Source organism: Curtobacterium sp. MCLR17_058 (genome assembly GCF_003234705.2).
Classification (GTDB): domain Bacteria; phylum Actinomycetota; class Actinomycetes; order Actinomycetales; family Microbacteriaceae; genus Curtobacterium; species Curtobacterium flaccumfaciens.
Window position 1 is genome coordinate 2559964 of record NZ_CP126262.1, and the last position, 453454, is coordinate 3013417.

The 453454-nt window shown below is 71.4% G+C and carries 417 protein-coding genes, 9 tRNA genes, 1 other RNA gene, 1 pseudogene and 1 riboswitch (1 of these 429 cut by a window edge); of the genes and pseudogenes, 181 read left to right on the forward strand and 247 right to left on the reverse strand.

The genetic code is table 11. The annotated features are described in order from the left end of the window. Positions 1-136: 136 nt before the first annotated feature. Together DEJ11_RS12050 and DEJ11_RS12055 are read right to left on the reverse strand one after the other, a co-directional pair. Positions 137-1201, reverse strand: coding sequence for a BMP family lipoprotein (locus DEJ11_RS12050; protein WP_027466452.1), 1065 nt, complete (start codon positions 1199-1201; stop codon positions 137-139). Positions 1202-1399: 198 nt separating this feature from the next. Beyond that, a complete protein-coding gene (locus DEJ11_RS12055) occupies positions 1400-2515 on the reverse strand; it encodes a mannose-1-phosphate guanylyltransferase (RefSeq protein WP_027466449.1) in 1116 nt (371 codons plus the stop codon). 154 nt (positions 2516-2669) lie between these two features. Here DEJ11_RS12055 and DEJ11_RS12060 point away from each other — a divergent pair, with 154 nt between their 5' ends. From DEJ11_RS12060 to DEJ11_RS12085, 6 genes are all read left to right on the forward strand, one after another. Continuing rightward, entirely contained in the window at positions 2670-3905 is a 1236-nt protein-coding gene (locus tag DEJ11_RS12060) for a glycosyltransferase family 4 protein (RefSeq protein ID WP_231495703.1), read from the forward strand. 78 nt (positions 3906-3983) lie between these two features. Beyond that, positions 3984-4433 (forward strand): succinate dehydrogenase, cytochrome b556 subunit, encoded by a 450-nt coding sequence (gene sdhC, locus DEJ11_RS12065; protein ID WP_017888739.1) that lies wholly within the window; start codon positions 3984-3986, stop codon positions 4431-4433. 11 nt (positions 4434-4444) lie between these two features. Further along, positions 4445-4891 (forward strand): succinate dehydrogenase, hydrophobic membrane anchor protein, encoded by a 447-nt coding sequence (sdhD, locus tag DEJ11_RS12070; RefSeq protein WP_027466446.1) that lies wholly within the window; start codon positions 4445-4447, stop codon positions 4889-4891. Between the two features lie 49 nt (positions 4892-4940). Then, positions 4941-6734, forward strand: coding sequence for a succinate dehydrogenase flavoprotein subunit (sdhA, locus tag DEJ11_RS12075; RefSeq protein ID WP_027466445.1), 1794 nt, complete (start codon positions 4941-4943; stop codon positions 6732-6734). A gap of 1 nt (position 6735) precedes the next feature. Then, on the forward strand, positions 6736-7509 hold the full coding sequence (locus DEJ11_RS12080; RefSeq protein ID WP_017888736.1) for a succinate dehydrogenase iron-sulfur subunit: 774 nt from the start codon (positions 6736-6738) through the stop codon (positions 7507-7509). Positions 7510-7560: 51 nt separating this feature from the next. Further along, complete coding sequence (locus DEJ11_RS12085; protein ID WP_111103253.1) at positions 7561-8202, forward strand: TNT domain-containing protein; 642 nt, start codon at positions 7561-7563, stop codon at positions 8200-8202. A gap of 69 nt (positions 8203-8271) precedes the next feature. On the opposite strand, the gene DEJ11_RS12090 is transcribed toward DEJ11_RS12085, so the two are convergent. From DEJ11_RS12090 to ptsP, 9 genes are all read right to left on the reverse strand, one after another. Continuing rightward, positions 8272-9081, reverse strand: coding sequence for a DUF805 domain-containing protein (locus DEJ11_RS12090; protein WP_111103252.1), 810 nt, complete (start codon positions 9079-9081; stop codon positions 8272-8274). Then, positions 9078-9602, reverse strand: coding sequence for a DUF805 domain-containing protein (locus DEJ11_RS12095; protein WP_111103251.1), 525 nt, complete (start codon positions 9600-9602; stop codon positions 9078-9080). Before DEJ11_RS12095 ends, DEJ11_RS12090 begins: the two co-directional genes overlap by 4 nt. After that, positions 9599-10168 (reverse strand): DUF805 domain-containing protein, encoded by a 570-nt coding sequence (locus tag DEJ11_RS12100; protein WP_111103250.1) that lies wholly within the window; start codon positions 10166-10168, stop codon positions 9599-9601. Before DEJ11_RS12100 ends, DEJ11_RS12095 begins: the two co-directional genes overlap by 4 nt. A gap of 82 nt (positions 10169-10250) precedes the next feature. Then, positions 10251-10787: a DUF805 domain-containing protein gene (locus DEJ11_RS12105; RefSeq protein WP_111088148.1), complete on the reverse strand. Its 537-nt coding sequence runs from the start codon at positions 10785-10787 to the stop codon at positions 10251-10253. A gap of 102 nt (positions 10788-10889) precedes the next feature. Next, positions 10890-11822 carry an NADP-dependent oxidoreductase gene (locus DEJ11_RS12110; protein ID WP_111103249.1) on the reverse strand — a complete coding sequence of 311 codons (933 nt, stop codon included), beginning with the start codon at positions 11820-11822 and terminating at the stop codon, positions 10890-10892. Positions 11823-11935: 113 nt separating this feature from the next. Continuing rightward, positions 11936-13093: a mannitol-1-phosphate 5-dehydrogenase gene (locus DEJ11_RS12115; protein ID WP_111031944.1), complete on the reverse strand. Its 1158-nt coding sequence runs from the start codon at positions 13091-13093 to the stop codon at positions 11936-11938. Beyond that, complete coding sequence (locus DEJ11_RS12120; protein WP_071244331.1) at positions 13090-13527, reverse strand: PTS mannitol transporter subunit IIA; 438 nt, start codon at positions 13525-13527, stop codon at positions 13090-13092. Before DEJ11_RS12120 ends, DEJ11_RS12115 begins: the two co-directional genes overlap by 4 nt. 88 nt (positions 13528-13615) lie before the next feature. Further along, positions 13616-15172, reverse strand: a complete 1557-nt coding sequence (locus DEJ11_RS12125; protein WP_071406396.1) for a PTS mannitol transporter subunit IIBC — start codon at positions 15170-15172, stop codon at positions 13616-13618. 68 nt (positions 15173-15240) lie between these two features. Next, entirely contained in the window at positions 15241-16899 is a 1659-nt protein-coding gene (gene ptsP / locus DEJ11_RS12130; protein WP_111046832.1) for a phosphoenolpyruvate--protein phosphotransferase, read from the reverse strand. Between the two features lie 251 nt (positions 16900-17150). On the opposite strand from ptsP, the gene DEJ11_RS12135 reads away from it, so the two are divergent. Together DEJ11_RS12135 and DEJ11_RS12140 are read left to right on the forward strand one after the other, a co-directional pair. Beyond that, a complete protein-coding gene (locus tag DEJ11_RS12135; protein WP_027466423.1) occupies positions 17151-17921 on the forward strand; it encodes a DeoR/GlpR family DNA-binding transcription regulator in 771 nt (256 codons plus the stop codon). A 69-nt stretch (positions 17922-17990) separates the two neighbouring features. Then, a complete protein-coding gene (locus DEJ11_RS12140; protein ID WP_022905912.1) occupies positions 17991-18263 on the forward strand; it encodes an HPr family phosphocarrier protein in 273 nt (90 codons plus the stop codon). Positions 18264-18355: 92 nt separating this feature from the next. On the opposite strand, the gene DEJ11_RS12145 is transcribed toward DEJ11_RS12140, so the two are convergent. Beyond that, positions 18356-18688 (reverse strand): hypothetical protein, encoded by a 333-nt coding sequence (locus tag DEJ11_RS12145; protein WP_111054456.1) that lies wholly within the window; start codon positions 18686-18688, stop codon positions 18356-18358. A 52-nt stretch (positions 18689-18740) separates the two neighbouring features. Between DEJ11_RS12145 and DEJ11_RS12150 the strand changes: the two genes are divergently transcribed. The 8 genes and pseudogenes from DEJ11_RS12150 (at position 18741) to DEJ11_RS12185 (ending at position 27031) form a co-directional block, all read left to right on the forward strand. Next, the gene (locus DEJ11_RS12150; protein WP_111103247.1) at positions 18741-19583 is read left to right on the forward strand and encodes an exodeoxyribonuclease III; all 843 of its coding nucleotides are present in this window, start codon (positions 18741-18743) and stop codon (positions 19581-19583) included. 41 nt (positions 19584-19624) lie between these two features. Beyond that, positions 19625-20635, forward strand: coding sequence for a tryptophan--tRNA ligase (gene trpS / locus DEJ11_RS12155; protein WP_110863350.1), 1011 nt, complete (start codon positions 19625-19627; stop codon positions 20633-20635). A 2-nt stretch (positions 20636-20637) separates the two neighbouring features. Next, positions 20638-21192: a GNAT family N-acetyltransferase gene (locus tag DEJ11_RS12160; RefSeq protein ID WP_181440806.1), complete on the forward strand. Its 555-nt coding sequence runs from the start codon at positions 20638-20640 to the stop codon at positions 21190-21192. Between the two features lie 91 nt (positions 21193-21283). Continuing rightward, the gene (ribD, locus tag DEJ11_RS12165; protein ID WP_246551973.1) at positions 21284-22372 is read left to right on the forward strand and encodes a bifunctional diaminohydroxyphosphoribosylaminopyrimidine deaminase/5-amino-6-(5-phosphoribosylamino)uracil reductase RibD; all 1089 of its coding nucleotides are present in this window, start codon (positions 21284-21286) and stop codon (positions 22370-22372) included. A gap of 29 nt (positions 22373-22401) precedes the next feature. Next, positions 22402-23031, forward strand: a pseudogene (gene ribA, locus DEJ11_RS12170) (GTP cyclohydrolase II); the annotation flags it as partial. Positions 23032-23250: 219 nt separating this feature from the next. After that, on the forward strand, positions 23251-24630 hold the full coding sequence (locus tag DEJ11_RS12175) for an MFS transporter (protein ID WP_110863353.1): 1380 nt from the start codon (positions 23251-23253) through the stop codon (positions 24628-24630). A 324-nt stretch (positions 24631-24954) separates the two neighbouring features. After that, the gene (locus DEJ11_RS12180; protein WP_027466417.1) at positions 24955-25170 is read left to right on the forward strand and encodes a hypothetical protein; all 216 of its coding nucleotides are present in this window, start codon (positions 24955-24957) and stop codon (positions 25168-25170) included. A gap of 7 nt (positions 25171-25177) precedes the next feature. Then, a complete protein-coding gene (locus DEJ11_RS12185; RefSeq protein ID WP_111103245.1) occupies positions 25178-27031 on the forward strand; it encodes an ABC transporter ATP-binding protein in 1854 nt (617 codons plus the stop codon). Between the two features lie 64 nt (positions 27032-27095). On the opposite strand, the gene DEJ11_RS12190 is transcribed toward DEJ11_RS12185, so the two are convergent. The 16 genes from DEJ11_RS12190 to DEJ11_RS12265 all read right to left on the reverse strand — a co-directional run bounded on the left by DEJ11_RS12190 (position 27096) and on the right by DEJ11_RS12265 (position 41763). Beyond that, positions 27096-28619: an NAD-dependent succinate-semialdehyde dehydrogenase gene (locus DEJ11_RS12190; RefSeq protein ID WP_502866901.1), complete on the reverse strand. Its 1524-nt coding sequence runs from the start codon at positions 28617-28619 to the stop codon at positions 27096-27098. After that, entirely contained in the window at positions 28616-29236 is a 621-nt protein-coding gene (locus DEJ11_RS12195) for an isochorismatase family protein (protein WP_071404992.1), read from the reverse strand. The genes DEJ11_RS12190 and DEJ11_RS12195 overlap by 4 nt, the downstream gene beginning before the upstream one ends. A gap of 23 nt (positions 29237-29259) precedes the next feature. Then, the gene (dacB, locus tag DEJ11_RS12200) at positions 29260-30771 is read right to left on the reverse strand and encodes a D-alanyl-D-alanine carboxypeptidase/D-alanyl-D-alanine endopeptidase (protein WP_111103244.1); all 1512 of its coding nucleotides are present in this window, start codon (positions 30769-30771) and stop codon (positions 29260-29262) included. A 73-nt stretch (positions 30772-30844) separates the two neighbouring features. Next, a complete protein-coding gene (locus DEJ11_RS12205) occupies positions 30845-31840 on the reverse strand; it encodes a Gfo/Idh/MocA family protein (RefSeq protein WP_111103243.1) in 996 nt (331 codons plus the stop codon). Positions 31841-31892: 52 nt separating this feature from the next. After that, positions 31893-32333, reverse strand: coding sequence for a BLUF domain-containing protein (locus DEJ11_RS12210; RefSeq protein ID WP_071404995.1), 441 nt, complete (start codon positions 32331-32333; stop codon positions 31893-31895). Positions 32334-32522: 189 nt separating this feature from the next. After that, complete coding sequence (locus tag DEJ11_RS12215; RefSeq protein ID WP_071404996.1) at positions 32523-33320, reverse strand: glycoside hydrolase family 16 protein; 798 nt, start codon at positions 33318-33320, stop codon at positions 32523-32525. 181 nt (positions 33321-33501) lie between these two features. After that, positions 33502-33574, reverse strand: a tRNA-Thr gene (locus DEJ11_RS12220). 44 nt (positions 33575-33618) lie between these two features. Next, positions 33619-34254: a TetR/AcrR family transcriptional regulator gene (locus DEJ11_RS12225; protein ID WP_111022287.1), complete on the reverse strand. Its 636-nt coding sequence runs from the start codon at positions 34252-34254 to the stop codon at positions 33619-33621. A 24-nt stretch (positions 34255-34278) separates the two neighbouring features. After that, entirely contained in the window at positions 34279-35421 is a 1143-nt protein-coding gene (locus DEJ11_RS12230; protein WP_111095109.1) for a DNA polymerase III subunit delta', read from the reverse strand. A 25-nt stretch (positions 35422-35446) separates the two neighbouring features. Continuing rightward, positions 35447-36082, reverse strand: a complete 636-nt coding sequence (gene tmk / locus DEJ11_RS12235) for a dTMP kinase (RefSeq protein ID WP_111022285.1) — start codon at positions 36080-36082, stop codon at positions 35447-35449. Next, the gene (gene topA / locus DEJ11_RS12240; protein ID WP_111103242.1) at positions 36079-38904 is read right to left on the reverse strand and encodes a type I DNA topoisomerase; all 2826 of its coding nucleotides are present in this window, start codon (positions 38902-38904) and stop codon (positions 36079-36081) included. Before topA ends, tmk begins: the two co-directional genes overlap by 4 nt. Beyond that, the gene (locus DEJ11_RS12245; protein WP_110863361.1) at positions 38880-39359 is read right to left on the reverse strand and encodes a hypothetical protein; all 480 of its coding nucleotides are present in this window, start codon (positions 39357-39359) and stop codon (positions 38880-38882) included. The genes topA and DEJ11_RS12245 overlap by 25 nt, the downstream gene beginning before the upstream one ends. Position 39360: 1 nt before the next feature. Beyond that, on the reverse strand, positions 39361-39666 hold the full coding sequence (locus DEJ11_RS12250) for a TadE family type IV pilus minor pilin (RefSeq protein ID WP_258375340.1): 306 nt from the start codon (positions 39664-39666) through the stop codon (positions 39361-39363). 10 nt (positions 39667-39676) lie between these two features. Beyond that, complete coding sequence (locus tag DEJ11_RS12255) at positions 39677-39919, reverse strand: DUF4244 domain-containing protein (protein ID WP_175330804.1); 243 nt, start codon at positions 39917-39919, stop codon at positions 39677-39679. Positions 39920-40003: 84 nt separating this feature from the next. Continuing rightward, positions 40004-40837: a type II secretion system F family protein gene (locus DEJ11_RS12260; protein ID WP_111103239.1), complete on the reverse strand. Its 834-nt coding sequence runs from the start codon at positions 40835-40837 to the stop codon at positions 40004-40006. After that, on the reverse strand, positions 40834-41763 hold the full coding sequence (locus DEJ11_RS12265; protein WP_111103238.1) for a TadA family conjugal transfer-associated ATPase: 930 nt from the start codon (positions 41761-41763) through the stop codon (positions 40834-40836). The genes DEJ11_RS12260 and DEJ11_RS12265 overlap by 4 nt, the downstream gene beginning before the upstream one ends. Before the next feature lie 796 nt (positions 41764-42559). Between DEJ11_RS12265 and acs the strand changes: the two genes are divergently transcribed. Further along, positions 42560-44512 carry an acetate--CoA ligase gene (gene acs / locus DEJ11_RS12270; RefSeq protein ID WP_111103237.1) on the forward strand — a complete coding sequence of 651 codons (1953 nt, stop codon included), beginning with the start codon at positions 42560-42562 and terminating at the stop codon, positions 44510-44512. Positions 44513-44591: 79 nt separating this feature from the next. Here the strand turns inward: acs and DEJ11_RS12275 are convergent, their stop codons facing one another. Together DEJ11_RS12275 and sp36 are read right to left on the reverse strand one after the other, a co-directional pair. Then, positions 44592-45053 carry a RidA family protein gene (locus tag DEJ11_RS12275; protein WP_071405006.1) on the reverse strand — a complete coding sequence of 154 codons (462 nt, stop codon included), beginning with the start codon at positions 45051-45053 and terminating at the stop codon, positions 44592-44594. Further along, a complete protein-coding gene (gene sp36 / locus DEJ11_RS12280) occupies positions 45050-45208 on the reverse strand; it encodes a Sp36 family protein (RefSeq protein WP_017888699.1) in 159 nt (52 codons plus the stop codon). Before sp36 ends, DEJ11_RS12275 begins: the two co-directional genes overlap by 4 nt. A 50-nt stretch (positions 45209-45258) precedes the next feature. On the opposite strand from sp36, the gene DEJ11_RS12285 reads away from it, so the two are divergent. The 5 genes from DEJ11_RS12285 to DEJ11_RS12305 all read left to right on the forward strand — a co-directional run bounded on the left by DEJ11_RS12285 (position 45259) and on the right by DEJ11_RS12305 (position 51911). Then, positions 45259-47820: a transglycosylase domain-containing protein gene (locus tag DEJ11_RS12285; protein ID WP_111046817.1), complete on the forward strand. Its 2562-nt coding sequence runs from the start codon at positions 45259-45261 to the stop codon at positions 47818-47820. Next, on the forward strand, positions 47817-48770 hold the full coding sequence (locus tag DEJ11_RS12290; protein WP_111046816.1) for a metallophosphoesterase: 954 nt from the start codon (positions 47817-47819) through the stop codon (positions 48768-48770). The genes DEJ11_RS12285 and DEJ11_RS12290 overlap by 4 nt, the downstream gene beginning before the upstream one ends. 1261 nt (positions 48771-50031) lie before the next feature. Next, positions 50032-50105 (forward strand) — tRNA-Pro (locus DEJ11_RS12295). A 157-nt stretch (positions 50106-50262) separates the two neighbouring features. Further along, on the forward strand, positions 50263-51297 hold the full coding sequence (locus tag DEJ11_RS12300) for a sensor histidine kinase (protein WP_111046815.1): 1035 nt from the start codon (positions 50263-50265) through the stop codon (positions 51295-51297). Beyond that, positions 51294-51911: a response regulator transcription factor gene (locus DEJ11_RS12305; RefSeq protein WP_111046814.1), complete on the forward strand. Its 618-nt coding sequence runs from the start codon at positions 51294-51296 to the stop codon at positions 51909-51911. Before DEJ11_RS12300 ends, DEJ11_RS12305 begins: the two co-directional genes overlap by 4 nt. Positions 51912-52009: 98 nt before the next feature. Here the strand turns inward: DEJ11_RS12305 and DEJ11_RS12310 are convergent, their stop codons facing one another. From DEJ11_RS12310 to ffs, 13 genes are all read right to left on the reverse strand, one after another. Then, positions 52010-53071 carry an LLM class flavin-dependent oxidoreductase gene (locus DEJ11_RS12310; protein WP_111046813.1) on the reverse strand — a complete coding sequence of 354 codons (1062 nt, stop codon included), beginning with the start codon at positions 53069-53071 and terminating at the stop codon, positions 52010-52012. Between the two features lie 129 nt (positions 53072-53200). Further along, positions 53201-53827 (reverse strand): thymidine kinase, encoded by a 627-nt coding sequence (locus tag DEJ11_RS12315; RefSeq protein WP_111038068.1) that lies wholly within the window; start codon positions 53825-53827, stop codon positions 53201-53203. Next, the gene (locus DEJ11_RS12320; RefSeq protein WP_035808846.1) at positions 53827-54528 is read right to left on the reverse strand and encodes a response regulator transcription factor; all 702 of its coding nucleotides are present in this window, start codon (positions 54526-54528) and stop codon (positions 53827-53829) included. Before DEJ11_RS12320 ends, DEJ11_RS12315 begins: the two co-directional genes overlap by 1 nt. After that, a complete protein-coding gene (locus DEJ11_RS12325; protein ID WP_181440805.1) occupies positions 54515-55795 on the reverse strand; it encodes a hypothetical protein in 1281 nt (426 codons plus the stop codon). The genes DEJ11_RS12320 and DEJ11_RS12325 overlap by 14 nt, the downstream gene beginning before the upstream one ends. Continuing rightward, positions 55792-57012 carry a sensor histidine kinase gene (locus DEJ11_RS12330; protein ID WP_181440804.1) on the reverse strand — a complete coding sequence of 407 codons (1221 nt, stop codon included), beginning with the start codon at positions 57010-57012 and terminating at the stop codon, positions 55792-55794. Before DEJ11_RS12330 ends, DEJ11_RS12325 begins: the two co-directional genes overlap by 4 nt. A gap of 170 nt (positions 57013-57182) precedes the next feature. Beyond that, positions 57183-58337 (reverse strand): Rv2578c family radical SAM protein, encoded by a 1155-nt coding sequence (locus DEJ11_RS12335; RefSeq protein WP_111103236.1) that lies wholly within the window; start codon positions 58335-58337, stop codon positions 57183-57185. Between the two features lie 58 nt (positions 58338-58395). After that, positions 58396-59883: a malate:quinone oxidoreductase gene (locus DEJ11_RS12340; protein WP_111029411.1), complete on the reverse strand. Its 1488-nt coding sequence runs from the start codon at positions 59881-59883 to the stop codon at positions 58396-58398. 98 nt (positions 59884-59981) lie between these two features. Continuing rightward, on the reverse strand, positions 59982-61034 hold the full coding sequence (locus DEJ11_RS12345) for an aspartate-semialdehyde dehydrogenase (RefSeq protein WP_111103235.1): 1053 nt from the start codon (positions 61032-61034) through the stop codon (positions 59982-59984). Between the two features lie 43 nt (positions 61035-61077). After that, positions 61078-62343, reverse strand: a complete 1266-nt coding sequence (locus tag DEJ11_RS12350) for an aspartate kinase (protein WP_017888681.1) — start codon at positions 62341-62343, stop codon at positions 61078-61080. A gap of 116 nt (positions 62344-62459) precedes the next feature. Continuing rightward, positions 62460-63059 (reverse strand): recombination mediator RecR, encoded by a 600-nt coding sequence (recR, locus tag DEJ11_RS12355; RefSeq protein ID WP_017888680.1) that lies wholly within the window; start codon positions 63057-63059, stop codon positions 62460-62462. Beyond that, on the reverse strand, positions 63059-65869 hold the full coding sequence (locus tag DEJ11_RS12360) for a DNA polymerase III subunit gamma and tau (protein WP_111103234.1): 2811 nt from the start codon (positions 65867-65869) through the stop codon (positions 63059-63061). The genes recR and DEJ11_RS12360 overlap by 1 nt, the downstream gene beginning before the upstream one ends. A gap of 164 nt (positions 65870-66033) precedes the next feature. Further along, complete coding sequence (locus DEJ11_RS12365) at positions 66034-73647, reverse strand: choice-of-anchor G family protein (protein WP_111103233.1); 7614 nt, start codon at positions 73645-73647, stop codon at positions 66034-66036. A 233-nt stretch (positions 73648-73880) separates the two neighbouring features. Next, positions 73881-73977: signal recognition particle sRNA small type (gene ffs / locus DEJ11_RS12370), an RNA gene on the reverse strand. A 37-nt stretch (positions 73978-74014) separates the two neighbouring features. On the opposite strand from ffs, the gene DEJ11_RS12375 reads away from it, so the two are divergent. Next, a complete protein-coding gene (locus DEJ11_RS12375) occupies positions 74015-74689 on the forward strand; it encodes an SDR family oxidoreductase (RefSeq protein ID WP_111103231.1) in 675 nt (224 codons plus the stop codon). A gap of 555 nt (positions 74690-75244) precedes the next feature. On the opposite strand, the gene DEJ11_RS12380 is transcribed toward DEJ11_RS12375, so the two are convergent. Together DEJ11_RS12380 and pta are read right to left on the reverse strand one after the other, a co-directional pair. Further along, entirely contained in the window at positions 75245-76441 is a 1197-nt protein-coding gene (locus tag DEJ11_RS12380; protein ID WP_111103230.1) for an acetate/propionate family kinase, read from the reverse strand. A 49-nt stretch (positions 76442-76490) separates the two neighbouring features. After that, positions 76491-78599, reverse strand: coding sequence for a phosphate acetyltransferase (gene pta / locus DEJ11_RS12385; protein WP_111103229.1), 2109 nt, complete (start codon positions 78597-78599; stop codon positions 76491-76493). A gap of 121 nt (positions 78600-78720) precedes the next feature. Between pta and DEJ11_RS12390 the strand changes: the two genes are divergently transcribed. After that, positions 78721-78805, forward strand: a tRNA-Ser gene (locus DEJ11_RS12390). Between the two features lie 300 nt (positions 78806-79105). Further along, entirely contained in the window at positions 79106-79747 is a 642-nt protein-coding gene (locus tag DEJ11_RS12395) for a YdbT family protein (RefSeq protein WP_111031974.1), read from the forward strand. 16 nt (positions 79748-79763) lie between these two features. Here the strand turns inward: DEJ11_RS12395 and DEJ11_RS12400 are convergent, their stop codons facing one another. Next, on the reverse strand, positions 79764-81767 hold the full coding sequence (locus DEJ11_RS12400; protein WP_111103228.1) for a helicase HerA-like domain-containing protein: 2004 nt from the start codon (positions 81765-81767) through the stop codon (positions 79764-79766). 41 nt (positions 81768-81808) lie between these two features. Further along, positions 81809-83065: a multidrug effflux MFS transporter gene (locus DEJ11_RS12405; RefSeq protein WP_051596893.1), complete on the reverse strand. Its 1257-nt coding sequence runs from the start codon at positions 83063-83065 to the stop codon at positions 81809-81811. Between the two features lie 226 nt (positions 83066-83291). Between DEJ11_RS12405 and DEJ11_RS12410 the strand changes: the two genes are divergently transcribed. Then, on the forward strand, positions 83292-83873 hold the full coding sequence (locus tag DEJ11_RS12410; RefSeq protein ID WP_128781007.1) for a TetR/AcrR family transcriptional regulator: 582 nt from the start codon (positions 83292-83294) through the stop codon (positions 83871-83873). A gap of 11 nt (positions 83874-83884) precedes the next feature. Here DEJ11_RS12410 and DEJ11_RS12415 read toward each other — a convergent pair whose 3' ends face one another. From DEJ11_RS12415 to DEJ11_RS12435, 5 genes are all read right to left on the reverse strand, one after another. Beyond that, entirely contained in the window at positions 83885-84487 is a 603-nt protein-coding gene (locus tag DEJ11_RS12415) for a substrate-binding domain-containing protein (protein WP_110863381.1), read from the reverse strand. A gap of 1 nt (position 84488) precedes the next feature. After that, positions 84489-85931 carry an MFS transporter gene (locus DEJ11_RS12420; protein ID WP_111103226.1) on the reverse strand — a complete coding sequence of 481 codons (1443 nt, stop codon included), beginning with the start codon at positions 85929-85931 and terminating at the stop codon, positions 84489-84491. A 170-nt stretch (positions 85932-86101) separates the two neighbouring features. Continuing rightward, positions 86102-87247, reverse strand: a complete 1146-nt coding sequence (locus tag DEJ11_RS12425; protein ID WP_056070707.1) for a cystathionine gamma-synthase — start codon at positions 87245-87247, stop codon at positions 86102-86104. Between the two features lie 13 nt (positions 87248-87260). Then, a complete protein-coding gene (locus DEJ11_RS12430) occupies positions 87261-88625 on the reverse strand; it encodes a cystathionine beta-synthase (protein WP_110863383.1) in 1365 nt (454 codons plus the stop codon). Between the two features lie 174 nt (positions 88626-88799). Next, positions 88800-90674 (reverse strand): ABC transporter ATP-binding protein, encoded by a 1875-nt coding sequence (locus DEJ11_RS12435; RefSeq protein ID WP_111103224.1) that lies wholly within the window; start codon positions 90672-90674, stop codon positions 88800-88802. Between the two features lie 126 nt (positions 90675-90800). Between DEJ11_RS12435 and DEJ11_RS12440 the strand changes: the two genes are divergently transcribed. After that, positions 90801-92225: an amino acid permease gene (locus tag DEJ11_RS12440; RefSeq protein WP_111103223.1), complete on the forward strand. Its 1425-nt coding sequence runs from the start codon at positions 90801-90803 to the stop codon at positions 92223-92225. Positions 92226-92551: 326 nt separating this feature from the next. Then, positions 92552-93361, forward strand: a complete 810-nt coding sequence (locus DEJ11_RS12445) for a hypothetical protein (RefSeq protein ID WP_111046796.1) — start codon at positions 92552-92554, stop codon at positions 93359-93361. Positions 93362-93538: 177 nt separating this feature from the next. Here the strand turns inward: DEJ11_RS12445 and rplL are convergent, their stop codons facing one another. From rplL to DEJ11_RS12465, 4 genes are all read right to left on the reverse strand, one after another. Further along, a complete protein-coding gene (rplL, locus tag DEJ11_RS12450) occupies positions 93539-93922 on the reverse strand; it encodes a 50S ribosomal protein L7/L12 (RefSeq protein ID WP_027466380.1) in 384 nt (127 codons plus the stop codon). Positions 93923-93973: 51 nt separating this feature from the next. Then, entirely contained in the window at positions 93974-94489 is a 516-nt protein-coding gene (gene rplJ / locus DEJ11_RS12455; protein WP_017888663.1) for a 50S ribosomal protein L10, read from the reverse strand. 279 nt (positions 94490-94768) lie between these two features. After that, on the reverse strand, positions 94769-96301 hold the full coding sequence (locus tag DEJ11_RS12460; protein ID WP_111103222.1) for a sensor histidine kinase: 1533 nt from the start codon (positions 96299-96301) through the stop codon (positions 94769-94771). Further along, positions 96298-97038, reverse strand: a complete 741-nt coding sequence (locus DEJ11_RS12465; RefSeq protein WP_017888661.1) for a response regulator transcription factor — start codon at positions 97036-97038, stop codon at positions 96298-96300. The genes DEJ11_RS12460 and DEJ11_RS12465 overlap by 4 nt, the downstream gene beginning before the upstream one ends. A gap of 103 nt (positions 97039-97141) precedes the next feature. Between DEJ11_RS12465 and DEJ11_RS12470 the strand changes: the two genes are divergently transcribed. From DEJ11_RS12470 to DEJ11_RS12490, 5 genes are all read left to right on the forward strand, one after another. After that, positions 97142-98176: an acyl-CoA dehydrogenase family protein gene (locus DEJ11_RS12470; protein ID WP_111103221.1), complete on the forward strand. Its 1035-nt coding sequence runs from the start codon at positions 97142-97144 to the stop codon at positions 98174-98176. Continuing rightward, the gene (locus DEJ11_RS12475) at positions 98173-99528 is read left to right on the forward strand and encodes a bifunctional PIG-L family deacetylase/class I SAM-dependent methyltransferase (protein WP_258371338.1); all 1356 of its coding nucleotides are present in this window, start codon (positions 98173-98175) and stop codon (positions 99526-99528) included. The genes DEJ11_RS12470 and DEJ11_RS12475 overlap by 4 nt, the downstream gene beginning before the upstream one ends. After that, positions 99525-100235 carry a glycosyltransferase family 2 protein gene (locus tag DEJ11_RS12480; protein WP_111046792.1) on the forward strand — a complete coding sequence of 237 codons (711 nt, stop codon included), beginning with the start codon at positions 99525-99527 and terminating at the stop codon, positions 100233-100235. The genes DEJ11_RS12475 and DEJ11_RS12480 overlap by 4 nt, the downstream gene beginning before the upstream one ends. A gap of 129 nt (positions 100236-100364) precedes the next feature. After that, on the forward strand, positions 100365-101912 hold the full coding sequence (locus tag DEJ11_RS12485) for an ABC transporter permease (RefSeq protein ID WP_111103220.1): 1548 nt from the start codon (positions 100365-100367) through the stop codon (positions 101910-101912). 101 nt (positions 101913-102013) lie between these two features. Beyond that, entirely contained in the window at positions 102014-102691 is a 678-nt protein-coding gene (locus DEJ11_RS12490) for an ABC transporter ATP-binding protein (protein ID WP_027466375.1), read from the forward strand. Positions 102692-102829: 138 nt separating this feature from the next. Here DEJ11_RS12490 and DEJ11_RS12495 read toward each other — a convergent pair whose 3' ends face one another. The 6 genes from DEJ11_RS12495 to DEJ11_RS12520 form a co-directional block, all read right to left on the reverse strand. After that, the gene (locus DEJ11_RS12495) at positions 102830-103777 is read right to left on the reverse strand and encodes a TolB family protein (RefSeq protein WP_111103219.1); all 948 of its coding nucleotides are present in this window, start codon (positions 103775-103777) and stop codon (positions 102830-102832) included. A gap of 141 nt (positions 103778-103918) precedes the next feature. Continuing rightward, the gene (locus DEJ11_RS12500; protein WP_071406325.1) at positions 103919-104758 is read right to left on the reverse strand and encodes a carbohydrate ABC transporter permease; all 840 of its coding nucleotides are present in this window, start codon (positions 104756-104758) and stop codon (positions 103919-103921) included. Next, positions 104751-105746 carry a carbohydrate ABC transporter permease gene (locus DEJ11_RS12505; RefSeq protein ID WP_017888646.1) on the reverse strand — a complete coding sequence of 332 codons (996 nt, stop codon included), beginning with the start codon at positions 105744-105746 and terminating at the stop codon, positions 104751-104753. Before DEJ11_RS12505 ends, DEJ11_RS12500 begins: the two co-directional genes overlap by 8 nt. A gap of 216 nt (positions 105747-105962) precedes the next feature. Next, positions 105963-107264 (reverse strand): ABC transporter substrate-binding protein, encoded by a 1302-nt coding sequence (locus DEJ11_RS12510; protein WP_071406324.1) that lies wholly within the window; start codon positions 107262-107264, stop codon positions 105963-105965. Positions 107265-107349: 85 nt separating this feature from the next. Then, positions 107350-108501 carry a Gfo/Idh/MocA family protein gene (locus DEJ11_RS12515; protein ID WP_071406323.1) on the reverse strand — a complete coding sequence of 384 codons (1152 nt, stop codon included), beginning with the start codon at positions 108499-108501 and terminating at the stop codon, positions 107350-107352. After that, a complete protein-coding gene (locus tag DEJ11_RS12520) occupies positions 108498-109244 on the reverse strand; it encodes a sugar phosphate isomerase/epimerase family protein (RefSeq protein WP_111103218.1) in 747 nt (248 codons plus the stop codon). Before DEJ11_RS12520 ends, DEJ11_RS12515 begins: the two co-directional genes overlap by 4 nt. A gap of 144 nt (positions 109245-109388) precedes the next feature. Here DEJ11_RS12520 and DEJ11_RS12525 point away from each other — a divergent pair, with 144 nt between their 5' ends. Then, positions 109389-110600 (forward strand): ROK family transcriptional regulator, encoded by a 1212-nt coding sequence (locus DEJ11_RS12525; RefSeq protein ID WP_110863395.1) that lies wholly within the window; start codon positions 109389-109391, stop codon positions 110598-110600. Between the two features lie 67 nt (positions 110601-110667). Then, positions 110668-111351: a YqaJ viral recombinase family protein gene (locus DEJ11_RS12530; RefSeq protein WP_111103216.1), complete on the forward strand. Its 684-nt coding sequence runs from the start codon at positions 110668-110670 to the stop codon at positions 111349-111351. Here the strand turns inward: DEJ11_RS12530 and DEJ11_RS12535 are convergent. From DEJ11_RS12535 to DEJ11_RS12560, 6 genes are all read right to left on the reverse strand, one after another. Further along, on the reverse strand, positions 111348-111956 hold the full coding sequence (locus tag DEJ11_RS12535) for a Pr6Pr family membrane protein (RefSeq protein WP_071406320.1): 609 nt from the start codon (positions 111954-111956) through the stop codon (positions 111348-111350). The two genes, DEJ11_RS12530 and DEJ11_RS12535, sit on opposite strands and share 4 nt — an antisense overlap. An 85-nt stretch (positions 111957-112041) precedes the next feature. Further along, a complete protein-coding gene (gene rplA / locus DEJ11_RS12540) occupies positions 112042-112731 on the reverse strand; it encodes a 50S ribosomal protein L1 (protein ID WP_017888639.1) in 690 nt (229 codons plus the stop codon). Positions 112732-112821: 90 nt separating this feature from the next. After that, positions 112822-113253, reverse strand: coding sequence for a 50S ribosomal protein L11 (gene rplK, locus DEJ11_RS12545; RefSeq protein ID WP_017888638.1), 432 nt, complete (start codon positions 113251-113253; stop codon positions 112822-112824). A 158-nt stretch (positions 113254-113411) separates the two neighbouring features. Then, entirely contained in the window at positions 113412-114461 is a 1050-nt protein-coding gene (gene nusG / locus DEJ11_RS12550; RefSeq protein WP_111103215.1) for a transcription termination/antitermination protein NusG, read from the reverse strand. A gap of 134 nt (positions 114462-114595) precedes the next feature. Continuing rightward, positions 114596-114859: a preprotein translocase subunit SecE gene (secE, locus tag DEJ11_RS12555; RefSeq protein ID WP_371830607.1), complete on the reverse strand. Its 264-nt coding sequence runs from the start codon at positions 114857-114859 to the stop codon at positions 114596-114598. A 35-nt stretch (positions 114860-114894) separates the two neighbouring features. Continuing rightward, positions 114895-114967 (reverse strand) — tRNA-Trp (locus DEJ11_RS12560). 151 nt (positions 114968-115118) lie between these two features. Between DEJ11_RS12560 and DEJ11_RS12565 the strand changes: the two genes are divergently transcribed. Continuing rightward, entirely contained in the window at positions 115119-116345 is a 1227-nt protein-coding gene (locus DEJ11_RS12565) for a pyridoxal phosphate-dependent aminotransferase (protein WP_111103214.1), read from the forward strand. 117 nt (positions 116346-116462) lie between these two features. Here the strand turns inward: DEJ11_RS12565 and DEJ11_RS12570 are convergent, their stop codons facing one another. From DEJ11_RS12570 to DEJ11_RS12580, 3 genes are read right to left on the reverse strand one after another with little or no spacing between them, the layout of a single operon-like run. Next, complete coding sequence (locus DEJ11_RS12570) at positions 116463-117491, reverse strand: UDP-N-acetylmuramate dehydrogenase (RefSeq protein ID WP_111092736.1); 1029 nt, start codon at positions 117489-117491, stop codon at positions 116463-116465. 2 nt (positions 117492-117493) lie between these two features. Further along, positions 117494-117919 carry a MaoC/PaaZ C-terminal domain-containing protein gene (locus tag DEJ11_RS12575; protein ID WP_111103213.1) on the reverse strand — a complete coding sequence of 142 codons (426 nt, stop codon included), beginning with the start codon at positions 117917-117919 and terminating at the stop codon, positions 117494-117496. After that, complete coding sequence (locus DEJ11_RS12580; protein WP_111103279.1) at positions 117916-118365, reverse strand: FAS1-like dehydratase domain-containing protein; 450 nt, start codon at positions 118363-118365, stop codon at positions 117916-117918. Before DEJ11_RS12580 ends, DEJ11_RS12575 begins: the two co-directional genes overlap by 4 nt. Positions 118366-118496: 131 nt before the next feature. Between DEJ11_RS12580 and DEJ11_RS12585 the strand changes: the two genes are divergently transcribed. Continuing rightward, a complete protein-coding gene (locus tag DEJ11_RS12585; protein ID WP_071406316.1) occupies positions 118497-118895 on the forward strand; it encodes a hypothetical protein in 399 nt (132 codons plus the stop codon). A gap of 112 nt (positions 118896-119007) precedes the next feature. Next, positions 119008-120903 (forward strand): ABC transporter ATP-binding protein, encoded by a 1896-nt coding sequence (locus tag DEJ11_RS12590; RefSeq protein WP_111038101.1) that lies wholly within the window; start codon positions 119008-119010, stop codon positions 120901-120903. Positions 120904-120996: 93 nt separating this feature from the next. Here DEJ11_RS12590 and DEJ11_RS12595 read toward each other — a convergent pair. The 5 genes from DEJ11_RS12595 to DEJ11_RS12615 form a co-directional block, all read right to left on the reverse strand. Continuing rightward, positions 120997-121070 (reverse strand) — tRNA-Met (locus DEJ11_RS12595). 32 nt (positions 121071-121102) lie between these two features. Then, positions 121103-121174 (reverse strand) — tRNA-Thr (locus DEJ11_RS12600). A 93-nt stretch (positions 121175-121267) separates the two neighbouring features. After that, a complete protein-coding gene (locus DEJ11_RS12605) occupies positions 121268-122425 on the reverse strand; it encodes a M23 family metallopeptidase (protein WP_111103212.1) in 1158 nt (385 codons plus the stop codon). A gap of 148 nt (positions 122426-122573) precedes the next feature. After that, positions 122574-123404, reverse strand: coding sequence for an inositol monophosphatase family protein (locus tag DEJ11_RS12610; RefSeq protein WP_111038103.1), 831 nt, complete (start codon positions 123402-123404; stop codon positions 122574-122576). Between the two features lie 58 nt (positions 123405-123462). Beyond that, positions 123463-123547 (reverse strand) — tRNA-Tyr (locus DEJ11_RS12615). Between the two features lie 163 nt (positions 123548-123710). On the opposite strand from DEJ11_RS12615, the gene DEJ11_RS12620 reads away from it, so the two are divergent. Next, on the forward strand, positions 123711-124199 hold the full coding sequence (locus DEJ11_RS12620) for a YajQ family cyclic di-GMP-binding protein (RefSeq protein ID WP_017888627.1): 489 nt from the start codon (positions 123711-123713) through the stop codon (positions 124197-124199). Between the two features lie 39 nt (positions 124200-124238). Continuing rightward, a complete protein-coding gene (gene cls, locus DEJ11_RS12625) occupies positions 124239-125699 on the forward strand; it encodes a cardiolipin synthase (RefSeq protein WP_111029385.1) in 1461 nt (486 codons plus the stop codon). Between the two features lie 418 nt (positions 125700-126117). Here cls and DEJ11_RS12630 read toward each other — a convergent pair whose 3' ends face one another. From DEJ11_RS12630 to DEJ11_RS12645, 4 genes are all read right to left on the reverse strand, one after another. Then, positions 126118-127233 (reverse strand): heparan-alpha-glucosaminide N-acetyltransferase domain-containing protein, encoded by a 1116-nt coding sequence (locus DEJ11_RS12630; protein WP_284176630.1) that lies wholly within the window; start codon positions 127231-127233, stop codon positions 126118-126120. 7 nt (positions 127234-127240) lie between these two features. Next, on the reverse strand, positions 127241-128614 hold the full coding sequence (locus DEJ11_RS12635; protein WP_110863405.1) for an FAD-dependent oxidoreductase: 1374 nt from the start codon (positions 128612-128614) through the stop codon (positions 127241-127243). 83 nt (positions 128615-128697) lie between these two features. Further along, positions 128698-129774, reverse strand: coding sequence for a polyprenyl synthetase family protein (locus tag DEJ11_RS12640; protein ID WP_027466355.1), 1077 nt, complete (start codon positions 129772-129774; stop codon positions 128698-128700). A 31-nt stretch (positions 129775-129805) separates the two neighbouring features. Beyond that, positions 129806-130597 carry a demethylmenaquinone methyltransferase gene (locus DEJ11_RS12645; protein WP_017888622.1) on the reverse strand — a complete coding sequence of 264 codons (792 nt, stop codon included), beginning with the start codon at positions 130595-130597 and terminating at the stop codon, positions 129806-129808. Between the two features lie 86 nt (positions 130598-130683). On the opposite strand from DEJ11_RS12645, the gene DEJ11_RS12650 reads away from it, so the two are divergent. Further along, a complete protein-coding gene (locus DEJ11_RS12650; RefSeq protein ID WP_111103629.1) occupies positions 130684-131943 on the forward strand; it encodes an isochorismate synthase in 1260 nt (419 codons plus the stop codon). Positions 131944-132028: 85 nt separating this feature from the next. On the opposite strand, the gene menD is transcribed toward DEJ11_RS12650, so the two are convergent. Together menD and DEJ11_RS12660 are read right to left on the reverse strand one after the other, a co-directional pair. Next, the gene (gene menD / locus DEJ11_RS12655; protein ID WP_111103679.1) at positions 132029-133777 is read right to left on the reverse strand and encodes a 2-succinyl-5-enolpyruvyl-6-hydroxy-3-cyclohexene-1-carboxylic-acid synthase; all 1749 of its coding nucleotides are present in this window, start codon (positions 133775-133777) and stop codon (positions 132029-132031) included. After that, the gene (locus DEJ11_RS12660) at positions 133770-134129 is read right to left on the reverse strand and encodes a PLDc N-terminal domain-containing protein (protein WP_071406307.1); all 360 of its coding nucleotides are present in this window, start codon (positions 134127-134129) and stop codon (positions 133770-133772) included. The genes menD and DEJ11_RS12660 overlap by 8 nt, the downstream gene beginning before the upstream one ends. Positions 134130-134193: 64 nt before the next feature. Between DEJ11_RS12660 and DEJ11_RS12665 the strand changes: the two genes are divergently transcribed. After that, complete coding sequence (locus tag DEJ11_RS12665; RefSeq protein ID WP_111032003.1) at positions 134194-134529, forward strand: DUF4229 domain-containing protein; 336 nt, start codon at positions 134194-134196, stop codon at positions 134527-134529. Positions 134530-134574: 45 nt separating this feature from the next. Here DEJ11_RS12665 and DEJ11_RS12670 read toward each other — a convergent pair whose 3' ends face one another. The 4 genes from DEJ11_RS12670 to DEJ11_RS12685 are packed head-to-tail and all read right to left on the reverse strand — an operon-like array spanning position 134575 to position 138262. After that, positions 134575-135576 (reverse strand): 1,4-dihydroxy-2-naphthoate polyprenyltransferase, encoded by a 1002-nt coding sequence (locus tag DEJ11_RS12670; protein WP_111032004.1) that lies wholly within the window; start codon positions 135574-135576, stop codon positions 134575-134577. A 40-nt stretch (positions 135577-135616) separates the two neighbouring features. Further along, complete coding sequence (locus tag DEJ11_RS12675) at positions 135617-136756, reverse strand: AMP-binding protein (protein WP_111103630.1); 1140 nt, start codon at positions 136754-136756, stop codon at positions 135617-135619. After that, positions 136756-137685 (reverse strand): 1,4-dihydroxy-2-naphthoyl-CoA synthase, encoded by a 930-nt coding sequence (locus DEJ11_RS12680; protein WP_111029377.1) that lies wholly within the window; start codon positions 137683-137685, stop codon positions 136756-136758. The genes DEJ11_RS12675 and DEJ11_RS12680 overlap by 1 nt, the downstream gene beginning before the upstream one ends. 31 nt (positions 137686-137716) lie before the next feature. Beyond that, positions 137717-138262, reverse strand: a complete 546-nt coding sequence (locus tag DEJ11_RS12685; RefSeq protein ID WP_146245060.1) for a hypothetical protein — start codon at positions 138260-138262, stop codon at positions 137717-137719. 118 nt (positions 138263-138380) lie between these two features. On the opposite strand from DEJ11_RS12685, the gene DEJ11_RS12690 reads away from it, so the two are divergent. Beyond that, the gene (locus tag DEJ11_RS12690) at positions 138381-139373 is read left to right on the forward strand and encodes an o-succinylbenzoate synthase (RefSeq protein ID WP_111103631.1); all 993 of its coding nucleotides are present in this window, start codon (positions 138381-138383) and stop codon (positions 139371-139373) included. A 273-nt stretch (positions 139374-139646) separates the two neighbouring features. On the opposite strand, the gene ccsB is transcribed toward DEJ11_RS12690, so the two are convergent. The 6 genes from ccsB to DEJ11_RS12720 form a co-directional block, all read right to left on the reverse strand. After that, positions 139647-140666: a c-type cytochrome biogenesis protein CcsB gene (ccsB, locus tag DEJ11_RS12695; RefSeq protein WP_111103681.1), complete on the reverse strand. Its 1020-nt coding sequence runs from the start codon at positions 140664-140666 to the stop codon at positions 139647-139649. Between the two features lie 5 nt (positions 140667-140671). Beyond that, entirely contained in the window at positions 140672-142396 is a 1725-nt protein-coding gene (gene resB / locus DEJ11_RS12700; protein WP_228513215.1) for a cytochrome c biogenesis protein ResB, read from the reverse strand. After that, complete coding sequence (locus tag DEJ11_RS12705) at positions 142380-143078, reverse strand: cytochrome c biogenesis CcdA family protein (protein ID WP_071247888.1); 699 nt, start codon at positions 143076-143078, stop codon at positions 142380-142382. Before DEJ11_RS12705 ends, resB begins: the two co-directional genes overlap by 17 nt. A gap of 45 nt (positions 143079-143123) precedes the next feature. Beyond that, positions 143124-143762 (reverse strand): TlpA family protein disulfide reductase, encoded by a 639-nt coding sequence (locus DEJ11_RS12710; protein WP_111103632.1) that lies wholly within the window; start codon positions 143760-143762, stop codon positions 143124-143126. After that, complete coding sequence (locus tag DEJ11_RS12715; protein WP_071406299.1) at positions 143759-144415, reverse strand: histidine phosphatase family protein; 657 nt, start codon at positions 144413-144415, stop codon at positions 143759-143761. The genes DEJ11_RS12710 and DEJ11_RS12715 overlap by 4 nt, the downstream gene beginning before the upstream one ends. A 67-nt stretch (positions 144416-144482) precedes the next feature. Continuing rightward, entirely contained in the window at positions 144483-145976 is a 1494-nt protein-coding gene (locus DEJ11_RS12720; RefSeq protein ID WP_111029374.1) for a SulP family inorganic anion transporter, read from the reverse strand. A gap of 69 nt (positions 145977-146045) precedes the next feature. Here DEJ11_RS12720 and DEJ11_RS12725 point away from each other — a divergent pair, with 69 nt between their 5' ends. Next, on the forward strand, positions 146046-146420 hold the full coding sequence (locus tag DEJ11_RS12725; protein ID WP_071406340.1) for a MerR family transcriptional regulator: 375 nt from the start codon (positions 146046-146048) through the stop codon (positions 146418-146420). Here the strand turns inward: DEJ11_RS12725 and DEJ11_RS12730 are convergent. Next, entirely contained in the window at positions 146397-146642 is a 246-nt protein-coding gene (locus tag DEJ11_RS12730) for a hypothetical protein (RefSeq protein WP_111103633.1), read from the reverse strand. The two genes, DEJ11_RS12725 and DEJ11_RS12730, sit on opposite strands and share 24 nt — an antisense overlap. Next, entirely contained in the window at positions 146642-146980 is a 339-nt protein-coding gene (locus DEJ11_RS12735) for a hypothetical protein (protein ID WP_111046777.1), read from the reverse strand. Before DEJ11_RS12735 ends, DEJ11_RS12730 begins: the two co-directional genes overlap by 1 nt. A 171-nt stretch (positions 146981-147151) precedes the next feature. On the opposite strand from DEJ11_RS12735, the gene aspS reads away from it, so the two are divergent. Further along, positions 147152-148492, forward strand: a complete 1341-nt coding sequence (gene aspS / locus DEJ11_RS12740) for an aspartate--tRNA(Asn) ligase (protein ID WP_111038116.1) — start codon at positions 147152-147154, stop codon at positions 148490-148492. Positions 148493-148616: 124 nt separating this feature from the next. On the opposite strand, the gene DEJ11_RS12745 is transcribed toward aspS, so the two are convergent. From DEJ11_RS12745 to DEJ11_RS12765, 5 genes are all read right to left on the reverse strand, one after another. Next, positions 148617-148910, reverse strand: coding sequence for a Dabb family protein (locus DEJ11_RS12745; RefSeq protein ID WP_111038117.1), 294 nt, complete (start codon positions 148908-148910; stop codon positions 148617-148619). Continuing rightward, positions 148907-149161: a glutaredoxin family protein gene (locus DEJ11_RS12750; RefSeq protein WP_071247435.1), complete on the reverse strand. Its 255-nt coding sequence runs from the start codon at positions 149159-149161 to the stop codon at positions 148907-148909. The genes DEJ11_RS12745 and DEJ11_RS12750 overlap by 4 nt, the downstream gene beginning before the upstream one ends. An 87-nt stretch (positions 149162-149248) precedes the next feature. Continuing rightward, on the reverse strand, positions 149249-149347 hold the full coding sequence (locus tag DEJ11_RS12755; RefSeq protein ID WP_003792170.1) for a 30S ribosomal protein bS22: 99 nt from the start codon (positions 149345-149347) through the stop codon (positions 149249-149251). A gap of 109 nt (positions 149348-149456) precedes the next feature. Further along, on the reverse strand, positions 149457-149651 hold the full coding sequence (locus DEJ11_RS12760; RefSeq protein WP_017888579.1) for a helix-turn-helix domain-containing protein: 195 nt from the start codon (positions 149649-149651) through the stop codon (positions 149457-149459). 157 nt (positions 149652-149808) lie between these two features. Beyond that, positions 149809-150324, reverse strand: coding sequence for an ArsR/SmtB family transcription factor (locus tag DEJ11_RS12765; RefSeq protein WP_051596885.1), 516 nt, complete (start codon positions 150322-150324; stop codon positions 149809-149811). A gap of 74 nt (positions 150325-150398) precedes the next feature. Between DEJ11_RS12765 and DEJ11_RS12770 the strand changes: the two genes are divergently transcribed. Further along, the gene (locus DEJ11_RS12770; protein ID WP_071406293.1) at positions 150399-151832 is read left to right on the forward strand and encodes a TrkH family potassium uptake protein; all 1434 of its coding nucleotides are present in this window, start codon (positions 150399-150401) and stop codon (positions 151830-151832) included. Next, positions 151825-152520, forward strand: coding sequence for a potassium channel family protein (locus DEJ11_RS12775; RefSeq protein WP_217499818.1), 696 nt, complete (start codon positions 151825-151827; stop codon positions 152518-152520). Before DEJ11_RS12770 ends, DEJ11_RS12775 begins: the two co-directional genes overlap by 8 nt. Positions 152521-152607: 87 nt before the next feature. Here the strand turns inward: DEJ11_RS12775 and proC are convergent, their stop codons facing one another. After that, positions 152608-153438 (reverse strand): pyrroline-5-carboxylate reductase, encoded by an 831-nt coding sequence (gene proC / locus DEJ11_RS12780; protein ID WP_111103634.1) that lies wholly within the window; start codon positions 153436-153438, stop codon positions 152608-152610. Positions 153439-153502: 64 nt separating this feature from the next. Here proC and DEJ11_RS12785 point away from each other — a divergent pair, with 64 nt between their 5' ends. Next, positions 153503-154459, forward strand: a complete 957-nt coding sequence (locus DEJ11_RS12785; protein WP_111038120.1) for a cation diffusion facilitator family transporter — start codon at positions 153503-153505, stop codon at positions 154457-154459. Here the strand turns inward: DEJ11_RS12785 and DEJ11_RS12790 are convergent. Continuing rightward, positions 154440-154874, reverse strand: a complete 435-nt coding sequence (locus tag DEJ11_RS12790) for a nucleoside deaminase (protein ID WP_111103682.1) — start codon at positions 154872-154874, stop codon at positions 154440-154442. The genes DEJ11_RS12785 and DEJ11_RS12790 overlap by 20 nt on opposite strands. Before the next feature lie 76 nt (positions 154875-154950). Between DEJ11_RS12790 and upp the strand changes: the two genes are divergently transcribed. The 5 genes from upp to DEJ11_RS12815 all read left to right on the forward strand — a co-directional run bounded on the left by upp (position 154951) and on the right by DEJ11_RS12815 (position 160631). Next, positions 154951-155586: a uracil phosphoribosyltransferase gene (gene upp, locus DEJ11_RS12795; protein WP_071406290.1), complete on the forward strand. Its 636-nt coding sequence runs from the start codon at positions 154951-154953 to the stop codon at positions 155584-155586. Positions 155587-156277: 691 nt separating this feature from the next. Continuing rightward, complete coding sequence (locus tag DEJ11_RS12800) at positions 156278-157045, forward strand: winged helix-turn-helix domain-containing protein (protein WP_111103635.1); 768 nt, start codon at positions 156278-156280, stop codon at positions 157043-157045. 258 nt (positions 157046-157303) lie between these two features. After that, entirely contained in the window at positions 157304-157816 is a 513-nt protein-coding gene (locus DEJ11_RS12805) for a MarR family winged helix-turn-helix transcriptional regulator (RefSeq protein WP_171907864.1), read from the forward strand. Then, entirely contained in the window at positions 157813-159162 is a 1350-nt protein-coding gene (locus tag DEJ11_RS12810; protein WP_111038123.1) for a cryptochrome/photolyase family protein, read from the forward strand. Before DEJ11_RS12805 ends, DEJ11_RS12810 begins: the two co-directional genes overlap by 4 nt. Further along, positions 159159-160631, forward strand: coding sequence for a serine hydrolase domain-containing protein (locus tag DEJ11_RS12815; protein WP_181440834.1), 1473 nt, complete (start codon positions 159159-159161; stop codon positions 160629-160631). The genes DEJ11_RS12810 and DEJ11_RS12815 overlap by 4 nt, the downstream gene beginning before the upstream one ends. A gap of 30 nt (positions 160632-160661) precedes the next feature. On the opposite strand, the gene DEJ11_RS12820 is transcribed toward DEJ11_RS12815, so the two are convergent. Continuing rightward, positions 160662-161633: a carbohydrate kinase family protein gene (locus DEJ11_RS12820; protein ID WP_084741377.1), complete on the reverse strand. Its 972-nt coding sequence runs from the start codon at positions 161631-161633 to the stop codon at positions 160662-160664. Positions 161634-161791: 158 nt separating this feature from the next. On the opposite strand from DEJ11_RS12820, the gene DEJ11_RS12825 reads away from it, so the two are divergent. Beyond that, positions 161792-162373 carry a TetR/AcrR family transcriptional regulator gene (locus DEJ11_RS12825; RefSeq protein ID WP_111103638.1) on the forward strand — a complete coding sequence of 194 codons (582 nt, stop codon included), beginning with the start codon at positions 161792-161794 and terminating at the stop codon, positions 162371-162373. 166 nt (positions 162374-162539) lie between these two features. Here DEJ11_RS12825 and DEJ11_RS12830 read toward each other — a convergent pair whose 3' ends face one another. The 5 genes from DEJ11_RS12830 to DEJ11_RS12850 form a co-directional block, all read right to left on the reverse strand. After that, on the reverse strand, positions 162540-163154 hold the full coding sequence (locus tag DEJ11_RS12830; RefSeq protein ID WP_027466323.1) for a superoxide dismutase: 615 nt from the start codon (positions 163152-163154) through the stop codon (positions 162540-162542). Positions 163155-163198: 44 nt separating this feature from the next. Next, entirely contained in the window at positions 163199-163708 is a 510-nt protein-coding gene (locus tag DEJ11_RS12835) for a flavin reductase family protein (protein WP_027466322.1), read from the reverse strand. A 237-nt stretch (positions 163709-163945) separates the two neighbouring features. Further along, complete coding sequence (locus DEJ11_RS12840) at positions 163946-165469, reverse strand: MFS transporter (protein WP_111103639.1); 1524 nt, start codon at positions 165467-165469, stop codon at positions 163946-163948. Positions 165470-165682: 213 nt separating this feature from the next. Then, complete coding sequence (locus DEJ11_RS12845; protein ID WP_111029363.1) at positions 165683-166690, reverse strand: LacI family DNA-binding transcriptional regulator; 1008 nt, start codon at positions 166688-166690, stop codon at positions 165683-165685. Next, entirely contained in the window at positions 166669-168705 is a 2037-nt protein-coding gene (locus DEJ11_RS12850) for an aldo/keto reductase (protein ID WP_111103640.1), read from the reverse strand. Before DEJ11_RS12850 ends, DEJ11_RS12845 begins: the two co-directional genes overlap by 22 nt. Before the next feature lie 155 nt (positions 168706-168860). Between DEJ11_RS12850 and DEJ11_RS12855 the strand changes: the two genes are divergently transcribed. Both DEJ11_RS12855 and DEJ11_RS12860 read left to right on the forward strand, forming a co-directional pair. Continuing rightward, positions 168861-169409 (forward strand): TetR/AcrR family transcriptional regulator, encoded by a 549-nt coding sequence (locus tag DEJ11_RS12855; protein ID WP_027466318.1) that lies wholly within the window; start codon positions 168861-168863, stop codon positions 169407-169409. A 66-nt stretch (positions 169410-169475) separates the two neighbouring features. Beyond that, on the forward strand, positions 169476-169646 hold the full coding sequence (locus DEJ11_RS12860; protein WP_017888559.1) for a hypothetical protein: 171 nt from the start codon (positions 169476-169478) through the stop codon (positions 169644-169646). An 87-nt stretch (positions 169647-169733) separates the two neighbouring features. Here the strand turns inward: DEJ11_RS12860 and ribH are convergent, their stop codons facing one another. The 5 genes from ribH to DEJ11_RS12885 all read right to left on the reverse strand — a co-directional run bounded on the left by ribH (position 169734) and on the right by DEJ11_RS12885 (position 175373). Next, positions 169734-170213: a 6,7-dimethyl-8-ribityllumazine synthase gene (ribH, locus tag DEJ11_RS12865; RefSeq protein WP_071406282.1), complete on the reverse strand. Its 480-nt coding sequence runs from the start codon at positions 170211-170213 to the stop codon at positions 169734-169736. After that, a complete protein-coding gene (gene ribB / locus DEJ11_RS12870) occupies positions 170210-170899 on the reverse strand; it encodes a 3,4-dihydroxy-2-butanone-4-phosphate synthase (RefSeq protein ID WP_084741376.1) in 690 nt (229 codons plus the stop codon). The genes ribH and ribB overlap by 4 nt, the downstream gene beginning before the upstream one ends. Continuing rightward, complete coding sequence (locus DEJ11_RS12875; RefSeq protein WP_111103641.1) at positions 170899-171552, reverse strand: riboflavin synthase; 654 nt, start codon at positions 171550-171552, stop codon at positions 170899-170901. Before DEJ11_RS12875 ends, ribB begins: the two co-directional genes overlap by 1 nt. 94 nt (positions 171553-171646) lie before the next feature. Next, positions 171647-171781, reverse strand: a riboswitch (FMN riboswitch). Positions 171782-172115: 334 nt separating this feature from the next. After that, complete coding sequence (locus DEJ11_RS12880) at positions 172116-173957, reverse strand: beta strand repeat-containing protein (RefSeq protein ID WP_111103642.1); 1842 nt, start codon at positions 173955-173957, stop codon at positions 172116-172118. Between the two features lie 87 nt (positions 173958-174044). Then, complete coding sequence (locus tag DEJ11_RS12885) at positions 174045-175373, reverse strand: hypothetical protein (RefSeq protein ID WP_181440835.1); 1329 nt, start codon at positions 175371-175373, stop codon at positions 174045-174047. 111 nt (positions 175374-175484) lie between these two features. Here DEJ11_RS12885 and DEJ11_RS12890 point away from each other — a divergent pair, with 111 nt between their 5' ends. Further along, positions 175485-175916 carry a GNAT family N-acetyltransferase gene (locus DEJ11_RS12890; protein ID WP_027466313.1) on the forward strand — a complete coding sequence of 144 codons (432 nt, stop codon included), beginning with the start codon at positions 175485-175487 and terminating at the stop codon, positions 175914-175916. Between the two features lie 15 nt (positions 175917-175931). Here the strand turns inward: DEJ11_RS12890 and DEJ11_RS12895 are convergent, their stop codons facing one another. Both DEJ11_RS12895 and DEJ11_RS12900 read right to left on the reverse strand, forming a co-directional pair. After that, positions 175932-176459, reverse strand: a complete 528-nt coding sequence (locus DEJ11_RS12895) for an Lrp/AsnC family transcriptional regulator (protein ID WP_027466312.1) — start codon at positions 176457-176459, stop codon at positions 175932-175934. Between the two features lie 9 nt (positions 176460-176468). Beyond that, a complete protein-coding gene (locus DEJ11_RS12900; RefSeq protein ID WP_071405114.1) occupies positions 176469-177035 on the reverse strand; it encodes a TetR/AcrR family transcriptional regulator in 567 nt (188 codons plus the stop codon). 119 nt (positions 177036-177154) lie between these two features. Between DEJ11_RS12900 and DEJ11_RS12905 the strand changes: the two genes are divergently transcribed. After that, positions 177155-178630, forward strand: coding sequence for an MFS transporter (locus DEJ11_RS12905; RefSeq protein ID WP_111054379.1), 1476 nt, complete (start codon positions 177155-177157; stop codon positions 178628-178630). Between the two features lie 174 nt (positions 178631-178804). Beyond that, a complete protein-coding gene (locus DEJ11_RS12910; protein ID WP_111029358.1) occupies positions 178805-179254 on the forward strand; it encodes a phage holin family protein in 450 nt (149 codons plus the stop codon). 49 nt (positions 179255-179303) lie between these two features. Here DEJ11_RS12910 and DEJ11_RS12915 read toward each other — a convergent pair whose 3' ends face one another. Next, positions 179304-179810: a hypothetical protein gene (locus DEJ11_RS12915; RefSeq protein ID WP_017888550.1), complete on the reverse strand. Its 507-nt coding sequence runs from the start codon at positions 179808-179810 to the stop codon at positions 179304-179306. Between the two features lie 40 nt (positions 179811-179850). After that, positions 179851-180240 carry a DUF5997 family protein gene (locus DEJ11_RS12920; RefSeq protein WP_017888549.1) on the reverse strand — a complete coding sequence of 130 codons (390 nt, stop codon included), beginning with the start codon at positions 180238-180240 and terminating at the stop codon, positions 179851-179853. 33 nt (positions 180241-180273) lie between these two features. On the opposite strand from DEJ11_RS12920, the gene DEJ11_RS12925 reads away from it, so the two are divergent. Further along, positions 180274-181098 carry a LysR family transcriptional regulator substrate-binding protein gene (locus DEJ11_RS12925; RefSeq protein WP_220038326.1) on the forward strand — a complete coding sequence of 275 codons (825 nt, stop codon included), beginning with the start codon at positions 180274-180276 and terminating at the stop codon, positions 181096-181098. Then, positions 181095-181565, forward strand: a complete 471-nt coding sequence (locus DEJ11_RS12930; protein WP_111038132.1) for a GNAT family N-acetyltransferase — start codon at positions 181095-181097, stop codon at positions 181563-181565. Before DEJ11_RS12925 ends, DEJ11_RS12930 begins: the two co-directional genes overlap by 4 nt. A gap of 173 nt (positions 181566-181738) precedes the next feature. Here DEJ11_RS12930 and DEJ11_RS12935 read toward each other — a convergent pair whose 3' ends face one another. The 5 genes from DEJ11_RS12935 to DEJ11_RS12955 all read right to left on the reverse strand — a co-directional run bounded on the left by DEJ11_RS12935 (position 181739) and on the right by DEJ11_RS12955 (position 186001). Continuing rightward, a complete protein-coding gene (locus DEJ11_RS12935; RefSeq protein ID WP_111103645.1) occupies positions 181739-182419 on the reverse strand; it encodes a DJ-1/PfpI family protein in 681 nt (226 codons plus the stop codon). A gap of 88 nt (positions 182420-182507) precedes the next feature. After that, entirely contained in the window at positions 182508-183128 is a 621-nt protein-coding gene (locus DEJ11_RS12940) for a DNA-3-methyladenine glycosylase I (protein WP_111103646.1), read from the reverse strand. 37 nt (positions 183129-183165) lie between these two features. Continuing rightward, positions 183166-183582 (reverse strand): VOC family protein, encoded by a 417-nt coding sequence (locus tag DEJ11_RS12945; protein ID WP_111103647.1) that lies wholly within the window; start codon positions 183580-183582, stop codon positions 183166-183168. A 390-nt stretch (positions 183583-183972) separates the two neighbouring features. Beyond that, positions 183973-184308 carry a hypothetical protein gene (locus DEJ11_RS12950; RefSeq protein ID WP_071247515.1) on the reverse strand — a complete coding sequence of 112 codons (336 nt, stop codon included), beginning with the start codon at positions 184306-184308 and terminating at the stop codon, positions 183973-183975. A 22-nt stretch (positions 184309-184330) separates the two neighbouring features. After that, positions 184331-186001 (reverse strand): sodium:solute symporter family protein, encoded by a 1671-nt coding sequence (locus tag DEJ11_RS12955; protein ID WP_071405106.1) that lies wholly within the window; start codon positions 185999-186001, stop codon positions 184331-184333. Between the two features lie 142 nt (positions 186002-186143). Here DEJ11_RS12955 and aroQ (DEJ11_RS12960) point away from each other — a divergent pair, with 142 nt between their 5' ends. Continuing rightward, the gene (gene aroQ, locus DEJ11_RS12960) at positions 186144-186587 is read left to right on the forward strand and encodes a type II 3-dehydroquinate dehydratase (RefSeq protein WP_017888541.1); all 444 of its coding nucleotides are present in this window, start codon (positions 186144-186146) and stop codon (positions 186585-186587) included. A gap of 257 nt (positions 186588-186844) precedes the next feature. On the opposite strand, the gene DEJ11_RS12965 is transcribed toward aroQ (DEJ11_RS12960), so the two are convergent. Then, a complete protein-coding gene (locus DEJ11_RS12965; RefSeq protein ID WP_111103683.1) occupies positions 186845-187441 on the reverse strand; it encodes an NAD(P)H-dependent oxidoreductase in 597 nt (198 codons plus the stop codon). A gap of 88 nt (positions 187442-187529) precedes the next feature. On the opposite strand from DEJ11_RS12965, the gene DEJ11_RS12970 reads away from it, so the two are divergent. Then, the gene (locus DEJ11_RS12970) at positions 187530-187997 is read left to right on the forward strand and encodes an MSMEG_6728 family protein (protein WP_111029349.1); all 468 of its coding nucleotides are present in this window, start codon (positions 187530-187532) and stop codon (positions 187995-187997) included. A 22-nt stretch (positions 187998-188019) separates the two neighbouring features. Here the strand turns inward: DEJ11_RS12970 and DEJ11_RS12975 are convergent, their stop codons facing one another. From DEJ11_RS12975 to DEJ11_RS13005, 7 genes are all read right to left on the reverse strand, one after another. Further along, positions 188020-188310 carry a hypothetical protein gene (locus DEJ11_RS12975; protein ID WP_110863438.1) on the reverse strand — a complete coding sequence of 97 codons (291 nt, stop codon included), beginning with the start codon at positions 188308-188310 and terminating at the stop codon, positions 188020-188022. A gap of 218 nt (positions 188311-188528) precedes the next feature. After that, positions 188529-188795, reverse strand: coding sequence for a hypothetical protein (locus tag DEJ11_RS12980; protein ID WP_111233264.1), 267 nt, complete (start codon positions 188793-188795; stop codon positions 188529-188531). Between the two features lie 79 nt (positions 188796-188874). Continuing rightward, positions 188875-190014, reverse strand: a complete 1140-nt coding sequence (locus DEJ11_RS12985) for a cysteine desulfurase family protein (protein ID WP_111046762.1) — start codon at positions 190012-190014, stop codon at positions 188875-188877. 2 nt (positions 190015-190016) lie between these two features. After that, positions 190017-190919 (reverse strand): carboxylating nicotinate-nucleotide diphosphorylase, encoded by a 903-nt coding sequence (gene nadC, locus DEJ11_RS12990; protein WP_111103648.1) that lies wholly within the window; start codon positions 190917-190919, stop codon positions 190017-190019. Continuing rightward, positions 190916-192583, reverse strand: a complete 1668-nt coding sequence (nadB, locus tag DEJ11_RS12995) for an L-aspartate oxidase (RefSeq protein WP_111103649.1) — start codon at positions 192581-192583, stop codon at positions 190916-190918. The genes nadC and nadB overlap by 4 nt, the downstream gene beginning before the upstream one ends. Positions 192584-192615: 32 nt before the next feature. Then, the gene (gene nadA / locus DEJ11_RS13000) at positions 192616-193887 is read right to left on the reverse strand and encodes a quinolinate synthase NadA (RefSeq protein ID WP_111103651.1); all 1272 of its coding nucleotides are present in this window, start codon (positions 193885-193887) and stop codon (positions 192616-192618) included. A gap of 8 nt (positions 193888-193895) precedes the next feature. Then, entirely contained in the window at positions 193896-194603 is a 708-nt protein-coding gene (locus DEJ11_RS13005; protein WP_035808830.1) for an NUDIX hydrolase, read from the reverse strand. Between the two features lie 144 nt (positions 194604-194747). On the opposite strand from DEJ11_RS13005, the gene DEJ11_RS13010 reads away from it, so the two are divergent. The 3 genes from DEJ11_RS13010 to DEJ11_RS13020 all read left to right on the forward strand — a co-directional run bounded on the left by DEJ11_RS13010 (position 194748) and on the right by DEJ11_RS13020 (position 198032). Beyond that, the gene (locus tag DEJ11_RS13010; protein WP_071247546.1) at positions 194748-195029 is read left to right on the forward strand and encodes an acylphosphatase; all 282 of its coding nucleotides are present in this window, start codon (positions 194748-194750) and stop codon (positions 195027-195029) included. 167 nt (positions 195030-195196) lie between these two features. Next, positions 195197-196678 carry an MDR family MFS transporter gene (locus DEJ11_RS13015; RefSeq protein WP_110863444.1) on the forward strand — a complete coding sequence of 494 codons (1482 nt, stop codon included), beginning with the start codon at positions 195197-195199 and terminating at the stop codon, positions 196676-196678. Between the two features lie 106 nt (positions 196679-196784). Continuing rightward, positions 196785-198032: a D-arabinono-1,4-lactone oxidase gene (locus tag DEJ11_RS13020; RefSeq protein ID WP_111054391.1), complete on the forward strand. Its 1248-nt coding sequence runs from the start codon at positions 196785-196787 to the stop codon at positions 198030-198032. 24 nt (positions 198033-198056) lie between these two features. Here DEJ11_RS13020 and DEJ11_RS13025 read toward each other — a convergent pair whose 3' ends face one another. Next, positions 198057-198566 carry a 2'-5' RNA ligase family protein gene (locus DEJ11_RS13025; protein ID WP_084740920.1) on the reverse strand — a complete coding sequence of 170 codons (510 nt, stop codon included), beginning with the start codon at positions 198564-198566 and terminating at the stop codon, positions 198057-198059. Positions 198567-198743: 177 nt separating this feature from the next. On the opposite strand from DEJ11_RS13025, the gene DEJ11_RS13030 reads away from it, so the two are divergent. Genes DEJ11_RS13030 through DEJ11_RS13040 form a run of 3 tightly spaced genes read left to right on the forward strand, consistent with a single transcriptional unit; the run spans position 198744 to position 201411 of the window. Beyond that, positions 198744-199694, forward strand: a complete 951-nt coding sequence (locus DEJ11_RS13030) for a MetQ/NlpA family ABC transporter substrate-binding protein (RefSeq protein ID WP_111103652.1) — start codon at positions 198744-198746, stop codon at positions 199692-199694. Continuing rightward, positions 199694-200740: a methionine ABC transporter ATP-binding protein gene (locus tag DEJ11_RS13035; RefSeq protein ID WP_111103653.1), complete on the forward strand. Its 1047-nt coding sequence runs from the start codon at positions 199694-199696 to the stop codon at positions 200738-200740. The genes DEJ11_RS13030 and DEJ11_RS13035 overlap by 1 nt, the downstream gene beginning before the upstream one ends. Further along, the gene (locus DEJ11_RS13040) at positions 200737-201411 is read left to right on the forward strand and encodes a methionine ABC transporter permease (protein WP_017888525.1); all 675 of its coding nucleotides are present in this window, start codon (positions 200737-200739) and stop codon (positions 201409-201411) included. The genes DEJ11_RS13035 and DEJ11_RS13040 overlap by 4 nt, the downstream gene beginning before the upstream one ends. Before the next feature lie 694 nt (positions 201412-202105). Here DEJ11_RS13040 and DEJ11_RS13045 read toward each other — a convergent pair. Then, positions 202106-202882 carry an endonuclease/exonuclease/phosphatase family protein gene (locus DEJ11_RS13045; protein ID WP_071405095.1) on the reverse strand — a complete coding sequence of 259 codons (777 nt, stop codon included), beginning with the start codon at positions 202880-202882 and terminating at the stop codon, positions 202106-202108. Positions 202883-203015: 133 nt separating this feature from the next. Then, positions 203016-204425, reverse strand: coding sequence for an MFS transporter (locus DEJ11_RS13050; protein WP_111103654.1), 1410 nt, complete (start codon positions 204423-204425; stop codon positions 203016-203018). Between the two features lie 263 nt (positions 204426-204688). Here DEJ11_RS13050 and DEJ11_RS13055 point away from each other — a divergent pair, with 263 nt between their 5' ends. Next, the gene (locus DEJ11_RS13055) at positions 204689-205936 is read left to right on the forward strand and encodes a putative hexosyltransferase (RefSeq protein ID WP_111038148.1); all 1248 of its coding nucleotides are present in this window, start codon (positions 204689-204691) and stop codon (positions 205934-205936) included. A gap of 141 nt (positions 205937-206077) precedes the next feature. Here the strand turns inward: DEJ11_RS13055 and DEJ11_RS13060 are convergent, their stop codons facing one another. The 3 genes from DEJ11_RS13060 to DEJ11_RS13070 form a co-directional block, all read right to left on the reverse strand. Beyond that, entirely contained in the window at positions 206078-206569 is a 492-nt protein-coding gene (locus DEJ11_RS13060; RefSeq protein WP_071405093.1) for a pyridoxamine 5'-phosphate oxidase family protein, read from the reverse strand. 367 nt (positions 206570-206936) lie between these two features. Further along, a complete protein-coding gene (locus DEJ11_RS13065) occupies positions 206937-207599 on the reverse strand; it encodes a hypothetical protein (RefSeq protein ID WP_111103656.1) in 663 nt (220 codons plus the stop codon). Positions 207600-207806: 207 nt separating this feature from the next. Next, a complete protein-coding gene (locus DEJ11_RS13070) occupies positions 207807-208916 on the reverse strand; it encodes an LLM class flavin-dependent oxidoreductase (RefSeq protein WP_111233255.1) in 1110 nt (369 codons plus the stop codon). A 112-nt stretch (positions 208917-209028) separates the two neighbouring features. On the opposite strand from DEJ11_RS13070, the gene DEJ11_RS13075 reads away from it, so the two are divergent. Beyond that, positions 209029-209967: an SDR family oxidoreductase gene (locus DEJ11_RS13075; protein ID WP_027466280.1), complete on the forward strand. Its 939-nt coding sequence runs from the start codon at positions 209029-209031 to the stop codon at positions 209965-209967. Positions 209968-210301: 334 nt separating this feature from the next. On the opposite strand, the gene DEJ11_RS13080 is transcribed toward DEJ11_RS13075, so the two are convergent. Next, positions 210302-211093, reverse strand: coding sequence for an NRDE family protein (locus DEJ11_RS13080; protein ID WP_181440836.1), 792 nt, complete (start codon positions 211091-211093; stop codon positions 210302-210304). A 64-nt stretch (positions 211094-211157) separates the two neighbouring features. Between DEJ11_RS13080 and DEJ11_RS13085 the strand changes: the two genes are divergently transcribed. The 7 genes from DEJ11_RS13085 (at position 211158) to DEJ11_RS13115 (ending at position 216816) form a co-directional block, all read left to right on the forward strand. Beyond that, positions 211158-212426, forward strand: coding sequence for a bifunctional phosphopantothenoylcysteine decarboxylase/phosphopantothenate synthase (locus DEJ11_RS13085; RefSeq protein ID WP_111103684.1), 1269 nt, complete (start codon positions 211158-211160; stop codon positions 212424-212426). Between the two features lie 111 nt (positions 212427-212537). Further along, positions 212538-212936, forward strand: a complete 399-nt coding sequence (locus DEJ11_RS13090; RefSeq protein WP_181440837.1) for a DoxX family protein — start codon at positions 212538-212540, stop codon at positions 212934-212936. Further along, positions 212933-213724 (forward strand): YqjF family protein, encoded by a 792-nt coding sequence (locus tag DEJ11_RS13095; RefSeq protein WP_181440838.1) that lies wholly within the window; start codon positions 212933-212935, stop codon positions 213722-213724. Before DEJ11_RS13090 ends, DEJ11_RS13095 begins: the two co-directional genes overlap by 4 nt. Continuing rightward, a complete protein-coding gene (locus DEJ11_RS13100; RefSeq protein ID WP_111103660.1) occupies positions 213721-214188 on the forward strand; it encodes a DUF1810 domain-containing protein in 468 nt (155 codons plus the stop codon). Before DEJ11_RS13095 ends, DEJ11_RS13100 begins: the two co-directional genes overlap by 4 nt. Before the next feature lie 177 nt (positions 214189-214365). Continuing rightward, a complete protein-coding gene (locus DEJ11_RS13105; protein WP_071405086.1) occupies positions 214366-215016 on the forward strand; it encodes a GntR family transcriptional regulator in 651 nt (216 codons plus the stop codon). Between the two features lie 176 nt (positions 215017-215192). Then, positions 215193-215648 (forward strand): MarR family winged helix-turn-helix transcriptional regulator, encoded by a 456-nt coding sequence (locus tag DEJ11_RS13110; protein WP_027466277.1) that lies wholly within the window; start codon positions 215193-215195, stop codon positions 215646-215648. A 295-nt stretch (positions 215649-215943) separates the two neighbouring features. Then, positions 215944-216816, forward strand: a complete 873-nt coding sequence (locus tag DEJ11_RS13115; RefSeq protein WP_111029332.1) for an aggregation-promoting factor C-terminal-like domain-containing protein — start codon at positions 215944-215946, stop codon at positions 216814-216816. 164 nt (positions 216817-216980) lie between these two features. Here DEJ11_RS13115 and DEJ11_RS13120 read toward each other — a convergent pair whose 3' ends face one another. Together DEJ11_RS13120 and DEJ11_RS13125 are read right to left on the reverse strand one after the other, a co-directional pair. Further along, positions 216981-217787: a family 1 encapsulin nanocompartment shell protein gene (locus tag DEJ11_RS13120; protein ID WP_111103661.1), complete on the reverse strand. Its 807-nt coding sequence runs from the start codon at positions 217785-217787 to the stop codon at positions 216981-216983. After that, positions 217784-218839: a Dyp-type peroxidase gene (locus tag DEJ11_RS13125; protein WP_111103662.1), complete on the reverse strand. Its 1056-nt coding sequence runs from the start codon at positions 218837-218839 to the stop codon at positions 217784-217786. Before DEJ11_RS13125 ends, DEJ11_RS13120 begins: the two co-directional genes overlap by 4 nt. Before the next feature lie 261 nt (positions 218840-219100). Here DEJ11_RS13125 and DEJ11_RS13130 point away from each other — a divergent pair, with 261 nt between their 5' ends. Together DEJ11_RS13130 and DEJ11_RS13135 are read left to right on the forward strand one after the other, a co-directional pair. Next, entirely contained in the window at positions 219101-221062 is a 1962-nt protein-coding gene (locus DEJ11_RS13130) for a LuxR C-terminal-related transcriptional regulator (protein WP_111103663.1), read from the forward strand. 179 nt (positions 221063-221241) lie between these two features. Next, positions 221242-224109, forward strand: coding sequence for an ATP-binding protein (locus DEJ11_RS13135; protein ID WP_111103664.1), 2868 nt, complete (start codon positions 221242-221244; stop codon positions 224107-224109). 33 nt (positions 224110-224142) lie between these two features. Here DEJ11_RS13135 and DEJ11_RS13140 read toward each other — a convergent pair whose 3' ends face one another. Beyond that, entirely contained in the window at positions 224143-224808 is a 666-nt protein-coding gene (locus tag DEJ11_RS13140) for an acetolactate decarboxylase (protein WP_181440839.1), read from the reverse strand. Positions 224809-224948: 140 nt separating this feature from the next. Here DEJ11_RS13140 and DEJ11_RS13145 point away from each other — a divergent pair, with 140 nt between their 5' ends. After that, complete coding sequence (locus DEJ11_RS13145; protein WP_111103667.1) at positions 224949-225308, forward strand: UBP-type zinc finger domain-containing protein; 360 nt, start codon at positions 224949-224951, stop codon at positions 225306-225308. A 36-nt stretch (positions 225309-225344) separates the two neighbouring features. On the opposite strand, the gene DEJ11_RS13150 is transcribed toward DEJ11_RS13145, so the two are convergent. From DEJ11_RS13150 to DEJ11_RS13175, 6 genes are all read right to left on the reverse strand, one after another. Beyond that, on the reverse strand, positions 225345-226034 hold the full coding sequence (locus DEJ11_RS13150; RefSeq protein WP_111103668.1) for a hypothetical protein: 690 nt from the start codon (positions 226032-226034) through the stop codon (positions 225345-225347). Positions 226035-226049: 15 nt separating this feature from the next. Further along, positions 226050-227309, reverse strand: coding sequence for an NAD(P)/FAD-dependent oxidoreductase (locus DEJ11_RS13155; RefSeq protein WP_111103669.1), 1260 nt, complete (start codon positions 227307-227309; stop codon positions 226050-226052). Positions 227310-227528: 219 nt separating this feature from the next. Then, the gene (locus tag DEJ11_RS13160) at positions 227529-227837 is read right to left on the reverse strand and encodes a hypothetical protein (protein ID WP_111103670.1); all 309 of its coding nucleotides are present in this window, start codon (positions 227835-227837) and stop codon (positions 227529-227531) included. After that, complete coding sequence (locus DEJ11_RS13165; protein WP_146245650.1) at positions 227834-228514, reverse strand: Asp23/Gls24 family envelope stress response protein; 681 nt, start codon at positions 228512-228514, stop codon at positions 227834-227836. The genes DEJ11_RS13160 and DEJ11_RS13165 overlap by 4 nt, the downstream gene beginning before the upstream one ends. Then, on the reverse strand, positions 228511-229065 hold the full coding sequence (locus DEJ11_RS13170) for an RNA polymerase sigma factor (RefSeq protein WP_027466268.1): 555 nt from the start codon (positions 229063-229065) through the stop codon (positions 228511-228513). Before DEJ11_RS13170 ends, DEJ11_RS13165 begins: the two co-directional genes overlap by 4 nt. 206 nt (positions 229066-229271) lie before the next feature. Then, a complete protein-coding gene (locus tag DEJ11_RS13175) occupies positions 229272-230108 on the reverse strand; it encodes an alpha/beta fold hydrolase (RefSeq protein WP_111046741.1) in 837 nt (278 codons plus the stop codon). A gap of 185 nt (positions 230109-230293) precedes the next feature. Between DEJ11_RS13175 and DEJ11_RS13180 the strand changes: the two genes are divergently transcribed. Next, positions 230294-230923, forward strand: coding sequence for an MOSC domain-containing protein (locus tag DEJ11_RS13180; protein ID WP_111103671.1), 630 nt, complete (start codon positions 230294-230296; stop codon positions 230921-230923). Between the two features lie 33 nt (positions 230924-230956). Here the strand turns inward: DEJ11_RS13180 and DEJ11_RS13185 are convergent, their stop codons facing one another. Continuing rightward, positions 230957-231340 (reverse strand): MmcQ/YjbR family DNA-binding protein, encoded by a 384-nt coding sequence (locus DEJ11_RS13185; RefSeq protein WP_111092679.1) that lies wholly within the window; start codon positions 231338-231340, stop codon positions 230957-230959. A gap of 141 nt (positions 231341-231481) precedes the next feature. Between DEJ11_RS13185 and DEJ11_RS13190 the strand changes: the two genes are divergently transcribed. Continuing rightward, positions 231482-231781, forward strand: coding sequence for an excalibur calcium-binding domain-containing protein (locus tag DEJ11_RS13190; RefSeq protein ID WP_209049853.1), 300 nt, complete (start codon positions 231482-231484; stop codon positions 231779-231781). Between the two features lie 161 nt (positions 231782-231942). Here the strand turns inward: DEJ11_RS13190 and epsC are convergent, their stop codons facing one another. From epsC to DEJ11_RS13205, 3 genes are all read right to left on the reverse strand, one after another. Next, positions 231943-232503, reverse strand: a complete 561-nt coding sequence (epsC, locus tag DEJ11_RS13195) for a serine O-acetyltransferase EpsC (RefSeq protein WP_110863472.1) — start codon at positions 232501-232503, stop codon at positions 231943-231945. 20 nt (positions 232504-232523) lie between these two features. Continuing rightward, positions 232524-233462, reverse strand: a complete 939-nt coding sequence (gene cysK / locus DEJ11_RS13200) for a cysteine synthase A (protein WP_111022171.1) — start codon at positions 233460-233462, stop codon at positions 232524-232526. A 265-nt stretch (positions 233463-233727) separates the two neighbouring features. Next, positions 233728-234765: a dipeptidase gene (locus tag DEJ11_RS13205; protein WP_111103672.1), complete on the reverse strand. Its 1038-nt coding sequence runs from the start codon at positions 234763-234765 to the stop codon at positions 233728-233730. Between the two features lie 144 nt (positions 234766-234909). Between DEJ11_RS13205 and DEJ11_RS13210 the strand changes: the two genes are divergently transcribed. Next, entirely contained in the window at positions 234910-235419 is a 510-nt protein-coding gene (locus tag DEJ11_RS13210; RefSeq protein ID WP_111103674.1) for an SRPBCC family protein, read from the forward strand. On the opposite strand, the gene DEJ11_RS13215 is transcribed toward DEJ11_RS13210, so the two are convergent. The 6 genes from DEJ11_RS13215 to DEJ11_RS13240 all read right to left on the reverse strand — a co-directional run bounded on the left by DEJ11_RS13215 (position 235386) and on the right by DEJ11_RS13240 (position 242641). After that, on the reverse strand, positions 235386-236219 hold the full coding sequence (locus DEJ11_RS13215; RefSeq protein ID WP_111032069.1) for a MurR/RpiR family transcriptional regulator: 834 nt from the start codon (positions 236217-236219) through the stop codon (positions 235386-235388). The genes DEJ11_RS13210 and DEJ11_RS13215 overlap by 34 nt on opposite strands. Beyond that, complete coding sequence (locus DEJ11_RS13220; protein ID WP_111103675.1) at positions 236216-237475, reverse strand: allantoate amidohydrolase; 1260 nt, start codon at positions 237473-237475, stop codon at positions 236216-236218. Before DEJ11_RS13220 ends, DEJ11_RS13215 begins: the two co-directional genes overlap by 4 nt. Further along, positions 237472-238725 (reverse strand): pyridoxal-phosphate-dependent aminotransferase family protein, encoded by a 1254-nt coding sequence (locus tag DEJ11_RS13225; protein ID WP_111103676.1) that lies wholly within the window; start codon positions 238723-238725, stop codon positions 237472-237474. The genes DEJ11_RS13220 and DEJ11_RS13225 overlap by 4 nt, the downstream gene beginning before the upstream one ends. A gap of 43 nt (positions 238726-238768) precedes the next feature. Continuing rightward, positions 238769-240145 (reverse strand): allantoinase AllB, encoded by a 1377-nt coding sequence (gene allB / locus DEJ11_RS13230; protein WP_220038327.1) that lies wholly within the window; start codon positions 240143-240145, stop codon positions 238769-238771. Then, on the reverse strand, positions 240142-240906 hold the full coding sequence (locus tag DEJ11_RS13235; RefSeq protein WP_111103677.1) for an aspartate/glutamate racemase family protein: 765 nt from the start codon (positions 240904-240906) through the stop codon (positions 240142-240144). Before DEJ11_RS13235 ends, allB begins: the two co-directional genes overlap by 4 nt. Before the next feature lie 169 nt (positions 240907-241075). Beyond that, positions 241076-242641 carry an NCS1 family nucleobase:cation symporter-1 gene (locus DEJ11_RS13240; RefSeq protein WP_111103678.1) on the reverse strand — a complete coding sequence of 522 codons (1566 nt, stop codon included), beginning with the start codon at positions 242639-242641 and terminating at the stop codon, positions 241076-241078. A 273-nt stretch (positions 242642-242914) separates the two neighbouring features. Here DEJ11_RS13240 and DEJ11_RS13245 point away from each other — a divergent pair, with 273 nt between their 5' ends. Next, positions 242915-243478 carry a VOC family protein gene (locus DEJ11_RS13245; protein WP_071405071.1) on the forward strand — a complete coding sequence of 188 codons (564 nt, stop codon included), beginning with the start codon at positions 242915-242917 and terminating at the stop codon, positions 243476-243478. Positions 243479-243529: 51 nt separating this feature from the next. On the opposite strand, the gene DEJ11_RS13250 is transcribed toward DEJ11_RS13245, so the two are convergent. Next, positions 243530-244261: a FadR/GntR family transcriptional regulator gene (locus DEJ11_RS13250; RefSeq protein WP_111022162.1), complete on the reverse strand. Its 732-nt coding sequence runs from the start codon at positions 244259-244261 to the stop codon at positions 243530-243532. Positions 244262-244347: 86 nt separating this feature from the next. Between DEJ11_RS13250 and DEJ11_RS13255 the strand changes: the two genes are divergently transcribed. From DEJ11_RS13255 to DEJ11_RS13270, 4 genes are all read left to right on the forward strand, one after another. Beyond that, a complete protein-coding gene (locus DEJ11_RS13255; protein WP_258371336.1) occupies positions 244348-245253 on the forward strand; it encodes a proline iminopeptidase-family hydrolase in 906 nt (301 codons plus the stop codon). A 110-nt stretch (positions 245254-245363) separates the two neighbouring features. Then, positions 245364-246770 (forward strand): APC family permease, encoded by a 1407-nt coding sequence (locus tag DEJ11_RS13260; RefSeq protein WP_071405068.1) that lies wholly within the window; start codon positions 245364-245366, stop codon positions 246768-246770. Further along, positions 246767-247696, forward strand: coding sequence for an acetamidase/formamidase family protein (locus DEJ11_RS13265; protein WP_111104971.1), 930 nt, complete (start codon positions 246767-246769; stop codon positions 247694-247696). Before DEJ11_RS13260 ends, DEJ11_RS13265 begins: the two co-directional genes overlap by 4 nt. Before the next feature lie 76 nt (positions 247697-247772). After that, on the forward strand, positions 247773-248540 hold the full coding sequence (locus DEJ11_RS13270; RefSeq protein ID WP_258375532.1) for an SGNH/GDSL hydrolase family protein: 768 nt from the start codon (positions 247773-247775) through the stop codon (positions 248538-248540). 25 nt (positions 248541-248565) lie between these two features. On the opposite strand, the gene DEJ11_RS13275 is transcribed toward DEJ11_RS13270, so the two are convergent. From DEJ11_RS13275 to DEJ11_RS13285, 3 genes are all read right to left on the reverse strand, one after another. Beyond that, positions 248566-249057: a GNAT family N-acetyltransferase gene (locus DEJ11_RS13275; RefSeq protein ID WP_111104969.1), complete on the reverse strand. Its 492-nt coding sequence runs from the start codon at positions 249055-249057 to the stop codon at positions 248566-248568. Positions 249058-249061: 4 nt separating this feature from the next. Continuing rightward, positions 249062-250465, reverse strand: a complete 1404-nt coding sequence (locus tag DEJ11_RS13280) for an LLM class flavin-dependent oxidoreductase (RefSeq protein WP_071405065.1) — start codon at positions 250463-250465, stop codon at positions 249062-249064. 137 nt (positions 250466-250602) lie between these two features. Next, complete coding sequence (locus DEJ11_RS13285; protein ID WP_111104967.1) at positions 250603-250971, reverse strand: VOC family protein; 369 nt, start codon at positions 250969-250971, stop codon at positions 250603-250605. A 62-nt stretch (positions 250972-251033) separates the two neighbouring features. On the opposite strand from DEJ11_RS13285, the gene DEJ11_RS13290 reads away from it, so the two are divergent. Continuing rightward, positions 251034-251486: a MarR family winged helix-turn-helix transcriptional regulator gene (locus DEJ11_RS13290; RefSeq protein WP_111047250.1), complete on the forward strand. Its 453-nt coding sequence runs from the start codon at positions 251034-251036 to the stop codon at positions 251484-251486. Here DEJ11_RS13290 and DEJ11_RS13295 read toward each other — a convergent pair. Continuing rightward, positions 251474-252043: a uridine kinase family protein gene (locus DEJ11_RS13295; RefSeq protein WP_111104965.1), complete on the reverse strand. Its 570-nt coding sequence runs from the start codon at positions 252041-252043 to the stop codon at positions 251474-251476. The genes DEJ11_RS13290 and DEJ11_RS13295 overlap by 13 nt on opposite strands. Positions 252044-252096: 53 nt before the next feature. Between DEJ11_RS13295 and DEJ11_RS13300 the strand changes: the two genes are divergently transcribed. Beyond that, entirely contained in the window at positions 252097-252552 is a 456-nt protein-coding gene (locus DEJ11_RS13300) for a GNAT family N-acetyltransferase (protein ID WP_111104963.1), read from the forward strand. Here the strand turns inward: DEJ11_RS13300 and DEJ11_RS13305 are convergent. Beyond that, on the reverse strand, positions 252506-253081 hold the full coding sequence (locus tag DEJ11_RS13305; protein ID WP_111104961.1) for a TetR family transcriptional regulator: 576 nt from the start codon (positions 253079-253081) through the stop codon (positions 252506-252508). The genes DEJ11_RS13300 and DEJ11_RS13305 overlap by 47 nt on opposite strands. A gap of 95 nt (positions 253082-253176) precedes the next feature. On the opposite strand from DEJ11_RS13305, the gene DEJ11_RS13310 reads away from it, so the two are divergent. Then, positions 253177-254229, forward strand: coding sequence for a zinc-binding alcohol dehydrogenase family protein (locus tag DEJ11_RS13310; RefSeq protein WP_111104959.1), 1053 nt, complete (start codon positions 253177-253179; stop codon positions 254227-254229). A gap of 18 nt (positions 254230-254247) precedes the next feature. Continuing rightward, positions 254248-255060, forward strand: a complete 813-nt coding sequence (locus tag DEJ11_RS13315; protein ID WP_146247622.1) for a hypothetical protein — start codon at positions 254248-254250, stop codon at positions 255058-255060. On the opposite strand, the gene DEJ11_RS13320 is transcribed toward DEJ11_RS13315, so the two are convergent. The 7 genes from DEJ11_RS13320 to DEJ11_RS13350 all read right to left on the reverse strand — a co-directional run bounded on the left by DEJ11_RS13320 (position 255053) and on the right by DEJ11_RS13350 (position 262445). Next, positions 255053-255523: a GNAT family N-acetyltransferase gene (locus DEJ11_RS13320; protein WP_111104955.1), complete on the reverse strand. Its 471-nt coding sequence runs from the start codon at positions 255521-255523 to the stop codon at positions 255053-255055. The genes DEJ11_RS13315 and DEJ11_RS13320 overlap by 8 nt on opposite strands. 135 nt (positions 255524-255658) lie before the next feature. Further along, entirely contained in the window at positions 255659-256108 is a 450-nt protein-coding gene (sufU, locus tag DEJ11_RS13325) for a Fe-S cluster assembly sulfur transfer protein SufU (protein WP_111022150.1), read from the reverse strand. Then, positions 256105-257397 (reverse strand): aminotransferase class V-fold PLP-dependent enzyme, encoded by a 1293-nt coding sequence (locus DEJ11_RS13330; protein ID WP_111104952.1) that lies wholly within the window; start codon positions 257395-257397, stop codon positions 256105-256107. Before DEJ11_RS13330 ends, sufU begins: the two co-directional genes overlap by 4 nt. Before the next feature lie 135 nt (positions 257398-257532). Further along, positions 257533-257745 (reverse strand): Rv0909 family putative TA system antitoxin, encoded by a 213-nt coding sequence (locus DEJ11_RS13335; protein WP_071247674.1) that lies wholly within the window; start codon positions 257743-257745, stop codon positions 257533-257535. A gap of 95 nt (positions 257746-257840) precedes the next feature. Next, on the reverse strand, positions 257841-259124 hold the full coding sequence (locus tag DEJ11_RS13340) for a chloride channel protein (RefSeq protein WP_071405054.1): 1284 nt from the start codon (positions 259122-259124) through the stop codon (positions 257841-257843). A 100-nt stretch (positions 259125-259224) separates the two neighbouring features. Then, the gene (locus DEJ11_RS13345; protein ID WP_111104950.1) at positions 259225-261336 is read right to left on the reverse strand and encodes an alpha-galactosidase; all 2112 of its coding nucleotides are present in this window, start codon (positions 261334-261336) and stop codon (positions 259225-259227) included. Positions 261337-261461: 125 nt separating this feature from the next. Further along, the gene (locus tag DEJ11_RS13350; RefSeq protein ID WP_071247679.1) at positions 261462-262445 is read right to left on the reverse strand and encodes a magnesium and cobalt transport protein CorA; all 984 of its coding nucleotides are present in this window, start codon (positions 262443-262445) and stop codon (positions 261462-261464) included. Between the two features lie 153 nt (positions 262446-262598). Between DEJ11_RS13350 and DEJ11_RS13355 the strand changes: the two genes are divergently transcribed. Then, positions 262599-263408 (forward strand): TspO-related membrane protein, encoded by an 810-nt coding sequence (locus DEJ11_RS13355; RefSeq protein WP_111047241.1) that lies wholly within the window; start codon positions 262599-262601, stop codon positions 263406-263408. Between the two features lie 83 nt (positions 263409-263491). Here the strand turns inward: DEJ11_RS13355 and ald are convergent, their stop codons facing one another. The 3 genes from ald to DEJ11_RS13370 all read right to left on the reverse strand — a co-directional run bounded on the left by ald (position 263492) and on the right by DEJ11_RS13370 (position 266706). Beyond that, entirely contained in the window at positions 263492-264592 is a 1101-nt protein-coding gene (gene ald, locus DEJ11_RS13360; protein ID WP_111104948.1) for an alanine dehydrogenase, read from the reverse strand. Positions 264593-264733: 141 nt separating this feature from the next. After that, a complete protein-coding gene (locus tag DEJ11_RS13365; RefSeq protein ID WP_111104946.1) occupies positions 264734-265693 on the reverse strand; it encodes a helix-turn-helix transcriptional regulator in 960 nt (319 codons plus the stop codon). A gap of 50 nt (positions 265694-265743) precedes the next feature. Then, entirely contained in the window at positions 265744-266706 is a 963-nt protein-coding gene (locus DEJ11_RS13370; protein WP_258375531.1) for a sugar-binding transcriptional regulator, read from the reverse strand. 192 nt (positions 266707-266898) lie between these two features. Between DEJ11_RS13370 and DEJ11_RS13375 the strand changes: the two genes are divergently transcribed. Continuing rightward, positions 266899-268626 (forward strand): glycerol-3-phosphate dehydrogenase/oxidase, encoded by a 1728-nt coding sequence (locus DEJ11_RS13375; RefSeq protein WP_111104942.1) that lies wholly within the window; start codon positions 266899-266901, stop codon positions 268624-268626. Between the two features lie 73 nt (positions 268627-268699). On the opposite strand, the gene DEJ11_RS13380 is transcribed toward DEJ11_RS13375, so the two are convergent. Next, positions 268700-269356 carry a histidine phosphatase family protein gene (locus tag DEJ11_RS13380; protein ID WP_042538188.1) on the reverse strand — a complete coding sequence of 219 codons (657 nt, stop codon included), beginning with the start codon at positions 269354-269356 and terminating at the stop codon, positions 268700-268702. A 28-nt stretch (positions 269357-269384) separates the two neighbouring features. Further along, positions 269385-269507, reverse strand: a complete 123-nt coding sequence (gene ykgO, locus DEJ11_RS13385) for a type B 50S ribosomal protein L36 (RefSeq protein ID WP_017888460.1) — start codon at positions 269505-269507, stop codon at positions 269385-269387. A 45-nt stretch (positions 269508-269552) separates the two neighbouring features. Between ykgO and DEJ11_RS13390 the strand changes: the two genes are divergently transcribed. After that, on the forward strand, positions 269553-270581 hold the full coding sequence (locus DEJ11_RS13390; RefSeq protein ID WP_111104939.1) for a GTP-binding protein: 1029 nt from the start codon (positions 269553-269555) through the stop codon (positions 270579-270581). 230 nt (positions 270582-270811) lie between these two features. On the opposite strand, the gene DEJ11_RS13395 is transcribed toward DEJ11_RS13390, so the two are convergent. After that, positions 270812-272344: an MFS transporter gene (locus tag DEJ11_RS13395; RefSeq protein ID WP_111029975.1), complete on the reverse strand. Its 1533-nt coding sequence runs from the start codon at positions 272342-272344 to the stop codon at positions 270812-270814. Between the two features lie 191 nt (positions 272345-272535). Between DEJ11_RS13395 and DEJ11_RS13400 the strand changes: the two genes are divergently transcribed. Continuing rightward, positions 272536-273060, forward strand: coding sequence for a DinB family protein (locus DEJ11_RS13400; RefSeq protein ID WP_111104936.1), 525 nt, complete (start codon positions 272536-272538; stop codon positions 273058-273060). A 266-nt stretch (positions 273061-273326) separates the two neighbouring features. Here DEJ11_RS13400 and DEJ11_RS13405 read toward each other — a convergent pair whose 3' ends face one another. Together DEJ11_RS13405 and DEJ11_RS13410 are read right to left on the reverse strand one after the other, a co-directional pair. Further along, positions 273327-274298, reverse strand: coding sequence for a sugar-binding transcriptional regulator (locus tag DEJ11_RS13405; RefSeq protein WP_027466226.1), 972 nt, complete (start codon positions 274296-274298; stop codon positions 273327-273329). A gap of 53 nt (positions 274299-274351) precedes the next feature. After that, complete coding sequence (locus DEJ11_RS13410; RefSeq protein WP_111032096.1) at positions 274352-275209, reverse strand: GolD/DthD family dehydrogenase; 858 nt, start codon at positions 275207-275209, stop codon at positions 274352-274354. Positions 275210-275316: 107 nt separating this feature from the next. On the opposite strand from DEJ11_RS13410, the gene DEJ11_RS13415 reads away from it, so the two are divergent. From DEJ11_RS13415 to DEJ11_RS13430, 4 genes are all read left to right on the forward strand, one after another. After that, positions 275317-276477 (forward strand): zinc-binding dehydrogenase, encoded by a 1161-nt coding sequence (locus DEJ11_RS13415; RefSeq protein WP_111104933.1) that lies wholly within the window; start codon positions 275317-275319, stop codon positions 276475-276477. 29 nt (positions 276478-276506) lie between these two features. Further along, the gene (locus DEJ11_RS13420) at positions 276507-277823 is read left to right on the forward strand and encodes an MFS transporter (protein ID WP_209082617.1); all 1317 of its coding nucleotides are present in this window, start codon (positions 276507-276509) and stop codon (positions 277821-277823) included. Positions 277824-277895: 72 nt separating this feature from the next. After that, positions 277896-279635: a dihydroxyacetone kinase family protein gene (locus DEJ11_RS13425; protein WP_111029971.1), complete on the forward strand. Its 1740-nt coding sequence runs from the start codon at positions 277896-277898 to the stop codon at positions 279633-279635. Next, complete coding sequence (locus DEJ11_RS13430; RefSeq protein WP_111029970.1) at positions 279632-280114, forward strand: ribose-5-phosphate isomerase; 483 nt, start codon at positions 279632-279634, stop codon at positions 280112-280114. The genes DEJ11_RS13425 and DEJ11_RS13430 overlap by 4 nt, the downstream gene beginning before the upstream one ends. A gap of 93 nt (positions 280115-280207) precedes the next feature. Here the strand turns inward: DEJ11_RS13430 and DEJ11_RS13435 are convergent, their stop codons facing one another. Next, positions 280208-281689 (reverse strand): FGGY-family carbohydrate kinase, encoded by a 1482-nt coding sequence (locus tag DEJ11_RS13435; protein WP_111104931.1) that lies wholly within the window; start codon positions 281687-281689, stop codon positions 280208-280210. Positions 281690-281814: 125 nt separating this feature from the next. Between DEJ11_RS13435 and DEJ11_RS13440 the strand changes: the two genes are divergently transcribed. The 3 genes from DEJ11_RS13440 to DEJ11_RS13450 are packed head-to-tail and all read left to right on the forward strand — an operon-like array spanning position 281815 to position 284712. After that, complete coding sequence (locus tag DEJ11_RS13440; RefSeq protein WP_146250100.1) at positions 281815-282891, forward strand: LolA family protein; 1077 nt, start codon at positions 281815-281817, stop codon at positions 282889-282891. Positions 282892-282908: 17 nt separating this feature from the next. Further along, the gene (locus DEJ11_RS13445; protein WP_258375530.1) at positions 282909-283865 is read left to right on the forward strand and encodes an ABC transporter ATP-binding protein; all 957 of its coding nucleotides are present in this window, start codon (positions 282909-282911) and stop codon (positions 283863-283865) included. Then, complete coding sequence (locus tag DEJ11_RS13450; protein WP_111104922.1) at positions 283852-284712, forward strand: ABC transporter permease; 861 nt, start codon at positions 283852-283854, stop codon at positions 284710-284712. Before DEJ11_RS13445 ends, DEJ11_RS13450 begins: the two co-directional genes overlap by 14 nt. Positions 284713-284773: 61 nt before the next feature. Here DEJ11_RS13450 and DEJ11_RS13455 read toward each other — a convergent pair whose 3' ends face one another. The 4 genes from DEJ11_RS13455 to DEJ11_RS13470 form a co-directional block, all read right to left on the reverse strand. Then, complete coding sequence (locus tag DEJ11_RS13455) at positions 284774-285835, reverse strand: NADP-dependent oxidoreductase (protein ID WP_051596869.1); 1062 nt, start codon at positions 285833-285835, stop codon at positions 284774-284776. 177 nt (positions 285836-286012) lie between these two features. Then, positions 286013-286945 carry a metallophosphoesterase gene (locus DEJ11_RS13460; RefSeq protein WP_111104920.1) on the reverse strand — a complete coding sequence of 311 codons (933 nt, stop codon included), beginning with the start codon at positions 286943-286945 and terminating at the stop codon, positions 286013-286015. 25 nt (positions 286946-286970) lie between these two features. After that, on the reverse strand, positions 286971-287312 hold the full coding sequence (locus DEJ11_RS13465; RefSeq protein ID WP_071247715.1) for an L-rhamnose mutarotase: 342 nt from the start codon (positions 287310-287312) through the stop codon (positions 286971-286973). After that, positions 287309-288664, reverse strand: a complete 1356-nt coding sequence (locus DEJ11_RS13470; RefSeq protein WP_214540720.1) for an MFS transporter — start codon at positions 288662-288664, stop codon at positions 287309-287311. The genes DEJ11_RS13465 and DEJ11_RS13470 overlap by 4 nt, the downstream gene beginning before the upstream one ends. A gap of 254 nt (positions 288665-288918) precedes the next feature. On the opposite strand from DEJ11_RS13470, the gene DEJ11_RS13475 reads away from it, so the two are divergent. From DEJ11_RS13475 to DEJ11_RS13525, 11 genes are all read left to right on the forward strand, one after another. Next, entirely contained in the window at positions 288919-289929 is a 1011-nt protein-coding gene (locus tag DEJ11_RS13475; RefSeq protein WP_111029965.1) for a LacI family DNA-binding transcriptional regulator, read from the forward strand. 43 nt (positions 289930-289972) lie between these two features. Then, on the forward strand, positions 289973-291076 hold the full coding sequence (locus DEJ11_RS13480; protein WP_111104917.1) for a LacI family DNA-binding transcriptional regulator: 1104 nt from the start codon (positions 289973-289975) through the stop codon (positions 291074-291076). 535 nt (positions 291077-291611) lie between these two features. After that, complete coding sequence (locus tag DEJ11_RS13485) at positions 291612-292931, forward strand: ABC transporter substrate-binding protein (protein ID WP_111104915.1); 1320 nt, start codon at positions 291612-291614, stop codon at positions 292929-292931. A 5-nt stretch (positions 292932-292936) separates the two neighbouring features. Next, positions 292937-293869 (forward strand): carbohydrate ABC transporter permease, encoded by a 933-nt coding sequence (locus tag DEJ11_RS13490; protein ID WP_241660435.1) that lies wholly within the window; start codon positions 292937-292939, stop codon positions 293867-293869. Continuing rightward, positions 293866-294744 (forward strand): carbohydrate ABC transporter permease, encoded by an 879-nt coding sequence (locus DEJ11_RS13495; RefSeq protein WP_111093296.1) that lies wholly within the window; start codon positions 293866-293868, stop codon positions 294742-294744. The genes DEJ11_RS13490 and DEJ11_RS13495 overlap by 4 nt, the downstream gene beginning before the upstream one ends. Before the next feature lie 119 nt (positions 294745-294863). Further along, complete coding sequence (locus DEJ11_RS13500; protein WP_111104912.1) at positions 294864-297182, forward strand: family 78 glycoside hydrolase catalytic domain; 2319 nt, start codon at positions 294864-294866, stop codon at positions 297180-297182. A 179-nt stretch (positions 297183-297361) separates the two neighbouring features. Next, on the forward strand, positions 297362-298534 hold the full coding sequence (gene rhaI, locus DEJ11_RS13505) for an L-rhamnose isomerase (protein WP_111104909.1): 1173 nt from the start codon (positions 297362-297364) through the stop codon (positions 298532-298534). A gap of 40 nt (positions 298535-298574) precedes the next feature. Further along, the gene (locus DEJ11_RS13510; RefSeq protein WP_111104906.1) at positions 298575-300623 is read left to right on the forward strand and encodes a bifunctional aldolase/short-chain dehydrogenase; all 2049 of its coding nucleotides are present in this window, start codon (positions 298575-298577) and stop codon (positions 300621-300623) included. Positions 300624-300682: 59 nt separating this feature from the next. After that, positions 300683-302170 carry a rhamnulokinase gene (locus DEJ11_RS13515; RefSeq protein ID WP_111104903.1) on the forward strand — a complete coding sequence of 496 codons (1488 nt, stop codon included), beginning with the start codon at positions 300683-300685 and terminating at the stop codon, positions 302168-302170. Beyond that, positions 302167-303492 (forward strand): alpha-hydroxy acid oxidase, encoded by a 1326-nt coding sequence (locus DEJ11_RS13520; RefSeq protein ID WP_181440888.1) that lies wholly within the window; start codon positions 302167-302169, stop codon positions 303490-303492. The genes DEJ11_RS13515 and DEJ11_RS13520 overlap by 4 nt, the downstream gene beginning before the upstream one ends. A 319-nt stretch (positions 303493-303811) precedes the next feature. Continuing rightward, positions 303812-304744 carry a glycoside hydrolase family 16 protein gene (locus DEJ11_RS13525; RefSeq protein WP_284176631.1) on the forward strand — a complete coding sequence of 311 codons (933 nt, stop codon included), beginning with the start codon at positions 303812-303814 and terminating at the stop codon, positions 304742-304744. A gap of 101 nt (positions 304745-304845) precedes the next feature. On the opposite strand, the gene DEJ11_RS13530 is transcribed toward DEJ11_RS13525, so the two are convergent. The 3 genes from DEJ11_RS13530 to DEJ11_RS13540 form a co-directional block, all read right to left on the reverse strand. Continuing rightward, entirely contained in the window at positions 304846-305652 is an 807-nt protein-coding gene (locus tag DEJ11_RS13530; protein ID WP_111105238.1) for an isocitrate lyase/PEP mutase family protein, read from the reverse strand. A gap of 64 nt (positions 305653-305716) precedes the next feature. Next, positions 305717-306526, reverse strand: coding sequence for a hypothetical protein (locus DEJ11_RS13535; protein WP_111105239.1), 810 nt, complete (start codon positions 306524-306526; stop codon positions 305717-305719). An 11-nt stretch (positions 306527-306537) separates the two neighbouring features. Then, on the reverse strand, positions 306538-306900 hold the full coding sequence (locus DEJ11_RS13540; protein WP_111022117.1) for a hypothetical protein: 363 nt from the start codon (positions 306898-306900) through the stop codon (positions 306538-306540). A 195-nt stretch (positions 306901-307095) separates the two neighbouring features. Here DEJ11_RS13540 and DEJ11_RS13545 point away from each other — a divergent pair, with 195 nt between their 5' ends. After that, positions 307096-308637, forward strand: coding sequence for an MFS transporter (locus DEJ11_RS13545; RefSeq protein WP_349775171.1), 1542 nt, complete (start codon positions 307096-307098; stop codon positions 308635-308637). Beyond that, on the forward strand, positions 308630-309610 hold the full coding sequence (locus DEJ11_RS13550; protein ID WP_111105240.1) for an alpha/beta hydrolase: 981 nt from the start codon (positions 308630-308632) through the stop codon (positions 309608-309610). Before DEJ11_RS13545 ends, DEJ11_RS13550 begins: the two co-directional genes overlap by 8 nt. A 65-nt stretch (positions 309611-309675) precedes the next feature. On the opposite strand, the gene DEJ11_RS13555 is transcribed toward DEJ11_RS13550, so the two are convergent. The 5 genes from DEJ11_RS13555 to DEJ11_RS13575 all read right to left on the reverse strand — a co-directional run bounded on the left by DEJ11_RS13555 (position 309676) and on the right by DEJ11_RS13575 (position 313962). Further along, positions 309676-310305: a hypothetical protein gene (locus DEJ11_RS13555; RefSeq protein ID WP_146250118.1), complete on the reverse strand. Its 630-nt coding sequence runs from the start codon at positions 310303-310305 to the stop codon at positions 309676-309678. A 279-nt stretch (positions 310306-310584) separates the two neighbouring features. After that, positions 310585-311394 (reverse strand): hypothetical protein, encoded by an 810-nt coding sequence (locus tag DEJ11_RS13560; RefSeq protein ID WP_111105242.1) that lies wholly within the window; start codon positions 311392-311394, stop codon positions 310585-310587. 76 nt (positions 311395-311470) lie between these two features. Further along, on the reverse strand, positions 311471-311896 hold the full coding sequence (locus DEJ11_RS13565) for a hypothetical protein (RefSeq protein WP_111029953.1): 426 nt from the start codon (positions 311894-311896) through the stop codon (positions 311471-311473). Positions 311897-312076: 180 nt separating this feature from the next. After that, on the reverse strand, positions 312077-313171 hold the full coding sequence (locus tag DEJ11_RS13570) for an SGNH/GDSL hydrolase family protein (RefSeq protein WP_111105243.1): 1095 nt from the start codon (positions 313169-313171) through the stop codon (positions 312077-312079). A gap of 158 nt (positions 313172-313329) precedes the next feature. Further along, positions 313330-313962: a TetR/AcrR family transcriptional regulator gene (locus tag DEJ11_RS13575; RefSeq protein ID WP_111105244.1), complete on the reverse strand. Its 633-nt coding sequence runs from the start codon at positions 313960-313962 to the stop codon at positions 313330-313332. A gap of 104 nt (positions 313963-314066) precedes the next feature. Between DEJ11_RS13575 and DEJ11_RS13580 the strand changes: the two genes are divergently transcribed. From DEJ11_RS13580 to DEJ11_RS13595, 4 genes are all read left to right on the forward strand, one after another. Beyond that, on the forward strand, positions 314067-315194 hold the full coding sequence (locus tag DEJ11_RS13580) for an FAD-dependent monooxygenase (protein ID WP_111105245.1): 1128 nt from the start codon (positions 314067-314069) through the stop codon (positions 315192-315194). A 71-nt stretch (positions 315195-315265) separates the two neighbouring features. Then, positions 315266-315838, forward strand: coding sequence for an ArsR/SmtB family transcription factor (locus DEJ11_RS13585; RefSeq protein ID WP_111105246.1), 573 nt, complete (start codon positions 315266-315268; stop codon positions 315836-315838). After that, positions 315823-317073, forward strand: coding sequence for an MFS transporter (locus DEJ11_RS13590; protein WP_111029948.1), 1251 nt, complete (start codon positions 315823-315825; stop codon positions 317071-317073). Before DEJ11_RS13585 ends, DEJ11_RS13590 begins: the two co-directional genes overlap by 16 nt. Positions 317074-317152: 79 nt before the next feature. Continuing rightward, on the forward strand, positions 317153-317512 hold the full coding sequence (locus DEJ11_RS13595) for a hypothetical protein (protein WP_111105247.1): 360 nt from the start codon (positions 317153-317155) through the stop codon (positions 317510-317512). Positions 317513-317703: 191 nt separating this feature from the next. On the opposite strand, the gene DEJ11_RS13600 is transcribed toward DEJ11_RS13595, so the two are convergent. The 3 genes from DEJ11_RS13600 to DEJ11_RS13610 are packed head-to-tail and all read right to left on the reverse strand — an operon-like array spanning position 317704 to position 322111. Then, a complete protein-coding gene (locus DEJ11_RS13600) occupies positions 317704-318237 on the reverse strand; it encodes a hypothetical protein (protein ID WP_111105248.1) in 534 nt (177 codons plus the stop codon). A 38-nt stretch (positions 318238-318275) separates the two neighbouring features. Continuing rightward, positions 318276-320735 (reverse strand): bifunctional lysylphosphatidylglycerol flippase/synthetase MprF, encoded by a 2460-nt coding sequence (locus tag DEJ11_RS13605; protein ID WP_111105249.1) that lies wholly within the window; start codon positions 320733-320735, stop codon positions 318276-318278. 44 nt (positions 320736-320779) lie between these two features. Further along, positions 320780-322111, reverse strand: a complete 1332-nt coding sequence (locus DEJ11_RS13610; protein WP_111105250.1) for an alpha/beta hydrolase — start codon at positions 322109-322111, stop codon at positions 320780-320782. Positions 322112-322294: 183 nt separating this feature from the next. On the opposite strand from DEJ11_RS13610, the gene DEJ11_RS13615 reads away from it, so the two are divergent. After that, a complete protein-coding gene (locus tag DEJ11_RS13615; RefSeq protein WP_258370608.1) occupies positions 322295-322987 on the forward strand; it encodes an NUDIX hydrolase in 693 nt (230 codons plus the stop codon). Here the strand turns inward: DEJ11_RS13615 and DEJ11_RS13620 are convergent. Further along, positions 322899-324128 (reverse strand): ROK family protein, encoded by a 1230-nt coding sequence (locus DEJ11_RS13620; protein WP_111105251.1) that lies wholly within the window; start codon positions 324126-324128, stop codon positions 322899-322901. The genes DEJ11_RS13615 and DEJ11_RS13620 overlap by 89 nt on opposite strands. Positions 324129-324260: 132 nt before the next feature. On the opposite strand from DEJ11_RS13620, the gene DEJ11_RS13625 reads away from it, so the two are divergent. From DEJ11_RS13625 to DEJ11_RS13650, 6 genes are all read left to right on the forward strand, one after another. Next, complete coding sequence (locus DEJ11_RS13625; RefSeq protein ID WP_111055491.1) at positions 324261-325559, forward strand: ABC transporter substrate-binding protein; 1299 nt, start codon at positions 324261-324263, stop codon at positions 325557-325559. A 12-nt stretch (positions 325560-325571) separates the two neighbouring features. Continuing rightward, complete coding sequence (locus tag DEJ11_RS13630; protein ID WP_111087341.1) at positions 325572-326528, forward strand: carbohydrate ABC transporter permease; 957 nt, start codon at positions 325572-325574, stop codon at positions 326526-326528. Next, positions 326528-327442 carry a carbohydrate ABC transporter permease gene (locus tag DEJ11_RS13635; protein ID WP_071405176.1) on the forward strand — a complete coding sequence of 305 codons (915 nt, stop codon included), beginning with the start codon at positions 326528-326530 and terminating at the stop codon, positions 327440-327442. Before DEJ11_RS13630 ends, DEJ11_RS13635 begins: the two co-directional genes overlap by 1 nt. Before the next feature lie 101 nt (positions 327443-327543). Further along, positions 327544-329202, forward strand: a complete 1659-nt coding sequence (locus tag DEJ11_RS13640; RefSeq protein ID WP_111047205.1) for a glycoside hydrolase family 13 protein — start codon at positions 327544-327546, stop codon at positions 329200-329202. 231 nt (positions 329203-329433) lie between these two features. Then, entirely contained in the window at positions 329434-330369 is a 936-nt protein-coding gene (locus tag DEJ11_RS13645) for an ABC transporter ATP-binding protein (protein WP_111105252.1), read from the forward strand. Next, complete coding sequence (locus DEJ11_RS13650) at positions 330366-331586, forward strand: ABC transporter permease (RefSeq protein ID WP_111105253.1); 1221 nt, start codon at positions 330366-330368, stop codon at positions 331584-331586. Before DEJ11_RS13645 ends, DEJ11_RS13650 begins: the two co-directional genes overlap by 4 nt. Before the next feature lie 10 nt (positions 331587-331596). On the opposite strand, the gene DEJ11_RS13655 is transcribed toward DEJ11_RS13650, so the two are convergent. From DEJ11_RS13655 to pnuC, 4 genes are all read right to left on the reverse strand, one after another. After that, on the reverse strand, positions 331597-331905 hold the full coding sequence (locus DEJ11_RS13655) for a winged helix-turn-helix domain-containing protein (RefSeq protein WP_111022077.1): 309 nt from the start codon (positions 331903-331905) through the stop codon (positions 331597-331599). Further along, on the reverse strand, positions 331902-332336 hold the full coding sequence (locus tag DEJ11_RS13660; protein ID WP_111029938.1) for a chemotaxis protein CheY: 435 nt from the start codon (positions 332334-332336) through the stop codon (positions 331902-331904). Before DEJ11_RS13660 ends, DEJ11_RS13655 begins: the two co-directional genes overlap by 4 nt. A gap of 84 nt (positions 332337-332420) precedes the next feature. Further along, positions 332421-333053: a hypothetical protein gene (locus tag DEJ11_RS13665; protein ID WP_071404264.1), complete on the reverse strand. Its 633-nt coding sequence runs from the start codon at positions 333051-333053 to the stop codon at positions 332421-332423. A 90-nt stretch (positions 333054-333143) separates the two neighbouring features. Further along, positions 333144-333809, reverse strand: a complete 666-nt coding sequence (gene pnuC / locus DEJ11_RS13670) for a nicotinamide riboside transporter PnuC (RefSeq protein WP_111105254.1) — start codon at positions 333807-333809, stop codon at positions 333144-333146. Positions 333810-334202: 393 nt separating this feature from the next. Between pnuC and DEJ11_RS13675 the strand changes: the two genes are divergently transcribed. The 7 genes from DEJ11_RS13675 to DEJ11_RS13705 all read left to right on the forward strand — a co-directional run bounded on the left by DEJ11_RS13675 (position 334203) and on the right by DEJ11_RS13705 (position 340490). Beyond that, a complete protein-coding gene (locus tag DEJ11_RS13675) occupies positions 334203-334757 on the forward strand; it encodes an alternate-type signal peptide domain-containing protein (protein ID WP_071404262.1) in 555 nt (184 codons plus the stop codon). A gap of 45 nt (positions 334758-334802) precedes the next feature. Next, a complete protein-coding gene (locus tag DEJ11_RS13680) occupies positions 334803-335381 on the forward strand; it encodes a TasA family protein (RefSeq protein WP_111047202.1) in 579 nt (192 codons plus the stop codon). Next, the gene (locus DEJ11_RS13685) at positions 335378-336274 is read left to right on the forward strand and encodes a hypothetical protein (RefSeq protein WP_111038224.1); all 897 of its coding nucleotides are present in this window, start codon (positions 335378-335380) and stop codon (positions 336272-336274) included. Before DEJ11_RS13680 ends, DEJ11_RS13685 begins: the two co-directional genes overlap by 4 nt. Further along, positions 336271-337071: a signal peptidase I gene (locus DEJ11_RS13690; RefSeq protein ID WP_258375579.1), complete on the forward strand. Its 801-nt coding sequence runs from the start codon at positions 336271-336273 to the stop codon at positions 337069-337071. The genes DEJ11_RS13685 and DEJ11_RS13690 overlap by 4 nt, the downstream gene beginning before the upstream one ends. A 43-nt stretch (positions 337072-337114) precedes the next feature. After that, the gene (locus tag DEJ11_RS13695) at positions 337115-337468 is read left to right on the forward strand and encodes a hypothetical protein (protein WP_111105256.1); all 354 of its coding nucleotides are present in this window, start codon (positions 337115-337117) and stop codon (positions 337466-337468) included. Positions 337469-338003: 535 nt separating this feature from the next. After that, positions 338004-339323 carry a GNAT family N-acetyltransferase gene (locus tag DEJ11_RS13700; protein ID WP_111104268.1) on the forward strand — a complete coding sequence of 440 codons (1320 nt, stop codon included), beginning with the start codon at positions 338004-338006 and terminating at the stop codon, positions 339321-339323. A gap of 177 nt (positions 339324-339500) precedes the next feature. Next, positions 339501-340490: a squalene cyclase gene (locus DEJ11_RS13705; RefSeq protein WP_111029931.1), complete on the forward strand. Its 990-nt coding sequence runs from the start codon at positions 339501-339503 to the stop codon at positions 340488-340490. 154 nt (positions 340491-340644) lie between these two features. On the opposite strand, the gene DEJ11_RS13710 is transcribed toward DEJ11_RS13705, so the two are convergent. The 10 genes from DEJ11_RS13710 to DEJ11_RS13755 all read right to left on the reverse strand — a co-directional run bounded on the left by DEJ11_RS13710 (position 340645) and on the right by DEJ11_RS13755 (position 354299). Next, positions 340645-341649, reverse strand: coding sequence for an ABC transporter permease (locus DEJ11_RS13710; protein WP_027466175.1), 1005 nt, complete (start codon positions 341647-341649; stop codon positions 340645-340647). Beyond that, positions 341646-342581: an ABC transporter permease gene (locus DEJ11_RS13715; RefSeq protein ID WP_017888404.1), complete on the reverse strand. Its 936-nt coding sequence runs from the start codon at positions 342579-342581 to the stop codon at positions 341646-341648. Before DEJ11_RS13715 ends, DEJ11_RS13710 begins: the two co-directional genes overlap by 4 nt. Then, entirely contained in the window at positions 342578-344338 is a 1761-nt protein-coding gene (locus DEJ11_RS13720; protein WP_111104270.1) for a dipeptide ABC transporter ATP-binding protein, read from the reverse strand. Before DEJ11_RS13720 ends, DEJ11_RS13715 begins: the two co-directional genes overlap by 4 nt. Continuing rightward, positions 344335-346002 (reverse strand): ABC transporter substrate-binding protein, encoded by a 1668-nt coding sequence (locus DEJ11_RS13725; RefSeq protein ID WP_111104271.1) that lies wholly within the window; start codon positions 346000-346002, stop codon positions 344335-344337. Before DEJ11_RS13725 ends, DEJ11_RS13720 begins: the two co-directional genes overlap by 4 nt. A gap of 205 nt (positions 346003-346207) precedes the next feature. Next, positions 346208-347143, reverse strand: a complete 936-nt coding sequence (locus DEJ11_RS13730) for a cation-transporting ATPase (RefSeq protein ID WP_111104273.1) — start codon at positions 347141-347143, stop codon at positions 346208-346210. A gap of 94 nt (positions 347144-347237) precedes the next feature. Beyond that, entirely contained in the window at positions 347238-348512 is a 1275-nt protein-coding gene (locus DEJ11_RS13735; RefSeq protein ID WP_111104274.1) for an FAD-binding protein, read from the reverse strand. 17 nt (positions 348513-348529) lie between these two features. Then, complete coding sequence (araA, locus tag DEJ11_RS13740) at positions 348530-350071, reverse strand: L-arabinose isomerase (protein ID WP_111104276.1); 1542 nt, start codon at positions 350069-350071, stop codon at positions 348530-348532. Further along, complete coding sequence (locus DEJ11_RS13745; RefSeq protein ID WP_111104277.1) at positions 350068-350778, reverse strand: L-ribulose-5-phosphate 4-epimerase; 711 nt, start codon at positions 350776-350778, stop codon at positions 350068-350070. Before DEJ11_RS13745 ends, araA begins: the two co-directional genes overlap by 4 nt. Next, the gene (locus DEJ11_RS13750; RefSeq protein ID WP_111104279.1) at positions 350775-352478 is read right to left on the reverse strand and encodes a xylulokinase; all 1704 of its coding nucleotides are present in this window, start codon (positions 352476-352478) and stop codon (positions 350775-350777) included. The genes DEJ11_RS13745 and DEJ11_RS13750 overlap by 4 nt, the downstream gene beginning before the upstream one ends. An 822-nt stretch (positions 352479-353300) precedes the next feature. Further along, on the reverse strand, positions 353301-354299 hold the full coding sequence (locus DEJ11_RS13755) for a LacI family DNA-binding transcriptional regulator (RefSeq protein ID WP_111104281.1): 999 nt from the start codon (positions 354297-354299) through the stop codon (positions 353301-353303). Positions 354300-354463: 164 nt separating this feature from the next. Here DEJ11_RS13755 and DEJ11_RS13760 point away from each other — a divergent pair, with 164 nt between their 5' ends. The 4 genes from DEJ11_RS13760 (at position 354464) to DEJ11_RS13775 (ending at position 359848) form a co-directional block, all read left to right on the forward strand. Beyond that, complete coding sequence (locus tag DEJ11_RS13760) at positions 354464-356539, forward strand: glycoside hydrolase family 127 protein (RefSeq protein WP_111104282.1); 2076 nt, start codon at positions 354464-354466, stop codon at positions 356537-356539. Next, a complete protein-coding gene (locus DEJ11_RS13765) occupies positions 356536-357852 on the forward strand; it encodes an ABC transporter substrate-binding protein (protein WP_258373745.1) in 1317 nt (438 codons plus the stop codon). Before DEJ11_RS13760 ends, DEJ11_RS13765 begins: the two co-directional genes overlap by 4 nt. Before the next feature lie 69 nt (positions 357853-357921). Beyond that, the gene (locus DEJ11_RS13770; RefSeq protein WP_071247863.1) at positions 357922-358890 is read left to right on the forward strand and encodes a carbohydrate ABC transporter permease; all 969 of its coding nucleotides are present in this window, start codon (positions 357922-357924) and stop codon (positions 358888-358890) included. Between the two features lie 4 nt (positions 358891-358894). Further along, entirely contained in the window at positions 358895-359848 is a 954-nt protein-coding gene (locus DEJ11_RS13775; RefSeq protein ID WP_111104285.1) for a carbohydrate ABC transporter permease, read from the forward strand. Between the two features lie 251 nt (positions 359849-360099). On the opposite strand, the gene DEJ11_RS13780 is transcribed toward DEJ11_RS13775, so the two are convergent. Next, the gene (locus DEJ11_RS13780; protein ID WP_071404246.1) at positions 360100-361149 is read right to left on the reverse strand and encodes a LacI family DNA-binding transcriptional regulator; all 1050 of its coding nucleotides are present in this window, start codon (positions 361147-361149) and stop codon (positions 360100-360102) included. Between the two features lie 179 nt (positions 361150-361328). On the opposite strand from DEJ11_RS13780, the gene chvE reads away from it, so the two are divergent. From chvE to mmsB, 3 genes are all read left to right on the forward strand, one after another. Continuing rightward, positions 361329-362456 carry a multiple monosaccharide ABC transporter substrate-binding protein gene (gene chvE / locus DEJ11_RS13785; protein ID WP_111029920.1) on the forward strand — a complete coding sequence of 376 codons (1128 nt, stop codon included), beginning with the start codon at positions 361329-361331 and terminating at the stop codon, positions 362454-362456. A 102-nt stretch (positions 362457-362558) separates the two neighbouring features. Continuing rightward, positions 362559-364112 carry a multiple monosaccharide ABC transporter ATP-binding protein gene (mmsA, locus tag DEJ11_RS13790; protein ID WP_027466161.1) on the forward strand — a complete coding sequence of 518 codons (1554 nt, stop codon included), beginning with the start codon at positions 362559-362561 and terminating at the stop codon, positions 364110-364112. Next, entirely contained in the window at positions 364099-365280 is a 1182-nt protein-coding gene (gene mmsB / locus DEJ11_RS13795) for a multiple monosaccharide ABC transporter permease (RefSeq protein WP_027466160.1), read from the forward strand. The genes mmsA and mmsB overlap by 14 nt, the downstream gene beginning before the upstream one ends. A gap of 83 nt (positions 365281-365363) precedes the next feature. On the opposite strand, the gene DEJ11_RS13800 is transcribed toward mmsB, so the two are convergent. After that, positions 365364-366704, reverse strand: a complete 1341-nt coding sequence (locus tag DEJ11_RS13800; protein ID WP_258375486.1) for an alpha-amylase family glycosyl hydrolase — start codon at positions 366702-366704, stop codon at positions 365364-365366. A gap of 81 nt (positions 366705-366785) precedes the next feature. Between DEJ11_RS13800 and DEJ11_RS13805 the strand changes: the two genes are divergently transcribed. Beyond that, the gene (locus tag DEJ11_RS13805; protein WP_111023514.1) at positions 366786-367184 is read left to right on the forward strand and encodes a DUF3253 domain-containing protein; all 399 of its coding nucleotides are present in this window, start codon (positions 366786-366788) and stop codon (positions 367182-367184) included. Positions 367185-367206: 22 nt separating this feature from the next. On the opposite strand, the gene DEJ11_RS13810 is transcribed toward DEJ11_RS13805, so the two are convergent. After that, the gene (locus DEJ11_RS13810) at positions 367207-367605 is read right to left on the reverse strand and encodes a hypothetical protein (RefSeq protein WP_111104287.1); all 399 of its coding nucleotides are present in this window, start codon (positions 367603-367605) and stop codon (positions 367207-367209) included. Further along, complete coding sequence (locus tag DEJ11_RS13815; protein WP_111104289.1) at positions 367605-368198, reverse strand: nucleotidyltransferase domain-containing protein; 594 nt, start codon at positions 368196-368198, stop codon at positions 367605-367607. The genes DEJ11_RS13810 and DEJ11_RS13815 overlap by 1 nt, the downstream gene beginning before the upstream one ends. A gap of 122 nt (positions 368199-368320) precedes the next feature. On the opposite strand from DEJ11_RS13815, the gene DEJ11_RS13820 reads away from it, so the two are divergent. Beyond that, entirely contained in the window at positions 368321-369421 is a 1101-nt protein-coding gene (locus DEJ11_RS13820; protein ID WP_111104290.1) for an SDR family oxidoreductase, read from the forward strand. A 15-nt stretch (positions 369422-369436) separates the two neighbouring features. Here the strand turns inward: DEJ11_RS13820 and DEJ11_RS13825 are convergent, their stop codons facing one another. Further along, positions 369437-370510, reverse strand: a complete 1074-nt coding sequence (locus DEJ11_RS13825) for a spore photoproduct lyase family protein (RefSeq protein ID WP_111092966.1) — start codon at positions 370508-370510, stop codon at positions 369437-369439. 44 nt (positions 370511-370554) lie between these two features. Between DEJ11_RS13825 and DEJ11_RS13830 the strand changes: the two genes are divergently transcribed. Beyond that, entirely contained in the window at positions 370555-370860 is a 306-nt protein-coding gene (locus DEJ11_RS13830; protein ID WP_111104292.1) for a biopolymer transporter Tol, read from the forward strand. Positions 370861-371053: 193 nt separating this feature from the next. Here the strand turns inward: DEJ11_RS13830 and DEJ11_RS13835 are convergent, their stop codons facing one another. The 4 genes from DEJ11_RS13835 to DEJ11_RS13850 all read right to left on the reverse strand — a co-directional run bounded on the left by DEJ11_RS13835 (position 371054) and on the right by DEJ11_RS13850 (position 376366). Continuing rightward, positions 371054-372883, reverse strand: a complete 1830-nt coding sequence (locus DEJ11_RS13835) for a glycoside hydrolase family 35 protein (RefSeq protein WP_111104294.1) — start codon at positions 372881-372883, stop codon at positions 371054-371056. A 138-nt stretch (positions 372884-373021) separates the two neighbouring features. Continuing rightward, complete coding sequence (locus tag DEJ11_RS13840) at positions 373022-374356, reverse strand: ABC transporter substrate-binding protein (protein ID WP_181242986.1); 1335 nt, start codon at positions 374354-374356, stop codon at positions 373022-373024. Positions 374357-374453: 97 nt separating this feature from the next. Continuing rightward, positions 374454-375425 carry a carbohydrate ABC transporter permease gene (locus DEJ11_RS13845; protein ID WP_027466151.1) on the reverse strand — a complete coding sequence of 324 codons (972 nt, stop codon included), beginning with the start codon at positions 375423-375425 and terminating at the stop codon, positions 374454-374456. After that, complete coding sequence (locus tag DEJ11_RS13850) at positions 375422-376366, reverse strand: carbohydrate ABC transporter permease (RefSeq protein ID WP_027466150.1); 945 nt, start codon at positions 376364-376366, stop codon at positions 375422-375424. The genes DEJ11_RS13845 and DEJ11_RS13850 overlap by 4 nt, the downstream gene beginning before the upstream one ends. Before the next feature lie 196 nt (positions 376367-376562). On the opposite strand from DEJ11_RS13850, the gene DEJ11_RS13855 reads away from it, so the two are divergent. Beyond that, a complete protein-coding gene (locus DEJ11_RS13855; protein ID WP_181440873.1) occupies positions 376563-377588 on the forward strand; it encodes a LacI family DNA-binding transcriptional regulator in 1026 nt (341 codons plus the stop codon). A gap of 486 nt (positions 377589-378074) precedes the next feature. Here DEJ11_RS13855 and arfA read toward each other — a convergent pair whose 3' ends face one another. Further along, entirely contained in the window at positions 378075-379580 is a 1506-nt protein-coding gene (arfA, locus tag DEJ11_RS13860) for an arabinosylfuranosidase ArfA (protein ID WP_111104296.1), read from the reverse strand. A 295-nt stretch (positions 379581-379875) separates the two neighbouring features. Here arfA and DEJ11_RS13865 point away from each other — a divergent pair, with 295 nt between their 5' ends. The 3 genes from DEJ11_RS13865 (at position 379876) to DEJ11_RS13875 (ending at position 383200) form a co-directional block, all read left to right on the forward strand. Continuing rightward, positions 379876-381231: an extracellular solute-binding protein gene (locus tag DEJ11_RS13865; protein WP_111104297.1), complete on the forward strand. Its 1356-nt coding sequence runs from the start codon at positions 379876-379878 to the stop codon at positions 381229-381231. Positions 381232-381315: 84 nt separating this feature from the next. Continuing rightward, the gene (locus DEJ11_RS13870) at positions 381316-382287 is read left to right on the forward strand and encodes a carbohydrate ABC transporter permease (RefSeq protein WP_027466146.1); all 972 of its coding nucleotides are present in this window, start codon (positions 381316-381318) and stop codon (positions 382285-382287) included. Between the two features lies 1 nt (position 382288). Then, positions 382289-383200: a carbohydrate ABC transporter permease gene (locus DEJ11_RS13875; protein ID WP_027466145.1), complete on the forward strand. Its 912-nt coding sequence runs from the start codon at positions 382289-382291 to the stop codon at positions 383198-383200. A 799-nt stretch (positions 383201-383999) separates the two neighbouring features. Here DEJ11_RS13875 and DEJ11_RS13880 read toward each other — a convergent pair. Further along, complete coding sequence (locus DEJ11_RS13880) at positions 384000-384830, reverse strand: siderophore-interacting protein (RefSeq protein ID WP_111104298.1); 831 nt, start codon at positions 384828-384830, stop codon at positions 384000-384002. A gap of 28 nt (positions 384831-384858) precedes the next feature. Between DEJ11_RS13880 and DEJ11_RS13885 the strand changes: the two genes are divergently transcribed. From DEJ11_RS13885 to DEJ11_RS13900, 4 genes are read left to right on the forward strand one after another with little or no spacing between them, the layout of a single operon-like run. Continuing rightward, the gene (locus DEJ11_RS13885) at positions 384859-385962 is read left to right on the forward strand and encodes a FecCD family ABC transporter permease (RefSeq protein WP_246566063.1); all 1104 of its coding nucleotides are present in this window, start codon (positions 384859-384861) and stop codon (positions 385960-385962) included. Between the two features lie 11 nt (positions 385963-385973). Further along, complete coding sequence (locus tag DEJ11_RS13890) at positions 385974-387125, forward strand: FecCD family ABC transporter permease (protein ID WP_111104330.1); 1152 nt, start codon at positions 385974-385976, stop codon at positions 387123-387125. Then, the gene (locus DEJ11_RS13895) at positions 387122-388045 is read left to right on the forward strand and encodes an ABC transporter ATP-binding protein (protein WP_111104299.1); all 924 of its coding nucleotides are present in this window, start codon (positions 387122-387124) and stop codon (positions 388043-388045) included. The genes DEJ11_RS13890 and DEJ11_RS13895 overlap by 4 nt, the downstream gene beginning before the upstream one ends. Before the next feature lie 11 nt (positions 388046-388056). Further along, positions 388057-389076, forward strand: coding sequence for an ABC transporter substrate-binding protein (locus DEJ11_RS13900; RefSeq protein ID WP_111032867.1), 1020 nt, complete (start codon positions 388057-388059; stop codon positions 389074-389076). A gap of 81 nt (positions 389077-389157) precedes the next feature. On the opposite strand, the gene DEJ11_RS13905 is transcribed toward DEJ11_RS13900, so the two are convergent. After that, entirely contained in the window at positions 389158-391212 is a 2055-nt protein-coding gene (locus DEJ11_RS13905) for a transglycosylase domain-containing protein (protein ID WP_258375488.1), read from the reverse strand. 158 nt (positions 391213-391370) lie between these two features. Here DEJ11_RS13905 and DEJ11_RS13910 point away from each other — a divergent pair, with 158 nt between their 5' ends. The 4 genes from DEJ11_RS13910 (at position 391371) to DEJ11_RS13925 (ending at position 393581) form a co-directional block, all read left to right on the forward strand. Next, positions 391371-391607 (forward strand): hypothetical protein, encoded by a 237-nt coding sequence (locus DEJ11_RS13910; RefSeq protein WP_111104300.1) that lies wholly within the window; start codon positions 391371-391373, stop codon positions 391605-391607. Positions 391608-391683: 76 nt separating this feature from the next. Beyond that, on the forward strand, positions 391684-392253 hold the full coding sequence (locus DEJ11_RS13915; RefSeq protein ID WP_220038335.1) for a GNAT family N-acetyltransferase: 570 nt from the start codon (positions 391684-391686) through the stop codon (positions 392251-392253). A 55-nt stretch (positions 392254-392308) separates the two neighbouring features. Then, positions 392309-392500 (forward strand): hypothetical protein, encoded by a 192-nt coding sequence (locus tag DEJ11_RS13920; protein WP_111023553.1) that lies wholly within the window; start codon positions 392309-392311, stop codon positions 392498-392500. 91 nt (positions 392501-392591) lie between these two features. Next, positions 392592-393581 carry an alpha/beta hydrolase gene (locus tag DEJ11_RS13925; RefSeq protein WP_111104302.1) on the forward strand — a complete coding sequence of 330 codons (990 nt, stop codon included), beginning with the start codon at positions 392592-392594 and terminating at the stop codon, positions 393579-393581. A 32-nt stretch (positions 393582-393613) separates the two neighbouring features. Here DEJ11_RS13925 and bla read toward each other — a convergent pair whose 3' ends face one another. Next, the gene (gene bla / locus DEJ11_RS13930) at positions 393614-394417 is read right to left on the reverse strand and encodes a class A beta-lactamase (protein ID WP_258375490.1); all 804 of its coding nucleotides are present in this window, start codon (positions 394415-394417) and stop codon (positions 393614-393616) included. A 183-nt stretch (positions 394418-394600) separates the two neighbouring features. Here bla and DEJ11_RS13935 point away from each other — a divergent pair, with 183 nt between their 5' ends. Further along, the gene (locus DEJ11_RS13935; protein WP_111104305.1) at positions 394601-395158 is read left to right on the forward strand and encodes a GNAT family N-acetyltransferase; all 558 of its coding nucleotides are present in this window, start codon (positions 394601-394603) and stop codon (positions 395156-395158) included. Between the two features lie 160 nt (positions 395159-395318). On the opposite strand, the gene DEJ11_RS13940 is transcribed toward DEJ11_RS13935, so the two are convergent. Then, a complete protein-coding gene (locus DEJ11_RS13940; protein WP_111104307.1) occupies positions 395319-396800 on the reverse strand; it encodes a mannitol dehydrogenase family protein in 1482 nt (493 codons plus the stop codon). Between the two features lie 184 nt (positions 396801-396984). Between DEJ11_RS13940 and DEJ11_RS13945 the strand changes: the two genes are divergently transcribed. The 5 genes from DEJ11_RS13945 to DEJ11_RS13965 all read left to right on the forward strand — a co-directional run bounded on the left by DEJ11_RS13945 (position 396985) and on the right by DEJ11_RS13965 (position 402362). Next, the gene (locus DEJ11_RS13945) at positions 396985-397623 is read left to right on the forward strand and encodes a TetR/AcrR family transcriptional regulator (RefSeq protein WP_027466131.1); all 639 of its coding nucleotides are present in this window, start codon (positions 396985-396987) and stop codon (positions 397621-397623) included. 86 nt (positions 397624-397709) lie between these two features. Then, positions 397710-400361: an MMPL family transporter gene (locus tag DEJ11_RS13950; RefSeq protein ID WP_111104309.1), complete on the forward strand. Its 2652-nt coding sequence runs from the start codon at positions 397710-397712 to the stop codon at positions 400359-400361. Positions 400362-400495: 134 nt separating this feature from the next. Then, positions 400496-400939, forward strand: a complete 444-nt coding sequence (locus tag DEJ11_RS13955) for a MarR family winged helix-turn-helix transcriptional regulator (protein ID WP_017888357.1) — start codon at positions 400496-400498, stop codon at positions 400937-400939. A gap of 51 nt (positions 400940-400990) precedes the next feature. Next, positions 400991-401203: a hypothetical protein gene (locus DEJ11_RS13960; protein ID WP_027466129.1), complete on the forward strand. Its 213-nt coding sequence runs from the start codon at positions 400991-400993 to the stop codon at positions 401201-401203. Between the two features lie 37 nt (positions 401204-401240). Beyond that, positions 401241-402362, forward strand: a complete 1122-nt coding sequence (locus DEJ11_RS13965) for an alkene reductase (protein WP_110865182.1) — start codon at positions 401241-401243, stop codon at positions 402360-402362. Between the two features lie 93 nt (positions 402363-402455). Here DEJ11_RS13965 and DEJ11_RS13970 read toward each other — a convergent pair whose 3' ends face one another. Continuing rightward, entirely contained in the window at positions 402456-403538 is a 1083-nt protein-coding gene (locus tag DEJ11_RS13970) for a hypothetical protein (protein WP_111104311.1), read from the reverse strand. 81 nt (positions 403539-403619) lie between these two features. Between DEJ11_RS13970 and DEJ11_RS13975 the strand changes: the two genes are divergently transcribed. From DEJ11_RS13975 to DEJ11_RS13995, 5 genes are all read left to right on the forward strand, one after another. Beyond that, positions 403620-405734: an acyltransferase family protein gene (locus DEJ11_RS13975; RefSeq protein ID WP_111104313.1), complete on the forward strand. Its 2115-nt coding sequence runs from the start codon at positions 403620-403622 to the stop codon at positions 405732-405734. 172 nt (positions 405735-405906) lie between these two features. Next, positions 405907-407577: a glycoside hydrolase domain-containing protein gene (locus tag DEJ11_RS13980; protein WP_111104315.1), complete on the forward strand. Its 1671-nt coding sequence runs from the start codon at positions 405907-405909 to the stop codon at positions 407575-407577. A gap of 29 nt (positions 407578-407606) precedes the next feature. Next, on the forward strand, positions 407607-407828 hold the full coding sequence (locus tag DEJ11_RS13985; protein WP_071406470.1) for a hypothetical protein: 222 nt from the start codon (positions 407607-407609) through the stop codon (positions 407826-407828). Continuing rightward, positions 407825-408505, forward strand: coding sequence for a gamma subclass chorismate mutase AroQ (aroQ, locus tag DEJ11_RS13990; RefSeq protein WP_258375493.1), 681 nt, complete (start codon positions 407825-407827; stop codon positions 408503-408505). Before DEJ11_RS13985 ends, aroQ (DEJ11_RS13990) begins: the two co-directional genes overlap by 4 nt. 92 nt (positions 408506-408597) lie before the next feature. Beyond that, positions 408598-409227: a TetR/AcrR family transcriptional regulator gene (locus tag DEJ11_RS13995; RefSeq protein WP_071406472.1), complete on the forward strand. Its 630-nt coding sequence runs from the start codon at positions 408598-408600 to the stop codon at positions 409225-409227. A gap of 10 nt (positions 409228-409237) precedes the next feature. Here the strand turns inward: DEJ11_RS13995 and DEJ11_RS14000 are convergent, their stop codons facing one another. The 4 genes from DEJ11_RS14000 to DEJ11_RS14015 all read right to left on the reverse strand — a co-directional run bounded on the left by DEJ11_RS14000 (position 409238) and on the right by DEJ11_RS14015 (position 412744). After that, on the reverse strand, positions 409238-410179 hold the full coding sequence (locus DEJ11_RS14000) for a helix-turn-helix transcriptional regulator (RefSeq protein ID WP_146250080.1): 942 nt from the start codon (positions 410177-410179) through the stop codon (positions 409238-409240). Between the two features lie 145 nt (positions 410180-410324). Further along, positions 410325-410397 (reverse strand) — tRNA-Arg (locus DEJ11_RS14005). Between the two features lie 110 nt (positions 410398-410507). After that, positions 410508-411293 carry a dienelactone hydrolase family protein gene (locus tag DEJ11_RS14010; protein WP_111023588.1) on the reverse strand — a complete coding sequence of 262 codons (786 nt, stop codon included), beginning with the start codon at positions 411291-411293 and terminating at the stop codon, positions 410508-410510. A 29-nt stretch (positions 411294-411322) separates the two neighbouring features. Beyond that, positions 411323-412744, reverse strand: coding sequence for a glucose-6-phosphate dehydrogenase (locus tag DEJ11_RS14015; protein WP_111101352.1), 1422 nt, complete (start codon positions 412742-412744; stop codon positions 411323-411325). 76 nt (positions 412745-412820) lie between these two features. Here DEJ11_RS14015 and DEJ11_RS14020 point away from each other — a divergent pair, with 76 nt between their 5' ends. The 4 genes from DEJ11_RS14020 (at position 412821) to DEJ11_RS14035 (ending at position 419355) form a co-directional block, all read left to right on the forward strand. Next, positions 412821-413978, forward strand: coding sequence for a Gfo/Idh/MocA family protein (locus tag DEJ11_RS14020; protein ID WP_035808774.1), 1158 nt, complete (start codon positions 412821-412823; stop codon positions 413976-413978). Continuing rightward, the gene (locus tag DEJ11_RS14025; protein ID WP_111038264.1) at positions 413975-414901 is read left to right on the forward strand and encodes a sugar phosphate isomerase/epimerase family protein; all 927 of its coding nucleotides are present in this window, start codon (positions 413975-413977) and stop codon (positions 414899-414901) included. Before DEJ11_RS14020 ends, DEJ11_RS14025 begins: the two co-directional genes overlap by 4 nt. A 152-nt stretch (positions 414902-415053) precedes the next feature. Further along, entirely contained in the window at positions 415054-416868 is a 1815-nt protein-coding gene (locus DEJ11_RS14030) for a thiamine pyrophosphate-requiring protein (protein WP_111104319.1), read from the forward strand. A 102-nt stretch (positions 416869-416970) separates the two neighbouring features. After that, positions 416971-419355: a bifunctional metallophosphatase/5'-nucleotidase gene (locus DEJ11_RS14035; protein ID WP_111104321.1), complete on the forward strand. Its 2385-nt coding sequence runs from the start codon at positions 416971-416973 to the stop codon at positions 419353-419355. Positions 419356-419689: 334 nt separating this feature from the next. Here the strand turns inward: DEJ11_RS14035 and efeB are convergent, their stop codons facing one another. Genes efeB through efeU form a run of 3 tightly spaced genes read right to left on the reverse strand, consistent with a single transcriptional unit; the run spans position 419690 to position 423805 of the window. Continuing rightward, the gene (efeB, locus tag DEJ11_RS14040) at positions 419690-420994 is read right to left on the reverse strand and encodes an iron uptake transporter deferrochelatase/peroxidase subunit (RefSeq protein ID WP_111104323.1); all 1305 of its coding nucleotides are present in this window, start codon (positions 420992-420994) and stop codon (positions 419690-419692) included. Next, positions 420991-422214: an iron uptake system protein EfeO gene (gene efeO / locus DEJ11_RS14045; RefSeq protein ID WP_111104325.1), complete on the reverse strand. Its 1224-nt coding sequence runs from the start codon at positions 422212-422214 to the stop codon at positions 420991-420993. Before efeO ends, efeB begins: the two co-directional genes overlap by 4 nt. Continuing rightward, the gene (gene efeU / locus DEJ11_RS14050) at positions 422201-423805 is read right to left on the reverse strand and encodes an iron uptake transporter permease EfeU (RefSeq protein ID WP_284176632.1); all 1605 of its coding nucleotides are present in this window, start codon (positions 423803-423805) and stop codon (positions 422201-422203) included. Before efeU ends, efeO begins: the two co-directional genes overlap by 14 nt. A gap of 69 nt (positions 423806-423874) precedes the next feature. Between efeU and DEJ11_RS14055 the strand changes: the two genes are divergently transcribed. Together DEJ11_RS14055 and DEJ11_RS14060 are read left to right on the forward strand one after the other, a co-directional pair. Next, positions 423875-424636 (forward strand): trimeric intracellular cation channel family protein, encoded by a 762-nt coding sequence (locus tag DEJ11_RS14055; RefSeq protein ID WP_071406483.1) that lies wholly within the window; start codon positions 423875-423877, stop codon positions 424634-424636. Between the two features lie 247 nt (positions 424637-424883). Next, entirely contained in the window at positions 424884-425486 is a 603-nt protein-coding gene (locus DEJ11_RS14060) for a TetR/AcrR family transcriptional regulator (protein WP_111029886.1), read from the forward strand. A gap of 221 nt (positions 425487-425707) precedes the next feature. On the opposite strand, the gene DEJ11_RS14065 is transcribed toward DEJ11_RS14060, so the two are convergent. From DEJ11_RS14065 to DEJ11_RS14085, 5 genes are all read right to left on the reverse strand, one after another. After that, entirely contained in the window at positions 425708-428059 is a 2352-nt protein-coding gene (locus tag DEJ11_RS14065) for a transglutaminase TgpA family protein (protein ID WP_146250106.1), read from the reverse strand. A 5-nt stretch (positions 428060-428064) separates the two neighbouring features. Further along, complete coding sequence (locus tag DEJ11_RS14070) at positions 428065-429396, reverse strand: DUF58 domain-containing protein (protein WP_071406486.1); 1332 nt, start codon at positions 429394-429396, stop codon at positions 428065-428067. Then, positions 429396-430400, reverse strand: coding sequence for an AAA family ATPase (locus DEJ11_RS14075; protein ID WP_111105082.1), 1005 nt, complete (start codon positions 430398-430400; stop codon positions 429396-429398). Before DEJ11_RS14075 ends, DEJ11_RS14070 begins: the two co-directional genes overlap by 1 nt. Positions 430401-430602: 202 nt before the next feature. Next, positions 430603-431607, reverse strand: a complete 1005-nt coding sequence (locus DEJ11_RS14080; protein WP_111105083.1) for a sugar phosphate isomerase/epimerase family protein — start codon at positions 431605-431607, stop codon at positions 430603-430605. Next, positions 431604-432845: a Gfo/Idh/MocA family protein gene (locus tag DEJ11_RS14085; RefSeq protein WP_111105084.1), complete on the reverse strand. Its 1242-nt coding sequence runs from the start codon at positions 432843-432845 to the stop codon at positions 431604-431606. The genes DEJ11_RS14080 and DEJ11_RS14085 overlap by 4 nt, the downstream gene beginning before the upstream one ends. Positions 432846-432961: 116 nt before the next feature. Between DEJ11_RS14085 and DEJ11_RS14090 the strand changes: the two genes are divergently transcribed. After that, positions 432962-433966, forward strand: a complete 1005-nt coding sequence (locus DEJ11_RS14090) for a LacI family DNA-binding transcriptional regulator (protein ID WP_111105085.1) — start codon at positions 432962-432964, stop codon at positions 433964-433966. 78 nt (positions 433967-434044) lie between these two features. On the opposite strand, the gene DEJ11_RS14095 is transcribed toward DEJ11_RS14090, so the two are convergent. Beyond that, entirely contained in the window at positions 434045-434494 is a 450-nt protein-coding gene (locus DEJ11_RS14095) for a MarR family winged helix-turn-helix transcriptional regulator (protein WP_111105086.1), read from the reverse strand. 127 nt (positions 434495-434621) lie between these two features. Between DEJ11_RS14095 and DEJ11_RS14100 the strand changes: the two genes are divergently transcribed. After that, positions 434622-435812 (forward strand): MFS transporter, encoded by a 1191-nt coding sequence (locus tag DEJ11_RS14100; RefSeq protein ID WP_111105087.1) that lies wholly within the window; start codon positions 434622-434624, stop codon positions 435810-435812. 66 nt (positions 435813-435878) lie between these two features. On the opposite strand, the gene DEJ11_RS14105 is transcribed toward DEJ11_RS14100, so the two are convergent. The 4 genes from DEJ11_RS14105 to DEJ11_RS14120 form a co-directional block, all read right to left on the reverse strand. Continuing rightward, positions 435879-435968: transfer RNA gene (locus DEJ11_RS14105), tRNA-Ser, on the reverse strand. Positions 435969-436482: 514 nt separating this feature from the next. Continuing rightward, on the reverse strand, positions 436483-437772 hold the full coding sequence (locus DEJ11_RS14110) for an LCP family protein (RefSeq protein ID WP_258375545.1): 1290 nt from the start codon (positions 437770-437772) through the stop codon (positions 436483-436485). Between the two features lie 202 nt (positions 437773-437974). Next, positions 437975-438655 (reverse strand): GntR family transcriptional regulator, encoded by a 681-nt coding sequence (locus DEJ11_RS14115; RefSeq protein ID WP_111105088.1) that lies wholly within the window; start codon positions 438653-438655, stop codon positions 437975-437977. 169 nt (positions 438656-438824) lie between these two features. Then, positions 438825-440279, reverse strand: coding sequence for an MFS transporter (locus tag DEJ11_RS14120; RefSeq protein WP_372444921.1), 1455 nt, complete (start codon positions 440277-440279; stop codon positions 438825-438827). A 224-nt stretch (positions 440280-440503) separates the two neighbouring features. Between DEJ11_RS14120 and DEJ11_RS14125 the strand changes: the two genes are divergently transcribed. Then, positions 440504-441889: a MoxR family ATPase gene (locus DEJ11_RS14125; RefSeq protein ID WP_027466108.1), complete on the forward strand. Its 1386-nt coding sequence runs from the start codon at positions 440504-440506 to the stop codon at positions 441887-441889. Continuing rightward, the gene (locus DEJ11_RS14130; protein WP_111105089.1) at positions 441882-443900 is read left to right on the forward strand and encodes a vWA domain-containing protein; all 2019 of its coding nucleotides are present in this window, start codon (positions 441882-441884) and stop codon (positions 443898-443900) included. Before DEJ11_RS14125 ends, DEJ11_RS14130 begins: the two co-directional genes overlap by 8 nt. A gap of 70 nt (positions 443901-443970) precedes the next feature. Here DEJ11_RS14130 and DEJ11_RS14135 read toward each other — a convergent pair whose 3' ends face one another. From DEJ11_RS14135 to DEJ11_RS14145, 3 genes are read right to left on the reverse strand one after another with little or no spacing between them, the layout of a single operon-like run. After that, entirely contained in the window at positions 443971-444729 is a 759-nt protein-coding gene (locus DEJ11_RS14135) for an SCO1664 family protein (RefSeq protein ID WP_111105090.1), read from the reverse strand. After that, the gene (locus DEJ11_RS14140) at positions 444726-445253 is read right to left on the reverse strand and encodes a DUF3090 domain-containing protein (protein ID WP_071406497.1); all 528 of its coding nucleotides are present in this window, start codon (positions 445251-445253) and stop codon (positions 444726-444728) included. The genes DEJ11_RS14135 and DEJ11_RS14140 overlap by 4 nt, the downstream gene beginning before the upstream one ends. A gap of 33 nt (positions 445254-445286) precedes the next feature. Next, positions 445287-446066, reverse strand: a complete 780-nt coding sequence (locus tag DEJ11_RS14145) for an MSMEG_4193 family putative phosphomutase (protein ID WP_111105091.1) — start codon at positions 446064-446066, stop codon at positions 445287-445289. A 68-nt stretch (positions 446067-446134) separates the two neighbouring features. On the opposite strand from DEJ11_RS14145, the gene DEJ11_RS14150 reads away from it, so the two are divergent. The 3 genes from DEJ11_RS14150 (at position 446135) to DEJ11_RS14160 (ending at position 449022) form a co-directional block, all read left to right on the forward strand. After that, positions 446135-447352 carry an MFS transporter gene (locus tag DEJ11_RS14150; protein ID WP_111105092.1) on the forward strand — a complete coding sequence of 406 codons (1218 nt, stop codon included), beginning with the start codon at positions 446135-446137 and terminating at the stop codon, positions 447350-447352. A 10-nt stretch (positions 447353-447362) separates the two neighbouring features. Next, entirely contained in the window at positions 447363-448517 is a 1155-nt protein-coding gene (locus tag DEJ11_RS14155) for an AI-2E family transporter (RefSeq protein ID WP_111047677.1), read from the forward strand. A 76-nt stretch (positions 448518-448593) separates the two neighbouring features. After that, positions 448594-449022 carry a BLUF domain-containing protein gene (locus DEJ11_RS14160; RefSeq protein ID WP_017888306.1) on the forward strand — a complete coding sequence of 143 codons (429 nt, stop codon included), beginning with the start codon at positions 448594-448596 and terminating at the stop codon, positions 449020-449022. Between the two features lie 37 nt (positions 449023-449059). On the opposite strand, the gene DEJ11_RS14165 is transcribed toward DEJ11_RS14160, so the two are convergent. The 5 genes from DEJ11_RS14165 to DEJ11_RS14185 form a co-directional block, all read right to left on the reverse strand. Beyond that, positions 449060-449668, reverse strand: a complete 609-nt coding sequence (locus DEJ11_RS14165) for a ScbR family autoregulator-binding transcription factor (protein WP_146250700.1) — start codon at positions 449666-449668, stop codon at positions 449060-449062. Positions 449669-449776: 108 nt separating this feature from the next. Beyond that, positions 449777-450247 (reverse strand): BLUF domain-containing protein, encoded by a 471-nt coding sequence (locus DEJ11_RS14170; RefSeq protein WP_051596847.1) that lies wholly within the window; start codon positions 450245-450247, stop codon positions 449777-449779. 96 nt (positions 450248-450343) lie between these two features. Then, on the reverse strand, positions 450344-451717 hold the full coding sequence (locus tag DEJ11_RS14175; protein ID WP_220035474.1) for an ABC transporter substrate-binding protein: 1374 nt from the start codon (positions 451715-451717) through the stop codon (positions 450344-450346). A 26-nt stretch (positions 451718-451743) separates the two neighbouring features. Beyond that, the gene (locus DEJ11_RS14180; protein WP_027466099.1) at positions 451744-452685 is read right to left on the reverse strand and encodes a carbohydrate ABC transporter permease; all 942 of its coding nucleotides are present in this window, start codon (positions 452683-452685) and stop codon (positions 451744-451746) included. Between the two features lie 11 nt (positions 452686-452696). After that, positions 452697-453454, reverse strand: partial view of a carbohydrate ABC transporter permease gene (locus DEJ11_RS14185; RefSeq protein WP_258375547.1) — the 3' portion only. 217 nt of this gene lie beyond the right edge of the window; only the last 758 of its 975 coding nucleotides appear in the window; its start codon lies beyond the right edge, outside the window — the gene reads right to left on this strand; its stop codon occupies positions 452697-452699.

Consider the following 453454-nt stretch of genomic DNA (forward strand, 5'->3'; position numbering starts at 1 on the left):
GCCACGCGGGCGCACGGTGTCGCGTGCACCCCGCGGATGCACGATGTGGTGTGCGCCACCGGCGCACGATGTGGTGTGCACCCCTGGGCGCACGAGAACGCGGGCGAGGGATGCTCCCCCGCCCGCGTTCATCGGGTCAGGACTGGGTCTTGACCTTGATCGAGCCGTCGATGATGCCGGCCTTCACGTCGTCGAGCTCGCCCTGCAGGCCCTTGTCGACCTTGGACTCGAAGTCGTGGAACGGCGCGATGCCGACGCCGTCGTTCTCGAGGGTGCCCACGTACGGGTCCTTCGAGAACTTGTCGTCAGCCGCCTGCTCGACGACGTCCTTCACGGCCGGGCGCATGCCCTTCTCGACCGAGGTGAAGGCGATGTCCTTGTAGCGGGGGTCGGCCTCGTAGAGGTCGCTGTCCGCACCGATCAGGACGGAGCCGTTGTCGGCGTCCTTGATGGCCTCGGCAGCGGACTGGTAGATCGGGCCGCCGACGGGCAGGATCACGTCGGCGTCCTGGTCGAGGAGCGTCTGCGCGACCGACTTGGCCTGCGTGCCGGCCTCGAAGCCACCGGTGAAGGAGCCCTTGCCGGTGTCGACGTTCCAGCCGACGACCTTGACGTCCTTGTCCTTCTGCTCGTTGTAGTACTTCACGCCGTCCGCGAAGCCGTCCATGAAGATGGTGACGGTCGGGATCTGCATGCCGCCGAAGGTGCCGACGACGCCGGTCTTCGAGTAGGACGCCGCGGCGTAGCCGGCGAGGAACGCCGCCTGCGAGGTGTCGAACGTGATCGGCTTGACGTTCTTCGCGTCGATCGAGTTGTCGTCGATGATCGCGAAGTCGGTGTCGGGGTTCGCAGCGGCCTGCTTCTTCGTGGCGTCGGCCAGGTTGAAGCCGACGGTCACGACGAGGTTGCAGTTCTGGCCGATGAGCTGCTCGATGTTCGAGTCGTAGACGGTGGCGTCCTTCGACTCGGCCTCCTTGTAGGTGGCACCGAGGTCCTTGGCGGCGTCCTTCATGCCCTCGTAGCCGAGCTGGTTGAACGACTTGTCGTCGAACCCACCGGCGTCGGAGACCATGCAGGGGCGGAAGTCGGTCTTCTTCGCCGAGTCGGTGGTGGACGGCGCCGAGGCGCAGCCGGCCAGGACGGCGACGGTGCCGGCGAGCGCGAGGCCGCTGAGGACGACCTGTCGGGTACGAGATGTCACGGGTTGGTTCCTCCGGGGAGCGTGCCCGGACCACGTGCGTTCCGGGCGATCGTGGCGACAGTACACGACCGTCGGGCCGGTACAGGACCCGTTGCGGGGGTCCTGCGGATCGGTTACGGGATCGCGACCCCGCCGAAACGCGCCCGTAACGCGGGGCCACTCACTCACCCCCAGTTCGAGGGGTTTGTCGATGGAGCGCTACAGGACGTCGCCGCGGCCGCTGATCTTCAGGGCATCCACGACGCCCTTCACCCGCTGTGCGTTCGCGCTCGTGGTGACGAGCAGCGCGTCCGGGGTGTCCACGACGACGATGTCCTCGACGCCGATGAGCGAGATGAGCCGCTGGCTGTGCGAGATCACGATGCCGCTCGACGAGTCCGCCAGGATGCGGGCGCCGTCCCCGAGCACGGCGAGGTTGTTCGGCCGGCCGCCGGACTGCAGCTTGGCGAGGGAGGCGAAGTCGCCCACGTCGTCCCAGTCGAAGTCACCGGGGACGACCGCCATGCGTCCGGCAGCGGCGGCGGGCTCGGCGACCGTGTAGTCGATCGCGATCTTCTCGAGCATCGGCCAGACGGCGTCGACGACGGCGCCGCGGGCCGAGGTGTCCCACGCGTCGGCGAGTTCGTTGATGCCCGCCAGCAGCTCGGGCTTCGTCCGGCCGATCTCGGCGAGCAGCACGTCGGCGCGCGCGATGAACATGCCGGCGTTCCAGAGGTAGTTGCCCTGCTCGACGTACGAGCGGGCGGTGTCGAGGTCCGGCTTCTCGACGAACGACTTCACCGCGTGTGCGGTCGGGGCACCCTCGATGTCGAGCCCGGCGGTGTCGGCGTTGATGTAGCCGAAGCCGATCGCGGGTTCCGTCGGGGTGATGCCGATGGTGGTGACGTAGCCGGCGCGGGCGACGGCGACGGCTTCGCGCACCGAACGACGGAAGCCGCGGGCGTCACCGATGACGTGGTCGGCGGCGAACGAGCCGATGACGACGTCGGGCTCGCGGCGCACCAGGATCGCCGCGGCCAGGCCGATGGCCGCCGTGGAGTCCTTCGGTTCGCTCTCGAGCACCACGTTGTGGTCCTCGACGCCGGGCAGCTGCGACTCCACCGCGACCCGGTGCGCACGGCCGGTGACGACCATGATCCGCTGGTCGCCGGCGAGCGGCGCCAGGCGGTCCCAGGTCTGCCGCAGCAGCGAGGTGCCGGATCCCGTCAGGTCGTGCAGGAACTTGGGTGCGTCCGCGCGCGACAACGGCCACAGGCGCGATCCGATGCCCCCTGCGGGGATGATCGCGTAGAAGTCTTCGAGAGCGTCAGCCACGCGCTCACCGTACCGGTCCCACCGGGCGGATCCTGGGTGGTCTCCGCACGATTCCCGCATGCGGGCTCCCGCAGCGTTGTTCACCCGGCGCGCGCGTCCCGTTCACGTCGTCGGCCCCGCCGGGTCACGTCACGCCCGGAGCATGGGCAACACCATGAGCGCACGCAGCGTGGAGCGCGGCACGTCCCCCCGGACCGTCGCCGTCGTGACCGAGAGCTTCCTGCCCACCCTCAACGGCGTGACCACCAGTGTCCTGGCGGTCCTCGACCACCTGGAACGACGGGGTCACCGCGCGGTCGTGATCGCCCCGGACACCCCCGGCCTGGCGCAGTTCCGGTCGCGCAGCGCCGTCGAGCGCTACCGCTCCTTCGACGTCCACCGCATCCCCGCCGTCGCCTACCGCCAGTTCCCGGTGGCACTCCCCCACCCGGTGCTCGACACGATCCTCGCCGCCTCCGGCGCCGACGTGCTCCACGCCGCCAGTCCGTTCCTGCTGGGTGGGCGCGCGATCACGGCAGCCGGGAGGCTCGGCATCCCCTCCGTCGCCGTCTTCCAGACCGACGTGGCCGGGTTCGCCCGCCGCAACGGCCTGACCGCGACCGTCCCGTTGGTCCGGAAGATCCTCGGACGCATCCACGCCGGCGCCTCGCTGACGCTCGCCCCGTCGAGCGCGACGGCCGCGATGCTCGCCGAGGAGGGCGTGCCCCGCGTCGCCCGCTGGGGTCGCGGCGTCGACACCGAGCTGTTCCACCCCGCACGCCGGTCGACCGGGCACGTGCGGGCACTCCGACGCCGCCTGGCCCCGAACGGCGAGACCATCGTCGGGTACGTCGGACGCCTGGCCCCGGAGAAGGAGGTCGAGCGGCTCGCCGAACTCGGCGGCGTCCCCGGCATCCGGGTCGTCGTGGCCGGAGGGGGTCCGTCGCGGGCGATGCTCGAACGGCGGCTCCGGCACCTCGACGTCACCTTCACCGGCCCCCTGCGCGGCGACGCACTCGCCGACGCGTACGCGGCGCTCGACCTGTTCGTGCACACCGGTCCGGCCGAGACCTTCGGGCAGACCCTGCAGGAGGCCCACGCCTCCGGCCTGCCCGTGATCGCACCGGCGTCCGGCGGCCCGCTCGACCTGGTCGCCCCGGGGCTCGACGGCGAGCTCTACGACGCCGATGCCCCGCAGGCCCTGCGGCACGCGGTCCTGCGGCTGCACCACGACCGCGCGCTGGCGGAGCGGATGGGTTCCGCCGGTCGGCTCCGGGTCGAGGGCACGACCTGGGAGGCCGTCGGCGACCAGCTCCTCGACCACCACGACACGGCCCGCACCATCGGCGCGCCGCCCGTCGGACGGGGCCTCCGGGCAGGTCGGGACGAGAAGGTCAGCGCCCGCGCATAGGATGGGTCGTGTTCCACACGAACACGAACGGCAAGGGCTCGCCGATCGGGCGAGCCCGTCCTATGGAAGGACGAGCTCATGGCTGAGCACACCGGCGGGGGTACGGCGACCGCGGTGCCCGACGTCTCGATCGAAGCCCCGCGGGCTTCTCGGACGCCACAGGGCACGCTCTACCGCGGATCGATCGGGATGTGGTCGTGGGTCCTCCACCGCATCACCGGCGTCGCGATCTACTTCTTCCTGCTCGTGCACATCCTCGACACGGCGCTCGTGCGGCTCTCCCCAGAGGCGTACAACGCGGTCATCGGCACGTACAAGACCCCGATCATGAACCTCGGCGAGATCGCGCTCGTCATGGCCATCGTGTTCCACGCCTTCAACGGCCTGCGGATCATCCTGATCGACTTCTGGTCGAAGGGCCCGAAGTACCAGCGGGCCATGTTCTGGATCGTCATGGTCCTGTGGGCGGTGGCGATCGCGGGCTTCCTGCCCCGCCAGCTCATGAACCTCGTCGCGGACTTCAACTGAGGGGCTCGAAGATGACCACGCAGATCGTCGAACCTCCCCGCTCGGCCGCGGCCGCCCGCAGCACCACCAACTGGGAGAAGTGGGGCTGGATCTACATGCGCGCCTCGGGCGTGCTGCTCGTCGTGCTGATCTTCGGCCACCTCTTCGTCAACATGGTGGCCGGCGAGGGCGTCAAGCAGATCGACTTCGCCTTCGTCGCCGGCAAGTGGGCCAACCCCTTCTGGCAGGTCTGGGACTCGCTCATGCTGGTCCTCGCGCTCATCCACGGCTCGAACGGCATGCGCACGATCGTCAACGACTACGTGTCGAAGCCGGGCATCCGCAAGACGCTCCTCGTCGCGATCCTGGCCGCCTGCGTCGTGCTGATCGTCCTCGGGCTCCTCGTCTGCTGGACCTTCGACCCGTGCCCCGCCGGCGCCGCTGCCGCCGACCTGCCGTCCTTCTGCCCGGCGCAGTAGCACCACCACCGTTGCTGCCCGCGTTCCCACCGTCTACGGAAAGACCCCTGTGACCGAGACCACCGTCCACCACCACCAGTTCGACATCGTCATCATCGGCGCCGGAGGCGCGGGTATGCGAGCCGCGATCGAAGCCGGCCCGAAGGCGAAGACGGCCGTCATCTCGAAGCTCTACCCCACCCGGTCGCACACCGGTGCGGCGCAGGGCGGGATGGCCGCGGCCCTCGCGAACGTCGAAGAGGACTCGTGGGAGTGGCACACCTTCGACACGATCAAGGGCGGCGACTACCTGGTCGACCAGGACGCCGCCGAGATCCTGGCGAAAGAGGCGATCGACGCCGTCATCGACCTCGAGAACATGGGCCTGCCGTTCAACCGCACGCCCGAGGGCAAGATCGACCAGCGTCGTTTCGGTGGGCACACCCGCGACCACGGCAAGTCCCCGGTCCGCCGGGCCTGCTACGCAGCAGACCGCACCGGGCACATGATCCTGCAGACGCTGTTCCAGAACTGCGTGAAGCTCGGCGTCGAGTTCTACAACGAGTTCTACGCGCTCGACCTCATCATGGTCGACGTCGTCGGTGACGATGGTGTCACCCGCCAGCAGCCGGCCGGCGTCGTCGCGTTCGAGCTCGCGACCGGTGAGCTGCACGTCTTCCACGCCAAGGCGATGATCTTCGCGACCGGCGGCTTCGGCAAGATGTACAAGACCACCTCGAACGCGCACACCCTGACCGGCGACGGCGTCGGCATCGTGTGGCGCAAGGGCCTGCCGCTCGAGGACATGGAGTTCTTCCAGTTCCACCCGACCGGGCTCGCCGGGCTCGGCATCCTGCTGACCGAGGGTGCCCGCGGCGAGGGCGCGATCCTCCGGAACGCCTCGGGTGAGCGCTTCATGGAGCGGTACGCCCCCACCATCAAGGACCTCGCACCGCGTGACATCGTCGCGCGCTGCATGGTGCAGGAAGTGGCCGAGGGCCGGGGTGCCGGACCGAACAAGGACTACGTGCTGCTCGACTGCACGCACCTGGGGGCCGAGGTCCTCGAGACGAAGCTGCCGGACATCACCGAGTTCGCCCGCACGTACCTCGGCGTCGACCCGGTCGTCGAGCCGGTGCCCGTCATGCCGACCGCGCACTACGCGATGGGCGGGATCCCGACGAACGTCAAGGCCGAGGTCCTGTACGACAACACCACCGTCGTCCCCGGCCTGTACGCCGCCGGCGAGTGCGCCTGCGTCTCCGTGCACGGCTCCAACCGACTCGGCACCAACTCGCTGCTCGACATCAACGTCTTCGGCAAGCGCTCGGGCAACAACGCCGCCGAGTGGGTCCAGACCGCCGAGTTCCTCCCCCTGCCGGAAGACCCGGCGGCCGGCGTCCGCGGCATGCTCGACCAGCTCCGTGCCTCGACCGGCACCGAGCGCGTCTCCGCCCTCCGCAAGGAACTGCAGGAGGAGATGGACAAGAACGCCCAGGTGTTCCGCACGGACGAGTCGCTCGCCCGCGTCACCGAGACGCTGCACACGCTCCGCAACCGCTTCATGCAGGTCTCCGTGCAGGACAAGGGCAAGCGGTTCAACACCGACCTGCTCGAGGCCGTCGAGCTCGGGTTCCTGCTCGACCTGGCCGAGGTCGTCGTCTACTCCGCGCGCAACCGCAAGGAGAGCCGCGGCGGCCACATGCGCGACGACTACCCGAAGCGCGATGACGAGAACTACATGCAGCACACCATGGCGTACCTGACGGGCGACCCGCACTCGTCACTCGCCGACGACCACATCACGCTCGACTGGAAGCCCGTCGTCATCACGCGGTACCAGCCGATGGAGAGGAAGTACTGAGATGACCGACACCCTGGTCTCCGAAGCACCCCGCACCGACACCGTGCAGGACGCCCCTCCCGGATCCTTCTCCGTCACGGTCATCGTCCGTCGCTTCGACCCCGACGTCGACGACGAGCCGCGCTGGCAGGACTTCGACGTCATGATGCTGCCGACCGACCGCATCCTCGACGCCCTGCACAAGATCAAGTGGGAGCAGGACGGGTCCCTGACCTTCCGCCGCTCGTGCGCACACGGCGTCTGCGGGTCCGACGCGATGCGCATCAACGGTCGGAACCGCCTGGCGTGCAAGACCCTGATCAAGGACCTCGACGTCTCGAAGCCGATCTACGTCGAGGCGATCAAGGGCCTGCCGCTCGAGAAGGACCTCGTCGTCGACATGGAGCCCTTCTTCCAGAGCTACCGCGAGGTGCAGCCGTTCCTGCAGTCCTCGTCGGCCCCGACGCCCGGCAAGGAGCGCGTGCAGTCCGTCGCCGACCGCGCCCGCTTCGACGACACCACGAAGTGCATCCTCTGCGCCGCGTGCACGTCGTCCTGCCCGGTGTTCTGGACCGACGGGCAGTACTTCGGCCCCGCGGCGATCGTCAACGCACACCGGTTCATCTTCGACTCCCGCGACGACGCCGCGAACGTCCGTCTCGACATCCTCAACGACAAGGAAGGCGTCTGGCGCTGCCGCACGACCTTCAACTGCACCGACGCGTGCCCCCGCGGCATCCAGGTGACGAAGGCGATCTCCGAGGTCAAGCAGGCGATCATGCGCGGCCGGGCGTAGTCCCGGCTCCGTCCAAGGCCCAGCACCACGTCGACCGATAGGCTCCCGACCATGACGTTCGCGGACACCCGCCCCATCCTCGACCAGCTCGGCTACACGACCCGGTACGTGCAGCTCCCCGGCGAGACCCTGCACGAACCGCCGGTCGAGGGGGCGCTCCGCATCGTCCAGATCGACGCCTCCGGCTACGCGCTCGAGGTCGTCGACTACGGAACGGCTCGTCGTCTCGCGCAGGCCACGGGTGAGGACGACGCGGTCGAGATGCTGCGCCGCTTCCTGAACCGTCCGTTCCCGGAACCGCGTGACATCCCCCGCCACGAGCTCGAGGGGCTCCGCGACCGTGCGGCGTCGACCTACCCGCAGCTCGCGCAGCAGGTCGCGCAGACCGGCGAGCAGGGGCTGACCATCCAGATCCCGGCCGGTGTCCCCGTCGACCGCATCGGTGGCCCGGACGGCTACCTGCTGCACCCGCTCGACACCCCGCTGCCCAGCCGGTCGCTGCCCCCGCACGTGACCTCCTCGCCGGAGACCCACCGCTACGTCGTCGACCGGCCGTTCCTGGTGAACGTCCGCTTCGTCCAACCGTGGTTCGAGCAGCCGGGTGGCGCCCTGCGCTTCCAGATCGCCGACCCGTCGGCCACCGTGCGTGACTTGGTGGTCGACGGCGCACTCGTCCGCCTCCGGGTCGTCTGAGCCCTCCCCGACACGAGAACAGCCCGCCCCGCGCTCGAAGCGCGGGGCGGGCTGTTCTCGTTCGTGGAACTACCGCAGGTCGGGGCGGTCGTACCGCGCACCGGCCGGGTTCGACGGCAGGCAGCCGAACACGATGGCCGCGGGGCTCGCGATGAGCGACACGAGCCAGAGCGGGCCCGGCAGGTTCGCGTCGTGGAGGCGGCGCCACGCGAGTGCCAGGTTCGGCACGAGGGTGGCGAGCCACCACAGCCCGAAGAGCCCGAGCAGCACGAAGGCGAACGGCGAAGGCGCCCCCGACACGTCGCGCGAGTACCCGTAGTCGTCCACGACGGTGGTGGTCGGGCTGGTGGCGATCAGCAGGGCGATGAAGCCCCCGTAGAGCACGATCGTGACGATGGCGTTGGCCAGGAACCAGTACCAGTACTCACTGCGACCGGCACGGCCATCGAAGCGGGCGTACTTCTTGAAGAACCGGAGGAACGCGTCGAGGAACCCGATGCCGTACCAGGGAGCCCACAGCGGCGGAACGCCGTCCGGGCCGACCGGTATCGGCTCCGCCAGCTGCGGGTACCCACCGACGTACGGCTGGGCGTACTGCTGGTACGGCTGCTGTCCGTAGCCGGGCTGCTGCCCGTAACCAGACTGCTGCCCGTACCCAGGCTGCTGCCCGTACCCAGGCTGCTGCCCGTACCCAGGCTGCTGCCCATACCCAGGCTGCTCGCCGTAGCCGGGCTGCTGCCCGTAACCCGACTGCTGCCCGTACCCGGGCTGCCCGACGGAGCCCGGCTGCCCGTGAGCAGGCTGGTCACCGGAGCCCGGCTGCCCCTGAGGCTGACCGCCACCCGGCTGACCCCACTGCGGCGTCCCGTCGTTGCTCATCGACCGACCCCGGGCAGGTCGTACCGCGCGCCCTGCGAGTTCGACGGCAGCAACCCGAAGACGATGCCGACGACGCCGACGAACAGCGCGATGATCCAGAGCGCCCCGGACAGGTTCGCGTCGTGCAGGCGCCGCCAGCCGAGGGCGAGCGACGGCACCAGGGTCGCGAGACCCCAGAGCGCCAGCAGGACGAGCACGACCCAGAAGACCGGCGGGACCGGGTCGACGACGGTGATCTCGTTGCCGTAGTAGTCGACGGTCCGGCTGTTGAGCGTGGCGAGGCGGATGACCGTCCCGATGGCCACGAGTGCCCCGGTGACGACCGTGTTCGCCAGGAACCACCACCAGAACTCACTCCGGCTCGCACGGCCGCTGAACGTGGCGTACTTCGCGAAGAAGCGCGCAACTGCCTTCGGGAACGAGATCCCGTACCACGGTGCCCATCGCGGCGGCGTCCCCGCGGCGTCGGTCTGCTGACCGGGCTGCTGCGGGGGCGCCCACTGCTGCGTGCTCTCGGTCATCGGGCGCCCTGCGGACGGTCGAAGCGCGCGCCCTGCGGGTTCGAGGGCAGCAGGCCGAAGACGATGCCGACGATGCCGACGAAGATCGCGATGATCCACAGCGCGCCCGTCAGGTTCGCGTCGTGCAGTCGGCGCCAGCCGAGGGCGAGCGTCGGGATGATGATCGCGAGTCCCCAGAGCAGGAACAGGATGCCCGAGATGACGAAGAGCGCGGACGGCTCGGTGACGGTGGACTGGACGCTGGCCGACGTCGAGGACGACATCGACACGGTCGAGCGCTCGGAGGTCGCGAAACCGATGGCGTACAGGATGCCGAGGACGATGCCGACGATCGCGTTGGCGAGGTACCACCACCAGAACTCGCTCCGGCTGGCACGACCGCTGAACGTGGCGTACTTCTTGAAGAAGCGGCCGACGGCCTTGCCGAACGAGATCCCGTACCACGGTGCCCAGAGCGGCGGTTCGCCGTTCGGTCCGGTCGGCGGCTGCTGCTGGCCGTACTGCGGTGCGCCGCCGAACTGGGCGTTCGGCTGGTTGTTCGGATCCTGCAGGTACTGGTCGCTCACGTGGTCCCCCTCGAGTGTTCGCTGATGTTCGCGTCCGAGTCAACCAGAACTCCTGAGCGGCGGTCAGAACCGGTACCGCGCGTCACCCCTGCAGCGGACGGTCGTACTGCTGCCCCTGCGGGTTCGACGACATCAGGCCGATGATCAACGAGAACAGGATGCCGATCGGCGGGATGATGAACAACAGGGCGAGCAGGCCACTGAGGTTGACGTCGTGCAGCCGTCGCACGGTCAACGCGATGAAGCCGAGCGCGCAGGCCAGGCTCCAGAGGCTGCCGAGGCCGTCCGAGCCGTCGTCGACGAACGGCAGCACGTCGAACCCGCTGCCGATGATGCCCGCGGCCGCCGAACCGATCAGGTACCAGAGCGCCCAGAACCAGTACTCCGACTGACTGGCCCGACCGTCGAAGCGCACGTACTTCTTCCAGAACCGCAGGAATGCCTGGGGGAAGGGGATGCCGTACCAGGGCGCCCAGAGCGGCGGCTCGGATCTGCCACCACTCGGCCGACCCGGACCGGGCTGCCCGTACTGCCCCGGAGGCTGCTGCCCCCACGGTTGCTGTCCGTACGGGCCCTGCTGCTGGCCGTACGGGTCACGGGGCGGGTACTGGTCGCTCATCGGTCGGTTCCTTCCGGCGCGGCTGTCGGTCCACACAGAGTGTGGCACTCCCCCGAGCCGGCGAGCGTCATCCGCGGGAACGACTCCTGTCCGACGATGCTGTCAGGGCAGGAGCGCGAGCTTGCCCCCGGGGTGCCCGGACTCCAGCAGCTCCGCCGCCGCCTTCGCCTCCGCCAGCGGGAAGGTCCGCGCCACCGGTACCTCGAGCTGTCCGGCACCAGCCAGATCGATGAGCCGCTGCCGCACCGAGTCACGGAAGGCCTTGCTCGCCGGCTGCGCGCCGCCCACCGCGGCGATGCCGTCCGATGCGGCCCGCGCCTGCGCGGCGATCGTCACGATCCGTGACCGGTCCGCGACCAACGCGAGCGAGACGTCGACGGCCTCGTCGGTACCGACGCAGTCCAGTGCCACGTCGATGCCGGAGGGTGCGAGATCACGGACACGCGCCTCCAGGCCGTCGCCGTACGCGACCCACTCGCCACCGAAGCGTCGCACGACGTCCGCACCACGCTCCGACGCGGTGCCGATGACGCGCGTGCCGAGCAGCCGCAGCTGCTGGAGCAGGCTGACGCCGACCGCGCCCGAGGCCCCGTGCACCAGGACGGTGTCGCGCCCCTCGGCGCGGGTGACACGGAGCATGTCGGCGGCGGTCGAGCCGGCGAGGAGCAGGTTGGCGGCCTCCGGGAAGCCGAGCGAAGCGGGCTTCGCGAAGACGTCGACCGCAGGCACCGTGACCGACTCGGCCCAGCCGCCGATGACGCGGAACGCGAGGACCTCGTCGCCGACCGCTCCCCCGCCGGACGCGATCTCGGTGTCGGGGCCGACGGCGGACAGGACGCCGGCGACCTCGTACCCGACGGCGATCGGCAGGTCAGCGGGGTCGCCCTGGCGGGTGTGTTTGGTGTCGGCCGGGTTCATGCCGGCGGCGCGGACGGTGATGGTGACCTCGCCGGTGCCGGGTGCCGGCACCTCGGTGTCGACGTACTCCAGGACTTCGCTGCCGCCGAACCGTGGGGCCACCCAGTGCTTCGTCATGCTGGCGACGGTACGCGTCGCGACCCCGGAACGGACGGGAGGCCCGTCACCAGCTGGTGACGGGCCTCCCGTCCGTCCGTGCGGACGTCGTCAAGCCGCCCTTGCGGACATCGTCAGGCGCGCGCGGACCGGATCCGCTCGGTGAACGCGGCGTGGAGCGGGTGCTCCGCGGCGAGACCGGTGATCTGCGTGGCCACGTCCGCGTCGGACGCGTCCGATGCCAACAGCGCCTGCAGTTCGACGCTCTGCTCGTCGTCCGCGACGTCGAAGCGGAGCGCCGCGGCCATCGCGTCGAGGAGCGCGGTCGGCTCGGTGCCGTCCTCGGCCAGTGCGGCGGCGGGCGAGACGAACCGCTCGTCGCGCGACAGCTTGCGGAGCGGCTGGCGGCCGACGCGGGTCACCGTGTCGGGCAGGTGCGGGTTCTCGAACCGGCCGATGATCGCCTGCACGTACGCGCGGTGCACCTCGGGGTCGAGCTCGTGCCGGCGGATGAGCAGGTCGCTCGTCTCGGCGAGCACGGACTCGAGCTCGGAGCGCACGGCGGGGATCGCGATGGCGTCGGAGATCTTGTCGGCCCCGGCGACGAAGCCGTGGTACGCGACGGTGGCGTGCCCGGTGTTCACCGTGAAGAGCTTGCGCTCGATCGACGCGGCGAGGCCGTCGACGTAGTGCGCGCCGGGGATCTCCGGCTCGTTCCCGCCGAACGGCGTGCGGTCGATGGCCCACTCGAAGTAGGTCTCGACGGTCACGTCGAGTCCGCCGCCCTCGGGCTGCGCGGGCACGATGCGGTCGACGGCGGTGTTCGCGAAGACGGCCTTGGCCAGGGCGGCGTCGCGGCCGTCCTCGGGCAGGGCGGCGACGATGAACTCGCGCAGGCGGTCCGTGGCGTTGAGGGCGTTCTCGCACGCCATGACGGCGATCGGTGCGGCGTCCGCGTCGCGGGCGACGAGCGCGCGGGCGATGACCGGGGCGATGAACTTCAGGACGTTCGGGCCGACGGCACACGTGACGATCGCGGCCTTCGCGATCTCGGCGACCACGCCGTCCTCGTCCTGTGCGCTGTTCAGCGCGCGGAAGTTCGTGACCTCGTGGTCCTGGGCGCCTGCCCCGACCTCGTGCACGGTGTACGAGTCGGCTGCGGCCAGGGCGTCGATGAGCGGTGCGGCGACGTCGGCGAAGACGACCTCGTACCCGGCCTCGTGGAGCAGGAGCCCGACGAAGCCACGGCCGATGTTGCCGGCGCCGAAGTGGACGGCGGTGCTGGTGCTCACTCGTTGACCTCGCCGAGGATCGACAGGATCGCGGCGGTGTCGGCGGCGTCGGTGAGCTTCTGGACCTCGTCCTCGTCGGAGAACACGATCGCGATCTTCGACAGGATGTCGAGGTGCTCGTTGTTCACGCCGGCGATGCCGACGACGAAGCGCACGGGGTTGCCGTCCCAGTCGATCGGGCTGGCGTAGCGGATGAACGACAGGGCGGACGACTTGATGGCGTCCTTCGCGTCGTTGGTGCCGTGCGGGATGGCGAGGAAGTTGCCCATGTAGGTGGACACGCTCTTCTCACGCTCGAGCATGGCCGGGTAGTAGTCGGCCGTGACCGCGCCCGCAGCCTCGAGGATCTCGGCCGCCTCCTTCATCGCTTCCGACTTGGTCGGCGCGGTGTCCTCGGTGTGGATGCGGATCTGGCTCTCCTGCAGGACGGGCATCGGGGGTTCTCCTTGTGTTGAGGACGAGATGGAGGGGACGGGTCAGCCCCGTCCCCTCCGATACTGCACTTCGTTACTGGTTGTGGCGTTACTGGTTCTTCAGCTGCTCGACGACCTGGTCGTACTGCGGAGCGTTCATGAAGTTGCCGACCGACACGTGCTGCGCGTTCGGGTTCTTCTGCTTCGCGCGGTCCGTCAGTTCTTCCTGCGTGATGATCAGGTCCTCGTCACCGGACAGGTTCGCGATCGCCTTGTTGGAGACCGTGACCCCTTCGATGCCCGCCTTCTTGATCTTGTTGCGCAGGACGCTGGCGCCCATCGCACTCGAGCCCATGCCGGCGTCGCAGGCGAAGACCAGGTTCTGGACCTTCGTCGCCGTCGCCGTGCTGGCCGAGCCGACGCCGCCGAGGGAGGCCTCGGCCTCTTCCTCGTTGGCCGGGGAGTTGTTGCCGAGCAGGCCGGCGGTCGCCGAGTTGACGTCGCGGCCCTTGTTGGCCTGGAGCTTCGCCATGGCGGCGCTCATGTCACCGCCACCGTTCGCCAGGTCGCGCTTGCGGCTGGCGAGGAGGAAGAAGGACGAGACCGCGAACGACACCGCGGCGGACAGGATGACCGACAGGATCACGCCGAGGAAGCTGTTGCGCTCCGTGGCACCGAGCACCGCGAAGATCGAGCCGGGCGACGCCGGGGCGACGAGGCCGGACTGGAACGCGACGTTCGTGGCGACACCCGTGGCACCACCGAGGATGACGGCGATGAACAGGATCGGCTTCTGCAGCACGTACGGGAAGTAGATCTCGTGGATGCCACCGAAGAACTGGATGATGATCGCGCCGGGAGCGGTCGAGCGGGCGATGCCGACACCGAAGAAGGTGAAGGCGAGCAGCAGACCGAGGCCGGGGCCGGGGTTCGCCTCGAGCAGGAACAGGATCGACTTGCCCGACTCGGCGACCTGCGCCGCACCGAGCTGGTCGAGCACACCGTGGTTGATGGCGTTGTTCAGGAAGAACACCTTCGCCGGCTCGATGATGACGCTGGCGAGCGGCAGGAGCGAGTGCTGCACGAGGAAGTCCACCGCGGAGCCGAGGCCCTCGGCGATGAGCTTGAACAGCGGCGCGAGCCAGAAGAACCCGATCATCGCGAGGACGAAGCCCAGGATCCCGGCTGCGTAGTTGTTGACGAGCATCTCGAAGCCGGGCTTGATCTTGCCGTCCCAGATCCGGTCGATCTGCTTGATCAGGTAGGCACCGAGCGGGCCACAGATCATCGCGCCGAGGATCATCGTGGTGCCGGAGGCACCGATGATCACACCCATGGTCATGATCGACCCGACGACGGCACCGCGGGTGTCGTAGATCATCCGGCCGCCCTGGATGGCGATCGCGAGCGGGATCAGGTAGGTCAGGATCGGGCCGACGAGGCCGGGGTTGGCGACGCCGGCCGTCTCACCGAACCCACCGAGGACGCCGACGGGCGTCCACCCGGTCTCGATGAAGAAGGCCGTGATGATGCCCCACGCGATGAAGATCGCGATGTTGGGCATGACCATGCCGGAGAGGAACGTGCCGAACTTCTGAACGGCGACGCGTGCGCCGCCCCGCGACTTCGCGGGTGCGTCGGGCGCTGCAACGGACGACGTTGTCATGTGCGGTGACTTTCTGTGTGGTGGAGCTGCTGCGTGGTGCTGGGAGGGGTGGTGCTGGGGGTGGTGGGTCAGGCGGCGTGCACCGCGGAGGCGGCAGCGGACTTCGCGGCCGCCGCCGTGCTCGCGGCGAGTGCCGCCGTCGCCATCTCGCGGGCCTGTTCGAGCGTGTAGCGACCGAGTTCGGCGCGCACGTCGGCCAGGGCCGCGGGGGTCATGGAGAGTGTCGTGGCGCCGAGACCGACCAGGACGACGGCGAGCAGCGGGTCGGCTGCTGCCTCACCGCAGATCCCGACGGCCTTGCCGGCGGTGGCGCCCGCGGAACCGAGCTGCGCGACGAGGCGCAGGACGGCGGGGTGCCACGGGTCCTGGTACGACGCGACGGTGCCGAGCATGCGGTCGGCGGCCATCGTGTACTGGGTCAGGTCGTTCGTGCCGATCGACACGAAGTCGGCGTTCTGGAACACCTGCTCGGCCATCAGCGCGAGCGACGGCACCTCGGCCATGACACCCGCGGTGCGGATGCCGAGTTCACGGGCCAGGGTGACGAAGTACTCGGTCTCCTCGGCGTCGGCGACCATCGGGGCCATGACCCACAGGTCGGCCTCGGTCGCGGCGTCGGCCTGGGCGAGCGCGGTGAGCTGGTCGCGCAGGACCTCGGGGTGGTTCCGCAGGGCACGCAGGCCGCGGCGTCCGAGGGCCGGGTTCTCCTCGTCCTTGTCGGTGAGGAACGGCAGTGGCTTGTCGGCGCCGGCGTCGAGCGCGCGCACGACGACCTTCTTGCCGGGGAACGCCGCGAGGAGCTGGCGGTACGACTCGGTCTGTTCGTCGACCGTGGGGGCCTTCGGCGAGTCGAGGAAGAGGAACTCGGTGCGGAAGAGCCCCACGCCCTCCGCACCGAGAGCAACGGCGCCGGCGGCGTCGGCGGGGCTGCCGAGGTTCGCGAGCAGGGGCACGACGTGGCCGTCGGCGAGGGCACCGGCGGTGAGCGGTGCCGCTGCGGCGGCGAGACGGTCGGCGATGCGGCGCTCGACGTCCGCGACCAGTGCGGCGTCGGGGTCGGTGACGACCGTGCCGGCGATGGCGTCCACGACGACGGACTGACCGTCGGTCAGGTCGTCGGCACCGGTCACGCCGACGATGGCGGTGATGCCCTTGGCGCGGGCGAGGATCGCGGTGTGCGAGGTCGGGCCGCCGTCACGGGTGACGAGTGCCAGGACCTTCTCGAGGTCGAGCAGCGCGGTGTCCGCCGGGGCGAGGTCGCGGGCGACGAGGACGAAGGGGGTGTCCGACTCGGGGACGCCGGGGGCGTGCACGCCGCGGAGCTTGGCGATGATGCGCTGGGCGACGTCGTCGAGGTCGGCCGCGCGCTCCCCCATGTAGCCGCCCATGCCGACGAGCAGGTCGCGGAACTGGGCGAACGCCTCGTACACGGCGCGCTCGGCGTTGGTGCCACCGTCGATGCGGGTGTGCACGTCGTCGAGGAGCGTCGGGTCCTGCGCCATGAGCGCCTGGGCCTCGAGCACGGCCTGGGCGTCGCCACCGGCGAGCTGTCCGCGCTTGTTGAGGTCGTCCGCCACGGCGGCCAGTGCGTCGTGCACGGCCTGCTTCGCGTCGTCCGCCGAGCCCACCAGGGCGTCCTTCGACGGTTCGCCGAGCGGGTCAGCCATCCGGAGCACGGGGCCGTGGGCAACGCCACGGCCGACGCCGGTGCCGAGCAGTTCGGACATTCGAGACTCCTTCATCTCACACGCGCTTGCGGTGGGGTGGATCGTTCGGTGCACACGACACGGGAACAGACCACGCCCGTGCGGCTGATCAGCACACTACCCCGCTTCGCGTTGACAAACAAACACATCCGGGGATAAAAATACAGAAACAGATGCCCGTTTGCGTCTGGCGGATCGAACGCAGGGGACGACATCCCGGATGTCGTGCCCGAGCATGTCCGTTCCGTTCCGACCCGAGACGACGAGGTCCGATGTACGCACCAGAACGCCACCAGCGCATCGTCGAGCAGGCGCGCGCGCAGGGCCGGGTGGACGTCAAGGACCTGGCCGAGCTGCTCGCCGTCACGCCCGAGACCATCCGCCGCGACCTGACGAGCCTCGAGCGCCGCGGCCTCGTCCGGCGCGCGCACGGCGGCGCGATCCCCGTCGAGCGGATCACCCTGCACCCCGGCGTCGGGGACCGCGGCGGCATCAACCAGACCGAGAAGATGGTCATCGCCGAGGCCGCCCTGGCGGAACTGCCCGAGAACGGCTCGATCATGATCGACGCCGGCACCTCGACCATCTGCCTGGCCGAGCTGCTGCCGACCGACCGCGGGCTGACGGTCGTCACGCACTCGCTCCCCGTCGCCACCGCCGTCGCGAACCGCCCGGGCATCGACCTGCACCTGCTCGGCGGCAACATCCGCAGCGACTCCCTGGCCGGTGTCGGCACGTGGACGCACCAGCTCATCGGCATGGTCAGCGTCGACGTCGCCTTCATCAGCATCAACGGCATCACGCCGGAGCGCGGCCTGACGACCCACAACATGGCCGAGGCCGCCGTGAAGAGCGCGATGATCAAGTCCGCCCGACGGAGCATCCTGCTCGCCGACCACACCAAGTTCGGCCGCGAGGAGTTCGGTCGCGTCGCCCCGCTCGCCGCGATCGACACGATCATCACCGACCCCGCCGTCAACCTCGACCTGGTCCGCGAGGTCGAGGCCGCCGGCACCGAGGTCTTCTGGCCCGGCCGACCCTGACCGCGCCCCGTCCCCGCCCACCCAGTGCTCGCTAGCATGAGCCAACCACCCATCGACAGGAGTACATCGATGTCCGAAGCCACCCGCACCGTGACCGTCGCCAGCGCATCCGGCCTGCACGCTCGCCCCGCATCCCTCTTCGTCCAGACCGTGACGGCGTCGGGGCACCAGGTCACGATCGCCAAGGGCGACAAGTCCGGGAACGCCGGCAGCATCCTCGCCCTGCTCGGGCTCGGTATCGAGAACGGCGACGAGGTCACCCTCACCGTCTCGGGCGACGACGCCGAGACCACCGCGGACAGCCTGGTCGAGTTCCTGAAGACGGACCACGACGCGGCCTGATCGCGCAGGTCGCGTCCTGCACGCGACCACCAGACGGACGGGAGGCACGGTGCCAGCTGGCACCGTGCCTCCCGTCCGTCGTCCGGTCGCCGCTACGGCGCGATGGGCGGGATCGCGCGCAGCTCGCCCCAGGCGAAGGAGCTCTCGGCGATGAAGTCCTGCAGGTCGTCGGCGAGGTCCTGGAGGAGTCCGGGCAGGTCGTCGACGTCCTCGACGAGGCTCCTCGTCCCCTGGGTCTCGCCCCCGATCTCCCAGACGACGCTCATCGAGCCGTCGATGAGTTCGTCCTCCTCGTGGTCGAGTTCCCAGTCCCCGTGCGGGCTCACCCAGAAGCGGGCGGAGCGGAACTCGTCCGGACGGAGCATCTGCGCTGCCACGGGTCGGAACGCAGCGAGCAGCTCGCCGACGGTCATCACGACGGTCATGGGCAGATCGTACGACCGAGGGCTGTCGGCACCCGCCGATAAGGTGTTCTGCATGACACGCCTGCGCCTCGCATCCGTCAACGTGAACGGCGTCCGCGCCGCCTTCCGCAAGGGCATGGGCGACTGGCTCGCCACCCGCGACGTCGACGTGCTGGCCCTGCAGGAGGTGCGCGCGTCGAGCGACGACCTGGCGGCGCTGCTCGGCGACGAGTGGGACATCGTGCACGACCCGGCGACCGCGAAGGGCCGGGCCGGCGTCGCGATCGCATCCCGACACTCCGCCCAGATCCACCGCGTCGCGCTCGGCGCGGACGACTTCGACTCGGCCGGCCGCTGGCTCGAGGCCGACTACGAGATCGGCGGGACGACCGTCACAGTCGTCTCCACCTACGTGCACTCGGGCGAGGTCGACACCCCGAAGCAGGACGAGAAGTGGAAGTTCCTCGACGCGATGACCGAGCGGCTGCCGGCACTCCGGGCGCACAACCCGCTCGCGGTCGTCGTCGGTGACCTGAACGTCGGGCACGACGAGCGCGACATCAAGAACTGGAAGGGCAACGTCAAGCGAGCCGGCTTCCTGCCGCGCGAGCGTGCCTACTTCTCGCGGTTCTTCGGCGCCGACGGCGAACCGGTCGAGGGTGCCGACGGCTCCACGGGCCCCGGGCTCGGTTGGGTCGACGTGGGTCGCGCCCAGGCCGGCGACGTCGACGGCCCGTACACGTGGTGGTCCTGGCGCGGTCAGGCCTTCGACAACGACACCGGCTGGCGCATCGACTACCAGATGGCGACGCCCGACCTGGCCGCCAAGGTCACGAAGTACACGGTCGACCGCGCCGCGGCGTACGACCAGCGATGGTCCGACCACGCCCCCGTGGTCGTCGACTACGAACTCTGACCCCTCTTCTCTCGCTTCACCTGACGCACCGGAGCACCACCATGACCAAGACCCGCATCTTCTCGGGCATCCAGCCGTCCGCCGGATCGCTGCACCTCGGCAACTACGTCGGGGCGCTCATGCAGTGGAGGACTCTGCTCGACGACTACGACGCCATCTACTGCGTCGTCGACATGCACGCGATCACCTCGCCGCAGGACCCGGCCGAGCTCCGCGCGAACACCCGGGCCACCGCTGCGCAGTACATCGCGTCGGGCATCGACCCGTCCAAGGCGACGCTGTTCGTGCAGTCGCACGTGCCCGCCCACGCCGAGCTCGCCTGGGTGCTGAACACCCTGACTGGCTTCGGCGAGGCGAGCCGGATGACCCAGTTCAAGGACAAGTCGGCACGCCAGGGCGCCGAGGCTGCGTCGGTCGGGCTCTTCACCTACCCGATCCTGATGGCCGCGGACATCCTGCTCTACGACACCAAGGTCGTGCCGGTCGGGGACGACCAGCGCCAGCACGTCGAACTCACGCGCGACCTGGCCGGACGCTTCAACTCGCGGTTCGGCGACACCTTCGTCACGCCCGAGGCACGGATCCTGACCGAGACCGCGCGCATCTACGACCTGCAGGACCCGACCAGCAAGATGAGCAAGTCCGCAGCGTCGGACAACGGCCTCATCCGCCTGCTCGACGACCCGAAGCGCACCGCGAAGAAGATCAAGTCGGCCGTCACCGACGCCGAGCGTGAGATCCGGGCCGACCGCCAGACGAAGCCCGGTGTGACGAACCTGCTGACGATCCTGTCGGCGTTCACCGGCACCTCGATCACTGCGCTCGAGGAGTCGTTCGCCGGCAAGGGCTACGGCGACCTGAAGGGCGAGGTCGCCGACGCCGTCGTGGCCGAGCTCGAACCGGTCCGCGCCCGCACCCTCGAACTGCTCGACGACCCGGCGGAGCTCGACCGGCTGCTCGCCGTCGGCGCCGACCGCGCCGAGTCGATCGCGCAGGAGACCCTGGCCCGCGTCTACGACCGCATCGGCTTCGTCCCGCGGTCGCGCGGCTGACCGTGCAGCCCGTCACGCTCGAGTCGGCGCGGGTCCGGCTCGACCTGCCCACCCGCGCCGACACCGCGGCGATCACCGAGGCCTGCCAGGACCCGGAGATCGTCCGGTGGACGACGGTGCCGACGCCGTACCGCGAGCAGGACGCACGGACCTTCGTCGACGCCCTGGTCGGACCGGGGTGGGCCTCGGACCGCGAGTACACGTGGGCGATCCGACCGGCCGGGTCGACGTGGCTCGCGGGCATCATCAGCTACCGCACCGCCGGTCGTGACCTCGGGTTCTGGCTCGCACCCTCCGCGCGCGGTGCCGGACTCATGCACGACGCCGTCCGGCTCGTCGTCGACTGGGCGTTCGAGCAGGGCGCGCCGGACGTCTACTGGGAGTGCTACGAGGGCAACGCAGCGTCGGCAGCGGTCGCCCGTGCGGCCGGGTTCTCGTTCACGGGCCTCGGCGCAGCCCGGGTCCCGGACCGGGACGGCGGCCCGACCACGGCGTGGACCGCACTGCGACGCGCCGATGGCACTCCCGCCTCCGAACTCCCCTGGCCCGTCGCCTGAACGCGCTCACATCCGTGGTGACGTGTCACCCAACCGCCGCCGGTAGGCTCGGCCCGTGAGCGACACGGCACGACCCACCGAGGTCCGGGCGATGCGCCGCGGGCTCGAACTCGCGGCCCTCGGGCCCGTCGTCGGCGACCACGCCCGCGTCGGCGCCGTGATCCTCTCCCCCACCGGCGAGGTCCTCGCCGAGGGGTGGCACAAGGGCGCCGGCACCCCGCACGCCGAGGTCGACGCGATGGCCAAGGTCGACCCGGCACTGCTGCGCGGCGCGACGGCGGTCGTCACCCTCGAACCCTGCAACCACGTCGGCCGCACCGGGCCGTGCGCCGTGGCCCTGCTCGACGCCGGGATCGCCCGGGTCGTGTACGCGATCGACGACCCCGGAGCCGACGTGCACGGCGGCGCCGACCGTCTCCGTGCCGCCGGGGTCCAGGTCGTCTCCGGCGTCCTGGCCGACCAGGCCGAGGCGTTCCTCGAACGCTGGCTGCTCTCGGTCCGGCTCGGCCGACCGTGGGTCACCGTCAAGTGGGCGTCCAGCCTGGACGGGCGCGCCGCCGCTGCCGACGGCACGAGCAAGTGGATCACCGGCGCCGCCGCACGGCAGCACGTGCACGAACAGCGCGCCGCCCACGACGCGATCCTCGTCGGCACCGGCACCGTCCTGGCCGACGACCCGAGCCTGACCGCACGCGGGGACGCCGGCGAACTGCTCGCCGACCAGCCGCTCGCCGTGGTGCTCGGCGACCGCCCGGTGCCTGCCGACGCCGCCGTCCGTCGGCACCCGCGCGGGTTCGTCACCCTGCCCGGACACGACCTGGCCACCTCGCTCGGTGCACTGCGCGGGCACGGGGTGCACTCGGTGTTCGTCGAGGGTGGCCCCACGGTCGCCTCGGCGCTCATCGCCGCCGGACTCGTCGACGAGTACCTGGTGTACATCGCCCCGGTGCTGCTCGGCGGCCCCCGGGTCGCCCTCGACGACCTGGGGGTGGGAAGCATCTCCGACCGTCGGCGGTTGGACGTACTATCGACCACCAGCCTCGGCCCCGACCTGCTGGTCCGAGCCCGACCGCAGCATCCGCAGCACCAGAACCAGCACCAGCACGACCGCCAGCAGCAGCACGACGCGACACCCGGGCTCGGGAACGACGGGCCCACGAACGACCGGAGCACCCCATGACCGATGCGCTGACCTCCCCCACGCCGGGGAGCCCGGTCAAGTTCGAGGTGTCGACGAACGTGCCGACCACGCACGGCACCTTCCAGATGCGCGCCTACCGCGACCTCGTGACGAGCGCGGAGCACGTCGCGATCATCGGCACCCTGCCCGACGGCTCGATGCCCACCGACGGCGCACTCGTCCGGGTGCACTCCGAGTGCCTGACCGGCGAGGCCTTCGGGTCACTGAAGTGCGAGTGCGGCCCCCAGCTCGACGCCGCGCTCGACACGATCGCGGCCGAGGGCGGCGTGGTCATCTACCTGCGCGGGCAAGAGGGCCGCGGCATCGGCCTCATCAACAAGCTCAAGGCCTACCGCCTGCAGGAGGACGGTCTCGACACCCTCGACGCCAACCTCGCGCTCGGCCTGCCCGCCGACTCCCGTGCCTACGGCGGCGCCGCGGGCATCCTCGCCGACCTCGGCATCACCCGGGTCCGGCTGCTGTCGAACAACCCCGAGAAGCGCCGCCAGCTCGAGGAGCACGGCATCACCGTCGACTCCCTCGTGCCGCTCGTCGTCGGCATCTCGGCGCAGAACGCCGGATACCTCGACACCAAGCGCGACCGGATGGGCCACCAGCTGCCCGAGCACCTCGAAGCGGGCGCCGGCGCGGGCGCCTGAGCGCGCGCAGGCGGCAGACGCTGCGGCCAGCTGACTCTGGGCTGATTCGCAGGCAGACGACATCTGTCGTATGATCGGGCTTCCGTCACAAGCGGTCCCCCTCAGCCGAACGCACCCGATCGGTGCCCGCGCCACCCCGCGCGAACCGATCGGTGTCCGCCGTTTCGGATCCTCGTGCTCCCCGTCGGGAGTACGCAGCACGGAAGACCCCGCACTGTCATGACCGCCGCCCCGGCACCCGCAACCCCCACCTCCGCTCCGGCACCCGCCGGCAACCCGCGCTCCCGCGTCGTCATCGCGAGCCTCGTCGGCACGTCGATCGAGTTCTACGACTTCTACGTCTACGCGACCGCCGCGGTGCTCGTCTTCCCGACGCTGTTCTTCCCGAACGAGGACCCGACGGCCTCGCAGCTGTCGTCCTTCGTCACCTTCGCCCTGGCGTTCTTCGCCCGGCCGGTCGGGTCGATCATCTTCGGGCACTTCGGTGACCGGATCGGCCGCAAGACCACCCTCGTCGCGTCGCTGCTCGTGATGGGTACCGCCACGTTCCTGATCGGCTGCCTGCCGACGTTCGACACCATCGGGGTCTGGGCCCCGGTCCTGCTCGCCGTGATGCGCTTCGCCCAGGGCGTCGGGCTCGGCGGCGAGTGGTCCGGCGCGGCCCTGCTCGCGACCGAGAACGCGCCGAAGGGCAAGCGCGGCGTGTTCGGCTCGATGCCGCAGCTCGGTGCCCCGATCGGCTTCCTGCTCGCGAACGGCCTGTTCATCGCGATCAACGCGGCGATGCCAGCCGGTGCCGACGGCACCCCGAACGCCGACTTCCAGGCGTGGGGCTGGCGCATCCCGTTCCTGCTCTCCGCCGTGCTCGTCATCATCGGTCTGTACGTGCGCTTCAAGCTCGTCGAGTCGCCGGTGTTCCGCGGTGTGCAGGAGTCCGGCACGGTCGCGAAGGTCCCGCTCGGCCGGGTGTTCCGCACCTCGTGGCGGGCCGTCATCGTCGGCACGTTCGGCATGGTCGCCACGTACGTGCTCTTCTACTTCATGACGACGTTCACCCTGTCGTACGGCACGACCGGCTCCGAGGCCAGCGCACTCGTCCCGAAGGTCGGCCTCGGGTACACCCGTGGCGAGTTCCTGACTTTGCTCATGATCGGCGTCGTGTTCTTCGGCATCTTCACGCCGATCGCGGGGCTGCTCGCCGACAAGTTCGGCCGCCGCAAGACCCTCATCCCGACCACGATCGGCATCGCGCTGTTCGGCCTGACGTTCCAGTTCTGGTTCGCGGCGTCGAGCGGCCCGATCACCGTGGTGACGTTCCTCATCGTCGGGCTCTCGCTGATGGGGCTGACCTTCGGTCCGATGGGTGCGCTGCTGCCCGAGCTGTTCCCGACGAACGTCCGGTACACCGGCTCAGCCATCGCGTACAACGTCGCGTCGATCCTCGGTGCGTCACTCGCCCCGACCATCGCGCTGGCGCTCTGGAAGCCGGACGGCGACATCTTCCTGGTCGGCCTGTACCTGACGATCGCGGCGGTCGTGACGCTGGTCGCGCTGCTCTTCGTGCGCGAGACGAAGTCGAAGGACATCGCCGACGCCTGATCGGCGACCACCCGCGGGACGGGCGCACCCCGCTCAGCAGCGACGCGAAGCGTTGCGCGGGGTGCGCCGACCGAGCCTGCGAGGGAGGGGTGCCAGCTGGCACCGGGCCTCCCGTTCGTCGTGCGCGCGCCTTGCTCCCCGCGCAACACGCCGTCGTGTCAGCGGGACGCCGCATGCCCGCCGAGACGCCGCCGGATTCGGCGGCGTCTCGCGCGCGTGGCGGCGTCGAACGAAGACGCCGGCGTCTGCGCACCCGATGCAGCGCGGCGAGTCGCCGTCAACGCAGGTTGACGGATGTCGGTGCGTCAATGTAGGTTGACAGGCATGGACCGACCGACCATCACGAGCCTCGCGGCCGGAGCATCAGGGGACGACCCGTTCTCCGCCCTCGCCAACGTGCGGGAACTGCGCCGTGAGCTCGACCGGACCGAAGAGCTCGCCGCGCGACGTGCCCGCACCGCCGGTGCCTCGTGGCAGGAGATCGCGACGCTGCTCGGTGTCAGCCGACAGGCAGTGCACAAGAAGTACGGCAGAAACTAGGAACACGATGAGCTTCCCCTTCGCACGCCCGAAGACCTCCGACGGCCCCCGCGCCACGTTCGGTCGCCTGCTGTCCTACCTGTTCGAGAACAAGCCCGCGATGGTCGTGATCATCGTGCTGAGCGTCCTCGGGGCGGGGGCCTCGCTCGCGCAGCCGCTCCTGGTCAACCAGGTCATCACCGCGGTGCAGCAGGGCAACACCCTCAGCACGCTCGTGTGGCTGCTGGTCGGGCTCGTCATCGTCGCGGGGGTGCTGAACGGCGTCCAGCACTTCCTGCTGCAGCGCGCGGGCGAGGGCGTCGTGCTCTCCACCCGCCGCAAGCTCATCGCCCGCATCCTCAACCTGCCGATCTCGGAGTTCGACACCCGCCGGACCGGTGACCTGGTGTCCCGCGTCGGCAGCGACACCACGCTCCTGCGGGCCGTCCTGACCCAGGGACTGATCGAGTCGATCGGCGGCGCGCTCACGTTCATCGGCGCCATCGTCGCGATGGCGATCATCGACCCGCTGCTGCTCGGCATCGTGATCGTGATCGTCCTGATCGCCATCGTCGTCGTCGGCGGGCTGAGCCGTCGCATCCGGGTCGCCTCGAAGCGTGCGCAGGAGAAGGTCGGCGACCTCACCGCCGCCGTCGAACGCGGGATCGGCGCGGTCCGCACGATCCGTGCGGCCGGCGCCACCGCACGCGAGGTGCGCGAGGTCGACGGCCACGCGACCGAGGCCTACAAGCGCGGCCTCGACATCGCCAAGATGTCCGCCTTCGTCGTCCCCGTCGCGAGCATCGTCATGCAGGTCGCGTTCATCGCCGTCCTGGGCGTCGGCGGGGCACAGGTCGCAGCCGGCACCATCACCATCGCGACGCTCATCACGTTCATCCTGCTGCTCTTCATGATGATCATGCCGCTCGGCCAGGCGATGGGCGCGGCCGTCGCCGTCGCCCAGGCGCTCGGCGCCCTCGGCCGGATCGAGGAGATCCTGCACCTGCCGACGGAGTCCCAGGACGACGAGTCGGTCCGGCCCGCCGCAGCGGTCGCCACCGACGACGCCATCGCGTTCGAGCACGTCTCGTTCCGGTACCGCGCCCAGGCGGATGCCTCGGGTGCCGACGGCGCGGTCGCGTCCGACCCCGCAGATCGTCCAGGAGGCCCGGATCACGTCGACGACGAGCGCCCGGCCGACGACGTGGTGCTCCACGACGTGTCGTTCCGGGTGCCCCGCGGCTCACGCGTCGCACTCGTGGGTCCGTCCGGTGCCGGCAAGTCGACGACCCTGGCGCTGATCGAGCGGTTCTACGACCCCACCGACGGCGTCATCCGCCTGGGTGGCATCGACGTCCGCGGCATGGACCGCGACGAGCTCCGCGCCCAGATCGGCTACGTCGAGCAGGATGCCCCCGTGCTCGCGGGCACGATCCGCGCCAACCTGCTGCTCGGGTCGCCGAACGCCACCGAGGACGACTGCGTCCGGGTGCTCGAGGCGGTCAACCTCGGCGAGGTCCTGCACCGCGATCCCCGCGGTCTCGACGCGCAGGTCGGTGAGGACGGCGTGATGCTCTCCGGTGGGGAACGGCAGCGCCTGGCCATCGCCCGCGCGCTGCTCGCCGCTCCCCCGATCCTGCTGCTCGACGAGTCGACGTCGTCACTCGACGGGGTCAACGAGCAGAAGATGCGGCTCGCGATCGACGCCGTCGCCGAGGACCGCACCCTGCTCGTGATCGCCCACCGGCTGTCGACGGTGGTCGACTCCGATGTGATCGTCGTGCTCGAGCACGGCCGCGTCGTCGGCAGCGGCACGCACTCCGAGCTCGTGGAGTCGACACCGCTCTACCGCGACCTGGCGAAGCACCAGCTGCTCGTGTGAGTTCGGGTACGGCCGCGAGTACCGCGGCCGTACCGTCGATCCGGGCTCGGGGTAAGGCTCTGGCTCAGGCGGCGAAGGGGTCCGGCGTCAGCACGTAGACGGTCTCGAGGTACTCCTCGATGCCCTCGTGCGACCCCTCGCGGCCGAGGCCCGAGGACTTCACCCCGCCGAACGGGAACGCCGCGTTCGAGACGACGCCCGTGTTCAGCCCGAGCATGCCCGTCTCCAGGCGCTCGGCGAGCCGCTGACCACGCCGGAAGTCGGTCGTGAAGGCGTAGGCGATGAGCCCGTACTCGGTGTCGTTGGCGAGCCGGATCCCCTCGTCCTCGGTGCTGAAGCGCGTGACCGAGGCGACTGGTCCGAAGATCTCCGTCGTCATGATCTCCGAGCCGGGTTGCACGTCGTCGATCACCGTCGCCTCGTAGAAGGTGCCCGGGCGGTCGATCCGGTGGCCGCCCGTGACGAGCCGGGCACCGCGGCCGAGTGCGTCGTCGACGAGCGACGCGGCCTTGTCCACGGCCCGGTCGTCGATGAGCGGTCCGAGCGTCGTGCCGTCCTCGGTGCCCCGGCCGACGCGCAGGGCGTCCACCTTCGCGGTGAGGGCCGCGACGAACGCATCGGCGATGCCGTCCTGCACGAAGAACCGGTTCGCGGCGGTGCAGGCCTCGCCCGTGTTGCGGAACTTCGCGAGCATCGCCGCGTCCACCGCCTTGTCGAGATCGGCGTCGTCGAACACGAGCAGCGGCGCGTTGCCGCCGAGCTCCATGCTCGTCTTGAGCACATTGTCCGCCGCCTGCTTGAGGAGCGCAGAACCGACCGGGGTCGAACCGGTGAACGTCAGCTTCCGCAGGCGCGGGTCGGCGATGATCGGCTCGGACAGTCCCTTGGCGTCACTCGACGGGATCACGTTGAGCACGCCGTCCGGCAGCCCGGCACGGCGGAACAGCTCGACCAGGAACAGGGTCGTCAGCGGGGTGAGATCGGCCGGCTTCGCGACCACCGTGCAGCCGGCGGCCAGGGCCGGGCCGATCTTCCGCGTCGCCATCGCGAGCGGGAAGTTCCACGGGGTGATCGCGTACACGGGGCCGACCGGACGCTTCAGCACGATCGCGCGGCCGGTGCCCTCGGGGTTCGTGCGGTAGTCGCCGGTGATGCGGACGGCTTCCTCCGAGAACCACCGCAGGAACTCGCCGCCGTAGACGACCTCACCGCGGGCCTCGGCCAGGGGCTTGCCCATCTCGAGCGACATCAGGGCCGCGAGGTCGTCGGCGTGCTCGTGCACCAGGTCGAAGGCCCGGCGCAGGATGTCCGAGCGCGTGCGTGGGGCCGTCGCTGCCCACGACTCCTGCGCCGCGGCGGCTGCGTCGAGGGCGGCGATGCCGTCCTCGGGGGTGGCGTCGGCGACCTCGGCCAAGACGGCACCGGTCGACGGGTCGTGCACGGCGAAGGTGGACCCGCTCGACGAGGCGCGCCAGGTGCCGCCGATGAAGAGTCCGGTGGGGACGCCCTCGACGCGGACGTGCTCGTCGGCGACGGTGGTGGTGGTGGTTTCGTTCGTGGTGGTTTCGTTCGTGGTGGTGTCGGTCACAGTCGTGCTCCTCCTGGGTTCGCGAGGCCCTCGTCCATGTCGCTGCGGTCGACGTGTCCGCCGGCCGCCCGGATCTCGTCGAGCGCCCGGGCGCTGCGCTCGACGTCGACCCCGGCCACCAGGTCCTCGTACACGGCGACGTCGAGGCCCGCGGCACGGGCGTCGAGCGCCGAGGCACGGACGCAGTGGTCGGTCGCGATGCCCACGACGTCGATCGTGTGCACGCGGCGCTCGGCGAGCACCTCGGCCAGCGGGACGCCCGCCTCGGTCCGGGCCTGGAACGCCGAGTAGTCCGGCGTGCCCTGCCCCTTGCGGACGTCGACGTCGATCAGTGCGGTGTCGAGATCGGGGTGGTAGTCGGCACCGGGTGTCCCGGCGACGCAGTGCACCGGCCACGTGTCGACGAAGTCGGGTCCGTCGGGTCCGGCGAAGTGTCCGCCGTTGTCGTCGTCGCCGTGGTGCCAGTCGCGGGACGCCACGATCAGGTCGTACTCGTCCCCGTGCCGACCGAGGAACGCGGTGATGCGCTTCGCGAGCGCCGCTCCCCCGGTGACCGCGAGCGCACCGCCCTCGGTGAAGTCGTTCTGGACGTCCACGACGAGCAGTGCTCTTGCCATGGGTCCATCCAACACCCGTCGGCTCAGGAGCCGGTGAGCTTGCTCCCGCACGAGTAGGTCGCGGCGGTCACCGCGTCGAGTGCCGGCAGTGCCGCTGCACGCGGCGATCCGATGGCGTAGAAGGCGAAGGTCAGCCGCGACCCGTCGGCAGCGTCGATGTAGCCGCCGAGGGTGTTGGCGCTGTCGATCCAGCCGGTCTTCGCGTGCACCTTGCCGCGCGCGACGGCGTTCGCGCCGGTGAACCGGCTGGCCAGGGTGCCGGACTGGCCGGACACCGGCAGGGCGTTCGCGAGCGTGCCGAGGCCCTTCGCGCCGGAGGCGACCTGCACCATGAGGTGTGCGACGAACTCCGGCGACACAGCGTTCGAGGCGCTCTCGCCCGAGCCGTCCTTGATCACGATGCCGGCCGGGTCGAGGCCGTAGGAGCGCAGTGCCGACTGGTACACGGACGACAGCGACGCCGCCGAACCGTTCGAGCCTGACTCCTTCGAGGACACCCGGGCGAGCATCTCGGCCAGGGTGTTGTCCGAGTTCGGGATCATCTGCCCGATGAGCGTCGACACCGGCTGCGACGACACCGTGGCGATCGTCTCGGTGCCGGTGGTCGCCCGCTTGACGATCTGCGCGGACCCGGCGCCAGCGACACCAGCGTTCGCCAGTGCCGTCCGGAAGGCGATGCCGGCGCGTCCGACCGGGTCCTCCGACCGGGGCGAGGTCGCCGCTGCGGGGTTCGCCCGGTCACCGTCGACCATGAGCGCCGTGACCTTCGGCTGGTACCCGATGGTGCGTTCGGACACCGGCCACGTGGGGTCCCAGGCGTCGGCGTCGCTCCAGTACGAGTCGTCGGTGACGATCGTGGTGACCGGGGTGTCGCCGACCTTCGCCTTCACCTGCTGCGCGAGCTGGGCGAGGGTCGGGGCGCCCGGGTACACCGTGCCGCCACCGGCGGACAGCGTCGCGTCGCCGTGGCCGACCAGGGCGACGGTGTTCGCGGACTCCCGTGCGACGGTCGTCGGGATGCGGTGGTCGCCCCCGAGCACCGAGAGCGCGGTCGCCGAGGTCAGGGTCTTCATGACGCTGCCGGTCTGGGCGGCCCGCTCGCCGTGCTTCGAGAACAGGACCTTGCCCGTCTTCGCGTCCATCACGTACCCCTCGAAGTCGCCGAGGCCGCTCGCCGACGCAGCCGTCGCGATCGAGCAGGTCCGGAGCGCGGACGGACCGGCGAGGTCATCCGGCACCGCGCGGGCATCGGCGGTCGGGGTGGGGGACGGCTTCGTGGTCGGGCGCTTCGTGGTCGTCGTCCGGTCCGGAGCCGAGGACGCGGTCCGGGTCGGGCTCGGCGCCGCAGCGGTCCGGGAGTCCGGGGTCGTGGCCGCCGCGACGGCGACGGCCCCACCGGAACCGACCACGAGCAGCGCCGCGAGACCACCGGCGATCCAGGGGACCGGGCGTCGCGCGGCGGAGGCGCGCACCGCGGTGACGGCGGCGCGGAACCGCTCCGGGACGGAACGCGGGGTGGGCTGCTGCTCGGACATCGCGACCGATCCTACGGAACTGCGGCAGGAGCCTCCAGGCCGGATCCGGGATCCGTGGCGGACGGGAGCCGGATCAGGGAGCCGTGACGGGACCGTCGGCCGGGTACCGGACCCCGACCTGGCGTCGTGCCTCGTCCAGCACCGCCATGATCGCGACGGTCTCGTCCGGGTCCATCGGGCCGCCGTCGTGGCGGCCCGACGTGATCATCGTCTCGAAGGCGCGGGCCTCGTGCGCGTAGCCGGCGAGCTCCTCGCGGCCGTCGAACTCCTCGGCCACGGCACCGTCGCGGTCACGGATCCGCCAGGTGGTCGGCGTGTACCAGGTGGAGTCGAGGTCGATGCGGCCGGTCTCGCCGATGATCGACGCCGTGTTCGGGCTCCGCAGGTCCATCCCGAAGTGGATCATCGACTGCGCACCGCCCTCGTGCGTCATGACCAGACCCATCTGCTCGTCGACGCCCTGCTCGCTCAGCGTCCCGGCTGCGACCAGCGCGGTCGGCACCCCGAGCACGTCCACCGCGAAGGACACCGGGTAGATCCCGAGGTCGAGCATCGCGCCCCCGCCGAGTGCCGGGTCGCGCAACCGGTGGCCGGGGTCCGTCGGGAGGGCCTGGTGGTGGGTCGCCTCGACCACCACCGGACGGCCGATCCGTCCCTCGGCGACGACCTCGCGGATCATCGCCATCTGGGGCAGGAACCGGGTCCACATCGCCTCCATCACCGCGACGCCCGCCTGCCGAGCCGCGTCGACGACCGTCCGGGCCTCGTCAGCGGTCATCGTGAAGGCCTTCTCGACCAGGACGTGCTTGCCCGCCCGGATCGCGAGCAGGGCGTCCTCGGCATGCCGGACGTGCGGGGTCGCGACGTAGACCGCGTCGACGTCGTCGTCCGCCACCAGGTCCTCGTAGGAACCGTGGGCCCGCTCGATGCCGAACTCGGCGGCGAAGGCCTCGGCGTGTTCCCGGGTGCGGCTGCCCACGGCCGTGAACACGATGCCGGCCGCGGTGCAGTCACCCACGAAGGACCGTGCGATGCCGCCTGTGCCGATGACTCCCCAGCGAACCGTCATGGGTCCTGTCTACCAGCGCGGGGTGGGCTGCGGCGGGCCCCGCCTCGGGTCGTCAGCGGCGGTGCTTGCCGAGCGCGGCGTCCGGGGCGGCCATCGGGTGGTTCCGGAACCAGCGCAGGAGCTCACGGGCACGGCTCGTGTCGGCGCTCGCATCGCCCTCGGCGAGGAACGAGTCGAAGCCGTCGGGCAGGTCGGCTTCGGCCTCCCGGTGGAACGCCATCTTCCACTCGCCGAAACGCCGGGTGTGGATGCGCTCCTCGACGAGCAGGCCGACGTCGGTGTGCCGCGGGTCGTCGATGATGCGCTGGTACGTCTCGAGCACGGCTGCCTCGGGGCCCTCGAGCAGCTGCATGAACCGGCCGTCCTTGTAGACGAGCAGACCGGACAGGCCGGACGCGGTGTTGCGGACCCGTGCGTGCTCGAGCAGTGCGTCGAGCCGCTCCTGGTCGAACACCTCGTTCGCTGCGCTCATGTAGACCAGGGACAGCAGCATGACGACCTCTCGGTGACGACGGAACGGGTTCGTGTCCCATCGTTGTCCGAGTGGCCCGGCAAGGGAATCCCCAGAACGGGGATCGTTCCCGCCCGCGCACCCGCGTCGAGGTTCGGGTCATCGACGCGAGCACACGGGTGTCGGGTCGTACGACCGGACTGATTCGGAGCCCCCGTCCGGGGGGTTTGGTCACTCCGTGTCGTAGGTGCGGACCCAGTCGATCTGCACGTGCCCCGGGTCGCCCCAATTGCCGATCTGGAACATGTAGCGGTGCGGCGTGGTGGGCACGTTGCGCGGCACCGTGAACACGAGCTTGCCGTCGAGGTAGTACCGGATGATCTTCCCCGGCACCCACTCGGTCGTGTAGGTGTGCCAGTCGTTCCAGGACACCCGGGTGTTGTAGTGCTCGGTCCGCTTCTCGAGCCCCTGGAGCATCGAGTGGTGGAAGACGCGCGGTGAGCCGTTGAACTGCCCCTCCGGGTAGTTCAGCTCGCCGTCCGCCCAGGCGTTCGACGTCGGCCAGAGCATGACCGCGATCCCGTTGCCGTCGCCACCGGTCGCCCGCGCACGGATGCTGAAGGTGCCGCCGACGTGTGACCAGGCGCCGGTGGGCGTGCCGAACGTTCCGGCAGCGCCGTGCTCCCCGTCCATCGCGACGTCCAGGTAGCCGTCGTGGGCGCTGATGAGCTTGTCCGAGTAGTACTTACCGCCCGTACCGTCGGGGTACGGCTGCCACGAGTTCCGGTACGTCTCGGCGAACGGGCCGCCCGCTGCTGCGGGGGTGTCGAAGTCCTCGGAGAAGGTCGGCTCGCGGTCCGCGAGGTACGCGGGGCCGGTCGCGGACGCCGTCGGGGTCGCGGACGGACCGGTGCTCGGCGACGAGGTCGAGGCGGACGTGGCACGGGACTCGGGCACGGCTGCCGCGGTGACCGCGAGGGCTCCGGCGGTGGCAGCGACCACGACGATGACCAGGACACGCTTCAGCACGGCGGCACCGCCGGTGGAGCGCTGGGCTGGTGGTCGGTCATCGTGTCCCCCGTTTCGCGGACAAGGGTAGCCCGCGAACGCGCCCGACGTCTGTCCCTCGGGCGAGGGACACGGGTTTCGTCCGGAATACGAAAACCCCGGTCAGAGCCACTTCGAGTGGGTCTGACCGGGGTGTTCACGGAGCCGCCTGTCGGAATCGAACCGACGACCTATTCATTACGAGTGAATCGCTCTACCGACTGAGCTAAGGCGGCGCACACTCCATGTCCGGAGTGGCACGAGCAATGACTATACAGGTTCAGACGAGTGAACGCGAAACCAGCACGCCGAGCTCGGAGAATGACCGTTCGAGCTCGTCGACCAGGTGTGTTCCGGCCTCGGAACCCGACCACTCCCACCACGCGTGGCGCAGGGCGGCGAGGGCGACGATGGCCGCGAGACCCGCGCGACGGCGGAGTGCCTCGGCGTCGGCGGCGAGCTCCGGGTCGGCGTGTTCGAGACGGCGCGTGACGGCCGCCTGCAGCTCCGCCTGGAACTCCTTCATCGACGCCATGCGACGGCTGAACAGCTCCGGGTTCGCGCGGAGGACCTGCTGCCGCTCCTCGATGAGCCCGCGCTCCTCGATCAGTTCGCGCGTGGAGTGCACGAGCAGCGTGCCGATGTCCGCGAGCAGGTCACCGCTCGGACCACCGTCGACGAACGCCTGCAACGCCGCGTCGTCGGGCAGCTGCGGGTCGTCCCCGAGGATCGCCTGCTCCTTGCTCGGGAAGTAGTTGAAGAACGTCCGGGGCGAGACGTCGGCCCGCCGGGAGATCTCGTCCACCGTCACCGCGCCGAGGCCGTCCTCGATGGCGATCCGGAGCGCAGCCTGCTGGATGGCGCGCCGGGTGGCGCGGCGCTTCCGTTCGCGCAGGCCGGGTTCAGCGTCGGGCATGCCGTGATTGTCGCACGCCGTGCCTCAGCGGCGGGCGCGGGCGATGGTGACGAGCAGTGCTTCGAGCGCCAGGAGTGCCGCCACGTTCGCCGCGATGCGCTGGCGCGCCAGGGCCACGGCGTCGAGGACCTCGAGCGCGGCAGCGGGCGGTGTCGTCGGCAGCGCGTGTTCGAGCTGGTCCTGCATGGCCAGGTTGACCGGTTCCGCGGGGGCTCCGAGCCCCAGCAGGAGCAGGTCGCGGTACAGGGACGAGACGTCGACCAGGATCCGGTCGAGGCCGTCACGCAGGCTGCGGGTGGCCCGGCGTTTCTGGTCGTCCTCGAGGGAACGGAGCTGCGACCGGAGCGCCGGCGGGATCGTCCCGCCGGGTTCGACCCCGAGCGAGCGCAGGGCTGCGTCGCGCTCTTCGGAGTCGCGCTGCTCGGTGATGGACTTCGCGTCTTCGTCGGCGACGGCGAGGAGTTCGGCGGCCGCCATGACGGCATCGCCAACGCTCCGCACACCGAGCACGGTCGTCAGGGTCCGGCGGCGACGGTCTCGTGCCGGCTCGCTCGTGGCGAGGCGCTGTGCCATGCCGATGTGGCTCTGCGCCTGACGAGCAGCATCCATCGCGAGGGCACGGTCGACACCGGTCCGGGCGACGAGCAGGTCGGCGACGGACTCGATGCCGGGCACGCGCAGGCGGACCGAGCGGACGCGCGACCGGATCGTCGGCAGCAGGTCGGCCTCACTCGGGGCACAGAGGATCCACACCGTGCGCTCCGGGGGTTCCTCGAGCGCCTTGAGCAGCAGGTTCGAGGTGCGCTCGGTCATGCGGTCGGCGTCTTCGATGATGACGACGCGGTAGCGGCCGACCGACGGCGAGTAGTACGACGAGGTGACGAGCTGCCGGATCTCGTCGATCGTGATGATCACGCGTTGGGTCGTGAGCACCGAGACGTCGGGATGGGTCTTCGCGGTGATCTGCCGCAGGGTGTGGTCGTCGTCGGGGCCGTTGCCCACGAGCGCCGCGGCGAAGGCGGTCGCCACGTTCGAACGCCCCGACCCGGGCGGGCCGGTGATGAGCCACGAGTGCGTCATGCCACCGGTGCCGTCGGTGGACTCGGCCGCGTTGCGCAGCGACGCGACCGCTTCTTCCTGCCCGGTCAGGCCGTCCCACACGCTCACGGGACCATCCTGTCAGTGACCACCGTCATGCCGGGTCGATCCCGACGAGCGGGGCGACCGCTCGACGGACCGCGTCCTGCACGGTGTCGGTCGGGGCCGAGGCGTCGACCACCAGGAAGCGTGCCGGCTCGGCCTCGGCCATCGCGAGGAAGGCCTGACGGACGGACTCGTGGAACGCCGCAGCCTCGGACTCGAGGCGGTCGAACGTGTCGCCCCGCGCCGCGGCCACCCGGGCGCGTCCGACGGTGACGTCGAGGTCGAGCAGGATCGTGAGGTCCGGTGCCAGGCCGTCCGCTGCCCACTCCGAGACGGACCGGACCTGCTCGGCGCCGAGCCCGCGCGCCACGCCTTGGTAGGCGACGGACGAATCGATGTAGCGGTCCTGCAGGACGACCTCGCCGCGTGCGATCGCCGGACGGACGACCGTCTCGACGTGCTGGGCTCGGTCGGCCGCGTACAGCAGCGCCTCGGCCCGGGGCGCGACGTGGCCCCGCTCGTGCAGGACCATCTGCCGGATCTGGACGCCGAGGTCGGTGCCGCCGGGCTCGCGGGTGCGGACAACGGTCCGACCGTGCGCACCGAGCCACGCCGAGAGCAGCTCCGCCTGGGTCGTCTTGCCCGCGCCGTCGCCGCCCTCGAGCGTGATGAAGCGACCGGTCACTTCTTCTTGGCCGCCGTCCGACGGGCCGGGGTCTTCTTCTTGACCGGCCCCTTGGCACGCTTGTCGGCGATGAGCTGGACCGCGCGGGCGTGGTCGACGGCCTCGACGTCCTCGCCCTTCGGGATGGTCGCGTTCGTCTCACCGTCGGTGACGTACGGGCCGAACCGGCCGTCCTTCATCTTGATCGGCTTGCCGGACACCGGGTCGGCGTCGAACTCCTTGAGCGCGGCGCTCGCGGTGCGGTTGCCGCCGTACTTCGGCTGCGCGAACAGCTCGAGTGCGCCGGGCAGGTCGATGTCGAAGATCGCGTCCTCGCCGGGCAGGGTTCGGGTGTCGGTCCCCTTCTTCAGGTACGGCCCGTACCGGCCGTTCTGCGCCGTGATGTCGTTGCCCGTCTCCGGGTCCTGGCCCACGACGCGGGGAAGGTCGAGGAGCTTCAGCGCGGTCTCGAGGTCGACGGTCTGCGGGTCCATCGACTTGAAGAGCGAAGCGGTGCGTTCCTTCGGCGCCGCGGCCTTCTTCGTCGTCTTCTTCGCAGGCGCCTTCTTGGCGGGGGCCTTCTTCGCCGTCGCCGACGCCGTCTCGCTCGTCGCGGTCGCAGTAGCCGCGTCGGCCGCGGGGGCCTCTGCCGCTGCGGGCGCTTCGACGACCTCGCCGGTCTTCGGGTCCACGGTGGGTTCGGGCTCCGGGGTGCGCTCCGTGACGTAGGGGCCGAAGCGGCCGTCCTTCGCCAGGACCTCCTTGCCGGTCTCCGGGTTGATCCCGACGACACGGTCGCCGATCACCGGTGCGTCGACGAGTTCCTTCGCCTTCTCGACGGTCAGTTCGTCGGGAGCGAGGTCCTCGGGCACGTTCACCCGCCGCGGCTTCTCGGGGTCGTCGCTCGGCACCTCGATGTAGGGGCCGTACCGACCGATCCGGAGCGTGAGGCCCGGAGCGAGCTCGACCGAGTTGATCTCGCGGGCGTCGATCTCACCGAGGTTGTCGATGACCGTCCGCAGGCCCCGCTGGTCGTCCTCGCCGCCACCGAAGTAGAAGCCCTTGAGCCAGTCCACCCGGTCGGCGTCGCCGCGGGCGATGCGGTCGAGGTCTTCTTCCATCTCGGCGGTGAAGTCGTACTCCACGAGCTCGCCGAAGTACTCCTCGAGCAGGCGCACGACGCTGAACGCGATCCAGTTCGGCACCAGCTGCGTGCCGCGGAGCGAGACGTAGCCGCGGTCGATGATCGTCGGGCTGATCGTGGGGTAGGTCGACGGACGCCCGATCCCCAGCTCTTCCAGCGTCTTGATGAGGCTCGCCTCGGTGAAGCGCGGCGGCGGGGTGGTGTCGTGCCCCTTCGCCTCGACGTCGGTGACCGCGAGGTGTTCGCCCTGGGCCACGTTCGGCAGGGCGACGTCCTGGCCCGCACGCTCGGACGACTCGTGGCGGTCCTCGTCACGGCCTTCTTCGTAGGCACTGAGGAAGCCGCGGAACGTGATGACGGTGCCGGATGCGGTGAACTCGGCATCCGTGCCGTTCGCGGTCGAGGCGATGCCCTCGACCGACTCGGTGGAGGAGATGCCGAGCACGATCGACGCGGTCGAACCCTTCGCGTCCGCCATCTGTGACGCGATGGTGCGCTTCCAGATGAGGTCGTAGAGGCGCCACTCGACACCGGTCAGGGTGCCCTGCAGGTCCTGCGGGGTGCGGAAGGAGTCGCCGGCGGGACGGATCGCCTCGTGCGCCTCTTGCGCGTTCTTGCTCTTGCTCGCGTACAGGCGGGGCTTGTCGGGCACGGTGGCCGAGCCGTACAGGTCCGCTGCCTGCTTGCGGGCCGCGTCGATGGCCTGCTTCGAGAGCGAGACCGAGTCGGTACGGATGTAGGTGATGTAGCCGTTCTCGTACAGGGTCTGCGCAGCGCGAGCCGTCTGTCGCGGGGACAGACGGAGCTTGCGCGCGGCTTCCTGCTGGAGCGTCGACGTGGTGAACGGCGCGGCCGGGCGTCGCGTGTACGGCTTCGAGTCGACGCTGCGGACGGTGGCGTCACCGGCGCGCTCGAGGACCGTCGTCAGCGACGCGGCAGCGGCCTCGTCGAGCCGGACGACGTCACCGCTGAGCGTGCCGCGGTCGTCGAAGTCACGGCCGGAGGCGACGCGGGTGCCGTGGATCCGGGCGAGTCGCGCCGAGAAGGAGGACTCGCCGGCCTTCTCGAACCGGGCGGAGAGGTCCCAGTAGTTGGCGGACACGAAGGCCAGGCGCTCGCGCTCGCGGTCGACGACGAGACGGGTGGCGGCGGACTGCACGCGGCCGGCGGACAGGCCGGGGGCGACCTTGCGCCACAGGACCGGGGAGACCTCGTACCCGTACAGCCGGTCGAGGATGCGGCGGGTCTCCTGCGCGTCGACGAGGGCGGTGTCGAGCTCACGGGTGGCTTCCTGCGCGCGCTGGATCGCCTCCTTCGTGATCTCGTGGAAGACCATCCGCTTGACGGGGACCTTCGGCTTCAGGACCTGCAGCAGGTGCCACGCGATCGCTTCACCCTCGCGGTCTTCATCTGTTGCGAGGTAGAGCTCATCGGCGTCCTTGAGGGCGCGCTTCAGCTCGGAGACGGTCTTCTTCTTGGCGTCGGACACGACGTAGTACGGCTCGAAGCCGTTGTCGACGTCCACCGAGAACTTGCCGAGGGAGCCCTTCTTGAGCTCGGGCGGCAGGTTCTTCGGCTCGACGAGGTCGCGGATGTGTCCGACCGAGGCCTGGACTTCGTATCCGTCACCGAGGTATTGCGCGATCGTCTTCGCCTTCGCAGGGCTCTCGACGATCACGAGCTTCTTCGTGCCTGGCACGTGTCTCCTTGATCGATGGTGCTGATCGGCCCTGGCCACGAGCGTGTCCGGGTCGACCGGGACATCGGTGACCGCGGGCCGACAGGCACACCATACACATAGTGTTCGGGCGGGTCGCCTGCCGGACCGGCCACCGCGAGTGCGCCGACGACGAACGGTCCGGTGCCCACGACCACGCGGACGCGGGCCGTGGTGGCGACGAGTTCGCAGGCGTCGAGGGCGGCCCCGTTCGCCGTGGCGATCCGGGTCGCGACCGCACACGGCTCCCCCGGTACCAGCCCGGTGGCGGCCGCCGCGGTGCCCACGGCGGCGGCGTCGGCGGCGCCCTGGGCGCGGAGGGCCTGCGTGCGGTGGCCGGCGGCGGCGAGCGCCGTCGACCCGACGAGGACCCCCACGCCGAGGACCGCCACGAGCAGCACGGTCGCCGAGCCGCGTTGGCCGTCAGGGATCGTCACGTCAGCCCCCTCGGGCCGCGGCACACCCCGTCGCGGTCAGCGGGAGCGCCGCGAAGGGACCGGTCCCCCCGCGCGTGGCGTCGACGCAGACCAGGTCACCGTCCGACCGGACGACGACCGAGACCCCCGGAGCGATCCGGTCGGCCGCGGACCGGCCCTGGTACTCGTCGTCACGCCCGATCGCCCGGGCGGCGGTGGCTGCGGCGAGTTGCAGACGGCCCTGCGCGTCGACGACGAGGACGGCCGCGACGAGGGCGGTCAACACGATCGCCACCACGGGGAGCGCCACCGCGAACTCGACGGTCACGGAGCCGCGCTCACAGCGAGAGCGCGCCACGGACGAGGTCGGTGAGGATGGTCTGGACCTCGCCGGAGCGCATGACCGCGACGAGCACACCCGCGAAGGCAACGGCGGCGAGGATGACGACCGCGTACTCGGCGGTGGCCGATCCCCGGTCGTCCCGCAGCCGGGACGACCACCGGGCGACGAGGCGACGCGGGCGACGGTGGTGGCGGATGGCCCGACGGGTGCGGCGGTCGGGGGATGACGTGGTGCTCATGGAGTCCGTCCTTTCTGTTCGGTGGGACCAGCGTGTCCTGGCTGGGGTGTCGACGAAGCGGCCTCGGCGCCATCTGTGGACAGGTCACGCGGCCCCGCCCACCGTGGAGGAGAGGACCCCGACCACGACGGGCACCACCCCCACGAGCACGAACGCCGGCAGGATGCAGACCCCGAGTGGCAGCACCAGTCGGACGGCCAGTCGTTCCGCCGCCACGAGCCCGTCGGCAGCGGCCTCGTCACGCACGTCCTCGGCGGCGCGGCGGAGCAACCCCGCGGCGGGCACCCCCGCACGCCGGGCGAGGTCGAGGACCTCCCGCAGCCGGTGCACGTCCCCGGCGGGCGGAGCGGCTCCCGCGGACGCCTCGGCGACTGCCTGCCCGGCGGTGGTCCACGACCCGCCTCCGGCGACCGCCACGGCCCAGGCGTCGAGGAGTACCCCGGGGACTCGGCCGTCGGGGGTCGCGGAACGGACCAGCCGGGCGGTCCACCGTCGCCCTGCCAGGACGAGGGCGGCCGCGGTGCAAGAGCACGCCCAACCGGCCGGTGAACCGACCAGGACCTCGACGGCACCGGCACCCCAGGCCGCACCGAGCCCCAACCCGAAGAGCGGCAGCGCGAGCACGACCCGGGCGCTCGTCCGCGGGCCCGCCAGGGCGACCCGGATCGCCCGGTCCGATGCCGCGGCTCGTCGGAGCGCGCCGGCGAGCCCGCGGAGGGTCTCCGCGACGGGAGCTCCCGACCGGTCCGCCACGCGGAGGACGACGAGGATGTCCTGCTGGGCGGGTCCTCCGACCCCGGGCAGCCCGCCGACGAGCCGCCAGGCCCGCGGCGGCGGGACGCCTGCCGCGACCAGCGTCGCCACCCGGTCGAGCACCCCGGCCACCCGCGCCGGGCCGTCGGGTGTGGGTCGTCTCACCGCAGCCCGTCCGCCGGGCGCACCTCGAGCCTCCCGTCCGGGCCGACGCGCAAGTTGCCCACGCCACCGAGCCGCCGCTGGCCTGCGCGTCGCTCCACGTGCAGGACCAGGTCGAACGCGCTGACGGCCTGCCGGGCGAGCGCCTCGGCACCGAGGCCGGCGAGTGCCCCGAGTGCTTCGAGGCGCGCGGCCACGTCGGCGATGCCGTTGGCGTGCACGGTGCCGGCTCCCCCGTCGTGCCCGGTGTTCAGGGCGGAGAGGAGTTCACGGACCTCGGCGCCGCGGCACTCCCCCACGACGATCCGGTCGGGGCGCATCCGCAGCGCCTCGCGCACGAGCCGGTCGAGTCCGAGTGCGCCGACCCCCTCGGCGTTCGCCTGCCGCGCCTCGAGCGCGACGACGTGCGGATGGGCGATCCGGAGCTCCGCGACGTCCTCCACCGTCACGATCCGCTCGTCGACGGGGACGTTCCCGAGCATCGCCGCGAGCAGGGTGGTCTTGCCGCTGCCGGTCGCGCCGGTGACCAGGACGTTCCGGCGCGCAGCGACGGCGTCCTCGACGACCGACCGCGGGACGAACGCGAAGGTCCCGCCGCGTTCGAGGGTGGCGAGGGAGGGTCGATGGACCTGTGGCAGTCGGATCGACACGGCGGTGCCCCCGACGGACACCGGGGCGAGGACGACGTGGACCCGGACGCCGTCCCCGTGCCGGACGTCCGCGCACGGGGTGGTCTCGTCGACGTGGCGCCCGCCGAGCGCGACGAGTCGGGTCGCGAGTTCGCGGGCACGCGCCTCAGTCAGTCGCGGCTGGACGGCTTCGAGGCCGGTGCCGCGGTCGACCCACGTGCCCACGCCACCGACCACCAGGACGTCCGTCACGGTGGCATCGGCCACCAGGGCGGCGAGTTCCTCGAACTCGACGACCACGGACGCCCGGCGACGAGCCGGCGGCGCTGCTCCGGGCAGGAACGGCGCCGACGGAACATGCGCCCGCGCCGGTGCCGGCACCGAGAACGCAGGCGATGTCGACGCGGAAGGCGCCGACGCGCGGGGAAGAAGTCGAGCACGGTGCAGGGGCATGCCGCCGACGGTAGGGAGCCCGTCAGCCCTCAGCCGAGACGGTCCCCACTTCTGTGGACAACGTCGGAGTGCCCCACCAACGGACCGGTTTGTCCCCCGAAACGGAAAGCCGTACCCCGGTCGATGATGCGACACCGACGCGCTCGGGGCTACCCATCACCCCCGCTTCCCCCGGCCGGACTGTGCGTAGCACCTGCTACGCAAGAACATGCAGAATGCATGCACGAGCATGGACCGGTCTGTCCACGCGACCGGCGTCCCTGCGCGGATCGGGGCACACGACGGAGCCCGACGAGCCACCATCGCTCGAGTCGGACCCCGGGAAACAGAAGAGGCGGCACCGGTTGGGGGGAACAGGTGCCGCCTTGACATCGAGGGATTGGGGGGAATCCGATTCGATGCCGCCGGAAACGAGTCCAGCGGGAACTACTGTACCCCACGATCGGCCCTCCAGGGCAACCCCGGACACGACCTCCGGGCGTGCCGCGCCCCGACCCGACCGAGGGGTAGTCTCCGGATGCACGCAGGCACCGGCGACGGATGCCACGCACGCACCCGCCGCGGATGCATGCATCCACGGCGGACGCACGCATGCATCCACGACGGATGCCACCAGAGGCCGCAACGACGCGAAAGGACATCGATGTCCACTCCGACCCAGACCGACCCCCGAGGCGACGACGGAGCGACCTTCGCACCGCCGCCCGAGTTCGTGGCCGACGCGGTCGCCGGCGAGGACCTCCACCACGCGGCAGCGGCCGACCGCGAGGCGTTCTGGGCCGAGCAGTCCCGCTCCCTGCTCGACTGGCGCACCCCGTTCACGCAGACCCTGGACTGGTCGGGCGCCCCGTTCGCGAAGTGGTTCGCCGACGGCACGCTCAACGTCGCCGAGAACTGCCTCGACCGACACGTCCGCGCCGGCAACGGCGACCGGGTGGCGATCCACTTCGAGGGCGCTCCCGGCGACACGCGTCGGATCACCTACGCCGAGCTGACCGCCGAGGTCCAGCGCGCCGCGAACATGCTCACCGACCTCGGCGTCGGCCAGGGCGACCGGGTGGTCGTGTACCTGCCGCTCATCCCCGAGGCCGTCGTGACGATGCTCGCCGTCGCCCGCATCGGCGCCGTGCACTCGGTCGTCTTCGGCGGGTTCAGCGCGGAGAGCCTCCGTGCCCGCATCGAGGACGCCGGCGCGAAGCTCGTCGTCACCGCGGACGGCGGGTGGCGGCGCGGTGCCGTCTCACCGCTCAAGCCCGCAGTCGACGAGGCGCTGACCGCCGAGGGCACGGACACGGTCGAGCACGTCCTGGTCGTCAAGCGCGGCGGCAACGACATCGCCTGGAACGACCGCGACGTCTGGTGGCACGACGAGCTGGCGAAGGCGGCGCCGACCCACGAGGCCCAGGCGTTCCCCGCCGAGACCCCGCTGTTCATCCTGTACACCTCGGGCACGACCGGGAAGCCGAAGGGCATCGTGCACACCTCCGGCGGCTACCTGACCCAGGCGGCGTACACGCACAAGAACGTCTTCGACATGCACCCGGAGAAGGACGTCTACTGGTGCACCGCCGACATCGGCTGGATCACCGGCCACTCCTACGTCGTCTACGGCCCGCTCGCCAACGGCGTCACGCAGGTGCTCTACGAGGGCACCCCCGACGAGCCGAAGCCCGGCCGCTGGTGGGACCTCGTCGACGCGTACGGCGTCACCGTCCTCTACACGGCACCCACGGCGGTCCGCGCAGCGATGAAGGCCGGCCGCGAGATCCCGGAGGCCCGCAGCCTCGAGACCCTCCGCCTGCTCGGCAGCGTCGGCGAACCGATCAACCCCGAGGCGTGGCAGTGGTACCGCCAGGTCATCGGCCACGACCGCACGCCGATCGTCGACACGTGGTGGCAGACCGAGACCGGCGCCATCATGATCTCCGCGCTGCCCGGCGTCACGAAGCTCAAGCCCGGCGCCGCGCAGACGCCCCTGCCGGGCATCGTCGCCGAGATCGTCGACGACGACGGCAACCGTGCCGACCCCGGCGAGAGCGGCTACCTCACGATCACCGAGCCGTGGCCGTCGATGGCCCGCGGGATCTGGAACGACCCGGACCGGTTCGTGGAGACGTACTGGTCGCGGTTCCCCGGCCGCTACTTCGCCGGCGACGGCGCGCGGCTCGACGGGCAGGGCGACATCTGGGTGCAGGGGCGCGTCGACGACGTCATGAACGTCTCGGGACACCGCCTGTCGACGGCCGAGATCGAGTCCGCCCTGGTCGGCCACGAGGGCGTCGCCGAGGCCGCCGTGGTCGGGGCCGCCGACGAGACCACCGGGCAGGCCGTCGTCGCCTTCGTCATCCTGACGGCCGAGGCCGCCGCAGACGTCGACCGCGAGACCGCCTCCGCGGAGCTCCGCAACTGGGTCGGCAAGCGGATCGGCGCGATCGCGAAGCCGCGCCAGGTCGTCATCGTGCCGGAGCTGCCGAAGACACGCTCCGGCAAGATCATGCGGCGGCTGCTCCGCGACGCGGCCGAGGGCCGCCGCATCGGCGACACGACGACGCTCGCCGACCCGACGATCATGGCGACCATCGCGGAACTCATGTAGTCCCGCCAGACGGAAGCAGGGCCTCCAGTCAGATACAGATTGGAGGCCCTGCTCACGTTGGTTCCTTCGGTCGCTGCCGTCAGGCGGTGAGCTCCACCACCAGCTCGACCTCGACCGGCGCGTCCAGCGGGAGCACGGCGACGCCCACCGCGCTCCGCGCGTGGACGCCGGCGTCGCCGAAGACCTCGCCGACCAGGGTCGACGCGCCGTTCGCGACACCGGGCTGGCCGGTGAACGACGGGTCCGACGCGACGAAGACCGTGACCTTGACGACACGGGCCACGCGGTCGAGCGAACCGGCGACCGACTGCACGGCGGCCAGGGCGTTCAGCGCGGCCACGCGAGCCTGCGCGGCAGCGGTTTCCGCGTCGACGTCGGTACCGACCTTGCCGGTCACGGGCAGGGCGCCGTCGACGAAGGGCAGCTGGCCCGCCGTGTAGACGTACTGGCCCGTCACGACGGCGGGCACGTAGGCGGCGACGGGCGCGGCGACCGCGGGGATCGTCAGGCCGAGTTCGGCGAGCCGGTCGGAGACGCTCATGCGTCGGCCTTGGGGCGCTTCAGGTAGGCGACGAGACCGCCCTCGGGCCCGGTGACGATCTGGACCAGCTCCCAGCCCTCGTCCCCGTAGTTGTTGAGGATCGCGGTGGTGTTGTGGATCATCAGCGGCGTGGTGAAGTACTCCCAGCGAGTCATGCGGTTCCTTGCCAGCCTTTCAGTCGGGGGTGTCGTTTAGGCTGCATCCTATGTCTGCCCAGAAGACGTCTGCATCGCGGACCAAGCCCGTCTCAGCAGTCGGCGCCTTCATCGGATTCGTCGGGTTCAGTGCCCTCGCCGGCCTGCTCGTCACGATCGGCGTCACGCCGGCCATCGCCGTCGCCGGTGTCACGACGACGTCCACGATCGGTGTGTTCGAGTCCCTGCCGGAGTACATCGAGATCGGTGACCTGCCGCAGCGCAACGAGCTGTACGCATACTCGGGCGGCAAGTCCGTGCACTTCGCCACCCTGTACGACCAGAACCGCCAGGAGCTGAAGTTCGACCAGATCAGCGACCAGCTGAAGAACGCCGCGATCGACGGTGAGGACAAGCGCTTCTACGACCACGGTGGCGTCGACATGACGTCCCTCATCCGCGCCGGTGTGGGCAGCATCGCGGGCGGCCTCGGCGACTCGGGCGGTGGGTCGACGCTGACCATGCAGCTCGTCCGCAACATCAAGATGAACGAAGCCCTGAACCTCCCCACCAAGAAGGAGCAGGAGAAGGCCTACAACGAGGCCGTCGAGCAGACCATCCCCCGCAAGCTGGAGGAGATGAAGCTCGCGATCGGGCTGGCGAAGAAGTACTCCAAGAAGGAGATCCTCACCGCCTACCTGAACATCGCCTACTTCGGCGACCAGACCTACGGCGTGCAGGCCGCGGCGCAGCACTACTACAACAAGAGCGCGACCGACCTGACCCCGGCCGAGGCCGCGTCGCTCATCGCGATCGTGCAGTACCCCGAGGCGCGCAACCTGTCGAGCCCGAAGAAGTACGACGCCAACGTCGCCCGGCGCAACGTCGTGCTCCGTTCGATGTACGACCAGAAGAACCTCACCGAGGCCGAGTACCGAACGGCTCGCCAGTCGAAGCCGGCGGACTACGTGCACCTGACGCAGCCCTCGCAGGGCTGCCGCGCCTCGGTCGGCGACGGCTCGCAGTTCTTCTGCGACTACGCCAAGAAGGTCGTACTCGAGATGTCGCAGCTCGGCTCGTCGCAGAAGGCTCGTGACACCGCGTGGCGCAACGGTGGGTACAAGATCCAGACGACGCTGAACATCGACCTGAACGCCGAGCAGAAGCGTCTGCTGAACACCTACGACAACAAGGCCGAGACGAACCTGGCCCTGGGTTCGACGCTCAACTCGATCGAGGCTGGCTCCGGCCGAATCATCACGATGGCACAGAACAAGGACTTCGACGAGTCCTTGAAGTCGGCGCCGACATCGACCTCGCTGAACTACAGCGTCGACGAGAAGTACGGCAGCTCGAAGGGCTTCCAGACCGGCTCGACCTACAAGTTGTTCACGCTGCTGGACTGGGTGAAGGCCGGACACGGGTTGAACGAGACCGTCAGCGGTGCTGAACGAGTGGTCACGCCGTGGACGATCTGCGGTCAGACCGACTACACGAAGTTCGACGTCTCGAACGACGCTCCCGGTGAAGGCGGCAACTGGAGTGTGCTGGGCGCCACCGCCGGCTCGATCAACGGTGCGTTCGCCTCGATGGCGCAGAAGCTCGACCTCTGCGACATCCGCGACATCGCGCAGTCGCTCGGTGTCCACCGTGCGGACGGCGCAGAGCTGCAGTACCAGAACCCTTCCGCGATCCTGGGCACGAACGAGATCGCCCCGATGACGATGGCTGCGGCGTACGCGGCCGTTGCGAACAACGGCATCTACTGCAAGCCGATCGCGATCGACGAGATCACGTCGCCGTCCGGCAAGAAGCTCGGCGGCCAGACCAAGGACTGCCAGCAGGCCGTCGATCCGGCCTTCGCCCAGGCAGCGATCTACGCGATGAAGGGCACAATCAGGAGCGGAACGGCAGTGGGCGCGCAGACGCCTGACGGCACCCAGCTGTTCGGCAAGACGGGTACCACCGACGAGGCTGACCAGATCTGGCTCGTTGGTGCGAGTTCGCGCGTGGCCACCGCCTACTGGCAGGGCAACACCGACGGTCGCAAGATCAACCTCCGTCACTTCAGCAACGGTGTCGGCGGAACGTACGCCGGAGACCGCGCCAAGGTCTGGCGCGAGGCGATGACCCCGATCAACGCGATCTACCCCGCTGGCCCGTTCACGGACCCGCAGCAGAACGCGATCCGCGGCAACGCCAAGGCACTGCCGAACCTGCAGGGCAAGACGGCGGACGAGGCCCGCGCGGCGATCTCGGGCGCCGGGTTCACCTACGTCGACGGCGGTGCGCGTCCCGGCCCGGGGAACCCCGGTTCCGTTACCTCGACGTCCCCGGCGGCGGGTGCGCTCCTTTCCTCGGGTTCGAGCGTCACCGTCTACACGTCCGACGGCACCCAGGCGACCGTTCCGGAGATCGGCGGCGACTCCCTCGGGGACGCCCGCTCGGCCCTGAACGATGCCGGGTTCACGAGCGTCAACCTCGCCGACAGCTACGCCAAGGGCGGCGGTGGCAAGACCTGCAAGGTCGCCGCGGTCGAGCCGGCGATCAACGCCACGGCGAACAAGAACGACAACGTGACGATCCAGCTCTACGGCGACAAGAACGGCAAGGCGCCCAAGGACTGCAAGTGACCCGCGGTCGCACCGCACTCGGCGTCCTCGCTGCCGGCGCGGCCGTCGGAGCTGCTTCGGCAGCGTGGGGCTCGCTCGTCGAGCGGCGTCGCTTCGGGATCCGGTGGGAGACCGTCCCGGTGCTCCCGCCGGGATCCCGTGACGTCACTGTCCTGCACCTCTCCGACATCCACATGGCCCCGTGGCAGGCCGACAAGCAGCAGTGGCTGCGCGACCTGAGCCTGGTCGAACCGGACTTCATCGTGAACACCGGGGACAACCTCGGCCACGCGACCGCGAACGCTGCTGTTGAGTACGCGCTCGAGCCGTTCCGCGGGGTACCCGGTGTGTTCGCCTACGGGTCGAACGACTTCTTCGGGCCCTCCCCGCGCAACCCGCTCAAGTACTTCTCGGGGCCGAGCCGGATGCACAAGGCTGCGGAGCCCGTCGGTCTCGACATCGATCGGCAGACGGCGTTCTTCGAGTCGCTCGGCTGGCTCGACCTCAACGACCAGGCGCACGCGATCGAACTCCGCGGCTCCCGGTTCGAGCTGTTCGGCACGTCGGACGCGCACCGCGACTGGGACCGCCTCGACCTGCTCCCCACCAACGTCGACGAGATGCGCAGCGACGTGCCGTGGTCCGAGGACGAGGACGGCCCCGCTCCGGTCGCGATCGGTGTCACGCACGCGCCGTACCGTCGCGTGCTCGATGCCTTCGTGACCCAGGGTGCCGACATCATCTTCGCCGGGCACACCCACGGCGGTCAGGTGGCGGTCCCCGGGGTCGGCGCGCTCGTCACGAACAGCGACCTCCCCCGCCGGTACGCGAGCGGATTGCACAAGTGGGAGCACCGCAACCACTGGTCGTGGCTCGAGGTCTCGGCCGGTCTCGGCACCTCGATCTACGCGCCCGTCCGGTTCGCCTGCCGGCCCGAGGCCGTCGTGGTCACCCTGACCGCACGCCTGTAATTTGGCATAACTTTGTTCGGGCAATGTGCACTTACACATTGCTCGATTGCCCGAGCGTGCAGCCCCCCTACGTCGGCGTTATGGCACCCACGCCACCCTCAGACGCGAATACCGCAAATGACTCGGAGTCGACAAACACTGTACCGCAGGGCGTTCACGACTTGAGGTCGACTCGAACAAGCCCGGAGACATGCTGATACCTGACCAAGGGGTTGTGTCTCGAGTTCCCTCAGTTGCGCCTTTGGTTCATAGCTTGCGTCGCCACTAGCGCCCGACACCGGACCGTCGACAAGCCTTCGAGATACAGCAGCAACGCCGTGAGGAGTTCGTTCGATATTCTCAACAGGGCTTCGAGCGCCGCAATTCGCACTAAGTCCTCTGGCGATCGAGCGCGTTGCCGCTGACAACGTCGGGTCACAACAGTTCGACACACGAACTCGCAAAAGAAGACCACGTCGAATTCGCAAAGAGTCTACCGCAGAGGAAGCTGCGTAGCACTGGCCTCCGGTCCCCGATCTCACCATGTCATGGGGGCAATGAGTCCACAGTCCGCACTTTGGGGGACCTTCTCGAGAGCAAAGACTAGTTGACCGAATGCTCCGTGCTGGCCTATCGTCGATCGGGGGGCGAATGAGCTCACCGTAGCTCAACGGAAGAGACCGAACTATGAAAACGCACGAGAACAAGACCCGGAACCTGATGAGCAGGTCGTTCGGGATACTCGCGGTAGCAGTCACACTTGGAGCCCTCGCGCCAATTCTCCCTCTTGTCGGGAGCAATGGGTCCGCTCACGCCGCCGCTTGCACCGACGGTGGGCGCACTTATCACGGAGTCACAATGCTGAACAAGTATGTGGAGCTCCGCGGGTCTAGCAATTGCAACGGCACGGCTTGGCTCCGATGGAATCCGACAGCGACGAAGGTCGACGGCGGGGGAACAATCAAGTTTCAGTACCAAAACGCGTGCGGCAAGAAGTATAACGGCGAATCAAGGGTTATCAGTAGCGTAGGTGGCACCGCGTCGCACATCACTGCGTACAAATCGGGTGTCGTCAGCGCTCGGATGGTGTACTCCCGGGACTCTGGGTCACCCGCTTCCTTCACGGGCCCCTGGTACAAGGTCGGAGGCAAGTCCACAACCTGCTGACGCACCCACTCCAGCCCTTTGCTTGGCCGACTCGCCCGGGCATCATCTCAAAATCGCCACCTCTCGGCCCTATCAGCTATGCTGGTCGGGTTGCCTCGTAGAGGTAGCCGCACCGCGGGGTGTGGCGCAGCTTGGTAGCGCGCCTCGTTCGGGACGAGGAGGTCGCAGGTTCAAATCCTGTCACCCCGACACTGTGTTGAGACAGTACGAAGAAGGCCCTGGTTCTCCGGAACCGGGGCCTTCTGCTTCCCCCGGGTGCATCTCGGCTGCCCGATGGGTCGCACGACCCAGTCAGCCGTCAGCCGCCCCATCGCGAGCAGCCCCTCCCGCTACGCTCGCAAGCGCCATGCAGAACGACCATCCCCTCGCCGCCGTGCTCGCCGCGATCGCCGCCGAGTTCCCCGACATCGCGGACGACCCGGCGCTGGCGCAGAGCCTCACCGAGAACGTCTCATCGATGATCGCCGAGGCCCACGAGCGCTACGCCGCGGGAACCGACGGCAGCGTCGTGAGCCACGCGTTCCTCGACCCCGAGCACCTGGCGACCGGCAGTCTGCACGCCGAGCACGCCCAGCACCCGGCTGGCGCCATGCTCGCGGCGGAGATGCTGTTCGACGCCTACCTGCCGGTCTTCGTCGACGAGGTCGGCGCGGCGTCCACCGCCGAGGTCCTGCGCGCCACCAGGGCCCTGCACGCCGGCGTCTGGAGCCGGTTCCCGGCCGGGGCGGTCGCGTACACGGAGGCACTGCGCCAACGCCTCACCACGGCGCACCTGGACTCCCGCACGCAGATCGCGCGGGACCTGCACGACCGCGTCGCCCACGGCATCCTCGCCGGGCTGCAGCGCCTCGACCTCGTCCTGCTGACGGACCCGCCGGCGGACGAACGAGCCGATCAGCTCGACGACGCAGCGCGGTTGCTCCGGAGCGCACTCGGCGACGTCCAGGACCTCGCAGTGAGCCTGCACGCCCGGGTCGGGGATGCCCTGCTCGACGACGCGCTCCGACGGCACGTGCGCGATCTGTTCCCCGACGACGACCTCCTGTCCATCGAGTCGACGGGTGTGGCCGGTCCCCTGCCGAACTGGCAGGCCGAGGAAGCGCTGACGATCCTGCTCGAGGCGCTCACGAACCGCAGCAAGCACGCGCGTGGATCGACGGCTTCGGTGCGCTTCCTCTGGTCACCCGCAGCGCTGGTGGTGACGGTCGCCGATGACGGCCCGGGGTTCGACGTGGAGAGCGACGCCGACGGCCGCCTCGGCCAGCAGACCATGCGCGAGCGTGCGGCGGTGATCGGGGCCCGGCTCGACGTCGACAGCGTCCGCGGCAGCCGAGACCACGGCACCACCGTCCGCCTGACCATCCCGAGGGGGACCCTGTGACCGTCACCCACGTCGCCATCGTCGACGACCACCGGCTCTTCCGCGAAGGACTCGCCACGATCCTGGCCGCGGTCCCCACGATCCGCGTCGTGGCGCACGGCGAACGACCGTCAGAGGTGCTCGACTCCCCGGAGGCCGCCGCGATCGACGTCCTGCTGCTCGACGTCGAACTGGACGGCCCGCCGGCACGGACGACGATCGCCACGGTCCGCCGGACCCGCCCGGACATCCGGGTGGTGGTGCTCACGATGCACCGGGACGCCGTCCTCCGCCGGACCCTGCTCGATGCCGGCGCGGTCGACTTCGTCACGAAGGACACCCCGAGCCGTGAACTCGTCGACCGGATCGCCCGCGCAGCCCACGCCGATGCGGCACCGGTCACGTTCCCGGTCGACCTGGTGACCGAGGCCCGAGCCGGCTCACCGTTGAGCGACCGCGAGCTCGAGGTCCTGCGACTCCTCGCCGCCGCGCGCACCAACGCCGAGATCGCCGCCGACCTGCAGCTCGCGATCGGCACCGTCAAGCGGCACGTCTACAACGTCTTCCGCAAGCTGGACGTCGGTTCCCGCGTCGGGGCGGTCGCCGCAGCCACGCGCCTGGGCCTGCTCAGCTGAGGCACCACGCAACTTCGTGAGCAGCAATGGTCGGGTGCCCACCGGACACCCGACCATTCCTGCTCACGAAGCGAACGAACTCGACGAAGCGACCCGGACTAGCCGACGGACGACGCCCCGGCGCCAGCTGACGCACCCGCGGGCACGAGCTTGCCGGCGGCGTGCAGCCCGGCCACGACGTCGAGCGCCTGGTGCCGGTACCGCGCCTGCGCGGCACCGGGCGAGACGATCACGCCGTTCGCCCCGGTCGACGCCACGAGTGCGTTGATCTTCTCCGCGACCTGCTCGGCGTTGCCGTAGGCCTGACGCTCGGTGCGGGCGGCGATGAACCGACGCTCGAGGTCGTTGAACTCGTACGCACGCGCCTCGTCCATCGACACCGGCTCGGGCTTCCGGCCCGAGCGCATCCGGATGAAGGAGATCATGCCCGGGGCGCTCTGCTCGTCGATGACGGCGGGGTCCTCGTCGGTGACGACCTGCACACCGATCAGCGCGTTCGGCGTCTGGCGGAAGCGTGACGGACGGAACGAGTCGCGGTACAGGGCGAGTGCCGCCTCGGTGTTGTCGGACGCGAAGTGGTGGGCGAAGGCGAACGAGATACCGAGTGCACCGGCGACCTGGGCGCTGTAGCCCGAGGACCCGAGCAGCCAGAACTCCGGCACGTCGCCGTAGCCCGGCACGGCGCGGATGCCGGCCAGCGGGTTCTCCGCGCCCATGCCGGTGAAGAACCCGATCAGGTCGGCCAGGCGGTCCGGGAAGTCGTCGACGTCGAGTCGGTCCGTGCGGCGGAGGGCCATCGCCGTCGCGCCGTCGGTGCCGGGAGCGCGCCCGAGCCCGAGGTCGACCCGGTCGCCGTACAGCGCACGGAGGGTGCCGAACTGCTCGGCGACGACGAGGGGCGCGTGGTTGGGCAGCATGACGCCACCGGATCCGATGCGGATGGTCGAGGTGGCCGCGCCCACGGCGCTCAGCAGCACCGCCGGGGCCGAGGACGTGATGCCCGGCATCCCGTGGTGTTCGGCGACCCAAAACCGCTCGTACCCGAGCTGCTCGGCGTGCACGGCCATGTCGATGGACCCCTGCAGGGCCTCGGTGTTGGACTGGCCGTACTCGCGGGTGGCCAGGTCGAGGACGGACAGGTGCAGGGTGTCGTCGGTCATGTGGTCTCCAACGCGCGTCGACGCACGTGCATTCCTGTGCACGCGACGGACTGGAGGCCCGTGGCGGCGCCGCGACGGGCCTCCAGTCTGTCTGCTGGGTGCGTACCGGACGCACGCCGGCACGAGCGGTCAGGCGCCGTCGAGGCGGCCGCCGGACTCCGTCAGGTAGCAGTTGGCGCAGAGGGACTCGTAGGCGACGTCGACGCCGTCGATCGCGACCTGGGAGCCGTCGAAGACGAACCGGCCGTCGACCGTGCGGGCGTTGAAGACCGCCTTGCGGCCGCAGCGGCAGATGGTCTTCAGCTCTTCGAGGGAGTGCGCGACCTCGAGCAGGCGGGCGCTGCCGGGGAACGCCTCGGTGCGGAAGTCCGTGCGGATGCCGTAGGTGATGACCGGGATCTCGTCGAGCACCGCGATGCGCAGCAGGTCGTCGACCTGTCGCGGGGTGAGGAACTGCGCCTCGTCGACGAGCACGCAGCTGACGGGCCGCACCATGCCGTCCAGGCGCTCCGACTCGGGGTCGACGGCACCGGCGGCGGAGACGGCCTGGCGCACGTCGGCGTCCGGCGAGAACACGATGTCGACGGTCCGGGTGACGCCGAGGCGGGAGACGATCTCACGGTCGCCCTTGGTGTCCACCGCGGGCTTGGCGAGCAGCACCCGGTGCCCGCGCTCCTCGTAGTTGTAGGCCGCCTGCAGCAAGCCCGTGCTCTTGCCGCTGTTCATCGCGCCGTAGCGGAAGTAGAGCTTCGCCACTACGCGAGGAACCCGTCCTCGGCGGCCCGACGGATGAGGTCGGACTTCTTCGAGGCGGGGCGGCCCACCTTGCTGTACTTCTCGCGCACGCGACGCAGGTAGGTCTTCGCGGTCTCGTACTGCACGTTCATCTGCGCGGCGACCTCGTTCGTCGAGTAGCCGGACACGTAGAGCCGCAGCGCCTCTTCCTCACCGGCGCTGAGCTTCGGCCGCTGGTGCGCGGCGGCACCGGTCGGCAGCGGACGCCACTCACGGGGCTGCGGGGTCTCACGGGCGACGCCCATGATCTCGCGGGCGACGTCCATGACCTCGCGCATCGGGAGCGACTTCGACAGGAACGCCGCGGCGCCGGCTGCCAGGGCGCGGTCGCGGGACTCACGGCTGTCGACGCTCGAGAGCACGATGACCTTCGCCCCGGCGGCACGGCAGGTGCGGACGCGGGCCTCGATCGAGACCGGTTCCTTGAGCTGGAAGTCGAGGAACACCAGGTCGGTCGGGAAGCTGTCGCTGTGGACCATCTCGAGCCAGGTGTGCGCGGTCAGGGCCAGGTCGAAGTCGAACGCGTTCACCGCGATCCAGCTCGACAGGCTGTCCAGCAGCACCTCGTGGTCGTCGAGGATGGCCAGCCGCACACGTCGTGCTCCCGGGTTCGGGAGGGACGGCGACCCCTCCGAGAGCCTGTTCGGGTCAGTGCTGGTCATAGGAGAACCTTAGTGCGAGGGCGGAAGGGCGGACCGCGACGTCGAGGTCGGGGAACGTCACGCGGAGGACGGCGAAGTAGGGGTCGAAGGTGCGGTGGATGCCGATGTCGGAGTCCGCCACGGCGAGCTCCATCTCGACGGACACACGAGCGGGTGCGGGTGCCTGCGCGGGTCGGGCCGCCAGGGCTGCCCGGGCCGCGGGGGCTGCGCGAGCCGCGGGGGCCGCGTGGTCCGCCGGGCGGGCCTGGGGTGCCGGGTCCGCCAGAGTGTCGGCTCGTCGCACGGTCGCGCGGAAGCCGGCCGGGTCGACGGTCGAGGCTCGGAGGGCCGCGCGGACGAACGTGCGGACGACCGCCCGCTGGTCGGTGTCGAGCGTCGCGATGAGGCCGTCGGGGTCGTCGACCACCGGCGCCTGGCCGCCGTCGACCCGGACGGCGTGCTCGAACCAGGTGCGGTCGGCGTCGGCGACCATGGACGCGCGGATACCGTCGGCGATCGCGCGGGCACGGGCACGGTCGGCGTCGGTGATGACGTCGCGTGTGCGGAGCTCGGCGAAGAACGGGGCGACGTCGCGGGACAGGATCGTCGAGCGGTCCTGCTGCACGCTCGCCGCGATGCCGTCCCGCTCGGCGCGTGCGACGGAGTACGACCCGGCACGGATCTGCACCCGTTCGGCGAGCCCCGCGAAGGTCCAGGCGAACACCGCGGACGCGGCGGTCAGCACCAGCGTCGGTGCCGCGGCCAGGAACGCCGCGACGGCGACCGGCACCTCGTGCGGGAACTCCGCAGCGCCGGCACCCCAGGTCACGGCGTTCACCGCGGCCAGCACGAGCCCGCCGATCGTCAGGTCGGTCCACGGACGGTACGGCGCGACCATGACGATGCCGGTCGCCGTGATCAGGGACATGAAGTCGTTCAGGGCGCTGCGGTCCGGCCCCCACTGCGCCGCGACGCTCGTGACCGACGCCAAGCCGAGCAACCCGACGTGCGCGACGAACGCCGACCGTGGGAACGGCGCACGGAACGGGCTCGAGGCAGCGAGCACCACCACCGCCGAGGCCGCGACGAGCAGCACGGTGAGGGCGCTGAGCGTGGGGCTGCCCACGACGTCGCGGTCGAAGATCGACACGAGCAGGGCCCAGACGACGCTGCCGGCCCCGAGCACGACGGCCAGGGGTCGCGACCCCATCGCGCCGAGCGGGTCGTACTGCTGCGCGGTGCGACGGGGCCCCGGACCGGACCCGAGCCGCTGCCGGATCGCGTTCATCGCTCGGTCCCCCGGCCGTCGCTGACCGCCGGCACGGTGACCGCGCCGGTGACGGGTCCGTACGGCACGGTCATCATCACGCTCGTGCCGGAACCGGGCGACGACCAGATCTGGACGTCACCGCCGACCCGGCCGATCCGCTCTCGCACCGAACCGCGGAGGCCCATCCGGTCGGCTCCGGTGGCGTCCTCGTCGAACCCACGACCGTCGTCGACGACCATGACGGTGCAGGACGCGCTGTCGTCGAACACGCTGACCTCTGCGGCGTCGGTCCCCGCGTGCTTCCGCACGTTGGCCAGGCACTGGCCGACGGCCCGGACGACCGCCGACAGCGCACGCTGGTCCAGGCGCTCGAGCGCGGAGGTGTCACCCGAGACGGTCACGTCGAGTCCGAGCGTCCGGTGCTCGTCGACCATGGTGCCGAACGCCTCGGCCGCGGCCCCGGGACGCGGGCGGGCGGCCGGCGCGAGCCACCCCTTGCCGGTGAGCACCGCGACGTCGGCGTCGACCGTCTCGGCGAGGTGCGGGTCCATCGGGCCGTCCGGCGCGAGGGCGATCGCGCCGAGGTGGTTGAGCACGGTGTCGTGCAGGATCGCGGACGCCTCGGCCTCGACCCCCGCGCGGTACGCGGACACGTGTTCTTCACGGGCAGAACGCAGGAGCTCGGGCTGCACCCGTTCGCTCCGCCCCGTGCTGCGGGTCGTGAAGAGCACGAGCGCGACCACGAAGCCCAGCGTGACCCAGGCGAGGATGAGCGGACGGGGCGACTGGTCGGCCTGCACGATGGCGATCCAGGTGGCGAGTCGTCCGGTCAGGAAGCCGACGAAGGACCACAGCACGACGCGGCTCGGCACGGCGCCTGCTCCCCCGACCAGGATGAGCGGGATCACGACGAGGGACATCAGGTACGAGGTCACCCAACCGGTCGGCACCTGCTGCTGGACCCCGACGGCGAACCACCAGGCGCAGACACCGCCGACGGCCAGGAAGGCGATCGCCGAGACGCGGTTGCCGAACTGCACGTGCACGCCGATCATGGCGAGCATCGGGACGACAGCCAGCGCCGTGCCGACGACCCGCACCCCGGGCTCGGACAGGCCGTAGAGCACGAGCGTGATGGCCGCGGCCAACAGCGAGCCGATGGCGCCGGCGTGGAACGCGCGCACGGTCGACCACGCGTTCACTCGCGGTGCGAGGTGCGTGGGGATGCCGAGCACGAGGTGGATCCTTCCGGGTGGCAAGGGCGCCGTCCACGATCCAACCACCGGAGCAGCGGCCGTGTACCCCGAATCCGGGGCCGTGCGGCGACCCGCACGATGATAGCGGCCCGGACCGGGGTCTTGCTGTCCCCCGAACGTGGACCGGACACGACCCGGACGGACGCTCCTCAGAACAGCGTCTGCGCCGCAGCCGGCCGGAGCAGCCGCTGGTCGAACCCGGGGTCGGCGCGCTTCAGCGGTGACACCGTCGGCACCGACTGCTCCTGCGGCAGCGCCTGCGGCCCGCCCGTGCCCGGCCCCTGCGGCACGCCCGGCTGCAGCGTCCGCGGTTCCGAGAAGCCCATCGACCCCGTCGCCGGGTCCACTCGCCCCAGTCCGACCCCGTGCGCCGCCAGGATCGGGCGGATGCGCTCCGACAGCCACCGTCGGTAGTCCTTCGGCGCGTACGTGTTGTCGAGGTACATCGCGCGGTACCGCTGCACCAGGTCGGGTCGCTCGCGGCCGAGCCACTCGAACCACCACGGCTTGACGCCCGGCCGCAGGTGCAGCGCCGAGTACATGATGCTCGTCGCGCCGGCCGCGGTCGCCCGACCGATGGCGTCGTCGAGGTGCGCCCGGGTGTCGGTGATGTACGGCAGCACCGGCATCAGGAACACCGCGCAGTCGAGCCCCGCGTCGCGGATGGCCCGCACGGTCGCCAGTCGTGCCGACGTCGTCGGGGTGCCGGACTCGACCGACTGCTGCAGCGAGTCGTCGTACACGGCGATCGACATCGCGAGGTCGACCGGCACCACCTTCGCCGCCTCGGCCAGCAGCGGCAGGTCTCGGCGCAGCAGCGTGCCCTTCGTCAGGATGCTGAAGGGGGTGCGCGACTCCGCCAGCGCCTCGATCACCCCGGGCATCAACCGGTACCGCCCCTCGGCCCGCTGGTACGGGTCGGTGTTCGTGCCGAGCGCCACCGGGTGGCGGTCCCACGAGGGCTTGCCGAGCTCACGACGCAGCACGTCGGCGACGTTCGTCTTCACCACGATCTGCTGGTCGAAGTCGGCGCCGCCGTCGAACTCCAAGTAGGTGTGGGTCGGGCGGGCGAAGCAGTACACGCAGGCGTGGCTGCACCCGCGGTACGGGTTGATCGTCCAGCCGTACGTGCCCGACCCGTCCGCGCTCGGCACCCGGTTCAGGGCGCTCTTCGCCAGGACCTCGTGGAAGGTCACCCCGGCGAACTCGGGCGTCGTCACGCTCCGGACGAACCCGCGGTTCGATTCCATCCCGGGCAGCGCGTCGCTCTGCTCGGCGTCGATCGCCTGTCCACTCCACCGCATGTCGTCATTCGAACACACGTTCGAACAGACCGCAAACCGGCGCGGACCACGACAGGCCTCAGTGGTGCAGGCCGAGCACCTTCGCGGTGCGCTCGAGCGTGGCGTCGGCCAGAGCCGGGTCGTCCCCGAGGTCCTGCCCGTAGGTCGGCACCATCGCGCGGACGTCGTCCTGCCAGCCGTCCCACCGGTCCGGGAAGCACCGGCGCAGCATCGTGAGCATGATCGGCACGGCGGTCGAGGCACCCGGCGACGCCCCGAGCAGGCCGGCGATCGAGCCGTCGGCGGCGGTGATGACCTCGGTGCCGAACTGCAGCACACCGCCCTTGTCCTTGTCGGGCTTGATCACCTGGACACGCTGCCCCGCGGTGATGCGGTGCCAGTTCTCGGGCTCGGCGCTCGGCATGAAGTCGCGGAGCGCCTCGAACTTGGTGTGCTTCGACGCGAGGAGCTGGCCGACCAGGTAGCGGACCAGGTCGAAGTTCGAGAACGCGACGCTCAGCATCGGTCGGAGGTTGTGCGGTCGGATCGAACGGAACAGGTCGAGGACCGAGCCCTGCTTCAGGAACTTCGGGCTGAACCCGGCGTACGGCCCGAACATCAGCGACGACCCACCGTCGACGATGCGGGTGTCGAGGTGCGGCACCGACATCGGCGGGGCACCGACACTGGCCTTGCCGTAGACCTTGGCGGAGTGCTTCTGCACCACCTCGGGGTCGTCGGTGCGCAGGAACTCGCCCGACACCGGGAAACCGCCGTAGCCGCGGATCTCCGGGATGCCGGACTTCTGCAGCAGGTGCAGGGCTCCGCCGCCGGCGCCGACGAAGACGAACTTCGCGGCGATGCGCTGCGTCGACCGGCCGATCTCGTTGCGCACGTTGAGCACCCAGCCCTCGGACACCTTCGAGCGGGTCAGGTTGGTGACCTGGTGCGATGGTTCGAACTCGACACCGTCGATCTCGAGCTGGTCGAAGAGCTGGCGGGTGAGCGACCCGAAGTCGACGTCCGAGCCGGCTGCCGAGTAGGTCGCCGCGATCGGCTGGTCCTTCTTGCGGCCGGGGATGAGCGCCGGTGCCCACTTCCGGATCTGCGCCGGGTCGTCCGAGAACTCGATGCCCGCGAAGAGCGGGTGGTCACGCATGGCCTCGTACCGGGCGCGCATGTACGCGACGTTGGCCTCGCCCCACACGAAGGAGATGTGCGGCGTGGGGTTGATGAAGTTCGTGGGTTCGGGCAGTACGCCGGTCTCGACCAGGTGCGCCCAGAACTGCCGCGAGACCTGGAACTGCTCGTTGACCGTGACGGCCTTCGCGATGTCGACGCGGCCGTCCGGCAGTTCCGGCGTGTAGTTCAGCTCGCACAGTGCCGAGTGCCCGGTACCGGCGTTGTTCCACGGGTTCGAGGACTCCTGCGCAACCGTGCCGAGCCGCTCGTACACGCGGATCTTCCAGCTGGGCTCGAGCTTGTGGATGATGGCCCCGAGCGTGGCACTCATGATGCCTCCGCCGATCAGGACGACGTCGATGGGGTCCACCTGCTGCTCTGCCACCCGTCGATCCTACCGGCGGCACCCGACAGACGGACAGGAGGCCCGTGGCGGTGTCGCCACGGGCCTCCTGTCCGTCTGCTGGTCGCGCCCGGGGCGCGCTACGCGTCGACGGAGCGGCGCGCGACGATCGTCTCGGCGATCTGCACCGCGTTGAGCGCGGCACCCTTCCGCAGGTTGTCGTTGCTGACGAACAGCACGAGGCCGCGGCCCTCGGGCGCGGACTGGTCCGCGCGGATGCGGCCGACGAACGCCGGGTCCTGGCCCGCGGCCTGCAGCGGGGTCGGGACGTCGGAGAGCTCCACTCCGGGTGCGCTCGACAGGATCTCGGTCGCACGCTCGGGCGAGAGCGGACGCTCGAACTCGGCGTGCACGGAGATGGAGTGCCCGGTGAACACGGGGACGCGCACGCAGGTGCCGGCGACGAGCAGGTCGGGCAGCTCGAGGATCTTCCGGCTCTCGTTCCGGAGCTTCTTCTCCTCGTCGGTCTCGCCCAGGCCGTCCTCGACGATGCTGCCGGCGAGCGGCACGACGTCGAAGGCGATCGGGCGGACGTACTTGACGGGCTCGGGGAACGTCACGGCGGACCCGTCGTGCGTCAGCGCAGCGGTGTCCTGCTCGAGCGCGGCCTTCGCCTGGCCCAGGAGTTCCTCGACCCCGGCGAGCCCGGAACCCGAGACCGCCTGGTAGGTCGTGGCGACGAGTCGGCGGAGCCCGGACTCGGTGTCGAGCACCTTGAGCACCGGCATGATCGCCATGGTCGTGCAGTTCGGGTTCGCGATGATCCCCTTCGGCGCCCGGTCGATGGCGTGCGGGTTCACCTCGCTCACGACGAGCGGGACGTCGGGGTCCATGCGCCAGGCGCTCGAGTTGTCGACGACGAGTGCCCCGGCGGCGGCGAACTTCGGCGCGAGGGCCCGCGAGGCGGTGGCCCCGGCGGAGAACAGCGCGATGTCGATGCCGGACGGGTCGGCGAGCTCGGAGTCCTCGACCACGATCTGCTCGCCCCGGAACGGCAGCGTCGTGCCTGCGGAACGGGCGCTCGCGAAGAAGCGGACCCGGTCGGCCGGGAACGCGCGCTCTTCGAGCAGGCGACGCATCACGGCGCCGACCTGGCCGGTGGCGCCGACGACGGCGACGGTGAGGGTGCTCATGCGGTGCTCCTGGTGGTTCAGCGGATCGACGGGTCGGCGGGCGTCAGCGGCCGGTGCCGGCGTAGACGACGGCCTCGGCGTCGGCGTCGAGGCCGAACGCGCTGTGCACGACGCGCATCGCCTCGTTCAGGGTGTCGGCGCGGGTGACGACCGAGATGCGGATCTCGGACGTGGAGATCATCTCGATGTTGATCGACGCGTCGTGCAGGGCGCGGAAGAGCTGCGCCGAGACGCCGGCGTTCGTGCGCATGCCGGCGCCGACCAGGGCGAGCTTGCCGATCTGGTCGTCGTACTGGATGCTCTCGTAGCCGATGTCGGCCTTCGCGACCTCGAGCGCCGTCAGCACGGTCTGGCCCTGGTCCTTCGGCAGGGTGAACGAGATGTCCGTCCGCCCGGTCGACGCCGCCGACACGTTCTGGACGATCATGTCGATGTTCGCCCCGGCGCGTGCCACGTTGGTGAAGATCTCGGCGGCCTTGCCCGGCTGGTCCGGGACCCCCACGACGGTGATCTTGCCCTCGGAGAGGTCTCCGGCGATCCCGGTGATGATCGGTTCTTCCACGGTTTCCCCCTCGGCAGGGTTGTAGACGATGGTGCCCTCGTTGTTGTTGAACGAGGACCGGACGTGCAGGGTGACGCCGTGCCGCCGGGCGTACTCGACGGCGCGGATGTACAGGACCTTGGCACCCGAGGCTGCGAGCTCGAGCATCTCCTCGCTGGTGACGCGGTCGACCTTGCGGGCCTTCGGCACGACGCGGGGGTCGGCGGTGAAGATGCCGTCGACGTCGGTGTAGATCTCGCAGACGTCGGCGTCGAGTGCTGCGGCGAGGGCGACGGCCGTGGTGTCCGAGCCGCCTCGGCCGAGTGTGGTGATCTCACCCGTGGTGCGGTTGAAGCCCTGGAACCCGGCGACGATCGCGACGTGGCCTGAGTCGAGCGCCTCGCGCACGCGCTTCGGAGTGACGTCGACGATGCGGGCCTTGCCGTGCTGGGCGTCGGTGAGCATGCCGGCCTGGCTGCCGGTGTAGGAGGACGCTTCGACCCCGAGGCTCTTGATCGCCATCGCGAGCAGCGCCATCGAGATGCGCTCCCCCGCGGTCAGGAGCATGTCGAGCTCACGGCCGGCGGGGATCGGCGTGACGGAGTGCGCCAGGTCGACGAGTTCGTCGGTGGTGTCGCCCATCGCCGACACCGCCACGACCACGTCGTTGCCGGCCTTCTTCGTCTCGACGATCCGCTTCGCCACGCGCTTGATGCTCTCGGCGTCCGCGACGGATGAACCACCGAACTTCTGCACGATCAAGGCCACTGGCTGGTACTCCCGGAGACGGCGACACCGCGAGGTCACGCGGTCTCACAATGGTAGTCGGTGTTTCGGGGATGTTGCGTGCGAGCGGGCCCCGACGCAAGGATCCTGCGTGGCGGTCAGCCGCCGACGACGCGGCGCCCTTCGAAGGCACGACCGAGCGTGACCTCGTCGGCGTACTCCAGGTCGCCGCCGACCGGCAGCCCCGACGCGAGCCGCGTGGTGCGGATGCCCATCGGGACGAGCAGCCGGCTGAGGTAGGTCGCCGTCGCCTCGCCCTCGAGGTTGGGGTCGGTCGCGATGATGACCTCGGCCACGGTGCCGTCGGCCAGGCGCGTCATGAGCTGCTGGATGCGCAGGTCGTCCGGACCGATGCCGTCGATCGGGCTGATCGCCCCGCCGAGCACGTGGTACAGCCCGCGGAACTCGCGGGTGCGCTCGATCGCCGCGACGTCCTTCGCCTCTTCCACGACGCAGATCGTGGCCGGCGAGCGGCGCGGGTCGCGGCAGATGCTGCACTGGACGTTCTCGGTGACGTTGCCGCAGATCTCGCAGAAGCGGACCCGCTCCTTGACGTCGGCGAGCAGCTCGGACAGTCGGCTCGGGTCGAACGACTCGGTCTGCAGGATGTGGAAGGCGATGCGCTGCGCCGACTTCGGGCCGATGCCGGGCAGGCGGCCGAACTCGTCGATGAGGTCCTGGACGATCCCGTCGTACATCAGGCACCGTCCTGGTGGAGAGCGGTCTCCTCGATGAACTGGGCGTTGAGGATCTCACGCACAACGGCCTCGCCGTACCGGCCGGCGACCGGGGCCCGGCGTGCGGGCGGTGCGGTGCGCGCGGGTGCGGCGGTCGGCTGGGCCGCACGCTGCGGTGCGGGCTGCTGCGCCGGGGCTGCCGGCGCGGCTGCCGGCCCGGCGGCTGCGGGCGCTGCGCCGCGTCCGATCCCCGGGTCGGGGAACGGGGCACCGTCGTCGTACGGTTCGTCGTCGAGTGGGTAGTCGTCGACCGGGACGCCCGGCACGACGGGACCGCCGGGAGGCACGGCTCCCGCTCCGGACGCCGGCTGCGGCCCCGGAGTGGTCGGCTGGTCGGGCTGCCCGGCCGTGGCAGCGCCCGGTCGCGCGGGTGCGGCCGACGGTGCCGACTCGGCCGGCTGGGGCGTGCTCGTCTCGGCGGGGGCGACCGGCGCGGACGCCGGCACGGTGCCGAAGGGTGCTGCCCAGCTGGGCTCGACGGACTCCGGGACGGCGTCGGCGGTGGGGTCGCTGGCGGGGATGGTCACGACCGCCCAGTCCGTCACCGGCGCACCGGAGGGAGCGGGGGCCGGTTCGGCCGGTGCCTGGTCGCGCTGCGGGGCGGACGCGGTCGGCGCTGCCTTCGGCTCGGGAGCTGCCTTCGGCGCCGCCGCGGACTTCGGCGCCGGGGCTGCCGACGCGGCCTTCGGCTCCGTGGCGGGGGCGGCCGTCGCCGTGGAGGCGGCAGCGGACGCCGGCGCCGGGGCTTCCGGTGCGGTGGGCTCCGGAGCCGGGGCTTCCGGTGCGGTGGGCTCCGGAGCCGGAGCCGGGGTCGCGGGGGCGGCGGGCGCCTGGGCAGCGGGCGCCGGACGCTGGGCCGGTGCGGCCTGCTGTGCCGGAGCCGACTGCTGCTGCTGGGGACGCTGCTGCTGTCCGGGCCCGCGGGCGACGAACTTCACCCGGAGCCCGAGGACGTCCACGATGGCGGCACGGAGCAGTTCGCTGACGCTCGCCGAGGGGTCGGACATCTCCTTGAACGAGGCGACGTCCTGCTGGCTCGGGAACGTCAGCGTCAGCACGTCGTCGCGGAGCGCGGTGACCTGCGCCGTGACGACCACCGACCACGCCGAACGCTTGGCGTGCTGCACGTGCTCGACGATCTGCGGCCAGGAGTCGCGCATCTGCTGGAAGCCGACGGCACCGACGGTCCGGACGGCGGGCTCGTCCCCGATCGTCGTGCCCTGACCGGTGGACGACGGGCTGACCGGCTCGGCCGCGGGCTTCGAGGGATCCGGCTTCGAGGGATCCGGCTTCGAGGGCTCGGACTTCGCGGGCTCGGCCGAGGTCTGTCCGGGCGCTCCAGGAGTGCTCGGAGCGACCGCTGCCCACGACGCTGCGGCGTCGCGAGCCACGGCTCCGGAGTCGGCCTGCGGCGCGGCGGGCTGCTCGACGGGACGCTCGGGCGTCGCACGAGCCGCTGCCGGAGCGGGCGTCGGGGCGAGGGAGGGAGCAGGCGCTGCGGGAGCCGCAGCTGCCGGCTGCTCACGACGCGGTGCAGCGGCGACGGCGGGAGCGGACTGCTCGCCGGCGCCGGCCTGGTGTCCACCGGCGTCGTGTCCACCGACGTCGCCCACCCCGACACGACGTTCCAGTCGCTCCACCCGGGCGAGGGCTCCGCGCTGGGTGTCGTCGGCCTCGGGCACGAGCATCCGGGCCGTCATGAGCTCGAGGTGCAACCGGGGCGAGGTCGCGCCGGTCATCTCGGTGAGGGCCCGGTTCGCGATGTCGGCGGAACGGGAGAGCCCGGTCGCGCCGAAGACCCCGGCCTGGCGGCTCATGGTGTCGAGTTCTTCCGGCGAGACCCCGCGCAGGACGGCGGCAGCGCTCTCGTTCGTCGCCGCGACGACGATCAGGTCGCGCAGGCGCTCAAGCAGGTCCTCGACGAAGCGGCGGGGGTCCTGTCCGGTCTGCACGACGCGGTCGATCGCGGCGAACGCGGACGCCGGGTCGGCGACGGCCAGGGCGTCGACGACGTCGTCGAGCAGGGCGGCGTCGGTGTAGCCGAGCAGGGCCACGGCACGCTCGTAGGCGATCGCACCGTCTTCGCTGCCGGCCATCAGCTGGTCGAGCAGCGACAGGGTGTCACGGACGGATCCACCGCCGGCACGCACCACCAGGGGCAGGACGCCGGGGGCCACCGACACGGACTCCTGCGTGCAGAGCTGCTCGATGTACTCGAGCATCACCGCGGGCGGGACGAGCCGGAACGGGTAGTGGTGGGTGCGCGACCGGATGGTGCCGATGACCTTCTCGGGCTCGGTCGTCGCGAAGATGAACTTGACGTGCTCCGGCGGTTCCTCGACCAGCTTGAGCAGCGCGTTGAAGCCCTGCGGCGTCACCATGTGCGCTTCGTCGAGGATGAAGATCTTGTAGCGGTCGCGAGCCGGCGCGAACACGGCACGGTCGCGCAGGTCACGCGCGTCGTCGACACCGTTGTGGCTCGCGGCGTCGATCTCGATGACGTCGAGCGAACCGCTGCCGTCGCGGGCGAGTTCCACGCAGCTCGGGCAGACGCCGCACGGGGTGTCGGTCGGGCCCTCGGCGCAGTTCAGGCAGCGCGCCAGGATGCGGGCCGATGTCGTCTTGCCGCAGCCACGGGGCCCGCTGAACAGGTAGGCGTGGTTGACGCGGTTCGTGCGGAGCGCCGTGCGGAGCGGGTCGGTGACCTGCGACTGCCCGATCAGCTCGGCGAAGTTCTCGGGCCGGTAACGGCGATACAGGGCGGTGACCACGCGACAAGGGTAGCCGTCACGACCGACAACCCGCGTGCCCGTCCACAGGTCGTCCTGCCGGGCCGGACCACCCGTCGGCGGTGGGCCGAGCGCCCGGACGGCACCGCGCCTCCCGTCCGTCTGGTCGACGGGCGGGAGGCGCGGTGTGTGACGCTGGTGCGGACTCAGCCGCGGGTGCGGCGACGGAGCCTGCCGGCGAGGCGGGAGAGCCCCAGCAGCAGGAACCCGAGGGCCACCAGGCCCGCCGCGGTGCCGGCGATCGGGACGACGTCCGCGCCGGTCCAGGCGAGGTCACCGGTGCCGTTGCCGGAGCCACCGATCCCGGCGCCGGAGCCGTTCCCGGGGGCACCGCCGATGCCGATGCCGGTCCCGGTGCCGGAGCCGCCACCGGTCCCGGGCGTCCCGGGCAGACCGGGTGCACCCGGCGTTCCGGGGGCCCCGGGCGTCCCAGGCGTTCCGGGCGTCCCCGGGGTGCCGGGCGTGCCCGGCTCCTCCGGGTCGACGGCGTCGTCCATCACCATGACGCGGAGCATCTGCGCCTGCGAGGTGAACCCGCCGACCGACTGGGTGACGCGCAGCATGTGCCCGCCGACCGGCAGCGCCACCATGACCCACCACTCGCCGTCCTCGTCGGCCGTCGTGGCGACCGCATCACGGCCCATCGGCTGCACGGTGACGGTCGCGCCGGGCTCGGCGGTGCCCGTGACCATCAGGTCGTGGTCACCGTCCTCGTCGGCCATGTACTGCGAACCCGGTGTCGGCGAGGTGACCGCGAGCGGCTCCAGGGTGTCGACCACGATCGGCACCTGGGGCGCCGCGGAGGTCGTGCCGTTCACCGACTGCGTGGCGCTGATCGTCCACTCCCCCTCGGGGACGCGCTCGAACACGACGCTCCACGCCCCCTCGTCGTCGGCGGTGGTGGTGCGGACCTGCCCGGTGGACAGGGTCACCGTCACCGCGGCGCCGGGGGTGGCCTGACCGGTCACCGTGAACGAGCCGGTGTCACCGAAGCCGTCCGCCTGGATGAGCTGCCCGGCGTCGGGGCTCGTGATGACGATGCCCGTCTCCTGCGCAGCCACGACCGTGACGTCGGCGGTCACCGGGTCGGAGGTCCGACCGCCGACCGTCTGCGTCACCGACACCGTGTGGTCCCCGAGGGGGACGCCACCGATCGTGACCGTCCACGAACCGTCGTCGCCGGCGGTCGTCGTGGCGGTCCGGCCGTCGACGTCGACCTTGACGGTCGCACCGGGCTCGGCGGTGCCGCTCACCGGGACCGACGTCGTCGACCCCGTGGTCGGGAACGCCTGACCGTCGGTCGGGCTCGAGATGACGACCGGCGTCGCGGCCGTCACGGTGAAGCCGACCTGCGGAGCGTCGGTGGTGGCACCGTCGACCGTCTGGCTGGCGGCGACCGTGTGGGATCCCTCGGCGACGTCCCGCACCGTCACGGACCACGTACCGTCGTCGTCCGCGGTCGTGGCGACCGCGGTGCCGTCGTCGATGCGGACCGAGACAGCGGCGTTCGGTGCGGAGGTACCGGTCACCCGCACGTCGGTCGAACCGCCGAGCACCCGGTAGTCGGTGCCGTCGGCCGGGCTGGTCACGACGATCGCGTCCGCGGCGGCGACCACGACGGTCACGTCGCGCTCGATCGCATCGGACGTCGTGCCGTTCACGACCTGGGTGACGACGAGCGTGTGGTCCCCCGCCGGCACGTCGGCCAGCGTGGTCTCCCACCGTCCGTCGGTGCCGACACGGACCACGACCGGGTCGGCGTCGTCGAGGACGACGCGGACCGACGCGCCGGGCTGGCCCTCGCCGCCGACCGGGACGGTCGCGGTGGGGTCGGTGCTCGGCACGGTGAACGTGGTGTCGTCGGCCGGTGCGGTGACCGTCAGCGCGGCACCGGGTGCCACGGTGAAGGTGCTGCGCACCGCCGCGGACGTCGAGCCGTCGACCGTCTGGGTCGCCCGGATCGTGTGCTCGCCGACGGTGGTGTCCGGCAGGTCGACGCTCCAGGTACCGGCGTCGGTCGCGGTCACGGTCCGGGCGTCGCCGCCGTCGATCGTGACACGGACCTCGGCACCGGGCTCGGCAGCCCCCGCGGCGGTGAGGGTCGCGACGGAGTCACGCTGGGCGACCCGGATCGTGGTGCCGTCCGCCGGGGTGGCGATCGTGATCGGGTCGGCGACGAGGACGCGGACGTCCACCGTCACCGGCGCGGACTCGGTGCCGTCGATGCGCTGCGTGACGCTCACGGTCGTCGTGCCGGCCGGCACACCGGGGACCGAGACGCTCCACGCGCCGTCGTCGTCCGCGGTGGTCGACTCGGTGCGACCGTCGCCCAGGTCGACCACGATGGTCGCGCCCGGCTCGGCGGTGCCGGCGACGTCGACCGTCGTCGTGCCGTCCCCGTCGGCGACCGTGTACTCCTGGTCGGCCGTCGGCTCGGTGATGACGACGGGCGCGCCCGCCTCGATCTCGAAGGTCGTCTCGACCGGCGTGGTCGAGGTCGAGCCGTCCACGGTCTGCGTCACCTCGACGGTGTGCTCGCCGACACCGAGGTCCGGCACGTCGACGCTCCACGAGCCGTCGTCACCGGCGGTGACCTCGACGGGGTCGCGGTCGTCGACGGTGACCGTCACCGTGGCGCCGGGCTGGGCGTCACCGGCGACCGTCACGGTCGTCGTCGCGTCGCCGTCGGCCACCGTGATCGGGTCGTCGCCGGGCTCACGGATGGTGAGGTCCGCGGCGGCGACCACGGACACCGGTCGTTCGACCGCCGCGCTCGTGGTGCCGTTCAGGGCCTGCGTGACCGAGGCCGTGAACGAACCGGTCGGCACGTCCTCGACCGTGGTCGCCCAGCGGCCGTCCTCGTCCACGGTCGCCGTGGCGGTCCCGCCGTCGCCGAGGTCGACCGTGACGGTCGCGCCCGGCTCACCGGTGCCCGCGAAGTCGACCCCGGTGGTGGCGTCGTCGTCCGCCACCGTGACGGTGGTGGCACCGCGCGGGGTGGACACGACGAGCGGGGCTCCGGCACGGACCGACACCGCCGCAGTCACCGGCGTCGAGGTCTGCCCGCCGACGACCTGCGTCGCGGTGACGCGGTGGTCACCGACCGGGACGTCCTGGAAGGTGGTCTCCCACCGGCCGTCCTCGTCCGCGGTCACCGTCTCGGTCTCGCCGGTCGAGATCCGGACCGTCACCTCGGCGTCGGGCTGCGCCCGACCGGTCACCTCGACGTCGGCGGTGCCGGACGTGTCGGCGACCGTCAGGACGTCGCCGTCCTCCGGGGTCACGATGGCGAGCGCGGTCCCGGCCCGCACCGTGACGGTCTGGTCCGGACTGGAGGCGGTGGTCCCGCCGACCGTCTGGCTGGCGGTGAGCGTCGGTGTGCCGACACCGACCCCACCGAACGTGACCGTCCAGTCGCCGTCCACGTCCGCGGTGGTGGTCGCCTCGTCGTCGCCGAGTCGCACCGTCACCGGCGCGCCCGGCTCCGCCGAACCCGTGACGACGACGTCGCGCGTCGCATCGGCGTCCGGCACGAGGAGGACCACGTCGGTCCCCGGCGCGGTGATCGTGACGGCGTCGGCGGCCTCGATCGTCACCGTGCGCTCGACCGGGTCGGAGGTGCGCGGGTCGGAGACGGTGCCGGGCAGGGTCTGGGTGACCGCGACCTGGTGCTCGTCGACGCCGAGGTCGGGGAACGTGACCGACCACGTGCCGTCGGCACCGACCGTCGTCTCCTGGTCCTCGGAGCCGGCGAGGGTCGCCGTGACGGCGGCACCGGGCTGGCCGGTGCCGGTGACCGTGACGTCGCGCACGACGTCCGGTCCGGCGACCGTGATCGGGTCCGTGGCCGGACCGGTGATCGTCAGCGCGTTGGCCGTGACGACCTCGAAGGCGATCGGCACGGCGCTCGTCACGACGTCCTCGACCTCCTGGCTGGCGGACGCCGTGTACACGCCGGTCGGGGCGAGACCGGTGGCGTCGACCGCCCAGCGTCCGTCGTCGTCCGCCGTGGTGGTGAACCGGGTGCCGGGGCCGACCGAGACGGTCACCGCGGCGCCGGGCTCGGCCGTGCCGGTGATCCGTACGGTCGCGGTGGCGTCGGCGTCGACCACGACGAAGCGTGCGCCGCTCGCCGGGGTGTCGATGACGATGGCGTTGCCGGGGACCACGGTGAAGTCACGCGTGACCACCGGGCCGTCGGTGCCGTTCACGGTCTGCACGGCCTCGACGGTGTGCTCACCGATGCCGAGCTGCGTGGTCGGGAGCTCCCAGTTGCCGGCCGTGTCCGTGACGACCTCGACGGGGTCGCCCTCGTCGATCGTGACGGCGACGGTCGCGCCGGGCTCCGCGGTGCCGCGGACGACCACGTTGGCCTGCCCACCGGTGCCGGCGGGCACCTGCTGGGCGTCACCCGGTGCCACGATGACGAGCTCGTCGCCGGCCTCGACCGCGAAGTCACGGTCGACCGGTGCCGAGGTCGCACCGTCGACGGTCTGCGTGACCGTCGCGGTGTGGTCGCCGGTGCCGACGTCGGTGAGGACCACCGACCAGGCCCCCTGCGGGTTCGCGGTGGTGGACACCGCGTCGCCGTCGTCCAGGACGACCTCGATGCGGGCGCCGGGCTGCGCGGTGCCCCGCACGGTGACGTCGACGACGGAGTCGTCGGTCGCGACCGTGACGGTGGCGTCCTGCGCCGGAGCGGTGACGGCGAGCGGGGCGCCCGCCTGCACCGTGACGACCTGGCGGACGGCCGGCGAGGTGGTCCCGCCGACGGTCTGCGTCGCCGAGATCGTGTACCGACCGACCGGGACGTCGGTGACGGTCAGCGTCCAGGTGCCGTCGTCGTCGGCCGTCGTGGTGGCGGTCAGTCCGTCGCCGAGCGAGACCCGCACCTCGGCGCCGGCCTCGGCCGTGCCGGCCAGGTCGAGGTCGGTGGTGGTGTCGGCGTCGAGGACCGTGACCACGTCGCCGTCCGCGGGCGCGGTGATCGCGAGCGGGTCGCCCGCCTCGACGGTGAAGGTGGTCTCCACCGGGCCGGACGTGGTGCCGTCGACGCTCTGACGCGCCGTGACGGTGCGCTCCCCGACCGGGACGTCGGCGAAGGTCGTCGTCCAGGCACCGTCCTCGTCGGCGGTGACCGCGGCGGCGAAGGAACCACCGATGCCGACGGTGACCCGGGCGTTCGGAGCGGCCGAGCCGGACACCGTCACCGGGGTGGTCGAGCTGTCGTCGGCGACGGTGATGGTGCTGCCGTCGGCCGGCTCGTCGATGGTGAGCGCGGGGGCCGCCGTCACGGTGAAGTCCCGGGTGACCGCGGCGCTCGTGGTGACGCCGACGGTCTGGGTGACCTCGGCCGAGTACTCCCCGGCCGGGACGTCCGTGACGCTCGTCGACCAGGTGCCGTCGGCGTTCGCGCGGGTAGTGGCGGTGAGGCCGTCACCGAGGTCGACGTCGACGCGGGCACCGGCCTGTGCGCTGCCGGAGAACGGGACGGACCGGGTGTCGCCGGCGAGCGGGAAGTCCTGGTCCGCCGTGGGGGTGTCGACGGTCAGGCCGGCTGCGGCCACGACCCGGAAGGACCGGGTCACGGGTGCCGAGGTCGTGTCGCCGACGGTCTGCGTGACGCTCGCCGTCTGCTCGCCGACCGGGACCTCGGGAACGGTGATGCTCCAGGCGCCGGCGTCGTCCGCCGTGCCCGTCGCGGTCACGCCGCCGCCGAGGTCGACGTTGATGCGCGCATTCGCCGTCGCGGTGCCCGTCAGGGTGACCGGGGCGGTCTCCCCCGTGGTGGTGAAGGTCTGACCGGCCGTGGGGGTGGTGATCGTCAGGGCGCGCTGGGCGACGACGGAGAACTCTCGCGTCGCGGTGCCTGCTGCGGTGCCGCCGACCGTCTGGGTCGCGGTCGCGGTGTACGCACCGGTGGGGACGTCGGCGATGGTCGTCGTCCAGGTCCCGTCGGCAGCGACGGTCGCGGTGCCGGTCAGGTCCCCGCCGAGGCTGACGGCCACGGCGGCACCGGGCTCGCCGGCCCCGCTCACGACGACGCTGCGGGTCGAGGTCGCCGACGGCACGGTGAACTGCTGTCCGGCCGTGGGCGCCGTGATGGTCGGAGCCGCGAACGCCGTGGCGCGCACGGTCGAGGTGGCGAGGTCCACGGTGGCGACGTTCGCCCCGGGGAGCACGGAGAGCCGCAGGGCGTGCACGCTCCGCGATCCGGTGTCGTACCCGCGGGGGTCGCGGAAGCCGGTGGTGTCCTGCGCGTTCACGGTGAGGTCGACGACCTGACGGAGCAGCAGCACGACGGGGCTCAGCAGGGTGGAGACGGCCGAGGTCGTGGCCGTGAGCGTCGTGCCGAGGTCCGTCAGGGCCGTGCCCGTCACCAGGGGACGCACGATGGTCTGCAGTGCCGGGATGACGACGGTGTTGACCGCCGGGGCGAGCAGGGTGCCGAGCACGTTCAGCCCCAGGGGGCCACCGGTCGCCGTCACCGTGGCGGTGGCCGGAGACGTGCCGGCGAGGGCGCCGAGCGTGGTGTCCGCGCGGAGGGCCAGTGCGGTGAGCGGGATGCCCGCGAGGTTGACGTTCGCGGTGACGTTCACCCGCACTGCGGTCGAGTTGATCGTGTTGACGACCGCCGTCTGCAGTGTGGTCGGCAGCTGGGTGCCGAGGATCGTCGTGATGCTCCGGTTGATCGAGCTCACCGCCGCCTCGGTCAGCACCGACGTGTTCGCCGGCTGGCCGTTCAGCGTGGTCAGCTGGTCGAGGTCGACCGTGATCGCGCCCGTCGCCGGTGTGATCGTCACGGCGCCGTCGGTCAGGGGTTCCTGCAGGACCCGGGTCAGGGTGTCGTCGAGGTTCAGGTCCACGGCCGCGGTGACGTTCGTGCCGTTGACGTTCACCAGGCCGAGGCTCGTGCCACGGAGCAGCCGCTGGATGTCGGCAGTCAGGGCGGTCGTGGTGCCGGAGAGGGCCCCGTCCGCGCCGACCGCGGAGTTGACCGTGCCCGAGAAGGTGCGCAGGTCGTTCCGGAGCGCGGTGCTGAGTCCGGCGACCGCCGGGCTCGTCAGGTCCAGCTCCGCACCGGCGATGCGGTAGTCGGTCGTCGTCTCGACCGCGGTGCCGCGCGTCGCCTGGATCCGGGAGGCCAGGGCACCGATCTCCAGCTGCGCGTCCGACAGCACCGTGGTGTCGGCGCCGACGCGCGAGAACAGCGGGTTGAGGTCGACCGTCGCGGCGCCGGTGCCCGACCCCGTGCCGACCCCGATGCCGCCGTCGTTCGTCAGGAGCCCCGACGACGCCGTCGCGCCCGTGGCCGAGGTCGTGGCGTACTGGCCGTCGACGCCGAGGGTCAGGATGCCGTTCGGGCCGAGCAAGTTGATGTCGTTGCCGAGGTCCACCCCGATGGCGTTGAGCGCCGTGAGGTTGAGCGGCTGGTTCGTGGTGCCGCCGCCCGAGGTCGCACCCCGCGCGGAGTACGCGCCGCCGAGCTGGGCGACCGCGTCGGCGTCGACGATGCCGGAGCCGCTGAGCAGCAGCCCCTCGGCCTCGGCGACGTCGTTCTGGGCGGCCGCAGCGGGTTGGATCGCCACGGTGGCGGCGATGAGCGCCGTCACCGTGGCGACGACGCCGCCGCGCAGGAGGAACCGCCGACCGTCCGTCGCTCGTCCTCGAGCTCGGCCGTCGGCGCGGGTGATCCGTCGTGTCCGTTCGTCCGCTGCGGAGGGTACGGGGGTACCGGGCAGCGACGCGTGCCTGCGCATGCGTGTCTCTTTTCCTGGCGGGCGCGCCCGCCACCTGATCCTCGGAATCCACCGCTGGTGAGGCGGCGGAGGCTCCTCCGCTGGTGAGGCGGTGGAGTGTCGGAACCCTGGTTGGGGATTCCTGAGGCAGATCTTTACACATGATCAGGAAGCTGTCCGCAAGCATCGACGAAAAAGGACGCGAGACCTCCCGAACGGGGGGCGGACACCGGGGAGCCGACTCGACCCGGAACGAAGAAGACTCCTCACGCACCCGCCAGAGCCTGGTTACCCTTGCTGCGTTTCCGCCCTGGGGGAGTTGGCCTGGATGGCGTCACGTGAGGAGCCGCCGAGAAGTCTACCGGACGCGACGGGCAGACTCGAACACATGAAGATCGCCATCGCCGGAGGACACGGCCAGATCGCCCTGCTCCTCGCCCGCCAGATCACCGACGCCGGCCACGACGCCGTCGCGATCGTCCGCAACCCCGCGCACGTGGCCGACGTCGAGCAACAGGGGGCGCGTGCGATCGTCGCCGACCTGGAGCAGCTCGGCGACGACGACCTCGCGCTCCGCCTGCGCGGTATCGATGCCGTGGTCTTCGCCGCCGGTGCCGGGCCGAACAGCGGCGCCGAACGGAAGCTCACCGTCGATCGTGACGGTGCGATCCTGCTCGCCGACGCCGCCGAGCGTGCCGGCATCGAGCGGTACGTGATGATCTCCGCGATGGCGGCCGACACCTACGACCCCGAGCTCGCCGTCGTGCCCGCACAGGACGACGCCGCGGTGTTCCAGGTCTACCTGCGGGCGAAGGCCGAGGCGGACGCGAACCTGCGGGCCCGACGCCTCCGCTGGACGATCGTGCGTCCCGGCGGTCTGCTCGACACGCCGCCGCAGGGCACGGTCCACGTCGGCCGGACCGTCCCGCGCGGCTCGATCCCCCGCGCGGACGTCGCGACCGTCGTCCTGCACGCCCTGCTCGACGACGCCGCGGTCGGCGTGCAGTTCGAGGTCACCAGCGGCGACACCCCGATCCCGGCGGCGCTGAACGCGCTCACCTGACCGGTCGGTCCGCGCGGCGCGCACCGTGCGCGCTTCGTCACCCCGTGCGAGCTCCTCGCCGAAGGTGCCGGGCCGTGCACTGTGCGCACCTGCGCACCCCGTGCGCACTTCCACGCCCCGTGCCGCGCTGCAAGCGCGCACCCAGCAGGCAACCCCGCACCAACCGACGAACACCGCACCGTGCCGCCGCGACGCGACCCACCGGCGGACGGGAGGCACAGCGCCAGCCCGCCCCGCGCCTCCCGTCCGCACCGTGCGCACCTGCGCACCCCGTGCGGACTTCCACGCCCCGTGCCGCGCCACAAGCGCGCACCCACCGACGATCCCCGCACTGTGCACCGGACGCGACCTACGGACGGACGGGAGGCACGGAACCAGCCCGCCCCGCGCCTCCCGTCCGCACCGTGCGCACCTACTCACCCCGTGCGGACTTCCGCGCCCCGTGCCGCGCTGTAAGCGCGCACCCACCAGGCAACCCCGCACCAGCCCACGAACACCGCACCGTGCCGCCGCAACGCCCCGACGCCGCGCCGCGCGGCGGCACGGCTCCACGCGTCAGAGCGCGACCGCAGCCGACTGCCGGGCGATCTCGAGCTCCTCGTTCGTCGGGATCACGAGCACCGCGACCCGTGAGCCGTCGGTGGAGATGCGGCGGGCGTCCCGCGATGCCAGCTCGTTGCGGTCCGGATCGATCTCGAGCCCCAGGTGCTCGAGCCCCGCGAGCACACGCCGCCGCAGCAGCGCGTTGTTCTCGCCGACCCCCGCGGTGAACACGACCGCGTCGAGCCCACCGAGCTGCGCCGTGTAGGCGCCCACGTAGCGACGGATGCGGTGGCGGTACACGGCGAGCGCCGCCTCCGCCTGCTCGTCGCCCTTGGTGGCGGCGTCCTGCACGTCCCGCATGTCACCGTTGCCGGTCAGGCCGAGCAGGCCGGACCGCTTGTTGAGCATGGTGTCGAGCTCGTCGAAGGTCATCCCGGCCTCGCGGTGCAGGTGGATGAGCACCGCGGGGTCGAGGTCACCGGAGCGGGTGCCCATGACGAGCCCCTCGAGCGGAGTGAGGCCCATCGAGGTCTCGATGGACTTGCCGCCGTCGATCGCCGCGACCGAGGCGCCGTTGCCCAGGTGCAGCACGATCGTCTTGAGCTCGGCGAGTGGCCGGTCGAGGAACTCCGCGGCCTGCTCGGAGACGTACTTGTGGCTGGTGCCGTGCATGCCGTATCGGCGGATCCCGTACTCGGCGGCCAGGTCGGCGGGGATTGCGTACGTGTACGCGTGCGGCGGCATCGTCTGGTGGAACGCAGTGTCGAACACGGCGACGTGTGGGACGTCCGAGAAGACCTGCTTCGCGGCGCGGATCCCCTCGAGGTTCGCGGGGTTGTGCAGCGGTGCGAGGCTGTTGAGGTCCTCGATCTGCTGCTCGACCTGGTCCGTGACGACCGTCGCGCGGTCGAAGGTGGTGCCGCCGTGCACGACGCGGTGGCCGACGACGGCGGGCGGGTGCTCGTCGAACGACGGCCCGACCTTCGCGAACGCGTCGATCATCGCCTGGAACCCGGCCGCGTGGTCGGGCACCGACGCGGCGTCGTTCGACGACGACTCCCCCGTCAGCGCGTTGGTGTGCTTCCAGGCCCCGGCGGACTCGCCGATGCGCTCGACGAGTCCGGAGGCGAGCGTGCGCTCGTCCTCGAGCTCGATGAGCTGGTACTTGAACGAACTCGAGCCGGAGTTGACGACGAGGGCTGCGGTCACGGGGTGGTCACTTTCTGTCGGGCCTGGAGGCGCGGTGCGGGTCGGGCGGTCAGGCCGCGTCGGTCGCGGTGCCGGCCTGGATCGCGGTGATCGCGACGGTGTTCACGATGTCGCCGACCAGGGCGCCGCGCGACAGGTCGTTGATCGGCTTGCGCAGGCCCTGCAAGACGGGGCCGATCGCCACGGCGCCGGCCGAGCGCTGCACGGCCTTGTACGTGTTGTTGCCGGTGTTGAGGTCCGGGAAGATGAACACCGTCGCGCGGCCGGCGACCGGGGAGTCCGGCATCTTCGTCGACGCGACCGTGGGGTCGGCTGCGGCGTCGTACTGGATCGGGCCCTCGACGAGCAGGTCGGGCCGGCGTTCCCGCACGAACGCGGTGCCGGCGCGCACCTTGTCGACGTCGGCGCCGGAGCCGCTGTCGCCGGTGGAGTAGCTGAGCATCGCGACGCGGGGGTCGATGCCGAACTGGGTCGCGGTCTCGGCGGACGAGATCGCGATGTCGGCGAGCTGCTCGCTCGTCGGGTCCGGGATCACCGCGCAGTCGCCGTAGACGAGCACGCGGTCGGCGAGCGCCATCAGGAACACGCTCGACACGATCGAGGTGTCCGGACGGGTCTTGATGATCTCGAACGACGGCCGGATGGTGTGGGCCGTGGTGTGCTTCGCGCCGGAGACCATGCCGTCGGCGAGCCCGAGCTGCACCATCATCGTGCCGAAGTACGAGACGTCGGTGACGGTGTCACGGGCGAGCTCGATCGACATCCCCTTGTGGGCACGGAGCCGGGTGTACTCCTCGGCGAAGCGCTCACGCAGCTCGGGGTCGAACGGCGAGACGAGCTGCGCGGCCTCGAGGTCGAGGCCGAGCTCGGTCGCCCGCGTGCGGATCGCGGCGGGGTCGCCGAGGATCGTGAGCTCGCAGACCTGACGCTGCAGCAGGGTGGAGGCGGCACGGAGGATGCGGTCGTCCTCGCCCTCGGGCAGGACGATGCGCTTGCCGTAGCTGCGCGCCCGGTCGAGCAGGCCGTGCTCGAACATGAGCGGGGTGACGACCCCGGACGGGGCGAGCTGCAGGCGGTCGCGCAGGGCCTCGGCGTCGACGTGCTGCTCGAACAGGGCGAGCGCGAGGTCGGCCTTCCGGGGCGAGTCGGCGGCCAGGCGGCCGCGGGTCTGGGTGATCCGGAGGGCGGTGTCGTACGTGCCGAGGTCGTTCTGCGCGATCGGCAGCGAGCTCGACAGGCCCTCGAGCAGCCGGGACACCTGCGGGGCGATCTCGAACCCGCCGTTCAGGATGACGCCGGCCAGGCTCGGGAACGTCTCGGACTGGTTGGCGAGCAGCGTGGCGATGAGGACGTCGCTCCGGTCACCGGGGACGACGACGATGCCGCCCTCGATCAGCCGGGGCAGCACGTTCTCCATGCTCATGCCCGCGACGACGGTACCGAGGGCCTCGCGGTCGAGCAGGGCGTCGTCACCGCGGACCAGGGTGGCGCCGGTGGCCTGCAGCAGGGCACGGACGGTCGGGGCGACGAGCACGCGGTCCTCGGGGATCGCCCACACCGGCACGTCCGGGTGGTCGTCGTGCACGGCCTGCTCGACGCTCGTCACGATGGCGGCGAGGGCGTCCGGGTCGGCACGGTTCACCACGACGCCGAACAGCTGCGCGTGTGCCGCCCGCAACTCGCTCGTCGTGACGTCCGCCACCTGCGCCATGCCCTCGGGGGTGCGGGCCGCTCGTTCGGCGGCGTCGCGGCCACCGAGCACGAGGAGCACCGGAGCGCCGAGGTTCGCCGCGACCTTCGCGTTGAAGGACAGCTCGGTGGGGCTGCCCACGTCGGTGTAGTCGGACCCGAGCACCACGACGGCGTCGCACTGCCGCTCGACCTGGGCGAACCGGGTGACGATGGTGCCGAGCGCCCCCTCGGGGTCGGCGTGCACGTCGTCGTAGGTGACCCCGACCGCGTCGTCGTACGAGATGCCGACGGCCGTGTGCTGCAGCAGCAGCTCGAGCACGTAGTCGGGTTCGACGACCGATCTGGCGACGGGCCGGAACACGCCGACGCGGCCGACGGACCGGGCGAGGGTCTCGAGGACACCGAGGGCGACGGTGCTCTTGCCCGTGTGCCCTTCTGCTGACGTGATGTAGATGCGGGTCGACACGAGGCCCAGGGTAGTCGCCGGACATGTCACGACATCTGGGAGCACCGGCGCCGACGACACGCGGTCGTGAGCACCGCGCAGAACCTGTACCATTGGGTGTCGCCGTCGCGAGACGGTGTCAGGAGAATTCGCCTAGTGGCCTATGGCGCACGCTTGGAAAGCGTGTTGGGTGCAAGCCCTCGGGGGTTCGAATCCCCCATTCTCCGCAGCGAGCAAGGCCGAACCACCACGAAGGACCCGCACCGATCGGTGCGGGTCCTTCGTCGTTCCACGACCGCCCGGTCCCCCACCCTGCGGACGAGCGCGTGCCCTGTTCCCCCTCGGTTGGCCGGGAAACGCTGACCGGGGGTGGAACGGGCTGTCCCCGGTACCCGTCGGTCGCCTATGCTGGCCGAGCGAACGGCTCCGGGACGAGCCGACCGCGGTGCATCGAGCGGCAGGGGCGTCGCTCGGAGGGCGTGCTGATCAGCGTGCCCGGAACACCCGAGGGGACGAGGAGACGCGCCATGGGGGACACCACCGTGCCCGCAGTGCCCGTGCGGCCCGCCGTCTTCGACACGGTCCTCCGCCCGCGCCGGTCCCTCGTCCGCTCCACCGCGCTGAGCATCGCCTTCTCGGCCGTACCGCTCGCCGTCGCACTGGTCTGGGTCTCGTTCCCGTTCCGCACGTGGGCCGTGTTCGCCGGGATCGTCGTCGCGATGGCCGCGGCCGTCGGCATCGTGTTCGTCCGACTGCACACCGCGTTCATCGGGATCGACGACGACGGCCTGACGATCCGCGGGGTCCTCACGGCGCACCGGCGGATCCCCCGCGAGCGCGTGCACAGCCTGGTGCTCGCCACGACCTTCGGCTCGTCGGTGGACCGGACCGTCCGGGAACTCGTCGCCTTCGACCGGACCGGCACCCACCTCTTCCGGCTCCGCGCCGATGTGTGGGGCGACGACGGGCTCGACCGGGTCGTCGACGCGCTCGGCGTGCAGGTCGTCGAGGATGCTCGACCGGTCTCCGCCCGCACCTTCGCGAAGCGCTACCCGACGAGCCGCGCCTGGTACGAGCAGCGGTCGGCGTTCCTGCTCGTCGGCGGCCTCGTCGTACTGGTCGTCGGCGGGCTGCTCGCCGTCGAGTTCGCCGGCCTCGACGCCCGCTGACCCACCGGCGGACCCGTCAGCGCCGACGCCGCAGCGTCGAGAAGATCCCGCGCACCACTTCCTTCGCGATGGTCCCGCCCAGCCCGGAGCCGAGCAGGTCGGACAGCGGGTCCCCCGCGGTTCGCCGCGTCCCGGACCGCTGCGTCCCGCCCGACCGACCGGAGCCGCCGGACCGACCGGACCGACCGGACCGCCGGGCGTCCGACGCTCGCTCGGCCCGCTCGAACTCCCGCTGCTGCCGCTCGTACTCCTGCTGGGCATCCGCCGACGCGTCCGCCGCGGCAGCAGCCGCCGCGTCGGCGGCCGCGGCCGCGTCGGCCGCAGCGGCCGCCGCCTCCATCCGGCGCGCGAGCACCTCGCGCGCCGAGTCCGGGTCGACGCGGGTGCCGTAGGTCGACAGGAGCGGTGAGGCCTGCACCCGTGCGGCCATCTCGTCGGCCGGCATCGGGTCCATCGACCCCTGGGGTGCGCGCAGCCGGGTCCACGCGACGGGGGTCGGCGCGCCCCGCTCGTTCATCACCGTGACGATCGCCTCGCCGGTCGCGAGCGACGTGAGCACCTCGCCCAGGTCGTAGTCGCTCGTCGGGTAGGTCGACACCGTCGCCCGGAGCGCCTTCGCGTCGTCCGGGGTGTGAGCGCGCAGCTGGTGCTGGATGCGCGACCCGAGCTGCGCCAGCACGTCGTTCGGCACGTCCTTCGGGGTCTGCGTCACGAAGAAGACCCCGACGCCCTTCGACCGGATGAGCCGCACGGTCCGCACGATCTGCTCGGTGAAGTCCTTCGACGCCCCGGTGAACAGCAGGTGCGCCTCGTCCAGGAAGAACACCAGCTTCGGCTCGTCCTGGTCGCCGACCTCCGGCAGCTCGTTGAACAGGTCCGCCAGCAGCCACATCAGGAACGTCGAGAAGACCTCCGGCCGGTCCTGCACACCGGGCACCTCGAGCAGGCTGACGATCCCGCGCCCGTCCGCCGCCGTCCGCAGGAACACCTGCGTGTCGATCTCGGGCTCGCCGAAGAACTGGTCGGCACCCTGGTCGGCGAAGGTGACGAGCTCCCGCAGGATCACCCCGGCGGTCTGCTTCGACAGGCCCCCGAGCTCGGCGAGTTCGCCCTTGCCCTGCTCGCTCACCAGGAACGTCAGCACGCTCCGCAGGTCGTCGAGGTCCACCAGAGCCAGGCCCTGCTGCGTGGCGTAGTGGAACACCAGCCCGAGCGAGGACTCCTGCGTGTCGTTCAGGCCGAGCACCTTCGACAGCAGCAGCGGCCCGAACCCGGAGACGGTGGCACGGATCGGCACGCCGGTGCCTTGCCCGCCCAGTGAGAACAGCTCGGCCTGGCTCGCGACACCCTGCCACTGCTGGCCGATGCCCGCGGTGCGGTCGAGCAGCTTGTCGTTCGCCTGCCCCGCGACGGCCAGACCCGACAGGTCGCCCTTGATGTCGGCGGCGAACACCGGCACCCCGTTCGCCGCGATCTGCTCGGCGAGCACCTGCAGCGTGCGGGTCTTGCCGGTGCCGGTCGCCCCGGCCACCAGTCCGTGCCGGTTCAGCATCGCGAGCGGGATCCGGACCTGCACCTCGGGCACCGCTGCGCCGTTGACGAGGGCACCGAGTTCGATCGCACCGCCGTCGACGGCGTAGCCGTCACGGATCGCCGCGACCGCGTCCGGTCCGAGCGGGCCGGCTTCTGCACGGACGGGAGGCACGGTGCCGGTCGCCGCCGTCGCCACCGGATCCGGGACGGTCGCGTCGACCGCCGCGGCAGGGGTGGTCGGAGCCGGTGCGGCTGCAGGGGCGGGCTCCGCGTCGGGCGTGAGCCGCGCCTCCAGGCCGGTGGGTGGCGGGGACCCGACGACCGCGGGTTCCGCGTCGGCGGTGAGGACCGCCTGCTCCTCCGCCGCCAGTGCGGCGGCGAGCTCCTCGGCTCGCCGCGCCGCTTCGTCGGCGAGCCGACGTGCCTCGTCGGCGGCCTGCCTCGCTGCCTCGGCAGCCGCCCGTGCCCGCTCCGTCGCGTCGCTCATGGGCACAGCCTAGGGACCGGAGCCCGCGGCGGCCCGGGTCGTCAGTGCGTCAGCGCGGGGACCGTCCGCGGACGGACCACGAACCAGAGCATCAGGATCGCAACGGCGGCGGTCGACGCCATCACCATCGCCATCGGGGTGGCCGTCGTGATGCCGAGCCAGCCGACCACCGGCGAGATGAGCCCGGCGACGCCGAAGTTCAGGGCGCCGAGCACCGAGGCGGCGGTCCCCGCCTCTTTCCCGTGGGCGGCGAGACCGATGACCTGCACGAGCGGGAACGAGAACCCGCACGCGGCGATGAAGAACCACAGCGGGACGAGCACGCCGACCAGACCGGCCCCGAGCTGGTCGAGGACGATGATCGCGAGCGACGCCAGCAGCAGGGTCGCGGTCGAGCACGCCAGGATCCACTGCGGACCGACCCGCTGGGCGAGCCGCGACGAGATCTGCACGCCGAGGACGACCCCGACCGAGTTGACGGCGAAGAGCAGCCCGTACTGCTGCGCGTCGAGCCCGTAGACCTGCTGGAACAGGAACGGTGACGCGCTGAGGTACGAGAACAGTCCGCTGAACACCATGGCGCCGATGAGCGCGACGCCGACGAAGATCCGGTCGGAGAACAGCGCCTTGTAACGCTGGCCGATGGTGGAGTGTCCGGCCTCGTGCCGACGGGCCGGGGGCAGGGTCTCGACGATGAGCAGGATCGACGCGATGACCACCGCCAGGCCGTAGCAGGCGAGGAAGACGAAGATGCCGCGCCAGCTGGTGAACTGCAGCATCTGCGAACCGATGAGCGGCGCGAGGATCGGTGCGAGGCCGTTCACCATCGCCAGGCGGGACAACATGCGCACCAGCGGCTTGCCGCCGAACAGGTCACGCACCGTCGCCATCGCGACGACACCGCCGGCTGCGGCGCCCATGCCCTGCAGCACGCGGAACACCGCGAGCAGCTCGATGTCCGGCGCGGTCGCGGCACCGATCGACGCGGCGATGTGCACCGTCGTCGCGATGATCAGCGGCAGTCGGCGGCCCACCTTGTCACTCCACGGGCCGACCAGGAGCTGCCCGATGGCGAAGCCGAGCGTCGTCGCGGTGAGCGTCAGCTGGACCGCGCCGTCGGTGACGCTGAACTGGTCCTTGATCGCCGGGAACGCCGGCAGGTACAGGTCGATCGTGAACGGACCGAGCGCCGTGAGGGCGCCCAGGACGAAGACGTAGACGAGTCGCTGCCCGCGGGAGAGCGAGTCTCCCGGGTGCAGGACGACCCGGAGCGAACCGGTGGTGGCGGGCGCGGTCACGAGACAGGAGTCCTTCGACGATGAGGGGGCGGGGGTGATCGCGGGTCGATCGAATCGATTCGTCCGCGGAACCATCCTACGGTCGCCGGTGCCTGCTCGGCGCCGCCGGTGCCGGCCGCCCGCGTGAAGCGGCTCGTGCTGCCCCTCGGCCCGGCGCGGACCATGCGGTAGCGTCGGGTTGCTCGGGGGCCTTCCGGGTGAAGCGGATCAGAAGGGGGTGGGCGTCATGGTGGATGCCCGGATCCTGCACACCACTGCAGCACTGCGCGAGGCGATCCTGCGACTCGCAGCGGACCGACCGGTCTCGGAGATCACCGTCGCCGACGTCACGCGTGCCGCCGGCATCAACCGGGCCACGTTCTACTCGCACGCCGTCTCCCCCGGGTCGCTGCTCGCCGACGTCCTGACGCCGGAACTCGACCGCATCCGGCAGGACGACGCCGACGAGCGCCGAGCCGCCGCCGACCGGGGCGCCGGAGCCGACGAGCTCGTGGCCATCACCCGGCGCGGCATCAACGCCGTCGTCGAGCACGTGACGACGCACCGCGACATCTACGGCAAGGCGCTGCCGGACCCGAACGACGCCTCGCTGCACCGGCTGCTCGTCGAGCACTTCACGGTGTCGAGCGCCCTGCACATCCGCGAGCTCGACCCCGCACACCGGCCCGACCTGCTCGACGACGTCGCCGCGGGGTTCGTGGCGCAGGGCTTCGTCGGGGCGATCGAGGCCTGGCTCGCCGGGCCCCGTCGGTCGCGGAAGGCGCTGGTCGAGACGATCACGCTGTCGTTCCCGGCGTGGTGGAGCTGAGCGGACCGTTCCTACTCGGCGTCCGTCGTGTCGCCGTCCGTCGGGTCGGTCTCCGGCTTCTCGCCGCGCTGCAGGGACTGCACGACGTCGACCGCCGTCGCCGCCGTGTCGGCGTCGTCGCCCCCCGACGGCACGCGGTAGTCGGCAGACACCCCGTCGCCGCCGGTGCCGGTCGCGGGCAGCGGATCACCGAGGGACACCACGACGACCCCGGCGTCGTGGGCGGTCTGGATCACGCCGGTCAGCGCGGACGGTCGGGCGGCGTGCACGAGCAGGGCCTTGGCGCCCTTCCGCACGAGCTGGGCGACCGCGGTGCGCTGGGACGCCGCTGCACCCGATGCCGGAGCGACCCGGACGTCCGGCCGGAACCCGGCGTCCGTCAGGTCGGTGCGGAGCCGGTCGGCGAGGGCCGCGTCGTCGTGGACCAGGACGACACCGATCACGGCCTGCTGGTCGAAACCGCCGTCGGAGCTCGTCAGGTCGGTGCTCTGCACGGGTGTGGGGGCAGCCGACGTCGTGCCCTGGCACCCGGCCAGGGTCAGGGCCGCCGCCAGGGCGACGGTCACGGCGACGATGCGCAGCACGGTGGTCTCCTCTTCGGTCCGGTCTGCCACGCTACCCGGCGGCCGGGCCGTGCGACGACGGAGTCCGCGACGGGACTGTTCCGCCCGGGCTTGCCGGGGCTGTCGTCACCGGCGCAGGCACGGGGCCGAGCCGTCGGACGGCCGCGATCGCCAGCGCGGCGAACCCGATCATCGCCGCGAACACCAGGGGGAACGACACCGTCCCGTCGGCGCCACCGGTCGCGGTGAAGAGCAGGCCGGTCACCGCCAGGCCGATCACGCTGCCCGCGGCATCGGCGATCGTCAGGGCCGAGCTCGCGAACCCGTCGTCGCCCTCGCCGGAGAACCGCAGCGTCAGCATCGAGGCGCGCGGGTAGATCGCGCCCATGCCCGCACCGCCGACGAACCAGCCGGCGACCAGCACCCACCACGACAGGTCGAACGTCGCGACCGCGAGCGCGGTCACCAGGCTGACGAGCACCAGCGTGAGACCCACCCCGAAGGTGCGCCGGGCGGTGAGCCGCCGCTCCCCCAGACGGCCGTGCGCCCAGCTCGACGCGGCCCAGCTGAGTGCCGCCACCGTCAGGGCGAGCCCGGCGGCCGACGGCGACAACCCGTGTTCGGCCTGCAGCAGGAACGGCACGTACGCCTCGCTCCCGAAGAACGACGCGGCGACGAGCCCGCGCAGCAGCACGACCGACGGCAGCCCGGCCGCGGCGCGGAACGTCCCGGTCGGCAGCAGCGGCCGCAGGGCGAACCAGGTGCCGACCAGCCCGACGAGGACCGCCGCGACCATGCCCCACGGGGTCAGGTCCGGCGCCACGTTGAGCAGCAGGATCGACACGGCCGCCGCCACCGACCACCCGATCCGGACCCGCTGCCACGGCGGGCGGAGCGACGCGGCCGGGGCGTGCAACCGGCCGAGGGTCGGCACGAGCAGGACGAACGCGGCGAGCGCGATCACCAGGGCCCCGGCGAACACCCAGTGCCAGTTCCAGGTGTCGGTGACGATGCCGGCCAGCGCGGGACCGATCAGCGCGGGGACGACCCAGGCTGCGGCGAACCCGGCGAACACCGGTCCGTGCAGCTCGGCGGGGAAGATCCGGGCGACCAGCACGTACAGCACCACGTCGATCGCCCCGGCGCCGAACCCCTCGATGAGCCGCCCGGCCAGGAACACCTCCATGGTCGGCGCGAGCATCACCACGGCGGTCCCCACGGCGAAGAACACCGCCGACACCCATGCCACGATCCGTCCGCCCGCACGGTCGGCCCAGTTGCCGGCGAGGACCATGCCGGGCACCCCGGCGGCGAGTGGCGCGGCGAAGGCGAGCGCGTACAGGGTCTCGCCGTCGAGGTCGCGGCTGATCACCGGCATGATCGTCGTCATCGCCAGGTTCTGGAACGCCGCGACGCCGACGATCGCGACCATGCCGATCGTCGCGAGGGCGTACGGCCCGCTCAGCAGGCTGGTCCGCGACGCCGTTGTGCTCACCCGATCATCGTAGGGGCGGGCGTCGACGACACGGTGGCGCGTCCCGCGTCCCGCGTCCCGCGTCCCGCGTCCCGCGTCCCGCGTCCCGCGTCCCGCGACCCCCGTCCCGCGCCCCGAGTCCCGAGTCCCGCGTCAGCAGGGCCCGCGTCAGCAGGGCAGCAGGGCCCGCTTCAGCGCGCCAGCGCCTGCTCCAGGTCCGCCACCAGATCGCCGGCGTCCTCGATGCCCACCGACAGCCGCACGACGTTCTCCGGCACGGCCAGCTCGGTGCCCTTCACGGACGCGTGGGTCATCTCGCTCGGGTACCCGATGAGCGACTCCACGCCACCGAGCGACTCGGCCAGGGCGAACAGCTCCGTCGACTCCGCGAAGCGCTTCGCTGCCTCGGCGCCCCCGGACAGCGCGACCGAGAGCATCCCGCCGAAGCCGCGCATCTGGCGTGCGGCGACGTCGTGCCCCGGGTGGTCGGGCAGGCCCGGGTAGTAGACGCGCTCGACACCGGGCGCGACGACGAGCGCCTCGGCGACGGCCTGCGCGTTCCGCGAGTGCCGCTCCATGCGCACCGCGAGCGTCTTGATGCCGCGGGTGGTCAGGTAGGCGTCGAACGGCGACGAGATCGCGCCCGCGCCGAACTGCAGGAACTGCACCTTCGCCGCGAGCTCCTCGTCCGCCAGCACGACGGCTCCGCCGACGACGTCGGAGTGTCCGCCGAGGTACTTCGTGGTCGAGTACACGACGACGTCGGCGCCGAGCGACAGCGGCTGCTGCAGGTACGGCGACGCGAACGTGTTGTCGACGACCACCAGTGCGCCCGACTCGTGCCCGAGGGTCGCGAGCGCGGCGATGTCGGCGATCTTCATGAGCGGGTTCGTCGGCGTCTCGACCCACAGCACGGTGGTGGCCGGTGCGCCCTGCAGGGCTGCACGGACCTGGTCGAGGTCGCTCATGTCGACGACGACGAGCTCGACGCCCCACGGCACGTGCAGCCGGCTCACCAGGCGGTGGGTGCCGCCGTACACGTCGTTGCCCATCACGACGCGGCCACCGGGGACCAGCGCGGCACGGAGCAGGGCGTCCTCGGCGGCGAGCCCGGACGCGAACGACGACGCCGCGACGCCGCCGTCGAGGTCGGCCAGGAGCACCTGCAGCGAGTCACGCGTCGGGTTGCCGGCGCGCGAGTACTCGTAGCCGTTGCGCATGCCGCCGACGCCGTCCTGCACGTACGTCGACGTCAGGTGGATCGGCGGGATGACGGCGCCGGTGGTCTCGTCGGGCTCCTGGCCGGCGTGGACGGCCCGGGTGCTGAACTCGGTCATGCTCGGTGGTTCCTTACTCGGAGAGGTAGGTGAGGAGGTCGTGCCGGGTCAGCACGGTGACGGGCTTGCCGTCCGCGACGACGAGGAGCGCGTCGGCCGACTCGAGCGCACGACGCGCCGCGGAGACCGACTCGCCGACCCCGATGAGCGGCAGCGGGTCGCCGACGAAGCCGGTGAGCGCGTCCGACATCTTCGCGGTGCCGGTGAAGACCTGCTCGAGCAGCGCCTTCTCCTCGACGGCGCCGACGACCTCGCCGATGACGACGGGCGGCTCCGCGCTGAGCACGGGCATCTGCGAGACGCCGTACTTGGTCATGATGTCGACGACGTCGCGCACGGTGTCCGCCGGGTGCGCGTGCACGAGGTCGGGCAGGCGGCCGTCCTTGCCGGCGATGAGCGAGCCGACGGTGCGCTCGTCGTCGGTCTCGGCGAAGCCGTAGGAGCGCATCCACCGGTCGTTGAAGATCTTGCCGAGGTACCCGCGGCCGCCGTCCGGCAGCAGCACGACGACGACGTCGTCCTCGGTCAGGTCACGGGCCGCGCGGAGCGCCGCGACGACGGCCATGCCGCTCGATCCGCCGACGAGCAGTCCTTCTTCGCGCGCCAGGCGCCGGGTCATCGCGAAGGAGTCGGCGTCCGACACCGCGATGATCTCGTCCGGCACGCCGGCGTCGTACGCGCTCGGCCAGAAGTCCTCGCCGACGCCCTCGACCAGGTACGGGCGACCGGTGCCGCCGGAGTACACGGAGCCCTCGGGGTCGGCCCCGACGATGCGGACGCCGCCGTCGGACGCCTCCTTCAGGTACCGTCCGGTGCCCGAGATCGTGCCACCGGTCCCGACGCCCGCGACGAAGTGGGTGATCTGCCCCTCGGTGTCGCGCCAGATCTCCGGACCGGTGGTCTCGTAGTGGCTGCGGGGACCGTTCGGGTTCGCGTACTGGTTCGGCTTGTAGGCGCCGGGGATCTCCTGCACGAGCCGGTCCGACACCGAGTAGTAGGACTCGGGGTGCTCCGGCGCGACCGCGGTCGGGGTCACGACGATCTCGGCGCCGTACGCCGTCAGCACGTTGCGCTTGTCCTCGCCGACCTTGTCGGGCAGCACGAAGACGCACCGGTAGCCGCGCTGCTGTGCGACCAGGGCCAGACCGACGCCGGTGTTGCCGGAGGTCGGTTCGACGATGGTGCCGCCGGGGCGCAGGTCACCGGAGGCCTCGGCCGCGTCGATGATCCGGGTGGCGATGCGGTCCTTGGACGACCCACCGGGGTTCAGGTACTCGACCTTCACCAGGATGGTCGCCCGCACCCCCTCGGTCACCCGGTTGAGCTTGACGAGCGGGGTGTCGCCGACGAGGTCGACGACGGAGTTCGCGTAACGCACGGCGTCGAGTCTAGGACGCGGTCCCCGCGTCCCGCTGGGATGTGTCGTGCGCGGACAACGCACCGTGATCCCGCGGCGGGCGACGTGCCCTGGTCGCGCTGCGCGCCGGACGGGAGGCCCGTGCGGACGCCACCACGGGCCTCCTGTCCGGCGCTCGGTCGCGACCACGACCGGTCAGGGCCGGACGACGTCCGCCGACGTGTTCTGCTGCCGGTGCAGCTGGGCGTACGTGCCGTCGAGGGCGAGGAGTTCGTCGTGCGTGCCCTGCTCGACGATCTGCCCGTGGTCCAGGACGAAGATGACGTCGGCGTCGCGGATCGTCGACAACCGGTGCGCGATCGAGATGGTGGTCCGACCGGCCGCCGCAGTGTCGAGCGCCGTCTGCACGACGTGTTCCGAGATGGAGTCGAGTGCACTGGTGGCCTCGTCGAGGACGAGCACCGGCGGGTCCTTCAGCATGACCCGCGCGATGGCGATGCGCTGCTTCTCGCCACCGGACAGGCGGTAGCCGCGCTCCCCCACGACGGTGTCGTAACCGTCCGGGAACGACGCGATCGTGTCGTGGATGTTCGCCGCACGGGCCGCACGCTCGAGCTCGTCGTCGGTGGCGTCGGGCTTGGCGTACCGCAGGTTCTCGCCGATCGTGGCGTGGAACAGGTACGTCTCCTGGCTGACGATGCCGACGTGCCGCATCAGGTCCTCGTGCACCAGGTCGCGGACGTCCTGCCCGGCGAACCGCACCGATCCCTCGGTCGCCTCGTACAGCCGGGGCACCAGGTAGGACACCGTCGTCTTGCCCGCGCCGGAGGGACCGACGAAGGCCGCGAACTGCCCGGGGCGGAGCTCGAACGACACCCCGCGCAGGGTCGGCTTGTCGGCTTCGCCGTCGGGGTAGGTGAAGACGACGTCCTCGAAGGCGACGTGGCCGACCTTCGACTCGTCCACGGGCCGGGCGGTCGGCGAGTCCGTGATGGCCGGCTTGAGGTCGAAGTACTCGAAGATGCGGGCGAAGAGCGCACCGGAGGTCTGCAGGTCGAGGACCACGCGCAGCAGCCCGACCGTCGGGAACAGCAGCCGGGACTGCACCGTCGTGAACGCGACGATCGTGCCGGCCGTGATCGGGACGTCGCCGATGATCAGGTACGCGGCGACGACGTAGATGATCGCCGGGATGATCGACAGGAAGATCTGCACGATCGCGAAGAACCGCTGCCCGGACATCTGCTGGCGGACCTGCAGGGTGATCTGGTTGCGGTTCTCGTCCCCGTAGCGGCGGGTCTCGCTGGCCTGCTGGTTGAAGCTCTTCGCCAGCAGGATGCCCGAGACGCTCAACGCCTCTTGCGTGATGGCCGTCATGTCGGACAGCGACTCCTGCGTCTGCGCGGCGATGCGGGCCCGGACCTGGCCGACGCGGCGCTGCGCGATCACGAGGAGCGGCAGCAGGACCACGGCGACCAGCGTCATCTGCCAGCTCAGCAGGAGCATCGCGACCACGGCGGCGATCACGGTCACGGTGTTGCCGAGCACCGACGAGATCGTGTTGTTCAGCACACTCGCCACGCCACCGACGTCGTTCTGCAGGCGCGACTGGATGACGCCGGTCTTGGTGCGGGTGAAGAACGCGAGCTCCATCCGCTGCAGGTGCGCGAACAGGCGCATCCGCATCGCACCCATGACCTTGTTGCCGACCGTCGCGGTCAGGTAGGTCTGCCAGACGCCGACCCCGGCGCTCGCGATCCAGAGCAGGACCATCGCGGACACGAGCTCGACCAGCACCGGGACGTCGGGGCGACCCGACGGCGGGAACAACCCACGGTCGAACGCCTGCTGGGTGAGCAGTGGCGGCACGACCGAGATGGCCGCACCGATCAGCACGAGGACGACCGTGAGCATGATCGCCCGGCGGTGCGGCTCGAACAGCGCGGCGATGCGCCGGACCAGGTGCGGGATCCTCGGCGCCTCGGCGTTGGCGGCCTTCTGCGCGCGGAAGTCGCCGCTCGAGATGCGCCCGCCCCCGCGCGGACCGCCGCCTCGCCCGCCGTGTCCCATGCTCATGGAGCCACCGTAGCCCCGCGCTCGGACATCGACCGCCCTGTCCACAGCACCGCAGTATTTGACCCCGTTCAGGGGGCGTGCGAGCATGTGCCGTCCCCGTCCCCGCACCACCGAGGTCCCATGTCGTCCGCGCCGTCACGTCCCACGTCCCTGGGGGCCCAGCTCGCCCGCCGCAAGCCGATCGAGCAGCTGCAGGCCGAAGCCTCCCGCGGTGTGAACGGGGAACCGCTCCGTCGGTCGCTCGGGGTCTGGCAGCTCACGATGATCAGCGTCGGGGCCACGCTCGGCACCGGCATCCTGGTCGTCCTCGGCACCGCGGTCCCGCTCGCCGGTCCCGCCGTCTGGATCTCGTTCGTCGTCGCGGGGATCGCCGCGCTGCTGTCCGCGCTGTCGTACGCCGAGATGGCGGGCGCCGTCCCGACCTCGGGGTCCAGCTACTCCTACACCTACGCCACGATGGGCGAGGGCATCGCCTGGATCTGCGGCTGGTGCCTCGTGCTCGAGTACGCCGTCTCGGTGGCCGCGGTCGCCGTGGGTGCCAGCGAGTACGTCGACGAGACCCTCCGCGTGTTCGGACTGCACCTGCCCACCGCACTCTCCGCTCCCCCGGTCGACGGCGGCGTGGTCAACCTGCCCGCGGCGGTCCTGGTCCTGCTCGCCACCGCCGTGCTGCTGCCCGGTGCCCGCGAGAGCGCCTGGGTGAACACGGTCATGGTGATCGTGAAGATCGCTCTGCTGGTCTTCTTCGTCGTCGTGGCGTTCACGGCGTTCCGGGCGCAGAACTTCGAACCGCTCGCCCCGATGGGTGCCGCCGGGGTCACCGCCGCCGCGTCACGGCTCTTCTTCTCGTACATCGGCTTCGACGCCGCCTCGACCGCGGGTGAAGAGGCGAAGAACCCCCGCCGCGACCTGCCCCGGGCGATCATCGGCTCCATCGCGCTCATCACCGCGCTGTACATCCTCGTCGCGATCGCCGCCGTCGGGGCCCGCTCGTGGACCGCGTTCTCGTCGTCCGAGGCGTCGCTCGTCCGCATCGTCGTCGACGTCACGGGGCAGCCGCTCGTCGCCCTGGTGTTCTCGATCGGCGCCGTCGTCGCCATCGCCAGCGTCGTGCTCACCGTCCTGTACGGGCAGACCCGCATCCTGCTCACGATGTCCCGCGACGGCCTGGTACCGAAGGTCTTCGGCCGGGTCTCCCGTCGCACCGGCACCCCGATCGCGAACACGCTCATCATCGGGATCGCCGTGACGATCGTCGCCGCGCTCGTGCCCCTCGGCGAACTCGCCGACGCCACGAGCATCGGCACCCTCGTCGCCTTCGCCCTGGTGAACGTGTCCGTCATCGTGCTCCGCCGCTCGCAGCCCGACCTGGAGCGGTCGTACCGGGTGCCGCTGTTCCCCGTCGTGCCGATCCTCGGCACCCTGAGCTGCGTGCTGCTCGCGGTGTTCCTCGGCGCCACCACCTGGATCGCCTTCGGCATCTGGATGGTCGCTGGCGCCCTGCTCTACCTCGCCTACGGCCGCCGCCACAGCACCCTGCGCTGACGCGCGCGCCGCGCCGCCCCGCCCCCGCAGCCCGCCCGCCCGCGCCGAGTCTCGGCCAGGCGGACTCTCCACGGCTCACCAAGGCGCGAAAACGTCTGCCCAGACGAGACTCGGCACCGTCCTCGAGACAGTCGTGACCTCCCTCTCTCCACAGATCCCGCCGGAGGGCACACAGCGCACATCAGAGTCCGCACACTCGCATCATGCAACTGCACCAGACACGGCCCGATCTCCTCCGCGCCGAGCGGTCGGATCCATCGCAAGCACGACAACTCCGACGGCTCTATGCCGCTGGGCGAGTCGTTCGGCTCCGTGCGGGTATCTACATGGACAAGCGGGTGTGGGATGCACTCGACAAGGCGGACAAGCACCTCGCCATGGCTCGGGCTGTCGCTCCCGACCTGGGTCCGACCAGCGCGTTCTCCCACGTCACGGCTGCGCTCATCCATGGCTGGCCGTTGATCGGACCGGCTCCGGAGCGGATTCACGTCGTCGACTGGGAGCTGGTCGGCGTCGAACACCGGGTCGGACTCATTCGACACGGTATCGACCCCGCTGGCCTGCGCCTCGGCCGCAGCCGATTCGACGGCGTCCCGGTGGTCGATGCGCTTGGAACGGCGATGGCCGTCGCGCGAACGTGTGACCCGGCAGTAGCCGCCGTGGCCATCGACCATGCGGTACGCATGAAGGCGATCGACAGGAAGGTGTTCGAGGAACATCTGCCGCCGCCCGCATCGCGTGGTGGCCGGAGGGCTCGGCTCGTCGCCACTGCGCTCGATCCGGCACACGAGTCACCCGGTGAGTCGTACTCTTCGATCCGACTCGTGCAACTGGGAGTGACCACCATCCACCCGCAGCATGAGTTCGTCACGAACGGGTTTCGCGACCGCGTCGACTTCTGGTTGCCCGACGCCGGAGTCGTCGTCGAGTTCGATGGCAAGCAGAAGTACGTCGACCGCGAGATGCTCGCAGGTCGCGATCCCGGCGACGTCCTCTGGCAGGAGAAGCGCCGGGAGGACCGCATCCGTACCCGACGAGAAGTCCGGTCCGTCATCCGGGTGACCTGGTGGCACCTCGAGAGCCTCGACCGGTTCCGTGCGCTGCTCCGCTCGCACGAGGTGTTGATCGCTCCATGAGCAGCTCCTGCGACGGGTCCAGTCTCGGCCCACCGGACAACTTCCCGCTCCAACGGCCGGCAAAGTGTCCGCACAGCCGAGTCTCGGCGACAGTCAAGCCGCCGCCGCCAGCGCCCCGCACACGACGAAGGCCGCCACCCCGAGGGGCAGCGGCCTTCGTGACCGGAACGGTCGAGACTACGCGAGCTCGATCGTGGCGCCAGCGGCCTCGAGGGTCGCCTTCGCCTTGTCGGCGGTCTCCTTGTTCGCACCCTCGAGGATCTTGGCGTCGGCGGTCTCGACGAGCGCCTTGGCCTCACCGAGGCCGAGCGACGTCAGGCCACGGACCTCCTTGATGACCTGGATCTTCTTGTCACCAGCGGACTTGAGGATGACGTCGAACTCGGTCTTCTCCTCAGCGGCCTCGGCCGGAGCAGCTGCGCCGGCGGGGGCGGCAGCGGCGACCGGGGCGGCCGCGGTGACCTCGAAGACCTCTTCGAACTTCTTCACGAAGTCCGAGAGCTCGATGAGCGTGAGCTCCTTGAAGGCCTCGATGAGCTCGTCCTGCGAAAGCTTCGCCATGATTTTCTCCTACTACTAGCTAGTACGTGTGGTTGATGAACGCGAGCCTGATCAGGCCGCGGACTCCTGCTTCTCGCGAAGGGCGTCCACGGTGCGGACGGCCTGCGAGAGGGGTGCCTGGAACAGGTACGCAGCACCGAACAGCGAGGCCTTGAGTGCGCCGGCGAGCTTGCCGAGCAGCACTTCACGGGACTCGAGGTCGGCGAGCTTGTCCACCTCGGTCGCGGTGAGCGGGTTACCGTCGAAGTAACCACCCTTCACCACGAGCTCGGGGTTCGCCTTGGCGAATGCACGCAGCGACTTCGCGACGGCGACGGTGTCACCGTGGACGAAGGCGAGAGCGGACGGACCGGCGAGTTCGTCGTCGAACGACGAGATGCCGGCGTTGTTCGCCGCGATCTTGGTCAGCGTGTTCTTCACCACGGCGTACGTGGCGTGCTCACGGATCGAGTTGCGGAGCTCCTTGAGCTGCGCGACCGTGAGACCGCGGTACTCGGTGAGCAGAACGGCGTTCGAGCTACGGAAGGACTCCGTGAGCTCGGCGACCGCAGCTTCCTTGTTCGCCATGGTTCTCCTTGGGGGTCTTGCCGGCAGCCCCAGGTCCACGAACGAAAAAAGCTCCGGCGCAGAGGCTCGGAGCTGCTCTCACCAGATGGTGGGAGTGGTTCGGAACACCTGCGCGGGATGCCTCACGAGTGAGGACCTTCGGTCACGATGTTCACAAACACGTTGCGAGCAGCACGACATCCGGCGGTCTTTGGCTTCGAGAACAGTAGCAGATGCCGTGGACGAGACCAAACAGCGGTCGGGAGGCGCGGGGCGGTCCCGCCCCGCGCCTCCCGTCCGTCAGTGGGTACGGTCCACCGCAGCGGGTGTCGCCGACCAGTCCGCGGACCCGGCAGGGTCAGCCGACGACGACGCGACAGCCACGGCCCCGGCCCCGGCCCCGGCCCCGGCGGCAGCCGCAGCCGGGTCGCGGGGCACGTGCACCGTGAACACGGTGTCCCCCGGTTCGCTCGTGACCTCGACCCGGCCGCCGTGCGCCTGCACGACCGCGTCCACGATGGCGAGCCCCAGCCCGGTCGACCCGACCGTGCGGGACCGCGAACTGTCCGCCCGGGCGAAGCGCTCGAACAGCTTCGGCAGGAACTCGGGGTCGATCCCCTGGCCGGTGTCGCGCACGGTCAGGTCGACGCCGCCGTCGACCGGGGCGAGGCCCACCGTGATGCGGGTGCCCTCGGGCGTGTGGGTCCGGGCATTGGTGACGAGGTTGACGATGACCTGGTGCAGGCGTGCGGCGTCGCCCGTGATGGTGACCGGCTCCGGCGGGACGTCGACCTCGATGGGGTGTTCGGGCGAGGCGGCGTGGGCGTCGTTCACGGCGTCGAGCACCAGTCCGGTCAGGTCGACCTCGGCGAACTGGATCTCGCGGCCTTCGTCGAGCCGGGCGAGGAGCAGCAGGTCCTCCACCATCGAGGTCATCCGGATGGACTCGGACTCGATGCGGCTCATCGCGTAGACGACGTCCTTCGGCAGGTCGCCGCCCATGCGCCGGGTGAGCTCGGCGTAGCCGCGCACCGAGGCGAGCGGGGTCCGGAGCTCGTGCGAGGCGTCGGCGACGAACTGCCGCACCTTCTGTTCCGAGCGTTCCCGGGCCCGCATCGCACTGCCGATGTGCCCGAGCATGCGGTTGAACGCGCTGCCGACCCGGCCGACCTCGGTGCGGGGGTCGGTGTCGGGCACGCGGACGCCGTCGAGGGCGTCACTGCGGTCGAGGGGCATGCGCGCGACGGTGGACGCGGTCTCGGCGACGCGCTCGAGCGGCCGGAGCGACTGCCGGACCACGAACGCGGCGACGACCGAACCGGCGACCAGTGCGGCTGCCAGGACGGAGAGGACCCCGGCGAACAGCTTCCAGACGCTGTCATAGACGGGGGCCATCGGGAGCCCCACGACCAGGACGGCCGGGCCGACGTTGACGGCGGCGAGGCGGTACCGCCCGACGTCCGAGCCGAGGTCGATCGTCTCCGGGTCGGCGTCCACGCGGACGGACCCCAGTGCCTCGGCGCTGGCCTGCGGGATCCCGCTCGGACGGCCGTAGTCGTCGAGCACGTTCGCGATGACGACCTGCCCGTCGACGAAGTACGCCGTCAGGGTGCCGGCGGCCTGCCCGGACGGCCGGGACAGGTCGATGCTCGGCTGCCCCGACTGGTTCTGCTGCAGGTACCGCTGTGCCCGGTGGGTGGCGCTCGTGATCTGCTTGTCGATCGCGCTGGTCTGGATCGAGAAGAGCGCGATGAGGCTCGCCCCGCCGATCACCGCGCTGACGGCGACGACGAGGGCGACGATGCTCAGGACGAGCCGGCGCCGCAGGGTCACGAGGTCGGCTTGATGACGTACCCGACGCCGCGCACCGTGTGGATCATCGGGGTCTCACCGGCGTCGATCTTCTTGCGCAGGTAGGAGATGTAGATCTCGACGACCGACGACTTGCCGCCGAAGTCGTACGACCACACCCGGTCCAGGATCTGCGCCTTCGAGAGCACGCGACGGGGGTTCCGCATCAGGAAGCGGAGCAGCTCGAACTCGGTGGCGGTCAGTTCGATCGGGCGGCCGGCGCGGTGCACCTCGTACGACTCCTCGTCGAGCACCAGGTCGCCGACGACGATGCGGGAGTCCCCGGCCTCGGAGATCGAGATCTGCGAGCGGCGGATGAGCCCACGCAGCCGCGCCACGACCTCCTCGAGGGAGAACGGCTTGGTGACGTAGTCGTCGCCGCCCGCGGTGAGCCCGGTCACGCGGTCCTCGACGGAGTCCTTCGCGGTGAGGAACAGCACCGGGGTGTCGTCGTTGTTCTGCCGCAGCCGGCTCAGCACCTGCAGCCCGTCGAGGTCCGGCATCATCACGTCGAGCACCATCGCGTCGGGCTTGAACTCCCGCGCGGTCGTCAGGGCGTCCTGCCCGCCGTTCGCGCTCTTGACGTCCCAGCCCTCGTAGCGGAGCGCCATGGACAACAGGTCGGTGAGGCTGGCTTCGTCGTCGACGACCAGGATGCGCAACGGGGTTCCGTCGGCACGCGTGAGGCGCGGGGCTGCTGCGGGCTGGGAGATGGTCACGTCTTCGAGTATCGAGAAGTTCCTATGAGTCGTCTGTGGCGCGGCCCAGTGCGTTCTGTGGATCGAGGACACGTCCACGTCTGCCGCTCCGTACGTTGGGAGCATGTTGCGATCTGCAGCCTGGCCCCCGTCGGCCCGGCACCTGGACACCGCGCGGATCGAACGGACGACCGGGAGGCCCGGCTCGCCACCGACGGACCGCCTCGCGATCGCGCGGGCGGTCGCCGCCACCACCCCACCCCTGTCCGCCGGCACGGCCGGCGGGTTCTTCGGCACGGTCGCCGCGGTCGCCGCGGCGGACGTCGCCACCGCCCGCACCGTCGAACCGCACCTGGACGCGCTCGGGATCCTCGCGCAGGCCGGGGTCGATGCCCCGGACGGCTCGACCTGGGGCGTCTTCGCGGCCGAGGGGCCGGGCCTCCGGCTCGACGCCGCACCACAGCAGGACGGCACGGTCCTGCTGCACGGCACGAAGCCGTGGTGCTCGCTCGCCTCGACGCTCTCGCACGCCCTGGTCACCGCGCACCTGGGTGACGAGCGGGTCCTCGTCGCCGTGGACCTGCGACAGCACGGCGTCACCGTGCACGACGAGGCCTGGGCCGCACGAGGCATGCCGGACGTGCCGAGCGGTCCGGTCGACTTCGACGGCGTCCGGGCACGACCCGTCGGGGCGCCCGGCTGGTACCTGCGACGCCCGGGCTTCGCCTGGGGCGGCATCGGCGTCGCGGCCTGCTGGTGGGGCGGTGCAGTCGGGCTCGCCCGGGTGCTCCGTGACACCGCGTCGGCGCACCCGGAGTCCGAGCTGCTGCAGGCCGCCCTCGGCGCCACCGTGGCCGACCTCGCCGACGCGGAGGACGCCCTCGCCGACGCCGCCGCCCGGATCGACGACTCCGACCCGGCCTCCGACGGCACCGACTGGCGGTTGCTCGCCCAGACCGTCCGGTCGCGGGTGCGCCGTTCGGTCGACGCCGTGCGCGAGCGGGTGGTCTCGACGATCGGCCCGGCACCGCTGACCGCCGACCCCGCAGTCGCCGCGCGGGTCGCCGACCTCGAGCTCTACGTCCTGCAGGACCACGGCGCGCGGGACCTCGCCCGCATCGGCCGGATGGTGCTCGAGCGGGGCGGTGTCGCGTGGTGAGCTTCGACCACCGCGAGCCGGGCACCGACCCGGCGGCGTGGACGGGATTCCTCGACGGCCTGGACGCACCGGCGATCGACCTGGCCGGTACCGGGTCGGTGGTGGTCGTCGCGCCCCACCCCGACGACGAGACGCTCGGCGCCGGTGGGCTGATCGCGGCCGCTGCAGCGGTCGGCGTCCCCGTGCACGTGCTGCTCCTCACCCGCGGCGAGCGCTCCCACCCGGACTCCCCCACGACGACCCCGGAGGCACTCGCCACCGCCCGTGACGCGGAGTTCGTGGCGGCCCTGCGCACCCTGCACCCCGACGTGACGTCGACCTCGGTGGGGATCCCGGACGGCGCGACCCGTGAACACCGAGACCGTGTCGTCGAGAGCCTGGACACGGTGCTCGCCGACGCCGCCCGCCCCGTGCTGCTCGTCGCGCCGTGGCGCGGGGACGGGCACCGTGACCACCGCATCGTGGGCGAGGTCACCGAGGCCGCGGCGGCGAGCGCCCCCGACGTCGACCTGCTCGCGTACCCGATCTGGGCCTGGCACTGGGACGACCCGGACCACTCCGTCGCCCCGTGGGACGACGTCCGGGCCCTCGCGCTGCCCGACGACCTCGTCGCCCGGAAGCGTTCCGCTGTCGACGCCTATCCGTCGCAGACCCGGCCCCTGTCGGACGCACCGGGAGACGAGGCGATCGTCGACGACCGGCACGCCGCCCACCACCTGCGGACGACGGAGTGGTTCTTCGCACCGGAGTCCGCCGCGTCGCGGTCGCGCGAGTCGTTCGACGCCCACTACGACCGGAAGCCCGAGGGGTGGGACTTCGACGGATCCTGGTACGAGCAGCGCAAGCGTGCCGTGACGCTGGCGGCGCTCCCCCGCCCGCGGTTCCGGTCGGCGCTCGAGCTCGGCTGCGCGACCGGGGTCCTGACCGCTGCCCTCGCCGACCGCGCGGACGACGTCCTCGGCACCGACATCTCGGCGGCGCCGCTGGAGCGTGCCGCCCGGCGCGCCCCGACCGCTCGGTTCGTGCAGGCTGCCCTGCCGGCGGAGTGGCCGGACGGGCGGTGGGACCTGGTGGTGATGTCCGAGGTCGGGTACTACCTGTCACCAGCCGACCTCGACGCGACGATCGACCGGGTGCTCGGGTCGCTCGACGACGACGGTGTGCTCGTGGCTTGCCACTGGCGGCACCCCGACGACGAGGCCGTGTCGAGCGGTGACGCGGTGGACGCGCGACTGACCGAACGGTGGCCGCGTCCCGCTCTGCTCCGGCACGTGGAGGAGGACTTCGTCCTGAGTGTCCTGCCCGGCCCGGCGGTCACCTCGGTGGCCCGGGCCGAGGGGATCATCCGGTGACGCGACCGGAACAGCGTGCACGCATCGACGTCGTCGTCCCCGCGCACGACGAGGCTGACCGGATCGCCGCGTGCCTCGACGCGCTCCTGGTGGCCGTCGACCGGCTCGCCGCGGAGCGACCCGGATTCGACGCCGCCGTCACGGTGGTGCTCGACGGTTGCACGGACGGCACCGCTTCGGTGGTCGATCGGTACCCGGTCGACGTCCTGACCACGGACCGTGTCGGGGTCGGTCGGGCACGCACGATCGGGGCGACGCACGCGCTCCGTGCGCACGACGGCGACCCGGCTGCCCGGTGGCTCGCCCACACCGACGCCGATTCGCGCGTGCACGAACGGTGGCTCCTCCAGCAGTCCGACGCCTTCACCGCTGGTGCGCACGTACTCGTCGGTGCCGTCGTCCCCGACCCGGACGACCTGGCGCCCGCGGTGCTCGACCGCTGGACGCGGGCGCACCCGCCCGGTGCCGCCCTCGGGCACGTGCACGGCGCGAACCTCGGCGTGCTCGCCGCGGCGTACGTCAGCCTCGGCGGGTTCGACCCGGTGCCCGAGCACGAGGACGCGCGGCTGGTGGCCCGGGCGCGGGCGCTCGGCTTCCGGGTGGACGCCACCGTCGACCTGCCGGTGGTGACGAGCGGGCGCTTCGCCGGCCGGACCCCCGGCGGCTACGCGGAGCACCTGCGCCAGCGGTACGGCGACGTCGGCTGATGCGCCCTTAGTCGCCTCATAGGTCCGCGATGGGCCGGTCATCGACAGCGTGCCTAGGTTCTCCTCCGTCGGCCCCGCCGCGTGCTCTGCGCGGCCGGTGACCCCAGCCGGCCACCACCGAGGAGAACCATGTTCCTGACCTACCTCAGGCGCGAACTCACGAACCGCAAGAAGCAGACGGTCATCATCGCGATCGGGATGGCCCTGGCCATCGCCCTCGTGGTGATCGTGTCGTCGATCTCGGGTGGCGTGCAGGCAGCGCAGTCGAGCGTCCTGCAGTCCGTGTACGGCGTCGGCACCGACATCACCGTCACCAAGACCGCGACGGCGTCGACGAACGGCGGGCGTCCGAGCTTCGACTTCGGCAGCCAGGGCGACAGCGACGACGACAGCGGTTCGACCGACCTGTCGCAGTCGCGGCTCGCCGTCGCGCGCGGCACGAGCACCCTGAACGCCGCGAACCTGTCCACGATCACGAGCACCGACGGCGTCAAGGCCGCGACCGGTGTGCTGACCCTCGAGAACAGCACGTTCTCCGGCCAGGTCCAGCAGCAGTCGACCGACGGCAACAGCACGGACAGCAGCAGCGACTCCAGCAGCGACAGCACCACCCAGCAGGGCCCGCCGAGCGGGGACACCGGCGGTGGCGGCGGGTTCGGCGGTGGGTCGTTCAGCGTCGACTCGTTCACGGTGACCGGCATCCCGGTGTCCGGCGCGACGGTCGGTCCGCTCACGAGCACAGAGCTCACGAAGGGGCGCACCTTCGCCGCGAAGGACGCGGGCAAGGACGTCGTCGTGCTCGATGCGTCGTACGCGAAGAGCGAGTCCAAGGCGGTCGGCGACACCGTCGACATCGGCGGCACCGACTTCACCGTCATCGGCATCGTCAGCTCCACCGGCTCGGCCTCGACCACGGGCTCGAACACCTACATCCCGCTCGACACCGCGCAGGCGCTGGCCGACCTCGACGGCAAGGTCACCTCGATCTACGTCTCCGCCGAGTCCTCGTCCGACGTCAGCACGATCAAGTCCGCACTGCAGGCGAAGCTGACGAGCGCCACCGTCTCCACCGAGGCCGACCTGGCCTCGAGCGTGTCCGGGTCGCTCAGCACCGCGTCGAGCCTGGTCTCGAACCTCGGCAAGTGGCTGTCGATCGTCGTGCTCGCCGCGGCGTTCCTCATCGCGATCCTCTTCACGATCTCCGGCGTGACCCGCCGCACCCGCGAGTTCGGGACCCTCAAGGCGATCGGCTGGTCGAACGGCCGCATCACCCGACAGGTGGCCGGCGAGTCCCTGGTGCAGGGCCTGATCGGCGGCGTGCTCGGCGCCGCGGCCGGCCTGATCGGCATCCTCGTCGTGAACGTCATCAGTCCGACGATCTCGGCGAGTGCCTCGAGCACGACCGGCGGGGGTGCCGGTGGCGGTGGCGGCATGCCCGGCGGCGCAGCGACCGCGGCCGCGGGCAGCGGCACGACGGGCGGTGCGCCGGCAGGAGGCTTCGGCGGCGGCGCGAGCACCGCGTCGACGACCGACGTGGTCCTGCACGCCCCGGTGACCGTCGAGATCATCCTGCTGGCGATCGGCCTCGCGATCCTCGGCGGCCTCATCGCCGGCGCGCTCGGCGGCTGGCGTGCGAGCCGGCTCCGTCCGGCCGAGGCGCTCCGGAGCGTGGCCTGATGCCCGGCCGCACCGACACGACCGAACCGACGACAGGAGCAACCGTGACCAGCACCGACACCGCGACCGGCGAGGCGGAGGCGAGCCGTGCCTCCAGTCCGATGTACCGGCTGACGAACGTCAGCAAGACCTACAAGCAGAAGAACCGGACCGTCACCGCCCTGACGAACGTCCACCTGACGATCCCGCAGGGGCAGCTCGTGGCCGTCCAGGGGCCGACCGGCGGCGGGAAGTCGACCCTGCTGCAGATGCTCGGAGCGCTCGACCGGCCGAGTGCCGGGTCGATCCACCTCGGTGGCGACCGCGACGTGGCGAAGCTCGGCGACGGCGCGCTGACCGACCTGCGGGCGACCGAGATCGGCTTCGTGTTCCAGAGCTTCAACCTGATCCCGACGCTGACGGCGCTCGAGAACGTCGAGACGGCGTTCGCGGGGTCGCTCGCGAACCGGTCGCGGAGCGAGGTCCGCGAGCGTGCGGTCGCCGCGCTCCGCGAGGTCGGTCTGGGTGAGCGGATGGAGCACCTGCCGGCCGAGCTGTCCGGCGGACAGCAGCAGCGCGTGGCGATCGCCCGGGCGCTGGTGAAGAACCCGAGCGTGCTGCTCGCCGACGAGCCGACGGGTGCGCTCGACGAGTCGACCCGCGACGAGATCATGGCGCTCATCGAGAAGCAGTGGCGGGAGCGCGGACTGACCGTCGTCATCGTCACGCACGACTCGTGGGTCGCGAAGCGTGCCGAGCGGCGCCTGCACATCAAGCAGGGGCAGGTGCGCGAGGTCTAGCGGGGCGGGCGGGCGCAGGCGCGCGGGCAGGCGCGGGGCGTCCGATCGCGTTTCGCGCTGAGCGACAGTCCACGCCTCTGGCGGCGCGTGGGCTGTCGCTCAGCGCGTGAAGACGCCGCCGACCCGCCGCCGCTGCCGCTACCCCGCCACCGGGTAGTCGCAGTACGCGAACCACGTCGAGTCCGGGGCCCACGGCGGCACGTTGACCGTCCCCTGGCCGCCGTCGAGGGCCACCAGGGTCTCGGGCTGGACCGCGATCCGGGCACCGCGGACGAGCGACCCCGGCAGCAGGCGCAGCTCGACGCGGTGGTCGGCCGGGTGACCCTGCACGCCGGGCTCGTACGACAGGTAGAGCAGGTGTGCGGCGTCCGGGGACAGGTGCGGGAACCAGTTCACCCGGTCATCGTTCGTCAGGCGGACGGGGCTGTCGTGCCCGGGCCAGCGCACGGCCAGCTGCGCGGTGCCGGGGGTGAACCGCTCCGTGTTCCAGAGCAGGATCCCGCCGGCCGGACTGATGGTGCAGCCGTCGTCGGGGTGCTCGTCCCGCGTGACGAACGTCGGCTCGCCGGTCTCCGGGTCGACCATCGCGACGTCGGTGGTCCAGACGCCGTCCTCGGACAGCTCCCCCACGATCGCCGCGAGGGCGCTCCCGTCGGGGGGGACGCCGTGCAGGTAGAACTTCCGCTTGGTGGGCAGGGCCGCTGCGACGTCGGTGATCCGGGTCGCGGGGCCGCCCTCGGGCAGCGGGACGCGGTACAGCTCGCCGTCGCGGGCGCTCACCACGATCGAGCTGCCGGACGGGTCGAGCACGTGGTCGTTGTTGATCTCGTCGACGCCGTCCATCGGCACCGGCACGAGCGCGGTCTCGTCCAGCACGGTGCCGCTGTCGGCCAACGGCAGTCGCAGCAGCCACAGGTCGCCGTCGCCGTTGAGCACCAGGGTCTCGACGTCCAGGACGTTCGGCGCCTCGACGAGCACCGTGGCCGACTCGAACACGAGCCGCGAGGTGCGGGACTCGACGTCGTACACGTGCACGCGGCTGGTCTGTCCGGGCAGCAGCTGCCGCCCGCGGGTCTCGTCGCTCATGGTTCCATCCTGTCGGTCGTCGGGTGGTCGGGGTCGGTAGGTCGTCGGGTGGGGAACGGCAAAACACCGGTGTCCACGCTGCACACCCCGTGATGCGGGGGCGTCGAGCGCGAACACCGGTGTCTTGCGGAAAGGCTCCGCCTACTTCACGGCACCCGCGGTCAGGCCGGCGACGAACTGGCGCTGGACCACGAGGAACGCGGCCACGACCGGGATCGACACGACGAGCGACGCCGCCATGACCTGGTTCCAGTACACGTTCGTCTGCGTCGAGTACTGCTGCAGACCGACCGCCAGGGTCGAGCCGAGGCCGTTCGTCATGACCGAGGCGAAGAGGACCTCACCCCAGGCCGTCATGAACGAGTAGATCCCCACCGCCACCAGACCCGGACGGGCCGACGGCAGGATGACCCGGAACAGCGCACCCATCGGGCCCGAACCGTCGACCATCGCGGCCTCGTCGAGTTCGCGCGGGATGGTCTCGAAGTACCCGGCCAGCATCCAGATCGAGAACGGGAGCGTGAACGTCAGGTACGTGATGATCAGGCCGAGCCACGACCCGACGAGCTGGATGCCGAGGGAGTTGCCGAGGTTCGTGAAGATCAGGAACAGCGGCAGCAGGAACAGCACGCCGGGGAACATCTGCGTGGAGAGCACCGCGGTGGTGAAGGTGCTCTTGCCCTTGAAGTTCCAGCGCGAGACACCGTAGGCGGCGAACGTCGCGATGATCAGCGAGAACACCGTCGCCACCGTGCAGACCACGAGCGAGTTGATGAAGTACCGGCCGAGCGGCACCGTCGACCACATGTCGATGAACGGCTGGAAGGTGATCCGCGACGGGATCCACGTGAAGTTGTCCTGCACGTCGCCGAGGGGCTTGATGGCTGTGGTGATCATCACGTAGAGCGGCACGACCGTGAACAGCGTCAGGACGACCAGGGTGATGATCTTGAAGGACTTGGCGCCAGTTGTCTCACGCACGGACGGACCTCCGGTTGGTCACGGCGAGGTAGATGCCGGTGACGACGAGCAGGAAGAGCAGGAGCAGGACGCTCATCGCGGCACCGGAACCGAAGTTCCAGGTGATGAACGACGCGTTGTAGATGTGGAAGCTCAGCAGGTCCGCGGCGGGTGGCTGCGCGGTCGAGCCGAACAGCACGAACGGCGTGTTGAAGTCGTTGAACGTCCACAGGAACATCACGAGCACGAGCGTCACGTTGACGGGGCGGACCATCGGCAGCGTGATCGAGCGCCACTGTCGGAACGGCTTGGCACCGTCGACCGAGGCGGCCTCGTACACGTCGTTCGGGACGGACTGCAGGCCGGCCATGAGCATCAGGAACGCGAACGGCCAGGTCTTCCAGATCGCCACGACGACGACGGCCACGAACGCGTTGTTGCCGATGAGCCAGAACGGGGCGTTGCCGCCGAACAGCCCGAGTTGGTCGACGAGCAGGTGGTTCAGGGCCCCTGAGTCACGCTGGAACATGAACTTCCAGGTGATGACGCCGGCGTACATCGGCAGCGCGTAGGGCACGAGGAACAGGGTGCGGAAGAGCCCGCGTCCGGCGAACGGCTTCTGCAGCGCGACGGCTGCGGCCATGCCGAAGGTCCAGGAGAGCCCGACCACGAGGACCGTGAAGGCGCACGTGATGAGGAACGAGTTGAGGACCCCGCGGCCGATCGCCTGGTCGAAGTCGACGACGACCTGGTAGTTCCGGAACCCGGCGAAGGGCGCGGCACCCCAGTTCGCGATGAAGTACTTGGTGAGCTGGATGAACGAGATCCAGATGCCAGTGAGCATCGGGACGATGTGGATGAGCAGCTCGAACAGGATGGCCGGCGCGACGAGCGCGTAGGGCAGCCAGTGGGTCTTGCGCTTGCGACCTGGCGGACGGCCCGACATCGTCGGGGCCTTCGTGTGCGTCAGGTCGATGCGCTCCGAGTCGGGCAGGACCGTCGTGGACATCTGGTGGGGCCTTTCGGCAGGAGGGGCGTGCAGGTGCGGTCCGCGCGGCCGTGGCAGCGGCCGGGAGGCGCGGGGTGCGTGGGGCGTGCGCCGCACGGCCGACGCGTGGTCGGCTCCGGGGCGTGTGCCTCACGGCCGACGGGTGGTCGGCCCTGGAACGTCAGGGGCGGAGGCCCGGGCGCGTCCGTCGGACGCGACCCGGGCCTCCAGGGTGGATCAACCGGCGGCCTGGGACACCTGGTCCTGGGCGGTCTGCAGTGCCGACTTGATGTCGGCCTCGGAGACCTTGGAACCGGTCGCGATCTTGGCGAACATGTCGTTCATCGCCTTGCCGACCGTGGACTCGAACTGGTCCTCGGCGGGCACCAGCGGGAGCGGCTTCGCCTTGTTGTTGTAGATGTCGAGGAACGTCTTCGTCTGCTCGTCCGTGACGGAGTCAGCAGCCTCGGCGAGCACCGGCAGAGCCGAGTACGGCTTGTCCAGCGTCGTCTGCGTGTCCATGCTCGTCATGTACTTGACGAACTTGAGCGCGCCGTCCTTGTTCTTCGTGTTCTTGAAGACCGACAGGTTGATGCCGGCCGGGAACGAGGCGATCTGCTCGCCACCGCTCGGGGCGGGCAGCGCCACGACGCCGTACTCCGACGACTTCATGCCGAGGGACTCGATGGTCGCGTTCGCGTTGTTCTGGTTGAGGATGAACGCGGCCTTCTTCTTCGCGAAGTCCGTGGTCGACTGCGTCGCGTTGTCGTACTGCGCGTTCGACAGGTTGGCGACCTTCGAGTCCTGCATCAGATCGAGGTAGCGCTTGATGCCGTCGACGTTGGCCTTCGAGGTGAAGGTCGGCTTGCCGTCCTTGTCGAACCACTCGCCACCGTTCTGCGCCGAGTTGATGAACGCGAAGTGCGAGTTCTCGGTGTACGAACCACCCGCGAGGCTGAAGCCGTAGGTGTCACCCTTGGTCAGCTTCTCGGCGTCGGAGACCATCTCCTCCCACGTGGTGGGCGGGGTGATGCCGGCGTCCGACAGCATCTTCTTGTTGTAGTACAGGCCGTAGGCGAGGCCGTAGAGCGGGACGCTCGTGACCGTCTTGTCGGGCGCGCCACCGGTGGACAGGGCGACCTTGCCGAACTTGTCCTCACCGCCGATCGCCTTCATCTCGGCGTCACCGAACTCCTGGAAGGCGCCGGTGGCCTGGAGCGAGGTCGCCCAGGTGTTGCCGATGTTGACGACGTCCGGGCCCTGGCCCGAGGTGACGGCGGTCTGGATCTTGTTCTGCAGGTCGTTCCAGCCGATGACCTGGAGGTCGACCTTGATCCCGGTCTCCTTGGTGAACTTCTTGAGGACGGGGGTCAGCACCTCCTTGTCGTTCTGCAGGGACGTGCCCTGGTTGGACGCCCAGTAGGTGAGCGTCTTGGAGTCGCCGGAGTCGCCGGACGATCCGGAGGAGCAGGCTGCGAGGCCGGACACGGTGAGTGCGGCGGCCGCGGTGATGGCCAGTGCGCGGATGGCAGTGCGCATGACTCTCTACTTTCTCGTCGTTGAGATGGTGCAGGGGATGGTGCTGGTCGGGTGCTGCTGTGGGTTGCGGGCAGCGCCCTGGCGGTCAGGCCAGGGTGCGTTCCGCGGGGTCCCAGCCCTCGGGGAGGGTCGGGGAGGGCGACACGGTGCTCTCGACGAGCACCGCCTCGCCACGTTCTGCCGCCTCGGCGATGGAGACCATCACGTCGAGGACGTGGAAGGCGAGCGCACCGGGGACGCGGTTCTCGTCGCCGGCCCGCAGCGAGCGGGCCAGGTCGACCACGCCGGTGCCGCGCGAGTAGGTGGAGCCGACCGCGGGGATCGTCTCGGGCTCCTCGGAACCGAGGGCGTACAGCTCGGTGTCGCCGTCGAAGTTGTTCGGGTCCGGGAACACGACGGTGCCGGTCTCCCCCGCGATCTCGACGAAGCCGGTGCGGCCGCGGTCGGACTCGAACGAGAAGACGCTCTGCGCACTCCCGCCGTTCTCGAACTCGATCAGCGCGGAGTGGTTCGTCGGGACGTCCACCGGGAACTCGGTGCCGGCCTTCGGTCCGGAACCGATGGTGCGGGTGGCGCGGGACTTCGACGCGGTGGCCGTGACCTTCTTCACCGGTCCGAACGTCTGGACGAGGGTGGTGATGTAGTACGGGCCGATGTCGAACAGCGGACCGGCACCGTACGCGAAGAGGAACTCGGGGCTCGGGTGCCACGACTCGGGCCCGGGGCTCTGGAAGAGCGTCAGGCCGTTCAGGGGCGTGCCGATGCGGCCGTCGCGGATGGTGCGGAGCGCGGTCTGCAGGCCGGCGCCGAGGAACGTGTCCGGAGCGACGCTGACGGTCTTGCCCGCGGCGGCCGCGGCGTCGCGGAGCTCGGCGGCGCTGGCACGGTCGAGGGCGTAGGGCTTCTCGCCCCAGACGTGCTTGCCGGCGGCGAGGGCCTGCAGCGCGACCTCGACGTGGGCGGCCGGGATCGTCAGGTTCACGACGATCTCGATGTCGTCGTCGGCCAGGAGCTCCTCGACGGTACCCGATCCGGGGACGCCCCACTTCTCGGCCTGGGCGGCGGCGCGCGGCAGGTCGATGTCGGCGATGAAGCGGACGGTCACGTCGGGGAAGACGGTGAGGTTCGACAGGTACTGGTCCGAGATGACCCCGGCGCCGATGACACCGACGCCGACCGGGCCGGTGCGGGTGGTGCTGTCGGTCGCCGTCGCAGCGGCGGTCGTGGTGTCGGTCATGCGCGGGCCCCCTCGAGGAACGTGTAGGAGTCGGCGACGGCCTGGAAGACGTCACCCTCGTGGTCGTCGAGCTCGACGACGTGCAGTGCGTCGGGCGCGGCGGCGATGATGTCGCGGATCGGCATGATGCCGTTGCCGACGGCGACCTGCTGCTTGTCGTCGTGCGAGCCGTCGCCGTCCTTGACGTGCAGGAACTGGACCTTGTCGCCGTACTTGCCGATGACCGCGACCGGGTCGTCCCCGCCGACCTGCACCCAGTAGGTGTCGAGCTCGAGCACGACGTCGTCGGACAGGGCGTCGGCGAAGACCTCGTAGGCGCTGACGCCCTCGATGCGGTTCGAGAACTCGAACGCGTGGTTGTGGTAGGCGAGCACCAAGCCGTGGTCGGCGGCACGTGGGGCGAGGGCGCTGAGTTCGCGGGCGATCGCCTCGACGTCCTCGCGAGTGGTCCAGCGGGACTCGTCGATGTGCGGGTCGATGAGGGTCCCGAAGCCGAGGGTGGTGGAGGCGTGGAAGATGCGCTCGAGGTCCTGCTCGCCGGCGTCCAGCAGACGGGCGTGGCCGCTCGGGGCGGCGAGGCCGGCGTCACGGAGGGCGGCGGCGAGTTCGTCGGCGTTGTCGACGAAGCCGAAGGCCTCGACGTTCGTGTAGCCGATGTCGGCGATGCGCTGCAGGGTGCCGGGCAGATCGGCACTGAGGGCATCGCGGACCGTGTAGAGCTGGACCGAGAGCGGTTGGGTCACCAGGGGTTCTCCTCGTCGAGATGGTGCGGTCGTCACTGACCGATCGTCACACTACGAGCACTTTTGTCGGCGGTCAAGCAGAAGTCCGAGGAATGTCGACGGACTTCATTGCGTGGCGCGAACGATGTGTGCTTCACTCCCCACATGGTCGACTTGAACCGGACGGCAGCGTCGCCTCCGGTCGGGACGAGCGAGCTCTTCCAGATCCTCCGCGACGGCGTGCCGCGCACCAGGGCCGAGCTCGCCGCACTGACAGGACTCGCACGCTCCACCATCGGCGTGCGCCTCGACTCCCTGATCGACATCGGGCTGGTCGGCGCCGTGGACACCGCCGTCTCCACCGGCGGCCGTCCGCCAGCACAGGTGGCGCTGAAGCCCCGCGCCCGGCTCGTGATCGCCGCCGACCTCGGCGCCTCGCACGGTCGCGTCGCCGTCACCGACCTGGTCGCGGCACCACTCGCCACCCGCGAGGCCCGGATCGACATCGCCGCCGGTCCGGTGCCGACGCTGTCCTGGCTCGTCGAGACGATCGACGACCTGCTCGCCGAGGTCGGTCGCAGCCGACAGGACGTCATCGCGATCGGGATCGGCGTCCCCGGGCCGGTCGAGTTCTCCACGGGCCGCCCGGCCAACCCGCCGATCATGCCCGGTTGGGACGGCTTCGACGTGCCCTCGTGGCTCCGCCAGCACATCGCCGCCCACGTCCTGCTCGACAACGACGTCAACATCGCGGCCCTCGGCGAGCGGGAGCACGGCTGGCCGGACGTCGACCACCTGCTGTTCGTGAAGGTCGCCACCGGCATCGGGTCCGGCATCGTCTCCGAGGGCCGGCTGCAGCGCGGCGCCCAGGGCACCGCGGGGGACATCGGCCACGTGCGGGTCTCCCGCGCCGGCGACGTCCCATGCCACTGCGGCAACACCGGCTGCCTGGAGGCCGTGGCCTCCGGTCCGGCGATCGCCCGCGCCCTCCGTGCGAAGGGGCACGACGTGCACACGGGTGCGGACGTGATCGATCTGGTGAACCGGTCCGACCTCGACGCGATCTACGCCGTGCGACAGGCCGGTCGGGACATCGGCGAGGTCCTGGCGACCTGCATCTCGCTCATCAACCCGTCCGTCATCGCACTCGGCGGATCGATCACGCAGGCCGGTGAGCACCTGCTCGCCGGCGTCCGCGAGGTCGTCTACTCCCGCTCGATGCCCCTGGCGAGTGAGCACCTCGTCATCGTGCAGTCCCGCGCCGGGTCCCTCGCCGCGCTGCAGGGCGCCGCGGCCCTCGCCATCGGCTACGCCCTCTCCCCCGCCGGGGTCGACGAGCTGGTCGCCTTCGCCGAGGGCCGCGAACTCGTCTCCTGACGCACACCCGCGGTCGCGTGAGCGCGTCGGTTTCGGTCTTGCCGGTGGTCGGGGGGACAATCGTCGGGTGACGATCGTGCAGCCCACCCTGTGGGGCGACCTGGACCCCGGCCTGGAGGCGCATCCCGGCCCCGGTACGCCGGTCCCGGCTGCGCGTGATGCGTTCACCGCCCTGCGTGGCCACACCGAGCGCATCGTCGCGCACTCCTCGGACCGCGTCGCCTGGCTCCGTGCCCGCGCCATGGGCATCACCGCCACCGACGTCGCCCGGCTCGCCTCACTGCGCGCCGTCGAGGCCGTCGTCACCGAGAAGCGCTACGGCTCCCGGTTCTCCGGCAACGCGTTCACCGAGCACGGCAAGGACCGCGAACCGGTCATCGCCGCCTGGGTGGCCGCCACCCACGGCATCCAGCCCTCGGCGCACCTGTTCCACGCCGCTGCGAACCGCGCGCACCTCGCCACCCCGGACGGCGTCGGGGTCGACGAGTCGTCCCGCGTGGTGCTCGCCGAGATCAAGACCACCGGCAAGGCGTGGCGGAGCATCCCCCGGCACTACCTGCGGCAGATCTGGTGGCAGCAGTACGTGCTCGGCGCCGACCGCACCCTGTTCGTCTGGGAACGCCACGACGGGTTCGTGCCGGTCGCCGACGAACCCGAGTGCCGCTGGGTCGACCGCGACGACGACCAGATCCGCGGGCTCGTGCAGCTCGCCGACCTGGTGCTCGACAAGCTCCGCGGCTTCCGCTCCTAGACCTTCACCAGCCGCAGCCTGCTCATCCCGACGACGAGGATGCCGAGCAGCGTGATCGAGACCGCGATCCCGACCACGTAGATCGCGACGACGCCGTAGCCCTGCGCCGGATCGAGGAACGGGTACGGCACCCACCCGTCGGTCGCGCCGCGGACGAGCACCACGGTGGTCCAGACCGCCGGGTAGAGCAGGAACCACCACACGTGGCGGAGCAGCAGCCGTGCGCGGTCCGAGAACAGCAGCCAGTCGAGCACCGCGTACACGGGGATGATCTTGTGCACGATGTCGTTCGACCACGGCACCGAGGCCGACACGTTCGCGCCCGTGAGCAGCGTGTTGTAGACGATGCCCGTCGTCGCGATGTACACCGTCGCGGCGCCACGGAGCACCGAGACGGCGAGGTCCGCCCGCTTGCGACGGGCCGCGGCGACGAGCGTCACCGCGAGGGCCACGGCGATGATCAGGTTCGACTGGATGGTGAAGTAGCCGAAGAAGTTCCAGAACGAGTAGGTCGGGGTCTGCGAGCTCTCGAGCCACTGCGCCACGACCGCGACGACGATGGCGATGACGGCGATCAGTCGGAGCGAGTTCACGAGGGTGCGCACGGCTCCACGCTATCGGGACACGCGCCCCACATGCGGAAAGGACCCGCACCGTTGCCGGTGCGGGTCCTTCCACGAGTCAGTGGACTCAGATGCTGTTGACGTCCAGCGGGATGCCTGGGCCGAAGGTCGTCGAGACGGCGCCCTTCATGACGTAACGGCCCTTCGAGGACGACGGCTTGAGGCGGTTGATCTCCTCGAGCGCGGTCGAGATGTTCTCGTCGAGCTGCTCCGGCGTGAACGAGGCCTTGCCGACGACGAAGTGCACGTTGGCGTGCTTGTCGACGCGGAACTCGATCTTGCCGCCCTTGATGTCGTTGACGGCCTGCGCCACGTTCGGGGTCACGGTGCCGGTCTTCGGGTTCGGCATGAGGCCACGCGGGCCGAGCACCTTACCGAGACGACCGACCTTGCCCATGAGCTCCGGGGTCGAGACGGCGGAGTCGAACGAGGTGTACCCCTCGGCGACCTTCGCGATGAGCTCGTCGCCACCGACCTCGTCGGCACCGGCGGCGATGGCAGCCTCAGCAGCCGCACCCGTCGCGAAGACGATGACGCGGGCGGTCTTGCCCGTGCCGTGCGGCAGGATGACCGTGCCGCGGACCATCTGGTCGGCCTTGCGGGGGTCCACGCCGAGCTTCAGCGCAACCTCGACCGTGGAGTCGGTCTTCGAGGAACCGGTCTCCTTGGCCAGGGCGACGGCCTCGGTCGGGGTGTAGAACTTGTCGGCCTCGATCTTCGCGGCCGCGGCCTGGTAGGCCTTGGACTTCTTCGCCATGGTGGTCTCCTTGCGAGATACGTGGTTGGCGAGCCGGCGAGGCTCTCCCACGGAAAGGTGTCTGGTGGTGGGCCGGAGCCCGATCGGTGCTTAGGCCTCGACCGTGATGCCCATCGAGCGTGCGGTGCCGGCGATGATCTTCGCGGCCTGCTCGATGTCGTTGGCGTTCAGGTCGGCCTGCTTGGTCTCGGCGATCTGACGGACCTGGTCCATCGAGATCTTCGCGACCTTGACCGTGTGCGGGGTCGAGGACCCCTTCTGCACACCAGCAGCCTTCTTGATGAGCTCAGCGGCCGGCGGGGTCTTCAGGACGAACGTGAACGAACGGTCCTCGTAGACGGTGATCTCGACCGGCACGACGTTGCCACGCTGCGACTCGGTCGCCGCGTTGTACGCCTTGCAGAACTCCATGATGTTGACGCCGTGCTGACCGAGCGCCGGACCGATCGGGGGGGCCGGGTTGGCGGCTCCCGCGTTGATCTGCAGCTTGATCAGGCCCGTGACCTTCTTCTTCGGTGCCATGACTTGTCTTCCTCCTGGAATCGAACACACGGGGATCCGTGCACTCTCCCGCTGGTCCGGCCGTTCCGGACAGCGGTGAAGGCCCGCTCGCACGAGGCGCGCGGGCCCAAACCCGTTCAGTGTAGTCGATCTCGGTGATCGCTACAGCTGGGTGGTCGCTAGAGCTTGGTGACCTGGTCGAAGCTGAGCTCGACCGGGGTCTCGCGCTCGAACAGCGAGACGAGGACGGTGAGCTTGCCGCTCTCCGGCTTGATCTCCGAGATCGAACCCGGCAGGCCCGCGAACGAGCCTTCCTTGATGGTGATCGTCTCGCCGATCTCGAAGTCGACCTCGGCTGCGGGCTGCGCCTGCAGGCCGCTGCCCTTCGCGCCACCCTTGGTCGGGGCGGCCTCGGCGACCTGCACGAGGGACTTGAGCATGCCGAACGCCTCGTCGAAACGGAGCGGCGTCGGGTTGTGCGCGTTGCCGACGAAGCCGGTGACGCCCGGGGTGTGCCGGACGACGGACCACGAGTCCTCGTTGAGGTCCATGCGGACGAGTACGTACGAGGGGATCCGGACGCGGGTGACCAGCTTGCGCTGCCCGTTCTTGATCTCGACGACGTCCTCCATCGGGACCTCGACCTGGTAGATGTAGTCCTCCATCGACATCGAGACCATGCGGTTCTCGATGTTCGACTTCACGCGGCGCTCGAAGCCCGCGTAGGAGTGGATGACGTACCACTTGCCCGGCTTCATCCGCAGCTCGGCCTTGAAGGCCTCGTACGGGTCGACCTCGGCGGGCTCGTCGTCCTCTTCCTCGGCGTCGAGTGCCTCGTCCGCTGCGAGCGTCTCGTTCGCCTCTGCGGCGGTCTCGGACTCGAGCTCGACTTCTTCCTCGTCCTCGACGGCCTCGACGGCGGCCTCGGCCTCGTCGGTGGAGTCGATCTCGAGGGCGTCGTCCACGACGGCGTCGGCCTCGGGGTCGCGGGCTTCCTGCAGGGCCGTCAGTGCTTCGTCGAGGCCGGCGTCGACGGTGCCGTCGTCGGGCTCGGAGCTGAGGCCGAGGGACTCGTCGTCGTCGCCCTCGATCGAGATCGCACGCTCTTCAGCGGACTCGACGGAGCGTCCTTCGCCGGTCTCGACGTCGCCTTCCTGGTTCTCCTCGACCTCGGAGGACTGCTCGGCAGCCGTCGCGAGGTCGATGTCATCGCGGGAGTTGTCAGACACAGTCGATTCTTTCCGTTCGGTGGTTCGGGTCGGGGTGGCGTTCGTTCATGGTCACGAGCGACGCCGTCACGATCGACGCCGTCTCGGGCGACCGTACTCCTCGGAACGACCGCACACGGCAGTCGACGTCGGGGTCAGGCCGTGGGCCCGTTGCCGAAGACGTACCCGACGCCGAGACCGAACACGAAGTCGAGGATCGACACCAGGATCATCATGACGACGACGAACACGAGCACGACGCCCGTGTAGCTGAAGAGTTCCTTGCGGGTCGGCGTCACGACCTTGCGCAGTTCGCCGATCACCTGGCGGATGAAGAGCACGATGGCAGCGATGGGCCCGCGGCGCTCGGCCCGGTCCTGCTTCGCCTTGGCGACGACGTCGTCCGCCGTCGTCTCCATGTCTTTGCTCGCCAACTTCTACCCTTCCAGAGTTGCAGGGCGGACAGGACTCGAACCTGCAACCTGCGGTTTTGGAGACCGCTGCTCTACCAATTGAGCCACCGCCCTTCGGACACGGTTCGTCACCGATCCGCGTTCCGGTGGACGAGTCTACGGGAGTCCGTCACACGGTGTCCACTTGGCCCCTTCCACGGCGTGCCGCGCCGGTAGGCTGGGCCCCGTGAGCACCGCAGCCCCAGGCCCCGAGTCCACCGCCCACGTGTCCGTCGACACCCTCGCCACCGCACCGGCCGATCGTCCGCGCATCGCGTCCCGCATCGCGGCCATCGCCGAATCCGCGACGCTCAAGGTCGACGCGAAGGCCAAGGCGCTCAAGGCCGCCGGCCGTCCGGTGATCTCGTTCGCCGCCGGCGAGCCCGACTTCGCGACCCCGCAGCACGTGGTCGACGCGGCCGTCGCTGCCGCGCAGGACCCGAAGAACCACCGCTACACGCCCGCGACCGGCCTGCCCGAACTCAAGCAGGCCATCGCCGACAAGACCGCCCGGGTGTCCGGCGTCAGCGTCGAGCCGTCGCAGGTCATCGTCACGAACGGTGGCAAGCAGGCGGTCTACCAGGCGTTCCAGACCATCGTCGACGCCGGCGACGAGGTCCTGCTGCCCGCGCCGTACTGGACCACCTACCCCGAGGCCATCCGGCTCGCCGGCGGCGAGCCCGTCGAGGTCTTCGCCGGCAGCGACCAGGACTACCTGGTGACGGTCGAGCAGCTCGAGGCCGCCCGCACCCCGGCGACCAAGGCGCTGCTGTTCTGCTCGCCGTCGAACCCCACGGGCGCCGTGTACTCCGCAGAGCAGACCCGGGCCATCGGCGAGTGGGCGCTCGAGCACGGCATCTGGGTGATCAGCGACGAGATCTACCAGGACCTGGTCTACGACGGGGTCCGGTTCGCCGGCATCCTGGCGGAGGTCCCCGCCCTCGCCGACACCACGATCCTGGTGAACGGCGTCGCGAAGACCTACGCGATGACCGGCTGGCGCGTCGGGTGGTTCATCGGCCCGACCGACGCCGTCAAGGCCGCGTCGAACCTGCAGTCGCACCTGTCGTCGAACGTCTCGAACGTGTCGCAGCGCGCCGCGATCGCTGCCCTCACCGGTCCGCAGGAGCCCGTCGCCGCCATGCGCGAGGCCTTCGACCGCCGGCGGAAGGCCATCGTGGACGGCCTCAACGCGATCCCGGGCTTCCGCACGCCGACCCCGCAGGGCGCCTTCTACGTCTACCCGGACGTCACCGCACTGCTCGGTCGCGAGTGGGCCGGCACCACCCCGACGACCACGCTCGAGCTGGCAGACCTGATCCTCGAGCACGCCGAGGTCGCGGTCGTGCCGGGTGAGGCCTTCGGCCCCTCCGGCTACCTGCGCCTGTCGTACGCGCTGGGCGACGACGACATCGCCGAGGGCGTCGCCAGACTGGCGAAGTTCTTCGCGTAGACGCTGCGCCCACCACACCCCGCGGAACGCAGAACGGGCCACCTCGTCGAGGTGGCCCGTTCTGCGTGCCGGGAGGCCCGTGGTGCGTCGTGCTCGTCCGTCCCGTCGCGCGGACGATCAGCCGAGCAGGTCCCCCACCACGACGGGTTCCGGGACGAGCGAGACACCGAAGCGGTTCAGGACGGTCACCTGCACGAACCGTGCGAGCTCGGCCACCTGCGCGGCCGTCGCCCCGCCGCGGTTCGTGAGCGCGAGGGTGTGCTTGGACGAGATCGCCGCGCGGGAGCCCGGCACCGCGTACCCGCGGTGCACGCCGGCGTGCTCGATGAGCCACGCGGCACTGAGCTTGACGTCGTCGCCCGCGGGCCACCGGGGCGCATCCGCCGGCAGGGTCTCGGCGAACGCCGGCGAGACGATCGGGTTCGTGAAGAACGACCCGGCGCTCCAGGTGTCGTGGTCGTCCCCGTCGAGCACCATGCCCTTCGAGCCGCGCAGCCGCAGGACCTCGTCGCGGACGGTCGTGGGTGGCACGAGCGCACCGAGCTCGACCCCGAGCGAACCGGCGAGCTGCGCGTACCGCACGGGCACGCCGTGCTCGCCCGCGAGTCCGAGTCGGAACTCGACCGTCAGCACGACACCGCGCCGACCGTGCTTGAGGGTCGACGTGCGGTAGCCGAGCGCCAGCTCGGCTGCCGGGACCCACGCGCGCTCCCCCGTGGCCGCATCGAGGAACTCGACGCGGGTGAGCACGTCGGCGAGTTCGACCCCGTAGGCGCCGATGTTCTGCACCGGGGACGCACCGACGGTGCCCGGGATGCCGCTGAGGGCCTCCAGGCCGGTCCAGCCGTTCGCGACGGTCGTGGCGACGAACGGGTCCCACGGTTCCCCCGCGGCGACGCGGACGGTGACGCCGTCGGCGTCGCGGTCGGCGTCGACGCCCGTCGTCCGGACCAGCACGACGGTGCCGTCGAAGCCCTGGTCGGCGACCAGCAGGTTGCTGCCGCCGCCGAGGACGAGCCACTCGTGGTCGTCGAAGGCGTCGAGCGCGTGGGCGACGAGCTCGTCGGTCGTCTCGGCCGTGAGCAGCCGGGTGGCGGCTCCGCCGACGCGGAGCGTCGTCAGGTCGGCCAGCACCGGCTCGGACACGGTCAGCGGAACACCACCGTGACCTGCGCCTTGCCGAGCACGGTCTGCCCGGCGGCGGTCACGATGAGGTCGATGCGCTTCGGCCGGCCGTCCTCGTCGACGGTGCCGACCTTCGCGACGATGCCGACGGTGGCACCCTGCTCCGGGTCGACGACGACGGGGCGCGTGAAGCGGACGCCGTAGCCCGCGACCCAGCCGCTGTCGCCGAGCCACTCGGCGACAGGCTGCACGGCGATGCCCATCGTGAGCATGCCGTGGGCGAGGACACCCGGCAGGCCGACCGAGGCGGCGACGTCGTCGCGGTAGTGGATCGGGTTGAAGTCGCCCGAGGCGCCGGCGTACCGGACGAGCGAGTCGCGCGTGATGTGCACGTCGCGCTCGGCGACGACGGTGCCGACCTCGAGCGCGGTGGCGGGTGCGGCGGTCATGCGTCGTCTCCTCGGACCACGAGGGTGGAGGTCGCCGTGACGACGCGCTCCCCCTCGGCGTCGTTCATGGTGCTCTGGGCGGTGACCATCGCGTTGCCGCCGAGGGTCTTCACGCTGGTGACCGTCAGGGTGGCGGTGAGCTCGTCACCGGCGACGATCGGCCGGTCGTACGTGAAGGACTGCTCGCCGTGGACGACGCGGGAGAAGTCGATGCCGGCGTCGGGCTCGTTCAGGAGCTGCGCGAGCGTGGCCTCCTGCACGACGACGGCGAACGTCGGGGGTGCGACCACGTCGGCGTACCCGGCGGCACGTGCGGCGTCCGGATCGTGGTGGACGGGGTTGGTCGCGAAGACCGCACGCGAGAACTCGCGCACCTTCTCGCGGCCGACCAGGTAGGGCTGGGCCGGCGGGAACGTCCTGCCGACGAGCTCGGGGTTCACTGACACCACGGCAGTCTACCGAGGCCCGTCCGGGGGCCTGTGATCCATGAGAACGCATCAGCTAGACTGTCTGAGACCGATTCGGGGGAATCGGGGCGTGCCGTGCGGCACGGGTTCGTTCGGGACGGGGAGGGCCGATGGACACCACGACGGAGTTCGCCGTGCACACGGGAGACCGGTGCACAGCCATGGAGGTCGCGGCCGCTGCGCTGCGCCGCACGGGCCACCACGTCGAGTCGACGGGTGGCACGATGACCGCGACGGCGGGCAGCCGGACGCTCACGATCCTGCTCGGTGCGCTCGTGCAGCCAGCCCGGGAGTACCGCCGGTACGAGCTGTCGACCGTCGTGGACGGTGCCACCACCACGATCACCCTGCGCCGGGCCGGGCACGGCACGGCCGTGTCGGGCGGCAGCATCGGGGCGAACCGGCGACGGGCCGCCTGGCAGCAGGTCACCGCCGCGGTCGAGGACGCGTTCCGTGCGGCCGGGGTGCTCGCGACGCGGACGGACACCGGCTCCCACCGCACGCAGTAGACGGGTCCGACGGCCTCCGGCGGGTGGCCGCGCGGCGCACCGCCACGGGCGCGGTCACCGGGGACCCGGCCAGCCATCTAGGTTGGGCCCGGGGCCCCGGAAAGGAACCGCCATGAGCATGGAGAGCGCAGCCTGGAGCTCGCTGTACAAGATCTCGTCCGCGCAGGGCGGCAAGCACGGGTTCTCCCGCGCGTCCGTCCGGCGGATCCTGACGTTCGCGGTGCCGTACCGGGCGAAGCTGCTGGTCTTCATCGGCCTGTCCGTCGTCGGCGCCTTCCTCGCGGTCGCGACGCCGGTCCTCGCCGGGCAGGTGGTCGACGTCATCGTCGCCCGCGGTGAGGTCGCGACGATCGTCCGGTTGGCCGTGGTCATCGCGCTGGTGGCCGTGGCCGACGCCGCCGTGTCGCTGACGACGCGGTGGTACTCGGCGCGCATCGGCGAGGGCGTGATCCTGGACCTCCGCACCGCCGTCTTCGACCACGTGCAGAAGATGCCGATCGCGTTCTTCACCCGCACCCGGACCGGTGCGCTCGTGAGCCGCCTCAACAACGACGTGATCGGCGCCCAGCAGGCCTTCAGCGGCACGCTGTCCGGCGTGGTCACGAACCTGGTGGCGCTGGTCCTCACCCTGATCGTCATGCTCAGCACCTCGTGGCTCGTGACGGTGCTCGCCGTCGTCATGCTCCCGGTGTTCCTGGTCCCCGCGCGCCGGATGGGGAGCCGTCTCGCCGCCCTGCGTCGCGAGGCCGCCGACCACAACTCCGCGATGAGCACGCAGATGACCGAGCGCTTCTCGGCACCCGGTGCCACCCTCGTCAAGCTGTTCGGCCGGCCCGACGAAGAGGCCGAGGAGTTCCGCGTCCGCGCTGCCCGGGTGCGCGACATCGGGGTCCGGACCGCGATGCTGCAGTTCGTCTTCTTCACCGCGCTCATGCTCGTCTCCGCGCTCGCCCTCGCGCTGGTCTACGGGCTCGGCGGCTTCCTCGCGCTCGCCGGCCGGCTGGACACCGGCGAGGTCGTCACCCTGGCGCTCCTGCTCACCCGGCTGTACGCACCGCTGACGAGCCTGGCGAACGCCCGGGTCGAGATCATGAGCGCCGTGGTCAGCTTCGAGCGCGTCTTCGAGGTGCTCGACCTCGAACCACTCATCCAGGAGCAGCCCGACGCGGTCACCATCCCCGACGGCCCGGTCTCCGTCGAGTTCGACGACGTCCGGTTCGCGTACCCGTCCGCTGACAAGGTGTCCCTCGCCTCGCTCGAGGAGGTCGCGACGCTCGACACCCGCGGCGGCGAGGAGGTGCTGCACGGCCTGTCGTTCCGGATCGAACCGGGGCAGACCGTCGCCCTGGTCGGCTCGTCCGGGGCCGGCAAGTCCACGGTCGCGCAGCTGCTCTCGCGCCTGTACGACGTCGACAGCGGCGCCGTGCGTCTGGCCGGGACGGACGTCCGCGACGTCACGTTCGCCTCGATGCGGCACACCCTCGGCATGGTGACGCAGGACGGCCACCTGTTCCACGAGACCATCCGCTCCAACCTGCGGTTCGCCCGGCCCGAGGCGTCCGACGACGAGGTGTGGGACGCGGTCCGCCGTGCGCGACTCGAGCCGCTGATCCGGTCCCTCCCCGACCAGCTGGACACCATGGTGGGTGAACGCGGCTACCGGCTCTCCGGGGGCGAGCGCCAGCGGATGACGATCGCCCGGCTCCTGCTCGCCCAGCCGCGCGTCGTCATCCTCGACGAGGCGACGGCGGCGCTCGACTCGACGTCCGAGGCAGCGGTGCAGGCAGCACTCGGCGAGGCGCTCGAGGGACGGACGGCGATGGTGATCGCGCACCGGCTCTCCACGATCCGCAGCGCGGACGTGATCCTGGTCGTCGAGGACGGCTCGATCGTGGAGCGGGGCACGCACGACGAACTGCTGGCCGCGGGTGGCCGGTACGAGGAGCTGCACCGCACCCAGTTCGCCGCGCAGGAGAACGTCGCGGCCGACGTGCCGGCGGCGGACTGAACGCGCGGTGGGTGGGCCCCAGCAATCGAAGTGGGGCCGGCAACAGAGAAGGCCCCCTGACCCAGGGGATCCTGGACGAGAGGGCCTTGCGTGTAGCGAGGGCGGGACTTGAACCCGCGACCCCACGATTATGAGTCGTGTGCTCTAACCAACTGAGCTACCCCGCCAGAGATCCGGAGCGGCACGCGCACCGGGTCGGAGCCCCGAGTCAGGATTGAACTGACGACCCCCTCCTTACCATGGAGGTGCTCTACCACTGAGCTATCGGGGCGATGTGCCGCGAACGGCACCACACGAGGATAGCAGACCTCCGACGCTGCTCCGGAACCGGGCGAGACGCCCGGGCGTGCCGCGTCGTGGGCCGCTAGTTCGCGTTGTTCTTGAGCCACGCCAGCGGGTCCACCGGGACCCCGTCGACGTGCACCTCGAGGTGCAGGTGCGGGCCCGTGGAGTTGCCCGTGCTGCCGACGAGGCCGAGGATGTCGCCGACCTCGACGTGCTGGCCGGTGACCACCTTGAAGGAGTTGTCCTCCATGTGGCCGTAGACGCTGACGAACTGCTTGCCGTCGACGTCGTGCTCGACCCAGACGTCGTTGCCGAAGCCGCCGTCGTTCGCCTGCACCTTGATGACGGTCCCGGCCGCGATGACGCCGATCGGGGTGCCCTCGCCCGGGGCGAAGTCGACGCCCATGTGGTTCGTCGAGCAGAACGAGCACCCGGCGACCTGGCGTCCGCCGAAGCCCGAGGTGATCGGGACACCGGTCAGGAACGGCCACTGGATCGTGCCGGTCGGGTCGTTCGTGAAGCTGGAGGAGTCGACGTTCGCGTACTGCGTGGCGTCCGAGACCGTGAACTGGTCACGGGCGGTCGACCCGTCAGCAGCGGCACCGACCTGCATCGACTGGGTGGCACCCGAGCTGGCACGGGCCGCGGTCGAGCCGGACTCGGGCACCCAGAGCGCCTGGGCCGGCAGCGAGGTCGACACGACCAGGCCGGCCGCGAAGAGCAGGGCGCCGACCGCGGTCACACGGGAGGCCGACCGGCGGAACGACGCACCACGCTTCGGGGCCGGTGCGCTGACGGGGGTGCTGGAACGGATGTGACGGGTCGCGCGGTCGACCGGGGCCGTCGGCGCCGGACGGCTGCTGCGACGACGCGACGCGGGGACCTGCCCAGCGACCCGACGCGGCTGCGACACCGAGGCAGCGCGAGCGGCCGGCTGCGCGTGCACGACGGGCGAGGTGGGGGCCGGCGGCGTCACGATGCGGGAGGCCGGGCGCACGGGCGACGCCGGTGCGAGGTCGATCGGCGACACGGGGGCCGCGGGGGTTCCCGGCGTGACCGCACCGATCACGTCGTCGAAGCTCGGACCCGTCGAGTCGTGCGCCTCCTGCACCACGACCGCGCCCTTCGCCGCGGCCCGCTCTGCCTCGATCCGAGCGCGTCGGGTCTGGTGGACGACCGGGGTGGCGGCGTCGACGGAACCGTCGGTGGGAGCGGACGACAGAGGAGTACGGGGCATGCGTGCGGTGGCGATCCTGATCAGAGAAGGGCTCACTCGTTGGTAACGAGCAGGTAACGGGACCTGAGCACGCTAGCAGGAGACGTCGCAGGTCGCCAGTCGTGGTCATGTCCTCCCGGCACCCCCGGACCTGGGGATCGGCGCGTCCTCAGGCCCGCACGGCTCCGAGTGCACCGGCCTCGAGTCCACGCACCAGGGCCTCGAGTTCGTCGGCGACGGCGGGGCTCGCGAAGAGGAAGGAGCGGGTCCCCCCGGCCTCCCAGATGCGGATCGCCGCGCCGGCCTCCTGCGCGACGAGGGCCCCGCCCGCCATGTCCCACGGGTTGATCCCGCGCTCGTAGTACGCGTCCACCACGCCCGCCCCGACGGCGCAGCAGTCGAGCGACGCCGCTCCCCCGCGGCGGATGTCCCGCACCTCGCCGATGAGTCCGGCCAGCACCGCGACCTGCTCCCGGCGACGGTCGGCCGTGTACCCGAACCCGGTGGCGACGAGCGTCTCGGCGAGCGAACCGGGCGTGGCGACGGACAACGGTTCCCCGTCACGGGTCGCACCCTGCCCGACCGCCGCCCGGAAGACGGTGCCCGTCGCCGGCGCCACGACGACGCCCGCGATCGGCTCCCAGGTCATCGGGTCGGGTGCTCCGCGCACGACGCCGATGCTCACGCCGTAGTCGGCGCTGCCGTACAGGTAGTTGACCGTGCCGTCGATCGGGTCCACCACCCACGTGATGCCCGAGGCGCCGGAGGCCGACCCGGACTCCTCGCCGTGGAAGGCGTCGTCCGGTCGGGCCTCGGCGATGCGGGCGCGGATGAGTGCCTCGACCTCACGGTCGGCGGCCGTGACCACGTCGACGATGCTCGACTTCCGGTCCGCGACCTCGACCCCCTCGGCGCGGCGCCGTGCGGCCAGCGCCGCTGCGTCACGGGCGATCGACTCGGCGAGGTCGGCGAACTGGGACGGGGTGAGGTCGGATGCCATGCACCCATCCTCCCGGAAACACCATCGGCCCCGTCCGCAGTGGACGGGGCCGATCAGATGGTGGCAAGTGAGGGATTCGAACCCCCGAAGGCTACGCCGGCTGATTTACAGTCAGATCCCTTTGGCCGCTTGGGTAACTTGCCATGCGCACCCAGCCGGTGTGATCACCAACCGAAGGCGCGCACAAAAGCATAGCGGATGGCTGACGGTGGTCGTGACCATCGGCCCTGGACGCGACCACGCACCCACCAGGGCCCGCGCACGGGGGCCGAACCGGGCCTCCCGTCCGCCGTTAGGCTGTTCCGCATGGCAGACAGTTCCTTCGACGTGGTCAGCAAGGTCGACAAGATGGAGGCGGAGAACGCCCTCAACCAGGCGGCCAAGGAGATCGAGCAGCGGTACGACTTCAAGGGCGCCGACGCCTCGGTCGCGTTCAGCGGCGAGGACGTCCTCATCAAGGCGAACTCGGAAGAGCGCGCCAAGGCCGTGCTCGACGTCCTGCAGAGCAAGGCGATCAAGCGGAACATCAGCCTGAAGAGCCTCGACGCCGGCGACCCGTACCCCTCGGGCAAGGAGTACCGCATCGAGGTGAAGTTCAAGAACGGCATCGAGCAGGACGTGGCGAAGAAGATCGGCGCCTTCCTGCGCGCCAACGCCCCGAAGACGGTGAAGAGCCAGATCCAGGGCGACGAGCTCCGCGTCTCGTCGAAGAGCCGTGACGACCTGCAGAACACGATCCAGCTCCTCAAGGGTGAAGAGTTCGACGTCCCGTTGCAGTTCATCAACTTCCGCTGACCAGCGGCCCCTGCGAACGACACCCGACACCGGCACCCCGTGGAGCACTGGCTCAGCGTCGTCATCACCGTCCTGCTCGTCCTGCTGGACCTGGCGATCCGCGTCTTCTCGATCATCTACGTCCCGATCAACCGGAAGCCGCAGACCGCGACGGCGTGGCTGCTCGCGATCTTCCTCATCCCCTACATCGGCTTCATCGTCTTCCTGGTCATCGGGTCGACGAAGCTCCCCCGCGCCCGTCGCGAGAAGCAGACCGAGATCAACGCGTACATCCTCGAGCAGACCGAGGGCATCGAGCGGGTCCGCCGTGACCACCCGTGGCCCGCGTGGCTCGAGAGCGTCACGCGGCTGAACCGCGAACTCGGTGCGATGCCGTTGGTCGGTGGCAACTCCGCGGAGCTCTACCCCGACTCCGAGGAGTCGATCGCGGAGATGACCCGGGCGATCGACCAGTCCCGCCGGTTCGTGCACGTCGAGTTCTACATCGCGACGCTCGACGACACCACACGCCCGTTCTTCGAGGCGCTCGCGCGGGCGCAGGCACGTGGCGTCACCGTACGGTTCCTGCTCGACCACTGGGCGAGCCGCGGCTACCCGGGTTACAAGGACACCCTGGCGTTCATGGACCAGGCGGGCATCGAGTGGCACCTGATGCTGCCCCTCCTGCCGCTGCAGGGGAAGTTCCAGCGCCCCGACCTCCGGAACCACCGGAAGATCATGGTGATCGACGGCTCGGTCGCGTTCACCGGCTCGCAGAACCTGATCGACGCGTCGTACGACATCAAGTCCCACATCGAGAAGGGCATGGTCTACAAGGACCTGTTCGCCCGGTTCGAGGGACCGGTGGTCGCGGGGCTCAACGCCCTGTTCGTCACCGACTGGTACAGCGAGACCGACGAGCTGCTGCTGCGTGAGAGCGACCCCGTCCAGCGGGCCGACCGCGGCGATGCGCTCGACTGCCAGGTGGTGCCGTCGGGCCCGGGCTTCGACGGCGAGAACAACCTGCGCCTGTTCAACGCGCTGCTCTACTCGGCGCAGCAGAAGGTCTCGATCACGTCGCCGTACTTCGTGCCGGACGACTCGATGCTCTACGCCATCACCACGACCGCCCAGCGCGGGGTCGACGTCGAGCTGTTCGTCGGCGAGATGGGCGACCACGCCATGACCTGGCACGCGCAGCGCTCCTACTACGAGGAACTCCTGCGGGCCGGCGTGCGGATCTGGCTGTACCGGGAGCCGACGATCCTGCACGCCAAGCACTTCACGATCGACGACGAGGTGTCGGTGATCGGGTCGAGCAACATGGACATGCGCTCGTTCAGCCTGAACCTCGAGGTCTCCGTGATGGTGCGCGGTCACCGCTTCGTCGATGCCCTGCGCGAGGTGCAGGACTCCTACAAGGAGCACAGCTTCGAGCTCACGCTCGACGCGTGGGTCGACCGTCCGCGCCGGTCCAAGGTGCTCGACAACGTCGCGCGGCTCACGGCGGCGCTGCAGTAGCGGACGCTGTCGCACCGTCGCAGCGTGCACCGTCGCACCGTGCGTCGTCCTCCACACGGTGCGACCTTGGCCGCACCGTGCGTCGCGACAGCGGGGCACCCGGCGAGCAAGCCCGCGGTGAACGGACAACCCTGCACCGTGCGGGGCGTTCCGAGCCGGTTCAGGATGCCGTGCGCCACGCGTCGCACAACCAACCACGCACGGTGCGGACGGGAGGCGCGGGTCGCCTCCGCCGCGCACGGTGCGTCGTCCTCCACCCGGTGCGACCTTGGCCGCACCGTGCGTCGCGACAGCGGGGCACCAGGCGAGCAAGCTCCCGGCGAACGGACAACCCTGCACCGTGCGGCGAGCGTTCCGCGGCTCACGGCAGCGCTGCAGTAGCCAGCCTGGAGGCCCGGTGCGGGCCCGCCAGGTGCGCTCAGCGCATCGGGACGAGGGACGCCAGGGCCCCGACCACCCGCTCGAGCGGGCCACGGCCGAGGAACCGCCGCCACAGCATCGCGAAGACCACCGAGCCGAGGGCGAACCAGCCCCAGGCCTCGGCCGACTCGGGGTAGCTCGGCAGCATCGCGATGACCACGAGGTGCCCCGAGTACACCGTCAGCGGCATCGACCCCACGGCCGCCAGGGGGAACGCGATCCGCTCGGCGACGCGCCCGCGGCCGTCGAACACGAGCAGGCAGAGGGCGATCACCGCGACCGCCACCCCGGCGGTGCCGACCACGTCGACGACCGACGACGAGTGGTCGCGCGGGGACAGGAACAGCTGCGCGAGGGCCTGGCCGGGGGTCGACGCGTCGCCCGCGGACGGGACCCCGGGGAACGCCAGGGCCGCGTCGTCGGGCAGCGGGGCGAGGACGGACCCGGCGACGTACGCGGTGGCGGCGACCAGTGCGCCGGACGCCAGGACCAGGATCTGCCGGCCACGGTCCTCCAGGCCGACCCGGGCGACCGCGAGCCCCACCAGGACGTACGCCAGGAAGGTGACCACGGGGTAGACCAGGCCGAGCTGGACGCCGATCATGCCGGCGTCCGCGTAGGCCGGCGCGATCGTCAGCGCGGCGAGCGGCGACAGCACCGCGCAGAGCGCGGCGATGCCGAGCAGCGCCGCCGGGCGGACGCGGAGCACCGGGACCACGAGCAGGAACAGCACCCCGTAGGTCGGCAGGATCACGTACACGGGGGTGTCGAGCGCCATCAGGGCGAGCCCGATGACGACGACCACCACGGCGCGGATCGCGAGCCGTGCACGGATGCGGCCGATGGTGGGCGGGCCGGGTGGGTCCGTGCGGCCGCTCGTCAGACCGATCGAGACGCCGGCGAGGACCGCGAACAGCGTGGACGGGCGCCCGTGGGCGACGGCGGTCCAGGTGGCCGGGTCGGTCCAGTCGAGCTGCTCCGCGATGCCGCCGATGTGTGCGGCCATCATGCCGAGCAGCGCGACCGCACGGGCCACGTCGACACCCTGCAGCCGCATCCCCGACGCGGACGCGCCCCGCACCGCTGTGAACGGGACGGGGCGCGTGTCGGTCATGGTGTCGTCAGCTCGTCGGGGTGTCGACGCGTCCGAGCGAGACCTCGATCATCTCGTCGCGCGGCACCACCTTGATGCGCTCGCGCCCGTCGACCGCACCGAGCGCCTGCTCGTGGGTGTCGAGGTGGTGCCAGCCCTCGAGGTCGGTGTACTCGACACCGCGCTCGCGGAGCAGGGCCGGGATCGCCTCGTCGGAGGGGTCCTCCGGGGTCCACCAGCTCGCCTGGTCGTTGACGATGTGCTGCACGGTCTCCATCGCGTCGGACTTCGTGTGCCCGATGAGCCCGACCGGACCGCGCTTGATCCAGCCGGTGGCGTACACCCCGGGGATCTGCTGGTTGTCGTCGTCGAGGACCTGGCCCTCGTGGTTCGGGATGACACCGTGCCGCTCGTCGAACGGCACACCGGGCAGCGGGGAACCGAAGTACCCGACCGCGCGGTAGGCGGCCTGGATCGGGATCTCGCGGATCTCGCCGGTGCCCTCGACGCCGCCCTCGCCGTTCGGACGGGTGCGCTCGTAGCGGATGGCGGTCAGCTTGCCCTGCTCGTCGCCGACGAACTCGATCGGCTTCGCGTAGAAGTGCAGGTGGAGCCGGCGGCTGGCCTGGCCGACCTCGCGCGTGCGCCACTGCTCGAGGACACGGTTGATCACCATGACCTGCTTGTTCGTCGCGATCGCGGTCTTCGAGGCCTCGTCGTGGTCGAAGTCCTCGTCGTAGACCACCATGTCGACGTCACGGACCTCACCGAGCTCGCGCAGCTCGAGCGGCGTGAACTTCACCTGCGCCGGACCACGGCGGCCGAAGACGTGCACGTCCGTCACGGGCGAGGCCTTGAGGCCCTCGTACACGTTCGCGGGGATCTCGGTCGGCAGCAGGTCGTCGGCGTGCTTCGCCAGGATGCGCGAGACGTCGAGGGCGACGTTGCCGACGCCGATGACCGCGACGCTCTCGGCGTTCAGCGGCCAGGTGCGCGGGACGTCCGGGTGGCCGTCGAACCAGCTCACGAACTCGGCGGCGCCGTACGAGCCGTCGAGGTCGACACCGGGGATGTCGAGGTCGGCGTCCTTGATCGCGCCGGTCGAGAACACGACCGCGTTGTAGTGCTTCTTGAGGTCCTCGAGGGTGATGTCCTCGCCGTAGCGCACGTTGCCGAACAGCCGGACGACACCGCGGTCGAGGACGTCGCGCAGGGCGTTGATGATGCCCTTGATGCGCGGGTGGTCGGGGGCGACGCCGTACCGGACCAGACCGTAGGGCGCGGGGAGCTGCTCGAACAGGTCGATCGACACGTCGTAGCCGTGGGCCTCGCGCAGCAGGATGTCCGCGGCGTAGATGCCGGCCGGGCCGGCGCCGACGATGGCGAGTCGGAGGGTGGGCACTGATCGTCTCCAGTTCGTTCGGGTGGGGGTTCCCGGGGGGCCTCCCGACCGGGCCGCAGTGCGTGCGCCGTCGGGAGGGGTGTTCAACGGCTTCGGTCGACGACGGAGTCCGCGAAGCGGGTGAGTGCCCGTTTCACGGTGCCGTCGGGGAGCGGGGCGAGGGCGGCGACGGCTTCGCGGGCCCAGGCGACGGCGACGGCTCGGGTCGCCGCGGTGGCCTCGTGCTCGCGGAGTGCGGCGACGGCCGACTGGTACGGCGCGGAGTCGACCACGTCGTCCGGCGCGCCGTTGACGTCGCGCTCGATGCGCTCGACCAGGTGCTGCGCGGACGGGTCGGTCGCGGCCATCCGGCGCAGCTGCAGGACCGGCAGGGTGTCGACGCCGGCACGCAGGTCGTTGCCGGCGATCTTGCCGGTCTTGTCCGTCGCGGGGGCGAGGTCGATGACGTCGTCGACGAGCTGGAAGGCCACGCCGACCTTCTCGCCGAAGGTACCGACGGCGTCGAGGTAGGCACGGTCGGCACCGGAGAACATCACGCCGGCACGTGCCGCGGTGGCGATGAGCGAACCGGTCTTGTCGCTGAGCACCTGGATGTAGTGCTCGAGCGGGTCGTCGTCCGGCTGCGGCCCGGTGGTCTCGTGCAGCTGCCCCATGCAGAGGCGCTGGAAGGTCTCGGCCTGCATCCGGATGCCCTCCGTGCCGAGGTCGGCGGTGATCAGGCTGGCGCGGGCGAAGAGCAGGTCGCCGGTGAGGATCGCCACGTTGTTGCCGTAGGTGATCTGTGCGGCGGGGACCCCGCGTCGCACGGGCGCCTCGTCCATGACGTCGTCGTGGTACAGCGACGCCAGGTGCGTGGTCTCGATGCTCACCGCGGCCTTGACCACGGCGTCGGTCACGCCGTCACCGAGCTGGGCGATGAGGAGCGTCAGGGTCGGACGGATGCGCTTGCCACCGGCGGACAGCAGGTACCGGCTGGTGGTGTCGGCCAGGGTGTCGGTGGAGCGCATGGCGTCCTCGAGCCCCTGCTCGACGAGTTCGAGCCCGTCGTCGACCGCGGAGATGAAGCGTCGGTCGGCGGGCGTGGCGAACAACCGCTCGCCGATGCCCAGCGATGCGCGCAGGCTCGGCGCGCGACGTGCGACCGGGACGCTCGGATTCAAGTGCTGCTCCGTCTTCGGGGGTGGTGACCGGTCAGTCGGCGGCCGGGTCGACGCGCGGCTGCTCGCCGGTGTTCTGGTGGTCACGGCGGGCCTTCGCACGCCGTGCCGCGGACTCGCGCACCGTGTCGGCGACGGGCTTGCGGCCACGGTGCAGTGCGACGATACCGGCCGTCAGGTTGCGGTAGGCGACCACCGAGAAGCCGACACCGCGGAGCCACTGGGTGAGCACCTGCTGGTCAGGCCACGCGTCGATCGACTCGGCGAGGTAGCGGTAGGCGGCCGGGTTGCTGCTCGAGAGCCGCGCGATGCCCGGGAGCACGCGCTTCAGGTAGGTGCCGTAGCCGAAGCGCAGCAGGGCGCGGGGCGGCGTCGAGAACTCACAGATGACGACGCGGCCACCGGGCTTCAGGACGCGCAGCATCTCGGCGAGCGCCTGCTTCGGGTCGTTCACGTTGCGCAGCCCGAACGAGATCGTGACGGCGTCGAACGTGTCGTCGTCGAAGGGCAGCTGCTCGGCATCGCCCTCGACGAAGGTGATCTCGGGGTGGCGTTCGCGGCCGACGGCGATCATGCCGGCGGACAGGTCGAGCGCGGTGACCTCGGCGCCCTTCTTGGCGAAGGCCGCTGCGCTGGTCCCGGTGCCCGCGGCGATGTCGAGGACCTTCTCGCCGGGCTGCGGGTCGACCGCACGGACCGTCGCGACACGCCACAGCGGGGCATTGCCCGCCGACAGGATGTCGTTCGTGAGGTCGTACTTGGCCGCGACGTCGTCGAACATCGCCGCCACCTCGTCCGGGCGCTTGTTCAGGTCCGCTCTGCTCACACGATCAATCCTAGAGGTCCCGACCGAGCGTTCACCGGACTCGCAGCCACCCGGGCGGTGCGGGATCGGCGCGTAGCATCGGAGCCGTGACCCGAACCACCACGGCGGCGCCCCCGCTGACGGTCTCGACCCGGATCCTCGACGACCCGGGCGCCGTCCTCCGCCACACGCTCCGCGACCGTCCCCTCGCCTTCGTCCGGAACGGCGACGGCATCGTCGGCATCGGTGAGGCGCTCCGGTTCACCTTCACCGGCCCGGACCGGATGCGTGACGCCGCGGCTCTCTGGCGCAGCATCGTCGAGACCGCCGTCGTCGACGACCCGGTGCAGCTGCGCGGTTCGGGGCTCGTCGCGTTCGGGTCGTTCGCCTTCGCCGACGACTCCGCCGACGAGAGCGTGCTCATCGTGCCCCGGGTGGTCCTCGGCCGGCGTCGCGGCAAGGCCTGGCTGACCGCGATCGACACGACGCTCGGCGCGGAGCCCCTGGCCTTCACCCGGACCTCGGTCCCGGTCCCCCACGTCGGGACGCACGTCTCCGTGGCCCTGCGGCCCGGGCACATCGACGAGGACACCTACGCCGCCAACGTGACCGAGGCGGTCCGCCGCATCGTGGCCGGGGATGCCCGCAAGGTGGTGCTCGCCCGCGACCTCGTCGGCACGCTGCCGCCGGGAGCCGATCGACGGGCGGTCCTGCTCGACCTCGCGGCCGCCTACCCGCAGTGCGTGACCTTCGCGGTGGACGGGCTGGTCGGCGCCACCCCCGAGACCCTCGCCCGCACCGACGGCACGCGGTTGACCGCACGGGTGCTCGCCGGCAGCGCCGCCCGGGGCACCGACGAGGTGTCCGACCGGGCCGCCGCCGAGGCCCTCGCCAGCAGTGCCAAGGACGTCGAGGAGCACACCTTCGCGATCGACAGCCTGCTCGCGGCCCTCGCCCCGCTCGCGACGGACCTGCGCGCCGACGCCGAACCGTTCCGGCTGCAGCTGCCGAACCTGTGGCACCTGGCGACCGACGTGCAGGCCACGCTGCCGCCCGACACCACGTCGCTGGACGTCGCCGACGCCCTGCACCCGACGGCCGCGGTCGCCGGGACCCCGACGGACGTGGCCGTGCAGTTGGTCGCCGAGCTCGAGGGCGTCGACCGGGGCCGCTACGCCGGGCCGGTCGGCTGGATGAGCGCGACGGGTGACGGCGAGTGGATGCTCGCGCTCCGCAGCGCCCGGATCGACGACGACGGCACCGTGCGGGCCTGGGCGGGGGCCGGGATCGTGGCCGGTTCGGAGCCGGCGCGCGAGGTCGCCGAGACGGCGCTGAAGTTCCGGCCGATCACCGACGCGCTGGCCTGAGGCATGCGCGCGACCCACGCGGTCGCGCGATCCACGCGGTCGAGCGACCCTCGCGGCCGCGCGGTCCCCGACAGCCGCTGGCCGGTCAGTCGGCCAGCGGGACCTCGATCACGACCCGCTCGGCTGGGTCGGTGAGCACCCGCTCCAGGTCACCCCACGTCGCCGCCCGGCGGTACTCCCACCCGAGGCCCGTGACGACCCGTTCGACGTCGACGTGCTGCGGGGTCGACATCATCCGCCGCATGTCGGCTTCGGGCGTGGTCTTCGCCACCTCGAGCCCGCGGAAGATCGCGCCGCCGTGGTCGTTGCCGACGACGACCTGCACCCGGTGGGTGCGTTCCTCGGTGCCGGTGACGAACGCTCCGAGGTCGTGCAGCAGGGTCAGGTCGCCGAGGAGCACGCGTGTGGTGCCCACTGAGGCCGAGGACTGCTCGAGCGCCGCGGCGATGCCGAGTGCGGTCGAGACGGTGCCGTCGATACCCGCGAGCCCGCGGTTCGCGTGCACCCGGATCTTCTTGCCGAGCACCCGGGCGTCGGCTTCACGGATGAGCTGCGACGCCCCGAGGACCAGCCGGTCGTGCGGCCAGGTCACCCCCCAGACGGCCTCGGCGAGCATGGCCCGGTCGACGGGTCGGCGACGGAGCGCGACCTCGTCACGCAGGAACTTGTTCCGCTCGGCACGGTCGGCGGAGCGCTTGGCGTCGAGGTTCGGGCCGGCATCGCCGTCCCCCAGGATCCGTCGGCTGGCGCCGACCCAGCGGCCGACCCACGCACGGTGCTCCGGCCGGGTGCGGCCCGTCACGCGGACGTCGGAGAAGAAGGTGGTCACGGCGTCCGGTCGGGAGGCGCGGGCCGGGTCGAAGGGGTCGGCCGCCGGTCCGCGGACGACGATCGTCTCGACCCCGTCGCGCTGCAGGAGCGCGGGGACCTCTCTGCTGAGGGTCGGGTGGCCGAGCACGACGGCGCGGCGGACGGCGCCACCGTGGTCGGCGTCGCGCAGGAGTTCGCGGTAGGCCACGACCAGGTTGCGGCCGAAGCGCGCGCCGCTCGAGACCTCGGCGAGGAGCGGCGCCCCGAGTTCCCAGGCGATCCGCTCGGCGTCCTCGCCGGCATCGTGCCCGGCGATGACGACGGTGCCCGGTTCGTCGTCCGGGGTGAGTTCGGCGACCGGCAGACCCGTGTGCGCCCGGCGGGTCGCGAACGCCAGGTCGACCTCATCCTCGGGCACGGGGCCGACGTGCTCCGGGGCGAGTCCGGCCGACAGCGGCTCGCGGAACGCGACGTTGAGCTGCGCGGGACCGGGCTGTCCGGTGTGCCCGGCTGCGGCGGCGACGGCCTGTCGGGCGAGGGTGCGCAGGGTGTCGCGGACCGAGGCGTCGACGCCGTGCGCCGACGGGGCCTCGACGTCGCGGACGAAGGCGACGGCCTGGCCGAAGATCCCCGGCTGGACGGTGGTCTGGTTGCTGCCGATGCCGCGCAGTTCGTCGGGGCGGTCGGCACTCAGCACGATCATCGGCACACCCGAGTGGTGCGCCTCGAGCACGGCGGGGTGCAGGTTCGCCACCGCGGTACCCGACGTCGTCACCACCGCTGCGGGTCGGTGCGTCTCGACCGCGAGCCCGAGTGCGAAGAACCCGGCGGTCCGTTCGTCCAACCGCACGTGCACGGTCAACCCGCCGGCGCGCTCGAGGGCGACCGCCGCGAGGGCGAGTGCCTGGGAACGCGAACCGGGGCTCACCACGACGTCGGTGACGCCGGCACGCACGAGTTCCTGCAGGAGGGCGAGCGCGGTGTCCGTAGCCGGGCTGCCCGAACCAGCGGGGCCGTCAGCGATCGGTGCGGCCGTCGTCGTCGCGCTCGTGGAACTGGTCTTCGAGGTCTCGGAGGGTCGCGTCGTCCTGGTCCTTGTCCGTGAGGGTGGTGCCCGGCTCCGGCGTAGTGCCGAGGAAGTCCGGGTCGTCTTCGGGTCCACGGTACCGGGCCGAAGCACCGGGGTCGGCCGCCGGGGTGCGACCCAGCAGGAACCAGAGGACGCCGCCCAGGACGGGCAGGATGATGACGAGCAGGAGCCACACGCCACGACGCAGGGAACGGACGCGCTGACGCGGCATCGTGCCGCAGTCGATGGCCGCGTACACCGTGAAGGCGACGGCGGCCACGGCGACGATCAACCACAAGCGGACCATGCGGTGAAGTCTAGGTCGCGACCCTGTGATGCCCCTGCCGGTCGGCGCTCCGTAGACTCACCGTGTGAAAGCGTGGCTCCTGTACACCCTGGCTCGGCTCGGCATCTTCGTGGTGGCGCTCGTGCTCCTCCTGCTCCTGACGCCGATGCCGTGGTACTGGGCGACGATCGTGGCCGCCCTGGTGGGCCTGCTCATCTCGTACATCGCCCTGTCCGGACTGCGCACGCAGGTGGCCCTGAGCCTGGCGAACCGCCGCGGCACCCCGGAGCGGGACGCCGACTCGGACTTCGAGGACGACTTCGTCGATGCCGCCGACTCCGACGCCGCGGCCACCCCGACCGTCCGTCCGGTGTCCGACGCGGACCGGCACGAGGCGCGCCGGGACACCGACGCCGACTGACTCCGAGCGCGAGGGCGGGGCCGTCCGGTCGAGCAGCCGGGACGGCTACGGCTGGATGGCCAGGGTGATCCCGAGCACCACGCCGAAGGCGAGCGAGGCGAACGACGACAGCTGCAGGGCCGTGATGAGCTCGCGGGGCTTCCGTGACGACACCCCGATCGCCAGTGCCGGCAGCGCCAGCAGCAGCGAGAAGTACGTGAAGCCCGTGCGGAAGTACAGCAGCACGAACCAGAGCAGCACGACGTACGGCAGCATCAGGAACAGGCCGTACAGGACGCGGGCCACCGGACGACCGACGACCACGGCGAGCGTGCGCTTGCCCGCCAGCTGGTCCTCGTCGATGTCGCGGATGTTGTTCACCATCAGGACCGCGCAGGCGAAGAAGCCGGCGGCCACCGCGGCTGCCCAGCCGCTGACCGTGACCTCGCGGATCTGCACGAACTGGGTGCCGAGCACGGCGACCAGCCCGAAGAAGACGAAGACGAAGACCTCGCCGAGGGCGTTGTACCCGTACGGCTTCTTGCCACCGGTGTAGAACCAGGCGGCGACGATGGCGGCTGCCCCCACGAGCAGCAACCACCACAGCTGGGTGAGCAGCACGATGACCAGGCCGGCGACCGCGGCCAGGCCGAAGAACGTCAGGGCAACGGTGAGCACGGTCCGGGGCTTGGCCAGACCGGCTCCGGTGAGTCGTGCCGGGCCGACGCGGTACTCGTCGGTGCCGCGGACCCCGTCGGAGTAGTCGTTGCTGTAGTTCACACCGATCTGCAGGAACAGTGCCACGGCCAGGGCGAGCAGCGCGACGGCGAGGTGGCCGTCCTTCGCCAGGTAGTCGCCGAAGTCGCCGGGCTCCCCGCTGTCGACGAACGCGACGGCGGTGCCGAGCACGACCGGGACGACACCGAGGGTCAGGGTGCGCAGGCGTGCGCCACCGATCCAGTCGCGTGCGGTCGCCTTCCGCTTGGTGCGGGCGGGGGCAGCGGCCTTCGCCGGGTTGCCGGACCGGCCCTGCTTCTGCGTCGAGTTCTTCGTTCGTGCCACGAGCACCGATCATATTGCCGATGCGCCGCCCGGCCGCTCGCGGTCCCTACGGGCGGCCCGGCTCCACGAGCGCCTGCACGGCCCGACGGTCGGGTTTGCCCGACGACAGCATCGGGATCCGGTCTAGCACGACGACGTCCGCCGGCCGGGCGGCACGGCCCAGGGTGGCCCCGACGTGCGCACGTACGGCCTCGACGTCGAGCGGCTGCTCGGTGACGACGACCGGGACCTCGCCCCACTCCCCCGCTGCGCGCCGGACGACGACGGCGCTCTCCTGCCCGGGCAGCCCGCGGACGAGCCGCTCGACCGCACCGAGCTGGACCTTCTCGCCGCCGGAGATCACCACGTCGTCGAGGCGTCCGAGCACGCGGACCACGCCGTCGGACAGGGTCGCGGTGTCCCCGGTCCGGTACCAGCGCAGCCCGTCCCGTTCGACGAAGGCCGACGCCGTGCGGGCATCGTCGTCGAGGTACCCCTCGGCGAGCATCGGCCCCGCCAGCTGCAGCTCGCCGTCGACCAGCGCCGTGCGCACCGTGCCGAACGGGACGCCGTCGTACACGCATCCGCCGCTCGTCTCGCTCGCACCGTACGTCGTCACGACCCGGACCCCGGCCTCGAGCGCACGCTGCCGGAGCGGCGCCGGGGTGGCCTGCCCGCCGACCAGGACCGCGTCGAACCGGGCGAGCGCACGGGTGGCGTCCGGGTCGTCGAGGACCCGGGCGAGCTGCACCGGCACCAGCGAGGTGTAGCGACGCGACGCGGCCGGACCGGTGACGAGCCGTTCGGCCGCCTCGGTGAACGCGGCGGCCGCGAAGTGCCCGGGCGGCACGACGACCGGTTCGGTGCCCGCGGTGATCGAGCGGGTCAGGACGTTGATGCCGGCGATGTAGTGCGTCGGCAGCGCGAGCACCCAGCGCCCGGGCCCACCGAGTGCCGCGTCCGCCGCGGCGGCACCGGCGAGGAGCGCCTCGGACGAGAGCGCCACGCGCTTGCCGGTGCCGGTGGACCCGCTCGTCTCGACCACCAGGGCGACCGCCTGCCGGACCTCGGCCGGAGGTGGCGTCGGCAGTGCCGGTGCCCCCTCGGCGACGGGGAGCAGTGCGGGGCCGCCGGCGAGTGCTGCCTCCAGGCCGCGCAGCACGGCCGTCGGGTCCGACGTACCGGTCGCGACCAGCGGACGGGGCATCAGTAGTGCCAGGGGAACGCGGTCCACTCGGGAGCGCGCTTCTCGAGGAACGAGTCGCGACCCTCGACCGCCTCGTCGGTGCCGTAGGCCAACCGCGTCGCCTCGCCCGCGAACACCTGCTGGCCGACCATGCCGTCGTCCACAGCGTTGAACGCGTACTTGAGCATCCGGATCGCCGTCGGCGACTTGCCGAGCACGATCTCGCCCCAGCGGATCGCCTCACGCTCCAGGTCCTCGTGCGGCACCACGGCGTTCACCGCACCCATCTCGTACGCGCGCTGGGCGGAGTACTCCTGGGCGAGGAAGAAGACCTCGCGGGCGAACTTCTGCCCGATCTGCTTGGCGTAGTAGGCGCTGCCGTAGCCGCCGTCGAACGAGCCGACGTCGGCATCGGTCTGCTTGAACTTCCCGTGCTCGGCGCTCGCGATGGTGAGGTCGCAGATCGCGTGCAGCGAGTGCCCACCGCCAGCGGCCCAGCCGGGGACGACCGCGATGACGACCTTGGGCATCATCCGGATCAGCCGCTGGACCTCGAGGATGTGCAGCCGCCCCATCGATGCCTGGGCGGCCGCGGGGTCGACGCCCTCGGGCGGGGCGCCCTCGTCACCGACGTACTGGTAGCCGCTCCGCCCCCGGATGCGCTGGTCGCCGCCGGAGCAGAACGCCCACCCGCCGTCCTTCGGGCTCGGGCCGTTGCCGGTGAGCAGCACGACGCCGACACGGGGGTCCTGCCGGGCGTCGTCGAGGGCGCGGTAGAGCTCGTCGACCGTGCGCGGGCGGAAGGCGTTGCGGACCTCGGGACGATCGAAGGCGACCCGGACGATGCCCTTGGAGACGTGCTTGTGGTACGTGATGTCGGTGAACTGCTCCGCGATCGGAGCGGTGGTCCAGACGTCGGGGTCGAACAGGTCGGAGACGGGAGCAGCCATGCTCCCAACGTACCGCCGGGCGTCTGGCGGGTCAGGCGCCCATGTCGGTCAGGATCTCCGGCGCGACGAACACCATGATCACGATGAGGATCACGGGGTTCGCGAAGAACGCCAGGACGACCCCGACAGCGCCGTACCAGCGTCCGAACGAGCCGACGGCGGCGACGAACCCGAGCACGGCGGCGACGAGCGTCAGGAACACGACGACGAAGCAGATCCCGAAGGCGAAGTTCGTGTCACCGCCCATGAACACGGCGAAGGCACTGGCGTCCACAGCGGCGGACACCACGGCCAGGCCGAGGGCGATCTTGCCGACGACGGGGTTGCGGCGCTTCGTGCCACCCGTCTGCCGGACGTCGACGGTGTTGCGCTGCATGAGGCGGGCGAAGTCGTCGGAGTCGCGCCCGGGAGCCGCCGCGGATCGAGCGCCCGCTGCCGGGCGGGTCGCCGCCGAGGGTCGCGCTGCAGCTGCCGGACGAGCCGAGGCCGCCGGGCGTGCTGCTCCGGCGCTCGACGGGTCGGACGGGCGCTGCGATGCACGCTGCTGTGCTGCGCGCTGCCGCGGATCCACCGCCACCGAGCCTCCCTCGTTCCGGGTCGTTCCCCTGCCGACCGAGGCCGACCGATGCATGCTAGTGCCCTGCCCTGGCGGTCCCCTCCGAGGAACCGGCGGGCCCCCTGGGTGCGGTGGGAGGATGGCGGACGTGCTCCCCGACCTCGCCGACCTCCTCGCCGACGCCCACGTGGTGGCCCTGCCCATGCGGGTGCGGTTCCGCGGCATCACCACGCGCGAGGCGGTCGTGCTGCGCGGTCCCGCCGGCTGGACCGAGTTCTCGCCGTTCGTCGAGTACGACGACGCTGAGGCCGCCGCCTGGCTGCGCGCCACCGTCGACTTCGGGTGGACCGACCACGAACCCGCCGCCGACTCCGTGCCGGTCAACGCCACCGTCCCGGCGATCGCCGCCGCCGACGTCGCCGACCTGCTCGCGCGGTACCCCGGCTGCACGACGGCCAAGGTCAAGGTCGCCGAACCCGGCACGACCGTCGACGACGACGTCGCCCGGGTCGCCGCCGTCCGCCGGGTGATGGGGCCCGAGGCCACGGTCCGGATCGACGCCAACGGGCTGTGGAGCGTGGGGCAGGCCGCCGCGGCACTCGAGCGGCTCGCACCGTTCGACCTGCAGTACGCCGAGCAGCCCTGCGCGACGGTGCCCGAGCTCGCGGAGCTCCGGTCGCGGATCGCCGGCCTCGGCGTCCGGGTCGCCGCGGACGAGAGCGTCCGGAAGGCGAGCGACCCCCTCGCCGTCGCCCGGGCCGGCGCCGCCGACGTCCTGGTCGTGAAGGCCCAGCCGCTCGGGGGGATCACCGCGGCCCGTGCCGTCATCGCCGACGCCGGGCTGCCGTGCGTCGTCTCCAGTGCGCTCGACACCTCGGTCGGGCTCGGGATGGGAGCGTTCCTGGCCGCCGCGGCGATGACGCCCGGGTACGCCGCCGGGCTCGGGACGGCCGCGATGTTCGCCGGGGACGTCACGACCGATCCGCTGCTGCCGGTCGGCGGTCGGGTGCCGGTGCGCCGCGTCGACGTCGCGCCGGAGCTGGTGGACCGGTACGCCGCGTCGCCGGAGCGCACGGCGTGGTGGCGCGAGCGGGTGACGCGCGTGCACGACCTGCTCGCAGCCGCCGGGTAGCGCGCCCGCCGCGTCCTCACGAGACGCCGCCGTCTCCGGAAGACGCCGGCGTCTCCTTTCGGCGCCGGCGTCTCCTTTCGGCGCCGCCGAGTCATCGAGACGCCGCCGTAATCAGCGGCGTCTCACCGACGACGCGGCGTCCCACCGACACGACGGCGTCTTCCTGGCCGTGCACGCACCCCGGACGACGGACGGGAGGCACGGTGCCAGCTGGCACCGTGCCTCCCGTCCGGTCGTGGTCGCGACCAGGGCCGCGTCAGCGACCCGCGCGGCTCACAGACCCGAGTAGCTGTGCAGGCCCTTGAAGAAGACGTTCACGACCGAGAAGTTGAACATCACCGCAGCGAAGCCGATGAGGGCCAGCCAGGACGACCGCGCACCGCGCCAGCCACGGGTCGCACGAGCGTGGATGTAGCCCGCGTAGACGACCCAGATGATGAAGGTCCAGACCTCTTTCGTGTCCCAGCCCCAGTAGCGACCCCAGGCGCGCTCGGCCCAGATCGCACCGGCGATGAGCGTGAACGTCCAGAGGACGAAGCCGACGAGCAGGACGCGGTAGGTCAGGACCTCGAGCCGGTCGGCGTCGGGCAGCGTCGCCATGAAGCGGAGCTTGCCGGAGGCCGTGCGGCCCTGGCGGTACGTCTGCACGAGCTGCGCCACCGCGAGCCCCGCGCCGAGCGCGAAGAACCCGGTGCCGGCGATCGCCACGAAGACGTGGATGACCAGCCAGTACGACTGCAGGGCCGGCTGCAGCGGGACGACGGGGACCCAGTAGTTCACGGTCGCGATGCCGAGCAGGATGATCGTCAGGCCGGTGATGAAGACACCGAGGAACTTCAGGTTCTGCCAGAACTGCACGAGCAGGAAGATCAGCGTGATCAGCGCCGTGCCGGTCAGCGAGAACTCGAACATGTTGCCCCACGGCACACGGTCGGCCGCGATGCCGCGGAGGACGACCGAGGCGACGTGCAGGACGAGCGCGAGGATCGTCATCGCCATGCCGACGCGCTCGAACTTCGTGCCGCGGCCGGCCGAACCGCTCGACGGCGGTGCGGCGACCTGCTCGAGCACGACGGTGCCGCCGCGGACGGTCGCGACCGTCTTCGCGCCGGGTGCTGCCGCAGCGCTGGCCGCGTCGGCCGAGCTGTCGTCGGCGCCCGCGTTCTTCGCGGCGGCCGTGACGTCGCCGGAGCGTTTGGCCATGTCGAGGGCGAACGAGATGAACGCGACCACGTACACCGCCATCGCGGAGTACGTGAGCACGACCGAGTAGGTCGCGAGGTTCGTGGTCATGTCGTTCACTGGGGCATCCTAACTCCGAGGTCCGACGTGTGGCGCTGTGCGATGTCCGCGACGGCCCGTTCGAGGTTCGGGTCCTCGCCGCGTGCGAGTCCGGCGTACTCGAGGTCGTACTCGCCGCCCGCCGTGTCCTTGCGCGGGACGACCTTCACCCAGACGCGGCGGCGCGGGACGAACAGCGAGGTGAGCAGGCCGAGGGTGGAGAGCAGGGCGAACCCGCCCACCCAGAGCTGCGAGGGGTCGTGGTGCACGTCGAGGGAGACGTACCGCTTGACGCCGTCGAACGTGATCGACCCGGCGCCCTCCGGGAGCTTCTTCGTCTGGCCGGGCTTCAGCGCGATGCTCGCGGTGTCCGACTGCCGACCGGCGATCTGGTCGAGCCCCTTGGTGCTGAGCGTGTACACGCTCTGCGGGACTCCGCTGTCGAGCCCGAGGTCGCCCGTGTAGACCTGCAGCGTCAGCAGCGGGTTCTGGGTGTCCGGGTAGGCACTCGAGTAGGCGCCGCTCGCGAGCTTCGATGCCGTGGGGTAGAAGAACCCGACCATGCCGAGCTGGTCCGGCTTCGCGTCCGGCACCTTGATGACGCCGGTGGAGGTGTAGTTCGCATCCTCCGGCAGGAACGGCACGACGTCCTTGAAGGCCACGTTGCCGTCGCCGTCGCGCACCGTGACCTGCATCGCGTAGCCATTGCCGAGCAGGTAGACGTTCGTACCGCCGACGTGCAGCGGATCGTTCACACCGAGGCGGCTGGTCTTCGGCTCGCCGCCCTTCTCGGTGCTCGTGACGGTGGCCGAGTAGTCGAGCGCCTGCCCGAGGGCGTCCAGGTTGCGCTCCTCGTACTTCGTCACGAACTTGTCGAGCCGGAGGTTGTACCCCTTGAGGTCGGTCTGCTGGAACCAGCGACCGGGGTTGAACGAGTCGTACGAGCCGAGCACGTTCGAGAACGTCTGCCCCTCGACCAGCAGGCGCTGACCGGTGAAGCCGAAGCCACCGCCGACACCGACTGCCAGGAGCACCCCGACGAGGGCGGCGTGGAACACCAGGTTGCCGGTCTCGCGCAGGTAGCCGCGCTCCGCGCTCACCGAGTCGCCGAACCGCTCGACGCGGTACCCGGACCGCTTCAGGATCGCCATCGCGCGCGTCACCGCGTGCTCGGCGGACGGGAGGCCCGTGGTCGCGTCGATCCCGGTCGTCCCGTCGATCATCGCGTCCGGCTGCACCGCCACCGTGCGGAAGCCCGCCAGTCGCGTCAGGCGCGCGGGGGTCTTCGGCGGACGGGTCCGCAGTGCCTGCCAGTGGTGCTTCGTGCGGGGCACGATGCAGCCGATGAGCGAGATGAAGAGCAGCAGGTAGATCGCGGAGAACCACACCGAGGTGTAGGTGTCGAAGACCTGCAGCTTGTCGAGGACCGGGTAGAGCTGCGGGTGGTCCGCCTTGTACTGCACGACGCCGTTCGGGTCGGCGGTGCGCTGTGGGACGAGCGAGCCCGGGATCGCCGCGAGGGCGAGCAGCATGAGCAGGAACAGCGCCGTGCGCATGCTCGTCAGCTGCCGCCAGAAGAACCGGAGGTACCCGACGAAGCCGAGCTTCGGCTGGTTGATGCCGCCGTCGGTCGGGCCGGAGCCGTCGACGTGGTCGGACGGTCGCTGCGGGTCGGAGGCGCTGTCGGCTCCGTCGCCTGCGCCCGTCGGGATGTGCTCGTTCAGGTCAGACCGCGGGGACAAAGCTCTGGATCACCGCCCCGACGCTCGACATGACGGCCGACCAGATACCGGTGACCATGAGCAGACCGATGACGATCAGGATCGCTCCTCCGATGATGTTGACGGTGCGCATGTGACGCTTCACCGCCGCGATGGCCCCCGTGGCCCAGCCGGCGCCGAGGGCGACGAGGACGAACGGGATGCCGAGCCCGAGGCAGTACGCCACCCCGAGCCACATGCCCTGCCAGGCGCTGCCCGACTGGACGCTGAGCAGATTGATGGCCGCCAGGGTCGGGCCGAGGCACGGGGTCCAGCCGAGGCCGAACACGATGCCGAGCAGGGGGGCGCCGAGGAGCCCGGTGGCCGGGGTCCAGCTGGGCTTGATGGTGCGCTGCAGGAAGGTGAACCGACCGACGAACACCAGGCCCATCGCGATCACGACGACCCCGAGGATCTGCGTGATGAGGTCGCGCCACCGCACGAGCCAGAAGCCGAGCGCGCCGAACACCGTCGTGTACGCCACGAACACCGCGGTGAACCCGGCGATGAACAGCAGCACGCCGAGCACCACACGACCCCGACGCTGCCCGCCCTCGGCGACACCGCCGACGTACCCGAGGTACCCCGGCACCAGCGGCAGCACGCACGGGGACAGGAACGACACGAGCCCGGCGAGCGCCGCCACGGGCAGCGCCACGGCCATCTGGCCGCTCAGGATCGCGTCGGCGAAGGGGTTGGAGGTCACGGGTCAGGAGGCCTTGCCGGCGTCGAGCTCGTCGCTGACCAGGGTCTGCAGGATGCTCGTGCCGTCGATCGCGCCGAGGACCCGGGCGGCCACGCGGCCCTTCGTGTCGAGGACGATCGTGGCCGGCACCGCGTTCGGTGCGATCTGCCCGGACATCGCGAGCTGCATCGTGCCCGTGCGCTGGTCGAGGACCGTCGGGTACTGCACGTCGAAGGTGCGCTCGAAGGCGGCCGCGGTCGCTGCTTCGTCGCGGACGTTGACACCGATGAACGCGACGTCGTCGGCGTCGGCGTACTCGTCGTGCACCTTGTTGAGGTACTTCGCCTCGGCACGGCACGGGGGGCAGCTGGCGTACCAGAAGTTCAGGACGACGACCTTGCCGCGGAGGTCCTTCGACGAGACCGTGTCACCGTTCGAGTCCTCGGCCCGGAAGGTGACCGGGTCGGTGCGGTCCTTCGCGGAGACCTCGGTCACGGCACCGTCACCGGAGATGTAGTTCTGGGTCGTGCCGTTGCCGTACTGCTTCGCGATGCCGCCGCTGTCCGACGAGCAGCCGGACAGGACGAGCACGGCTGCGACGGCCGTCGCTGCGAGGACCGCGAACCGCTTGCTGATGACGCGCGCACGCTTCGTGCTGTTCACACTGCTCCTTCGTCGACGGCGGTCGCGCGCAGTTCCTGCGCGGGGTCCGCGTACCCGACCTCGGTGAACCGACCGGTCGACGTGGCGGGCACACGTTCGACGGTGGTGATGCTCGACAGGTCACAGCGGCGCTTGCGCGGGTCGTGCCACAGGGGCTCCCCCGCGAGCTTCCGGTGGACCATCCAGATCGGCAGCTGGTGGCTGACCAGGACGACGTCGCCCTCGTCCACGCTCTCCCACGCCGTGGTCATCGCCGCGAGCATGCGGTTGGCGATCGACTCGTACGCCTCGCCCCAGCTGGGACGCAGCGGGTTCGCGATCCACGGCCACTCCGCCGGGCGGCCGAGCGAGCGCTTCGTGAACCCGGGGGGCTGCCCCTCGTAGCGGTTCGTCGGTTCGATCAGGCGCTCGTCGAGCGTCACGTCGAGCCCGTAGGCGGCCGACCAGGGCGCAGCGGACTCCTGCGTGCGCTGCAGCGGGGACGCCACGATCCGACGCACGTCAATGCCGGCGTCCTTCCAGGCGGTCGCGGAGGCCTGCGCCATCCGCGTGCCGAGGTCGCTCAGCCCGAAGCCCGGGAGCCGGCCGTAGAGGACGCGGCCCGGGTTGTGCACCTCTCCGTGCCGGACGAGGTGGAGACGGGTCGCGGGCATGGGTTCCAGTGTAGGTCGCCCGCGGTTCCCACCGCCCCCTCAGGTGATTCACCGGATGCGGAAGCACTCAGCCGCCGAGCTCACCGGAGAGCCGCCCGTGCAGCGCGATCGACCCCGTGTCGAGGTTCACCACCTCGACGGTCGACCCGTGCTTCGCGAACCGCTGTTCGACCCCGTCGAGCGCCGCGACCGTGGACGCGTCGAACACGTGGGCGTCGGCCAGGTCGATGATCACGTGCTCCGGGTCCTCGGCGTAGGAGAACCGTGTGACGAGGTCGTTCGACGAGGCGAAGAACAGCGCCCCGCGGACCCGGTACCGCACGGTGCGGTCGTCGACCGGCTCGCGCACCACGGTCACCACGTGCGCCACCCGTCGGGCGAAGACCAGGGCCGCCACGACCACGCCGACGAGCACCCCGGTGGCGAGGTTCTCGGTCACGACGACCACCACGACGGTGACGAGCATGACCGCGGTCTCGCCGAGCGGCATCCGTCGGAGGGTGCGCGGTCGGATGCTGTGCCAGTCGAAGGTCGCGACGCAGACCATGAGCATGACCGCCGTCAGTGCCGCCATCGGGATCTGGGCCACGAGGTCGTGGAGCACGATCGTCAGGACCAGCACCGAGACACCGGCCGCGAAGGTCGAGACGCGGGTCCGGGCACCCGCGGTCTTCACGTTGATCACCGTCTGGCCGATCATCGCGCAGCCGCCGGTCCCACCGAAGAAGGCGGACGCGATGTTCGCGACGCCCTGACCCCACGACTCGCGCCACTTGCTCGAGCCCGTCTCGGTGATGGAGTCGACGAGCTGCGCGGTGAGCAGGGTCTCGATCAGCCCGACGATCGCGACACCGAACGCGTACGGGGCGATGATCTGCAGCGTCTCGAACGTGAACGGCGTCGTGATGCCGCCGAAGCCCGGGAGCGCCGTCGGCAGTTCGCCCTCGTCGCCGACCGTCGGCACGGCGACGCTGAACACCATCGTGATGCCGGTGACGACGACGACCGCGATGAGCGGTGCGGGGATCGCCTTCGTCAGGAACGGGAAGCCGACGATGATCGCGATGCCGAGCGCCGTCAACGGCCAGACGATGAACGGCACGTCGTCGCCGAGCAGGTTCGGCAGCTGGGCGGTGAAGATGAGGATGGCCAGGGCGTTCACGAACGCGACGTTGACGCTGCGCGGGATGAAGCGCATCAGCCGTGCCACCCCGAGGAACCCGAGCACGAGCTGGAACACGCCGCCCAGGACGATCGCGGGCACCAGGTACTCGATCCCGTGTTCCCGGACGAGCGGGGCGATGACGAGCGCCACCGAGCCGGCTGCGGCGGAGATCATCGCGGGGCGACCGCCGACGATCGAGATCACGATCGCGATGACGACGCTCGAGAACAGGCCGACCGCGGGATCGACCCCGGCGACGACGGAGAACGAGATCGCTTCGGGGATGAGGGCCAGCGCGGTGACGATGCCGGCCAGGACCTCTCGGGTGAGCATGCGGGGCGAGCGGAGGGCGGCGAGGACGCTCGGGGCCGTCGGCGCGTGTGTGATCACGGACATCGATCGGAACTCTACCCTCACGTGAGGGTAGAGTCGTACGCCGTGAGCACCAGCGACGCCCCCGACACGATGCACATCGGCGAGCTCGCCGACCGCGCCGGCATGTCCCTGCGCACCATCCGGCACTACGACGAGGTCGGGCTGCTCGTGCCGAGCGGCCGCACCACCGGCGGCTTCCGGGTCTACACGGCGCAGGACCTCGAACGGTTGCTCGTGATCCGCCGGATGAAGCCGCTCGGGTTCACGCTCGACGAGATGGCCGAGCTGCTCCGCGTGGTCGACGCCCTCGCGACGAAGGACCCCGATGACGAACCAGCGCTGGCAGCCCGCCTCGACGCGTACCTCGAGGACGCCCGTGCCCGCCACGCCAAGCTCGTCGAGCGGGCCGGCATGGCCGAGGAGTTCATCGGCACGCTCGGATCACTCCGCGCGTCGCTCCCCTGACGACGCGGTGTCCTCGGCGAGCACCCTGGCGCGCATGCGCTGCCGCTCGAGTTCGAGCTTGAGCTCCCCCTCTTCCACGTGGAGCTGCCAGTCGATCGCCCCACGTTGCGCCCAGTCCCACATGCTCTCGCCGGGCGCAGGACCGATGTACGGCCGCTCCGAGGGGACCGTGTCTTCCTTCCGCACCAGCTCTCGCCAGGCACGGCGCAGACGAGTCGTCATCACTGTCTCCTCTTCTCGATGAACAGTTCCGCCAACACCCTTGCAGCGGGTTCTTCTCCGGCAGGCACTTTCTGCATGTCGTACATCGCCTGTGCCAGGTTCCGGCCGATCTCGCGACGCCCGACCTCCGCCGCGGTGATCAGGTCGAACACCACGGTCAACCGCGCCCAGTAGCGGTCCCGTTGCTCCCGCGCGACGTCCCGCCGCCACCGGATGACCGCCCACAGCCCACCGACGACCGCCACGAGCAGCGTGAACGCCGCCGTGCAGAGCGCAGCCACCACCACCGCGACCGCCGCAGGCGGCCAGGCCGCGAGCTCCCCCGTCTCCGTCCCCACCCGGTCCCCCTCTCGTCCCGCGACCCGGCCACGTCGAGAACGCTACGGATCCCACGCAGGCCGCCACGGGCCTCCCGGCTATCGGTGGAGAACGCCGGACGCAGGCGGCCCTGTGGAGGGAAGAACCCTGCTGCCCACGCCCCCGGACGCAGGCGGTTAGACTCGACCACCGTGATCGAACGCACCCGCATCGCCGACCTGGCAGCCCTCCCCGACGGTCCCGTCTCCGTGGCCGGATGGGTCGAGACCGTCCGAGACCAGAAGAAGGTGCAGTTCGTCGTGCTGCGCGACGAGACCGGCGCCGTCCAGCTCGTGAACCCGGCGACGCGTGAGGCCGAGGACGGCGACGACGCCGCACAGTCCGCCTTCGCGACCACCAACGAGATCTCCGGCCTGGCGCACGGCACCTTCGTGCACGTCACCGGCACGCTGAAGCACGACGAGCGCGTGAAGCTCGGCGGGCTCGAGGTCAAGATCGGTGCGCTGCAGGTGGTGAGCGCCGCGATCCCGGAGACCCCGATCGCCGACGACTCGTCGCTCGACAAGCGCCTCGACTGGCGCTTCCTCGACCTGCGCAACCGCAAGCAGAACCTGATCTTCCGGATCCAGACGACGCTGGAGCACGCGTTCCGCACGTACTGGGTCGACCGCGACTACATCGAGATCCACACCCCGAAGCTCATGGCGTCGGCATCCGAGTCGCGCGCCGAGCTGTTCCAGCTGGAGTACTTCGAGACGACCGCCTACCTGGCCCAGTCGCCGCAGAACTTCAAGCAGATGGCGCAGCCGGCCGGCTTCGGTGCCGTGTTCGAGATCGCGGACGCCTTCCGCGCCGACCCGTCCTTCACGAGCCGCCACGCCACCGAGTTCACCAGCGTCGACGCCGAGTTCTCGTGGATCGAGTCCCACGAGGACGTCATGGCGATGCACGAAGAGGTCCTGGTCGCCGGCATCACCGCCGTCAAGGAGAAGTACGGCAAGGACATCGCGGAGGTCTTCGGCTTCGAGCTGCAGGTCCCTGCGACGCCGTTCCCGCGCGTGACCCTGGCCGACGCGCGCAAGATCGTCGCCGACAGCGGCTACGACGTCGTCCGCGCCGACGGTGACCTGGACCCCGAGGGCGAGCGCCGCGTCGCCGCCTGGGCGAAGGAGCACCACGGCTCCGAGTTCGTGTTCGTCACGGAGTACGACGCCTCGATCCGGCCGTACTACCACATGCGGAAGCCGGGCGACCCGTCGGTCACCAACAGCTACGACCTCATCTTCAACGGTGCCGAGATCTCCACGGGTGCCCAGCGTGAGCACCGCGTCGACGTGCTCGAGGCGCAGGCCGTCGAGAAGGGCCTCGACCCGGAGGAGCTCGGCTGGTACCTCGACTTCTTCCGCTACGGCGTCCCGCCGCACGGCGGCTTCGGCATGGGCCTCGCACGCGTGCTGATGCTCATGCTCGGTGAGCCGTCGATCCGCGAGGTCACCTACCTGTTCCGTGGCCCGACGCGCCTGACCCCGTAGTCACCAGCGAGTGAGCAGAAAAGGTCGCCTCCGGAAATCGGAGGCGACCTTTTCTGCTCACTGGACGCACGCAGCGCACGCAGCGCACGCAGCGCACGCAGCGCCGGGGGACGGGAGGCTCGGCTCAGCTCTGCCAGTCGATGGCGGCCCGCGCCGTGACCAGTTCGCGGATCTCCGCTGCCGCGGCCTGGTGCTCCGGGTGCACCTGGTACGCGTCGAGTCCGGCGAGGTCGTCGAAGCTGGCGACCACGGCGACGTCGTGGTTCTTGTCCGGGTAGGCGACGTTCTCGACGACCTCGAGCGACCGGATCGACTCGACGGTTCCGACCAGACCGGTCAGGAGTTCGCGGATGCGGGCGATCGACGCGGTGCGGTCGAGGTCGGTCCGCAGGGACCAGGAGACGACGTGGGAGATCATGCGCGGGCCTCGGCCTTCTCGAGCGCACGTGCGAGCCGGTCGGCGTCGACGTGCCAGTTGCTGTGGACGCGCCCGTCGATCAGCACGACGGGGATGTCCTCCGCGTACTCCTGGCGGAGGGCGTCGTCGTCGAGGATCGAGCGTTCCTGCAGGGTGACCCCCGGGTGGTCGGCGACGACGCGTTCGACCACGGGTCGGGCGTCGTCGCAGAGGTGGCATCCGGGCTTCGTCAGGAACGTCACTGCGGGCATGGTCCCAGCGTAGTCCGGGAACGCGAAAGCCCCGGCGAACCGGGGCTTCTCGTGCAGGTCCTCCGACCTGCGCAGACCTGTGAGGGTCTACTTCTTGTTGCGTCGCTGGTGACGCGTCTTGCGAAGGAGCTTGCGGTGCTTCTTCTTCGCCATGCGCTTACGACGCTTCTTGATGACAGAACCCATGTGGACCTCGCTCGGACTGATGCTGATGTACGGACACCGGGCCGAAGAGACCGCGGAAAATCAACCTGCCCGAGTCTACCGGCTGCCCGCTGGGATGTCGAACGCGCGCTCAGCCGACGTCCGCCACGCCACCGCGCAGCACGTCGGCGACGGCTGACTCGGGGACGCGGAAGGAACGGCCGAAGCGGATGGCGGGGAGCTCACCGGCGTGCACCATCCGGTACACGGTCATCTTCGAGACGCGCATCATCTCGGCGACCTCAGCGACGGTGAGGAAGCGCACGTCGTCGAAACTGCCGGTCATGGTCCGCCTTCGGGGCTCGCACGCGCGCTGCGCACGGGAGTGGTGTGACCTGTGTGGTCAGTGGCAACTGTAGAGGCGTGTGCGACCCGGTGTCCAGGATCAGTCCGCGCCGCGTGCACCGGCGCCGCCCCGTCCTCGGAAGCCCGAGCGGCAGGGCTCAGTCCTCGTCGCCCCGGCGGGTGAAGCGCTTGCGGCTGCGGTCGACGACGCGCTCCCAGCCCTGCTGCGCGCCGGAGATCGCCGCGGTCGCCCGGTACGACGCCTCGGCCATCACACGACCGAGCTCGGTGCCCACCTCCACCGTCGCCTTGCCGGCCGTGCCGTTCCGGCGGATCGACACCGGCTGGCCGTCCGGCGTCCACGCGGTGGTGGCCGGGGTGCCGTCGGCGTCGACCGCGCCCGTGAACGGCAGGACCCAGTCCTCGAGGTGCACGAGCGGCTCCGGGTCGAGTCGGTAGTAGCGGTGCTGCCCCTCTTCGCGACTGGTGACGAGCCCGATGTCGCGCAGGACGCGCAGGTGCTTCGACACCGTGGGCTGGCTGACCCCGAGGCGTTCGACCAGCTGGCCGACGCTGAGCTCCCCGCCGGTGACGTCCGATCCGTAGGCGGACAACAGCGTGCCGAGCAGCTCGCGCCGGGTCGGGTCCGCCACGACGGAGAAGATGTCGGCCATGGGGCAAGGCTAGCCGGGGCACCACGGATGTACCATGACGAACCGTCCCGGCCCATGTCCTCGGAGGCATACGCATGCTCGACCGAACCGAGCCGATCCCGCACCACGTGAGTGTCGGCCGACGGCGAGCGAGCCGGATCGCGACGGTGCTGCGCTCGTCGCCGTCCCGACTGGCGATCGTCGTGTTCATCGCGCTGATCTTCCTGTTCACGGTGCTCTTCATGACGCCCTGGGCCACCGCGGACCGCAGCAGCACCCACTTCGCGGACGCCCTGTTCACCGCGGCGTCGGTGGTCTGCGTCACCGGGCTGTCCACGGTCGACATGGCGACGCACTGGTCGGTGTTCGGCAAGGTCCTGGTGGTCATCGGCACCCAGATCGGAGCCGTCGGTGTCCTGACCTTCGCGTCGATCCTCGGCCTGTTCGTCACCCGCAAGCTCGGCCTGCGCGCCAAGCTCATGGCGGCCGGCGACTCGAACCCGCTCCGCACCCACCACGGCGCCGTGCCCGAGGGGCAGGCCGTCCGGCTCGGCGAGGTCGGCACCCTGCTCGCGACCGTGGCGGTGAGCACGCTGTCGATCGAGATCGTCCTCGGCCTGCTGCTCCTGCCGTCGGTGCTCATCGCCGGCATCCCGTTCTGGACCGCGGTCGGCGACTCCTTCTACTACGCGGCGATGGCCTTCACGAACACCGGGTTCTCACCGAACGCCGACGGCCTCGACCCGTTCGCCCACGACTACTGGTTCCTGACGCTGCTGATGATCGGTGTCGTGGCGGGGTCCATCGGGTTCCCGGTGATCCGTGCCCTGACGAAGCAGCTGCGCACCCCGCGGCGCTGGCCGATCCACGTCAAGCTCACCCTGGCGACGAGCGCGATCCTGCTCCTCGGCGGCGCGGTCGTCTACACCGCCCTCGAGGCGTCGAACCCGACGACCTTCGGCGAAGAAGGAGCCGGGCGCACCGCGTTCCAGGCACTCTTCCTGTCGACGATGACCCGCTCGGGAGGCTTCTCGCTCGTCGACTTCGACCAGCTCAACGGCTCGAGCCTGCTCGTCACGGACATGCTCATGTTCATCGGTGGCGGATCCGCCTCGACGGCCGGCGGCATCAAGGTGACGACCCTCGCGGTGCTGTTCCTGGCCGCGGTCGCCGAGGCCCGCGGTCGCCAGAGCATGGAGGCCTTCGGTCGCCGGATCCCGAGCGACGTCCTGCGGGTCGCGGTGGCCATCGTGCTCTGGGGAGCGACGATCGTGGCCGTCGCGACCGTGGTGCTCCTGCAGATCACCGACGACTCGCTCGACCGGGTGCTGTTCGAGGTGATCTCGGCGTTCTCGACCAGTGGACTGTCCTCCGGCGTGTCCGCGGACCTGCCGGAACCGGGCAAGTACGTGCTCGCCGCCACCATGTTCCTCGGCCGGGTCGGTACAGTGACCATCGCCGCTGCCCTGGCCGCCAGCCAGAGCCGGCAACTGTTCCGCCGTCCCGAGGAGAGGCCGATCGTTGGCTGACCGCACCCGTTCGTCGCACCAGCACGGTGCCATCAGTCACGACGCCCCCGTCCTGGTCATCGGGCTCGGTCGCTTCGGGGCCGCCACCGCCGGCCAGCTCGAGCGCCAGGACCGCGAGGTGCTCGTCGTCGACACCGACGCCGGGCTGGTGCAGAAGTGGTCCGACCGGGTCACCCACGCGGTGCAGGCGGACGCGACCGACATCGACGCGCTCCGGCAGATCGGCGCGCAGGACTTCGCCATCGCCGTCGTCGGCACGGGTAGTGACCTGGAGTCGAGCGTGCTCATCACGGCGAACCTGGTCGACCTCGGCGTCCCCCAGATCTGGGCGAAGGCGATCAGCCGTTCGCACGGCACGATCCTGTCCCGCATCGGCGCGAACCACGTCGTCTACCCCGAGCGCGAGGCCGGCGAGCGCACGGCACACCTGGTCTCCGGCCGGATGCTCGACTTCATCGAGTTCGACGACGACTTCGCCGTGGTCAAGATGTTCCCGCCGCGCGCGGTCCGCGGCAAGGACCTCGCCACCACCGTGATCCGCACCCGCTTCGGCCTGACCGTGCTCGGCATCAAGCCGCCCGGCAGCCCGTTCGTGCCGGCGACGCCGGACAGCGTCATCGGTGAGGACGACGTCATCATCGTCTCGGGTTCCGAGACCGACCTGGAGCGCTTCGCCGCGTACGAGTAACGACCACCGGACGGACGGGAGGCCCGTGGCGGCGTCGCCCCGGGCCTCCCGTCCGCACTGTGGCTGCGTCCACGACGCGGTGTGCGTCTACGACGCGGCGATCTCCTCGGCACGCGCGATCGCGGCACGCGACGCGCGCAGCAGCGTGTCCGCCAGGTCCGCGTCCTGCAGCACCGCGACGGCCCGCTCCGTCGTGCCCTTCGGGCTCGTCACCGCGCGGCGCAGGTCGGCGGGCTCACGGCCCGACCGCTCGAGCAGCTCGACCGCGCCGCGGACGGTGCCCTGCACCATCGTCGCCGCCTGCTCGTGGGTGAACCCGAGCTCTTCGGCGGCACGCTGCCACTGCTCGATCAGCAGGAAGACGTAGGCGGGACCGGAACCGGACACGGCGGACAGCGCGTCGAGCTGCGACTCCGGCATCTCGATGACCTCGCCCGAGGCGGTGAACACCGACGACGCCAGTGCGACGGCCTCGGCGTCGGCCGAGGTGCCCGCGCTGATGCCGGTGACGCCGTGGCCGACGCCGATCGGGGTGTTCGGCAGGGCACGGACGACGCGGACGCCGGCGGGCACCCGTGTCTCCATGCTCGCGGTGGTGGTGCCGACGGCGACGCTGACCAGGACGGCGCCGGGCTCCAGGTCGTCGGCGACCTCGTCGAGCAGGTCCGCGATCATGTACGGCTTCACGCCGACGACGACGAGGGCCGCACCACGGACGGCCGACCGGTTGGCGTCGGTGTCGGTGTCACTCGCGGTCGCGACGAGGCCGCGCTCCCGGTGGGCAGCAGCGGACGCCTCGGACTTCGTGGTGAGGGTCACGGTGGCCGGGTCGAGTCCCGCGGCGAGCAGGCCGTCGAGGACCGCGCCGGACATGGAGCCGACGCCGAGCAGGGCGGTGCGGGGCAGGTCGATCGTCATGCTCCCGACCCTACCGACGCCACCCGCCTAGGATCGTGTCGCAGACCACGAGAAGGGGACAGCTGTGAGCGCTTCCGGAGGCACGAAGGCGATCTTCGCCGCACTCGGTGCCAACATCGGCATCGCGATCGTGAAGTTCATCGCGGCGGCGATCAGTGGATCGGCGTCGATGCTGGCCGAGGGCGTGCACTCCCTGGCCGACTCCGCGAACCAGCTCCTCCTGCTGCTCGGTGGTCGGAAGGCCCGGCGAGCGGCGGACCAGGAGCACCCGTTCGGCTACGGGCGTGAACGCTACGTCTACGCGTTCGTCGTCTCCATCATCCTGTTCTCGGTCGGCGGCGTCTTCTCGCTCTACGAGGGCATCGAGAAGCTCGCCCACCCGCACCCGCTCGAGAACTGGTGGCTCCCCCTCGTGGTGCTCGTCATCGCCATCGGGCTCGAGGGCTTCTCGCTCCGCACCGCGCTGCACGAGGCCCGACCGCAGAAGGGTTCGCAGAGCTGGGTGCAGTTCGTCCGCCGTGCGAAGGCCCCCGAGCTGCCCGTCGTGATGCTCGAGGACACCGCGGCCCTGCTCGGCCTGGTCTTCGCCCTGTTCGGCGTCGGCCTGACGGCGATCACCGGCAACGGGGTGTTCGACGCGATCGGCACGATGCTCATCGCGGCGCTGCTCATCGCGGTCGCCGTGGTGCTCGGCATCGAGACGAAGAGCCTGCTCGTCGGCGAGGGCGCGACCGCCGCCGACGTCGAGCGCATCAAGCAGGCGGTGCTCGACGGCCCCGAGGTCGACGCGATCATCCACCTGAAGACCCTGTACCTCGGACCGGACGAGTTGATGGTCGGCGTGAAGGTCGCCGTCGACGGGGACCGCCGGCTCGGTGACGTCGCCGCCGGCATCGACACCGTCGAGCAGCGGGTCCGGAACGCCGTGCCGATCGCCCGGGTGATCTACGTCGAACCCGACGTCCTGCGCACCGGGCCGCAGCCGCCGACCGAGGCGATCGTCATCCTCGCCGCGGACTGAAGAAGTCGTCGAGCAGCTCGGCACACGCCTGCTCGAGCACGCCGCCGATGACCTCCGAGCGGTGCGGCAGCCGGCGGTCCCTGGCGATGTCGTAGACGCTGCCGCTGGCGCCCGCCTTCGGGTCCCACGCGCCGAACACGACCCGGGGCACCCGTGCGGCCATGACGGCGCCGGCGCACATCGGGCAGGGCTCGAGCGTCACCACGAGCGTGTGCTCCTCGAGGTGCCAGTCCCCCGTCACCGCCGCCGCAGCACGCAGCGCCAGGACCTCGGCGTGGGCCGTCGGGTCCTGCCGCGCCTCGCGCTCGTTCCGGCCGGTGGCGACCACGACGCCGTCGCGGTCGAGCACCACCGCGCCGACCGGGACGTCGTCGGTCTCCTGGCACCGTCGAGCCTCGTCGAGCGCGCGCTCCATCGCCGGGACGAACGGGCGGGCTGCGGGCTCCTCCACGGGACCTCCTGACGGTCGACGGCACGCTAGGCTCGACCCTATGCGAGTCCACGTCGCCGACCACCCGCTCATCACCCACAAGCTCTCGGTGCTCCGCGACCGTACGACGCCCTCCCCCACGTTCCGCGCCCTGACCGAGGAGCTCGTCACGCTCCTCGCGTACGAGGCCACGCGGGGCGTCCGGGTCACGGCGACGCCGATCGACACGCCGGTGGCGCACACCATGGGCGTCGCGATCGCCAAGCCGCGGCCGCTCGTCGTCCCGATCCTCCGCGCCGGGCTCGGCATGCTCGAGGGCATGGTCAAGCTCGTCCCGACGGCCGAGGTCGGCTTCCTCGGCATGGCCCGCAACGAGGAGACGCTCGAGCCGCAGACCTACGCCGAGCGCCTGCCAGACGACCTGTCCGGGCGGCAGTGCTTCGTGCTCGACCCGATGCTCGCCACCGGTGGCACCCTCGCCGCCGCGATCGACTTCCTGTTCGCCCGCGGTGCGCAGGAGATCACGTGCGTGTGCATCCTCGGTGCCCCCGAGGGGCTCGCCATGGTCGAGCAGGCCGTCGGCGACCGCAACGTCTCGATCGTCCTCGGTGCGCTCGACGAGAAGCTCGACGAGAACGGGTACATCGTCCCGGGCCTCGGCGACGCCGGCGACCGGCTCTACGGCCTGGCCGAGTAGCGCAGACCCGCCACTTCTCGGACAGGAGGCGCGGTGCCAGCTGGCACCGCGCCTCCTGTCGTCCGTGCGGTCGCGCCCACCGCACCCGCCCGTTCCGGGCGTACCAGGTCGATTCGGGCGTACCCGCCCGTTCCGGGCGTACCGGGCGTACCAGGTCGTTCCGGGCGTACCCGGTCGGTTCTTTCCACCCGGTACGCCCGATTCCACCTTCCATAGCGTGCGCAATGGGAAAGAACGGGCGTGGCGCTCGACGTCCGTGCGGTCGCGCCCACCGCACCGTCCGCGCGGACGGTTGACACCGCGTTGGTATACCGCAGATACTCGTCACATGACTGCAACCGTGTCCACCCGCGTCCTCTCCGAGGCGTGCTCCTCCGCAGGGGCAGTGGGGACCGTCGGCGTGATGATGCCGACCATGCCGGTCATGCGTTGTCGAATGTGTGCCTGATCGGCACCCGTTCCAGCCGGATCCCCCGCGACACCACCCCCGTCGCGAGCGCGTGATCCCCGGGTGACGGACACCGTCGGCGACGCGCACCACGTCACGAGGTCTGTCTCCCGTTCCCCCGGGTCGGCCCCGGTCCGCAGCAGGACCGCAGGGCACATCGGCGTACCGCCGCACCCGGGATGACGCATTCGACACCGGCCGCCGCGCCACCCGCGCACCGGCCACACCGCCCGGAGAACCACCATGTCGCTCACCATCGCCCAGCCCCGCACCGCGCTCCGCTCCGCACCGGCCCCGACCGACCTCGGCACCGTCACCCCGATCCGTCCGCGCCCGGCTTCCCCGGTGGCGACCGGACCGACCACCGTGCCGACGAGCCCCGTGGTCGCACCGCAGCGGAACCGCGCACTCCCCGAGGGCACCGAGGCCCGCGGCTTCGCCCTGTACGTCGGCATCGACGAAGCGAAGGCCGCCGCCGCCGGCACGACCCTGGCCGCGGTGGTCGAGCAGCTCAAGGCCCTCACCGCGCAGCTCGTCCCGTCGTCCGAGACGTATGCAGCCGTCGCCGTCGCCGCCGAGCACTCCGGTGGCCGGGACGTCGACGTCGTCCGGCTCGCCCTGCAGGACCGCTCCGCGGTGGCCGCCCGCAAGCAGGCCGAGAAGCCCGAGCCCGAGGAGACCGGCGTCGTCATCGACATCTCGCGGAAGCGCGTGACCCTCGACGGCGAAGCGGCACCCCTGACCTACAAGGAGTTCGAACTCCTGCAGTTCCTGGTCCTCCGCGAGGGCCAGACCGTCGACCGTTCCGCGATCATCGAGGGCCTCTGGTCGGATGGCGAGGACGAGACCCCGAACGAGCGCACCATCGACGTGCACGTGCGTCGGCTCCGCTCCAAGCTCGGCGCGTTCGAGGAGATCGTCCGCACCGTGCGCGGCGTCGGATACCGCTTCGACCGGCACGCGGACGTCGCCGTGCGGTACGCGTCGACCCCGTCGCCCGACCTCTTCTGAGCCTGATCGGCTGCTCTTGGTGAACTCGCAGCGAACCGGCCCCGGAGAGGCTGGCGCGCCGTTACCGCTTCGTTATACAGTCGGTGGTGCAGACGGTGTTTGCTGTGGCACCGCCTGTGGAATGTGATTGCAGGAAACTCTTGGTGCAAGGGAGAGGGCCGGTCGCCGACAGGCGGCCGGCCCTCGTGCATGTCGCCCGGCTCCTGTCGGACCCCGTCGGTAGTGTGGTCAGACCGTACGACCGGAGGGAACGCGAACGTGAGCGAGACACGCCGCAGTGAGAAGGCGACCGCCGTCGCCGCCTGGGAAGCGCTCTTCCGCGCCCAGGTCGCCGTGATGCGGAGTCTCAACGCGGACTTCCCCGGCGACGAGATCTCGTTCAACGAGTACGACGTCTGCTTCAACCTGTCGACCCAGCCCGGCCGCCGCTGCCGGATGCGCGACCTCACCGGGCACCTGCTCCTCACCCAGCCGAGCGTCAGCCGCCTGGTCGACCGGCTGCTCGCCCGCGGCATCGTCGAGAAGCAGCCGGACCCCACCGACGCCCGCGGCGTGATCGTGGCGCTGACCCCGCACGGCTTCGACGTCTACCGCCAGGTCGCCGTGCAGCACGCGGCGAGCATCGCGCAGCAGGTCGGCGCCGGACTGTCCGACCCCGAACTCCGCACCCTCACCGAACTCTGCACGAAGCTCCGGCTGGCGGTCGGCACGGCACCGAGCCGGCGGTCGACGGCCCGCCCGGTGGCCGCTGCGGATGCGGCAACGGTGTGACCGGCGCGATCGTCTGGCTCCGTGACGACCTGCGGCTGTCGGACAACCCGGCGCTCCGTGCGGCGATCGACCACGGTGGCGACGTCACGGTGGTGGTCGTCCTCGACGAGCAGTCCCCCGGGCTCCGTCCGATCGGTGCCGCGAGCCGCTGGTGGCTGCACCAGTCCCTGACCGCCCTCGATGCCGACCTGCGCGAGCGGGGTTCCCGGCTGGTCCTCCGGCGCGGTGCCGCGGCGACGGCGATCGACCAGCTCGTCGCCGACACCGGTGCGGACGCCGTGTACTGGAACCGTCGGTACGGCGCCGTCGAGCGGGACATCGACGCCGGCATCAAGACGGCCCTGCACGACCGTGGCGTCGAGGCGCACAGCTTCGCCGCGAACCTGCTCTGGGAACCGTGGACCGTGCTCACCGGGCAGGGCGAGCCGTACAAGGTCTTCACCCCGTTCTGGAACGCCGTCCAGGCGCTGCCCGAACCGCGCCACCCCCTGCCCGACCCCGACGACCTGCCCGCTCCGGCCGACGTCACGGGTGATGCGCTGGCCGACTGGGCACTGCTGCCGACGAAGCCCGACTGGGCCGGCGGCCTCCGTGACGCCTGGACCCCGGGCGAGCACGGCGCGCAGCAGCAGCTCGAGCACTTCGTCGAACACGCGCTCGAGGACTACGACCAGCGCGACGAACCCGCGATGGAGGCCACGAGCAGCCTCTCGCCGTTCCTGCGGTGGGGCGAGATCAGCCCGTACCAGGTGTGGCACCGCCTGCACGAGCGGCTCGAGCCGGCGCAGCGCCAGAACGCCGCCGCGTTCCTCCGGCAGCTGGCGTGGCGCGAGTTCAACTGGAACGAGTACTTCCACTGCGACGACATCGCCACCGTCAACGTCCGACGGAACTTCGACGCGTTCCCGTGGCGTGATCCGGAAGCGGCCGAGCTCGACCGCTGGCGGCAGGGCCTGACCGGCTTCGACCTGGTCGACGCGGGCATGCGCGAGCTCTGGCACAGCGGCGCCATGCACAACCGGGTGCGGCTGGCCGCCGGCAGCTTCCTCGTGAAGAACCTGCTCGTCGACTGGCGCGTCGGGGAGCAGTGGTTCTGGGACACCCTGGTCGACGCCGACCCCGCCAACAACGCGGCGAACTGGCAGTGGGTCGCGGGCTCCGGCTTCGACGCCGCCCCGTACTTCCGGGTCTTCAACCCCGATCGGCAACTCGAGCGCTTCGACCCGCACCGCGAGTACGTCCACCGCTGGGTCCCCGCCGACGAGCTGCGGCCCGAGCCGATGGTCGACCTGAAGGCGTCGCGGCAGCGGGCGCTCGACGCCTACGAACGGATGCGGCGCTCGTGACCGGGTCGCACCCCGCGATCGCTGCGGTCGTCGACCAGGTCGACGAGCTGTTCCGTGCTCGCGTCGAACAGGGCATCGCGCCGAGCAGCGTGTGGGGCGTGTTCGACCGCTCCGGCCTCGTCGCGTCCGGCGGGCACGGCGACCGCGGGGACGGCCGGCGACCGGACGCCGACACCGTGTACCGCATCGCCTCCTGCACCAAGAGCGTCACCGCCGCGACCCTGCTGACCCTCGTCGCCCGGGGTGCGCTCGACCTCGACGCGCCGATCACCGACTTCGTGCCGGCCTTCTGCGCCGTCACCCTGCCGACCCCGGACTCCCCCGTCCCCACGGTGCGGATGCTGCTGACGATGTCGGCCGGGTTCCCCACCGACGATCCCTGGGCCGACCGGCAGGAGTCGATCTCGGACGCCGAGCTCGACGAGGTCCTGCGCGGCGGTCTGCTGTTCGACTCGCTGCCGGGCACCCGCTTCGCCTACTCGAACCTCGGCTACGCGCTGCTCGGCCGGGTCGTCGCCGCCGTGACGGGGCAGCCCTTCACCGCTGCCGCCAGTGAGATCGTGCTCCGCCCCCTCGGCCTCACCGACACGGTGTTCAGCGCCGCCGAGTCGACCGGCTTCGTGGTCACCGGTGTCCGCGGACACGAGGGCGACTGGGAACCCCTGCCGATGACCGGCCCCGGTGCCTTCTCGTCGATCGGCGGGCTCTTCTCGACCGTGCGTGACCTGGCGCGCTGGGCGACACACCTCGGTTCGGCGTTCTCCGCCGCGCCGGAACCCGGCCCGGTCTCCCCCGCTGACCGCCGGCTCATGCAGCAGGCGATGCGGGTCGTCCCGTCGTCCGTCGTCCCGGGTTCGGCCCGCGCGACGGCGTACGGTTTCGGGCTGTTCGTCGAGCAGGACGACCGCTTCGGCGAGCTCGTCTCGCATTCCGGCGGCTACCCGGGCTTCTCCGCGCACATGCGGTGGTCCGTGCGCGACGGCCTCGGGGTCGTCGCGTTCGAGAACGCCACGCAGGCCAAGGTCTCCGCGGCCGCGCAGCAGGCGCACGACCTCGTGCTCGACGCGGCGCTGACGGCCCACACATCCGACGCGCCGGAAGCCGACGCCGACGTGACCGGACCGAGCACCGGGGTGGTGACGACCACCCGCGCGACGCGAGCCGCCCAGGCCGCCGTGACGCGCCTCCTGGCCGACTGGCGGGACGACCTGGCGGACGCGATCTGCACGCCCAACGTGGCGATGGACGTGCCGTACGACCGACGGCGGCGGGCGGTGGCGCAGGCCGTCGCGGACGTCGGCGCCGACCTCGGTGCCGCACCGGTGTCCGAGTACTCGGCGGCACCGTCGCACCTGCGCTGGTGGCTCCCCGGCACCTGCGGGCGACTGCGCGTCGAGATCCGGCTCGCGCCCGCCGCCGCGGGGCGCATCCAGACCCTGAACGTCGTCGCTGAGCCGTCGGAGCGCTGACCCGACGGCACCACGCGGGTACCCGTCAGCTCAGACCGGCGGTCGACCGCCCACGAAGCCGAGTGCCCGCGCGGCGACCCGGGTACCCTCGCGGGCTGCAGCACCGACGCGGACCGGATCCGTCGCCCACGCACGGACGAACCCCGCGACGAAGGCGTCCCCGGCGCCGATGGTGTCGACGACGGTCGCCGGTGTCGCGGGGACCCGGTGGACGCTGCGGCCCCGGCGCCCGATGAGCGCGCCGTCGGCCCCGGCCGTGACGACGACCAGTGGGACGTGCTCGGTGAGCCGACGAACCGCGGCGTCGAGGTCGTCACCCCCGGCGAGGGCGAGCGCCTCGTGCTGGTCGGGGAAGAGCACGTCGACGCCCCGCAGGGCATCGAGGAACCGGTCGGCACCGATCGTCTCGATCACCGCCACCGACGATGGGTCCACCGCCACGCGCGCCGGGCCCGTCCGGGCGCACGCCACGAGGTCGGCGAGCCGGTCGGCACCACCGCCGAGCATGGCCGCGCCGGTCAGGTGCACGATGTCGGCGCGGGCGACCACCGACGGCGGGACGTCGGCGGCGCTGATCTTCCCGCTCGCGGCGGGGTCCGACATCGCGGTGCGACCGTGGTCGTTGCGGACCGAGACGACGACCCCGGTGGACGTCATCGCGTCGTACCGCAGGTGGGCGCGGACCCCGGCGTCCTCGAGCGCGCGCTCGTGGCGGTACACGTCGTCGACTCCGACCCGGGCGACGACGTCGACCTCGGCCCCGAGCCAGCCGAGCCACGTGGCCGTGTTGCCACCGGCACCGGTCGGCCGGTGGCGGATCTCCGCAGCGGGGTCGTGCACTCCGATCCGGTGCGCGGTGGTGTGCACGAGGACGCCGTCCAGGACGTCGCCGACGACCAGGAAGCGTTTTCCGGCGCCGCGACGACGGCCCGCGACCACCCGTCCGGCGCGGGTCCCCTCGGGCCGTGACGGCGGCAGAGCGCCCTCGTACGGCATGGACATCCGCAACAGTCTACCCGGAGCCGAGTTTTTCTCCGTTTCTATCGGTGAAAACGGAGGTTTCCAGGAGAGATCGCACACAACGACCAATGGTGTCACTGATATACCGGCTGCTAGTATGTGGGCGGTCGCGCGACCACCGCCCCGACGACGGAGATGCCATGCCCAGGAAGCCCGACCCCACCCGCAAACCCGCGATCCTCGAGAAGGTCGTCGACCACTTCGTCGAGACCAAGATCGAGGACGTCACGGTCCGGGGCCTCGGCCGCGTACTCGGCACGAGCGCCTACCCGGTCGTTTACCACTTCGGCTCCCGCGACGCCCTGATCGACTCCGTCGTCGAGCACCTCGCGACCTCGCACCGAACACCCGCGCTCGACCCCGCCGCCGACACGGACGCCCTCGCCGATCACCTGGTCGCGACCTTCGGCGGGCTCGACGACCCGCACCGTGCGCTGGCCGCACGGCTCACCTTCGAACTCGGGTCGGTCGAGTCCCTCGACGGGCGTGACCGGCAGCGCCGCGCGCACCGCTGCCAGGTCGCCGCCATCCGCGCCTGGTGCCGAGCACACGGCGCCGACCCCGTCCTCGCCGAACGTGCGGCCCAGCACACGGTCATGGCCGCTCGCGGAGCCCAGTGGGGCGCGCTCGTCGACGGCGCGCACACCGATGCCGACGCCGCACTGCGTCGCATCGCCCACGACCTGGCAGCCAGCACGGCCGCCGCAGACCGCGCGCGCTGAGCGCACGCGCGAACGCGATCGCGGACCGCTCGCGTACCCGGCGACGGGACACGGGGACGGCGCACGGCCCGGAACGTGACCCGGACCACGAACGGGAGGCACGGTGCCAGCTGGCACCGTGCCTCCCGTTCGTCAGGTGGTCACCGTGGTGACCCGCCGACGCGGATCAGAGCGTGACGAACCGCTGCGACTTCGCGTTCTCGAAACGAGCGGCGACGTTCTCCCAGTCGACGATGTTCCAGACGGCCTTGACGTAGTCCGCCTTGACGTTCAGGTAGTCGAGGTAGAAGGCGTGCTCCCACATGTCGAGCATGAAGATCGGGACGAGGCCGAACGGGATGTTGCCCTGCTGGTCGAAGAGCTGGAACGTGGTGAGCTTCTGGCCCACGGTGTCCCAGGCCAGCACGGACCAGCCGGAGCCCTGGATGCCGTTCGCGACGGCGGCGAACTGCGCCTGGAACTTCTCGAACGAACCGAAGAACTCGTCGATCGCCGCGGCGAGCTCGCCCTCGGGGACCTTCGTGTCCGGGCCGAGGTTGGTCCAGAAGATCGAGTGGTTCACGTGGCCACCGAGGTGGAACGCGAGGTCCTTCTCGAGCTTGTTGATCGCGCCGAAGTTGCCGGACTCACGGGCCTCACCGAGCTGCTGCAGCGCGGTGTTGGCACCGGTCACGTAGGCCTGGTGGTGCTTGTCGTGGTGCAGCTGCATGATCTTGCCGCTGATGTGCGGCTCGAGCGCGGCGTAGTCGTACGGCAGTTCCGGCAGGGTGTACTCAGCCATGTGAGGTCCTTTCGATCAGTGGGTTGTGGACGCGGCTCCGCGGCTCACGAGAGCCGGGAACGATCGGTGAGGGAGTGGAATTCCCGGTTGTGGTAGACCAGCGGCTCGCCGCGGTCGGCGCCGACGATGATGTCGAGCACCTCGGCCACGACGACGGTCGAGCTGCCGATGGGCGTCGTCGACAGCGGTCGGCAGCGGAGCGCACTCGCCGCACTCGGCAGGTAGCGATCGCCGGACGGCAACGTGCCCCAGATCGGGTCGTCGGCCGCCGGGCTGCCGGTCGAGGCGAAGCGCTTCGCGAGTGCGACCCCGAGGGAGTCGACCAGGTGCACGACGAACAGCGGCGCACCGAGCACGACCCCGGCCGAGCCGGAGTTCGTCGAGAGCGAGAAGACGAGGACGGGCGGGTCGACGGCGACGCTCGCGACGCTCGAGGCGGTGAGGCCGGTCGGTCCGTCGGGGCCTTCGGCCGTGATGACGGCGACGCCGGCAGGGTGCCCGCGGAAGGCGGACTTGTACGCGTCGGCGATGGTTGCCGGTGCTTCGTCGGGCATGGTGATCGTGGTCGTTCCTTCGGGAGGGGCTGCCGTCACTCGGCGGCTGCCACCCAACGTATGACCTGAACCCTGGTTGAGGTCAACGATTCACAGGTTCGGGCGTGGCCGGGCGCGCCGTGGCGGGCACTTCGTGAGCAGGAATGGTCGGGTCACGCACGGCGACCCGACCATTCCTGCTCACGAAGCGCAGCGACGCTCGCGGCGCAGCGCGGCGCGCGGCGCCCGCGCGGCCGCTCAGCGGCGCTTGAGCATGACGAGCGCACCCGCGGCCGCCACGACCATGAGCACCGCGGCGACACCCGCCGTGATCGTCACGCCGGAGTCGAAGGCCGCCCGCGCCGACTCGAGCAGCACCTGCCCGGCGCTGCCGCCGAGCTGGCCCGCAGCGGCGACCGCACCGCCGAGGGTCTCCTGCGCCGCGACGTGCGCCGCCGAGGACAACCCGTCGGGCACCACGACGTGCGCCCGGTAGGTCGTCGCCAGGATCGTGCCGAGCACCGCGGTGCCGAGCACAGCGCCGATCTCGTACGCCGTCTCGGACATCGCCGACGCCGCGCCCGCCTTGTCCGCCGGTGCCGTCGAGATGATGAGGTCGTTCGTCACCGTCTCGGACGCCCCGATCCCGATGCCGAGCAGCACGAACGCGAACGCCAGGGCGGCGATGGAGGCGTGGTGTCCGAGGAGCGCGACCAGGGCGTACGCCGCCGCCGAGAACAGCAGCGCGACCGACACGACCCAGCGCGGGGCGACGCGCGCCACGATCGGCACGACCGCGAGCCCGGCGACGATGGTCAGGACCGACCCCGGGATGAGCACGATGCCGGACGCGAACGGGTCGAGCCCGGCCACGAGCTGCAGGTGCTGGGCGATGAAGAACAGGAACCCGGTGAGCGAGAACATCGCCGCCAGGTTCATCAGCACACTGCCGGTGAAGGCCGTGCTGCGGAACAGGCGCAGGTCGAGCATCGGCGTGCGGGACCGCAGCTGCCGACGGACGAACGCGATGCCGCAGACGACTCCGACCGCGAGCATGGCGATCGCGAGGCCGCGCTCCTCGGGGTGCACGACCGACTTGATCGCCCAGGCGATCGGTGCGAGCGCGCCGAGGGACAGGAACATGCTCGGCAGGTCGACCGGCCCGGGCATCGGGTCGCGGGACTCCGGCACGCAGAACGGCACGCCGACGAGCATGAGCACGAGGATCGGCACCGCGACCAGGAACACGCTGCCCCAGTGGAAGTGCGCGAGCAGCGCGCCGCCGACGAGCGGGCCGAGCGCGTTGCCGGCCGCGAACATCGTCGACCAGACGGCGAGCGCCATCCGCCGCTCCCCCGCGTCCACGAACACGTTGCGGATGATCGACAGCGTCGCGGGCATGAGCATCGCGCCGAACACGCCCATCGCGATCCGGGCCGCGACGAGCATCCACGCGTCGGTCGCGAACGCCGCGGCCACCGAGAACAGGGCGAAGCCGGTCGCACCGATCACCAGGATCCGCCGACGGCCGATGCGGTCACCGATGCTGCCCATCACGACGAGTAGACCGGCGAGCACCAGCGGGTACGCGTCCACGATCCAGAGCTGCGTGGTCGCGTCCGGGTTCAGCGCGCGGCTGATCGACGGCAGCGCGAAGCTCAGGATGGTGTTGTCGACCGAGATGAGCAGGACCGGCAGCATGAGCACGGCGAGCGCGAGGAACCGTCGGGCGCGGCTGCCGGTGACGCGGGTGGCGACGGGGCTGGTGAGCAGTGCGGACACGGCGGACTCCTGGGACTTCGAGCCGGACCAGGTCGACGGCGGGTGGTACGTGGGGCAGACGAGACGGGACGCGGGATGGACACGCGCCCCGTCAGGACTCCGTTAGTGTACCGTCCGGACGGTTTTGGTTGCAAATGCAACTGACGACGGCCGGGAGGCCCGTGCCGGTCCCGCCACGGGCCTTGCGTCGGTCCACTGGTCGCGTCGTCGGGCCTACGCCGATTCGCGGAGCAGCAACCGGTGTCGCACCGTGCGCTCGACGGCCGCGCCCGAGCGCGGCAGCTCGCCCGCGAGCATGCCGAGCGCCAGGTCGAGGGCCTGGCCGGCGACCTCGTCGAGGTCGACGGCCAGCGTGGTGAGCGTCGGCGCGACGAGCGTCCCGAGCGGCAGGCCGTCGACGCCGACCACGCGGACGTCAGCGGGGACGTCGACGCCGGCACGACGACAGGCCGACAGCACGCCGAGCGCCAGCACGTCGTTGAACGCCAGGACCGCATCGACCCGGCGGTGCTCGGCGAGGATCCGTTCGGTCCGTTCGGCACCGGCCTCTGCGGTGGGCGCGGACGCGACGACGAGGTCGGGCAGGTACCCGCGACGCCGGAGTGCCGCGACCATGTGCTCCCCGCGCTGACTCGGCGCGCCGTCGGCGGCGGCGTCGAGCACGACGGGGTGCTTCACCCCGACGTCGACGAGGTGGTCGGCGAGGTCCTCGATCGCGGCGGTCGGGTCGATCCGGACCGCGGCGCGGGTCACCGGCCCCGAGGGGTCGAGCTCGACGACCGGGACCGAGCCGAGCCGTTCGATCCACTCCGGCGCACGGGACCCGAGGTAGCCGATCACGACGTCGGTCTGGGCACCGAGGGACTCCACCATCCGGTCCGAGTCGCTCGCGAGCCCGACGTCGGCGAGCATGACGTTCCACCCGCGGGCGGCGGCCAGGCCGAGCACCGCGGAGGCGAGTGCCGGTGCGTAGGGGTTCCGCAGGTCGTTGACGACGAGCCCGAGCTGGTGGTCGCCACCCGTGACGAGCCCGCGGCCGAACCGTGACGGACGGTAGTCGAGCGCAGCCGCGGCCTGGAGCACGCGGTCCTTGGTCGCCGCGCTGATGCCGGACATGCCGTTCATCGCGCGGGTGACGGTCTGCCGGGACACCCCGGCGGCCGCGGCGACGTCGATGATCGTCGCGCGGCCGCCCGGGGTCAGGCGCGGAGGTCCAGCCATGCCACCTGTTCCGGGGAGAGGTCGACGGAGAGGCCGGTCATGGACGACCGGGCCTCCGCGATCGTACGGGGTCCGAAGAGCGGGAACGTCGGGAACGGCTGGTTGAGCACGTACGCCAGGGCGATCGCCGTCGCGGGGACGCCGAACTGCGTGCCGAGTTCCCGCGCACGCCGGAGCCGCTCGAAGTTGTCGTCCGAGTAGTAGCAGCGGACGAGTTCGGCGTCGCTGGTGTCCTCACGCGTCGCGCGGCCGGTGAAGAAGCCGCGGGCCTGCGACGACCACGGCAGCAGCGGGACCTGGCGTTCCTCGAGCCAGGCCTTCGATGCCGCATCGGTCGCGTGTTCGCAGCCGTCCCACGGCACGTCGTACGCCTCGGCGAGACCGAAGTGGTTGCTGAGCACCTCGAACCCGTGCTTGCCGTTGGCCCGTGCGTAGGCATTCGCCTCGTCGAACCGTGCCGGGGTCCAGTTCGAGCCGCCGTAGACGCGGATGCGGCCGGCCCGGCGGTGCTCGTCGAGCACGTCGACGAACTCCCCCACCGGGATGTCGGGGTTGTCGCGGTGCATCATGTAGATGTCCGCGTAGTCGGTTCCCTGGCGCTCGAGGCTCTCGAGCAGCTGCCGGGTGATCGACTCCGGGTCACAGTGCGGGGTGTGGGCGCCCTTCGTGATGACGACCACGTCCTCGCGGATCCCCCGGTTCTGGATCCACTTGCCGAGCCGTCCTTCGAGCACACCGCCGCCGTAGATGTAGCCGGTGTCGAAGACGTTGCCGCCCTGCTCGACGAACAGGTCGAAGATCGCGCTGGCGTGTGCCAGGTCGGGCTGGTTGTCGACGCCCATCACCAGGCGGGACATCCGCTTGCCGACGCCCGGCACCTCGCCGTAGCGCATCGGGTTGCCGTCCTGCACGGTGAGCGGCCGGCCGGACACCGTCGGGATGTCGGCGGTCTCCGCCTCGAACGGGTAGCGCAGGCCGATCGCCGCGCGCCACCTGTCGAGCGTGCGGGCGGTGGCGAGGGTCTCGTCGATGGTCATCTGCGCCGCCTCGACCGCACCGGCACGCAGGGCGTCGGTGGTGGCGTCGGCTTCTCGGGCGTAGGGGTGCTCACCCGCGAACGACAGCGAGCGAGGGGGTTCGTCGACGGTGTGGATCTCGATGGTGGGGTCGTCGCCCAGGGTCCACGGGTCGGTGAGCACGATGCGACCGCGCGAGCCGGACACCGACACGGCGTTGTCGTCCTGCACGAAGACGCCGGTCCGGACCGTCGCCGTGATCCCGCCCTTGTAGGTGAGCTGCGCGACCGTCCACTCGTCGACCCCGGTCGGCCCGAGCGTGCCCGTGGCGGTGAGGTCCACCGGCTCGGCGACGGCGACCCCGGTTGCGGCCTGCACGATCGCCGCGGCCATCGTCACCGGGTACCCGCCGACGTCGAGGATCCCGCCGCCGGCGGTGTCGACGTCGAACAGGCGACCGGTGCGCTCGCCCGTCCGGAACGCGAACGAGGCGTCGACGTGGGTCACGTCGCCGATCACGCCGTCGCGGATCAGGTCGAGCAGTGCCGCGGTCTGCGGGTGGAAGCGGTAGATGAACGCCTCGACGAGCGGCAGGCCGGCCTGGCGCGCAGCATCGGTGAGTGCCATCGCGGTGCCGTGGTTCACGGCGAGGGGCTTCTCGCACAGGACGGCCTTGCCAGCCTCGAGTGCGGCGAGGACGAGTCGGGCGTGCCCGGTGTGCACGGTCGAGACGTAGACGGCGTCCACCCGCGGGTCGGCGAGGACGTCGTCGTAGGTACCGGCGGTCACGTCCGCGAACCCGAACCCGGCGGCCTCGTCGGCGAAGACCTGCGCCCGCTCGGCGGACGAACTGCCGGCCGCGACCAGGACACCCCCGCTGGCGGGCAGCTGCGAGAGGAAGCGTCGGGCGATGCCGCCGGGGCCGAGGACGGCCCACCCGGGGCGGTCGGTGGCGGTCGGGGTCGGGGTGGTGGCGGTGTTCGCCGTCTGCGCTGACATGCGGATCCTTGTCGTCTCGTGAACCTTCACGGTCGTCTCGACGCTAGCGGGCGCCGGAGCGATCGGCAATGGCCCCGAGGGAATTCGTGAGCGTTCACGGCCGCGACGGCGGAGCTGGCGTCCGCGCCCCCCGGAACTGCTCCTAGACTCTCGGCATGGCCAGTGCCCGCGACCGTGTCCTCGACAGCTTCGTCGCCATCGTGTGCGAGGAGGGCGAGCGTCCCGCCACGCTCGACGCCGTCGCCGCGCGCGCCGGTGTCTCGAAGGGCGGCCTGCTCTACCACTTCGGCTCCAAGGCCGCGCTGGTCGAGGGGCTCTGCGAGCGACTGTCGGACCTGTCCGCGATCGACGTCGAGCGCATGCAGGAGGCCGAGGACGGCGCCGCGCGCTACTTCGTCCGCAACTGCCTGTTCGTCGGCAGCGAGCTGGACCTCGCCCTGCTCGCCGCGAGCCGCCTGCAGCAGGCCGGCTACGAAGAGGCCGGACGCACCCTCGACGACACCGAGAACGCCTGGCTCGCGACCCTCGTCGACGCCCTCGGCGACGAGCCGACCGCGCAGGCCGTCAAGCTCCTCGGCGACGGGCTGTACCACCAGGCCTCACTCGGTGCCGCGAGCGAGGTGCGACCGAAGCGGGGCAGCGTCGACATGGAGACCCTGCTCACCGTCGTCGACCGTCTGATCGCGACGCGACCCGGAGCGTGAACCGGCACACCCCCGGCTGGGGATAGACTGGGGAACGATCCACTCGTCGACACCCGGAGGTATCCCGTGGGCCGCGTCATCGCCGCTGTTTTCTCGATCCTGCTGCTGCTGGTGTCGATGTACCTGTTCGGGTTCGCCTTCCAGGTCGAGTCGGGCCAGGCCTTCGTCTTCATGGCGGGCGTGCTCCTGATGAGCCTCTCCTTCTTCCTGCCGATCCACGTGTTCGGCAAGCGCTAGCCAGCAAGCACCGCCGCTGATCAGCAAACACAGAACGGCCCCGCACCTCACCGGTGCGGGGCCGTTCTGTGTGGCGTGTCCGGTGCCTCAGACCGGGAGGCGCAGGGACCGCAGCGTCACCGCGGTGCTGATCGCCGCGTGTGCGGCCTCGGCGCCCTTGTCCTCCTTGGAGTCGGGCAGCCCGGCTCGGTCGAGCCCCTGCTGCTCGTCGTCCAGCGTGAGCACGCCGAACCCGACGGGCTTGCCGGTGTCGATCGCGACCTGCGTCAGGCCGCTCGTCGCAGCACCCGAGACGTACTCGAAGTGCGGGGTGCCGCCGCGGATGATGACGCCGAGCGCGACCGCCGCGTCGAAACCGGCCTCGAGCGCGGTCTTCGCGACCACGGGCAGCTCGAAGCTGCCGGGGACGGGGATGACCTCGGCCGTCGCCCCGAGCCGCTCGACCTCGCGCTGTGCGCCGGCCAGCAGGCCCGCGGCGATGGTGTCGTGCCACTGTCCGGCGATGACGGCCACCCGGATCCCGGTGCCGTCGACCTGGTCGCGGTCCGCCGCGCCTGCTCCGCTCATCGTGTCGTTCCTTCCGTGGGCGCTGCGGTCGCTGCCGCCGCCCGGTCTGCCGCGTCCAGCCACTCGGCGAGCGCGGCGATGGTGATGACGGGCACGCCCTCGCGTGCCCCGAGTGCGACGAGCGCCGGCAGCCGCATCATGCTGCCGTCCTCGTCGACGATCTCGCAGATCGCCGCAGCGGGCCGGAGCCCGGCTGCGGTGACGAGCTCGATCGCTGCTTCGGTGTGCCCGGCGCGCTCCCGGACCCCGCCCGGTCGTGCGCGCAGGGGCACCACGTGTCCAGGTCGGTGCAGGTCGTCGCGCACCGAGGTCGGGTCGGCGAGGACCCGCAGCGTACGGGCGCGGTCATGAGCGCTGATGCCGGTGGTCACACCGACGGCGGCGTCGACGGTGACCGTGTAGGCCGTGCCGCGGACGTCCTCGTTGTGCGCCACCATCGGCGGCAGGTCGAGGGCGTCGGCGATCTCGGTGCTGAGCGGCGCGCAGATGAACCCGGACGAGTGCGCGACGGTCCACGCGATCCACTCCGGCGAGGCGAGCTCGGCGGACAGGATGACGTCCCCCTCGTTCTCGCGGTCCTCGTCGTCGACGACGATCACCGGACGACCGGCGGCGATCGACGCGATCGCGGCCTCGATGCTCGACAACCCGAGTGCCTGCGGGACGGCACCGGCCTCGGCGACCATCACCGGGCCTCCGATCCGACGGTCTCGAGCGAATGCGCCGCGGCGTCGAGCCGCAGCATGCGGCGGACGTGCCGTGCCAGGACGTCGGTCTCGACGTTCACCCGGTCACCCGGCACGCGGAGCCCGAGCGTCGTCGCCTCGAGCGTCTCGGGGATCAGGCTCACCTCGAACCAGGCCGCGTCGGGCGCGGTGTCCTCGGGTGAGACCGCGCTGACCGTGAGCGAGACGCCGTCGAGCGCGATCGAGCCCTTGTCGACCACGAGCGGGCTGAGTGCGGGCGCGAGCGAGAACCGCACGCGTCGCCAGCCGTCACCGTCGGCCGTCTCGAGCACCGTGGCGGTGCCGTCGATGTGGCCCTGCACGATGTGCCCGCCCAGGCGGTCACCCACCGAGGCGGCGCGCTCGAGGTTCAGGCGGTCCCCCACCCGGAGTGCACCGTGGGCGCTCATGTCGAGGGTCTGCTTCATGACGAAGGCGGTGAAGGTCTCGGGGGTCTGCTCGACGACGGTCAGGCAGACACCACTCGTCGCGATCGAGTCGCCGTGCCGGGCGTCCTGCACGACGACGGGGCCGTGGACGGTGAGCGCGACGGAGTCGCCCTGCTGCTCGACGGCGGTGACGGTGCCGAGTTCCTCGATGATGCCGGTGAACACTGGTGTCCTCTCAACGGGACTCCGGGGGCGTTCGACGATCGTCGGCATCGACGGACGGGTCGCACCCCACGGGTCGTGGGGTCGTCCTGTCCGCCCAGCGCGCCTCCCATCCGGACTTTCACCGTCGGTCCCGGAATCCCACCGGGTCAACCTCTGTCGGGTTCGCACCCGTCATCAGTTCGTGGACTGTCACCACCGGCTCGGAATTACACCGACCCCGGAGCGCTTGCGTAGTCGGAACGATACCCCAGGCCGCTGACGGCCGCGCCACGGTGGCAGCGCCGTCGTAACCGGGCGTCTCCCCCGGGCGCGGTGAGCACGTGGCGCCCGCGGTGTCCGGCGCCCGCGTCCGGCGTCCGGCGTCCGCGTCCGGCGTCCGCACTGCGACGATGCACGAGTCGATCGACGAGCGGTCCGTCGGAACATGCACACGCATCCGATGCGCCCACATGTTCCGACAGGACATCCGTCGATCCTCCGGTGTTCTGTCGTGGAACGCGCACGCCCCTCCGGGCACGGTGACGAGGGGCGCCACGGTGTGACGCCCCTCGATCACCCGCCGGTCAGTGCCGGCGACGGAGCACGAGCGTGCCCGCTCCGGCGAGGAGCAGCAGGAGCGCGAACCCGGCGGGCAGGACCGGCGAGCCGGCTCCCGTGTAGGCGAGCTCCGGCTGGCCGTCACCGGCCGCGGCTGCTGCCGCGACGGTCCCGGCGCTGGTGCGGACCCCGCTGGTGGCAGCGGTCGTGGTGGCCACCACACCCGCCGTGGAGGCCCGGGTCGGCTCGACGACGTCGACCGTGCCCACCGGGATGGTCGCCGTGCCGGGCGTGGTACCGGTGTCGGTGCCCGTCCCGTCGGTGGGGACGGTGCCCGAGTCCGTACCGGGGTCGGTACCGGGGTCCGTGCCCGGGTCGGTACCGGGGTCCGTGCCCGGGTCCGTACCGGGGTCCGTGCCCGGGTCCGTGCCCGGGTTGGTCCCGGGGTTCGTGCCGGTGCCGGGGGTGGAGCTGGTGCCGTCACCGACGATGCCGATCCCGTTGCCGCCGATCGTGATCGGCAGGCTGATCACCGGGGTGACCTGGGTGCCGGAGAGCAGGCCGTCGTCGCCGGAGGTCGAACCGCCGGTCGTCGGGGTCGTGGTGCCGGTGGCCGGAGCCGTGGCGCCGCCGGTGCTCGTCCCGTCACCGAGGACACCGATGCCGTTGCCACCGATCGTCACGGGGACGTCGATGACCGGGGACACCTGCGTGCCCGAAGCCGTGCCGTCCGAACCAGAGGTCGAACCACCGGCCGCCGGGGTCGCGGTACCGGTGGCCGGAGCCGTCGTGCCGCCGGTGCTCGTGCCGTCACCGAGGACGCCGATGCCGTTGCCACCGATCGTCACCGGGACGTCGACGACCGGGGACACCTGCGTGCCCGAGGCCGTGCCGTCCGAACCCGAGGTCGCACCACCGGCCGCCGGAGCAGTTCCGGTACCCGTACCCGCAGCGGGCGCCGTGCCCGTCGCGGTGCCCGTCCCGAGCAGCCCGATGCCGTTGTCCGCCACCGTGACCGGGATCGAGACGACCGGGGACACCTGCGTGCCTGAGGCCGTGCCGTCCGAACCCGAGGTCGAACCACCGGCCGCCGGGGTCGTCGTGCCGGTGGCCGGAGCCGTCGTGCCGCCGGTGCTCGTGCCGTCCCCGAGGACACCGATGCCGTTGCCACCGATCGTCACCGGGACGTCGACCAGACCGGTCACCTGGGTGCCGGAGAGCAGTCCGTCGGTGCCCGAGGTGGTGGGCGCCGACGGGGCTTCGGCAACCGGCGCCGGTGTCGCCGCCGCCGGGGCGGTCGACGTCGAGGTGCCGTCACCGAGGACGCCGATCCCGTTGCCGGAGACCGTCACGGGGACGGTCACGGCCGGGGCGACCTGGGTGCCGGAAGCCGTGCCGTCCTCGCCCGAGGTGCTCGGAGCGGGAGCGGCAGGAGCGGCAGGTGCCGGTGCCGGTGCTGCAGGCGCCGGAGCTGCCGCGGGTGCGGGTGCGGCGGCCGAGACCGCGTCACCGGCGACCGCCACGGCGTTGCCGCCGACCGTCACCGGTGCCGCGACGTCCGGCACCACCTGGGTGCCCGAGAGCGTGCCGTCCTGGCCCGCGGTGCTAGGGGCAGGAGCGGTCGTGGCCGGAGCAGTCGCCGGAGCGGCGGGCGTGGACCCCGTCGCCGTCGACACCGCGTCGCCGAGCACGGCGATCGCGTTGCCGCCGAGGGACACCGGGGCGTCGACGGCGGGGGCCACCTGGGTGCCCGAGACGGTGCCGTCGGCACCGGATGTCGTGGCCGCGTTCGCCGCAGCCGTGCCGCCGAGCGTGAGCCCGCCGACGAAGAGGGCGAACCAGAGCCCTCTGGAGACGTACTTGTTCATGGTCGTACTCCCTGATCGAGATCGTCACCGACCGCGGACGCAGCCGGGATGTGTGCGTGCCTGCCGTGGAGGACAGGCGCACCGATCTCAGTCAGGGGCGACGTCGTGCTCGCCGACGACCGATGCGGGGACCGCGTCGTCGGAGAGCGTGCCGCGAGACCCCGCGGCGAGGGAGACGATGTCGTCGGTCGAGCCGACGATGCCGACGGCTGCTGCGCCGCCGGAGGTCGAGGAGGCACTGCCACCGAGCACGCCGGCGTCGGCTCCGTCGAACGGGAACCCGTGGCCCTCGCCGTCCGCGGGGACGAGCAGCGCGTGTCCGCCGAGGGTCGCGCCCTGCACATCGACGGCCGAGACGACCGGGCCGACCGTTGCCGTCGTGGCGGCTACGTCGACGGGCTCCGACGGGCGGAGTCCGGCTGCGCGGTCGCCCACGGCATCGGCGGCGACGACGCGTACGGATGCGGGTGCGGTGAGCACCGTGGCGCCCTGCGGAGCGACGGTTCCGGGCCGGACGGGTGCGTTCGCGACCGGCACCGACGGGACGGGCCCGGCGGACGGGTTCGAACCGCCGCCCACCGGGAGCGCGGGGACGTCGACGACGGGGGCCGTGCCTCCTGGCAGGGTGCCGCCGACGGGCGGGACGACGCCCTCGACCACGTCGGGGACGGTGCCCACGGTCGTGCCGACCGAGCCGAGCGTGTCGTCGACCAGGCCCGTGACCGGGCCGGTGACGGTGCCGAGCGTGTCGTCGCCGAGGACCGTGCCGACCACCGGGACGCCGCCGACCACGTCGTCGACAGTGTCGACGACGGCGGTCACGGGGCGCGCGTCCGTGACGCGTTCCACGGTGCCGGTGACGGGGCGCAGGACGTTCGCGACGGTGTCGGTGACCGGCCGGGAGGCACTGGTCACCTGGTCGACGACCTGTCGCACCGGGCGCGTGGCCGGGTGGGCCGCCGGGGCGGTCGTGGTGGGCTCGGCAGCCGGTGTGGTCGCGACCGGAGCGGGGCTCGACGGCGCGGGGGTTGCGGGAGCCGGAGCCGGAGCGGGGGCTACGGGTGCGGGAGCGGGCGCTGCGGGCACCGGAGCAGGTGCGGGCGCGGGGGCCGGAGCGGGCGCAGCAGGTGCCGGTGCAGGTGCGGGTGCGGGTGCAACGGCTTTGCGGATGGGATCCGTCACGCCGCCGACGACCTTGCCGACCTCGCCGGTCACGCCCTGCACGGTGCCGCCGACGCCGTCGACGACGCTGCCGACGAGTCCGCGCTGCTCGGTCGGTGCGGCGGAGGCCGTCGCGGCGGAGGCCGGTCGCGCGCCGAGGAGCAGGGACAGCAGCACGAGGGCGGCGAGGGTCCCGACGCCCAGCAGGACGATGCGGAGTGCGGCGCGCCAGGGTGCGCGCAACGGGTGGTCCATGCGCTCACCTCCTGATCTCGGCTGCGCACGTAGAGTGGTTGACCGGCAATGTACGCCGATCCGGTCCGGAACACACCCTGTTTCGGAAGAAATTCTCAGGAAGGGCCGTCCGTGGTCTCGATCTTCAACGCTCCGACCCGCAACCTGGACATCGTCACGCTGCACGAGATCCTGCGGCTCCGCCAGGACGTCTTCGTCGTCGAGCAGGAGGCCGCGTACGGCGACATCGACGGCCGTGACCTCGAGCCGGGCACCGTGCAGTTCTGGGCCGGCAACGGTTCGGTGGACGCGACGCTCCGCCTGCTCCGCGAGCCCGACGGCACCGAGCGCATCGGCCGGGTCGCCACCGCGAAGCACGCCCGCGGCCAGGGGCTCGGCGCGCAGCTCATGGAGGCCGCGATCGCCGAGTCCCGCTCGCCGAGCATCGCCCTCGGCGCCCAGTCGCACCTGGAGCAGTGGTACGGCCGGTTCGGATTCGTGCGCTCGGGCGACGAGTACCTGGAGGACCGCATCCCGCACATCCCGATGACCCGGAAGCGCTGACCCGGGTTCCGCGCGTCAGGCCCGCCAGCGCCGCAGTTCGTCGAAGGAGCGGCCCTGGGTGGCACGGTCGGCGACGAGGCGTTCGAACACGATGTTCGTCTGCGTCGTCGCCACCGAGGGGTCGCCGCTGAGTTCGTCGGCGACGAAGTCGCGGAGCTGCTCGGTCGACTCGCACGCGATGTGCACGAGGAAGTCCTTGTCCCCCGCCAGGAACGACACGTCCTGCACGACGGGCACCCGCAGCAGGCGCTTGGCGAAGTCCCGCAGTTCGTGGCGGGCCGCGGCGTGCACCCGGACGGACACCATCGCCTCGATCGAGAACCCGAGCCGGGCGACGTCCACCTCGGCCCGGTAGCCGCGGATGACCCCGGCGTCCTCGAGCGCGCGGACCCGTGCCAGGCAGGTCGACGGCGCGATGCCGACGGCGGCCGCGAGCCGGTTGTTCGGGATCCGGGCGTCGGCCGACAGGGTCCAGAGGATGCGCTCGTCGACCTCGTCGAGGCGCGGAGCGGGGTCGGGGCGACGTGCGGGACGGTCGGACACGGCTCGACGCTACCGCGACGGCGCGAGCAGGGCGCGGAGGGCGTCCTCGAGCGCGGCCGACACCACGGCGTCGTCGGCGGAAGCCAGTGGTTCCACCGCGGTGGACTGCCGGAGCATCGACATCCCGAGCACCACCGCCAGCGCGATCTCGGCACGGACGAGCAGTTCCTCGGACCCGGCGCCGCCGACCGTGCCCGCGAGCCGTTCGGCGTACCGGCGCAGCGTCTCTCGGCGGATGGCATCGGCGCCGTCGTCGCCGGAGGACCGGAGCAGGAGCATCAGCTGCAGGGAGTCGTCGTCGGTCGGGGCCCGCACGATGTGCGTGATGATGCCGGTCAGCGCCCGTTCGAGGCCCTGCTGGCTCGTCTCCTCGGCTCCCAGGTCGCGGACGACACGGTCGAGGCAGGCGCGGAAGAGCCCCTCCTTCGAACCGAAGTACCGGTTGATCAGGGCGACGTTCACCCCGGCGTCCCCGGCGATGTCGCGGACGGTCGTCGCGCGGTACCCGTCGAAGGCGAACCGCCGCCGGGCGGCCTGCACGAGCAGGAGTCGGGTGGCCGCGGCGTCCTTGCTCATGGAGCGCAGCCTACCGGTCCTCACAGGGATGTAAGCAAGCGTTGACATGCCTTCTCGAACGCGTACGCTCGTCATGTCAGCAATTGTTTACATTGACGACCACGACGACACGGAGCACGATGACCGACACCATGCAGAGCCCACGCACCGGCTCGCACCCCACCACCGACGGACGCCGGCCGAACAGCACGGCGATCATCGTCTACCTGTCCCTCGGCGGCCTGTCCTTCGCGGTCCTGCAGTCGCTGGTCGCCCCGGCACTGTCGACCATCGGGCAGGACCTCGGCGCCTCCACCAGTGCGACGAGCTGGGTGCTCACCGCGTACCTGCTCTCCGCCTCGGTGCTCACGCCGATCCTCGGTCGCCTCGGCGACATGATCGGCAAGCGCAAGGTCCTCATCGTCGTGCTGTCGATCCTGCTCGTCGGCGCCGTGCTCGCCGCCCTCGCACCGAACCTCGGCGTCCTGATCGTCGGGCGCGCGCTGCAGGGTGCGGCCGGAGCCGTGATGCCGCTGTCGATCGGCATCGTCCGTGACGAGCTGCCGAAGGAGAAGGTCAGCGTCACGATCGGTCTGCTGTCGGCGATCTTCGGCATCGGTGCCGGTGTCGGCATCGTCGCGGCCGGGCCCATCGTCGAGCACCTGTCCTGGCACTGGCTGTTCTGGCTCCCCGCCGTGCTCGTCGTCATCGCACTGCTCGGCGCGGTCTTCGGGATGCCGGAGTCCCCGGTCCGGAAGCCCGGCCGCCTGGACATGGCCGGCACGTTCGTCCTCGCGGTGTCACTCGTCGCCATCCTGCTCGCCGTCAGCGAGGGTGAGACCTGGGGCTGGGGTGACGGCAAGACCATCGGTCTGCTGGTCCTCGGCGCCGTCGCACTGGTCGTGTTCGTCCTGGTCGAGCTCCGGGTCGCCGAGCCGCTCATCGACGTCCGGCTCTTCGCGGTCCGTGGCGTCTGGACCGCCCACGTCGTCGCACTCGTCTTCGGGTTCGCGATGTTCGGCACCTTCGTCCTCGTGCCGACGCTGCTGCAGCTCCCGACGGCGCTCGGCTACGGCTTCGGCAAGGACGTCACGCAGGCCGGTCTCTTCCTGCTGCCGACCGTCGTGATGATGGTCGTCGCCGGGCCGATCGCGGGCATCCTGGTGCGCAAGGTCGGCCCGAAGCCGCCGATGCTCATCGGCGGGTTCGCCATCGTCGCCGCGTTCGTGCTGCCGGCGATCGCACACGCCGAGCTGTGGCAGGTGGTGGCCTCCGGCGTCCTGACCGGCATCGGCATCGGCATGGCCCTGGCCGCCTGCTCGAACGCGATCATCGAGAGCGTCCCCGCGAACCAGACCGGTGAGGCCATCAGCGCCAACACGGTCGTCCGGACCATCGGCTCGAGCGTCGGCACCGCAGTCATCGCCGCGCTGATCACCTCGCACAGCACGCCGCAGGGGCTGCCGACCGACGACGCCTTCACCATCGGCTTTTGGGCGTGCACCGGTGTGGCGGTCGTGGCCGTGCTCGCCGCCGTCGCCGCGCCGTCGATGCGTGCCCGCCGCGCAGCGGCCGCCGCCCGTGGGATCGACGACCTCGAGGAGGTCGCCGAGTAGGGCCGTGGGCCCGACCACCCGGGAGGCCCGTCCAGCGTCGACGACGCGGGGCGGGCCTCCCGTCCGTTGCGCAACCTGGGAACGCACCGGGCGCACGCGAGCCAGCGTGACGATCATCGGACCGGTCGCGTCCTGTCAGGGGACGCGGACCGCCGCGCCCGGACAGGAGACCCCATGAGCAGCACCGACCACGACGACACGACCGCTCCCGGACGGCCGTCGTTCCGCGACACCGTGACCGCCGGACTCGTGCAGAAGGCCCTCGAGCCGGTGCTGCGCGCCGTGCGCGAGGAGGTCGCCTCGGCGCGGCGCGAGATCGGCGAGCGTGCGAGCGGTGCGAAGACCGGGCTGGTGCTCACCGGGGTGGCCGTCGGGTTCGCCCTGACGACCCTGGTCGCGCTGGCCGGCTTCGCGGTGGCGCTGCTCACCCTGGCGCTGCCGCTGTGGGCGGCGACCGGGATCACCTTCGTCGTGTTCGCGATCGTGACCGCGATCCTGTTCGTCGTCGGCCTGCGCGGGATCCGGCGGGGCGTGCCGCCGGTGCCGAAGGACACGATCCAGGCGGCGAAGCAGCGGGTGACGCACGCGGCGGACGCCCCGACGGACAGCGCCGCACGCGACTGACGGACCCGACGGACCGGCTGCGGGGCCGCGACCGCCAGCGCTCGCTCCGCTACATCGCCAGGGTCATGCCGACCACCGCGACGGTCATCGCGAAGACCTCGCCGCTGCGGACGGCCCGCCGGTCCTCGCGGCCCCACTCGTACCGGAGCAGCCAGCCGCTGAACGCGCAGTAGCCGATCACGCCGGCCCCGAGCACCGCGGACAGTGCGATGCCGTGCCCCGCGTGGTCGCCGGCGACACCCGAGGCGTGGCCCATCAGCAGCATCCCCGCCATCACGACGGCGGAGAGCGCGCGGTGGACGTCCATCGGCTCCGCGCGGCGACCGTCGGCGCGGCGGCGACGCATCACGGGCAACGGCGCGAGCAGGAGCAGGAGGGTCGCGGCGAACAGGGTCCACACCGCCCCGGCGTCGACGACGGGCATGAGCATCGCGACGAGCATCACGCCCGCCGGCACGATCACGCCCGGGCGCGGTCGGTAGCGGTCACCGACGATGCAGCACACGGACGCGAACTGCGGCACGACGAGCATGGCGTCGGCGACGGTCTCGTGCACGTGGGGCGTCCTCGGTGCGGCGGAGTGGTGCGGGGTGGGGTCAGTCCTCGGCGCGGGCAGCGGCCTTGGCGGCGCGCTCCTGCTTCACGCGGGCGTTCTCGGCGTGGACGGCGGCCTGCGTCGCACGCTCGCGGACGAGCCACTCGGGCTTCTGCTCGAGCAGCGTCTTGATGTCCGCCGTGGTCAGTGCGTCGTCGATCCCCGCACGGCTCAGGCCGGAGATGGAGATGCCGAGCTTCTGCGCCACGACGGGTCGCGGGTGCGGGCCGTCGCGTCGGAGGTCCTCGAGCCAGGTCGGGGGTTCGGTGCGGAGCTCGTCGAAGGCGGTCCGCGTGAGGGGAGCGCTCTGGAAGGACTCCGGAGCCGCCGTCAGCAAGATGCCGAGCTTCTTCGCAGCCGTCTCGGGCTTCATGGTCTGTTCCTGCGCCATGAGGACAAGGGTACGGCCCCTATGCTCGTCTGCATGACCGCGGCTCTCACCATCGCCTTCGTGCCGGGGGTCTCCCCCGCAAAGTGGGCCCGTGTCTGGCGGGAACGCTTCCCCTCCATCGAGCTCCGGCTGCGGCCGATCGGCGCCGACGACGTCGACGACACGCTGGCCGGTGAGGCCGACATGGTCTTCGCACGCATGCCCGTGTCCGAGCAGCACAACGCCATCCCGCTCTGGACCGAGACGGCCGTCGTCGCGATGCCCAAGGACTCCCCCCTCGCCGAACTCGCCGAGGTCGACCTCGCCGACGCCGAGGTCCACGTGATCGACGCCGGCCCGGTGCCCGCCGACATCGACGGATCGCTCGACCTGGTCGAGGCGAACGTCGGCGTCGTCGTGCTCCCCCAGTCACTGTTCCGCGCCGCCAGCCGCAAGGACCTGGTGGGTCGTCCGCTCATGGACGCCGAGGGCACGCGCATCGCGCTGGTCTGGCGGGACGAGGACGCCACCGAGACCACCGAGGAGTTCATCGGCGTGGTGCGCGGGCGGACCGCCAACAGTTCGCGCCAGCCAGGAGGCCCGGATCGCGACGCCGACGACGACTCGCGTCCAGCTCGTGGCAGCGCCAAGGCCGGGTCGGGTGCCAAGGGTTCGTCCGGCGGGTCGGGTGGGTCCGGCGAGTCGGGTGCGTCGGGTTCCAAGGGCGGCGCCGCGGGCGCCGGCGGCAAGGCCAAGGCCAAGTCGCCCGGCAGCGGCAAGTCCGGCGCCGGCAAGAAGTCGAACACCGGCAAGGGGCCGACACCCGGACGCGGCAAGATGCGCGGGAAGCCGAGCCGGGGTTCCAAGGGCAACCGATGACGGACACGCGGCTGGCACTGATGCCGGCCACGCGCCTCCCGGCCTGGCTCCAGCGCACGATGGCCGAGTACGTCGAGTCGCGGATGCAGGCGGGCGAGACCCGCGAGCAGGCCGAGGCGAACGAGCAGCAGTCACGGGACCGCTGGTTCCCGGGCGGGTCCCCCGCCGACGGGCACCTCGTGTGGGACGTCACCGACCAAGACGACACCGTCATCGGGTACCTGTGGATCGGACCGCTCACGCCGGGCAGCACCGACTGGTGGGTGTTCAACGTCGAGATCGACGAGGCACACCGGCGCCGCGGGCACGCACGGCGGGCGCTCGAGCTCGGGCACCGCGCCGCTGCGGAGCACGGTGCGACGAGCATCGGGCTGAACGTGTTCGGCTACAACACGGGGGCCCAGGAGCTCTACGCGGCGCTCGGGTACCAGGTGACGTCGGCGCAGATGCGGAAGCCGCTGGTCTAGCGCGCGGCGGCCGCGCGGCGGCGGCGGCGGCTGCTGCTGCGGCTGCCCGGTCACAACACCCCGCGTGCATGGCCCCGAGCGGTCACGAAGTGTCGACTGGCCGCGCGCGGAACGACGTGTCGTGACCACTCGGCGGAGGCCAGCGGGGATTCGTGACCGTGTGCAGGTCCGCGTCAGCGCAGGACGGCTGCGGCGGCGCGGGTCACCCTCGCGCCGCGCGATTCCTCGGCTGCTGCGCGGGCCCGGGTGACGACGACGGCGTCGGCGCGCTCGGCCGACCCGTGGTCGAACGGCGGTTGCGGGTCGTACTCGATCTGCAACTGGATCGCCTCGGCCGCGGACTGTCCGGCGAGCTCGGCGGCGAGCCACAGCGCCATGTCGATGCCCGCGCTCACCCCGGCGGCGCTGACGACGGCGCCGTCCCGGGCGATCCGGGCGTCCACCGGCTGCGCTCCGAAGGCCTCGAGCATCGGCTTCGAGGCCCAGTGGGTCGTCGCGCGTCTGCCGGCGAGCAGCCCGGCGGCGCCGAGCACGAAGGCACCGGTGCACACCGAGGTGATCCACGTCGCGTGCTCGGCCTGGCGCCGCACGAAGGCCACGACGTCCGGGTCGAGCATCGCGTCGAAGGCACCGTCACCACCGGGCACCACGAGCACATCCGCGGGGCCTGCATCCCTGATCGTCACGGTGGGGACGAGCGCCAAGCCGCAGTCGCTCGGCACCGGGTCGAGCGTCGCCGCCACGTACTCGACGCGTGCGCCGGGCACGCGGCTGAGGACCTGCGCCGGACCGGTCAGGTCGAGCTGGGTCAGGTGCGGGAACAGCAGGAACGCGATCCGGATGTCGTCGGCCATGTCGTGACCATAGTCCCGGCGAGGACGTGCGTCATGGGCGGGCTGGCTCGTGCTTGCTTGTGCTCCTGGGCTGGACTGGGCTCGCCTGTCAGCCCCAGACGCCGGAGGTCCCACGCCGGTGGCTGCCGATCAGGTGGGTGTCGACGATGCCGAGCGCTTCCATCAGGGCGTACATCGTCGTCGGTCCGACGAAGGCGAAGCCGCGCTTCCGCAGCGCCTTCGACAGGGCGAGGGATTCATCCGACTTCGTCGGGACCTCGGCGAACGACCGTGGCTCGGGGGTGGTCGTCGGCCGGAACGACCACACGAAGTCGGCGAGGCCGCCGTCCTGCCGCAGGGCGATGGTGGCGTTCGCGTTGGTGATCGTCGCCAGGATCTTCGCGCGGTTCCGGACGATCCCGGCATCGGCCATGAGCCGTGCGACGTCGTCCTCGCCGAAGGCTGCGACAGTGTCGGCGTCGAAGTCCGCGAAGGCGGCCCGGAACGCCGGTCGTTTGGCGAGGATCGTGCGCCACGACAGACCGGACTGGAACGCCTCGAGCGAGAGCCGCTCGAACACCCCGCGTTCGTCGCGGACGGGCATGCCCCACTCGGTGTCGTAGTACTCGCGGAGGAGCTCGTCCGACGACGCCCAGACCGGCCGGGCGAGGCCGTCGTCGCCGGTGACGAGGTCGGGCACGGGCGGGGCGTCGACGGGCTCGGTGCTCATGCGACCATCCTGGCGGGCGCCGCCGACAGCCGATCACTCACTCGGCGGGCGGGCCGTCCTGCGTCGCCTGCTCGTCCATCCACACGTACTCCCAGCGGTGTCCGTCCGGGTCGGTGAAGCTCCGCTGGTACATGAAGCCGAGGTCCATCTCCGGGCGGTCTTCGGTGCCGCCGGCGGCGACCGCGGCGTCGACGATGCGGTGGACGTCCTCCTTCGACGGGGCGCTGAGTGAGTTGATGACCTCGATCGTGTCGGCGTCGGCGATCGTCTTGTCCGTGAACTCGGCGAACTTCGCCGTCGTCAGGATCATGACGGAGATCGTGTCGGACACCACCACGCACGCCGCGGTGTCGTCGCTGAAGGCCGGGTTGATCGAGTACCCGAGTGCCTCGTAGAACGCCTTCGAGCGCTCGAGGTCCGTGGCGGGCAGGTTGATGAAGACCATCGTGTCCATGGCGGTTCCTTTCGTCACGCTCAACCTGGACCCACCTGGAGCAGCGCGCAACCGTTTCGCGGGGGAACCAACCAGTACACAATATGCTGGTCGGACGCGGGCGTACGTGGACGAGTCAGAACCCGGTGGTGGACGGGACGAGCCGACGAGCCCGATCCTGGTTTCCTGACGCACGCCCCCGAAAGCGCAAATCCTCGGGCCCGCGCTGGCTGCAGGACATCCGAGGATCACTTTCGACCGAGCAGCACCCGATCGACATATCAATGCTACCCGCAACGCTCGGCCCCGGTCAAGGCACCGGCCGCCGCGGCCGGAAACGACGAAGCCGCTGTCGTCCGACAGCGATTTCGTCGTTCCGCGTCAGGCCGGGGACGCCCGACCAAAGCAGCCTCAGGCCAGCTCGCGCCCCTCGCCCGCGGCACGCTGGTGCGACTCGGCCTCGGCCTGGCCGATGATGTCCTCGGCGGGCACCGGGTTCAGGCGGTCCCAGAGGAAGAACAGGCCGCCGCCGATGAGCAGCGAGATCCCGACCCACAGGTTGATGTGGATCCCGCCGGTCTTCTCGGGGTCGGTGTTCCAGTGCACGATCCCGACGATGGTCGTGATCACGCCGTACAGGACGAACAGGCCGCCGAGGATGCGGCGCAGGTCGAGTCGGCGGGTGGAGCGGACGAGGGCTGCCTTCTGCTCCTCGGTCATCGCGCCGGGGGTGGTGGTGTCACTCATGAGAAGTGGTCTCCTTCGCGGATCAGAGGAACGGGAGGTACAGGACGACGCACAGGACGAGCGCGACGGTGCCGAGCAGTGCGGGCGAGCGGTACCAGGCGGTGTCCGTCGCGACCGAGTCGCCGTGCAGGTCGATCTTGCCCACGCCGTAGACGAGTCCACCGAGCTCCTTCTCGTCCTTCGGCTTGGTGAGCATCGAGACGACGAAGCCGACGACCAGCACGGTGACGAACGAGATGATCGCGCCGTACAGGGTCTCCGCGGTCGCGGTGGCGAACAGGTCCGGGTTGACCAGGTAGGCGATCCAGGTGATCGTCGGGGTCACGATGCCGAGGACGTACCCCCAGAGCGCACCCTGCGTCGTCATGCGCTTCCACAGCAGGCCGAGGATGAACACGGCGAACAGCGGTGCGTTGAAGAACGAGAACAGCGTCTGCATGTACGTCATGATGTTCGACGCCTGGGCCGCGATGAACGCGGTTGCGATGCCGACCACGACGCCGACGACGGTGACCCAGCGGCCGGTCTTCAGGTAGTGCAGGTCGGGCATGTTCGGGCGGATGTAGCGCTGCCAGATGTCGTAGGTGAAGACGGTGTTGAACGACGAGACGTTCGCCGCCATGCCGGCCATGAAGGACGCCAGCAGGCCGGTCACCGCGATGCCGAGCACACCGGTCGGCAGGTACATCTGGATGAGCTTCGGGATCGCGTCGTTGTAGGTCAGCGTGCCGTCGGCGAACTGGTTGCCCACGACGGCCGCGGCGATGAGGCCCGGGATCACGACGATGGCCGGGATGAAGAGCTTCGGGATCGCGGCGATGAGCGGGGTGCGGCGGGCCGCGGACATGTTCTTCGCCGAGAACGCGCGCTGCACCTCGGTGAAGTTCGTGGTCCAGTAGCCGAAGCCGAGCACGAAGCCCAGGCCGAGCACGATGGCGAGCCAGTTGGCGCCGATCGGGTTGGTGACGTCACCGAAGCCGGTGCCGGCCCAGGCCTGCAGGTGCTGCACGCCCTGGGTCTCGGTGATGGCCTTCGACAGGCCGTCCCAGCCGCCGACGCGGTGCAGACCGACGATCGTCAGCGGGATGAGCCCGGCGATGATCACGAAGAACTGCATGACCTCGTTGTAGATCGCGCTCGAGAGCCCGCCGAGGGTGATGTAGACGAGCACGAAGCCTGCGGAGACGATGATCGCCAGCCACTCCGGCCAGCCGAGCATGGCCTCGATGACGATGGCCATCGCGTAGAGGTTGATGCCCGCGATGAGCACGTTCGACACCGCGAACGCGATCGCGTTCACCAGGTGCGGCGCTTTGCCGAAGCGGCGCAGCATGAACTCCGGCACGGAGCGGACCTTCGAGCCGTAGTAGAACGGCATCATCACGAGCCCGAGGAACACCATCGCGGGCACGGCGCCGACGAGGTAGTAGTGCAGGGTGGCCATGCCGATCTGGGCACCGTTGGCCGCCATGCCGAGGATCTCGGTGGCACCGAGGTTCGCGGACACGAACGCCAGGCCCGTGATCCACGCCGGCATCGAGCGGCCGGACAGGAAGAAGTCCATGCTCGTCCGGACCTGCTTGCGGGCGGTGAACCCGATCCCGATGACGACCGCGAAGTACACGATGATCATCAGGTAGTCGACCCAGCCCAAGTCGAGCCGGATCCCTTCGTTCGCTGCAGCGAGAACCATTCACATCTCCACGTCAGTGTGTTGCAGTCGACAACTCTGCCGACCCGGACGGAGACGTTACACGGATTTGTGACCGTTCACATAGCCAGCGCATGCATCGTCCGAGCCGCGCAGCGCTCCCCCGGTTCGCTACGCTCGGCCCATGACCGACGCGTCGCGCATCCTCGTCCTCAACGGCCCGAACCTCGACATCCTCGGGCGCCGCGACCCGGAGCAGTACGGCACCGTGACGCTCGCCGAGATCGAGGCGATCGTGCACACCGAGGCGGCCGTGCACGGGCTCGAGGCCGACTTCCGCCAGACGAACCGCGAGGGCGAGCTGGTCGAGTGGCTGCACGAGGCCCTCGACGACTTCGCCGCGGTCGTCATCAACCCCGCCGCCTACGCGCACACCTCGGTCGCGCTGCACGACGCGGTGGAGGCCCTGTGGGTCCCCGTCGTCGAGGTGCACCTGTCGAACACGTGGAAGCGCGAGCCGTTCCGCCACGTCGACCACGTCGCCACCGCCGCGACGGCGGTCATCGCCGGCGCGGGCGCCGACGGCTACCGCCTGGCGGTCGCGCACGTCGCGTCCCTGCTCGCCTGACCCGACGACGGACTGGGCCCACGCCGCCGGTACCGGGCGGACGCGCCAGCGGCCGACCGGCCGTGCCGGTGGGGAGAGGCCCGTGGCGGCGTCGCCACGGGCCTCCCGTCCGCCATCTGGTCACGCTGGGTCGCGCCCGTTCCTTCCCATGGCACGCGCGATGCCAGGTGGTTCCGGGCATACCTGGTGAGAACTTTCGACCAGGGACGCCCGGAACCACCAGGGACGCCCGGAAGAGCCGGGCGCGCGCACGAGGATCAGAACTCGGCGGGGCGCCGCACGTCGGTCAGGCCGGCGGTGGCGAAGCCGCCGCGGATGAGCGGCACGGCCCGGCGCACGGCCTGGTCGATGCGGAGCTCGAGGTCGACGCTCGCGATGTCGTAGCCACCCTCGCGCTTGGTGAAGTCCCGCTCGTTGCCGAACACCCCGAGCGGCAGGGTCGTGGACTGGAAGAACCCGAACAGCGGGCGCATCTGGTGCTCGACGAGCAGGGCGTGCCGGTCGCTGCCACCGGTGGCGGTCAGGAGCACCGGGGTGTCGACGAGGTCGTACTGCCCGACCCAGTCGAAGAACAGCTTGAAGGCACCGGAGTAGGCCGCCCGGAAGGCCGGGCTGCCGACGACGAGCACGTCCGCGGCCTCCACCGTCTCGAGGGCCCGGCGGGTGCGGTCGGACATCGTCTCGCGACCCGACGCCGCTCCGAGGTCGGCGAGCAGCGGGCCGATCTCGATCGTCTCGGTCCGGGCACCGTCGATCTCCTCGGTCAACCGGGCCACCGTCGCCGCGACCAGGGTCGAGGTCCGCGAGGGGTCCGATGGGCTGCCACTGACGCCGACGACCAGTTCTCCGCTCATGCGGTCGATGCTCACACGCTGCCGGGGCGGGCGGCACGTTCGTGACGACATGTGTCGGGTGCCAGTCGGTCGGGGTAGCGTCCGCGCCATGCAGACCTTCCTGCCGTACGCCGACTTCCGGGCATCCGCCGAGGTCCTCGACGACCGGCGGCTCGGCAAGCAGCGGGTCGAGACCCTGCAGGTGATGCGCGCACTGACGCTCCCCGACTACGGCTGGCAGCACCACCCGGTGACGGCGATGTGGCGTGGCTACCGTCCGGCGCTGATGGCGTACCAGGAGGCCACGTGCCGCGTCTGGGCCGAGCGCGGGTACGCCGACACGTGTCTCGAGAAGACCCTGCTCGACCTGGGCCGCGTGCCGGAGGACCTGGCGGCGTACGAGCGCGGCGACGTGCCGGTCCCGCCGTGGAACGACGACGAGGCCCTGCACGTCTCGCACCGCTCGAAGCTCGTGCAGAAGGCGCCGGAGCACTACCGGGAGCTGTTCCCGGACGTGCCGGACGACCTGGACTACGTCTGGCCGGGGACACCCGAACCGGCGACGCACACCGCCTGACCGTCAGGCGACCGCCCGGCTGTCAGGCGACGGGGATCCAGCGACCGCCCTCGCGCCGCGTGACGACGTCGGAGCGGATCTCGACCACGTCCCGCAGGCCGTCGACTGCGGCGTCGCGGACGGCCGCGGCGGCACGGTCGTCCTCGGCCTCGAAGCGCACGACGGCACAGGGGACACCACGGAGCAGCCGGACGTCCTCGGCCTCGACCACGGCGTGTTCGCGCACGAGGGCGGCCGCGGCGGGCAGGACGGCGTCCGGGGCGGTGCCGGGTGCGAGGGCACCGATCGCCAGGGTCGCACGGTACGAGGGCATGCGACGACGCTACCGGGGAACCGGATCCCGCCGTGGGCTGCAGGGGAACCGACGCCGCTCAGGGGTGCGGACGTCGACCCACGGCGGGATCGCGGTGTACGGCGGGACACGACGACAGGGGGAACGTCGCGCCCCGCGCCGGACGTCGATCAGGGGGTCGACATCCGGTCTGGGTCCACCGCGCGGCTCGGTTCAGGGGAACCGCACGGTGGTGGACCTCAAGGGTGTTCGGTGTCCTCTCGGTACCGGTCCGTCTCGGTCGGTGCGGGCATCGACCGGTGGGCGGCGGCTGGCCGGACCATCGGGAGCAGGGCACTCCCGGCGGTCGCGAGCGCTCCGACCACGGCGATGATCCCGAGCGGGGCCGTGCCGAGGTCGTGCTGCGCTGCCAGGGCGAGCGCGACGAGGGTGGCCGGCGCCGGCAGGAGCTGCACCGCTCGGAAGCGGTCGTCCCGTCGTGTCCGGGTCATCATCGCGTTTGCCATGACGACACTCTGACGCAGATCGGTTGTCCGCAGAAGGGGGGACACGTACCCAGAGATGGAGTAGAACGTCTAGTACACCTCAGCCGAGGGCACGGACGGTTGCCACAGCCTCGGCCACGGCCCCGACGACGACCGGGACGTCGTCGGCCGTCAGGACCGCGTCGAACGTCAGGCGGAGCGCGGTGCGCGCCACGTCCTCGGGGATCCCGAGCGCCGTGAGCACGTGGGAGGCCTCGGTGCTGCCCGCGGCACAGGCACTGCCCGACGACGACACCACGTCGCGCTGCTCGAGCTCGAGCAGGACGGTCTCGCCGTTGACGCCCGGGAAGCAGAACGACGCGTGCCCGGGCAGCCGGTGCTCCCGCGACCCGGTGACGAACGCTCCGGGGACCGCGGCGAGCACGCCGTCGAGCACCGCTTCGCGGACGGTGGTCGCCGTGCCCTCCCCCGACCGCACCGTCTCCGCCGCCAGCCCGAGGGCGGTCGCCACCGCCACGGCACCGGCCACGTCCTCGGTACCGGACCGCCGCCCCCGTTCCTGTCCCCCGCCGTGCAGCAGCGGCTCGAGCGGGACGCCGGCGCGCACGGCGAGCACGCCGGTGCCCTTCGGGGCGCCGAGCTTGTGCCCGGACAACGACAGCGCGTCGACGCCCAGGACCCCGAGACCGATCGGCAGCCAGGGCGCGGACTGCACGGCGTCGGTGTGGAACCGCGCCCCGACCTGATGCGCCACCGCCGCGAGCGCGGGGACGTCCTGCACGGTGCCGATCTCGTTGTCGGCGTGCGCGATCGAGACGAGCGTGGTGTCCGGGCGGAGGGCCGCGCGCAGCACCGCCGGGTCCACGCGGCCGTCCGGCCCGACGGGCAGCACGGTGACGTCGAAGTCGTGGAAGCGGGCGAGGTACGCGCAGCTCTCCAGCACCGCCTCGTGCTCGATGGCGCTCGTGACGACGTGCCGACCGCGGGGCGCGGCGAGGGCGATCCCCTTGATCGCGGTGTTCGCCCCCTCGGTGCCGCCGGTGGTGAAGACGACCTCGGCGGGCCGGCACCCGAGCACCCCGGCGACGGTGGCCCGTGCGGCGGTGAGTCCCCGCGCGGCCTCGTCCCCGACCCCGTGCGTCGACGAGGGGTTGCCGAACACCCCCGTCAGGTACGGCCACATCGCCTCGAGCACCTCGCGGCGGACCGGGGTGGTGGCGGCGCGGTCCAGGTAGAACACGGTCAGTCCCGCACGGGCACCGCGACGTGCTCGGGCACCGCGACGTCGATGTCGAGCCCGAGGTCGAGCGCCCGCGCCGAATGGGTCAGCGCCCCGACCGAGATGACGTCGACGCCGGTCGCCGCGATCGCCGCGACGGTGTCGAGCGACACGCCTCCCGAGGCCTCGACGAGGGCGCGTCCGGCGACGATGCCGACCCCGGCCACGAGTTCGTCCGGGGTGAAGTTGTCGAGCATGATCGTGTCGACCCCGGCCGCGACGACGGGTTCGATCTGGTCGATCCGGTCCACCTCGACCTCGACGTGCACGGTGTGCCCGAGCCGCTGGCGGGCCTGGGCGATCGCGTCGCCGATTCCGATCCCGCCGGCCAGGAGCACCGCCAGGTGGTTGTCCTTGGCGAGCACGGCGTCGGAGAGCGAGGTGCGGTGGTTGTGTCCGCCACCGCACCGGACGGCGTACCGCTCGAGTGCACGGAGGCCGGGCGTCGTCTTCCGGGTGTCGACGATCCGCGCCGAGGTGCCCGCGGCGGCAGCGACGTGCGCCGCGGTGGTCGTCGCGATGCCCGACATCCGCTGCACCAGGTTGAGGGCGACCCGTTCGGCCCGGAGCACGGCCCGCGCCGACCCGGTCACGGTCGCGAGGACGTCACCCGCGACGAAGTGCGTCCCGTCGGCGACGTGCACGACGGCGTGGATCGACGGGTCGACGGCGTGCATCACGGCGACGAACACCGCCCCGCCGCTCAGCACGCCGGGCTCGCGCGCGCCGAGGGTCGCGGTCGCGGTCGCCTCGGCGGGGATGAGGGTCTCGCTGGTGACGTCGCCCCAGGGTGCGTCCTCCTCGAGCGCGGTCTCGATCACGCGACGGAGCGCGTGCGGCGGGATGGTGCCGGGGTCGGTGGTCATGCGGGTACCTCCTGCGGGACGGCTGCGGAGCCGTCGGCGCGTTCGTCCGTGTGCTCGTCGGGGTGTGCGTCGGTGGGGTCGGCGACCCAGGCGTACGAGGCCGGGGCGGTGGGGTCGGTGTCGGGGTGGTCGGTGCGGGCGTGCGCCCCGCGGGACTCGGTGCGGGCCTCGGCGGCGAGCGCGACGAGTCGCGCCAGGTCGAGCAGCGCACGGTCCTCGTGCTCGCGCACGCCGCCGCCGGTCGGCGCGGTCAGCGCGTCGAGGTCGCGGCGCGCGCTGGCCAGCCCGACGGCGTCACGGAGCAGCCCGACGCGGTCCGTCATGACGGACTGGACCGCCTGCCGGACGGCACCCACGTCGGCGAGGTGGGTCGCGCCTCCAGGCAGGGTCGGACGGGAGGCCCGGATCGCGTCGGCCGCTCGGCGCACGCTGGTGACGTGGAGACCCGCGTCCCCGCGCAGGCGGAGCAGGCCGGGTCGCGGTGCGGCGACCGCGTCCGCTGCGCGGACCGCGAAGACGAGCCCCTCGAGCAGGGAGTTCGAGGCGAGCCGGTTGGCGCCGTGGACCCCGGTGCAGGCGGCTTCACCGACGGCGAGGAGTCCGGGCAGGCTGGTGCGGCCCTCGGCGTCGGTGGCGATGCCGCCCATCGAGTAGTGCGCGGCCGGTGCGACCGGGACGCCTTCGCGGGTCCAGTCGAACCCGGCGGCGCGGGTGGCCCGGGTGAGTCCGGGGAACCGCGTGACCAGGAACCCGGCGTCGAGGCCGGTGGCGTCGAGGAACACGGGTGCGCCGCCCTGGTCGCGCACCGCGGCGGCGATCCCCCGGGCGACGACGTCACGCGGGGCGAGCTCGGCGTCCGGGTGCACGTCGGTCATGAAGCGGTGCCCGGCGGCGTCGCGGAGGACGGCGCCCTCACCGCGGACGGCTTCGGACACCAGTCCGCCACCGGGGACGGCCAGCCGTGTCGGGTGGAACTGGACGAACTCCAGGTCGGCGAGGACGGCGCCGGCGCGCCAGGCGGCGGCGACCCCGTCGCCCGTCGCGACCAGGGGGTTCGTCGTCTCGCGGTACAGGTGTCCGGCTCCCCCGGACGCGATGACGACGGCGTCGGCGTCGAGCCGGCGGGGTTCGCCGAGCAGGTCGAGGACGTCGACGCCGACGACCACGCCGCCGCGGACGACCAGGTCGGTCAGGCTCGTGCGCTCGAGGATCGTGACGTGCCGTCGGTGCAGTGCCGCGATGAGGGTGCGTTCGATGGCGGCTCCGGTCGCGTCGCCGTCGGCGTGCACGACGCGCCACCGGCCGTGCGCGGCTTCACGGCCGCGGGCGAGGTCGTCGCCGTACCGGTCGAGGGTCGCCGGGTCCGACGACCGGTCGAAGGGCACCCCGAGGGCGAGCAGGTCGCGGACGCGGGCCGGCCCGTCGGTGCACAGGACCTCGACGGCCCGGGCGTCGGCGCTGCCCGCCGCGGCGACGTGGGTGTCGGCCTGGTGCAGCGCCGCGGAGTCGTCGGCACCGAGCGCCACCGCCATCCCGCCCTGGGCGTACGCGGTGGCGCTGTCGGCGAGCGCCCCCTTCGTCACCAGGGTGACGTCGTGCAGGGCACTGGCGCGGATCGCTGCGGTCAGGCCGGCGATGCCGGAGCCGACGATGACGACGTGCACGGTGGTCTCCCTCGTTCGGTCGGGTCCGCGTCTCAGCCGCGCGGCTTGGCGGCGAGCATGCGCTCGAGCGCCACCTTGGCGTCGGCCTGCACGTCGGCGGGGACGACGATCTCGTTGAGGACCTCGCCGCGGACGAGTGCCTCGAGCACCCAGGCGAGGTAGCCCGGGTGGATCCGGTACATCGTCGAGCAGGGGCAGACGACCGGGTCGAGGCAGAAGATCGTGTGCTGCGGGTACTCGGCGGCGAGCCGGTTCACCATGTTGATCTCGGTGCCGATCGCGAACGTCGTCGGCTCGGTGGCCGCGGCGACGGTCTTCCGGATCAGGTCGGTGCTGCCGGCGTGGTCAGCGGCGTCGACGACGGCCATCGGGCACTCCGGGTGCACGATGACCTGCACGCCCGGGTGCTCGCGGCGGGCCTGGTCGATCTGCTCGACGGTGAAGCGGCGGTGCACCGAGCAGAAGCCGTGCCAGAGGATGACCTTCGCCTCGAGCAGGTCCGCGCCCGTGTTGCCCCCACCCGGCAGGCGCGGGTTCCACATCGGCATCAGGTCCGTGCTGATGCCCATCGCCTTCGCGGTGTTGCGGCCGAGGTGCTGGTCGGGGAAGAACAGGACGCGCTGCCCACGCTCGAAGGCCCACTCGAGCACCGTCGCGGCGTTCGACGAGGTGCACACGATGCCGCCGTTGCGACCGCAGAACGCCTTGAGGTCGGCGGCGGAGTTCATGTAGGTGACCGGGATCACGGGGACGCGGCCGTCGGCGTCGGGCTCGGTGCCGTACACCGCGGTCAGTTCCGCCCACGCCGCCTCGACGCTGTCGATGTCGGCCATGTCGGCCATCGAGCAGCCGGCGGCCAGGTTCGGCAGGATCACGCGCTGGTCGTCGCGCGCCAGGATGTCGGCGGTCTCGGCCATGAAGTGCACGCCGCAGAACACGATCGCCTCGGCGTCGGGCTTCGTCAGGGCGGCGTTGGCCAGCTGGAACGAGTCGCCGAGGAAGTCCGCGTGCCGGACGACCTCGTCGCGCTGGTAGAAGTGCCCGAGGACGACGACCCGGTCGCCGAGGGTGGCCTTCGCCCGCTCGATGCGCTCGTGGAGCTCGTCGGTCGGGGTCGTCTTGTACTCGTCGGGCAGGACGCCCTGGCGCGGGGCGCTCGTCGGGATGACGTCGGACATCGACGACCCCGGGCCGTACCCGGGGCGGGAGTCGAAGTCCCACGTCGGCATCGCGAGGTCGGGCGTGCAGGTGCTGCCGCCGGCCTTGCCGTTGGAGATGAGTTCGATCGTCGTGGCGATGGACACGGGGCTTCCTATCGGTTCCGCTGCTGGTGCTGATCGGCCCCGGTCTGCAGCGGGCCGTTGTCCGCGTAGGCCAGGTCGGGGTTCGAGCGGTACAGGCGGGCCGGACGGTGCCGGCCCCCGCTCGTGGTCTCGTCGGTCGGCAGGACCGCGTCGGTCTTCTCGACCTGCCGACGGAAGTTCGCGGGGTCGAGTGCACGGCCGAGCACCGCCTCGTACACGCCGCGGAGTTCGGCGAGGGTGAAGCGGTCGCCGAGGAACGCCTGCGCGATCCGCGAGTACGACATCTTGTTGCGCAGCCGCCACAGGGCGTACTCGACGATGCGGTCGTGGTCGAAGGCGAGCGGCGGGTGCTCGTCGGCCAGGAACCACCGGACGTTCCAGTCGTCGGGCACGACGTTCGCCTCGTCCGGGTGCACGAGTGCCCAGTACACGATCGACACCACGCGGCTCGGGGAGCGTCCGACGTCACCGAACGCGTAGAGCTGCTCGAGGTACCGCGGCTGGACGTTCGTCGTCTCGCGCAGTCGGGCGGCCGCGGAGTCCTCGAGGCCCTCGTCGTCGCCGACCCAGCCGCCGGGGAGCGCCCAGGAACCCTCGAACGGTTCGGCGACGCGACGGACGAGCGGCATCCACAGCGCCGGGGCCCCGGTGTCGGGGTGCGGGCGCAGTGCGACGATCACGGTGGAGACCGCGACGCGGATGCCTGCTTCGTCCATGGTGGAGATAGTGTCAATCTGACTCGAAGCGTTCGGGTTGGGATGACACTATCACTGCCGACGCGGCGCGCTCGTCACGAGCCGGAAACAGATCGTCACGGGGCCGAAAACTCCCGGAGGGCCGTCGCGGTTAGCGTGGAGGACATGACGACGGTGACGAGGGTGCATGCCGTGGTGTCGGGGACGGTCCAGGGGGTCGGCTTCCGGTACTGGACCGCTCGGAAGGCGGACGGGCTCGACCTCGTCGGCTACGCGAGGAACCTCTGGGACGGCACGGTGGAGGTCGAGGCGGAGGGGCCCTCGGTCGCCGTCGACTCGTTGGTCGAGTGCCTGCGCACCGGGCCACCGTCGGCGACCGTGACCGACGTCAGCCTGCGGTCGGTGGTACCGCACGGCGACGCCGACGGGTTCGCGATCCTGCACTGAGCCGACGTGCGTGGGAGCTGCGCCGGCGACCGGCGCGCTCGGCACCGATCGTTCACCTGCGGATGTCGGAGCGAAGCGGAATAATCGCATCCACTCAGGGAGTTGGCCTGTCTGCGCGTCCTGCGCCACACCCGTTCCACCCGTCGTGACCCACCAGGAGCACCCGCATGACCCAGGCCGTCGATTCCGCCCCCCGCACGGGAAGCGTCTCGCAGCCGTCCGCTGCCGAGACCCGACTCGTGATCGGGCTGCTGCTCGTCTCCGCGTTCGTCGTCATCCTCAACGAGACAATCATGGGCGTGGCCCTGCCCCGGCTCATGGACGACCTGGACATCAGCGCCGCGACCGGCCAGTGGCTGACCACCGGCTTCCTGCTCACCATGGCGGTCGTCATCCCGATCACCGGGTTCCTGCTGCAGCGCTTCAACACCCGACCGGTGTTCGTCTGGGCGATGGGCCTGTTCTCGGTCGGCACGCTGATCGCCCTGCTCGCGCCGGGCTTCACCGTCCTGCTCGTCGGCCGCATCGTGCAGGCCAGCGGCACCGCGATCATGATGCCGCTGCTCATGACGACGGTCCTGACCCTCGTCGACCCCGCGCACCGTGGCCGCATCATGGGCAACATCTCGATCGTCATCTCGGTCGCTCCGGCCATCGGCCCGACGATCTCCGGCCTGATCCTCAACGCGTTCTCGTGGCGTTGGCTGTTCGGCTTCGTGCTGCCCATCGCGATCGCGGCGCTCATCCTCGGCATGGTCAAGGTGCAGAACGTCTCGACGCCGCGCAAGGCACCGATCGACGTCGTCTCGGTCATCCTCTCCGCCTTCGCGTTCGGCGGCATCGTCTACGGCCTGTCCAGCATCGGTGAAGCCGGCACGACCGGTCCGCTCGTCCCGGTGACCGCCCTGGTCGTCGGTGCCGTCGCCCTCGCGGTGTTCATCGTCCGGCAGACGCGCCTGCAGCGCACCGACAGCGCCCTGCTCGACCTGCGCACCTTCCGCACCCGCGGCTTCACGGTGCCGATCGTCGCGATGGGGCTGAGCTTCATGGCGATGTTCGGCACGCTCATCCTGCTGCCGATCTACCTGGAGCGCGTCCTCGGCCTCGAGGTCCTGCAGGTCGGCCTGCTGCTGCTCCCCGGTGGGCTGCTGATGGGCCTGCTCTCCCCCATCGTCGGGCGCATCTACGACCGCCGTGGCCCGCGCGTGCTGCTCATCCCCGGATCGATCATCGTCAGCGCCGTGCTCTGGGCGCTCTCCACCGTGGGTGTCGACACCAGCGTGTGGTTCGTCCTCGGTGCGCACGTGGTGCTGAGCATCGGCCTGGCCCTGACCTTCACGCCGCTGTTCACCGCGGCGCTCGGTGGGTTGCCCCCGAAGCTGTACTCGCACGGCAGCGCGGTGCTCGGCACGGCGCAGCAGCTCGCCGGTGCGGCGGGCACCGCCCTGTTCGTCACGCTGCTGACGATCGGTGCGGCCACCGCCGTCGAGGGCTCCGGTGCCCGTGGGGTCCAGGTGGCCACCGCGTCGGGCGTCGGCACCGCCTTCATGGTCGGCGCGATCATCTCGCTGTTCGGCATCCTGGCGTCGGTGTTCGTCCGCCGGCCCGAGGTGCCCGAAGGCGCGCCGACGCCCCCGCCCGTGCACTGACCGACGAGCCTCTCGCACTGACCGACGAGCCGGGCCGACGCCGAACCCGTGACGGGACCGGCGCCGGCCCGCGCCCGTCTCCGGACCGCGTGGCAGGGTGGGCGCCATGCGGTCGACGACGAGCGAGCTCAACTGGTCCGGCACGGTCACGTACACGGCCGAACGGGTCGTCCGCCCGTCGTCGATCGACGAGGCCGCCCAGATCGTGGCCGACGCCGATCGGGTCCACGGCCTCGGCACCCGGCACTCGTTCAACGACGTCGCCGACACCGCAGGCATCCTGCTCGACCTGACCGGCGTCCCCACCGACCTGGTCGTCGACGCCGAGCACCGCACCGTGACCCTCGGAGCCGGCACCCGGTACGGCGACGTCGCGGCCGACATCGACCGTGCCGGGTTCGCCCTGCACAACACGGGGTCCCTGCCGCACATCTCCGTCGGGGGTGCGGTCGCGACCGGCACCCACGGTTCCGGTACGGCACTGGGCTCGCTCGCCACCGCGGTGCGCGCGTTCGAGGTGCTCGGTCCGGACGGCTCCGCCCGGACGATCGACCGGACGGACCCCGCGTTCGACGGTGCCGTGCTGCACCTCGGACTGCTCGGCATCGTGACCCGGGTGACCCTCGACGTCGAACCGTCCTACCGGATGCGTCAGGACGTCTACGGCGCGATCCCCTGGGACACCTTCACGGCGAACGTCGCTGACGTGCACGCCGCCGCGTACTCGGTGTGCGCCTACACCGTGTTCGGCGATGCGATCACCGAGGTCCTGGTGAAATCGCGCGTCCCCGAGGGCGCCGAGGACGTGCCGGTCCCGGAGACCCTGGCCGGCGCACGGCGCCTGCCCGGCACCCCCGGCGACGACCACCGGACCGCGCGCGACGGCTCGGTCGGCCCGTGGTGGGACCGCCTGCCGCACTTCCCGATCGGGTCCGTCCCGAGCCACGGGTCCGAGGTGCAGAGCGAGCACTTCGTCCCGCTCCGGCACGCGGCGGCCGCCCTCGACGCGCTCCGGGGGCTCGCCGACCGGATCCAACCGCACCTGCACGTCTGCGAACTCCGGACGATGGCCGCGGACGACCTCTGGCTCAGCCCGACCCAGGGCGAGGACGTCCTCTGCATCGCGTTCACCTGGAAGAAGCACCCGGCAGAGGTCGCCGCGCTCCTGCCCGACCTGGAGTCCCGGCTCGCGGCCTTCGACGGCCGACCACACTGGGGCAAGATGAGCTCGCTCGACCACGCGGCGATCGCCGGGCTGTACCCGCGGCTGGCGGACTTCCGCGACCTCGTCGCCCGGGCCGACCCGGAGCGGACGTTCGCATCCGCGTTCGGCGAGCGGGTGCTCGGGACCTGAGCCGGGCCTCCAGGCCGTGCCCCGCTAGTCGGTCGTGAACGCGAGCGGCGTGATCGTCCGCGTCTCGCCGTCCCAGTGCCGCACGCCGCCGACGTCGAGCGTCTCCGGCAGCGGCACGGCGCGCAGCGCAGCGACGGCGCGCGGCAGGTCCTCGTCGCGCACCCGACGAGCCAGCGTGACGTGCGGCGACCAGTGCCCGGGCACCGACGTCTCGACGCCGCCGGGCGCGACCGCGTGCACCTCGCCGTGGAAGGTCGTGAGCGCCGCGTCGAGGACCACCGCGCGCACGAGCACCGACCGACCGGCACCCGCGGGGAAGAGCAGCAGCCCGCCGAGCCGGATCGAGGTCGGCACCGACGTGCGGAACCCGGCCGGCACGGGCAGCGTGTCCCCGGCGGCCAGGGTGACGTGCGGGGCATTCGACGGCGACGGGTGCCGACCGAGGCTCGGCAAGTCGGCGTCGATCAGGGCCTGCCAGGCGGACCGCACGGCGGCGTCCGACTCCGGGCCGAGGACGAGTTCGATGCTGCGCACGATCCGAGTCAACCAAGTCGTGTCGGGACGCGTGCTCCGACGCAGGCGGCACGGATCGAGTGCTGCGTAACACGACGGAACGGAACTCGCACCGGGGGTGGACCGCACGTCACACTCGTCTCCACGCCGCGGACCACCGCGGCTCCCCCACACGCACGGCCCACGAGGAGCACCAGCATGTCCGCAGCCCCCGCACTGCCCGAGAAGCCGAAGGGCAAGCGCCCGATCGGCTGGATCGTCGCGGCCGCGATCGTCGTCGTGGCGATCGTCGTCGCCGTCGTCGTCGGAGCCCTCCGCTCCGGGAGCAACGACGCCGGTGCCGCCGGTGACGCCGCCCCGAAGACCGTCACGATCGGTGTCTCGGACAAGTCGCTCGGCTACTGGAACACGTACACGAAGCTCGCGAAGGACAAGCTCAACGTCACCGTGAAGCTGACGAACTTCTCGGACTACTCGCTGCCGAACCCCGCCCTCAAGGACGGCCAGCTGGACATCAACCAGTTCCAGCACATCCAGTACCTGGCGGACTACAACGTCACGTCGAACGACGACCTGCAGCCGATCGGTTCGACCGCCGTCTACCCGCTGCCGCTCTACGCGACGAAGTACGACAAGCCGTCCGAGCTGCCCGCGAACGCGAAGGTCGCGATCCCGAACGACTCGATCAACCAGGCCCGTGCGCTCCTGATCCTGCAGGCGGCCGACCTGATCACCCTGAAGGACGGCGGCTCGGCGTTCTCCACCGCCGACGACATCGAGACGAAGAAGGTCGACGTCCAGCCCCTCGACGCCTCGCAGACCGCGAACGCGCTGCAGCAGGGCTCCGTCGCCGCCGCCGTCGTGAACAACAACTTCGCCACCGCCGCCGGTCTGCCGATCTCGGACGCGATCTACCAGGACGACCCCTCGAGCGCGAGCGCCGCCCCGTACGTGAACGTCTTCGCCGTCCGCGACGAGGACAAGGGCAACAAGACCTACCTCGACCTGGCGGAGCTGTTCCAGGACGACGCCGTGCAGAAGGCCTTCGCGAAGGACTTGCCCGAGGCCGTCGCCCGCGACGAGAGCGCCTCGAAGCTGCAGGACGAGCTCGCCGAGGTCGAGCAGGACGCGAAGGCGGCCAAGCAGTAGTGCCGGTCCTCGTCGAACTCCGCGGCGTCTCGAAGCACTACCGCCGCGCCGACACCGGCGAGACCGTGGTGGCCGTCGAGGACGTCTCCCTGGACGTGCACCATGGAGAGGTCCTCGGCGTCATCGGGTACTCCGGTGCCGGCAAGTCCACCCTGGTCCGCCTGGTCAACGCGCTGGAACTGCCGAGCTCCGGCACGGTGACCGTCGCGGGCCGCGAACTGACGGCGATCCCCGAGCGGGACCGCCGTCTGGCGCGTCGCAACATCGGGATGATCTTCCAGCAGTTCAACCTGTTCCGGTCCCGCACGATCGCCGGCAACGTCGCGTACCCGCTCAAGGTCGCCGGTGTGCCGAAGGCCGAGCGGAACCGTCGCGTCGCCGAGCTGCTCGACTTCGTGGGCCTGCTCGAGCGCGCCCACGCCTACCCGGAGCAGCTGTCCGGCGGGCAGAAGCAGCGCGTCGGCATCGCCCGCGCCCTCGCCGCGTCGCCCGACCTGCTGCTCGCCGACGAGGCGACCAGCGCCCTCGACCCGGAGACCACCTCCGAGGTGCTCGCGCTGCTCCGCCGCGTCAACCGGGAGCTCGGCGTCACCATCATCGTGATCACGCACGAGATGGACGCGGTCCGGCAGATCGCGGACCGGGTCGCCGTGATGGAGCAGGGTCGGGTCGTCGAGGTCGGCGACGTCTACGACGTGTTCTCGACCCCGAAGACCGGTGCCGCGCAGCGCTTCGTCCGCACCGCGCTGCACGACCGGCCCTCCCCCGAGACGCTCCGGCGCCTGCGGGACCGGCACCCGGGTCGGCTCGTCACGGTGCAGATCACCGACGAGGCCGGGCTGCAGAACCGGATCGACGCCGCGTTCCGCGCCGCCGGGATCACCGCCGAGCTCGTCTACGGCGGGGTCGGCGAGATCCGGGAGCGTCGGATCGGGTCGCTCACCTACGAGCTGAGCGCGCCCGGCGCCGAGCCCGACGCCATCGATCGCGCGATCGCCGCACTCCGCGCTGACGGCGTCACGACCGACGAGGAGGCCGCCGCGTGAACAACAACTCGTTCCAGAGCGTGATCGACACGTTCGACGTCTTCCTCGCCGCCATCCGCGACACCATCGTGATGTCGCTGATCTCGCTGGTCATCGCCGGGGTCATCGGCCTCGCGCTCGGCCTGCTGCTCTACGCGACCCGGCCGGGCAACGTCCTCGGCAACCGCACCGCGTACACGGTGCTCAACGTGTTCGTGAACCTGATCCGCCCGATCCCGTTCGTGATCTTCCTCGCCGCGATCGCGCCGCTGTCGCGGGTCGTCGTGCAGACCACGATCGGTGTCCCCGCGGTGACCTTCGCGATCTCGTTGGCCGCGGCCTTCGCGGTGTCCCGGATCGTCGAGCAGAACCTGCTGTCGGTCGACCCGGGCGTCGTCGAGGCGGCTCGGGCATCGGGTGCGCACCCGGTCTCGATCCTGCTGACCGTGCTCATCCCCGAGGGTCTCGGCCCCCTGATCCTCGGCTACACGTTCATCTACATCGGCATCGTCGACATGACGGCGCAGGGTGCGCTGATCGGTGGTGGCGGGCTCGGCGAGTACGCGATCACCTACGGCTCGCAGCGCTACGACTGGTGGGTGGTCTACGTCTCGGTGGCGGCGATCGTCGTCATCGTGCAGCTCGGCCAGTTCATCGGCAACCGCTTGGCGCGGGCGACGCTGCGTCGCTGACGCTTGCTCGCGGGCTCGCGGGCTCGCGGGCTCGCGGGCGACCGCCTGGAGGCCCGGTGCCGGTCCACGAGACCGGCACCGGGCCTCCGGTGTGTCGCCGCCCCGACGGGCGCGCCCAGCGTCGTGCGCCGAGCGGTCACGACTCCCCGCTCATCTCCGCCAAGGTCGCACGAACCGTCGTTTACCGGGCCCGCAACCGACAGTTCCCGACCAACCCGCACCACGCGCGCGGCATGTCGAGCGACCTCGACACGGGCTGCCGAGCGGTCACGACTCCCCGCTCACCTCCGCCGAGGTCGCACGAACCGTCGCCCGGCGCCCCCGCAACCGACAGTTTGCGACCAGTCGGCGCCACACCCGCGGCATGTCGTGCAACCTCGGCACGTGCTGCCGAGCGGTCACGACTCCCCGCTCACCTCCGCCGAAGTCGCACGAACCGTCGCCCGACGCCCCCGCAACCAACAGTTTGCGACCACTCGGCGGCACGCACGCGGCACGTCGTGCGACCTCGGCACGCACCGCCGACGCGCCCGAAGGCCCCCTGCCGAGCGGTCACGACTCCCCGCTCACCTCCGCCGAGGTCGCACGAACCGTCGCCCGACGCCCCCGTAACCGACAGTTCCCGACCACTCGGCGATGCGCACGCGGCATGTCGTGCGACCTCGGCGGTCGGCACGAGCGGCGCCGACGCGTGTCAGGCGGCGGGAGCCTCGACGGTGGTGACGGCGCCGGTTTCGCCGGGGTGCTCGTAGTGGGCACGCACCAGGATCGGGCGGTGGTCGGAGATGCCGGCCGGCAGGGTCTCGACGCCGGCGATGTGCAGGCCGACACTCGTCGCGAAGTCGAAGTGGCCGGTGAACTTGCGGTAGCGCAGGTACGTCGGCTGGTCGGACAGCGACAGCGCGAACCCGCCCTGCTCGATCTTGCGGCGCAGGTTCGTCTGGAACCACGGGTAGTTGAAGTCGCCGACCATGACCGCGGGGACGTCCTTCGCCAGCTCGCGCAGGAACTGGTGCGCGGCCTCGATCTGCTTGCGGCGCAGGGAGTTCGTCGCGGTCAGCGGTGAGGCGTGGAACGAGGCGACGACGACCTCGGCGTCGGCCTCGGTGTCACGCAGGTGCATCGCGATGAGCCGTTCGTGCGCTGGTGCGAGGACCCGGTCGTGCAGCGACTTCTGCAGCGAGTGGATGCTGAAGTCCTGCACCTCGAAGCGGTCGTCGCGCTTGTAGATCGCGAGCCCGAGCCGGTTGGTGCGGGTCGACGCGGCGAGCGAGAGGCCGCCGATCGACGGTGCGAGGTCGTTGCTGTCGCACTCCTGCACGCACAGGACGTCGGCGTCGGACGCCTCGGCCAGTGCGGCGAGCTCGCTGTTCGCGGTGTGCTCGCGGAGGTTGTAACTGACGACACGGAGCTGCGTGGGCTGCACGGTCTGCTCTGATGCGATCGTGCTCTGCTGCTCTGGCGCGGCCATGCTGCCTTCCTGTCCGGGTGTTCCGGTCACCCTGCCGCGGTCACCGTACTCGGGTACCGCGGACGGTTGCTGAGACTGTAACGCCTGCCGGGTTTCGTCCGTGTGACCGTGACGGAAACGGACAGCGGCGGGATCAGGCGCGGACACGGCGGACCGGGCGGACGGTGTCGCCCGCTGTGCGACTCATCAGGATGCCCTCCACGCAGGCGACCACGAGCAGGGCGGCGATGACCCAGAACGCGGCCGCGTACGGCCCGTCGCCGCCCAGCCCGGAGGCCGCGCGGATGACCACGGCGGCGACCGCGACACCGAAGCCCGCGGCGGTCTGCTGCAGCGTCGACGACAGCGTGTTCGCGGGGGTCATGTCGGCCTGCTCGACGTCGGCGAAGGCGATGGTGTTGTACGCCGTGAAGCCCACGGAGCGGGCGGCACCGCTGACGACGAGCAGGACGGCGAGCAGCCAGAACGGGGTGTCCTCGGTCATGAACGCCATCGCGACCACGGTCAGCGCGGCGACGGCCGACGACACGATGATCACCGGGCGGTAGCCGAACCAACGGAGGAACGGGGTCGTCATCGGCTTGATGCCGAGGTTGCCGACGAACACCCACAGGACGGCGGACCCGGCGAGCACGGCGCTCCAACCCCAGGCGTCCTGGAACAGCAGCGGGAGCACGAACGGCACCGCGGACACCGCCAGGCGGAACAGGCCGCCGCCGGCGTGCGACACCCGGAAGGTCTCGAGCCGGAACGCGTCGAGCCCCATGATCGGGTGCGGAGCCCGGCGGAAGTGCCGGATCGCGAGCCAGCAGCACACCGCGCCGAGGACCCCGGAGACGACGACCGCGGTGACCGGCACGACGTCGAGCGCGAGCAAGGACGCCATGACCACGAGCGAGCCGAGCCCGACGCAGGCGAGCAGCGACCCGAACCAGTCGAACGGCACCCGCTGCGCCGCACGCTCCTGCGGCACGAGCACCAGGGCGGCGACGAAGGCGACGACGCCGAGCGGGATGTTGATGAGGAAGATCCAGTGCCACGTCAGCGTCTCGACGAGGACCCCGCCGATGAACGGCGCGATGATCGGTGCGGCGAGGGCCGGCCAGGTCAGGATGGCGATGGCGGTGACGAGTTGTTCGCGCCCGGCGCTCCGGAGGACGACGAGCCGGCCGACGGGCACCATGAGCGCCCCACCGAGGCCCTGCAGGATGCGCCACAGCGTCAGCTCGACCAGCCCGGTGGACAGCGCGCACAGGGCCGACGCGATCGTGAACAGCGCGATGGCCCCGGCGAAGACCGTCCGGGAACCGATCCGGTCGGTGAGCCAGCCGGACACCGGGATGAACACCGCGAGGGTCACGAGGTACGCGGTGATCGTGACGCCCACCGCGGCGGAGTCGACCCCGAGGTCACGCCCCATGGCCGGGGCGGCGGTCGCCAGGATCGTGCCGTCCAGGAGCTCCATGAAGAAGGTCCCGGCCACCAGCACGGCGACCGCCGTGCTGCGCGTCCGTCGTCTGGGTGTCGTCGCCGTCGTCGTCATCGCCCACCGAGACTATGCCCGCGGACGTCCGCGCCGTCACGGACGGGCCGCCCACCGGACGGGACACCGGACGGGACACCGGGCGCGGCCCCGGGCGCGGCACCGACCACCCGCCGGACGCCGAACCCGCCACCCACCGGACGCGACGCAGCGCACACGACGCGGGACGGGCCTCCAGGCGCAGTTCCGGGCGATCCTCATGCTCGGGCCGACTACCCTGGCCGGGTGCCGACCCGACCACCCGAACGCCGAGGAACTCGCGCGTGAGCCGCACCGACAGCGCCGGCGTGGTCGCCGCGGGCACGGCCAGCGGTCGACGACGTGTCCTGGACACCGTTGCCTCACTGCCGGCGTGGGCGGCGGTCCTGCTCGTCTGGACGGGCGGCCGGGTCCTGTCGACCCTGTGGCTCGCGCTCGCGTACCCGCTCATCGGTCGCGCGCTCCCGGGCAACGCGATCTGGGGCAACGAGCACGGCTTCGGTGCCTTCCTGGTGGCCTGGGACGGGCAGTACTACGAGCAGATCTCGCTGCACGGGTACCCGGACGCGCTGCCGCTGGACGCCGCCGGCAACGTCGCGCAGAACGCCTGGGCCTTCCTACCGGCGTTCCCCTTCACGATCCGGGCGCTGACCGCCTCGACCGGGGTGCCGTTCGAACTCGGTGCCCCGCTCGTCGCGATCGTCGCCGGGCTGCTCGCCACCTACCTGCTGCACCGCCTGGTGCGGGACCGCGCCGGGCACGCCGCCGCGATGTGGGCGGTCTTCTTCTTCAGCTGCGGTCCGCTGTCGTTCCTGCTGCAGGTCGGGTACGCGGAGAGCATGTTCCTCGCGCTGTCGTTCGGGGCGCTGCTCGCGCTGGAGCGTCGGCGCTACGGGCTCCTGACGGCACTCGGCGTCGCCGCGGCCTTCACCCGCCCCGGTGCCCTGGCGATCCCGCTCGTGCTCGGCGTCGTCGCACTCGTGCGGTGGGTCCGTGCACGGCGCGAGACCGGCCGGGTGTTCGAGGGCTTCCCACTCCGCGAGCAGGTCCGGGTCGTCGCCGCGGGGCTGACCATGGTCCTCGCGGGGCTCGCCTGGCCGGTGATCGCCTCGCACGCGACCGGAACGCCGAACGCCTACCTGGAGACCGAGATGTCCTGGTGGGTGAACTTCATCGGCCGGGTGGACTTCGTCCCGCTGACGCCGTGGTTCCTCATCGCGGGTCGCTGGCTCGGCGTGGGCGGGATCCTGATCGTGGTGTTCCTGCTCGTCACGTACCCGATCTGGCTGCTCCGCCGGTCGACGCTGCGGCTCGGGCCCACGACGGTGCTGTACTCAGCCGCGTACGCGCTGTACATCTTCGCGGTGTCGCTGCCGATGGCCTCGACCCCGCGGCTGCTCATGCCGCTCGCGCCGCTGTTCGGGTCGCCCGAGCTGGTCGCGAAGCCCTGGATGCGGTGGACCTTCGTGACGGCCGCGTTGGCCGGGCAGCCGGTGCTGGTCGCGGTGCTGTGGCTGCTCGGCCCTCCGTGAGCGGCTGACGCGGAGCCCTCGCAGGCGACGTGAGCGGCTGACGCGCAGCCCTCGCAGGTGACGGCCCGGTGCACGCGCCCCGACATGACGCGACGCCGCCGTCCGGACAGGACGACGGCGTCGCGCGTCAGGCGCCTCGCCTCAGAGCTCGACCGTGCCGTGGTCGCCGGTGTCCGGCTGGCTCTGCTTACCGAGCGCCGCCTTGAACATCTGCACCAGACTCCCGACCGGCCCGGTGTCCTGGGTCCAGTACTCGACCGAGACCCCCTCGACCGTGAGCAGCCGGATCGACGGGTCCTGACGGCCCTCGGGGAACCAGGCCTCGGCGAACGGGGACCACAGCTCGTCGACGACCGAGTCGTCCTGGGTCACGGTCGCGGTCCCGGCGATGGACAGGTACCCGCCCTGCGACTCGATCGAGACGTTGACGTGCGGGTTCCGCGCGATGTCCTCGACCTTCTCGCTGCCGTCCTGCACCAGGAACCGCAGGGTCCCGTGGAACGTCTTGTCCTGCACCGCGAGTGGCCTGGCGTGCAGGTTCCCGTCCTCGCTCACCGTGGTGAGCAGTGCCGTGTGGGCGCCGTGGACGATGTCCGAGATCGCGGCGCGCTGGTCCGTCTGTGTGTCGGTCATGGTGCTCCTTTGCGTCATGCGCCCCGCTCCGCCGACGTGCGACCGTCGGTGCACGGGGCCGTACCGTTCCGACCAGTGTGCCCCTCCGGCGCTGGACGCGTCAGCCCGGCGCGTCGACGTGGTCGGGTCACGGTCGGCCTGGAGGCCCGGTGCACGCCCGCCACGCCGCCCCCGCCCGGCGCGCGCCGGCCTCCGAGCCGTGCATGCGTGTGCAGGAAGCGACACCACACGCGTCGATCGACAGGTGGAACGTCGTTGCATGCACACGCACCGGATGCGTGTGCATCGAGCGACCGGACACGAGTCGATCGACGCGCGGATCGTCGGAACATGCGCACGGACGGAACCGACGCCGGGCCAGCCGAGGTCAGGCGGGTTCGCGGATCGTGGTCTCGACGTCGACGACCTGCGGGATCTTCGGCATCGAGGCGAAGCCGAATGCCACGGGCGGGTCGAGCGGCGCCAGGTCCCCGAGCGGCTCCCCCGCCCAGGTCCCCCGCACCCCGGTGACGTCGTGCGCCCCGGTGACGCCGTAGTACTCGCGCCGGCCGTTGCCCGCCGAGCCCGCGGTACCGGACCCGGGCGCGAGCAGCCGTGCCACGGGGTCGATCGCGGCGAGCCAGCGCGGGTCGCGGGCGATCGGCTTCGGGACGATGCGCAGGATCCGGCCGAGCGGCGAGATCCCGCCGACGTCGATCGAGGCCTGCAGTGCCCCGGCGGACAGCTCGAGCCCACTGGCGGTGCGGCGGGCGCGGACGTCGACGACCGAGACCGTGTCGAAGCGGTAGGTGCCGGAGACGTACGCGGCGACGATCTCGTCGGGTGCGAGCAGCACGCTGGTGCCGTCGGGGAGCTCGAGGAACACGTCCGTGAACGGCCCGAACGGCGACCGGTCCCACATCCCGACGACGATCCGGACGCCCGAGGTGGTGCCGACGCCCATGATCCGGCCGCGGAACCGGCGTTCGACGGCGGAGCCTGCGGCGTGACCGGCAGCGGGACCGGAGGCGTGGTCGGGGCGTGACGACATGCCCTGGACCGTACCCGCGGCCCCCGTGAGCCGATCTCGGCGGCCGCCCCGGGCCTCCCGGCCGTCACCCGCGCGCCCGTGTCAGACGGAACCGGGACGCAAAACACCGGTGTCCACGCTCCGAACACCCGCGAAGGGGGGTGTGGAGCGCGAACACCGGTGTTTTGCGGACCGGACCGAACCGGACCCGGACGGGGCCCGCGACCGTCAGGCGACGGGGACGGGCTGCGCCAGCAGCTCGCGCACGCGGGGTGCGACCTCGGTGCCGTAGAGCTCGATCGAGCGCATCATGTCGGCGTGCGGCAGGCGACCCGTGGCGTACCGCATGTCGAAGCGCGAGGCACCGAGGATCCGCATGTTGCGCGCGACCTTCCGGGCGACGGTCTCCGGGGAGCCGACGTAGAGCGAACCGCCGGCCGACAGGCTCGCGCGGTACCCGGCGACGTCGAGGGGCGGCCAGCCGCGCTCCCGGCCGAGCTGGTCGGTGACGGCCTTGTGGTACGGCCAGTAGCGCTCGGCGGCCTCTTCGTCGGTCGCTGCCACGAAGCCCGGCGAGTGCATCGCGATGGGCTGCTGCGGCAGGTCGAGCTGCGCGAGGGCCTGGCGGTACAGGCGCGAGAACGGGGCGAACTGGGCCGGCTGCCCGCCGATGATGGCGAGGAACAGCGGCAGGCCGTACGACGCGGCACGGATGACCGACTGCGGGGAGCCGCCGACGCCGATCCAGGTCGGGATGGCACCGTGCTCGAGCTTCGGGAAGACGTCCTGGTCGACCAGGCCCGCGCGCTTCGTGCCGGACCAGGTCACGGCGTCGCCGCCGCGCAGGGCTGCCCAGAGCTGGAGCTTCTCCTCGAACAGGACCTCGTAGTCGCTCAGCTCGTAGCCGAACAGCGGGAACGACTCGGTGAAGGAGCCACGGCCCAGGATGACCTCGGCGCGGCCGTTCGACAGGGCGTCGACGGTGGCGAAGCGCTCGTACACGCGGACGGGGTCGTCGGAGGACAGCACCGTGACCGCGGAGCCCATCCGGATGCGCTCGGTGCTGGCGGCGATCGCGGCGAGGACGACCTCGGGGGCGCTCACGACGAAGTCGGCCCGGTGGTGCTCCCCGACGCCGATGAAGTCGACGCCGACCTGGTCGGCGAGGACGGCCTGGTCGACCACGTCGCGGATGCTCTGCGCGTCGGACTGCAGGCTGCCGTCGGCGCGCTCGGTGACGTCACCGAAGGTGTCGAGGCCGAGCTGCAGCGGTCCGATCCGGTCGGGTGCGGGCGGCGGAACGTCCGAGGGACGGTCGGTGCCGAATGCGTTGCTCATGGTGTCCTCCTGGTCGCACTTTCATGCGTTTGCATAAACATAGCACGGCGGCGGCGCGCGCGCACCGGGCCCGGACCGGGGTCGGCCAGCCCGGACGAGTACGGTCACCCGCATGCCGAACCTCCCCGACCAGACCGGACGCCGCATCGTCGTCACCGGGTCCAACAGCGGCACCGGACAGGAGGCCGCCCTGCGCCTCGCCGGAGCCGGCGCCAGTGTCGTGCTCGCCGTCCGCAGCACCGAGAAGGGCGAGACCGCCGCCGCCGGCATCCGCGCCGCCCACCCCGCAGCCGACGTGGAGGTCCGCGAACTCGACCTCGCCGACCTGGCGAGCGTCCGCCGCTTCGCCAGCGGCATCGTCGACGAGGAACGTCCGATCGACGTCCTGGTCAACAACGCCGGTGTGATGGCCCCGCCGGAGCGCTTCGAGACCGTCGACGGCTTCGAGCTGCAGTTCGGCACGAACTTCCTCGGCCCGTTCGCCCTGACGAACCTGCTGCTCCCGTCGCTGCTGCGCGCGCGCACGCCCCTCGCCGACGGCCCCCTGGCCGAGGCACCCCGGGTCGTCACGATGTCGAGCCTCGCCGCGATCCCCGGACGGATCCGCTTCGCCGACCTGCAGTGGGAGCGCGGCTACAACGGCTGGCGCGCCTACGCGCAGTCGAAGCTCGCCGACCTGCTGCTCGCGCTGCACCTGCACCGCCTGACCGTCGAGGCCGACGTGCCACTGGTCAGCACCGCCGCCCACCCCGGCTACACCCGGACGAACCTGCAGGCCGCGGGACGCTCGCTCGGTCGGTCGAAGCCGGTGCGGTCGAGCAACCGGGCCCTGCCGTTCACCCAGGCCGTCGAGCAGGGCACCGAGCCGCTGCTGTACGCGGCGGTCGGGCCGAACGCCGTGGGCGGCGCGTACTACGGTCCCTCGGGTCCGTTCGGCATGACCGGTCCGACCACCACCGTGTCGATCCCCGGGTCCGCGCGGAGTGCCGACCTCGCCCGCTCGCTCTGGGCCGTCGCCGAGGACCTCACCGGGACGCGCCCGCCGCTCTAGCCGAGACACCGGCGTCTCGCCAGGACGCCTCCAGCTCCACGAGACGCCGCCGAATCCGGAGGCGTCTCGTGCACGTGGCGGCGTCGAACGGGCACGCCGGCGTCTCGCGCGCTCGAGAACGCGGGGACAGGCGGACGGGAGGCCCGTGGTCACTCCACCACGGGCCTCCCGTCCGGTGGTGGGGAGCGCACGCTGCACGCCGGCGTCATCTCGAGGCGCCCTGGAACACACGAGACGCCGCCGTGTTCGGCGGCGTCTCGGCGAGACACCGGCGTCTCGCGACGGACGCGGGCACGGCCGGGAGGCCCGGGGCGGGTCCGGTGCGTCGCCGGCGTCAGGCGCGGTGCAGCTCCACCGACCCGTCCAGCCGACCGGGTTCGGTCAGGCGGGCGTGCTGCAGGACGGTGCGGCCCGGCGCGATCGCCGCGGCGACGATCGACAGGGTCGTCATGTGCCCCTCGGCCTCGTGCACGTCGCGGAGGATCGCGTCGGGGTGGTCGCTCGGCAGCGCTGCGGACTCCGCGAGCACGCCGAACCAGCCGCCCCAGCCGTCCCCGGCGTCACCACCGGAGTCCACGGTGCGGAGTTCGTCGAACGGTCCGAGCACCGGCGGACCGGACGGGGCGTCGACGGCACGGAAGGCCTCGAGCCACCGACCGATGCGCGGCGCCGCAGGGTCGTCGGCCGCACCGTGCGTGACCATGTGGACGCCGGGGCCGAGGTCGGTGGTGCGGACCTGTTCGCCGTCCCAGGTCAGCACCGAGGCACCCTCGGCCGTGGCGCGCACCAGGTTGAAGGCCCGGGTGGTCGGCAGCGTGCCGTCGTGTCCGGGCAGCAGGTCGTCGGCGACGGCGTCCACCGGCACCACGCCGCGGGTCGTCCACGTGCCGTCGACGCTGGTCACTGGTTCGGCGCGGTTGAGCACCACGGCCAGGCCGGCACGGTCGGACGCGGCGAGCCACGCACCACCGGCGGAGCGGTCACGGACACCACGGAGGTCCGGGTCCCGGTCCGGCCACCAGGCAGCGGGCGGGTCCCACGGGCGCTCGGGCGACTCGTCCCGCAGGGCGAGCACGGTGACGGGCCATGCAGCCCCGGGGTCGACGCGGACGACGACGGTGCACATGCCGTCGATCCTCGCACGTGGCCCCGGTAGCGTGAGCCAGGTGAACGCAGCAGCAGAGCGCACCCTGACCGTCATCGTGGGGATCACCGGGGGCATCGCCGCCTACAAGGCCGTCGGGGTCGTCCGCGACCTGGTCAAGCGCGGCCACGACGTGCACGTCGTCCCGACCGAGGGCGCCCTGCGCTTCGTCGGACTGCCGACGCTCGAGGCCCTCAGCCGCAACCCCGTCACCACGAGCGTGTGGGACGACGTCGCCGAGGTGCGCCACGTCGCGCTCGGTCGCCGGGCCGACCTGGTCGTCATCGCCCCGGCCACCGCCGACTCGCTCGCCCGGATGGCGCACGGCCTGGCGAGCGACCTGCTCGGCACGACGCTGCTCGCGACCGAGGCGCCCGTCGTCGTCGCTCCGGCGATGCACCCGCAGATGTGGGAGCACCCCGCGACCCGTGCGAACGTCGCCACGCTGCGTGACCGCGGCGTCCACCTGGTCGGCCCGGTCGTCGGCGCGCTCACCGGCGACGATGCGGGCATCGGTCGGATGGCGGAGCCCGCGGACATCGTCGCCGCAGCGCTCGCCGTGCTCGACCAGCACCCTGCACCGGCCGGCCGCCGCAGTGCGGACACCGGCACCGCGGCCAGCACCGGGGCCCTCGGTGAGCAGGGCGACCTGGCCGGCGTCCGTGTCGTCGTCAGCGCGGGCGGCACCCGCGAACCCTTCGACCCGGTGCGGTTCGTCGGCAACCGCTCGAGCGGCCGCCAGGGCATCGCGATCGCCGCCGACGCCGTCCGTCGTGGCGCGTCCGTGACCCTCGTCGCCGCGAACGTCGAGGGCTCGCTGACCGCCGGACTGGACGCGACCGTGGTGCCCGTCGGGTCCGCGCTCGAACTCGCCGAGGCCGTGCACACCGCCGCCGCCGAAGCGGATGTCGTCGTGATGACCGCCGCCGTCGCCGACTACCGTCCGGCCGAGGTGCTCACCGAGAAGCTCAAGAAGGACGCGCAGGGCGAGCGCATGACGCTCGAGCTGGTGCGGAACCCGGACGTGCTCGCCGACCTCGTGGCGGCGCGGCGGACCGGGCAGATCATCGTCGGGTTCGCCGCCGAGACCGAGCCCGACCGCGATGCACGGATCGAGCTCGGGCGCGCCAAGATCAGCCGGAAGCCGGCGGACCTGCTCGTCGTGAACCACGTCGGCTGGTCGGCCGGCTTCGAGCGCGAGGAGAACGCGATCGAGGTCCTGGTGCCCGGTGGCGAGGTGGTCCGCGAGACCTCCGGCACGAAGGCCGAGGTGGCGACGGCGGTCCTCGACCTCGTCGCGACCGCCCTGACGTGAATGCACACTGACGTAAATGCACACTGACGTGAATGCGCACTGACGTGAATGCGCACTGACGTGAGCAGCGTCTCCGGCCGCTTCCGAGGACGAGCGGGCACGATGGGGCGCATGCGACGACGTGAGCGGATCAAACGTGCCAACCGCACGGCCACCATCCTGGCGGTGGCCCTCGGCGCGGCGGGCACCATGCACTTCCTGCGCCCGACCCACTTCGACCGGATCGTGCCGGAGGCCCTGCCCCCGCGGTTGACCACGCTGGCCTCCGGGGTAGCCGAGCTGGGCATCGCCGCCGGGCTCGCGTTCCCCGCCACCCGCCGTGCCTCGGGGTGGGCCGCCGCGGCGCTGTTCGCGGCGGTGTTCCCGGCCAACGTCAAGATGGCGAACGACCTGCTCGACCACCCCCGCTCGAGCCGAGCGATGCGGCTGATCGGGGTCCTGCGGCTCCCCCTGCAGCTGCCGCTGGTCCTCTGGAGCATGCACGTCGGTCGGCACGCACCGAACCCGTGACCCAGCCGTCGTGGACCCGCGCGGCGGTGCCCTTGCTGCACCGCCCGGTCACCCAGCACGCCTGGGAGGACATCGTGTTCGCGCACTGGCGGCACGACCCGGCGTCGTTGCAGCGGCTCGTCCCCCGCGGGACCCGTCCGGACGTGGTCGACGGCAGCGCCTGGGTGGGGCTGTCGGCGTACGTGTTCCGGGAGACCCGGGTGCCGCCGTTCCCCTCTGCCGGGCGACTCGGCACCATGACCGAGGTCACGATCGAGGTCCTCACGGTGGACGACCAGGGGCGGCGCGGGGTGACCTACCGCACGGTCGACACCGCGAACGTGCCCGCCATCGTGGCCGCGCACGCACTGCTCGGCGTGCCGTACACGTTCGCCCACGCACGTTCCCGTCGCCGCGGTGACGCGGTGGCGCACCGGTCCGTCCGGCACCCGACCCGCGCGCTGCACCCGGTGCGGTGGGCGCGGTCGCTCCGGCAGGAACGCCCGACCGGTGCGGTGCGGCCGAAGCACGCGGCCTCGGTGCGGGTGACCGCCGGCGAGGTCGTCGACACCCCGCTGGCCGCCGAGCTCACCACCCGCGCCGGCATCCACGCGCGGTACCTGGCGCAGACCCTGTTCTGGCAGCGACAGCACCCGGTGCTCACCACCCGTTCGGCCACGCTCGACCGACTCGAGGGCGACCTGCCCGACACCGTCGGCATGCCGGGGTTGTTCGACCGGGCGCCGGACTCCCTGCTCGTGGTCGACGGCACGACCGTCCGGTACGGCTGGGGCGGGGTCGTCCGGTGACGGACGCGCAGCCGCACGCACAGGCCGACGACCCGTTCGACCTCGACCGCTTCGTCCGGGCCCAGCAGGGCGTGTACGACCTCGCGCTCGACGAACTCCGCCGGGGCCGGAAGTCGTCGCACTGGATGTGGTTCGTGTTCCCGCAGCTGGCCGGTCTGGGGCGGAGCGCCACGGCCGTGCGCTACGCGATCACCGGCGTGGACGAAGCCCGCGCCTACCTGACGCACCCGGTGCTCGGGCCCCGCCTGCTCACGGCGACCGACGTCGCACACCACGCCCCCGCCCGCTCCGCCGACGCCCTGCTCGGGGGCATCGACGCGGTGAAGCTCCGGTCGTCGATGACCCTCTTCGCCCGGGTTGCGACCGACCCACAGCCGTTCGTCGCCGTGCTGGACCGCTGGTACGACGGCGCCGAGGACCCGGCCACGCTCCGCTTGCTCGGAGAGCGCCCGGAACACGAGTGACGCGCGCGACGCACGCGACGCACGACGCGCGTGACCGGCATCTGAACGTCCACACTGACACGCGCTGAGCCGACCGCAACGCCGTTGTCATATCAGGTACGGTGATGCGAGCACGTGCGATGTCGACCGTGCCCGTTCGCCCGGCGCCCCGACGCCGCCGCCCCCGAAGGAGAACGCATGCCGGTCCCCCGCAGCGCCCCGACCGAGCACCAGCTGCTCCGTGACACCGTCCGCCACAAGATCCACGACGCGATCATGGACGGGACGCTCCTGCCCGGGGAACGGCTGAACGACGACGAGCTCATCTCGTGGCTCGGCGTCTCCCGGACACCCATCCGCGAGGCCCTGAGCCAGCTGTCCCGCGCCGGCCTGATCGAGATGGCCCCGAACCGGTACACCCGCGTCACCACGCCGGATCCCGCCGAGGTCATCGAAGCGATGCAGACCCTCGGCGTGCTGTTCGGCGGCGTGGTCCGGCTCGCGGTCCCGCGCCTCGGTTCGGCGAGCCGGAAGAAGATCCTGGCCCAGCTCGACAAGACGATCACCGAGCTCGAGGCCCACGAGGTCGCCGCCGTCAACCACGACGCCCTCGACGTCTTCGCCCTGTACGTCGCCGAGTGCGGCAACGAGAACCTGCAGCGCGTCTGCCGCGACACGATGGACGGCCTGGCGTTCCGGTTGCGCCTGCCGAACCTCGACGAACTGGTCGACTGGGACCGGATGACCGAGGACTTCCGGCGTCTCCGGGCGGCGACCGAGTCCGGCGACAACGTCGCGGCCGAGCTCGCGACCGAGGCGATCCACCAGCTGCCGGGCGAGAAGCACTGAGTCCACCTGTACCGGCGTACAGGAACCGCCCGTCTCGCCCACGCGAGGCGGGCGGTCGACGTTCCCCGGGCCTCCCGGTCGGTGGCCCGGCCACGCGCGTGACGCTCCCAGTCCCGGGGCCGCGCGGACCGATAGCATCGCTGGCGACCACCTGAACCAGGCACCCGGAGCAGCACATGAACCCCCGCCCGACGGACCGTACCGAGGTCGCCGCACGCCTGGCCGCCGCGGTCGGTCGGATCAACCGACGGGCCCGCACCGACTCGGCCTCGCTCGGGTACGGCATCGTGTCGGCGCTCGCGTCGATCCAGCGGCACGGACCCCTGCGCCCCGGCGACCTGTCGCGGATCGAGGTGGTCACGAAGCCCACGATGACCCGCATCCTGACCGAGCTCGAGCAGCGCGGCTTCATCCAGCGCGAGGCCGACCCACGCGACGGCCGGGCGTTCATGGTGACGGCCACGCCGGAGGGCATCGAAGCGGTCGAGCAGGCCCGCGCGAACCGCACCGGGATCGTCGCCGAACTCATCGCCGAGCTCGACGAGTCGGACGTCCAGGCGATCGCCGGTGCCCTGGCCGCGCTCGAGCGTGTCGCCCAGGGCGAGCACGCCCAGGAACCTCACACCTTCTAGGCCCCGCACGACCGTTACCGAACCGTTACCAAGCGGTGGACGGACCGTTCTGCCAGCGTTCCTGGACGCGCTGCCCAGTCTGACCGGTCATGGTGTCGGCTCCGCCTGACCGCGGCCACCCCACGGCTGCTCCCGGCGGACGGACGGGCCCCACACCACCGTCCGGTCCTCACCGGCTCGAGGACTCCTCGTCGTCGACGGTGTCACCGACACCGCCAGCCTCTGGCGTGCCCGCACGACCTCGTTCGTGCGAGCAGGAGTCCCTCCCCCACCGAGCCGCCGACCTGCGGAACCGATGCGACACACCCCTGAGCTCCCCACCACGACGGCCTCGACCCGACGTGAAGCCCTGAACACCCCCACCCGCCGGATGCGTCGGGCCCTGCGGCACCGCGCGACGCTGATCGCCGGCGGCGCAGCGGTCCTGGCCGTCGCCGGTGGCGCCCTGACCGTCGGCACGCAGCCCGCCATCGGCGAGGCCCTCGGCATGCCGACCGGTACCCCGAGCGCCTCGGCGACCGCGGAGCCCGCTCTGCGCGGCACCGCGCTCGACCGCGCCCAGGCCGCCGCCACGATCACCACGGCGAAGACCGTCATGCAGACCGCGAACCACAAGGTCGACACCTCGGCGCTCGAACAGCGCGTCGACGCGCTGAGCGACTACCCGGACCTGTCCGGCGCTGCGCTGACGAACCGCATCTCGACGACGGTCGCGTCGACCACGCACGTCGCCCAGGCCAGCGCCACGCAGGACAAGCGGGACGTCGACGCGAAGGCCGCGGCCGCAGCGAAGGCCGCAGCCGAGCGCAAGGCCGCCGCCGAGGCAGCGGAGGCCGCCCGGAAGCTCGCCGCCGGCAACACCGTCGCCGGCGCCAAGGCCACGGCGAGCTCGCTCGCGTCGTCGGAGTACGGCTGGGGTGCCGACCAGTTCCAGTGCCTGGACAACCTGTGGACCAAGGAGTCCGGCTGGAACTACCAGGCCGTCAACGCGAACGGCGGCGCGACCGGCATCCCGCAGGCGCTCCCCGGCTCGAAGATGGCCACGATCGCCGCGGACTGGCGCACCAACGCCACCACCCAGATCACCTGGGGCCTGCAGTACATCAGCTCGGCCTACGGCACCCCGTGCGCGGCGTGGGGGCACTCGCAGGCGAACAACTTCTACTGATCGGCGCGGGTCGCGACGGCGACCGGCAGACGGACGGGAGGCCCGTGGCGGATCCGCCACGGGCCTCCCGTCCGTTGCGTGGTCGCGGTCAGCCCACCCGCGCGACGCGTACGTCGGAGCGGGCGGGCATCGGACCACGTCGGGCCGACCGTCGTGCCTGCTCCTCAGAGCGACCGGCGGAGGACGACGGATGCCTCGGGGGTGTTCACCTGGAACGCGAAGGTCTCCTCGACGTACATCGTGACGACGACGGCGTCGTGGCCCAGGTAGCCGAGGGCCAGGTCCTCGCCGACGGTGAACACGAAGTCCCCGCCGCGCTGACTGATCAGCAGCGACTCGTCGATGCCGGGCGCCCGCTCGACCCGACCGCCGGTGATGCCCTCGAGCTGCTCACGCAGGGGCGTGCCGGCGTCGTCGGTCTCGACGATGTCCGCCCAGTCACGGGGGCTGCAGGCCAGGGCGTACGGCCCGGCGACCCCGACGTCGCGGAGTGCGGCGACCGCAGTGGTGACCGCGGCCCGGAACGACCCCGGTGAGCCGTCGTGCGACTGCGCGGGCTGGGTCGACGCCTGCCCGGCCCCGGTGATGCCGCCCTCCGGCCACCCCCGGAGCGTCGCCCGGTTCTCGTGGGCCGCGAGCCGCAGCACGGCCGCGTCGAGGTCGCCCAGGTCGACGTCGGTGGCGCCGCGGGAGGAGTCCACGAGCTCTTCGAGCGCGACGGTGAAGGTCGCACGGACCTCGCAGAGCGGCAGGACCCGGCGTCGCCGTGCGGTGATGCCGTCGGCGACCCCGCCGGTCACCGCGTCGGTGCGGCCGAGGTCGACCGAGGACCACTGCCAGCCGCGCGGTCCGTCGAAGTCGACGATGCGCCGTGCGGCGAGCGCCGGGACCAGCCGGTCACGGGCCTCGGCGTCGAGCACCGCCCAGGTGTCGTCGCCGAACGGCGCGAGTTCGCGGAGGAGGTGGTTCATGGCGTGTGCCCTTCCGTGCTGCGGAGTGAACCGATGCCGAGACCGGGACCGGTGGCGTCGGGAGCCGTCACCACGGACGGCGACGGCGGTGCCGCGAGCGCGGCGAGGTCCACCAGACGATCGCGTGCGGGTGCGAAGAACGTCGCTCCGGTGATCGCACGCGAGAAGTCGAGCAGCCGGTCGTACGTCCCGGGAGGATCGCCGACGAACATCCGTTCCAGCATCCGTTCGAGCACCCAGAGCTCACCGCTGTAGCCGATGAAGTAGGTGCCGTACTCCCCGCTGCCGGGTCGTCCGAAGGGCATGTTGTCGCGGAGGACGTCGTGCTCGACCCCGTCGTCGTCGACGATGGTCGCGAGCGACTTGTGCGACGGCCGAACCTCGGTGGCGCTGTCCCGCTCCACGTTGTCCGACTTCGACCGGCCGATGATGCGTTCCTGCGCGTCCGTCCCGAGGGCGTTCCACGCCGCCAGGTCGTGCAGGTACTTCTGGACGACGACGTAGCTGCCACCGGCCCAGTCCGGGTCGTCCGCGCCGACGAGTGCGGAGGCTGCCAGGTCCTGCGCGACCGGGTTCGCCGTGCCGTCCACGAAGCCGAGCAGGTCGCGGGTGTCGAAGTACCGGAAGCCGCTGACCTCGTCGACCACGGTGACGTGGTCCCCGAGCGCGGCGAGCAGCAGGCGTTCGAACTCGAAGCAGACGTCGGTGCGTTCACCCCGGATGTGGAAGAGCAGGTCTCCCCCGGTGGACGGCGCCGAGTGGACCGGCCCGGTCAGGGCGGGGAACGGGTGCAGCGCGTCCGGGCGGGCGTGCGGCGAGAACCGGTCCCACGCCACCGCCCCGATCCCGACGACGCAGGACAGGTGTGCGTCGAGGTCGCGGAAGCCGACCGTCTTCAGCAGGCCGTCGAGGTCGCTGAGCACGTCGCGGACGGCATCGAGGTCGTCGTCGTCCGGCCCGACGTCGAGGGTCAGGAACACCGCCGAACGGGACAGCGGTGCGTCGACGCTCTGCGCGTCGATGGGGACGCGGCTGCCCGGTGCGCCGGTCATCAGCGTGCGCCGTGGACGGAGGCCATGGTGTCCGCCTTTCCTCCGCAGCCGTCCTGACGGTGCGGTTCGGTGCCGTGGGGTGTCTCCCGTCGAGCATCGCCACCCGGTGCCCCGTCACGCCTGAGTCGGATGACCCGCTCCGCAAGGGGGGATGCCCGCGCGACCACGGGGTGATGTGGTGACCGCGTCGTCGTCGCTAGCGTCCGGAGCAGCCGCCACGGGCCTCCCGGGCGGCGGACGACCGACGATCCAGGAGCGACGATGACGATCAGCATCTCGGACGCACGACCGGCGCACGACGACGGCACGGGGCGGGCGCTGTGCTCGCCGTCCGGCGGCACCGATCCCTTCGTGGTCGTCACCGGACCGGACGCGTCCGCCCGGGCGCGGGCGCTCGCGGACGTCGCCGACGCCGCCCGGGCGGACGGCCACACGGTCGTCCGGTGGCGTGCGGTGGGCGGTGACCCCGTCATCGAGGCCGCGTCGCTGGCCCCGTGGCTCGCCCTCGTCCGGGCGCACGACGCCGGGGCACCGGGGCCCACCCGCAGCGTCGTGCTCGTCGAGGACTTCGACGCGCTCGACGAGGACGCCAGGACCGTGCTGCACGACCTGCTCGCCGCACTGGCGCGGGACCTCGGGACGGTCGTGGTGGTCGCCGTGCGCGAGGGCCGGGCCTTGGCGGGATCGGGCACCCGGCTGCCGTCGGCCGACGTCTCCGTCACCGTCACGGCCGCCTTCACCGGGGACTTCGGTCTCGTCGACACCGAGGCCGAACGGGCCGTCCGCCGGGGCACCCGACCCGATCCGTCGCTGGTGGCGGCGGTCGAGTTCGTCCGGGCGGTCCGGTCCGGTGACGTGCACGCCGGCAGGCGGACCGTCCTGACCGCGCTCCGGGAGTCCGACCGGGCGGGCACCGACGACGTCCTGGTCGCGACGCTGCACGTGCTCTGCTACCTCGGCGGACACGACTCCTGGTGGGGCGAGGCGCTGGCGCTGACCGCGGACCGTGACCTCGACCCGGTGCTGCGGCTCGTCGAGGACTGTGTGGACGGATCCGGCCGGACCGAGCACGAGCGTGCCGCGCTGTACCGCGAGGTGCAGGCATCCGCTGCCGACACGGAGCCCTGGAAGGCCGTGGCACTGCACATCGCGTGGACGCTGCTCGACTCGACGGATCCGCGCCGGGACCACGTGGAGGCCGCGCTCCGACGAGCGGGCGACGCCGGGCTCCTCGGCTACTTCAGCTCGTGCCGTGCCGCCGTGACGCACTACCAGGCGGGGCGGCTCGACGCGGCGCGGGCGGCGTTCGACCACGTGCACCGAGCGGCCGAGCGCTGGCAGGCCGGGACGCTCGTCGCGCTGACCGAGGCGCTGCAGGCACTGGTGCTCTCCGTGCAGGGCGAGCCGGAGCAGGCGGCACGGAAGGCCGACCGCGCAGCACGGTGGGCGGCGCAGCACGGTACGCCGCTGGTCGCCCGGGCTGCGGAGCACGCCCGCGCCGCGCTCGACGTCGCGACGGGACGGTTCGAGGAGGCCTACAGCCGCTCGGCGACGCGATCGGGCAGGGCGGGGCGGTGGCTCGAGAGCAGCTACGGACCGATCGAGCTGCTCGACGCGGTGGAGTCGGCTGCGCGGCTCCGCCTGGCCGACCACGGTGCCGCGCTGGTGGCCCGGGCGGAACGGGCGTTCACCGACCAGCCGACCCCGCGCCGCTCCCTGGTGCTGCTCGCCTGCCGAGCGGTCGTCGACGAGACGCACGGTGCCCGCGCCCTCTTCGAGGACGCGCTGGCCAGCGTCGACGGCGACGTCTCGCCGTTCGAGGTGGCCCGCGTCCGCCTGGCCTACGGCGAGTGGTTGCGTCGTGGGATGCACGCCCTGGAGGCCCGGGGCCAGTTCCGGATGGCGGCGCGCGCCTTCGAGGTGCTCGGTGCCGGTGACTGGCAGGCCCGCGCGGAACGCGAGCTGCGCGCAGCCGGTGCCGCCCGTCCGGTGCTGACGGCGCTGGAGGCGGTCGACCTGAGCGAACAGGAACGCCGTGTGGCGTCCCTCGCCGCGGCCGGGCTGACCAACAAGCAGATCGCCGGGCAGCTGTACCTCTCGCCGCGCACCGTGAGCGGGCACCTGTACCGGCTGTTCCCGAAGCTCGGCGTGACGACGCGCGCCGGACTCCGGGATGCACTCCTGCGACTGGGAGGCGATGCGACGGGCGACGTCCGGACGTGACCCTGTCAGGGACACCCTCGCCGGCCGCTCGCCCCGCGGGCCCCGGATGCCCCGGCCACCACCCGCGACACCCCGGGCGGACGACCCGGGAGCGTCACCGGAACCCGTCGCCGGGGTAGCGGCAGGGCCCGTCGCGAGCCCGCGGTCCGTTCGTAGACTCCAGCCACCGACGAGGACTGGTGGCCGCCGTGTTGACGGACGAGGAGTTGCTCCCCCGCGGAGACGAGGTCTCCGTGCCGGTGTCCGCCGTGCCCAGCAACCGGCTGCCGATCCGCGGCCGGAGCATCGAGCAGGCCCTCGTCGCCGATGCCGTGGCCGGTCTGGCACGGGGTGCTGGTGACGTGCTCGTCGTCCGCGGAGCAGCGGGGGTCGGCAAGTCGCGTCTCCTCGAGGACGTCGTCGACCAGGCGACCGCGGCCGGCCTCCGCGTGGCCGTCGGTCGCACGGACCGCGACGCACGTCTGATCCCGCTCGCACCGATCATGGACGCGCTCGGCGCCGGGACCCGGCCGATCTCCGACCGTGTCCGGCTCAGCGCGGTGACGCTGGACCCGGAGGCGCGGTACTGGCTCCTCCAGCAGCTCCAGGACGACCTGGAGCGGGCCGCGGCGTCGGACGGCGTCGTGGTCGTCGTCGACGACCTGCAGTGGTGCGACACGACGACCCTGGCGGTGCTCCGATCGCTGTCGCGCCGGCTCGCCGACGTCCCCGTGCTCTGGGTCGTCGCGGTCCGGACCGAGCACCAGGACCCGCCGGTGACGGCGACCGTCGACGAGCTCGCCGCGACGGGACGGCTCGTCGACCTCGACCCGCTGGACGAACAGGCCACGGCCGCGATGATCGCCGACCTGGTCGGCGCGACGCCGGACGGCTCGGTCCTGCGTGCGGCGCGCCGGACGGAGCACATCCCGATCCTCGTCGCCGAACTCGTCCGCGGGCTCGTCGACGAGGGCCTGCTGGCGATCGTGGACGGTGTCGCCACGATGCCGGGCGCCGCGCTGCCGGCGAGGTTCGGTGCGTCGATCCGCGAGGGCCTCCGACGCCTGTCGAAGCCCACGCAGCAGCTCGTGCAGGTCGGAGCGACCCTGGGACGCTCGTTCTCGGTGCGGTCGTTGTCGGCGATGCTCGACCAGCCGGTGCAGCGGCTGCTCCCCGGGGTGCAGGAAGCGATCGAGGCGGGGGTGCTCGTCGACGACGGCACGGACCTGTCGTTCCGCCACGACGTCCTCCGCGAGGCGGCGGAGTCGATGATCCCCGCGGCCGTCCGCGACGACCTGCTCCGGCAAGCGGTGGACGAACTCCTGCGGCAGGGTGTCCCACCGGTCTCGATCGCCGCGCGCATCGCCACCGTGGCGCAGCGCGGGGACGTCCGGGCCGCCGAGGTCCTGCGCACGGTGGCGATCGACCTCGCGAGCACGGATCCCACCGAGGCGGGCGCGCTCGCCCTCCGCGCCGCCGACGTCGCGCACGGCACCCCGGCGTTGCCCGGCATCGTCGTCGACGTCCTGCCGCTGCTCTGGCACAGCGGTCGGACGGCCGAGGCCCGCGCGCTGCTCGACGACCTGCAGGGCCGCCTCGCCCCGGAAGACGACGCACGCCTGCACCTCACCCTGGCACGGCTGCAGACCGAGGGCTCGACGCCGGAAGCGCTGCGAACGGTCGAGTCCGCTCTGGCCCTGCCCGGCGTGAGCGCCGGCGTGCGGTCGCGTCTGCTCGCCGTCCGCGCGCTGAACCTCGCCCAGGCCGGACGGCACGCGGACCTCGCGACCGCGCTGCGGGAGGCCCGGGCGACGGGCGACGGTGACGCGGACCCGGTCGCCGTCGCCACCTTCGAGGCCAGCGCGTCCGTGCTCGCCTTCAACGAGGGCCGGTTCGCGGACGCGACGCAGGCGATCACGTCGGCGATGAGCCGGATCGCTGCCACCGGGGGCTCGTCGAGCACCTGGTTGCCCGAGGGGCTCTGGGTGGCGTTCCTCGCGGGTGCACTCGGCGACACCGAACGTGCCGGACGCATCGCCGAGGCGAACGCCATCGAGACCCGTCGCAACCACCTGGCCCGTCCGACCGCCGCCTGGATGATGCTGCGCACGCGGGTGCTCTTCGACCAGGGCCGCCTGGAGGACGCCAAGACGTCGGCCGAGTCGGTCCTCGACCTGGCCGAGGACCTGGAACTCGGTCAGTTCGCGGCGCTCACGGCCGGGACGGTCCTCTTCCGCACGGCGCTGCTGCAGGGCGACCGCACGGCGGCCGACCGGACGCGGCACTTCGCCGAGGCCCTGCACGCCGATCCGGCCTTCGCACGATCCGGCTCGTGGCTGCTGGCACTCGAAGCGGACGCACACGGCGATGTCCGGGCCGCCGTCGACCGCAGCGAGGTGGCGTGGCGGAGCCTGGAGGAACCGATCGCGTCGATGTCGAGCCCGGCCGACTTCGCCGACGACGTCCACCTCGCGCGCATCGCGATCCGTGGGGGCCGACGGGACCGGCTCGAGCGGATCGAACGAGTGGCACGGCTCCGGGCCACGGCGAACCCGGACAACGACCTGTGCGGCGGGACCTGGCTGCACGTGCACGGACTCGTCCACGACTCCGTGGAGCACCTCGGCGCGGCGGTGGAGCGGCTGCGCCGGGTCGACCGCCGGCTCGTGCTCGCCGCGGCGCTCGAGGACCTCGGGAGCGCCCTGCGGCGGCGCTCCGTGCCCGCGGCCGTCGAGGTGTGGCGGGAGGCGACCACGCTGTTCGACGACTCCGGCGCCCTGCGCGAGGCCGAACGGTCGCGGCGGCACCTGCGGGGCGTCGGCGTGACCGTCCGGGCGGCCACCGCCGACCCCGCTGCGTCGGGCGCCTCGGGACTCCCGGGGCTCACCGCTCGCGAGGCCCAGGTCGTCGAACGGGTCGCCGCCGGCCTGACGACGCAGCAGATCGCGTCCGACCTGTTCATCTCGACCCACACGGTGACGAGCCACGTCCGCCACGTCTACACGAAGTGGGGCGTGGCGTCCCGCCGGGAGCTCGCGGCGCGGTTCCGGCAGCACCGCTCCGGCTGAACTCCGGCTGACTTCCGGTCGGGCCGCACCGGGTCACTCCGGGTCACATCGGGTCACATCGCGGTCGTCGTCGAACCCGGCACCGAGCGCACGAACCGCCAGGTGCGGCGCGGTGGAGAAGCCGAGCTCGATCCGCCCGGAGAACCCCGCGAACCCGGCGAGCGCTCCGGCGCGGGTGCGGGTGGCGTCGAGGAACCCGAGGTGCAGGTCGGCACGGACCCCGCCCGGGCCCGGCGTCCGGAAGCCGACGAGACGCCCCGTCACCGCGCGGTGCACCGTCGTCCCGGTCGTGCCGTCCTCGGTCCGGACCTCGTCGAAGACGCCGTCGACCGAGACCGCCACCGCGAAGTCGCGCGGCGGCAGGACGGCGGCGATCCGGGCCTCCAGGTCGGCAACGGAGGCGACCGACGCGACCGTCACCACCAGGTCGGGCGAGAACGTCGAGACGACCGCGAACGCGACCGGGTCGGCCGTGTCCGCGACCGCTGCGGCGCCGTCCGGCAGCATCCGGAAGCACCGGCGGTCGAACACGACCAGGCCATCGGCGGTGCCGGTGCCGGTGCCGGTGCCGGCGAGCGCACCGAGCCCCACGGTGCCGTGTCGACCGAGGTCCGCGACGGCGACCGGGACGTGGACGGCCGGTCGTCGGTGCCGAGGATCGTCGACGACCTGCTGCGCCCACGTGGCGAGGGTCGTCAAGGACGTGGTCCTGTCATCCGTCGTCTCCCGCACCACGCACTCCTCGTCCGGCCTCGGTTCGACCGTAGGAAGTCCGCCCGCGCGGTACCAGCGCCGTTTGACTCAAGCGCTCCGGCGGGTGCTCGACGCACGGTTGGACCATGAGTGCACGCGCGAACATGGTCTCCCCGTCCGTCCCCCCGTCCGGCACGGGGTGCGTGGAGTGCGACGCGACGGGCTCGTGGTGGGTGCACCTGCGTCGGTGCGCCGCCTGCGGGCACGTCGGGTGCTGCGACGACTCCCTGAACCGGCACGCCACCGCGCACTTCGCGGTCACCGGGCACGAGGTCATGCAGTCGTTCGAGCCGGGCGAGGGGTGGTTCTGGGACTTCGTCACGCAGGACTTCGTGGACGGACCCCGCCTCGCCGACCCGCAGGCGCACCCGACGGCCCAGTCGGTCCCGGGTCCGGCCGACCGGCTCCCCCGCGACTGGTCGGAGCAGCTGGCCGATCGACGCTGACACCGGTCGCGGCCGGCCGCGACCGGCCGCGACCGGTCAGGGCAGCCTGCGGTCGGTGTCGAGCGCCTCCGACCGGGCGATCACCTCGTGCATCGTGGTGTGCGACCGGACCTGGTACGACAGGTGTGCCACGGCCAGCACCACCGCCGATCCGACGCCCCACGCGATCGAACCCGGGTCGTCGACGCCGAGCTGGTCGACCAGGATGGCGACCCCGGCGCCGGCGACGATCGAGTTCACCACCGCGATCGCGGACGACATCGTGAACAGCAGCCGGTACCACGACGGGGCCCGGCCGATGTCGAGCAGCTCGTTCGCCGCGTGCCGGCCGCGGGGCATCGGGAAGTACGTGTCGGCCTCGGGCAGCAGCCGACCGTAGTAGCGACGGATCCGTTGCATCGCGGCGAGCGCGGCGACGTCCTCGAGCGAGGTCTCGACGAGGCGTTCGTAGGTGAACGCGCCGAGCAGGACGATCACCGGGATGATCGCGCCGAGGAACCCGAGCGCGAAGGGCGTGTGCGCGAGGAACCCGAAGGCGACGAGCGAGCTGGAGAGCGTGGTGAGGTACAGCGAGGAGCGGCTGCTCGACTCGCTGACCGTGATGCTCCGCGCGCTCTCGAGGACGAAGTGCTCGGTCATCAGGGCGTTGAAGAAGGCGGTCGGCCGGTCCAGGGACGTGATCGACTCGGCGGCGGTCGGCAGTGTCGTGTCGGGTTCGTCGGACATCACGGGACTCCTCGGTCAGTCGCTCGTCGCCAGGTGGCGGTGGACGAAGGTCACGGCCATGGCGCCCTCGCCGACCGCTGCGGCGACGCGCTTGACGGACCCGGCGCGGACGTCCCCGGCAGCGAAGGACCCCGGCACGTTCGTCTCGAGCCAGAAGGGACGCCGCTCGAGCGGCCAGTGCTCGAGCGAGCCGTCGACGGTGTCGAGATCCGGGCCGGTGACCAGGTACCCGAGCCGGTCACGGACCATGGGCGTCTGTTCGGCCCAGCTCGTGTCCGGTCGTCCGCCGATGCAGATGAACAACCGCGTGGCCGGCAGCGACACCGTGGCACCGTCGCCGTCGGTCACCTCGATCGACTCGAGTCGGGTGTCCCCGTGCAGCGCCGAGACCCGGCAGCCCGTCCGGACCGTCACGTTCGGTGCGGCCGCGATCCTGGCGCTCAGGTACTCCGACATCGTGGCCGACAGCGACGCGCCCCGCACGAGCATCGTGACGTGCGCCGCGGAACGGGACAGGTTCATCGCCGCTTGGCCCGCCGAGTTCGCCCCGCCGACCACGAAGACCTGTTCGCCGGCGCAGCCGTCGGCCTCGCTCGTCCCGGCACCGTAGTAGACACCGCAGCCGAGCAGCTCCTGCTCGCGCTGCAGCCCGAGCCGACGCCACTCGACACCGGTCGCGCAGATGTTCGCGCGGGCGACGACGTGGCCGCCGTCGGCGAGGTCGGCGTGGATGCGGCCGTCGTGGAAGACCCCGCGCACGCCCTCGCGCATCACCAGGAGTTCGGCGCCGAACCGGACCGCCTGTTCACGGGCACGCTCGGCGAGGTCCGCCCCGGCGATGCCCTCGGGGAACCCCAGGTAGTTCTCGATGAGGCTGCTCGATCCGGCCTGCCCGCCCACGGCGTCCCGCTCGAGCAGGACGACGTCGAGCCCTTCGGAGGCGGCGTACACGGCCGCGGACAGCCCGGCGGGACCGGCGCCGTAGATCGACAGGTCGTACTCCTGGCGGCGCGGAGCGTGGATCCACCCGAGCCGGTCGGCGACCTCGCGCAGGGTGGGTGCGACCAGTTCCGTGCCGTCGGGGAACACCACGAGCGGGAGCCGCGACGGATCGATCCGGACGGCGCCCCCGACCCCGCCGACGTCGACCGGGAACCAGTCGAACTGCACCACGGAGCGCGACAGGAAGTCCCGCAGGGCGTAGGAGTCCGCATCGAACGGTCGTCCGTACACGCGGACGCGGCGTGACGGGACCACGGCGGCGTCGGTCTCCATGGTTCCTCCGGTCCGTGCGACGACGATCGGTGCGGAACTGCTGCCGCTCCCTCACGAGCACGCTACGGACTGCCGGCGCGCTGCACGTGGTCCTGCGAGGGTCTCCTTCGGCACCGGAGGCGTCGTCGGGTCGCGCCGGGCGGGATCAGCTGCGCCCACGGCGGACGGGAGGCCCGGGGCGGCGTCGCCACGGGCCTCCCGTCCGGTCTGTGGTCGCGGTCAGCCCACCCGCGCGACGCGCACGTCGACGCGGCTGAGCGCCAGGCCGTCGGCCGCGGCGGTCGCCAGGGCGACGTCGTGGACGGCGCGGGCGACCTCGGGGGCCGGGCGGAAGCCGTCGGTGCCGATGACGACGCGCAGGGCGTCGTCGTCGACGACGATCCGGAGCGGTCCGGTGCTCGTGGCGATGCTGCGGACCGCCTGCACGGCGCTCGCGACCGTCGGGCGGGAGCGGTACAGGTCGGTGACCCCGGGGACCTCGAGGACGGCGGCCTCGATCGCGGCGAGGGTCTCGTCGGTGGTGCTCATCGGGCCTCCTCCGGGTCGGTGCCGGGCTCGTCGGTGCCTGTTTCGTCGGTGCCGGGCTCGGGGTCCGGCAGCAGGTCACGGACGACGACGTCGATCGCCTCGACGAGCAGGTCGGTCTGCTCGGCCAGGGCACCGGCCACGGCGGCGCGGACGAGCTCGGCGGTCGCCGGGATCGACGGACCGGACGCGATCGCGATCTCGACGACCACCCGGATCGGGGACGCGAGTTCGGTGACGTCACCGTCGAGGTGGCAGCGGGCCACCAGCACCCCGGGGACCTCGTCGCCGGTGCGGCGGATGAGGGACCGGATGGCGCCCTCGGTCATCACCGGGCGCTCGGTCTCGGACAGGGGGCGGAGCGGGACGTCGCGACCGGAGCGGGACTCGATCGAGATGTTCGCCAGGACACCGCTGATCCAGGACTCGTCGGCCGGGGCCTCGTCGCGGGCGGCCGCCTCGAGCGAGCGGAGCGACGCGTGGCGGACGCGGATGATCGCGGCCAGGGCGTTCTGGCAGGCGGGCGAGTCGTCGATGCTCGGGTCCGCCGGCTGCATGCCGGCGTCGAGGTAGTCGGCGAGTTCGTCGATCGAGTGGCCGTCGAGGTCACCGGGTTCGAGGGCGTCGAGTGCTTCGGGGCTGTCGGGCAGGTCCGGCCGGATGCCGTCGTGGTCGGTCATCGCCATCCCTCCATGAGTCGGATCATGTTCTTCCTCGCTCGGGACAGCAGTCCCCGGACCGTCGAGGGTGGCAGGTCGAGTTCGGCGGCGATCTCGTCATACCGGTACTCGAGCACCTCCTTCATGATCCAGCACCGTCGTTGGGCTTCGGGCAGTTCGGCCAGCGCACGTTCGACCGCGTCCTCGCGCGAGCGCGCCTCGGCGACCCGGTCGGGTGCGTCGTCGGCCGGCGCGGCGACCTCGAGCTCGGTGACGTCGTCGTGGACGCGCCGCGCGCGGATCCGGTCGAGGCACTTCCGGCTCAGGATGCGCATCAACCACGACTTCACGCGCGCGAGGTCCTCGAGGGAGTCGAGGCGGTCCCACGCGGTGATGAAGGTCTCCTGCACGACGTCGTCGAGTTCGTCGGTGGAACCGAGGGTCCGACGGGCGTAGGCGCGGAGCAGCGGGGTGTGGCGACGGATCAGGACCTCGAAGGCCCGGACGTCGCCGTCGGACGACCGGCCGGCGAGGACCGCGTCGTCGAGCTCGGCGAGGGACTGGTGGTGCACGCGTTCCTTCTACTGGTGGTGGATGGTGAACGGCTGGGTGCGTCCGTCCACCGTCGTCGGACGGGTACTGGTGGGACGCATCACGCACCGCGTTCGTCACACACCGATGGGGCGCACACCGGACGGTTCCGGTGCGCGCCCCTGACGTCGTGTGTGTCGGCTCGCCCTCCTGCTGGTCGGCTCGTCCTCCTGCCGGTCGGCTCGTCCTACTGCTGGATGAAGGCGAGCAGGTCGGGATTGATGACGTCCGCGTGGGTCGTCAGCATCCCGTGCGGGTAGCCCTCGTAGATCTTGAGCGTGGCGTTGCTGAGCAGCTCGGCCTGCTTGAGCGAGGCCGCCTTGTACGGCACGACCTGGTCGTCGTCGCCCTGCGTGACGAGGACCGGGACGGAGATCGCCTTGAGGTCCTCGGTCTGGTCCGTCTCCGAGAACGCCTTGATGCCCTCGTAGTGGGCCAGGGCGCTGCCCGTCATCCCCTGGCGCCACCAGTTCGCGACCACCGGGGCGGAGACCTCCACGCCGGGACGGTTGAACCCATAGAACGGGCCCTCGGCGACGGCCTGGAAGAACTCGGCGCGGTTCGCGGCGAGGGCGCTCCGGAACCCGTCGAGCACCGAGATCGGCGTGCCCTCCGGGTTGGTGTCGCTCTGCAGCATGATCGGGGGCACCGACGAGACCAGGACGGCCTTGGCGACGCGGCCCTGGGGCTCGCCGTACTGCGCGACGTACCGTGCGACCTGGCCACCACCGGTGGAGTGCCCGATGTGGACCGCGTTCTGCAGGTCGAGGTGCTGCACGACCGCATCCGTGTCGCTCGCGTAGTGGTCCATGTCGTGACCGGTGCCGATCTGCGACGAACGCCCGTGCCCGCGGCGGTCGTGCGCGATCACCCGGTACCCCTTGCCCAGGAAGAACAGCATCTGCGCGTCCCAGTCGTCCGACGACAGGGGCCATCCGTGGTGGAAGACGATCGGCTGCGCGTCGCGCGGCCCCCAGTCCTTGTAGAAGATCTCTGCACCATCGCTCGTGGTGACGAACGCCATCGTGAACCTCCGTGAGTTTCTGCTCCACATGTGACGCGGACTGGCCGCTGCCTCCCGTTCGGCGGGAGACCGAAGCCCCTTCACCGTAGGACCGGCGCTCCGTCGACCGCTTGGGTCATTCATCCCGATCCGGCCGGGCCGGGCACGGCTTGGTGCGCGGGCGTGTGTGCACCAGAGTTGATCCCATGTCGCTCGTCACCGCCGTCTGCCGCGTCGACCGTCTGCTGCCCGACTCCGGCATCATCGGCGTCACCGCCATCGACAAGCGTCCGGTCACCGGCAGCGTCCGGGTCCGGCCGCTCGGCCTGCGCGCCGACGTGCAGGCGAACCGCAAGTACCACGGCGGTGTGGACCAGGCCGTGTACGCCTACGCCGACGAGGACGCCGCGTACTTCGCCGACCTGCTCGAGCGCGAGGTCCCGCCCGGCCTGTTCGGCGAGAACCTCCGCACCAGCGGCATCGACGTCACCGGGGCCGTGACCGGGGAACGCTGGCGGATCGGTGACACCCTCGTGCTCGAGGTGACCGTCCCCCGCACTCCCTGCGGCACCTTCGCCCGGCGCATGGGGATCGACGGGTGGGTGAAGCGGTTCGCCGACGAGGGGCGGCCCGGGGCGTACTTCCGCGTGGTCAAGTCCGGTTCGGTCGCCGCGGGTGACCCCGTCGAGGTGATCCACCGGCCGGAACACGGGGTGACCATCGGCGAGATCTCCGGCGATCTGGCACCCGATCGAGCACGGGCCGTACTCGAGTCGGGCGAACGGCTGGCACCGAAGGTCGTCCACGACCTGTCGAAGGTCGCCGCCCGGGCCTGAGCCGGTCGAGCCAGTCGGGCCCGTCGAGCCCGATCAGCTCGGCAGCACGCCGCGCGAGGGGTCGATCGGACGCTTCGCCACGGGCAGCCCGGCCACGACCAGGTCGTAGGCGTTCGCCACGAGGTCCTCGACCAGGGTCTCGTCGATGCCGTCGCCCGGCGTCAGCGTGATCCAGTGCCGCTTGTTCATGTGCCACCCGGGCGTGATCTCGTCGTGGTCCCGCACGAGCGCTGCCCCGTGCGGCGGCGCGCACTTGAGGTTCACGATCGGGGTCCCACGCACCTCGCTCACCATCACGAACATCTTGCCGACGACCTTGTAGACCACCGAGCCCTCGCCGAACGGCTGGGTCTCGACGGCCGCCGGCAACGCCAGCGCCGTGCGGCTCGCGATGTCGTGCAGCTGCTCGCCGTCCATGTGACCAGGATGCCGCAGGCCGCCGACAGCGCACCCCGTTCGGGGGCAGGTCATGAGTGTCGATCACGTCGTAGGATCACCACGCCGCGCACCCGACGCGGCGGTCGCTCGCGCGATCACCACCAGTTCCAGGGGGAACCCGTGCGCATCATCCGTACCCTCGGCATCGCCGCCGCCACCGCCGTCCTCGCGACCACCGTCGTCGTCGGCGGGACCTCGACCGCGCAGGCCGCGCCGAAGTCCTACGCCAACTGCACCGCGGTGCACAAGGTGTACTCCGGCGGCATCGCCAAGAAGTCCGTCACGAAGAACAAGGTCGTCTCCGGCGGCAAGACCACCTACCGTGCGCTCAAGGGCACGGTGAAGAAGGACGACGCCCTGTACAAGGCGAACACCAAGCTCGACCGCGACAAGGACGGCATCGCCTGCGAGAAGAGCTGACGCTCCCACTCGCTCGGTGACGCCGGCAAGACACCGGTGTTCGCGTCCTGCACACCCGCACGCCGGGGTGCGATGCGCGAACACCGGTGTTTTGCGTGCCCGGCGCGGCCCGGCACGCCCCGGCGTGCGCCCGCGGCGCGGCCCGGGGCGGCGCGAGGCGCTCAGAGCGTCGGGACGCCCTCGTGCCCAGAACGGGGACGCGGAGTCCCGGCGACACCCGTGACGACCGACCCCGCTGGCACGTCCTTCGTGACCACGGTGTTGGCACCGACGACGGAGTCCGGACCGATCGTGATCGCCCCGATCAGCGACGACCCCGCGCCGAGCACCACGCGGTCCCCCACCACCGGGTGCCGTCGGGCTCCCGGCCCGTGGTCTCCGCCGCGTCCGCCGAGTGTGACGCCGTGGAACACGAGCACGTCGTCACCGATGACCGAGGTCTCCCCGATGACGACGCCCATGCCGTGGTCGATGAAGAACCGACGGCCGATGCGCGCGCCGGGGTGGATCTCGATGCCGGTGACCGACCGTGCGACCTGCCCGAGCAGGCGGGCCGCGAACCGGGACCCGGGCAGCCCCTGCGCGTTCCAGAGACGGTGGGTCACCCGGTACGTCCAGATGGCGTGCAACCCGGAGTAGACGATCGCGTTCTCCAGGTCGCCGCGGGCAGCGGGGTCACCGCGACGTGCTGCGGACAGGTCCTCCCGGATGGTCCGCAGCACGCCTCGTCGAAGAGGACGACTCACGCAGTGAGCCCCTCGAAGAGCACCGTCGACAGGTAGCGCTCTCCGGTGTCGCACACGATGGCGACGATCCGCTTGCCGGCGTTCTCGGGGCGTGCGGCGATCTCGAGGGCCGCGTGGATGATCGCGCCGGACGAGATGCCCGACAGGATGCCCTCCTGCGTCGCCAGGGCACGGGCGACCCGGAGCGCGTCGTCGAGCTCGACGTCGAACACCTCGTCGATGACGCTCTGGTCGAGGACCTCGGGCACGAAGTTCGCGCCGATGCCCTGGATCTTGTGCGGACCGGCCTTGCCCTCGGTGAGCAGGGGCGAGTCCTTCGGCTCGACGGCGACGATCTGCACGCCGGGTACGCGCTCCTTGAGCACCTGCCCGACACCGGTGATCGTGCCGCCGGTGCCGACACCCGCGACGAACACGTCGACGTGTTCCTCGGTGTCGCGGAGGATCTCCTCCGCCGTGGTCTTCCGGTGGATCTCGGCGTTCGCAGCCGTCTCGAACTGGTGGGCGAGGATGGCGCCGGGGGTCTCCGCGACGATCGACTCGGCCTTGGCGACCGCGCCCTTCATGCCCTCGGGCCCGGGGGTCAGGACGATCTCGGCCCCGTACGCACGGATGACCGCACGGCGCTCGACGCTCATCGTCTCGGGCATCGTGATGACGACCCGGTACCCACGAGCAGCACCGACCAGCGCGAGGGCGATGCCGGTGTTGCCGGACGAGCCCTCGACGATGGTGCCACCGGGCTGCAGCGCGCCGGAGGCCTCGGCGGCGTCGATGATCGCGACGCCCAGACGGTCCTTGACGCTGGCGCCCGGGTTGTAGAACTCGAGCTTCGCGAGCACCTCGGCGCCGCCCGCCTTCGGCAGCCGGTTCAGCTTGACGAGGGGGGTGTTGCCGAACGCCTGGGAGATGTTCTCGTAGATGGTGCCGCTCATCCGGTCCGTCCTTCGCAGCTCAGGTCGCGCATCGCTCTTCCTGGAGGCGCGGTGTGCGCCCGATCCTAGCGACCGGACCCCAGGCGGTCCTGTCCGTGACGGCGCGTGCGCGCCGGACGCGAGTCGCGCCTCCAGGCCCTTCCTGCCCCGGCCTGCGAAAGCGACAGATGCCCGCGGAAGGTTCGCAGGGTTCTGTCGCTTTCGCGGGAGTGAGCACGACCAGCGCCGAGGAGAGTCGCTTTCGCGAGGCGTTCGCCCCACCGCGTCAGCGCACGAACGCCGTCCGGGCGAACCGCTCGTCGGTCGCCTCGAGCACCCGCAGCACGTTGCCACCGGCCAGCGCCCGCAGGTCCGACTCGCCCCACCCGCGTCGGACGAGCTCCGCCGCGAGCGCCGGGTACCGCGACACGTCCCGCAGGTCCGGCGGCAGCACCGGGGTGCCGTCGTAGTCGCCGCCGAGGCCCAGGTGCGCCACACCGGCGACGTCGCGGGCGTGCTCGACGTGGTCGGCGACGTCCGACACCGTGACCAGGGGCGGTTCGCCGGCCATGCCCGACTCCTCCCAGTCCGCCCACGCCCGCGACACGAACTTCGGCACGAAGGTGATCATCACGACGCCGCCGTTGTCGGCCAACCGGGCGAGCACGTCGTCGGGCACGTTCCGCGGGTGGTCGTCGATCGCGACGGTCGACGAGTGGCTGAACACGACGGGCCGGGTCGCCACGTCGAGGGTGTCCCGCATGGTTTCCGGGGCGGTGTGGGACAGGTCGACGAGCATGCCGATCCGCTCCATCTCGGCGACGATCTGCCGCCCGCGGTCGGTCAGGCCGCCGTGCGCCCGCTCCCCGGTCGCGGAGTCGGCCCAGGGGGTGTCGTCGTTGTGGGTGAGCGTCATGTAGCGGACGCCCAGCCGGGCCAGGGTGCGGAGGACCGCGAGGTCGTCACCGATCGAGTGCCCGCCCTCGGCGCCCAGCAGCGACGCAATCCGGCCGGAGTCGACGGCGGCACGGACCTCGGCGGCGGTGCGGGTGAGCGCGAGGTCGTCGGGGTAGCGCTCGATGATCCGGTGTGCGAGGTCGACCTGCTGCAGCGTCGTCGTGACGGGGTCCGGGTCGTCCGCGGGCACGAACACCGACCAGAACTGCCCGACGACGCCGCCGGCGCGGAGCTTCGGGATGTCGGTGTGCAGCGAGTCGGTCTCGGTGTCGATGCCCTCGACGCCGGAGTCGTGGCTGTCACGGCGCTCCCAGGGCAGGTCGTTGTGGCCGTCGATGACCGGGAACGGGAGCGCGTCGAACGTCATCCCCCGACGCTACCGCCCGCGCCGTCGTGGCTAGGCTCGAACCGTGCAGCCCGTCACCCTCCGCACCGAGCGACTGGTGCTCTCGGTCCCCGAGCTCGGCGACGCCGACGACGACCGGTCCGCCCCGATGGTCTGGCCGACGTCGTGACCGTCTCGTTCCGGGTCGTGACGGACCTGCCGGTTCCGCCGGAGCGCGCCTTCGCGCTGTCGCTCGACATCGGCGCGCACGAGCGATCGATGGCCGCGACCGACGAACGCGCCGTCGCCGGCACGACGGCCGGCACGATCGGCCTGGGCGAGTCCGTCACCTGGCGTGCGCGGCACTTCGGGATCGTGTGGCGGATGACGAGCCGGATCACCGCCCTGGAGGCACCCCACTGGTTCGTCGACGAACAGGTGCGTGGGCCGTTCGCCCGGTTCCACCACGAGCACCGCTTCGAGCCGTCGGCCGGCGGCACGCGCATGGTCGACACCATCACGTTCCGGGCACCGCTCGGCCCGCTGGGCCGCCTGGCCGAGCTGCTCGCGCTGGCCCGGTACATGCCGCGGCTCATCGCCGACCGCAATGCCTCGCTCGCCGCCGAACTGCGTGCCGAGGAGCGCGCCGGATCGGACGGCGATCAGGGCGCGGCGAGCTCCCCGAGCGCGTCGTAGGCGGTGGCGACGGCGTCGACCCGCACCCGGCCACCCGGGCCCGAGGCGTCGTAGACGTCGTTCGTGATCGCGGCGACGACGGCGAACAGCGCGGCCATCGAGTCGAACGCCGACGGTGAGTCGACCGGGCAGAGGATCGCGGTGGCGGCGGGAGCGGCGATGACCGCGGCCGTCGGGTCGCCGAGGACGATGACGTCCGCCCCGGAGTCGACGCAGTGCCGGACGATCCGTTCGACCCCGGCGGTGTGCCGACGCACGGTCACCAGGATCACGAGGTCGTGCCGGTCGAGGTCGGCGACCTCTTCGCCGAGTCGCTGCCCGGGCGACGGCCCGACCCGGACGTCGGACCGCACCTGCGCCAGCTGGGACCGCAGTTGCAGCGCGATCGGGTACGCGCCGCGTTCCCCGAGGACGAGCACGCGGCGGGCCCGGACGATCCGACGGGCCAGTCGCGGGCGGTCCGCGCGGCCGAGGGATGCGAAGGCCGCGTCGAGGTTCCGCGCCTCGACCGCGCGCTGGTCGACGTGGGCGGCGTCCTCGGCGACCCACGGCAGGCCGGAACCCCGTGCGGACATCAGGTTCTGCCGGACCTCGGCGGCGTCCTGGAACCCGAGCGACCGCACGAGTCGCGAGACCGTGGCCTTCGAGGTGCCGGACTCGGCCGCGAGTTCGGCGGAGGTGCCGACGAGCAGGAGTTCCGGGTCGTGGCGGACCATGGCGGCGACCCGTCGTTCGGCGGGCGAGAGCTGTTCCCAGACGGAGTCGATCCGGGCGCGGACGTCGGGGCCGGCGGTGCTCATGCGCGGGCCACCCGGTCGACGGCGACGGCCAGGGCGTCGAGGCCGAGGGCGATGTCCGGCGTCGACACGAACTCGTCCGGGTGGTGGCTGATGCCGTCGGGGTTGCGGAGGAACAGCATCGCCACGTCGGTCACGAGCCCGAGCGACATCGCGTCGTGGCCGGCTCGTGAGAACAGCTCCATGGGCGCGGTCTCGCCCGTCGACACGATCCCGGCGCGGACGGCATCCATCAGCCGGGGCGAGCAGAACACCGCGGGCGCACGGTGCACCTCGGTCGGGGTGACGCTCACCCCGCGCCGTTCACCGATGAGCGTGAAGGCCTTGGTGAGTTCGTCCCAGACCTCGTCGCGCTCGTCGTCGAACTCGCCGCGCAGGTCGACGGAGAACCGTGCGAGCCCGGGGACGACGTTGACGGCTCCGGGTTCGACGGTCATCGTGCCGACGGTGCCGACCTGGTGCGATGCCCGGCAGATCCGTTCCACCGCGAGCGCGGCCTCGGCAGCGGCGAGCAGCGCGTCGTGCCGGCGCTCGTAGGGGGTGCCACCGGCGTGCCGGGCCTCTCCCACGGCCTCGACCGAGAACCGGCGGGCACTCGCGATGCTCGTGACGACCCCGAGGGCCTGCCCGGCCTGTTCGAGGTGCGGCCCCTGCTCGATGTGCGCCTCGAGGTAGCCGACCACCGACGCCGGGTCGACCGCGGCGTCGCCGACGCGCTCCGGGTCGAGGCCGAAGTCGGTGAAGGCCTGTCGGAGCGTGACGCCGTCACCGTCGGTCAGGTCCCACCAGGCGTCGTCCCAGACCCCGGCCACCGCGGACGACCCGAGCAGGGCCTTGCCGAAGCGCGTGCCCTCTTCGTCGGAGAACGCAATGACCTCGAGCGCGACGGGCAGCGGACCGTCGGCGGTGAGCCGGGCGACCGTGCGGATCGCCATGAGCACCCCGACGACGCCGTCGTACCGGCCGGCGTCCACCACGGTGTCCAGGTGCGAGCCGAGCAGCAGCACGGGGGCGTCGGGCGTCGCGCCCGCGGCCCGGCCGTGCAGGTTGCCGGCGGCGTCCTGCCAGGTTGACAGTCCGGCGTCCTGCATCCAGCCCGCGACGAGGGCGTTCGCCCTGGCGTGCTCGGGTGACAGGTAGACGCGGGTGATGCGGCCCGGTTCGGCGGTGAGGGCGGCGAGCTCGTCGCACCAGCGGGCGACGAGTTCGGCGTCCGCGGTGCCCACGGCGGTGGCGTTCAGGACGGGCACGGCGCTCACGCGAGCACCTCCGCCCCGGCGGGAGCGACCGCGGCGGTGTCGTCACGGAAGACGTCGAGGGCGGCATCGACACCGCCGCCGTGCGGGACCGCGTGCCCGGCCCGGCGCAGGGTGTGCTCGAGCGCGGCCAGGGTCGTGACCACGGTGTCCTTCCGGGCGTTGTAGCCCATGGTGCCGATGCGCCAGACCCGTCCGTGCAGCGGCCCGAACGAGGTGCCGATCTCGATTCCGTGGTCGTCGAGCATCGCGCCGCGGACCTGGTCGCCGCCGACGTCGGACGGGATCTCGACGGCGACGACGTTGTGCATCTTGTGGGCGACGTCACCGAAGACCCGGAGTCCGAGGGCCTGCACCCCGGCGAGCATCGCGCGCCCGGCTGTCTCGTGGCGGGCGACGACGGCGTCGCGGCCTTCCTCGAGCAGGATGCGGGCGCACTCGTGCGCGGCGTAGAGCATCGAAGCGGCCTCGGTGTGGTGGTTCAGGCGGCGGGGACCCCAGTAGTCGAGGATCATCGCGAGGTCGAGGTAGTTCGAGCGGATCGGTTCGTCGGCGACGTCGTCACCGGGTTCGCGGATGCCGGCCTCGACGCTCCGCCGCTCGTCGAGCACGGCCACGGCCTTCGGCGACAGCGTGACGGGCGCACTGCCGGACGGGCCGCCGAGGCACTTCTGCAGCCCGGCGCTCACGGCGTCGATCCCCCAGGCGTCGACCTCGAGCGGGTTGCCGCCGACCGTCGCGGTGGCGTCGGTGTAGAGCAGGACGCCGTACCGCTCGCAGATCGCACCGAGTTCGTCGAGCGGCTGGTTCATCGTGGTCGAGGTGTCGCCCTGCACGACCGCCAGCACCTTCGGCCGGACGCGGGCGATCGCCGACTCGATGGCGGACGGCGTGAAGACCTGACCCCAGTCGGTCTCGATGGTGTGGACCTCGGCCCCGGCACGGCCGGCGATCTCGGCGAGCAGGTGCCCGAACCGACCGAACACCGGCACGAGCACGCGGTCACCCGGGGCGAGCAGTGACACCAGCACCGCTTCGATCCCCGCGCGCGAGGTGCCGTCCACGAGCAGCGTCGCATCGTTGCGGGTGCCGAACACGCGGCGGTAGAGCGCCTGCGTCTCGTTCATCGTCGAGGTCATCCAGGGGTCGTACTGGCCGACGAGCGGCGTCGACAGGGCACGGAGCACGCGCGGGTCGGCGTCGATCGGGCCGGGCCCCATGAGGAGACGGGCGGGTGGGTTCACTGGGAGCATGGTGGTTCCTTCCGTTCCTGATCCGACGATACCGGAACGATCGTTACAGGGGTGTTTCCGCCGCGAGCACGGGTCGTCCGGCCAGCTGCCCCTCGACGCCGACCACGCCCCCGTCCGCCGTGGCGATGCGACGGCCGCGGAGCCAGGTCTCGGTGACGCTGCCACGCACGCGGAGCCCGTCGAACGCGGACACCGGGTTGCGGTGCTCGAGCCCGGCGACGTCGACGACCGACTCGGCGGACGGGTCGAACACAACGAAGTGCGCCAGGGCACCGGGAGCGATCACCCCGCGGTCGCGCAGCCCGACCAGGGCGGCCGGACCGGTCGTGAACAGCGGGAGCAGCGCCTCGAGCGGGATCCCGCGACGCTCGGCCTCGGTCCACACCGCCCGGAACCCGACCTGCAGGCCGGCGACCCCGCCCCAGGCGAGGCCCCAGTCATCGGTCTTCAGGTCGGCGGTGGAGGGCGAGTGGTCCGACACGACGAGGTCGATCGTGCCGTCGAGCACGCCGGCCCACAGCGCGTCACGGTTGGCGTCGTCGCGGATCGGCGGGCAGCACTTGTAGGCGGTCGCGCCGTCCGGGATCGTGCCCGCCTCGAACGACAGGTAGTGCGGGCACGTCTCGACCGTGATCCGGACGCCGTCCTCCTTCGCCGCGCGGAGCATCGGCAGCGCGCCCGCGTCGGACAGGTGCAGCACGTGTACCCGCGCACCGGTCGCCCGCGCGCCGTCGATGACCTGCGCGATCGCGGACCGTTCGGCGGCGACGGGCCGGGTGGCCAGGAAGTCGGCGTACCGGCCGCCGAGCGCCTGGTGCGGCACGAGGTGTTCCGGGTCCTCGGCGTGCACGATCAGCAGCGCGTCGATCCGGGCGACCTCGGCGATCGCGACGCGGAGCTGCTCGGGGTCGAGGTGCGGGAACTCGTCGACACCGCTCGGCGCCGTGAAGCACTTGAACCCGAAGACGCCAGCGTCGTGCAGGGCGTCGAGCGAGCCGAGACCCGCGGGGACCGCGCCGCCCCAGAACCCGACGTCGACCGCGACCCGACCCTCGGCACTCGCACGCTTGACGGCGAGCGCCTCGACCGTGGTGGTCGCGGGGATGGAGTTGAGCGGCATGTCCACGATCGTGGTGACCCCGCCCATCGCGGCGGCCCGGGTCGCGGACGCGAAGCCCTCCCACTCGGTGCGGCCGGGTTCGTTGACGTGCACGTGGGTGTCGACGAGCCCGGGGAGCAGCACCTGCCCGTCCGGCACGGTGTGGTCCTGCACGGCGTCGACGACCGCGTCGACGGGCAGGACGCCGGTGACCCGGCCGTCGTGGACGACGACCGCAGCTGGACGGAACGTGCCGTCGACCCAAGCTCGCTGCGCGCGGACGACCAGGTCTGCCGTGCCGCCCGCCGGGAGGCCCGTCACGCGCCCGCTCCGGCCGTCACGACCGTCGCCGGGTGGTGTTCGAAGCCCGCCAGCAGCCCCGACATCGCCTTCACCGGCGGCAGGGCGTACTCGCCGCGCTTGCCGGTGGACAACCCGAGCCGGACGAGCGACTCCGCCAGGACCGTGGCGGCCGCGACGCCGTCGACGACCGGTGCCCCGATGGCCAGCGAGACCTCGGCGCAGAAGTCGGCCATGCCCGCGCACCCGAGCACGACGACATCGGCTCCGCCGTCGATGACCGCTCGGCACTCCTCGATCACGAGCGCCCGTGCACTGGACTCGGGATCGTCGAGTTCGAGCACCGGGACCTCGCACGCCCGGATCTCCGTGACGAGCGGGGCGAAGCCGTAGCGCTGGGCGAGCTCGTGGGCGCGGCCGGTGGTCCGCGCCAGGGTGGTGACGACGCCGAACCGCCGGCCGAGCAGCGCGGCGGCGTGGAACCCGGCCTCGGCGATCCCGATCACCGGCACCGTCGCGAGCTCCCGCGCGGCGTCGAGCCCCGGGTCCCCGAAGCAGGCGACGACGAAGGCGTCCACCCCGTCCTGCTCACCGCGGGCGATCTGCTCGAGTAGCCCGGGCACGGCCAGGGCTTCTTCGTAGTGGCTCTCGATCGAGGCCGGCCCCATCGAGGGTTCGACCGCTTCGACCAGCGTGCCGGGGGCCGCGGCGGCCTGGGCCGCGACGCCGATCGCCCGTGTCATCGACGCGGTGGTGTTGGGGTTGACGACGCGGATGCGCATCGGGGTCCTTCCGGTGGAGCGAGTGGAGCGGTGGAACCGGTGGTGCTGGGTGGTGCTGGGTGGTGACCATCGTGGCGGGGGCGGGGCGGGCCTCCCGGCCGTGGTGCGGATCTGTGGACGACCGAGCGCCGCGACCCGCCCTGTGGAGGACGGGCCGCGACGCCGGCGGTCAGGCGCGACCGACGGCCGCGCCGTCGTCGACCGAGGGGTCGTCCGCGTCGAGCACGGGCATGCTCGGCCGGACACGCTCGAGCGCCCAGAAGACGACGAGGCCCAGTCCGCACCCGATGAACCAGCTGTAGCTCGCCAGCCACGGCAGCACGCCGAGTGCCGGGGGCAGGACCGCGCTCGCCACCGAGATCGCGCCGGTGACCACGAGGGTCCAGATGGCGTTCGGGTTGAACCCGCCGCGGTACCAGTACCGGGCGGTACGGCTCGTGGAGTACATGTCGTCGATCGCGATGCGCTGCTTGCCGACGATGTAGTAGCCCGCGATGAGGATGCCGAACAGCGGGCCGATCAGCGCACCGAGCACCCCGAGCGTGTACAGGATCGCCTGGTCGTTGCCGTACCAGTTCCACGGGGTGAGGAGCACGGAGCCGACCGCGGCGATCATGCCACCGGCCCGCCACGAGATCTTCCGGGGTGCCACGTTCGAGAAGTCGAACGCGGGGCTGATGAAGTTCGCCACGATGTTGATGCCGACGGTCGCCGTGACGAAGGTCAGGCCACCGAGCAGGATCGCGAAGGGTGCTCCGATGGCCTGCACGGTCTCGATCGGGTCGGTGATGAGCTTGCCGAACACCGGCACCGTCGCACTGGCGCAGAGGACCGTCAGGACCGAGAAGAACAGGAAGTTGATCGGCAGACCCCAGAAGTTGCCGCGCTTGACCGCACGGAACGACCGGCCGTAGCGCGAGAAGTCACCGAAGTTCAGCATCGGGCCGGAGAAGTAGCTGACCACCAGGGCGACCGCGGACAGCATCACCGGGATCGACGCCCCGAACGACAGCGGCTCGCCGGCCGACAGGGTGAACGAGATGTTGCCGATGCCCGCCTGGCTGACCAGGTAGACCGCGAGCACGATCATCACCACGTAGACCGCCGGTCCGGCCCAGTCGATGAACCGCTTGATGGCCTCCATGCCCATCCAGAACAGCGCGCCCTGCGCCACCCAGAGGATCGCGTACGAGATCCACCCCAGGGCCGACAGCCCGAGGAACGAGTGGTCGAGCAGCCCCGCGGACGCCGGGATGAACTTGAGGAAGATGATGTTCAGCGACTGGGCGGCGAGGAAGGTCTGCACGCCGTACCAGGCCATCGCGATGAGGCCGCGGATGATGGCGGGGACGTTCGCGCCGAGCACCCCGAACACCGCGCGGTTGATCACCGGGTACGGCACACCGGTGCGCTGCGACGGCTTGGCGATCAGGTTGGCGAAGACCTGCACGATGAGGATGCCGACCACCAGGGCGATGAGCACCTGCCAGCTCGCGATGCCGAGGGCGAAGAGCGACCCGGCGGTGACGTAGCCGCCGACGGAGTGCACGTCGGACATCCAGAACGCGAAGAAGTTGTAGCTCGTCCAGCGCTGCTCGCGCAGCGGGGCGAGGTCCTCGTTCGTGAGCGCCGGGTCGTACCCGGGCTTGACGACACCGGCACCCGCTGGTGCGGGAGCGGCGGTCGTGGTGGGGGCGTGGGGCGCGGCGACTGGTGTCGCGATGTCGGTAGCCATGGCGTCCTCCGAGGGAGTGGGAAGCGGGGCGGTGCGTGCTTGAGCACGAAGCTACGGAGCGACTTCGCCCCCGCCGTTTCCCTCGTGTAACGGTCGCGTGTCCCGCACCCCGTCCTGGAACGACCGTTCCGGGACGGTGGTCGAGACCGGCGCCGACCGCGCCCGGTGCCGCGCGCGGAGCCGCGGTGCGGCTTGCCGCATCGATGGGCACCGACCCCGCACGGACCTCGCCCCGACCCGAGCCGCGGGGACCGCCGGTGGTACGAATCGACCATGAGCAGGGGAATCAGGATCGACCACGTGGGCGTCACGGTGCCGGACATCGACGCAGCCACGCAGTTCTTCGAGGCGGCGTTCGACGCCGTCGTCCTGTACGACATGCGGCGTCGTGACGAGACGCCGAACAGCAGTTCCGAGGCGCACGGCTACCTCGGCATCCCGAGCACCATGGCGCAGGGAGCCATGCGGATGCTCGCGCTGCCGGAGGGGCCGGGGCTCGAGCTGTTCGAGTACCTGGGGCCCGAGCAGCGGAACGCCGCACACCCGTCCGACCTGGGGTGGCAGCACCTGGCGATGTACGCCGATGACCTGGACGAGACGCTCGCCCGGGTCGAGTCAGCCGGCGGTACCCGGAACTCCGACCCGCGCGACCTGCGTGGTGACGAGGCGGGGGCCGGTAACCGGTTCGTCTACACGCGCACGCCGTGGGGGTCGACACTCGAGCTCGTCAGCTACCCGACGCCGCAGCCGTACCTGGTGTACGCGCCGCGGCCGAAGTGGGCGCCGTGGCCGATGCCCGACGACGTCTACCCGGTGCCGGCACCCGCCGTGCACTGACGACCGACCGCCGCACCGACCGACCAACACACCGACCGACAGACCGTCCTCTCAGTGGCGGGGCACCTGCCCCGTCCGCCGTACGGCCCGTTCGAGCAGTTCGACGTCGATCCCGACGTGCTGCCGGGCGATCACGCCCGCCTCGGGTGCCCGCCCCGAACACACCGCGTCCACCAGCAGTTCGTGCTCGTGGAGCGCGCGGGTCTCCATCTCCGCCATGCCCTCGGCCGTGCCCCACAGGTGCGCCGGGGCGGCGATGGAGATCTGCGCCTCCAACCCGGCGAGCGCCGTCCGCAGGGCGTCGTTCCGCGCGGCGTCGATGATCGTCCGGTGCAGCACGGCGTCGGCCTGCTGCTTCTCGAGCCCCGAGGTGGCGTCGCGGAACACCTCGAGCCGTGCACGGATCAGGGCGGCGTCGTCCGGGGTGACCCGTTCCGCGGCGGCCGTCGCGAGCGCCCCGTGCAGGAGCGCGATGGCGTCGGCGGTGTCCTGGATCGCCTCCCACCGGGCGAGCAGCACCCGCCCGACGGCGTCCGAAGAGTTGTCCGGCCACTCGGTGCGGACGAACGTGCCGCCGCCCCGGCCTCGACGGGTCTCGAGCAGCCCCCGTTCGACGAGCCGCGCGATCGCACCGCGCACGGTGACCCGGGCGACGCCGAGCAGGCCGGCCAGTTCGCGTTCCGGCGGCAGGTTCGCGCCGGGCAGGTACTCACCCACGGCGACGGCGGTCACGAGGCGGTCCTCGACCTCGTCGACGCGCGTCTCGGTCGCACGATCGGACACACGGACCCCCTTCGCGGTGTTACGACCACGTTAAGGCAGCAGAAAAGGTATTGCGTGGGACCTTTTTCCGCTCCATGCTGACCCCCATGTCCAGCATCACCGAATCCACGATGCCGTTCCGCGACGGCGAGACCTGGTACCGAGTCACCACGCCCGACACCCCGGTCGCGGGCGCGCTGCCCCTCGTCGTCCTGCACGGCGGGCCCGGCATGGCCCACGACTACCTCCGGAACCTCGCGGCCCTGGCCGACGAGACCGGCCGGACCGTCGTCCACCACGACCAGTTCGGCTGCGGCCGGAGCAGCCACCGCCCGGACGCGCCGGTCGACACCTGGCAGCCGCAGCTGTTCGTCGACGAGTACGCCGCCCTGGTCGAGCACCTCGGGCTCGGCGACCACCACGTGCTCGGGCAGTCGTGGGGCGGCATGCTCGGCGCCGAGATCGCGGTGCAGCAGCCCGCGGGGCTCCGGTCGCTGGCGATCTGCAACTCCCCCGCGTCGATGCAGCTCTGGGTCGACGGCGCCGCCGAGCTCCGCGCGCAGCTGCCCGCCGACGTGCAGGACGCCCTGACCCGGCACGAGACGGCCGGCACCGTCGACGACCCCGAGTACCTGGCGGCGACGCAGGTCTTCTACGAGCGGCACGTCTGCCGCGTGGTCCCGATGCCGCAGGACTTCGTCGACTCCGAGGAGCAGATGGAGCGCGAGCCGACGGTCTACCACACGATGAACGGCCCGAACGAGTTCCACGTCATCGGCACGATGCGCGACTGGACCATCGTCGACCGGCTCGACCGCGTCGCCGTGCCGACGCTCGTCGTCGCCGGCGAGCACGACGAGGCCACGCCCGCCACGTGGGCGCCGTTCGTCGAGCGGATCGCCGACGTCCAGCAGCATGTCTTCCCCGGCGCGAGCCACTGCTCGCACCTGGAACAGCCGGCGGAGTTCCGCCGGGTCGTCGCGGCCTTCCTGGCCGCGCACGACGACGCCTGACCCGGCCACCTTCGGTCTGGAGGCGCGGGACGGGCCCGCCCCGCGCCTCCAGGCAAGCAGTCCCCACCCCCACCGCCGCACCCGTCCCTCCACCCGAAACGGAACCCGACATGTCGCAGCAGCACAGCGAGCTCTCCGCACAGCAGCAGCTCGAGGCCTACGGCTACAAGCAGGAGCTCAAGCGCTCCGTCTCCACCACCGACCTGCTCATCTACGGCCTGGTCTTCATGGTCCCGATCGCCCCCTGGGCGATCTTCGGGACCGTCTACAACGCCTCCAGCGGCATGGTGCCGCTGGTGTACCTCGTCGGCCTCGTCGCGATGATCTTCACCGCCCTGGCCTACGCGCAGATGGCGAAGTCGATCCCCCTCGCCGGCAGCGTGTTCTCGTACGTCGGCCGCGGCATCCACCCCACCGCCGGGTTCTTCGCCGGCTGGGCGATCCTGCTCGACTACCTGCTCGTCCCGACGCTGCTCTACGTGTTCGCCGCGGAGAGCATGGTCGGCATCTTCCCGGGCACGCCCCGCTGGCTGTGGGCACTCGTGTTCGTCGCGATCAACACCGTCATCAACCTGGCCGGGGTGTCCTCGCTCAAGCTCGCGAACCGCATCTTCCTGCTCATCGAGCTCGTCTTCGTCGCGATCTTCGTCGTCATCGCGATCGTCGCGCTGACCGGTGGCACGATCCCCGACGCGTCCTTCGGCACCGAGCAGATCTGGGACCCGGCCAAGGTGTCGGCGCCGCTCATCGCCTCGGCCCTGTCGATCGCGGTGCTGAGCTTCCTGGGCTTCGACGGCATCTCGACGCTGTCCGAGGAGTCCACCGGCCGTCGTGGCGGAGCCGGCACGGCGATGATCCTGGCGCTCGTCATCGTGGCGTTCCTGTTCATCCTGCAGACCTGGCTCGCATCCGCCCTGGCCGCGGGGCGGGACTCGTTCTCGGACAGCGAGGCCGGCAACGCCTTCTTCACCATCGTCGAGCAGGCCTCGTCGAGCGGGTGGGCCACCGCGTTCTTCGCCGTCAACGTGCTCGCCGTCGGCATCGCGAACGCCATGGCCGCGCAGGCCGCGACGAGCCGCCTGCTCTTCTCGATGAGCCGCGACCGTCAGCTGCCCGCGTTCCTGCACAAGCTCAACGGGCGCCAGGTGCCGCAGAACGCGATCATCGTCGTCTCGGTGCTCTCCGCGATCCTGGTGCTCTTCTTCGTCGGGCAGATCGACACGATCTCGTCGCTCGTGAACTTCGGCGCGCTCTTCGGCTTCATGCTCCTGCACGTGTCCGTCTTCGTGCACCACGTCGTCAAGGGGAAGTCGCGCAACTGGCTGCTGCACCTGGTCGTGCCGCTGGTCGGGTTCCTGATCATCGGGTACGTCCTGCTCAACGCCGCGGTCGAGGCGAAGGTCGGCGGGATCATCTGGCTGATCGTCGGCGCGGCCGTGTTCCTGTACTACCGACGCACCGGCCGCTCCACCGAGGTGGGCTCCGAAGCAGAACCGACGACGGAGGACGCACGATGACCCCGGACCACTTCCTGCCGAACACCCTCGGCCGCCCCGGGTTCTCGGCCGACCGGGAGCCCGTGCTGCGGGTCCGCCCCGGCACCGGCGAGACCATCGGCTTCGAGACCACCGACGCCGTCTACGCCGAACTCGACCAGCACCACGACATGGCGCAGCTGCAGGCAACGATCAACCCGGTGACCGGCCCGGTGTTCGTCGAGGGGGCGGAACCCGGCGACACCCTCGTGGTGACCATCCACGCCATCGAGCTGACCACGCACGGCTGGTCGGTGTCCCTGCCCGGCTCCGGGGCCCTGCAGCACGTGATGGGCGACCGGGTCTTCGCCCGCCGCTGCCCGATCTCGGACGACATGGTGCAGGTGTCCGACCGGCACCGGTTCCCCGTCCGGCCGATGATCGGGTGCATCGGGACGGCCCCGGCCGAGGGCGAGAACTCGACGATCATGCCGGCCTACCCGGAGGGCGGCAACATGGACGTCACCGAGGCCCGCCCCGGCTCGACCGTCTCACTGCCTGTCCGGGTCCCCGGTGCGCTGCTGTCGATCGGCGACATCCACGCGCTCATGGCCGAGGGCGAGTCGTCGTTCGTCGCCATCGAGGCCCAGGGCACCGCGATCGTCTCCGTCGACCTGGTCAAGGGCGGCCCGGTGCTCCGCGCACCCCGCATCGAGACCGCCGACGACTGGCTGTTCGTCGGCCTCGGCGACCCCGTGCAGGAGAGCGTCCGGCGCGGGTACGAGGACGCCTTCGCGTTCCTCGTCGACGAGCACGGCTGGACCCCCGAGGACGCCTACGCGGTACTCAGCGCGGTCGGTGACTCGAAGCTCGGCGGGCCGACCGGCTCCACCGCCCCGGACCCGTTGCACCCCTTCGCCGCCGTCGGTGCGGTCACCCTGCACCGGGTGCCGAAGGCGGTGCTGTGAGGGTTCGCTGATGCGGGTTCCCGGTACGAGGGTCGTGCCGGGAACCTGCACAGGCATGTGCACGATGATGGGGCGCATGCACGACACCATCCGCTACGTCGCGATCGGCGACAGCTTCTCGGAGGGCATCGGCGACGCCGGACCCGCTCCGTTCCCCGGCTGGACCGGACGACTCGCGAGCGCGATGGCGGGCGCCTCGGACGCCCACGTCTCGTACGCGAACCTCGCGGTGCGCGGCCGACTGCTCGCCGGGGTCCTCGACGGCCAGCTCGGGGCCGCCCTCGCGCTCGACCCGGCGCCGACCCTCATCACCTTCTGCGCCGGCGGCAACGACCTGCTGCGCCCGCGCTTCGAGGTGGACGCGCTGATCGGGCAGGTCGAGGCCGCCGCCGACCGCGTCGAGGCCACCGGGGCGCGCCTGGCGCTCCTCAGCCCGGCCGACCCGAGCGCCCGCCTGCCCCTCGGTTCCCTGATCAACCGCCGCGGTGATGCCTGGGCCGAGGCGCTCGGCACCCTCGCCCGACGCCGTCGCCTGCCGTTCGTCGACGTCTCCCGCGACCCGCACCTGCGCCGCGCGGAGTTCTGGTCGGACGACCGGCTGCACATGAACGCCACCGGGCACCAGCGCGTCGCGGACCTGGCGCTGCACGCGGTCCTGGACGGCCCCGCGCCGGTCGAACCCGCGGACCCCGGTGCCGCCCGGACCCGTCTGGGCGAGGAACTCCGCTACTACCGCGAGTACGTCCTGCCGTGGGTCCAGCGCCGGATCACCCGCACGTCGTCCGGCGACGGACGCTCGGCGACCTACCCGACGTGGACGCCGGTGCGCGGTCAGGACGCATAGCCAGCGCCAGCCAGCCGCGGCCCGCTCAGCCCGCGACGTACACGCGGGTGGTGACCCCGCTCAGCGCGTGCGCGAACTCGTCGCCCGTCGCCACGAAGCCGCCCGCCTCGTACAGCCGCACCGCCCGGTCGTTGTCGCCGAGCACGTGCAGCACCACGCGGGGGTGTCCGGCGGCCCGGGCGTCGTGCACCGCCTCGGACAGCAGCGACCGTCCGACCCCGCGGGCCTGCACCCCGGGACGCACCGCGAGCAACGACAGGTAGGCGGCGTCCGCCGGGTCCGTCGACCGACCGGTGCCCGGTGCCGTGACGAGCACGAAGCCGTCGACCGCGCCGTCCGGGCCGGGAGCCACCAGCCAGGCGACGTGCTCCGCCGCGAACTTCTGCCGCGCGCGCTCCCGCACTGCCGGGTCCTCGGAGGCACCGTCACGGGCAGCCACGGCCGCGGCCCAGAGGTCGATGCAGGTGTCGGTCTCGTCCGGGGTCGCAGGACGCACGACCACGGACGACTCGATCACCCGATCAGCCTACGACCGCCCGGCTCCCGATCCTGAACGACGCCCCACGGTGCTCGTCGGGCAGCCGGTCTCCGCGGCCGTGCAGCTTCTGGCGGAGCGACCCCGGCTCGTACTCCTCCGGGTAGGCCCCACGGGCACGGAGCTCCGGGATCACGAACTCGATGACGTCCTCCCACGTGCCCGGGGTCACCGCGTACGCCAGGTTGAAGCCGTCGACGTCGGTGAGCTCCTGGATCTCCTGCAGCCGGTCGGCGATCGTCGCTCCCCCACCGACCGCCACCGGGCCGAGCCCGCCGATCGCCGTCTGCCGCGCCAGGTCACGGATCGTCCACTTCGACCCGTCCTCCCCCGTCGCTGCCGCGATGTTCGCCGCCGCCGACTGGATCGCGTTCGACTCGACGTCACCGAGGGGCTGGTCCGGGTCCCACTGCGACAGGTCGACGCCCATCCAGCCGGAGTTGAGCACCAGCGCGCCGAGCTCCGACGCGTACGACAGGTAGTCCTCGTACTTCGCCTGGGCCAGCTCGTCGGTGGCGTCCGTGATCACGGTGAGCAGCGTGTAGACGCGGGCGGCGTACCGGTCGCGACCAGCTGCCTCCAGGGCGTCCCGGACCTTCGCGACGGTCGACGCGAGCTGCTCGACGGTCGGTGCGCCCACGAAGACCGCTTCCGCGTTCTCCGCGGCAAAGCGGATGCCGCGCGGTGACGCGCCCGCCTGGTAGATGACGGGCGTGCGCTGCACGGACGGTTCGGACAGGTGGATGCCCGGCACGTCGAAGTGCGTGCCGTGGTGCTCGATCGGGTGCACCTTCGCCGGGTCCGTGAAGACCCCGGCTTCGCGGTCGGCGACGACGGCGTCGTCCTCCCACGAGCCCTCCCAGAGCTTGTAGAGGACCTCGAGGTACTCGTCCGCCACGTCGTACCGGTCGTCGTGCGACAGCTGGTCGGTCTGGCCCATGTTCCGCGCGGCACTCGGCAGGTACCCGGTGACGACGTTCCAGCCGACCCGGCCCTTGGTCAGGTGGTCGAGCGTCGACATGCGTCGGGCGAACGGGTACGGGTGCTCGTACGCGGTGCCGGCCGTGATGCCGAAGCCCAGGTGCTCGGTCACCGATGCCATCGCCGACACGAGCAGGATCGGGTCGTTCACGGGCACCTGCGACCCGGTGCGGAGCGCGGCCTCGTTCGACCCGCCGTACACGTCGTAGGTGCCCAGGACGTCGGCGATGAAGATGCCGTCGAACGCCCCGCGCTCGAGCGTCTTCGCCAGGTCCGTCCAGTAGGTCAGGTCGCGGTAGTCCCGCGACCGGTCGCGGGGGTGCCGCCACAGTCCGGAGGACTGGTGCGCGACGCAGTTCATGTCGAACGCGTTGAAGCGGATCTGCCGGTGCTCGCTGCTGGTGGTCACGGGTCGAGACGCTACGTCGGACACCTGCGACCGTCACGGATCGTGACGAAGCGTGACGGTCGACTCCGGCACCGGCCTGGAGGCCCGCCCCGCGTCCGTCACGTCACCCGCGGCGGGCGCGTGGCTGGTTCCAGGGCTCAGGCGCGGTCGTGGAGCGTGACGTGGTAGCCGTCGGGGTCGGCGAACGTGAACGTCCGACCGAAGGGACCGTCGATCGGCGCCGAGACGATGCGGTGGCCGTCGGCGACCAGCGCATCGTGGATCGCCTGCACGTCCGTTGCGTGCAGCCAGACCGCGGCGCCGACGCCGGGCTGCGCCACCGCGTCGAGGTCCGTGCCGGGCACCAGGTCGCGCAGGGCGAAGGCGATCGGCGTGGTCTCGAACACGACGGCGTGCGGCGGGCCGGTCTGCGAGCGGACGAGGCCGAGGTAGCGCTCGTAGAACGCCTGCGAGGCATCGAGGTCGCGGGTCTGCAGGGAGATGAAGTCGGGGCCGGTGACGGGCATGGAGTGCTCCTTGGGTACGTGTCAGTCTTCTGACACAGGACAAGCTATGTCAGACTACTGACATGCGTCAAGACGACACCGGCATCCACCTCGAGACGTCGATCGGCTACCTGCTGAAGGAGACCGCGAGCGCCCTCCGGGCGTCGATGGAGGCCGTGCTGCGCCCGCTCGGCATGACGGTGACGCACTACTCCTGCCTCGAACTGCTCGCGCAGCGCCCCGGCCTGTCGAACTCCGAGCTCGCGCGAGGAACCTTCGTCACCCGGCAGTCGATGAACGTGCTGCTGCAGACCCTGGAGCGGGACGGCTTCGTCACCCGTGCCACCGAACCGTCGGTCGGCAAGGCGCTCCCCACGCAGCTGACCGACAGCGGGCGACGGAGCCTGGCGCAGGCGAGTGCGGCGATCCGCGGGGTTGAGCAGCGGATGCTCGCCGATCTGAGCGCGGACCAGCAGACCGAGGCCCGTCAGATCCTGCGGAGCATGGTGACGTCGCTGCGGCGTCAGGGCGCGTAGCGCGCCGAAGCGGCGTCCTTCGGTGCGTACCGATCCTCGAAGTCACGCTCGTTGGGGACCCACACGTCCCGCCAGAGCGCATCGTGCCTGCGCCCGAGCGCGCGGTCACGAGCCGTGCCCCGACGCACCGCCGTGTCGAGGTCGACGTCACACCAGATGCTGACGTCGAGGTGCGGGAGCGCGTCGGGGTGGAAGAGTCCGATCAGGTCGACGACCAGGACGTCCGTCCGCGGCAGCGGCTCGGCCGGGCCGAGGGCTCGGACCGACCAGTCGAACCGCCGGAACGTGCTCGCCCGACCGGCTCGGTGCGGTTCGAGCACCGACGACACCAGACGGGGACGATCGACGCCGTCCCAGTCGGCGGACCGCTGATGGGACCGAACGGGGTCGAGGAAGTCGTCGCCGCGGATGCGGACCGCGCCGGGGAGCCTCTCGACGAGCGTGCGCGTCAGCGTCGACTTGCCGGATCCGCAGTAGCCGGAGACACCGACGACGATCGGTGCACGGGCAGAGGCGCGGCGGGACGCGACAAGGTCGATGACGCCGTCGCGGTCCATCGGGCAAGCGTACGAGGTCGATGACGGTGCACCGGGGTTCGTAGGCTGAGCGGATGGACGTCACACTGCGGGACAGCACCACCGAGGACCTCGAGTGGCTCGTCGAGCTCCGGGCCGTGGTGCTGCGCGACGACCTGACACGCCTCGGGGTGTTCGACGAGACGCGCGTCCGACAGCGCCTCCGCGACGCGTTCCAGCCGCAGCTGACCCGCATCGTCGTGGTCGACGGTCGCGACGTCGGGTCGATCACCGTGCGGGTCGAGGACGACGTCCGCTGGGTCGAGCACTTCTACCTCGCGCCCGACGTCCAGGGGCGTGGAGTCGGTTCGACCGTGCTGCGCGCCGTCCTCGACGAGCCCCACGACGGCCCGACGCGGCTCAACGTGCTGGTGGGCAGCCCGGCTCGCCGACTCTACGAACGACACGGCTTCGTGCTCGACACCGAGGACGGCGTCGACGTGTTCATGACGCTGCGGGTCGCCGATCGAGCACCCCACGGAGTGCACTGAGCTGCTCGTCGACCACGTCGGCCATCCGGCGCTCGGACGGTCCGGTGAGCCAGGCCTCGAGGGCCAGGTGGAACAGCATCACGGTCGTCTCGGCGATGACCGCTGCCTCGGACGGATCGAGCCCGCGGTGGGCGAAGGCCTCGCGCACCGCGTCCGTCAGGTCGGCGCGCTTCCGGGCGTCGCGCTCCCGGAGCGACGACTCGGACAGCACCAGCCGCCGCACCGAGCCGACCTCGCCGTGCCGCCCCTCGAACCGCTCGTCGGCGACGGTGCGGAGGCCGTGCACGACGATGTCGAGCGGGTCGATCCCGGCCGGTGCACCCTGGATGGCGGCCCGGGCGAGGTCGGGGATCTCATCACCGGCGAAGATCACCTCGCGCTTGTCGGCGAAGTACCGGAAGAAGGTGCGGGTCGTCAGGCCGGCCCGTGCGGTGATCTGCGGCACGGTCGTCGCCTGGTAGCCCTGCTCAGCGAAGAGCTCGAACGCCGCTCGCTCGAGTCGCCCTCGGGCATCCGGAGACCAACGCATGTGTCCACAGTAGTGGTGATGACACGTCGTGTCATGGTTGACTGGGCGATGACACGTCGTGTCATGACTCACTTCGAGCAAGAGATCGGGACACCATGTCGCCATCGGGCAACGCAGCACTCTGGACCACGTCGACCGGGCGGTTCACCGTCGGGCCCGCACCGGTCCCCCAGCCCGGCCCCGACGAACTCGTCGTCCGCGCCGAGGCGGTTGCCGTCAACCCGGTCGACGCCGTCGGCGGGCTCTTCCGGCACCTGGTGTTCCCGAAGCTGCGGTTCCCCGCGGTCCTCGGGTCGGACGTCGCCGGCACGGTCGTCGCGATCGGCCCGGACGTCGAGCGCTTCCGCGTGGGCGACCGGGTCGTCGGGCACGCCGCGGGGCAGGAACAGCACCGGAACAGTGCTGCCGAAGGCGCCTTCCAGCACCTGGTCCTGCTGCTCGACCGTGTGACGACCCCGGTTCCGGATGCCCTGCCCGCCGAGCAGGCGGCGGTGCTGCCGCTCGCCGTCTCGACCGCCGCGGCAGGGCTCTTCGAGCCGGACCAGCTCGCGCTGTCGCTCCCCACGGCCGATGCGGTCGATCGCGACGGGGTCGTCCTGGTGTGGGGTGCGTCCACGAGCGTCGGCGCCAACGCCGTCCAACTCGCCCGGGCCGCCGGGTACGCCGTGATCGGCACCGCATCGCCGAAGAACCACGGGTTCGTGCAGGACCTCGGGGCCGAGGCCGTGTTCGACTACCGCGACGACGGTACCGCACGCCGCATCCTCGAGGCACTCGCCGACCGGGAGCTCGCCGGCACCCTCGCCTTCGGCCAGGGTTCGCTGACCCGCACGCTCCCGATCGTCCGAGCCGCCACCGGCTCAGGTCGACTCGCGTCGGCGTACCCGACACCGGTGACGACGATCCGGGCGCGGCTCGAGCGCCGACACGGGGTCCACGTCACCGCGATCTGGGGCGGCCGCCCGACGGAGTCTGAGGTCGGCCCCGCGATCTACCGCGATTTCCTGCCCGAGGCGCTCCGCACCGGGCGGTACCGTGCCACCCCGACCGCGTCCGTCGTCGGATCGGGACTCGCCGCGATCCCGGACGCCCTCGCCGAACTCCGCGCCGGTGTCTCCGCCCGGAAGCTCGTCGTCACGCTTCCCTGAGCCGGTAGCGTCAGCGACGTGACCGATGCCGACGTGCCCGACGACGAGACCTTCAGCTTCACGATGTCGGGCGGTGGCACGCCACGGGGACACCTGCAGGACCCGAGCGCCGTCACGCTGCACCTGGACCCACGGCTCCTCGGCGACACCGCCAGGGGCAAGGAGATGTTCGCCCGAGCCATCGAGCAGCAGCACACCGCACTCTCCGACTACGCCACCGCCATCGCGGCCGCCGACGGTGACGTGACCGCTCCGGCGGTGCAGGACGCCGCGACCGCACTGCACCAGGCGCTCCAGTTCCTGCCGATCGCCCACACCGTGTACACGGGCGTCGGCTTCCCCACCGCCCGCGTCGGGGACGACCCCCGCCCGACCTCGCTGCGACCGGAACGCGGCGAGCGCGGCCTCGGCGTCCACCCGGACATGCTCACGGCGATCCACGGGGACACCTCGCAGCGCTGGGAGCTCGCCTGCGAAGAGGACCTCCCCCTCGCCGTCGAGATCACCCTGGCGACCGATCCGGACGAGAACGTGCGGTCCGCCTTCCTCATGATGACGAGGTCACGAGCCGTCGTCCTGCTCATGGAACAGCGAGAGACCGACCCGGGCGTCCTCGACCAGCTCGCCCAGCAGAGCTACGCGAGCCCCGAACGGAAGTTCCCGCTGCGGTTCATGCACCTCGCACCGCGTGAGCTCGACGGGCTCTACGAGCTCCTGGGTCTCGACGACCAGGCCATCGCGCGCGCGGAGGCCCGCTGGGAACAGGCGCAGGATCGGAACGAGCGCATCAGTGTCGGTGACGCGCTGCGCGAGATCGGCGTCATCAGCTGATCCGCTTGGCGTACCAGCGGTCCGAGTACGGATCGTCGTTGAACGGCGCCACCCGGACGAAGCCGAGCCGCTCGTAGAGCGCACAGGCCTCGGCGAGCTCAGCACGGGTGTCCAGCCGCAGCGACGTGATCCCGCGTCCCCTGCAGACGTCCTCGACGTGGCGCAGGAGCGCCGAACCGACGCCTCGGCCGCGGTGCTCCGGCAGCGTGAACACCTTCGTCAGCTCGCCGACGGCACCGATGAAGCGCACGCCGGCGCAGGCGACAGCGGCTTCCCCGTCACTCGCGATGACGAACACCCCGGAGTCCCCCTGCAGGTCGTCGTACGGCTCCTCGTCGAGCGCCCGGTCGACCTCGGCCGTCGTCGCCGCCCGCCCGTACCACCGCGACGCGACCTCCGTCAGGTAGGCCCGCACGATCGCGTCGGCCCGGCCTGCGCCCGGTCGCTCCGTCTCGATGATCATCGCGCCCCTTGAACAGGCATACTGTTCAAGCCTTCCGGGGCCCGGTCGGCGACCAGCGGCGGACGGGAGGCGCGGGGCGGGCCCGCAACGGGCCTCCCGGTCGGTCGGTGGTCGCGATCGCGAGCCGCAGCCGGCTCAGCGGGCCGCGGTCGCCTCGCGCGCGGCTGCTTCCGCCGCGACCCAGGCGAGCATGCCGCACTTGACGCGCATGACGAACTTGGAGACGCCGTGGAAGGCGACGAGGTCCTCGAGGACGTCCTCGTCGGGCTCACCGACACCGCGCGAGCGCATCATGGTGCGGAACTCCTCGGTCAGTGCGAGGAACTCGGGCACGGTGCGGCCGACGGCCATGTCGGTGAGGACCGATGCCGAGGCCATCGAGATCGAGCAGCCGTCGCCCTGCCAAGCGAGCCCGGCGATGCGGTCGGTGCCGGGTTCGAGCCGCAGGCTGACCGTGATCTCGTCGCCGCACGTGGGGTTCCGCTCGAAGTGCGAGGCATCCGCGTCGGGCATCGCACCGTCGCCGTGCCGCGCCTTCGCGTGGTCGAGGATGACCTGCTGGTACAGGCTGTCGAGGGCGTTCACGCGGTCGCTCCGAAGTAGCCGCGGACCTCGGCGACGGCTGCGAGGAACCGGTCGACGTCGTGCTCGGTCGTGTAGACGTAGGTGCTCGCGCGGCTGGTGGCGACCAGACCGAGGCGGCGGTGCAGCGGCTGGGCGCAGTGGTGGCCGGAGCGCACGGCGATGCCCTGCGCGTCGAGGTACTGCGAGACGTCGTGGGCGTGCACGCCGTCGACGTCGAACGCGACCAGGCCGGAGCGCGGGACGCCGGCGGGCGGGCCGACCAGGCGGATGCCGGGCACGGCGGCGAGACCGTCGAGCATCCGGCGGGCGAGGTGCTCCTCGTGGGCGCGGACGCGTTCCATGCCGATGCCCTGCAGGTAGCGGACGGCCTCGGCGAGGGCGACCGCCTGGGAGACGGGCTGCGTGCCGGCCTCGAACCGCTCGGGCGCCGGCATGAACTCGGAGCCCTCCATCGTCACGGTGGTGATCATCGAGCCACCGGTGCGGAACGGCGGCAGGGCGTCGAGCAGCTCGGCACGGCCCCAGAGCACGCCGATGCCGTTCGGGCCGAGCATCTTGTGCCCGGAGAACGCGGCGAAGTCGACCCCGAGCTGCTGCACGTCGAGGGGCCGGTGCGGTGCGGACTGGCAGGCGTCGAGCACCACGAGGGCGCCGCGGGCGTGGGCGAGGCCGACGACCTGCTCGACGGGAGCGATCATCCCGGTGACGTTCGAGACGTGCGAGAACGCGACGACCTTCGTGCGGTCGGTGATCAGCGCCGCGGCGTCGTCGGCGGTCCAGGTGCCGTCGTCGGCGACCGGGATCCAGCGCAGGGTCGCTCCGGTCAGTGCGGCGAGCTCCTGCCACGGGACGAGGTTGGCGTGGTGTTCGGCCTCGGTGACGAGGATCTCGTCACCGGTGCCCAGGCGGAAGCGCTCTGCGTCGGCACCGCCGCGGCCGCGGCTGGCGTTGGCCATGCCGTAGGCGACGAGGTTGAGGGCGTCGGTGGCGTTCGCGGTCCACACGACCTCGGTCGGGGCAGCGGCGCCGATGAAGCCGGCGACGGTGGCACGGGCGTCCTCGTAGGCGTCGGTGCTGAGCGCCGCGAGCGTGTGCGCGCCGCGGTGGACGGCGGCGTTGTCGTGTTCGAGGAACCGGCGCTCGGCGTCGAGGACCTGGCGCGGGCGTTCAGCCGTCGCCCCGGAGTCCAGGTACGCCAACGGCTGCCCGTTCACGTCCTGCGCGAGGATCGGGAAGTCCCGCTTGATCGCCTCGACCTCGGTCTCGGTGAGCGGCTGGTTCGGCGCCACGACTGTCACGTCTCGTCCTCCTGGTGCTGCTGTCCGGAGCAACCCGTCCATGGTGTCCGTTGTTCCCGACCACGTCCAGTCGGCACGGCGACGGCCCAGGACCACGCCGGGTCCTGGGCCGTTGCACGTCGTCCGCTACTCGTTGCCGATCTTCTTGTCCGCTGCGTCGCGGGCACCGTCGATCTTGTCGTCGTACTTGCCGCCCGTGGCCTTCTTGACCGCGTCGGCCACACCGCCGAGCACCTTGTCGCTGACGCCCTCGGCCTTCTCGCTCTGCAGGGCGTCCTGGACCTTGCCGTCCTTCAGGAACTCCTGGGCCTTCTTCGTGATGTCGTCGAACCCCGCCATCGGCTGCTCCTCGTCTCGGTGCGGAGCCCGTCGCTCCGTCCTGGCGCCGACAGTAGGCCCCGGGGCCGCCGTCCGTACCGGAACGCTCGGGGTCTTCACACCATCTGGGCGCTGCGACGGCGGGCGAGCACGTACCCGACGGCGACCGCCCCGGACACCGCGAGCAACGAGGGCACGAGGATGTCGGTGCCCTGCTGGGTGAACTCGACGACGAGCACGAGGGCGGTGAACGGCGCCCGCATGGTGGTGGCGAGGAAGGCCGCCGCACCGACGAAGGCGAAGGCCGCCAGACTCGGACCGTCGGCCGGCCACAGCAGCAGCCACGCACCGCCCAGGCCACCGCCGATCGCCGAACCGATCGCGATCGACGGGGTCAGCGTGCCACCGACCGCACCGGCCCCGATGGTGGCCGAGGTGGTCACGGTCCGCAGGACCCCGAGCAGCAGCAGGAGCACGATCGGTGAGAGGCCGGCGAACGAGGCGTCGTCGAGCGTGGTGTTCATCGCGACGAGGCCGAGCGCCCGCCCGTTGCCGAGGATCTCCGGGAACGGGATCGCGATGAGCCCCACCATCGCGAAGACCACCGGCAGCACGACGAGCAGGTGCCAGCCCTTCGGCGCGATGCCCTGCAGCCGGTTGGTCAGCTTGACGAACCCGACCCCGGCGAGCCCCAGCACGGGTCCCACGACGATCGCCCAGACGAGCAGCGACGGCGACAGGTGCATCGCGGGCACGTGGTACAGCACCTCGTCCGGGATCACGAGCCGGGCGGTGATGGCGGCGACCGCACTCGTGGCGAAGGCGGGCAGGGCGGTCGCGAAGCTGATCTCCCCGAGCAGGACCTCGACCGCGAACAGCGCACCACCGAGGGGTACGTCGTACACGGCGGCGAGGCCGGCCGCAGCACCGCAGGCGACGAGGATCTTCGTCTCGCGCGCGGTCAGCCCCGCACGACGGGTGACGAGCTGGGCGAGCCAGGCCCCGACCTCGCGCGGCGCCACCTCTTTGCCGATGGACGCGCCGAGCCCCACGGCCAGGATCTGGATGCCGGCGTTCGCGAGCGTCGCCAGGGCCGGCATCCGCTTGCCGTCGACTGCCGCGGTGACGGAGACGATCGAGCGCCCCCACCGACGGAGCGCCCACCAGGCGAACCCGGTCAGGACGCCGGCCGCGGTGAGCGCGAGGAACCGGTTCAGGCCCGACGATGCGTCGGCGGCCTCGAGGTGCCCGCCGAACCCGTACCCGAAGGCGACGAACTGGATGAGCTGGAGCGCGAGCCAGACCGCGATGCCGGCGATGCCGCCGGAGACGCCCACCAGGGCGGTGACGACGGCGAGCTTGAGGGCCCAGACCGGGGTCGCGTGTCCGGAGTGCGGCATGACCGGAAGCCTAACGGGCTGGACGCACCCGATGACGGACCGCGACGGGCCCGCCCGACGCGGGACGGGCCTCCAGGCCGGGAGCCCCGACCACCCGCCGTCAGACGGCCGTCACCCGGAACGGCACCACGCAGTCGGCCGGCATGAGCGGTGGCTGCAGGCCGACGGTGCCGAGCACCCGGCCGCTGAACACCCGCGGGCCGGACCACCAGTCCGGTCGCACCAGGTCGTGGCCGTCGCCGATGACCACCGGGTCGACGCGGTACGCCGTGTCGGGGTCGAGGTCGCGGAAGGTGACCCGGCCGGTGGCGGAGACCTCGGAGCGGCCGATGCTGGCGAGGAAAAAGACGGCCCGTTGCCGGTCCGGCGCGACCGTGCCGTACACGAGCCGTGCGTCGTCGACCTCGTCGGAGCGCACCAGGTCACCGCCGTGCAGGAGCGGGCGGAGCTCGCGGTACAGCGCGATCCACTCGGTCAGTGCAGCGGACTCGTCGGCGGTCGCGCCGGCCAGGTCCCACTCGATTCCGAGGTGGCCGACCAGGGCGGTGCCGGCACGGAAGGCGAGGTCGTGGACGCGACCGGTCGTGTGGTTCCGGCCGCTCGCGATGTGCGACCCGAGCAGCTCCGGCGGCAGGAGCTGCTGCGTCCACCGGTGCATCTGCTGGCGCTCCAGCGGGTCGATGTCGTCCGACACCCACACCCTCGCGGTGTGCTCGATGACGCCGAGGTCGACCCGACCGCCACCCGACGAGCACGACTCGATCTCCAGCGACGGGAAGCGCTCGCCGAGCGTCGCCATCAACCGGTACGCGGCGAGGGTCTGCTCGTGGACCGCTGCGCCGCCGCCCGGGAACCCCGCCTCGACGAGGTCGCGGTTGTGGTCCCACTTCACGGCGTCGACCGCGTACTCGCCGATGATCGCGGTCATCCGTTCGAGCACGTGGTCGAAGGCCTCGGGGATCGCCAGGTTGAGCACCTGCTGGTCGCGGGAACGCGCGGGCAGCCGACCGTCGGCCTGCAGGATCCACTCCGGGTGGGCGCGGGCGAGGTCGCTGTCCTCGTTCACCATCTCGGGTTCGAACCACAGGCCGAACTCCATGCCGAGCGCACGGACCCGGTCGACCAGGGGGCCGAGTCCGTCCGGCCAGACGTCCTCGTCGACGTACCAGTCACCGAGGCCGGCGTGGTCGTCGCGGCGGCCACGGAACCAGCCGTCGTCGAGCACGTAGCGTTCGACACCGAGGGCCGCAGCACGCTCGGCGAGGTCGACGAGGCGGGCCAGGTCGTGGTCGAAGTACACGGCCTCCCACACGTTGATCGTCATCGGGCGGGGCGTCGTCGGGTGCTGCGGGCGGCTGCGGAGCCAGCGGTGGAACCGTCGGGCCTGGTCGTCGAGGCCGTCCCCGTGGGCGAAGTACACCCACGGCCCCTCGTACGTGCCACCGGTGTCGAGCCGGACCTCGCCGGGCAGCAGGAGTTCGCCGCCGCCGATGACCTGGCGGCCGGTGGCGAGCCGTTCGGCGTGGTGCCGGTGGTTCCCGCTCCAGGCGGTGTGGACGCCCCAGACCTGACCGTGGGCGAAGCCGAAGCCCGGCTCCCCCACCGTCAGCACGGTCGCGGCGTCGGTGCCGGTGCGGCCCTTCCGTCCCTCGCGCTGGTGGGTCCCCACGACGAGTTCGCGGCGCTGCGGGGTCCGCTCCTTGCCCCAGCGGCCGGCGAAGTCCAGGACCTCGCGGGCCCCGGAGGGGATCGGCATCGCGAGCGTCAGGTCGTCGACGGTGTACACGCCGTCGGCGGTGTTCGTCACGCTCGCGCGGGCCCGCACCAGCCCGGAGCCGAGCATCTCGATGGTCACCCGGACGGTGAGTCCGGCGACGGTGTCCTCGGCGTCGGCGGTGACCGCGGAGTCGGTGACCGCGAGCGACGTCACGGTGAACGCCGGCGACCAGTCGGCGCCGTCACGGTGCCCGGCGAGCCCCGGACGACCGCTCCAGCCCCGGTGTGGCTCGGGCAGCACCGACAGGCGGACCGGGTCGTCCATCTCGTTCGGGGACACCGGGGTGACGTCGGCGTCGGCGAGGGCCGTCAGCGCGTCGGTGTCGAGCGGTCCGAGTGCCGCTCCCCAGTGCACGACGGCGGGGAGCGCGTCGTCGCGGCAGTCCAGGACGAGCGAGACGCCACCGGCGGTCAGGTGGACGAGTTCGTGCGGCATGCGGGCTCCAGTCGGCGTCGTTGCACGTCAGAGCTTTCCGGTCCGGGGCCGTCCGCTGCAAATCCGGCTGCGGCGCGGCTCCGGTTGCGCCGCAGCCCAGGCTGCGGCGCGGCTCCGGTTGTGGCTCAGAACCAGCGCTTGACCTTGAACACCACGTACAGGATCGCGGCGAACAGGACCATCGCGACGATCGACAGCGGGTACCCCCACGTCCAGCCGAGTTCGGGCATGTGCGTGAAGTTCATCCCGTAGATCGCGGCGATGAGCGTCGGCGCGAACAGGATCGCCGCCCAGCCGGAGATCTTCTTCGTGTCGTCGTTCTGCTTCTGCGCCGCCAGGGTCGAGTCGACGGTCAGGGCGTTCTGCAGCAGCTGCCGGAACGTGTCGAGGCGTTCCACCACCCGGATCGCGTGGTCGAGGACGTCGCGGAACCGCCGCTGCATCTCGATCGGCAGGTGGTACTTCTCGGCGCCGCGGTGCAGGTTCTCGATCATGTAGACCAGGGGGCGCGCCGCTCGCTGGAAGTCGACGACCTCGCCGAACAGCTCGTACACGCGCCGGGACACCCCGGCCTCGCCCGAGAACAGCTGGTCCTCGATCTGGTTGATGTCCTCCTCGAGTCCGTCGATCACCGGCACGTAGCCGTCGACGATGGAGTCCATCAGCGCCCAGAGCTGCGCCTGCGGGCCGACGGTCACCAGCCCCGGCTTGCCGCTCAACCGCTGCAGCGCCCGGGGAACGGTCTGCTTGCCGCGGGGGTCGGCCTTCACGACGGCGAGGAAGAAGGTCTCACCGACGAAGGCGTGCACCTCGCCGAACGCCACCTCTTCCTGCTGGTCGTTGTACAGCGCTGGCTTGAGCACCACGAACAGCGTCGAGCCGTAGCGCTCGAGCTTCGGTCGCTGGTGCCCCTCGGCGGAGTCCTCGACGGCGAGTTCGTGCAGGCCGAGGGCGACCGCGACGTCGCCGAGTTCCTCGGCGTCGGGCTGGTGCAGGACGATGCACGCGCTGGCGCCCTGCTCGTCGAGCATCCGGAAGGTGTCGTCGAGGGACGGACTCGCGATCGGTGCGATCCGGTCGATGTAGACGGTGTTCAGTTCGACGCTCACGCGCCCACCGTACGCAGGGTGGCCGGTCTCCGGCCTGGAGGCCCGTGGCGGCCCCGCCACACGCCCCGCGTCCTGCCTGAACGTGCGCTGCACGGCCGCCGCCACCGGCCGCCTACGGTGCAGGTCATCAGCATGCTGACGAAAGGGACTGTCATGAAGAGGATCTGGAAGCGCATCGCGGTGGCCGTGAGCGCGGTCGTCGCCGTCATCGGCGCGTACGTCGGGTCGGGCGCTGCCGGCGGCACGCCCATCCAGGACGCCGCCGGTGGCGCCCTGTCGGCGTCCTCCACCGCGATCGCACCGGACGGCCCGGCCTTCTCGATCTGGAGTGTCGTCTACGCCGGGCTCATCGGCTACGCGGTCCTGCAGCTCTTCCGCACCGCGAACGACGAGCGGCACGAGCGGCTGGTGGTGCCGGCGGTGCTCTCCCTGCTGCTCAACGCCGCGTGGATCCTGTCGGTGCAGTTCGGGTTCCTGTGGGCGAGCGAGCCGATCATCGTCGCCCTGCTCGTCGTGCTGATCTGGACGTTCACGATCCTGCGCCGGACCCCGTCCCGCGGCGTCGTCGAGGCGATCCTGACCGACGGCACGTTCGGGCTGTACCTCGGGTGGGTCTGCGTCGCGACGGCCGCGAACACCGCTGCGGTGCTGACGGCGGCGGGCTTCCGGGGCTTCGGACTCGGGCAGGACCCGTGGGGCGTGGTCGTCGCCGCCGTGGCCGGGCTCGTCGGGGTCCTCATCGCGCTGTGGGGCCGGGGACGCCTGGCACCCATGGCCTCGGTCGCGTGGGGTCTGGCGTGGGTCGCCGTGGCCCGGTTCGAGGGACCGCTCGTCTCCGTGCCGACGGCGGTCGCGGCCGTGGTGGCTGCGGCGGCCGTGGTCGTCGTGACCGTGGTGGTGCGTGCCCGCGCCGGCTGGGTCGGACGCCGTGCCGGTCGGGCGGCGGCCCCGGTGGCGGCCTGACGCGCGGCTACCTGCGCGTCGTTTCGTGCTGAGCGACACCTCACGCAGCGATTGGGCCGTGAGGTGTCGCTCAGCGCGAAGAATCAGCGCGCGGACGCGACCAGGCCGTGGGCGGCGGCGACCGCGGCGTTCGTGACCCGGCCGTCGTGCACGTTCAGGCCGCCGGCGAGTGCAGGGTCGGCCTCGAGCGCGGCCTCCCAGCCACGGTCGGCGATCGCGACGGCGTACGGCAGCGTGGCGTTCGTCAGCGAGATCGTGCTCGTGCGCGGAACAGCGCCGGGCATGTTCGCCACGCAGTAGTACACGGTGTCGTGCACGGCGAACGTGGGGTCGTCGTGGGTGGTCGGGTGCGAGCCCTCGAAGCAGCCGCCCTGGTCGATCGCGATGTCGACCAGCACCGAGCCCGGCCGCATGTCGGCGACCATCGCGTCGGTGACGAGCTTCGGCGCGGACGCCCCGGGGATGAGCACGGAACCGATCACCAGGTCGGCGTCGCGCAGGGCCTCGGCGATGGCGTGCGCCGACGAGCGCAGGGTCGTGACGCGGCCGTCGAACCGGGCGTCCAGGGCCCGGAGCCGCGGCAGACTGATGTCGAACACCGTGACGTCGGCGCCCATGCCGAGCGCCATCGTCGCGGCGTGCTCCCCCGCGACGCCGCCGCCGATGACGACCACGCGGCCCTTCGGCGTGCCGGGGACCCCGCCGAGCAGCAGCCCGCGCCCGCCGTTCGTGCGCATCAGGTGGAACGCGCCGACCTGGGCGGACAGTCGGCCGGCGACCTCGGACATCGGCGACAGCAGGGGCAGCGAGCGGTCCGGCAGCTGCACGGTCTCGTAGGCGATCGCCGTCGCACCCGAGTCGATGAGGGCATCGGTCAGCGGCCGGTCGGCGGCGAGGTGCAGGTAGGTGAAGAGCACCTGGCCCGGCCGGATCATCGGGTACTCCGACGCGACCGGTTCCTTCACCTTGAGGATCAGCTCGGCGCGCTCCCACACCTCGGCCGCGGTGTCGACGATCGTGGCGCCGGCGGTGCGGTACTCGTCGTCGGTGAAGGCCGAACCGGACCCGGCACCGGCCTGCACCAGCACCTGGTGGCCGTGCGACCCGAGCTCGGCGACACCGGCGGGCGTGGCCGCGACGCGGTACTCGTTGTTCTTGATCTCGGTGGGGACGCCGATGCGCATGCTGACTCCTTCGTGGGCGGTGCGTTCGTCCCGTCCATTGAGCACCGGATTCGTCCACAGCAGCGCTGAGCCGAACATCCTGACAGCCGCAGCGCGATCCGTGTCATCAGATTCGGCGGAGCGGTCCGCAGCAGCAGTCGGTCAGTGCCCGCGCAGCGACTCGCTCGGCAGCTCCCCGAAACGGCTGCGGTAGGTCGCCGAGAAGCGTCCGAGGTGCCCGAAGCCCCACGTCCGCGCGATCTCGGCCACCGTCGTCTCGTCCAGGCCACTGCCGACCAGGTCGGTCCGGGCACCGTCGAGTCGTACGCCGCGCAGGAGCTCCCCCGGCGTCTGGTCGAGGTGTCGGCGGAGGGACTGCTGCAGCCCGCGCGGGCTGAGCCCCGCCGCCGCCGCGATGTCCGGGGTGCCGATCGCTTCGCGCGCGTGCTCGTGCACGAACTCGAGCGCCCGGCGCAGGCGGTCGTGCTCCGGGCCGCTGCCGGACACCGTCGCACGCCACTTGTTGCGCTGCGGGAACGCCCGGATCGCCGCGGTCGCGAAGGCCTCGGCGATGTCGTGCTGCACCATCGGACTCATCGACCGGTCGACGTCGAGCCACGTGGCCGAGTACTTCCGCACCACCGACCGCCACAGCGCGATGCCGTCGGCCGTCGGACGGCGCATCGGCTCGAAGGCGAAGTCGTCGTCGCCGGCCACGGCTCGGACGAAGTCGCGGTCCAGATGGACCAGGTTCAGGGCGATGTCGCGGTGGTGCAGCGCGTACGGCTCGGCGAAGGGCAGCACGACGGGCACCCCGGCCTCGAGCTCGTACGTCTCGCCGCCCGAGGTGATCCGGCTCGAACCGCTGCGCATCCAGGCGACCAGGAACTCGTCGTCGACCTGGCTCTCGCTCCGCAGGTCGACCATGAACCGCGACGAGCGCAGGGACATCCGTCCGTCGCCGACGCCCGCGAAGTCCCAGTGGGCGTTCTCGTGGGTGCGACGGACCAGTGGTGCACGGAAGTCGTAGTCGCTCCCGAAGAACGCGAGCGCCTGGTCGACGTCGCTGCCGACCATCCGACGGAAGTACCGCTGGCCGGGCTGTTCGAGAGAGAGCACCATGCTCCAGAACCTAGGACCGACCACCGACAAACTGCGTCAGGTCCTGACTCTCAGGGCTGCAGGATCGCCTGCCCCGCGCTCTCGTCCAGGATCAGGTCCGTGATGAGCCCGGCGGCCAGTGCACCGCGCAGCGACGCCGCCTTCGACCGCCCGGCGACGACGCAGACCCGCCGCGGCGCACGCTTGATCGTGTCGAGGTCCGGAGCGCCGGCGCGGGCGTTCACCCCGATGTCCTTCCACGAGCCGTCGGCCCGGTAGAACACCGTCGAGACGTCCCCGACGACCCCGGCCTGCGTGAGCTCGTCACGGTCCTCGGGGTCGAGGTACCCGCCGGAGTACACGTGCGAGGGAACCGGGGCCTGCGGGGCACCGACACCGAACACGACGAGGTCCATCCGCTCGTGCAGGTCGAGCACACGGCGGATCGAACGCTCCCGGAACAGCGCCTCCTTCGTCGCGGGGTCGTCGAAGAACGCCGGCACCGGGAACTGCTGGACGAACGCCCCGTAGGCCTCGCCGAACCGGCGCAGGATCTCGGACGCGTAGACGATGCCGGTGGTGCGGGTGTTCGCGGCGCCGTTGATCTGCACGATCGTCGAGCCGTGGGTGGTCTTCGGCACCAGGTAGCGGCTGACCGCACTCACGGTCGAGCCCCACGAGATCCCGATGACCATGTTCGACTCGACGTACTGCGTCAGGATCCGGGCGGCGGACAGCGCGACCCGCTCGAGCCGGTCGACGTCGCTCGTGTGGTCCGGCACCGGGACGACGTGCGCGTGCACCCCGAAGCGGGAGCGGATGCTCCGGCTCAGCGCAGCGGCCTGGTCCAGGGGCGACCGGATCTGGATGTCGACGAGCCCGGTGTCCCTGGCGTACTTGAGCAGCCGCGACACCGACGAGCGCGAGGTGCCGAGTTCGTCGGCGATCGCGTCCATCGTCAGGTCCTGCAGGTAGTACAGGTGGGCGGCGCGCAGCGCCTGCTGCGTGCGCATGGGCTGAGCCGCATCGCTCATGGTGCTCCGATCTGTCGAACGCAACCATGCACGGACGTGCAGGGCCTCTGCAACCCCTGCCGCGCCTCCTGACCGCCGTGTCGGGCCTGGACGACACGTGTGCTGCACGTTCGTGCACGCAAGTTGCCCGCCCTGTCGAACGAGCGCACGATCGATCCTGACCCCACGAACAGACGAAGGAAGCGACGAACCATGTCGAAGAAGACACAGCCCCGGAACACGGTGACCGCCCTCACCGAGCGCCCGAACGCGCAGGTCCTCGTCGTCGGCGGCGGCATCAACGGCATCGCGACGTTCCGCGACCTGGCGCTCCAGGGCGTCGACGTCGCCCTGGTCGAGCGTGGCGACTACGCCTCCGGCGCCTCCGCGGCCTCGAGCCACATGATCCACGGCGGCATCCGCTACCTGGAGAACGGCGAGTTCCGCCTGGTGCGCGAGAGCGTGCAGGAGCGCAACGGCCTGATCCGCATCGCCCCGCACTACGTCAAGCCGCTGCAGACGACCATGCCGATCTTCTCGACGTTCTCCGGCATCATGAACGCCCCGCTGCGCATGCTGACGCACAAGCAGCGCTCCACCAAGGAGCGCGGCGCGATGCTCATCAAGATCGGCATGACGATCTACGACTCCTTCTCGCGTGACGGTGGCTCCGTCCCGAAGCACGTCTTCCGCACCAAGAAGGCCGCGCTCGAGGACATGCCCGCCCTCAACAAGGACCTGAAGTACACGGGCACCTACTACGACGCGAGCGTGCACGAGCCCGAGCGCCTGGCCCTCGACGTCCTGAAGGACGGCCTGGCCGCGGGAGCCGACAAGGCACGCGCCGTCAACTACGTCGAGGCAGCCGGCACCCGCGACGGCGGCGTCCTGCTGCGTGACCGCGAGACCGGCGACGAGTTCGTCTTCACGGCCGACGTCGTGATCAACGCCTCCGGCCCCTGGACCGACCTGACGAACGAGGCGTTCGGCGGCGAGACGAAGTTCATGGGCGGCACGAAGGGCTCGCACATCGTCGTCCACAACGACGAGCTGCTGGAGGCCACCAAGGGCCGCGAGCTGTTCTTCGAGAACGACGACGGCCGCATCGTCCTCATCTACCCGCTCAAGGGCCGGGTGCTCATCGGCACGACCGACATCGACGCCGACCCCTCGAAGCCGGTCACGACGACCGACGAGGAGATCGACTACTTCTTCGGGCTCGTCAAGCACGTGTTCCCGCAGATCGACGTCACCCGCGACCACATCGTCTACAGCTACTCCGGCATCCGTCCGCTCCCCCGCCACGAGGACACCGCCCCCGGATTCGTGTCCCGTGACTACCGGATCGTGGACACCCAGATCGCCGGGCTGCCGAAGTCGACCGTGCTGTCGCTCGTCGGTGGCAAGTGGACGACCTTCCGTGCCCTCGCTGCACACCTGTCCACCGAGGCGACGACCAAGCTCGGCATGAGCCGCAAGGTCGACACCACGGGCATGCCGATCGGCGGTGGCAAGGAGTTCCCGACCACGAACGCCCAGCGCGCCCTGTGGATCAAGTCGCACCGCGACGGCCTGGACGAGTCCCTGGTCGAGGGGCTGCTCGAGCGCTACGGCACCCGTGCCGCCGAGGTCGTGGACGTCCTGACCGACGGCCCGGTCGAGCCGCTCGAGTCCGACCCGTCGCTCACCCGCGCCGAGGTCGCGTACTTCGCCCGCCACGAGCAGGCCGTCCACCTGGTCGACGTCGTCCTGCGCCGCACGAACCTGGCGTTCGTCGGCGGGGTCACGATCGACCTGCTCGACGAGCTGGCCGACGTGCTCGCCGGTGCGCTCGGCTGGACGACCGAGGAGCGCGCGGACGAGGTCCAGCGCACGCTCGACGTGCTGCGTGAGTCGCACGGCGTGATCGTGCCGCTGACGTCGGCGTCGCAGCTCGCGTAGTCGACGCGACCGACCACAGACGGGAGGCGCGGTGCCAGCTGGCACCGCGCCTCCCGTCTGTCTGCTGGTCGCGTCAGAAACGCTCGCCGGTGGGGTCGAGCGCCGTGCGGTCGATGAGCTGGTCGCCGCCGACCGGTTCGCCTTCCCAGTCGACCAGGCGCCAGCCGTCGGCGAACGACCCCTCGAGCTCGACGATGCCGGTGTTCTCCAGGTGACGCTTCGTGCCGAAGTGGTCCGGGGTGTTCTGCGCAGCTGCGCTCGCCCACGTGCGGATCGCGGCACCGTGACTGACGGCGGCCGCGACCGCGACCCCGGTGGCCTCGATCTGCCGGACGGCGTCGTCGTAGCGCTCGAAGAATTCGACGCCGCTTTCGGCACCGGGCATCCGGGTCGTCCGGTCGCCGCCGGACCAGCCGTGCACGGTGGAGATGTAGGTCTGCACGGACACCTTGTCGCTCTTGCCCTGGGTGTCGCCCGCCTCGATCTCGCGCAGGCCCGGCAGCACCACGGGCTCGAGGCCGAGCGAGGTCGCCAGGGGCGCCGCGGTGATCTGCGTGCGGACCATCGACGACACGAACAGTCGCTCGATCCCGCGGTCGGCGAGGGCTGCGGGCAGGGCGTCGGCCTGCTGCTGCCCGAGCTCGGTCAGCCCCGGTCCGGGCACCACGGCATCGAGGATGCCGTGCACGTTCGCGGGGGTCTGGCCGTGGCGGATGAGCAGCAGTCGCATGCCGCCACCCTACGGACCGCCGCTGACGTCAGCCCTGCCGGGTGTTCCAGCGGGGGTTCTTCTTGTTGATGACGTAGACGCGACCCCGGCGTCGGACCACCTGCGAGCCGGGGATCTTCTTCAGGGCCTTGAGGGAGTTGCGGACCTTCACGACGAGCCTCCTTGTTGATAACGGTTTTCAGTTACAGTAGCGGACATGCGTGCTGCTGCCATCACCCTCGTCACCGCCCTGCACCAGGTCGACGCCGACCGCGTCGCCGCCCGGATCTCGGACGGACACCGGATGCACGTCGCCGGGAGTGCCTTCGCCACCGCCCGCGCCGTGGCCGACCGGGCCGACCAGCTCGACCGGGTCTGCGGACCCGACGCGGGCCACGGGCTCGTCGTCACCCTGCACCCGGGAGCCGATGCCCGAGCGGTCGGCATGCTGCTCGCCAACGCGGCACGGTCCGAGACCGGCGACGACCGGGTGCTGCGGCACGTCGTCGGGGTGCTGCGGGCCGACGACGTCGCGCACCTGCTGTGGTCGGACGTCGACGACGCGTTCGTGGCCGCTGACCGGATGGCCGCACTCGTCGAGTACGCGACGGTGATCGCCCTCGACCGCATCGAACCGCTGTCCGGGCGTCGACGTCGTGCACTCGTGTCACTGCTGCACCGGATGGCACCCCAGGCCGTGATCGTCGCCCTGCCCGCGATCCGGAGCGCCGCCGACCTGCCGGCCTCGAACGGTGGAGCCGCGCGGGTGCTCGCCACCGGTGCCGGCTGGATGCGGGCACTGTCGAGCGGTGCGGACACCGGGCGCGAGGCCCGCGACGCCCTGGTCTCGATGCGCTACCGGGAGCCGCTGCCGTTCCACCCCGGACGACTGTCGTCCGTCATCGCCGAGGACCTGTCCGCCGGCGTGAACGGCCGCGTGCTGCGGTCGCGGGGGTTCTTCCGCCTGGCGTCCCGGCCGGACCACGTCGGCTCGTGGTCGAGCTTCGGGTCGATGCTCGCGCTCGACCCCACCGCGAACCCGTCGTGGGACGCCGACGCCCCGATCGGGCAGGCGCTGTGGTTCGTCGGCGAGCATCTCGACGTCCGGGCGATCGAGCGGGCGCTCGACGGGGCGCTGCTCACGCCGTCGGAGCTGCTCGCCGGGCCGGACGTGTGGCGCGGCTGGCCGGACCCGTTCCCGGTGTGGCCCGCGGTGGACCCGGCGTCGGAGCACCGGCACGAGTGAGGGGGCGCGTGCGCGGGCGGCTGCGCACTCGTCCTGCGACAGAGCACGAGTCGATCGACGCGTGCATCGTCGCCTCATGCGCACACATCCGCTCCGTGCGCATGTTGCGACAGAACGCGCGTCGATCGTCGCGTGGATCGTCGCAGTGTGCGCACGCACGGACGGGAGGCGCGGTGCGGGTCGGACCCGCGCCGCGCCTCCCGTCCGTGGTCACGTCGAGAACCGCAGCATCACCGCACCGGCGACGCCTCCCGCGCGGCAGCCTCACGCGCAGCGGCAGCCGCCGCGTCCTGCGCCGCGAACGGCAGGTCGCCGAGGTCCAGGTGTGGGTTCGTGTCCTGCGTGAGCACGAGCTCCTTCGCCTCGTCCTCGGTCTCCACGGCCGGCATCGACCCGGGCAGCGGGCGCTGCGAGGACTCCTTCATGCAGAAGACACCGATCGCTCCGACGACGCTCATCGCCATCAGGAAGTACGCCGGCGCGAGCTCGTCACCCGTCGCGGTGAGCAGCGCCTGCACGATCAGGGGCGTGGTCCCGCCGAACACCGCGATCGCGATGTTGTAGGCGAAGCCCATGCCGCCGTACCGCGTCGACGTCGGGAACAGCGCCGGCAGCGACGCAGCCTGGTTCGACACCCAGAGCGCGGTCATGAGCGCGAGCAGCCCGAGGCCGGCGAGCGTCGACCACTGCGCCCCGTGCCCGATGAGCATGAAGGCCGGCACGACGAGCACGACCGTGGTGGCGGCACCGATCCACATCACGACGCGGCGGCCGAGGCGGTCGGAGAGCTTGCCGGTCAGCGGGAGCATCACCGCGAGCAGCAGGAGCACCGGGATCGTCAGCAGCGTGCCGTCGATGGCGGAGTACCCGAGCGAATCGGTCAGGTACGTCGGCATGTACGAGGTCAGGGCGTAGCCCACGGTGTTCGACGCGGCGACGAGCATGATCGCGATGACGATCGGGCGCCAGTGCTGACGGACCATCGCGACGACGTTGGCCGGACGCTCACCGTCGAAGGACGCACGGGACTCGGTCGCGGCCTCCTGCGCGGCCTGGGTCGCCTGGAACACCGGCGACTCCTCGATGCGCAGCCGGAAGTAGATCGCCACGACGCCGATCACACCGGCCGCCAGGAACGGGAAGCGCCAGCCGTACGCGGTCATCGCTTCTTCGCCCAGGGTGAGCTGCAGCACCGACACGACCGTGGCACCGAGCGCGAAGCCCAGGTAGCTGCCGAAGTCCAGGATGCTCGCGAAGAACCCGCGACGGCGGTCCGGGGCGTACTCCGTGACGAACGTCGTCGCCCCGGCGTACTCACCACCGGTCGAGAAGCCCTGCGCGAGCTTCAGCACGACGAGCAGGATCGGGCCGAACACGCCGATCGTCGCGTACGCGGGGAGCGCCCCGATCAGGAACGTCGACGCCGCCATCATGATCAGCGTCGTCGCGAGCACCTTCTGCCGGCCGATCTTGTCGCCCAGGCGTCCGAACACGATGCCGCCCAGGGGCCGTGCGATGTAGGTCGCCGCGAACACCCCGAGGCTGAACAGGATCTGCACCGAGGGTTCGGCCGTCGGCAGGAAGACCTTCCCCATCGTCACGGCCAGGTAGCCGTACACACCGACGTCGTACCACTCCATGGTGTTGCCGACGACCATGCCGCTGACGGCTCGTCGCATCATGCTCTTGTCGACCACGGTGACGTCGCTCTCGCGCAGCCGTCGGTGTGGTCGGGTGTTGGTACTGCTGGGGTCGGAACCCATGCCTTGCTCCTCGAGAAGATCGGTGGGCCGTCGGGAACCGGCCCAGAACAGCGAGCGACGTTACCGAGCAACCGAAATGTCATTGGCCGGTGATTCTCAGGGAACGGCGTGTCACCCGAACGGGGGTCGCCGCCGATCCGCACCAGTCCGGCGAACCCGGAAGCTGAGTAACGAGGCCGTAACATCGGCCCATGGCGATCGAACCCGAGACGAAGAACTGGACGTGGGTCATCGAGTCCGCGTGTCCCGAGTGCGGCTACGACGGCAGCGCGGTGACCGTCCGCGACGTGCCGGGCATCATCGACGAGAACACCGCCGGGTGGCCAGCGGTGCTCGACCGCGACGACGTCTGTGACCGCCCGGACGACCAGACCTGGTCCCCGCTCGAGTACGGCGCCCACGTGCGGGACGTGCACCGGAAGATGGCGGAGCGCCTCGAGCTGATGCTCACCGAGGACGCCCCGACGTTCCCGAACTGGGACCAGGACGCCACCGCCGTCGAGGACCGTTACGGCGAGCAGGACCCCGCGGTCGTCGCTCGGGAACTGCGGGAGTCGGCAGACCGCGCGGCCCGGGCCTTCGCGGCGGTGCCCGACGAGGTGCTCGAGCGCACCGGGCTCCGGTCCGACGGCAGCGCCTTCACCGTCGCGACGCTCGCCACCTACTACGCGCACGACCCGGTGCACCACCTGTGGGACGTGCGGCGCGCGCTCTAGACGTGGGGACCACCGGCCTGGAGGCGCGGTGCGGCCCCGCCCCGCGCCTCCAGGCCGCCTGCGGTCACCCCCGGATCCGGGCGTCCCTACCGGAACCGGGCGTACCTGCCGGAACCGGGCGTACCTGCCGGAACCGGGCGTACCTGCCGGAATCGGGCGTACCTGCCGGATCCGGGCGTACCTGCCACGAAGAATCGACCAGGTATGCCCGAAAGCACCATCCATCGCATGCGTGATGGGAAGGATCGGGCGCCGAGCCGGAGCGCTCAGGCGAGTGCGTCGAGCACGGCGCGCGCCGTCGCGGCGTCGGTCACCAGCTCGTTGACGAGCCCGCCCCGCACCGCGGCCACGATGCTCGTGACCTTGGCGCTGCCCACGGCGACCCCGACCGCGTGCGGCACGGTCGACAGGATCTCGCGCGAGGTCCGCACCATCCGGTCACTGCCGGGGAACTCGATCGGCGAGCCGTCCGCGGCGTAGAAGTTCAGGCAGACGTCGCCGGCGGCACGGTCGAACGCCGCGTCCTCGACCGGGATGCCCCGGGCCAGGGCGTCGCGCGTGTGGGTCGGTGCACCGATGCCGAGGATCGCGCCCTTCGCCCGGCTCCACAGCCCGACGACGTGCTGGAACGCCGGGTCCTCGTCGAGGGTGGACCGCATCGCCGGCGACGGCAGCGCCTGGGCGAACAGGAACGCCGGGATCGCGCCGGAGTGCTCCGCGGCCGTCCGGGTGATCTCGTTCGTCTGGAACCACGGCATCGGGTCGGCCTGCCCGCCCACGGTCGGGACGAGCTGCACGCCGGGCATGGTCGGCATGCCGGACCGTGCGACGTCGTACACGGTGCGTCCGGACGACATCAGGACGGCGTCGCCGGGGACGAGTCCCATGCCCTCGACCGCGGCGGCCAGCGGTGCGGCGAGGTCGGCGCCGAGCGTGGCCGCGTGGGTGACGGCGGCGAGGTGCACCGCGCGGAGCCCGAGCACGACCTGCAGCCGTTCGGCGAGTGCCACGGTCTCGTCCTGGAACGGGTCGACGACCTCGATGCGGACGAGTCCGGCCTTGCGGGCCTCGGCCACGAGCCGCGAGACGGTCGGGCGTGAGACACCGAGGCGCGAGGCGATCTCGACCTGGGTGGCGTCCTCGAGGTAGTACATCCGCGCCGCCTGGTAGACGGTGTCCAGCGGGAACCGGGTGCGCGACGCATCGGGGCCGGGGCCAGCGGTGCTCTCGGACGACATGGAGCAGGACCCTTCGACTCGATCGGACACCGCGATCGTAGTCCGAGCAGGGCTCAGCGGATCGTGAACCCGCCGTCCACACGGAGGTCCGCACCGTTCACCATGGCGCTCGACTCCCCCGCCAGGAACAGCACGGCCGCGGCGATCTCGTCGGGTGTCGCGAAGCGGCCGGTGGGGATCTCGTCCTGGTGCCGGATGCCGTTCTCGTTCGCCCAGGCCGCACGGCCGAGGTCGGTGAGGACGACGGTCGGCGACACGGTGTTCACGGTGACGCCGCGTCCGCCCCACTCGAGCGCGAGCACCGTCGTCAGGCCGATGACGCCGGCCTTCGACGCGCAGTAGGCGGCGTGCCCGTCGATGCCGACATGGGCCGCCTGCGACGCGATGTTCACGATCCGCCCGTACCCGGCGTCGAGCATGTGCCGGCCGACGGCCTGCGCCACACGGAACGTGCCGGTCAGGTTGACGTCGATGGTCGCCGCCCAGGTGTCGGCTGCCAGGTCTTCCGCCGGGGCGAGCGCGGCGATGCCGGCGCAGTTCACCAGCACGTCGACGCCACCGAAGTGCCGGACGACGTCCGCCACGGTGCGGGTCACGGAGTCGGCATCGGTCACGTCACAGGCGAACCCGGCGTGGAGGCCCGTGGCCGTGCCCGCCCCGTCGGCGGCGGCGTCCGGCCCGGCCGTCACGGGCAGCGCGGACGTGGGCAGGTCGGCCGCGGCCGACGTGGCGCCGTCCGCACGGACGTCGACGACGGCGACACGGGCACCCCGTGCAGCCAGGGCCCGGGCGATGGCGTTGCCGATGCCCGACGCCCCGCCGGTCACCACCGCCGTACGGCCGCTGAAGTCGTTGGTCAGGTCGATCGTGTCGGGGCCCGGTCGGAGGGCCGCGGCGAAGTCCGTCGTCATGTTCGCTCCCTTGCGTTCGGTGCCGAACCTACCAGAAATTGTGTTCTGGACAAACGTTCTGGAAGGTGTACAGTCATCGCCGAAGCCACCCAACGGAGGAACAGCTCATGTCGACGACGACCGAGAACGCGGCCACGACCGCCCCCACCACGATCCCCACGACGATGCGCGCCGTCGTCGTCCACGGCCCCGGTGACTACCGGCTCGAGGAGCGTCCCGTCCCGACGCCCGGCCCCGGGGAACTCCTGCTCCGCACCGACGCCGTCGGCATCTGCGCGAGCGACCTGAAGTGCTACCACGGCGCCGCGAAGTTCTGGGGCGACGAGAACCGTGCGGCCTGGGCAGAGCGGGACCGCATCCCCGGACACGAGTTCGTCGGCACGATCGTCGCCGGTGTCGACGCCGCCCTGGCCAAGCGCGGCGTCGACGTGGGCGACCGGATCGCCTGCGAGCAGATCGTGCCGTGCTGGGAGTGCCGCTACTGCCTCGAGGGCGCGTACTGGATGTGCAACGTGCACGACATGTTCGGCTTCAAGGGCTACGACGGCGCGATGGCCGAGTACGTGCTCGTGCCGGCGAAGGCGCTGACCCACCCGGTGTCGAAGGCGCTGCCCGGCCAGGTCGCCGCGTTCTCCGAGCCGTTGTCCTGCGCCTTCCACGCAGTCGAGCGCGGGGACATCAAGTTCGGCGACACCGTGGTGATCGCCGGTGCCGGCCCGATCGGCCTCTCCGCCATCGCCGGTGCGCGGCAGAAGAACCCGCTCCGGATCATCGCGCTCGACGTGGTCGAGGCGAAGCTCGAGCTGGCTCGCAAGGTCGGCGCCGACCTCACGATCAACATCGCCCAGGAGGACGCGGTCGCCCGGGTCAAGGAGCTCACCGACGGCTACGGCGCCGACGTCTACATCGAGGCCACCGGGCACCCGTCCGCGGTGCCGCAGGGACTGAACCTGCTCCGCAAGCTCGGGACCTTCGTCGAGTACTCGGTGTTCAAGGACGACGTGTCCGTGGACTGGTCGATCATCTCGGACGACAAGGAACTCGACGTGCGCGGCGCCCACCTCGGCCCGCACACCTGGCCGGCGGCGATCAAGCTGCTCGAGGCCGAGACCCTGCCGATGTCGGAGATCTGCACGCACCAGTTCCCGCTCGAGCAGTTCCAGGAGGCCCTCGACCTGGTCGGCGACTCCGCCGGTGCCAGCGTCAAGGTGTCGATCATCCCGTCCCTGACCGCCCCCACCACGGCCGCACAGGCCGCTCAGGCCTGACCGACTCCGCCAGCAGGGAGAGAACGAGCATGTCAGCGACGACAGCCCGCGCCACCGGCGCCCGCACGACCGCGCCCCGCACCGAGGGCCGCCTGGACCGGATGGGCATCCCCCGTCCGCTCGCCCTCGGGTTCGTCGCCGTCCTGGTCTTCATGACCGGGAACGGCGTCGAGTCGAACTTCATCACGCCGCACATGGTGGCGGTCCTCGGCAGCCCCGAGGCCACCGTGGCGACGATCGTCACGTTCTACAGCCTGGCCGCACTGATCGGCAGCTACATCTCGGGGGCTCTGTCCGACCTGGTCGGCCCGCGCCGCGTGATGATCCTCGGCTTCGCCGTCTGGGTCGTGTTCGAGGTCCTGTTCCTGCTGGCACTCGGCGCCGGCAGTGTCCCGTTCGCCGCCGTCACCTACGCGTTGCGCGGGTTCGGCTACCCGCTGTTCGCCTTCGCGTTCCTGGTCTGGGTGAACATCACCACCCCGGTCGAACGGAACGGCTCGGCGGTCGGCTGGTTCTACGTCGCCTTCACGGGTGGCCTGCCGACCCTCGGCTCGCTGTTCGCGATCGGTGCCATCCCGGTGTTCGGCGGCGGAACGGTCGGTGAGACCGGCGCGATGGTCGCCTCAATCGGTCTCGTCGTGATCGGGTTCCTCATCATGCTGTTCGGCGTCCGGCTGCCGAACGGGTTCACGCGCATCGCCCCCGCCGGCGAGAGCGCCTGGCAGGTGCTGACGAGCGGCATCCGCCTGACGGTCACGCGACCGAAGATCCTGATGGGCTTCCTCGTCCGCCTGATCAACACCGCGCCGGAGTTCGGCATGTTCGTCGTGCTTCCCGCGGTCATCGCGAACGAGCGCGGCTGGGGCCAGAGCCGCTGGCTGCTCATGACCGTCTGCGTCTACGCGACGAACATCCTGGTCAACGCCCTGTTCGGCTGGGTCGGCGACAAGATCGGCTGGCAGCGCACCGTCAAGTGGTTCGGCATCGTCGGCTCCGCCCTCGGGCTCATCGCCTGGTGGTACGTGCCGCAGCTCGTCCCCGCCGGTTCGGACTGGGGCTACGTGCTCTCCGTCGTCGCCGGGTGCGTGTTCGGCTGTCTGCTCGCCGGGTTCGTGCCGATGGGCGCGATCATGCCGGCGCTCGCCCCCGAGCACAAGGGCGCCGCGATGGCGATGTACACCACGGCCGCCGGCGGTGCCGCGTTCCTCGGCACCGGCGTCGTCGCCGCGGTCTTCGCCCTGGGCGGCGGCGGCCAGGCCGCCACGTGGACGTTCGTCGGCCTGTACGCCTGCGCCTTCGTGATGATCCACTTCCTCAAGGTCCCGCAGGGCGACCGAGGACACTGAGTTCCGGGCGACGACGGCCGTCCCGTCGTCGCCCGGTGCACCACCCACCACCATCCCCGGAGGACCCGCACCATGACCACGATCCACGACGACCCGGACGAGTTCGCCGAAGACCAGCTGAGCGGCTGGCTCGCGCTCTACGCCGACCGGGTCCGCGGCGTCCACGGCGGCGTCGTCACCCTGCCCACCGAGGGGGCCGCACCGCAGGTCGCCGTCGTCGTCGGGGGCGGCTCCGGCCACTACCCCGCGTTCTGCGGCGTCGTCGGCCCGGGCTTCGCCACCGGCGCCGTCGTCGGCAACGTCTTCACCTCGCCGTCGACCGCGCAGGTCTACTCGGTCGCCAAGGCCGCCGACCAGGGCCGCGGTGTCGTGCTGTCGTTCGGCAACTACGCCGGTGACACCATGAACTTCGGGCTCGCGGCCGAGCGGCTGCGTGCCGAGGGCATCGACACCCGCATCGTCGTGGTCACCGACGACGTCGCCAGTGCCGACGACGAGACGAAGCGCCGCGGCATCGCCGGTGACTTCTCCGTCTTCAAGGCGATGGGCGCCGCCGCTGCCGAGGGAGCCGACCTCGACGAGGTCGAACGGATCGGCCGGGCGTCGAACGCCGCGACCCGCACCATCGGCGTCGCGTTCTCCGGCTGCACCATGCCCGGTGCGACCGAACCGCTGTTCACCGTCCCCGACGGCCACCTCGGCCTGGGGCTCGGCATCCACGGCGAGCCGGGCATCCAGGACGTCCCGCTGCTCCGGGCGACGGACCTGGCGTCCCTGCTCGCCGAACGGCTGCTCACCGACCGCCCCGCAGCCGCCGGCTCCCGGGTCGCCCCGATCCTCAACGGGCTCGGTGACACCAAGTACGAGGAGCTCTTCCTGCTCTGGGGCCGGGTGCTGCCGCTGCTGCAGGAAGCCGGGCTCCAGGTCGTCGAACCCGAGGTCGGCGAACTCGTCACGAGCCTCGACATGGGCGGCTGCTCGCTGACGCTGCAGTGGCTCGACGACGAACTCGAACGGCTCTGGCGCGCCGACGCCTACACGCCCGCGTACCGCAAGGTGGCGGCGCCGGTCGCGGCGCTCGTGCCGGCCGACGCGGTGGACGCCGCCGAGGACGAGGCGACGGTCGTGCCGGAGGCGACCGATGCCTCCCGGCATGCCGCGCAGACGGTGCGAGCCGCCGTCGAGGCGATGGACGCGCTCCTGCGCGAGCACGAGGAGACGCTCGGCCGCATCGACGCGGTCGCCGGGGACGGCGACCACGGCCGCGGAATGGTCAAGGGGATCGGTGCGGCGCGCAAGGCGGTCGACGGGCTCGGCCCGGAGGCGGGGGTCGCCTTCGTCCTCGGACGCGCCGGTGACGCGTGGGCCGCGTTCGCGGGCGGCACCTCCGGTGTCCTGTGGGGCGCCGCACTCGAGGCGTTCGGCCGCTCCCTCGGCGACGACCGCGAGTCGTACCAGGCGTCCGACGTCGTCGACGCGGCGCAGGCCTTCGCCGACTCGATCGTCCACCTGGGCGGGGCGTCCCGCGGGGACAAGACGCTGCTCGACGCGCTGCTGCCGTTCGTGGACGAACTGCGCCGGGCCGTCGACACCGGCGCACCGCTCGTGGCAGCGTGGGAGACCGCGGCGCGGGTCGCGGTCGAGCAGGCCGAGGCCACCGCCGACCTCACGCCGAGGGTCGGACGGGCCAGGCCGCTGGCCGAGAAGAGCCTGGGGACACCCGACGCGGGTGCCACCTCGATGGGGATGATCCTCACGCGGATCGGCGAGGTCCTCGCCGCCCGTGCTGACAAGGAAGGAACACACGCATGACGTACCGTCTCGTGATCGGGTCCGACGACGCCGGGTTCGACTACAAGGAGATCATCAAGGCCGACCTGCTCGCCGACGACCGGGTGTCGGACGTCACCGACGTCGGCGTCGACGCGGACGGCCACACCGCCTACCCGCACGTCGCCGTGGACGCCGCGCGCCTGGTGGCGAACGGCGAGGCCGACCGGGCGATCCTGATCTGCGGCACCGGCCTCGGTGTGGCGATCAGCGCCAACAAGGTGCCGGGCATCCGTGCCGTCACCGCGCACGACTCGTACAGCGTGGAACGGTCGATCCTGTCGAACGACGCCCAGGTGCTCTGCATGGGGCAGCGCGTCGTCGGCGTCGAGCTCGCCCGCCGTCTGGCGAAGGAGTGGCTCGGCTACGAGTTCGACCGTTCCAGTGCCAGCGCCGAGAAGGTCAACGCCATCTGCGAGTACGACGGCAGCGCACCGGCCGGGGTCGACGCCCAGGCGTAGGCAGGGTCCCGCACGACACCGGTGTTCGCACGCTGAACACGCCCGTTCGGGTGTTCGGCACGCGAACACCGGTGTTCCGCCGAGCGCCGCCGATCAGCCGCGCGCGGCCAGGCGGTGCACGACGGCCTTCGTCGCCTCGTACAGCTCGCGGTAGTCCCGGTAGCCGGCCTCGTACGCCGCGGTCGCCGCAGGGTCCGGTTCGATCACCGTCGCCGGCGGGTTCCACGCACCGATGTCCACGGTGTCGCCCGGCCCCGCGACGAGCTCGGCAGCCAGGTACGCCGAGCCGAAGCAGGCACCGATCGTCACGCTCGGCACCGTCTGCCGCAGCCCGGTGACGTCCGACACGATCGTGGGCCACAGCCGTCCGAGCAGCCCGCCGCCGGCCCCGACGAGTTCGCGGACCTCTACCCCGGCGTCGCGCAGGGCCTCGAGGTGGTGCCGTACCGCGTACGCCGTCGCCTCGAGCGTCGCCCGGTAGATGTCCCCGCGCGTGTGCCGGACCGTCAGCCCCGCGAGCACTCCGCGGGCGTCGGGGTCGGCGATCGGCGTCCGCTCCCCCGCGAAGTACGGCAGCATCAGCAGCCCGTTCGCCCCGATGCCGGAGCACCGCGCTTCCTCGAGCATGGTCGACCACTCGCCGTCGACCAGCCGTCGCAGCCAGTCCGTGATCGCCCCGGAGGTCGCCATCCCCCCGGACACGCTCGGCTGGCCCGGGTGCGTGCCGACGGTCGTCCACATCCCCGGCACCGCCGTGGGTTCGGCCGTCGGCACGATCATGAACATCGTGGTGCCGTACTGCAGGAACATCCGGCCCGGCACGGACTCACCGACGCTCACGCCCTCGGCCCAGGCGTCGATGGTCCCGGCCGTCACGGGGATGCCGGCCGGGAGGCCCGTGGCAGCGGCCGCCTCGGGCGTCACGACGCCCGCCTGGTCGCCCGACCACAGCAGGCGCGGCATCTCGAGACCGGGTGCCAGCCGGTCGCACCACTCCGGGATCCACGCGTTCACGTGCACGTCGTAGAGGGGTGTCGTCTGACTGGCCGAGTGGTGGTCGAGGACGTACTCGCCCGTCAACCGCTCGACCACGCGGGACGACGGCATCGTGAACCGGGCGGCCCGCGCCCAGACGTCGGGTTCGTGCCGGGCGAGCCAGGCGAGCTTCACGCCGGCGGCCTGAGTGCTCAGGGCGGACCCGCAGCGGGCACGGATCGCGCCCTCGCCGCCGAGCTCGGCCGTGACGTCGTCGAGCAACTCCGCCGTTCGGGTGTCGATGCCGTACAGGATCGCCGGACCGAGCGGCGCACCGTCGACGTCGGTCAGCAGCGCGCACGGTCCGATGCCGCTCACGCCGACCGCCTGCACCTCGACGTCGGGCACGCGGTCGAGCAGGGAGCGGGTGAGGGCGGTGAACTCCTCCCACCAGACGTCGGAGTCCATCTCGACGAGGCCCTGCTCGGGGCGGTCGACCTCGTGGCGACGGCTCACCTCGGCGAGCACGGTGCCGTCGAACCGGGCCAGCAACGCCTTCGTGCTCGACGTCCCGATGTCCAGACCGAGCACCGCTCGCATGCCGCCTCCTTCGCCGCCACACGACCGCCGCCGGTCGCGCCACGAGTCTACGAGCGACGCCCAGCTGCCTGTCGGGGGCCGGACGTACGGTACCGACGACTCCAATGCTCCACGAGGGGAACCCGATGAAGAAGTCAGCCTGGCTGCCAGCCGTCATCGCACCGGTCGTCGTCGCCGGCGCCGTTGCCGCCCCGATGATCGCGAACGCCGCGAACGACCCGATCGCGGGGACGAACCCCAGCGCGGCGGCCGTCATCGCCAGCATCGCGAAGTCGTCGGACGCCCGGTACTCGGGCAAGCTCTCGCAGACGAGCGCACTCGGGCTCCCCGAACTGCCCACCGGGTCCGGCGGCTCCTCGCTCGAGGGCGACGCCTCCGACGTGCTCGGGCTGCTCACCGCGTCGCACACCGCCCGGGTCTACGTCGACGGCCCCGACAAGCAGCGCGTCCAGCTGACGCAGCAGCTCGCCGAGCAGGACGTCGTCCGCAACGGCTCGGACGTCTGGACCTGGGACTCGAAGGAGCGCACGGCCACGCACGTGACCCTGCCGAGCGACACCGCGAAGGACCCGCGGGGTGGCACGACCACCCCGGCGGACATCGCGAAGCAGGCCATCGACGCGATCACCCCGACCACCACCGTGTCGAAGCCGACCGAGGTCAGCGTCGCCGGACACGACGCCTGGCAGATCACCCTGACGCCGAAGTCGTCCGACACCCTCGTCGGAGCCGTCCGGCTGGCCGTCGACCAACAGACCGGACTCCCGCTCCGCGCGAGCGTCCAGGCCGCAGGCGCGGACGACCCCGCGGTGCAGGTCGGGTTCACGAGCCTCGACTACGGCGCCCCCGCTGCCCGGCTCTTCGACTTCACCCCGCCGTCGAACGCGAAGGTGACCGAGAAGGACCTGTCCGAGGCCGGATCCCACGCGAAGGGCGAGCACGGCGACCACCGTGGCACCCCGAGCGGTGACGAGCCGACCTTCACGGGCACGGGCTGGAGCACCATCGCCGAGCTCCCCGCCGGCACGGTCGACCGGTCCGGGCTCGAGGGCGAGGCCTCCGGCCTGCTCGACCAGCTGACGAAGCCCGTCGACGGCGGCCGTGCCGTGCAGACGTCGCTCGTCTCGGTCTACCTGACCGACGACGGCCGCGTGCTCGCGGGTGCCGTGCCGGTCGCCTCCCTGGTCGACGCCGCGAAGTGAGCGCGGACGACCATGAGGTGAGCACGGCCGGACCGGGACCCGACCTGGCGATCCGCACCACGGGCCTCCAGAAGGTGTTCCGCAAGCAGCGTGCGGTCGACGGGATCGACCTGGCGGTGCCGCGCGGCGCGGTGTTCGGGTTCCTCGGGCCGAACGGTTCCGGCAAGACCACCACGATCCGGATGCTGCTCGGGCTCTCGAGCGCGAGCGGCGGCACCATCGAGCTGCTCGGCGAACCGATGCCGAAGGCGCTGCACGACGTCCTGCCCCGCGTCGGCGCGCTCGTCGAGGGGCCGGCCTTCTACCCGTACCTGTCCGGCCGGGCGAACCTGCAGCGCTTCGACGCCGCCGACCCCACGTCGGACCCGCGCACCCGCAAGGCCCGCGTGGCCGGTGCCCTCGACCGCGTCGGGCTGACCCACGCGGCCGACAAGAAGGCGCACGCGTACTCCCTCGGCATGAAGCAGCGACTCGGTCTCGCGAACGCCCTGCTGTCCCCGCGCGACCTGCTGGTGCTCGACGAGCCGACGAACGGCCTCGACCCGCAGGGCACCCGCGAGGTCCGCAACCTCATCCGCTCCCTGGCCGACGACGGCACCACGGTGTTCGTGTCCAGCCACCTGCTGGCCGAGATCGAACAGGTCTGCACGCACGCAGCGGTCATGCGGACGGGCAAGATCGTCGCGCAGGGGCCCCTCGACGAGCTGCGCGCAGCCGGGGCCCGCACCGTGACCGTGCGGACGCCCGACGTCGGGCAGGCCGGTGCCGTCCTCACCCGACTCGGGCTCACCCCGCGGCACGACGGCGGGGCCGACGTGCTGGTGGCCGACCTGCCGAACGCGCTGCTGCCCGAGACGATCACCGCGGAGCTCGTGCGCGCCGACGTCCGGGTGCGCGGTCTGACGGTGGGCGGCGGCACCCTCGAGGACCTGTTCGTCGCACTCACCGGAGAGGGATTCGATGTCGCAGCCTGACGCGGCCGTGCGCGACCTGCCCGTCCGCCGCCGGCAGCGCCCGTTCGCACTGCTCGGTTCTGAACTCGCGCTGGTGTTCCGGCGTCGCCGCACCTGGGCGATGCTCGGGGCACTCGCGCTCGTGCCGATCCTGATCGCGGTCGCCGTGAAGCTCACCACCGACGGCGACGACGGCGGGCCGGCGTTCCTCGGCGACATCACCAACAACGGCCTGTTCGTGGCGTTCACCGCACTGACCGTGTCGATCCCGCTGTTCCTGCCGCTGACCGTCGGCGTGGTCGCCGGGGACACCGTCGCAGGCGAGGCCAGCCACGGCACGATCCGCTACCTGCTCGTCGCACCGACGGGCCGCGTGCGGTTCATCCTGGTGAAGTTCGCCGGTGCCGTCGCGTTCTGCATGGCCGCCACACTCCTTGTCGTCCTGGTCGGCGCGGCGATCGGCGCCGTGCTGTTCCCGATCGGCCCCGTCACGCTGCTCTCCGGCACCCAGGTGGGCGGCTGGTCGTACGCCGGCCGTGCCCTGCTGCTCGCGCTGTACGTCGCGATGTCGATGCTCGGGCTCGTGGCGATCGGCATGTTCACCTCGACGCTGACGAACGTGCCGGTCGGGGCGATGGCCGCGACGGTCGTGCTCGCCGGGGCGTCGCAGGTGCTCGACCAGCTCCCCCAGCTCGACTGGCTGCACCCGTTCCTGTTCTCGCACCAGTGGCTCGGGTTCGGCGACCTGCTGCGCGACCCGATCTCGTTCGACTCGTTCGGGTCGAACGCGGTGCTGCAGCTCGGGTACGTCGTGGTGTTCGGGGCGCTGGCGTACAGCCGGTTCGCCTCGAAGGACATCCTGAGCTGACGCGGCAGGGGCCCGACACGAAGGTGTCGGGCCCCTGCGACGGGCAGCTCGCTCCGCTCGCTCAGCTCGCGGGCGACGCCGATCCGCCGGCCATCGTCTCCGTGTCGGTCCCCCGCGCATCGGCGTACCGGTCGCGCAGGTCACGGGCCTTCTCGGAGCGGTACCAGTCGAGCCGCGCCCCGGTCTCCACCGTCTGCATCCCGATCACGACCTTGCCGCGGGACTTCATCTCGGCCAGGTCCTCGTAGGCCTCGACGATGTACTCGAACGGGTAGAAGCCCGAGATCAGCACCTGCACGCGACGGTCCTGCACGGCCTTCGCCAGCAGGGTGAGCAGCTCGCGCGTCTCCTCGTCCTCGGCGGGTGCACGGAGGAACCGGACCTCGATGTCCCGGCGCTCCTCCGACGACACGAAGCGCTCCTGGCCGACGCCGAGCCGTTCGGCCAGCAGCTCGGCGTTGCTCTCGCCGTGGTTGTCGATGAACGCGGTGATCGGCCGGCCGTCGGCGATGTCGCGGATACGGTCTTCCTCGCCCTCACCGTAGGCGACGGGCAGCGTGCCGATCTGTCGCAGGTAGTCGTGGTTGCGGGGGCTGCCGAGGGCGATCACGGTCGCGCCGGCATCGTGCGCCAGCTGGCACTCGATGTGTCCGACGCCACCGGCTGCGGCCGAGATGACGACGGTGTCCTGCGGTCCGAGCCGGAGCGACCGGACGACCGACACCGCGGTGCAGCCAGCCAGGTACAGGCCGCCGGCGACCTCCCACCCGACGTGCTCCGGCTTCTTGATGACGGCGCCGCGCGGCACCGCGATCCACGTGGCGTGGGCGCCGCCGGTCGGCGCGTGCCCCATCACCTCGTCGCCGATGCGGAGGTCCTTCACGCCGTCGCCCCGCGCGCGCACGATGCCGGCGAAGTCGACGCCCTGGTGTGCGGGGAACTCGAGGTCGACGTGGTCGCGGAGCTTCCCCTCACGCAGGAACCGCTCGATGTGGTTCAGGCCCGCGGCCACGATCTCGACGACGATCTCGCCCGGTCCGGCCTCGGGCTTCTGCTGGGGGACGAGCTCGACGACGTCGAAGTCGCCGTACCGGTCGTACTGCACTGCACTGCCGACTCGCATGGGTGCTCCTTCGCTCCAGGTGTGCGTCCGTGCTACTCGGTGTTCCCGCACACAACCCGAAGACGTGGGGTACCGCGGCTGTGGACGTGACCAGACGACGGACTGGAGGCCCGTGGCGGCGCCGCCACGGGCCTCCAGTCCGCCGTCACGCGCGTCCACCGCGCGTGGGGACCGGGCTCAGTGCTTGCCGGCGGCCGCGATGACGGCGCGGACCGTCTCGGGGTCGAGGCGGAACGCCCGCGGGTCGGCGTCGCCCCGTGGCACGCGGACCGGTGTCGACCAGACGGAGCCGTCCGCGGCGACGTCGACGACGAGTGCGCCGCTGTCGACGACGGCGGATTCCTCGTCGTACGGGCCGACCACGTCGGTGTCGTTCGCGACACCGGGGGCGACGAGGACCGGGACGCCGGCGAGCGACCCGGCGAAGTGGTGGTGGTAGTGGCCTGCGAGGACGACCCGCACGTCGGAACCACGGATGACGTCGGCGAGCGCCTCGGGGTTCTGCAGGCGGAGGGCCTCGTGCAGCTCGGTCGGGGCGGGCAGCGGCGGGTGGTGCAGGACGACGACGGTGCCGTGCGGGGCGTCGTCCGGGCCGCTGTGGGCGTCTTCGGCGAGGGCCGTGCGCAGGTGCTCGAGCGCCGTGTCGCTGAGCTCGCCGTACCCGGCACCGGGGACGCTCGTGTCGACGGTCACGATCCGTCGACCCGCGACGACCGACTGCCCGGAGACAGGGACAGTCGGCGGCAGGTACTCCATCGTGTGCATCAGCGCCGTGCCGCCCTGGCCCAGGACGTGCCCGTTGGCCAGGACCTGCCGGAAGCCCTCGCGCAGGTCGTGGTTGCCGGGAACCGCGACGACGGCCGCGCCGTGCCGCTCCGCCCAGCCGCCGACGCGGTCCCGCACGGTCGCGTAGGACTCGGGGCTGCCGTCCTCGGAGACGTCGCCCGAGACCACCACCAGCCCGATGCCGGGCACCTCGTCGACGTGGGCGAGCAGCCGTTCGAGCGCGGCCGTGGTGTCGACCGCGCCCTGGTGCAGGGCTCCGTCGCCGGTCAGGTGGGTGTCGGAGAGGTGGAGGATGCGGAGGGTCCCGGCTGCTGGCGGCTGCATGCGTCCACGGTAGCCACGGCCCCCGTCAGTCCGGCGCGGCCGCGAGCTGGTCCTCGAGGTTGAACACCTCGGGCAGCACCCGCGCCGTCTGGTCGGCGCGCCCGGTGGCCCCGGCGAAGAGGTCCTGCATGTGCGCCTCCCACGCCGTGGCCACCTCGGACGCGGCGAGCGCGGCGTCCGCATCGGCCACCGAGTCCGTCTCGTAGTACCCGATGAGCAGCCCGTCGTCGTCGAGGAACAGCGAGTAGTTCCGCCGCCCCGCCGCCGCGATCGCCCGGAGCATCGCCGGCCACACGGCGGCGTGCCGCTCGCGGTAGGCGTCGAGCAGCTCGACCTGCACCTGCAGCCGGAAGCAGACGCGGGTCACCGGCCGGCCTGTTCGCGGCGACGCTGCTCGGCGTCGTGGACGGTGCGCTCGTCGGCGGTGCGGACCGTCCCGGTGACCGTGGTGACGGTGCCGTAGCGCTCGGCCTCGATCGCCTCGAGGGTCTTGCCCTGCGTCCGCGGTGCCCAGATCGTGCCGACCAGGAACGACAGCGCGAGGAGGCCCAGGATCAGGCCGCCGAGGGCCCGCAGCCCGATGTCCGACAGCAGCAGCGGGAACCAGATGCTCAGCAGGCCGACCATGACGCGGGCTGCCAGGAACAGCACGCCCTGGGCGCTGGCGCGGTACCGGGTGGCGAAGAGCTCGCTCGTCCACAGGCCGTAGAACGCCTGCGCGCCGATGCCCGACGAGATGCCCCACGCCACGGCGAAGAACAGCAGGGTGCCGAGGTTGGCGGGCGCGTAGATGAGGACGGCCCACGCGATGATCGCCAGCACGGCCCCGGCGGCGTAGAGCGCGCGGCGGCTGACCCGGTCGGCGTACCGCATGAAGCCGAAGTACGTCGCGGCCACGGTGCAGCCCCAGACCAGGATCTGCAGTCCGTACTGCTCGGTGACGCTCGTGACCCCGGTCGCCGCGTACACCCGTGGCTGGAAGATGCCGGCCTGCCCGGCGACGGTGTTCCAGAGCGCGTAGACGCCGAACAGGAACAGCATCGCGGTCAGGTTCTTCCGGCGGCTGAACAGCTGGGTGATCCCGTGGAAGAAGTTCGCCGTGCCGGTGGCCGCGCGCTCGTCCTTCCAGATCGCCGACTCGGGCAGCCCGCGGCGGAGCCACCACACGATGGCGGCGACGACGAACAGGTGGGCGAAGATGAGGCGGCTGCCGAGCAGGCCGAGCGGGGCCGCGGCGATCGCCAGGGCGAACCCGACCATCGGCCCGATCGACCACGCGAGCTGTGCCGTGCCGACGTGGGCCGCGCGCTTGTCCGCGGGGGCCTGCTCGGCGATGTAGGTCCAGCTCGCCGGCACACCCGCACCGACGGCGATGCCGGTCAGGATGAAGCCGACCAGGAGCATGCCGTAGCTGCCGGCGAACACCGCGAGCAGGATGCCGAGCATGTAGAGGAGCAGGTCGTACGTGTAGATGAACTTCCGGCCGTACCGATCGCACAGCGGTCCGCCGACGATCGCGCCGAGGGCGGCACCGAAGGCGTTCGCGGACAGGCTCGCGAGCAGGCCGACCTCGAGGTCGCCGATCCGGAACTCCGCCTGCCACAGACTGAGGCTCGTGGCGATCGCGATGATCGACCCCGACTCGATGTAGTTCGACATGGCCACCGAGACGGTGGCCTTCCAGCCCGTGGTGTTCCGGGCTCCGATGCGGACCGCCATTGGTCCTCCGTTCGCGTGTTCGTCGGTGAATCGTTTCAACGGGACGACGAGGACGATAGCGCTCCGGTGTGCGCGCTGGCAAGGGTGGGTTCTCGGGCACCAGCCGCGTACGTCGCACCGTGCGCGGGCAGTCGACGCGACCACCCCACGGACGGGAGGCCCGGTACCGGCCCGCGCCGCGCCTCCCGTCCGCGTTTTCCACAGATCACGGCGCGGGCCGACCGCGCGGACCGCGCCGATGCCAGGATGGCCACATGGCGGTCAGTGTGCGAGAGGTGGCAGCGCTCGCGGGCGTGTCCCTCGGCACGGTGTCGAACGTGCTGAACCGCCCCGACAAGGTCGCTCCCGGCACGGTGGAACGCGTGCAGTCGGCGATCGCGACGCTCGGGTTCGTCCGCAACGACTCCGCACGGCAGCTCCGGGCCGGACGCAGCTCCACCGTCGGCCTCATCGTGCTCGACGGGGGCAACCCGTTCTTCACCGACGTCGCCCGGGGTGCCGAGGACGCCGCGATGGACAACGGCCTCGCGGTCCTGATCGGCAACTCCGACGAGTCGACCGACCGCGAACGCACCTACGTCGACCTGTTCGAGGAACGCCGGGTCGCCGGACTCCTGATCTCCCCCGCCGGCGATGACCTGTCCCGGCTCGCACGGCTGCGCGACCAGGGCACCGCCGTGGTGCTGGTGGACCGTCGCGCCGACGACGAGCACTTCGCCTCGGTCTCCGTCGACGACGTCGCGGGTGGCCGCATCGCGGTCGAGCACCTCGCGGCGATCGGCCGCACCCACATCGCCTTCGTCGGCGGGCCGTTCGGCATCCGCCAGGTCGCCGACCGGCACGCCGGGGCACTCGCCGCCGCACAGGCCGCGGGCATCCGGCTCGAAGCCCTGCCGACCACCTCGCTGTCCGTGCTCGAAGGGCGCCGCATCGGTGAGGCGATCCAGGCCCGCCCGGCCGCCGAACGCCCGGACGCCGTCTTCGCCGCCAACGACCTGCTCGCGGTCGGGCTCGAACAGGCCTTCATCATGCGCGGCACCATCGCGGTGCCCGAGCAGATCGCCATCGTCGGCTACGACGACATCGCGTTCGCCGAGTCCGCCGTGGTCCCGCTGACGTCGGTACGGCAGCCGGCGCAGGACCTCGGCCGCCGCGCGATCGAACTCCTGACGAAGCAGGTCGAGCAGGGGCAGGACATCGACCTCGAGCACGTGGAGTTCACGCCGGAGCTCGTGGTGCGGCAGTCCTCCGTCGCCGACGCCTAGGGCCCGGTCCGGACACGGCTCCCCCGCCGCCTACGATCGGAGCATGGTGCATGTCCCCCGGCGCGACGGTCCGCCGAGCGTGCACCACGTCGCAGCCCGGGCCGGGGTCTCGCTCGCCACGGTCTCGAACGTCCTGAACCACCCCGAGCGGGTCGCCGACGCCACCGCCGCACGCGTGCGGGATGCGATCGACGCGCTCGGGTACACCCCGAACCGCAACGCCCGCGCCCTGGTGTCCGGCAGCACGCGCGCGATCGGCCTGGTCGTGATGTCGCTGCGGAACTCCCTGTTCAGCGACATGGTCAACGGCGCACAGCTGGCCGCGCGGGAACGCGGTTTCACCCTGCTGATCGCCAGCAGCGAGGACGACCTGCAGGCGCAGGGCGAACACCTCGCCTACCTCGAGAGCGCCCGGGTGTCGGGGATCCTGCTCGCCTCGATGACGGAGTCGCGTGACCAGGTCGAGGTCGCGCGGCGCCACGGCCGACCCGTCGTGTACGTCAACTACGAACCGACCGAGCTCGACGCGTGCGCGGTGGTCGTGGACAACGAGCAGGCCGGGTTCCTGGCGACCGAGCACCTGATCGACCGCGGCTGCCGACGCATCGGGTTCGTGAGCGCCCGTCCGGACCTGCAGCCCGTCGATCGCCGACGGGCCGGCGTGCTGCGGGCCGTCGCGGCGCACCCGGGGGTCGTACTCGTCGACGTCGACGCCGGGGACATCGACCCGCCCGGAGGCACCGACGCCGGGCTCCGCATCGCGCGGATGCCCGAGGACGAACGCCCCGACGGAGTGCTGGGCGTGACCGACCTGCTCGCGATGGCGGTCGTCTCCGAGCTCCGAGCCGCCGGGATCCGCGTCCCCGAGGACATCCCCGTGTCGGGCTGCGACCACAACTCCGTGGCGTGGGGTGGTGCGGTGCCGCTGACCTCGGTGACGATGCACGGCTCGGAGATGGGTGCGGCTGCGGTGGAACTGCTGCTCGAGGAACTCACCGACCCGATGCACGTGCACCGGACCGTCGTGCTCGGCAGCGAGCTGGTGCCCCGCGAGAGCACGCTCGGCCGCGAGGGTGCGGCTGCAGCGGCCGCCGCCGCAGCCGTCGCCGGCACGACACCGAGCGACCCGAGGCGCACCGAGGCCTGACCGGCGGCGGACCAACCCGCGAAAGCGACACATCCGCGGCCGTCGCTGCGTCCGGTCCGCCAGAGCGACAGATCGGCGCGAACGTTCGGCGGCACACTGTCGCTTTCGCGGGCTGCGGGCAGCGGGCAGCGGGCTGCCGGGCCGGGCCGGCGCGCACGAGGCGACCTGGGCCGGTGACGCGACCGCGCACCGGACGGGAGGCGCGGGGCGGGGCCGGCACGGGCCTCCCGGCCGGCGGGCGGCACGACCACCGCACGGTGCAGCACCGCGCGTCGGCTCGGTGCGAGGTTGCGCACTCCGTGCGAGCCCGCGCGCCCGTCACCGAGCGTGGAACCTCGCACCGAACGCCAAACGACGAGCGAGCGAACGAGCTGCGCGTAACGAAATCGGCACAGCGATTGACACGCTTCAATCCTCGTGGTTCCATCCTGATTGAAACGTTCTAAAACGCAGTAACCGGACCCCGCGACGGCGCGGGATCCGGGTCCGTTTCACCCGGGGTACCCCAGCCCCGGGCCTTACGAGGAGGTAAGGAATGTCAGTTCGTTCCGTGACCAAGCGCGCGATCGCCATCGGCGGCGCAACGGTCCTGATCGGCGGGCTCGCAGCGTGCTCGTCCGGCGGCTCCGCCGACGAAGGCGGCGGCAAGGTCGAGATCACCTACCAGGCCGACAACGCCCCGGCCACCGCGGCCACCGCGAAGCCGCTCATCGAGGCCTTCGAGAAGGCCAACCCCGACATCACCGTCAAGTTCGACACCCGACCCCAAGGCACCGACGGCGACAACCTGATCAAGACCCGGCTGTCGACCGGCGAGGCCGCCGACGTCTTCAACTACAATTCCGGCTCGCTGATGCAGGCCCTCAACCCGGACAACACCCTGGTGGACCTGTCCGACGAGAAGTGGGCGAGTGACGTCGACCCGCAGTTCACCAAGGTCGTCAGCACCGACAAGGGCATGTACGGCGCCCCGTTCGGCACGAGCTTCGGCGGTGCGGTGCTCTACAACACGAAGGTCTACGACGACCTCGGCCTCAAGGTCCCGACCACGTGGGACGAGTTCATCAGCAACAGCGAGAAGATCAAGGACGCCGGCGACGTCGCCCCGATCATCCAGACCTACGGCGACACCTGGACCAGCCAGCTGTTCGTCCTCGGCGACTTCGCGAACATCACCGCGCAGGACGACAAGTGGGCGGACGACTACACCGCCAACAAGGAGTCCTACGCCGACGAGCCCGCACTCGCCGGGTTCGAGCACCTCGCCGAGGGCAAGGACAAGGACCTCTACAACGAGGATTACGCCTCGGCCACGCAGGCGAACGGCCTGAAGATGCTGGCCGACGGTACGGGCGCGCAGTACCCGATGCTCACGAACGCGATCTCCGCGATCCAGCAGGACTCCCCCGACGCCGTCGACGACATCGGCGCGTTCGCCCTGCCGGCCGAGGACGCCGCGGACACGAACCTGACGATCTGGGAGCCGAACGGCCTGTACATCCCGAAGACGACCACCGGTGACAAGCTGGCGGCCGCGAAGAAGTTCGTCGCCTTCGCGAACTCCACCGAGGGCTGCCAGGTGCAGAACGACACCGGCACCCCCGCCGGCCCGTACGTCATCTCGACCTGCTCGCTGCCGGACGACGTGCCCCCGATGATCGTCGACCTGCAGCAGTACCTGGACGACGGCAAGGCGAGCCCCGCGCTCGAGTTCCTGTCCCCGATCAAGGGCCCGAACCTCGAGAAGATCTGCGTGCAGGTCGGCTCGGGCATCACCACCGCGAGCAAGGGCGCCGACCAGTACGACGACGACGTCGTCCAGCAGGCACAGCAGCTCGGCATCAAGGGCTGGTGATCGGCGTGACCGCGACCCTCACGACGGCGGTGGCCCCGCCGCAGACACGCAAGGCCGGCCGCCCCGGACCCGCGCGCAAGCGGATGCGCTCGTTCTACCCCGCGTGGTTCTTCATCCCCGCGATCGCGCTGTACGTCGTGTTCTTCGCGGTCCCGACCTTCGCCGGGTTCTACTTCTCGCTCACCCGCTGGACGCTGTTCGACCAGACCTTCATCGGCTTCGACAACTTCGTCCGGTTCTTCCAGGACCCGCAGCTCGTCTCCGGGTTCGTGCACACCTTCCAGTACGGCTTCGTGACGAGCGCGGCGAAGGTGGTCCTCGGACTCGCCCTCGCCCTGCTCCTCACGTCGCCCGTGCTGGGGCGCGGCTACCTGCGGGCGGTCGTGTTCTTCCCGGTGCTCGTGTCGACCATCGGCATCGGCATCACGTTCAAGGCGCTGATGGACCCGTTCCACGGGATCATCAACGGCGTGCTGGGTTCGGTCGGCCTGCCCACCCCCGGGTGGCTGACCGACCCGGCGCTCGCCCTGTGGAGCGTCGCCGCGGTGGACGTCTGGAAGGGCGTCGGCATCGCGACGCTCATCTTCATCGCCGGCATCGTCGCGATCCCGCAGGAGTACTTCGAGGCGGCACGGGTCGACGGCGCGAGCGCGTGGTCGATCTTCCGGAACATCACCCTGCCGCTGTCACGCCCCGCGATGGGCACGGTCATCATCCTGTCGCTCATCGGCGGCCTGCGGTCGTTCGACCTGATCTGGGCGATGACCGGCGGCGGGCCGGGGTTCACGAGCGACGTGATCGCGAGCGTGATCTACAAGCAGTACCAGGCCGGGTTCTACGGTCTGTCCACCGCCGGCAACGTGGTCCTGTTCGTCGTCGTCACGGCGATCATGGTGCCGATCTCGTGGCTCCTCAACCGCAAGGAGGCAGAGCTGTGACCACGCTCGCCAGCCCCCGCGTCAGCACCCCGACGCGGTCCCGCCACCCCGGCCGCGCCCGCCGGTGGATCATCGGCTCGATCGCCATCGTCGTCAGCTTCGTCGTCTTCCTGGTGCCGTTCGTGTTCGTCCTGCTCCAGGCGGCGAAGAATCCGGCCGAGGCGAACCAGCTCGGCTTCAGCCTGCCGACCGACTGGCAGCTGTGGCAGAACCTGCAGGCGGTGTTCCAGAGCGGTGACGGCGGGATCCTCCGCGCGTTCTGGAACAGCGCCCTGCTCACCGTCGGCAGCGTCACGGTCATGGTCGTGTTCTCCGCGATGGTCGGGTACGTGCTGCAGCGGCGACCGAGCCGGTGGAACGCCCTGATCAACTTCTTCGTGCTCGCGGGGCTCATCGTGCCGCCGGCGATCGTGCCGACCATCTGGGTGCTGCAGGGGCTGAACCTGTTCAAGACCATGGGCGGGATGATCCTGATCGAGGCGACCTTCGGCCTGTCGTTCTGCATCCTGCTGTTCCGCGCCTTCGTCGCGACGATCCCGAAGGAGCTCGACGAGGCCGCCGTGCTCGACGGCGCCGGCCCGATCCGCCTGTTCTTCGGGGTGGTGCTGCCGCTGCTCAAGCCCGTGATCATCACGGTCGTGCTCGTGCAGTCGGTGACGGTGTTCAACGACTTCACCAATCCGCTGTACTTCCTGCCGGGGTCCGAGAACGCGACGGTGCAGCAGACGCTCTACGCGTTCCAGAGTCAGTCGGTCAGCCAGCTGAACCTGCTGTTCACCGACGTGCTGCTCATCACGATCCCGCCGTTGATCCTCTACGTCTTCTTCAACCGTCAGATCGTCGCCGGCATGACCAGCGGCGCCGTCAAGGGCTGACCGCCCACCCCGGCCTGGAGGCGCGACCCGCCTCCGCCACGCCGCCCACCCGGGCGGACGGCCGGGCCCACGACCCCCGCACCGGTCGACGACGACCGGTCGCGTGAAAGGACCACCACATGACCACCTGGACCGCACCGTTCATCGCGGCCGACACCGACCTCGGCAGCGCCCCGATCCTGCGTCGGGAGTTCACCCTCGACGACGGCCACGGCGCCGTCGCCGCCGCCACCCTCGACGTCAGCGCCCTCGGCGTCGTCGAGGCCTGGCTCGGCGGGCAGCGCGTCTCCGACCACCTGCTCGAACCGGGGTGGACGAGCTACGAGTGGCGCATCCGCGTCGTCTCGCACGACGTCACCGAGCACCTGACGGACACGGTCCCCGGGCAGCCGGCCGTGCTCGCGCTCGTCGTCGGCAACGGCTGGGCCGCCGGACGACTGGCCTGGGGCGGGGGCGGTGGGTGGTACACCGACGAGCGCGCCGGGTTCGCCGAACTCCGGATCACCTTCGACGACGGGCACGAGCAGCACGTCACGACCGACACCGACTGGCGGGCCCTGTCGAGCGCGATCACCGCGGACCAGCTCTACGACGGGCAGGACATCGACGCCCGACTCCGCGACGGGTCGTTCCTGACGCCCGGCGAGGTCACCGTGCCCAGCGTCGACGGCCACCAGGGGCGGACGAGCACGGTGCACACGGTCGACATCGGCGAGCGCGAACTCGTCGCCGACACGGTGCCGCCGGTGCGCCCGCTGGCCGAGATCGCCCCGGAGGCGATCTGGACGAGCCCGTCGGGAGCGACCCTGCTCGACTTCGGCGTGAACCTGGTCGGCTGGCTCCGCGTCACCGCGACCGGCCCGGCCGGCACCGTGCTCACCCTGCAGCACGCCGAGGTGCTCGAGCACGACGAGCTCGGCACCCGCCCCCTGCGCACCGCGAAGGCGACGGACCACTTCACCCTGCGCGGTGACGACGAGCCCGAGACGTTCGAGCCCCGGTTCACGTTCCACGGGTTCCGGTACGCGCAGGTCGACGGCTGGCCAGGCACGCACGACGAACTCCGCGCCGCGGTCACCGCCGTGCAGGTCGGGTCGGACCTCACCCGCACCGGCACGTTCGCGTCGAGCCACGAACTGCTGAACACCTTCCACGACAACGTCGTCCGGGGCATGCAGGGCAACTTCCTGAGCGTGCCGACGGACTGCCCGCAGCGCGACGAGCGACTCGGCTGGACGGGCGACATCGCCGCGTTCGCCCCGACGGCCTCGTACCTGTTCGACACCCGGACGTTCCTGGCCGACTGGCTGCGCGACGTCTGGCTCGAGCAGCAGCACGCCGACGGGATCATCCCGTTCGTGGTGCCGGACGTGCTGAAGTACTCCCCCGCCGAGGACTTCGGCACGCCCGACGCGACCGCCGTCTGGTCGGACGCCGGCGTCTGGGTGCCGTGGACCCTGTACCAGGCGTACGGCGACACCGCGGTGCTCGAGGAGCAGTTCGACTCGATGGCCGCACACCTGCGCCGGGTCCGTGACCACCTGTCCCCGGAGGACCTGTGGGACACCGTGTTCCAGTTCGGCGACTGGCTCGACCCGGACGCTCCGCCCGATGCCCCGGCCGACGCGAAGGCCGACAAGGGCGTCGTCGCGACGATCTGCGCCTACCGGTCCGCGACGATCGTGGCGGACGCGGCGGAGCTGTTGGGCGGTCACGAGGCGGAAGCAGCGGAGTTCCGGGAACTCGCCACGCGCCTCCAGGCCGGGTTCCGCACCCACTACCTGCAGGACGACGGGCGGATCCTGTCGGACGCGACCACGGTGTACACGCTGGCGATCGTGTTCGGGATCCTGTCCGAGCAGGAGCAGGCCGTGGCCGGCGACCGTCTCGCCGAGCTGGTCGAGGCGTCCGGGTACCGGATCTCGACCGGCTTCGCCGGGACCCCGTTCATCACCGACGCGCTGACGCAGACGGGGCACCTGGAGGACGCCTACCGGCTGCTGCTGCAGACGGAGTGCCCGTCGTGGCTGTACCCGGTGACGATGGGCGCGACGACCGTGTGGGAGCGGTGGGACTCGATGCTGCCGGACGGCACGATCAACCCGGGTGAGATGACCTCGTTCAACCACTACGCACTCGGTGCCGTGGCGGACTGGATGCACCGAGTGGTGGGTGGCCTGTCGCCGCTGGCGCCGGGGTACTCGGCCGTCCTGATCGCGCCGCAGCCGGGCGGTGGGCTGACGTGGGCGGAGACCTCGCTCGACACCGTGCACGGGCACGTCGCCGTGCGGTGGGAGCTCGTCGACGGGGAGTTGCGCGTCCGGGCGACCGTGCCCGAGGGCGTGACCGCGGTGGTGCGCCTGCCGGGTGCTGCGGAGCAGCGGCTCGGCGGCGGAACGCACGCCCTCCGCGCGCCGGCTGCCGTCCCCGCCGCGTAGGACCCTGGTCCGCAAAACACCGGTGTTCGCGCGTCGAACCCCCGAACGCGCGTGTTCACCACGTGAACACCGGTGTTTTGCGGCACCACCCGCGGCACCACCCCACCACCACGGTTGCGGCAGACCGCCGCGCGCCGTACTGTATGAAACGATTCAATCGCACACGAGGAAGTGACACGATGACATCGACCCCGAGCTTCGCCGGCATCGCCGACCAGCTGGCACGACAGCAGATCGAGCTGCCCAGCTGGGCCTTCGGCAACTCCGGCACCCGCTTCAAGGTGTTCAGCACGCCGGGCACCCCGCGCGACCCCTACGAGAAGATCGCCGACGCCGCCCAGGTGCAGCGGTACACCGGCCTGGCGCCCACCGTCGCACTGCACATCCCGTGGGACCTGGTGGACGACTTCGCCGACCTCAAGCGCCACGCCGAGGAGCACGGGGTGTCGCTCGGCACCGTCAACTCGAACACGTTCCAGGACGACGACTTCAAGTTCGGCGCCCTGACCCACGTCGACGAGACGATCCGGCAGAAGGCGATCGACCACCACCTGCGCTGCATCGACGTGATGGACGCCACCGGGAGCCGCGACCTGAAGATCTGGCTCGCCGAGGGCTCGAACTACCCGGGGCAGGAGGACATGCGCTCCCGCCAGGACCGCCTGCACGAGTCGCTCAGCACGATCTACGACCGCCTCGGCGCCGACCAGCGCCTGGTGCTCGAGTACAAGTTCTTCGAGCCGTCGTTCTACCACACCGACGTCCCCGACTGGGGCACGAGCTACGTACAGACGGCGGCCCTCGGGCCGAAGGCGATGGTCTGCCTCGACACCGGCCACCACGCCCCCGGCACGAACATCGAGTTCATCGTGATGCAGCTCCTGCGCCTCGGCAAGCTCGGTTCCTTCGACTTCAACTCGCGCTTCTACGCCGACGACGACCTGATCGTGGGGGCAGCGGACCCGTTCCAGCTGTTCCGGATCCTGGTCGAGGTCATCCGCGGCGGCGGGTACGACAACCCCGACGTCGCGTTCATGCTCGACCAGTGCCACAACATCGAGGACAAGATCCCCGGCCAGATCCGCTCGGTGCTCAACGTGCAGGAGATGACGGCCCGCGCACTGCTCCTCGACCGCGTCGCACTGACCGCCGCGCAAGAGGCCCACGACGTCCTCGGCGCGAACGAGGTCTTCATGGACGCGTACCAGACCGACGTCCGGAAGGACCTGGCCGAGTGGCGCGAATCCCGCGGCCTGCCGGCGAACCCGATGCGCGCGTACCTGGATTCGGGCTACCAGCAGTCCATCGCCGAGGACCGCGTCGGCGGCGTCCAGGCCGGCTGGGGCGCGTAGGAACATGACGAACACAGTGGAGGCACGGGTGGACCCCGCAATGCACGGCACCGACGCAGACACCACGATCCGGGCGCTGGTCGCGCGCTCGAACGCGCTCGGCTCGGATCCGCGGATCACGAACTACGCGGGCGGGAACACCTCCGCCAAGGGCACCGACACCGACCCCGTCACGGGCGAACCGGTCGAGCTGCTCTGGGTGAAGGGCTCCGGGGGCGACCTCGGCACCCTCACCCCGGCGGGCCTCGCGGTCCTGCGCGTCGACCGCGTCCGTGCACTCCAGGACGTCTACCCGGGGGTCGAGCGCGAGGACGAGATGGTCGCCGCGTTCGACTACACGCTGCACGGCAAGGGCGGTGCTGCGCCGTCGATCGACACCGCGATGCACGCCCTCGTCGACGCCGCCCACGTCGACCACCTGCACCCCGACGCCGGCATCGCGATCGCCACGGCGGCGGACGGTCCGGCCCTGACCGAGCGCATCTTCGGCGACCGGGTCGTCTGGGTGCCGTGGCGCCGGCCCGGGTTCCAGCTCGGGCTCGACATCGCCGCCGTCCAGCGCGACCACCCGGACGCCGTCGGCACGATCCTGGGCGGCCACGGCATCACCGCGTGGGGGGACACGAGCGACGAGGCCGAAGCGAACTCCCGCTGGATCATCGACACCGCCGAGCAGTACCTCGCGGAGCACGGCACGGCGGACCCGTTCGGCGGCGTCCGAGCGGGGTTCGAAGCACTGCCGACCGTCGAACGTCGCGCGCGCGCCGCAGCCCTCGCCCCGACGATCCGCGGCATCGCCGGGCACGACAAGCCGGTCGTCGGGCACTTCACCGACAGCGACGTCGTGCTCAAGTTCCTGGCGAGCGAGCGCGCCGAAGCACTCGCGGCCCTCGGCACGAGCTGCCCGGACCACTTCCTGCGCACCAAGGTCAAGCCGCTCATCCTCGACCTGCCCGCAACGGCGAGCGTCGAGGAGCAGACCGCCCGCCTGCACGAACTGCACGGGCAGTACCGCGCGGACTACCAGGCCTACTACGACCGGCACGCGACGCCGGACTCCCCCGCGATCCGCGGCGCCGACCCGCTCATCGTGCTGGTGCCCGGTGTCGGGATGTTCTCGTACGGCAAGGACGCCCAGACCGCCCGCGTCGCCGGCGAGTTCTACGTCAACGCGATCAACGTGATGCGCGGTGCCGAGTCCGTCAGCACCTACGCCCCCATCGACGAGGCCGAGAAGTTCCGGATCGAGTACTGGGCCCTCGAAGAGGCGAAGCTGCAGCGGATGCCCGCACCCAAGAAGCTCGCGACGCGCATCGCCCTCGTCACCGGGGCGGCGTCGGGCATCGGCAAGGCGATCGCGAAGCGCCTGGCGGCCGAGGGTGCCGCCGTCGTCATCGCCGACCTCGACCTGGCGAAGGCGCAGGAGACCGCCGCCGAGATCGGCGGCCTCGACCAGGCCATCGGCGTCGCCGCGAACGTGACGGACGCCGCCGCGATCGACCAGGCGATCCAGCAGACGCTGCTGCACTTCGGCGGCCTCGACCTCGTCGTGAACAACGCGGGGCTGTCGCTGTCCAAGAGCCTGCTCGAGACGACCGAACAGGACTGGGACCTGCAGCACGACGTGATGGCGAAGGGGTCGTTCCTGGTGTCGAAGGCCGCGGCGAAGGTGCTCATCGAGCAGGGCCTGGGCGGCGACATCGTCTACATCTCGTCGAAGAACTCGGTGTTCGCCGGGCCGAACAACATCGCGTACTCCGCCACGAAGGCCGACCAGGCCCACCAGGTGCGGTTGCTCGCGGCTGAGCTCGGTGAGCACGGCGTCCGCGTCAACGGCATCAACCCCGACGGGGTCGTGCGCGGCTCCGGCATCTTCGCGAGCGGCTGGGGCGCCAACCGCGCCAAGACGTACGGCATCGAGGAGCAGGACCTCGGCAAGTTCTACGCGCAGCGCACGATCCTCAAGCGCGAGGTCGTGCCCGAGAACGTCGCGAACGCCGTCTACGCCATCTGCACCGACGACTTCTCGCACACCACCGGCCTGCACGTGCCCGTCGACGCCGGTGTCGCCGCGGCCTTCCTGCGGTAGCGACGACCGACGACCAACGAGCGACGAGCGACGACCAACGAACCGAGCAGGAGCAGAGCATGCACACCAGCGGCAGCGTCGCCGCGGTCGACCTCGGGGCCACCAGCGGCCGGGTGATCGTCGGCCACGTCGACCCCGACGGGGTCCGGATGGACCACGTCGCGCGGTTCCCGAACGGCCCCGTCACCCTGCACGAGGGCGACGCCGACACCGGCCGCGACGCCCTGCACTGGGACGTCGTCGAGCTGTACCGGCAGGTGACCGAGGGGCTGCGGCGTGCGTTCGCCGAGCACCCCGCGATCGCCAGCATCGGCATCGACTCGTGGGCGGTCGACTACGGCCTGCTCCGCGACGGCCGACTGCTCGGGCTGCCGTCGCACTACCGCGACGACCGGCACCAGGGCGGTGTCGTCCCCGTGCACGACCGGATGGACGCCACCGAGCTGTACGCCCGGAACGGCCTGCAGCACCTGCCGTTCAACACCCTGTTCCAGTGGGCTGCCGACCCGTCGCTGCAGCTCGCGCAGCGTGCGCTGCTGGTCCCCGACCTGCTCGGGTACTGGCTGACGGGGGTCGAGGCGGCCGAGCGCACGAACGCCTCGACGACCGGGGCACTGAACGCGACCACCCGTGGGTGGGACCCGGCGGTGCGGGCTGCTGCGGGCCTCCCGGCCGGGCTGCTGCCCACGCTGCGTGACCCGGGCGACCGACTCGGCGCCCTGCTGCCGTCCGTCGCCGAGCTCGTCGGCGGCCAGGCCGACGTGACGCTGGTCGGCTCGCACGACACGGCGAGCGCCGTCGTCGCGGTGCCCGCGACGGAGCCGGACTTCGCCTACATCTCGTCGGGCACGTGGTCGCTCGTCGGCGTCGAGCTCGACGCGCCCGTCCTGTCGGACGCGGCACGACGCGCGAACTGCACGAACGAGGGCGGTGTCGACGGCCGCGTCCGGTTCCTGAAGAACGTGTCCGGACTGTGGTTGCTGTCGGAGAGCGTCCGCACCTGGGAGCGTGGTGGCGACCACGTCGACCTGGAGGCCCTGCTCGCCTCCGCCGCGGCCGTCACCGCCCCGGTCCCCGTCTTCGACCCCGCGGACGAGTCGTTCACGGCACCCGGCGACATGCCGGCGCGGATCGCCGCGTGGTGCGCGGCGCACGGGCTCAGCGCCCCCGCCTCGCGGGCGGAGTTCGTCCGGAGCATCCTCGAGTCCCTCGCGACGGCGTACGCCGAGACCCTGCGCACCATCGCCGACGTGACCGGCAAGACCATCCGGGTCGTGCACGTCGTGGGCGGCGGCTCGCAGAACCGGCTGCTCTGCCAGCTGACCGCGGACCGCACCGGCCTGCCGGTCGTGGCGGGACCGGTCGAGGCGACCGCACTCGGCAACGTGCTGGTGCAGGCACGCGCCGCTGGACTCGCGGGCCTCGGAGGGGCTTCACTGGAGGCACTCCGCAGCATCGTCGCACGGAGCGTCGAGCCCGTGCGGTACACCCCGTCGGCGTCCTCGCGCGCCGATCCCGATCGATCCCCCGTCAGGAGCCACGCATGACCACGACCGACGACCAGCACCGGATCGACCCCGCGACCGGGGCACCGGCGCCCGCGACCGGGTCCGCGTCCGCAGCTCGCACCCGGGTCAAGCGACAGCTGCCGACGGTGCGGGACCTCGCGCCGCTCATGCAGTTCAAGAAGCCTTCGCTGCCGGGTCGGCGTCAGCGCCTCGAACAGGCCTTGACGATCTGGGACCTCCGCGACATCGCCGCCCGGCGCACCCCGAAGGCCGCGTTCGACTACACCGAGGGCGCGGCCGAGGCGGAGATCTCCCTCGCCCGTGCGCGGCAGGCGTTCGAGGACATCGAGTTCACCCCGGCGATCCTGCGGGACGTGTCGCGGGTGGACACCTCGCGTCAGGTGCTCGGGGCACCGGTGTCGTACCCGTTCGGCATCGCGCCGACGGGCTTCACGCGGATGATGCAGACCGAGGGCGAGCGGGCCGGTGCCCGGGCCGCCGGACGTGCCGGTATCCCGTTCTCGCTCTCAACGATGGGCACCACCGCGATCGAGGACGTCCGCGACGCCAACCCGCACGGGCGCAACTGGTTCCAGTTGTACATGTGGAAGGACCGCGAGAAGTCGATGGCGCTGGTCTCCCGCGCCCAGCAGGCAGGCTTCGACACCCTGCTCGTCACCGTGGACGTCCCCGTCGCGGGTGCGCGGCTGCGGGACAAGCGGAACGGGTTCTCGATCCCGCCGCAGCTGAGCGCTCGGACCGTGGTGAACGCGATCCCGCGGCCGTGGTGGTGGTTCGACTTCCTGACCACCGAACCGCTGGCGTTCGCGTCGCTCGACCGCTGGTCCGGCACCGTCGGCGAGCTGCTCGACCACATGTTCGACCCGACCGTCACCTACGAGGACCTCGCGTGGATCCGTGACCAGTGGCAGGGCAAGATCGTCGTGAAGGGCGTGCAGTCCCTGGCGGACGCCAAGCGCCTGGCCGACCTGGGCGTCGACGGCATCACGCTGTCGAACCACGGCGGCCGGCAGCTCGACCGCGCCCCGGTGCCCTTCCACCTGCTGCCCTCCGTGGTGAAGGAGGTCGGGAAGGACACCGAGGTGCACCTCGACACGGGCATCATGTCCGGCGCCGACATCGTGGCCGCCGTGGCCCTCGGCGCGACGTTCACGATGGTCGGCCGTGCCTACCTGTACGGGCTGATGGCGGGCGGCGAGGCCGGGGTGGACCGGATGATCCAGATCCTGTCCGAGCAGATCGAGCGGACCATGCGGCTGCTCGGGGTGGCCTCGCTCGACGAGCTCGAGCCGGGGCACGTGACGCAGCTGCAACGGTTGCAGCCGATCCCCCGGGTCTGACGCGTCGGCTCGCCGCGCGTTGCATGGTGCACGTTCGGACGGCGGACACCGGGCGTTCGTCGGTCGATTTCCGTGACGCCCCCCGAACGGGTCACAAATGATGCAAGATGTCCGTGGACGTGTCAACGAAACCCTCGGCATCCGGCCGGCTGATGCGTCCGTCCCTCCCCGCATCCTGCGCCCGAGCATCCACGAGGAGCCCGACATCTCGACCCGAAGCACGTGCACGCCCTCGCGCGGCACGACCCCACGGCCCACCCCCACGCCCCCGGTCACCCGAGGGGGCACCCGATGATCCGCCCGCGCGATCCTGGCGGTCGTGACCGCCGGCGCCCTGGTCCTCGGCGTCCCCACCGCCGCCTCCGCCCGCACCTGGTGGGGCTGGGACGGCGAACGCCGCTGGCACAACGCCCCGGTGAACCCCACCCCGACGCCGGCCCCGGACGAGACGGAAGCCCCGGCCCCCACCGACGAGTGGACCCCGGACACGGAGCCCGAGCAGGACTCCGCGCCGATCGAGGACTCCGCCCCCGTGGCCGAGCCCGCGCCCGACGCAGAGGCCGAGCCCGAGTCCGAAGCAGCGTCGGAAGCGGCACCCAAGGCGGAAGCATCCCCCGCGGACCTGTCCGCGATCGCACCGGACGCCCCGTTCGTCGAGGACTTCACCACGAACGCCGTCACCGGCCTCGTCCAGTCGCTGTACCCGCAGTCGTGGCAGCCATACCCCGACGGCACCTCGGGCATCTACGCGCCGAGCAAGACCGTGTCGGTGCACGACGGCGTGATGGACGTCGCCCTCGGCACCGGTGCCGGAGCAGCCGGCACCTTCGGCTCCTCCGCCGGCGCCTGGGACCACGTCGGTGGTTCGTTCTCGGTCCGCGCGAAGGCGACCGGCGGCGACGGCAACGGCGCGGCCTTCATGCTGTGGCCGACGTCGAACGTGTGGGCGGACGGCGAGATCGACTTCCCCGAGGGCAACTTCGAGGACAGCCCCTCGGTGTTCCACCACTCGATGACCCCGGGCAAGGAAGCCGAGCGCGTCCAGCTCGGCACCGGCGTCTCGTGGCGCGACTGGCACACCTACAAGGTCGACTGGGTCCCCGGTGAGTCCGTCACGTACAGCGTCGACGGCAAGGTCCTGGGCACCGTCACGCACGACGTGCCGACGACCCCGCACCGCTTCATGTTCCAGGTCGGCAACTGGGGCGAGCAGGGCAACCTGCTCATCGACTGGGTCTCGACGACCGAGTAGCGTCCGCAGGTCCGCACCACGGACGGACGGGAGGCCCGGTGCCAGCTGGCACCGGGCCTCCCGTCCGTCCGTGTGGTCGCGTTCAGGGCGTCGCGCGCCGCTCAGAAGAGCGCGTTCAGGTCCGCGTAGTCCACCCCGCCCGCCAGCGAGTCGTAGGTGCCGGTGGTCCGCAGCTCGGCCGTGGCCTGCCGAACGACGGCGTACGCGGCCTGCGCGACGGCGGAACCGAGACTGATGCGGGCCACCCCGAGCCGGGCGAGTTCCGCCACGGTCGGCGACCCCGGACCGGCCATCACGTTCACCGGGCCGTCGATCGACTCCACCAGCGCACGGATGGTCTCGACGTCTCGCACTCCGGGGACGAACACACCGTCAGCGCCGGCTCCGCGGTAGCGACGAGCTCGCTCGAGCGTCTCGGCCAGGAGCCGTTCGGGATCGACGAGACCGGCGAGGTGGACGTCGGTCCGTGCATTGACGAACAGCGGCACCCCGGCTCGGTCGGCCGCGCGCCGGGCCGCCCCGATCCGGTCGGCGAGCGCATCCGGATGCAACCTGCCGTCCTCGATGTTGATCCCGACGGCGCCCGCTTCGAGCACCGCGTCAACCGTGCGCGCAACGCCGTCCGCGTCGTCGGCGTACCCGGACTCGATGTCGACGGTGACCGGCACCGACACCGAAGCCGCGATCCGCGCGACCGCGTCCATCGCTTCCGCGCGGGTCAGGGTGTTCCCGTCCGGTCGCCCGAGTGACCAGGCGACGCCCGCACTGGTCGTGGCGATCGCGGTCGCGCCGGCGTCCTCGACGAGTCGGGCGCTCACGGCGTCCCAGACGTTGACGAGGACGAGTGGCCGGGATCGGTGGTCGTGGAGGCCGTGGAAGGTCGCGGCTCTGGTCGAAGTGGTGTTCACCCTTCGATCCCAGCGGTCCGAGCGCGGACGAGCTGGCGGGTTCCGGACGACGCGGTGGCGCCGCTCAGCCCTCGGGGCGAGGAGACCTGCGTGGGTTCAGCAGGTCTCCGTCCCACGACAGGTCGTCGTGCTCGCGGACCTCGAACGCCTCGAACCGGCCGTCGTCGAGCACGCGGTCGACGAGCGCGCGCGATCCGGCGACGATCGTCGAGTCCCAGTCCTCCTCGGCGGCGACGACCCACGCGTGGTCCTCCGGCCAGATGAACGTCGTGTGCGGCGCCACCTGGCCGTGCAGGCCGAAGCTCTCCCAACCCGGGACCGCCCGCTGCGCCCACGACGGATCGACGAGCTCGTCCAGGGTCGCGCTGAAGAGCCAGGTGTCCCGCGCGGGCCAGGCCATCAAGCCCCGCGCACGTCGGATCCGGTGCCGGCGTTCAGCGGACGGCGGCCCGCCCGTCCCCTCCCACGCTCCGACGACCAGGTCTCCGGGGGTCGACGTCGCGCTCCGTAGGTGCGTGGTGAGGACGGCGAGGTCCTGCGGGTCGAACCACCCGTCGTCCGACTGGTCCACGCGCCAGCCGTCGGCCCACGACGTCGTCTGCTCGTCGTCGGTCAGGCGTTGCCACTGCACCAGGGGGTGCATCACGCGGTCGTTGCGGCGCGCGACCTCCGACCACCGCCAGCGGGTGTGTTCGACGTCCGGGTGGTCGCCCCACTCGTCCGTGGTGTCGAGGTCCGCCCGATGCGCGCCGACCGGGTGCAACAGTCGTGCGTACGCCTCGAACCCGGTGCCCGCGACGCCACCGACACTCGCCCAGCCTCCGGCACGCGCGACGAGCCAGTCGCCCCGCGATGCCTCACTCAGCAGGCGCATCGTGCTGCTGCTCAGAGCTTCTCGTCGACGAGGGCGATGAAACGACTGCCGATGCCCTCGACCTCGCGCCGCGTCAGGCCGGCGGTGGGCTCGGGCGCCTGGTACGGGGCGTGGTAGTCGCACATCAGGTAGTCCCACTCGGGCCACCACTTCTTCGGGCGCGCCTCTTCGTCGAAGCCGCAGACCACGCACTCCAGGCGCGTCCAGACCTTCTTCGTGCCGGTGCGGTTGGCCCGGGACTGCACGAGCCAGGCGGGCGGGTCCTGCTCGATCGCGTCGAGCTCCGCTTCGCTCAGGCGCGACGGGATGCCGTGGCGGGTCGCCATCTCGAGGGGGATGTCGAGCCGTACGGCGGCTTCGCGGCGGGAGAGCATCCGTCCAGGGTAGGTCCTGCCACTTCCCACCTCGAACTGCGACGGCAGCAACCGGGACGTCCGCCGCGGACTTTCCTCGAGCGGGCAGTCCGTGTATGGTCTCGATCACTGAGGTAAAAGGCGCCGCGATCTGCGACGCACCAGCACGCGGCATCGAACGAGTCGCCACTTCTTCCCTCGAAGGAGTGCGCCATCGTGTCCCCCAGTCCCGCTCGCACCACCGGGCACGCGCCCGGCGGTGACTCGTCGCCTCGTCTGCGCGACGCCTGGATCGCCCTCGCTGGGCTGTCCGCGGTGTTCCTGTTCGAGATGCTCGACAACTCCGTGCTCAACGTCGCCCTGCCGACGATCGGTCGCGACCTGGGCTCGTCGACGACGGGCCTGCAGTGGGTCTCGGGTGCCTACTCGGTCGCCTTCGGAGGGCTGATGCTGCTGTTCGGCGCCGTCGCCGACCGCATCGGACGCCGCCGGGTCATGCTCGCCGGGCTCGTCCTGCTGGCCCTGGCGAGCCTCGCCACGGCGGTGGTCACGTCGACCGAGCAGCTGATCGCCGTGCGCGTCGCGATGGGCGTCGCCGCGGCGATGACGACGCCCGGGTCGATGGCGCTGGCGTTCCGCCTCTTCGACGACGAAGGTCTCCGGGTCCGGGCGCTCACCGTCATCTCGACGGCCGGGCTCGTGGGGCTGGCCATCGGGCCGACCGTCGGCGGGTTCGTGCTCGCCGTCGCCCCGTGGCAGGTGCTGCTGCTGGCCGACGTGCCCATCGCGGTCCTCGCACTCGTCGGCATCCGGCTCGGTGTCGCCCGCGACGAGGATTCAGGGCTCCATCGTGATCCGGTCGACGTGGTCGGAGCGCTGCTCGGCACCGGGACCACGGCTGGAGCGCTCGTGGCGCCGACGATCCTGGTCGAGTCCGGAGTCCACAGCTGGTGGGGGTGGGCCGTCCTCGCCCTCGCCGCCTCCTGCGCGGTGGGGTTCGTCGCCCGTGAGCGTCCCGCGCGGCACCCGCTGATCGACCTGCACCTGCTCGCCCGACCACTCGTCTCGAGCGGCCTCGCGTTCAAGGCCGCGTCGGGTCTGGCCGTCGCCGGGCTGTCGTACCTCGTGACCCTGCAGCTGCAGTTCGCCTGGGGCTGGCCGCCGGCCCTGGCCGCCGTCGGGACGCTGCCGCAGGTGGTCGTACTGCTCGTCGGCGGCCGCTTCGTCGGGCCGTTCGTGCAGCGGGTCGGCCTGGGCCGCGCCGCCTGGATGAGCGCCGTCTCGGTCGTCTCCGGTCTCGCGGTCTTCGGCGCCCTGAGCCGGTACGGGTACCCGTGGGTGCTCGTCGCGCTCGTGCTCGTCGCGTCCGGCATGCGGGTCGTCGGCGTCGTCGCCGGCGCGTCGGTCCTCACGGGGCTGCCCGCGGACCGCACCTCCGTCGGAGCGGCGCTCGTCGACACCTCGAGCGAGCTCGCGGGTGGTGCCGCCGTCGCGGCGGCGGGGACCATCGTCGCCGCCTTCGTCGCCGGGAGCATCACCACGACCACCTGGACTGCCGCCCGGATCGAGAGCTTCCAGGACGCCCTCACCGTCGCCGGGCTCGGCCTCGCCGCGGTCGCAGCGCTGCTCGTCGTGGTCGGCATGCTCCGAGCCCGGCCCACCGTCGAACCAGAGGACGAGGCCCCGTCCGACCCTGCCGACACCACCCCTGCACACACCGACCCGATCACCATCACCGAGGAGACCTCCCGTGTCTGACACCATCGCCCTCCCCCGCCCGCCGTTCGATCCCGAGTTCGTGCCCTTCCTCACCGCCATGGATGCGCGCGGCCGTTTCCACCTCACGGCGCAGATGCTGCCGCAGATGCGACAGCTGGACATGACCGAGGCGCAGCTCGACGAAGGACTGCGTGCTCGCGGCCTCGAGCGGAGCAGCATCACGATCCCGGGGCACCGCGGTGACCCGATCGACCTCGCCGTGATCCAACGCACCGGCCGAACCGGCACGGCTGCCCTGGCCTACGCGATCCACGGCGGCGGCATGATGTTCGGCCACCACCTCGGCAACCTCGACTCCTACGACGAGTGGCTGCTGGTGCACGACGTCGTCCTGGTCAGCCCGGACTACCGCCTGGCGCCGGAACACCCGGACCCGTACCCGGTCGAGGACTGCTACGCCGGTCTCGTCTGGGCAGCCGAGCACGCCGACGAACTCGGCATCGACCCGGAGCACATCGTCCTCGTCGGGCAGAGCGCCGGTGCCGGTCTCGCCGCCGGCACCGCCCTCCTCGCCCGCGACCGACGAGGGCCCTCCGTCATCGGCCAGGTGCTCGTGAGCCCCATGCTCGACGACCGCGACGCGACACTGTCGGCTCGGCAGTTCGACGGTGTCGGGGTCGCCGACCGGGAGATGACACGGTTCGGCTGGGACGCCTACCTCGGTGACCGGCGGGGCGGCGAGGACGTGTCGATCTACGCCGCACCCGGCCGCGCGACCGACCTCGCCGGGCTCCCGCCCGCGTACATCGACTGCGGCAGCACCGAGGTGTTCCGCGACGAGACCGTCGCCTACGCCAGCTCGCTGTGGGCGGCAGGGGTCCAGGCGGAACTGCACGTGTGGCCGGGAGCGTTCCACGGATCGACGAGCATGATGCCCGACGCGACGCTGTCGCGGCGGGCCGTGCGGGCCCTGCGCGAGTTCACCGGGCGTCTCCTCAGCCCGGCGGTTTGACGGCAGTCCCGGCACGAGCGCATCGCGGCGCTCGTGCCGGGACCGGCTCCTGTTCGCAGCAACAGCTAGATCCGGTCCAGGGACACCACCGTGACGACGATCGGCCACGCCTCACCGTCGAGCTGCACGGACCGCAGCCCGCGCGGCAGGGCTTGTCGGTCTTCGGACTCAACGACGACTCCCTGCAGCCCGATGAGGTGCCCGGAACCCCTGCTGTAGTGCACGCGATCACCGACGACGGGCATGATGATGGTGTCCGCCGCCAGCTCCTCTGCAGCGAGTTCGACGACGAGAGGCCGGGACTCCGTGAGCACCTCGGCGAGCTGTGCCTCGAACACGCCGCGTTCGTCGAGCTCCGCGTCGCCCGCCTCGGGATCCACGATCCTCGCGACTGGCAGGATCTGCTGGCCGATCGTGCGCGCGACTCCGCATCCGATCGCGACACCCAGGCCGGCGAGGGACAGCCCCGTGCTCGCCGTCTCGAACCGCAACGTGACTGGATCAGCAACGACCTGACGGATTCCGCCGTTCGAGCCGCCGGCGGTGTGCGCTCGCACGGCAGTCGCCTTCACCGCGCCGTGGAGTCGTGGCGCGACCGGAGCTGCTCTTGTCCGCCGGAGATCACCGCCGAACTGCTCGCCGAGATGCTTCGTGAACGCAAGGGCGCCAGGCCGTCGCTCGTCGCAGTTGTCCATCGGGTCGCCTTCGGGTCGGCTTCTCGCAGCCTCGAGTCAGGCTGTTCCCGGACCGTACTGCCGGACCGTCGGCCCACACGACGGTTCCTCACCGATCTTGCGGTAACCAGCAAGGCCGATTCGGAGTTCGCGCCGGCGCAGCCCCGAAGCGCGAGTAGATGACTCCCAGCGGGAATCGTGCTTCTACCTCGTCGCTGAACTTCGACGCTTCGGACTCAGTCGCGAAGACACCGAGCACCGTGTTGTGTGGTGACTCGTCACCACCGGGGTCTGGTCACCTCAGAGCTCTGACGTCGGCTGTTGGCGGGGGTTGAGGAGATCGCCGTCCCAGCTCAGGTCGTCGTCTTCGTGCACCTCGAAGGCCTCGAAGTGATCGTCCGCGAGGATGCTGTCGACGAGTGCGCGTGAGCCGGCGACGATCGTCGAGTCCCAGTCTTCCTCGGAAGCGACGACCCAGGTGTGATCCCCGGGCCAGATCAGCGACGTGTAGGGCCCTTCCTGCTGGGGGCGACTGCATCCCCATCCGGGGACGGAGCGCTGCGCCCACGATGGGTCAGCAAGCTCGCGCAGGCTCGAGCTGAACAACCACATGTCCCGACCGGGCCACGGCATCTGCATGCGAGCCCGCGCGCGCGCGTTCCGGCCTCCTTCGGCCCATGGCGGGTTGCCGGTGCCTTCCCATGCTCCGATGACCAGGTCGTCCGGGTTCCGCGTCGCGGCCCGCAGATGCGTGGTCAGGACCGCGAGGTCCTCCGGGTTGAACCACCCATCGTCGGACTGACCGACACTCCACCCATCCGACCAGTCCCTCGTGTGCTCGTCATCGCTGATGCGGAACCACTGCACCAGGGGATGCATCACCCGGCCGTTACGGCGCGCAACCTCAGCCCACCGCCAACGCGTGTGCTCAACATCGACGGGATTGCCCCACTCGTCGACCGTGTTCGGGTCAGTACGGTGCGCATCCACCGGGTGCAGCAGCCGCGCGTACGCCTCGAAGCCCGTGCCAGCGACACCGCCGACGGTCGCCCATCGACCGGCTCGCTTCACGAGCCAATCGCCTCGCAGGGCTTCGGTCAGCAGGATCACCGCATCAGCATCCCACGGCGAACGCCTTCACTCAGGAAAAGCAGTCTCCGAAGACCATCCGCAACCGGAACCGCCCCTACTCCCCCACGTCCGAGCAGCCCGGCAACGCCGCGATGTCCGTGCACCCGTACTCGCTCCACCCACCCTGGCCGTAGGTGTCGTACGCCGCAGTCGACGCCACCGTGGCCCCTGCACCAGCCGTCCGGACGAAGGACGGGGTCGGATCACCCTCGGTCGTCCACCGGACCCACTGGAGCGAGGCCACCTCGCCCGCTTCGCTCGCGTCCCGCAGACACCGCAGGCTCTCGGCAGGGAGCGCACCGTCGGCCTCGAGCTCCACGTCACCGCAGTCGGTACCGCTCGGGTTGCTGACCCACTCGGGCGCATCGGCGAGTGTGCGGGCGGACGCGATGGGGTCAGCTGGCTGCTCGCTGCACGCCGACAGGAGCGGCAGCGCGACCAGCGCGAGTCCGGCGGCGGCGAGGACCAGTGGCTTCTGCACAGGACGAGCATGGCTCAACGAGACGCCCTGCCGGGTCACGGTCCGACAACATGTCGAGCGCTGGCGACCTGACGCCCGATGGTCCACACCAGACGGACGGGAGGCCCGCTGCCAGCTGGCAACGGGCCTCCCGTCCGCATGATGGTCGCGTCGACGACGCGACGAGCAGGCGCTGGTGCGTCAGCGCGATCGGACGATCGCGGCCTTGGTCTGGTCACGCAGGTACGCGATGCCGGCGGCGTTCGGGTGGAGTGCGCCGAAGAGGATGCTGTACTTCGTCCCGGCCAGCGGCGTGCTGTTCGCGGCGGTGCCGCGATCGGTCAGGGTGAGTCCCGCCATCCAGGCGGAACCCGACGCGGCACAGGGGGTGTGCGCGGCAGAGCCCTGGAGCGTCGAGACGTAGGTGAACCCACGAGCCTTCGCCGCAGCCTTGACCGCTGCGTCGAGCGCGTTCTGGGTGCGGTGGAAGTAGGCGGTGTCGGTCGCGGTGAAGGGGAACGCGTTCTGCGGGAACGGCGGCTCGAGACCGGAGTCACCGAGGAGGCTCGAGAAACATCCCTTCGGGGCCTGCGCCGCACCCGGCGCGATCATCGGGTAGCCGACGACGAACACCTTCGCCTGCGGAGCACGTTGCGCGATCACGCGGAACGTCGACGCGAGCCGCGGTGCCACGACGGTGCGGATGCGCGATGCGAGACGATCCCGCGTGACGCCGTGCACGACCGGTGCGTAGTAGTCCTTGCAGTGGTCGTAGGTCTTCCCGTGGATCTCCGAGAACACCGGGCCGGCCTTGTCCAGCGCGACGCAGTTCGCGATGACGCCGGAGAACCCCAGGTCGTTCCCGCCGATCGACACCGTGACGACGTCCGTGTCCTTGGAGAGCGCGTCGGCCTGGACGGGCGCGGTGGCACTTCCGGCTCCGGTCTTCTGCGCGACCCGGGAGATGTTGCCGGTGGTGGCACCGGCGCAGGCACGGTCGTCGAGCTGGAGTCCCAGTGACGCTGCGACCTGGTGCGGGTAGTCGGTGGTGGACTGGAAGCAGCCGGCTGCCGGACCCGAGCTGTAGGGGGCGACGCCGAAGCCGCCCGCGTACGAGTCGCCGAGGGCCACGTAGTTGTCACCGCTGGCGGCGGCCACGGACTGTGTGGGCGCCGCGCCGTCGGCGTTGGCCGCGGAGACGGGCCCGGCCGCCCCGACAGCGAGCGCTGCCGCCGTGAGGACGCCGCTGGTGATCAGCAGCGCGTTGGTCCGGCGGAGGCGAGGAGCGTGACGCATGGAGCAGGTTCCTTCCAGGGGGCCTATTCGACAGACGATCGTCTGACAAGTAGACGGTAGGTCGGCGGGGCGTCCCGCGCCATGAGAGGGCCACAAGGTGCATGGGATGCGCTCCGCGCACCCGTCCTGTCCTGTCGTGTCCTGTCCTTCGACGTGGATCAGGCCAGCGCGCACCAGGTGGACAGGTGGTCAAGCGCCGCTCCGGCCGTGTCCACCAAGCGCTTGCGGGTCGATTCCCGGTCGGCATCCGCGAGGACCGCGTCGCCGATGGCCTCGGTGGTCTGCTGCACGACGGCCACGAGGGCGGCCGCCTGAGCACGCCGGGTCATCGAGTCGAAACCCGTGTCCGCCAGTTCTGCTGCCACCGCGGACGTGACCTCTTCGTAGAACTCCAGCGCCCGTCGACGGAGCACCGCGCTGAGCCGGCACTGCGCCGGGAACTCCCCTCGCGCCAGAGCCGGATCCTCTGCGACGTACCGATCGACGTCCTCGATGACGATGGTGCGCATCGCTTCCGCCGGCGACTGGTGCGCACCTCGGTCAGCAACCGCAGCTCGGATCTTCTCGAGCACCTCGTCGGCTCGGTCGAACACCAGATCGGGTTTGGTCGGGAAGTAGTTGTAGACGGTCTGATCCGAGACGCCTGCAGCTCGGGCCACGTCTGAGATCGACACCTCGTCGTACCCGTGCTCCGCGAACAGCCGTGCAGCAACATCCCCCAGGCGCTCGCGGGTCTCTCGTTTCTTGCGCTCTCGCAGCCCCGACGGAACACCCTCGCTCGACTCCACCATCCCCCGAGTCTGACACGAAACGTTGAGTGACCCAAAGTTCTGGTACGTTGGCCGAACTTAGAGTCACTACAAGTTCGGTGGATACCGAGGAACGAGGACGATCGATGACCACGCAGACACAGGAACAGGTCCTCATCGCAGGAGCGAGTTTCGCTGGGCTCACGACCGCGCTGTGGATGCGTCGGCTCGGGTACGACGTCTCGATCGTCGAGGTCGCTCCCGGGTTGAAGCGAGGCGGCACCCCGGTCGACATCCGCGACGACACCATCGCGATCGTCGATCGGATGGGCCTGCTCGAGCAGATCTCGGCGAAGGCGCTGGCGCCGCGGGTGACGGAGTTCACGACGCCGGAGGGAGACCGCATCGCGCGGATGGATCCCGTGCCGCCCTCGGCCGGATCGACGGGCGACGGCTACGAGATCCACCGCGACGACCTGCTCGACATCCTCGCCGCCGCGACCGAGGGCGAGGTGGAGATGCTGTGGAACAACTCGGTCACGTCCCTGCACCAGACCGACGAAGAGCGCGTGCACGTCACCTTCCGCGACGGAACCGAACGGGACTTCTCGATGGTGTTCGGTTGCGACGGCAACCACTCCACAGTGCGTCGACTGCACTTCGGGCAGGAAGCGCGGTACAGCCACTTCCTGCGGACGTACTACTCCGTCGCCACCCTCGACGACCTCGTCATCGAACCGCAGACAACCCAGATCACCAACGCACCGGGCGTCACGATGCTGGTCAACTCGTACGACACCACCACCGACCTCGTCCTCGGCTTCCGCTCCGAGCAGGAGATCCCCTTCGACCACCACGACGAAGCGGCACAGAAGCGCATCCTCTGCGAGCACATGCTCCGGGCCGGTTCGCCGTTCTCGGACCACGTCGACGAAGCCATCGGCGCCGAGACCTTCTACTTCGACAAGCTCAGCCAGATCAAGATGCCGGCGTGGACGTCCGGCCGCGTCGCACTCGTCGGCGACGCCGGTTACTGCCCTTCCCCGGCCGCCGGGATGGGCGGCTCGCTCGCCATCATCGGCGCCGCCGCACTCCACGACGCCCTCCGAGACGCGGACGGTGATGTCGACCAGGCGTTCGCTGACTACGAGCGCGCGCTCCGGCCGGTCGTCGAGGCGGTACAGCACGACGCCGAGCACATCGGTGTCAGCAGCTACTTCCCCGCGACCGCGGACCAGATCGATGCGCGCAACAGGATGCTGCTCGACCGCTGAGTACGGACGCCCCGCGGTGGCGCCTGTTCGGAACAATTCCACAAGACTTCTTGTGCGTATAGGGTCGCACCATGACCCAAGGACGGATCGACGACCCCGCCCAGATGCGCGCCCTCGCTCACCCGACACGCCTGCGCATCCTCGGCCTGTTGCGTGCGAACGGCCCGCAAACCGCCGCGACGATCGGCGAGGTGATCGACGAAGCGCCCGGCACGATCAGCTACCACTGCACCCGACTCGCCGCCGCGGGCTTCATCGAACCCGCTCCCGACGCGGGCACGGACCGACGTGAGCGCTGGTGGCGAGCCGCGCACGACGCCTCCGTGTGGGAGCTCGCCGATGCGCTCGACGACCCGGAGCGGTTGCTCGCCACCAACACCCTCGACCACGCGGTCGCCCGCGTGTACGCCGCGAACTACGAGGCGTTCGTCGACCTCGCGCCGACGCTCGGACGCGAGTGGGTGTCGGCGTCCTCGAGCTCGGATCGCGTGCTCCGCCTGACGGCAGCCGAGCTCCAGGACATGGGCGAGGAACTCCGCGGCGTCGTGGACCGCTGGGCTGGTGTCGCTGCCGAGCACCACGCCGGCGACGGCTCCGAGCAGGTCTTCGTGCTGAACCAGGCATACCGATGGCCTCGCGGCTGAGCCCCCGGGCGCAACTGCGCGCACTGCTCGCGGTGCAGGTGGTGTCGCGCATCGGGAACGTCATCACCACCATCACCGTGCCGTTCGCCGTCCTCGCGCGTGGCGGCTCCGCCACCGACGTCGGCATCGCCGCGTTCATGGCGACGGTGCCGATCGTGCTCGGCGGCCCGTTCGGCGGTGCCATCGTGGAGCGGGTCGGCTTCGTCCGCTCGAGTGTCGCGTCCGACGTCGTCAGCGGGCTCACCCTGCTCGCGATGCCGGTGCTCGCCTGGACCGTCGGTCTGCCGTTCTGGGCGCTCCTCGCGCTCGTGTTCGTCAGCGGGCTGTTCGACACCCCGGGTGAGTCCGCCCGACGGGTGCTCCTGCCGGGGCTCGCGACCGCGGCAGGCGTGCCGCTCGAACGTGCCGTCGGCCACTTCGAGGCGTCGTCACGGCTGTCGGTGCTGATCGGTGCGCCCCTCGGCGGGACCCTGGTCGCCGTCCTCGGTCCGATGCCGGGTCTCGCCTGCGTGGCGATCGCCTTCGGGGCAGCCGCGATGCTCATGGCGCTGACGGTCCGCGGTGCGGTGGCGCCGGTCGCGTCCGGCGAGCCCGTGGAGTCGCAGGGGTACTGGCGCGACATCGCCGACGGGTTCCGGTTCTGCGTCCGCGATCCCCTGTTCCGGCTCGTGGTCGCGCTGGTGCTCGTGACGAACCTGCTCGACGCCGCACGCTCGACCACGCTCCTGCCGCTCTACGCCGACCAGCAGCTCGGCGGCGCGCAGGCGCTCGGGCTCGTCACCGGTGTCTTCGGGGGTGCGGCGTTCCTCGGCTCCGTCGCCTTCGGGTACGTGGCGCACCGCGTGCCACGGCGGTTGGTCTTCGCCCTGTGCTTCGTGCTCGCCGGCGGGCCGTCCCTGGTGGTCCCGGCGCTCGGGCTCGGCCTGCCGTGGATGCTCGCCTCGGCTGCGCTGTCCGGGCTGGCGGCCGGGTCGATCAACCCGATCCTCGGAGCCGTCGAGCTCGAGCGGATCCCGGAGCACATGCGCGCGCGGGTGTTCGGCCTGCTCGGTGCCGGCGCGTGGGCGGGCATCCCCGTCGGCGGCCTGCTCGCCGGGCTCGCTGCCGACGGTGTGGGGGTCGAGGCCACCTTCGCCGTCGTCGCGGTCGTGTACACGGTCGTGACGCTCACGCCGCTGCTCGGCGGATCATGGCGGCTGATGGAACGCCGCTCGGTCACGGTGTCGGCGGCTTGACGTCCGGTGGTCCGCCCGAACCGCCGCCGAGGCTGCGGAGGTGACCAGGCATCGGACGGACACCCGACGAGCGATCGTCGTGACCGTTCTGGTCGTGGCTGCCGCGGCCGTCCTGTTCATCGGTCTGCGCGCCGCACTGCTGTTCGCGGGGGCGACGGAGGGCGACGTGCCGACGTCGTCGTCGATCCCCCTGCCGGCCGGGAGCAGGGTGGTCCACGAGGACGAGGAGTGCGCTTCCGGTGGATGTTGGTCGGTCGTGTCCGTGCAGCCGCCGACGGGAGTGAGCCCGTCCGAACTGTCGACGACGTTGGGCACCGAGCCGTTCGCGAGGCTGCCCGGGACGCTGTGGGATCCCCGTGTCGTCAACCTGACTTCGGACGTCCAGGGCGAGCTCCTCGTGGTCCGAGCGGACTACTGGTCGCGCGAGCCCTCGCCCTGACGCCCGGAAGACCACCCGAGGCGGCCGTGCCTGGAGGGACGGTGCCAGCTGGCACCGCGCCTCCCGTCCGCCCTGTGGTCGCGTCGACGACGCGTCAGGCTTCCCAGGGCCAGTAGGTCTGGCAGGTCTCGGGGCCGCCGTTCGTCGAGCCGCAGACCTCCACCGGCCCCCAGATGCTTGACGACCAGGGTTCAGCCGCTGCTGCGCTCCCGACGGCGAACCCGCAGCGTGCCGATCCCCTGCACGATGCAGACGACGCCGCTCGCGACGACGATGACCCCGGTCACGATCCGACCGACGGAGACCCCGCCGAACAGCAGCGGCGCGACCGCGACGCCGATGAAGATCGCCCCCATCACGATGACGACGACCGGGTTCTGGGCGACGAAGAACCGGCGACCGCCGTTCGCTTCGGCGATCGCCCGGTCCCGAGCACGCGGGACGGCGTCCGGCGACCGACCAGCGCGGCGATCTGCACGCCGTCTCCGGCTGCGCAGGACCAACCACACCGCCGCGCCGATGACCACGGCCGCTCCGATCGCGATCCACTCGACGAGCTGGAAGAACCCGAAGACCATCACCAGGACGAAGCCGACCGCGATGCCCACGAACATGTCCGAGGTCATCCGGTCGGTCCGGCCGTCGGCACTCGTGACGTAACCGGGGCGGCGTTCGTACGGATCGTGCTCGTCCACGGCCGGTCCGTCGGCCCGTTCGGTTCCCATGCTCCGAACGTACCGACGGTGCGGCGGGCCCGCCCGGGTCAGCCCACTCGTTCCGCCGACGGCTCGGCCCGGACCCCGCGTGCCGGACGCCGCTCCCGCACGATCGCCACCGCCTGGCGCAGCGACAGCCCCGGCAGGTAGGTACGGACGATCGCGACGCCGATCGTGGGCAGCGCCACCGGGTCCGGGTACGCCATCACCAGGGGGTGCAGGTCGGGCCCGAACTTCGCCTTGAAGCGCAGCAGGGAGCGGAACCCGTAGACGGGCTCGAGCGCGCCGCCGACGACGTCGAGGAACGATTCGACGCCGCTCCGGCCGGCACCCTGCGGCTCGGCCGACGACGCGAGCGGGGCCGCGGACAGGCTGAGCCGCTCGGCACCGTCGGCGCGCATCCGGTCGACCGCACTCGCGACCAGGAACTCCATCACACCGTTCGGGGCATCCGGGGCGCGGCGCATCACGTCGAGCGTCCACCCGACCACCTGCCCGGCGCGGTAGGCGGGTAGCCAGCTGGTGACGGCGAGCACCGTGCCGTCCCCGCCCAGTGCGACGAGCGTCCGGACAGCGGGGTCGCGCATCTCGTCGATCCCGCCCAGGGTGAACCCCATCTCGGGCAGTTCGCGCTCGGCGACCCACTCCTCCGAGATCGCCTCGATCTGGCGCGTGACCGAGCCGGGCAGCGAGGCCCAGTCCGACCAGAGCGCGGTGGTGCCGGATCGTGCGGCCTTGTTGACGGCCGTGCGGACGTCCTGCTTGCGCTTGCCCGTCGTCGTCCAGGTGCGCGGGTCGAGGTCGGCGTCCTCGGCCACGGGAAGGGTCGTCCAACCGAGTCGGGCGAGTGCAGCGCCGAGGGTGGCGTCGATGCCGTAGAAGACGGGCGTCCAGCCGTGGTCGTCCGCGGCCCGTGCGAAGCCCTCGAGTGCCGTCAGCCGTGCGTCCTCGTGTCCGAAGGGGCCACCGGTCGTCACGGCGACGCTCCCGGTGCGGTGGTAGGCGACACCGGCGCGGCCGTCCTCGGTGAACCAGTACTCGTTGCCGGGCCAGGTGGTCATCCACCCGAAGGTGTCACCACCGCCCGCGACCAGCAGGGCCCGAGCGGCCACCCGAGCGGCGTCCTGCCCGTCGAGGTCGCTGTCCGAGCGTCCGGCCCCGGTCGGCCGGACCGCGGCGATCGCCACCGCGAGCCACAGGAGCGGGCCGGAGACACCCACGACGAACCGCAGCGCCGGGTCGGCCTGCGCCAGGTGCGTCGGCAGGGTCACGGGGGCGATCGGGCCGAGCACGGCGAGCGCCAGGTGGAGGGGCTCGCGCACGCTGTCGCCCGAAGCCACGGCGACACCGACGACGACGACCGCGAGCACCACGGCCGAACCCGCGACCGTCAGGACGAAGGTCCGGAGTCGTCGCTGGTCGGTCCGGACCGGGAAGTCCGCGCGGCGCAGGACGAGCACCACGGCGGTCGCGATCGGCACCAGCACCGACGCGGCGATCGAGAGCGAGACCGCGAGGTGGTCCGACGCCAGGCGCTGCACGACGGCGTGGTGGCGTTCGGGCAGCACCCCGTACGAGACGGCGGTCGCGACGCCGGAGACCAGGTCGACGGTCGCGACGAGCCACAGTGCGAACCGGCTCCCACGCCGCAGACCCACGGCGCCGACCGCCAGGACCACGAGCGGCATCACGGCCAGCAGCGAGTGGAACAGGCCGTGCGGGTGCACCTCGGCGAGCGCCCGGACGCAGCTGGCGGTCACCCCGGTCACCGAGCAGTGCGGCATCTGTCCGGTCGGCCCGGTGTCGAGCACCACGGCGAGCGGGGCGAGCAGCCCGAACTGGGCACCGGTGACGAGCGCGAGGACGGGCCCGACGGCCGACACGGTCACCGCGGCCACCAGCAGCACCCGGGTCTCGCGTGAGGAGCTCCGGGTCCAGCCGCTCCGCACCGGGGACCGTCGCAGCACGCGGCCGAGCACCAGGCCGACGACCAGGGCGAGCGCAGCGTGCAGGTCGGACGCGTGTCCGGCGTAGAGCAGCAGTGCCGCGACGACGGCGATCGACACCACCCGGATCCGGCGTCGCCACAGCGCGCCGGCGAACGCGCTCGCGGTGACGATGGTGCCGACGATCCAGGTCCAGGGGCCGACGTGTCCCAGGTGCACGAGGAAGCCGCGGTTCGCCGGGGCGCCGTCGAACAGCTGCAGCAGGGCGCCGAGCCCTGTTCCCACCACGGTCGTGACGACCATCGCGAGCAGGGCGCGTCGCCAGCCGAGCAGCCGTTCGGACGCCGCGGTGCAGACCACGACCGCAACGAAGGTGACGAGGAACCCGACGACGCTGCTCGTCACCGCGACCACGCCGAGCGGACCCATCGTCCCGCCCAGGGTGTCAGGCGTTCGACCGTCCTTTGCGCCGAGGCACCTGAGCACCACGGCGGCGATGCCGGCGACGATCGTCAGGGCCGAGACGACGCTCGTCAGCGGGTACCGACGGGCTGCCGGCACGAGCCGTCTCGGATGCGCCCACGCGAGGGCCGCGACCACCGCGCTCACCGCAGGCCCAGGTGCGCGATGACGCCGGGCATCCCGACGCGCAGGGCGTAGCGGACGGTGTTCCAGTCATGGGCGGAACCCTCGGACACGAACAGCTGGGTCCGGATGCCGGCGGCCTCCGCAGCCGTGCGGAGCGCCGTGGTCGAGGCGACGTAGGGCTTGTCCTCACTGCCGTAGGCGAAGACGGTCAGGTGCCCGGGGTAGGGACCGTGCGCACGCATGATCGCCCGCGGTGCCGCTGCGGCGTACCGCGAGGCCGAGCCGCCGAACCCGTACCGGATGCTGTGCTGGACGGAGCCGTTCAGGGGTGCGAGCTCGCTCGAGATGGCGAAGGTCGTGCCGAACACGCCGGGGTGTGCGGTGGAGAACTGCATGGCACACGTGGCTCCCTGCGAGAACCCGACGATGCCCCAGGCCGAGGGCGCTGCCCCGACGCGCAGGTGCTGCCGGATCCAGTTCGTGGTGTCGGTCATGATGTACGTCGCGGAACGGCCGAGGGACGAGTCGACGCACATCGGGTTCCGGTCCGGTGCCCCGAGTTGATCCGGCGCGACGACGATCGGGGCGAGTCCGTGGTGGGCCTCGGCGAACGCGTCCATCACCGCGCCGAGCCGACCGGTCTGGAACATGTCGCTCGGCTGCCCGGGTTGCCCGGCCAGGCTGATGAGGACCGGCAGGGTCGGTGGTCGCTCGGTCAGGGCGGCCGGCGGCAGGTACACGACCGCCGGTCGTGCGTGGAAGTGGGAGACGGTCGACGGGATGGCGACCGAGAGCACCTTCCCGCGTCGCGGCATGTCGGCGGGCGCCCGCCAGGTGGCCGGGTCGACCACCGGACTGGAGGCGCGTCCCACCCCCGTCTCGTGTCCCAGCGGACCAGACGGGTACGGATCGGTCGTGACGGCCTGCTCGATCGTGCGGTACGCCCCGAAGTCGACGTTGACGCCGAGGACGGCGGCCAGGGCCACCGCCACCGCCGCGAGCACGCCGAGCACGCGGCGGAGCCAGCCGCCCTGGACGACCGTCACGACGAGGAGCCCGACACCGCCGAAGGCAAGGGCCACCCACATCCGGGTGATCGGGGTGAACGACACCCCGTACAGGTCCTGCACGTCCCCGAACCACCACACCGCGACCAGCCCGATCGCGCCGCCGACAGCCACGGCGCCGAGTCGCCAGAGCAGGCCCCGGACCGGATGCCGGGAGTGACGACCGAACGCCGGCAGCAGCGCGGCGACGGTGAGGAGCCCCGCGGCGACGTCCACCGGGACGAGCACGGACGGTGCGACGACGGCGACGTGGAACAGGGGACGGAGCAGATCGTGGAACATGGGGCCTCCCGGCGGACGGTGCAATCGTGGCGGCGGCCCGCTGCGAACGGGGCACCGAGGCGCTTCCGGTTCGCACAGCTCCCACCTGTGCGGCTCCCAGACCCCACTCGACCGACACCCAGCGAAGCGTCCGGTGCGGTGCCGCCGCCGGGCCTCTCGGTGGCGCGCACCTAGGGTGAACGGGTGACGCACGACGGATCGGTACGGGCTGCTCTCGCGGCGGTCGCAGCGGACGGCTGGGGGGACGGTGGGCCGCTCGTCGAACCCGGCGGCACGGCTGCACCACGTCGGGCCGCGGTCCTGATGCTCTTCGGCGCGCTCGACCACACGCCGAGTGACCGACCGGCGGCAGCGCCCGGTGTCCCGCGGGACCTCGACGTCCTGCTCCTCGCCCGGGCCACGACCCTGCGCGCGCACGCCGGCGAGGTCGCGTTCCCCGGTGGACGCATCGACCCCGGTGACGCGGACGCCGTCGCCGCCGCACTCCGCGAGGCACAGGAGGAGACGGGGCTCGAACCCGCCGGCGTCGAGGTGCTCGGCACCCTGCCGGCCGTGCCCCTGGCGTTCTCGAACCACCTGGTCCGGCCCGTCATCGGCTGGTGGCGCGACCCCTCACCGATCCGCGTCGTCGACGAGCACGAGTCGGCGGCGGTGTTCCGGGTCCCCGTGGCCGACCTGCTCGACCCGGCGAACCGCGGCGTGACCGTGATCCGCCGCAGTGGTCAGGAGTGGCGCGGACCGGCGTTCACCATCGAGGCCGACGGGGACGAGCACCTGGTGTGGGGCTTCACCGCGATGCTGCTGGATGCACTGTTCGACCGACTCGGCTGGACGGAACCGTGGGACCGGAACCACGAGGTGCCGCTGCCCGGCTGAGCAGCGGGAACGACAGCGGGTCGGCCCGCACCGCGTCGACCGCGTGGGCCACGGCCCCGATGACGACGACGTCGGCCCCGAGCGACGACGCGACGAGTTCCGGCACCGGGTCGAAGTGCCCCTTCGCGAGCAGCTCGCGCGCGCGGTCGATGACGGCGACCGCGGGCTGGGCGATCGCGCCGGCGACCACCACGCGGTCGATGTCGAGCAGGCTCGCGAGCAGGATGCAGACCCGGGCCAGGCGGTCCCCCAGACGGTCGACGATCGTGCGCGCGACCGGATCGCCGCTCCGTGCGGCCGCGAACACCAGGGCGGCGTCCGCGGCGAGCGCGGCGTCCGCGGGGATGTGCCCGGCGGCGACGGCGTCGGCCACGAAGGTGCGGGCGACGGCGCCGATGCCGTCGGACGAGCCGACACCCTCGACGAGTTCGAGCACCCGCATCTCCCCGGCGCCACCGTGGGCACCGCGCAGCAGGACGCCGTCGACGACGAGGCCTGCGCCGAAGCGTTCGCCGGACAGCAGCGCCGCGAACGAGGCGTCACCCGAGGACGGCCGCTCGGCGAGCGCGGCGAGGTTCGCGTCGTTCTCGACCAGCACCCGCCCGTCCGGCACGGCGTCGGCGAACCCCGGGTTCATCCGGACCCAGAAGCCGCCGTCGTCGGGCGAGGCACCGGCGGCGTCGACCGGCGCCGGGATGCCCACGACCGTGACCAGGACCCGTCCGCGGTCGACGTCGGCCGAGGCGAGGGCGGCGACCACGGTGTCGGCGAGGACCCCGAGTCGAACGGGCACGTCGAGGCCTGATTCTCCGAGCGACCCCTCGGCGCGACCGAGCACCGTGCCGCGCAGGTCGGCGACGAAGGCGGTGACCCGGTGCTGGCCGGCGTCCACACCGACGACGACCCCGGCGACCGTGTCGAGCTCGTAGCGGCGGGCGGGGCGTCCCATCCGGTACTCCCCCGCGGCCCGGGCGTCGTCGAGCTCGCGGAGCCAGCCGAGCCGCACGAGCTCCTCGGCCGCGCCCAGCACGGTCGACCGGGTCAGCCCGGTGGCGTCGATCGCCTCGGTCGCGGTGAACGCCGACGAGTCGAAGGCGTACGCGAGCAGCGTCTCTGCGCTCGTTCCACGGGGTGGCGGCATGTCGTGACCCTATCGCGCGACGAGTTCCTTGCGGAATTAGATTTTCTCGCTACATTTAGTTCCGCGGGCAGCATCGGAGCCGCTCGCGGGACGGAACGGCAGGGACGCCGGGTCCGGACGGACGGAGACGACGTGCAAGCACACGCCACCGCCAGGAGCGCAGCATCGGTCAGCCGACGCGGGTTCCTGCTGGGAGCGGGCGGCATCGGGGCGGGCCTCGCGCTCGCCGGATGCGCCCCGATCGGGTCCTCGAGCGCCAAGCCGGAGACCATCACGTTCTACGTGTCGAAGCCCGAGGTCATCGGCTACTTCGACGACGTCATCGCGCAGTTCCACCAGAGCCAGTCGAAGGTCCGGGTCGTGCGCGACTCGACCTCGAGCATGTCCGCGAACTTCGTGCGGAACCGGCCGCCGGACCTCGGCTGCTGGAACTACAACTTCTCGGTCGTGCCGTTCGTCGAGCACGGCGCGCTGACCGACCTGTCCGACCTGCCGCAGGCCGACACCATCAACCCCGACCTGTGGCCGCTCATGGAGCAGACCGCCGACTACCCCGGCCGGAAGAGCGCCCTGCCGTACTCGGTGACGGCGGCGTCGGTGATCTACAACAAGGCGCTCTTCGCGCAGCAGGGGCTCGAGGTCCCGACGACGTGGAGCGAGTTCGCCGACGTGTGCGAGCGGCTGACCAAGGCCGGCATCGCGCCGATCTACGGCACGTTCAAGGACAACTGGACGATCGCCCAGGGCATGTTCGACTACTCGATCGGCGGCATGATCGACACCCCGGCGACCTTCGAGGCACTCCGGCGCGAGGGCACGAACGTCGGAGAAGGGTCCGCGGTCTCGTTCGAGCGCGACCTGCGGAAGCCGATGGAGCGCATGGTGCAGCTCCGCGCCTGGCACCAGGACGGCGCCGCGAGCCGCGGGTACGGCGACGGCAACCTCGCCTTCGCCCAGGGCAAGGCGGGCATGTACCTGCAGGGGCCGTGGGCCCTCGGCGAGATCGCCAAGACCACGAAGGACATGGACCTCGGCACCTTCCCGCTCCCCGTCACCGACGACCCGGCCGACCGCAAGGTCCGCGTGAACGTCGACCTGGCGCTCTGGATCCCGGAGGCGTCGCGCAAGCAGGAGGCCGCCCGCGAGTTCCTGTCGTTCCTGATGACCAAGCAGGTCAACGACAAGTACAACGCGGACAACAACGGCTTCGGGGTCCGCAAGGACGCTCCCCCGGCGTCGAACCCCGCCCTCCGCGGCATGCAGTCGTACTACGACGACGCAGCCTTCTACCTCGGCGCCTCGCAGCTCATCCCCGCCGAGATCCCGGTCGCGAACTACGCGCAGTCGATCGCCTTCGGCGGCGACCCGCAGCGCCAGCTCCGCACCCTCGACGCCGACTGGGCGCGTCTCGCGCTCCGCACGGCCGCGTAAGGAGACGTCCGAATGGCAACCACGACCACCGAATCCATCACGACGGCGGACCGCCGCCGCCGTGGCGGAGCCGCACCGGGCCTCCAGGCCGGACGACGGGACGGACGACGCAAGCCCCGCGTCGACCCGCTCTTCCTGGCGTTCCTGCTGCCCACCCTGGTGCTCTTCACGCTCGCCATCACGCTGCCGGCGGTGATGGGCATCGTGCTGAGCTTCACGAACTCCGTCGGCTTCGGCGAGTTCCGGTTCACCGGGCTCACCAACTACATCGCGGTGTTCTCCGACCCCGCGATCCTGCAGGCGTACCTGTTCACGCTCGGGTTCTCGCTCGTCACCGTGATCGTCGTGAACGCGATCGCGTTCCTGCTGGCCATCGCACTGACGTCGAAGATCCGCGGCAAGATCGCCCTGCGTGCGGTGTTCGTGCTGCCGATGGTGATCTCGGGCATCGTCATCGCCTACGTGTTCTCGTTCCTGTTCGCGAACAGCCTGCCGGCCTTCGCCACCGCGATCGGCTTCGGGCCGCTCGAGCAGAGCATCCTGGCGAACCCCGACCTGGCCTGGCTGGCGATCGTGGTCGTCACCGCGTGGCAGGCGATCCCGTCGACGCTCCTCATCTACATCGCCGGCGTCCTCTCCATCCCCGGCGAGGTGTACGAGGCAGCGGCCCTCGACGGTGCCAGCGCGTGGCGGCAGCTCATCTCGATCACCGCGCCGCTGACGGCGGGCTACATCCTGATCAACCTGGTCATCGGGTTCAAGAACTTCCTGAACTCGTACGACATCATCGTCGGCCTGACCGACGGCGGCCCCGGCACCTCGACCACCAGTGTCGCGATGTCGATCTTCAAGGGCTTCAACGGCGGCGACTACGCCTACCAGATGGCGAACGCCACGATCTTCTTCGTCATCGCGGTCGTCATCGCCGTGATCCAGCTGCGGGCGACCCGCGGGAAGGCAGCGCTCTGATGTCCCTGCAAGCACCCCTGCGACCGGGGACCACCGCGACCGGCAGCATCCGTTCCGTCGACGCCGACCGGTCCTCCGGCTCTGGCAAGGCCGGCCGCGGTCGTTCCAACTGGCCCGTCACCGTCGTCCTCGTGCTGTGTGCGCTGTCGGTGCTCGTGCCGCTGTACGTCACCCTGACGATGGCGTTCAAGACCACCGGCCAGGCGGTCGACGGCAACGCGTTCTCACTGCCGGCGCCGTTCAGCGTCGACGGCTTCGTGCAGGCGTGGCAGCTGACCGACTTCCCGCGGGCGTTCGGGGTCTCGGTGTTCGTCGCCGCGATCACCGTCGTCGGCACGATCCTGCTCGCCTCGTTCACGGCCTACGCGATCGCCCGGAACTGGGACCGCCGGCTGTTCCGCTGGTCGTTCTTCTACCTGCTCGCGGCGATGTTCCTGCCGTTCCCGGTGCTCGCACTGTCGCAGGTGAAGCTCACCGGACTCGCGCACCTGGACAACCCGCTCGGCGTCGCGATCCTGCACGTCATGTTCCAGCTGTCCTTCAGCGTGCTGCTCTTCACCGCCTTCCTGCGGTCGATCCCGGCGGAACTGGAGGAGAGTGCACGCATCGACGGTGCGAGCACGGGGCAGGTGTTCTGGCGACTCGTGTTCCCGCTGCTGGCACCGATGAGCGCCACCGTCGGCATCTTCGCGTTCCTCGCGTCCTGGAACGACTTCGTGATGCCGTCGCTGATCACCTCCGACCCGGCGCTGCAGACCCTGCCGGTGCTGCAGCAGATGTTCCAGACGCAGTTCAGCAACAACTACAACGTGTCGTTCGCCTCGTACCTGATGGCGATGGCCCCGGCGATCATCGTCTACCTCGTCACCCAGCGGTGGGTGATGGCCGGCGTGACCCAGGGGGCCATCAAGTGACCGACACCGCCGGTGCGGGCCCGACCGCGATCGCCGGTGCGGTCCCGACCGACACACACCCCTCGAACCCGACGAACCCCTCGACCCACGAAAGGCCCGACGTGACCGACACCCTCGCCCAGCCCGCCACCACCTCGCACGACGAGACCTGGTGGCGCCAGGCCAGCGTCTACCAGATCTACCCCCGCTCGTTCGCCGACGCGAACGGCGACGGCATCGGCGACCTGCCCGGCATCACCGAGCGGGTGCCCTACCTGGCCTCGCTCGGCATCGAGGCCGTCTGGCTCAGCCCCTTCTACCCGTCCGCCCTGGCCGACGGCGGCTACGACGTCGACGACTACCGCGACGTCGACCCGCGCCTCGGCACCCTCGACGACTTCGACCGGATGGTCGAGGCACTGCACGCCGCCGGCATCCGGGTGATCGTCGACGTCGTCCCGAACCACACGAGCGACCGGCACGAGTGGTTCCGCGAGGCGCTCGCAGCGCCCAAGGGCTCCCCCGCCCGCGACCGCTACGTGTTCCGCGACGGCAGCGGACCGTCCGGCGAGGAAGCCCCCGCCGACTGGATCTCGATCTTCGGTGGCCCGGCCTGGACCGCCGTCGGCGACGGTCAGTGGTACCTGCACAGCTTCGCGAAGGAGCAGCCCGACCTGAACTGGGCGAACCGCGAGGTCCGCGACGACTTCCTGCACACCCTGCGCTTCTGGTCCGACCGCGGTGTCGACGGCTTCCGCATCGACGTGGCCCACGGCCTCGCGAAGGACCTGGGCGAGACCCTGCCCACCTGGGCCGAGCTCGCCGAGATGCCGAAGGACGGCACGCACCCGCTCTGGGACCGCGACGACGTGCACGAGATCTACGCCGAGTGGCGGACGGTCTTCAACGAGTACACGCCGGCCCGCACCGCGGTCGCCGAGGCCTGGGTCCCCGCCCACCGCCGCGCCCGCTACGCCAGCGCCGAGGGACTCGGTCAGGCGTTCAACTTCGACCTGCTCGAGGCCGACTTCGACGCCGGCCAGTTCCGCACGATCATCGAGTTCAACCTCGGCCTCGCCGAGCAGTCCGGCTCGTCGACCACGTGGGTGTTCTCGAACCACGACGTCGTCCGGCACGCCACCCGCTACGCCCTGCCGCCCCGCGCCGGCGGCACCGACAAGCAGGGCAGCGCCTGGCTGCTCGCCGGTGGCTCGCAGGACGCGCTCGACCGGTCGCTCGGCCTCCGTCGCGCGCAGGCCGCAACGCTGCTCGAGCTCGCCCTGCCCGGCTCCGCCTACCTGTACCAGGGCGAGGAGCTCGGGCTGCACGAGGTCGGCGACATCCCGGACGCCGACCGCCAGGACCCGGCGTTCTTCCGCAACCCGGGCGTCGACGTCGGTCGTGACGGCTGCCGTGTGCCGATCCCGTGGACGCGCACCGGCTCGTCGTTCGGCTTCGGTCCGGACGGCTCGCACCTGCCGCAGCCGGCGTGGTTCGCCGACTCCAGCGTCGAGGCCGAGGACGCCGACCCCGACTCCACCCTGAACCTGTACCGGAAGGCGCTCGGCCTGCGTGGCCAGCTGCAGTCCGAGGAACAGCTCGAGTGGATCGAGACCGGCCGCGACGACGTGCTCGCGTTCCGTCGGCCGAACGGCTGGACGAGCGTGACGGTCTTCGGCGACGAGCCCTTCGCGCTGCCGGCCGGCGAGCTGCTGCTCGCCTCGGCCCCCGTGGTCGACGGCGCCCTGTCGGGCGTGGGGACGGCCTGGTTGCGTTCCTGACGCGACCCGCGCCCTGGGCGCGACCGGACGACGGACGGGAGGCGCGGTGCCAGCTGGCACCGCGCCTCCCGTCCGCCTGTCGGGGCGTACCTGGGCGAGACGGGCGTACCCGGCGGAAACGGGCGTACCTGCCGGCAACGGGCGTACCGGGTCGAGAGTTCCGACCAGGTACGCCCGTTCTCGCATCCCATCGCGGCCGTTCTGGGAAGGAAGTCCCGGTAGGGTCGCCGCATGAGCGGGGCGAGCATCAGCGTGCAGGACTTCGTGATGCGGTTCGGGGACCGCAACGTGGTCGACGGGCTGTCGTTCGACGTCGCCCCCGGGGAGACGTTCGGGCTGCTCGGCAGCAACGGCTCCGGCAAGACCACGACGATCCGGGCCCTGCTCGGCATCACCACCCCGACGGCGGGCACGCTGACGATCGACGGCCGCCCCTACCGACCGGCCACCGGCGGCATCGGCTACCTGCCCGAAGAGCGCGGGCTGTACCGCAAGGAGTCCGTCATCGACGTGATGACCTACTTCGGGCGCCTGCGCGGAGTCCGCGGCGCCGAGGCGACCGCGTGGAGCATGGACTACCTGGCCCGGGTGGGACTCGCCGACCGCGCGAAGCTGCGCGTCGACAAGCTGTCCGGCGGGCAGCAGCAGAAGGTGCAGCTCGGCATCACGATCATGGACCAGCCGCGGCTGCTCATCCTCGACGAACCGACCAAGGGCCTCGACCCCGTGAACCGGCGGCTCCTGCTCGACCTGGTCGACGAACGGAAGGCCGACGGCGCGACCGTGGTCCTCGTGACGCACCACATGGACGAGGTCGAGCGGCTCTGCGACCGCATCCTGCTGCTCAAGGACGGGCGGGCCGCCGCGTACGGATCCGTGCCCGACGTGCAGGACGCCTTCGGCGGCGCCGTCGCCCGCGTGGGGCTCGACGGCCCCGTACCGAAGTCACCGCTGTACCGGCTCGCCCGCCACGAGGGGCACGTCGCCTACCTCGTCCCGACCCAGGCCGCCGCTCCGGACGGTGCGGACGTCCTGGCAGAACTGGTCGCGGCCGGGGTGCACGTCACCGCGTTCGAGATGCGCCGGATCCCGCTCGACGAGATCTTCGTGCAGGTCTACGGGCACGACGCCCTGGCTGCGGCGTCGACCGACGGGGCAGCGGCATGAGCAACCTCGGCACGGTCGTCCGGTTCGAGTTCGTCCGCGCGGTCAAGAAGCCCGCGTTCTGGATCGGCACCCTCGCGCTGCCGGTCGTCATCGTGGTCGTCTCGTTGCTCGTGGGCATCGGACAGGCAGCCGGCACCAACTCCGTGGTGTCCGGGTCGTCGGCCACGAAGACCCCGTTCCACTACGTCGACGAGTCCGGCCTGGTGTCGGAGTCCGTGGCCGCGAAGTGGGGCGGGACCCCCTCCACCGACGCCGCCGCCGACCGTGCAGCCGTTCGATCCGGTGACCTCGACGCCTTCATCGTGTTCCCGTCGTCGCCGTCCACGACGGCCATCCGGGTCGACGCCGCCGACCGCGGACTCTTCGCGAACGGGGTCTACTCGTCGCTGGCCGAGCGGGTGCTCGAGCAGAGCGTCGCCGCGTCGGTCGACGACCCCGAGACCGTGGAGCTGCTCCGCAGTCCGCCCGCCACCGACGTCACCACCTACGCCGACGGCCGGGTTGCACCGGGCTGGTTGTCCGTCGTGCCGCCGTTCCTGTTCGTCGCCGCGTTCTTCGGGCTCGTCATCCTGCTCGCCGCCCGGATGGTCACCGTCGTGGTCGAGGAGAAGGAGAACCGCATCTCCGAGATGATCCTGACCACGGTGACCGCGGGCGACCTGATCCGCGGCAAGGTCATCGCGATGCTGCTCGTCGGCTTCGTGCAGGTCAGCGTGTTCGTCGTGCCCGGCCTGGTCGGGCTGCTCGTCGCCCTGCCGCTGGTGTCGTCGCAGCTCGGTGGGCTGACCGTCGACCCGTGGCGGATGGTGACCGGGGCGCTGCTGCTCGTCGGCGGGGTGCTGCTGGCGTCCGGGCTGTTCGTCGCCGTCGGGGCCGCCGTCCCGTCGATCAAGGACGCCTCGGCCCTGCAGTCGGCAGCGATCTTCGCGCTGATCATCCCCCTGTACGCGGCGTTCTTCGTGATGACGACGCCGACGTCGCCCGTCGCGCAGTTCTTCACGTACTTCCCGACCTTCACCCCGATCACCGCGATGGTGCGGAACGCCGTCGGGGCCTTGACCGTGACAGAGTCGGTGGTCTGCATCGTCGAGGTGTTCGTCGTCGCCGGGCTGCTGCTGTGGTTCGCGGAGTACCTGTTCCGGCACTCGGTCGCGCAGTACGGGTCGAAGGTGACGGTGCGGCAGATGCTGTCGTGGCGGCGGGGGCGGCGGGGCTGATCCCCACCGATCAGCCGGCGGCGATGCGGCGGAGCGCGTCCAGGTGGGCGGCCCAGACGGCCCGACCCGACGCCGTCAGGGTGATCGACGTGCGGGGTGTCTTGCCCACGAACCCCTTCCCCACCGACACGTAGCCGGCCGCCTCGAGCGCGGAGACCTGCTTGCTCAGCACCGAGTCGCTGACCTCGACCGCGTCCCGCACCTCGCGGAACCCCAGGGTGCCGGCACGGGTCAGGGCGGCGATCACCGAGAAGCGCACCGGGTGCTGCAGCAGGTCGTCGAGCTCGTGCCGGGGATGCACCCGGTCGGTGGTGCTCACGAGCGGGCCTCGCGCGCCGCACACACCAGGGCGACCAGCAGCACGAGCCCCGAGGTGATGCCCGACCAGAGCACCGAGCCGTGCACCCACCCGACCACGGCGATCGCCGCCAGGTAGGTGACCGCCCAGCTGGCGATGTAGACGGTCCAGCGGCGGCTCCGGGCGAAGGCCGAGCGGCCGCGGATGCTCACCATGAAGAACACCACCAGGGCGAACAGGGCCACGAGGGTGCCGACGTAGACGGCGGCGAACGCGTCCCCGGTCGTGAGCCCCATGCCGAGCGTGCCGAGCGACGTCGCGACGCCGAGCGCGGTGATGAACGTGACGTACGGCCAGCGGACGGCGTCGTGCGCACGTCGGCCGATCCGGTCCGCCTGGTCGAGCAGTCGGGCCGCCTCGGCGGGTCCGGGTCGTGCGGTGGTGTCCTCCATGGTGTCCCCTCTCGTTGACACCAGTGTTGCAAGTACTTTCCAGTTTGGCAAGCACTTTCCAAACCGGAGAGCTTGCCGCTGCGCTCAGACGCGGACGGGTGCCTCGTCGAGGTCCCACGACGGGACGGCGTGCCGCTTCCAGCCCTGGCGCAGGGTGTTCGCCGCGCGGTCGAACTCGACCAGGACGTCGATGTGCGGGCGGACCAGCATCTGGATCTGCAGCCCCTCGTAGACCGAGAGCAGCTGGGTCGCAGCCTGGTACGCGGGGATGCCGGCCTCTTCCGAGCCCTTGTCGAAGTCGCGCTGCAGCCCGACGGTCAGCTGCTCGGCGTACTCCTCGAACCGCTTGCGGAACAGTTCGGCGAACCCGGACTCCGAGCTGGCCACGGTGATCAGCCCGGCGAGCACCCGGACGAGCCCGGGGTCGGCGACGTCCTCGGCCAGGGTCAGACGGACGTGCTCGATCGTGCACGTGGGCGGGTTCTTCCGCCGGGTCCCCCGTAGCTGCGCCCACCGGTCGTAGGTGACCAGGAGCAGGGCGTGCCAGGTCGGGAACAGCCGCTCGACGGTCTCGAGCGGGATACCGGCCACCTCGGCGACGACCGCCGCGTCGACGGTGTCGAACGGGTGCAGCCGGTAGGCACGGATGGCCGCGCGCACCGTGCGCTCTGCGAGGGACTCGTCGTCCTCGACGCGTTCGCCGTGCAGGGGTTCCATCCGACCATTGCAGCGCATTCCGGGCCGTTTGTCTCGTCCCAGAGCGGGGGCCGTGCTCCGGGCCGCGTCAGCGCGTCGTGATCACAGCGGTCAGCCGACGGTGACGGGCGCCGCCGGAGGCCGGACCCGCTGGCGCATCCACACGAAGAACCCGGTCAGGGTGAAGACGCCGTAGAAGACGTACATCAATCCGGAGGCGTAGTACCCGGCGGAGAACAGCAGCGGCACGCCGACCAGGTCGACCGCCACCCAGATGAGCCAGAACTCGACCCACCCCTTCGCCATGCCGTACGTGGCGAGCAGCGATCCGACGAAGATCCACGCGTCGCTCCACACCGGCTCGTAGGACCCGAGCGCGCGGAAGACGGGGGTCAGCAGGGCGGTGCCGCCGACCATGCCGACGACGAGCAGCAGACGGGTCCACCAGGAGGCCCAGCGCGGGTCGATCACGGTCGTCGCGTCCTCGGGGCGGTGCGTCCACCGGTACCAGCCGTAGATGCTCACGATGATGAACATGACCTGACGGCCGGCCTGCCCGAGCAGGTTGACGGGGTTCGGGGTGTCGAAGAGCGCGCCCATGAAGACGGTGAAGAGCAGGGCGTTGCCGACCAGTCCGACCGGCCAGGCCCAGACCTTCCGGCGCATGCCCCCGAGGGCGCTGAGCAGCCCGAAGACGTTGCCGATCACCTCGCGCCAGAGCACCGTCTGGTCGCCGATGACGATCTGCGCGTCGAACAACCAGCGCACGATGTCCATGGGCCCTCCTCGTTTCCGGACGGTGCAACGACGCCGCGCGTACCGGCATTCCTTCTGGGATCGCTCCGCCCACGCGAAGCGCACACCCAGAAACCGGGGTACAAATCATGTCCTCCCTAGCGGGGACAAAAATGACCCCTGTTCTGGGGTCCGGGTGAACGGTCGTTCTCACTTGTCGGCACTTTGGGGGACAGCTAACGTCGTCACCAGAGCGAGTCCAGCCCGCCCGAGCAGCAGCACATGCGCTCCGAGGCCCGGCGACCGTTCTCGGCACCGGTCAGCCGCGACCCCCTCCAACCACTGGGTCGATGACAACCTCCCCACCGGACACGACGCCCGAATGTCCCCGGTGGGCTTCAGCGTGCCCGGAGCACGCAGGAACGGATCCACCCCATGCACAAGATCGTCACCGGTGCCATCGCCGGCGCAGCAGGCGTCGCACTCCTCCTCGGCGGTGCGGGCACGTTCGCCCTCTGGAACGCCAGCGCCTCGAGCGCCGCATCCGCCGTTAGCGCCGGCACCCTGACGCTGAGCGCCAACAACGACGGCGCCTGGACCGACATCACGAACGGTCGTTCCACCGCGATCGACCCGACGAAGGCCCTGATGGTCCCGGGCAACACGTTCCAGTTCACCCAGACGCTGAACATCGGTGCGACCGGCCAGGACCTCAAGGCGAACCTGACCTACGCCAACCAGAGCATCACCGGCGACGCCGCGCTGCTCGCCGCCACGACGAAGACGCTGGCCGTCACGTCGACGAGCGCCTCGGTCGTGCAGTCCTCGTCGAACACGAACACCTTCGTGGTCTCGCCGTCCTCGTCCACGTCGACCGTCAAGGTCGTCTTCACGGTGACGCTCCCCGCATCGGCGACCACCGGTCAGGGCGGCTCGATCAACCTCAGCGCGCTGGCCTTCACGCTGACCCAGACCGCGATCGGTTCCTGATCCCCCGATCGCACCCCACCGACCACGACGACCAGGAGCACGCACATGACCGCCACACCGCGGACGACGGGACGCCACCGCGCAGCCCGACGGTACCGCTGGGTGTGGCCGGTCGCGATCGCCCTGGTCGTCGCGGTCGGAACGGCGCTCCTCGGCGCCGGCGGCACGTACGCCCTCTGGAACGGGACCGCCAGCACGGGAGCCACCACGGTGCGCTCCGCCACGGCGACCATCACCGTCGGCAGCACCACGGCGATGAACACCGCGGTCCTCGGGCCGGGCACGAGTACCACCGGCACCTTCACGGTGCGGAACACCGGTTCGATCCCCCTGTCCATGCGCGTCACGACGACGGCCTCCAAGTCGTCCGTCGCGGCGGCGACCGGTGAGCTGACGCTCCACCTCGCGATGGTGTCCTCGGCCGCGAAGTGCGTGCCCGGGCTCACCGGCACGAGCGCGCGGCTCGCCACCTTCGACACCGGCACCGGGTCCTTCACCCTGCCGGCCGGGGTCAGCGGCATCGCCTGCCTCGAGATGGCGCTCGACGCCGACGCCCCGCAGAGCGTCGCCGGCGCCACCACCGACTTCACCCTCACCGTCACGGGAACGCAGGTCTCCGCATGAACCGCCGCCTCCGGCTCCTCGTCGCCGTGCTCCTCACCGCCGTGTTCGTCGGTGGCACCTCGAGCGCCGCGTGGGCACTGTGGAGCGCGTCGGGCACCACCGCGGCGAGCACCACGGTCGGCACGGTCGCGGCGTCCATCGGTGGCACGAGCGCCCTCACCACGGCGTTCTCGTCGAGCGTCACCTCGACGACGAAGCCGATCACGTTGACCGACTCGGGCACCCTCGCCGGCACCGCCACCACCACGGTCTCCGTCGTGTCCGGCAGCTCGACCGCGCTCGCCAAGGCCGTCACCGTCGTCGCCTGGCCGGTCGCCTCGACCGCGGGCTGCACCACGAGCACGGCCGTCGGCACCGGGTCCGTCACCGGCACCTGGGCGTCCCTGCCGAGCATGAGCGCGAAGCTGGCCGCCGGCGCCTCCGCCGTCTGGTGCACCCGCAGCACCCTGCAGTCATCGGCCCCGGCCGGCTCGACCGCCAAGGTGAACGTCAACCTCACCGTCACGAGCGGCACCTGGACCTCGGGCGTCGTCGCCGGCGGCTTCACCCTGACCACCCCGGCGGCGACCGTCGACACCACGCCCTCGCTGGTCTGCACCGACCACGGCGGTTGGTACGTCGAGATCCGGTGGGACGCCGCGAACCGGCCGATGGACACCTGGTACGGCGCGTTCGTCGGCTCGACGCCGGTCGGGCAGAAGGCGCAGGACTACTCCGCGTTCATCACGATCGCGCCGCCGGACGTCCCCGCGAGCGCCGGCACCGCTGGCACGCTGACCGTCACCGTCAAGGTGCTCGACAGCGCCGGCAACCCCACGAGCACCGTCGCGGGCACCGGCAAGGTCACGCTCTTCACGCAGGACAACGGGGCGGCGATCCGATGCGGCGCATGAGCACCCCCACCCCGCGCACCGGCTGGCGCGCCGTCGTCCACGCCGTCGTGCTCGGTTTCAGCACCGGACTCCTGCTGCTCGTGGCTGCCCTGGCGGTCGTGCTGATCGTCGTGCCGAAGGCCACGGGCTCGATGCCGCTCACCGTCCTGACGCAGTCGATGGAGCCGACCCTGCCGCCGGGGACCCTGCTCGTGGTCCGTCCGACCCCGATCGACGACATCCGGGTCGGCGACGTCGTGACCTACCAGATCGTGTCCGGCCAGCCCGCGGTCGTCAGCCACCGCGTGGTCTCGGTGTCGTCGTCGTCCGACGGTGAGCGGACCTTCGTGCTCAAGGGCGACAACAACGCCGAGGCCGACCCGGCACCGGTCACCGCCGTGCAGATCCGCGGCGTGGTCTGGTACTCCGTGCCGGAGATCGGCAGGGTCAACCAGGTCGTCAACGGGTCGCGGAGCTGGCTCATCCCCGCGGTCGCCGGCGTGCTCCTGACGTACGGGGCGGTGATGATGACCGCGGGCTTCGTGAGCGCCGCGCGTCGTCGCCGCGCCGGCACGAGCCGCGCCGACACCAGCCACGGACGCCGCAGCGCAGCGCACCACGTCGAGCGGACCACCAGCGAGAACAGGACCGAGACGACGGCCACCACCCGGTCTAGGCTCGGTGGACGTGACGGACGGAGTGCAGCGGGCGCGGGAGCTCCTCGACGCAGCGGCACGACGGCTCCGCGGCGCGGACGTCCCGGACGAAGCACTCGGCGAGTACGTGCTGCCGAAGGCGGTCCTCGGGATCCGTCGTGACCCGACTATGCGACCCCTCGGCCGGGTGTGGCGGGTCGGAGCAATGCTGATCGGGTCGTCCCCCGAGACCGCCGGCCGTGTCTGGGCCACCGGGTCGATCACCCGTGTCACCGAACCCGGTCGGTCGCAGTACCAGTCGGTCTCCGCCGAGGTCCGTCGCGCCTACCGCGCCGCCGCCGCGAAGGGGCACTTCAGCGCCGGTGACACGGTGAACCACGGCGCCGTCCCGATCCCCGTCGACGACTCCCTCGTCGGCGCCGAGGGCGTACTCGTCGTCATCGACGACGTGCCGTCGGTCCGGTGGTCCCCGACCGCTGGCGCCGCAGTCCCCCTCGCCGACTACCTGGACGACCGCGTCGGGTTGCTCGTCGATCCCCCGCGGGGCGCGACCGACTGAGGCGGCCACGGAATCGCACGGTGCGGGGGTTCGTCATGCGGTGCGGGGGTTCGTCATGCGGTGCCGGGTCACCCCACCCGTGCGAACTTGCCCGCCCTGTGCCCCACCACGACCTCGCACCGAACCACCTCCGCTGCCCCGACCCACGAACCACGCACCGTGCGGCTCCGGGTGAGCCCCAAGGACGCGACCACGGAAGCGCACCGTGCCGGGTTCGTCATGCGCACGGTGCAGCGGCGGCGACTCCGTGCGCGTTCCCGCTCCCGGTGCGAGCTCGTGCCCAGAGCCACACAACCGCACCGTGCCGGATCTCCTGACCCGTGCGAACTTGCCCGCCCCGTGCCCCACCACGACCCCGCACCGTGCGGCCCGCCACCCGACGTCCCGCACCGTGCGTCCGCGGCACCCGAACCCGGCACCCGAACCGGCCACCCGCACCCCGCAGCCCGTCCGCCGGACGCGATCCGGGCCTCCAGTTCGACCGGACCGAACACGCGCCTGTCGCGACGTCACCCGGTCCCGATAGTGTCGGAACGTGAGCAACGAGGCATTCGACGACCGCTACGAGCTGCGCGAGTTCGCGCCCGGGACGGACGACAAGGGGGCACCGAACGCCGAGACGGCAGCGTGGATGCAGGCCGTCGGGATGGGCTTCCACGAAGCCGACCCCGACGCCGAGGGCGCAGCCCGCATGGCGTCGCACTTCATCGCCGACGAAGAGACGTTCCTCGGGGTCTACGTGCGCGAGCCGTTCCCGGGGTCCGTCGACGAGACGTGGCCGGCCGGCACCTTCACGTGGTTCCGCAAGGCGCTGAGCTGGGGCGACGGGTCCTCCGTCGACACCCAGGCGATCTCCGCGGTCACCGTCCGCCCGACCGAGCGTCGCCGCGGCATCCTGCGCCGGATGATGACGCACGCGCTCGAGCGCGGGGTCGCCGAGGGCTACGCCGTCGCGTCGCTGACCGCGTCCGAGGGCACCATCTACCGCCGCTTCGGCTTCGGCTGCGCCATCCGCGAGCGTGCCGTGCACGTCCGCCGCGAGCGCGCGCTCCCCCTGCTCGCCCCGACCTCCGGCACGGTGTCGGTCGTCACGCCGCAGTGGCTGGCCGACGGCCCGGGCAAGGCGGTCTTCGACCGGTTCCACGTCCGCACCCCCGGCTCGATGGTCCGCAACACCGGCACCTGGCCGATCGCGTTCGGCCTGCTCGGACACGACGGGCAGAAGGCGAAGGACGTCCGTGCGGCGGTGCACCGTCCCGACGGCTCCGACGAGATCGACGGCTACGTCACCTGGCGCGTCAAGGAGGACCGCGGCTCCGACACCGCGCTCGAGATCGTCGACCTGGTCTACGCGGACGACCAGGCCTACACCGCCCTTTGGGAGTTCCTGCTCTCGGTCGACCTCAACGACGTCGTGAAGTACAACCGCTCCCGCCTCGACGACCCCATCGTCGCGGCGCTCGGCGACAACCGTGCGTACGACGTCGACCACGAAGAGGACCACGTCTGGCTGCGCGTGCTCGACGTGCCGGCGGTGCTGACCTCGCGGCCGTTCGCCGTCGACGGGTCGCTGACACTCGGGGTCACTGACGCGCTCGGCTTCACCACCGGTACGTACCGCCTCGACGTCCAGGAGGCCCGTGGCACCGTCACGCGCATCGCCGACGACGTCGACGTGGCCGGGTCTGACGTCCAGCTCGACGTCGCAGAGCTCGGTGCGCTGCTGATCGGGTCGGCCTCCCCCGTCACCCTGGCCGCCGCGGGGCTCGTTCGCGCTGCGGACCCGGCGTCGGTGGAGCTGCTCCGCGCGATGCTGCTGCCGTCGCGGACGCCGCACGGCATCACGTACTTCTGATGGACGTCGCCCGCGTGGTGGGGCGCGCGGTCTGTTGGTCGGTGCGAGGTCGGTCGGTACGAGGTCGGTCACACGGTGCGAGGTTGTTCCGCCGCACGGGGTGAACAACCTCGCACCGGGCGCCTCCCCTCGCGCGATCGCCGCCCCGGGCGCGCAGCAGCGAGTAGTCTCCCCGCCATGACGGACGACACGGTGGTCGACTGGCTCGTCGCCTCCGACCCGGCACTGCGCTGGCAGGTCGAGCGGGACCTCGTCGACGCCCCCGCCGCGACGTGGCAGGCCACCCGTGCCCGGGTCGCGACCGAGGGGTTCGGCGCAGCGCTCCTCGCTCACCAGGACCCGGACGGACAGTGGGCTGGCGGCTCGTACTTCCCCGCCGACTTCGACCCCGACGGTCCCGAGGCCCAGGCCGCCGGACAGCCCTACACGGCGACGACCTGGTCACTCAACACGCTGCGCGACTGGGGGCTCGACGCCGCTGTGCTCGGGGACACCGCCGTGCGCCTCGCCGAGAACAGTCGGTGGGACTACGACGACCTGCCGTACTGGGGCGGCGAAGTGGACTGCTGCATCAACGCCTTCACGCTCGCCAACGGCACCTGGCTCGGTGCTGACGTGGATGACATCGCCGAGTGGATCCTCGAGCACCAGCTCGCCGACGGTGGCTGGAACTGCGAGTGGGTCGAAGGGTCCACCGTGTCGTCGTTCCACTCGACCCTCAACGTGCTCGACGGGCTGCTGCAGCACGAGCAGCTGTCCGAGGGATCGCACCCGCGCGCCACGGAGCTCCGCGCCGCCCGACACCGCGGAGCCGAGTACCTGCTCGAACGGCGGCTGCTGTACCGGAAGTCCGACGGCGAGCTCGTCGGCTCCTGGGTGCACCGTTTCGCGTACCCGTCGCGATGGATCTACACCGCGCTTCGGGCGACCGATCACCTGCGGGCGGCCGGGTTGCAGGACGGGACCCCGCCGGACCCACGTGCTGCCGAGGCGATCGAGCTCGTCCGGGCGGCTCGCAACGCCGACGGCACCTGGACCCAAGGTGAACGTGCACCAGGGCGGCAGTGGTTCGAGGTCGACGTCCCGGCGGGCGAACGCTCGAAGTGGCTCACCCTGATGGGGACGCGGGTCCTGCGGTGGTGGGACGGCGCGGCAACGGCCGGCTGACCTCGCACGGTGCGAGGGGCGAGCGCTCTGGTGCGAGGTTCCCGATTCCGTGGCAGGCGGATGCGCTCGCACGGAGTACGGAACCTCGCACCACAACAGCGGCGGGGGCACCTGACCTCGCACGGTGCGAGGCTCGGCACGAGCGGGGGCGCCCTTACGCCCGGCGCCGCACCCGCGGGTCGACGAACGCGTAGACCACGTCGACGATCACGTTCGCGGTGACGATCAGCAGCGCCGAGAACAGCGTGAAGCCGACGACCACCTGCAGATCGAGCGTGTGCACCGCGTCGATGAGCAGCGCGCCGAGGCCCTGCATCGAGAACACCTTCTCGGTGATGACCGCACCACCGAGCAGCGACCCGAGGTCGAGCCCGAACAGCGTCACGACGGGCAGGATCGCCGTCCGGAGCCCGTGCCGCACGACGACCTGGCGCTCGCGCAGCCCCTTGGCCCGGGCGGTCCGCACGAAGTCCTGCGACATCGACTCGAGCATCTCGCCACGGGTCAACCGGGCGTAGATCGCCGCGCTGATGAAGGCCAGCACGCACCACGGCAGGATCAGGTGGGTGAACCAGCCGACCGGGTCGTCGCCGAAGGCCACGTACCCGCTCGTCGGCAGGATCCCCAGTACGAAGCCGAACAGCAGGATGCCGAGCAGCCCGACCAGGTACGCCGGGGACGAGACACCGGCGACCGCGACCGTCATGACGGCCCGGTCGACGAAGGTGCCGCGGCGCAGCGCCGAGACGGTGCCGCCGAACACCCCGGCGACGAGCCACAGCACGGCGGCGCCCACGGCGATCGAGGCCGTGACGGGCAGGCGCGCCAGGATCAGCTCGGTGACGCTCTCGTGCAGCTGGAACGAGTACCCGAAGCACGGCGCCGCGCACTCGATGACGCTGTTGCCGCTGCCGAAGGTCCGGCCGGTGAAGATGCCGGCCAGGTAGGCGCCGAACTGCGCGAGCCAGGGCTTGTCGGTGCCGAGGAACGCCTGGACCTCTCGCAGCCGGTCCGGCGTGCAGGGCTTGTCGCAGATCGCTCGGGCCGGGTTGGTCGGCAGGAGCATGAAGAGCGCGTACGTGATGGCCGCGACGACGAGCAGCACGACGGCGGCCCCGAGCACGCGGATCGCCAGGAAGCGCAGGGTGGCGGCGTTCACGCGGTGCCCCCTCGCGGGTCGAGGGCGTCGCGCAGGGCGTCACCGAGCACGTTGAAGGCGAGGGTGATGAGGAACAGTGCGGCTCCGGGGAACACGAGGTACATGGGATCGGTCTGCACCCAGCCGATGGCGTCGCCGATGCTGCGACCCCACGACGGCGTCGGCGGGTTGACGCCGACGGCCAGGAACGAGAGCGCGGCCTCGGCACCGATCATCGACGGGATCGAGATGGTCGCGTAGACGGTGATCGTCGCGGCGAGGTTCGGCAACAGCTGCGTGCGGATGACGTGCCACCGGCCGGCACCCATCGCGGTGGAGGCCACGACGTAGTTCCGGCTGACGAGCGACAGCGTCTGCCCCCGCACGACACGGGCCACGGCCGGCCAGCCGAAGAACCCGATGACGAGCACGACGAGCACCGGCTTCGGGAACGACGACGGCACGATCGCGGTGAGGGCGATCATGAACACGAGCGACGGGAACCCGAAGATCACGTCGACGACCCGCGAGAGCACCCGGTCGTACCAGCCACCGAAGAACCCGGTCGTGACGCCGACGAGCACGCCGATGACGATCGAGACGAGGGTTGCTGCGAGTCCGATGCCGAGCGAGGTCCGCGCACCGTACGTGACGATCGAGAACAGGTCGCGCCCGGTCAGGGGCTCGACGCCGAACCAGTGCTCGCCGCTGATGCCGCCACCCGGACCGCGCGGCGCACCGAACGAGTTGAGCGCGTCGATGTCGTACGAGTACGGGTCCTGCCCGGACGCCTTCGCGATGAGCGGGGCCGCCACGGCGACCACCAGGAACACCGCGATGACGACGGCCGAGGCCACCGCCCAGCGGTCCTGCCGGACGCGTCGCACCACGGCCCGGAAGCCGGTCGTGCGGCCGGACGGTGCGACCGGTCGGTCGACGACGTTGGCCGTCACGAGGCCACTCCTTCCCACGCGCGCCACGCCTCGCGGCGAGCGGCCTGTCGCACGGGATCGGCGACGGGCGCTGCGGCGAGGAGCATGCGCGTGTAGTCCTGTTGCGGGTCGTCGAGCACGGCATCGGTGCTCCCCCGTTCGACGACCCGGCCGTCGCGCAGCACGATCACCTGGTCGGCGAGCTGGCGGACGACGGCGAGGTCGTGGCTGATGAGCAGCATGCCGAAGCCGAACTCCCGCTGCAGCCCGGCGAGCAGGTCGAGCACGGCGGCCTGCACCGTCACGTCGAGTGCCGAGGTCGGTTCGTCGGCGATGACGAGTGCCGGCCGCAGTGCGAGCGCACGCGCGACGGCGACGCGCTGCCGCTGGCCGCCCGACAGCTGGTGCGGGAACCGCTCGGCCCACGTCGGGTCGAGCTGCACGGCGGTCAGCAGTTCACGGACCCGCTCGGCCCGGTCGGCGGCGGAGTCGGTGCCGTGCACGAGCAGCGGTTCCGCGATGCTCCAGCCGATGGTCTGCCGCGGGTTGAGCGACGACGCCGGGTCCTGGAACACGATGCCGACCCGACTGCGCAACTCGCGCAGTCGTCGTCCGCGAGCGGTGCGCAGGTCGCTGCCGTCCACCTCGACCGAGCCGGCGACGACGGGCACCAGGCCCGCGAGCGCGCGCCCGATCGTGGACTTGCCGGAACCGGATTCGCCCACCAGGCCGACGGTTTCGCCGTCATGCAGGTCGAGGTCGATGCCGGACACGGTCGGTCCGCCTCGGCGCGAGTACCGCACGGCGACGTCGCGCAGGCGCGCCACCAGCGACCGGGAGGCGCGACTCGCGTCCGCCTCGTCGGTCACCGCAGCGGTCTTCGCGCTGGGCGACACCTCACGCGCGCCCGGAGCCGTGAGCTGTCGCTGGGCGTGTGAGCCGGGATCGCCGGCCCGGGCGTCCGGGTCCGCAGCCGGCGTTGCGGATGCGGGGCGCGCCTCCAGGCTGGGGACGGCCGCGAGGAGCTCGCGCGTGTAGTCGGCGGTCGGGTGGGCGAAGACCTCGGCGACGGTCCCGTGCTCGACCGGGTCCCCGCGCCGCAGCACCAGCAGGTCGTCGGCGACGTCCGCGACCACGCCCATGTCGTGGGTGATGAGCAGCACGGCGAGGGAGCGCTCGCGGCCGAGCCGCCGCAGCAGGTCGAGGATGCCGGCCTGCACGGTGACGTCGAGCGCGGTCGTGGGCTCGTCGGCGAAGAGTGCGACCGGGTCACCGGCCAGGGCCATCGCGATCATCGCGCGCTGGAGCTGGCCGCCGGACAGTTCGTGCGGGTAGGCCTTCCGGATGCGCTCCGGGTCGGTGAGCCCGGCGTCACGGAGCAGTTCGTCGACGCGCGCCCGGACCCCGGCGCGGTCGAGCCCGGTCGGGTGGGCTCGGACGGCCTCGGCGATCTGCGTGCCGATCGACAGGACGGGCGTGAACGAGTTCATCGGCTCCTGGAACACCACGCCGATGCCCGCACCCCGGACGGCGCGGACCGTCTCGACGGGGGCACCGATGAGTTCCTCGCCACGGAACCGGGCGCTGCCCGACACCGAGGCCTGCGGCGGCAGGAGCCCGAGCACGCTCATGGCGCTGACGGACTTGCCCGAGCCGGACTCCCCCACCAGGGCGAGGACCCGGCCGGGCGTCAGGTCGAAGGAGACGTCACGGACGACGGGCTCCGCGTCGCCGAACGCGACGCGGAGCCCCTCGACCTGCAGGATCGGTTCGGTCACTGCTTGAGCGAGACCTTGAGGTAGTTCGGGTACGCGGGGAAGTCCGCGATCTGGAAGTTCTGCACGTTCGAACCGGCCAGGAAGGACTGCTTCGCGTAGATCAGCGGCACGACGGGGGCGTCGGCCATGATCTTCTGGTCCGCCTGGGCCCAGAGCTTCTGCGCGTCGTCCTGGTCGACCGTGGAGCTGGCCTTCGCGATGAGGGCGTCGACCTCGGGGTTGCTGTACTTCGAGACGTTGTAGCCGCCGCCACCGATCTGCGACGAGTCGTACAGGGGCTGCAGGTTGGCGTTCGCGCTCGGGAAGTCCGGCTGCCAGCTCGACAGCGACAGGTCGAAGTCGGTGCCGTTGGTGGTCGCCTGGGTGAAGGAGTCGTAGTCGAGCGGCTTGAGCGTCACGGCGATGCCGGCACGCTTCAGGCCGGACTGCAGCGCCTGCGCCTGGGCGAGGTAGGTGGGGTCGTTCTGGGTGACCAGGGTCAGCTTCAGGTTGCTGACGCCGGCCTCCTTGAGCAGCTCCTTCGCCTTGTCGACGTCGCCGGTGGCCTTCGTCTTGTAAAGGTCGTAGTCCTGGCGCCCGGCGATGCCCGGGGTGATGAGCGTCGAGGCGTACGACCCGGCGATCGCGCCGCCGGCGGCGATCCGGAAGGACTTGCGGTCGACCGCGTACTGCAGCGCCTGGCGGACCTTGAGGTCCTTGAGCTCACCGCGCTGCGTGTTGATCGCCATGTAGCTGATCGGGCCGGCCTTCGAGGTGGCGAGGCGGTCCTGGGCGGCCGGGTTGCTGCGGACCTGGTTGAGCTCGGCGGCCCCCAGGTAGATGGCGCCGAAGGAGTTCTTGGCGTCGCCGTTGTCCGCGATCAGCGTCTGCGTCGCCGTGGACTGGTCCTGGCTCTCCTTGAAGACGATCTTCGACGGGCCGGCGGTGCGGACGTCGTCGGTCTTCGCGCTCCAGTTCTTGTTGCGGACGAGCGTGACCTGCGAGCCCTGCGTGTTCGACTGCACCTGGTACGGACCGGACGCGACCGGCTTCAGGTCGTAGGCGCCGGTGTCCTTGCCGTCGCCCTCGGGCACCGGGGTGAACGCGGGCATCGACGCGAGCCACGGCCAGTCGCCGTACGCGTCGTTCAGCTTGAAGACGATGGTCTTGTCGTTCGGGGTCTCGATGCTGTCGAGCGACTTGCCGTCGAACGGGCCCTTGTAGGAGTCACCACCGACCAGGAGCGACTTGTGGTAGCTCAGGCCACCGCTCAGGGTCGGCGCGAACGAGCGCTCGATGCCCCACTTGATGTCCTTCGTGGTGATCGGCGTGCCGTCCTGGAACTCGACGCCGTCCTTCAGCGTGTAGGTCCAGGTCTTGCCGTCGTCGCTCGAGACGCCGGTGTTGGTCGCCAGGTCGGGGACGACCTTCGCCGTCTTGCCCGGCTCGACGTCCCACGTGGTGAGCCGTCGGGCGACGAGGCCCATCGACGTGATGCCGAGGCTCTGGCTGGTCGCGGGGTCGAGGTGGAACGAGGTCTGCGGCGTCAGGATGTTGAGCGTGCCGCCCTTGGCCGTGCCCTCGGCGCCGTCGTCGGACGAACCCCCACCCGAGCAGCCGGTCAGGACCAGGGCTGCTGCTGCGGCGACGGCCGCGGTGATCGTCAGGCGGTTGGGGCGTCTCATGACGGTGCTGCTCCTCGGGGAAGGGGGGTCGCGATCGCGGTGGCGGTCGCTGCGACGGCGGAACGGTTCACCCGCCGGGCGGCGTCCATCCTGACACCGCGACGGTGGCCCGTCCGAATCTCGCGTGCGTCGGACGACGCACGACGAAACATTGCAAGCGCCGGACGCCGTCCCGCTATTCCCGATGCGTTCGCACCGCAGTGCGTCAGCGGTCGAAGAGCCCACCGAGGAAGTCGTTGCCGAGGTTCGACGCCTGCTCGCCGAGCCCGGACGCCTGCTCTCCGAACCCCGCGGCCTGCTCACCGAACCCGCCGAGGAGCTGCTCGCCCTCGCCGAGGAGTCCCTCGACGCCACCGCCGAGGTCACCGAGCCCGAGGTCGCCCATGCCCGAGGCGATGCCCTCGAAGTCGACGCCGAGGTCGGCCGCCCCTGCCAGGACCGGACCGGCGGCAGCGCTGAGCACCGCTCCCCCGGCCACCGCGGCGGCTAGGCCACCGAACGCCATCGCGCCGGCGCCGACCGCTGCACCACCGGCGAAGGCCCCGCCGCGGCCGCGGCCGTTGCCGTTGCCGTTGCCCGAGCGGCCGGAACCGCCGAGGACCCGTCGGACCAGACCCGGACGCGACATCTCCCCGCGCGTCATCGCACGGGCCATGCCGCCCGCCGAGTCGTCACGCAGGTGCTCGTGGGGCGGGAGCTCGGAGTTCAGGCGGTCACGGACCTGCTGGCGCTGCGCGGGGGTGAGCCGCGCGAAGGCGTCGTGGTGGACCTGCTCGAGCTGCTCCGGCGACGAGGTGCGGAGCAGGTAGTCGTACTTCGCCAGGGCGACCTTGTCGGCGTCGGCCCCGTGCTGCGGCGTGCCGGCGTGCTGCTGTGGCTGGCCGTACTGCTGCGGCTGGCCGTACTGCTGCTGCGGCTGGCCGTACTGCTGCTGCGGCTGCTGGCCGTACTGCTGCTGCGGCGGCTGCTGGTTCCGGTCGTCGCCGGTCAGCTTGTCCGCGGCGCTGCGCACGATGCCGCGCCAGTCGGTCCCGCCCTGCTGCGATCCGGCGCCGGGCGCGGTTCCCCCCTGCCCACGCTTCTGGAGCTGCTTGTCGATGACCTTGGAGGCCATGCCGATGATGCGGTTGAGGTTCGCCATGCCCCGACCTTTGCGTCCTCACATGTGAACGCCCGGCGCTGCTCCGGTGCGACACCCGGACAACGCATCCCGATCCGCTGGGAACCGGCGCGGCTCAGGACAGGATGCGCGCGAGGAACGCGTTGCGGAACCGCCCCGTGGGGTCGAGGTCACGGGCGAGTGCGGCGAAGTCGGACAGCCGCGGGTACGCCTCGTGCAGCCGCTCGGCGCTTGCGGCGGAGACCTTGCCCCAGTGCGGCCGCGGGTCGAACGGCTCGAGGACGTCCTCGATCCGGGCCACTGCCGCGGCCACGGCGGCGGGGTCGCGACGGAACGTGAAGTGCAGGCCGACCGACTGTCGTCCGGACGAGGGCGCGAGCCACGCGGTGTCGGCCGCGATGGTGCGGACCTCGGCGGCGATGAGGATCGGGGCGAACAGCGACGCCAGCGGTCGGAGCGCCTCGAGCGCCGCCACCGCCGAGGCAGCGGGGATCAGGTACTCCGCCTGGATCTCGGCCCCGGTCGACGGGGTGAACGAGGACCGGAAGTGCGGCAGTCGCTCCGACCACGGCCCCGGCACGCCGCCCTGCTCGGTGACCCCGGCAGGGTCGTTCTCTCCCGGGTGCACCGGACCCGAGGCCGCACGGGCTCCGAGGGCCACGAGGTCGACGGTCGGTGCGGCCTCGTCGACGCGGTGCTTGGCCCAGACCTGCCGGGCACCGCGGTCGTCGAACGAGGTGAACATCGACACCGAGTACGCGTCGGACATCACCTGGTCGAACCCCGCGGCGACGGCGTCCCACGGCAGGTCGAGGTGCACCGTCGTGGCGACCTGGAACGTCGGCTCGATCGCGAGCTCCACCGCGGTGACGACGCCCAGCGCGCCGATCCCCACTCGGTGGGCGTCGAGGAGCCCGTCCGGCGACGAGGCGTCGACGTGGGCGAGCGCGCCGGAGGCGCGGACGACGTCGAGGCCGACCACCGCCTGCGCGAGCGACGGGTTCCGCACACCGGAGCCGTGCGTCCCCGTGGCGACGGCCCCGGCCGTGGAGATGTGCGGCAGGGACGCGAGGTTCCCGAGTGCCCAGCCACGGGCCTCCAGACCGGCCGCGACCTGGCTGTGCGTCATGCCGGCGGCGACCCGCACGACGCGACGCGACGTGTCGATGTCGAGCACCGGCGGCAGGTCCGACAACGAGACCTGGACGGCATCGGTGTCGGCGATGGTGTTGAACGAGTGTCGCGAGCCGAGCGCCGTCAAGCGCGGCGTCGAGGCGACGAGCTGCTGGAGCTCGTCCACCGACGTCGGCCGGGCCAGCGCCGAGGCGCGGTAGGTGACGTTGCCCGCCCAGTTGGTGCGGGTGCGCTCGGCCGCGATCACGTCGTCCATCGTGGGTCCTGACTCCTCTAGAAGCCGCGGTCGAGACGGTGCCACGTCTGCTGGAGACGCAGCTCGTCGCGGAACCCGCGTGCGGTGGTGTGTTCGTCGATGACCAGGAACTCGGTGCCGACCATGGTCGCGAAGTCCTCGACGACCTGCAGGCCGACCGCCGTCGTCATGACGGTGTGGTGAGCGGCGCCGGCGGTGAGCCAGGCCTCGGCGGCGACGGGGAACGACGGCCGGGGTTCCCAGACCGCGCGGCCCACGGGCAGCTTCGGCAGGGCCTCGGTCGGGGGCACGACGTCGACGACGTTCGCGGTGAGGCGGAAGCCGTCGCGGGTGTCGGACAGCGCGACGACGACGGCCTCGCCGGAGTCGGCGGTGAAGACCAGGCGGACCGGGTCGTCCTTGCCACCGATGCCGAGGGGGTGGATCTCGAGCGTCGGCTTCGTGGTGGTGAGCGTCGGCGAGACCTCGAGCATGTGCGCCCCGAGGATCTTCTCGGCGCCCGGGGTGAGGTCGTAGGTGTAGTCCTCCATCAGGGAGGCACCACCGGGCAGGCCGGCACCGGCGACGTTCATCGCGCGGACCAGGACCGCCGTCTTCCAGTCACCCTCGGCACCGAAGCCGTAGCCGTCGGCCATCAGGCGCTGCACCGCCAGGCCCGGCAGCTGCTTGAGCGAGCCGAGGTCCTCGAAGTTGGTGGTGAACGCGGCGCTGCCGTTCTGCGCGAGCAGGGTGCGGAGGCCGATCTCGATGGCGGCACCGTCGCGGAGTGCGGCGTGCCGTTCGCCGCCGGCGCTGCGGAGTGACGGGTCCACGTCGTAGTCGCGCTCGTACGTCGCCACGAGCGCGTCGACCGCTGCCGTGTCCGCTGCGGCGGCGTCCACCGCTGCCGCGAGCTCGTTGACGGCCCACGTGTTGACCTGCACGCCGAGCTCGATCTCGGCCTCGGTCTTGTCGCCCTCGGTGACGGCGACGTAGCGCATGTTGTCGCCGAAGCGGGTGAGCTTCAGCTCGCGGACGGCCGCGGCGCCGGCGGCGGCACGGGTCCAGTTCGCGACGCGCTGCTGGACGCGGGGGTCCGAGACGTGGCCGACGGCCGTCGCGTGCCGGACGCCCAGGCGAGCCAGGGCGTAGCCGAACTCACGGTCGCCGTGCGCGGCCTGGTTGAGGTTCATGAAGTCGAAGTCGATGTCCGCCCAGGGCAGCGTGACGTTCGCCTGCGTGTGCAGGTGCAGCAGCGGCTTGGTCAGCGCCTGCAGGCCGCCGATCCACATCTTGGCCGGGCTGAACGTGTGCATCCACGTGGTGACACCGATGACCTTGTCGTCGGCGCTCGCCTCGATGAGCGCCCGGCGGATGCCGTCGGCGTCCTTGAGCACGGGCTTCCAGACGAGCTTCACCGGCAGGTGTCCGGCGAGCTCCGCGTGGACCGCCTTGCTCTGCTCCTCGACCTGGCGCAGGGTCTCCTCGCCGTAGAGCCCCTGGGAGCCGGTGAGGAACCAGACCTCGTAGCTGTCGAGCGTGGCCTGGGGGTCGACGTACGTCGCGGTGTCCTGCGTCATCGCATGGCTCCTTCGGGGTTCTGTCCGTAGACGTTCTGGTAGCGATCGAAGAGTCGATCGATGTCTGCTTCGGGGATCGGGACGACCTCGCCGCCCTGCTTCGCGATGTGGACGGTCCGTGCCACGTCCTCGCACATCACGGCCGCCTTGACGGCGTCCTTCGCGTCCTTGCCGATCGTGAACACGCCGTGGTTCTGCATCAGGACCGCGCGGCTGCGGTGGCCGCTCAGGGTGTCGACGATGCCGTGGCCGATCGAGTCGTCGCCGATGATCGCGAACGGGCCGACCGGGATGGGGCCGCCGAACTCGTCGGCCATCGCCGTGATGACGCACGGGATCGCCTCGGCGCGGGCGGCCCAGGCGGTCGCGTACGTCGAGTGGGTGTGCACGACACCGCCGACCTCGGGCATGTTCCGGTACACGTAGGCGTGCGCGGCGGTGTCGCTGGAGGGGCCGTGCTCGTTGCCCCAGCCCTCGGCCGGCACGCCGTCGAGGGTGCAGACGACCTGGTTCTCGGGCGTCAGGTCGTCGCTCGACACCCCGCTCGGCTTGATGATGAACAGGTCCGTGCCGGGCACGCGCTCGGAGACGTTGCCGCCGGTCCAGATCACGAGGCCGTAGCGGACGAGTTCGCCGTGCAGGCGCGCGACGCGCTCCCGCGTCGTCGCCACCGCCTGGCGTGTGGTCTCGTCGATCGCGTCCGTCATCGGGTCACTTCCTCTGTCTGGAGGCGCGGGTCGGCGCCGTCGGTCTCTTCGGTCGGTCCTGTGGTCGCGCTGGGGCGGGTCGCCGCCGCGGCGACGTCCTGCACGGGCAGTGCGGCCCGGTAGCGGTCCAGGTACGTCTGGAACCCGGCGACGTCCGCCGGCTCGGGTTCGGCCACGTGCACGGCGTCCCCGCCGAACACGGTGTCGGACAGGTAGTCGGCGAGCTGCTGGTCGGTGTGCTCGAGGTAGGCGGCCAGCACGGCGATCCCCCACGCGCCGCCCTCGCCCGCGGTCTCCTCGAGCGCGATCGGCACGCGCAACGCCGCCGCGAGGAGCCGCTGCGGGCTGCCGGGCGTGCGGAAGAGCCCGCCGTGCGCGGTCATCCGGTCGACCTGCACCTGTTCGCCGTGCAGGACGTCCATGCCGATGGCCAGGGTCGCGAACGCGCCGTGCACCTCGGATCGCACCAGGTTGCCGAGCGTGAAGCGCGCGCCGGGGGTGCGGAGCAGCAGGGGCCGGCCGTCCTCGACGTGGGTGACGGGTTCGCCGGCCAGGTAGTTGAACGAGAGCAGGCCGCCGGCGTCGGGGTCGGTGTCGTCGGCGACGGCCTCGGCGAGCAGGGTCGCGTAGACGTCGTCGATGCCGATCGGCGTCGCGCCGGTCCGCTCGCTCGAGGCCTCGGCGAAGCGCCCGAACACCCGGGCCCAGCTCGCGATCTCGCTCGCGCCGTTGTTGCAGTGCACCATCGCCACGGCGTCCCCGGCCGGGGTGGTGACGACGTCGAGTTCCTCGTGCGCGGTGGTCAGGGGCTGCTCGAGCACGACCATCGCGAAGATGCTCGTGCCGACGCTGACGTTGCCGGTGCGCGGGGCGACGGCGTTCGTCGCGACCATGCCGGTGCCGGCGTCGCCCTCGGGCGGGCAGAGCGGTGCGCCGGGTTCGAGCGTGCCGGTCGGGTCGAGCCAGGCCGCACCCTCGGGGGTCAGCTCGCCGGCTTCGGCACCGGCGACGAGGACCTCGGGCAGCAGGGACCGCAGGTCCGGCACGCCGATCAGGTCCTGCGCGGTGGCGAGCATGGCGTGGTCGAAGTCCTTCGCGCCCGGGTCGCCGGGGCCGCTGTCGACGGGGCCGCCCTCGATCGGGAACATGCCGCTCGCGTCGCCGACGCCGAGCACGTTCCGGCCGGTCAGACGACGGTGGACGTAGCCGGCCAGGGTCGTCACACCGGCGATCTCGGCCACGTGCGGCTCGTCGTCGAGGACCGCCTGGTACAGGTGCGCGATCGACCAGCGCAGCGGGATGTTGAACCCGAGGGCCTCGCTGAGGCGTTCGGCCGCGGGGCCGGTCGAGGTGTTGCGCCAGGTGCGGAACGGCACGAGCAGCTCGCCCGCGGCGTCGAACGCCAGGTAGCCGTGCATCATCGCGCTCACGCCCACCGCGCGGTAGGTGCTCGGGGCGACGCCGTACTGCGCCTCGACGTCGGCCACCAGGGCGGCGTACGCGGCACGGAGTCCGGTCTCGACGGCCTCGAGCGAGTAGGTCCAGCGGCCGCCGACATACTCGTTCTCCCACTCGTGGGAACCGGCCGCGATGGGCACGAGGTCCTCGTCCACCAGGCAGGCCTTGATGCGGGTGGAGCCGAGCTCGATCCCGAGTGTGGTGCGGCCGTCCACGATCCGCTGTCGGCGGTCGTCACCCATGTGTTCCTCCAGAACCTCGTCGTCCTCAGTGAGCGCTCACATCCTGGCACGTGAGCGCTCACTCGTGCAACGCCGCGGCGCGCCGCCGGTGCGCCCGTCCCGCCAGCGGCCGAAACACCCCGCTCAGTTCCCCCGACCGGTCACGAACCGTCGTCCGGCATACCCGCTGCCGACGATTCCTGACCACTCGACGCCCCGCGCGCGACGGGTCGTGACCGCGCGACGAACGAGGCCGGCGACGAAGTGCGACCACCGCAACGCCACACCCGCGCACGTCCCGACCACCCGCCGCCCCGCACCCGCGAGCGCCGATCCGCTGAACCCGCGACACCCCGAACGGCGGCACCTGGGACAGTCACGACACCCCGTTGCCTCCCCACCGTGCGATCACGAACGATCGACCGGAGGCGCGCAGAGCGACAGTTCGTGACCACTCGACCACGGCGGATGGGTGTCGTGACCGCCCGGACCCACCCCGCACCCGCGCACGTCCCGACCACCGACTCTCCGAACCCGCGACACCCCGAACTGCGGCGCTCGGGACGGTCACGACACCCCGCTGCCTCCCCACCGCGCGGTCACGAAGTGTCGGCTGGAGGGGCGCCGAGCGACGAGTCGTGACCGCTCGACCACGGCGGACGGGGTGTTGTGACCGCTCGACCACGAGCACGAGCAACAGCACCAGCGCCGCCGAGATCGCACGACACGCCGCGACCCGTCCGCGGAGGTCGCGCGAACTGCCGCCGGACGGCACGACGCGCGGCAGTTCGCGCGACCTCGCGAGCCCCGACCCCCGAGCGCCGAGCCCCGACCGACCGCGCCCTACGCGCCGACGGTGCTCTCGCGGATGACGAGCGACGGGGTCACGGCCGCCGACGACGCCGTCCCGCCGTCGATCAGGGCGAGGAGCGCCTGTCCCGCGACGCGCCCGAGCTCCTCGAGCCGCAGGTCCACGGTGGTCAGCGGCGGCCTCGAGGCGAGCGCCATCACGTCCCAGTCGTCGAACCCCGTGACCGCGACGTCTCCGGGCACCGGACGCCCGAGCTCCCGCAGCCGGTCGCACACGCCCCGGGCGATCTGGTCGCTGCCGCAGACGATCGCGTCGACGTCGGGCGACTCCCGTGCGAGCACGTCCACGGCCTGCCGTCCCCAGCGCTCCGACCACTCGCCGTACAGCGGGTCGGTGACCAGGTGCGGCCCGAGGACCGACGAGGCACCTGCCACCCGTCGCGCGGCGGACCGGTGTCGCGCCGGCCCGGTCACGATCGCGACCCGCTGCCGCCCGAGCGAGCGCACGTGCGAGGCGACGAGTGCCGACCCGGCGGCGTCGTCCAGGGTGACCGACACGTCGGCGTCGTCGGTCGAGGGTGTGAAGGCGTAGACGACGGGGATCGACACGTCGATCGGGGGCCGGGCGTCGGCGGAACGGCCGGTCACGATGATGCCGTCGACGCCGCGGGCCGCCAGGGAGCGCAGGTAGTGGGCCTCGCGGACGTGGTCGTCGCGGGTGTCGCACAGCAGGACGGCCATCCGCCCGGCGGACAGGGCGTCCTCGGCGCCGAGCAGCACCGGGATCGAGAACCGTCCGAACGAGTCGGTGGTGATCATGCCGACGGTGTAGGTCCGCCCGGATGACAGCGCACGGGCCCGGGCATCGCCGACGAACCCGAGCTTCTCGGCGGCTTCCTTCACCCGCAGCCGGGTGGCGTCCCGCAGCTGTCCGGTGCCGTTCAGCGCCTTCGACGCGGTGCCGATCGACACCCCGGCGAGCGCCGCCACGTCGGTGATCCGGATCGGCTGTCCGGTGCGTTCGAGCGTCACGGCAACCACCTTTCCGACGATCAGGGCGTGCCGATGACCTTACACAAAACCGCCGGAATGCTCTTGCGCGGCGTGCGCCCGGTGTCGTAGCGTCCACCGCAGAAACCGTTTTCCGGATGGCCAGCTCCATCCGCACGGTGCCAGTCACATCGCAAGGAGGCGACATGACCACCACGCTCGCGACCGATCGCGGCGCGCACACCGCGACCCCGGTCCTCCCGACCGCCGACGCACGCCTGACGCTCCGGCCGCTGCCGACCGGCGACGCCCGGATCACCGGCGGCTTCTGGGCGCTCCGCCAGGAGCGCAACGGCCGCGACGCCGTCCGCAGCGGCTACCAGCAGCTCGAGACGGCCGGCAACTTCCGCAACCTCCGCATCGCCGCGGGACTCGAGGAGGGCGAGGCCGTCGGCCCGATCTTCATGGACTCCGACGTGACGAAGTGGCTCGAGGCCGTGGCCTGGGAGTACGGCCGCGCCCCCGCCGAGGACCTGCTCGACCTGCAGCGCGAGGTCACCGCCCTGTACGCCCGGGCACAGGCCGACGACGGGTACCTCGACTCCGTCCAGCAGGTCCGTGGGAAGGGCGAGCGGTACACGGACCTCAAGTGGAGCCACGAGATGTACTGCGCCGGGCACCTGTACCAGGCGGCCGTGGCCCAGCACCGTGCGACGGGCGACACCGGGCTGCTCGACGTCGCGATCAAGAACGCCGACCACCTGGTCCGCACGTTCGGCGACGGCACCGCACCGGACGGCACGCCGAAGACGCGCGACGTCGACGGCCACCCCGTCGTCGAGATGGGCCTGGTCGAGCTGTACCGCGAGACCGGCAACCGTGACTACCTCGACCTGGCGCACTGGTTCGTCGACGCCCGCGGGCACGGCATCATCGAGCGCGCCGGCGGCGAGCCGACGTACTTCTCCGACCGGGTGCCGAGCCGGCAGGCCACGACCGTCGAGGGGCACGCCGTGCGCGCCGTGTACCTGGCTGCGGGTGCCGTGGACGTCGCGATCGAGACCGGGGACACCGAGCTCCTCGCCGCGAGCGAGACGCAGTTCGCGGACATGATGGCGACGAAGGCCTTCATCACCGGCGGCCTCGGGGCGCGCTGGGACTGGGAGGCGTTCGGCGACCCGTACGAGCTGCCGACCGACCGCGGCTACGCCGAGACCTGCGCGGCCATCGGCGGCGTGCAGTGGGCCTGGCGCCTGCTGCTCGCCACCGGCAAGCCGGTCTACGCCGACGCGATCGAGCGCCTGCTCTACAACGCGTTCCTCGCCGGGGTGAGCCTGGCCGGTACCGAGTACTTCTACGTGAACCCGCTCCAGCAGCGCGACCACGCCCACCAGGACGAGAACCGCTCCCCCGCCCACGGGCGCCGCGGCTGGTTCGACTGCGCCTGCTGCCCGCCGAACATCATGCGCACCTTCGCGAGCCTCGACGGCTACCTGGCGACCGCGACCGACGGCGGGCTGCAGATCCACCAGTACGCCACCGCCGACCTCGGTCCGGTGCGGGTCGAGACCGACTACCCGCACGACGGCCGCGTCCGTGTCACGGTCACCGAGGACGGCCCGCTCGCCCTGGGGCTGCGCATCCCGGCCTGGTCGGACACCACGACCGTCACGGGTCCGGACGGGTCCGCGAGTCCGACAGCGGGCACGCTGCACGTCGTCGACCGCGAGTGGTCGGCGGGCGACACGGTCGAGCTCGTCTTCGACACGACGCCGCACCGCTACGTCGCCGACGCCCGCATCGACGCCGCTCGCGGGCAGGTCGCGATCGAGCGCGGCCCGCTCGTGTACGCGGTCGAGCAGGCGGACCAGCAGGGCTTCACGGTCGACGACCTGACGGTCGACGCGGACGCGCCGATCACCGAGGAGCGCCGCGACGACCTGCTCGACGGCGTCGTCACGCTGCGGGTCCCGGGGCACGCCCCCGCCGAGCACGTGCAGCCCGCCTGGCCGTACCAGCGTCTGGACGCGACCCGGTCTGGGCCCACGCGTGCCGGTTCCGACGCGTCGCGGAGCCTGCGGAGCGACGTGGCGGCCGAGCACGTGGGGAGAGGCGCGGATCACGCCGGAGACGTGACCAACGTCGACGACGTGGCCGGTCCGCAGGGCGCCACCACGGGCCTCCAGGCCGGTCGCGACGTCACCGCGATCGCCGTCCCGTACTACGCGTGGGCCAACCGGGGAGCCGCGCCGATGCGCGTCTGGCTCCCGCTGGCGCGGTGACCGGCGTGGACCGCCGAGCGTTCCTCGTCGGTGGCGTCGCCGGCGGGGCCGCCCTCGCCCTGGCCGGGTGCTCCGGCACCCTGCCGAAGGTCGTCGCGAAGCCCGCGAGCTTCGGGAAGAACGCGACCGGCACCGTGCAGGTGTGGTGCCGGTCGGCGACCCAGGCCGGCCTGACGTCGGCCGTCGCCGGGTTCAACAAGGCGAACCCGGCGCTGCAGGTCCAGCTGACGCCCGTGCCGGACGCGCAGTACGTCACCAAGCTCGCGACCGCGATCCGCGGGGGTGAGCCGCCGGACGTCGTCGACATCGACGACATCAACTCGCAGCTGTTCATCTTCCGCGAGGCGTTCGCCGACCTGACCGACGTGGTCAAGAGCCTGGACTACTTCGACGCGATCTCGCCGGGGCACCTGCGGCTGCTCGAGTACCGCGACCGGTACTACGGGCTGCCCTACCTGGCCGACAACTCGCAGCTGTTCGTGAACACCGAGCTGTTCGAGCGTGCGGGCCTCGACGTCGAGGAGTCGACGAAGGACCTGTCCACGCTGCTCGACGCGGCGAAGGCCATCCGGAAGCTCGACGACGACGTGTACGGGTGGTCGATCTCCGGCAACGCCGCCGGCATCATCGGCTTCGTCACGCAGCCGCACGTCTGGGCGACCGGGGTCGACATGATGACCGGCGAGGTGGGGTCCCAGCGGGCGAACATCACCGGCAACGAGGCCCTCGAACGCATGCTCGAGTTCTACCGGCAGCTGTGGAAGGACGGCGTGCTGTCGAAGGCGACGTACTCCGATGCCGGCACCACGTGGGGTGCCGACTTCCGGGCCGGCAAGGTGGGGATCTTCCCGACCTCGTACGGGGCGACCGTGCCCGCGGCCACCAAGGCGATGCGGGCGAAGATGCAGACGGTGCTCATCCCGTCGTGGGACGGCCAGCGGTCGTTCTTCGACGGCGGCGACAACATGTGCATCCCGAACGGGGCGGCGAACCCGTCCGGTGGGTGGGCGTTCATGCAGTACGCGAACGGCCTCCAGCAGCAGCAGGCACTGCCGGACGGCGGGTACTTCCCGACGCGGTCCGACGCCGCCACCCCGGAGTACCGCAAGCGGTTCCCGCTGGCGTACGGGCCACTCGACGCCATCGACAAGGGCTACGCACCGCAGACGCTGGCGTACAACCTGCTCAACAACCAGCCGTCGTCGCCGTACTTCGCGATGTTCCGCGAGGCCGTGTTCGGGTCGGGGAGCGCTGCCGCCATGCGGACGGCGCAGTCCGACTACCAGCGGATCCTCGACCAGGTGCAGGCCTGAGCCTGCCTGCCTGTCTTCTCCGCTCGTCCCGCTCGTCTCGCTCTTGTTGATGCACAGAGAGGTGCACGCATGTCGACCATCTCCACCCGGCGCCCCGCCGGCCGGACCGGCCCGGGCCGTCCCACCGTGGGCCGCGGCCCGGGGCGTGGCGGCTCCGTCCGGACCCGCAACTCGCTCACCCACCCGCCGCGCACCGGCGCCGTCCTCGTCGCCCCGGCGATCCTGTTCGTCGCCGTCTTCGTGCTCGTGCCGCTCGTGTTCGCGCTCTACATCTCGTTCACGAACTGGCCCCTGATCGGCCCGTACCGGTTCATCGGACTGCAGAACTACCTGACGCTGTTCCAGGACCCGACGTTCGTGCACGCGATCGGCTACACGCTGCTGTACACGGCGATCGTGACCCTGCCGATCCTGGCGCTCGGGTACTTCCTCGCCGTGCTCGTCCGGGCCCGTCGCCGTGGCAGCACGATCCTGCGGACGGTGTTCTTCCTGCCGTACGTGGTCGGGCTGACGACGCTCTCGTTCATGCTCGTGCTCGAGGCGCAGCCGAACTCCGGGGCGGTCAACATGGTGCTCCGCTGGCTCGGGATCACCGACGGCAGCACCGCGTGGCTCGTGAACGGTCCGCTGGCGACACTGCTCATCTGCGTGCTCGTGGTCTGGGCGGTGTCCGGGCTGACCATGGTGCTGCTCATGTCGGCGATGCAGGGCGTCCCCGACGAGGTCTACGAGTCGGCGCAGCTCGAGGGGGCCTCCTGGTGGCAGACCGAGCGCCTCATCACGTTCCCGATGATCCGATCGACCGTGGCGCTGAGCGTCATCATCTCGGTGATCGGCTCGCTGCTCGCCTTCAACCAGTTCTACATCCTGACCCAGGGCGGGCCGGGCACCGAGACCACGACGATCGTGAACGCGATCTACAACCGCGGGTTCGTGAACCTGCAGCTCGGAGCGGCGACCGCCCAGTCGATCGCCCTCGTCGTGGTGATCGCCGCCGTGACGGTGTTCCAGTTCTGGGCACTGCGAGAGAAGGACTGACGCCATGAGCACCACGACCTCCCGTGCGGCCCTCGCGGCGCTGGACCTGTCCACCAGGACCCTGACCACCACGGGTGACGGCCGCCGTCGGCGCCACCAGCAGGGCAGCGTCCAGCATCCCCGCGACACCACCGTCAAGCGCACCCTGTACGCGATCGCCGGCATCGGTTCCGCGCTCGTGTTCGGCGTCCCGCTCATCTGGTCGATCCTGCGGGCGTTCCAGTCCGAGGCCGTCATCACGCAGGCCCCCGACCCGGCGACGTTCTTCCAGCTCGGGTGGCAGAACTTCGCCGCCGTGTTCGCCTCGTCGTCGCACCTGCTCACCGGCGTCGTGAACTCGCTCATCGTGTCGATCGCCACGGCGGTGCTGACCGCGGTGATCGCGACCATGGCGGGCTACGGGTTCGCGCGCTTCCGGTTCCGGGGCGCCGGGCTCGTGTTCGGCCTGGTGCTGCTGACGATGATGGTGCCGTTCCAGGCCATCCTCACGCCGCTGTACCTCGAGATGAACGCCATGGGGCTGACGAACTCGCTGCTCGGGCTCGTGCTGTTCTACACGACCGTGAACCTGCCGTTCGGGGTGTTCGTGATGCGGAACGCGTTCGAGTCGATCCCCACCGAGCTCGAGGACTCGGCCTTCGTCGACGGGGCCTCGCGCTTCCGGGTCGTCGTGTCGGTGCTCCGCCCGCTGCTCCTCCCCGGGGCGGCGACCGCCGCGCTCTACGCGTTCCTGGCGTCGTGGACGGAGTTCCTCGGAGCCCTGACGTTCCTGACGAAGGACTCGCTGTACACGCTGCCGGTCGCGCTGCTCAACCTGCAGACCGGCGCGTACGGGCAGGTGTCGTACGGCAACCTCGTCGCCGGGTCGGTGGTGGCGATGATCCCGTGCATCGCGCTGTACGTCGGGTTGCAGAGGTTCTACGTCGCCGGGCTGTCGTCCGGGGCGTTGAAGGGCTGACGGTCGGGTCAGCTCGGGGTCGCGCGCGGTCTCGCACCGTGCGCGGCCCCTCGGTCGGTGCGGGGTTGGCCGCGGCCTCGCACCGTGCGCGGCCGCTCGGTCGGTGCGGGGTTGGCCGCCCGGTGCGGGGTTGTAGCGCCGCACCGAGCGATCAACCTCGCACCGGCCGCACAACGCCGCACCGTGCGCCGCGGGCCCGCGCACGGGAGAACCTCGCACCACCCGCACACCTCGCACGGTGCGAGGGGGCGCTACGTGCTTCGCCGCACCACCAGCTCGGGCGCGAGCAGCGTCTCGTCGCGGGGCTCCCCCTCGACCAGGGCCCGCACGGTGTCGAGCACCCGCTCTCCCATCGCCCGGAAGTCCTGCCGCACGGTGGTCAGCGGCGGCGTGAAGTGCGCGGCCTCGGGGACGTCGTCGAAGCCCACCACCGCGATGTCGTCGGGGACCCGCAGCCCCTCGTCGGCGAAGGCGTGCAGCACCCCGAGCGCCATCTGGTCGTTGCCCGCGAAGACGGCGTCGACCGTCCCCACGTCGATGTGCCGGGCGGCCGCGAAGCCGCTCGCCGGGGTCCAGTCGCCCTCGAGCACGACCGGTTCGAGCCCGGCGTCCTGCATGATCCGCACGTAGGTGGCCCGGCGCACCTCGGACTCCTGCGACACGTGCGGCCCGGCGATGTGCACGATCCGGCGGTGTCCGCGGTCGAACAGGTGCTGCATGACGAGCGAGGTGCCGGCCGCCTGGTCGATCGCGACGGCGGCGACGCTCGGCGCGACCGGGGTCCGGACGGCGTCGCGCTGCACGGCGTTCGACACCACGACGGGCACCGTGACCGGCACGGTGAGCGACGCGAGGGCGTCGAGCACCCGGTTGTCGGCGGCGACGAGCACGATCGCGGCGACGTCCTGCGCGAGCAGCGTGGTGAGCGCCCCGGACAGGTCGGACGGCCGCGGTTCCTCGGGCAGGGTCGACAGCAGCACGTGGTAACCGGCGGAGCGGGCCGCCCGTTCGAAGCCGATCGAGGTGCTCGACGGGCCGTACAGCGCGTCGCCGGCGGTGATGATGCCGAGCGCCTTGCTCCGCCCACCGGCGAGCGCCCGGGCGGCGGCGCGGGGCCGGTACCCGAGCTCGGTGACGGCGTCGGTCACCTGCGTCCGGAACTGCTCGCGGACGGTCGGATCGCCGTTGATCACGCGGGAGACGGTCTGGTGGGACACGCCGGCGCGTTCGGCGACGTCGAAGATCGTCGGGGCCTTCCGGCGCTTGCCGCCCCTGCCCTCGGGGGCGGTCGTGGTGCTCACGCGCCAACCGTACCGCTCGGTCCGGTCGCCGCGGCAAGATCACGAAACGGCGGTGTTGAGTTGACACCCCGTCACGGAACCCACAAGATGTGAGCGCTCACACGAGCGCATCCCACGGGGCACAGCAGCCCCGGCACCCGACCGCGTCGAGGACGACGCGAAGGAACAGAGGTACTTCGATGATGAAGCGCAGGATCATCGCGGGCGTCGCAGCCGTCGGCATCGCGATCTCGCTGGCCGCTTGCTCGGCCGGCGGCCGTGCGTCCACCGATGGTGGCGGCAGCGGCGACAACAAGGGCGCCCTCGTCGGCGTCGCCATGCCCACCAAGGTCTCCGAGCGGTGGATCAAGGACGGCAACGCCGTCAAGAGCGACCTCGAGAAGGCCGGCTACAAGGTCGACCTCGAGTACGGCGACAACAAGGTCCAGCAGCAGGCCCAGCAGGTCAGCAACATGATCACCAAGGGCGCGAAGGTCCTGATCATCGCGTCGATCGACGGCGGCGCGCTCTCCGACCAGCTCGACGCCGCCGCCAAGGCCGGCATCAAGGTGATCTCGTACGACCGCCTGCTGACGGGCAACAAGAACGTCGACTACTACGTGTCCTTCGACAACGAGAAGGTCGGCGTCGACCAGGCGAACAGCCTGCTCACCGGCCTGGGTGTGCTCGACGCGGACGGCAAGAAGACCGGCGAGAAGGGCCCCTTCAACATCGAGGTCTTCGCCGGCTCACTCGACGACAACAACGCCGGGTTCTTCTTCAACGGCGCCATGAAGACGCTCAAGCCGTACCTCGAGGACGGCACGCTGAAGATCCAGTCCGGCCAGGACGAGCTGTCCCAGGCCGCGACGCAGCAGTGGGACCCGGCCACGGCCAAGGCCCGCATGCAGAACCTGATCGCGAAGTCCTACTCGGGCGGCACCACGCTCGACGGCGTGCTCTCGCCGTACGACGGCATCTCGATCGGCATCATCTCGGCGCTCCAGGGCGCCGGGTACGGCACGAGTGACCGCCCGCTCCCGACGGTCACGGGCCAGGACGCCGAGGCCGCCTCGGTCAAGTCGATCATCGCCGGCCAGCAGTACTCGACGATCTACAAGGACACGCGCAAGCTCGCCAAGCAGTCCGTCACCATGGCCGAGGACCTGCTCACCGGCAAGGACCCCGAGGTCAACGACACGAAGAGCTACGACAACAAGGTCAAGGTCGTCCCGACCTTCCTGTTCCAGCCGACGGTCGTCACGAAGGACAACTACAAGGAAGTCCTCGTGGACTCCGGGTACTACACCGAAGCCGACCTGAAGTAGTCAGGCCCATCTCACGGACCGGAGGCGCGGTGCCAGCCCGCACCGCGCCTCCAGTCCGTCTCCACCAGCGCGCGCACGCGCGCACGACGGAAAGGCGTCCACATGGCGGACACCATCCTCGAGATGCGGGACATCACCAAGACGTTCCCCGGCGTCAAGGCCCTGCAGGGCGTCTCGATCGAGGTCGAGCGCGGCCAGGTCCACGCGATCTGCGGCGAGAACGGCGCGGGCAAGTCGACGCTCATGAAGGTGCTGTCGGGTGTCTACCCGGCCGGCTCCTTCGACGGCGAGATCCTGCTCGACGGCGAGCCCGTGCGGTTCGCGAACATCAACGACTCCGAGGCTGCGGGCGTCGTCATCATCCACCAGGAGCTGGCGCTCAGCCCCTTCCTGTCGATCGCCGAGAACATCTTCCTCGGCAACGAGCAGTCCAAGGGCGGCTTCATCGACTGGAACAAGACGAACCTGACGGCCGCCGAGCTGCTCAAGCGCGTCGGGCTGAAGGACAACCCCGTCACCAAGGTCGTCGACCTCGGTGTCGGCAAGCAGCAGCTCGTCGAGATCGCGAAGGCGCTCTCGAAGGAGGTGAAGCTCCTCATCCTCGACGAGCCCACCGCCGCGCTGAACGACGACGACTCCGCGCACCTGCTCGAGCTCATCCGCTCGCTGCAGGCCGAGGGCATGACGGCGATCATCATCAGCCACAAGCTCAACGAGATCAAGGCGATCGCGGACAAGGTCACGATCATCCGCGACGGCAAGACCATCGAGACGCTCGACATGCGGGCCGACGACGTGTCCGAGGACCGGATCATCCGCGGGATGGTCGGCCGTGACCTGTCGAACCGGTACCCCGAGCGCGAGAACCCCGTCATCGGTGAGGAACTGCTGCGGATCGAGGACTGGACCGTCCACCACCAGCTCGACTCGTCGCGCGAGATCATCCACCAGGCCAACCTCAACGTCCGCGCCGGCGAGGTCGTCGGCATCGCCGGGCTCATGGGCGCCGGCCGCACGGAACTCGCGATGAGCGTCTTCGGTCAGTCCTACGGCACCGGCATCAGCGGCACCGTCTACAAGCGCGGCACCCCGATCAAGACACACACCGTCTCGCAGGCGATCGACAACGGCATCGCCTACGTCACCGAGGACCGCAAGCGCTACGGCCTGAACCTGATCGACGACATCAAGCGGAACATCTCCGGGTCGGCACTCGGCAAGCTCGCCAACTGGGGCTTCGTGAACTCCTCGGAGGAGACCACCGTCGCGACCCAGTTCCTCAAGAGCCTCAACATCAAGGCGCCGAACGTCGACGTCGTGACGGGGAAGCTCTCCGGCGGGAACCAGCAGAAGGTCGTCCTGTCGAAGTGGATGTACGCCGACCCCGACGTGCTCATCCTCGACGAGCCGACCCGTGGCATCGACGTCGGCGCGAAGTACGAGATCTACACGATCATCAACCAGCTCGCCGACCAGGGGAAGGCGGTCATCGTGATCTCCTCCGAGCTCCCCGAACTGCTCGGCATCTGCGACCGCATCTACACCCTCTCCGAGGGCACCATCACGGCCGACGTCCCGCGCGCCGAGGCGACGCCCGAGGTCCTCATGCAGTACATGACCCAGGAACGGGAGACCCCTGTCAATGAACGCGCTTAAGTCCGCCGTCGGCTACCTCACCGGGCAGCTCCGACAGATCGGCCTGTTCATCGCGCTGATCGTCATCGTCATCTTCTTCCAGGTGACCACGAACGGCATCACGCTGGCCCCGATCAACGTCTCGAACCTGATCGTCCAGAACAGCTACATCCTCATCCTGGCCATCGGCATGGTCATGGTCATCATCGCCGGCCACATCGACCTGTCGGTCGGGTCGGTGGTCGCCTTCACCGGTGCCATGGCCGGCGTGATGATCACGCAGTGGAACATCCCGTGGCCGATCGCGGTCGTGCTCTGCCTGGTGGTCGGTGCACTCGTCGGCGCCTGGCAGGGCTTCTGGATCGCGTACTTCGGGATCCCGGCGTTCATCGTGACGCTGGCGGGCATGCTCGCCTTCCGCGGCGCGGCCCAGATCGTGCTGCAGAACCAGCAGATCTCGCCGTTCCCCGCCGGCTTCCGCTCGCTCGGCTCCGGCTTCCTGCCGTCCTTCGGCACCACCGGGTACGAGCCGCTCACGATGATCCTCGGCTTCGCCGCTGCGGCCGTCATGGTGATCGCCGCGTTCCGCGGTCGCATCACGCGGCGCAAGTACCAGCTCGAGAGCGAGCCGTTCGCCTGGTTCATCGTGAAGACGGCGTTCGGCGCCGTGCTCGTGATCTACGTGGCGCTCCTGCTCGCCAGCTACAACGGCACCCCGATCGTGCTCGTCGTGCTCGGCGCCCTCGTGGTGATCTACTCGGTCGTCATGCGGAGCGCGGTGTTCGGCCGCCACATCTACGCGATCGGTGGAAACGCCCTGGCGGCGCAGCTGTCGGGTGTGAAGACGAAGCGCGTCACGTTCCTGCTCTTCGTCAACATGGGTGTCATCTCGGCCCTGGCGGGCGTGGTCTTCACCGGCCAGCTCAACCTGGCGGCACCGGGCGCGGGCAACGGCTTCGAGCTCGACGCCATCGCCGCCGTGTTCATCGGTGGCGCTGCCGTCACCGGTGGCATCGGCACCGTGCCGGGCGCCATCGTCGGTGGTCTGATCATCGGCCTGCTGAACAACGGCATGTCGATCCTCGGGGTCGGCACCGAGTTCCAGTCCCTGATCAAGGGTCTGGTGCTGCTCGCCGCCGTCGCGTTCGACGTGTTCAACAAGCGCCGGGCGGCGTCCGCGCGCAAGTAGCGTTCGCGCGCGTTCGCGTGTTCGCGTGTTCGCTTGGTGAGCAGAAACGGTCGGGTCCTCGATGGGGACCCGACCGTTTCTGCTCACGAACGCGACAGGACGGCCCAACCCCCGGCCGGGAGGCGCAGGGTCCCGTCCCCGAGATCGGCCCCGCCCGCCTCGACCTGCGTCGCGTCGGCCACGGGCACCTCGACGGGTTCGTCCGACAGGTTCAGGGCGGTCACCACGGCGGCATCCGCCGTCGCGGTCCGCAGCACCACGGCGGTGTTGGTCAGGTGCACGACGTCGGTGTGTGCGCGGTGCAGCCACGGGTTCCGGCGACGCAGGGCGATGAGCGCCTCGTACGCGTGGGTCAGGTCCGTCGGCTCCGGCACCTCGGCCGGGAACTCCGGGCGGACCGCGTCGTCGCCGCCCTCGCGTTCCTCCTTCACCCCGGTCCAGCCGTACTCGTCGCCCGCGTAGACCACCGGGGTCCCCGCCACCGTGAACAGCACCGCGGCGGCGTGCCCGGCGAACCGCTCCCCCACCGCGCTCGCGATCCGGGTGACGTCGTGGTTGCCGACGAACGTCGTCGGGGCGAAGGTGGCCAGCAGCGCGTCGTGCCGCTCGATCGCGTGCGCGAGCTCGTGGCCGTTGCGGTCCGCGATGCCGTGCCAGATCCCCTGCCACAGCTCGTACTGGGTCAGCGAGTCCATCGTCGAGTCGCGTGCGATCACCGCCGCGTCGCCGTGGATCACCTCGCCGCTGAACCAGGCGTCCGGGAACCGCTCCCGCACCCGCGGCAGCACCCGCGCCCAGAACGCCGGCGGCACCGCGTACGCCGCGTCGAGCCGCCAACCGTCGACGCCGCGGGCCAGCCAGTGCGTCATGACCTGCACCACGAGGTCCTCGGTGGCACGGCTGTCGTGGTCGAGCGCGACGAGGATGTCGTGGCCCTCGAACAGTCCGACGGGCACCGGCTGCCCCGGCTGCCACCCGGACCAGTCGATGGCGAACAGGTCGGCGGTCGGCGCCTCCGGGCCGTGATCGGACAACACGGTGAAAGCCGGGTGCTCACGGCCGACGTGGTTGAACACCCCGTCCAGCAGCACCCGCACGCCCCGCTCGTGCGCTGCGGCGACCAGGGCGTCGAAGTCGGAGTCGTCGCCCAGGCGCGGGTCGACGCGGAAGTGGTCGACCGTGTCGTACCCGTGGGTAGAGCTCGCGAACACCGGGCCGAGCAACAAACCGTTCAGACCGAGGTCGACGACGTGGTCGAGCCACCCGGTCAGGCGGTCGAGGCGGTGTTCGAGCGGACGCTCCCCCACCGGTGACGCAGGGCGGACCTCGGCGCCGACGAAGCCGAGCGGGTAGACGTGCCACCACATCACGTGCTGGACCCAGGCCGGCTCGGACGGACGGGCGGGGGCGGTGTCGGGGTTCACCGCTCCGATGCTGCCAGGCGCACCTGGACCGTGTGCGTGGTCGCTGTGTGCCGCCCTGCCGAGCAGGACGAGGATGGGGCCATGGGACGGGCGATCAGGACGGAAGCCGACGCGTCGGCATCGGAGTCGGCACACGCCGAACGGACCTGCGCCTCGTGCGGGCGACGGATGCCGTCCTCGGCGGCACCGGAGGCGAAGTGGTGTTCGGCAGCCTGCCGCCGACACGGTCTCGACGACACCGACCGGGCCCTCGAGCAGCGCATCGACGAACTGCTCGCGGCACGGGCACGGACATCGAGCATCTGCCCGTCCGAGGTCGCACGCTCACTCGACCCGGACGACTGGCGACCGCTGATGGAGCCCGCACGTCGAGCCGCCCGGCGCATGGTCGCGCGCGGCGAGGTCGAGATCACCCAGGGCGGGTCCGTCGTCGACCCGTCGACCGCCAAGGGCCCGATCCGCATCCGCCGTCCGCGGTGATCCGGGTCGCGGCGCGCCTGTTTCAGGTGTGCTCGTGAACCGTTCGGATGAGCCGTTCGAGCGCGGTCACCAGCGACCGTGTCTTCTCCTGGGTCACACGCGACGTCGAGTACTGGAAGTTCGTCTTCTCATCGGTCAGGCGCTTGAAGTGCAGGCCGGGTCGGGTGTCCGGTGCGCAGGCCGTGTCGAGCAGCCGACGAGCGGCGGCGTGGTCGTCGCCGAGGTGGTGGTGGCCGAGGATCGCACCGCAGATCGCGTCCGACGCCGCTATCCCGCCGAGCACAGCGTTCGCACCGGCGGCTTTCCAGTCCGCGTGACTCGTGGACTCGACGGAGAGGAGCGCGACCTCGAGGTAGGCCTGCGCTTCGTCGCGGCGCATCGCGACTGCGGCCCGGTCGACGGCGCGCACGCGGGCGCCCATCAGATGTACGTCCTGATCTCCTCGCCGAAGACTGTTCGGGCTTCTTCTCGCCACGACCCGACGAGCGGGTCTCCCTCGGCCACGAACCGACGGAGATCAGCGCGGGTCACGTCGAAGACCTGGCACTCGTTGCCGGTCCACCGCCGGACGAGGTCACCGAGGCGGACGACGACGTCGGTGTCGACGGTCTGCTCGAAGACGACGAGGAGGTCCAGGTCGGACGCCGGCGTCGCGGTGCCCCGCGCGACTGACCCGAAGATCGAGACCGAGAGGACCCCGGCCTCCGCCGACTCGACGTAGGCGCCGATCCGACGTTCGAGTTCGTCGCTGGCTTCGAGGCCGAGTTCCACCGCTGGCCAGAGCAGGTGTTCCCGGTTGACCCGGTAGGCAGAGTGCTGGAGACCACGCTCGACCTGCACGAGCCCTGCTGCCTCGAGCTTGTCGAGCGCGCGTTTGATGCCGGTGTGCTGCGCAGCGCCCGCGACCCGCGCCACCTGGCGTCCGGTCATGCCCGAATCGGTCCGGGCGAGGACGCGGAGCGCGTCGGCCTGTGTGGCTCCCAGCAGCGTGGCGAGTGGTTGCACGAGTTGCATGTTGGTTCCTCCGCGAGGAGTGTACCGCTCAACGGTACAAGTGGTGCGTTTTTGTGTACACAGGCCAGTCGCCGGGACGCGGTGAGGGAACACGTGTCGCCCAACGTGGGTTGCATCGAGGGATGACTGCAACCGGATCGACCGAACCGACCCCTGCCCGCCGCGAAGCCCTGGTCGTCGGAGCCAGTGGCATCACCGGTTCCGCCCTGGTGCGCCACCTGCTCGACCTCGGCTGGGACGTGACGGCACTCTCCCGCCGACCGCTCGCCGAACAGGGCGTCCGGACCGTCGCGGCCGACCTGCGCGACCCGGAGAGCCTGACGGCCGCACTCGCCGACGAGCACCCGACCCACGTCTTCTTCACCGCCTGGCAGCGGCAGGACACCGAGGCGGAGAACATCCGCGTGAACGGCGGCATGGTCCGCGACCTGCTCGCCGCACTGTCGCACGCTCCGCTCGAGCACGTCGCCCTCGTCACCGGCCTGAAGCACTACCTCGGCCCGTTCGAGGCGTACGCCGCCGGCGAGATGCCCGACACCCCCTTCCACGAGGAGGAGCCGCGCCTCGACACCCCGAACTTCTACTACGCGCAAGAGGACGAACTCTTCGCAGCCGCGGAGCGCCAGGGGTTCACCTGGTCGGTGCACCGCTCCCACACGGTGATCGGGCACGCCGTGGGCAACGCCATGAACATGGGCCTCACACTCGCCGTGCAGGCCACGCTGGCGAAGGAACTCGACCTGGACTTCGTGTTCCCCGGCAGTGAGGCGCAGTGGAACGGCCTCACCGACATGACCGACGCCGGCATCCTCGCCGAGCACATGGTGTGGGCCTCGACGTCACCCGAGGGTGCGGACGAGCCGTTCAACATCGTGAACGGTGACGTCTTCCGGTGGCGCTGGATGTGGCCGCGCCTGGCCGCGCACCTCGGTGTCGACCCCGCGCGCGTGGTGGGCTACGAGGACGCTCCGCGACCGCTCGAGGAGCAGATGGCGCCGTACGAGTCCGAGTGGGCCGGCATCGCCGAGCGCCACGGTCTCGCCGAGGCCGACATCACCCGGCTCGCCTCGTGGTGGCACACCGACGCCGACCTCGGTCGTGCGATGGAGGTCGTCACCGACATGGGGAAGAGCCGCGACGCCGGGTTCACGGCGTTCCGCCGGACCGAGCAGGCCTTCGCGGACCTGTTCGCCCGGTACCGGGCCGACCGCCTCATCCCCTGATCCGTCGGGGGCCGGTCAGAAGGCGTACCGGATCCGGCAGGACGGCAGGTGCTCGGCCACGAGTTCGCGGAAGCGCTCGACGAGCTGCCCCTTCATGCCGGACCGGTAGCGCACGTTCACGGCACCGTTCTGGGACACCTTCTGCTCCTGCAGGTCCGGACGCCACAGCAGGTCCTCGGCCTTGGGGTGCCACCCGAGGTTGACCTCGTGCAGGGGCTGGTTGTGGGTCAGGAAGATCACCTCGGCCGCGAGCTGCGCCTTGGCGCCCGGGGACAGCACGTCGTCGACCTGCCGGAGCAGCTCGGCCCAGTCCGACTCCCACGTCGGCGTGAGGATGACCGGTGAGAAGTTCAGGTGGACCTCGTAGCCGGCGTCGACGAAGTCGTTCGCCGCGGCGATCCGCTCGGCGATCGGGCTCGTACGGATGTCGGTGACCTTCGCGGTCTCGTGCGGCATCAGTGAGAAGCGGATCCGGGTCCGGCCCATCGGGTCCCAGTCGAGCAGGTCGCGGTTGACGTACTTCGTGGCGAACGAGGCCTTGGCCGTCGGCGTCATCCGGAACAGGTCACAGAGGTCGCGGACGTTGTCGCTGATCATCGCGTCGACCGAGCAGTCGCTGTTCTCGCCGATGTCGTAGACCCAGGACTCCGGGTCGCACTGGTTTGGTTCGGTCTTCGGCCCCTGCTTGGCGATGTTCCGCGCCACGTGCTTGGTGATCTGGTCGATGTTCGCGAACACGGTGACCGGGTTGCTGTAGCCCTTGCGCCGCGGCACGTAGCAGTAGGCGCACGCCATCGCGCAGCCGTTCGCGGTGGACGGTGCGATGAAGTCGGCGGAGCGACCGTTCGGCCGGGTCACCAGCGACTTCTTCACGCCGAGCACGAGCGCCTCGGTCTTGATCCGCACCCAGCGCTGGACGTTCCGTTCGTCGCCGTGCACCTCGGGGATGTTCCAGTGCGACTCGACCGGGACGATCTCGGCGTCCGGCCAGCGCCCGACGATCTCCTGCCCACGCTGCAGTTCGAGGGCGGCCGGCTCGGCGTAGATGCGTCGGACGTCGAGCATCGGGCGGACGCGTTCGTGGCTCATCAGCTCCTGTCTACCCGGCACCACCGACGGTGCAGACTCGCACCATGACCGCTGAACCCGACGACCACTTCTTCGTCGTGGACGGCCGACGCTGGCGCCGCACCGACCCAGCCCTGCCCGAGGAACTCGCCGCCGCGCTCCGCCGCCACCTGGGGCGCGGGCGCAACGCCGTGAAGACCGCGAAGCGCGCGGGCGATGACGAGGCCCTGGCGGCGGCGCGGCACCGGAACGGCCTGGCCAAGCACGGCCTGGGCGAACGCGGCCCCGAGTGGTGGACCCGCCCCGAGGCCGACCGGATCGCCGACGCCGAGCGCGCCCTCGCCGACCTGGACGCCCTCGACCGCGACTGATCCTTCCCATGACGCCCGCGATGGAAAGCGGAATCGGGCGTCCCTGGTCGAAACTTCCGACCAGGGACGCCCGATTCGACCAGGTACGCCCGATTCGACCAGGTACGCCCGATTCGACCAGGTACGCCCGATTTGAGCAGGTACGCCCGATTCGACCAGGTACGCCCGATACGACCAGGCCGCGCGCCCGCGACTAGGCCTCGGTGTGACCCAGGTCGGGCTCGACGAGCAGGCACGCGGTGCGGGACGCGGCGGCGTGCAACTCGAGCACGACGAGCTCGTTGCGACCGTGGCGGAGCACCGGCCCCGGGATCGCCAGGGTCTGCTGCGGGCCTCGCGACCAGTACCGACCGAGGCAGAACCCGTTGACCCAGGCGACGCCCTTCCGGAACCCGTCGAGCGACAGGTACCGGTCGTCCACGGTGTCCAGGTCGAACGAGCCAGCTGCGAACGTCGGCCCGGCGAGCACGTCGCCGCCGGTCGGAGCGACCTCGGACAGCGCGCTCACGGCGTCCGGCGCGATGGGGTCGAGGGCGAGCGGCGACGCCGTCCAGCGGGCCACCGGGACGCCGTTGATCGAGACGCCCCCGATCAGGCCCTTCGGCTCGCCGATGCGGACGCCGTAGTCGACGCGGCCCTGGTCCTCGACGAGGAGCTCGAGCGTGCCGGTCACCGGCGGCAGGGTGATGGCGCGGTCGTGGTGCTCGCGCTCCAGGACCCCGACGACGACACCGTCGGCCGACACGATCGCTCGGTCTCGCACCTCGGTGCCGACGGTCAGCACCCCTCCGGCGGGCAGGTCGACCTCGGCGCGGTAGGCGACGAAGCCGCTCGCGGCTCCGAGGGCGTCGAAGGTCGGCGGCTCGTCGTGCGCGGACCACGCCGTGAGCGTGGGCAGCAGGGAACGGAGCGACGCGACGCGGTCCAGACGGACGGCGAGGTCCGTGGCGGGGGTGATCCGGGCCTCCAGGCCGTCGCCGGACTCGGCCACGGGACCGAGGCGACCCGACCCACCAGGCTCCATCGTCGCGGGCAGCGGCGGGACGGGCGCGTAGCGCGCGATCACCGCGCGGAAGGCGTGAAACTTCGACGTCGGCCGGCCGGCCTCGTCGACCGGGGCGTCGTAGTCGTACGACGTCGCGATCGGACGGTAGACGCCCTTGTCGTTCGCACCGTTCGTGAAGCCGAAGTTCGTGCCGCCGTGGAACATGTAGATGTTCACCGAGCCGCCGGCGGCGAGCAGGACGTCGAGGTCCTCCGCGCTGGCGGACGCCGGCGTGGTGTGGTGGTGCTCGCCCCAGCTGTCGAACCAGCCGTCCCAGAACTCCGAGCACATCAGGGGCCCGGTGGGCTGTGCCTGCCGCAGGCGCTCGAGCCGGGCGGCGGAGCGTGAGCCGAACGAACCGGTCTTGTGCAGCGAGGGCAGGGAGCCGTCCTCGAGCATCGTGCCCATCGGCTGGTCGACGCTCGTGAAGGGGACGGTCAGCCCGATGTCGCGGTGCATCTGCTCGAGTGCGCGCAGGTACTCGGGGTCGGAGCCGTAGGCGCCGTACTCGTTCTCGACCTGCACCAGGACGATGGGCCCGCCCTGGTCGATCTGCCGCGGGACCAGCACGGGGGCCAGGTGCTGCAGGTACGTCTGGACCGCTGCGAGGAACCCGGGCTCGTTGCGCCGGACACCCACGGAGCCGTCCGCGAACAACCAGTACGGCAGGCCGCCGTTCGTCCACTCGGCACAGATGTAGGGGCCGGGGCGGACGATGGCGTGCATGCCCTCGGCGGCGACGAGGTCGAGGAAGCGGCCGAGGTCCAGTCCACCCGACAGGTCGAACGCCCCGGGCGACGGCGCGTGCGCGTTCCAGGCGACGTAGGTCTCGATGGTGTTGAGGCCCATCAGCTTCGCCTTGCGGATCCGGTCGGCCCACAGGTCGGGGTGCACGCGGAAGTAGTGGATCGCGCCGGACAGGACCCGGTGCGGCTCGCCGTCGAGCAGGAAGTCGGTGTCGCCGATGGCGAAGCGCATGGTGTGGTTCTTTCGTTGCCGGCCAGGCCGGGCGTGGAGCCGGGCCGGGCGTGGAGCCGGGCCGGGCGTGGAGCCCGGCCGGGCGTGGAGCGGGGCCGTGCGGACGTGTCCGCACGGCCCCGCGGGGATGCTGTCGAACTACTTCGACGAGACCGTGAAGCCCTGGTCCTTGCCGTACTTGGCGAGGGCCTTCTGCCAGGCCTCGAGGCCGGCGTCGAGCGAGGTGCCGTTCTCGTACGCCTGACCGACGGTGTCGGCGTAGACGCTGTTCGCGTACACCTGGTACGGCAGGTAGGTGAAGTCGTTGTCCGAGGACTTCGACGCGTCGACGAGCACCTTGTTGATCTGCTGGCCGCCGAAGTACTCCGGCTTCTCGTCGAGGAACGCCGACGAGTCGAGGTCAGCGGTGGTCGACGGGAAGCCGCCGGACTCCATGAAGACCTTCGTGGACTCCTTCGAGGAGTTCAGCCACTTGAGGAAGCCCGCCGCGAGGGCCGGGTTCTTCGACTGCTTCATGACGACCTGGGCGCTGCCGCCGTTGTTCGCGGTCTGGGCGGTGCCACCGTCGTAGGTCGGCATCGGGGCGACGCGCCAGTCACCCGAGGCCTGGGCGACGCCGGACTCCAGGTTGCCGGGCATCCAGGCGCCGGTGATCATCGTGGCGATCTCACCGTTGCCGAGCTGCTTGTACCAGTCGTCGGTCCAGCCGACCGTCTTCGACAGCAGGCCCTGCTCGACGAGCTCGTTCCAGGTGCTCGTCCACTTCTTGGTGCCCTCGTCCTGCAGGTTGATGGTCACCTTGTCACCGTCGGTGGTGAAGGGGGTGCCACCGGCCTGGGCGATCATGCTCGTGGTGAAGCCGGCGTCGCCGGAGTCCGCCGCGATGTAGGCCTTCGGGTCCGCCTCGTGCAGCTTCTTGGCCGCGGTGACGTACTCGTCCCAGGTCTTCGGCACGGCGATGTCGTGCTTGTCGAAGACCTTCTTGTTGTAGAACAGCGCCATGGGGCCGGAGTCCTGCGGCAGGCCGTAGACCTTGCCGTCGATCGACACCGAGCTCCAGGTGCTCTTCGCGAAGTCCTTCTCGAGCGAGTCGAAGCCGTAGCTCGACAGGTCGAGCAGCGACTCGGACAGGGCGAACTGCGGCAGGGCGTAGTACTCGACCTGGGCGACGTCGGGGGCGCCCGAGCCGGCCTTGATCGTGTTCTGCAGCTTCGTGTACTGGTCGGCACCGGTGCCGGCGTTGACGAGCTTGACCTTCACCTTGGGGTACTGCTTCTCGAACGCGGCGACCTGGGCCTTCGCCGACGGGGTCCACGACCAGTAGGTCAGGGTGCCACCGTCCTGCAGGGCCTTGTCGATGTCGTCGGCCGATCCGCCGGAGCCGGAGCCGCCGGAGGCGCACGCGGCGAGGGCGATCGCGGCGGTGACGCCGATGGCGAGGGCGCTGAGCCCGCGCCGGAGACGCTTGTTCATGGGAGTGCCTTTCACTTCTTCGTGGAGGGGGTGGTGCTGCTGTGTGCCGGACCGGGCGGCGCGGGGCGGGGTCGCCGTGCGCCTGGTGTCCGAGGGGTCAGGCCTTGACCGACCCGGCCGCGAGGCCGGACTGCCAGAAGCGCTGGAGGAAGAGGAACGCGACCACGATCGGGATGATCGTGAGGAGCGATCCCGTGACGACGAGATTGTAGATCGGCTGCGCGCCGGACCCGGTGGCCTGCGCGTTCCACTGGTTCAGGCCGACCGTCAGCGGGTACCACTTCGGGTCGCTCAGCATGATGAGCGGCAGGAAGTAGTTGTTCCAAGTCGCGACGACCGCGAACAGCAGGACGGTGACGACACCGGGCGCGAGCAGGCGGAGCGCGATCGTGAAGAAGATCCGGAACTCACCGGCGCCGTCCATGCGGGCGGCCTCGAGCAGTTCGGCCGGGATCGCGTCGACCGCGTAGGTCCAGATCAGGTACATGCCGAACGGGCTGATCAGCGAGGGCAGGATGATCGCCCACGGGGTGTTGGTCAGGCCGACCTGCGAGAACAGCAGGAAGGTCGGGACCGCCAGGGCCGTGCCGGGGACCGCGATGGCGCCGAGGACGACGGCGAAGACCGCGCGGCGGCCGGGGAACTGGAACTTCGCCATGCCGTAGCCCGCGACGGTGGCGAGCAGGGTGGCCCCGCCGGCACCGACGACGACGTAGAGCAGCGTGTTGCCGAACCACTGCAGGAAGATGCCGTCGTTGTACGTCAGCGTGTCGACGATGTTCTGCCAGAGGTTGAAGTCCCCGCCGAACCACAGACCGAACGTGGAGAGCAGCGACGCCTGCGTCTTCGTGCTGTTCACGAGCAGGTAGAACAGCGGCGCGAACGAGTACACGACGAAGACGACCATGACCGCGGTGAGCAGGCCGGAACGCTTCGGCTTGCGTCCGCCTTCCGCGGTGCGGAGCTGCCTGGAGGCGCGGATCGAGCGGGTGCGCGGCGCACGTTGCGTCGTGGTCGCCTCGGTCACCGTGGCCGCTGCGGGCCCGGCGGGGTGCTGGATGGTGCTCATCGGTTCTCCTCGCGGGTGCCGCGGACCTGGACGACGTAGGCGATCACCGCGGTGATCACGCCCATCACGATCGCGACCGTGGCGGAGTAGTTGAACTGCTGACCGCTGAAGGACAGCGAGTAGGCGTACATGTTCGGGGTGAAGGCGCTGCCGATGACGTTCGGGGCGAGCGTCTTGAGCAGGTTCGGCTCGTTGAAGAGCTGGAAGCTGCCGATGATCGAGAAGATCGTGGCGATGACCATCGGGCCGCGGAGCGCCGGGAGCTTGATCGAGAAGACCGTGCGCATCGGGCCGGCGCCGTCGAGCTCGGCCGCCTCGTACAGCTCACCGGGGACGGTGCGGAGTGCGGCGTAGAAGATCAGCATGTTGTAGCCCAGGAACTCCCACGTGACCACGTTGCCGATCGACGTCAGGACCCAGCTCGGGCTGAACGGCTGCAGCAGGTCGATGCCGAGCGCGTCGTTCGCGGCGCCCGTCAGACCGAACTGGTTGCCGTAGATGAAGCCCCAGATCAGGGCGGCGACGACACCGGGGACGGCGTAGGGCAGGAACACCGCGATGCGGAAGAAGCTCGTCCCCCACAGTCGGGCGCTGTCCAGGGCCAGGGCGGCGACGAGCGCGAGGCCGAGCATGATCGGCACCTGGACGACCAGGAAGATCGCGACCCGGCCGAACCCGGACCAGAACTTGGCGTCCTGGAAGAGCTGCACGTAGTTGGCGAACCAGACGAACTGGTTGCCGCCGATGAGCTGGTCGCGGAACAGGCTGAGCCAGAGCGCGTAGCCGATCGGCACGATGAGCATCAGGACCAGGACGACGACGAACGGGCCGACGAACAGCCATCCGGTGAACCGTCCCCGCGGCTTGGGGCGGCGGCCGGCCGGGCGCTCGGCGGTGGGGCGCGGTGCTGCCTCACCGGGGCGCGCTGCGAGCGTGCTCATGTGACTCCTTCGTCTGCTGCGTTCGGGTGGTCGATGTCGGCGGCTCGGCCCGGGCCGGATCAGGGTGTCCGGGCGGTCACCGATGTTGACGTCAACATCGAACGACGCGACGATAGCATGGCAACGTCAACATGCGCTAGCGTCCGGGGAGGCCGACCGCTCGGCCCCTCGATCCGGAAGGAGCGCCAGCGTGACGATGGAGTCCCCCGCCGGCACCCGCCGCGCCCCCTCGATGGCCGCCGTGGCCGACGTCGCCGGAGTGTCGATGCAGACGGTCTCGCGCGTCGCCCGGGGCTTCGACAACGTCAGCCCGGAGACCCGCGACCGCGTCCAGCGCGCGATGGAGTCCCTCGGCTACCGGCCCAACCGTGCCGCCCGTGCCCTGCGCTCCGGCCGCTTCCGCACCATCGGCGTGATCATGTTCACGCTCGCGTCCTTCGGCAACATGCGCACGCTCGAGGCGATCGCCGACGCCGCCGGGGTCGCCGACTTCACGATCACCCTGCTGCCCATGGCCTCGCGCACCGAAGCGGGCGTCCGCTCCGCGTTCTCGCGCCTGCACGAACAGGCCGTCGACGGCGTCGTGATCATCATCGAATCGCACATCATCGACACCGCCGAGGTCGTGCTGCCCGACGGCGTGCCGATGGTCATCATCGACTCCACGGGCAGCACCGACCACCCCGCGATCGACACCGACCAGGCCGACGGCGCCCGACAGGCCACGCAGCACCTGCTCGACCTCGGGCACGAGACCGTCTGGCACGTCGCCGGGCCGGAGTCGTCGTACTCGGCAGCCCGTCGCCTCGCCGCGTGGCAGGACACCCTGACGCGCGCCGGTCGACCGGTCCCCCCGGTGTTCCGCGGCGGCTGGACGACCGAGCACGGCTACGAGGCCGGGCTCGAGATCGCCGCACGCCCGGAGATCACCGCGGTCTTCGCCGCGAACGACCAGACCGCCCTCGGTGTCCTGCGCGCCGCCCACGAGTCCGGTCGCCCGGTGCCGTCGTCGCTCAGCGTGGTGGGGTTCGACGACTCCCCCGAGTCCGACTCGTTCTGGCCGCCGCTGACCACCGTGCACCAGTCCTTCGACGAGGTCGGCCGCCGAGCGGTCGCGAACCTGCTCGCCCAGATCGACGGCGAGCGGGTCAGCGTCGCGGCCGACCTGGTGCCGGTGCGGCTCGTCGAGCGCGCGAGCACGGCGGCACCGCCGACGCGCTGACGCGGCGCGCGTTTCGCGCTCACCGACACATCACGTGCGCACGCCCCCGTGATCTGTCGCCCAGCACGTGAACTCGCGCACACGCCGGACAGGAGGCCCGGTGCCAGGCCGCCACGGGCCTCCCGTCCGCCGCGCCGCGACGCCACGGCCCTTTCCGCGAAAGCGACAGAATCGCGCCGAACGTCCGTGGAGAACTGTCGCTTTCGCGGACCTGACCAGTCTCCCTGCCGGCCACCTGTCGCTTTGGCATCCACGCGCCGGACGGGAGGCCCGGTGCCAGGCCTCCACGGGCCTCCCGGCCGCCGCGCGGGCCACGTCACGGGCCCAGCGACAGTCCACGCGCCCGTCACCCCGTGAACTGTCGCCCAGCACGTGAACTCGCGCCGCCCGCCGCGCCCCCGCAACGAGCAGAGGACGTCGGGCGCGAGCGCCCGACGTCCTCTGTGCTCACTCGACGCCCGCCGTGGCGTGCGCCGAGGCGCTTTGTCAGCCGATCGAGACGGCGGTCCAGGAGACCGGCGGGAGCTCGATCGTGACGGTGTCGCCCTCGCGGCGGACCGACTCGTTCGTGCGGAGCGCCACGCGCGAGGTGTTCTCCAGGTCGTTCACGGCGTGCAGGTCGTCGTCCCAGACGCCCTCGGCGTGGACGTCACCCGTCGCACCGATGCCGGCCATGTCGATCGTCACCGTGGTCGGCTCGGACGGGTGGCGGTTGATCAGGAAGACCGCGGCCTTGCCGTCCTCGGACACGGTGGCGGCGGAGTCCACGACCGGGACCTCGCCGTGCTTGCCACCGTCGACCGTGTCACCAGAGGCCTTGACCTGCAGCGAGGTGCCCTGTGCCAGGCGCGAGGTGACCGAGAACGGGAAGAAGGTCGTCTGGCGCCAGGCCGGGCCACCGGGCTCGGTCATGATCGGGCCGATCACGTTGACGAGCTGGGCGAGCGAGGCCGAGGCGACGCGGTCGGCGTGCCGGAGCAGCGAGATGAGCAGGCCACCCACGACGACGGCGTCGGCGACGGTGTAGACGTCCTCGAGCAGACGCGGGGCGACGGGCCACTCGTCGAGCGTGAAGGTCTTGGCCTTCGCTTCCCACTTCTTGATCGACCAGACGTTCCACTCGTCGAACGAGATGTCGATGCGCTTGTCGGACTTCTTCTGCGCCTGGACGTGGTCGGCGGCCGTGGTGACCGTCTTGATGAAGTGGTCCATGTTGGCGCCCGAGGCGAGGAACGACGGCAGGTCGTCGTCCTCCTCGTAGTAGGCGTGCGCGGAGATGTAGTCGACGTCGTCGTAGGTGTGCTCGAGGACGGTGCGCTCCCACTCGCCGAACGTCGGCATCGACGCCCCGGAGGAACCGCAGGCGACGAGCTCGAGGTCGGGCTGGATCTGCCGCATGGCCTTGGCGGTCATGGCGGCGAGCTTGCCGTAGTCGTCGGCGTTCTTGTGGCCGAGCTGCCACGGGCCGTCCATCTCGTTGCCGAGGCACCACATCTTGATGGCGAAGGGTTCCTGGCGACCGTTCGAACGACGGTATTCGGACAGTGCGGTCCCGGCGTCGATGTTCGCGTACTCGAGGAGCTCGATGGCCTCCTGCGTGCCGCGGGTGCCGAGGTTGACGGCGAGCATGAGCTCCGAGCCGACCTGGTCGAGCCAGTGCTGGAACTCGTGCAGGCCGACCTCGTTGGTCTCGGTCGAGTGCCAGGCGAGGTCGAGGCGGCGGGGGCGCTGCTCGACGGGGCCGACGCCGTCCTCCCACTTGTACCCGGAGACGAAGTTGCCACCGGGGTAGCGGATGGCGGAGACGCCGAGTTCCTTGACGAGTTCGACGACGTCCTTGCGGAAGCCGTGCTCGTCGGCGGTCTCGTGGGTGGGCTCGTGGATGCCGTCGTAGACGTGGCGGCCGAGGTGCTCGACGAACCCGCCGAACAGGCGACGTCGCACCGGCCCCACGGTGAACGCGGCGTCGAGGACGAGGTGTGTGCGGGGCATGGATCTCCTTCGATCGTGGCAGTGCGGTTCGTGCGGGGAGCGGGTGGGGCCACGGACGGGAACCGAAGCGGGCCGTCACGAAAGTGAGCGCTCACCTGACCGAAACGCTACCGGGTTCCACGCCGTCGCGAAAGGGGTGGCGGATGCCGGGAGCGAGCGCTAATGTGAGCGCTCACGGAGCACCGGAAGGTCGTTCCGTGTCCGGAGCAGCAGTGCTCCGGGTCCGGAGCAGCGATGCTCCGGCGGGAGCACCGACCCTGTTCCCGAGCCCGGCCCATCCCGATGGAGTGATGCCATGCCGATCCCACCCGCAACACCCGCGTCGCGCCTCTCGCGCCGGGGCTTCCTCGCCGCCGGCGCAGCGGCCGCGACGGTCCTGCCGCTCGCCGCCTGCTCGAGCCCCCTCGCCGCCGGCCTCGCCGGCAGCGCACTCAACCCCGAGACCCTCGTCTTCTGGAACCTCTTCGGCGGCGGCGACGGCGTCCGCATGCAGACCATGGAGGACGGCTACGCGAAGCAGCACGGCGGCTCGAGCGCGCTGCAGGGCACCACGTTCGCGTGGGGCAACCCGTACTACTCGAAGCTGACACTGGCGACCGTCGGGAACAAGCCGCCGGACGTCGCGGTCGCGCACCTGACCCGCGCGAAGCCGCTCTGGGACGGTGACCTGCTCGACCCGATCACGTCCGACGACCTGGCGAGCGTCGGCCTGAGCGCCGCCGACTTCAACCAGAAGGCCTGGGCGGCGCAGAAGACCGACGGCAACAACATCGCGGTCCCGCTGGACACCCACCCCTTCGTCCTCTTCTACAACGTCGACGTCTGCAAGAAGGCCGGCCTGATCGACGGCGACGGCAACCTCGTCGACCTCAACGGCATGGACAACTTCGAGAAGGCCCTCGCCGCGGTCGCCAAGGTCACCGGCGGCACGGCGCTCAACGTCGCGAACGTGGTGCCGGAGACGGCCACCCCGTGGCGCTTCTTCTGGACCATGTACAACCAGCTGAAGGACGCCACCCCGTTCATCAGCGACGGCGGATCGAAGCTCACCGTCAACGAGGACGCCTACAACGAGGTCACGAGCCGCACCCAGAAGTGGGTGAAGGAGGGCTGGCTGAACAAGGCCCTCGACTACGCCACCGCGCAGTCGCTCATGTTCGACGGCAAGGCCGGCTTCTTCATGCAGGGCGAGTGGGAGATCAGCACCGCGCAGTCGATCAAGGGCCTGAACTTCGGCATGGCGCCGATCCCCCAGCTCTACGACAAGCCGGCGACCCAGGCGGACTCGCACACGTTCGTCCTGCCGAAGAAGGCCCGCACGCCGGAGCAGCGCAAGCAGCACATGCTCTTCATCAAGCAGATGCTCGAGCAGAGCCTGACGTGGGCCGAGGGCGGGCACGTGCCGGCCTACATCCCGACGTTCGACAGCGCGGCGTACAAGAAGCTCACGCCCCAGTCGAACTACGCGGCCGCAGCCGAGACCGCCGTGTTCGACGACGCCGCCTGGTACGGCGGGTCGGGTTCGACGTTCGAGGGCACGGTGGGCGCCCAGCTCGCCCTCGTGCAGCAGGGCAGCTCGTCCCCAGCGCAGGCCCTCAGCGCCATCAAGTCGCAGCTCGCGACGTACCTCAACACCCCGAGCCCCCTGTGACCCGGCACGCAACCACCCGGCCGGACCACCCCGGGCAGACGACCCCCGCGATCGCCGTGAACACCGCGCGAAAGGCACGATGACGTGACCACAGCACCTGTCCTCGACCGGCCGACCGACGCGGCCACCGCGCCGCGTCTCCGCCGGAACCGCTCCTACGGCTCCAGCGTGAACCGCGGCCAGGGCCGCAGCGGCTGGCTGTTCCTCGCCCCGTTCGGCCTGTTCTACGTGGCCTTCCTGCTCGGCCCGACGGTCTGGATGATCGTCACGAGCTTCTTCAACACCTCGACCGTCCGCACCGGGCTCGGCAGCTTCGCCGGGTTCGCGAACTACGCCGAGATGCTCGGGCGCAGCGACTTCTGGTCGTCGCTCTGGCACACGCTGCAGTTCACGCTGTACACGACCCCGCCGCTCGTCATCCTGGCGTTCGTGTTCGCCGTGCTGACGAACCGGATGAACCGCGGGCAGTGGTTCTTCCGTCTGGCGTTCTTCCTGCCGTTCATCCTGCCGTCGGCGACGATCTCGCTGATCTGGGTGTTCATCTTCACGCCGAGCACCGGTCTGTGGGCGAGCCTGCAGTCGGCGATCGGCATGACGCCCGGCTCCGGCATGCTGTCGAGCCCGAACACGGCCATGATCGGTGTCGCGATCGCCACGGTGTGGTGGACCCTCGGCTTCAACTTCGTGCTGTACCTGGCCGGTCTGCAGGAGATCCCGCGCGAACTGTACGAAGCGGCCGCCGTCGACGGTGCGTCGAACTGGCAGCAGATCAAGTCGATCACGCTCCCCCTGCTCGGCCGCACGACGACGCTGGTCGTCCTGCTGCAGATCATCGCGAGCCTGAAGATCTTCGACCAGGTCTACCTGATGACGAACGGCGGGCCGGGCATCTCGACCCAGGTCTCCTTGCAGCTCATCACGGGCGTCGGCTTCACCGACAACCGGCTCGGTGCCGCATCGGCCGCGTCGGTCCTCCTGTTCATCGTGATCGTGGCGATCGCGGTCATCCGGCAGCTCGTCGAGCGCGCTGCCGCCAAGCGAGAGATCGGGGCCTGACATGACCGCCACCGAGAGCATCACCACCGGCCGCAAGCTCCGCACCGGCGTCTCGTCCGCCGCTCCGACGAGCGCCGCGAAGATCGGCGTCAGCGGTCGCGGCTTCACGATCGCGTCGGGGATCGTCCTGACGATCTTCGCGATCATCTGGCTCATCCCGAGCGTGTTCGCCCTGAAGACGTCGCTGTCCGACAACGGCGTCGCCGCCCTCGGCGCGAACGCGATCCTGTCGAACTGGAACCCGACGCTGCACTCGTACTCGTCGCTGTTCCAGGCCGGCGACATCTGGAACTGGTACCTCGCCAGCGCAATCACGAGCGTCGTCACGGCGGCACTCACCGTGCTGTTCGCGTCGATGGCGGCGTTCGCCCTGTCGCGGCTGGTGTTCCGCGGCCGCAACATCGCGTTCCTGCTCATCATCCTCGGGATCATGATCCCGACGCAGGTGCTGATCATCCCGATCTTCCAGGAGCTCAACGCGGTCGGCCTGCTCAACACCTACTGGTCGGTGATCTTCCCGCAGGTGCCCGCCGTGATCGCGGTGTTCATCTTCAAGCAGTTCTTCGACGGCATCCCCAAGGAGCTGGAAGAGGCCGCGCGCATCGACGGCGCCGGCATCTGGAAGGTCTACTGGTCGGTCATCCTGCCGCTGTCGCGTCCCGTGATCGCGGCCGTGACGATCCTGACCTTCGTCGGGGTGTGGAACAACCTGCTGCTGCCGCTGTTCGTGCTGTCCAACCCGGACCTCATGACGATCCCGGTCGGGCTCGCCACGGTCCAGGGCAGCTTCGGGCAGCGCTACGCCGACATCCAGGCCGGTGCGATCCTCGCGGCGCTGCCGCTGATCATCCTCTACCTGATCTTCCAGCGGCAGATCGTGGAGGGCGTGACGGGCTCGGGCCTCAAGGGCTGACGCCACCCCACCACGGACGGGAGGCCCGGTGCCAGCTGGCACCGGGCCTCCCGTCCGTCCGTTGGTCGCGTCGCGGGCGCGGCGCGGCTGGCGCTTTCGGGCGTACCTGGCGGAACCGGGCGTACCCGGTCGGAAGTTCCGTGGCGGTACGCCCGAAAGCACCAGGCATCGCGGGTGCCAGGGGAAGAACCGGGCGTACCTGGCGGAACCGGGCGTACCTGGCGGAACCGGGCGTACCTGGCGGGACCGGGCGTACCTGGCGGGAACGGGCGTACCTGCCGGAACCGGGCGTACCTGGGCAGAAGTTCCCTGGTGGTATGCCCGAAAGCACCAGGCATCGCGGGCGCCAGGGGAAGAACCGGGCGTACCTGGCGGGAACGGGCGTACCTGTGCAGAGCGGGCACACCTGGCCGAACCGGGCATACCTGGTCGGAAGTTCCCTGGTGGTACGCCCGAAAGCACCAGGCATCGCGCACGCCAGGGGAAGAACCGGGCGTACCTGGCAGAACCGGGCGTACCTGGCGGGAACGGGCATACCTAGGGGGAACGGGCGCGCCTGGCGGAACCGGGCATACCCGGTCGGAAGTTCCGTGGTGATATGCCCGAAAGCACCAGGCATCGCGCACGCCAAGGGAAGGACCGGGCGCACCTGGCGGGAACGGGCATACCTGGCGGAACCGGGCATGCCTGGTTGGAAGTTCCGTGGTGGTACGCCCGAAAGCACCAGGCATCGCGCGCGCAAGGGGAAAGACCGGGCGTACCTGGCGGGAACGGGCGTACCTGCCAGGCAGCGCACGGGTCAGGCGGGGACGGAGACCTTCGTCTCGTGCTTCCAGAACCCGGAGAACGTGATGCGGGACTTCGGCAGGCCCGCACGGTGCAGGTGGCGGCGGCCCTCCGTTGCGAGTCGCGACTCCCCCACGACGAACGCGTACCCCTGGTCGTCGGACGGCACGTGCCGCTGCAGTTCGGCGAGGGCCCCGCTGCCGGGGACGGCGCCGGGCTGCCGGACGATCCACGTCACCTGCACGCCGGTGGGGGCGTCGAGGTCGCGGATGTCGGCGGGGGTCGGGACCTCTTGGATGATGCGGCCGACGGTGTCGCGCGGCAACGAGGCAGCGATGCCGACGATGCCGGGCAGGCCGGTCTCCTCGGCGGCGACGATGACCTCGCTGGTGCCGGCGGGGACGTCGAAGATGCAGCCCTGGTCGAGCATCGCGAGCTCTTCGCCGGGGCGGGCGGAGCAGGCCCAGATCGCGGCACGGCCCTCGAGCTGACCGCGGTGGTCCAGGTGCACGACGAAGTCGATGTCGAGCTCGGCGGTGCCGTCGGCGAGCAGGCGGTAGGCGGCGACGGTGTAGTTCGCGCAGTGGGGGCGGATGTCCTCGGGGATGCCGAGGAACGTCGGCCACCACTTCTTGCCGTCCAGGTCGGGCATCCGGAAGGTGTCCTGGTCGGGGCGTCGGACGAACAGGCGGAACCAGTGGTCGAAACCGAGGTAGCCGAACTCGTGCAGGTCGTCCCCGGTGACGGTGACGCGCTGCATCGAGGGGGTCACCCGCTGGGTCCGGAGGACACGGGCGCGGAAGAGCCGGGGGTTCGTCGGCAGGAGCCGCGGGGTCTTCGCCATGAGGCAAGGCTAACCTAAGATGACTTCCGTGCCAGCCCCCAATCCCGTTCTGGCTTCCGGTCCGGAGGCCCCCGAACCCGTCGCGTCCAGCGCCCGAGACGGCGACGCGTCCCGTGCCCTCGGCGTCCACCGGACCGCGATGCGGCGGCGGACCGCGGTGATCGTCGGGCTCGTCGTCGCCCTGGTGCTCGTCGCCGTGGCGAGCATGCTGCTCGGCAGCAACCGCATCGGTGTCGCCGAGGTGTGGGCGGGGCTCACCCGCTCCGGGTCGAGCACCGACGAGGCGATCGTGTGGGGCTCCCGCATCCCGCGCACGCTCATCGGTGCTGCGGTCGGGGCAGCCCTCGGCATCGCCGGACTGCTCATGCAGGGACACACCCGCAACCCACTCGCCGACCCCGGCCTGTTCGGGGTCTCGTCGGGTGCGGGACTCGCGGTGGTGCTCGGCGTCTACGTGTTCGGGGTGACGAGCACGAGCGCGACCGTGTGGTTCGCCCTGGTCGGGGCCCTGGTCGCCAGCGTCGTCGTCTTCTCGGTGACCATCGCCGGCAGTGGCACCGCCAGTCCGGTGCCGCTCGCCCTCGCCGGGGCCGCGGTCTCGGCACTGCTCGCCGCCCTGACCTCCTTCGTCGTGCTGACCGACCAGGCCTCGCTCGACGCGTACCGACTCTGGGTCGTCGGGTCCCTCGCGGCACGGCAGCTCGACATCCTCGGGGCGGTGTGGCCGTTCCTGGCCGCCGGGCTCGTGCTCGCGGTGCTGAACGTCCGCGCCCTCGACGCCCTGGGGCTCGGGTCCGAGCTGGCGAAGGGGCTCGGCGAGAACGTGCTCGTCGCGCGGCTCGTCGGCCTGGGCGGGATCACGCTGCTCGCAGCCGGGGCGACCGCTGCTGCCGGCCCGATCGGCTTCGTCGGCCTGACGGTGCCGCACGTCGCCCGCGCACTCGTCGGCACCGGACACCGCTGGACCCTGCCGGTCTCCGGTCTGGTCGGCGCCGCCCTCGTGCTGCTCGCCGACGTCATCGGTCGTCTGATCGGCGGGTTCTCCGAGGTCGAGGTCGGCATCGTGCTCGCCGTCATCGGGGGCCCCGTGTTCGTCGCCGTCGCCCGTCGCCGATCGCTGGTGTCGCTGTGAGCGGGGCAGCGGTGCGCAGCACCGGCAGCACGCCCGGCAGCACGCCCGGAAGCACGCCCAGCAGCACGCCCGAGACCACCACGCCGGGCACGCACGCCCCCGCTCGCACCCCCGGCCGCGCCGGCATCCGCATCGGCCCCGTCGGCCTCGCCTGGCGCCCCCGGGTGTTCTGGTACACGGTCGGGTCGCTCGCCACCGTCCTGGTGCTCATCGTCATCGGGACAGCGGTCGGATCGACGTGGATCGCCCCCGGGGTCGTCATCCGGTCCCTGCTCGGCCTGGAGTCCGGGCCGGACGCCTTCATCATCACCACCCTGCGCCTGCCCCGCGTGCTCACCGGCGCACTCGTCGGCCTGACGCTCGGGGTCGCCGGCGCGCTCACCCAGACCTTCACCCGCAACCCCCTCGGCACCCCGGACATCATCGGTGTCACGGCGGGCGCGAGCGTCGGTGCGGTCGCGGCGATCGTCCTCGGCGGCGGGACGTACTCGGTGTCGTCCCTGGTGCTCGGTGGCGGGATCCCGGTGGCCGCGACGATCGGTGCCCTGGTCGCTGCGGTCCTGGTGTACGGCCTGGGCTGGCGCGGCGGCGTGCAGAGCTACCGGCTCGTGCTGGTCGGCATCGGCGTGAGCGCGACCCTCGACGCGGTGACGAGCTACCTGCTCGTCCGCGCGAAGATCACCGTCGCCACCGCGGCGTCCCAGTGGCTCGTCGGCAGCCTGTCGAGCACCTCGTGGGAGAGCGTCTGGCCGCTGCTCGTGGTGGCGGTCGTCGCGGTGCCGATCGCGCTCGCGACGAGTGCGGCCCTCGGCATCGGGCAGCTCGGCGACGAGGTCGCGACGGGCGTCGGACTCGGCGTCCAGCGGCACCGGCTGCTCGTCATCGCGCTCGCGGTCGTGCTGACCGCCGCCGCCGTGGCAGCCGCGGGACCGGTCGGCTTCGTCGCGTTCGTCGTCCCGCAGGTCGGGCTCCGGCTCGCCGGCACGAACCGGCCGCCGCTGCTGCTCGCCGGTGCCCTCGGCGCCGTGCTCGTGCTCGCCGCCGACCTGCTGTCCCGTTCCGCGTTCCCGTGGCAGGTGCCGGTCGGCATCATCACCACCGTGATCGGGGCGCCGTACCTGATCTGGCTCCTCGTCCGTCACCGCAAGGAGATGTCCCGATGACAGCACCACACCAGCACCAGCACGACACCCCCGTCCTCGAAGCCACGGGCCTGTCCGTCGGCTACGACCGCCAGCCCGTGCTGCGCGACCTGGACCTGCGCATCGAACGCGGCACCGTCACGACGTTCCTCGGCGCGAACGGCTGCGGCAAGTCGACCCTGCTCAAGGCGTTCGGCCGCGTGCTCAAGCCGCAGGCCGGTGAGGTCATGCTCGACGGCACCCCGATCCGCAGGGAGCCGAACCGCCAGGTCGCCCGCAAGCTCGCGATCCTGCCGCAGTCCCCCGTCGCACCCGCTGGCACCAGCGTGCTCGACCTCGTGATGCGCGGCCGGAACCCGCACCAGTCGTGGGCGAAGCCGTGGACCGCCGAGGACGCCGCCGTCGCCGAAGAGGCGATCGCCGCCACCGGCCTGACCGAGGTCGCCCACCGCGACGTCACGAGCCTGTCCGGCGGGCAGCGCCAGCGCGCCTGGATCGCCATGGTCGTCGCGCAGCAGGCCCAGACGCTCCTGCTCGACGAGCCGACCACCTACCTCGACCTCGCGCACCAGCTCGAGGTCCTGCGGCTCGTCCGGCGGCTGAACCGCGAGCAGGGGTCGACGATCGTGATGGTGCTGCACGACCTGTCGCTCGCGGCGCGGTACTCCGACCGGCTCGTGGTGCTGCACGACGGCGGGGTCGTGGCCGACGGCACCCCCCACGACGTCCTCACCCCGGCACTGCTCGAGCACGCGTTCGGCCTGCACGCCCAGGTGTTCCCCGACCCGGTGACCGGTGCACCGATGATCGTGCCCGAGGCGGACGAGCACGACCCCGTCCCGAGCGCCCCGACGGAGCACACGGCCCCCAGCGCCCGGACCGAGCACACGGTCCCGGCGAAAACCGAAGACGTGCTGGCGAGTACCGCGAACTTAGGTTAGCCTCTCCTAACGTGAAGACCTCCCGACGTGGCCACCTGCGCGCCGCCCTCCTGACCTCCGTGACCGTCTCGGCACTCCTCCTGACCGGCTGCTCGAGCACCGGCAACTCGAACGACTCCGACTCCGACGGCGGCACCGCCGCGTCGAAGGCATGGTCGTACGAGGACGCCACGGGCGCCACCGTGAAGGTCGACCACACGCCGAAGCGCGTCGTCGTGCTGAACGACATCGCCCTGTCGTTCATCGAGTACGGCCTGAAGCCCGTCGGCACCTTCGGGCAGCTGACGATGGCGAAGGACGCCCGGTTCAAGGGCCTCGACACCGACGGCATCACGCAGCTCGGCACCGCCTACGGCGACATCGACCTCGAGCAGCTCGCCGCGCTCAAGCCCGACCTCGTCGTCACCTCGGTCTACCCGACCGACGCCAAGGGCACGCTCGACACGAAGCAGCCCGGCTACGGCTTCAAGGACAAGGCGCAGGAGAAGCAGATCGAGGCCATCGCGCCGGTCGTCCAGGTGAAGTGGGGCGGCAAGGGCGAGGACGTCATCGAGAAGATCGCCGAACTGTCCGAGTCCCTCGGTGCGAAGGAGTCGACGGTCGACGCCGCCGAGGAGCGCTTCGACACCGCGGCCGACGAGCTCGAGAAGGTCTCGAAGGAGAAGGACCTGTCGGTCGTCTCGATGTACGCCGACGGTGACGGCGCGTACGTCACCCGCCCGACCGACGAGCCGTCGCTGCAGATGTACGCGTCGTACGGGGTCGACTTCGTCAACCCGAAGCCCGAGGGCTTCTACTGGGGCATCTACTCGTGGGAGAACGCCGGCCAGATCACCGGTGACGTGCTGCTGCTGTCGCAGCAGGGCTACCAGGTCGCCGACCTCGAGAAGCAGCCGACCTTCGCCGACAACGCCGCGCTCGAGGCGGGCCAGGTCCACAGCTGGACGTTCCCGGCCCTCGACTACGCGTCGCAGGCCGACTACATGACCAAGCTCGCGGGCTGGCTCGAGGACAGCAAGAAGCTGTCGTAGGACGCAACCGAGAACCGGCCTGGAGGCGCGGTGCCAGCTGGCACCGCGCCTCCAGGCCGTTGGTGGTTGCGTTCCGGGCCGTCAGCCGGCCGGCAGCGCCGCGTTCACCGCCGTCTGCGCGTCGCGCCAGACGGCCGCGCGCGACCCCGCGTAGGTGCCGCCCTGACCGTTGGAGAACGACCGCAGGTTGTGCTTCGCGCCGTCCGTGTTGCCCTGCCAGTAGGCGGTGACGGCACGCGAGGTCCCGCCCACCAGCCACACCTGGTCGGCCGCGTCCGTGGTGCCGGTCTTGCCGAACAGGGTCGCGCCGTCGGGGGTCTGCCCACCGCTCGCCGTGCCGCCGCGGAACGCGCCCTGCATGACGTCGAACGCGGTGGCCGCGGTCTGCGGCGACACCGCCTGCGTGCACGTGCGGGGTTGTCCGCCGAGTTCCTCGCCGTCGGGGGCGATGACCTGGTCGATCACGACGGGTGCACAGAACCGCCCGCCGTTCGCGATGCCGGCGTAGGCCGACGCCATCGTCAGCGGGGCGATGCTCTCGGTGCCGAGCAGGGACCCCGGGTTCCAGGGCAGCTCGCCACCGGTCGCCAGGTGCACCCCCAGCCGCTCGGCCACGTCGCGGATGTCGCACAGGTCGAGCTGTTCGGCCATCGACTGGTACGCCGCGTTCACGGACTGCGCTGTCGCGGACCGGACCGAGTACGGACCACGCTGCCCGGGTGAGTCGTTCTTCGGCTGCCAGAACGCCGAGGCGGGTCGACCGCAGGCGGTCCACTCGCTGTGCGGGTGCGGTGTGCCGTCGACGACGGTGTCCGGGCTGCGGCCGGCCTCGATCCACGCCAGCAGGGTGAACATCTTGTAGGTCGACCCGGTCTGGAACCCCGTCGAGCTGCCGTCCGCCTGGTCGGTGGCGTAGTTCAGCGAGGTCGCGGTGCGGGGCGCGTCGGACGACCGGTCGTGGTCGGTGTTCTGCGCCATCGTCAGCACACGGCCCGTCCCGGCCTCGACCGTGTTGAACGTGGCCCCGAGCGCCAGCCGCGTCTCGGTCTTCGGGTCGTACTGGTCGAGCAGCCGCTTCTGTTCCGCGTTCAGGTCGAGGTCGAGCGTGGTCTGGATCCGGTACCCGCCGGTGCGCCAGGCGTCCGCCCGCTGCTGCTTCGTCGCGCCGAGCTGCGGGAGCCGCTGGGCGATGGTCTCCGCGTGGTCGCAGAAGAACTCCGCGCCCACCTCGACCGCCTCGCACCCCTGCTGCGGGGCCGTCAGGTGCACGGAGTCGGCGACGCGGGACAGCCGAGCCGTGCGGTACTCCTCGGTCGACAGGTGCCCCTGCTCGTGCATCGACCGCAGGATCACGTTCCGCCGCGCGGCGTTGTCGCGGTGGTGGTCCGGCGTCGACAGGTCCCGTCGCTCCGGCCACTGCACGATCGCGATGAGGGACGCCGCCTCAGCCGGGGTCAGGTCGGTCGCCGACTTGCCGTAGTAGTGCTGCGCCGCCGACTGCACCCCGTAGGTCTGGTCGCCGAAGTAGGCGATGTTCAGGTAGGCGGCCAGGATCTGCTGCTTCGTGTACTGCTTCGCCAGGCTGATCGCGAGCTTCATCTCGGCGAGCTTGCGCTGCGGTGTCCGCCGGGTCGCGTCCTCGTACGCGGCCTCGCGCTCCTCGGCCGTGGGCAGTTCGCTCGCCTGCTGGATCTTGATGTTCCGCACGAGCTGCATCGTCAGGGTCGAACCACCCGACCCGCCCTCGGTCCCGGACGTGGCGACGCTCACGAGCGACCGGACGACGGACGTCGCGTCGACACCGCCGGTCTCGTAGAACCGCTTGTCCTCGCCGTCCACCGCGGCGTGCTCCAGGTGGTCGCTGATCTGGTCGAGCGTGAGCTCCTGCCGGTCCTGGTCCCACACGTTCGCCAGGTGCACCGGCTCGCCGCCGCGGTACGCCCAGATCTGGTTCCGCTGCGGCAGCTGCCCGATCTCGATGTCCTCCGGCAGTGACTCGAACACCCCGATCGCCGAGGTCGTGCCGACGCCGGCGACCGCGATCACCGGCGTCACCCCGACGCTCACCAGCAACCCGGCGAGCACACTGCCACCCACGAAGCCGAGCGCGGCTCCCCCTGCACGTCGCATCGTCATGTCGTCCGTCCCCCCTCGGTCGCACCAGCATCGGCGCGGTCCGGAGAGGCTCCCAGTCCTGCTCGGGCGGTCGCCGTGACTTCCCCGCGGAACACCGTCGTGTCCGCTGGGAAAGTGCCGGTGCGATCCGCTCCCCGCCGCCGCGCTACGATCCGGGCATGACCCCGATCACGCCACGTGTGCTGCACATCCTCTGCACGGCGTTCCTCGTCGTGGCGTTCCTGGCATCGTTCGTCGGTGGGTACGCGAACGCGAACGACTCCGGCGAGGGCGGCGCGAACATCGGTGCCGGGGCCCTGATGGTCTTCGGCGCACTCGCCGGCGTGGTCGGCATCGGGCTCGGCGTCGCGGCGCTCGTCTCCGGCCTCGTCGCCGCCCGGCGCAGCGCAGCCTGACCACCGGTCGCGCGCCGTTCGGAGCACCACGGTCGCGGTGGTGGCGGGATCGCCAGGACCGGAGGATCATCGGCCCATGGAGTACTCGACGGCGATGCTCACCGATGAGACGTGGCCCGACTTCGCCGCGCTCGTGACCCGCAGCAACGGTGTGTGGGGCGGGTGCTGGTGCATCGGTTTCCACCCGGACGGCCCACGCGGGACGCCCGACCCGACGGTGTCCCACCAGGAGGCGAAGCACCGCCACGTGCGGAACGGCACGAACCACCAGGTGCTCGTCTACGCCGACGGCACGGCGGTCGGCTGGTGCCAGTTCGGGCGGCCGGTCGAGCTGCCGACGATCCTGAACCCCGGTGCGTACGCCCGCGACGCCTCGACGCCGCCGGACTGGCGGATCGGCTGCGTGTTCGTGGAGTCCCGACACCGCGGTCAGGGGGTCGCACGCGCTGCGGTCACGACCGCACTCGACCAGATCCGGCGGGCCGGCGGCGGGACCGTCGAGGCCTACCCGGAGCAGACGGTCGAGCGGAAGCCGCAGCGCGGTGCCTACCTGCACACCGGGCCGGAAGAACTGTTCACGCAGTTCGGGTTCGTGCGCGACCGCCGCATCGCCAAGTGGCGGTGGGTGATGCGCACGACGGTGTGACCGGCGTACCCGCTCGACGCCGCGCTGCCAGCCCGGCGCGCGTACCGTGGGAACCGTGACACGCACCGCTCCGGTACGACCGCACCGCCTCGCCCTCATCGGCGCCGCCGTGGCCCTGGTGATCGGGGTCGGACTGCTCTTCACCCCCTGGGACGGGCCGGTCATCGTGCTCGCCTGGGCGCTCATCGTCGCCGCGGTCGTCCTCGGCGCCATCACGCTGTTCCTGGTGCGGGCGCCCCGCAGCTAGGCCGCGAGCCACGGCCAGCGCGACGATCTGGCGTGCCGCGCGACATCCCCGCACCAGCACCACCCGCAGCAGCGCCGGATACGCTCGGCGCATGACGGACCAGGGGTGGCACGAGGACGTGCTCGGAGCACCGTACGAGCGGCTCGAACTGCCGCTCGGCACCGACTCCGAGGGACCCGTCGTCGCCACCCTGGTCCGCCGCCGGCACACCCCGACGGACCTGCTGCTGCACGGTCGCGGGCCCCTGCACGGGGTCGACGTGCTCTACGTGCACGGCTGGTCGGACTACTTCTTCCAGGTGGAGCTCGCCGAGCGCCTCGAGCGGCTCGGTGCCCGGTTCCACGCGCTGGACCTGCGGAAGTACGGTCGGAGCCTGCGCCCGTACCAGACCCCGGGCATGGTCGACGACCTGGCGGTGTACGACGAGGACATCGCCGCAGCGCTCGACGCGATCTCGGCCGAGCACCCCGGCTCGGACCGCCGCCGGCTCGTCCCGATGGGCCACTCCACCGGCGGCTTGACCCTGTCGCTCTGGGCAGCCCGGCACCCGGAGCTCGTGCACGGCCTCGTGCTGAACAGCCCGTGGCTCGAGTTCCAGGCCACCGCGGTCGGCCGGGCCATCGTCGCACCGGTCATCAAGCTCGGTGCCCGCCGGAACCCCCTCGCGCCGATGCCCGCCGTCGACCCCGGCTTCTACACCCGCACCGTCTCGGCCGAGGGCGAGGGGTCGTGGACCTACGAGCAGCAGTGGCGGCCGGAGCGTGGCTTCCCCCTGCACCCCGGGTGGCTCGCCGCGGTGTTCGACGGCCAGGCACAGGTCGAGAAGGGCCTCGGGATCGGGGTCCCGACCCTGGTGATGCTGAGCGACAAGAGCATGCTCCAGCCGCGGTGGGACCCGGGCATGGCGCGGGCCGACGTCGCCCTGAACGTCGACACGGTGGCGCACCGCTCGCTCTCCCTCGGCGAGGAGGTCACGGTCCGCCGACTCGAAGGCGCCCTGCACGACGTCGTGCTGTCCGCGCCGGAGGTGCGGGAACGGGCGTACGACGCCATCGGGCGCTGGGCGAGCACCCTCCGCTAGTCCCGCAACGACAGTCCCGCGACGCTGGCGACTCAGTCGGACAGCCCGGCCACCGCGGTGCGGGTCGCCGCGGCGACGAGCGCGTCCGACGGCTCCGCACCGGCATCGGCGCGGCTCGTCATCACCACGAGCACGACGGGGTCGCGCCCCGGCGGCGTCACGACCGCGATGTCGTTCCGGACCCCGTAGGACGCCGTGCCGGTCTTGTCGGCGACCCGCCACGAAGGGTCCACCCCGGCACGGATCGTCGCGTCCCCGGTCGTGTTGCCGAGCATCGCCTCACGGAGCACCCGCCGGTCGGCAGCGTCGAGGGCGTCCCCGAGCAGCACCGTCCGGAGGTCCGCCGCGAACCGCTCCGGCGTCGTCGTGTCCCGTCGGTCACCCGGGATCGCCTGGTTCAGGTCGGGTTCGACCCGGTCGACGCTCGTCGTCCGGTCCCCGATGCCGCGCAGCCACCGCTCGACGGCGTCCGGCCCGCCGAGCCGTTCCACCAGCAGGTTCGCCGCGGTGTTGTCGCTGGAGCGGAGCGCCGCGTCGACGAGCTCGCGCACCGTCATCCCGGTGTCGACGTGCTCGCTCGTCACGGGCGCGTACTCGAGCAGGTCGCCGCGGTCGTAGTGCACGACGGTCGCCAGGTCGGCGTCGGACGAGGCGTCGAGGACCGCCGCCGCGATGAACACCTTGACCGTCGACGCGAAGGCGAACCGCTCCCCCGCACGGTGCACGATCGTCCGACCGCTCCCGGTGTCGACGGCGGCAATCCCGAGCCGTGCGTCGTACTGCCGCTCCAGCGCCGCGAAGGCCCGCGCGGTGGCGGGGTCGGTCGCCGGCGCCACCGAAGCCGACCCAGACGCAGACGCTGACGTGGACGACGTCGGCCCGGTCGACGCCCCGCCCGGGCCGCCGGAGCACCCCACCAGCCCGACCAGCACCAACGCCGTCAGAGCAGCGGCCGTCATCCTCGTCCCACCTCGCACGCCCCGAGCCTGCCCGATGACCGTGCAACTACCCTGAGCGGCATGCCAGCTCCCGCCGTCCGCCTCACCCGCCTGGACCCCACCGGCGCCGACCGCCAGGAGTTGCTCGCATTCCTGACGTCCGAGGAGTTCCCGTTCCACGTCCGACGGCGCATCAGCGCGGCCGACGCGGCGAGCGCCGTCGACTCCGGCGCCTACCGCGACGACGAGCACGACACCTCCTGGCTCGACCACGACGACCACGGCCGCATCGGTCTGGTCCGCCTCGAGGACCTGGCCGACCCCGTCCCCCTGTTCGACCTGCGCCTGGCCGGTCGGTTCCGGGGCCGCGGCCTCGGGGTCCCCGCCCTGCGTGCGGTGACCGACCACGTGTTCACGACGATGCCGGCGATCACGCGCTTCGAGGGCCAGACCCGCGAGGACAACACCGCCATGCGCCGGGTCTTCGTCCGTGCCGGCTGGGTACAGGAGGCCCACTACCGCGAGGCGTGGCCCGTCGACGGCGGCCCGGCCGTCGGGTCGGTCGGCTACGGCGTGCTGCGCCGCGACTGGGAGACGGGCGAGACCACTCCCTTGCCGTGGGACGACGTCGCGCGGTGAGCGGCTGACGGTTCTGGTTCACGATCCTCGGGGTTCGCGAACCGGAACCGTCATCGTGCGGAGACGAACCGCCGTCCCGCGCCCGTCACGCGGGCAGCAGGCGGACGGGAGGCCCGTGGCGGCGCCGCCACGGGCCTCCCGTCCGTCGGTCGGTCGCGTCTCAGGACCGTGACAGGCGCTCCACGGTGGCGTGTGCACCGTCCGCGATGAGCCCGTCCAGGGCGTCGCGGTACGCGGCGACGAACCGTTCGTCGTCGACCAGGTCGCCGAAGACCTGGCGGTTCGCGATGAAGGCGAGGCGGTCGTCGCGCTGGGTCAGGGCGATGCGGTGCAGGGGCTCGGCGAGCCGGTCGACGATCTCGATGGGCTCACCGGACTCGTCGGTGCCCTCGTCGTAGCGGGCCCACGACGCGACGATGCCGGCGGACAGCGTGACGGGTCGGCCGGCGGCCAGGTTCTCGCGCACGACGGGGAGCAGCCACTTCGGGATCCGGTCGCTCGACTCGGCGCAGAGCCGGGCGAGGGTGTCGCGCACCTCGGGGTTCTGGAAGCGCTCGATCAGGGTCGACTTGTAGTCCTCCAGGTCGATGCCGGGCACCGGGTGCAGCGTCGGCGTGCCCTCGTCGTCCATGTAGCGGCGCAGGAAGGTCGCGATCGCCGGGTCCTGCGTGGCCTCGTGCGCGTAGCGGTACCCGGACAGGTAGCCGAAGTAGCAGAGCCCCTGGTGGCTGGCGTTGAGGAGTCGGAGCTTCATGAGTTCGTACGGCTCGACGTCGTCGACGAGCTGGACGTCGGCGTCCTCGTAGGGCGGCCGGCCGGCGGGGTGGTCGTCCTCAAGCACCCACTGGAAGAACGGTTCGGCGACGACGGGCCAGGCGTCGTCGATGCCGAGCTCGTCGCGGACCCAGGCGCGGTCCTCGTCGGCGGTGACCGGGGTGATGCGGTCGACCATCGAGTTCGGGAACGCCACGTGCTCGTCCATCCAGTCCGCGAAGGCCGGGTCCTGCAGCCGGGCGTAGGCGGTGAACATCGACCGTGCGACGTGCCCGTTGCCCTGGATGTTGTCGCAGGACATCACGGTGAACGGGTCGAGGCCGCGGTCCCGCCGGCGGCGCAGTGCCTCGACCACCAGGCCGAACACCGTGCGGGGCGGGCCGTCGCCGCGCAGGTCGGCCGCGACGCCGAGCTCGTCGGCGACGAACTCGCCGGTGACGTGGTCGAAGTTGTAGCCGCCCTCGGTGATGGTCAGGCTGACGATCCTGGTGTCCGGGTGCGCCATCTTCTCGACGACGGCGTCCGGGTCGTCGACGGCGAGCAGGTACTCGACGATGCTGCCGACGACGCGTGACTCACGGGTGCCGTCCGGGTGCTTGAGGACGAGCGTGTACAGGCCGCCCTGCTCGGCCATCGCGGTCGCCATCCGACGGTCCTGCTCGAGCACGCCCACGCCGCAGATACCGTACTCGCGGGCCTCGCCTCGCTGCAGGAGCCGGTCGACCACCATCGCCTGGTGCGCGCGGTGGAACCCGCCGACGCCGAAGTGGACGATGCCGGCGGTGATGCCGTCGCGGTCGTAGGTGGGCACGGCGACACCGCTCGCGGCGATCTCGTCGAGGGTCTCCGGGGACAGGCGGACGGGCATCGGTACTCCTTCGTACGGTGGCGGATCCGCGGGCGGTGACGCAGCGGTTCGTCCCGCCAGTCTGGCACCCGGTACCTCCGACTGAACAGCGGTGCAGCACAGACGTTCTGCACCGGGGGACGAACCTGGGGATGCACTCAACCTCGTTGCACCGAGTGCATCGATGCACCTAGTGTTCCATCTCGTGACCATCGCGACCGACCGCCGTGCTGCCCTCAAGGCGAAGCACCGTGCGGCGATCCTGCAGGCCGCTCGCGACCTGATCGACGAGCGCGGCGGCCGGGACTTCAGCGTGGACGACCTCGCCGCCCGGGCCGACATCGCCCGGCGCACCGTGTTCAACCACTTCGCCTCGCTCGACGAGGTCCTGCTGGCCGTGTGCGAGCAGGAGCTGTCCGTCATCATCGACCGGTTCCTCGCCGACATGGCCCGGACCCCGGTGGGCGACGGCAGCCGGGCGTCGATGTTCGACGAGCTCGAGTCCGCCGCCCGCGGTGCCGACCTGGCTCCGGCGATCGCCAGCATGTACCGGATCCTCGGCGACCCCGGCAAGGACGACCCGAAGGCCGCGGTCCTGACCCAGACGGCGTTCTCGCGGGTGACCGAACGACTCCGGCACGAGGTCGCCCGGCGCTACCCGGCCGCCGACCCCCTGGACGCTGCACTGCTCGTCGAGTCGCTCATGAGCGGCATCGTCGTCATCGCGGAGCACTGGCTGGCGACGTCCGGCCCCGAGCTCGACCAGCCGGCGCTCGACGCGTGGGACGACCTGCTCGCACGACTCGTGCACAGCGTCCGCAGCGGCTACATGGCCGACGACTGACACCGCTCCACCTCCTCATCCCCCAGGGGTCCACCGGCGCACCCCGCACCACCAGCACCTGACACGAAAGGACCGCAGGCAACCGCATGGCCGGTCTCCTCTACCGTCTCGGACGGTTCTCCGCACGACGCCACTGGCTCGTGATCATCACCTGGGTCGTGATCATGGCCGTGGCGGGCGTCACGTACACGCTCTTCGCCGGCACCATCTCGTCGTCGATCACGATCCCGAACACCAAGACCAGTCAGGTGCAGGACCAGCTCGCCGACAAGTTCCCGTCGGCGAACGGCGGCAACGGCACGATCGTCTTCGAGACGAAGGACGGCAAGGCGTTCTCGTCGTCGCAGCAGTCCGAGATCGACGACTTCCTGACCAGCCTCGAGAAGCTCGACGGGGTCAAGGGCACGACGAGCGGCTTCGACACCCAGCAGCAGCTCGACGACCAGCGGCAGAAGATCGTCGACGGCCGTGACCAGATCGAGTCCGGTCGCGCGAAGATCGAGACCGGCCAGGACCAGCTCGACGCCCAGAAGGCGCAGCTCGAGTCCGGCAAGCAGAAGATCGAGGACGCCCAGGCGCAGCTCGACGCGCAGAAGGCCCAGGCGCAGGCAGCCGGTGGCGCAGCCGTCCCCGCCGCACAGGCGCAGGCAGCGGCCGCCCAGCTCCAGCAGGCGCAGGCGCAGATCGACGCCCAGCAGGCCCAGATCGACGCCGGTGAGCAGCAGATCGCCGACGCCCAGAAGACGATCGACACGAACAAGCAGAAGCTCGACGACAACGAGCAGGAGCTCGAACAGGGCTCGGACCTGCTCGACCTGTCGAAGGACATCCGCTTCGTGTCGGACAACGGCAGCGCCGCGATCGGCACCGTGCAGTTCACGACGTCGACCTACGAGGTCCCCGCGGACACGAAGACCGCCATCGCGGACGACGCCGAGTCGGCCGACATCCAGGGCGTCAACGTGTACGTCTCGAACGACATCGCACAGGGTGTGCCGTCGATCCTCGGCCCGGGTGAGATCGGCGGTGTCATCATCGCCGCGATCGTGCTGCTCCTGATGCTCCGCACGGTCATCGGCGCCGCGGTCCCGCTCGTCAGCGCCGTGCTCGGCGTCGGCGTCGCCTCGCTCACCGCCCTGTCGTTCTCGAGCGTCGTCGAGTTCATCTCGGTCACGCCGGTCCTGGGGGTGATGCTGGGCCTGGCGGTCGGCATCGACTACTCGCTGTTCATCCTGAACCGGCACCGGACCCAGCTGAAGCAGGGCATGCAGGTGCACGAGTCGATCGGGCTCGCGAACGGCACCTCGGGCAACGCCGTGGTGTTCGCCGGTGCGACGGTCATCGTCGCGCTGCTCGCGCTGAACATCACCGGCATCCCGTTCCTCGGCCTGATGGGCACGGTCGGCGCGGTCGCGGTGCTCTTCGCGATCCTCATCGCGACGTCCTTCACCCCGGCCCTGCTGTCGCTCATCGGCATGCGGATCCTGCGGAAGAAGGAGCGCGCGAAGATCGGCAACACCGACTCCACGCGGATCCCGAACAAGCCGATGTCGAGCTGGCGCGCGGTCATCACGCTGGTCCTCGGCGTCGCGGTGCTCGGCACCATCGCCCTGCCCGCGACCCAGATGCGCCTCGGCCTGCCGAGCGGTTCATCGGAGGCCGTCGAGTCGAGTCAGTACAAGGCCTACAAGACGCTCGAGAAGGAGTTCGGCGCCGGGCAGAACGGCCCGCTGCTCGTCGTGGCGACCCTGCCGGAGTCGATCAGCAAGAGCGACGTCACCGCGACCGAGGTCACGATCGGCCAGGCGATCGCGAAGAACGACGATGTGCAGGCCGTGCTGCCCATCGGCGCCTCGAAGGACCGCGACATCGTCGCGTTCCAGGTGAAGCCCGCCGGCGGCCCGGACAGCGTCTCCACCGAGAACGTCGTGAAGGACCTGCGCGAGCAGACCGTCTCCACCGACGACGGCAAGGTCACCCTCGGCGTCGCGGGCAACGCGTCGGCGAACATCGACGTGTCCGAGAAGCTGTCGAACGTGCTGCCGCTCTACCTCGTGGTGGTCGTCGGGCTGTCGCTGATCATCCTGATCATCGTGTTCCGGTCGTTCCTCGTGCCGATCACCGCCACCGCCGGGTTCATCCTGTCCGTGCTGGCGTCGTTCGGTGGTCTGACCACGATCTACCAGTTCGGCTGGCTCGGCTCGGTCTTCGGTGTGCACGACCCGGCACCGATCCTGAGCTTCCTGCCCATCATCGAGATCGGCATCCTGTTCGGTCTGGCGATGGACTACCAGCTGTTCCTGGTGTCCGGCATGCGTGAGGCCTACGCCCACGGCGCGAGCGCGAAGGTGGCCGTCCAGCGCGGTCTGCACGCGGGTCGCGCGGTGGTCACGGCGGCGGCGATCATCATGATCTCGGTGTTCGCTGGCTTCATCTTCTCGGACTCGTCCACCATCAAGCCGATCGGCTTCGGGCTGGCGTTCGGTGTGCTGATCGACGCCTTCGTCGTCCGCATGCTGCTCATCCCGTCGGCGATGCACCTGCTCGGCAAGAGCGCCTGGTGGTTCCCGAAGTGGCTCGACCGCATCGTGCCGGACGTCGACGTGGAGGGCGCGAAGCTCGAGCGCACCCACCCGGTCGCCGGCCACGAGGACACGCACACCGGCACCCACGCGCTCCCCGTGGAGCCGGACGCGAACGCGCACGACTCGGGCCACCCGCCCGCGCACCGCGCGTAGTCGACGCACCAGCGCAACCACCCTGGAGGCCCGGTGCCGGTCCACGAGACCGGCACCGGGCCTCCAGGCCGTTGCGCCCACCGCCCCGAGTCGCGACCACACCACTTCGTGCACGAACGAAGTACCCTGAGGGCATGACCCAGACCGCACCGGACCCGCTCGCGCTCGACCGGCAGCTCTGCTTCGCACTCGCGGCGACGAGCCGCAGCGTCATCGGGCTGTACCGCGACCTGCTCGAACCGATGGGCCTGACCCACCCGCAGTACCTCGTGATGCTCGCCCTGTGGGAGCGGGACCCGCGGTCGGTGCGCGAGATCGCCGGGGAGCTGCGACTCGACTCCGCCACGCTGAGCCCGCTGCTCAAGCGACTCGAAGCCTCCGGCTACGTCCGCCGCACCCGCAGCGCCGCCGACGAACGCCAGCTCGAGGTGTCCCTGACGACCGCCGGGCACGCCCTGCGCGACCGAGCACAGGCGGTGCCGCTCGCCGTCGCCGACCGGCTCGGGTGGCCACTCGCCCGACTCGAGTCCCTGAAGGACGAGCTGACCGAGCTGCTGGAGCGCGTCGACCAGGTGTGATCCGCGGCCATCAGTGCCATAATGGTTCGTGCACGAACGAAAGGATGCACCGTGGGACGCTTCGGCCAGTGGTACGAACGGTGGAACACGACGCTCATCAACAAGATGGGCCCCTCGCAGATCGGCGCCGGTCGCCCCGAGGGCATCGACGACCGGACGATCGACCGGGGCTGCCCCCTGTGCGGCAAGCCCCTCTCGCAGCACCAGGTGATCCGGCCCGAGGGCCAGGTGCGCTCGTCGACGCTGGTGTGCCCGCGCGACTGACCGCACTGCCTGAAGAAGTGCTCCGAGGCGGAATTGCATGGGACAACTCGTCGTTCGCCCTGACGTGAAGCTCTTCGAACCCGCCTCCATCGGCGCCCTGTCCCTGTCGAACCGCGTCGTCATGGCCCCGCTCACGCGCACCCGCGCCGGCGAGCACGGCGTCCCGAACGACCTGCTCGTCGAGCACTACCGGCAGCGCGCCGGGCTCGGCATGATCATCACCGAGGGCACCTGGCCCGTGCAGGAGGGCCGCTCCTACCCCGGGCAGCCCGGCATCGAGACCGACGACCAGATCGCCGGCTGGCGCCGCGTGACCGACGCCGTGCACGCCGCCGGCGGCACCATCGTCATGCAGCTCATGCACGGTGGCCGCGTCTCGCACACCGACATCTCGCAGACCCCGCGCATCGTCGCCCCGTCCGCCATCGCCGCCCCCGGGCAGACGCACCTGGCCGACGGCTCGAAGGCCGACATGCCCGTCCCGCACGAGCTGACCACCGCCGAGGTGCAGGAGGCCGTGCAGGGCTTCGTGCAGGCTGCCCGCAACGCGATCGCCGCCGGACTCGACGGGGTCGAGGTCCACGGTGCCAACGGCTACCTGGTGCACGAGTTCATGTCGCCGGTGTCGAACACCCGCACCGACCAGTACGGCGGCTCCCCCGAGAACCGCGCACGCTTCGCGATCGAGGTCACCACCGCCATCGCCGAGGCCATCGGCGCCGACCGCACCGGCATCCGCCTGTCGCCCGAGCACGGGATCCAGGGCGTCATCGAGGACGACGCCGCCGACGTCCGCGCCACCTACACCGCCGTCGCCGAGGGCCTCGCGCCGCTGGGCCTCGCCTTCGTCGACGTCCTGCACGCCGAGCCCACCGGTGACCTGGTGCAGCACGTCCGCCGTACCGCGGGCGCGCCGTTCATCGTGAACTCGGGCTTCTCGTCGCTCACCACGCGCGACGAGGCCATCGCGATCGTCGACGGCGACCACGCCGACGCCGTCGCCGTGGGCCGCGCCGCGATCGCCAACCCGGACCTCGCGCACCGCTGGGAGCACGACGCCGAGCTCAACGAGCCGCGTCCGGAGCTCTTCTACGGCGCGACCGCCGAGGGCTACACCGACTACCCGTCGCTGGCCGAGGCGCGCGCGACCGTCGCGTAGTCGACGCACCACCTGAGAAACGGGAGGCCCGTGGCGACACCGCCACGGGCCTCCCCTCCGTACCGGGGCCACGTCGCAGGCGTGCGCCGACGGTCAGTGGTCGAGGACCGAGAGCGAACCGACCACCGCGACGGCCAACGGTCCGCTGTAGGACACGCAGACGACGCCCATCCACACGGCCCCCGCCCACGTCGCTCGCAGACGGCTCTTCCGCCGGTCGCGGAGCACCAGGCGACGCCCCGCGGCGGCGATCGCGTCGGCGTGCCCGTCCTCGAGCAACGAACGGTCGTCCTGGTACCGGGAGGCGGCGCGCACCACACGGGGCACGACCTCGCCCAGGACTGCCTCGACCTGCATCCACGGCGCAGGGCGCGACCAGTCCGCGGTCCCCGGCGCCGAGAAGACCAGCCGGTCGTCGACCATCTCGACGTTCCAGCCGGCCGCGTGGTCGACGAGCGCCGCCATCACGTCAGGGGTGAGGACGTACAGCGCGTCCCGGCCGTAGTCCTCCGGCGCCCACACCCGGAAGTGCCGGTCGAAGTCGCCCTCCAGGGACATCCGCTGCCGGTGGCGGAGCACCACCGGCAGGTCGCTGCGACGACCGTCGTTCGCCGTGGCGTCGAGGAGCAGGTGCGGCAACGTGCCGGGCAGCCGGACGGTCAGGTACGTCCAGTCCCGCGAGACCATCCAGCGCCGCAGGACGCAGCCGAACTCGACGTCCGGGACGCCGTCGACGTGCACGGGGGCGGCGCCGAACCGGGGGTGGACGCGGATGCCGGAGTAGCGCGGGGTGATCATCGAGTCGAGCGGCTTCGGACGGACCGGACGCGCCGGGTACCCACTGGCCTCCCCCGTCAGCACCGCCCGAACCTCGTCCGGACGCAGGGTCCGAGGTCGTTCGCCCCGGACCAGGAGCACGACGAGCCCGACCACACCGGCGACGAGCACCACGAACCAGGCCACCCAGTGGACGACGTCGCCGACACCCGCACCGTTGTGGACGAGCCCGGTGCCCCAGACCACGAGCGCGGACGCGAGCCACGCGAGCGGGACCTCGATCGCCAGGAGCAGCGCGTTCCACCACCGCGGAGCCTGTCGCGGGCGGCGCATCCGCGGTCGTCGCGCCGCCTCCGCCGCGAACTCGTCGTCGGACGCGGTCAACCAGCGCAGATCCATCGGCCCCCCTCTGGAGAAGGATCGTAGCGTCCGCGTCGAGAACGCCCGGCGGAGCCGTCCACGTCTCCTAGGATCGACGCAGTGAGTACAGCAACGCCGGGCGAGCGGGGCCCCGCGCACCGAGCGCGCGACACCACGCGGTGGGACATCCAGGGCCTCCGCGCGTTCGCCGTCCTCGCGGTCGTCGTCTACCACCTGTGGCCGGGCGCCCTGCACGGCGGGTTCGTCGGCGTCGACGTCTTCTTCGTGATCTCCGGGTTCCTGATCACCGGGCTGCTGCTGCGGGAACAGCTCGCGACGGGCACGATCCGGCTCGGACGGTTCTGGTCGCGCCGGGCCAAACGCCTGCTGCCGGCCGCGTTCCTCACCATCGTCGTCACGGGCATCGCGGTGCTCGTCGCCGTGCCGAGCGCGCTGTGGGGGCAGTACGGGCGTGAGCTGATCGCCTCGACGGTGTACCTGCAGAACTGGGAGCTCGCGGCGAACGCCGTCGACTACCTGGCGTCGGCCGACGCCCCGTCACCGTTCCAGCACTTCTGGTCACTGTCGGTCGAGGAGCAGTTCTACATCCTCCTGCCGCTCCTGCTGCTCGGCGTCGGGGCACTCGCACGCCGTCGGTTCACGCCGCTGGCGACCGCGCGGCTGCTGCTCGGCAGCGTCGTCGTGCTGTCCCTCGTGTGGAGCATCGTGCAGACCGCCACCGACCCCGGCGTCGCCTACTTCTCCACCGGCACCCGCGCGTGGGAGTTCGCACTCGGCGGTCTCGTCGCCACCGTGCACCTGCCCGAGGTCCGCACCGAGGTCGCCCGACGGGTCCGCCTGGTCGCCACCGGCATCGGCGTCGTGGCCCTCGCACTGTCCCTCGTCGTGATCACCCCGGAGACGGCGTTCCCCGGGATCGCGGCGCTGCTGCCGGTCGCCGGTGCGGCACTGGTGCTGCTGTTCGGTGCGGGGACCGAGTTCGAGGACGTCGGTGCGCTGCGGCCGGTCGCCTTCTTCGGTCGGATCTCGTACGCGCTCTACCTCTGGCACTGGCCCCTCGTCGTCATCCTGCCGATCATGCTCGGCCGTCCGCTCGACTGGGCGACGAGCTCGGCGGTGCTGCTCGTCGCGATCGGTCTGGCCACCGCGACGACCGTCTGGTTCGAGGAACCCGTCCGGTTCTCGACGTGGCTGCGGGACCTGCATCCCCGCGGCGTCGTCTCGCTCGCCGTCATCTGCAGCTTCACCGTCGTGACGCTCGGGGCAGCCACCCTGACCGCCGTCTACGTGCAGGAGGTCAACGCGACCACGGTCACGAAGCAGGTCACCGCGGAGCAGGAGGACGACGACGAGTCCTGCTTCGGTGCCGCCGCGCGCATCGGGTTCGCGGACCCCTGCGTCGACCCCGAGCTCGCCGACGTCCGTGTGCCCGCTCCGGCCGTGGCCAAGGACGACGACGACAACCGCGCCGAGTGCTGGAGCGGCACGTTCCGGCCCTGCGTCCTCGGCAAGGCCACCGGCTGGTCGAAGCACCTCATCGTCATCGGCGACTCGCACAGCAACGCACTGATCGGTGCGTACGAGAAGATCGCCGACGACAACGGCTGGCGGATCGACCTGGCCGGCGCCGGCGGGTGTTACCTCACCACCGCGCAGCAGGACTCATTGAGCCCCTCGTCGATGCGGGGCTGCAACTCGTGGAAGCACGCCGCCATCGACTACGTCCGCGAGCACCGCGACGCCGACGCCTTGGTCGTCACCCACTCCACCACGCAGATGCCGGTCAGCCTGCCGCCCGGAACGGCCCGCGACAAGGCCACCCGCAACGGCCTGGTCGACGCGTGGGAGCAGGCCGCCGGTGACGAGCTGCCCGTCATCGCGGTCCGTGACAACCCGGTGCCCCGCCCCGACGTCGTCGCCTGCCTGAGCACGATGTCCGGGCCGACGACGGACGCCTGCGACCGGTCGCGCGCCGAAGCACTCGGCCTGACGGACTCGTCGGTCGAGGCCGTCGCCGCGTTCCGGGCGGCCGGGGGCAAGGCAGCCTCGATCGACCTGAGCCGCTACTACTGCACCGACACCACGTGCCCGGCGGTCGTCGGGGGCGTCCTGGTCTACCGGGACAGCACGCACATCACGGCGACGTGGGCCTCATCGCTCGAGCCGTACCTGGAGCGTGCGCTGCAGGACCGGTTGGCGGCCTTCGCGCGCTGAGCCGGACGCCCCGGAACGGGCGGACTGAGCGCTTCATCAGACGATCGTCTGCCGAATTGCAGGACCGTCCCAAGTTGAGGGACGAAGTTGCTCGGACCATGCCGCGGCCATCAGCATCGCACAGCGCGATCGACGGCCAGCGGACGCTCGAGGCAACTGAAGGGGCACCCCCGTGCACATCTCGCGCCGAACTGCGCTCATCGGCATCACCGCCACCGTCCCGCTCGTCACGACCGCACTCGCGGCCCCGGCCGACGCTGCCACCCCCTCCGGCGCGGCCGGCTCCACCGGGTCGACCGGTTCCTCCGGCTCGTCCGGCTCCGCCGACTCGGGCGTGCTGGCCGTGCAGCGCTGGCTCAACACGACCTTCGGGCACCTGCACGGATGGGTGCACGTGGACGAGGACGGGCTGACCGGCAGCGGCACCGTGCTCGGGATCGTGCAGGCCACCCAGTCGCTGCTCGGCATCTCCCCCGTCGTCGCGACGTTCGGGCCGACGACCCGTCGGAAGCTCGAGCAGCACGGCGACGTCGGGGCCGAGACGGGCGACGACGCCGCGACGTGGCGCCGGCTGGTCCAGGCCGGACTGGTCTGCAAGGGCGCCTCGACCGTCACGCTCACCGGTGAGTACGACGCAGCAACCGTCGCGGCCGTGCAGGCGCTCCGGTCCGACCTGGGTGCCGAGCCCGGCGCGCTCCCGCTGTCGGCCCACCTGTTCGGCGCGCTCCTGACCGTCGACCCCGTGCGACTCGCCTCCGGCGGGTCCCGAGCGGTGCGCGCGGTGCAGCAGTACCTCAACCGCACCTACGCCGAGGCGACCGGCGGCGCGTACGGCAGCACGAGCGGACTCGTCGACACGAGCACGTACTCGGCGGCGATCCGCGCGGTGCAGGTCGCGGTGGGCGTCACGGTCGACGGCGCCTGGGGCCCGGGGACGGCTGCCGCGCTCCGTGCCGCGGGCCCGAGCGTCGTCGGGGTCGGGGCCACCGGCGCCTGGGTGCTGCTCGTCAAGGCGCTCCTGGTGCTGAACGGCGAGCGCGTCGTGTTCAGCAGTGCCTACTCGGCGGCGGACGCCGCGGTGGTCCGTGCGTTCCAGCAGTTCCAGGCGTTCCCGCCCGCCGAGCAGACCGGGACGTGCGACGCCGGCACGTGGGCAGCCCTGGCGGCGAGCACGGGCGACCCGGACCGCGCCACGACCGGTGCCGACACCGCGGTGCGCCTCGACGACGCCCGCGCGGCCGCCGTCCGGGCGTCCGGTGCCACCAGCGTCGGTCGGTACCTCACGAACCACCAGCGTTCCGGAGCGCTCGACAAGGCCCTCACCCCCGACGAACTCCGTGTGATGGCGAGCGCCGGGCTCGGGCTGTGGCCGATCTTCGAGGAGGGCGGGTTCGCTGCCTCGTGGTTCACGGAGGAACAGGGCGTCCGCGACGCCCACCGCGCCCACGACGCGGCCCGGAAGCTCGGGATCCCGAAGCAGACCACCGTCTACTTCGCCGCCGACTTCGACGCGACCGCGGCGCAGGACGAGTCGCTCGTGGTCCCGTACTTCCGTGGCGTCGCCGCCGGCCTGCGGGACCGCGGGAACCTGTACAAGGCGGGCGTCTACGGCTCCCGCGCCACGTGCACCGCCGTGAGCAGCGCCGGACTCGCGCACTTCTCGTTCGTCGCCGGGATGTCGCCGGCCTGGTCGGGCAACCAGCTCGAGCCACTGCCGGGCAACTGGTCGCTCAACCAGATCCAGAACCGCACGGTCGGTTCGGGCAACGGGTCCACCGAGATCGACGCCGTGGTGGACTCCGGGCGCGACCCCGGCGTCCCCGCGGCTCGGCTGGTCGACTGACGGACTGCCGACCGGGATCGAGCACCGCCGTGACCACCACGACCCCGCGTGACGACGAGCCGCACGCCGTGTTCCCGCACCGTGCCACCTACGTCTTCTCGAACTTCGAGGAGGCGATCTCGATGGACTGCTACTGCGACGAGGGCGCCGACCACTTCGGCGTCTACCCGTTCTACGACGAGGTCATCAAACCGATCATCGACGATCTGACCCGACGCGTCCGGCGCCGGTTCGGGAAGGAAACCCCGTGAACACCGCACACCCCACCACCCCGACCACCGCCCGGCACCGCACCCGCCGGACCGCCGCGACGGCCCTGGCCCTCGGGCTGCTCGCGGCGGGCATCGCCCTGCCGACCTCGGCGGCGAACGCCGATCCCCTGCCCACGTCCGCCGAACCGACGGGTTCCACGATGACCATCTCCCACGACGGTTCCCGTCCCGCGGCGTCGACGGCGGAGCTCGACACCATCGGCACGCTCATCCTCCGACGGCTCGAGCTCGCCGACCCGGTGGCGGAGTCGAAGTGGCTCAGCGGCAAGCCGGTCGCCGACCCGGTGCGCGAACAGGCCGTCGTCGACGAAGCGGTGACCCTGGCGGAGCAGCAGGGCGTCGACCCCGTCCTGGTGACCCGGGTGATCCGCGCACAGATCGCCGCGAGCAAGGTCGTCCAGCGCGGCCTCATCAACCACTGGACGCACAACCCGTGGACCGCACCCACGACAGCCCCGGACCTGACGACCATCCGCCCCCAGCTCGACGCCATCGACACGGACCTGGTGACCGCGCTCGGCCAGGCCCAGACCGTCGCCCAGGACCACCGGTGCGCGCACCTGGTGGACGCGGAGCGGAAGCACCTCGACGTCGGACTCGACTCGCTGCACCGGAAGGGGATCGACGTGGCCTGGCACACGTTCTGCGCCGCCTGACGCGGGCAGGGGACGGGCCGTCATCATGAGCGGCCCTAAGATGTGGTGTTCACTGATCGCTCAGCTCCGGGCGAGGAAGGACACCGCGCCAGATGAACCAGCGGCAGCTCGCCATGGAGGCCTCTCGACGAGCCATCATCGACGCCGCAGGGCAGCAGTTCGCGGCCTTCGGCTACGAGGCGACCACGTTCTCCCGTGTCGCCGAGGCGATGGGGAAGCCGAAGTCGGCGATCGGGTACCACCTGTTCCCGTCGAAGAAGGACCTGGCGACGGCGGTCATCGAACTGCAGCAGCAGCGCTGGCGTGCACTCTTCGACGCACTCCCCGCGCAGCCCGGCATCGAGCGGCTGACGGTGTTCCTCCTGACCACCGGGATGGACGTCCGCCGGGGCTCGGTCGCGGGCGGCGCGGTCCGGCTCCTGCACGAACTCGGCAAGGCCGGCGTGCCGGTGCCGCGCGGCTTCGACTGGTTCGAGATGACGCGGGGCGAGCTCGTCAGCGCCGGGGTCGCGGCGGCGGACGTCGACGCGGCCGCGGTCCAGCCGTCCGTCCTGCTGCTCCTCAACACGACGCTGGGCATGGTGGACGGTTCGACGCAGCTGACCGACGACGAGCTCGTGGCGCAGCTCAAGGCGCTGTGGGCACCGCTCTTCACGTCGTTCGGCATCGCCGGTGCATCCGAGGTCATCGCGGCAGCGCAGCCGTACTCCCCCGGGTCCTGACCCGGGTCGTTCAGTCGCCCTGCCGCGGGACCTCGTCGCGGAGCGTCCGGCTCGGCGACCGCCCGTAGGCCTCGCGGTAAGCGGCGGAGAAGCGCGTCGCGTTGCTGAACCCCCATCGCAACCCGATGGACGCGACCGTCGCTCCGGCGTCGGGATCCGCCACCCGCAACTCGAGGTGCGCCTCGGCCAGCCGCACCCGCCGGACGTAGGCTGCCGGGCTCACCCCGAGCTCGCGCTGGAACGCGGACTGCAGCCCGCGGGACGACACCCGGGCGGCCGTGGCGATGTCGGGGACCGAGATCGGTTCGGTGAGGTGGTCGTCGATGTACTGCACGGCGCGGCGCACGACCCCGCCAGCGGCCGCCGAGGTCGGGACGATCGCGTCCGGCTCGATGTGCACCGGGAACACCTGGAAGGCCGCTGCGGCGACGTGGCGGAACACCTCGGCGCGCACCAGGTCGTTCCCGAAGGCCCGCTCATCGCTCGTGACCGCGTGCGCGTGCCCGATGACACTCGCCCAGTAGTCCGCCAGTTCCGGACGAGGCGCCCGGCCGTCGACGACGAGCCGCCCTCGCTCCGCGCCCTGCTGCTGCAACCCGACCCCCAGCAGGACCGACACCGGCAGGCTGACGACGCTGAAGTCCACGTCGAGGGTGTCGTTGTGGACCATGCCGAGGCCGTGCAACGACCCGTTCGGCACCCCACCCGTCCCGCGCGGGGCGAAGTCGCCGCTGTGCACCTGGACCGACACCAGCGTGTCCGCGATCTCGGCGGTCGTCTCCATCGAGCCGCCGAAGTGGTGCCGTTCGACGGTCATCACGCCGTCGCCGCGCACGTGCTGCTCGTACCGGAAGAGCGTGCCGACGTCACGGATCTCCGGGCGGTCGTACAGCGCCCCCAGGGCCGTGGCGGCGACCTCGGCGTCACGGGTCGCGAAGTCGATGGACAGCACAGGCACCTCGTTCTCCGATCGGACGGACCGAATCCCCATCGTCACCCCGTCGACCGGGGAACGCCTGCGAAGACGCGCCGCTGCCGGTCAACGACGAAGGGCCCCGGTGGAATCCACCGGGGCCCTTCGTCGTTCTGCTTGCCTGTGCGCTCGAAGGGACTCGAACCCCCAACCTTCTGATCCGTAGTCAGATGCTCTATCCATTGAGCTACGAGCGCGTGGCCTTGCGGCCGTGGAAGACTCTACAACAGGTGCGGCCCGGGCGCCAATCGAGGCCCTCCGGCCTCGGTGCTCGGCGTGTCGCGAACGGTCTCCGACGGCCGCACCGTCACAGCGCCGCGGGCTCCTCGTCGAACACCTCGGCCAGGAACACCCGGAGCGCCTGCCACGATCGGCGGTCGGCGCGCTCCTGGTACTGCGCGCCGTGGTCCGGAGCGTCGGTGCCCGGCACGGCGAACGCGTGCATCGCGCCTGAATACGTCACGACCTGCCAGTCGACGTCCGGCGCCGCCCGCATCTCGTCCTGCCACGCGTGCACGGCCTCGTCCGGCACGACGGGGTCGGCGCCCCCGGTGAGGACGAGCAGCTTCGCCCGGATGTCCGCGGCGTCCGAGGGGTCGTGCGCGATGAGGCCGCCGTGGAACGCCACGGCACCGACCAGGTCGGCCCCGGTCCGTGCGAGCTCGAGTGCGGTCGAGCCACCGAAGCAGTACCCCATCACGACGACGCGGGCGGGGTCGACGTCCGGGTCGGCGAGCAGTCGCTCGAGCCCGGCGGTGGCGCGGGCGCGCAGCAGGGGCAGGTCCTGGTAGAAACCGCCGGCGACCTGGGCCGCCGTGTCGTCGCCCGGGCGGACACCGGCGCCGTAGATGTCCGCGCCGAACGCGACGTAGCCGAGCCGGGCGAGCATCGTCACCCGGGCCTCGACGTGCTCGTTCACGCCGTGCCAGTCGTGCACGACGAGGACGGCCGGACGACGGCCCGCGATCGCGGCGTCCTTCGCGAGCACACCGAGCAGTTGGGTGCCCTCGTGGTCGTAGGGGACGTCGTCGACACGGATGTCGGCGCCGGCGGGTTCGGGAACGGTCTGCAGGACGTCGTCGGTGGTGTTCACGTCGCCCGACGCTACGCCGCCACTCGGGCTCAGGCTTCGATGTTGTCCCAGCCGTCGGGGCCGACCGACCCGGCGGCGTACTCGTCGAGGGGTGCCTTGCCGGCCTTCCACGCGTCGAGGAACGGCCCGACCACCTTCCAGCCCTGCACGGCGCTGTCGCCGCGCACCGACAGCGTGGCGTCGCCCTCGAGCACGCCGGCCAGCACCTCGCCGTAGGCACTCAGGCGCCCGGGGTTGAACGTCACCTCGAGGCTCGTGTGGTCGATCGTGTACGGGTCACCGGCGCCGTTGACGTTGAGCTCGAGCTGCATCTCGTCCGGGGCGATCCAGATCCGCAGCCGGTCGGGCAACTCGGTGCCGGTGAGTCCCTCGGGCACGTGCGGGGAGTCCTTGAACGTGATGACGATCTCGCGGCGCTGTGCGGCGAGCGCCTTGCCGGACCGCAGGGTGAAGGGGACGCCTGCCCAGCGCCAGTTCGCGATCTCGAGGGTGAGCTGGGCGAGGGTCTCGGTGCCGAGCGACGGGTCCACGCCGTCCTCGTCGACGTACGACGGCAGCTGGCGGTCCCCGACGGTGCCGGCGGTGTACCGGGCGCGCTTGCCCGCGGTGACGACGTCGCCGCCCCACGGTCTGACGGCCCGCAGCACGAGTTCCTTCTGGGTGCGCAGGTCGTCGGCCTTGATCGAGGCGGGGGCCTCCATCGCGACGACGGCCATCACCTGCAGCAGGTGGCTCTGGATCATGTCGGTGAGCGCCCCGGCCTTGTCGTAGTAGCGCGCCCGACCCTCGAGCCCGAGGGTCTCGTCGTAGACGATGTCGACGCGCTCGACGTGCTGCGACGACAGCAGCGGTTCGATGATGCGGTTGGCGAAGCGCAGCCCGAGCAGGTTCAGCACGGTGGAGCGGCCGAGGAAGTGGTCGACGCGGTGGATGCGCTCCTCGGGGATGAACGAGTGCAGCAGGTCGTTCAGGTGCGAGGCGCTGTCGGCGTCGGTTCCGAACGGCTTCTCGAGCGCCAGGCGGGTGCCGGCGGGCAGGTCGAGGTGGGCGAGCTGCTCGCAGCTCTTCTCGGTGACCGCCGGCGGCAGCGCGAAGTAGATCGCGGGGTCGTGCTCGCACGCGGCGAGCAGTGCCCGCAGGTCGTCCGGGTCGGTGACGTCGGCCTTCCGGTAGGTCGAGGCGTCGACCACGGCCTGCAGTCGCTCCGGCAGCGCTGTGTCACCCGAGGCGCCCTCGTCCTCCTCGTTCTTCGACGCCTGCGCGTTCTCGAAGGACTCGCGCACCTGCGCCTTCCAGTCGGCGTCGGACAGGTCCTCGACACCGGCCCCGACGAGCTGGACGTCCCAGTCGTCCTTCACCTGGAGCAGGGTGGCGAGGCCGGGCAGGAGCAGGCGCTTGGACAGGTCGCCGCTGGCTCCGAGGATGAGCAGGCTGGTCTGGAGGCTCGACATGCTGCAGACGGTACTCATCGGCCCCGGTGGATGACCGGGCCGCTACGGTGGTGTCATTCCGGCGCGAGGGAGCACCATGAGCAGTGGGTACGAAGGGCGACGCCTCCGTGTCGCCGTGGTCGGGACGGGCATGATCGCCGGCGTCCACGCCCGGGCGGCCCGGGCCTCCGGCGCCGAGGTCCTCGGTGTGCTCGGCCGGAACGCCGCCCGGTCCGAGCAGGTGGCGGCGCAGCTCGACCTGCCCCGTGGCTACGCCTCCCTCGACGAGGTCATCGCCGACGCCCCCGACGTCGTGCACATCTGCACCCCGAACGACCAGCACCACCCGCAGGCGCTCGCGGTGATCGCGGCCGGCATCAACGTGGTGTGCGAGAAGCCCCTGGCGATCGACCCCGCGCAGGCCGCCGAGCTCGTCGCCGCCGCTGCCGAGGCCGGTGTCGTGGCCACCGTGCCGTTCGTGTACCGCTACCACCCGATGGTCCGCGAGATCCGGGCGCGCATCGCCGACGGGGAGCTCGGCCGGCTGCTCGCGGTGCACGGTCACTACCTGCAGGACTGGATGCTCGACGAGGACGCCTCGAGCTGGCGGGTCGACCCGACCTCGAGCGGGCTGTCCCGCGCGTTCGCCGACATCGGCTCGCACTGGTGCGACCTGGTCGAGTTCGTCACGGGCGAGCGCTTCGCCTCGGTGTCCGCCGCGACCGACATCGTCTACCCGACGCGGCCGGCGGCGTCCGGTCCGTCGTTCTCCGGCTCCCCCGACCCGGACCCGGTGGCCGACGCGGCCGAACGCGCCGAGGTCACCACCGAGGACACCGCCGTCGCCACCTTCCGCACCGCCACGGGCCGCATCGGGAACGTCGTGATCTCGCAGGTCGCGTCGGGCCGGAAGAACCGCCTGTGGTTCGAGGTCGACGGCACCCGCGGCAGCGCGGCGTTCGACCAGGAGCAGCCCGAGTCCGCGTGGTTCGGCAACGAGCGCGGCGCCCAGATCGTGGTCCGCGACCCGTCGCAGGGGTACCCGGACCAGCGCCGGCTGGCGATCGTGCCGGCCGGGCACCCGCAGGGGTACCTCGACGCCTTCGCGGCCTTCGTCGCCGACACCTACACCGCGGTCCGCACCGGAGTGGCCCCCGACGGACTGCCGACGTTCGCGGACGGCGCCCGCTCCGCCGACATCATCGAGGCCGTGATCGGCAGCGCGGCCGAGACGACCTGGCGGGAGATCCGGTGAAGCTCGGCATGCTGACCGCCTGCCTGCCCGGCTGGTCGCTCGACCGGATCGCCGGGTTCGCCCAGCAGCAGGGCTACGAGCGGCTCGAGGTCGCCGTCTGGCCGGGCACCGGCGGTCGCGACTTCGAGGCGGCGCACCTGCCGGTCGCCACGTTCACCGACGAGGACGCCCTGGCCACCCGCGCCCTGCTCGACCGGACGGGCCTCGAGATCTCGGCGCTCGCGTACTACGAGAACAACCTGCACCAGGACCCGGAGCACCGTGCCGCGGTGCGGACCCACCTCAAGCACGCCATCGACACCGCGCAGACGCTCGGCATCCCGTACGTCGGCACCTTCATCGGCCGCGACACCACGAAGTCCGTCCGCGAGAACATGGCCGAGGGGAACCGGGTCCTGCCCGAGCTCGTCGACTACGCCGGCGAGCGGGGCGTTCGGCTCGTCATCGAGAACTGCGTGATGGAGGGCTGGCACCCCGACGGGTACCCCGGCAACATCGCGTACTCCCCCGAGCTCTGGGGCTGGGTCACCGGCCTGGGCTTCGGCCTGAACTGGGACCCGTCGCACCTGACGTGGATCGGCATCGACCCGGTCGAGACGATCCTGCCCTTCGCCGAGCACATCGTGCACGCCCAGGCGAAGGACCTGGAGCTGTTCCCCGAGCGGCGCAACGAGTACGGGTTCTTCGGCAAGGTCGACAAGGGCGACGACCCGTGGGACATGGGCTGGTGGCGGTTCCGGGTGCCGGGCCGCGGCGTCGTGGACTGGCCGCGCGTCGTCGACCGCCTCTACGAGGCGGGCTTCGACGGCACGCTGAGCGTCGAGCACGAGGACCCGCTCTGGGGCGGCACCGACGACCGGGTGCTCGAGGGGCTGCGCATCGCGCACCGCACGCTGCGTCCGCTGATCGCGCAGGAGCAGTAGCCGGTACCGAGCAGGACCCGACACCGAGCACCAGCCAGCACAGGCGCCCTGGCCTGGAGGCCCGGATCACGTGACCGACGTCGGTCACGTGATCCGCGCCTCCAGTCCGGTGCCTGTGAACGGACCCGTGTGCGCCCGCGCACGCTGGTGCCATGAGCACGACCGTGAGCGACTTCGTCATCGACCGCATCAAGGCGTGGGGGGTCTCCCGCGTGTTCGGGTACCCCGGCGACGGGATCGGCGCCTTCGACGGCGCGCTCGGCAAGGCGGCCTCGAAGGGCGACGGCCTGGAGTACGTCCGCCCCACGCACGAGGAGATCGCGGCGCTGATGGCGACCGCGCACGCGAAGTTCACCGGCGAGGTCGGGGTCTGCGTCGCGACGTCGAGTCCCGGTGCCTTCCACCTGCTGAACGGGCTGTACGACGCGCAGATGGACAACCAGCCGGTGGTGGCGATCGTCGGCCAGCAGGGGCTCGCGGCGATGGGGTCGTTCACGCAGCAGGAGTCGAACCTGGAGCGCGTGTTCGCCGACGTCGCCTGCTACGTGCAGACGGTGGCCACGCCCGAAGCCGTCGGCGTGGTGCTCGACACCGCGTTCCGCACCGCGTCGCTGCGCAAGCAGCCGGCCGTCGTCGTGCTGCCCCACGACGTGCAGGCGATGGCGTACGACGCGCCGCCGCTGGAGCACTGGGCCTCACGGTCGAGCGACGTCCCCGCGTCGACCCGGATCACGCCGCCCGCCGACGAGGTCCGGAAGATGGCGGAGATCATCAACGCCGGGTCGAAGGTGACGTTCCTGGTCGGTGCGGGCGCGCGCGGTGCGACGGCCCAGGTGCTCGCAGCGGCCGAGAAGGCGGGTGCGGGGATCATCACGGCACTCCGCGGCAAGGACGTGATCCCGTCCGACGTGCCGTACCACTCGCAGCAGCTCGGGCTGCTCGGGTCGTTGCCGTCGCTGCACCAGATCCGCGACTGCGACACCCTCGTGCTGCTCGGCACGAACTACCCGTACGGCGAGTACATGCCGAAGACGGGGCAGGCCCGGGGCATCCAGGTCGACATCAAGCCGGAGCAGCTCGGCCTGCGGTACCCGACCGAGCTGAACCTGTGGGGCGACGTCGGCTCGACGCTCGACGCCGTGCTCCCGCTGCTCGAGCAGAAGACCGACAGGTCATTCCAGCAGACCGTCGCCGACGAGATGCGCGAATGGGAGTCGGAGATGCGCGCCCAGTCCGAGGTCGCCTACGACGACGGCGTGAACCCGCGCCGGGTGATCCAGGCCGTGAACGACCGGCTGCCCGACGGCGTCACGGTCACCGCGGACGCCGGCACGACCGCCGACTGGTACGGCCACCACATCCGGCTGCGCGAGGGCATGCGCGGCGACATGTCCGGCCGCCTCGCGACGATGCTCGCGGCGATGCCGTACGCGGTGGCGGCGAAGTTCGCGTTCCCGGACCGTCCGGCGGTGTGCACGATCGGCGACGGGGCCTTCCAGATGCTCGGCATGAACGAGCTGATCACCGTGAAGAAGTACCTGGCGGCCTGGCCGAACCAGCAGCTCGTCATCGTGGTCATGCACAACGACGACCTCGGCCAGGTGTCGTGGGAGATGCGCACCGAGGACGGCAACCCGATGTGGCGCGGCTCGCAGGACGTCGAGTCGATCGACTACGCCGGGTACGCGACGCTGCTCGGGTTCCAGGGCATCGCGGTGCACGAGGACTCCGAGGTCGAGGCGGCGGTCGAGCAGGCCTTCGCCCACCAGGGGGTCACCCTGATCGACGCGTACGTCAGCCGGAGCGTCCCGCCGCTGCCCCCGCACATCACGAAGGAGTACGCGATCAACACGGCGAAGAGCCTGCTGAAGGGTGACCCGGTCGAGTTCGACGTCGTGAAGGACTCCGCCAAGGCGATGGCGACCGAGGTCACCGAGCGGGTGAAGGGGGCGCTCGGCCGCGACTGAACCAGGTCGGGCGGGCCCAGGGGGACGGCCGTGTGAACGTCATGTGACGACTTGCGACGGGGTCTGGCGGGTCGCCTGTGCGTCTTCGTAGGTTCGACGGCGATGAACACTTCCCACACCACCGGAACCGCCGGTGCGACGACCCGACGACGCCTCGGCGCCGGCGCGGCCCTCGCCACCGCCGGGGTCCTGGTCGCACTGTCCGTCCCGTCCGCAGCCGTCGCCGCCGAGGGCGACACGACGATCGACATCGTCGACGTCAACGACTTCCACGGTCGCATCGAGTCCGAGGGCACCGCCGCCGACAAGGCCGCCGGCGCCGCGAAGCTCGCCGGCGTCGTGCAGTCGTACCGCGAGGCCAATCCGAACACGATCTTCGCCAGCGTCGGCGACAACGTGGGCGCCTCGACCTTCACCTCGCTCATCCAGCAGGACTCCCCCACGATCGACGCCCTGAACGCCATGGACCTCGACGTCAGCGCGATCGGCAACCACGAGCTCGACAAGGGCCAGGACGACCTGACCGGCCGCATCGAGGACCGCGCCGACTGGCCGTACGTCTCGGCGAACATCGTCAAGGCCGGCACCACCGACCCCGCGTTCACGCCGTACTCCATCGTGGAGAAGGGCGGCGTCAAGGTCGGCTTCATCGGTGCCACCACCGAGGACCTCATCCCCGGGCTCGTCAGCCCCGGCGGGGTCGAGGGCCTCGCGATGGCTCCGATCGTCAGCCAGGTCAACCGGTACGCCGAGCAGCTCACCGACGGCAAGGACGACAACGGCGAGGCCGACGTGCTCGTCCTGCTCGTGCACGAGGGCGCCACCACGAGTGCGCTCACCGACGCCACCGGCACCGGCGCGTTCGGCAAGATCACCTCGGGCGTCTCGTCGAAGGTCTCGGCCATCGTGTCGGCGCACACCCACGCGACGTACAACCACTCCATCGCCGGCCCCGACGGCACGAAGCGTCCGGTGATCCAGGCCGGGTCCTACGGGGTGAACCTCGGGCACCTGCAGCTCACGGTGGACGCGGACAAGCAGCTCACCGGCATCACGTCGTCGGTCACCCCCGTCAACGAGGACAAGCGTGTCCCCGCCGACACCACCTCGGTGACCGAGGTGAGCGACATCGTGACCGCCGCGAAGGCCGTCGCCGACGTCAAGGGCAGCGAGAAGCTCGGCGAGATCACGGGTGACCTGCGTCGCGCCGTGCAGTCCGACCGCAAGGCCGAGAACCGCGGCGGCGAGTCCGTCCTGGGCAATTACATCGCCGAGGTCCAGCGCAGCGCCACCGCCCGCAACGGCTCGAAGATCGCCTTCATGAACCCGGGCGGCCTCCGTACCGACATGGTCTACGCGTCCAGCGGCGCCGGCGACCCGGACGGCACCGTCACCTACAAGGAGGCCGCGCTCGTCCAGCCGTTCGCCAACACCCTGGTGACCAAGGACATGACCGGCCAGCAGATCAAGAACGCCCTCGAGCAGCAGTGGCAGCCGGACGGCCTCGAGCGTCCGTTCCTGAAGCTCGGCGTCTCGGACGGCTTCGCGTACACCTACGACCCGTCGAAGGGCCGCGGCGAGCGCATCACCGCGATGACCCTCGACGGCAAGCCGATCGCGCTGACCGACACCCTCAAGGTGACCGTCAACTCGTTCCTGTCGACCGGTGGCGACAACTTCGCCGCCTTCGCGACCGGTACGAACGTCGCCGACTCCGGCCAGGTCGACCTGCAGGCCCAGGTGGACTACTTCCTCGCCAACCCGAAGGTCACGCCCCCGGTCGACCAGCGCGCCGTCGGCATCACTGTCACGCCGACCCCAGAAGGTGGCTTCCAGCCCGGAGACGAGATCGAGCTCGACCTGTCGTCGCTCGTGTTCAGCAGCGAGGACCCGGCGAAGGCCGGCTCCGTCTCGGTCTCCGCGGACGGCAAGGAGCTCGCATCGTCGGCGATCGACCCGACGATCACCGACAAGAACGACGAGCAGGGTCGCGCAACCCTGACCGTCACGGTGCCCGAGATCGAGGCGCCGGCCGCACGCGCTGCCGCCCGCACCGCCGGTTCCGTGTCGCTCGCCGCGGTGGCCGAGCCGGTCGCCACGACGGACGCGCCGCTCGTGGTCACCCTGCCGGGTGGCCAGACCGTCACCCTCGCCGTGACGATCCCGGTCGCCGCAGCGGTCGACCCGACCGACCCGACGGACCCGACCGACCCCACGGACCCGGTCGACCCGACCCCGGCTCCGACCCCGAACCCGGGTGGCGGGGTCATCCCCGGCCCCGGCGCGGGTGACGGTGACGACGCCGGCATCGGTGGCGTCGGCGGGACCGACGACGACCCGCGCGCCGGTGGCGACCTCGCCTACACGGGTGCGGACCTGACCGCTCCGGCGATCGCGGCGGGCCTGCTCCTGCTCGCCGGGATCACGGCACTCGTGGTCCTCCGCCGCAACCGCGCACGACGTGCCGCGACGGTCCTGACGGACTGACCCCGAGCCTGCGGGCACACACGCGAACGGGCCGTCTCACCCTGGTGAGGCGGCCCGTTCGCGTCGGTCAGGAGGCCCGGGGCACGTCCGGCGCACACCTCGCGCGACCCGGCGGTCACGGTTGCTGTCCCATCCCGGTCGATCACTGCGGATCCGCGGATCCGCGGGGTACTCTCGGGGTTGTCGCACCGCGACGCGTCGTGCCGGGTCGCTTTCAGCAAGTCGACGGTGGTTCCGTTCGGCGAGACTCCGCGACGCGGGCGTCCTCCGCCTCCAGGGAAACGGCGGAGGGCGCCCACCCCTTCGGGTCAGCGCCTCAGGTCAGCGACGCAGCTCATCGGAAGAGCTGCTCGCCGATGTACGAGCCCTTGCGGGGTGCCGGCGGCACGGCGAACACCGCGGAGCCGATGTGCGAGACGTACTCGTTCAGCCGGTCCGAGGCGCCGAGCTTCCGCTGCAGCCGGGTGAAGTGGTCCGGGTCGTTCACGTAGGCGATGAACAGCAGCCCGGCGTCGAGCTGGCCGTACTCGTTGAGCCCGTCGGTGTAGTTGTACGGCCGGCGCAGGATCTTCACGCCGCCGTTCGCCTCGTGCGCGGCGAGGGCGATGTGCGACGTCGCGTCGATCTTCGTCGCACCGTCGTCGTCCTTGGCGTGGAAGTCCGGAGTGGTGTGCTCCTGCCCGCCGGAGAGCGGTGCGCCCTGGATCTTCGTCCGCCCGAACACCCGCTGCTGGTCGCTGACGACGTCGGCGTCCCAGGTCTCGATGTTCATCCGGATCTTCCGCACCACCTGGTAGCTGCCGCCGGCCATCCACCCGGCGTCGCGGTCGAGCCAGACGAACCGGTCGTGGTCGGCGTCGGTCGTGATGTTCCGGGTGCCGTCCTTGAACCCCATCAGGTTGCGGGGCGTGCTCTGGTGCGGCCCCGCCGATGCCCGGCCGAAGCCGAGCACGGTCCAGCGGACGGTCGCGGTGCCGCGGGCCATCCGTGCGAGGTCGCGCACCGCGTGGTACGCCACCTGGGGGTCGTCGGCGCAGGCCTGCAGGGACAGGTCCCCGCCGGTCAGGCCCTCCTGCAGGTTGTCGCTCGGCAGCGTCGGGATGTCGGCGAGCGAGGCCGGACGGCGGTCGGCGAGCCCGAAGCGCTCGTCGAAGACGCCGGGACCCAGGCCCACCGTGACGGTCAGGGACGCCGGCCCGAGGTCGAGCGCCTCGCCGGTGTCGGCACCGACCCCGTTGCCGTGCGCGGGTTCGACGCTGCCGACGGTCTTGCCGGCCTGCAGCTGGGCGATCGCGGCCGACCAGCGGGCGAGGAGCACCTGCAGCTCGGTCGTGACGGTCGTCGACAGGTCGAACGTCATGTAGACGCAGTACCGCTGCGGGGTGGTGCGGATCCCGCCCTGCGGCTGCCGGGCCGCGGTGGCGTAGAACGGCTGGCTCTGCGACAGGTCGATCGACTCGTCGCCGTTCGTCGCCGCCGTGAACGGGTTCACGCCGGTCGCCGCGGTGGCGCCGCCGATGCCCGCAGCCGCGCCGACCCCGGCGCCGGCCACGGCCAGGCCGGCGCCGAACAGACCACGGCGGGAGACGCTCGCCCGGGGTGCCTCGTCCGCCCGCGGTGCCTCGTCCGGCTCGGTCACGCGGTCGCGACCTTCTCGGCCAGGCGGGACAGCGGGTCCTGCAGCGCCTGGATCTGCTGCGAGATCGTGTTCGCGTCGGACTTCTTGGTGGCGGCGTCCCACGTGGCGAAACCGCCCAGGTCGTCGGCGTCGCGGTAGCCGTCCATCATCGTGTTCGTGGCGTCGAACTGCTTGGCGATCTGCTTCGTCAGGGTCGGGTCGAGCTTGGTCAGCCCCGGCTTGAGGTACGCGAAGGCCTGACGGGCACCCTCGACGTTGGCGGCGAGGTCGACGAGGTCGATGTGGCTGTACGCCTCTTCCTCGCCGGTGATCTTGTTCGACTGCACCTCTTCGAGCAGGCCGGCGGCACCGTTCGCCAGGTCCTCCGGCTTGTAGTCCAGGGTCGGCACGAGCTTCGCGAGCAGCTGCACGTCCTCGGTCAGGTCCGCGGCGGTCTGCTTCGTCGACGCGGTGATCTTCCCGGCCTGGAACAGGTCCTTCTCGACGGCGTGGAAACCGCTCCAGCCGACGGCGGGGTCGAGGTTCGAGGCACGCATGTCGATCAGGTAGTCGAGGTTGCCGGCGTTGTCGGTGGCCTTGAACCCCTTCTTGACGAAGCCGTCGACGTCGCTCTCGACGTGCTCGTAGAACGGGCGGGCGTTCGCGTAGTCGGTCTTCGCCGCGTCGAGGTCGCCGGCGTCGATGTGCTTCTGCATCTGCTCGACCGCGGCGACCATGTCGGTGACCTGGCCGTCGACGTAGGTCGCGTACCCCTTCGTCCCGTCGCGGAGCAGGGTCGAGGCGCTGCTGTTCGCGGTCGACGCGGCCTTGCCGGTGACGGTGAAGTCCGTCAGCTCGGTCTCGGCGCCGGGGCAGTACACCTGGTACTTCCCACCGGTCAGCGTGGCGGTGAACCGGACGGCGTCGAGGCCGGGTGCCAGGTTCTCCTTCTCGCCGAGGATCCGCTGGTCCTGCAGCAGCTCGACCTCGGTGATCGCGGTCGACGACTCGTTCTTCACTGTGAAGGTGACGGGGCCCGCGGGGACCTTCGTCGAGGACACCGCACAGGCGTCCTGCCCGTCGTTCGTGAGCGTGATGGTGACGCGGGAGACCTTCGCGTCGTCGGAGCCGGAGCCGTCGGCTCCGGTGGACCCGCCGGCGCACCCGGTGAGTGCGAGGGCGGTGACGGCGCCGAGGGCGCCCAGGGTGATCAGGGGTCGGACGGGCTTACCGAAGGACATGGTCGGTGCTCCTTGCAGGGTCCGCGGCCGGAGGGCCACGAGCGGGGACGGGTTCGGGGGTGGGGATGGTGGGGAGTCGCCGGCGACGGCGGTCACGGAGGGCCAGCAGCGCCTGCGCGGCGGCCGCGATGCCGAGGGCGATCGGCAGCCAGGCCTTCCAGAGCAGCAGGTCGGCTGATCGCGAGTCCGCTGCGGCCACCGAGGCGGCCGACCGCTCGACGCGGGCATCGGGGACGGACCAGACGGTGCGGTCCAGTGTCGTGGTGCGCGCGGACGGGAGGCCCCCACCGCTCAGCGTCAGCACCTCGCGTTCGTCGCGGGTCGCGTCCAGGACCCCACCGCGGACGGTCCACAGGGTCACCGTGTCGCGCACGGCCCAGCGCGCCGAGAAGGGGCCGGGGTTCGTCGACGGGGAGACCCCGACGGGCAGGCGACCGAACAGGGTGACGAGGTCGTCGAGCGTCAGCGTCGACGGACGGTCGGCACCGCTCCCCTGCTCACTGGTTCCGTCCTGCACGACGCGCCACCGGTCGGCGGCCACGCCCGCGCGGGTGACGCGGCGGTGGGCCGACGTCGGCAGGGTGATCCGGGCCTCCCGGCCGGTGCCCGACACGCGGAGGACGCCGGACGCACCGTCGACGCTGGCGGAGACGGAGCTGGCGTCGCCGCTGACCGCGGTGGTGCGGGGCAGGTCGACCCCGCCCGTCGGCACGGCGATCGCGAGTGCCGCTGCCGCCACGGCGAGTGCGCCGGCGACGACGGCGCGCACCCGGGGCACGCGGCCCGGCGACGGACGCCAGGCGCGCGGCCAGAGCGTCAGGGCCAGCACCGGGACGACGTAGAGGACCCAGCCGAGCACCTCGATGACCCGCGGGTCCGGCGGGATGCCGAGCACGCCGGTGACCAGGGCGCCCTGCACCGAACCGTTCGGCGCGAGCCACGACAGGTCGACGGTGCGCTGCTGGCCGATGACGATCCAGCCGGCCTCGTGCGCGCGGCGGAGGACGGTCAGCACCAGGCCGCCCGCGACGAAGACCAGGAAGACCCCGGTGCCGGTGAAGAACCGCGACAGGTTGAGGCGGACGCCACCGGTGTAGATGCCGAAGCCGACGACGACCGCGGCCGCGATGCCGATCACAGCACCGAGGGCGGCGAGGCCGGTGTCCGACGACGCCTGGAACGTGGCGAGGAGGAACACCGAGGTCTCGAAGCCCTCCTTCAGGACGGCGAGGAACGCCATGCCGGCGAGGGCCCAGGCGGTGCCGCGGCCGAGCGCTGCGGTCGCACTGGCCTCGAGGTCGGCGGTCAGGGTGCGCGCGTGCGTGCGCATCCAGACGATCATGCCCGTGACGAAGACGACGGCGACGATGCCGATGACCGCCTCCATGCCCTCCTGCTGGGCCTGCGGCAACGCCTGCTCGACGGCCTGCAGCCCGAAGCCGACGGCGATGCTGAGCAGCACCGCGAGCCCGACGCCCGACCACATCGGGGCGAGCGGGACGCGGTTGCGACGCAGGAACGCGGCGATGATGCCGACGATGAGCGTGGCTTCGAGGCCTTCACGGAGACCGATGACGAGAGTGGCGAGCATGACGAAGGTGAGGCTAACCTAACCGCCGAACGGCCCGCCAGTCGTGCGACGTGATGTTTGATGGTTCTCATGAACCTGCTGTCCGTCGACGGCCTGGCGTCGGTCACGAACGTGCTCGACCTCGCCGGGGTCTTCGCGTCCGCCCTGCTCGGCGGCTCCATCGCCCGCGCGATGGACTTCGACCTGTTCGGGTTCCTGGTCGTCGGGTTCGTCTCCGGACTCGGCGGCGGGATGCTCCGCGACACCCTGCTGCAGAACGGGCCACCCGTCGCGCTCGTCGACCCGCTGTACGTGCCGGTCGCCGTCGCCGGGGCGCTCATCGCGTTCCTCGTGTCGTTCTCCGAGCTCACGTGGGACCGGCTGTTCACCGTGCTCGACGCCGCCGTGATCGGGTTCTGGGCCGTGGTCGGCGTGCAGCGCACCTACGACGCCGGGCTCGACTGGCCGGCCGCGATCATCATGGGGACCATCACCGCGGTCGGCGGCGGGGCCATGCGCGACCTGCTCTTGCGGCGGGTACCGGCGGTGTTCGGCGGGAACGCGCTGTACGCCACCGTGGCCGTCGCCGCGTCGGCCGTGATGGTGATCGCCTCGGCGCTCGGGTCGCCGTCGCTCGGCATCCTGCTCGCGATCACGCTGTCGCTCGGGCTCCGCTGGGGAGCGGTCCGCCGGGGCTGGGGGCTGCCGAACGGCCGTGACTGGCAGCCGAAGTCGACCCTCGGTTCGCTGCTCCGGCGGGGTCGGAGCCTGCGGCCGGACGCGCTCCGGTTGCTCCGGCGCCCGGGCCGTCGGACCGGTGCCGGCAGTGTCCGAGAAGAGCACGAGGACTGAGGGGCTGTCCTCCGCGGCCCCGCGACGCTACGATCAGTACCGCCGGGTATCGTCCTGGCAGTTCTGCCGGGGATGGTCCCGGTGAACGCTGTCCGCACAGCACCGACGCGACCCGAACGCGCCGGTTCCGAGCAGACGTGGGGATGGGGGCTTCGCTGATGCCGCGCGGGATCAGACGCGCGGCGCGGCAGGTCTCCACCACGATGCTCTCCCCGACGACCACCACCACAGGTCGGAGCAGCAACCGATGAGCGACGACGCTTCCCCCACCCAGCGCATCCCGCGCGCCGAGGTCCGGGAACGCCTGCTCGCCGCCGGAGCCGCGGTCTTCGCCGAACAGGGTGTGTACGGCGCGCGGCTCGACGACGTCGCAGCACGCGCGGGGTTCAGCAAGGGTGCGGTCTACTCGAACTTCTCGTCCAAGGAAGACCTGCTCGCCCAGGTCATGCAGCGGTCCACGAACGTCGTGCTCGGCTCACTGCAGGAACTCGTGCACGCGGACATCGCCGCGGTCGACGTCGGGGACGTCCTGCGCGCCGCGTTCGGGCAGAACGACCAGAGCGAGCAGTTCGCGCTGCTCTCGGCGTTCCGCGGGTACGCGGTGCGGCACCCGGAGCTGCTGCCCGAGTTCATCCGGCAGCGCCGGATCCTGCAGGACGGGGTACTCGAGCTGGTGCGGCTGTGGCTCGGTGCCCACCCCGAGGTCGAGGTCGGCATGACCCCGGAGGAGTTCGCGACCGTGCTCATCGGGGCGAACGTCGGCCTGGTGTTCGACGCGCCGGCGCTGCCCGGGGTCGATCCGGGCGAGCTCGTCGCGACCCTGGTCGAGGCGGTCATCCGCCGGCGCTGACGCGCGGTGCCCCGCGGCGCGGGCGGCGGGCGGCGTGCGGGCGGCGGCGCGGTGCGGCCGCGGTGCGTGCGGCGGTCGGGGCTTCGCACCGTGCGAGGTTCGCCACCCCGTGCCCGCTCGATCGCACCGTGCACGCCTACAGCCCCGCACCGAGCCACCAACCACGCACCACCCGACGAACCCCGCACCGTGCAGCACCCGCCAGCCGGCACGCGCCCGCGTCAGGCCGTGCGACGATCCCGACGGCGGGGCTTCGGCCCGTCGTGGGACCAGGCGGACGACGGCAACAGGCTCGGCGGCAGCAGGCGCGACCGGACGACGCGCACCGTGGGGACCGAGGCGTCGAGCGCCTCCCGAGCGTCGCGGACGTGACGCTCCAACGCCGGAGTGTCCACCGATGCGGCCCCGTCGGCGGCGAAGCGCTCACGATCGACCGCATCGACCGCGGCCTCCAGGTGCGGCACGACCGACTCCGGCAACCCGGGCCGCAGGCGTCCGAGCACGGCTCGGGCTGTCCGGGCCACGGCGGCGGCGTCACCCGGCGGCGCGAGGCCTGGAGCGTACCCGTGGTCGGCGACGTCGTCGAGCAACTCCCGCCACGCCTGCACGGCAGGTGACCGACCGGCAGCGATCGCCGACAGCCTCGACCGGCGGCGAACAGCGCGCACGAGCCCCGGGGCGACGAGGACCGCGAGCACGAGCAGCAGGCCCACGAGCAGCCCGACCGGTCCTCCGCCGCCGCCGGTGCCGGACGCACCCGTGGCACCCGGAACCGGGGACGCCGACGGGGTCGGTGACGCTGATTCGTCCGCCGGGGTGGTCTGCTCGGGTGCCGGCAGCGGGGTCTCCGGTGCCGCCGCGGTCGGCGAGGCCGAGGGCTCCTCGGACGGCGCGGCCTCGTCGGAGTCGGGCGTCGGCTCGAAGGCGACCCACCCGGCGCCCTGGATGTACAGCTCGGGCCAGGAGTGCAGCTGCCGGTTCGACACCGCGTACTCGCCGTCGGGCTGCGGCGACCCGGCACGGTACCCGACCGCGATGCGCGAGGGGATGCCGAGCGTGCGCGCCATCACGGCCATCGCGGACGAGAAGTGCACGCAGTACCCGTCGCGGACCTTCAGGAACGTCGAGACGACGTCCATGCTGTCGCCGTCGTAGCCCTGCTCGACGGGGGCGGTCTCGGAGTAGGTGAACAGGTCGCTGCGGAACCACTGCTCGAGTGCCCGCGCCCGCCCGTAGTCGTCAGTCGCGGCGGCGGCGACCCGGGTCGCGGTGGTCGAGATGTTGGCGGGCAGGTCGTCGGGCAGGGCGAGGTCGGTGCGCAGCTGCTGGCGGCTGGGCTCCCGGAAGCCACGGCCGTCGGATCGCGCGAGCACCCCCGAGGCGGCGACCGCATCGAGGTAGTCGTTGGCGAACGTCGAGGCCCCGTAGACCTCGTACATCGCGCCGCGGGCGGTTGCGGCTCCGGTCGACCGGACGGTGCTCGAGTTCCCCATCCACCGCCACTGCGACAGGTCGAGGTTGGTGGACTGCGACTCGATCGACACCGCACCCGACGGTACCGGCAGGTAGGTGCTGGACAGCCCGGTGATCCGGACGGTCACGTCGCCGCGGCTCGCCAGGCGCGGGTTGACGCCCTCGGCCCACTGCTGCTCGTCGGCGGTGTCGGCCTCGGCCGCGTTCGTCACGGTCGGCACCCAGTCCCCCGTGCCGAACTCGTCGAGGTCGGCGAGCTTGAGGTACTCGGGCTGCCCGTCGGACGAGCGGTACCGGAACACCTCGAGCTCGCTCGGACGGCGCAGGTCGTTGCCGAGTTCGAGCAGGGTGCCGGGCCGTCCGGGCTGGATCGGCGACTGGATCGCACCGGTCACGCCGGACAACCAGCTGGCGTTGAGCGGCACGATCGTCGGCAGCCCGATGGCCACGACGAGCCCGATCGCCCCGACGACCGCAGCCGGCAGTGCGCGCTGCACCGGACGCACGGACAGCCAGAGCAGGGCGAGGAACGCCACCGCCGTGGTGATGACGAGCGGGGTGCCGGCGGGCTGCCCGGTGATGACACCCGGCACGATCAGGATGACGAGGGCCGGAGCAGCGGCGAGCGACGGGATCCGCGCGATGGCGGCGAGGAACAGCGAGACCGCCGCCACCCAGCCGATCGACGCGGTGACCACGAGCCGGATCGCGTCGGTCTGCGGCAGTGGTGCGGGGTTCAGGCGGATCGCCGCGAGCGTCTCCCCGAGGGCCCCGTCGGCGTCGAGCCACCCGAGCGGTTGGATGTCGTTGACCAGGGCGGCGGCGCACGAGCAGGCGATGACCGTGCCGACCAGGACGACGAAGCGGATGCCGGGCGTCTGGCGGCGCACCGCGAGCATCACGGCGACGAGCACGGCGACGACGACGACACCCGATGCCCACCAGGCGATCCCCTGTACGAGCGGCCGGATGGCGAGGGCGGCGAGCAGGACGGGCACCGGCGCGAGGGCCACGACCCAGGCGCTCGGGACGTCACGCAGGTCGTCGTCGCGGTCGAGGATCTCGCGCACGTCGGCACGGCCACGCGCCGGTGCGCTCACCCCGGTCACCGTGCGGCTCCGGACGGCGTCGCGCCGACGACCGGCACCACCAGGGTCCGCCAGCCGCCGCGGTCGAGGATGCCCCGCACGGCGGGGTCCGGCGGCACGATCGTCGCCAGGATGCCGCGGCTCGACCCGCTGGTCGCACTGACGAGCTCGGCGGCTTCCTCCGCGGTGCAGGTGCCCGTCACGACGGCGGTCATGCCGTGCACGTCGCGGCCACGGACCTCGGGCAGGACGTCGGTGACTTCGCGGGCGTCGGAGCGGAGCCGGACGTCGGCGAGCCCGACCAGCACGTCGGTCAGCCCGCCGACGTCGCCCGCGTGCCGGGTCGCGCCTTCGGGCCCGTCGAACACGAGCACGACACGGGAGGTCCGGGCGGCGAGCGCCCGGGCGACACTGGCTGCCACCACGACGGCGTGCTCGAAGGCCTGGTCGCCGCCCAGGTCGGAGAGCTCGGCGAGGTCCTCTCGACCGAGCCGCTGGTAGGACTCGCGCCGGACGTCGAGGGCGATCACGGCCTCGGGCGGCTGGGCCTGGGTGGTCTGGCGGACGTGCAGTTCACCGCGCCGTGCGCTCTGGGCCCAGTGCACCCGGCGGATCGGGTCACCCGGTCGGTACGGGCGGAGTTCGCTGTCGTCGGCGGAACCACCCTGTCCGACCCGGCCCTCGTCGGCCGAGACCGCACCGGCGAGCGCCCCGGCGTCGATCGCCCCGAGGGGTGCCGAGGCCGGGACGACGACGACCTCCTCAGCAGGGACGACGGGACGGTCGATGCGGAGCAGGCCGAACGGGTCCTCGACCCGGATCGTCACGGGCCCGACCAGCGAGCGGCCGCGGTGCATCGCGAGCGCCTCGACGTCGAGCACGGCCGGCGGCAGGTTCGGCCCGACCTCGGCGTAGGTCTCCGCCTCGGCCAGGCTGGCGAAGGCGTCCTCGAGCTGTTCGCGCACGAGCAGCGTCGCCCGCGGGCCGATCCGCAGGCTGGTGCTGCCGAGGGTGATGCGTTCCCGGTAGACCTCGCCCACCTGCACGATCGCCCGTGCGGTGCTGCGGCTGCCGCGGAGCGGGGTGGCGACGACGAACGCCATCACGATGCCGAGCACGACCAGCACGAGCAGCAGCAGGCCGGCCGTGACGGCGACGCTCGTGGTGCCGACCAGACCGCCGCCGACCAGGCCGATGCCGACGGCGATGACCGTCCAGCCCCGGATCGTCGGGCGCGGGAACGGGGTGCGGCGTGCCAACGACAGCCCGCGGCGGCCGAACCGTGCCGCCGTGGACCGCGCGGCACCGACGCGTCGCAGCAGCGACGGCGGTGCCGATGGACCGGCCATCAGGAGCGGACGGGGGTGGCCGTGAACGGGATGGCGGTGTCGGAGACGATGCGGACGACGATCTCGCGCACGGTGTCCTCGCCGGTGCCGCCGAGCCCACGGGCGACCGGCACGAGCCGGTGCGCGAGCACGATCGGGGCGAGCGTCGCGACGTCGTCGGGGGTGACGAACGGGCGGCCGAGCAGGGCTGCGTGCGCACGAGCCGCCTGCGCCAGGTGCAGCGTCGCGCGGGGACTCGCACCGAGCACGAGGTCGGGGTGGATGCGCGTCGACCGGACGATCGCGATGATGTACGCCTCGACGTCGGGGGCGATGTGCACCCCGGCGACGGTCTCGATGATCGCCCGCAGCGTGGTGACGTCGACGATCGGCCGCAGGCGCGACAGCGGGTCGCTGCCGCCGCGGTTCGCGAGCATCTGCCGTTCGGCGTCGACGCTCGGGTAGCCCATCGCGATGCGCGCCATGAAGCGGTCCCGCTGCGCCTCGGGCAGCGGGTACGTGCCCTCCATGTCGATCGGGTTCTGCGTCGCGACGATCATGAACGGCCGGTCGAGCGGACGCGTGACACCGTCGACGGTGACCTGCGACTCCGCCATCGCCTCGAGCAGGGCCGACTGGGTCTTCGGGCTGGTGCGGTTGATCTCGTCGCCGATGACCACGTTCGCGAACACCGGGCCGGGCGAGAACCGGAAGGTGCCCGACGACTGGTCGAAGATGTTCACGCCCGTGACGTCGGACGGCAGCATGTCCGAGGTGAACTGGATGCGGTTCACGGACCCGCCGACCGAGGCGCCGAGCGCCTTGGCGAGCACGGTCTTGCCGACGCCGGGGACGTCCTCGACGAGCAGGTGCCCCTCGGCGAGCATCACCGTCAGGGCCGTGCGGATGGCTTCCGCCTTGCCGTCGATCACCGTGGCGACGGAGGCCACGATGTCATCGCCCACCGCCCGCACGTGTTCGAGCGGGAAGGCGGGGTGGGTCGGCTCCGGCACGCAGGGCTCCATCGTCGGGGACAGGTGTCGTGCATGCTACATCGGGCCGGTGACAGCACCCGGTACGGGTGCACGGACTGGTCGTTCCGCGCACCCGTGGCCGATCCGCGTGTGGTGGGGCCGGGAGGCACGGCCCGCCACACGCCGATCCGTCACCCGGTTCGCGGAACGGTTCACGGGCCTCCAGGCAGTGACCGGGTCGGCTGACGGACCGTCAGGACCGGGGCGCCAGCGCCGCGTCCGCGGCGCGCAGCACGCGTGCGGCGACCGCGACTCCTTCCTCGCGCCCGAGCTCGGTGTCCTCGTGCTCGATGTTCACCCACATGTCCGAGTCGATCGCACGCAGGGCCTCGAGGAACGTCGTCCAGTACGCCTCGTCGTGGCCCTTGCCGAGCGCGACGAAGTCCCACGCCGACGGCTTCGGCCACTCGTTCGCCCACTCGTCGCCGCCGAGGTTCGTGCGTGACTCGTCCGGCGACAACCGGCGGAACGAGTTGTCGAGCACCCCGTTGATCGCGGCGTGTTGGTTGATCCGGACGTCCTTCGCGGCGGCGTGGAACACGAGCGGGCCGAGGTCGCGGGCGACCGCCACCGGGTCCATCTGCTGCCAGAACAGGTGCGAGGCGTCGAGCTCCACCCCGACGTTGGTCAGCCCGCCGCGCTCGACGAGCTCCCGGATCGACGCCGGGTTGAACACGAGGTTCTGCGGGTGCAGCTCGAGTGCGACCTTCACGCCGTGCTCCCGGGCCAGGGCGTCGATCTCCTGCCAGAACGGCACCGCGACGCTCCACTGGTGTTCGAGGACGTCGAGCGCAGCCGAGTTCCAGGCGTTCACGATCCAGTTCGGCCGCGTCCCGCCCGGCTCCCCCGCCGGCAGTCCGGACATCGTGACGACGCGGTCCTGCCCGAGGCGGGCCGCCAGACGGATGCTGCGCCGGACGTCCTCGGCGTGCGCGGGACCGATCGCCGGGTCGGGGTGCAGCGGGTTGCCGTTGCAGTTGAGCCCGGCGATCTCGACGCCGGTCCCCGCGAACTGCGCGAGGAACGCGTCACGCGCCCCGTCGTCCTGCAGGATCGCGTCGATGTCGGGCACGTGCACCGGGGGCAGGAACCCGCCGGTGTTCAGCTCGATGCCGGTGAGGCCGTTGGCCGCGATGACCCGGAGTGCGTCGGCGAGGGGCCGGTCGTGCAGGATCGCGTTGTAGAGACCGAGCTTCATGCGCGGACACCACCCTCCGTGGTCGGGACGACGGCGTCGGCAACGTCGACGGACGTGCCCCCGGCTGCGGCGGACCGTGCCACCGCGTCGAGGACCTCCATGTTGTGCACGCCGTCGTCGAACGTGGCGTTCGCGGGCAGAGCGTCGGGCACGGCGCCGGACAGCCCCGCGATCTCGTCGAGGAACGCCCGGGCCTGGTACTCGAACATCTGGTTCTGCCCCCAGCCGACGCCCGGGGCGTCCATCGCCATGCCACCGGCGACGTAGGGGTGGTCCGGGCCGAGCACGACCTGACGGTACCCACCCGTGCGCGAACCGTCGGACTGCAGCGCGAGGCCGATCTCGGAGGCGCGCTCCTGGTCCCAGCGGGCGGCGCCGCGCTCGCAGAACACCTCGATGACGAGGCCGTTCGGGTGCCCGGCCGCGACGCGGGAGGCCTCGAGCGACCCGACGACCGTGCCGTCTCCGAACCGTGCGCTGAACGTGGCGTAGTCGTCGTTGCCAACGGCCTCGGTCGCACCGGTGAGCGGGACGGCCTGCCCCCGCAGGGCGTGTCCGGCGGCCACGGGTCGCTCGGTGATCGACGTGGTGAACGTCCCACCGCTGACGCTCCGGACCGGGCCGGCCAGGAACTCGGCGACGTAGGACAGGTGCGAGCCGACGTCGGCGAGCGCCCCGGAACCGGGCGCCCCCGCGAAACGCCACGAGAACGGGACGTCGGGCGAGGCACCGTAGTCGGTCCAGTACCGGCCGGAGACGTGCAGGACCCGGCCGAGCGTGCCGTCCTCGACGAGCTCCCTGATGGCCGCGAGGCCGGGAGCCCGGCGGTAGGTGAAGCCGATGCGGCCGAGGACTCCGCGCTGCTCGGCCTCGGCAGCGGCGGACGCCATCGCGCGGGCATCGTCGAGCGAGTCGGACAGCGGCTTCTCGCACAGCACGTGCTTGCCGGCGGCGAGCAGCCCCTCGACGATCTCGCGGTGCAGGGTGTTCGCGACGACGACGCTCACCACGTCGATGTCGTCCGCCGCCGCGATGGCCCGCCAGTCGGTGTCGTGCCGCTCGTAGCCGAAGCGCCGTGCGGCCTCGGCGGCGAGGGGCTCGTAGACGTCCCCGACCGAGACGAGCCGGACCGGCGGCAGCGTCGAGGTGAACAGGGAGGGTGCGTTCCGCCACGCAGCCATGTGGGCCTTGCCCGCCATGCCCGCGCCGATGACGGCGACGCCGATGCTGTCGCTCATGTTCTCTCCTTCGAGAAGGTCGCTGGATCCCGATTCTGGAACGTTCCAGAACGTGTCGGTAGACTGTAGCCGCACCAGCCCATGTCCTGTCAAGCACCGTGCCGGAAAGGCTCAGCGTGACCCCTCGCCCGCCGACGATCATCGACGTCGCCGCACGCGCAGGCGTCTCGAAGTCCCTGGTGTCGATGGTGCTGCGCGACGATCCCGGGGTCTCCCCGGCCCGCCGCTCCGCGGTGCTCGCCGCCGTCGCAGAGCTCGGCTACCGCCCGAACCGCGCCGCCGCCATCCTCGCCGGCACCCGGACCCGCACCATCGGGGTCATCGTCGACGACTTCCGGAACCCCTGGTACGTCCCGATGCTCGACGGCATCCGCGAGGCCCTCGCCCCGCACGGACTCCGCCTCACCCTGGCCGACACCCGCGCCAACGCCCACCTCGACTCATCCCCGTTCGACGACCTGGTCTCCCTGCGGGTCGACGGCGTGGTGCTCGCCGCCGAGGGCTTCCCCGACGCCGTCGTCCCCACCGACACCCCGGTCGTGGTCGCCGGCGCGCGCGCGGACGTCCCCGGCGGACTCGACGTGGTCGCCTCCGACGAAGCCGCCGGCGGACGGTTGGCAGCGGATCACCTGATCGACCTGGGTCACCGCCGCCTCGCCCACGTCACCGGCTCGGGAGGCCCGGCTGCGCTCCGCCGCGACGCCACCGTCGCGCAGCTGGTCGCGTCCGGCATCGAGCCGCTGGTCTACGGCTCCGGCCCGACCTCGGAGACGACCGGCTACGAGGGCATGCGGCTCGCGCTCCGGGAGCACCCCGACCTGACCGCGGTGTTCGCCGCGAACGACGTCATGGCAATGGGTGCGATCGCCGCCGTGCAGGAAGCCGGGCTCCGCGTACCGCAGGACGTCTCGGTGATCGGCAACGACGAGACCCCGCTCGCCGCGTCACCCCTGCTGCGCCTGACGACGGTCGACCCGCACAACGACGAGGTCGGGCGCCTGGCGGCTGCGCGGTTGGTCGAGCGGATCGGCGCCGCAGCGGGGACGCCGACGGATCCCATCCGGACGCTCGTGCCGCCGACACTCGTCGTGCGCTCGACGACGGGGCCGCCGCGCGCCTGAGTGGTGACCACCCCGGGGCCGACGCCGGCGGGGCGGAGGTGCGCCGGGCCTCCAGGCCGGGTGCGAGGTGACCCGAGGTCAGACGCGCGCACCCTCGAGCCGGTCGACGGACTCGGCCAGGTCGGCGAGTTCGGGGACCTCGTGCGCCTCGGCGAGGGCGCCCTCGAGCGCCTCGGCGTGGATCGGTGTCGCACGCTCGAGCAGGACCTGCCCGGCGTGCGTGAGCTCCGTGTAGAGCCCGCGACGGTCGTCGGCGCACAGGACACGGGTCAGCAGGGCACGCTCCTCGAGCCGGTTCACCAGCCGGGTGGTCGCACTGGGGCTGAGGGCGGCCGCGCGGGCGAGCTGCTGCATGCGCATGTGGAAGCCGTCCTGGCGGCGCAGGGCATCGAGCACCGTGAACTCGACGACGGACAGGTCGACCTGCCGGAGGGCCCGCTCCAGGCGCGTCTCGATCAGGCCGTGCAGCGCTGCCAGGGTGCGCCAGCCGTGGGCGCGAACGGCGGTGGAGGTGTCATCGACGGTCATCGGGGCTCCTTCGGTCGGTGCAGACGGCGACAGTTGCTTGCGCGGGTACCCCGCGTGTGCAACTATCGATATCCCGCGTCTGCAACAACCAGCGTACGCGGCACAGCTGCACAACGGAAGGACATCCATGCCCGCGGGACTCATCGCCCTCGCACTCGGCGGATTCGGCATCGGCCTGACCGAGTTCGTCATCACCGGCCTGCTGCCCGAGGTGGCGGCCGACTACGGCGTCACCGAGACCACCGCCGGCTGGCTCGTCACCGGGTACGCCCTGGCGGTCATCGTCGGGGCCCTCGGGCTCACCGCCGCGACCACCCGGCTCCCCCGCAAGCCCGTCCTGCTCGGGCTGCTCGTGCTGTTCATCGTCGGCAACACCCTGTCCGCGATCGCGCCGACCTACGGGGTGATGATGACCGGCCGTGTCATCGCCGCCCTGTGCCACGGAGCGTTCTTCGGCATCGGCTCGGTCGTCGCCGCGAACATGGTCGAGCGGTCCAAGCGCGCCTCGGCCGTCGCCCTGATGTTCACCGGGCTCACCGCGTCGAACGTGCTCGGCGTACCGTTCGGCACCTTCCTCGGCCAGGCCGCCGGCTGGCGTGCGACGTTCTGGGCGATCGCGGCCATCGGCGTCGTCGCCCTGATCGGCGTGCTCGTCCTCGTCCCCGCGGTCCGCTCCACCGAGGTTCCGTCCCTCGCCCGCGAGCTCGGCGCCTTCCGGTCCGGGCAGGTCTGGCTGTCGCTCGGCATGACCGTGCTCGGCTACGGCGGGATGTTCGGCGCCTTCACCTACATCGCGTACACGCTGACCTCGGTGTCCGGCTTCCCGTCGTCGGCGGTGCCGTGGCTGCTCATCGTGTTCGGCATCGGGCTGTTCGTCGGCAACTTCGCCGGCGGCAAGCTCGCGGCCCGCTCGATCGACCGCACGCTGCTCGTGGTGCTCGTCGTGCTGACCGTGGTGCTCGCGGCGTTCGCCCTCGTCGCGACCTCGCCGGCGCTCACCGTGATCGCCCTCGTGTTGATGGGGGCGTTCGGGTTCGCGACCGTCCCGGCCCTGCAGACGCGGGTGATGCAGTACGCCGACCACGCACCGACCCTGGCGAGCGGGGCGAACATCGCCGCGTTCAACCTCGGCAACGCACTCGGCGCTTGGATCGGTGGCCTGACCATCGCCGCCGGCCTCGGGTACACGTCGCCGATCTGGGCGGGGTCGGGGATCACCCTGGCGGCCGTGGTGCTGACACTCGTGGCCATGGGCGCGGTGCGTCGGGGGCGTGCGGGTGTACGGACCACGACGACGGGGAGCATCGCGACGGTCTGACGCGGGCGCTTCGGGCGCTAGGAACGACGAAAGCCCGGTCCGATCGGACCGGGCTTCATCGTCGTGCGGAGACGGAGGGATTTGAACCCTCGGTCCCCTCAAAGGGGACTCCACCTTAGCAGGGTGGTGCACTCGGCCGGACTATGCGACGTCTCCAAGCACTCTCGCGAGCGCTGCGACCACCATACAGGAGGACCGCGCCACTCTCGACCCGACGCACGCCCGCGCGTGGCACGACCCGTCACGCTCGGTCCCCCGAAGTGGGGACACGTGGGGGTTGTCGGGGCGTACCCCACTGCATACCATCATCGGGACGCGGCAATCACGTTCCGGGGCTCGTCCCCGTCGTCGCGACACAGCACCCGACGTCGTTCCCCGTGCGGGCCCGGCGCGCCCGATCGCGTGGCGCCCGGCGGGGAGCGACTTCACCTGGGGGCGCGGCCCACCACCGCGCCCCCGTTTCTGCGTTCGGGGGCGGGTGCACTGCTGACGTGCCGGTGCACGCACGCACGGCCACGGTCCGGCCTACGAAAGCGACACTGTGCCGCCGAGCTCGGCCGTCTCTGGCGCCAGGGCGACAGAGTGCCGCGGATGTTCGGCGGCAGACTGTCGCTTTCGCGGAAGGGGGCAGGGGCGGGAGGCGGCAAGCAAGCGACCGTCCGCCCGCGCCTCAGTACCCGAACGCCTTGGAGCAGGTCTGCTGGTCGGCGGACTGGCCCTCGAGCCCGTCGATGGTCTCGGGCGTCGCCGAGGGGGTGCGCGGCGCAGCAGACGAAGGCGCTGCCGGTGTCGCGGGGGTCGCGGGGACCGCGGGCTTCGGTGCAGCGGTCGGCTGCGTCGGACTCGTCTGCGTCGGGTTCGTCTTCGTCGGGTTCGTCTCGGACCCGATGCCCGTGCTGTCCGCCCCGAGGGAGAACGACTGGTCGGCCTTGATCTTCGCGAACAGCCGGTCGGCCAGGTACGTCGTCGGCTCGACCTTGCCCTCGTAGACACCGGTGCCGCCCGTGGTGCCCGGGTACTGCACGAAGTTCACCTGCGCCAACGGCAGGTCGCGCAGCGCCAGGCCCATCTGCACCATCGTCCCGATGTCGTTCAGGCTCTGGGACAGCTGCATGTTGGACGCCGCCGCCCGGGCCAGCTTGTACAGGCGGGCCGGAGAACCGAGGGTGTCGTTCGACTTCACGGTGCGGAGCAGCGACGACAGGAACACCTGCTGGCTCGAGATCCGACCGAGGTCCGATCCGTCGCCGACCCCGTGCCGGGTGCGCAGGAACGCCAGGGCCTCGTCGCCCTGCAGGGTCGAGGTGCCGGCGGGCAGGTTCAGCCCGGTGTACGAGTCGGTGATCGGCTGGGCGACGCAGACCGGTACGCCGCCGATCGCGTTCGACATCTCGATGACGCCCTTGAAGGACACCGCGGCCGAGTACTGGATGTCGAGCCCGGTCAGCCCGGCGACGGTCTGGGTGACGCAGTTCAGGCCGCCCTCGCCGAACGAGGTGTTGATCGGCTGCGCCGCCATCGCCGGAGCCGTGCCCGTGCCGTCGGTCTTCTTGCAGGCCGGGATCGGCGTGACGAGGTCGCGCGGGATGCTCACCGCGGTCGCGTTGGTGTGGTCGGCCGAGACGTGCAGCAGGATGTTGACGTCGTTGAGCGTGGCATCGCGCTCCCCGAAGGCAGCACTCTGCTCGGGGTCGTTGTCGGTGCCGACGACGAGCATGTTGAACCCGCCCTTGAAGGCGCTGATCGGCTTCGCGCCGCCCTTCGCCTGCGGTGCGGGCTGGCCCTGGATCTCGACGCCGTCACCGAGGTCGTCCGTGACCTGCTTCGCCGCGATCGCCGTGACCGAGACCGAACTCACCAGGGCCACGGCGACGACGGCGGAGACCGTCTTGGCAGCGGTCGCGAAGGGGCTCGAGCGCCGCAGACGTCCGTGCCGTGCGATCCCGGACGCTCGGTTCAAGCGGTGGGATCGATCGCGGACGTCGTTCACGGGCACTCCTGTCGTCGGTGGACACGCCGGGGACGGCAACCGGTCAAGGCTGCCACGACGTTGCCTGACGATCCAGTGCGAGGGACACCGGTGACGCTCACTGTGCGGTGCCGCGACCTGCGGATCCTCGGCGGTCGGCGCGGACCTGAGCGGATCCGCAGCCGACGTCGGTTCAGGCGGACACGACCACCCGGAAGCGGTCCGGCAGGGCGATCAGGGCGGACGACAGGTCGAGGAGCGCCGCGGCACAGTCGTCGAGGGCGTCTCGCTCCGCAGCGGCCACGGCCCGCTCGACGATCTCGACCCGTCGTCGCCGGTCGACCACGGCATCGATCCCGTTCGCCAGGGCGACGTCGTCGGTGAAGAACATGTCGAGCACGATGCGCTGCGACAGCAACCAGTCGCCACTGACCGACGACCCGCGGCGCCGCAGGTACCAGGCACCGAGTTCGACGAAGGCACCGGCCTCGGTCCAGCACTCCCGCAGCCACACCTTGTCGAACCGGTCGTGGTACCCGACGGAGTTCGACGGCGGATCGACGAGCAGAGCCTGGGCGATCCGCAGTCGCTCGATCATCTGGTCGACCGACCACTGCGAGATCACCACACCGACGTAGCGCTGCACGCTGGCCAGCTGCAGGGACTCGAGGGTCACGAGGGCTTCGCGCACCGGTGTGCGCGACACCCGCATGTCCGATGCCAGGGTGTCGAGCCGCAAGCGCTGCCCGCGGCGGTACTCCCCCCGCAGGACGTGGTCGAGCAGTCGCAGGAACACCGCGTCGCGCAGCAGGCTGCGGCGCAGGCCGTGGGGATCGAGGCCGCCGGCGCCGGCTCGGATGGGGGTGTGCTCCATCAGCCCAGGCTCACGCACGGACGGCACCCCCGAGGCGAGGGCGGTCGCTGCCGTGGATCGTGGTCGCCGGTGTCGCGCTGTGGAGGAGTGCCATGCAGGCACAGTGACAGCGCTGCGACGGCGGCGCTAAACACTCTGAATACAGAATGTCAGGCCGCCGCCGCAGGGCTCACCTCCGGTCGGACTTCGCGTCCCCGGTGAGCACCGAGAGCGGTTGGGTGACGTCCTCGAGCCCCTTCCGCGCGGCGTCGACCCCGAATATCAACGCCACCACGCCGCCGCCGATCATCACGGCAGAACCGAGCAAGTACCCCCAGAACAGCGGCTCCCGGGATGACCCGTCACCGATGAAGGCACCGTAGATGGCCGGTGCGACCGCACCGAAGATCTGCGCCAGGGCGAAGAAGTACGAGATGGCCTGCGACCGCAGCTCGAGCGGGAAGATCTCGCTGACGGTCAGGTAGGCGCTCGACGCACCGGCCGAGGCGAAGAAGAACGAGACGCACCAGAACGCGACCTGCACCGTCGCCGAGATCGCGTCCGCCCGGAACAGGAACGCGGACGTGGCGAGCACGAGGCCCGAGACCAGGTACGTCAGGAAGATCATCTGCCGACGACCCCAGGTGTCGAAGAAGCGCCCCAGGATGATCGGGCCGAGCAGGTTGCCGATCGCGAACGGGAAGAAGTAGACCGCCGTCTCCGCCGTCTTCAGGCCGAAGAAGTTCGTGAGCACCAGGGCGTAGGTGAAGAAGATCGCGTTGTACAGGAACGCCTGGGTGATCATCATCGTCGCGCCGACGAGCGTGCGGGTCGGGTACTGCTTCAGCAGCACGCGCGCGATGGCCAGGAACCCCACGCGGTCGGTCGGCGTGACCGTCATCGCCTTCGACTGGTCGACCTCCGGCAGGGGCTTGCCGGTCGCCTTCTCCACCGACGCCTCGATGCGGGAGACGGTCGCCTCGGCCTCTTCCTCGCGCCCGTGCGTCATCAGCCACCGCGGACTCTCCGGGATGTGGCGTCGCAGGAAGATGATCGCGATGCCGAGCACCGGGCCGAGGAAGAACCCGATGCGCCAGCCGATGTTCTCGGCGAAGTAGGACGTGTCGAGCAGGTAGATGTTCGCGAACGCGCCGAGCGCGGCACCGCCCCAGTACGTGCCGTTGATGGCGATGTCGACGTGCCCGCGGTACTTCGCCGGGATGAGCTCGTCGATCGCCGAGTTGATCGCCGCGTACTCGCCGCCGATGCCCAGCCCCGCGACGAACCGGAAGGCCGCCAGGAACCAGAAGTCCTGCGCGAGGCCCGCGATGCCCGAACCGATCAGGTAGATCGCGAGCGTCAGGATGAACAGCTTGCGCCGACCCAGCCGGTCGGACATGCGCCCGAACACCAGGGCACCGACGACCTGGCCGACCAGGTAGATCGTGCCGAGGGACGTCACCTGCTGCGTCGACAGGTTCAGGTCCGCCTGGAAACCCGCGTTCGAGACGATCTGGATCTCGAGACCGTCGAGGATCCAGGACACGCCGAGTCCGACGACGACGCTCCAGTGGAACCGGGTCCACGGCAAGCGGTCCATCCTGGCGGGCACCAGGCTCTTGATGGTTGCGTTCGCGCTGCTCACGAAATGGGACCGTACGCCGAGATCGCCGATGTGGTTCAGATGCGGAACGAGCAACCGGGGGCGGAGCCGGATCCCCCTACTTCGAATCCGGCTCCGTCGCCGGGATCTCAATGATCGCAAGTGCGATGGAAACCCACAAGCGGATGGGAGGCGCGGTGCGGGCCCGCCACGGGCCTCCCGTCCGACCCTGGTCGCCGTCGCGAACGCGGCGTAGCGTCGGAGAGGTGACCCGACCTGACATCCGCACGGTCGGCGAGCTCCGCACCTCTGGTCACGTCCAGAAGACGGTCCGCGCCGAGATCCGCGACAACCTGCTCACCGCCCTGCGCCAGGGCACCGATCCGTGGCCCGGCCTGCACGGCTTCGAGACCACCGTCATCCCCCAGCTCGAACGCGCCCTCATCGCCGGGCACGACGTCGTCCTGCTCGGCGAGCGCGGCCAGGGCAAGACCCGCCTGCTCCGCACCCTGCAGGGCCTGCTCGATGAGTGGACGCCGGTCATCACCGGCTCCGAACTCGGCGAGCACCCGTACGAACCGATCACCACCGCCAGCATCCGGCGCGCCGACGACCTCGGCGACGCCCTGCCGATCAGTTGGCGACACCGCGACGACCGCTACGTCGAGAAGCTCGCGACGCCGGACACGAGCGTCGCCGACCTGATCGGCGACGTCGACCCGATGAAGGTCGCCGAGGGCCGCAGCCTGGGCGACCCGGAGACCATCCACTTCGGACTCGTCCCCCGCGGGCACCGTGGCATCGTCGCGATCAACGAGCTGCCCGACCTGGCCGAACGCATCCAGGTCGCGATGCTCAACGTGATGGAGGAGCGCGACGTCCAGATCCGCGGCTACGTGCTGCGGCTGCCGCTCGACGTGCTCGTCGTGGCGAGCGCGAACCCCGAGGACTACACGAACCGCGGCCGGATCATCACGCCGCTGAAGGACCGCTTCGGCGCCGAGATCCGCACGCACTACCCGATCGAGCTCGACGACGAGATCGCCGTCATCCGGCAGGAGGCCCAGCTGACGGCCGAGGTCCCCGACGCCCTGATCGAGATCCTCGCCCGCTTCACGCGGGCACTGCGTGGTTCGAGCGCCGTCGACCAGCGCAGCGGTGTGAGCGCCCGGTTCGCGATCGCCGGTGCCGAGACGGTGTCCGCCGCCGCGGTGCACCGCGCAGCGCGCCAGGGCGAGGACGAGGCGGTCGCCCGGCCGATCGACCTCGAGACCGCGGTGGACGTCCTCGGCGGCAAGATCGAGTTCGAGAACGGCGAAGAGGACCGGGCCGACGAGGTCCTCGAGCACCTGCTCCGCACCGCGACCGCCGAGACCGTGCGCTCCCGCTTCAAGGGTCTCGACTTCGCGGTGCTCGTGGACGCGCTCGACGGCGGCACGATGGTGACCACGGGCGAGCAGGTCAGCGCCCGGGCGTTCCTCGAAGGCCTGCCGTCGATCGGCGAGTCCGACCTGTACGACCAGGTGTGCGACCGGATGGGTGCCACGAACGACGGCGAACGGGCCGGCGCGATCGAGCTCGCGCTCGAGGGCTTGTTCCTCGCCCGGCGCATCAGCAAGGAGTCCGGCGGGGGCGAAGCCGTCTATGGCTAGGCAGAACCGGCGCCTGACGCGCGACACCCGGTACGGCCGGTACACCGACGGCCCCGACCCGCTCGCCGCCCCGGTCGACCTGGCCGAGGCGCTCGACGCCATCGGGCAGGACGTGATGGGCGGCACGTCGCCCGAGCGCGCGATGCGGGAGTTCCTGCGACGCGGGGGCCGGACGCAGCGCGGTCTCGACGACCTGGCCCGCCGGGTGGCCGAGCGACGCCGCGAGCTGACGAGCAAGAACAACCTCGACGGCACCCTGCAGCAGGTGCGCGAGCTCCTGGATCAGGCGCTGCTCGCCGAGCGCGGGGAGCTCGCCCGCAACGTCGACCTCGACGACGGCGACCGGGCCCTGGCTGAACTGCAGCTCGACAGCCTGCCGCCCTCCCCCGCCGCCGCCGTGCAGGAACTCGGCGACTACGACTGGACGAGCCCGACCGCGCGCCAGAAGTACGACGAGATCAAGGACCTGCTCGGCCGCGAGGTGCTCGACCAGCGCTTCGCCGGCATGAAGCAGGCGCTCGAGGGTGCCACCGACCAGGACCGGGCCGCGGTCAGCGCGATGATGCAGGACCTCAACGCCCTGCTCGAGGCGCACGCCCGCGGCGAGGACACCCGGCAGCAGTTCGACGACTTCATGGACCAGCACGGCGAGTACTTCCCGTCGGACCCGGCGAACGTCGACGAGCTGCTCGACGACCTGGCAGCCCGCGCGGCCGCGGCGCAGCGCATGCGCAACTCGATGACCCAGGAGCAGCGGGACGAACTCGATGCCCTCGCCCAGCAGGCCTTCGGCTCTCCCGACCTGATGGGGCAGCTGTCCCAGCTCGACAGCACCCTGCGCGCACTGCGTCCCGGCGAGGACTGGGGCGGATCCGAACGCATGGACGGCGAACAGGGCCTCGGCCTGGGCGACGGCACCGGGGTGTTCCAGGACATCGCGGACCTCGATGCCCTCGCCGACCAGCTCGCCCAGTCCGGGCCGGGCTCGGAGCTCGACGACCTGGACCTCGACGCGCTGTCCCGGCAGCTCGGCGACGAGGCGGCGGTCGACGCGAAGACCCTGCAGCGCCTCGAGCAGGCGCTCCGGAACTCCGGGGCGATGCGCCGCGGTGCGGACGGGCAGCTCCGGCTCACCCCGAAGGCGATGCGGCAGCTCGGCAAGAGCCTGCTCAAGGACGTCGCCCAGCGGATGTCCGGTCGCCAGGGCGCGCGGGACCTCCGTCGCTCGGGTGCCGCGGGCGAGCCGTCGGGGGCGTCACGGCAGTGGGCGTTCGGCGACACCGAGCCCTGGGACATCCCCCGGACGATCACGAACGCCGTCGTGCGGACGGCGGCCAGCGGACGACAGGGAGCCGGCGTGCGCCTGAGCATCGAGGACGTCGAGGTGCAGGAGACCGAGGCCCGCACCCAGGCCTGCGTCGCGCTGCTCGTCGACACGTCGTTCTCGATGGCGATGGAGGACCGCTGGGTGCCGATGAAGCGCACCGCCCTGGCGCTGCACACCCTGGTGTCGACCCGGTTCCGCGGCGACGACCTGCAGCTCATCGCCTTCGGTCGCGAGGCCGAGGTGATGGACGTCGAACAGCTCGTCGGTCTCGACGCGATGTGGGACAAGGGCACGAACCTGCACCATGCCCTGCTCCTCGCCAACCGGCACTTCCGCAAGCACCCCACGGCCCAACCGGTGCTCCTCATCGTCACCGACGGCGAGCCGACGTCGCACCTCGAGCCGAACGGGCAGGTCTGGTTCGACTACCCGCCCGACCCGGTGACGATCGCGCTGACCGTGCGGGAGCTCGAGAACGCCGGACGCCTCGGTGCCCAGACGACGTTCTTCCGGCTCGGCGAGGACCCGGGGCTCGCCCGGTTCATCGACGCGATGGCGAAGCGGGTGGACGGCAGCGTCGTGGCGCCGGAGAACGACGACCTCGGGGTCGCCGTGGTCGGTTCGTACCTCGGCTCGCGTCGCGGGGCCGGCGGCGCGCTCTTCCGCGACGACTGGGGGCTCTGAAGCCCACACGAGACGGACGGGAGGCCCGTGGCGAGACCGCCACGGGCCTCCCGTCCGTTGTCGGGTGCGTCTAGAACAGCGGCCAGGGCACGGCGGGCCCGTGACCGGGCGGCGTCGGGAAGATCCCGACGGCGCGCAGGGCCGCGCAGCGCGCCCGGAGCGTGTCGATCTCCTCGTCCGTCAGGTGCTCGGCGAGCTCGTCGCCGAGCCCGCCGCGCAGGGCTTCGGACACTCGGTCGAGGCCCTCGAGCTCGTCCGGCCCGAGCGGCTCCCCGATCCAGCCCCACAGGACCGTCCGGAGCTTGTGCTCGACGTGGAAGGTGAGCCCGTGGTCCACGCCGAAGCGGTGGCCGTCGGGCATCGCGAGCACGTGCCCGCCCTTGCGGTCGGCGTTGTTCACGACGACGTCGAAGACGGCCATCCGGCGCAGGGCCTCGGAGTCCTCGTGCACGAGCGTCACGGGCTGGTCGTGTTCGTCGATGGCCTCGAGCACGGGCAGCCAGGGCGAACCCGCTGCCTCGGCGAGATCCGGCGCCACCAGGTCGACGGCGTCCTGCTCGGGGTCGACGTCCTGCCAGCGCTGCACCATGCCGGGCCCGAACGGACCGTCGCCCATCCACGTGGGTGGGACGACACCCCAGCCGAACGCCTCGGAGACCAGGTGCGCGGCGATCTCGCGGCCGGCGAGCGTGCCGTCCGGGAAGTCCCACAGCGGGCGCTCGCCCTCGATGGGCTTGTAGACGACGGTCGCACCGTCGAGTTCCGCGAGGAAGGTGGCGTTGGACGCCTCACGGATGCGCGCCCGGACGGAGAGCGAGCCGTCGCTCATGCGTCGCCGGGCGGACGACCGGCGGCGACGACCTCGCGCGTGCGCTCGACGAAGGCCCGGGCGGTGCCGACCGGGATCTTCACCTGGAACAGCTCGGCGGGCTCGGGGATCTCGACGACGGCCTCGATCTCGATGCCGTCCTCGCTCTCCTCGGACACGATCTCGACCTCGTCGTCGATCGGGTACGCCTCGATGACGACCTGCGCGGTGGACGGGTCGAAGCCCAGGCTCAGGGCCCCGGCGCGGAACTCGGCCTCGACGGGCTGGTCGAGCGGCTCCGGGTCGCGGAGTTCGACGGGCACCGACGGCGGCACGCTGAAGCGGTTGTCGTCGACGGTCGCCACCTCGTCGAGGAGCTCGTCGATCTTGTCGGCGAGCACGGCGGTCTGCTCCTTCTCGAGCGCGACGCTGGTGACGCGCCGACCGGAGCGGGCCTGGATGTAGAAGGCGCGCTCACCCGGACGGCCGATGGTGCCGACGACGAGGCGGTCCGGCCAGTCGAAGCCGTGGACGATGGTGGGCATACCCGCATTGTAGGAGCGCTCGGCTCCGGCCGTTCAGGGTCCGGCAGGTCCCACGGGCACGTCGGGCGCCGGACGCCCGGTGCCGGTGTGCGCATCGGGTGCCGGGTTGCCCGCGCCGCCGCCGACCGCGGCGTCCCCGCTGGGTGCCGGGGCGGTGCGCAGCCAGGACAGATCGCCGGACTCGGTGTTCGTCGCGACGACCTCCGGGCGGTGCTCGCCGTAGCGCACGACGGACACCGAGGCCGGCCCGACGCCGATGCGCTGGAACAGGTCCAGGTGCATGCCGAACGCGTCGGCGAGGACGCTCTTGATGATGTCGCCGTGGCTCACCGCGACCCAGACGGCACCGGGCCCGTGCTCCGCCTCGACCTCGGCGTCGATGCGCCGGACGGCTGCGACGGCCCGGGACTGCATCGTCTGCATGGACTCACCGCCGGGGAACACGACGGCGCTCGGGTTCGCCTGCACCGTGCGCCAGAGGGGCTCCTTCGCCAGGTCGGCGAGCTTCCGGCCCTGCCACTGCCCGTAGTCGGCCTCGGTGATGGCCCGCTCGATCAGCGAGGCGGGTGCACCGGTCCGCCGGTCGGTCTGCCGGTCCGTCTGCCGGTCCAGGATCGCGCGGGCGGTCTGTCGGCAGCGCTCGAGCGGACTCGACACCACGGCGACGACGGGCACCGCGGCGATGCGCTCCGCGGTCCGCTCGGCCTGGGTGCGGCCGACGGCGTCGAGTCGCACGCCGGCGGTGCGTCCGGCCAGGACGCCGGTGGCGTTCGCGGTGGTGCGTCCGTGACGGACGAGGAGGACGGTCGCCATGCGCCCGATCCTAAGCGCGGGACGCGGTCGCCCTTGACGGTCCGCCCGGGGACCGATCAGATGGGGGCATGGCCGGGCGGCATCGACTCGCACTCTTCGCCACGTCGACGGTGACCGGGTTCGGGATCGCGACGTGGATCACCCGGACGCCCGCGATCCGCGATGAGCTCGGAGCCTCGATCGAGGCGATGGGCCTCGTCCTGCTCGGGCTGTCGATCGGGTCGATGATCGGGATCCTCGGCGCCGGGGCGCTGGTGCGACGGACCGGCAACCGCCCGCTCATCCTGCTCGGGGGCGCGCTGCCCGTCGTCGGCATGGTGCTCGTCGCGCTGCTCGCCCCGGCGCAGGTCGCCGCCGGGGTCTGGGCCGGGCTGTTCCTGATCGGCTTCGGGGCGGGCGTCGCCGAGATCGGGCTGAACGTCGAGGCCGCCGCGGTCGAACGGCAGATCGGGCGACCGGTCGTGCCGGTGCTGCACGCGTGCTTCAGCCTCGGCAGCGTGGTGGGTGGGGTCGTCGGCATCGCCATGACGACGGCGGGGACCCCGGTCCGGGTGCACCTGCTCGTCGGCGCCGCGGTGATGGCCGCGCTGGCGGTGTTCGCGGCGCTGAACCTGCGGCCGGTGCCCCGTGACGCACCGGCAGATGTGCCTGCCGTTGCCCGCGGCACCCGTCGGGGAGCCCGCCGCTCCGTCCTCACCGTGCAGCTCGCCATGATCGCCGTCATCACGCTGGCGATGGCCTTCGCCGAGGGTGCCGCGAGCGACTGGCTCCCGCTGCTGATGACCACCGACCACGACGCCCCCGAGTCCGTCGGGTCCCTCGTGTTCACCGGGTTCGCCCTCGCCATGCTCATCGGTCGTGCGGCCGGCACCCCGCTCGTCGCCCGGTTCGGTCGCGCCCCGGTCGTCCGGGTCTGCGCAGCCGTCGGTGCGGTGGGGGTCCTGCTCGTCGTGCTGTCACCGAGTCCGATCGTCACCGCGGCTGCCGCCGGCGTCTGGGGGCTCGGCATCGCCCTCGGGTTCCCGCTGTCGATCTCCGCCGCGGGCGACCACCCCACCGACGGCGATCGCCGGGTGTCGGTGGTGGCCACCGCCGGGTACATCGCGTTCCTGGTGGGGCCGCCGCTGCTCGGGTTCGTCGGGGAGCACCTCGGCCTGCAGACGGCGATGCTCGTGCCCCTCGTCCTGCTGGTCGCCGCGTTCCTGGTCGCCCCGGCGACGCGGGGACAGGACACCGGTCGGACGATCGAGCCGTCGGAACCGGCGCGTCGGCCGTCCGGTCGGTAGCGTCTCCGGCATGCCGTTCTTCCGCGACGCTCCGCGCCCGACCACCCCAGCCGCTCCGTCCAGGGTCCAGGCCGCGTGGTCCGACTCCGCCGGGCACTTCGCGACCCGGTGCCTGCAGCTCATCATCGTCGTGGTGGTCGTCGCCGGCGTCGTCTGGGCGAGCAACATCCTGAGCGTCGTCACGATCCCGGTGCTCCTCGCGCTCATCATCGCGTCGGCCATGCACCCCGTGGTGTCGTGGCTCCGCAAGCACCGGGTGCCGTCCGTGCTGGCCACCCTCGCGGTGCTCATCGGCGTCCTCGCGATCCTGGGGCTGATCGGCTGGCTCATCGTCGTCGCCGTCGAGAACCAGTGGGCGCAGCTGCAGAAGTCGGCAGTCGACGGGTTCCAGCAACTGCAGGAGTTCGCGAAGAACCTGCCGTTCTCGATCTCGGACAAGCAGATCGACGACGCGGTCGCGTCGGCGTCCGACTTCGTCACGAGCGCGCAGTTCGGCTCCGGTGCCCTCGCTGGTGCCTCGGCCACCGCGAACTTCCTGACCGGGCTCGTGCTGATGATCGTCGTGCTGTTCTTCTTCCTGAAGGACGGCCCGAGCATCTGGGAGTTCCTGCTCCGCCCCTTCACCGGTGAGCGCTACGCCCGAGCACGTCGCGTCGGCGACCGGGTCGTCTCGACCCTCGGCGGGTACGTCCGCGGCACCGCCACGGTCGCGGCGGTCGACGCGATCGGCATCGGAGTCGGCATCGCCATCGTCGGCGTGCCCCTCGCCCTGCCGCTGGCCGTCATCGTCTTCATCACCGCGTTCATCCCGATCGTCGGTGCCACCGCCGCCGGCATCCTCGCCGCCCTGGTCGCGCTCGTGGCCCTCGGTCCGGTGCAGGCACTCATCGTGATCGGCATCGTGGTGCTGGTGAACCAGCTCGAGGGCAACCTGCTGCAGCCCGTCCTGATGGGGCGCACCCTCAAGCTGCACGGCCTCGTCATCCTGATCGGGCTGACGGCCGGCACCGTCCTCGCCGGCATCACCGGCGCGATCATCTCGGTGCCGCTGATCGCCGCCGCCTGGGGCGCGATCCTGGTGTGGGACGGTCCGAACACCCCGGCACGACCGTGGCGGAAGAAGCGCAACGAGGACGTCACCGCGCACGAGCTGCCGCAGGGCTGATCCGCAGCGCCGATCCGCGGGGCGCGTTGCGGACATCGGCTTCGCGCAGCGGCCTTCCACCCAGCAGGATGGAGGAGTGCTCGTCTCCATCGTCTACATGAGCCGTGCCGTCGTCCCCTTCGACGACCAGGCCATGGCGGTGCTGCTCGCGGAGTCACGGCTGCGCAACGAGGCGCTCGGGGTCTCCGGGCTCCTGCTCGCGAAGGGCGGCCGGTTCATGCAGCTGCTCGAGGGGCCGGCGTGGAGCGTGCAAGACCGGTACGACGTGATCGCGAAGGACCGCCGTCACGGTGAGGTGAAGTCACTCGTGCGCGAGGACATCGAGCGCCGACGGTTCGATGGCTGGTCGATGGCCTACCGCGCGCTCGACGACTCGGACATCCGCTCCGAAGCGGGCTTCAGTCCCTTCCTGTCCGGCACGATGGACTTCCCGCGCTCGTTCGACCGGACCAGTGCTGCCTGGCTGCTGAAGTGGTTCCGCGACCGCGAGCTGCACGACCTCTGACCCGACCCCGCACGCCGTCGCCGTCGCCGTCGCCGGATCAGCCTTCGCCGAACGCGTCCTCGACGACGGCGAGCAGCCGGTCGCGGTGCTTCGGGTCAGCCGTCGCTGCGATCACCACGCGCCACATCGTCGCCACGGCCGGCATCAGGTCGGTGCGCCGCGTCCGGACGTCGGACACGAGCTGCACGCCGGTGAAGTAGGGCACCACCGTCGACCCGAGCTGCTCCGCGGTCAGGTCCGTCCGGAGCTCCCCGCTGGCGACCGCCAACCGGAACACGTCGACGATCCCGCCGATCCACTGCTCGTAGAAGCTCAGCGTCGCGGTCTGGAACTCGCCGCGCTCCAGCGACAGCCGAATCCCCGCCCGCACGATCGGGTCGGTCCGGAGCAGGTCGGCGATGCCGTGCGACGCCCCGATCAGCGCGGCGACCGGCGAGCTGTCGGTGTGGCTGACGACGTCGAAGGTGCGGGCGTTCTGCTCGCCGATGACGCCGAGCGCCAGGGCGAGCTTCGTCGGGAAGTGGAAGTGCAGGGTGCCCTGCGAGACGCCCGCCGCGCGGGCGATGCCCGCGATCGTCGCGCCGGCGAAGCCGACGCGGTCGAACTCCTCCGCCGCGGCCACCAGGATCTGCTCACGTCGTTCCACGGGACCAGTCTCACAGTCTGGAGGCACGGGGCGGGCCCGCACCGTGCCTCCAGACCGAGGGGTGGTGCGGCTCAGGCCGCGTGCCGGCAGTCCGAGGGGCGGTGCGTCTCAGGCCGCGTGCCGGCCGAGCGTGATGCGCTCCTCGGGCAGGTCCTGCAGGTCGCGCCCGCGGAACCAGCGGAGCAGCCAGTCGGCGGGCGTGCCCGCCACCCCGGTCGGCAGACCGGTGCGGTCGCTGAGGAAGGTACTGAACCCGGGCTCGTCACGGAGCTCGTCCCCGGTCGGGCTGCCGAACGCCATCGCCCAGCCGTCGAACCGACGCGTGCTGATGGACTCACGCGACAACGACTTCACGCCGGTGTGCCGCGGGTCGCGCTCGATCGCGGCGAAGCGGTCCTCGACGCTCCAGACCGGACCCTCGAGCACCTGCATGAAACGGCCGCCCTTGGCGAGCAGGAGCCCGGAGACGCCGAGCGCGTGGTTGCGGAGCCGCGCCTCACGCAGCATGGCGACCAGCTGGTCGTCGGTCAGGTCGTCGACGGCGACGGACATGTAGACGAGGGAGGTGAGGGAAGTCATCCCCTGCAGTCTGGGTCGTGGTCGGCGGCACGGTCAACGCGTCGTCCGCACACCGCACCGGACGGTGCGGCATGCGGACGACGGGCGGGGTTTCGATCAGGTGAGGGCGAGCAGGTTGTTGACCTGTTCGTTGACCCCAGTCAGCGTCGAGATCGGCTTGCCGTTCGCGTAGACGTCGTCGAAGGCGGGCTGCAGCAGGGCCTGCACGTCGGCGGGGTTCTTCGTGACCGGGAACAGGAACGTGGTGTCCTCCTCGACCTGCCGGGTGAACGCCGAGACGTCGAGCCCGCGCTTCCGGAACGACGCCACGGCAGCCTCGGTACCCGCGGGACGGGCGGGGAACACGATCCCGCTCTCACCGACGATCCGCTGGGCCTCGTCGCTGCCCAGGAACGCCACCCACTTCGCGGCGGCCTCGGGGTCCTTCGCCTGCTTCGTGATCGAGTCGCCGAGCCCGTTGAACATCGACGCACGATGGCCCGACGGGCCGATCGGGGTCGGAGCGACCGCGACGTCGAGGTCCTCCATGCCGAGGTACGAACCGATCATCCACGAGCCGTTGAACGACAGCGCGCACTTGCCGGCGCCGAGCTGGACCTCGGGCCCGGTCGTGGTGGAGAACACCCCGTACTTCGCCATGTAGCCCTTCTCGGCCAGCCGGTAGTACCAGGCAAGAGTGTCCTGCACGACCCGCTCGTCGTAGCGGAACTTGTCGCCCCACGGGTTCTCGTTCGTGTAGAACCAGTCGACCGATCCGGTGAACGGTGACCACTGGGTCTGGCCGAAGCCGTCACCGCCCGAGCCGTTCGACGAGATCCCGTAGACGGCGACGTCGTCCTTGTCGAAGCCGTCCTCGTCGCCGCGTCGGCCCTTCGAGTCGACGGTCAGCCGCGCGAGCATCCGTTCGAACGTGCCGCCGTCCTCCGGGTTCCACTCGAGCGACCCGAGTTCCTCGGCGGAGACCCCGGCCTTCGCCATCGCCTTCCGGTCGTAGAACATCGCGACGGTGTCCCAGTCCTTCGGCGAGCCGTAGCGGTGGCCGTCCTGGCCCTTCCACAGTTCGGCGAGTCCGGACTGGTAGTCGTCGTCCCGGATGCCCTTCGTGGCGTCGAGTTCGTCGAGCTTGTAGAGCACGTCGAGGTCGGCGTACTGCGGGAACTTCGTCAGGTGGTCGGTGAAGACGTCGGGCGCGGTGCCGGCGATGAAGCCCGCGGTGAGCTTGGTCCAGTAGTCGTTCCACCCGAGCTGGGTGATCTTCACGGTGATGTCCGGGTTCGCGCGGTGGAACGCATCGGCGACGGCCTGGTACGCGGGCTGCTGGTTGGCGTCCCAGAGCCAGTAGCTCACGGTGCGCGCACCCGACCGGTTCGTCGTGCGGCGACCGGGCGACGAGCAGGCGGCGAGCGCGCCGAGGGCCAGGGCGGAGGCACCGCCGGCGAAGAGCGTGCGGCGGGTCAGTTGGTTCGTCATGGTGTTCGTCCTGTCCGACAGCCGGGTCACTTGATCCCGGAGAAGCCGATGGAGTTGACGATCCGCTTGGCGAAGACGCCGAACAGCAGGATCATCGGGAGCGCCGCCACCAGGGTCGCGGCCATGAGCCCGGCCCAGTCGGTGCCGGACTGCGGGGTCTGCGACTTGAAGACGCCGAGCGCGACGGTCAGCACCCGCGAGCTGTCGGTGTACGACACCATGAGGGGCCAGAAGTAGTCGTTCCAGCTCGTGATGTACGTCAGCACGGCGAGGGTGGCGATCGGGGCCGCCGCCATCGGGATGACGAGCCGGAAGAACACGCGGACCTTCCCGGCGCCGTCGATGAGCGCCGCCTCTTCGACCTCCTTCGAGATGCCGAGGAAGAACTGCCGCAGGAAGAACACCGCGAACGGGGTCATGAACATCGTCGGCAGGGCGATGCCGAGCAGGTTGTCGACGAGCCCGAGCTGCTTGATGAGGGTGAAGTTCGGCAGCAGCGTGAAGATCGCGGGGACCATCAGCCCGGCCAGGAACACCCCGAACACCTTGTCGCGACCGGGCCAGCGCAGCCGGGCGAATGCGTAGGCGGCCGCTGCCGAGAAGAACACCTGGCCGACGGTGACGAGCGTCGACACCAGGATCGAGTTGAGCAGGTACCGCCAGAAGTTCAGCGCGGCGCCGGAGCCGCCCTGCGCCAACGCCTCTTCGGTGGACTGCAGGCCGAAGACCCGCTCGAACCCGCCCAGGCTGAACCCGACGGGCAGCAGCGAGGTGGGGTCGGAGTTGATCGCGGTGTTCGACGACAGCGCGGTGCGCAGGATCCAGTAGAACGGGAACAGGGTGACGACGATGACGAGGATCATCGCGACCCAGGCGAGCACCCGGCCGAGCGACGGGCGACGACGGTGGCCGGCGCCCATCCGCGGCGGACGGGACGTGGTGACGGAACGGGTGAGTGTCGTGGTCATGGCGCTTCCGTTCAGTCCAGGTCGGACTCACCCGAGCGGGTGAGGCGGTACTGGATGATCGTGATGATGCTGAGGACGATGAGGAGCGCGACCGAGACCGCGGACGCGTAGCCGAACTGGAACCGGCCGAACGCCAGGTTGTAGATGTAGTTCTGCACGACGTTCGTGGCGTTCGCGGGGCCGCCCTGCGTGGTGACGGCGACGGTGTCGAACACCTGGAACGACCCGATCACGGTGATGATCAGCACCAGGGACAGGATCGGGCGGAGCAGCGGCACCGTGATGCGCCAGAACATCTTCCACTCGCTCGCACCGTCGATGCGTCCGGCCTCGTACACGGTCTCGGGCAGCGACTGCAGGCCGGCGAAGATGAGCAGCGCCGTGTAGCCGACGTGCCGCCAGACGTTGATGAGCGCGATCGAGGGGATGCCCCAGACGTCGCTCTGCAGGAACGGGATGCGGTCGAGCCCAAGTGCGGCGAGCATCTCGTTGCCGATGCCGAGCTGGGTGTCGAGGATCCAGAGCCAGACCAGGGCGGCGACGACGTTCGACACCAGGTACGGCGCGAGCACGATGCCGCGCACGAAGGTCGACTTCGTCAGCCGGTGCATCATCACGGCGATGAACAGCGCGACGACGGTCTGGATGACGATGTTGATGAGCACGTACTCGACGGTCACCACCATCGAGTGCCAGAAGATCGAGTCCTGCACCAGGCGGGCGTAGTTCTGCAGGCCGGTGAACTCGGGCTCGGTGAGCAGGTTGTACG

Bases quoted from the DNA above. Each gene is read 5' to 3' on its own strand.
- DEJ11_RS12690 (WP_111103631.1), top strand. From the start codon at position 138,381: ATGGCGGACGTGCTCCCCGACCTCGCCGACCTCCTCGCCGACGCCCAC.
- DEJ11_RS13520 (WP_181440888.1), top strand. From the start codon at position 302,167: ATGACCACGACCGACGACCAGCACCGGATCGACCCCGCGACCGGGGCA.
- DEJ11_RS12175 (WP_110863353.1), top strand. From the start codon at position 23,251: ATGACCGCCGCCCCGGCACCCGCAACCCCCACCTCCGCTCCGGCACCC.
- DEJ11_RS12400 (WP_111103228.1), bottom strand. From the start codon at position 81,767: ATGAGCGACGCGACGGAGCGGGCACGGGCGGCTGCCGAGGCAGCGAGG.
- DEJ11_RS13850 (WP_027466150.1), bottom strand. From the start codon at position 376,366: ATGAGCACGCTCGCAGCGCGCCCCGGTGAGGCAGCACCGCGCCCCACC.
- DEJ11_RS13865 (WP_111104297.1), top strand. From the start codon at position 379,876: ATGCCGATCCCACCCGCAACACCCGCGTCGCGCCTCTCGCGCCGGGGC.
- DEJ11_RS13925 (WP_111104302.1), top strand. From the start codon at position 392,592: ATGACGGACCAGGGGTGGCACGAGGACGTGCTCGGAGCACCGTACGAG.
- DEJ11_RS13580 (WP_111105245.1), top strand. From the start codon at position 314,067: ATGACCACGCAGACACAGGAACAGGTCCTCATCGCAGGAGCGAGTTTC.
- DEJ11_RS13175 (WP_111046741.1), bottom strand. From the start codon at position 230,108: ATGGCGTTCGTCACCACGAGCGATGGTGCAGAGATCTTCTACAAGGAC.
- DEJ11_RS13110 (WP_027466277.1), top strand. From the start codon at position 215,193: ATGAACCCCCGCCCGACGGACCGTACCGAGGTCGCCGCACGCCTGGCC.
- DEJ11_RS13080 (WP_181440836.1), bottom strand. From the start codon at position 211,093: ATGTGCACCGTCGTCGTCCGCGTCGACCCCGGGGCTGCATGGCCCGTC.
- DEJ11_RS13500 (WP_111104912.1), top strand. From the start codon at position 294,864: ATGACCACCTGGACCGCACCGTTCATCGCGGCCGACACCGACCTCGGC.
- DEJ11_RS12750 (WP_071247435.1), bottom strand. From the start codon at position 149,161: ATGCCCGCAGTGACGTTCCTGACGAAGCCCGGATGCCACCTCTGCGAC.
- DEJ11_RS13455 (WP_051596869.1), bottom strand. From the start codon at position 285,835: ATGCGAGTCGGCAGTGCAGTGCAGTACGACCGGTACGGCGACTTCGAC.
- DEJ11_RS13630 (WP_111087341.1), top strand. From the start codon at position 325,572: ATGGCAACCACGACCACCGAATCCATCACGACGGCGGACCGCCGCCGC.
- ptsP (WP_111046832.1), bottom strand. From the start codon at position 16,899: ATGTCCGAACTGCTCGGCACCGGCGTCGGCCGTGGCGTTGCCCACGGC.
- DEJ11_RS13160 (WP_111103670.1), bottom strand. From the start codon at position 227,837: ATGAGCACCACCGACGAGACCCTCGCCGCGATCGAGGCCGCCGTCCTC.
- DEJ11_RS13660 (WP_111029938.1), bottom strand. From the start codon at position 332,336: ATGGAGGACACCACCGCACGACCCGGACCCGCCGAGGCGGCCCGACTG.
- DEJ11_RS13290 (WP_111047250.1), top strand. From the start codon at position 251,034: ATGCGTCAAGACGACACCGGCATCCACCTCGAGACGTCGATCGGCTAC.
- DEJ11_RS12125 (WP_071406396.1), bottom strand. From the start codon at position 15,172: ATGACAACGTCGTCCGTTGCAGCGCCCGACGCACCCGCGAAGTCGCGG.
- araA (WP_111104276.1), bottom strand. From the start codon at position 350,071: ATGACGCAGGACACCGCGACGTACGTCGACCCCCAGGCCACGCTCGAC.
- DEJ11_RS12850 (WP_111103640.1), bottom strand. From the start codon at position 168,705: ATGTCAGCGCAGACGGCGAACACCGCCACCACCCCGACCCCGACCGCC.
- DEJ11_RS13205 (WP_111103672.1), bottom strand. From the start codon at position 234,765: ATGACGTTCGACGCGCTCCCGTTCCCGGTCATCGACGGCCACAACGAC.
- DEJ11_RS12910 (WP_111029358.1), top strand. From the start codon at position 178,805: ATGAGCAGCACCGACCACGACGACACGACCGCTCCCGGACGGCCGTCG.
- DEJ11_RS12630 (WP_284176630.1), bottom strand. From the start codon at position 127,233: ATGACCGACACGCGCCCCGTCCCGTTCACAGCGGTGCGGGGCGCGTCC.
- DEJ11_RS12715 (WP_071406299.1), bottom strand. From the start codon at position 144,415: ATGCCCGCGACCCGTCTCCACCTCGTCCGGCACGGAGAGGTGCACAAC.
- DEJ11_RS13575 (WP_111105244.1), bottom strand. From the start codon at position 313,962: ATGGTGGAGTCGAGCGAGGGTGTTCCGTCGGGGCTGCGAGAGCGCAAG.
- DEJ11_RS12325 (WP_181440805.1), bottom strand. From the start codon at position 55,795: ATGAACGCGATCCGGCAGCGGCTCGGGTCCGGTCCGGGGCCCCGTCGC.
- DEJ11_RS12925 (WP_220038326.1), top strand. From the start codon at position 180,274: ATGACCGCGGCTCTCACCATCGCCTTCGTGCCGGGGGTCTCCCCCGCA.
- DEJ11_RS12180 (WP_027466417.1), top strand. From the start codon at position 24,955: ATGGACCGACCGACCATCACGAGCCTCGCGGCCGGAGCATCAGGGGAC.
- DEJ11_RS14020 (WP_035808774.1), top strand. From the start codon at position 412,821: ATGAGCAGTGGGTACGAAGGGCGACGCCTCCGTGTCGCCGTGGTCGGG.
- DEJ11_RS13645 (WP_111105252.1), top strand. From the start codon at position 329,434: ATGAGCGGGGCGAGCATCAGCGTGCAGGACTTCGTGATGCGGTTCGGG.
- DEJ11_RS13970 (WP_111104311.1), bottom strand. From the start codon at position 403,538: ATGGATCTGCGCTGGTTGACCGCGTCCGACGACGAGTTCGCGGCGGAG.
- DEJ11_RS13430 (WP_111029970.1), top strand. From the start codon at position 279,632: ATGACGTACCGTCTCGTGATCGGGTCCGACGACGCCGGGTTCGACTAC.
- DEJ11_RS12680 (WP_111029377.1), bottom strand. From the start codon at position 137,685: ATGGCTGCTCCCGTCTCCGACCTGTTCGACCCCGACGTCTGGACCACC.
- DEJ11_RS12765 (WP_051596885.1), bottom strand. From the start codon at position 150,324: ATGGCCGACATCTTCTCCGTCGTGGCGGACCCGACCCGGCGCGAGCTG.
- DEJ11_RS13485 (WP_111104915.1), top strand. From the start codon at position 291,612: ATGTCAGTTCGTTCCGTGACCAAGCGCGCGATCGCCATCGGCGGCGCA.
- rplK (WP_017888638.1), bottom strand. From the start codon at position 113,253: ATGGCACCGAAGAAGAAGGTCACGGGCCTGATCAAGCTGCAGATCAAC.
- DEJ11_RS13825 (WP_111092966.1), bottom strand. From the start codon at position 370,510: ATGAGCCACGAACGCGTCCGCCCGATGCTCGACGTCCGACGCATCTAC.
- ribD (WP_246551973.1), top strand. From the start codon at position 21,284: ATGCGCCGCGGGCTCGAACTCGCGGCCCTCGGGCCCGTCGTCGGCGAC.
- chvE (WP_111029920.1), top strand. From the start codon at position 361,329: ATGATGAAGCGCAGGATCATCGCGGGCGTCGCAGCCGTCGGCATCGCG.
- DEJ11_RS13090 (WP_181440837.1), top strand. From the start codon at position 212,538: ATGCGACGACGTGAGCGGATCAAACGTGCCAACCGCACGGCCACCATC.
- ribB (WP_084741376.1), bottom strand. From the start codon at position 170,899: ATGGTCGCCGAGGCCGGTGCCGTCCCGCAGGCACTCGGGTTGTCGAGC.
- DEJ11_RS12605 (WP_111103212.1), bottom strand. From the start codon at position 122,425: ATGCCCCGTACTCCTCTGTCGTCCGCTCCCACCGACGGTTCCGTCGAC.
- DEJ11_RS12275 (WP_071405006.1), bottom strand. From the start codon at position 45,053: ATGAGCGTCTCCGACCGGCTCGCCGAACTCGGCCTGACGATCCCCGCG.
- DEJ11_RS14015 (WP_111101352.1), bottom strand. From the start codon at position 412,744: ATGTCGAGCCTCCAGACCAGCCTGCTCATCCTCGGAGCCAGCGGCGAC.
- DEJ11_RS12790 (WP_111103682.1), bottom strand. From the start codon at position 154,874: ATGGAGCGCGCGCTCGACGAGGCTCGACGGTGCCAGGAGACCGACGAC.
- upp (WP_071406290.1), top strand. From the start codon at position 154,951: ATGCGAGTCCACGTCGCCGACCACCCGCTCATCACCCACAAGCTCTCG.
- DEJ11_RS13185 (WP_111092679.1), bottom strand. From the start codon at position 231,340: ATGGACGGCGAGCAGCTGCACGACATCGCGAGCCGCACGGCGCTGGCG.
- DEJ11_RS12505 (WP_017888646.1), bottom strand. From the start codon at position 105,746: ATGTCCACGACGGTCCTGCCCGACTCGGAGCGCATCGACCTGACGCAC.
- DEJ11_RS14135 (WP_111105090.1), bottom strand. From the start codon at position 444,729: ATGAGCGACGGCTCGCTCTCCGTCCGGGCGCGCATCCGTGAGGCGTCC.
- recR (WP_017888680.1), bottom strand. From the start codon at position 63,059: ATGTACGACGGGATCGTCCAGGACCTCATCGACGAGTTCGGCCGCCTG.
- DEJ11_RS13775 (WP_111104285.1), top strand. From the start codon at position 358,895: ATGAGCACCACGACCTCCCGTGCGGCCCTCGCGGCGCTGGACCTGTCC.
- DEJ11_RS14080 (WP_111105083.1), bottom strand. From the start codon at position 431,607: ATGAAGCTCGGTCTCTACAACGCGATCCTGCACGACCGGCCCCTCGCC.
- DEJ11_RS13265 (WP_111104971.1), top strand. From the start codon at position 246,767: ATGACCCCGGACCACTTCCTGCCGAACACCCTCGGCCGCCCCGGGTTC.
- DEJ11_RS12395 (WP_111031974.1), top strand. From the start codon at position 79,106: ATGGGGGACACCACCGTGCCCGCAGTGCCCGTGCGGCCCGCCGTCTTC.
- DEJ11_RS13875 (WP_027466145.1), top strand. From the start codon at position 382,289: ATGACCGCCACCGAGAGCATCACCACCGGCCGCAAGCTCCGCACCGGC.
- DEJ11_RS12590 (WP_111038101.1), top strand. From the start codon at position 119,008: ATGAGCATGGAGAGCGCAGCCTGGAGCTCGCTGTACAAGATCTCGTCC.
- DEJ11_RS13285 (WP_111104967.1), bottom strand. From the start codon at position 250,971: ATGCCCGTCACCGGCCCCGACTTCATCTCCCTGCAGACCCGCGACCTC.
- DEJ11_RS13120 (WP_111103661.1), bottom strand. From the start codon at position 217,787: ATGAACCACCTCCTCCGCGAACTCGCGCCGTTCGGCGACGACACCTGG.
- DEJ11_RS13750 (WP_111104279.1), bottom strand. From the start codon at position 352,478: ATGGGTGACGACCGCCGACAGCGGATCGTGGACGGCCGCACCACACTC.
- cysK (WP_111022171.1), bottom strand. From the start codon at position 233,462: ATGAGCGGCACCATCTACGAGAACATCTCCCAGGCGTTCGGCAACACC.
- efeU (WP_284176632.1), bottom strand. From the start codon at position 423,805: ATGCTCGCCACTCTCGTCATCGGTCTCCGTGAAGGCCTCGAAGCCACG.
- DEJ11_RS13030 (WP_111103652.1), top strand. From the start codon at position 198,744: ATGTCCGCAGCCCCCGCACTGCCCGAGAAGCCGAAGGGCAAGCGCCCG.
- DEJ11_RS13410 (WP_111032096.1), bottom strand. From the start codon at position 275,209: ATGACGACGGACTTCGCCGCGGCCCTCCGACCGGGCCCCGACACGATC.
- DEJ11_RS12575 (WP_111103213.1), bottom strand. From the start codon at position 117,919: ATGACCGCCGCACCCGCCACCGCGCTCGAGGTCGGCACCGTCGTCGCC.
- DEJ11_RS13180 (WP_111103671.1), top strand. From the start codon at position 230,294: ATGTCGCTCGTCACCGCCGTCTGCCGCGTCGACCGTCTGCTGCCCGAC.
- ald (WP_111104948.1), bottom strand. From the start codon at position 264,592: ATGCGCATCGGCGTCCCCACCGAGATCAAGAACAACGAGTACCGCGTC.
- mmsA (WP_027466161.1), top strand. From the start codon at position 362,559: ATGGCGGACACCATCCTCGAGATGCGGGACATCACCAAGACGTTCCCC.
- DEJ11_RS13735 (WP_111104274.1), bottom strand. From the start codon at position 348,512: ATGGACGACGTGATCGCGGCCGAGCGCACCCGCACCAACTGGGCGGGC.
- DEJ11_RS12310 (WP_111046813.1), bottom strand. From the start codon at position 53,071: ATGACCGACGACACCCTGCACCTGTCCGTCCTCGACCTGGCCACCCGC.
- DEJ11_RS13345 (WP_111104950.1), bottom strand. From the start codon at position 261,336: ATGCCGCACGAACTCGTCCACCTGACCGCCGGTGGCGTCTCGCTCGTC.
- DEJ11_RS12495 (WP_111103219.1), bottom strand. From the start codon at position 103,777: ATGAGCGACGAGACCCGCGGGCGGCAGCTGCTGCCCGGACAGACCAGC.
- DEJ11_RS13440 (WP_146250100.1), top strand. From the start codon at position 281,815: ATGAAGAAGTCAGCCTGGCTGCCAGCCGTCATCGCACCGGTCGTCGTC.
- DEJ11_RS13965 (WP_110865182.1), top strand. From the start codon at position 401,241: ATGGGACAACTCGTCGTTCGCCCTGACGTGAAGCTCTTCGAACCCGCC.
- DEJ11_RS12525 (WP_110863395.1), top strand. From the start codon at position 109,389: ATGGTCGACTTGAACCGGACGGCAGCGTCGCCTCCGGTCGGGACGAGC.
- DEJ11_RS13075 (WP_027466280.1), top strand. From the start codon at position 209,029: ATGCCGAACCTCCCCGACCAGACCGGACGCCGCATCGTCGTCACCGGG.
- DEJ11_RS12970 (WP_111029349.1), top strand. From the start codon at position 187,530: ATGCAGACCTTCCTGCCGTACGCCGACTTCCGGGCATCCGCCGAGGTC.
- DEJ11_RS13405 (WP_027466226.1), bottom strand. From the start codon at position 274,298: ATGTCGTCCGAGAGCACCGCTGGCCCCGGCCCCGATGCGTCGCGCACC.
- DEJ11_RS12435 (WP_111103224.1), bottom strand. From the start codon at position 90,674: ATGGGACACGGCGGGCGAGGCGGCGGTCCGCGCGGGGGCGGGCGCATC.
- DEJ11_RS13895 (WP_111104299.1), top strand. From the start codon at position 387,122: ATGACAGCACCACACCAGCACCAGCACGACACCCCCGTCCTCGAAGCC.
- DEJ11_RS12930 (WP_111038132.1), top strand. From the start codon at position 181,095: ATGACGGACACGCGGCTGGCACTGATGCCGGCCACGCGCCTCCCGGCC.
- DEJ11_RS12285 (WP_111046817.1), top strand. From the start codon at position 45,259: ATGTCTGCCCAGAAGACGTCTGCATCGCGGACCAAGCCCGTCTCAGCA.
- DEJ11_RS13555 (WP_146250118.1), bottom strand. From the start codon at position 310,305: ATGGACAACTGCGACGAGCGACGGCCTGGCGCCCTTGCGTTCACGAAG.
- DEJ11_RS13125 (WP_111103662.1), bottom strand. From the start codon at position 218,839: ATGACCGGCGCACCGGGCAGCCGCGTCCCCATCGACGCGCAGAGCGTC.
- DEJ11_RS12705 (WP_071247888.1), bottom strand. From the start codon at position 143,078: ATGGCCGTGGCGCTGCCCGTGGCGGCGCTCGCCGGGCTCGTGTCGTTC.
- nadC (WP_111103648.1), bottom strand. From the start codon at position 190,919: ATGACCACCGACCCCGGCACCATCCCGCCGCACGCGCTCCGTCGCGTG.
- DEJ11_RS13225 (WP_111103676.1), bottom strand. From the start codon at position 238,725: ATGCTCCCAGTGAACCCACCCGCCCGTCTCCTCATGGGGCCCGGCCCG.
- DEJ11_RS13370 (WP_258375531.1), bottom strand. From the start codon at position 266,706: ATGAGCGATGCGGCTCAGCCCATGCGCACGCAGCAGGCGCTGCGCGCC.
- DEJ11_RS13805 (WP_111023514.1), top strand. From the start codon at position 366,786: ATGGGACGGGCGATCAGGACGGAAGCCGACGCGTCGGCATCGGAGTCG.
- DEJ11_RS13005 (WP_035808830.1), bottom strand. From the start codon at position 194,603: ATGGACGAAGCAGGCATCCGCGTCGCGGTCTCCACCGTGATCGTCGCA.
- DEJ11_RS14150 (WP_111105092.1), top strand. From the start codon at position 446,135: ATGGCCGGGCGGCATCGACTCGCACTCTTCGCCACGTCGACGGTGACC.
- DEJ11_RS12195 (WP_071404992.1), bottom strand. From the start codon at position 29,236: ATGGCAAGAGCACTGCTCGTCGTGGACGTCCAGAACGACTTCACCGAG.
- DEJ11_RS13705 (WP_111029931.1), top strand. From the start codon at position 339,501: ATGACGGACGACACGGTGGTCGACTGGCTCGTCGCCTCCGACCCGGCA.
- DEJ11_RS13010 (WP_071247546.1), top strand. From the start codon at position 194,748: ATGACGACGGTGACGAGGGTGCATGCCGTGGTGTCGGGGACGGTCCAG.
- DEJ11_RS13910 (WP_111104300.1), top strand. From the start codon at position 391,371: ATGACCCCGATCACGCCACGTGTGCTGCACATCCTCTGCACGGCGTTC.
- DEJ11_RS13810 (WP_111104287.1), bottom strand. From the start codon at position 367,605: ATGGGCGCCCGCGTGCGCGCCGTCGACCGGGCCGCAGTCGCGATGCGC.
- DEJ11_RS14115 (WP_111105088.1), bottom strand. From the start codon at position 438,655: ATGGAGCACACCCCCATCCGAGCCGGCGCCGGCGGCCTCGATCCCCAC.
- DEJ11_RS13450 (WP_111104922.1), top strand. From the start codon at position 283,852: ATGTCGCAGCCTGACGCGGCCGTGCGCGACCTGCCCGTCCGCCGCCGG.
- rplL (WP_027466380.1), bottom strand. From the start codon at position 93,922: ATGGCGAAGCTTTCGCAGGACGAGCTCATCGAGGCCTTCAAGGAGCTC.
- DEJ11_RS13020 (WP_111054391.1), top strand. From the start codon at position 196,785: ATGCGGTCGACGACGAGCGAGCTCAACTGGTCCGGCACGGTCACGTAC.
- DEJ11_RS13620 (WP_111105251.1), bottom strand. From the start codon at position 324,128: ATGCCGCCACCCCGTGGAACGAGCGCAGAGACGCTGCTCGCGTACGCC.
- DEJ11_RS12205 (WP_111103243.1), bottom strand. From the start codon at position 31,840: ATGACGGTTCGCTGGGGAGTCATCGGCACAGGCGGCATCGCACGGTCC.
- DEJ11_RS12980 (WP_111233264.1), bottom strand. From the start codon at position 188,795: ATGGCAAACGCGATGATGACCCGGACACGACGGGACGACCGCTTCCGA.
- DEJ11_RS12675 (WP_111103630.1), bottom strand. From the start codon at position 136,756: ATGCCCCGTCCGCTGGTCGCGACCGGTACGTCGGACCCGACGGCCGTG.
- DEJ11_RS13935 (WP_111104305.1), top strand. From the start codon at position 394,601: ATGCCAGCTCCCGCCGTCCGCCTCACCCGCCTGGACCCCACCGGCGCC.
- DEJ11_RS12470 (WP_111103221.1), top strand. From the start codon at position 97,142: ATGTTGCGATCTGCAGCCTGGCCCCCGTCGGCCCGGCACCTGGACACC.
- DEJ11_RS12770 (WP_071406293.1), top strand. From the start codon at position 150,399: ATGCTCGACCGAACCGAGCCGATCCCGCACCACGTGAGTGTCGGCCGA.
- DEJ11_RS13830 (WP_111104292.1), top strand. From the start codon at position 370,555: ATGACCGCTGAACCCGACGACCACTTCTTCGTCGTGGACGGCCGACGC.
- DEJ11_RS12965 (WP_111103683.1), bottom strand. From the start codon at position 187,441: ATGAGCGGAGAACTGGTCGTCGGCGTCAGTGGCAGCCCATCGGACCCC.
- efeO (WP_111104325.1), bottom strand. From the start codon at position 422,214: ATGTCCTTCGGTAAGCCCGTCCGACCCCTGATCACCCTGGGCGCCCTC.
- dacB (WP_111103244.1), bottom strand. From the start codon at position 30,771: ATGTCCGAGCAGCAGCCCACCCCGCGTTCCGTCCCGGAGCGGTTCCGC.
- DEJ11_RS13260 (WP_071405068.1), top strand. From the start codon at position 245,364: ATGTCGCAGCAGCACAGCGAGCTCTCCGCACAGCAGCAGCTCGAGGCC.
- DEJ11_RS13395 (WP_111029975.1), bottom strand. From the start codon at position 272,344: ATGGGTTCCGACCCCAGCAGTACCAACACCCGACCACACCGACGGCTG.
- DEJ11_RS13730 (WP_111104273.1), bottom strand. From the start codon at position 347,143: ATGGCGAACCTCAACCGCATCATCGGCATGGCCTCCAAGGTCATCGAC.
- DEJ11_RS13375 (WP_111104942.1), top strand. From the start codon at position 266,899: ATGTCGAAGAAGACACAGCCCCGGAACACGGTGACCGCCCTCACCGAG.
- DEJ11_RS12110 (WP_111103249.1), bottom strand. From the start codon at position 11,822: ATGACGAAGCACTGGGTGGCCCCACGGTTCGGCGGCAGCGAAGTCCTG.
- sp36 (WP_017888699.1), bottom strand. From the start codon at position 45,208: ATGACTCGCTGGGAGTACTTCACCACGCCGCTGATGATCCACAACACC.
- DEJ11_RS13065 (WP_111103656.1), bottom strand. From the start codon at position 207,599: ATGTCGTCACGCCCCGACCACGCCTCCGGTCCCGCTGCCGGTCACGCC.
- DEJ11_RS13950 (WP_111104309.1), top strand. From the start codon at position 397,710: ATGGCCGGTCTCCTCTACCGTCTCGGACGGTTCTCCGCACGACGCCAC.
- DEJ11_RS12820 (WP_084741377.1), bottom strand. From the start codon at position 161,633: ATGTCCATGCCGTACGAGGGCGCTCTGCCGCCGTCACGGCCCGAGGGG.
- DEJ11_RS12585 (WP_071406316.1), top strand. From the start codon at position 118,497: ATGGACACCACGACGGAGTTCGCCGTGCACACGGGAGACCGGTGCACA.
- DEJ11_RS12835 (WP_027466322.1), bottom strand. From the start codon at position 163,708: ATGCCCGACGAAGCACCGGCAACCATCGCCGACGCGTACAAGTCCGCC.
- DEJ11_RS13650 (WP_111105253.1), top strand. From the start codon at position 330,366: ATGAGCAACCTCGGCACGGTCGTCCGGTTCGAGTTCGTCCGCGCGGTC.
- DEJ11_RS13475 (WP_111029965.1), top strand. From the start codon at position 288,919: ATGGCGGTCAGTGTGCGAGAGGTGGCAGCGCTCGCGGGCGTGTCCCTC.
- DEJ11_RS12225 (WP_111022287.1), bottom strand. From the start codon at position 34,254: ATGCCCGACGCTGAACCCGGCCTGCGCGAACGGAAGCGCCGCGCCACC.
- DEJ11_RS13535 (WP_111105239.1), bottom strand. From the start codon at position 306,526: ATGCGCCTGCTGAGTGAGGCATCGCGGGGCGACTGGCTCGTCGCGCGT.
- DEJ11_RS13635 (WP_071405176.1), top strand. From the start codon at position 326,528: ATGTCCCTGCAAGCACCCCTGCGACCGGGGACCACCGCGACCGGCAGC.
- DEJ11_RS12490 (WP_027466375.1), top strand. From the start codon at position 102,014: ATGTACCGGCTGACGAACGTCAGCAAGACCTACAAGCAGAAGAACCGG.
- DEJ11_RS12825 (WP_111103638.1), top strand. From the start codon at position 161,792: ATGCCCAGGAAGCCCGACCCCACCCGCAAACCCGCGATCCTCGAGAAG.
- DEJ11_RS13940 (WP_111104307.1), bottom strand. From the start codon at position 396,800: ATGCCCGTCCGCCTGTCCCCGGAGACCCTCGACGAGATCGCCGCGAGC.
- DEJ11_RS12745 (WP_111038117.1), bottom strand. From the start codon at position 148,910: ATGATCTCCCACGTCGTCTCCTGGTCCCTGCGGACCGACCTCGACCGC.
- DEJ11_RS12140 (WP_022905912.1), top strand. From the start codon at position 17,991: ATGTCCGAAGCCACCCGCACCGTGACCGTCGCCAGCGCATCCGGCCTG.
- secE (WP_371830607.1), bottom strand. From the start codon at position 114,859: ATGGAGACGACGGCGGACGACGTCGTCGCCAAGGCGAAGCAGGACCGG.
- DEJ11_RS12975 (WP_110863438.1), bottom strand. From the start codon at position 188,310: ATGCCCTCGTACCGTGCGACCCTGGCGATCGGTGCCCTCGCACCCGGC.
- DEJ11_RS12135 (WP_027466423.1), top strand. From the start codon at position 17,151: ATGTACGCACCAGAACGCCACCAGCGCATCGTCGAGCAGGCGCGCGCG.
- DEJ11_RS12725 (WP_071406340.1), top strand. From the start codon at position 146,046: ATGCACATCGGCGAGCTCGCCGACCGCGCCGGCATGTCCCTGCGCACC.
- DEJ11_RS12335 (WP_111103236.1), bottom strand. From the start codon at position 58,337: ATGCGGTGGAGTGGACAGGCGATCGACGCCGAGCAGAGCGACGCGCTG.
- DEJ11_RS13815 (WP_111104289.1), bottom strand. From the start codon at position 368,198: ATGCAACTCGTGCAACCACTCGCCACGCTGCTGGGAGCCACACAGGCC.
- DEJ11_RS13300 (WP_111104963.1), top strand. From the start codon at position 252,097: ATGGACGTCACACTGCGGGACAGCACCACCGAGGACCTCGAGTGGCTC.
- DEJ11_RS13745 (WP_111104277.1), bottom strand. From the start codon at position 350,778: ATGACGGACGCGATCGACGAGACCACACGCCAGGCGGTGGCGACGACG.
- DEJ11_RS13540 (WP_111022117.1), bottom strand. From the start codon at position 306,900: ATGCTCTCCCGCCGCGAAGCCGCCGTACGGCTCGACATCCCCCTCGAG.
- DEJ11_RS13510 (WP_111104906.1), top strand. From the start codon at position 298,575: ATGCACGGCACCGACGCAGACACCACGATCCGGGCGCTGGTCGCGCGC.
- DEJ11_RS12425 (WP_056070707.1), bottom strand. From the start codon at position 87,247: ATGACCGAGTTCAGCACCCGGGCCGTCCACGCCGGCCAGGAGCCCGAC.
- DEJ11_RS13480 (WP_111104917.1), top strand. From the start codon at position 289,973: ATGGTGCATGTCCCCCGGCGCGACGGTCCGCCGAGCGTGCACCACGTC.
- DEJ11_RS12485 (WP_111103220.1), top strand. From the start codon at position 100,365: ATGTTCCTGACCTACCTCAGGCGCGAACTCACGAACCGCAAGAAGCAG.
- proC (WP_111103634.1), bottom strand. From the start codon at position 153,438: ATGACGATCGACCTGCCCCGCACCGCCCTGCTCGGCGTCGGCTCCATG.
- DEJ11_RS12885 (WP_181440835.1), bottom strand. From the start codon at position 175,373: ATGGACCACCCGTTGCGCGCACCCTGGCGCGCCGCACTCCGCATCGTC.
- DEJ11_RS12855 (WP_027466318.1), top strand. From the start codon at position 168,861: ATGGCCAGTGCCCGCGACCGTGTCCTCGACAGCTTCGTCGCCATCGTG.
- aroQ (WP_017888541.1), top strand. From the start codon at position 186,144: ATGACCGACGCGTCGCGCATCCTCGTCCTCAACGGCCCGAACCTCGAC.
- DEJ11_RS12880 (WP_111103642.1), bottom strand. From the start codon at position 173,957: ATGAACAAGTACGTCTCCAGAGGGCTCTGGTTCGCCCTCTTCGTCGGC.
- DEJ11_RS13585 (WP_111105246.1), top strand. From the start codon at position 315,266: ATGACCCAAGGACGGATCGACGACCCCGCCCAGATGCGCGCCCTCGCT.
- DEJ11_RS14095 (WP_111105086.1), bottom strand. From the start codon at position 434,494: ATGACCGTCGATGACACCTCCACCGCCGTTCGCGCCCACGGCTGGCGC.
- DEJ11_RS13150 (WP_111103668.1), bottom strand. From the start codon at position 226,034: ATGTCCGACGAACCCGACACGACACTGCCGACCGCCGCCGAGTCGATC.
- DEJ11_RS12620 (WP_017888627.1), top strand. From the start codon at position 123,711: ATGGCAGACAGTTCCTTCGACGTGGTCAGCAAGGTCGACAAGATGGAG.
- DEJ11_RS12365 (WP_111103233.1), bottom strand. From the start codon at position 73,647: ATGCGCAGGCACGCGTCGCTGCCCGGTACCCCCGTACCCTCCGCAGCG.
- DEJ11_RS14035 (WP_111104321.1), top strand. From the start codon at position 416,971: ATGAACACTTCCCACACCACCGGAACCGCCGGTGCGACGACCCGACGA.
- DEJ11_RS12610 (WP_111038103.1), bottom strand. From the start codon at position 123,404: ATGGCATCCGACCTCACCCCGTCCCAGTTCGCCGACCTCGCCGAGTCG.
- ribH (WP_071406282.1), bottom strand. From the start codon at position 170,213: ATGAGCGGAGCAGGCGCGGCGGACCGCGACCAGGTCGACGGCACCGGG.
- DEJ11_RS12920 (WP_017888549.1), bottom strand. From the start codon at position 180,240: ATGGCGCAGGAACAGACCATGAAGCCCGAGACGGCTGCGAAGAAGCTC.
- DEJ11_RS13215 (WP_111032069.1), bottom strand. From the start codon at position 236,219: ATGAGCACCGCCGGCCCCGACGTCCGCGCCCGGATCGACTCCGTCTGG.
- DEJ11_RS13255 (WP_258371336.1), top strand. From the start codon at position 244,348: ATGTCCAGCATCACCGAATCCACGATGCCGTTCCGCGACGGCGAGACC.
- DEJ11_RS13995 (WP_071406472.1), top strand. From the start codon at position 408,598: ATGAACCAGCGGCAGCTCGCCATGGAGGCCTCTCGACGAGCCATCATC.
- DEJ11_RS12120 (WP_071244331.1), bottom strand. From the start codon at position 13,527: ATGCCCGTCCTGCAGGAGAGCCAGATCCGCATCCACACCGAGGACACC.
- DEJ11_RS13665 (WP_071404264.1), bottom strand. From the start codon at position 333,053: ATGGAACCCCTGCACGGCGAACGCGTCGAGGACGACGAGTCCCTCGCA.
- DEJ11_RS13235 (WP_111103677.1), bottom strand. From the start codon at position 240,906: ATGCGCATCCGCGTCGTCAACCCCAACACCACCGCGTCGATGACACGG.
- DEJ11_RS13105 (WP_071405086.1), top strand. From the start codon at position 214,366: ATGCCGGTCCCCCGCAGCGCCCCGACCGAGCACCAGCTGCTCCGTGAC.
- DEJ11_RS13600 (WP_111105248.1), bottom strand. From the start codon at position 318,237: ATGGGAACCGAACGGGCCGACGGACCGGCCGTGGACGAGCACGATCCG.
- DEJ11_RS12950 (WP_071247515.1), bottom strand. From the start codon at position 184,308: ATGAGTGACACCACCACCCCCGGCGCGATGACCGAGGAGCAGAAGGCA.
- DEJ11_RS12410 (WP_128781007.1), top strand. From the start codon at position 83,292: ATGGTGGATGCCCGGATCCTGCACACCACTGCAGCACTGCGCGAGGCG.
- DEJ11_RS13820 (WP_111104290.1), top strand. From the start codon at position 368,321: ATGACTGCAACCGGATCGACCGAACCGACCCCTGCCCGCCGCGAAGCC.
- DEJ11_RS13470 (WP_214540720.1), bottom strand. From the start codon at position 288,664: ATGGCGGTCCGCATCGGAGCCCGGAACACCACGGGCTGGAAGGCCACC.
- DEJ11_RS13320 (WP_111104955.1), bottom strand. From the start codon at position 255,523: ATGATCATCGAGACGGAGCGACCGGGCGCAGGCCGGGCCGACGCGATC.
- DEJ11_RS14075 (WP_111105082.1), bottom strand. From the start codon at position 430,400: ATGGAGCCCTGCGTGCCGGAGCCGACCCACCCCGCCTTCCCGCTCGAA.
- DEJ11_RS13365 (WP_111104946.1), bottom strand. From the start codon at position 265,693: ATGGTGCTCTCTCTCGAACAGCCCGGCCAGCGGTACTTCCGTCGGATG.
- DEJ11_RS13955 (WP_017888357.1), top strand. From the start codon at position 400,496: ATGACCCAGACCGCACCGGACCCGCTCGCGCTCGACCGGCAGCTCTGC.
- DEJ11_RS14155 (WP_111047677.1), top strand. From the start codon at position 447,363: ATGCCGTTCTTCCGCGACGCTCCGCGCCCGACCACCCCAGCCGCTCCG.
- DEJ11_RS12945 (WP_111103647.1), bottom strand. From the start codon at position 183,582: ATGGACACGATGGTCTTCATCAACCTGCCCGCCACGGACCTCGAGCGC.
- DEJ11_RS12905 (WP_111054379.1), top strand. From the start codon at position 177,155: ATGACCGACACCATGCAGAGCCCACGCACCGGCTCGCACCCCACCACC.
- DEJ11_RS14030 (WP_111104319.1), top strand. From the start codon at position 415,054: ATGAGCACGACCGTGAGCGACTTCGTCATCGACCGCATCAAGGCGTGG.
- DEJ11_RS13355 (WP_111047241.1), top strand. From the start codon at position 262,599: ATGAAGAGGATCTGGAAGCGCATCGCGGTGGCCGTGAGCGCGGTCGTC.
- DEJ11_RS13145 (WP_111103667.1), top strand. From the start codon at position 224,949: ATGAGTGCACGCGCGAACATGGTCTCCCCGTCCGTCCCCCCGTCCGGC.
- DEJ11_RS14070 (WP_071406486.1), bottom strand. From the start codon at position 429,396: ATGGCCGGTCCATCGGCACCGCCGTCGCTGCTGCGACGCGTCGGTGCC.
- rplA (WP_017888639.1), bottom strand. From the start codon at position 112,731: ATGGCGAAGAAGTCCAAGGCCTACCAGGCCGCGGCCGCGAAGATCGAG.
- sdhC (WP_017888739.1), top strand. From the start codon at position 3,984: ATGGCTGAGCACACCGGCGGGGGTACGGCGACCGCGGTGCCCGACGTC.
- DEJ11_RS12760 (WP_017888579.1), bottom strand. From the start codon at position 149,651: ATGACCGGCAGTTTCGACGACGTGCGCTTCCTCACCGTCGCTGAGGTC.
- arfA (WP_111104296.1), bottom strand. From the start codon at position 379,580: ATGCCCCGCACACACCTCGTCCTCGACGCCGCGTTCACCGTGGGGCCG.
- DEJ11_RS14170 (WP_051596847.1), bottom strand. From the start codon at position 450,247: ATGACTTCCCTCACCTCCCTCGTCTACATGTCCGTCGCCGTCGACGAC.
- DEJ11_RS12830 (WP_027466323.1), bottom strand. From the start codon at position 163,154: ATGGCTGAGTACACCCTGCCGGAACTGCCGTACGACTACGCCGCGCTC.
- DEJ11_RS12145 (WP_111054456.1), bottom strand. From the start codon at position 18,688: ATGACCGTCGTGATGACCGTCGGCGAGCTGCTCGCTGCGTTCCGACCC.
- DEJ11_RS14140 (WP_071406497.1), bottom strand. From the start codon at position 445,253: ATGCCCACCATCGTCCACGGCTTCGACTGGCCGGACCGCCTCGTCGTC.
- DEJ11_RS12320 (WP_035808846.1), bottom strand. From the start codon at position 54,528: ATGACCAGCACTGACCCGAACAGGCTCTCGGAGGGGTCGCCGTCCCTC.
- DEJ11_RS13770 (WP_071247863.1), top strand. From the start codon at position 357,922: ATGTCGACCATCTCCACCCGGCGCCCCGCCGGCCGGACCGGCCCGGGC.
- ccsB (WP_111103681.1), bottom strand. From the start codon at position 140,666: ATGACCACGAACCTCGCGACCTACTCGGTCGTGCTCACGTACTCCGCG.
- DEJ11_RS14100 (WP_111105087.1), top strand. From the start codon at position 434,622: ATGCCCGCGGGACTCATCGCCCTCGCACTCGGCGGATTCGGCATCGGC.
- DEJ11_RS13380 (WP_042538188.1), bottom strand. From the start codon at position 269,356: ATGCGACTGCTGCTCATCCGCCACGGCCAGACCCCCGCGAACGTGCAC.
- sdhD (WP_027466446.1), top strand. From the start codon at position 4,445: ATGACCACGCAGATCGTCGAACCTCCCCGCTCGGCCGCGGCCGCCCGC.
- DEJ11_RS13855 (WP_181440873.1), top strand. From the start codon at position 376,563: ATGGAGTCCCCCGCCGGCACCCGCCGCGCCCCCTCGATGGCCGCCGTG.
- DEJ11_RS13295 (WP_111104965.1), bottom strand. From the start codon at position 252,043: ATGGACCGCGACGGCGTCATCGACCTTGTCGCGTCCCGCCGCGCCTCT.
- DEJ11_RS14130 (WP_111105089.1), top strand. From the start codon at position 441,882: ATGGCTAGGCAGAACCGGCGCCTGACGCGCGACACCCGGTACGGCCGG.
- DEJ11_RS13270 (WP_258375532.1), top strand. From the start codon at position 247,773: ATGCACGACACCATCCGCTACGTCGCGATCGGCGACAGCTTCTCGGAG.
- DEJ11_RS13725 (WP_111104271.1), bottom strand. From the start codon at position 346,002: ATGAGACGCCCCAACCGCCTGACGATCACCGCGGCCGTCGCCGCAGCA.
- DEJ11_RS14055 (WP_071406483.1), top strand. From the start codon at position 423,875: ATGAACCTGCTGTCCGTCGACGGCCTGGCGTCGGTCACGAACGTGCTC.
- DEJ11_RS13425 (WP_111029971.1), top strand. From the start codon at position 277,896: ATGACCACGATCCACGACGACCCGGACGAGTTCGCCGAAGACCAGCTG.
- acs (WP_111103237.1), top strand. From the start codon at position 42,560: ATGTCCACTCCGACCCAGACCGACCCCCGAGGCGACGACGGAGCGACC.
- DEJ11_RS13460 (WP_111104920.1), bottom strand. From the start codon at position 286,945: ATGCAGCCGCCAGCAGCCGGGACCCTCCGCATCCTCCACCTCTCCGAC.
- DEJ11_RS13015 (WP_110863444.1), top strand. From the start codon at position 195,197: ATGACCCAGGCCGTCGATTCCGCCCCCCGCACGGGAAGCGTCTCGCAG.
- DEJ11_RS12730 (WP_111103633.1), bottom strand. From the start codon at position 146,642: ATGACGACTCGTCTGCGCCGTGCCTGGCGAGAGCTGGTGCGGAAGGAA.
- DEJ11_RS12210 (WP_071404995.1), bottom strand. From the start codon at position 32,333: ATGCTGCTGTCCCTGGTCTACATGAGCGCAGCGAACGAGGTGTTCGAC.
- DEJ11_RS13335 (WP_071247674.1), bottom strand. From the start codon at position 257,745: ATGGCGGGGTTCGACGACATCACGAAGAAGGCCCAGGAGTTCCTGAAG.
- DEJ11_RS12150 (WP_111103247.1), top strand. From the start codon at position 18,741: ATGACACGCCTGCGCCTCGCATCCGTCAACGTGAACGGCGTCCGCGCC.
- DEJ11_RS12800 (WP_111103635.1), top strand. From the start codon at position 156,278: ATGTCGCTCACCATCGCCCAGCCCCGCACCGCGCTCCGCTCCGCACCG.
- DEJ11_RS13685 (WP_111038224.1), top strand. From the start codon at position 335,378: ATGAACCGCCGCCTCCGGCTCCTCGTCGCCGTGCTCCTCACCGCCGTG.
- pnuC (WP_111105254.1), bottom strand. From the start codon at position 333,809: ATGGACATCGTGCGCTGGTTGTTCGACGCGCAGATCGTCATCGGCGAC.
- DEJ11_RS13400 (WP_111104936.1), top strand. From the start codon at position 272,536: ATGGCGATCGAACCCGAGACGAAGAACTGGACGTGGGTCATCGAGTCC.
- DEJ11_RS12755 (WP_003792170.1), bottom strand. From the start codon at position 149,347: ATGGGTTCTGTCATCAAGAAGCGTCGTAAGCGCATGGCGAAGAAGAAG.
- DEJ11_RS12255 (WP_175330804.1), bottom strand. From the start codon at position 39,919: ATGAGCACCACGTCATCCCCCGACCGCCGCACCCGTCGGGCCATCCGC.
- DEJ11_RS13845 (WP_027466151.1), bottom strand. From the start codon at position 375,425: ATGAGCACCATCCAGCACCCCGCCGGGCCCGCAGCGGCCACGGTGACC.
- DEJ11_RS12935 (WP_111103645.1), bottom strand. From the start codon at position 182,419: ATGGCCGACGACATCCGGATCGCGTTCCTGCTGTTCCCGCACCTGACC.
- DEJ11_RS13905 (WP_258375488.1), bottom strand. From the start codon at position 391,212: ATGACGATGCGACGTGCAGGGGGAGCCGCGCTCGGCTTCGTGGGTGGC.
- DEJ11_RS13840 (WP_181242986.1), bottom strand. From the start codon at position 374,356: ATGAACAAGCGTCTCCGGCGCGGGCTCAGCGCCCTCGCCATCGGCGTC.
- DEJ11_RS12345 (WP_111103235.1), bottom strand. From the start codon at position 61,034: ATGAGCACCCTCACCGTCGCCGTCGTCGGCGCCACCGGCCAGGTCGGC.
- DEJ11_RS13435 (WP_111104931.1), bottom strand. From the start codon at position 281,689: ATGCGAGCGGTGCTCGGTCTGGACATCGGGACGTCGAGCACGAAGGCG.
- DEJ11_RS13165 (WP_146245650.1), bottom strand. From the start codon at position 228,514: ATGACCGACCACGACGGCATCCGGCCGGACCTGCCCGACAGCCCCGAA.
- rhaI (WP_111104909.1), top strand. From the start codon at position 297,362: ATGACATCGACCCCGAGCTTCGCCGGCATCGCCGACCAGCTGGCACGA.
- DEJ11_RS13610 (WP_111105250.1), bottom strand. From the start codon at position 322,111: ATGTTCCACGATCTGCTCCGTCCCCTGTTCCACGTCGCCGTCGTCGCA.
- DEJ11_RS12445 (WP_111046796.1), top strand. From the start codon at position 92,552: ATGGACAAGCGGGTGTGGGATGCACTCGACAAGGCGGACAAGCACCTC.
- DEJ11_RS13130 (WP_111103663.1), top strand. From the start codon at position 219,101: ATGACGATCAGCATCTCGGACGCACGACCGGCGCACGACGACGGCACG.
- DEJ11_RS12955 (WP_071405106.1), bottom strand. From the start codon at position 186,001: ATGGTTCTCGCTGCAGCGAACGAAGGGATCCGGCTCGACTTGGGCTGG.
- DEJ11_RS13390 (WP_111104939.1), top strand. From the start codon at position 269,553: ATGCGTGCTGCTGCCATCACCCTCGTCACCGCCCTGCACCAGGTCGAC.
- DEJ11_RS13115 (WP_111029332.1), top strand. From the start codon at position 215,944: ATGCGACACACCCCTGAGCTCCCCACCACGACGGCCTCGACCCGACGT.
- trpS (WP_110863350.1), top strand. From the start codon at position 19,625: ATGACCAAGACCCGCATCTTCTCGGGCATCCAGCCGTCCGCCGGATCG.
- DEJ11_RS12185 (WP_111103245.1), top strand. From the start codon at position 25,178: ATGAGCTTCCCCTTCGCACGCCCGAAGACCTCCGACGGCCCCCGCGCC.
- DEJ11_RS13245 (WP_071405071.1), top strand. From the start codon at position 242,915: ATGAGCAGGGGAATCAGGATCGACCACGTGGGCGTCACGGTGCCGGAC.
- DEJ11_RS12080 (WP_017888736.1), top strand. From the start codon at position 6,736: ATGACCGACACCCTGGTCTCCGAAGCACCCCGCACCGACACCGTGCAG.
- DEJ11_RS12085 (WP_111103253.1), top strand. From the start codon at position 7,561: ATGACGTTCGCGGACACCCGCCCCATCCTCGACCAGCTCGGCTACACG.
- DEJ11_RS13240 (WP_111103678.1), bottom strand. From the start codon at position 242,641: ATGGCTACCGACATCGCGACACCAGTCGCCGCGCCCCACGCCCCCACC.
- DEJ11_RS13305 (WP_111104961.1), bottom strand. From the start codon at position 253,081: ATGCGTTGGTCTCCGGATGCCCGAGGGCGACTCGAGCGAGCGGCGTTC.
- DEJ11_RS12105 (WP_111088148.1), bottom strand. From the start codon at position 10,787: ATGAGCGACCAGTACCCGCCCCGTGACCCGTACGGCCAGCAGCAGGGC.
- DEJ11_RS13070 (WP_111233255.1), bottom strand. From the start codon at position 208,916: ATGAGCAACGCATTCGGCACCGACCGTCCCTCGGACGTTCCGCCGCCC.
- DEJ11_RS13515 (WP_111104903.1), top strand. From the start codon at position 300,683: ATGCACACCAGCGGCAGCGTCGCCGCGGTCGACCTCGGGGCCACCAGC.
- DEJ11_RS12510 (WP_071406324.1), bottom strand. From the start codon at position 107,264: ATGCGCACTGCCATCCGCGCACTGGCCATCACCGCGGCCGCCGCACTC.
- rplJ (WP_017888663.1), bottom strand. From the start codon at position 94,489: ATGGCGAACAAGGAAGCTGCGGTCGCCGAGCTCACGGAGTCCTTCCGT.
- DEJ11_RS13060 (WP_071405093.1), bottom strand. From the start codon at position 206,569: ATGACCGACACACAGACGGACCAGCGCGCCGCGATCTCGGACATCGTC.
- DEJ11_RS12375 (WP_111103231.1), top strand. From the start codon at position 74,015: ATGAAGATCGCCATCGCCGGAGGACACGGCCAGATCGCCCTGCTCCTC.
- mmsB (WP_027466160.1), top strand. From the start codon at position 364,099: ATGAACGCGCTTAAGTCCGCCGTCGGCTACCTCACCGGGCAGCTCCGA.
- DEJ11_RS14175 (WP_220035474.1), bottom strand. From the start codon at position 451,717: ATGACGAACCAACTGACCCGCCGCACGCTCTTCGCCGGCGGTGCCTCC.
- DEJ11_RS12095 (WP_111103251.1), bottom strand. From the start codon at position 9,602: ATGACCGAGAGCACGCAGCAGTGGGCGCCCCCGCAGCAGCCCGGTCAG.
- DEJ11_RS12090 (WP_111103252.1), bottom strand. From the start codon at position 9,081: ATGAGCAACGACGGGACGCCGCAGTGGGGTCAGCCGGGTGGCGGTCAG.
- DEJ11_RS13690 (WP_258375579.1), top strand. From the start codon at position 336,271: ATGAGCACCCCCACCCCGCGCACCGGCTGGCGCGCCGTCGTCCACGCC.
- DEJ11_RS13590 (WP_111029948.1), top strand. From the start codon at position 315,823: ATGGCCTCGCGGCTGAGCCCCCGGGCGCAACTGCGCGCACTGCTCGCG.
- DEJ11_RS13340 (WP_071405054.1), bottom strand. From the start codon at position 259,124: ATGCCGCACTCCGGACACGCGACCCCGGTCTGGGCCCTCAAGCTCGCC.
- DEJ11_RS13570 (WP_111105243.1), bottom strand. From the start codon at position 313,171: ATGCGTCACGCTCCTCGCCTCCGCCGGACCAACGCGCTGCTGATCACC.
- DEJ11_RS12515 (WP_071406323.1), bottom strand. From the start codon at position 108,501: ATGACCGACACCACGACCGCCGCTGCGACGGCGACCGACAGCACCACC.
- DEJ11_RS13045 (WP_071405095.1), bottom strand. From the start codon at position 202,882: ATGGCCGCGCCAGAGCAGCAGAGCACGATCGCATCAGAGCAGACCGTG.
- DEJ11_RS12900 (WP_071405114.1), bottom strand. From the start codon at position 177,035: ATGAGCAAGGACGCCGCGGCCACCCGACTCCTGCTCGTGCAGGCCGCC.
- DEJ11_RS13155 (WP_111103669.1), bottom strand. From the start codon at position 227,309: ATGGAGACCGACGCCGCCGTGGTCCCGTCACGCCGCGTCCGCGTGTAC.
- DEJ11_RS12660 (WP_071406307.1), bottom strand. From the start codon at position 134,129: ATGGTCCGCTTGTGGTTGATCGTCGCCGTGGCCGCCGTCGCCTTCACG.
- DEJ11_RS12845 (WP_111029363.1), bottom strand. From the start codon at position 166,690: ATGGCTGGACCTCCGCGCCTGACCCCGGGCGGCCGCGCGACGATCATC.
- DEJ11_RS13835 (WP_111104294.1), bottom strand. From the start codon at position 372,883: ATGCGCTTCGCCATCGGCGACACCGACTTCCTGCTCGACGGCGAGCCG.
- DEJ11_RS12440 (WP_111103223.1), top strand. From the start codon at position 90,801: ATGTCGTCCGCGCCGTCACGTCCCACGTCCCTGGGGGCCCAGCTCGCC.
- DEJ11_RS13420 (WP_209082617.1), top strand. From the start codon at position 276,507: ATGTCAGCGACGACAGCCCGCGCCACCGGCGCCCGCACGACCGCGCCC.
- DEJ11_RS13310 (WP_111104959.1), top strand. From the start codon at position 253,177: ATGTCGCCATCGGGCAACGCAGCACTCTGGACCACGTCGACCGGGCGG.
- DEJ11_RS13415 (WP_111104933.1), top strand. From the start codon at position 275,317: ATGTCGACGACGACCGAGAACGCGGCCACGACCGCCCCCACCACGATC.
- DEJ11_RS13675 (WP_071404262.1), top strand. From the start codon at position 334,203: ATGCACAAGATCGTCACCGGTGCCATCGCCGGCGCAGCAGGCGTCGCA.
- DEJ11_RS13760 (WP_111104282.1), top strand. From the start codon at position 354,464: ATGACCACCACGCTCGCGACCGATCGCGGCGCGCACACCGCGACCCCG.
- DEJ11_RS12940 (WP_111103646.1), bottom strand. From the start codon at position 183,128: ATGAGCACCGAGCCCGTCGACGCCCCGCCCGTGCCCGACCTCGTCACC.
- DEJ11_RS13915 (WP_220038335.1), top strand. From the start codon at position 391,684: ATGGAGTACTCGACGGCGATGCTCACCGATGAGACGTGGCCCGACTTC.
- DEJ11_RS14060 (WP_111029886.1), top strand. From the start codon at position 424,884: ATGAGCGACGACGCTTCCCCCACCCAGCGCATCCCGCGCGCCGAGGTC.
- DEJ11_RS13695 (WP_111105256.1), top strand. From the start codon at position 337,115: ATGCTGATCGGGTCGTCCCCCGAGACCGCCGGCCGTGTCTGGGCCACC.
- DEJ11_RS12720 (WP_111029374.1), bottom strand. From the start codon at position 145,976: ATGTCCGTGATCACACACGCGCCGACGGCCCCGAGCGTCCTCGCCGCC.
- DEJ11_RS13880 (WP_111104298.1), bottom strand. From the start codon at position 384,830: ATGGCGAAGACCCCGCGGCTCCTGCCGACGAACCCCCGGCTCTTCCGC.
- DEJ11_RS14180 (WP_027466099.1), bottom strand. From the start codon at position 452,685: ATGACCACGACACTCACCCGTTCCGTCACCACGTCCCGTCCGCCGCGG.
- DEJ11_RS14085 (WP_111105084.1), bottom strand. From the start codon at position 432,845: ATGAGCGACAGCATCGGCGTCGCCGTCATCGGCGCGGGCATGGCGGGC.
- DEJ11_RS13050 (WP_111103654.1), bottom strand. From the start codon at position 204,425: ATGACGACGACGGCGACGACACCCAGACGACGGACGCGCAGCACGGCG.
- DEJ11_RS13680 (WP_111047202.1), top strand. From the start codon at position 334,803: ATGACCGCCACACCGCGGACGACGGGACGCCACCGCGCAGCCCGACGG.
- DEJ11_RS12300 (WP_111046815.1), top strand. From the start codon at position 50,263: ATGCAGAACGACCATCCCCTCGCCGCCGTGCTCGCCGCGATCGCCGCC.
- DEJ11_RS12060 (WP_231495703.1), top strand. From the start codon at position 2,670: ATGAGCGCACGCAGCGTGGAGCGCGGCACGTCCCCCCGGACCGTCGCC.
- DEJ11_RS14145 (WP_111105091.1), bottom strand. From the start codon at position 446,066: ATGGCGACCGTCCTCCTCGTCCGTCACGGACGCACCACCGCGAACGCC.